This is a genomic window from Pseudomonas allokribbensis, from assembly GCF_014863605.1.
GTDB lineage: Bacteria > Pseudomonadota > Gammaproteobacteria > Pseudomonadales > Pseudomonadaceae > Aquipseudomonas > Aquipseudomonas allokribbensis.
On the sequence record NZ_CP062252.1, the window covers coordinates 1,605,932 to 2,067,304 of the forward strand.

The following is a 461,373-nucleotide window of genomic DNA, read 5'->3' on the forward strand; positions in this document are numbered from 1 at the left end:
GTCGGTGGCGGTGGAGCCGGTGTCTTCGCCCGTGATCACACAGGCGCTGGCCGGCGAAGAGATCAAGCCGAGCCCGCACAAGATTCAGGGCATTGGCGCCGGTTTCGTACCAAAGAACCTGGATCTGTCGATGGTCGACCGGGTCGAGCGCGTGACTGATGAAGAGTCCAAGGCGATGGCCTTGCGCCTGATGCAGGAGGAAGGGATCTTGTGCGGCATTTCCTGCGGTGCTGCGATGGCCGTTGCAGTGCGCCTGGCGGAAACCCCGGAAATGCAGGGCAAGACCATTGTGGTGGTGCTGCCGGACTCCGGTGAGCGTTATCTGTCGAGCATGTTGTTCAGCGATCTGTTCACCGATCAGGAAAACCAGCAGTAAGCGTCCCGTTGATTCAGGTCAGCCAGGGTTCAGGACCGTTATGTTAATTAATGCTTTGTTGCGCAATTCTTAACACTGAATCTTGGGTCGGGCGGGTTTTTCCCGGAGCCGGTAGTGTTTATCATGGCCGGCCGCCATGTCGGGTAAATGACATTGCGTGGCGTTGTCTTTTTTCAAGGAGTTGTTGATGACCTTTTCGTTAGCCGCCAAGGTGTCGGTGTTGCTGCTGTTTGTGGGCAGCATCCTCTACGTGCATTTGCGCGGCAAGGCGCGTTTGCCGGTGCTGCGTCAGTTCGTCAACCATTCGGCGCTGTTCGCTCCGTACAACGCGTTGATGTACCTGTTCTCCGGCGTGCCGTCCAAGCCCTATCTGGATCGCAGCAAATTCCCGGAACTGGACGTGCTGCGCGACAACTGGGAAACCATCCGCGACGAAGCGATGCACCTGTTCGACGAGGGCTACATCCGCGCCGCCGAGAAGAACAACGACGCCGGTTTCGGCTCGTTTTTCAAGAAGGGCTGGAAGCGTTTCTACCTCAAGTGGTACGACAAACCGCTGCCATCGGCCGAAACCCTGTGCCCGAAAACCGTAGCACTGGTCAGTGCCATCCCCAACGTCAAGGGTGCGATGTTCGCGCTGTTGCCGGGCGGCAGCCATTTGAATCCGCACCGCGATCCGTTCGCCGGTTCCCTGCGCTATCACCTCGGTCTGTCGACGCCCAACTCCGACGATTGCCGGATCTTCGTCGACGGTCAGGTTTACGCCTGGCGCGACGGTGAAGACGTGATGTTCGACGAGACCTACGTACACTGGGTCAAGAACGAAACCGAAAAGACCCGCGTCATCCTGTTCTGCGACATCGAGCGTCCGCTGAGCAACCGCCTGATGACCCGCATCAACCGCTTCATCAGCGCCTGGCTGGGTCGCGCCACCGCACCGCAGAACCTCGACGACGAACGCGTCGGCGGGATCAACCAGGCTTATGCCTGGACCAAGAACTTCAGCGACCGGTTCAGCGGTGTGGTCAAACAGTGGAAACGCCGCAATCCAAAGGCCTACCGCGTAATGCGGCCGGTGCTGGCGGTGGTGGTGTTGACGTTGCTGGGGTATTGGCTTTTTGGTTGAGGCTGAATGCAGAAATGAAAAACCGCTCACTTGAGCGGTTTTTTGTTTTCTGAATCAGGGACGGCCAGCGAGTAAGCTTGGTTCATCGATAGAGGTGCCAGTTGCAATGATCTGTAGGAGCCGCCGTTGACTGGCTGTCAGTACAGTCGGATCAGCTTCACCCTTCATTGCGTGCGGTTTTTTCTTTCTGGGGGACTTTTTTATTTCTTTGCGCATGTTCCCACCGTGGTTGATCAATATTTGAGCGTTTTTCACAATACTAGGCTCCCTACTGTTTTGACAAGACGACCATCGTTATCCAGACCGAAGCCGAGCTGTTCGTAAATTGGCACTGCTCCCTGGAATGGCTCTTGAGCCTCGATCAAACTGCTGCCAATGATGCGGGCGTATTGCTCAATAGCCAGAACGGATAACGGTGCAACGCGGTTTTTCAATGGATGAGTTTCTCTTGGCCGCCCCTCCAGTCGTACGATTCGAATGCGTCGTCGACTTTTATTCGGGTTGGCAAAGCAAAGTCCGCACAGTTCAGATTCAAACCAGATTGCGATGTCGAGAGCGAGAGGTTCGCGTGCTTTCCATCCAATGACGTCTACCCATGAAAAGTGCGGGCTCTCCCAACATTCAAAAGCGCTCAGCGCCAACGAGTCGATAGGTTCGAAACGTACTTTCGATAGGTCAAGAGTTGTGGGGCCAGCCATCTCCAGATCAATCTGGAGTTGAGTAGTGGCAGCGCGGGCAAGTTTTCTTGCCTGCGACTTGTACAACTGATACCGCAGATGATTCCGTTCCCTTGGCATGTGATCTCGCGCATTCCATATCCCCATCAATGGTCGTTGCAATTGCAAACGAGCCTATGCGCCAGCCCTCAGCCTGTCGCTACTGGCCCTTTGTCCAACTCATTGCAATCCATGTCGCAGGCTGGTTATAGTCGGCGCTCGTGAGTTCTACGGCTCACCTTTCAACCCTTCAAAAAAGATCAGCCCAATGCCTGCATCCCTCATCAACGCGGTAGTCGATTCAGCGGTCAACGCTGGCGTCGTGCCGTGCGGGAATCAGCAGCCTGTGCAGATCAGTCATTACCCCCCACCTGTCAGTAGCACGCCGGTGTGCGCAGTCGTATCACCGCCGGGCGTTGGCGTTTCGGGCTGATCAGCGTTTTCTGCTGACCCCTGTGCCCGCCTGAAAAAACCTACTGAATTTCAGCTTCGGCTGAGTTGGCTATTTGCCTGACTACAGGTGGTATTCATGTTTGTCCTTTCGAAAAAGTCCGCGCTCGCGGCGGCGTCCACGATCCTGTTCGTTCTGCTGTGGAGCAGCGGGGCGATCTTCTCCAAGTGGGGGCTGGCCCACGCTTCGCCCTTTGCCTTTCTGCTGATCCGTTTTGTGATTGCCCTGTTCGGGCTGGTGCTGCTGGTGCTGCTGGTGCCGTTGCTCAAGCTGAAACTGCCCAAGGGTGGCAGGCCGATGCTGTATGCGATGGCCACCGGGCTGGTGTTGTTGGGGGCTTACCAGATCTTCTATCTGCTGGCACTGGACCTGAAGGTCACCCCCGGCGTGATGGCCACCATCATGGGTGTGCAACCGATTCTCACGGTGGTGATCATGGAGCGCCAGCGCTCGGCGAGCCGCATTTTCGGCCTGGCGCTGGGATTGGCCGGTCTGATCATGGTGGTTTACCAGGGCATTGGCCTGGCCGGGATGTCGCTGGCGGGGATGCTGTTCGGACTGCTGGCGCTGGCTAGCATGACGTTTGGCTCGATCATGCAGAAGCGCATCATCGACAATCCTCTCGGCACGCTGCCGGTGCAGTATCTGGCGGGGCTGTTGTTGTGCGGGATCTTCGTGCCGTTCCAGCCTTTTCACTTCGAGCACAGTGCCGGTTTCATCGTGCCGGTGTTGTGGATGGGACTGGTGGTATCGGTGCTGGCGACCTTGCTGCTGTACCGCCTGATCGCCCGGGGCAATCTGGTGAATGTCACCAGTCTGTTCTATCTGGTGCCGGCGGTGACGGCGGTGATGGATTATCTGATCTTCGGCAATCGCCTGGCGACGTTGAGCGTGTTGGGGATGCTGTTGATCATCGTCGGTCTGGTATTTGTCTTCCGTAAATCGGCATAAGAAACGCGCATGAAAAAGGCCCGGGAGGAAACTCCCGGGCCTTTTTACATCTGCCGATCAGCGAGTCGCGACTTCTACCGGTTTCACCGCCGCCGGCTTCAACACCAGCCACAGCGCAATCGCGATCAATACCCCGCCATACACGTGGGCCATCGACAGCGGTTCATCGAGAAACAACGCGCCCCACAGCACGCCAAACGGCGGGATCATGAAGGTCACCGTCATCGATTTCACCGGCCCGATGGAGCTCAGCAGACGGAAGTAAATGATGTAGGCAAACGCGGTGCAACCCAGGCCCAGGCCCAGCAGTGACAGCCAGACATTCCAGCCGCCCCAGCTCACCGGCGGCTGGGTAATGACGCTGTAGCCGAACAGCGGCAACAGGAACAGTGTCGCGCCAAGCATGCTGCCCAACGCCGAAAGACGGCTGTCGAGCCCGCCGGCCTGATCCAGCCAGCGACGGGCGAGGAATCCGGCGAAGCCGTAGCAGGTCGTTGCGAGCAGGCAGGCAACAGCGCCCATCAACAGTGGCAGGTCGAACGCAACGGGGCCTGCACGCGTCAGCACGCCCACGCCGAGCAGGCCAAGGAAAACCCCGGCCAGTTTGGCCACCGTGAGTTTTTCACTGAAGAACAGCCCGCCGATCAACACGCCCATCAGCGGCGTGGTGGCATTGAAGATTGCGGAGTAACCGGCCGGCAGTACTTGCGCGGCAACGGAATACAGGGTGGCTGGAACACCGGAGTTGATGACGCCCAGCATCATCACGGTCTTGAGTTTGCCTTTGAAATCCCAGCTGATGCGCATCAGACCGAGGATCACCAGCAAACCGACCGCCGCGATCGAGACCCGGAAAAAACCGGTCGGAACGGTGCCGACGACAGGGGCGATGATGCGCATGAACAGGAAACTCGCACCCCAGATCGCAGCCAGCGACAACATGCGGAAAATATCGACAGGGCTCACGGGCAACTCCTTCCTTGATGGGGACGAGAGTGTTGCCGAGCGCCCTGACGATGGCAACCGCTAAACGGGCATTTAATTTTCCCGTCAGAGCACGAAGCGCGTCACCAGGCCGTTCAGGTCGACGGCCAGGCGCGACAATTCCTGACTGGCGGCAGACGTCTGGGTCGCACCGGCGGCGGTCTGGGTCGACAGGTCGCGGATGGTCACCAGGTTTTCGTCGACTTCCCGGGCCACCAGCGCCTGTTGTTCGGCGGCGCTGGCGATCACCAGGTTGCGCTGGTTGATCTGCGAAATCGACGCGGTGATTTTCTCCAGTGCATGGCCCGCGCTGTTGGCTCGGCGCAGGGTCTGGCTGGCCTGTTCGGCGCTGCTTTGCAACGCGCCGACTGTGGCGCCGGTGCCTTGCTGGATGCTGCTGATCATCAGCTCGATTTCTTCGGTGGAATTTTGCGTGCGTTGCGCCAGCGAGCGAACCTCGTCGGCGACCACCGCAAACCCGCGTCCTGCCTCGCCGGCCCGCGCCGCTTCAATGGCGGCGTTGAGTGCCAGCAGGTTGGTCTGCCCGGCGATGCCGCGAATCACTTCCAGCACCTTGCTGATGTCCTGAGCCTGGGTCGCGAGGCCCTCGGCCTGTTCGGACGCACCGAGCACGGCACTGACCAGTTCCTGAATCGAGTTGATGGTCTCGCTGACCTGCACATGCCCGTGCTTGCTGTCCTCGTTCGAGGCTTCGGACGCTTCGGCACTGGACACTGCATTGGCCGCGACTTCATCCACCGCCGTGCTCATCTCGGTAACCGCGGTGGCGGCCTGTTCGATCTGGTCGTTCTGCTGTTGCAGGCCGCGGGTGCTTTGTTCCATCACCGAACTCATTTCCTCGGCGGCGGAGGCCAGTTGCTGGGCTGACTCGCTGATGCCGCGGATGGTCGAGCGCAGATTGCCCTGCATTTCAGCCAGAGCGGTGAGCAACTGCGCGGCTTCGTCCCGGCCCTCGCTGTCGATGCGACCACTGAGGTCTCCCGAGGCAATGCGTCGTGCCACGTTCAACGCCTGATTGATCGGCGCGGTGATGCTGCGGGTCAGCAGCCAGGCCAGCAGCAACGTGGCAATCAGGGCGATGACGATGATTGTGGCGACGATCCACAGCGCCTGCTGGTACATCGCCGCCGCAGACCTGGCAGCGGCATCCGCACCTTGCTGATTGAGGCTGATCATTTGCTCCAGGGTCTTGTCGAGTACCGTGCCCTGCGGCGCCAGTTCATTGGTCAGGCGCGCGTAAGCCTGATCGTTTTGCCCGGCGTCGATCTGCTTGAGGATCTGGTCGAGGATGCTCAGGTACTTGGCCGTGTCGGCGCCCAGACCTTCCAGCATCGCCCGTTCTTGATCGTTGGCGATCAGGGCTTTGTGGTCGTCGAGGCGTTTGAGCAATTCCTGGCGTTGCGCGGTGAGAATGCCTTTGCTTCGTTCGCGAACGGCCGCCTGGGTGCTGGTGATCAGGCGCAGGGATTCGAGGCGGATGCTGGCGATGTTCGCTGCCGCGTCATGGATGCTTTCGATGCTGGGCATCCACGATTCTTCGATCACCGCCGCGCTCTCACGCAGGGTTTTCATCTGTCCCAGGCCGAACAGGCCAACCACCACCAGCAGGCTGGCCAGAACGGCAAAACTCAAACTGGCGCGCAAACCTATGCGCAGATTCCGGATAGACATCAATGTGCTCCTTGGGCATTGGGGGAGAGGTCGTCCTCGTGGACCGAGGATCTTGTTGTGAGGCGGGTGATGGCGGGCTGTATATCAAAGTGCCAGTATCTTGGTAAGGCCCGTTTTTGACCGACGCCGCAAGGAGTGGACAGGCGTGAACACGTCGAGCAAAGGCGCGGACTAGAGATGTCGTTGATAAATTGGATCCGAAACCCAGAGAAAACGCGGGCTGGCGCCGTGCGGGGGGAAGTGCCGTTCAGGATGTTTATTGACCGAACGGTCGATTCAAAAAACTTTGATAAAAACTGTGTCGTTGTACAACCCGGTCGAGGATTTGGCAGAAATTGCACTTCTCCTGCCCCCGCTTCCGTGGCTAAGCTCAGGCCTTCGAGCGCAGATTCTTCAATTCCCGCAGAGGTCTCATCTATGCCGCAGCAATGGCCAGCCACCGACATCGCCCGCATGATCCTCGATGGCTTTGACGATTACCGCGAGCATTTCCGGCGGATCACCGACGGCGCCCGGGAACGCTTCGAGCAGGCGCGCTGGCAGGAGACGCAAACCGCGTCGGCGGCGCGGATCAACCTCTACGAAGACAAGGTCAACGAAACCATCGCGCGCCTGCGCGAGTATTTCGAGCCGGACACGCTGATGGAGGTCAGTTGCTGGCCGTTGGTGAAAAGCGCCTACATCAGCATCATCGACCTGCGCTTCGACGATGAACTCTCCGAGACCTGGTACAACTCGATTTTCTGCGGCCTGTTCAGCCACGATCTGATCAGTGACGGCTGCATGTTCATCCACACCACCCGGCCGAGCCTGCGTCGCGCACGGGCTGCGCAGACCCGCACCTACAAGCCGCAAGGGCAGTTGTCGGGCATGCTCGCGAGCATCTTTGCCGATTACCGTTTCAGCGAGGCGTATGCCGACTTGCCCCGCGACTTGCAGCGTCTGGAAGCGCAACTGCGCGAGAACCTGCCGGACTGGGTGTGCAAGGACCCGGAACTGAGCGTCGAGTTGTTTTCCTCGGTGCTGTACCGCAACAAGGGTGCCTATCTGGTCGGACGCATCTACACCAACGACGATCAGTGGCCGCTGGTGATTCCGCTGTTGCACCGCGAAGGGCGGGGGATACAGATCGACGCGCTGATCACTGACGAAGCCGATGTGTCGATCATCTTCTCGTTCACCCGTTCGTATTTCATGGTGGATGTGCCGGTGCCGGCGGAGTTCATCGGCTTCCTCAAGCGCATCCTGCCGGGCAAGCACATCGCCGAGCTGTACACCTCGATCGGTTTCTACAAGCACGGTAAATCGGAGTTCTACCGCGCGCTGATCAACCACCTGGCCAACACCGATGACCAATTCATCATGGCGCCGGGCGTGCGCGGCATGGTCATGAGCGTGTTCACGTTGCCGGGCTTCAACACCGTGTTCAAGATCATCAAGGACCGTTTCTCGCCATCGAAAAACGTCGACCGCGCCACGGTGATCGAGAAGTACCGACTGGTAAAAAGCGTCGACCGCGTCGGGCGCATGGCCGATACCCAGGAGTTCGCCGACTTCCGTTTTCCGCTGAGCAAATTCGATCCGGCGTGTCTGGCGGAATTGCTGGAAGTCGCGCCGTCCACGGTGTCGCTGGAAGGCGAAACCGTGCTGATCCGCCACTGCTGGACCGAACGCCGGATGACCCCGCTGAACCTCTATCTGGACAACGCCAACGAAGCCCAGGTACGCGAAGCGCTGGAGGATTACGGTCTGGCGATCAAGCAACTGGCGGCGGCCAACATCTTCCCCGGCGACATGCTGCTGAAGAACTTTGGCGTCACCCGTCATGGTCGGGTGGTGTTCTACGACTACGACGAAATCTGCTTTCTCACCGAAGCCAACTTCCGTCATATCCCGGCACCGCGCACGCCGGAGGACGAAATGGCCTCCGAACCGTGGTATTCGATCGGTCCGCTGGACGTGTTCCCCGAAGAGTTTCCGCCGTTCCTGTTTGCCGATGCGGCGCAGCGCAAACTGTTCGATCAGTTGCATGGCGAGTTGTACAACGCCGATTACTGGAAGGGCTTGCAGGAGGCGATCCGGGCTGGAAAGGTTATCGACGTCTTTCCGTATCGGCGCAAGGGGCTGGATAACGAATAAAGCAGGCGCAAGCAGCAAGCTACAAGCGTCTAGTCAAAGGCCGCTTTCAACTCGCGGCTTGTAGCTTGGCGCTTGTAGCTGCTTTTCTGCGACAATCGCGTCCTTGCGCCACTAGACGACCGAATTGCGTACCCGATGACCGACGAATCGCCCTCCATCGACAAACTGCTGAAAAACCTCGATCACGCCATGCTCGCCGACCGCCACCGGCTGCGGCGGCAGTTGCTTGAGCTGCGCAAGAAACCCGACGAGGCCAAACTGGCCCAGTGGGTGGCGCGCATGCAGGCGTCCTGCGATCAGGTGCTGGCGCGCAAGGCCAGCCTGCCGGTGATCCGTTACGACGACAGCCTGCCGATTGCGGCCAAGCGTGACGAAATCAAGAAGGCCCTGGAAAAGCACCAGGTGCTGATCATCGCCGGCGAAACCGGCTCGGGCAAAACCACCCAGTTACCGAAAATCTGTCTGGAAATCGGTCGCGGCCAACATGGCCTGATCGGCCACACCCAGCCGCGTCGAATTGCGGCGCGCAGCGTGGCCAGCCGGGTCGCCGAAGAACTCGGTACGCCGCTGGGCGCGCTGGTCGGCTATCAGGTGCGCTTCGAAGACCAGAGCGACTCCAACACCCTGATCAAACTGATGACCGACGGCATCCTGCTGGCGGAAACCCAGAACGACCGCTACCTCGAACGCTACGACACGATCATCGTCGACGAAGCGCACGAACGCAGCCTCAACATCGACTTCCTGCTCGGTTACCTGAAAACCCTGCTGCCGCGTCGTCCGGACCTGAAAGTCATCATCACCTCGGCGACCATCGATCTGGAGCGCTTTTCCAAGCACTTTGACGATGCGCCGATTGTCGAAGTGTCCGGCCGCACCTTCCCGGTTGAAACCTGGTATCGCCCGCTGACGCTGGAGCAGGACGAAGAGGGCAACCGCGTCGAGGACGACCTGACCGTGGATCAGGCGATCCTCGCCACCCTCGACGAAATCGCCGCCTATGAGCGCAGCGAGCGCCGCAGCCCTGGCGACGTGCTGGTGTTCCTGCCCGGCGAGCGCGAGATTCGCGACGCCGCCGACATGCTGCGCAAGGCCCAGCTCAAGCACACCGAAATCCTGCCGTTGTACGCGCGCCTGTCGCCGGCCGAACAGCAGCGGATCTTCCAGTCCCACCCAGGCCGTCGCGTGGTGCTGGCGACCAACGTCGCCGAAACGTCGTTGACCGTGCCGGGCATTCGTTACGTGATCGACAGCGGTACCGCGCGTATCAGCCGCTACAGCTACCGCGCCAAGGTCCAGCGGCTGCCGATCGAAGCAATTTCCCAGGCCAGCGCCAACCAGCGTAAAGGTCGTTGCGGCCGGGTCGAGCCGGGTATCTGCGTGCGCTTGTACAGCGAGGAGGATTTCCTCGGTCGCCCGGAATTTACCGATCCGGAAATCCTGCGCACCAACCTTGCTGCAGTGATCCTGCAGATGCTGCATCTGCGCCTCGGCGAGATCACGGATTTCCCGTTCATCGAGCCGCCGGACGGCAAGGCGATCAGCGACGGTTTCAATCTGCTGCAAGAGTTGTCGGCGGTGGATCGCAACAGTCAGTTGACGCCGCTCGGCCGCCAGTTGGCGCGCCTGCCCGTGGACCCGCGCATGGGCCGCATGCTGCTCGAAGCGGCAAAACTCGGCAGTCTGCAGGAAGTGCTGATCGTCGCCAGCGCCATGTCGATTCAGGACCCACGCGAGCGTCCGCCGGAGCGTCAGCAAGCGGCCGATCAGGCCCACGCCCAGTGGAAGGACATCGATTCGGACTTCGCCGGGCTGGTCAATCTGTGGCGCGGTTTTGAAGAGCAGCGCCAGGCGCTGACCGCCAGCCCGCTGCGCAACTGGTGTCGCAAGAATTTCCTCAACTACCTGCGCTTGCGCGAGTGGCGCGATTCCCATCGTCAGTTGAGCCTGATCTGCCGCGATTTGCAGCTGAGCCTCAATAAAGAGCCGGCGGACTATCCGAAACTGCACAAAGCGGTACTGGTCGGTCTGCTCAGCCAGATCGGTCAGAAAACCGAGGACGGCGACTATCTTGGCGCCCGTCAGCGGCGCTTCTGGATTCATCCGTCCTCGGGCATCGGCAAGAAGCGTCCGCAGTGGGTGATGACCGCCGAACTGGTGGAAACCACCAAGCTCTATGCGCGGATGGTGGCCAAGATCGACGCCGACTGGATCGAACCGCTGGCCGGGCACCTGATCAAGAAGAACCACTTCGAACCGCACTGGGAGAAGAAGCGCGGCCAGGTTGTGGCGTTCGAGCAGATCACCCTGTTCGGCCTGATCGTGGTCGGTCGTCGACCGGTGCATTACGGCCCGGTGGATCCGGTGGTCTCGCGGGAGCTGTTCATCCGCGAAGGCCTGGTGCGTGGCGAGATTCAGTCCCGGGCCAAATGCCTGACGGCCAACAAGCAACTGCTGGAACAACTCGACGAACTGGAAGCCAAGGCTCGCCGCCGGGACATTCTGGCCGACGAGGAAACCCTGTTCGCGTTCTACGATGCGCGATTGCCGGCGGAGATCCACCAGACCGCGACGTTCGACAGCTGGTATCGGGTCAACAGCCAGAAAGACCCGCAACTGCTGATCATGCGCGAGGAAGACGTGCTGGCTCGCGAAGCCAGCGAAGTCACCGCCCAGCATTACCCGGACACGCTGCACATCGGCGATCTGGAACTGGCCCTGAGTTATCACTTCGAACCGAATCACCCGCGCGACGGTGTGACCCTGCGCGTACCGGCACCGCTGTTGCCGATGCTGCCGCCGGAGCGCCTGGAATGGCTGGTGCCGGGGCTGATCGAGGCCAAGTGCATTGCGCTGGTGCGTAACCTGCCCAAGGCCCTGCGCAAAAATTTCGTGCCAGTGCCGGACTTCATCAAGGCTGCACTGCAACGCATGACGTTTGCCGAAGGTTCGTTGCCGCAAGCGCTGGGCCGTGAACTGCTGCGCATGACCGGTGCGCGGGTCAGCGACGAAGCCTGGGCGGAAGCTGAGCTGCAGGTCGAAAGCCATCTGCGGATGAACCTGGAAATCGTCGACGGCCAGGGCAAGTTCCTCGGCGAAGGCCGGGATCTGGCGGAGCTGACCGCACGTTTCGCCGAAGCCAGCCAAGCTGCGTTGGCTGTGCCACAGAGCGCGAAAAGCCAGCAACCGGTGGAAGCCAAGGTCTTCGCTGCGGTGGCGGAAAAGACTCAGCAGAAGATTGCCGGGTTGTCGATGACGGTCTATCCGGCGCTGGTGGAGGAGGGCGGTACGGTCAAGGAAGGGCGCTTCTCGACCCCGGCCGAAGCCGAGTTCCAGCATCGCCGCGCCTTGCAGCGACTGTTGATGCAGCAACTGGCTGAACCGGCCAAGTTCCTGCGCGGCAAGTTGCCGGGCCTGACCGAACTGGGCTTGTTGTACCGCGAACTGGGCCGGGTCGATGCGCTGGTGGAAGACATTCTGCTGGCCAGCCTCGACAGCTGCATTCTTGATGGCGAAGACCCGTTGCCTCGTGACGGCGCAGGTCTGGCGGCACTGGCCGAGCGCAAGCGTGGCAGCTGGACCGAGCACGCCGAACGGGTGGCGCGTCTGACCCTGGAAATCCTCAAGCTCTGGCACGGTCTGCAAAAACGCTTCAAGGGCAAGATCGACCTGGCTCAGGCGGTAGCGCTTAACGACATCAAGCTGCAACTCAGCCATCTGGTGTATCCGGGCTTCGTCCGCGAAACGCCGATGCTGTGGCTCAAGGAGTTGCCGCGTTATCTGAAGGCCGTCGAGCAACGTTTCGAAAAACTGGGCGCGCAGGTGCAGAAGGATCGGGTCTGGAGCGGCGAACTCGCCGGGCTCTGGACGCAATTCCAGACGCGCGCGGCCAAACACGCGCAGGAAGGCAAACGCGATCCGCAGCTCGAGCTGTATCGCTGGTGGCTGGAAGAGTATCGGGTTTCGCTGTTCGCCCAGCAGTTGGGGACGAAAGTGCCGATCTCCGATAAGCGCCTGAACAAACAGTGGACGCAGGTCGAGGCCTGACCTCCGATCCTGCAAAAGGCGCCAAATGCCAAGGTTTATGGCAAACTTCGCGCCTATAAACGCCGGCCCCGCGGTTTTGAGCCTTGTCAGCCGCGGGCGAGGTCGGAATAAAGCGATGCCAGGTTTTTGCGTCCCCTCTATGGGAATAGACCCTTTGCGTGTTGGCACGTCGGTGCCAGCACTTTCTGCCTGAACAGATTAGAGAAACGACCATGCATAACGTCGTCATCAGCGGCACCGGCCTGTACACCCCGGCCAACAGCATCTCCAACGAAGAGCTGGTGCAGTCTTTCAATACCTACGTCGCGCAGTTCAACGCCGACAACGCTGACGCTATCGCCAGCGGTGAAATCCAGGCCCTGACCGAATCCAGTGCCGCGTTTATCGAAAAAGCCTCGGGCATCAAGAGCCGCTTTGTCATGGACAAGGACGGCATTCTCGACCCTGCGCGCATGGCGCCACGCCTGCCGGAGCGTTCCAACGACGAGTGGTCGGTGCTCTGCCAGATGGCCATCGGCGCTGCCGAACAAGCCCTGCAGCGTGCCGGCAAGACCGCCGCCGACATCGACGGTGTGATCGTCGCCTGCTCCAATCTGCAACGCGCCTACCCGGCCATCGCCATCGAAGTCCAGGAAGCACTGGGCATCCAGGGTTTCGGTTTCGACATGAACGTCGCCTGCTCGTCGGCGACTTTCGGCATCCAGCAAGCCGCCAACACCGTGCAACTGGGCCAGGCCCGGGCGATCCTGATGGTCAACCCGGAAGTCTGCACCGGTCACCTGAACTTCCGCGACCGCGACAGCCACTTCATCTTCGGTGACGCTGCTACCGCCGTCGTCATCGAGCGTGCCGATACGGCGACGTCGAAGCACCAGTTCGACGTGGTCAGCACCAAACTGCTGACCAAGTTCTCGAACAACATCCGTAACAACTTCGGCTTCCTCAACCGCGCGGCGGAAGAGGGCATCGGTGCCCGCGACAAACTGTTCGTGCAGGAAGGTCGCAAGGTGTTCAAGGACGTCTGCCCGATGGTGGCCGAGCTGATCGGCGAGCATCTGGAAGAGAACAAGCTCAACGTTGGCGACGTGAAGCGTTTCTGGCTGCACCAGGCCAACCTGAGCATGAACCACCTGATCGTGCGCAAGTTGCTGGGCCGCGAAGCCACCGGAGAAGAAGCACCGGTGATTCTCGACACCTACGCCAACACCAGCTCCGCCGGTTCCGTGATCGCTTTCCACAAGTACCAGGACGATCTGGCGGCCGGTTCGCTGGCGGTACTGAGCTCGTTCGGTGCCGGTTATTCGATTGGTAGCGTGATTCTGCGCAAACGCTGAGTCCGTGTTAAAAGATCGCAGCCTGCGCGCTTCTTCGGGAGCCGTCGCAGGCTGCGATTTTTTTTACCCGTGAGGTATCGATGGCTGCAACGGATGACACTCAATTACTCGAACGCCTGCTGGCTGGCGAGCAAAAGGCTTTCAAGGAACTGGTCACCACCTACCAGAGCGCCATGCGCGCGGTGGCCTATGCGATTGTCGGCCAGCGCCACGTCGAAGAAGTGGTGCAGGACGCCTGGCTGTCGGTGGTGCGCCATATCGGCAGCTTCGAGGGCCGCTCCAGTCTCAAGACCTGGCTGCTGACCATCACCGCCAACTCGGCCAAGGGTCGCTACAAGCAGAATCGCCGGGAAGTGCTGATGGATGATCTGCCGTCGCCCCACGGCACCATCGACGACGACCGTTTTTCTCCCGGCGACGGTCACTGGCTGGTCGCACCGTTCGCCTGGCATCAGGACACGCCCGAAGCGCTGCTCACCGAGAATGAACTGCGCGAATGCCTGGAGCACACGCTGCTCAGCCTGTCAGAACTGCAAAGCAGTGTGCTGTTGCTGCGCGAGCGTCAGGGCCTGGAGCTGGAAGAGATCTGTAATCTTCTGGAGATCTCGCTCTCCAATGTCCGTGTGCTGCTGCATCGGGCACGCTTGAAGGTCTTCGCGACCGTGGAACATTTTGAGGAGACCGGCGAATGTTGACCTGCAAGGAGCAAGTGGCACGATCCAGCGATTATCTCGATGGCCAATTGAGCTTTCGCGAGAAGCTGATGGTGCGTCATCACCTGATGTTCTGCCCCAATTGCCGGCGTTTCATTCGCCAGATGCGGCTGATGCAGGCGACGTTGCGCAAGATGCCGGAGAAACCGGAAGGGGATCTGGACGCGTTGGCCGAGCGCTTGGCCGAGCAGCGACGAAAAGACAATTCCTGAGGCAAAAAACAGCCCGGCACAACAGCGGCGAACGGATGATGGGGATCGCTGTTGCTGCGCCGGGCTGTAGGAGAAAAGCAGCTTCAAGCGACAAGTGAGGCATTCACTCGCGGCTTGAAGCCTGGCATTGCTGTTTTAGAACTTGGCTTCGGCATCCAGTTGCAGGGTGTTGATGTCGGAGTCAGTCTTCTTGAGGCTGGCGTTGGTGTAGTCCGAGTTAGCCATGAAATACGTGGCGCCCAGGGTGAAGTTCTTGTCCAGCTCGTAGCTCACTTTCAGCTTGCTGCCGCGCGAACCGGTGTAGCCGTTGGCGAAGTCGGAGTCGGTGAAGGCACCCACCACAGCGTTACGCTGTACGTCGCGGTAGTTGTAGTCGATCCCGAAGCCGTAAACCTTGGTCTTGACGCCGGCCAGCCAGCCAGTGTCCTGGTCGTTGCTGGCGTCGTTGTTGTTGACGTACTGACCGTAGATCGACAGCGGTACTGGCAGGTTGGCGACGTCCAGCTGACCAAAGCCTTCATACAGTTTGAAGGTTTCGTTCGGGCTGTTGCCGTTGACGGCCAGGGCGCATGGCGCGGTCACGGTGCCGGTGGTCGGGCAGGCACTGTCCTTGTCGTTGTCGTAGGAATAGATACTGCCGCCCAGGGTCAGTTTCAGGCTGTCGGTCAGTGCGAAACGACCGCCCAACTGGCCGGCGTACAGACGCAGGTCGTGCTTGAACTGCACGCCTTCGCCATCGACGTTGTCCTTGAGGGTGTAGTGACCGGCGCTACCGAACAGTTCGGCGCTGCCGTTCAGCGGGTACTTGTAGGTGACGGCCAGGCCTTCCGGGTTGATGTCGCTGTCCCAGATGATGTCGCCCATGCTCACCCAAGGCTGGTTCATTTTACCGGCGATCAGGTGCAGGTTCTTGATGGCGTCAGGGTGGTAGTCGACGTAACCCTGGTCGAGCCAGATCTGCTTCTTGTCGAAGTAGTTGTTCAGGTCCTGGTTGGTGGAGCGGGCGTCGTCGCTGCTGCCGGTGGCGATACGGATACCGGTGTCCACCTGCGGGTTGATTTCGGTGTAGGCACCCAGACGGGCACGAATGCGCTGACGGTCCTGGTCCTTGGCGTTCGGTACGCCATCGTTCTTGACGGTTTCCTGACGGAAACGCACGTCACCCTTGAACTGGGTCTTGGCAGCCCAGGCCAGCTTCTGGTCGAAGGTGCTCAGTTCGTTGGTTTTCTTCGCGGTCGCCGCGATCTGCTCGTTGGTCTCTTGCTGCGCCTGCTGCGCGATTTGCTGGGCCTTTTGATCCTGGGCCAGTTCAGTTTGCAGTTCTACGTACTGCGCCTGGGTAATGGAACCGTTGGCCTTGAGCATTTCGAGCAGTTTGGCGTCGACTGCGGCACTGGCCGGAACACTCATGGCCAGCAACAGGCCACCGCACAGGGCTGCCGCAGTTTTCGTGGAAGCAAGACGCATAGCAATCTCCGAAGATGAGAGGGATGGCTGAACCATCCTGGGCACAACCGACGATTTGAACGTCGGAAAACTGTGTCCGGGTAGAACCCGGCGCTCTAAAAACAGGCGCCAGTATCGCGATGGTTTATGACAGAGCAGTGGCACGGTGATGGCAGGTTGATGACGATACAAAACTTCCGTGAACTATTGATTTAGAGCGCTGTCGCGCAATTGGTCGTGTGCAAGATCAAGGCGATGGGCGATACTCGCGAGGCTTTCAGGCCCGGATGTGGAGAGGAAAATGCCGTTGCAGCGCCTGCAAAAACTGTCGGAAATCGAACCGGCGCTCTGGGATGCACTGGTGCCGGACAACCAGCCGTTTCTGCGCCATGCCTTCCTCGGCGCGCTGGAAGACAGCGGCAGTGTCGGCCCGCACACCGGCTGGCAGCCGGAGCATTTGCTGCATGTCGAAGACGGTCGCTTGATCGCAGCGCTGCCCGGTTATCGCAAGTGGCATTCCTACGGCGAATACGTGTTCGATCACGGCTGGGCCGACGCCTGCGCCCGCGCCGGCATTGATTACTACCCCAAGTTTCTGAGCGCCGTGCCCTTCAGCCCGGTCAGTGGTCCGCGGTTGCTGGCGGCGAACGTCGAGGACGGATTCGAACTGCTCAAGAGCCTGCCGGGCTATCTGCAAATCGAAGAACTCTCCAGCGCCCACATCAACTTCACTGACCCCTTCACCGACGCTGCCATGGCCGAACAACCGGGTTGGCTGCAACGCATCGGCTGTCAATATCACTGGCAGAATCGCGGCTATCGCGACTTCCAGGACTTTCTCGACGTGCTCAGTTCGCGCAAGCGCAAACAGATGCGAAAGGAGCGCGAGCAAGTGGCGGGGCAGGGTTTCGAGTTCGAATGGCTGGAAGGACGAGAACTGGACGAGGCGCAGTGGGATTTTGTTTACGCCTGCTACGCCAACACCTATGCGGTGCGTCGCCAGGCACCGTATCTGACGCGGGAGTTCTTCAGCCTGCTGGCCGAGCGCATGCCGGAATCGATTCGTGTCGTGCTGGCCAAACAGGGCTCAAGGCCGGTGGCGATGGCGTTCAGTCTGGTGGGGGGCGACAGCTTTTACGGTCGTTACTGGGGTTGCCTGGCCGAGTTCGACCGGCTGCATTTCGAAACCTGTTTCTATCAGGGCATGGACTACGCGATTGCCCAGGGTTTCCAGCGATTCGACGCCGGCGCCCAGGGCGAACACAAACTGATTCGCGGCTTTGAACCGGTGATCACCCATTCCTGGCACTACCTGCGTCATCCCGGCCTGAAAGCCGCCGTGAAGGATTTCCTTCAGCAGGAACGCGCCGGTGTTCTGGCTTACGCGGAAGAGGCGAGGAGCGCCTTGCCGTATCGGCAAGCCTGATCCTCGCCGCTGCCCTCAACTGTCTTCCTTGCCCAGCCAGCGATAGACCACGCCGCCAACCACCGCGCCCAGCAACGGCGCGACCCAGAACATCCACAACTGCGCGATCGCCCAGCCACCGACCATCAGCGCCGGGCCCGTGCTGCGGGCCGGGTTGACCGAGGTGTTGGTCACCGGAATCGAGATCAGGTGGATCAGCGTCAGGCCCAGGCCGATGGCAATCGGTGCCAGTCCTGCCGGCGCGCGCTTGTCGGTGGCGCCAAGGATGATCACCACGAACATGGCAGTCATCACCAGTTCGGTGACGAACCCGGCGGCCATCGAGTATTTGCCCGGCGAGTGCTCGCCATAGCCGTTGGAGGCAAGGCCGGCGGCGATGTCGAAACCCTCCTTGCCGCTGGCGATGTGGTAGAGCAATGCCGCTGCCAGAATCCCGCCGATCACCTGGGCGATGATGTAGGCAGGCAGTTCTTTGGCCGGGAACCGACCGCCGACGACCAGACCGACCGACACGGCCGGGTTGAGGTGACATCCGCTGATGTGGCCGATGGCAAACGCCATGGTCAACACCGTCAGACCAAACGCCAGGGCGACCCCCAGCACACCGATACCCGTAGGTGAAGACGCGGCGATCACCGCACTGCCACACCCGCCCAACACCAACCAGAACGTACCCAACAACTCAGTGACTGAACGTTTGAACAGAGACATGAGAGTGTCCTTGATAGACGTGCTATCGAGACTGCATCGAGTTGTGCTTCCTTGCAGAATTACGACAGGTTCATCTCCAGAACCTTCGCTGATTACAGCAGGGATTCAAGGGATTTCCAGCAGGCGATAAAAAACCGCCAGAGCCCGTGGCAGAGGGGCTGTGGCGGTTTTTGTGTTTCGCGCAGGGTCAGTCGATGCCGACAAACCCTCCGGTCTGGTGTGCCCACAACCGCGCATACAACCCGCCATGGGCCAACAGTTCGGCATGGTTGCCGCTTTCGGCGATCTTGCCGTTTTCCAGCACCACCAGCCGATCCATTCGGGCAATGGTCGAGAGGCGGTGGGCGATGGCGATCACGGTCTTGCCCTGCATCAGGGTTTCCAGGCTTTCCTGGATCGCCGCTTCGACTTCCGAGTCCAGCGCCGAGGTCGCTTCGTCCATGATCAGGATCGGCGCGTCCTTGAGCAGCACCCGCGCAATTGCGATCCGCTGGCGCTGGCCACCGGACAACTTCACCCCGCGCTCGCCGACATGGGCATCGAAACCGGTGCGACCTTCGGCATCCGACAGCAGCGGGATGAACTCATCGGCACGGGCCTTGCGCACCGCCTCCCAGAGTTCGGCGTCGGTGGCGTCAGGCTTGCCGTACAGCAAGTTGTCGCGGATCGAACGGTGCAGCAGCGAAGTGTCCTGGGTGATCATGCCGATCCGTGCGCGCAGGCTTTCCTGGCCGACTTCGGCGATGTTCTGGCCGTCGATCAGGATCCGCCCACCCTCGACGTCGTACAGGCGCAGCAGCAGGTTGACCAGGGTCGATTTGCCGGCACCGGACGGGCCGATCAGACCGATCTTTTCCCCCGGTTTGATGGTCAGATTGAGGTCGCCGATGATGCCTTTCTTCTTGCCGTAGTGAAAATCCACGTGCTCGAAACGCACTTCGCCACGGGCCACGGCCAGCGGTTTGGCCTGTTCGTGATCGGTGACGCTGACCGGCTGCGAGATGGTCTGCAGACCGTCCTGGACCATGCCGATGTTTTCGAAGATCCCGGTGACCACCCACATGATCCAGCCGGACATGTTGACGATGCGAATCACCAGACCGGTCGCCAGGGCGATGGCACCGACGGTGATCAGCGACTGCGACCACAGCCACAGCGCCAGCGCGGTGGTGCCGACGATCAGCAGGCCGTTCATGGTGGTGATCGCCACGTCCATGCTGGTGACCACGCGCCCGGCCATCTGCGCCTTTTCGGTCTGTTCCTGCATGGCTTCGCGGGCGTAGTGCTGTTCGAAATTGGTGTGGGCGAACAGCTTCAGGGTGGCGATGTTGGTGTAACCATCGACGATCCGGCCCATCAGCTTCGAACGCGCATCCGAAGCCGCGACCGAGCGATCCTTGACCCGTGGCACGAAGTAATAGAGTGCGCCGATGTAAGCGGCGATCCACGTCAGCAGCGGGATCATCAGGCGCCAGTCGGCCTCGGCGAACAGCACCAGCGAACTGACCGCGTAGATCAGCACGTGCCACAGCGCATCCACCGCCTGCACGGCGGAGTCGCGCAGCGAGTTGCCGGTCTGCATGATGCGCTGGGCGATGCGCCCGGCGAAGTCGTTCTGGAAGAAGTTCAGACTCTGCTTGAGCACATAGCTGTGGTTCTGCCAGCGAATCATGCTGGTCATGCCCGGGCTCAGCGTCTGGTGCACCAGCAAGTCGTGCAGGCCGAAGAAGATCGGGCGCAGCACCAGTGCAACCACCACCATCCAGGTCAGTTCGAAAGCGTGGTCGTGGAAGAAATTCGGGTTCGGCGTGCCCTGGGCCAGGTCGATGATGCGGCTCAGGTAACTGAACAGCGCCACTTCGATCAGTGCGGCGAACAGGCCGACCACCAGCAGGGCGGCGAAACTTGGCCAGACCTGCTTCAGGTAATAGGTATAGAAGGGCAGAACACGGTTCGGCGGAGCCGCCGTCGGGGCGTCACGGAATATGTCGATCAGTTGTTCGAAACGGCGATAGAGCATCAGATAACCGCCCGGAGTACGGGCTCTCCTTTTATCAGTGTGAGCGGCGTGACATCAGGTCAGCGCCGCTCGATACGCCCTGTAAAGCTTAGTCGATGCGCTTGGCCGACTTGATGATCACAGGGTCGACAGGCACGTTTTGCATGCCCTGTTTGGTGGTGGTCTGGGAGTTGACGATGATGTCGACCACGTCCATGCCCTTGACCACTTTGGCGAACACGGCGTAACCGGCGTCGCGGCCCGGATCGAGGAACGCGTTGTCGGCAACGTTGATGAAGAACTGGCTGGTGGCCGAGTTTGGATCGGAAGTACGGGCCATCGACAGGGTGCCGCGAACGTTGTGCAGACCGTTGCTGGCTTCGTTCTTGATCGGTGCCTTGGTGTCTTTTTGTGCCATCTGCTGGGTGAAACCGCCGCCCTGAGCCATGAAGCCCGGGATCACGCGGTGGAAAATGGTGTTGGTGTAGAATCCGCTGTCGACGTACTCAAGGAAGTTCTTGGTACTGATCGGCGCCTTGACCGGGTCCAGCTCGATTTCGATGGTGCCGTTGGTGGTCACCAGTTCGACGTGTGGCGCCTTGGCCGGCGTGGCAGCCATCAGGTTGGCGGCGAACAGCACGGTGCCGGCGGCGAGGGCGATTTTTTTCAGCATGGTTCAGTGATCCTGAGGGTGAATATCGGCTGTGGCGAGAAACTCCAGCAGCGTTTGATTGAAGCGTTCGGGTTGATCGAGCGGGGTGGCGTGGCGTGAATCGGCGATCACCACCAGCCGCGCATCGGGCAGCAGTCTGACATAGGTTTCTTTCAGCGAAACGGGGGTGTAGTCCCGGTCGGCGCTGACGACGAGCGTTGGACAGGAGATCCTCGAAAGTCGTTCCTGAACCCCCCAGCCAACAATCGCATCGAAGCTGGCGAGATAAGCACGTTTGTCGTTTTTTGCCCAGCGCTCGGCCATCTTCTGTCGCAAATCTGCCTGCTCCGGCTTGGGGAACAGCTTGGCGCCAAGGGCTTTGCCGATGGTGGCCAGGCTCAGCAGGCGCATCAGGCTCCAGCGCTTGAACCACTGCCAGTAATCGTCGCGGCTGCGCACCTTGACCTCGGGCGCGCTGTTGACGATGGTCAGGCTCTTGAGCATCTGCGGCTGATCGACGGCGAACTGGAAGCCGATCATGCCGCCCATGGACAGCCCGGCGTAGTGCACCGGGCCGAGCTTCAGGTGTTCGATCAGGGCGACGATGTCGGCGCTGAACCCGGCGATGCTGTAGCGTTCGCGGGGCTTGTCGGAACGGCCATGGCCGCGCACGTCCGGGACGATCACCCGGTATTGCGCGGCCAGTGCCGGGATCTGCATTTCCCAGTCCAGCGTGCTGGAACCGAGCCCGTGAACCAGCAGCAACGGATCGCCGTGGCCATATTCCTCGTAGTGCAGGTTGCAACCTTCATGCTCGAAATACGCCATCGGTGAACTCCGTGTCAGGCTTGTTCGGGGGCGGCGAACGGTGCGTCCAGCGGCAAGGTGTCGAAGGTGCGCAACAGTTCGACGAGGATCTGCGAGGCCGGGCCCAGCGGTTTGTCCTTGTTCGAATACAGATAGAAACTCGGATTGCGGCTGCCGCCCTGATCCAACGGTAGCAGCTTGAGCAGGCCTTCCTTCAATTCACGTTCGATCATGTGCCGTGGCAGCCAGGCAAAGCCCAGGCCGCTGGAAACGAAATTGGCGGCGGTGGCGAGGCTGCCGACGGTCCAGCGCTGTTCGGCGCCGAGCCAGCCGACGTCCCGGGGCTGCTGGCGGCCGGAGTCGCGGATCACCACTTGCATCTGGGTTTCCAGGTCCTGGAAGTTCAGCTCACGGTTCAGTCGATGCAGCGCGTGTTCAGGGTGGGCGACGGCGACGAATTCCACGTCGCTCAACTCCGCGCCGAGGTAACCGGGAATGCTCAGGCCGGTGATGGCCAGATCGGCCACGCCTTCGAGCAACACTTCCTCGACACCCGACAGCACTTCTTCACGCAGACGCACGCGGCAACCACGGCTCTGCGGCATGAACGCGGTCAGTGCGCGAACGAGGCGGGCGCTCGGGTAGGCAGCATCGACCACCAACCGCACTTCGGCCTCCCAGCCTTGCTCCATGTGATGGGCGAGGTCTTCCAGTTGGCTGGCCTGTTTCACCAGTTGTCGCGAACGCCGCAGCAACACGCCGCCGGCTTCGGTCAGCACTGCCTTGCGGCCGTCGATGCGCAGCAATGGCACACCGAGCTGGTCCTGCATGCGGGCGACGGTGTAGCTCACCGACGATTGCGAACGGTGCAGGGCCTCGGCGGCCTGGGCGAATCCGCCGTGGTCGACCACCGCCTGCAACGTTCGCCATTGATCAAGGGTCACGCGGGGCGCTTTCATCAATAGCTCCTCTTGTCCTAAGCTGGCTGTCCCTCATGGAGACTGCCGAATGAAAAAATTCTGTTGTGTGGTGCTGGCGCTGCTGCCGCTGACCGCGTTTGCGTATCCGATCGATGTGCAGAAGAATCTCAATGGCCTGAAGATCGACTACGAGTCCTTCGATACCGATAAAGACATCGGCTCCATCCGGGTCGCCAACTACGGCGAGGTCGACGCGGTCTGCAAAGTCGTATTCAGCAACGGCCCGGAGGCGCCGCGCACTCGCAATATCGAAGTGCCGGCCGGCAAACATACCAACGCCACCGCCAAGTTCTCCCGCGAGATCATCAAGCTGCGCGTCGAACTGAGCTGCAACCCGAAATAACACCCGCCTCGTTGTGGGAGCCCGTGTGCTCCCACAAGGTATGCGTCAGCTTATAAACGAATTTATCGATGCTTTATAGCAGTTATTTGCGCTTTTTCATCGATACGACTCTGTTTAACCTTCACTCCATCGACTTACAACATTCTCGGATGGAGGCTACACACCATGTCCCGCGTTCTGATCATCGAAAGCAGCGCCCGCCAGCAAGACTCGGTATCCCGTCAACTGACCCAGACCTTCATCAGTCAGTGGAAAGCGGCACACCCGGCCGATCAGATCACCGTACGTGACCTCGCCGTGAACCCGGTGCCACACCTGGACATCAACCTGCTGGGTGGCTGGATGAAATCCGCCGAACAGCGCAACGACAGCGAGCAATCCTCGCTGGATCGCTCCAACGCATTGACCGATGAACTGCTGGCCGCCGACGTGCTGGTGATGGCCGCGCCGATGTACAACTTCGCGATTCCGAGCACCCTGAAAGCCTGGCTCGACCACGTGCTGCGTGCCGGCGTCACCTTCAAGTACACCGAAACCGGCCCGCAAGGCCTGCTCAGCGGCAAGCGTGCCTACGTGCTGACCGCTCGCGGCGGCATCTACGTCGGCGGCCCGGCGGATCACCAGGAACCGTACCTGCGTCAGGTGATGGGTTTCATCGGCATCCACGACGTGACCTTCATCCACGCCGAAGGCATGAACCTGGGCGGCGACTTCCAGGAGAAAGGCCTCAACCAGGCCAACGCCAAACTGTCCCAGGTCGCTTGATATGTTAATCGCCAGATAATCGCCGATTGTTCTAGTGACCTGGCGCAACCCCTTCAAGGCTCTACGCGCATCGAACCTCCCTTTGCACTTGTTGCTCCTGAGTGCTGTAGCCCGATTGAACGCTTTAGCGAGATCGGGCTTTTTTTTGCCCGGGATTTAGCGATGGCCGGGAAAAACCGCTATCGTCGCCGCCATTCGAAATCGAGGCGACCATGGGCTATCTACTTATTGTCACGCTGATCCAGGCGTTTTCCTTCAGTCTGATCGGCGAATACCTGGCCGGGCATGTCGACAGCTACTTCGCGGTGCTGGTGCGCGTGGTGCTGGCCGGGCTGGTGTTCATTCCGCTGACGCGCTGGCGTTCGGTGGAACCGGCGTTCATGCGCGGCATGCTGCTGATCGGCGCGTTGCAGTTCGGCGTGACCTACGTTTGTTTGTACCTGAGCTTCCGGGTACTGACGGTGCCGGAAGTGCTGCTGTTCACCATCCTCACGCCGCTGCACGTGACCCTGATCGAAGACGCGCTCAATCGCCGCTTCAATCCATGGGCGCTGATCGCGGCGCTGGTGGCTGTGTGCGGTGCGGCGGTGATTCGCTATGACCGGATCAACCCGGACTTCTTCATGGGCTTCCTGCTGCTGCAACTGGCCAACTTCACCTACGCCGCCGGGCAGGTGTTGTACAAACATCTGGTGGCGAAGCATCCGAGCGATCTGCCGCACTACCGGCGCTTCGGTTTCTTCTACCTCGGCGCACTCGCGGTGGCGTTGCCGGCGTTCCTGCTGTTCGGCAAATCCAACTTCCTGCCCGAAGCGCCGTTGCAATGGGGCGTGCTGGTGTTCCTGGGCCTGGTCTCGACCGCACTCGGTCTGTACTGGTGGAACAAGGGCGCATGCCTGGTCAACGGCGGCACCCTGGCGGTGATGAACAACCTGCACGTGCCGGTGGGATTGCTGCTGAACTTGCTGATCTGGAATCAGCACGAAGAGCTCGGGCGGTTGTTCCTCGGTGGCGGCGTGATTCTGGCGGCGGTGTGGATCAGCCGGTTGGGGATTCGCAAGCCGCAGGTCATTGGCTGAAGCGTCAATCAACCCCTAATTTCCACCGCGATAACTATGTACCGCACCTGACTACCGCTTGATCGACACGCTGTGCCCTACAGACAAGGAGTGACTGTATGGCACAGAACAATTTCAACGATGGAACGTCGGGAAGCGTCGTCATCCGAACCGGACCGCCCGCTTCGGGTGGCGGATCGGGCGGTGGTTTTGGTGGCGGTGGAGGGGTTTCGGGCGGCTTCGGCAAGGTCAGCAAGAGCAAACAAAAGGCTCGGGCGCGGGCCAAGGCGGCGCACCGGAAAAAAACAACAGCAAGAGCAAGCCCAAGCGGCGGCTCAGGCACAGGAAGCTGCAAACCAGGCACAGGCCGCCGCCGCACAGGCTCAGGAACAGGCCCGCCAACTGGCGCACAGGCAGTTTTGGGCGGGGCTGGTTCAGCGACATGACGCCATCAGAGCCGAGGTCGATCGTCGCTTTGCCGAAAGGGCCGGGCAGTTCGCACCTGCACTGGAGCAGGAAATTCGGGCGGCGAGCACGTTATCCGACCCCAATCACAGCGAGCGCTGGCAGCTCTACCAGATCAGCAAGCAGAAAAGCGAAATCGACGGGCTGATCGCCCGCAAATCCGCAGACCTGAATGCGAACACGGCGGTGGCCTTATCCTTCGATGGCCATGATCCGCTGACGCGCACCTACCAAGATTATGTGGCACGACTCGGCCAGTTCGGTGAAGCGCACGACGATGGGCATCGGATCTGGGAGAGCGCTTACACCGCCGCCCATGAAGCGCGATTACTTAGCTCGCAGATTCACGCCCTGCGGGAAAAATCCGCAGCAGTGGCCAGGCATCATGCCGAGCAGACCGTGGTCTGGCGTGCCAGGGAAGCGGTCTTGGAGGCTCAGCGCCAATACGCTGCGCAGCGCGAGGCACGGGTTCGATTCAAGCAACAGGCGGATGAAGATGCGCGGGTCAGTCGAACCCGGCAAGCCAATACGCTGACCGTTCCGCTGTCATCGATGACGCACGGCGCGATGGTGTTGACGCGTTCCGGGGCACTCGTTGCCCAGCAAGCGGGTGCACTCATCGAGGCAGGTGTACGGCAAGCGGTCAGGCATCTTCCCCTCGCCATGCTGGTTCCCCATCCGTCCACGGTATTGATCGCTGGATTGGTGTACTCGCCAACGCTGGGTGATGGAGAACTGACGCCGGAGCAGCGACGACGATTGTTTCAGTCTGTCGCCGTGCCTGCCCAGGCGCTGGGGCTTTCTGATGAGCGCGCGCTGCGCTCAATCGCCGATTCCGGCGGGTCGGTGGACATGCCTTATCGGCTCAAACCCGAGGCCGTTGCGCAAGGCACCGCCGTCATTGCCGTCACCACCGGTAATGAGATCAGCCCCAGTGTGCCGGTCATCAACGCGGTGCTTGATCCGCTGACGGGAAACTACACCGCAGAAGTCCCCGGTTCACCGCCCCGACACTTGCAGTTCACACCCGATGCGAGCATCGCCAAGGATACTCCAAGCCAGGGCCGGATAGCGCTGCTGCCACCGGTTGTTCAGGACTTGCCGAAGGGCGTCGACCTGCGCATTCAGGACTGCATCATCTGCGTGCCGGGCTCGGCGCCGATGTACCTGTCCTTCAACCTGCCGCCGATGGGTGCGGGCGTCGTCACCGGCGAGGGTCAACCCGCCAAGGCTGACTGGTGGAACACGGCCAGCCGCAGCACCGGTGCAGCCATTCCCAGTCAGATCGGCGACCAGATGCGCGGGCGTGAGATTCAGTCTTTCGGCGCATTTGGCGACGCGCTGTGGCGGACATTGGGTGAGCAATCTGCACTCACCAGCCAGTTCGATGAGGTCAACAAAAAACGCGTCGAGCAAGGCTTCGCTCCTTATGCACCGAAAAGTACCTGGGTGGGCGAACGCCGCGAGTTCGAACTGCGCTTTCAGGACGATGCATCAGTCGGCGAGAACCCGTTCAATCTCGACCGGGTCAGCATCGTTGCGCCGCAAAGTGCCCACGGACGACGTGGCGTTCTACCTGCCGTCCAGCCTTGGCCGATTCCTCCAGTGGGCATTGGAACCTGGACCCCGTTGGTGCCGCCGGGCAGCGAACACCTCGGGCCGACCACCACACCGATTTCCCCCTCGACACCCACGGCTTATCCCGGCAACCCACTCATCCCGATCCTACCGGCAAACGAGACGTTTCCGGCTGTTGATGAAGGGCAGGCGGGTGCGAGTATTCCGGGGTTCCCGGGGGATATGGAGCTGCCTTCGCCGGATCTGGTGTTTGCCGGGCCGCCAGTTGAGCCGCTGGAGGTGGGGCCCTATAACGAACTCAGTGGGCGAAGCAGGGGGGATGGGTTGGATATTGACCATATTCCTTCGCAGAAGGCGTTGGAGTTGTACCTGCGGAATAATTTTCCCCATATGACTCCGCGTGAGCGTCGAAATTTTCTTCAACGGGCTCCTAGCATTGCCATACCGTTCAATGTGCATAGAAAATTTAGTGAAACCTACGGAGGGCGTAATACATCTTCAAAACAAGGGCAAGATGCGATCGATATAGAGAGTTCAGTCGATCAGAATTTTGATGCGATAAAAACTGGATTGTTGGAAGCAGGGTTTGCTGAGGCGGAAGTTGAAGCTGGACGTAAAAAACTACATGTTCTTCACAAAGAGCAGGGGTGGTATTGATGAATTCTTTGAAGGTTAGTGAGCTTATTGCAGGCGTAGGGCTTCCTTTTGGGGCTCTAGTCACACAGGGATTGCTTGATGAACAACCTCTGGTGGAGCTATATCCGGGGTGTGACTTGCAAGATCTTGAGATTGAAAACGGTGTGGAACTGACATTTCTGGCTGAGTCCAAGAAGCTGGAGAGCGTATTCATCACCTTGGTCAAGACGATGCCTATGACTGTCATGTACGAAGGTGATCTTCCAACGCCTTTTAAGTCGGTTATGACACAAACCGATGTTCATGCAATTTTTGGAGCGGCTATGGAGACCCGGGGGCCAATAAAAATGCCCAAGCCAATGGGGCAAACTGGAGGTTGGGAGTCCTATCTACTCGATCAAAATACCTATCCAGGTAAAAAGGTGGTGTTTCAATATACCGCTGACATGCAAGTCAAAACGTTAGTTTTCACCTTGGTGGAAAAGTAGTAAAGCTAAGTGACTGAATGGTGTTTGCCGGAGATCTATTGTGATTTTTAAAGACAGCCTTCAAGACTACACCGAGGTGGAGTTTTTAGAGTTTCTGCGCGCTCTTTATGAAGAAAGAGATGATATGTCTGCTGACGATTACGACGCCTTCATACTCAAGGGAGTAGAGCACTTCGAGCGGGTGACGCAGCATCCTGATCGCTCGGATGTGATTTTTTACCCGAAAGAGGGGCAGGAAAGTTCGCCTGAAGGTGTTCTGCGTGTCGTGAAAGAATGGATCGTGCTCAGCGATAAGCGGGGATTTAAGCCGGAATGATTTTTCATAAGGAAAGGGATATGCAATGAAAAATACTGCACGTATCGAAGACTACACAGAGTCCGAATTCCGAGCGTTTCTTACAGAGCTTTTTGAGGGCGGGGAGGAACTGTCAGGTGACGAGTTTGATCGCTACATGATGAGGCGCGTAATACATTTCGAGTTAGTCACCGAACACCCCGACCGCTCAGACGTCATCTTCTACCCCAAGGAAGGACGTGAAGACAGCCCCGAAGGCATCCTGAAAGAAGTGAAAGAGTGGCGCGCGCTCAATAACAAACCTGGCTTCAAACCTGAGTAACTATGAAGCAAGTGACCAAGGATGGAGGGCATTCGCTTGAATGCCCTCCGGAGTCATGCGGACAAACAAGGAAGTTAAAAACCATGAAACTCAAATCAACCCTCGGCGATTACACCGAGCCGGAGTTCCAGGCACTGGTCGACCGGATCTGGGCTGTCGATGTACCCAAAGCGGATCACGACCGATTGATCAATCACTTCGACCGGATTTCAGGTCATCCCAAAGGGGCGGATCTGTTGTTCTATCACCCCGAGGATGATCCCAATCCGAACTCCAGTGGCTCGGTCGTTTATTACGTCAAAGACTGGCATCGCAAACAGGGCCGCGTTGCGTTCAAGGGACAGGCCGCGTCCCCGGCGGTTGCGCCTGCGCAATGGCCTCCGGCGCCGATGGACTGGGCGCAGATCACCCGACAACGCATTGCCCAGACTCAGGCCGAGGTACAAAAACTCGTCGCCGATCTGGCTGTTTCCGAGCGCGACGCCCAGGCGGCACTCGCGGATCTGCAACTGCGCATCAGCCATCTTCGTCAGCAATTGAGTGCACAAGCGCTCATTGCTCAACGAGAACTGGAAATTCGTGCGCTGGAGGGAAGCGAATTTGATTCCCGCCTTGCCATGCAACGCTTTCGATACTGGCAATTGCACGTGCAACTCAAAAGAGACAACGCGCAGCGCGAGGTCACGTACGCAGGGGCGGAACGAGGGCAGTGGCAAAGCATTGCGCAGCAGATCAGTGCCATTTACGACGGTTATGTCGCGAAGTTGAATCAACTCAATCCGCGTCTCAGGCAACTTCAAACGGAGGCCGAAGCGCTGTTGTCGACGGCACAAACTCAACTTATGGGGCTGCGCGATCAGCAACAGCTCGGGCCCGCGCAGGTCGGGGCTCAGATGTATTCCCCTCTGGCTTTTGCCGATGCGCGTCCGGCCATCATCGTTGAAGGCGCACTGTCGCCACCGTTGGAAAACCATCGCGTCGATCTGCAAAAGGCGATTCGTTCGGCGGTGGCGGAGTTCACCTGGCAGATCACCTCCAGTGCTCCGACGCATCAAGGTCAGTATGCCGCTGTGCTGCAATTCGAGTTTCGCAGTCGCGCCGAGGTGGGCCGGTTTGGGGTTTGCGTTCCGCTGGCGAACCTTCTCCCGATTGAGGGGCTGGATTGGCACTACCTTGCGCAAACGCAGGGTGCGGTCGATGTCCCGTTCAGAATGAGCAGCGGCACCTGTTCCGTACCGCCCGGAACCTTGTCCCAGGGCATCAGGGAAATCGAAACTTTGCACCAGGTGGCCCTTTCACCGGTGAGTACGGGCGACTCGTCATCGGGTGTCAGAGTTCGCCCGGCAGTCTGGATTGAGAGTACGCAAACCTACTTGTTTACGGCTGAAGGCGTTGCGCCGTTGTCTGTCAGTTGGTCTCCTTCGGGCGTAGACGAGAATTCCCCGAAACGGACAACGTTCGCCGATCATCGCCTGGGGTTCCTGCGCTCGGCAGCGGTGCCGTTGCTGGAAACGTTCACCGAACCCTCAACCGTGGTCTTCGATGACTATGTCGTGGTGTTTCCTGCCGATTCGGGCCTGGAGCCTGTGTATGTCATGTTCAGGAATCCACTGGAGTTTGCCCAGGCAGCCGGCACTACCCCGGCGCCAATTGCCCCACCAGAAACTCGATAAACGCGCGGGTCTTCTGCGGCACCCGCCGCGCCGACGAGTACACCGCGTTGATAGTGATCGCCGGGGCTTGCCATTCGCACAGCACCGGCACCAGTCGCCCGGCGGCCAGCGCTTCTTCGACGATGAAGTCCGGCAGCAGCGCAATGCCCATGCCGGCCTCCGCCGCTTGCGCCAGCAAGTCGCCGTTGTTGGCGTGCAGCGGCCCGGTCACGTTGACCCGTTGGGTTTCCTTGCCATTGCACAGTTGCAGGCTGACGCCGCTCTGCAGATAGCCGTAGTTCAAGCATTGATGCGAGCGCAGATCCTGCGGGGTCTGCGGCGTGCCCGCGCGTTCGAGGTAAGCAGGGGAGGCGACCATGATTCGCGGCGCTGGCGCCAGTTGTCGAGCGATCATGGTCGAGTCGGGCAGGCTGGCAATGCGGATGGTCACGTCGAACCCGCCGCGTACCGGATCGACCTGCTGGTCGCTGAGCACCAGTTGCAGCTCGATGTTCGGGTGCTGCTCGTGGAACAGCGGAATCAATTTGCCCAACCGTCGCAGGCCGAACGACATCGGTGCGTTGACCCGCAACACACCGCGCAATTCGCCAACCCCGTCCCGGGCTCGCTGCTCGGCCTCGTCCAGTGCCGCAATCACTTCCCGCGCCGCTTCGAAATATTCGGCGCCAGCCTCGGTCAGGTGCAGGCTGCGGGTGGTGCGTTGCAGCAGTTGTACGCCGATGGCTTCTTCCAGCGCCTGAATCTGTTTGCTGACTTTCGACCGGGGCACGTCCATGGCCCGGGCGGCGGCTGCAAAGCCGTTCTCGCCGACCGTCACCACGAAGGCGCGCATGCATTCGATGCGATCCATGATTGTCCCTGTTTTAGAATCAATGATTCTCGATTTTAGGGAATTGTCCCTTTATCGGCTAGCCCCTAAAGTGACATCCAAGCCGAGACAACAACGCCGAAGACGGCAAGCGACTCGACTCACTCATTACTCAATCGAAACTCTGAATCGACATCAAAAGGAACGCGCCATGTCTATCCGTGAACTGCTGAACCCAACCAACTCCGCCCTGATCCTGATCGACCACCAGCCGCAAATGGCTTTCGGCGTACAGTCGATCGACCGTCAGACCCTGAAGAACAACACCGTGGGCCTGGCCAAGGCAGCGAAGATCTTCAACGTGCCGACCATCTACACCTCGGTCGAAACCGAAAGCTTTAGCGGCTACATCTGGCCAGAACTGTTGGCAGTACACCCGGAGCAGAAGCCGATCGAGCGCACCTCGATGAACTCTTGGGAAGACAAGGCGCTGGTTGACGCGGTGAAGGCCACCGGCCGCAAGAAGCTGATCATCGCCGCGCTGTGGACCGAAGTCTGCCTGACCTTCCCGGCCCTGGAAGCCCTGGCCGAAGGCTACGAGGTGTACATCGTCACCGACGCGTCCGGCGGCACTACCAAAGAAGCCCACGACATGTCGGTACAGCGAATGATTCAGGCGGGCGCAGTACCGGTGACCTGGCAGCAAGTGCTGCTCGAGTACCAGCGTGACTGGGCGCACAAAGACACTTATCAGGCGGTGATGGACCTGGTGCTGGAACACAGCGGCGCGTACGGCATGGGCGTCGACTACGCCTACACCATGGTGCACAAGGCACCGCAGCGGCAGGCCAAGTAAGTCGGCAGGACAAAAAAAGACGCAACCGGGGTTGCGTCTTTTTTGTTGTCCGCGAGAAAGGTCTACATCCGGTGTTTTTCGGCCTCGGGAATGTGGCTCGCGCCAAGGACTGCCGGCAACAACCCGGAGCGCAAATCCCCGCCGCTCGGCTGCTGATACAGGCTCAGGCCAAATTCCGGCAGCACCGCCAGCAGGTAATCGAAAATATCCCCCTGAATCCGCTCGTAATCGGCCCACACCGTAGTGGTGGTAAAGCAGTAGATTTCCAGTGGAATGCCCTGAGCCGTGGTCTGCATCTGGCGGACCATGCAGGTCATGTTCGGCTGGATCTCCGGGTGACTCTTCAGATAGGCCAACGCGTAGGCGCGAAAAGTGCCGATGTTGGTCATGCGCCGACGGTTGGCCGACATCGCCGCGACATTGCCCTGCGCTTCGTTCCAGGCCTTGAGTTCGGCTTTCTTGCGGCCCATGTAGGCGGTCAGCAAGTGCACCTGGGAGAGTTTTTCTTCTTCATCGTCGCGGATGAAACGCACGCCGCTGGCATCGATAAACAGACTGCGCTTGATCCGTCGCCCGCCGGACTGCTGCATGCCGCGCCAGTTTCTGAACGACTCGGACATCAGGCGCCAGGTCGGGATCGAGACGATGGTCTTGTCGAAGTTCTGCACCTTGACCGTGTGCAGGGTGATGTCGACCACGTCGCCGTCGGCGCCGACTTGCGGCATTTCGATCCAGTCGCCGACCCGCAGCATGTCGTTACTGGTCAGTTGTACGCTGGCGACGAACGACAGCAGGGTGTCCTTGTAGACCAACAGGATCACCGCCGACATCGCACCCAGACCGGACAGCAGCAACAGCGGCGAGCGGTCGATCAGGGTGGCGACAATGATAATCGCGCCGAACACGTACAAGACCATTTTCGCCAGTTGCACGTAACCCTTGATCGAGCGGGTGCGGGCGTGTTCGGTGCGGGCGTAGATGTCCAGCAGGGCATTGAGCAGGGCGCTGACCGACAGCAGCAGGAACAGAATGGTGAACGCCAGCGCGACATTGCCGAGGAACACCGTGGCGGTCTTGCTCAGCTCCGGCACCAGGTGCAGGCCGAACTGGATCACCAGCGACGGCGTCATCTGCGCCAGACGCTGGAACACCTTGTTATGCCGAAAGTCGTTGAGCCAGTGCAGCGCGGGCTGGCGACCGAGCATGCGGCTGGCATGCAGGATCAGGTAACGCGCCACTCGTCCGAGGACCAGCGCGATCACCAGCAGCAGGATCAGCGCCAGGCCGGCGTGCAGGAGCGGGTGCTGATCGAGGGCACCCCAGAGGTCTTGGGCGTTGAGCCAGAGCTGTTTGAAATCCATGAGAGAGACGATTCTTCTGTAAGACGCGACGGGCGATTAGAGCATTTAAGACGCTGTGTATTACCGTTGGAGACAAATCGAGCAACAAAAAAGCCACTGATTACGGCGTATTTCACAAAGAAACTCGGCCTGAGCGCTCGAAACCGGTAACCTATGCAGCTGATTTTTTGCATATCTTCGAGGTAGCACCCGTGTTTTCCCAATTCGCCCTGCACGAACGCCTGCTCAAAGCCGTGGCCGAGCTGAAATTTGTCGAGCCAACGCCTGTGCAAGCCGCGGCCATTCCGCTGGCGCTTCAGGGGCGTGACCTGCGGGTGACGGCGCAAACCGGTAGCGGCAAGACCGCCGCTTTTGTCCTGCCGATCCTCAACCGTCTGATCGGCCCGGCCAAGATCCGCGTCAGCATCAAGACCCTGATCCTGCTGCCGACCCGCGAGCTGGCCCAGCAGACCCTGAAGGAAGTCGAGCGCTTTTCGCAGTTCACTTTCATCAAGTCCGGCCTGATCACCGGCGGTGAAGACTTCAAGGTCCAGGCTGCCATGCTGCGCAAGGTGCCGGACATCCTGATCGGCACCCCGGGCCGGATGATCGAGCAACTGAACGCCGGCAACCTCGACCTGAAAGAAGTCGAAGTGCTGGTGCTCGACGAAGCCGACCGCATGCTCGACATGGGTTTTGCCGAAGACGTGCAGCGTCTGGTCGACGAATGCCCGAACCGTCAGCAGACCATGCTGTTCTCCGCCACCACCGGCGGTTCCGGCCTGCGCGAGATGATCGCCAAGGTGCTGAACAACCCTGAGCACTTGCAGCTCAACGCGGTCAGCCAGCTGAACTCGACCACTCGTCAGCAGATCATCACCGCCGACCACAACCAGCACAAAGAACAGATCGTGAACTGGCTGCTGGCCAACGAGACCTACCAGAAGGCCATCGTCTTCACCAATACCCGGGCCATGGCCGACCGCATCTACGGTCGCCTCGTCGCCCAGGAATACAAGGCATTCGTGCTGCACGGCGAGAAAGACCAGAAGGATCGCAAACTGGCGATCGATCGTCTGAAGCAGGGCGGCGTGAAGATCCTGGTGGCTACCGACGTCGCGGCCCGTGGTCTGGACGTTGATGGTCTGGATCTGGTGATCAACTTCGACATGCCACGCAGCGGCGACGAATACGTGCACCGCATCGGCCGTACCGGCCGTGCCGGCAACGACGGTCTGGCGATTTCGCTGATCTGCCACGGCGACTGGAACCTGATGTCGAGCATCGAGCGTTATCTGAAGCAGAGCTTCGAGCGCCGCACCATCAAGGAAGTCAAAGGCACCTACGGCGGACCGAAAAAGGTCAAGGCCTCGGGCAAGGCCGTCGGCGTGAAGAAGAAAAAGACCGACGCCAAGGGCGACAAGAAGAAAACCGCCGCCAAGACCCCGACCAAGCGCAAGAGCGCCAACCGTCCGAAGCCGGATTCTCTGGTAAGCAGCGACGGCATGGCTCCGCTCAAGCGCCGCAAGCCGGTTGCACCTGCGGCCGAGTAAGGCGTTTCAGGCAGGCAATAAAAAACCCGGACACTGTCCGGGTTTTTTTATTCCCTGAGTTTGTCAGCTACCCAGTTGCCCACGGGTGTCGGCATCAAAGCGCCGCTTGGCCTGATCCGCCTTCGGTTTGAGCTGTGCGAGCAGGGCTGCCTCGCTGTACAAACCGGTCAGAGCCAGTTCCTTGGGTGTCGGTTCGATCGGGATCAGCACATCTTCACCCGCCGCGTGCAGCCAGATCGCAACAACGTGCAGCGCCGAAACGAACAACACTCGCAGCTCAACGGTTTTGCCCTGCAACTGTGGCGATTGCTCGGCCAGTTTCAGTGCATCGACCGTGGCCGCCGCCAGGTTGCCGTGGTTCAACGAGGCGAACTCGACGTGACCACGGACTTCGGCCAATTGCGCATCGGCAATCGACACACCGTCGGCAAACACCAGGTAATGCCAGTCGCCGAGCCGGGCGTTCTTCAGGCCTTTGCCCTGGCTCAGGTCATCCAGGCTGAGCGAGTAGCCGCGATAGGCCTCGCTCAAGCTGATTTTCGCCGGTGCAGCACTGGCGAACTGGCGATTGATGCCAAAGCCCTGGGTTTGCAGCGCGGCTTGCAGCACTGGACGCAAGGTCTGTACGCCGTTGGAAGGCGCCTTTGGATAAGTCAGTTGCATGATGTCGCCCTCCTAGTTTTTCGCCGTGAAGTAAGTGTGAGTCCAGTTGCCGCCACCGTTGTAGGAACCGGGGAACGAGTTCAGCGCGCGGGTCGAATAGCCGTAGATCGAATCCGCGACCAGCACGTAGTTGCCGTTGGTGCCGTAGATCGTCAGGAAGTGCGCACCGCCGCCGTACCAGGCACAGCGCAGGCCGACAGGCCGGCCCATGTTGATCTGGTTCTGGATGGCCGACATCTGCAACGAACCCTGATTCATCCCGTTGTAGCTGCGGGTGGTTTGCAGGGCCGAATCCAGATAGCCGTAGACGTTGCACGGCCCCGGCTGGCTGCAACAGTTGCGGTTCAGTTGGGTGCTGGCAACGCCGCACTGAGTCCAGGACCCGGTGCCGTAATAGTTGCCGACCGAAGCGGAAACCGCGGCCCAGCACCAGTTGGTCTGGGTCTGTTGCTGCATCGTGAAGTTGAGACTCGAGGCGGCCAGGGCCTTGGCCTGTGGGGCCGCTTCGACTTCGACCAGTTGCGCATCGAGCAAATGGCCGACCAGGCACCCGGGCAGGGTGTTGCCGGTGAATTGCGTTGTTTCAGTGGTTAACATTTTTCAATCCTCCATGAATGAAAACAAACGTCCAACGTGTGGATGTTGCGAGCGATCGGTGGTGAATGGGTTGCCATCTCCGATGGCCGGTTCCGATCAGGCTCGAGGTAACCCTAGGTCTGAATATGCATTGATGCAAATATAAAAATGCATTAATGCAAATATCCAGACGAAAGGACGCGGGCTTTGGCATCGATCCCGAGCGGTAGATGCCGAAGCCTGCGGCGTTGAGCGGGATGTCAGCCCTCGGTTTTCTTCTCGGCCGAATCCAGTTCCTTCAGCCGCTGATCGATCAGCTGGCATTTGTCCGGCAGGTCGGCGGCTGCCGTGCCCAGGTCCATCTTCTGCAACTCGGCGTTGATTTCCTTGGCCTTGGTCGGGTTTTGCTCGGTGAGCTTGGCGACTTCCCTGGCCAGTTGCTCGCGCTTGACGGTGGCTTCTTCCGGGGTGCAGGCCCAGACGGGCAGGGCGCAGGCGAGCGTGGCGGCGAGTGTGAGTTTGAGCAGGGTTTTCATGGCGGCAGGCCTCAGATCCGGTTAAGGCGGGTTAACCGGTTGAGGGCTGTGGCCAATGAAAAGTTCAGGATCTTTGTTGGCTCAGTCCCCGTGACAGCAACTGGATTTTTGTTCTCCGTCATACCGATCGTGATACCGCACCCACTCCATGATCTCGTCCTCGTTCCTGCCTTTTGGCGTGAGATCGAGGTAGTTGTAGGCACCGACCAGCATGTCCAGGCCTCGAGCGTAGGTCGAGTAGGTGTGGAAAATCTCGCCGTTGTTGGCGCGATAGAACACGCTCAGCCCCGGCATTTCCTCTTCGCCACTGTCAGTCTTTTCGTAGTTGTATGTAGCCTTTCCGGCTTCGGCATCATCAGCGCGGGCGCAAACGCCGAAGTCGTAGTTGAAATCGGAACCGTCCGACGACACCCAGTCGAATTTCCAGCCCATCCGCCGCCTGAAGGCCTGGAATTCGGCGAATGGCGCATGGGACACCGCCACCAGCGCAATGTCGTGATGGGCCAGGTGTTGATTGGCGCCGTCGATGTGGTCGCTGAGGAACGAGCAGCCCGGGCAGCCTTCCTCCCAGCCTTTGGCAAACATGAAGTGATAAACGACGAGTTGGCTGTGTTGGCCGAACAGGTCAGCCAGTTTCAATTCGCCGTTCGGCCCCATGAAGCGGTAGTCCTTGTCGACCCTCACCCAAGGCAGAGCGCGACGTTTGGCGCTGAGGCGGTCGCGTTCTTTGGTGAAGGCCTTTTCATCGGCCAGATGCTGCTTGCGGGCGGCGAGCCATTCTTCGCGCGACACCACCGGATGATTCTCAACGTTCATGATGATTTCTCCTGCGGGGGTTGAAACCGTCTGTCTCAGACTAGTCGCTCAACGCTGTCGGAAATCGACAGACCGCCGGTCGGCCGGGGCGGTAAATGAAGCTGAACGGCTCTTGTCCGCTCGGGTCACAACCTTTGAAGGCGCCATTAATCACGCGCACCGGAGGTTGAATCAGGATGACGACTTATAACTGGGATTTGATTGAACGCCTGCTGCATGAAGTACAGAACGGCGCAGGCCACAGCTTCGCACCGCGCTCTTACGCAGAAGACTATGCGGCGGAAAAAGCGGCGGCGGGCGAGCCGATCGAGAATCTGGATCATCTGAAAACCATCGCCTGCCAATATGAGCAACTGTTGCTGCTGCGCGGTTACATCGGGCCCCGTGGGGAGGATGAGGGCAGCACTGGCAACAACTTCAGCCTGACCCCGCGTGGATCGAGCCTGTTGAGCCTGATCGACAGCAGCATTCCCGGTAATGATCATCCGCGTCAGGTGCTGGATGAGCAGCAGGATGCGCTGGATGAGGCGACGTTTGATCGTGTGGCGTCCAAGGCGCAGATTGCCTGAATCCAGGAAAGCAAAAGATCGCAGCCCTCGGTAGCTCCGCAAATTCTGCAGGAGCTACCGAGGGCTGCGATCTTGTGGTTTTCTAATTCTGTTTAGCGGCCTTCAGGCACTTCAGATCATTGAAGTCCTTGCGCACCCCTTCGATTTTCTTCAACAAGCGCTGGCGTTGTTGCGGTGTGCTTTCAGCCATCAGATCCACCGCCAGCGAGCGCGCCTGGGCTTCGGTGTCGGCGTAAGCCTTGCGGTAATCCGCTGTCCATAAACGCTCGCGATAGACCAGAAGCGTCTCGATCCGCTGTGGGAATTCCGGACTTTTACGCTGGGCGACGGCTGCACTGAACTGCTGTTGCCAGTGCGCACGGTTGGCGATCCATTGAGTGTTCTGGTCGCCCAGGGCTGTCGACCACGCCATCACGCGTTGTTCCTGGGTGGGACTCAGTGGTCCGAGCCAGTCGTTGAGGCGTTTGTCCATGCGTGCGCCGCGTTCGGCAATCTGCTGGGCCAGAGGTGGCTTCACATATTCCTGTTGGCGTTTGCGCAGATCCTTGGCAAACGCGTCGTTCATTTCCGCGACCTGTTTGTCATCCAGTCCTTGCAGCAACTCAATGGCCGACGGGGTGATCTCACGTGCGGTCTCGGCAATCGCCTGCTTGGCCTCCAAGGTGCGGGCCTGGAGCGCGGCGTCGGTGACCTGATTGGTCTCGACCATGGTTTGCAGGCGATCAAGCCAGTCCAGATAACCCGGTAACTGTGTGCTGCAGTGCCAGCTCAGGTGTTCCTTGAGGCGTTCGTTGAACCAGCCTTTCTGCTCGCCGTTCATGTCCAGGTAGTCGCTGAGCGTCCACGGAATGATCACGTCGAGATTGCGATAGGCGAGGCCTACACGGCTGCAGGCGCCGAGGGCGAGGGTGAAAGCCAGCAGGGCGGCAATCTGTTTGAACCAGCGAGACATGGGCGAATCCTTGCGTGAGCCTGGCTTCGAAGTCTGATGCTTATGTGAACGCAGGATGAGCCCGGCAGTTCAGCCAATCAATAGAACGCGCGTTCGGCCTTTAGCGTGACCAGCCCGTCGCACTGGCTGTTGTGCCCGGAATAGGCAGAGCAATCGCTGCCGCTGAGGCTGGAGTTGCTGTAGATCAGGTCGAGGTCGACGCCCATCACCGGGCGGGAAAATTTCACCGACCAGTCGGTAAAACTGCTGACATACCCGCCGTCCACCGAGACCGGTGTATTGAGCTGATGGGTGGTGTATTTCATGCTGATCCCGATGCCGAACGGCTGGTTGCCGCGCAGATCGGCAAACAAGGTGTTGTTCTGTTTGTCCGGATCGTTGCTCAGTGCGATGCCGAAACGGCTGCCGAGCAGGGTCAGGCCGCCGAACAATTCCTGGCTGTCGAGGGTGTCGACCTTGGGATAGCTGTAATGGATCATCCCGACTTCGTAGCCGAGGGTTTGATCGAAGGGTTGTTTAAAGCCGACGTAGGAATCGATCTCCAGATTCTTGCCCGGCGTCAGTCCCATGCTCGGCGCGTACTGGCCGACGTAGAGGCCGCTGTCGTGGCTCAGATCGAGGCCACCGTGGAACGAGCCGGCGGCAGAAGGTTTGACCAGTCCCTGGGCCATGCTGCGGCTGGGCGAGGTGCCGAGCTTGAGGTCGAAGTCGCCGAGTTCACGCTGGAATATCTGCGCGTGCGTCATCGGGCTCGCCAGCAGTCCTGCAAGAAATAAACAGAGGGGTTTGAGCATGCGTCACTCCTTGAACAGCGAGCGCAGTGCGATAAAGACTGCTGAAACGCTTGATCCAGACGCGTGCAAGGATACCGGCGAATGATCGGCATCGAGGGCCGTTCGTCGATTTCTGTTGTTTTGTTGAGTTTGATTAAACGCGAGAGAGGTCTTGCGAGGGTTCCGGTCCAGACGCTTCGAAGCTCAAAGCGCCTTGGGACTGGTGTGTTGCGGGGTGTTACTTCTTGCCCAGGCTGATCTGCTTGGACGGGCCGAACGTCTGGCCGCTGACGCCCTTGGCAATTTGCTGGATTTCGCCGCCGGACTTGAGGAATGCCGCGATCTGATCGTTGATCGATTCGCTGGTTTCAACGGCTGGAGCTGGCTTTGCTTTGCTGGTGGATGCTTTTACACGCATGGCGGCCATTAACCTGTAGAAAAGTAACTCGGCCAGGCATCGTACAGGAATAACTTGACAATTGCTTGGTAAATATCCCCCGGAATAACCCAGCGTGCGGGTGGATTATTCTCGATTAATTATTCGAAATATCCCGCTAACCTGCTGTTTTAAATAACAACATTTATCGGGATCGGTGGCTTTTTCGAGGGGGCGGCGCGCCGGGAAGTCCTCCAGGTAGTCTGACGAGTGGCGCCCGCTCGGCGGCAAACCAAGGAAAATCAAGGCTTCGCGCAAATTTCCGTCGGCGGGAGGATCTGCCGGCCAACGAACCCGGCAAAACCGGGTAGAATGCCGCCCACGCAATGAGGGTATTGGAAATGGCTTTAGTCGGGCGCTACAACAGTTTGCAAGTGGTTAAACACACTAACTTCGGTTTATATCTGGACGGCGGTGCCGACGGCGAAATTCTTTTGCCCAACCGTTATATCCCTAAAGATATTCCTAGCGAAGATGAAGACTGGCTCAATGTTTTCATTTATCTGGACAGCGATGACAAACTTATTGCCACCACTGAAAAACCAAAAGTTCAGGTCGGTGAATTTGCCAGTTTGAAAGTTGTTGAAGTCAACAGCATCGGTGTGTTCCTCGATTGGGGCCTGCCGAAGGATCTGCTGCTGCCTTACTCCGAAGAAAAACGCCAGATGACCGCCGGCGAGTACTGCGTGGTGCATGTCTACCTCGACAAACACACCCGCCGCATCACCGCCACCGCGCGTCTTGATCGCTACCTCGACAAGACCCCGGCCAACTACAGCGTGGGCCAGGAAGTTGATCTGCTGGTGGCCGAATCCACCGACATGGGTTTCAAGGCCGTCATCAACAACAAGCACTGGGGTTTGATTCACAAGAACGAAATCTTCAAGTTCATGCGTTCCGGCATGCGCGAGAAAGGTTTCATCAAGGAAGTGCGTGCCGACGGCAAGATCAGCCTGAGCCTGCAACCGGTGGGTCAGGAAGCGGCCAGCAGCCTGAGTTCGAAGATCCTCGCCAAGTTGCGCGAAAACGATGGCACCCTGGCCGTCAGCGACAAGAGCGACCCGGCGCTGATCAGCAGCCTGTTCGGTGTCAGCAAGGGCAACTTCAAGAAGGCCATCGGTTCGTTGTACAAGGAAGGCAAGATCGTCATTCATGCCGATCGCATTGAACTAACCTGAGCCTGACGTGGCCCATGTTGCATGGGCTCACTTGAGGTCGGGCAGATGAAAAAAGCGTTGATTGCCTACGTCGCCACGCTGCTGACGTTTCTTCTGCTCGACGGCGTCTGGCTCGGCGTGCTGATGGCGCCGACCTATCGCGAACTGCTCGGTTCGCTGATGCTCGAAAAACCGTTGCTGGTACCAGCAGCGGTTTTTTATTGCCTGTACGTTTTCGGCTGTGTGGCGTTTGTGGTGTTGCCATCGATGACCTGGCAACGCGCTGCTCGCATGGGTGCGCTGCTCGGGCTGGTCGCTTATGGCACTTATGACCTGACCAACTGGGCGACGTTGCGCGGCTGGTCGGTGCAGGTGACGTTGCTGGATTGGGCATGGGGGACGTTTGCCACGGCGCTGGCCTGTACGGTCGGATTTGTCGTGGCCGGCGGCTTTGGCAGATCAGCCCTTCACCGCTGACGTTTGAGGAGCATGAAATGTCTCTTCCAGACGGCTTTTTCTGGCTGACTGGTTAATAATCCACTCATCATTTTTCGCCCCGGACGAAGAGCCGGGGCTTTGTTTTGACCTTTGGAAAAACTGCCATGTTGTGTGTGTTCGAGGTGTTGCGGTGAGCGTCAGTCGGCGCAGTGCCGACGGGTTTGCGCTGCAAGTGATGGTCGGCCTGTGCCTGATCTGGGGCGTGCAGCAGGTGATGATCAAGTGGGCGGCGACCGATATCGCGCCGGTGATGCAGGCGGCGGGGCGGTCGGGAATTTCCGCGTTGCTGGTAGGACTGCTCATCTGCTGGAAGGGCGGCTGGGATCAGGTCGGAGCTACATGGCGCGGCGGCTTGCTGGCCGGTGCCTTGTTCGGTCTGGAGTTCCTGTTTATCTCCGAAGGCTTGCAGTTGACCACGGCCGCGCACATGTCGGTGTTCCTTTACACCGCACCGATCTTCACCGCGCTGGGTGTGCATTTCCTGTTACCCAGCGAGCGTCTGCGACCGGTGCAATGGCTGGGGATTTTCATGGCGTTCGTCGGGATCGCTGTGGCATTTGTCGGCGGCGTGTCGTGGGACAACCTCGATCACCGCATGCTGTTGGGCGATGCCCTCGGCGTGCTGGCCGGGGCCAGTTGGGGCGCGACCACCGTGGTGGTGCGCGCCTCGCGCCTGTCGGAAGCGCCGGTGACGTTGACGCTTTTTTACCAACTGATTGTCGGCTTCGTCGGCCTGCTGTTGATCGCACTGCTCAGCGGCCAGATCACCCACGTCAGCCTGACCGTCGTGGCGGTGGGCAGCGTGTTGTTCCAGGGCCTGGTGGTGTCGTTCTTCAGTTACCTGACCTGGTTCTGGCTGCTGCGCCGTTATCTGGCAGCCAATCTGGCAGTGTTTTCCTTCATGACGCCGTTGTTCGGCGTCACGTTCGGCGTGGTGTTGCTCGGTGAAAAGCTGAGCATGAACTTCATCATCGGTGCCGTGCTGGTGTTGCTCGGCATCACCTTCGTCAGCGCGGAACAGTGGGTACGTCGGCGTTTGCGCAAAGCGCTCGGCCAGTCGTAAGCGGTTTCCACGCCAGGCCACCGGCAATCAGCAGCCCGCTGCCGGCGATCACCAGCGCCGGTTGCAGGCCGCCGCTGAAGTGGCTGCTGACCGCCGCCAGCAGCGGCCCGCTGAGCTGACCGACGGCGAAGCACGCGGTAAGCAGACCGGCGTTGCGCTGGGTGGCGTCGGGCGCCATTTCCCGGGAGCGTTGCATCACCAGTTGCATGCAGGCCAGGAACGGCGTGCCGCACAGGATCACGCCCAAAGCCAGACCGAGGCCGCTGCCCAACAGGCAGGCAAACACCCCGGCGGCCTGCAGCCACAACGTCGCCATCAACCAGTGACGGGTGGTGTCCGGATCATGCCGACGCAAACTCACCAGCAACACACCGATTGCGGCGCCAAGGCCGAAGCATGGCCAGAACAGATCGGCCTGCCATTGCCCGTGAAACTGCGCGTTGGCCATCTGCGACAGGAACGTGGCCGGGATGATGTAGCCCACGCCGTACAAGGCATACACCACCGCCAACCGCGCAATGCCGCGATTCGAATGATTGACGGTGGAAGGTGTGACGCTTGCACCGACGCCCGGTTGCGGCAGGATCCGCACGATTCCCAGCAACATCACCAGTGCCACGGCGGCATAGATCAGCCACAGGGTGGCGGAAGTCTGCTGCGCCAGATGTGAGAACAGCGCCAGCAACCCCGTCAGAAAAATCCCCAGCCCCGGCCCGGCAAATACCAGCGCTCCCAATCTCGGACGACCGGCCGCCGCAGCCAGCGGCTGGCTCAGTGCAGTGATCATCACCAGCACCCACGCACTCGCCACGCCAGTACCGAAACGCAGCAGCAGATGCGACCAGAAACCGTTGGCCCAGAACGACGCCAGCGTCAGCAGCACGCATAACCACAAGCCACCGTGCAGACGCCGTTGCACTTGATCGGGCCGTCGGGAAAACATCGCGTCTATCGCGCCGAGCAGATAGCCGAGGTAGTTGGCTGCCGCAATCAGACCGGCGGCGGTCAGGTCGATCTGCCCTTCGCTGATCAGGTGGGGAAGTTGCGGCGTGAGGGCGAAACGCCCGATGCCCATGGCCATCATCAGGGCAATGAAACTGGCGGATAAGCGAATCAGCGGCGACATGGTCTGGATTCCGTTGGAGGTTCAATGACCGTCAGGCTAGGACTGATTGACTTTCTTTAAAATTGAATAATAGTGAGTAACTTGTTCAGTTCAGGAGAATGATTGTGGAGTTCAGCCAATTGCGGATCTTCCAGGCCGTGGCGGAGGAGGGCTCGATCACTCGCGCCGCCGAACGCCTGCACCGCGTGCCGTCGAACCTGTCGACCCGGCTCAAACAGCTCGAAGAGCAATTGGGCGTCGAACTGTTCGTCCGCGAGCGTCAGCGTTTGCAGTTGTCGCCTGCGGGAAAAGTCCTGCTGGACTACACCGGCAAACTGTTCGCCCTGCGCGATCAGGCCAGTGCGGCGGTGATGGGCGGGCAACCGGCGGGGGATTTCGTGCTCGGCACTCTGTACAGCACCGCCGCGATTCATTTGCCGGCGCTGTTGGCGCGGTATCACAAGCAGTATCCGGCGGTGAATCTGCAGGTGCAGTCCGGGCCTAGCGGCGAATTGCTGGAAGGTTTGCTCACCGGGCGCCTCGACGCGGCGCTGGTGGACGGCCCGCCGCAGCTGGCCGGGATCGACGGAGTGCCGCTGTGCAATGAGCGGCTGGTGCTGATCAGCGAGCCGGATCACCCTCCGGTGCACAGTGCCAAGGATGTCGAGGGGCGGGCGGTGTTCACCTTTCGCCATGGCTGCGCCTACCGTGCGCGGCTGGAGTCGTGGTTCGCGCATTATCACGCGGCGATGGGCCGGGCGATGGAGATCGAGTCCTACCAAGGGATGCTGGCTTGCGTGATTGCCGGTAGCGGTGTGGCGCTGATGTCGGAGTCGATGCTCGCCAGCCTGCCGGGGCGCGAAAGTGTCGCGGTGCACCCGCTGGCCGAGCCGTTTGCCAGTGCGACAACCTGGCTCATGTGGCGCCGGGGCATGGTCGGCGCCAATCTCAATGCGTGGATTGAACAGCAGCAGGCGCTCTATCCCGTGGCTGGCGAAGACACCCGGGAAATCGCTTGAACGATCGGTCAGGGATTCTGATCAATCTGGTAACAGATCATTGCGGATTTCACCGAGCATTGCGTAGGACTTCGGACTATTATCAGTGCGAAGCGGCCTCAGAATTCCGGACGCTCAGCACCACCCTGAAGGGGGCATGACGATGAAAGAGAAAATTCAAAACTGGCTGCACGATTTGGGTGTTGCCCTCGGCTTGATCGAACCGCCTCTGCAACCGGTCCCGATTCGCACTGATGACGAACAGCGTCGGCGTCAGCAGCGTCGGCGCTAATGCCCCGATCTGAATAACAAGGATTTGAAGATAGAGAGATCGCAGTCTTCGGCAGCGCCTGCATGAAAATGTGCAGGCGCTGCCGAAGACTGCGATCTTTTGCTTTTCAGTGTCGCCCGATCTCGATCAGAAACCGGCTCAAGTCGTTCGCGGTTTTCGCGGTCTTGAGCATGTGATCTTCCTCGGCGGTGAATGCCGTCAGTCCGAATTCATCTTCCAGATGGAAGATCAGGTCCTCGATATCCGCCTTCTCCAGACCCAGCTCCGCCAGGCTGGTGCGGTCATTGAATTCGCGGTTTTCCAGCAGACGCTTGATGAACCTGTGCACGGCGGCACGCACGGCAGCTCTTCTCATGGCAGATTTTCAAAAGTGGTGGGTCTGACTGGAGTACAGCAGGCCTCAGGCGTGCCGGCGCAACCATTCGTCAATCATCGAGCGCAGATGCTCCCCTGAAAAACTGCCGAAATGCCCGCCATGCACGGTGCGGATCTTCAGAGCCTGCAAACGCTGCAGGCTGGCGGCGTAATCTTCGAGATTCGAGTGGTAGGCGTCCTCGATCAACGGCCCGTTGTAGATGATGTCGCCGCTGAACAGGGTTTCGCTGGCCGCTTCATAGAGGCTGATCCCGCCCGGCGAATGCCCCGGTGTGTGCAGCACTTGCAGCGTGCGATTGCCCAGGTCCAGCACATCGCCGTCCTCGACAAACCCGGTGGCCGGCGCGGCCTTGACCCGGTATTCGGCGTAGCACAACGGGCAATCCGGGTGCGCTTCGAACATGTCGTCGCCGACGAAGGCTCGGCTCAAGTCATTCTCGCCATCCGGCGCCGCCAGAATGTCCGCCTCGGCAGGGTGTACCAGCCGTTCGGCAAACTCGTGATGCCCGGCGATGTGGTCGAAGTGGCAATGACTGGCTACCGCCACCAACGGCCGTTCGGTCAGCCACGGCAGTTGCTCGCGCAGGCTGACCAGCCCGGAACCGCTGTCGAGCAGCAGATCCTTGTCCCGTCCCTGAACATGCCACAGGTTACAGCGGTAGAAGGGACGGATGTACGGCTCGTGAATCAGGCGAATGCCGTCGCTCAGGTGCTGCACTTCGAACCACTGATCGCGAGAAACAATCTTCATAAAGCATTTTCTCCAGACGAAAAAAAACGGGTGTGGCAACCGACGCCACACCCGTCGAAGAAAGTTGTTGCTACCGTTTCAGCTTAGATCGCGCTGGCCACCACGTTTGGGCGGCGGGACATCAGGCTGACCACCACGAAACTCACCAGACCCACAGCCAGGCTGTAGTAGATCGGGGTGTTGGCGTCCAGACCGTCCTTGACCATGAACAGCAGGGCGGTGGCAAAACCAGTGCCCATGCTGGCGATGGCGCCGGCGGTGGTGGCGCGCTTCCAGAAGATTGCACCGATCAGCGGGATCAGCATGCCGCCCACCAGCAGGTTGTAGGCCAGGGTCAGGGCGCTGATCACGTCGTTGACCACCAGAGCGATACCCAGCACCACGACACCGGTCAGCAGAGTGAATAGGCGGTTGATGCCCAGGCTCGACTGTTTGCCGCCACGCAGTTTCGGCAGCAGGTCTTCGGTCAGGGTGGTGGCGGCGGCGAGCAGGCCGGCGCTGGCGGTGGACATCATCGCGGCCAGGGCAGCGGCGATCACCAGACCACGGATACCGTCCGGCAGCGACAGTTTGACGATCGCGGCGAAGGCGTTGTTGACGTTGTCCAGATCCGGGATCAGCACGTGCGCCGCCATGCCGATCAGGGCACAGGCCAGGCCGTAGAGAATGCAGTAGATACCCGCGATGCTACCGGCGTACTGAGCGACTTTGGCGGTCTTGACGGTGAACACCCGTTGCCAGATGTCCTGACCGATCAGGATGCCGAAGAAGTAGATCATGAAGTAGGTGATGATCGTGTCCCAACCGATGGTGGTGAAGCTGAAGGCGGTGGCCGGCAGTTTCAGCACCAGCTCGTCCCAGCCGCCGACGCGGTACAGGCAGATGGGCAGGAGGATGAACATCAGGCCGACGGTCTTGATGATGAACTGGACGATGTCGGTCAGGGTCAGCGACCACATGCCGCCGATGGCCGAGTACACCACCACCACGCCACCGCCGAGCAGTACCGAGATCCAGAACGGCAGGCCGAACAGCACTTGCAGCACGGTGCCGATGGCGAGGATCGAGGTCACGCCGATCATCAGCGCGTAGGCCAGCATGATCGCCGCGCTCGCCGAGCGGGCCATCGGGTTGTAGCGTTTTTCCAGCACCTGGGTAACGGTGTAGATCTTCAGTTTCAGCAGCGGCTTGGCCAGGAACAGGTTCAGCGCCACGATGCCGCAACCCAGTGCCGCGCACAGCCAGAAACCGGAGATGCCGTGCACATAGCCCAGGCGGACGGTGCCGACGGTGGACGCGCCACCGAGAACGGTCGCAGCCATGGTGCCCATGTACAGGCTCGGGCCGAGGTTACGCCCGGCAACCAGGAAGTCCTCGTTGGTCTTGGCCTTGCGCATGCCGAAGTAGCCGAGCAAGAGCATGCCGGCGGCGTAGATGAGGACGACGAATAAATCCAAAGCCATGATGGCGTGTCTCCGATTGTCTTTTTTATGGGGTGGAACTCTGTGGGAGAAGGCTGACCCCCACAGGCGATTCGTTTATTCAGGCAGCCTGACGCAGCGCCGCTTCAGCCGGCGCATGCACGCCATTGCTCCGGGGATCCTTCGGGCCGTAGACCAGCGCCGGTTCCGGGAACAGGCTCAGCAGCATCAGGTACATCACCGAGGCCAGACCGAGGGTCACCAGCAGGCTGATGTCGATGCCACCGGCCAGTTCACCCAGCGGGCCGACGAACTGCCCCGGCAGGTTGACGAAGCACAGGCCGACCGCCGCGCTCGGGATCCACGCGCCCAGGCCGCGCCAGTTCCAGCCGTGGCTGAACCAGTAGCGTCCGCCTTGCTCGCCGCGCGTGAACACTTGCAGATCGTCCGGGCAGTAGAAGCCGCGACGCACCACCAGGCCGATGATCATGATCACCATCCATGGGGTGGTGCAGGTGATGATCAGCACGGCGAAGGTCGACACGCTCTGCACCAGGTTTGCCGCGAAGCGCCCGATGAAGATGAAGGCAATCGACAGCACGCCGATCAGCAACGTCGCCTTGACCCGCGACAGCAGGCGAGGGAACACGCTGGACATGTCCAGCCCGGTGCCATACAGCGACGTGGTGCCGGTGGACATGCCGCCGATCACCGCAATCAGGCACACCGGCAGGAAGAACCAGCTCGGCGATACCGCCAGCAGGCCGCCGACGTAGTTGTTGGCCGCGATGTAGTCCGGTGCCTGGATCGCCACGATGGTCGCGGTGGTCAGGCCGAACAGGAACGGAATGAACGTGGCGATCTGCGAGAAAATCACCGCTGCCATGATCCGCTGACGCGAGGTTTCACGCGGGATATAGCGGGCCCAGTCGCCGAGGAACGCGCCGAAGGAAATCGGGTTGCTCATCGCCACCAGCGCGGCGCCGATGAAGGCTGCCCAGAAGCCTGGCTGGCCGAGACTGACGGTGCCGGCGTAGTGCGAATCGAAAGGACCGGCGAAAGCGAAGATGCCCAGCAGGAACAGCAGGCTCGCGCTCCACACCGCCACCTTGTTCACCCACAACAGGAAGCGGAAGCCGTAGATGCATACGGTCAGCACCAGAATCGCGAACAGACCGTAGGCCAGGCCCAGAGTCAGGTCGGTTTCCGGCAGGCCGATCAGGCGTTTCGCACCACCAATCAACGCATCCCCCGAACTCCACACCGAGAGCGAGAAGAAGGCGATGGCGGTCAGCAACGACAGGAACGAACCGACGATCCGCCCGTGCACGCCGAAGTGCGCACCGGACGACACAGCATTGTTGGTGCCATTGATCGGGCCGAACAGGCCCATCGGTGCGAGGATCAGCGAGCCGAGCAGCACACCCGAGACAATCGCCCAGACGCCCGCCTGAAAGGACAGGCCGAACAGCACCGGGAAACTGCCGAGCACGGCGGTGGCAAAGGTATTCGCGCCGCCAAAGATCATGCGGAACAAATCCACGGGACCGGCGGTGCGTTCGTTGTCCGGGATCTGTTCGACCCCGTGGGTTTCAATCTGCGTAAGGCTTTGGTCTTTGTTGTTGTTATTCATGATCTGCTCCGATCATAAAGGCGCGCTCATCGTGCGTGAGCGTCACCTGTCTTGGCTAAGGGGATGGCAGCCCTTCCGGCATTGCGGACAAATGTTCGTGGCAGGCCAGCCAATGGCCTTGTTGTTCTAGGCTCGACGCTTGTTTCCTGAAAACAATCGTCTCGCGCTCCTGGCTGAAGTGTTGCTCCCCTTGCATGCGCAGCTCGGTGGCCACGTCATGGATGAAAATCGCCACGTCACCCTGCAGGCTGACGAAGGCGTTGCTCGAGATGCAGGACAGCACCTCGAAGCCATCCTCGGCGCGCCAGCTGTCCCACAACGCCTGATAGGCATCGCGCGACAGCAGGGGCTGTTCGAGGGTGTAGAACACGAAGCTCGCATCGGCGCTGAACGCGCCGAAGTAGGCTTCGCGATCGTTGCGGGCGAAGGCGGACACCAGATCGGCGGCCGCTTTCAGAACCTGATCGCGTTCGTTCATAACCCGACCCTCAGCGGTGGACGACGCCCGGCAGTACGCAGAGCATTTCGTACAGCAGGTTGGCGGCCAGCAGCGAGGTGTTGCCGGTGGTGTCATAAGCGGGCGAGACTTCTACCAGATCGCAACCGATCAGGTCGAGGCCCTGGCAGCCGCGAACGATTTCAATTGCCTGAATGGTCGTCAGACCACCGATTTCCGGGGTGCCGGTGCCAGGCGCCCAGGCCGGGTCGATGCCGTCGATGTCGAAGCTCAGGTACACCGGGCCGCCACCGACTTTCTCGCGCACTTCGGCCATCAGCGGTGCCAGCGACTTGTGCCAGCACTCTTCGGCTTGAACAACGCGGAAGCCCTGATCGCGACTCCAGTTGAAGTCGTCAGCGGTGTAGCCCTGCGCACGCAGACCAATCTGCACCACACGGTCGCAGTCCAGAAGGCCTTCTTCGACGGCGCGACGGAAGGTCGTACCGTGGGCGATCTTCTCGCCGAACATGTGATCGTTGACGTCAGCGTGAGCGTCGATGTGCACCAGACCGACCTTGCCGTGCTTTTTGTGGATCGCACGCAGGATCGGCAGGGTGATGGTGTGGTCGCCACCCAGGGTCATCGGGATGACGTTGTGCTCGAGGATGTTGTCGTAGGCTTCTTCGATGATGCGCACGGCGTCGAGCAGGTTGAAGGTGTTGATCGCCACGTCACCGATGTCGGCAACCGACAGCGAGTCGAACGGCGCAGCGCCGGTGGCCATGTTGTACGGGCGGATCATCACCGATTCGGTGCGGATGTCGCGTGGCCCGAAGCGGGTGCCGGGGCGCAGCGAAGTACCGATGTCCAGCGGCACGCCAACGAAGGCAGCGTCCAGACCGGCAGCGGTCGGTACATGGGGGAGTCGGAGCATGGTGGCGATGCCGCCGAAGCGCGGCATTTCGTTGCCGCCCAGTGGTTGGTGAAGAATCTTGTCCACGGGTAGGGCCTCATCGTCTTTGTTTTATTTATGTCGGCGCGCCGCATTCGCAAGGTCACGGGCACCGCTGTGGGGCCGATTCTGCGAAATGTAGTGAGGCGAAAGAATCGCTACGGGCAAATACTTAGTTCAGATTTTTCTAAACTAATGGAATGGCTGGAGATAGACTTCTCGCCCATGCTCGTTGCCCGATCAGTGGAGTCCCCATGGCCAACGCTTTACCCGACCTGAAACTTTTGCGCATCTTCGTCAGCGTCGTGCGCCATCAGGGGTTTGCCAACGCGCAGCAGGAACTCAACCTGTCGACCTCGGCGATCAGCACCTACATGAGCCAGCTCGAAGCCGCGCTCGGTCTGGTGCTGTGCCATCGCGGGCGCGGTGGTTTCAGCCTGACCAGCAAAGGCGAGCTGTTCCATCAGGAAACCCTGCGTCTGCTGGCCGAACTCGAAGGTTTCGAGCAATACGCCGCGGCGCTCAAGGGTGAACTGCGCGGTACGCTCAACCTCGGGGTGATCGACTCCACCGTCAGTGACAAGGCCCTGCCGTTCGCCGAAGCCATCGGCGCCTACAGCCAGGAACACCCGGCGGTGCATTTGCACCTGTCGGTGATGAGCCCCTACGAATTGCAACTCGGCGTACAGGACAACCGACTCGATCTGGCCATCGGCGCGTTCTCCACGCGCATGAGCGGTCTGGTGTACATGCCGCTGTACCGCGAACAGCACTGGCTGTATTGCAGTAATCGTCACCCGTTGTTCAACGAGCGGCGGATTCCCGAGCAGGTCATCACCCAGCAACGCATGGTCGGGCGCGGCTACTGGAGCCAGGCGGAACTGGCGCGTCACGGCTTCAAACACAGCGCCGCGACCGTGGAAAGTATGGAGGCGCAGCTGATTCTGGTGCTGTCCGGTGCCTACATCGGTTATCTGCCGGAGCACTACGCTCAGGCCTGGGCCGACAAGGGTGATTTGCGGGTGCTGCTGCCGGCAACCTTCGGTTATCAGGCGCCATTCTCGATGATCATGCGCCGTGGCCGCAGCCGCGAGCCGCTGATCCAGACCTTCCGCGATCTGCTCAAAGCGCAGCTCAATCAGGCCTAGCTTTCAGGAACAAGAAGTATGTCCAGACCTCAATGCCCGCGCTGCTTGCGCCCACAAACCCACTGCCTGTGCCCGCTGATCCCCAGCCTCGACAGCCGCACTCGGGTGTTGCTGTTGCAGCACCCGAGCGAGGTCAATCACGCGCTCAACACTGCACGGCTGGCAGCGCTCGGTTTGAACAATGCCGAACTGATCGTCGGCGAAGTGTTCGAGGATCTGCCTGCGCTGCTGAATCGGCCGGGGTATCGGGCGCGGTTGCTGTTTCCGGCGGACGATGCGCAGCCGATGCAGGCTTACGCCGCATCGGATGAGCCGCTGTTGCTGGTGGTGCCGGACGGCACGTGGCGCAAGGCACGCAAGATGCTGCACCTGAATCCGCTGCTGGCGGCATTGCCTCGCGTGACTTTGGCGGAGGGCGGGGTCTCACGGTATCGGTTGCGCAAGGCACCGGGGCCGGGGGCGTTGTCGACTATCGAGGCGATCGTTCAGGCGTTGCAGACCCTGGAAGCGCCGGCTTCTTTCGATCCGTTGCTCAAGCCGTTCGAGGCGTTGATCGAGGGGCAGATTGCGGCGATGGGGGAGGAGACCTTCCAAAAGAATCACGGATACTGATCGTTCCCACGCTCTGCGTGGGAATGCATACAGTGACGCTCTGCGTCACCGTCGCGAAGGGACGCGGAGCGTCCCGGGCGGCATTCCCACGCGGAGCGTGGGAACGATCAGATGAGGCTAGCGTTCGCGCATCGCCTCGGTGCGCGCCTTCAGCACCGGTTTGAGCAAGTAATCCAGCACGCTTTTCTCCCCGGTAATGATGTCCACCGTGGCAACCATCCCCGGAATGATCAGCAGCGGTTTCACGTCCCCGCCCAAATGGTTTTTGTCGGTGCGCACCTGGATCAGGTAGAAGCTGTTGCCCTTGTCGTCGGTGATGGTGTCGGCACCGATCAGCTCAAGTTTGGCGCTCAGCCCACCGTAGATCGTGTAGTCGTAGGCACTGAACTTGACCATGGCTTTCTGGCCCGGATGCAGGAACGCCACGTCCTGCGGACGGACCTTGGCTTCGATCAGCAGGTTGTCTTCCAGCGGCACGATTTCCACCATGTCGCTGCCCGGCTGCACCACGCCGCCGATGGTGTTGACCTTCAACTGCTTGATCACCCCGTGTACCGGCGAGGTCACGGTGGTGCGGCTGACGCGGTCGTCGATGGCGATGCTCGACGCCGTGATTTTCGACAGGTCGGTGCGCTTCTGGTTGAGGTCCTTGGCCGCGTCGGAGCGGAAGGTCTGTTCCGATTCGTCGATCTTGCTCTTGATCTCGTTGATCGCCGATTCGGCCCGGGGAATGGCCAGGGTCGTGGCGTTCAACGAGCCACGAATTTCCACCGCACTGCGCTTGAGCCGCAGGATCTCCACTGGCGAAACCGCCCCGGTGCCTACCAGTGGCGATGACATGTTCATTTCTTGCTGGAGCAGCGCCAGGCTGGAACTGTACTGACCCTGCTTGGAGCGAAATTCCGCCAGCTCCTGGGTCTTCTGCCGCAACTGTTCGGTGAGGGTGCGTTGTTCGCTGGCCAGCCGCCGCTGACGCTGGTCGTACAGCGCACGTTCGTCTTCGGCCACTTGTGGCGCCTTGCTGACGACTTCGTCCGAGAGTTTCATCGGCCGGCCTTCTGACTCGGCGGATAGTCGCTCGACCTGGGCCATCAATGCATAGCGATCCGCCTCGCTCTCACCCTTGTTCGACAGAAACCGCGTGTCATCCAGGCGCAGCAGGGTGTCGCCCTTGTTCACCATTTGCCCTTCACGCACAAAGATCTCGGTGACGATCCCGCCCTCGAGGTTCTGGATCACCTGGACCTTGCTCGACGGAATCGCCTTGCCTTCGCCCATGGTCACTTCTTCGAGCACCGCGAATTTGGCCCAGACCAGCGCGCTGATCAGCAGTGCCGCCGCCAGCCACACGGTGATGCGCGACCAGCGCGGCGAATCCTGCAACGAAGCGCCGGCAGTTTCCGGCATGAATTCGGCTTCGGCGCTTTTGCCGAAACTGTCGAAGTAACCGCGCTGTTTTGACGATGAGGAAGCAGACATGGGCAACTCCTAGACCGCCGCCGAGCCGACCCGGCCCTTGCGCAGTGCATCGATGACCGCTTCTTTCGGACCGTCGGCGACGATCCGGCCGTTGTCCAGCACCAGCAACCGGTCCACCAGGCTCAGCATCGAGGTGCGGTGGGTGACCAGCAGCAAGGTTTTGCCCTGCACCCAGCCGTGAAGCTTCTGGCGCAGGACGTCTTCGCTGCTGTTGTCCATGGCGCTGGTGGGTTCGTCGAGCAGCATGATCGGCGGGTCGAGCAACAGCGCTCGCGCCAGCAGGACTGCCTGGCGTTGACCGCCGGAAAGCAATTGCCCGCGCTCGCCGACCGGCCGATCGAAGCCTTGTGGGTGCTGGCGGGCAAGCTCGGTGACGCCGGTCAGTTCGGCCACTTCGAGCATTCGCGAATCGCTGACGTAGCGGGCGCCGAGCGTGAGGTTGTCGCGCAGGCTGCCGGCCAGCAGTGGCAGATCATGGGCGACATAACCGATCTGCTGGCGCAGGTCGGCGACATCCAGTTGCCGCAGGTCGAGGCCGTCGAGCAGTAATTGGCCTTCTTCCGGTTCGTAGAAACCCATCACCAGTCGCGCCAGCGTGCTTTTGCCGGAACCGCTGCGACCGATGATGCCGATCCGCTCGCCGGGCTTGACGCTGAAACTGATATTGCTCAGGGCCGGGGCGTTCTGGCCGTTGTAATGGAAGGTCACTGCATTGGCGTCCAGCGCCCCTTGCAATTGCGTGCGCTCCAGCGGCCGTTGTTTGCCGTCGCGCTCCTGAGGCAAAGACATCAGGGCGTCGGTACTTTTCATGGTCAGTTGCGCTTGCTGGTAGCGGGTGATCAACCCGGCGATCTGGCCCAGTGGCGCGAGCACGCGGCTGCCGAGCATGTAACTGGCCACCAGCGCACCGACGCTGAGGTTGCCGGCGATGATGCTGTAAACCCCGGCGACGATGGTCGCCATCCCCGAGAACTGCTGGATGAACAGCGTGCCATTGGTGGCCAGCGCCGAGAGGTTGCGTGCGTGGCTGTCGAGGCGGGTGAGGGCGCCGTGGGTGCTTTCCCACTTGTGCTGGCGCTCGCTTTCGGCGCTGCACGCCTTGAGGGTTTCCAGTCCGCCGAGGGTTTCGATCAGCAATGCCTGACGCTCGGCACCGAGGCTCAGGCTTTTCTGCACGGTGTCGCGCAGGCGAACCTGAATGATCATCGCGAACACAATCGTGATCGGAAACGCCAGCAGCGGAATCACCACCAGCCAGCCGCCCAGCAGGCCGATCACCACCAGCATCAGCACCACGAAGGGCAGGTCGATCAGGCTGGTCAGGGTCACGGCGGTGAGAAACTCCCGCAGGCCTTGAAAGTCATGAATGCTCTGGGCGAAACCGCCGATGGTCGCCGGCCGGGCCTTCATCGCCATGCCGGTGATGCGCTCGAATAAAGTCGCGGAAAGGATCACGTCGGTCTTCTTTCCGGCGGTGTCCAGCAGGTGCGCGCGCACCACCCGCAGCACCAGTTCGAAACCGGTGCCGATCAGCAGTCCGATGGCCAGCACCCACAGGGTCGACGTGGCCTGGTTCGGCACCACGCGGTCGTAGGTTTGCATGACGAACAGCGGCACCATCAGGCCCAGCAGGTTGATCAGGAAACTGGCGAGGATCGCGTCGCTGTACAGCCATTTCGACAGCTTCAGGGTGTCGCGAAACCACGCTTGCACCCTTGGCACCAACGGTGAACGCAGGTCTTCCAGTTCATGCCGTGGCCGGGCGAACAAGGCCTGGCCGGTGTAGTGTTCGGTGAGTTCTTCGTGGCTGACCCACTGTTCGCCGCCATCGGCTTCACTGGGCAGAATCAGGGCTTTGCCGTCATCGGCAAAACGCCGCAGCACAGCCGTGCGGCCATTGCCCAACAGCAACAGCACCGGCAGGTTGAGCGGGGAAATGTCCTTGAGGTCGCGGCGCAGCAGCCGCGCCTGCAAACCGGCCCGGGCCGCCGCACGGGGCAGCAGGTCCAGGCTCAGGCGTTGTTTGTCCAGGGGCAGCCCGGCACTCAGGCTGGCGCGACTGACTGTCGCGCCGTGCAGTTTGCAGAGGATCAACAGACCGTCGAGTAACGGATCATCGAAGCTCAGCCGCGGATCGACCCCGGAAACACCGGGTTCCATGCTGGTCATATTGATCGCTCCCTGGCTACATCATCGGGACTACTTCAGTTCGGGCAAGCGCGCCTCGTTCTTCACTTCGGCAGCGGCAATCGCGTCGGCCGGCAGCACCACCCGTTGCTTGCTCAGCAACTGACCCATGTTCGCCAGCACGCGGTACATCGAAAACTCCTCGGTGTAGCGGATTTCGGTGTAGCGGCGATTGGCGTTGTACAGCTCGTTTTCACTGTCGAGCAGGTCGAGCAGGGTGCGTTGGCCGAGGCCGAACTGATCCTGATACGCGGCGCGTACACGCTTGGTGGTTTCGGCGTATTCACGGGCGGTCGGGGTCTGTTTCTTGGCGTTGACCATGGCGTTCCAGGCCAGGTGAATGTTCTCGTTGAGCTGGCGCAGGGCGTTGTTGCGGATGTCCATGGCCTGGTTGATCTGGTGCGCATCGGAGGCCAGTCGCGCCTTGTCGCTGCCGCCACGGAACAGGTTGTAGTTCATCACCACGCCGACGCGCCATTCATTGTCGTGGCCCTCGTCGCCCTGCACGTTGTTGTTGGCACCGACCGCCGCTTCGGCATCGAAGCGCGGGTAGAACGGCGACTTGGCGACTTCGTACTGACTCTCGGCCGATTGCACGTCGGCCTGGGCGGATTTCAGGTACGGGTTGTTCTCGACCATGCTCTGTTGGGCTTCGGGCAGGCTGGTGGGCAATTCACCACGGGTCGAAGCCGGCGCTTCCAGTTCATCGGGCATGCGCCCGACCACGGCGTAGAAGTTCGATTCGGCATCCGCCAGATCGACTTCGGCGGTGTCGAGGTTGTTCTGCGCCAGCGCCTTACGGGCGACCGACTGATCGGAGTCGGCGGTGCTGCCGATGCCGCGCTGGGTGCGCAGGCCGATCTGGTCATTGACGCGCAAATGCGCCTGCAGGTTGTTCTTGGCCAGGGTCACCAGTTCGCGGCGCTTGAGCACTTCGAGATAGACCTCGATGGTGCGCAGGGCCAGGTCCTGGGCGGTGCCTTGCGCGTAGTACGCGCGCGAGTTGGAAACGCCCTTGGTGCGCTCGACTTCGTTGGCGGTATTGAAACCGTCGAACAGCATCTGCCGCAGACGCAGCTCGGACTGGGTGTAGTTGAGAATTTCGGTGTGGTGGTTACCGAGGGCCCGGGTGTTGGTGTTGTCGCTGTAACCGCGCCCGTAAGCGGCGTTCAGATCCACCGATGGATAGAAGCCGCCCTTGGCGACTTTCACCTGTTCATCGGCCGACAGTTTGGCGTCTACGCGCGAAGCCAGTTCCGGGTGGGTCGCGATGGTGCTTTGTATCGCTTCGGTGAGGTTCATGGCCTGGGCTTGAGAAGTGCAAGCCATGGCCAGCAAAACCGCACTGCAAAGGGGGGTTAGAACGCGCATGGGTGCATCTCCCTGAGTCCTGATGGTGTATTGCTGTCGCCAATTTATTGACGATATTTTTTAGGTTTGGCGTTTCATCGCTGTTACAACAGAGCTAAGAACATCCTGAAGCGTAGCTAAGAAAAAATTTTCATATGGCTTATGCCAAAAAAAACTTATGCGCTTCGCCAAATCCAGCACATTGTTCCTCTCGAAAGCCTTTGTTTTATGTGCTTTAGGGAGTGCAGAAAGGCTTGAGGAAAGTTCCACTCACTTTGCGACATACGGGCGAAGTACTGCTAAAGGGGAGGGACGCGTAGCGGCCAATGAGCGACAGTTTTTTGTCACTCGGGTGATTCACCACCGTTACGTAGCGCTAGTGGGCGTGCTGCATCGATCAGGGATTCCAAGTGCTTGATGGCGCTGGGGTTTCTGAATTTGCGTACCCTGCGAAACGAACTGTCGAGGTGCGAGCGTCGCCCCGACAACCCGCTTGAGCCATGGGCTGCTTCGCGAACCAGTGCCGACGGTGGTCGGCAGCGGAGGAAATGCACATGGCAACGCTCATCGGGATCGTCACTAAAGTCATCGGTCAGGTTTTCGCTCAATCGGCTGACGGAAGTCGGCGCGCATTGGTTGAAGGCGATCGACTGTTTGCCGGAGATCAATTGATCACGGGCGCGGAGGGGGCGGTCGCCGTCCATCTGCAAAACGGCCAGGAACTGACCCTGGGCCGGGACAGCAGCCTGACCATGACCGGACAATTGCTGGCCAACCATGCGCCGCATGTGGATGCCCCGGAAGCACTGACCCCGAGCGATGCTCAACTCACCGATGTCGCCCAGATCCAGAAAGCCATCGCCGCCGGTGACGACCCGACCAAATCCGCTGAAGCCACTGCCGCAGGCCCCGATGCCCCCGGTGACACCAACGGCGGCAAGGGTGGCGGTCACAGTTTCGTATTGCTGACCGAAGTGGGTGGTCGGGTCGATCCGGTCATCGGTTTCCCCACGGCCGGTTTCGGTGGCATTCCCGAATTTCCGGAAGAACGCCACAACGCGGTCATCGACAACGGTGACAACACGCCTGCGCCGATCATCCCGCCACCGGTCAACAACCTGGTCACCCTCACAGGCCTCGACGTGCCCGGGGGCGAACTGACGCTCAACGAAGCCAATCTGCCGGATGGCTCCGCCGCCAATCCCGGCGCGCTGACCCAGGCTGGCAGCTTCAGCATTTCGGCGCCTGACGGTCTGACCAGCCTGAGCATCGGCGGCATCAGCGTGATCGTCGGCGGCGTGCCTGTCGGTTTCCCGCAATCAATCACCACGCAACTGGGCAACACCTTGACCATCACCGGTTACAACCCGGCGAACGGCACGGTCACTTACAGCTACACCCTCAACGGCAACGACGCCCATCCGGCAGGTGACGGCGCCAACAGCCTCAGCGAACATTTCACCGTGATCGCCGGCGACAGCAACGGCGACACCGCCACCGGCTCGCTGGATGTGAACATCACTGACGACGTGCCCAAGGCGGTGGATGACAGCAACGCCGGCACGGCTTCGGAAACCAATCTGACGCTGACCGGCAATGTGCTGACCAACGACGTGCAAGGTGCTGACCGTGTACCGACCGGCCCCAATGCCGGCCCGATTACTGCGGGCACTTTCACCGGGACTTACGGCACCTTGGTGCTGAATGCCAATGGCACTTACACCTACACGTTGAACACTAACGATGCGGACTTCAAAAACCTGCACGGCGGTGGCAACGGCACCGAGAACTTCACCTACACCATCACCGATTCGGACGGCGACACCAGCACCGCGAATCTGGTGTTGCAGATCCACAACAACGACGATCCGGTGCTCATCAACGGCTTGAACGTCGAAGGTGGCGAGCTGACGGTTTTCGAGAAAAACCTTTCCCTCGGTAGCGCCCCGGATTCGGCGGCGTTGACTCAGAGCGGCACGTTTACCATCACAGCTCTCGATGGCGTCACGACGCTGACCATTGGCGGAATCGTCGTGGTCACCAATGGCGTGGCTGCGGGTTTTCCGCAATCCGTCACCACCCCTTTGGGCAGCACGCTGACCATCACCGGGTTTAACGCGACCACTGGTGTCGTGAGCTACAGCTACACCCTCGACCACAACGATGCTCATCCGACTGCCAGTGGCGCGAACACGCTGAGCGAGCAGTTCGCTGTCACCGTGGTGGACGATAACGGCACCACTGCGAATGCTTCGTTGGACGTCAACATCGTCGACGACCTGCCAAAAGGCGTGGATGACAACAATACCGGTACTGCCTCGGAAACCAATCTGACGCTGACTGGCAACGTCCTGACCAACGACGTGCAGGGCGCCGACCGCGTCCCAACCGGCCCTGATGCCGGCCCGATCACTGCGGGTACTTTCACCGGGACTTACGGCACTTTGGTGCTCAATGCCAATGGCACTTACACCTACACCGTCAACCCTAACGATGCGGACTTCAAAGCGCTGCACGGCGGCGGAAATGGGACTGAAACCTTTACCTACACGATCACTGATTCGGACGGCGATACCAGCACTGCGAGCCTCGTTCTGCAGATCCACAACAACGACGATCCGGTGACCATCAGCGGCCTCGATGTGAACGGCGGTGAACTCACCGTCTTCGAGAAAAACCTCAGCACCGGCAGTGCGCCGGACGCCACCGCATTGACTCAAAGCGGCACGTTCACCATCACTGCGTTGGACGGTGTAACGACCCTGACTGTCGGCGGAATCGCCGTCGTCACCAACGGTGTAGCCGCAGGCTTCCCGCAATCGGTCACGACTCCGCTGGGCAGCACGCTGACCATCACCGGGTTCAATGCCACGACCGGTGTCGTCAGTTACAGCTACACCCTCGACCACAACGATGCCCATCCGACGGCCAACGGCGAGAACAGTTTGAGCGAGCAGTTCGCCGTCACCGTGGTGGATGACAACGGCACCACCGCCAACGCCAACCTCGACGTGAACATCGTCGACGATCTGCCAAAAGGCGTGGACGACAGCAACGCCGGCACCGCTTCGGAAACCAGCCTGACGCTGACTGGCAACGTTCTGACCAACGATGTGCAAGGTGCTGACCGTGTACCGACTGGCCCCAATGCCGGGCCGATCACCGCCGGCACTTTCACCGGGACTTACGGCACCCTGGTGCTGAACGCCAACGGTACTTACACCTACACGCTGAACACCAACGATGCAGACTTCAAAAATCTGCACGGTGGCGGAAACGGGACTGAAACGTTCACCTACACCATCACCGATTCCGACGGTGACACCAGCACCGCGAACCTCGTGCTGCAAATCCACAACAACGACGATCCGGTAACCATCAGTGGCCTCGATGTGAACGGTGGTGAACTCACCGTTTTCGAGAAAAACCTCAGCACCGGCAGTGCGCCGGACGCTACAGCTTTGACCCAAAGTGGCACGTTCACCATCACAGCTTTGGACGGCGTGACCACGCTGACCGTGGGTGGAATCGCCGTCGTCACCAATGGCGTGGCCGCAGGCTTCCCGCAATCGGTCACGACTCCGTTGGGCAGCACACTGACGATTACAGGCTTCAACGCTACGACCGGCGTCGTCAGCTACAGCTACACCCTGGATCACAACGATGCTCATCCGACTGCCAACGGCGCGAACACGCTGAGCGAGCAGTTTGCCGTCACCGTGGTGGATGACAACGGCACCACCGCCAATGCGTCGCTGGACGTGAACATCGTCGACGACCTGCCGAAAGGCGTGGATGACAGCAACGCCGGCACCGCCTCGGAAACCAGCCTGACGCTGACTGGCAACGTGCTCACCAACGATGTGCAAGGCGCCGACCGTGTACCGACTGGCCCCAATGCCGGGCCGATCACCGCCGGCACTTTCACCGGGACTTACGGCACCCTGGTGCTGAACGCCAACGGTACTTACACCTACACGCTGAACACCAACGATGCAGACTTCAAAAATCTGCACGGTGGCGGAAACGGGACTGAAACGTTCACCTACACCATCACCGATTCCGACGGTGACACCAGCACCGCGAACCTCGTGCTGCAAATCCACAACAACGACGATCCGGTAACCATCAGTGGCCTCGATGTGAACGGTGGTGAACTCACCGTTTTCGAGAAAAACCTCAGCACCGGCAGTGCGCCGGACGCTACAGCTTTGACCCAAAGTGGCACGTTCACCATCACAGCTTTGGACGGCGTGACCACGCTGACCGTGGGTGGCATTGCCGTCGTCACCAACGGTGTAGCCGCAGGCTTCCCGCAATCGGTGACTACGCCATTGGGCAGCACGCTGACCATCACCGGCTTCAACGCTACGACAGGTGTTGTGAGCTACAGCTACACCCTGGACCACAACGACGCACACCCAACAGCCAACGGCGCCAACACCCTGAGTGAGCAGTTCGCCGTCACCGTCGTGGATGACAACGGCACCACTGCCAACGCCAACCTCGACGTGAACATCGTCGACGACCTGCCAAAAGGCGTGGATGACAGCAATGCTGGCACTGCCTCGGAAACCAATCTGACCTTGACCGGCAACGTCCTGACCAACGACGTGCAGGGCGCTGACCGCGTCCCAACCGGCCCCAATGCTGGCCCGATCACTGCCGGAACCTTCACCGGGACCTACGGCACGCTGGTGTTGAACGCCAACGGCACTTACACCTACACCGTCAACCCTAACGACGCGGACTTCAAAGCGCTGCACGGTGGCGGAAACGGTACGGAAACCTTCACCTACACCATCACCGATTCCGACGGCGACACCAGCACCGCGAATCTGGTTTTGCAGATTCACAACAACGACGATCCGGTGACCATCAGCGGCCTCGACGTCAACGGCGGCGAGCTCACTGTTTTCGAGAAAAACCTCAGCACCGGCAGTGCGCCGGACGCCACAGCTTTGACCCAAAGCGGCACGTTCACCATCACAGCTTTGGACGGCGTGACCACGCTGACTGTTGGCGGCATCGCCGTCGTCACCAACGGTGTAGCCGCAGGCTTCCCGCAATCGGTCACGACTCCGCTGGGCAGCACGCTGACCATCACCGGGTTCAATGCCACGACCGGTGTCGTCAGTTACAGCTACACCCTCGACCACAACGATGCCCATCCGACGGCCAACGGCGAGAACAGTTTGAGCGAGCAGTTCGCCGTCACCGTGGTGGATGACAACGGCACCACCGCCAACGCCAACCTCGACGTGAACATCGTCGACGATCTGCCAAAAGGCGTGGACGACAGCAATGCCGGCACCGCTTCGGAAACCAGCCTGACGCTGACTGGCAACGTTCTGACCAACGATGTGCAAGGTGCTGACCGTGTACCGACTGGCCCCAATGCGGGGCCGATCACCGCCGGCACTTTCACCGGGACTTACGGCACCCTGGTGCTGAACGCCAACGGTACTTACACCTACACGCTGAACACCAACGATGCAGACTTCAAAAATCTGCACGGTGGCGGAAACGGGACCGAAACCTTCACCTACACCATCACTGACTCGGACGGCGATACCAGCACCGCGAACCTCGTGCTGCAAATCCACAACAACGACGATCCAGTGACCATCAGCGGCCTCGACGTAAACGGCGGTGAACTCACCGTCTTCGAGAAAAACCTCAGCACCGGCAGTGCACCGGATGCCACCGCCCTGACTCAGAGCGGTACTTTCACGATCACTGCTTTGGACGGTGTGACCACGCTGACCGTGGGTGGCATTGCCGTGGTCACTAACGGCGTAGCCGCAGGCTTCCCACAATCGGTCACGACTCCGTTGGGCAGCACGCTGACGATTACAGGCTTCAACGCTACGACCGGCGTCGTCAGTTACAGCTACACCCTCGACCACAACGACGCGCATCCGACTGCCAACGGCGCCAACACCCTGAGTGAGCAGTTCGCCGTCACCGTGGTGGATGACAACGGCACTACCGCCAACGCCAACCTCGACGTCAACATCGTCGACGACCTGCCAAAAGGCGTAAACGACAGCAACGCCGGCACCGCCTCGGAAACCAACCTCACCTTGACCGGCAATGTCCTGACCAACGACGTGCAAGGCGCCGACCGCGTCCCAACCGGCCCCAATGCTGGCCCGATCACTGCCGGCACTTTCACCGGGACTTACGGCACCCTGGTGCTGAACGCCAACGGCACCTACACCTACACCCTCAACACCAACGATGCGGACTTCAAAAACCTGCACGGCAATGGCAACGGCACCGAGACTTTCACCTACACCATCACCGATTCCGACGGCGACGCCAGCACCGCGAACCTCGTGCTGCAGATCCACAACAACGACGATCCGGTGATTCTCAATGGCCTGGACGTAAACGGCGGCGAGCTCACTGTCTTCGAGAAAAACCTCAGCAACGGCACTGCGCCGGATGCGACGGCGTTGACTCAGAGCGGCACCTTCACCGTCACCGCCCTCGACGGTCTGCAAACCCTCACTGTCGGCGGTATCGCCGTGGTGACCAATGGTGTAGCCGCAGGCTTCCCGCAATCGGTCGTCACGCCGCTGGGCAGCACGCTGACCATCACCGGTTACAACCCGGCCACGGGCGTGGTGAGTTACAGCTACACCCTGGTGGATCACGAAACCCACCCGACCGGCAACGGCGCCAACAGCATCACCGAGAACTTCAACGTGGTGGCCACCGATGGCGATGGCAGCACCGCGTCCGGGCAGATCAACGTCAACATCGTCGATGACCTGCCGACCGCCAAAGCCGACACCGGCTCGGTGGTGGAGGGCGGCACCGTCAATATCAGTGTGCTGGGCAACGACATCACCGGTGCCGATGGCCCGGGGGCGGGCGGTGCGGTGGTGGGCGTGCGGGCTGGCAGCAATACTGCGACCTCGGCCATCGGCGGCCTCAACAGCAACATCAACGGCACCTACGGCTACCTGACCCTGGATGCGGCCGGCAACGCCGTTTATCACAGCAACCCGAATTCGGTGAGCCCAGCGGGCGCCACTGACACCTTCACCTACACCATCCGCGACAGTGACGGTGACGAAAGCACCACCACCATCACCGTCAACGTCGCCGACAGCAAACTCGTGGCCTCGGTCGATCAGGACGTGACCGTCTACGAAAAAGCCCTCGACCTGACCAAGGACGGGCAAGACCTGGCCCCCGGAACGGTCACCGGCAGCGATCCGACCAACACCGGCGAAACCGCCACCGGCACGCTGGTCGGCGCGGTCACCGGCGGCAGCGGCGCGATCACCTACACCCTGGTCGGCAGCGCCACCGGCACCTACGGACAGATCCTGCTCAACCCCGACGGCACGTACACCTACACGCTGACCTCGGCGCCGAAAACCACGCCGAACGCCAACGACGGGCCGAACACCCTGAGCGAAAGTTTCACCTACAAAGCCACCGATGCGCTGGGCAACAGCACCACCAGCACCATCGTGGTCAACATCGTCGACGACGTGCCAAAAGCGGTGGCGTCGGACCGTTCGGTAGCAGCGGTGGAGATCGACTCCAACATCCTGATCGTGCTCGACATCTCCGGTAGTATGGCCGACGCCTCCGGTGTGCCGGGCCTGTCGCGGCTGGACCTGGCCAAGCAGGCGATCAGTGCCTTGCTCGACAAGTACGATGATTTGGGCGATGTGAAAGTGCAGCTCGTCACCTTCAGCAGCAACGCCACCGACCGCACGACGGTATGGGTCGATGTGGCGACGGCCAAGACCCTGCTCGCCGGCCTCAGCGCCGGTGGCGGCACCAACTACGATGCGGCCGTGGCGACCATGCAGACCGCGTTCAACACCTCGGGCAAACTCACCGGGGCGCAGAACGTCGGCTACTTCTTCTCCGACGGCAAACCTACCACCGGCCAGGAAATCGGCACCGCCGACGAGACCGCGCTGAAAAACTTCCTCGATGCCAACAACATCAAGAACTATGCGATCGGCCTGGGCAACGGCGTCAGCAACGCCAACCTCGATCCACTGGCTTACGACGGCATCAGCCACACCAACACCAATGCAGTGGTGGTCACCGACCTCAATCAACTGAACTCGGTGTTGTCCGGCACCGTGGTCGGCGCGCCGGTCACCGGTTCGCTGCTGGGTGACAGTGGTTCGTTCGGCGCCGATGGCGGTTTCATCAAATCCATCGTGGTGGACGGCACCACCTACACCTACGACCCGAAAGCCAACAGCGGCCAGGGTTCGCTGACCGCCAGCGGCGGCACCAACCACGGCACCTTCGACACGGTGAACAACACCCTGAGCATCGCCACCAACAACAGCGGCACCCTGGTGATCAACCTCGACACCGGCGACTACAGCTACACCTCGCAAAAAACCACCACGACGGTGATCACCGAGAACATCGGCTTTACCCTCAGCGACAACGATGGCGACCTCGCCAGCTCGACGCTGACGGTGAAAGTGATCCCCAACTCGCCTCCGGTGGCGGTGGACGACCACATCATCACCAACGTGCTGTCGAGCAATGTCGTGGTGCCAGGCGAGTTGCTGCTGGCCAACGACACCGATCCGGACAACGACACACTCAACGCTTCGCCAACCACCTTCAACACCGGTTGGGTCGCCAAGGGGGCGGACTTCACCGGCAGCGGGGCGATCAGCTTCACCGGCACTAGCAACACCGCCGCCAACCAGAACCTGGCGGATGTACGCAATTCCTTCGCAGCCAATACGGCGGCCATGACGGCGGTGCTGGTGGTCAGCGGCTACCTCGGCGCGGTGACCAACGCCAATGCCAACGATGAAGACCTCATCACCGTCAAACTGAAACAAGGCGAGACCCTCAACCTCGACCACAACCTGGCGGCCGGCCACATCACCATGGAGTACTCGGTGAACGGCGGGGCGTTCGTCAGCATCGCCGACGGCGGTACCATCACCGCCAGCGCCGATGGCACGTACCAGATCCACGTGACCAACATCACCAACACCAGCGGCAGCAACACCAACGCCGCGGAAAACTATCAACTGACCATGACGGTCAACTACGCCGGGGCCCACGACATCACCCCGGACTACCACGGCACCTACACCGCCAACGACAACCACGGCGGCAACGACACCGCCAACGTGACCATCAGCTATCAGGACGGCCACACCCTCACCGGGACTTCTGGCGATGACGTGCTGGTGGCGGGCAGCGGCGACAACATCCTCAACGGTGGCGACGGCAACGACGTGCTCACCGCCGGCTCCGGCAACAACGAACTGCACGGCGGCGCCGGCAACGACTTGCTCTACAGCGGGCCGGGTAACGACATCCTTGATGGCGGCACCGGTATCGACACGGTCAGCTATGCCCACGCGACGGCCGGGGTGACGGTCAACCTGAGCCTGCTCGGTGCGCAGAACACTGTCGGTGCTGGCATCGACACCATCAGCAACGTCGAAAACCTCGTCGGCTCGAACTTCAACGACACCCTCACCGGCGACAACAATAACAACGTGATCAATGGAGGCCTGGGCAACGACATCCTCAACGGCGGCGGCGGTGACGACCTGCTGATCGGCGGGATGGGTAACAACACCCTGACCGGCGGGCCGGGCGCCGACACCTTCCAGTGGCTCAAAGGCAACAGCGGCCACGACACCGTCACCGACTTCACCCCCGGCACCGACAAGCTCGACCTGTCGCAACTGCTGCAAGGTGAAAACGGCACCGCGGCGTCGCTGGATGACTACCTGCACTTCACCGTCACCGGCAGCGGCGCTTCGGTGGTCACCAGCATCGATGTCAGCGCCATGGCCGGCGCCACGCCGAACCAGACCATCGACCTGGCTGGCGTGAACCTCGCCAGCCATTACGGCGTGACACCAGGGGCGGGTGGGTTGATTGCCAGCGGGCATGACACGGCGACGATCATCAACGGGATGTTGAATGATCATTCGTTGAAGGTGGACACGGTGTAAGCCGGAGCGGAAACGACAAAACCCGCCGCCCCGAGTGATCGGGGCAGCGGGTTTTTCTTTGCTCTGGCTACAGTGGCGCCTCAGTCTTCAGTTCCAGATTATCCAGCACCCGATTTACCGCCAGTTCCGCCAGCATGATCAGCTGCCCGATGCCCAGCAGCACATGCCGCTGCGGCGTATCGATCATCCCGGCGAAATCACTGGCCATGGTTTTGGCCGAGGTCAGGGTTTCGCAGGCGTCGGCCAATAGTTCTTCGCTCGGAATGCCGGGGGCGATGAGGTAGCGGGTGTTGGGTTTGAGCAGCGGCTTTCTGGGGTGGAATGGATTGAGGTAGTGGTCGAGGGCGCGTTCGGCTGCTTCGTGGAATTTCTTGGAGTCGAGTGTTTCGTAGGGCGAAGTCGAGTCGACTTCCGGCGGGTTTGGCGTTGGTTTGATCATGGCGAATCTCCGTGATTGGATTTAGCCGCCACGACTCATCGCTAAACAAGTAAAGGTGGCGGCTGTACGCAGGTTAGCGATCCGGGTCACAGAAACCCCGGGTAGACCCGAAGGTCTCCCACGCACAGCCACCATTACGCCAAGTGCAGAGAAGAGACTGCAATCGGGATTGGGCGTTGTTGCGTCTGTAGGGAGCCGGATCGCTAAACCCGATCGCTGTTTTTCAGCGACCGCCAAACAATAGAACCCGCCCCCAAGGCGCACAAGCCGGCGGATTCTGGCGGATGCGTAGGCAAAGGCGCAAGGTGGCGTGGCTTTGCGGACATAAACTTCAACACTATTCAACAAGTTCGTTGGCTTGAGCTTTAACAAAAAAAACCGCCTTTCCGGTCGAAACGGGGAGGGCGGCTTCTCATGGTTGAGACTGGTAAATAAATGCGTTCCCTTTTCTCTCTTTTCTCTGGTTTTTCATTGAGGGTTCCCACCTTCTGGGGTAGGAGTGCAGCCGGGATGCTCTGCGTTGGTCAATCAATAAGGTGTAAGACACCATGCCGGATCAAATACATCATCAAAGCGGCCGCCATAGGTAAAACCAGTTTGTTGCATCACAAAATTTGCTCCGGGCCCCGTGGTATAACAAAGCCAATACTCGTCCGCTCTGGGAACGGGAGCGTAATAACAATTGGAGACATCTGAAATAAAGGGAGTCGGTGGTATTGGCGAGCCACCGATCGAGAACATCCAACTGATAGCAGAAGCACTCGACATTCGATTGTTATTGACCTGTAACGTCCAGACATTGCTGACAACGACCCTGTACTGCACAGAATTGCCAAGTGTGTCAGTCACGACAATTATTGTTGTGCCATTTCTATTTCCTGTGACATGGCCGTTCTGATCCACTGAAGCTATCGCCGGATTCTGGGATACATGGTTGTATGGAGGGGAACCACCTATAGGTTGCCTATTGTCAGTATTGCCAACGGACTCTCGTCCAGTTCTGGGCCAGATAAATATTTTCACAGAGAAGCCGGCTAATCTCATATCGCTGGTATCAATCGAAAGGTCTGAACTCACTGTCAGATTACGTACATTCGAGTACACCGGGCCTGGGTGATAAAGCGACTTGGCGTACAAGCGATGGGCTCCAGGCTGTACGGATATTTTGAGTTCCCAGATACCGGTTGTTGTGTCAGCCGTGGTCGTGCCCAGGGACTTCGCGCTCGAACCACTCCCGTCAAAGCCTTCGATGCTCCGTCCGGGACTCGCCGCGCCCTTCAAGGTCAACGTTTTGCTAGTGGTATTGGTGCCCTCAGGTACTTCACTGTTGTTAACGTCCAGCACATTAGTCAGCGTAGGAATAACGAGTTTCTGGTTAGCGCTGATATCGATAGAGGTCGTTGTCGACACGCCGCTGTTAAACAATTGATCGAATACCCTGCCGAAAACCTGATGAATGCCATCACCGATCAACTGAAGATCGCCGGCGGTCAGGGTGTGTGTGATCGGTTTAGTGGGATCGGGGTTGTTGAACGTGATGCTCCATGTGCCAATGGTCAAGGTGACCGTGTCGTAAGATCGTGCATAACCGACGGTGAGGGTGATGACCGCTGGCTGTCCCGGACCGATGCTGGGCGGATGGCTCACGGTGATGGTGGGCGCCGGATTGTGGTACAGCAATTGGAGCGTGGGCGAGTCATCTTTATTGCCGCTGACCCGAGTCACTTGGTAGCGCACATCGTTGACACCGTTGGTGAACCAACGCTCTGGCAAGTACAGAAGGAAGCGATTGCCTTCCTCACCCGGATAGATGGTCTTGCTGACGTTGGTGCGAACGTTGTTGACGAACAACGTCACGACATCAAAAGCCGCCACGACCCAATTCCGCAAACCGGTGATCGGCTCGATGACGACCTCCAGTCCTTGCGGTGTGAATGCAGAGAGGGAGACACCACCATGAGCAATTGTCGACGGCTGTACTGGTGTTACCCATTGCGGCGTGTACACCGGAAACAAGGCCAGCCCGGCGCTCACTGCTTGTGATTGAAGATTCATTGCGGTCTCCCCGGCATGCCGGCCAATAGAGTCAGGCCTCCATCACACAGCGAAAACGCGGAGTTGCCTACTGTCAGATCTGACAGGTTGACGAGGGTTTTCGACAAGCGGTTGCCGTAGAGGGCACCTCAGGACTTACGCAACGTCTTCTGCCGCAAGATATAAACCGTCACCAACACCGCACTGGTCAACATGAACCCGCGTGCCCACGGCAGCGGCACCAGATAACACGAGAACAGAATGCTCGCCCACATCAGCCCGATCGCGTAGACCTTGCCCTTGAGCGGTATGCCGTTGCCATCGAGGTAGTCGCGGATCCATGGCCCGAGTCGGGGATGCTCGACCAGCCATTGGTAAAAACGCGGAGAGCTGCGGGCAAAGCAGGCGGCTGCCAGCAGAAGGAAGGGGGTAGTGGGGAGAACAGGCAGGAAAATCCCGATCACCCCCAATGCCACGCTCAGCCAGCCGATGGCCAGCAGGATGTAGCGCAACATCAGGGGACGGTTGCCTATGGGGTTGTCCATAGGCCGGATCTTAGTGGTGACGTGGCTTGAGGATCGCCGGTTTTTCGTCGGGTGCCTGGCACAGCAGGTACAGCGCGGTCAGGGCTTCCGGGATCTGCACGATCATGTCGTCCATCAGGTTGGCGTCCCTGGCGATGTCTTCGAACTCAGGCTGTTCGTCGAACAGGCCCGAACCGACCATGATCGGCAGGAGCATTTCGCTGACTTCTTCTTCGGCGGTTTCGAACCAGGCCGCTTCGCGCAGGAACACGCCTTCCATGAAACCGATGCACCAGCCGCGCAGTTCGGAATCGTCCGGCTCGTCGCCCAGGTCCAGTTCGCATGGCAGTTCGAATTCTTCATCGGAGGCCAGTTGGCGAGCGATGTGGGCCTTGAGGCCGATCAGCGTGGCTTCGATCTCTTCACGCTGGGCTTCGCTGCTGTAATGCGGCTCTTCGGCGAACAGGGCGTCGATCCACTCACGGTCCGGCACCTCGTCGGCGCAGATCGACAGCGCGGTCAGGTAACCGTGAGCGGCCACGTAGTCCAGCGCCTCTTCATGCAGCTCGTCGGCGTCGAGGAAGACTTGCAGGCGGGTTAGTTGCTCGGCGAAGGACATTAAAGGGCTACCTTGGGGGAATAAACAATGCGGGAATTCTAGGCCTTCTTGAGCCCTCAAGCCAGCCGCACGGCAGATTTGCGCCCACAAGCTTCTTATCGGCGGTGCCCTTTGCCGGGGAGGGCTCGGGTATACTGCCGCGCTTTGCGATCCCTGCCGGTGTCGCGGCTGAATCTGTACGGCGTCATGCAATGCGCCCTTACGTTTTGTTTAAAGCAGCCTCGGCTGTCTTGAACCAGCCTGTGCAGGGATGTTTCGGTGGATTTTTGGAGTTTTTATGCTCGAACAGGCTCAACGCGTCCTCAAGGACATCTTCGGCTACGACAGTTTCCGTGGCCGTCAGGGTGCAATCATTGAGCGCGTGGCCAGTGGCGGTGATGCCCTTGTCCTGATGCCGACCGGCGGCGGCAAGTCCCTGTGCTTCCAGGTGCCGGCGCTGCTGCGCGACGGCCTAGCGGTGGTGGTGTCGCCGCTGATCGCGCTGATGGACGATCAGGTTGCCACCCTCGAAGAGCTGGGCGTGGCGGCTGCCGCGTTGAACTCCACGTTGAGCGCCGAGCAGCAACGCGACCTCGCCAACCGGATCAAGCGCGGCGAAGTGAAAATGCTCTATCTGGCGCCGGAGCGTCTGGTGCAGCCGCGCATGCTGTCGTTCCTGCAAGGCTTGAACATCGCGTTGTTCGCCATCGATGAAGCGCACTGCGTGTCGCAATGGGGCCACGACTTCCGCCCGGAATACCTGCAACTGGGGCAGTTGGCGGAAATGTTCCCCGATGTGCCGCGCATCGCCCTGACCGCCACCGCCGACAAGCGTACCCGCGAAGAAATCGTCACCCGCCTGCATTTGCAGAACGCCGAACGTTTTCTGTCGAGCTTCGACCGACCAAACATCTTCTACCGCATCGTGCCCAAGGAACAGCCGCGCAAGCAGTTGCTGGCGTTTCTCGCCGAGCGGCGCAGCGATGCCGGCATCGTCTACTGCCTGTCGCGCAAGAAGGTGGAGGAGGTGGCCGCGTTTCTCACCGAGCAGGGCTTCCCGGCGCTGCCGTATCACGCCGGTCTGCCCAACGATCTGCGCGCCTATCACCAGAAGCGCTTCCTCAACGAGGAAGGCCTGATCATGGTCGCCACCGTGGCGTTCGGCATGGGTATCGACAAACCCAACGTGCGTTTCGTCGCTCACCTCGACCTGCCGAAATCCCTTGAGGCGTATTACCAGGAAACCGGACGCGGCGGCCGTGACGGTCTGCCGGCGGACGCGTGGATGGCCTACGGTCTGCAAGACGTGGTGATGCTCAAGCAGATGCTGCAGAACTCCGAGGGCGACGAGCGCCACAAGCGTCTGGAGCAGCACAAGCTCGACGCCATGCTCTCGCTCTGTGAAGAAACCCGCTGCCGCCGACAGGCGCTGCTGGCGTACTTCGACGAAGACATGCCCGAGCCGTGCGGGCACTGCGACAACTGCACCGACGGCGTGCAGACCTGGGACGCCACCGAGCCTGCGCGTCAGGCGCTGTCGGCGATCTATCGCACTGGCCAGCGTTACGGTGTCGGCCATCTGGTGGACGTGCTGCTGGGCAAGGACAACGAAAAAGTCCGCAGCTTCGGCCATCAGCACCTGTCGGTGTACGGCGTCGGCAAGGCGCTTAGCGAGAGCGAATGGCGTTCGCTGTTCCGCCAATTGGTTGCTCGCGGCCTGGCGGATGTCGATCACGAAGGCTACGGCGGGTTGCGTCTGAGCGACACTTGCCGGCCGCTGCTCAAGGGTGAAGTGAGCCTGGAGCTGCGCCGCGACCTCAAGCCGCAAGTCACCGCCAAGAGCGGCAGCAAGAGCCCGGCCAGTCAACTGGTGCGCTTTGAGGAGCGCGAACAGTGGGAAGCGCTGCGTGCCCTGCGCCGCAAACTGGCGGAAGAACACGGCGTGCCGCCGTACGTCATCTTCCCCGATTCGACCCTGCTGGAAATGCTCCGCAGCCAGCCGACCTCGCTGGCGGAAATGGCCCAGGTCAGCGGCGTCGGCGCACGCAAGCTGGAGCGCTACGGCGAGGCCTTCCTCGAAGTGCTCGGCGGCGAAGCCGAGACACCAAAAGTGGTGGCCGACGTACGCCACGAATTGATTACCCTGGCCCGTGCCGGCATGACGCCGTTGCAGATTTCCGGTCAGTTGCAGTGCTCGGAAAAGAACGTCTACACCATGCTTGCCGAAGCCATCGGCAAGCAGCAACTGTCGCTGGAACAGGCGCTGGACCTGCCGGAAGATCTGATGGGCGAAGTCCAGGATGCGTTCCTCGACGGCGAGGGCGAGTTGCCGTCGGTCGCTGAAGTGGCGGAGCTGTTTGCCGGCCGCGTACCGGAAGGCGTGCTGTATTGCGTAAGGGCTGCGCTGCAATCTGAATTCGAGATGTGAGCCAAGGCTTACACAAACCGTTATACAGATGTAACGATTCAGTACAGGGCGGCTCTTGCCTATAGCCAAATGTCATGCTTAGCTGACTAATAATTAGTTTTTCTCTATTTCTTCAGTCTAACCATGAGTGTTTTATGCCGTTAACCGATCAACACCGCTTTGGCATGCAACTGGCCCAGATGTCCCGTGGCTGGCGTGCCGAACTGGATCGCCGGCTGGCCGGCCTGGGTTTGTCCCAGGCGCGCTGGCTGGTGCTGCTGCATCTGGCGCGTTTCGAAGACGCCCCGACCCAACGGGAGCTGGCGCAAAGCGTTGGCGTCGAAGGGCCGACCCTTGCCCGTCTGCTCGACAGCCTGGAAAGCCAGGGCCTGGTGCAACGCCAGTCCGTGATGGAAGACCGGCGGGCGAAAAAAATCGTGTTGTGCGCCCCGGCACTGCCGCTGATCGAACAGATCGAGACCATCGCCACGCAACTGCGTCACGAATTGTTCGAAGGCGTCGACGAAGCGGATTTGAAGGTGTGCATGCGGGTTCACGGGCACATTCTGGCCAACCTGGAAAAATCTTGAGGCACAACCGCGTGCCGTTTTTTTGAGAGATCGCGCTGGGCAGACTATAAGAACTACTGGGCAATATCGTGTTCGTACCGGATGTGCGAACCCATAGAAGTCGGTTTTGCTTATTTAAGGGATGCTCATGCTCGACAGTCGGCACGTGGTACTGCGTTGCGCCAACTCACTGCTGGTGGCCGGTGTTCTCACCTGGTCCACGGCGTCACTGGCGCTGGGGCTCGGTGACATCACCGTGCACTCGGCCCTCAATCAGCCGCTAAAGGCCGACATCGCGCTGGTGGATGTCGCCGGGCTCAGCGAAAGCGAGCTCTCGGTCCGTCTGGCCACGGCGGACGAATTCGGCCGTGCCGGGGTCGAGCGGGTGTTCTTCCTCAATGACCTTAAGTTCACCCCGATCCTGCGTGGCAATCGCAACCTGATCCGGGTGACCTCCAGCAAACCGGTCAACGAACCCTTTCTGAATTTCCTTGTGCAGCTCAATCAGCCCAACGGCCACCTGCTGCGCGAATACACGGTGCTGATCGATCCGCCGGGTTCGCCGGGCATCGTGCCGGCCACCGACGAGCCCGACGTCCGCGCGCAATCGTCGGAGTTTCCAACGCCTGAGGCACCTGCTGCCGGCACCCAAAGCAAGCCTGCTGCGCCACCCGCCGCGCCAGCGCCACAAACGGCGCCGGCCAACGACGCACAAGCCGAGCAGTTGGCCGCCAGCGTGCTGCAGAACCAGCAACTGCAGAAAACCATCGATGAGTTGAACGTGAAGCTTCAGGCGCAGGAAATCCTGATCGCCGACGGCAAGAAACAGCTGGGTGATTTGCAGGCCCGTCTGGCGGAAGTGCAACAGGCGCCGCCGGCTCCGGTAGCACCTGTGCAAGCTCCGGCTCCGGTTGCTGCGCCGGTAGAGTCGCAGGAAGACTCCGTCAGCTGGCCGCTGCTTGGCGGTTTGCTGGTGTTGTTGGGCCTGTTGGGGGCGGTGTTGTATGTACGCCGCCGACGCCAGTCTGAAGCGAATCTTGTCGGGCCTGCGGTGCTGGCACCCCAGCGAAGCGAACCCGCGCTCAATGAACCCGAAGTCGTTCGTCAGAACGTGGTTCAGGAGGCCGTCGAGCACCGTGACGAACAGGCCGCAGGCGATGTACTGGAGGCGGTCGGCATTTATCTGGCGTATGGGCGGCTCGGCGAAGCGCTCGGTCTGCTGCGCGACGCCTTGCAAAAGGAGCCGGAGCGCATCGATCTGGGTGTGCAGATGCTCGAGGTGTTGGGGCGCCAGGGCGACCAGTCAGCCTATGACGAACAGGAAAACCACTTGCGCCAGCTCGGTGTCGAGGAACAGCGATTGCTCGATATCCGGGCCCGCTACCCGAAACTGACCAGGACTGAACCTCCGGCTGCGGCGGCTCCGGTCATTGCCGCGCTGCCTGTTGAACAAGCCACACCCTCAACGCCGTTGGCCGAGGATGATTTCGAGCTGAATCTGGAGCAGCTGTCGATGGATTCCAGCTGGGATCTGGAAGACAGTCGCCCGGCAACGGACACACCTTCACCGGCCCCGTCGGCACTGGAGGCCAGCCTGCAAGTGCTGCCACCGGATTTCGAGCTGCCGCTCACCGCCAACGATGACGCTGAGGCGACGGAGCTGGAGTGGATCGCCGAACCGGAGGTGCAGCCGATCGACGATGACTTCCTCAACGAATTTGGCGATCCCGGTCAGTCGCTGAAACTGGAGCCATTGGATCTGCAATTACCGGAACCCGAGCCAGGCCCGACCGAAGCGGCCAACGCCGGAAAGCTCGAACAGGCCCAGACTTGCATCGACGACGGCGACCTCGACAGTGCGATCGCCTTGCTCAATGAGCTGCTGAAGGAGGGGGACGAACCTCTCAGACAAACCGCTCGGACATTGTTGGCGGGGATTCGCTGATCCGGGTCAGAAGGTCTGCCCCAGATTCAGGTAAACCGCCTGTTCGTTGGCATCGTTCAGGCCATAACTGAAGTTCAGCGGCCCCAGCGGTGTGTCGAAACCGATGAATACGCTGGCGGCATTGATGTAGCCGCTGTCGAACTCGTTGTCGTTGTTCCAGGCCCGGCCGCGCTCCAGCGAGCCGCCGGCATACAGCGGGAAATCCAGCGGCAGATAAGCGCGCGGTGTCAGACGGCGGTAATACACCGCCCGCATCAGGCTGACGTTCTGCCCGGAGATGGCATCTTCGCGGAAACCGGACAGTTGTCGGGCGCCGCCCAGCAGGAAGCTCGACGTCACCACATTCGCATCGTCCAGCGTGCGCCCGTAACGACCGCCCAGAATCAGCGTATTCGGGCCGCTGCTCATGGCCTTGTCCAGTTTGAATTCCCACTGCCGGTAGCGCGTGTCGGAACCCAGGCTCGGTTCGAATTGCATCAGGGTCAGGCTGATGTCCTTGCCGTCGTGGGGGAAGTACACATTGTCCAGTGAGTCGAACGAGTACTTCAACGCATAGAACCCTTCGTTGAAGTGTTCGCTCGGCAGATTCTGATCGCCGATTCGCACATCCGCTTTGCCCCAGGCCTCGCCGACACCAAAGCGGATTTCACCGTTGTTGCCGATCTGGCGGCCGACATTGAGGCCGAGGCCGTAGCGCTCGACGCGATATTGGGCGATCGGGTCGTTGTCGAGCACCGAGTCGACGTTCTGGGCTTCGAACGCTGCATACGGTGCGACGAAGTAGCGCGAGCCGACGTCCAGCGGCTGATAGAACTCGGTATAGAGCTCCTGCTTGTCGCCGATCTGCGCCCGGGTCAGCCATTCGGCGCCGAGGCGGTTGATGCCGTTCATTCGGTAGCTGGCGCCGAGGTTGAAGGCGCTGTCACCGCGCATGTCATCCGACAGGTTCAAGCCGACGCGAAGGTAGTCAGTTCCGCTGCGCTTGCCTCGGGCGCTGATCACCAATGTGTGTTCCTGGCCCTTGTGTACCACGCGGTACTGCACCTGTTCGAAGTAATCCAGGCCGTACAAGGTGCCCATGTCCGAGTGCAGACGCCCAAGGTCAAGCGGCTCGCCGATGGGCTGACGGATGTAGTAACGGATCACGTCGTCGCCGACTTTCGAGTCGTTCTCGACCCTGATCGCGGTGATGATCGGCGTGCGCTGGCCCGGTGCGCGTGCGGCATTGAGCTCGGCGTCCTGAGACACGGCGGGTTTCAATCGGGCGAGGCGGGCGTCGAGGGCCTTGGCGGCGCGGTAACCGGCATCGATCATTTCCTCGGCGCGACCGAAATCGGTGGCGCCGAAACTGGCCAGCGGCGGCTGGATCAGCACGTCATTCGGGTGCAGCGCCGCCAATTGTTCTTCGGAGTTGCGCCGGGTCATCAGGGTGATCGACTGGTTCAGCACATCGACCACGGTGGTCAGTTGCTTGCGGTTGCGCAGCGGGGTGCCAATGTCGACCACGATGGCCACGTCGACGCCCATTTCCCGGGCCACATCGAGGGGAATGTTGTCGGTCATGCCGCCGTCCACCAGCAGCCGGCCATCAAGCTCGACCGGGGCGAACACCGCCGGGATCGACATGCTGGCGCGGATCACCTGAGGCAGGTGGCCTTTGCGAAACACCACTTTTTCGCCGTTGGCGATGTCGGTGGCCACGGCGCGGAACGGGATCGGCAGCTTGTCGAAATCACGGGTGTCGCTGGTGTGGGCCAACAGGCTTTCCAACAGCAGCGCAAGGTTCTGCCCTTGAATCACCCCGAGCGGCAGGCCGAGGCTGCCGTCGTCGCGAAAGCTCAGTTTCTGCTTCACCAGAAAATCGCGGTCATCCTGTTTGCGTCGAAACGGTACGTCTTCCCGAGGTGGAGCATCGGACAGGGCCTGCTGCCAGTCGATGCTCAGGGCGAGTTTTTCCAGTTCGTCGATCTTGTAACCCGAGGCGTAGAGGCCACCGACCACTGCACCCATGCTGGTGCCGGCAATCGCATCGATCTTGATGCCTTGCTCTTCCAGCGCCTTGAGCACGCCGATGTGTGCCAGCCCGCGGGCCGCACCGCCGGACAGCACCAGGCCGACTTTCGGTCGCGGCGCTTCACTGGCATGGACGAACAGCGGAAGGAAACCAAGCAAAAGGCAGATCAGCAGACGACGCATTGTGAGTCTCGGGGCAAGCGTTAAAGCCGGCTATTATAGCGGCGCCCTCTGGCTCAGGAGTTTCAACGATCATGACCGCCACAAAACCGGAAATCGTCATCACTTATTGCACGCAATGCCAGTGGCTGTTGCGCGCGGCGTGGCTGGCGCAGGAGTTGCTCAGCACTTTTGGCGACGACCTTGGCAAAGTGTCACTGGTGCCGGGTACCGGCGGGATCTTTCACATCAGCTGCGACGGCGTGCAGATTTGGGAGCGCAAGGCCGACGGTGGTTTCCCCGAGGCCAAGGTGCTCAAGCAGCGAGTCCGCGACCAGATCGACCCTGAGCGCGACCTCGGCCATAACGACCGCACTCAGTGAGACGCAGCCTCGGCCTCCACCGTTTTTTTGCTGGCGCTGCCTGACATCTGGCTCGACACAACGATGGCGACGATGATCAGCGCGCCGCCGAGCAGCATCCGCAGGGTCGGGTTTTCATCGAACAGCAGCCACGCGACGGTAATGCCGTAAACCGGCTCCATGGCGAACACCACCGCCGCAGTTCGCGCCTTGATCACGGCGAGACTGGCGACGAACAGGCTGTGGGCGACGCCGGTGCAGAACACACCGAGCAGGGCGATCCACAGCCAGTCGATGGCGCGCACTTCACTCAGTTGCGGCGCCGCCACCGGCAGCAGACACAACGCCACCACCACGTTCTGACACAACGCTGCCTGCACCGCCGGGATGCGTCCGGAACTGGCACGGTTGGTCAGCGACAACAGTGAAAACAGCAGGCCGGAAAGAATCGCCCAGAGCAGCCCGGTGGTGGCGCCGCTGGCCAGGTCGAACGCCGGGGTCACCAGCACCAGGCCGACACTGACCAGCGCCACCAGAATGATTTCGTTGGCACGGATGCGTTCGCGGAAGATCAACCCTTCGAGGATGACCGTGAAGGCCGGGAAACTGGCGAAACCCAGGGTGGCCACCGCGACGCCGGCCACCTTCACGGCAATGAAGAAGCTCACCCAGTGACCGGCCAGCAGCACACCGCTCAGGGCCAGTCGTCGCCAGTCCACGGCTTGCAGTTTTTGCCAGCCGTGCTGGCTGGCGAAACGGGCAAAGAACGCCAGCGCAAGAACGGCAAACGCGGCCCGTCCAAAGACGATGACCGCTGGCGTTGCGGCGGCGAGTTTGCCGAAGACGCCGGTCAGGCCGAACATCAATGCGCCGATATGCAGGGCGCCAAGGGCAGTACGGGGAGTCATTGCAGTCCTTTTTCCAAACACCATTTCAGGCACACATTGAAGCGTGTAGCGGCCGAAAAGTCTGTCGGCAGACTATCGACTTTTGTCGTCAGCCTCGCGTCGCAATTGTGTAGGAGAGGTACCGAATTCACGCAGGACGGCGGCCGAGAACGCACTTTGCGATCCATAGCCTACACGGCTGGCCACTTCCCCGATGGCTAGCGTGGTTTCTCGCAACAGCGTGACGGCCTTATGCAGCCGTCGACTGCGAATGTAATCCATGGGTGTCTGCCCGCATTCGGCGACGAACCGCGCATGCAATCGGGCGCTGGAGAGTCCGGCGACACGCGCCAGATCCGCGACCTGCAGCGGATAGGCCGCGTATTGCTCGATGTGCGCATCGAGGGCCGCGTAGGGCAGGCGACGGGCGCAGACCTCGGCAGGTTGCGCGTGATTCAGGCTCGCCAGCAACAGCACCGCGCCCTGTTGCGCAATCAGCGGATCGTCCACCGGGCTGTTCGCCAGCCAATTGACCAGTTGGCCCTGGCCGGCATCCAGTGACAGCCGCGCGGCGTTGTCCAGCAGGCGGCGGCTGGCGTCGGCGTGATCGCCCAGTGAGCGTGACAACCATTGATCGTCCGGCACGTCCAGTACCAGGCAACGGCTGCCCTTGGGGCTGCCGCACGCGTGATGCGCGCCGGAGGGAATCACCACGAAGCTCTGCTGCAATACCTGGCTGCCATGCCCTTCGACCTCGAAATCCAGCGCACCCGACAGGCCGAACACCAGTTGGGCGTGGTCGTGACTGTGGACGATCAGGTCGTGGGTGTAATGGCGCAGGGTCAGGATCGGTGGCATGGCGGTCTCCGGGCGAGCTGCCAGTCTACACCGGCGCAGGGGCGACGCGTTTGTCACAAGACTGACGCACGCCTGTCATGGTCGATTAACCGGGCTCGCGCACAGTGGCGAAAACATCGCAGAGGGTTGCCCATGACCAGCGCCGAGCTCGCCAGACCCAGCCGTAAACAAAGGGTTCGCACCTTGTGGATTTCCGACGTGCATCTGGGCACGCGGGATTGCCAGGCCGAGCATCTGTCGCAATTTCTCAAGGGTTATCACGCCGACAAGATCTACCTGGTCGGTGACATCATCGACGGCTGGAAACTGCGCGGCGGCATGTACTGGCCCCAGGCGCACACCAACGTGATCCGCCGCTTGCTGACCATGAGCAAGCGCGGCACCGAGGTGATCTACGTCACCGGCAACCATGACGAATTCCTGCGTCGCTATTCGAAACTGATCCTGGGCAACATCCAGTTGGTCGACGAAGCGGTGCATGTCACGGCCGATGGCCGGCATTTGCTGGTGATCCACGGCGACCAGTTCGACGTGATCACCCGTTATCACCGCTGGCTGGCCTTTCTCGGCGACTCGGCCTACGAATTCACCCTGACCCTCAATCGCTGGCTCAATCACTGGCGGGCGAAATACGGTTACGGCTATTGGTCGCTGTCGGCCTATCTCAAGCACAAGGTGAAGACCGCAGTGAGCTTCATCAGCGACTTCGAAGAAGCCATCGCTCATGAGTGCGTGAAGCGCGAATTGCACGGCGTGGTGTGCGGGCACATTCACCATGCCGAGATCCGCAAGGTCGGCGAGGTGGATTACCTCAATTGCGGTGACTGGGTGGAGTCGTGCACGGCGCTGATCGAACACTGGGACGGCACAATCGAGCTGTATCGCCTGGCGGATGCGCAGGCGCGGGAGGCCGAACTGAAAGCGGCCAAGGTCGCCGAGCTGGCCTGAGTTTTCAAATCAACTCAGGCCGGGGCGTGTTCTTCCATCGCAGCCTTGTAGATGGAGTTCTTCGGCCGGGCGAACAGCCGCTCCATCATCGGTTCGAAGAAACTCAGCGGCAGGGTGTCGTAATCCGGGTCGAATGCCGCCGCGTCGTATTTCGCGCAGAATTCCGCGGTCGCCTGATACTGCGGATGACCGCTGAACTGCTCGCGCAGGTGCCGATCCATGCCCAGGTGATGGAAGAAGTAGTAGCCCTGGAAGATCCCGTGCTTTTCCACCATCCACAGGTTCTCGGCGCTGACGAACGGCTTGAGAATGGCGGCGGCGATGTCCGGGTGATTGTAGGAGCCCAGCGTGTCGCCGATGTCGTGGAGCAGGGCGCAGACCACGTATTCCTCGTCACGCCCATCGCGCCAGGCGCGGGTGGCGGTTTGCAGCGAGTGGGTCAGGCGATCCACCGGAAACCCGCCGAAATCACCTTCGAGCAATTTCAGGTGCGCCATGATCCGGCCCGGCAGTTGACGGGCGTAGGCGCTGAAGTCCGCCGCGATGATCGCCCAGTCTTCCTGCGTGCCGTCCTTCATATGGGTGAAACGGGCATTGGCATTCATCGGCAATCCTCTTGGTCAGGGTTTCTAGAACGCCACGCGGCCCAGGATCATGTCGCGGTACATGACGAAATCCCCCAGCAGGCTGTAGAACGGATGCTGGAATGTCGCCGGCCGGTTCTTCTCGAAAAAGAAATGGCCGACCCAGGCGAAGCTGTAGCCGGCCAGCGGCAGGGCCAGCAACAGCAGCCAGGCGCCCTTGGCGATGGTCATCGCGAGAATGAAGATCACCAGCGTCGTCCCGATGAAATGCAGGCGACGGCAGGTGCTGTTGCTGTGTTCGCTGAGGTAATACGGATAGAACTCGGCGAAGCTGTTGAAAGGCTTGATGGTTTCCACGACCGCGATCTCTGTGGTTATTGTTCTGATTGCAAGTTGTTCGGTGGGTAGCTTATTTGAGTCTAGAGTGATCATTGGCGTCGGCCAGTGACAATCGGCGCCACTTTACTATCCTTGGGAAATCGGCCGTAGTATGCGGCTCACCATGTCATCCAAGAAAAAACGCCATGAGCGAACGAACGACATCTGCAAGCTGGGCGATGGGGATTGTCAAGGCACTGGAAATGGACGGCCTGGATTGCCGGGTTCTGTTCAAACAGCTGGGGCTCGACTACGCGGCGCTGGAGGATCCGGACGCACGCTTCCCTCAGGATTCCATGACCCGACTCTGGCAACGGGCGGTCGAGCTGTCCGGCAATCCCGCCATCGGTCTGAACATGGGCAAGGTGGTGCGACCGGCGTCGTTCCATGTGGCGGGCTACGCGCTGATGTCCAGCAACACCCTGGCCGAAGGCTTTCAGCGACTGGTGCGTTATCAGCGGATCATTGCCGAAAGTGCCGACTTGAGTTTTCGCCTGCTCGACGAAGGTTATGCGCTGATTCTGACGGTGCACGGCGATCATCTGCCGCCGACCCGGCAAAGTGCCGAAGCCTCGCTGGCCTGCGCGCTGGCGCTGTGCGGCTGGTTGACCGGGCGCACCTTGCACCCGCGCAAAGTGCTGGTGCAGGGCGATGAGCCCGATGATCTTGAACCCTACAAGCAAGCCTTTCATGCACCGCTGGTGTTCAACGCGCCGTATGACGCGCTGATCTTCGAACGCGCCGACATGGAAGCGCCGCTGCCCACCGCCAACGAGGCGATGGCGCTGCTGCACGACCGGTTTGCCGGGGAATATCTGGCGCGGTTTTCCGAAAGCCGTGTGACCCACAAGGCGCGTCAGGTGTTGTGCCGCTTGCTGCCGCAGGGCGAGCCCAAGCGCGATACCGTGGCGCAGACCCTGCACCTGTCGCAGCGCACCTTGCAACGGCGTTTGCAGGAGGAGGGCACCAGTTTTCAGCAGTTGCTCGATGACACCCGCCGAGAACTCGCCGAGCAATACCTGGCGCAGCCGAGCATGACCTTGCTGGAGATTGCCTATTTGCTGGGGTTTGCCGATCCGAGCAATTTCTTCCGTGCCTTCCGCCGCTGGTTCGACACCACGCCCGGCGATTACCGGGCGCGGTTGCTGGAGGCGCCGAACGCGATCAGTGACGCCAGAATGCCGGAATACACAGCACAAACACCGTAATGATCTCCAGTCGGCCGAGCAGCATGCCGAACGACAGAATCCACTTGGCCGCATCCGGTAGGCTGGCGAAGTTGCCGGCCGGGCCGATGGTCTCGCCCAAGCCCGGGCCGACGCCGGACACGGTGCTGGCGGCGCCGGTCAACGCGGTCATCCAGTCCACGCCCAGCAGCGACAGCAGCAGGGCGATCACGCAGATGGTAATGGCGAAGAAGAACGAGAACGTCAGGATCGACCGGACGATTTCCTCGTCGAGGCGATGACCGTTGTACTTCTGCTTGATCACCGCGCGTGGGTGGATCAACTGGTTAAGGTTGGCCTTGAGCAGGATGTAGGCGACCTGGAAGCGGAAGATCTTGATCCCGCCCGCCGTCGAGCCGGAGCAGCCACCGACGAAGCCCAGATAAAAGAACAGCATCAGTGAGAAATTGCCCCACAGGCTGTAATCCCCCAATGCGAATCCGGTGGTGGTGACCACTGACGTCACGTTCAGCGCCACATGGCGAAGGGCGTCCAGCCAATGCAGGTTGGTAGTCCACCAGTACCAGGTGCCGAGCACCAGCCAGGTCACCAGCAACATGCCGAGCAAACCCTGCACCTGTTGATCCTTGATCAGCGCCCGGCGATTGCCGCGCAGCGTCGCCACGTACAGGGTGAACGGCAGGCTGCCGAGGATCATCACCACCACTGCCACCCAGTGCACCGCCGGTTGTGTCCACTTGGCCAGAGATTGGTCGGAGGTCGAGAAACCGCCGGTGGAGATCGCCGACATCGCGTGGTTGATCGCATCGAACGGACTCATGCCCGCCCACCAGAACGCCAGACTGCCGAGAATGGTGATGCCCACGTAAGCCGCCACGATCAGCCGCGCCACCATGTGCGAGCGGGGCATGACCTTTTCCGAGCGGTCCGAGGATTCGGTCTGGAACAGGCGCATGCCGCCGATGCGCAGCAGCGGCAGAATCGCCACCGCCATGCCGATGAAGCCGATGCCGCCGAGCCAGTGCAGCAGCGAGCGCCACATCAGGATGCCCGGGGACATGGTGTCCAGCCCGCTCAATACGGTCGAGCCGGTGGCCGTGATGCCAGACATGCTTTCGAAGAACGAGTCGGTGTAGCTAATGTGCTGGGTCAGCAAAAACGGCAGCGCGGCGAAGATGCACACCACCAGCCAACTGGTGACGGTCAGCAGATACATGTCGCGGGGACGCAGGTGAATGTGTTCCGGGCGCCCGGGAATCACCAGCGCGAGGCCGGCGAGGAAGGTGATCATGCTCGCCCAGAGGAACGACGGCAGATCGCCGGTGCGGTCGAAAATCACCAGGGTGGCCATGGGCACGACCATGGCGATGGCCAGGGTGATCAGGAAGATGCCGATGATGAAACCAATGATCCGTAAGGTCGGCAACGCCATGAAGTCCGCTCGGGCTGATGTGGGAAGGGCGCCATTCTACCTGCGGGGCAAGGCATGTAAACCGACGCGGCCGGATCACTTGCAGCTAGAATAGCCGGACATTTTTTCAGGAGGTGGCCGATGCAGGCTCTCGACGCTTTGCTCAACCGTGTTTCCGTTCCACGACTGATCGATCCGGCCCCCACCGCCGAACAGCGCGAAGTGCTGTTTGCCGCCGCGACCCGTGCACCGGATCACGGGCATTTGCAGCCGTATCGCTTCCTGACCGTCGAAGGCGCGGCGCGTGAGCAGATGGGCGAGTTGCTGGCCGAAGCGGCGCAGATGCAGGAAGGCGAAGTCACCGAAGCGATGATCGACAAGGCGCGCAACGGCCCGCTGCGGGCGCCGCTGGTGGTGGTGGTCATCGCCAAGTTGCAGGAACACGTCAAATACCCGAAGGCCGAGCAGTTGCTGGCGGCGGGCTGTGCGGCGCACGGGATTCTGCTGGCGGCCTACGCGCAAGGGATTGGCGCGGTATGGCGCACCGGTGATCTGGCTTACTCGAAACATGTCGCCAAGGGTTTGGGGCTGACGGATGGCGAAGAGGTGATTGCGTTCCTGTACCTCGGCACCCCGCAGAAAGAACCGCGAGTGGCCGAGAAGGTTGATCTGGCGGAGTTTGTCAGTGCCTGGCCGGGTAAGGCCTGACACTGAGGATCATCAGGGCTGAACAACGGCCCCCGGCTCCAGCGGCAATTCAAGACTGGCCACAAACCCGCCCTGCGGGTGATTGGCCAGCACCAGTGTCCCGCCATGTCGCTCGGCCGCTCGCCGGGCGATCGCCAGGCCCAGGCCATGCCCGGCCGCAGTCTGCCCCGGTGCCCGATAAAACGGTTCGCCCAACTGATTCAAATGTTCGGCCTGCACCCCCGGCCCGTGGTCGCGCACGCTGACAACGATTCGCTCGCCCTGACGTGAAGCCTGCATTTCGATCGACTGCCCCACCGGGTTGAAGCGCTGGGCATTGCGCAGCAGGTTGTCCACGGCGCGCTCGATCATGGTCGGCCACCCCGTCATGTTGAGCTGCGGTTCGGCCTCCAGGCGGACGGTCTGCTCCGGCGAGCCGAGTTGTGCGTCCTTTTGCAGAGAGCCCAGCAGAGCATTCAGGTCCACGGCTTCGGCACTGGCGTTGTCGGCGTCGACCCGCGCCAGCACCAGGATTTCGCTGATCAACGCTTCCAGTCGATCGCACTCGCGGGTCAGGCGTGGCCAGAGTTTTTCCCGTTCTTCCGGGCTCGCCCGTTCAGCCAGTGCCAGTGCGATGCGCAGACGTGCCAGCGGTGAGCGCAGCTCGTGGGACACGTCGCGCAGCAGTTGGCGCTGACTGCCGATCAGGCTTTGCAGGCGTGCGCCCATGCGGTTGAAATCGTTGGCGAGCACGCCGAACTCATCGCGACGGTTGGCCAGTTTCGCCAGGCTGTTCTGCTGATAGGTGGTCTGCCCCAGATCGTGCACCGCGCCGCGCAAACGGCTGAGCGGACGGGTGATGGAGAAGGTCACCAGCAGGCTGAACAGGGTCAGCACCACCAATGCGATACCCAGCGCACTCAATGGCCAGAGCAGGCTTTCGCGGTGCCAGGCATCGAGTTCCGGATGCGGGATGCGGTAGATAAAGAGGTAGGTGTCGCCGCTTTTTTCGCTGGTGAATTCATCGGTCAGCCGTCGCCATGGCAGGCGTCGGTCGTCGTTGTTCTGCCGTGCTTCGAAGGCGGCCGCGCGACGGGGGAAGGTGCCACGCACCACGGGGTCGCCGCTCTCGTTCAGCACTTGCACGTCGATGTGGTATTGGCGTTTGCGTTGTTCGAGGATGTCCTGGGCGGCGTCTTCGCCCTGGGTTTCGTAGGTCTGCGTCCAGTCGGCGGCCAGGGTGTTGAGGCCCGGATGGCGGCTGAGGATCCACGCGTCCTGGTTGAGCATGTGCCCCAGCAGAATGGAAAGCCCTGCAACCAGAGCGATGGCCAGCCAGAAGCTCGCGAGAATACGCCAGAACAATGAACGCACGGAAAGTCCTCAAACAAAGAAAACCCAACGGCGGTGAGCCGTTGGGTCGGGGCGTGACGCTAGAGCATTATTGCGCCTTTTGCGGCTGTTGCGCTTTCCAGGCCTTGAATTCAGCCCATTCGGCGCGACGCTCGGCCTGTTTCTTCTGGATCTCGTCGAATTTCTTCTGTTGATCCGGCTTCAGCACGGCGCGGACATCGGATTCGGCTTTCTTGTGGTTGGCCGCCATCTCGTCTTTCATGGCTTTCTGGTCGGCTGGCGAGAGTTTCTCCAGGTATTTCTCGACCGTCTGCTTACGTTCGTGCATCTGTTCGCCCATGATCTTGCGGATCTGCTCGCGCTGTTCACGGGACAGGTCCAACTGGCTGTACGGGCCTTTGCCGTGCATGCCGTGCATCTGACCGCCGTGGCGCCAGCCACCGTCCGGCCCGCCCATCGGGCCACCATCCTGCGGCACGGCCATGGCGACGGTTGGCAGAGCGGCAGCGAACATCAGAGCGATAAGAGTCTTGCGCATGGTGTATCTCCTTGTCTCGTTCCCGGTACGTTCCGGATGAGTCCAGATTACGGAGATCAAGGTCAGCGGCGGTCAGCGCTGGGTAAAGCTTGGGTAAAGACGCTTTGTCATCAAACTGACAAAGCGTCCGGGTGCGGGGATTCAGAGGCTGTAATAGTAGCCGCGGCTGCGCAGGGCGACGATGCGCGGGCGGCCGTCGGCGTGGGGGCCGATCTTCTTGCGCAGGTTGCTGACGTGCATGTCCAGGCTGCGGTCGTACAGGGTCAGCTTGCGGCCGAGGGCGATCTGCGCCAGTTCCTGTTTGTCCAGCGGCTCGCCGGGTTGCTTGAGCAGGGCTTCGAGCAGACGGCTTTCGGAAACGGTGAGGGTGAATTCCTTCTCGTCGATGCTGACCACGCCACGCACCGGGCTGAAACTCAAATCACCCAACTCAAGTTGGGTCGAGACGGCGGCCGGGTGACTGCGGCGCAGCACAGCGCGCAGGCGCGCGGTGAGCTCGCGCGGGTCGCACGGTTTGGCCAGGTAATCGTCGGCGCCCAGTTCCAGGCCGAGGATGCGATCCAGCGGCTCGCCGCGAGCCGAGAGCATCAGCACCGGCAGGTCGGGGTGGTCGTTGCGCAGTTGCTTGAGCAGTTCCAGACCGCTGCCGTCAGGGAGCATCACGTCCAGCACCACGGCGGCAGGCGCGGTCTCGGCCAGTGCCTTGCGGGCGCTCTGGCCGTCGTGACACGCACGGACCTGAAAGCCTTCCTGGCTCAGCCAACTGCTCAGGAGCTCACACAGCTCCTCGTCATCATCAATCAGTAACAGCTCGCTCATGACTCACTCAATTTAGCCATTGTCGACGTTTTCGACTTGCACCACTGGCAAAGATACCGCAGAGCAGGGCCAATAGCGCTACCCCGGCACCGGTGACGAACCATTGCTGCTGTTCGGTCAGCAGGCGCGGCAGCGGGCTGGCCTGGGCTTCCTTGAGTTGCAGCTTCAGGCGCTGGTTCTCTTGGCGCAACCGGGCAAGCTGGGCGCTTTCGCGGGTGTTGTCGGCATCTTGCAGTTGTTTGCTCAGTTCTTCCCGCTGCTGCTCGCTGGCCTTCAGGCGCTGCTGCAACTCGGTGATCTGGCTGCCGGCGCTCAACGAAAGCGGCGTGGAGTTGCCGCTTTCGGTGGTTTCTACACCATGGGCGGGCGCCACGATCGACAACGTGACCAACATCAGACACAACGGACCCTTGCGCATCGCGACTCCTGTTACCAAATGGATATTGGGCAGGTTGTCGGCCGGCAAACGAGAATAATGAGCGATTGAGAACGCGATGAACCGACAAGGTTCATCGCGTGGGGACACGGGCGGGGGAAAGTTACGGCAGGACTTGCTTGAACGGCTTCACGACAACATTGGCGTAGACACCGGCGGCGATGTACGGATCGGCATCGGCCCAGGCTTGCGCAGCGCTCAGGGAGTCGAATTCGGCGACGATCAGGCTGCCGGTGAAACCCGCAGCGCCCGGATCATTGTTGTCGACGGCCGGGTGCGGGCCGGCCAGGACGATGCGGCCTTCGCCCTTGAGCACTTGCAGGCGTTCAAGGTGGGCCGGGCGGGCGGCGAGGCGCGCGTCCAGGGAGTTGGCGACGTCGGTGGCAATGATTGCGTAGAGCATGTCAGTCCTCGGTTTTTGGCGTTGTGGTATCGGCGTCGTGCAGGTGACGGGTCAGGTAGATGCCCTGAGCGACCAAGAACAGCACGGTCAGGCCCAGGCTGCCGAATACCTTGAAGTCCACCCAGTAGTCCTGGAAGGTGAAAGCGACGAACAGGTTGGCGGCGCCGCAGAACAGCAAGAAAGCGATCCAGGCGATGTTCAGGCGCGCCCAGATCGGTTCCGGCAGCGTCACTGCGTGACCCATGATGCGTTTGATCAGCAGGCGGTCACCGATGAAATGGCTGCCGAGGAAGGCCAGGGCGAACAGCCAGTTGACCACCGGGGCTTTCCACTTCAGGAAGGTTTCGCTGTGGAAGGCCAGGGTCAGGCTGCCGAACACGAGGCAGGCAATCAGGGTCAACCACTGGCTCTTTTCCAGCTTGCGCTGCTTGATGAAGAGCGCGCCATAGACCACCAGGGAGCTCATGATCAGCACAGCGGTGGCGCTGTAAATGCCGCCAACCGTCAACTCATGACCGGCGACGTCGACGGTGCGTGGATCGAGTTTGTAGACGATGAAGAACAGCAGAAGCGGGATGAAATCGATGAATTGTTTCACAGTGAGAGCCAGAAGCTGGATGTGGCGGCATAATAACAAACATATGGGCGCGCGATAGCGCCAGCTGATTTGAGGTTACACATCCCCGTGAATGTTGATTTGCACTGCCACAGCACGGCCTCCGATGGCGCCCTGGCGCCTGCGGCACTGGTTGCGCGTGCGTTCGAGAACGGCGTGCGAGTCCTGGCCCTGACCGATCACGATACCCTCGAAGGCCTGGCCGAGGCGCGCATTGCGGCCACGAAATTGGGGATGCAATTGGTCAACGGCGTCGAGCTGTCCTGCACCTGGGGCGGTGCCACCATTCATGTGCTGGGCTACGGTTTCGACGTCAACGCCGCGCCATTGGTCGAGGCGATTGCGAAGCTGCACGATGGCCGCTGGCTACGGTCTGAAGAAATAAGCCGCAAGCTCGCCCTCAAGGGCATGCCGAATGCGCTCGACGGCGCGCGGCAGATCCAGCAGGAACTGGGCGACAGCGGCAACGCGCCGGCCCGTCCGCATTTCGCTGACTGGATGGTGCGTGAAGGTTTTGTAAAGGATCGCGCCGAGGCGTTTCGTAAATGGCTCGGCGCCGGCAAGCTGGGGGACGTCAAGCAACACTGGCCGACCCTCGAAGACACCGTTGGCACGCTGCGCGCCGCCGGGGCGTGGGTCAGTCTGGCGCATCCCTGGCACTACGATTTCACGCGCAGCAAGCGCCGAAAGCTGATTGCCGACTATATTCAAGCGGGCGGGCATGCGATCGAAGTGGTCAACGGTCATCAGCCTGCGGAACAGGTGGGCAGCCTTGCAATCCTTGCCCGTGAGTTCGGTCTGCTGGTCAGCGCCGGCAGTGATTTCCATGGCCCTGGTGGCTGGTCCGAGATCGGCCAGTACCGGCCGGTGCCGGAGGACCTTCCACCCCTGTGGTGTCGGTTCAAACATGACACAGTTATTGCCGCCGTCTGAACAGGTAGAGAATGTGAGTCAATTTTTCCAGATCCATCCGGAAAACCCGCAAGCGCGCCTGATCAAACAGGCGGTCGAAATCATCCGCAAAGGCGGGGTGGTGGTCTATCCAACGGACTCTTCCTACGCAATCGGTTGCCAGATCGGCGACAAGAACGGCATCGAGCGCGTTCGTCGCCTGCGTCAGCTCGACGAAAAGCACAACTTCGCGCTGATCTGCAGCGACCTGTCGCAACTGGGCAATTACGCCAAGATCGACACCGGCACCTTCCGTATTCTCAAGGCTCATTTGCCGGGGCCTTACACGTTCATTCTCAATGCCACCCGCGAAGTGCCACGGCTGTTGCTGCACCCGAAGAAGCGCACCATCGGCCTGCGGGTGCCGAGCCATCCGATCGCTTTGGCGTTGCTTGCCGAACTGGGCGAGCCGCTGATGAGCGTGACCTTGATCATGCCGGGCGATGAAGACCCGCTGAGCGATCCGTACGAAATGCGCCAGTTGCTCGAGCATCAAGTGGACCTGATCATCGACGGCGGTTTCGGCGGCATCAAGGCCTCCACCGTGATTGACCTGACCGGCGACGATCCGGAAGTGGTCCGCGTCGGTTGCGGCGATCCGGCTCCGTTCATGGTCGAGGCCTGAATGTCCGCAGTGGAAACCGTTGATCCCCAGGCCGGTGCCCAGCAGGAACTGCCGTTTGCCATGGTCTATGGCCAGGCCGTCACGGAAATGCCGCTGGACCTGTACATCCCGCCGGACGCCCTGGAAGTCTTCCTCGAAGCCTTCGAAGGCCCGCTCGATCTGCTGCTGTACCTGATCCGCAAACAGAACATCAACATCCTCGACATCCCGGTGGCGGAAATCACCCGCCAGTACATGGGCTATGTCGAGTTGATGCAGTCGGTGCGCCTGGAACTGGCCGCCGAGTATCTGGTGATGGCGGCGATGCTGGCCGAGATCAAGTCGCGGATGCTGCTGCCCCGGGCCGAAACCGTCGAAGAGGAAGAGGACGACCCGCGCGCCGAACTGATCCGCCGCCTGCAGGAATACGAACGCTTCAAGGCCGCTGCCGAAGGCATCGACGGTCTGAGTCGGGTCGGTCGCGACGTGATCGTGCCCAAGCTTGATGCCCCGGAAGCCCGGGCGCGCAAACTGTTGCCGGACGTGGCGCTGGAAGAAATATTGATGTCCATGGCCGAAGTGCTGCGCCGTGGCGACATGTTCGAAAGCCATCAGGTCAGCCGCGAGGCACTGTCCACCCGCGAACGCATGAGCGACGTGCTGGAACGGCTCAAGGGTGCCGGATTTGTGCCGTTCGTCGAGCTGTTCACCGCCGAGGAAGGTCGGCTCGGTGTGGTGGTGACCTTCATGGCGATCCTTGAACTGGTCAAGGAATCCTTGGTCGAGCTGGTGCAGAATGAGCCGTTCGCCGCGATCCACGTGCGAGCCCGAGCCGAATAACGAGTCCCGATATGAACCTGAGTGAACCCCGCGAGCTGGCGCCCCTGCTTGAAGCCTTTCTGTTGGCCTCGGGAAAGCCGCAAACCCTTGAACGCCTGTACGAGTTGTTCGAGGAAGGCGAACGGCCGGAACCGCCGGTCTTCAAGAAGGCACTGACCCTGCTCGGCAAGTCCTGCGAGGGGCGGGCGTTCGAGCTCGTGGAGGTTGCCTCCGGCTATCGCCTGCAGATCCGCGAGAAGTTCGCGCCATGGGTCGGCCGCCTGTGGGAAGAGCGCCCGCAGCGTTATTCCCGGGCCCTGCTGGAAACCATGGCGTTGATTGCCTATCGCCAGCCGATCACCCGCGGCGAGATCGAAGACGTGCGTGGCGTGGCGGTCAACACCAACATCGTCAAGACGCTGATGGAGCGTGAGTGGATCCGCATCGTTGGTTACCGCGATGTGCCGGGCAAGCCGGCGATGTTCGCCACCACCAAGCTGTTTCTCGATCACTTCAACCTCAAGAGCCTCGACGAGTTGCCGCCGCTGGCCGAGCTGCGTGAGATCGAGCCGGATCCGGTGCTCGACTTCGACGACGCTCCAGTGCCGCCGGGCTTGCAGGAACTGGCCGATGCCAGCGCCGAGCCGGAAGAGCCGAAGGAGGAAACCAGTTTCCACACGCTGCTGCTGGAACTGGACAGCATGGAGGAGGGGATCAAGACCGACTTCGACGATTTGCTGCGTGACGTCGCGGATGGCGAGCCGATGCCGTCGGGGTTTGAGTCCGATTCGGTCGAAGCGCCGGTCGAGCCCGAAGCAGAGCCGGAGGCCGATTTTGAGCCTGAATCGGAATTTGAGCCTGAGTTTGAGCCCGAGCCCGAGCAGGAAGACGATGTGCTCGGCGTGGCCGAAGCCCGGGAAAAACTGTTGGCCGCCGTCGCCCGGCTTGAACAGCCCGCTCCAGATCCGGAACCAGAACTGAGCGAAGAAGAAGCCGAAGCCCGGGCACTGGCCGAAGCCATCGAAGCCGAACGCCGCGAGTTCGAAGATTGAGCATGAGCTCAACCAAGGACCCGTGCATCAGCCTTTGCAAGTTCAGCGACGACGTCTGTCTCGGCTGCGGTCGCAGCAAGCGCGAGATCAGGGCCTGGAAGAAACTCGACAAGGACGACAAGCGCACGGTGCTCGCCGAAGCTTCGCTGCGCCTGATCAAGCTCGGTGCCACCGGTCGGCGGAAAAAGAAATAACCTTGCCCTGATCGACTAGTCTCTGATGCGCGAACGAACACATCCGCGTATGATTCGCGACCCTTCGGCGATCCCTTCGCCCGAAAACCCAGATTTCAACGTTTCAGCGGGCTCAATCCTGAGCCGCTGAACAGACCACACCGGGAGGTGCCCAGATGAGTGACAACCAGAAAGACGACCAGGAAATCGGCCCAGCAGGCGAAAAACTGCAGAAAGTCCTCGCCCGTATCGGCGTCGGCTCGCGCCGTGACGTAGAAGCGTGGATCAGCCAGGGCCGGATCAAGGTCAACGGCAAAGACGCCACCCTCGGCCTGCGCGTCGACATGCACGATGCAATCACCATTGATGGCAAGGTCATCAAGCGTGAAGAGGCTGCCGAGTCGGTCCGCCGCGTGATCATGTACAACAAGCCCGATGGCGAGATCTGCACCCGTGACGACCCGGAAGGCCGTCCGACCGTGTTCGACAAGTTGCCGCGTCCGAAAGAAGGGCGCTGGATCAACATCGGTCGTCTCGACATCAACACCACCGGCCTGCTGATGTTCACCACCGACGGTGAGCTGGCCAACCGCCTGATGCACCCGTCCTACGAGATGGACCGTGAGTACGCGGTCCGTGTTCGCGGCGAAGTCGATGACGAGATGATCGAACGTCTGAAGGCCGGTGTTGTGCTGGAAGACGGCCCGGCGCGTTTCACCGACATCAAACAGGCACCGGGTGGCGAAGGCTTCAACCACTGGTATCACTGCGTGGTGATGGAAGGTCGTAACCGTGAAGTGCGTCGTCTGTGGGAATCCCAGGGTCTGGTGGTCAGCCGCCTGAAGCGCGTGCGTTTCGGTCCGGTGTTCCTCAACTCCGACCTGCCGATGGGCCGCTGGCGCGAAATGAGCCAGTACGAAGTCGATATTCTGAGTGCTGAAGTCGGCCTGACCCCGGTAGCCATGCCGCAACTGAACGCCAAGAGCAAAGACAAGCTCGACCGCATGCAGCGCAAGTCGTCGCGCCCGATGGCCCGTACCGAGCGCGTGCGTACCCTGCGTCCGGCCAATGGCGCACCGGCGGCTGCCGGCCCGCGTCAAGTGCGAGAGCCACAGATCGAAGGCGAGCGTCCAGGTCGCAAGCCTGCAGCACGTGACGGCGAGCGCGCTCCGCGTCCGGCCAATGGCCGTACCGAGCGTGGCGAGCGTGGCGAGCGGGGTGCTCCGGCCGGTCGCGGTACGCCGGTGGCGGATCGTCCAGCCGACACCAAGCGCCCGGCCAAGCCGGCGCCGAAGCGTCCAGGCATCAAACTGGCTGATGATGACAAGCCGTCGGGCAAGCGCCGTGGCGCACCGGCCGGTTCCGGCCAGCGTCCGGGTTTCGGTCGCAAGAAGCCTGAATGATCGTATTCAGCGCTGAATGAAAAAACGCCAACCTTCGGGTTGGCGTTTTTTTTTGGATTTTTTATTTCTTTTTTTCAGCGGTTTTTTCTTATTTGAAAACAAAAAACCTGAAGCACTTTCAAATAGTTAGCGAGCTAACAGCCACGGGCGGACCCCTTCTCGATTCGTCTGCTGTGGAAACTATACGTTACGCACTGTCAGCAAATATTTACGGAAAAAGCCCCGGAGTCCCGTGGATCGTGCGCCTTTGCAAGGCTGTAAGGAAAACCTGCCGAAGCCCTGTCGATATGGGCCGGCGCAGGGCTCTGGCGTGCTTGTTTCAGGCTCGTTTGAGAGGTGAGATGCGCCCCATGCCTGTCGTGCAGGTGCATAACAAGAAGGAGGCGCAATGAACGCCGATATCCATTTTCACTTCTCTACGTGGGACGGATTTTCCATCGTCCACGCCGATGGCCTGCAAAGGCCTGACTCAATTTTTGCAGCCGCCCGAGCCTCTCGGGGCGGACACACGCAATCCCGGCAACCGACACGCTGATCCAGCGGGGTCTGGCAGCAGGGGGTTAGCGGTGTACAATGCGCCGCGTTTTAACTGTGACCCTCTGCGTAATCGCGTATACCTCAAGGCTATCCGTCTTGTTCACTCCGTCGCGTCACGAGCGTGTCGGGTTCGATTTCGTCACAGATAAAAACAAACAGGTGACGCATGACCGTTGTAAAAAAGCTGAATTCCTGGTGCCTGCGCTGGGGTTTGATCAAGGTTGGTTGAAATCGCAACCTTGCAGCAACGTCTACTGAACATCATCAAACCTTGCGTGAGACCTTTTTCATGAGTGGACAAAACTCGCAATCAGGCGAGCTGAAACGCGGCCTGAAAAATCGCCACATTCAACTGATCGCCCTCGGTGGCGCGATCGGTACCGGATTGTTCCTGGGCTCGGCCGGGGTGCTGAAATCTGCCGGCCCGTCGATGATCCTCGGCTATGCCATCTGCGGCTTCATCGCTTTCATGATCATGCGCCAGCTCGGCGAGATGATCGTCGAAGAGCCGGTGGCCGGCTCCTTCAGCCACTTTGCGCACAAGTACTGGGGCGGCTTTGCCGGTTTCCTGTCGGGCTGGAACTGCTGGATCCTGTACATCCTGGTGGGCATGTCGGAGCTGACTGCGGTCGGCAAGTACATCCACTACTGGGCGCCGGAGATCCCGAGCTGGGTCACCGCCGCCGCCTTCTTCATTCTGATCAACGCGATCAACCTGGCCAACGTCAAAGTCTTCGGTGAAGCCGAATTCTGGTTCGCGATCATCAAGGTCGTGGCGATCGTCGGCATGATTGCCCTGGGCAGCTATCTGCTGGTCAGCGGCCATGGCGGCCCGCAGGCGTCGGTCAGCAACCTGTGGTCTCACGGCGGTTTCTTCCCGAACGGCGTCAGCGGTCTGGTTATGGCCATGGCGATCATCATGTTCTCCTTCGGTGGTCTGGAAATGCTCGGTTTCACCGCCGCCGAAGCCGACAAGCCGAAAACCGTGATCCCGAAAGCGATCAACCAGGTGATCTACCGGATCCTGATTTTCTACATCGGCGCACTGGTGATCCTGCTGTCGCTGACCCCATGGGACAGCCTGCTGGAAACCCTCAATGCGTCGGGCGACTCCTACAGCGGCAGCCCGTTCGTGCAAGTGTTCTCGATGCTCGGCAGCAGCACCGCCGCGCACATCCTCAACTTCGTGGTGTTGACCGCCGCACTGTCGGTGTACAACAGCGGTACCTACTGCAACAGCCGCATGTTGTTGGGCATGGCTGAGCAGGGCGATGCGCCGAAAGGCCTGGCGAAGATCGACAAGCGCGGCGTGCCGGTACGTTCGATCCTGGCGTCGGCGGCGGTAACGCTGGTGGCCGTGTTGCTCAACTACCTGATCCCGCAACACGCGCTGGAACTGCTGATGTCGCTGGTAGTTGCAACGCTGGTGATCAACTGGGCGATGATCAGCTTCTCGCACTTCAAGTTCCGCCAGCACATGAACAAGACCAACCAGAAGCCGCTGTTCAAGGCGCTGTGGTACCCGTACGGCAACTACATCTGCCTGGCGTTCGTCGCGTTCATTCTGGGTGTGATGTTGCTGATCCCGGGCATCCAGATCTCGGTGTATGCGATTCCGGTGTGGGTCGTGTTCATGTGGGTCTGCTACGTGATCAAGAACAAGCGTGGTGCGCAGCAAGCGCTGTCTGCAGCAGGCGCTTCCAAATAAGCGACTCTGCAGAAACAACAAACCCGGCCAAGTGCCGGGTTTTTTGTGTTTGCAGATTCTGGAGGCTTCTGCGAGTTACGAGCCACTCCAGCTGCTATGCGTAGTCAGCGATGGGATACAGCGTGCACAGCGCTTCGGTCTGTAGGCGGAATTGCTCCCTCAGCGTGGGCTCCAGCGTGTAGTCCTGCTCGCCGAGCGGCGTCACGTTGTCCAGAATCCGGCACATCAGATCGACAATCTGCCGGCATCCCCGGGCGTCGATGTGGCGTTGCGCGATGGAGCCGGTGCCGATGCGCAGCCCACTGGTCACGAGGGATGATCGGGTCTCGCCGGGGACGCGGTGTTTGTTGACGATGATCCCGCAGTGCTCCAGCGCTGACTCCGCAATGGCGCCGGTGATACCGCTGCGCAGCCGAAGCAGAATCGCGTGGTTTTCACTGCGCCCGCCCACGACCTCGTAGTCATGTGCCTGAAACGCACTGGCGAGTTCATCGGCCGTGCTCCGGATCCGCGCCATGTAGGCGTCGAACTCTGCCGACCTGGCATAGCCCAGTGCCGCCGCCTTGGCCGCGATCATGTTGACCGCCGGCGCGCCCTGCATTCCGGGAAACACGGCTTGGTCAAGGGCACGACTGAAGGTTGTCCTCAGGCCGGGTACCTTGGTGTTCGCGTCTCGGCCGGAAAGGATCAGGCCGCCGCGGGGGCCCATGAGTTGCTTGTGCGTGCAGGTCGTGGTGACGTGTGCAACGTTGATCGGGCTCGGATGTCGCCCGGTGGCAACCAGTCCGGCGATGTGCGAAATATCAGCGAGCAGTATCGCTCCGGCCTCATCGGCAATCTCACGGAATCGTTCGAAGTCCACAACCTGTGAATAGGCGGTGGCGCAGCACATGATGATGCGCGGGCGGTGGTCGAGGGCCAGTCGGCGTACGTTGTCGTAATCGATCAGGCCGTCGGCGGTCGTGCCGTACTGGATCGCCTTGTAGTGGTCGCCCGAAAACGCGGCGGTGCTGCCGTGGGTGAGATGACCTCCGTGTTCGACGGCCATTCCCAGCAGCGTATCTCCCGGTTCAAGCAGGCCGGTGAGCACCTGGTAGTTGGCGTTCGACGCCGAGTGTGACTGCACGTTGGCGTACTGGGCGTCGAACAGCTCCCGGGCTCTTCGGATGGCCAGCGACTCGACCCGGGTGACGTTCTCGCACCCGGCGTTATAGCGCCTGCCGGGCATGCCCTCGGCCGTCACGTTGACCAGCGCCGACGCCGATGCCACCAAGGTGCGAGGCTTGACTGCGCAAGAGGAGGAGACCAGCGAGAGAGTCCGGTGTTGACGCGTGACTTCAGCGTCGAGGATCTGTGCGAGTTCGGCGTCTTCCGCCCGAAGATCCGCCAGGCCACGTCGCAGTAAGTCGGCCTGGTTCGTAAGCTGTTCGGTATTGACTGGCATTGTCTGTATTCCTTCCCTGTTTGTTGCGCGCAACGAACAACCGCGCGTCTTCCCTGGTCCTGCGTGTGCGTACCTGCGTCCATGTTCTGCCAAGCGCCATACAGGCCGATCCGTGTTCTGGCGGCGATGCGCGCAAAACTAAAGCCTGTTTAAACAGCCGGTTTTCATGACCTCTGCTCGTAACCGTGAGGAGAGAATCGCCGGATGCATCATAGATTTTTTGCTTGGGAACGCCACAAGATTAATCAGAAAAATGAACATTGTTCAAATAAAATGATTCTTTTTGTCCCCCTGAAGGGTGTAAAACTGCAGCTCGGCAGGCGTGACTTTCCAGGTGTCACGGGTGACGAAAAGGAGAACTAACAAGTCAGTACAGATTTTGCTGACCTGGACTATGCGGTGTCGTTTAGTCACTCAAGGAGGGAGGATGCTATGATCGCGCGCGGCTTTGATACGGATAAAACTGTAATGACCCACTTGACTTGAGTGATCCATGAGTGAGCGCTCGGGGTGTGATGTCAATTACAGTTATAAATGGATGGTAAGCACTTCATGCACAGAAGAGAAAGATCGGAGAATCTGAAAAACAACATCAAGTACTTGATTAAAAGTCGTGGGGAGACGCAGCTGTCCTTGTGCAACTCCAGTGGCCTGACCCGAACTACCATCTATAATATTCTCGAAGGGAAGGTGGTCAACGTACAGCAGTCCACGGTTCGCAAGATTTCTGATTTTTTCGGCGTTTCCTATGAGGAAATAGAAACGATCGATTTTGAAGAGAAGGAAATAATAGAAAGCAGTATTTCTCCGCAGGGGAATATGAATCCGGCGGCAGTGCCTATCATAAAAGAGAGCCTGGTTATCCAGAGTCTGGATAAAAGGATAGGCGAGTTGGCCACGATTTACCCGTTGACTTACTATTTCGGCACCTCCTTCAACTTGATAGGTGTGCTGCTGGAGAACGAGATCAATGGTTTACATGAGCCAGGCGATCTATTGATCGTGCAGAAAGGCTCGTCGACCGGCGATAGGGAAAAGCTGGTGTATGACAAGATCACAAACAGGCTGCTTATAACCAAAGAGATCAGCGTTGCTACGGATCGCATTTGTGTTGTCGGGGATATAATCGAGGAACGATTTAATGGGTTGTAGTGTTGAAATGGAAAACAGCAAGTACAAGCTATTGGGGTTTGAAAATGGAAAAAGCCTGGCCGTCATCATGGTCATCGCGACCGGCAAGATTATTAAAATAAAACTGAGTGAAGTGTTGAATAGTGAGATTATGGACAATCTGAACAAGATAGAAGTCAAAAACCTGTACAAGAAGTTTTATTCCCAGGGAGAGACGCTCACCGCCTATGATCTGAATGATCGTCATGAGAGTTCCTGGATGATCTATATCATTCTGAACCTCATGTTGTTTACGCTGTACATCTTTACCAGTATCGCCGCGACCAAACCGATCTATCTGGAATACTTTGATATTATCGTAACGCCGGGTACCTTTCTTTATCCGTTGACCTTTCTGATCGTCGATTTGTTGAATGAGACGTTCGGTCTCAGGCTTGCGCGAAAAGCGATACTTTTTGCTTTTATCAGCAACGCGGCCATCATCATTTTGCTGGCCATCACGACACATCTCCCCGGGCTGCCGGGCTGGAAGCTCGATGGGCCTTACAATGACGTTATCAGTCAGTTGTCTTCTGTCCTGGTAGCCTCTTCTGTTTCATTTCTGGTTTCCGAGAATATCAACTCGTACTTGTTGTGCAAAATCAAGGAGCTCACGAACTCCAGATTCCTGTTTTTGCGCGTGTTTTTAAGTACGTTGTTTGCGGTGATCATCGACAGCTTTCTTTTCTGCTTCATCGCATTTTATGGCGCGATGGAAACCAGCGCGATACTGAACATGATCTACGTCCAGATTGCGATAAAGGTAGGCTTCGCTTTCTTTAATGTCTTGCCTGCCTACGGGGCAAGGGCATTGTTCAAGAAGTACCTGACTGGCGGTCAGACGCAATAATGCAGGATGGCGCTCACCGGGTGTGTTGTTGCTGTCATGCCGGGTGAGCGCTTGATGTGTCGTTATATACTCAGTTCAGATTCAGTTTTGCTTTCAGGCTGTGCGCAACCTGTTCTTTGTTGTTCAGGAACTCGTTGAGGCCTTTGGCGCGAAGATTACAGGCGTCGCAATTGGAACAGCCGTTGCCTTTGATGCCGTTGTAGCAGGTCAGTGTCTGGTCGCGAATGAACTCCAGCCGGTTATGGTAATCGGCCAGCGCCCAGGTTTCCGCTTTGTTCAGCCACATCAGCGGAGTGTCCAGGGTCAATTTGTAATCCATACCCAGTTCAAGGGCTTTGTTCAGTGCCTTTACAAAGTCATCTCGGCAATCCGGGTAGCCAGAGAAGTCTGTTTCACAAACACCGGTAATGACGGTCTTGGCCTGAACCTGGTACGCATATATGGAAGCCAGGGTCAAAAACAGGATGTTCCGGCCCGGCACAAATGTACTCGGCAGGCTTTCTCCTGAACTATTGATGGTCGGGACTGGAATGTTGTCGCGCGTCAGGCTGCTGATGGCCAGTTCGTTCAGCAGCGACACGTCCATGGTCTTGTGTACGGTCACACCAAGTTCTTTTGCCAGTTGCTGTGCAACTTCAATTTCTGCGCGATGGCGCTGGCCATAGTCAAACGTGATGCAGTGGATTTCATCGTAGTGGGTCAAGGCATGGATCAAACAGGTTGTTGAATCCTGCCCGCCGCTAAAAACGATAACTGCTTTATTGCTCATGGTTATGCTTCCTGCATTGATCGAGTAAGTGCAATGTTTGAACAGTAATCGAGGACGTTCTTGTCTCGGTTGCTCATTGCCGTGGCGATATTCTACGTAGTACGGCGCTCGTTGGCACTGATTAATGCCCCCCATGTTGACGGGGCATTTCTCCCGGAAGTTTTTCCGTTTCGCCTGCCCGTTTCGCCTGATAGTCGCCGTGTATAGTGAAAAGGCGCGACACTGAAAGCACACCCAAGGTCAAGCTGACCGTAGCCGCTACAGGTACGGCGAAACAGGCTCTACGATGAGAATGCAATGCTGAAGATTTCCAATAACGTGCATCTGCCGGATGCCGAGATCGAACTGACTGCCATCCGCGCCCAAGGGGCCGGCGGGCAGAACGTCAACAAGGTCTCCAGCGCCGTGCACCTGCGCTTTGATATTCCCGCCTCGTCCTTGCCCGAGTTCTACAAGGAGCGGCTGTTGGCGCTTCGCGACACTCGCATCACCAGCGACGGCGTGTTGATCATCAAGGCTCAGCAATACCGCACGCAGGAACAGAATCGCGCTGATGCACTGGAGCGTCTGACCGAACTGATTCTCAGCGCCACCAAGATAGAAAAGAAGCGCCGTCCAACCAAGCCGACGCTGGGGTCGAAGAAGCGTCGGCTGGAGTCGAAGACCAAGCGCGGCAGCATCAAGGCCGGGCGCGGCAAGGTGGATTTCTAGTCTTCGCGGTACTTCGACGTGTGGCGGTACAGATAGACGCTCAACGCCAGGCCGCTCACCGCGGCGATCGCGGCGAACAGGAAGATCGAGGCAAAACCGAAGCCCGCCGCAATCGCCCCGGCCAGCGGCCCGGTGATCCCCAGCGACAGATCGATGAACAGCGAGTAGGCGCCAACCGCCGCGCCACGGCTGGAAGCCGGCACCAGGTTCACCGCTTCCACGCCCAGCGCCGGGAACACCAGCGAGAAGCCGAAACCGCTCAGCGCCGCACCCGCCAATGCCCAGTGCGCATCCGGCGCCAGCCATAGCAATAGCAGCCCCAGTGTTTCCACCGACAGGCAGGCAATCGCCACGCGAAAGCCGCCGAGACGGTTGATCAGGTTGCCGAACAGCAGTCGCGCGCCAATGAAGCTGGCACCGAACAGACTCAGGCACAGCACCGCGTTATCCCAATGCTGGGTGGCGTAATACAACGTGATGAAGGTAGCGATGGTGCCGAAACCGATCGAGCCCAGCGCCAGTCCGCAGCCGTGGGGAAAGACGCGACCCAGCACATGCATGAACGGCAAGCGCTCGCCAGCGACAATCGGCGCGGCGGTTTTCGGCCAGGCCAGCAGCAGGCCCAGCGCTGCAAGCAACAGAATGCTCACGCCCATGCTCCAGAGACCGAAACGGCTGACCAGCCACACGCCCAGCGGCGCACCGATCGCCAGCGCGCCGTAACTGGCGATGCCGTTCCACGAAATGACTTTGGCCGTGTTGGCCGCGCCGACGCGGCCGATGCCCCAGCCGATCGATCCGGAGCCGACGAGACTTTCCGCGCTGCCGAGCACCAGACGGCCGATGAACAGGCTGATCAGGCTGAGCATCGGCAGGTTCGGGGTCCAGGCCGAAATCAACATGAACACACCGCTCAAGCCACAACCGGCCAGACCAATCATCACCGCGCGTTTGCTGCCCTTGTTGTCGATGATCTTGCCGGCATATGGGCGGCTGAGCAGGGTGGCGAGGTATTGCACGCTGATCACCAGGCCGGCGATGACCGCGCCGAAGCCCAGGTCGCTATGCACGTAGCCGGGCAGCACGGCCAGCGGAATGCCGATATTCAGGTAGCCGATGAAGGTGAACAGGACGATGGAAACGACTTGCAGCGTGACCGCCAGGGGGCGCTGGGGTTCTGGCATAGAGGACGACATGGGTAACGATCCACGGGGAGAGCAGAATAGATAGGCTGCTCATGATACCGGCGTGGACGATGCTGCGGCGGGGAAAAGTAAAACTATTTGGCCGGGGCGACCAGTTGCGTGGTGACCAGTGCGGCGAGGGCATTTTCTTCGCTGCCGAAACGGGCGAGCAGGGCGGCTTGCTTCTCGGGCGAGAGGCGGCTCCAGATCTCGATCATCTTCTCGGTGGCGCCGATGAGGATTTCAGCCTGTTGTTCGTTAAAGGATTCGTCGGTCATGGCAGGCTCGGGCTTCAGGCAGTGTGGAAAGCGCATGTTAGCGCTTTCCACACGGTCTGTACGGCGGGTGTTACTTACTCTTTGCTGTCGGCCGGACGGCTTTCGGCGGCTTCTTTCGGCTCGGGCTGTTGGGCACCGGCTTGTTGCGTGGTCGTCTGCTCAGGTACGTGCAGGCTTGGGAAGGGGAGATTGGGAATCTCGTGCATGGTTGCGCTCCTCGCTAAGTCTGTTGATAGATCTGGTAGATCCGCGCTTTCAGAAAGCCTGCGAAGGATACAGCAGTAAAAATGACAAACAGATTTTTAATTCCGCTTGTTGCGACGGGCGGGATTGTCTAGACAAGTGCGACAGGGTGACGCAGGGCAAATGCGGGAGCGGCGGTGTGCCCGCCGCCCCTGACATTCGTTTATTTGCAGACGCTAGCGATCGCTTCGGCCAGCAGATCCAGACGTGTCGCATCAATCCCGGCGACGTTGGCCCGGCCCGAGCTGACCATGTACACGCTGTGATGCTCGCGCAGGTTTTTCACTTGTTCCGGCGACAGGCCGGTGTAGGAAAACATCCCGCGTTGCACGCCAATGTGCGCAAAGCGCTCGCGCAGACCGTGCGGTTCCAGCGCTTCGACCAAACCGCTGCGCAACTGGGCGATGCGCAGACGCATGGCTTCCACTTCGTCGGCCCAGCGGCGTTTCAGCTCCGGGTCGGCGAGGATTGTTGCGACGACGGCCGCGCCGTGATCCGGCGGCGTCGACCACAGGTTGCGGGCGATGTGGGCCAGTTGGCTGCGGATGTCGATGAGCTTGTCAGCGGTTTTCGCGCAGACGATCAGCGCACCGGTACGGTCGCGGTACAGGCCGAAGTTCTTCGAGCAGGAACTGGTGATCAGCAGCTCAGGCAACTCGGCGGCGAACAGCCGGGTTGACCATGCATCCTGCTCCAGACCGTCGCCAAAGCCCTGGTAGGCAAAGTCGATCAGCGGCAGCAGGTTGCGGCTGCGCACCACGTCCAGCACCCGGTGCCAGTCGTCGTGACTCAGATCGAAACCGGTCGGGTTGTGGCAGCACGCGTGCAGCAGCACCACATCGCCTTTCGGCACTTCGTTGAGCACAGCGATCATCGCGTCGACGTCGAGGCGGTTGTCGCTGCCGACGTACGGGTAATGACTGATCTTGACCCCGGCCGCCGCGAAAATCGTTTCGTGGATCGGCCAGGTCGGGTTGCTCAGCCATACGCCTTTGCCCGGCAGGCATTGCGCGATGAAATCCGCTGCCAGACGCAGGGCACCGGTGCCGCCCGGAGTCTGGGTGGCGCCAGCGCGTTGCTGGGCGATCAGTGCCGAATCGGCACCCAGTACCAGCTCATTGATGACCTTGCCGAACAGCGGATTGCCGTGGCCACCGATGTAGGTCTTGGTGTCCTGGCTTTCGACCAGACGCGCCTCGGCGATTTTCACCGCTTCGGGAATCGGCGTCAGGCCCTGGGCGTCCTTGTAGACGCCCACGCCGAGGTCGAACTTGCGCGGGTTGGAATCCTGCGCGTAGGCCTCCATCAGGCCGAGGATCGGGTCGCCGGGCACCCGGCCGATGGCGTCGAAGTGCATTACTTGCGTCCTTCTGCGGTCTTGGCCACTTCGTCAGTGCGCGCGGCCATGATGAAGTCGTTGCGGTGCAGGCCTTTGATCGAGTGGCTCCACCAGGTCACGGTGACTTTGCCCCACTCGGTCAGCAGACCCGGGTGATGACCTTCGGCCTCGGAGATCTCGCCGACGGCGTTGGTGAAGGCCAGGGCATGCTTGAAATTCTTGAACAGGAAAACTTTTTCCAGCTGCATGATGCTGTCACGCACTTCGATGTTCCAGTCAGGGATCTGCTTGATCAGGATCGGCAGTTCTTCATCGCTGACTTGTGGGGCATCGGCACGGCACGCTTCGCAATGGGCTTGGTTCAAAGTGGACATGGTTTGATTCCTGAGATCGGATGTCTTTTTTATAAGAGCTGTTACGGTCGTCAATGTCGTCACGCTAAACCAAAGCCGCGACGACTGACAGACTCACTTGTAAGTAAAAGCCACGGTTCACGCAGCTTTTGGTTTCGGCGGAAATTTCGGTGCGTGCAGACCCAACTGCATGCCTTGCTTGACCATGCCCATGATGTCTTCGTGGGCGAGGTCGAACAGGCGCTTGAGGTTCGGCAGGACAAAGTACAGCGGTTGCAGGATGTCGATGCGATACGGCGTGCGCATGGCTTCCAGCGGATCGAAGGCCTGATGCTCGGGCTCGTCCGACAGGCTGTAAACGGTTTCCTTCGGCGAAGACAGGATGCCGCCGCCGTAGATGCGTTTGCCTTGCGGGGTGTCGACCAGGCCGAACTCGATGGTCATCCAGTACAGGCGCGCCAGATAAACGCGCTCTTCCTTGGTCGCTTGCAGGCCGAGCTTGCCGTAGGTGTGGGTGAATTCGGCGAACCACGGGTTGGTCAGCAGCGGGCAGTGACCAAAGATCTCGTGGAAAATGTCCGGTTCTTGCAGGTAGTCCAGTTCTTCGCGAGTGCGAATGAACGTGGCCACCGGGAACTGCTTGCTGGCGAGCAATTCGAAAAAGGTCTGGAACGGAATCAGCGCCGGGACGCGGGCGACCTGCCAACCGGTGGTCTCGCCGAGCACCTTGTTGATCTCGCCCAGTTGCGGGATGCGGTCGTGGGGCAGACCGAGTTTTTCGATACCGTCCAGGTATTCCTGGCACGCCCGACCCTCGATCACTTTCAACTGGCGGGTGATCAGCGTGTTCCACACCGCGTGTTCTTCGGCGGGGTAGTCGATAAAACCTTGCGCATCGGGCTCGCGGGCCACGTATTGCGTCTGCTTCATACTGCTCTCCTGCGAGGGGAATTCGTTCTTGTTATGTCCTGCTATGGACTGAGAAATACCCCAGAGCGTGCCGTGTTGCAGCAGGTTGATGACCGGCCGAGTAGGAAAAGTCTCTTTAAATCGTAAAATTATCGTTACGCTTTGTGCGATAAGTCGTGATTACGGTGATTGGCGGGTTTGAAATGGCCGGTGTCTGTCACATAATCTTGACGACTATCTTGCGGGCGGCAGAGAAAAATCCGCCCCTCTACCTGTTTCGGGCCTTTATATGCGTATCAAAGTCCACTGCCAGAACCGCATCGGCATCCTGCGCGACATCCTCAATCTGCTGGTGGAGTACGGGATCAACGTTGCCCGCGGCGAGGTCGGCGGTGAGCATGGCAATGCGATCTATCTGCATTGCCCGAACCTGATCAACCTGCAGTTCCAGGCGTTGCGGCCCAAATTCGAAGCCATCGCCGGGGTGTTCGGCGTCAAGCGGGTAGGGCTGATGCCCAGCGAGCGCCGACACATGGAACTGAATGCGTTGCTCGGTGCGCTGGAGTTTCCGGTGCTGTCGATCGACATGGGCGGCTCGATCGTTGCCGCCAACCGTGCGGCAGCGCAGTTGCTCGGCGTGCGGGTCGACGAAGTGCCGGGGATTCCACTGTCGCGTTACGCCGAGGATTTCGATTTGCCCGAACTGGTGCGCGCCAACAAATCGCGAATCAACGGCATGCGGGTCAAGGTCAAGGGCGATATCTTTCTGGCCGACATCGCTCCATTGCAATCGGAGCACGACGACAGCGAGGCCATGGCCGGTGCGGTACTGACGCTGCATCGGGCGGATCGGGTCGGCGAGCGCATCTACAACGTGCGCAAGCAGGAGTTGCGTGGCTTCGACAGTATCTTTCAAAGCTCGAAAGTGATGGCGGCGGTGGTGCGTGAAGCCCGGCGCATGGCGCCGCTCGATGCGCCTCTTCTAATTGAAGGCGAAACCGGCACCGGTAAAGAGTTGCTGGCTCGGGCTTGTCACCTGGCGAGTCCGCGCGGCCAGTCGCCATTGATGGCGCTCAACTGCGCGGGGCTGCCGGAATCGATGGCCGAGACCGAGTTGTTCGGCTACGGCCCCGGTGCCTTCGAAGGGGCGCGGGCTGAAGGCAAGCTCGGGCTGCTGGAGCTGACGGCGGGCGGCACGTTGTTCCTCGATGGTGTCGGCGAAATGAGCCCACGCTTACAGGTGAAATTGCTGCGCTTCCTGCAGGACGGTTGCTTCCGTCGTGTGGGCAGTGATGAAGAGGTTTACCTGGATGTGCGCGTGATCTGCGCCACCCAGGTCGACCTGTCCGAGTTGTGCGCCCGTGGCGAGTTTCGCCAGGATTTGTACCATCGCTTAAACGTGCTTTCGTTGCACATCCCGCCACTGCGCGAATGCCTCGACGGTTTGACGCCGTTGGTGGAGCACTTCCTCGATCAGGCCAGTCGGCAGATCGGTTGCTCGTTGCCGAAGCTGGCGCCGGCGGCGATGGATCGGCTCAGTCATTACCACTGGCCGGGCAACGTGCGACAACTGGAGAACGTGCTGTTCCAGGCGGTTTCTCTGTGTGATGGCGGGACGGTCAAGGCTGAGCATATTCGTCTGCCGGACTATGGCGTGCGTCAGCCGCTTGGCGATTTCTCGCTGGAGGGCGGGCTCGACGAGATTGTCGGGCGCTTCGAGAAAGCAGTGCTTGAGCGACTGTATTCCGAACATCCGAGCAGTCGGCAGCTGGGCAAGCGGCTGGGCGTCTCGCACACCACGATTGCCAACAAGTTGCGTGAATATGAGGTGGGCAAGACCGAGTCTTGATCCCTGCGCGATCACTCCTGCGCAAGGCACGGGGTGATCGCGCCTCACCATTGCCGCCAAGCGGCATGACACCGCCGGTTTTTCGACTTCGATACATTTCCCCAAACCCTGCTGAATCCCTCAAGTCCTTTGTTTATCGGGTCCTCGACCGCCAGAAAAAAGTTGGTCTGCAAATTGCTTGTGGCTCAGCAGTACAGCGGTGGGCGGCAAACGTCCGGCATGCAGAGGAAAGAGTGTGGACAAGTACCTTTATGTGGCAATGACCGGCGCCAGCCAGAACGCACTGGCGCAAAAGGCTCATGCCAACAACCTGGCGAACATCTCCACCAATGGTTTTCAGCGCGACCTGGAACAGGCGCGTTCGATGCCGGTGTTCGGTGACAGCTTTCCGGCGCGTGCGTTTGCCATGAGCGAACGGCCCGCCACCGACTTCACCGCAGGCTCCCTGGTGGAGACCGGTCGCGACCTCGACGTCGCCGTGACCGGCAACGGTTTCATTGCCGTGCAGAACCCCAACGGCGGCGAAAGCTACGTGCGCACCGGCAGCCTCAATATCGACGCCCTGGGCGTGCTGCGTGCCGGCAACGGCATGCCGGTCATGGGCAACGGCGGACCGATTGCCGTGCCGCCGCAGCAGCAGGTGGAAGTCGGTGAAGACGGCACCATCAGTATTCGTGCGATGGGCGAAGGCCCGCGCGTCATGGCCGAAGTCGACCGGATCAAACTGGTCAATCCGGACATCAAGAACATGAACAAGGGCCTGGACGGTTCGATCTACACCAAGGACGGCCAGCCTGCGCCGGCCGATGCCAACGTCAAACTGGTGTCGGGTTTCCTGGAGTCGAGCAACGTCAATGCCGTGGAAGAAATGACGTCGGTGCTGGCCCTGGCCAAGCAGTTCGAGTTGCACGTCAAGATGATGAACACCGCCAAAGACGACGACCAGGCCATGGCTCGGGTCTTGCAGATCAGCTAATTATCAGAACGTCGCGCCGTAAAACAGGCGCACGAGGAGAATCGAATGCTTCCGGCTCTATGGGTTGCCAAAACCGGTCTGTCCGCCCAGGACACCAACCTGACCACCATTTCCAACAACCTGGCGAACGTGTCGACCACGGGTTTCAAACGTGACCGCGCCGAGTTCCAGGACCTGCTGTATCAGATCAAGCGTCAGCCAGGCGCTCAGTCGACCCAGGACAGCGAACTGCCGTCGGGTCTGCAAGTGGGTACCGGTGTGCGCATCGTCGGCACCCAGAAGAACTTCACCGCCGGTAGCCTGCAAACCACCGAGCAGCCGCTGGACATGGCCCTCGACGGCCGTGGTTTCTTCCAGATCCTGCAACCGGACGGCACTACGTCCTACACCCGTGACGGTACTTTCCACCTCGACTCCAATGGCCAGATCGTCAACGCCAGCGGTTTCGCTCTGGAGCCGGCCATTGTCATCCCGAACAACGCCCAGACCTTCACCGTTGGCCGTGACGGCACCGTGTCGATCACCGTTGCCGGCAACGCCGCCTCGCAAGTGATCGGCAACCTGCAAACCGCCGACTTCATCAACCCGGCCGGTCTGCAAGCCGTGGGCAACAACCTATTCCTGGAAACCGCCGCTTCCGGCGCGCCGCAAATCGGCACTCCGGGCCTGAACGGTTTCGGCACCACCCTGCAGAACACCCTGGAAACCTCCAACGTCAGCACCGTGGAAGAGATGGTCAACATGATCACCACTCAGCGCGCTTACGAGATGAACTCCAAGGTGATCTCCACCGCCGACCAGATGCTCTCGTTCGTAACGCAGAATCTGTAATCAAGTCTATGAGGCGGCCATGAGGCCGCCTGCAACACCGTGAGGTAAGGGTCATGAAACGCTTCGTATCTGTTCTGGCATTGGGTGGGGTGGTCTCGCTCGCGGGCTGCGTCGCTCCGACGCCCAAGCCCAATGACCCTTACTACGCCCCGGTGTTGCCGCGGACGCCGTTGCCGGCGGCCGCCAACAACGGCTCGATCTATCAGGCCGGTTTCGAACAGAACCTGTACAGCGACCGCAAGGCGTTCCGGGTCGGTGACATCATCACCATCACCCTGAACGAGAAGACTCAGGCCAGCAAGAACGCCAACTCGCAAGTGGCCAAGAACAGCAAGACCGGCATCGGCCTGACTTCGTTGTTCGGCGGCAGCGGCACCACCAACAACCCGTTGGGCGGTAACGATCTGAGCCTGGACGTCGGCTACAGCGGCGACCGTGCGACCAAGGGTGACAGCAAGGCGGCCCAGGGCAACACCCTGACCGGTTCGATCACCGTGACCGTCGCCGACGTGCTGCCCAACGGCATCATCGCTGTGCGCGGCGAGAAGTGGATGACCCTCAACACCGGTGATGAGCTGGTGCGGATCGCCGGTCTTGTTCGTGCCGATGACATCGCCACCGACAATACCGTGTCGTCGACCCGGGTCGCCGATGCGCGCATCACCTACTCGGGCACCGGTTCGTTCGCCGATGCGAGTCAGCCAGGCTGGTTCGACCGTTTCTTCCTCAGCCCGCTGTTCCCTTTCTAGGTGGCTACGTTGAATTTCAAGAGCCTCATGCTCGCTGCGGCGTTGATGTCCGCAGCCTTTGGTGCCCACGCCGAGCGGCTGAAAGATATCGCCAGCATCTCTGGCGTGCGTTCCAACCAGTTGATCGGCTACGGCCTGGTGGTCGGGCTTAACGGCACCGGCGACCAGACGACGCAAACCCCGTTCACCCTGCAGACCTTCAACAACATGCTCTCGCAGTTCGGTATCAAGGTGCCGCCGGGATCGGGCAACGTGCAGTTGAAAAACGTCGCGGCGGTATCGGTGAGTGCCGATCTGCCGGCGTTCGCCAAACCGGGTCAGCAGGTCGACATCACCGTTTCGTCCATCGGTAACTCCAAGAGCCTGCGCGGCGGCACCCTGTTGCTGACCCCGCTCAAGGGTATCGACGGCAACGTCTACGCCATCGCTCAGGGCAACCTGGTGGTCGGCGGTTTCGATGCTGAAGGTCGTGACGGTTCGAAGATCACCGTCAACGTTCCGTCGGCCGGTCGCATCCCGGGCGGTGCATCGGTCGAACGTTCGGTGCCGAGCGGTTTCAACCAGGGCAACAGCCTGACGCTGAACCTCAACCGTTCCGACTTCACCACCGCCAAGCGCATCGTCGACAAGATCAACGACATGCTCGGCCCTGGCGTTGCCCAGGCCATCGACGGTGGTTCGATCCGCGTCACCGCGCCGCTCGATCCGAGCCAGCGCGTCGACTATCTGTCGATCCTGGAAAACCTCGAAGTCGACCCGGGTCAGGCCGTGGCGAAAGTCATCATCAACTCGCGTACCGGCACCATCGTCATCGGCCAGAACGTGAAAGTTTCGCCGGCCGCCGTGACCCACGGCAGCCTGACCGTGACCATCACCGAAGACCCGATCGTCAGCCAGCCGGGCCCGCTGTCCAATGGTCAGACGGCCGTGGTGCCGCGCTCGCGGGTGAATGCTCAGCAGGAAGCCAAACCGATGTTCAAGTTCGGCCCGGGCACCACCCTCGACGAAATCGTGCGTGCGGTGAATCAGGTCGGCGCGGCACCGGGTGACCTGATGGCCATTCTCGAAGCACTGAAGCAGGCCGGCGCGTTGCAAGCCGATCTGATCGTGATCTGAGGACGGCACTTATGGATATGCGCAAAAGCGGTCTGGTCAGCAGCAGCGATTCGGGTTCGTACTCCGACCTCAATCGTCTGAACCAGCTCAAGGTCGGCGACAAGAACAGTGACGGGAACATGCGCAAGGTTGCGCAGGAATTCGAATCGCTGTTCCTCGGTGAAATGCTCAAGTCGATGCGTTCGGCCACTGAAGCGCTGGGCCAGGACAACCCGCTCAATACGCCGGCAGCCAAGCAGTATCAGGAAATGTACGACCAGCAACTGGCGGTGTCTCTGTCCCGCGAGGGCGGTGGTATCGGTCTGGCTGACGTGCTGATGAAGCAGATGTCGAAGAACAAACCGATGGCACCGGGCGAGGCCGCCGCCGCGTCGGCTGCCAAGCAGCAGGAAGCCCTGGCCAAGACCGCTGCGGTGGAAACGCCGATTGCCGCCGGCACCGTGGCTACCAACGGTCCGCTGTCGCGCCTCAATGGCGAACGTCCGTTGTGGGCCTCGCGTTCGGTGCATGCGCCGAACACCCAGCTGACCCATCGCAACGACATGGAAATGATCAACCAGCGTCGCCTGGCGCTGCCACCGAAACTGGCTGATCGCTTGCTCGCCGGTCTGGTGCCTTCGGCCACGCCGACGGCGGCCACTCAATTGCCGCAACGAGCCACGACGGCCGCTGCCACCGGTTCCGGTCCGCTGTACAACGGCGACTGGCTGGCCCGCGCCGAGGCGGACAAGGCCTCTGGCGGGCAGATGCAGATTTACGGTCGCGCCATGGCGCAGATTCCGCTGGCGCCAGCGAAGAAGGCATTCAGCAACGCCGACGAATTCGTCAACACCATGCTGCCGATGGCCAAGGAAGCGGCGGCGCGCATCGGTGTCGATCCGCGTTACCTGGTGGCTCAGGCCGCACTCGAAACCGGCTATGGCAAGTCGGTCATGCGCGCCCAGGACGGCACCAGCAGTCACAACCTGTTCGGCATCAAGGCCAGCAGCAACTGGCAGGGCGATTCGGCCCGTGCGATCACCAGCGAGTTCCGCAACGGGCAGATGGTCAAGGAGACGGCGGAGTTCCGTTCCTACGCCTCGTACAAGGACAGCTTCCACGATCTGGTGACTTTGCTGCAGAGCAATAATCGCTATCAAGATGTGCTGAAGTCGGCCGATAACCCAGAACAGTTTGTACGCGAGTTGCAAAAGGCCGGTTACGCAACCGACCCGAACTACGCAAGCAAGATTTCGCAGATTGCCAGGCAGATGACGGTAAATCAGAACTACGCTGCGGCCGGCGTTTCAACAACGCCTTTATAAACACAAGGTAAGGTTTGAATCATGAGTTTGCTCAATATCGGGATGTCGGGGTTGGCCGCGAGTTCGTCCTCTCTGGCTGTGACAGGTAACAACATTGCCAACGTCGACACCGCCGGTTATTCACGCCAGCAAACCGTGCAGGGCACCAAGTCCTCGCAGCAGTTCGGCAACGTCTTCATCGGCACGGGCACGACCCTGGCCGACGTGCGCCGGGTGTACAACTCTTACCTCGAAACACAACTGCACACCGCCACCTCGCTCAACAGCGAAGCGGCCGCGTACGGTGCCCAGGCGACCGCGCTGGACGCCTCGCTGTCCGACACCAACACGGGCCTGACCGGTGTGCTGCAGAAATTCTTCACCTCGATGCAGGGTGTAGCGACCTCGGCGACCGACGACACTTCCCGTCAGTCGGTACTGACCGGTGCGCAGGCCCTGACCAGCCGCTTCAACGCGCTGGCCAAACAGCTGAACGATCAGAACACCACGATCAACGGCAACCTGTCGGACATGACGTCCCAGGTGAACAAGCTGGCCACCGCGATTGCCAACCTGAACCAGAAGATCGGTGAGGTTTCCACCAGCGGCGGCCAGCCGAACGATCTGCTCGACAGCCGTAACGAAGCCGTGCGTCAGCTCTCCGAGTTGACCGGTGCGCAAGTCGTCGAGCGCGGCAGCAGTTTCGACGTCTACGTCGGCAGCGGTCAGCCACTGGTCATCGGCAACACCACCAACACCCTGAGCACCGTGCCGAGCAAGGACGACCCGTCGCGCATGGGCATCCAGATGGATCGCGGCTCAAGCACCCTCGACATCACCTCGGTGATGAGCGGCGGTGAAATCGGTGGTCTGCTGACCTATCGCAATGAAGTGCTCAACCCTTCGCTCAACGAGCTGGGCCGTGTAGCACTGGTCATTGCCGACCAGATGAATCGCCAGCAAGCCCAGGGCATCGACAAGAACGGTGACTTCGGCGCGGCCATTTTCAACGACATCAACAGTGCTGCACTGATCAGCCAGCGCAGCATTGCCCAGTCGACCAACAGTGCAGGTTCCGGCAACCTTGATGTCACCATCAAGGACACCGGCAAGCTGACCACCAGCGACTACCAGGTCACCTTCACCAGCGCGACCAACTACTCGGTCAAGCGCTCGGACGGTACCGACATGGGTTCGTTCAGCACCACGACCACGCCACCGCCAGTGATCGACGGCTTCACCCTGGCCCTCAATGGCGGTGCGTTGAGCGCCGGCGACACCTTCAAGGTGACCCCGACCCGTAACGCCGGCAGCACCATCCAGACCGTGCTCACCGATCCGAAGAAAATCGCGGCGGCAGCACCGTTGACCGGTGTGGCCAGTGCCAACAATTCCGGCACCTACACGCAGCCGACGCTGATCGACACCCTCGACATCACCAACCCGGCCTCCCAGGCCGAGTTGCAGAATGCGCTCAAGTACTCGACGCCGGTCAAACTGGTCATGGGTGCGGTCGCCAGCGGCAGCCAGTCGTACAACATGGTCGATGCCAAGGGCAACACCATCGGTTCCGGCACCATCGTGCCGGGGCAGGCCAACACCCTGAACCTCAAGATCGGCATGGTCGACTCCACCGGTGCTCCGGTGATGGATACCTCGGTCACGCCGAACGTGCAGAAAACCTTTACCGTGCAGACCACCGTGGGCGCGACGCCGAAGCCAGGCGAAACCTTCACGATCAACCTGACCGGCGCGGCCTCTTCGGACAACCGCAACGCGCAGGCGCTGGTTGGCTTGCAGACCAAACAGACCGTGGATACCGGCACGGCGAGCAAGGGCATCAGCCTGACTGACGCCTACAACAAGCTGGTGACCAACGTCGGTACCAAGGCTGCTCAGAGCAAGTCCGACAGCGCCGCCACCACGGTGATTCTGGATCAGGCGCAGGGTGCGCGTGATTCGCTGTCCCAGGTCAACCTGGACGAAGAAACCGGCAACCTGGTCAAGTATCAGCAGTACTACACCGCCTCTTCGCAAATCATCAAGGCTGCGCAGGAAACCTTCGCAACGCTGATCAACAGTCTTTAAGGAGCCGTAATTCATGCGCATTTCCACCGCCCAGTATTACGCGACACAAGCTGCTCAATATCAGCGCAACTACAGCAAGACTGTCGCGACCGCCAACGAGGCTAGCAGCCTGCAGCGCATCAACACCGCTGCCGACGATCCGATCGGCGCCGGGCGTCTGCTCAAGCTGGGTCAGCAGGCCTCGATGCTCGAGCAGTATCAGGGCAACATCGATACCACCAAGAGTGCGCTGACCGTGCAGGAGTCCACGTTGAACTCCATCACCACGGCCTTGCAGCGCGCCAAGGAAATCGGCCTGGCCGCCAACAACGGCATCGCCACTGACACTGACCGCAAGGCCTACGCCGCCGAGCTGAGCCAGATCCAGCAACAAGTGCTGGGCCTGATGAACTCCAAGGACGCCAACGGCAATTACCTGTTTTCCGGTTCCAAGACCGATACCGCGCCGTACTCGCAAAATGCCGATGGCACTTACACCTACAATGGTGACCAGACCCAGATCAACCTGGGCATTGGCGACGGTCTTTCGGTGGCCTCCAATACCACTGGCTGGGATGCGTTCCAGCAGACCATCAACACCAGCCGCACCACGACCAGCATGACCGCGCCAACCCCCGATGATGGCCGCGTGGTGCTGACCAACGGTATCGTTGGCACCGCCGCGACGTACAACGCCAAGTTCGCGGCCGGTCAGCCGTACACCGTGGATTTCATCAGCAGCACTCAGTTGAAAATCACCGATGCCCTGGGCAACGACGTGACGACCGAAGCCAGCCAGAACGGCGCGATCACCAACAGCAACGGCGCCAACCAGACCGTCAGCTTCCGTGGCGTCGATCTGAAGTTGAACATCAACCTCAAGCCTGGTGACACCAACCCGGATGCGGTCATTGCCGGCCACAGCTTTCAGCTGGCGGCCACGCCTGACTCGTTCACCACCTCGCGCAGCGCGGGCAATGCGTCGACGGCGGTCATCACCGGCTCCGGCGTGACCAACCAGGCGGCCTACGACGCGGCATTCCCGTCGGGCGGCGGTGCGATCCTGAAGTTCACCAGCGCCACCAACTTCGACCTGTATGCAGCGCCAGTGACAGCTGACAGCAAGCCAGTGTCGTCGGGCACCATGGTCGGCGCCAACGCCACGGCAGCGGGTGTGACCTTCACGTTCGGCGGGACGCCGGGTGCGGGCGATCAGTTCTCGATCCAGTCCAACAACCACCAGACCCAGAACGTGCTCGACACCCTGGGCCAGATGGTCACGGCGCTGAATGCGCCGATCGACGGGAATCCGGTGGCCAAGCAGAAATTCCAGGGTGCCATGGAGTCGGCGCTGGGCAACATCGACAGCGCGGCCAATCAGATTGGTTCGGCGGTGACGTCGATCGGTGCTCGCGGACAGTCGCTGGATGACCAGAACACCACCAACCAGAGCCTGACTCAGGCGAATACCACCACTCAGGGTTCGATCCGTGATTCGGATCCTGCCGAAGTGATGACCCGCCTGACCTTGCAGCAGACCATGCTGCAGGCCTCGCAACTGGCATTCAGCAAAATCAGCCAGCTGGGTCTGTTCAACAAGATCTGACGGTAGCCGGGCGCGCTGGCGCCCGTTCTGCCCTGTCCCTTCAATAGTCAATGTCTTTAGCGGTTTCAAGGGCTCGCTTTTCTGAGCGGGCTCGCACCGCCTGTGAGCCCGCCGTGAATTCACTTCCTCTCGTCAGCCTGGTCATTCCTGCCTTCAATCCACGTTTCTTCGAACGGGCATTGCTCAGTGCGGTGAGCCAGGGCTATGGCAATCTTGAAGTCATTGTCTGCGACGACAGTCGCGGCAACGAGATTGAAACCACCGTCGCCTCGGTGATCGAGAGTTCCGGCGTGGCCGTGCGCTACGTGCGCAATGCGCGCACGCTCGGGCTGGTCGGCAATCTGCATGCGTGCCTTGAGCAGGCGCAGGGCGAGTTCATCAAGTTTCTGTGTGATGACGACCAATTGTTTGGCACGTGCATCGAGCGCCAGGCACAGGTTCTCATCGATCAGCAGGACGTCAATCTGGTGCTCGCCCAGCGTCTGTTCTGGGATGCCGACGACCGTCCGTTGCCTTCACGCCTGGAAAATACCCCGTTGTCGCCGGTGTGCGGACTGTTCAAGGGGGATGACCTGCTGGCGATTTTCGAGAATTTCCCGGTCAACATTCTCGGCGGTTTCAGCAATGCACTGTTTCGCCGGGCCGATGTGCTGGAGCTTCTCCCGGCCTTGACCACTCCCGAAACCTGCTTTGTCGCGACCCTGGATTTTGCGTTGTACGTCTGCCTGTTGCGTCGCGGCAACCTGGTGGTTTCGAATCACGTCCTGAGCGTCGAGCGCCTGTACGCCGAGCGCTTGAGTGGCCAACAGGCAATGCGCGATGCTGCGTACACCGAACGCCAGTGGTTGTCGCAGATGCTCAAGGCGCGCAGTGGCGAATCGGCCCCGGCGCCGGGCTGGGTGCGTTATGTGCCGATCACCAAGGCGCAGGAATCGCCACAGGTCTGGGAAGAGTTGCCGCTGAGCCGGACGCTGGGCACCAAACAGACCACCCAGGATTGGCATGTCGGCGTTTCCAGTGTCAGTTTTGCCGAGTTGTATGCGCAGTGGCTGGCATGCCGCAACCTGACCGAAGGCCAGCGCGAACTGCTGCCGGATACGCTCGCGGCATGGCCGCGCGTACCGAAAATCGTGCCGCTGATCATTGACGAGCAGGGCAGTCGCTCGGCGCTGGATCTCACCCTGCAATCGCTCGAGGCACAGGAATACCTGCCCGAGTTGACCCTTGTGTTGTCCGCCTCCTGCACCGAGACGCAGCTCGAAGAGCGCGTCTTGCGCATGCCGTTGCAGGAGGACTGGCAACAGCAGATCAACGAACTCTTGCCGCAGCTGGAAGGTGCCGACTGGTTCTACCTGCTGCGTGCCGGTGATCGTCTGGTGGTGCCGGCGCTGCTGGTGATGGCCGAGCGCATTGCGCTCTCGCGAACCGTTACCTGCCTTTACAGCGATGAAGGTGGTTTGAGCGAGGGCGAGTCGACCGAGCCGGTGTTCAAGCCGGACTTCAACCTGGACCTGATGCGCAGCTACCCCTATGTGGGCCGGGCCCTGGCGTTCGAGCGCGAACGGTTCCTGGCACTCGGCGGTTTCGATTCCGCGTTTGGCGAGCTGGCGCCCCACGATGTGTTGTGGCGCATGGTCGAGAACGACGGCACGCAGGTCATTGGCCATATTTCCGAAGTGCTGCTGGAGTCGGCATTCGACCTCGCCAAGTGGTTGTCGGAACCGCAAATGGCTGACGGCAATTCGCAGTTGATCTCGGCGCACCTTGACCGCCTGGGCATTGCCCATGAAATCCGCAACGGCGCCTCGGCGCTGCTGAACCGCGTGGATTACCACCATGGCCGGCAACCGCTGGTGTCGATCGTCATTGTCAGCAAGGATCAGACGGCCGCTGTGCAGCGCTGTGTCGAGAGCCTGCTGGAGAAGACCGCCTACGCCGAGTACGAGTTGCTGCTGGTCGACAATGGCAGCCAGGGCGTCGAGGCGCAGACCTGGTTTGACGGCATGGCGCAATTGGGCAGCGAGCGGATTCGTGTCCTCGATTGCCCGCAGCAAGACAACATGGCCGCCGTGCGCAATCTCGCGGTGAGCCAGGCGCGGGGCGAATACGTCCTGCTGCTCAACCCTTACGCCGTGATCACCCATGGCGACTGGCTGGCGGAAATGCTCAATCACGCCCAGCGCCCCGAAGTCGGTGTGGTGGGGGCCAAACTGTTCAACCCGGACGGGCGGGTCTTGCACGCCGGTCTGATCCTCGGCCTGCAAGGGCCGGCCGGCGTACCGTTTTACGGCGAGTCGTTGCAGGCGACGGGTTACATGTACCGGCTATTGGTCGCTCACGACCTGAGCGCCGTCGGCAGTGATTGCCTGATGGTGCGCAAGGCTGTGTTCGATTCGGTCAACGGGCTCGATGAGCAGGCGCTGGCGCAGTCACTCAACGAAGTGGATCTGTGCCTGCGGGTTGGCCAGGAAGGTTACCTGGTGGTGTGGACGCCTTACGCGCAGTTGGCGTTGGGCGCGCAACCGGCGCAAGCCCCGAAGGAAGGCGAAGAAGCAGCGCTTGGCCAGGAGCAGGAAACTTTCTACAGGCGCTGGCTGCCGGTCGTCGCACGGGATCCGGCCTACAACGCCAACCTGTCGCTGAACGGTCTGGGGGGCTCGAGCTTCAGTCTCGACCCGGGCCTGCGTACCGGCTGGAGTCCGTTTTCGCAGCCGCAATTGCCCAAGATCCTGGCGTTGCCGGTCAACGCATCGGCGATCGGTCACTACCGTGTGACTCAGCCCCTGATCGAGCTGGAAGCAGCGGGCAGGGCGCTGGGACGGATTCATTACAACCTGCCGACCATCATCGAAGTCGAGCGCCAGTCCCCTGACGTGATCATTCTGCAGGGGCGTTATGCCGAAGCACCGATCAACGAAATTCCAAGCTTGCAGAAGTACTCGAGTGCCCGGCGGATCTACGAGCTCGATGACTACGTGATCGACGTTCCCCATCGTAATGCGCACATCCGCAACATGCCGAACAAGGACGAGATGGAAAAACTGGTCCGGCGCGCGATCGGCATGTGTGACCGGGTCGTGGTGTCCACGGCGCCGTTGGGTAACGCACTGTCGAGCATGCACAGCGACATCCGCGTGGTCCCGAACATGCTGGCCAAAAACATGTGGAGCGATTTGCGCAGCCAGCGCCGTACCTCGAAAAAACCTCGGGTCGGCTGGGGCGGTGGCACCAGCCACCACGGTGACCTGGCGGTGATCGCCGATGTGGTGCGCGAATTGGCCAATGAAGTCGACTGGGTGTTTTTCGGCATGTGCCCGGACGATCTGCGGCCGTACATGCATGAGTTCCACGGCGTGATCGGCCTCGATGTGTACCCGGCGAAACTGGCCAGCCTCAATCTGGATCTGGCGCTGGCACCGCTGGAGTTCCACATCTTCAACGACTGCAAGAGCAACCTGCGTCTGTTGGAGTACGGCGCCTGTGGCTACCCGGTGATCTGCACCGACACCGAGGCCTATCGCGGTTACCTGCCGTGCACCCGGATCAAGACCAACACCACGGATGAGTGGCTGCAGGCGATCCGCATGCACCTGGCCGATCCGGACGCCAGCTACCGCATGGGCGACGAGTTGCGTGAGGTCGTGTTGCGCGACTACGTCTTGCGCGGCGACAACCTGCGTTACTGGGAAAACGGCTGGCTGGCGGACTGACCGGTCCACGGACGCTACCCCCAAAAAAACAGGCGACTTTTGCAGTCGCCTTTTTTTCACCTCGAAATTCGTATTTGTATCAACTCGGATACTTTTTTTGCCCGGCACCTCAAGCCGCAATTCTCTGTCGATACCCCTTGATAGCCGGTCTCGGACGATTGACGCAGAGGGGGCGAGCGGTGCCCGGGATTGCAGGTTTCCAGCCTCAACAACAACGCAAGGAAGAAGCAAATGTCAGTAGTAAATGGAACGAGTGATGTGGATTACCTGATGGGCACCGATGGTAATGACGAACTCTATGGACTGGAGTCGGATGACCAGTTGATCGGCAGTGGCGGATCGGACGTGCTGGATGGGGGCGAGGGGTTTGATACGGCGGACTATCGCGTGCTGTCTTCGGCAGTCAATGTCGAGATCGGCAATGACGCGTGGACTGTCACGGGCGCCGAGGGCAAGCGCGATACCTTGCTCAATGTCGAGAAAGTCATCGGTACATCTTTCAACGACACCTTCACTGGCAACGTTGCCGGTGTGACGCTGGACGGTAGCTGGGGTGACGATGTGTACATCGTCGGCAGCGAAGGCGTGACCATCATCGAAGAAAGCTACGGCGGTTACGACGAACTTCGCACCAGTCTCAACACCATCAAGATGGACCCCTTCATCGAGAAACTGACCTTCACCGGTACGGGTGATTTCAAGGCCTACGGCAGTGACACCGACAACGAGATCATCGGCGGTGCCGGCAACGACTGGCTGTGGGGCGGCGACGGGGCGGATCACTTCGTGGGTGGCGAAGGTTTCGATACCGTCAGCTACAGCGACAGCCTCGAGGGAGTGAGGGTTTCGGACTGGAACAACTACGACGGGTTGACCATTGCCTACGGAGACACCTTCACCGATATCGAAGCCATTGAAGGCTCGAAGTTCGATGATCTGATCTATCGCTTCGAAGGGTCGATGATCATTGACGGTTCCGATGGCTACGACACGGTGAGCTACCAATGGAACCCGGGGCCGGTCACCATCGAGATCGGCAGTGGTATCAATGCAGTGGGCGACACCTTTCGCAATGTCGAAAAGATCATCGGCACCAACAATGCAGATCAGTTCACCGCCAACATCGGTGGCGTGACCCTGGCCGGTGGCGGTTGGAACGATGTGTACTTCATCAACAGCACCGGTGTGACCATCGAAGAAGTCGAGGGCTTCATGGGCGGCACCGATCAGGTGTACACCACGCTGTCGGTGATGCACCTGGATCCGTTCGTTGAAAACCTCACGTACACCGGGACCGGCGACTTCACCGGCTACGGCAACGACACCTGGAACACGATCGTTGGCGGCAGTGGCAACGACGTGCTGTTCGGCGGTGCCAAAGGTGATTCCTTCGACGGTGGCGACGGTATCGATGTGCTCAGCTACGGCGACAGCACGGTCGCCATGACGCTGAACTGGGCAACCCGGGAATTCTCGGGGATCGCTGACGGCGATACGTTCCAGAATATCGAGATCATCCGTGGCAGTGACTTCAACGACACCTTTTACGCCAACGGCATGTCCTGGTTTTTTGGCCTGGACGGCGGACAGGGGCAGGATCTGCTCAGTTTCAAATACGCCTTCATGCCGATGACGATCGACCTGAGCGGTGCCGCTTACAAACCTTTGAATTCGGTCCCTGAATACACCGGGATCGAATTGATCGAGGGTAGTCAGTATTTTGATGACTTCATCGGTTCGGCCGGCAATGAAACGTTCATCGGAGGTGGCGGCGGTGATTCGATCGATGGTCGCGATGGCATCGATAACGTCTGGTACCTCACCAGTGCCTCGGCGGTAGAGATCAATCTGCAGACCGGCATCAACCTGGGTGGTGATGCGCAGGGCGATACGCTGACCAATGTCGAAGGCGTGATGGGCAGCCATTTCGACGACACCTTGACCGGCAACGAAGCGGACAACTACCTGGAAGGCGGGCGCGGCAGCGATCTGATCAATGGCGGTGACGGCAACGACGTTATCTACGGCGGCCTGGTGTCCGACATCGGACCGTTCAGCCTCGAAGGTGTGGCCGATAATGCGCAGGCCGATCAGTTGTATGGCGGTGCGGGCGACGATGTGATTGTCGGTGCCGAAAACGATCTGGGTACCAACGCATTCGGTGAGGACGGCAATGACACCGTGACAGTGTTCAACGGCAGCGCCATCGGCGGTATCGGCGACGACGTATTGACCGGCAAGGGCAGCACCTACTCGTTGTTCGGTGGCGAGGGTGACGACCGGTTGATTCTCAACCTTGCCGGCCAGCAGGCCTCCGGTGGTTTCGCCAATGGCGGTGAAGGTGATGACACTTACGTGGTGAATACCTCCGGTCTGGTGGTGATTCAGGACGGCGGCACCAGCCTGAACGACACCCTGATCCTGAACACCATTGCCAATGCCAGCCAGTTGAACGTGACCCGTATCGGCGACGACGCCTATTTGCACAGCGCCAATGACGGCAGCGTCGGTGCGCCGACCAGTGGTGTGAAACTGGCAGGCTGGTATGCGGGCTTCAACAACATCGAGCACATCCAGACCGCGGATGGCCAGGCCTACAGCCTGCCAGCCGCTGCCGACGGGTTTGCCCTGTTCGGTTGATCCGGTCGATTCACTGAAACCGCTCGATGAAAGGGATGGGTCCGGCAACGGACTCATCCCTTTTTTCATGCCCGTGTCCCCATCGACGCAGCGTCGGCGGAGCTGGCGCGTTTCCTGCAAGTCCCCCTCAAATCGCCATAAAACGAGCGCTCGCGGTCATTGCACCTGCGCCCGGACCGGCAGAAAGGTTTAGCCAGAAGGCCGCAAAGCTCATAAAGCCGCGCGCAGCCCTGTGACGAACGAGAGGGGAGACCATGAAGGCAGTTATTTTGGCGGGTGGCCTGGGCACTCGCATCAGTGAAGAGTCGCACCTCAAGCCCAAACCGATGATCGAAATCGGCGGCAAGCCAATTCTCTGGCACATCATGAAACAGTATTCCGCACACGGAATTCATGACTTCGTGATTTGCCTTGGCTACAAGGGCTACGCGATCAAGGACTTCTTCGCCAACTACTTCCTGCACACCTCCGACGTGACGTTCGACATGCGTGAAAACCGCATGGACGTTCACCAGAACTACAGCGAGCCGTGGCGCGTGACGCTGATCGACACCGGTGAGGAAACCATGACCGGTGGCCGTCTGCGCCGCGCCGCACGCTATCTGGAAAACGAAAAAGCCTTCTGCTTCACTTATGGCGACGGTGTCTCGGACCTGAACATCAGCTCGTTGGTGGATTTCCACCTGACCCACGGTAAGTTGGCGACTGTCACCGCCGTACAGCCGCCGGGACGTTACGGCGCGCTGAACCGTGAAGGCGATCGCGTACTGGGGTTCACTGAAAAACCCCGTGGCGACGGTGGCTGGATCAATGGCGGATTCTTTGTGTTGTCGCCGAAAGTCCTGCCGCTGATCGAAGGCGACGAGACGTCGTGGGAGTCCGGTCCGCTGGATGGCCTGGCCGAGCGTGGCGAGCTGATGGCTTATCAGCACGACGGTTTCTGGCAACCGATGGATACCCTGCGCGACAAGAATCACCTCGAAGCGCTGTGGCAGACCGGGGAGGCCCCATGGAAGCAATGGGACTGAGTCCGGAATTCTGGCGCGGCAAGCGGGTTCTGGTCACCGGTCACACCGGTTTCAAGGGCAGCTGGCTGACCCTGTGGCTGCAAAGCCTCGGCGCGCAAGTCAGCGGTTTTTCCCTCGACCCGTCGACCGAGCCGAGCCTGTTCGAACTGGCGCGGGTGCACGAAGGCATCAACGACCAGCGTGGCGACCTGCGTGACCTCGGCGCCTTGCTCGAGATCATCGCCGACACCGAGCCTGAGATCGTCCTGCACCTGGCGGCCCAGCCGCTGGTGCGCGAAGGTTATCGCGATCCGCTCGGCACGTATTCCAGCAACGTCATGGGCACCCTGAACCTGCTCGAAGCGATTCGTCAGGTCGGTTGTGTGCGGGCCTGTGTGCTGGTGACCACCGACAAGGTCTACGCCAACAAGGAATGGCTGTGGCCCTACCGCGAAGACGAAGCCCTCGGTGGACACGACCCTTACAGCAGCAGCAAGGCCTGCTGCGAGTTGTTGGCGCAGTCTTATGCCGCGTCGTTCTTTCCGGCCGACAAGTACGCCGAGCACGGCTTGGCCCTGGCCACCGCGCGCGCTGGCAACGTCTTGGGCGGCGGCGACTTCGCCCCTGAGCGCCTGATTCCCGACGTACTGAAAGCCTGGTCGGCCGACGAGCCGGTGACCCTGCGTTACCCGCAAGCCGTGCGCCCATGGCAACACGCGCTGGAGCCGCTGGCCGGCTACCTGCAACTGGCCGCCGGGCTCTACGAAGAAGGCCCGGAATACGCCGGGGCGTGGAACTTCGGCCCGGGCGAAACGGACATGTGCAGCGTCGGCGAAGTGGTCGAACTGCTCGCCAATCGCTGGCCACAGGCCCGTGGTCTGCGCATCGAACCGAGCGAACTGCACGAAGCCGGTCTGCTGCGTCTGGACAGCAGCCGCGCCCGTCAGGTCCTTGGCTGGCAACCGCGCTGGTCGCTGCAGCAATGCCTGACCCAGACCCTCGACTGGCACCTGGCGTGGCAGAACGGCGACGACATGCGCACCGTCACTCTCGGTCAACTGAACCTGTACCGGGGCGCGCTGTGAGCGAGTTTTCCTTGAAACAGTTGCCGCTGGCCGGGTTGTTCAGCGTCCAGCACAAGCGCTTCGAAGATCAGCGCGGGCACTTCGCCCGGCTGTTCTGCGAGGGCAGCCTGAGTGCGTTCGGCGCCGAGTTTCACATCCGCCAGATCAACCACTCCTGCACTCGCGAAAAGGGCAGTGTGCGCGGTTTGCATTACCAGAACGCCAACGCGCCGGAAGCCAAGTTGATCACCTGCCTGCGCGGTGAAGTGTGGGACGTGGCGGTGGACCTGCGCCCGGACTCCGAAACCTTCCTGCACTGGCACGCCGAGCACCTGAAGGCCGGCGACGGTCGCAGCCTGTTGATTCCGGCCGGCTTCGCCCATGGTTTCCAGACCCTCACCGAGGATGCCGAGCTGCTTTACCTGCACAGCGCCGATTACGCGCCGGAGCACGAGGCCGGCCTGTCGGTGAACGATCCACGGCTGGCGATTGCCTGGCCGTTGCCTGTCAATAATTTGTCAGCGCGTGATTCCAGCCATCCCGCGCTCGATCAACACTTTGCTGGAGTGCGTCTATGAACTGCCGTGGGTGCGCCGCACCGCTGAGCCTGCCGCTGATTGACCTCGGCACCTCGCCACCGTCCAACGCCTACGTGCACGCCGATCGGCTGGAACAGGCCGAACATTGGGTGCCATTGAAGGTCGCCGTGTGCCAGCAATGCTGGTTGGTCCAGACCGAGGATTACACCAGCGCCGACAGCCTGTTCGATGCCGAGTACGCCTACTTCAGTTCGTTCTCCAGCACCTGGCTGGCCCATGCCGAACGCTATGTGGCCGAGATGGTCGAGCGCTTTGGCCTGACGGCTGACAGCCGCGTGGTGGAAGTCGCCGCCAACGACGGTTACCTGCTGCAGTACGTAGCCGGTCGCGGTATCCAGTGCCTGGGCGTCGAGCCGACTCGCAGCACCGCGCAGGCAGCGCGGGAAAAAGGCCTGGAGATTCGTGAACTGTTCTTCGGTCGCGACACCGCAGCACAGTTGAAAAGCGAAGGCTGGGGCGCCGATCTGATGGCCGCCAACAACGTGCTGGCCCACGTGCCGGACATCAACGACTTCCTCGGTGGTTTCGCCGCGCTGCTCAAGCCGACCGGCGTTGCCACCTTCGAATTCCCGCAACTGCTGACGCTGATGGCCGGCGCGCAGTTCGACACGCTGTACCACGAGCACTATTCCTACCTGTCCCTGACCGCCGTGCAAACGCTGTGCGAGCGCAACGGTCTGGAAGTGTTCGACGTCAGCCCGTTGACCACCCATGGCGGATCGTTGCGGGTGTTCGTGCAGCGCAAGGATGGCGAACGCCGTGCCGTGCAACCGGCGGTTCAGCAGCAGTTGCAGGCCGAACTCGACGCTGGCGTGAAAACCGCCGGGTACTACGCGACGCTGGCGCCGGCTGCCGAAAACATCAAGCACCAGCTGCTGCGCTTCCTGTTGCAGGCCAAGGCCGAGGGCAAGCGTGTGGTCGGTTATGGCGCGGCAGCCAAGGGCAACACCTTGCTCAACTACGCCGGCGTGAGAGCGGATCTGTTGGCGTGGGTCGCCGATGCCAACCCGCACAAACAGGGCAAATTCCTGCCGGGCAGCCGCATTCCGATCGTGGCACCCGAGCGCATTGCGCAAGAGCGGCCGGACTACATTCTGGTTCTGCCCTGGAACCTGTTGAGCGAAGTGACGCAACAACTGGCCGAAGCCAAAACATGGGGTGCACGCTTTGTCGTCGCCGTTCCGGAGTTGAGCATTCAATGAGCAGAATCCACTACACCAAACCGAGTGTCGGCGAACTCGAAGCGCAATATGCCCTGGATGCCGTGCAGAACGGCTGGGGCGCGCGTTGCTACGAATACCTGACCCGCTTCGAGCACGGCTTCGCCGAGCATCTGGGTGCGACCTATGCAATCGCCACCTCCAGTTGCACCGGGGCCTTGCACATGGGCATGGCGGCATTGGGTGTTGGCGCCGGCGATGAAGTGATCCTGGCCAATACCAACTGGATCGCTTCGGCGGCGCCGATCACTTACCTGGGGGCGACCCCGGTCTTTGTCGATGTGCTGGCCGATAGCTGGTGCCTGGATCCGCAACAGGTCAGAAACGCGATCAGCCCGCGCACCAAAGCCATTCTGGCGGTTCACCTTTACGGCAATCTTTGCGACATGGATGCCTTGCTGGCCATCGGCAAGGAGTTCGGCATTCCCGTGATCGAGGACGCGGCCGAAGCCATCGGTTCGCAATGGCGTGGCAAGGCGGCGGGTTCGCTCGGTGCCTTCGGCGCCTTTTCGTTCCACGGCACCAAGACCATGACTACCGGCGAAGGCGGCATGTTCGTCACCTCGGACAAGGCCTTGTACGAGCGCGTGCTGACCCTGTCCAACCACGGCCGGGTCGCGGGCAGTACCAAGCAGTTCTGGCCGGAATTCGTCGGCTTCAAATACAAGATGAGCAACCTGCAGGCGGCGGTCGGCTGCGCTCAGGTCGAGCGCATCGAAGAGTTGATCGAGCGCAAGCGGGCGATTTTCGCCAACTATGCGCAGGCGCTTGAAGGTGTGCCGGGCGTATCGCTCAATCCGGAACCGGCCCATGGGCGCAATGGTTACTGGATGCCGACCGTGGTGTTCGATGCCGACACCGGCATCCATCGCGATCAGTTGATTGCGGCTTTCCAGGCGGCGGATATCGACGCCCGGGTGTTTTTCTGGCCGCTGTCGTCGCTGCCGATGTTCAGCGAATACGTGGTCGACACCCCGCTGGCGTTCGCGTTGCCCGAGCGTGCCTTCAACCTGCCGAGTTATCACGAAATGACTGACGCCGATCAGCAGCGCGTGGTGCAAGTGGTGCTCGACTTGCTGGCCAGCAGGAAAGCACCGTGAAGATGTATCTGTTGGGCGCCGCCAACCCGGAAGCGGTGCGCATGCTGCAGGCCGTCAAGCGCAGCACGCCGAACATCGAGTTTGCGTTTCTCGATAACGATCCGCGCAAGCACGGCACGCTGTTTTATGGCGTGCCGGTGGTCGGCGGTTCGGAGCGGGTGGCCGAACTCAATGGGCCGGACGTGCGCTTCGTCAATCTGATCACCGGCAGTACCCGTTTACGCTACGAAACCACCTGCCAGTTGGTCGAGGCTGGTGCGCGACTGGGTCAGTTCATCCACCCCGGCATCGACCTGAGCATGATTCGCATGGGGCAGGGCAGTTACCTGCAGGAAGGCGTGTTGATGCAGGCCGAGGTCGAACTCGGTGACAACACCAGCATCAGTGCCGGCAGTGTGGTGGGGCACGAGGGACGGATCGGCCACTCGGTGTTCATGGCGCCCGGCGTCTGTATCGCCGGCTGCGTGGAGATCGGTGACGGCACCTTCATCGGTACCAACGCCACGATCCTGCCGCGTCTGCGCATTGGTCGCTGGGTGACCATCGGCGCGGGTGCCGTGGTGACGAAAGATGTCCCGGATTTTTCGGTCGTGGTGGGCAATCCCGCCAGGATCATCAAGAACAACACGGTGCCTTACCCGGACGCCAAGGTGTTCAAGTAAGCCGTTTCCCGAATTTTTGGAGAGTTGCAATGAATCCACATGAGCAGTTTCGCGAAGAAGTAAAAGCCAACATCGAAGGCCTGCAGGAAGACAAGGCACTGCAAACCGAGTCCCTGGACTGGGTCGCCACCACTGCCAAACACAAATACACCTACAACTTCAGCTGGATGGGCCGGCCGATCATTCAGTTCCCGCAGGACATGGTCGCCATGCAGGAAATCATCTGGAACCTGCGTCCGGACGTGATCGTTGAAACCGGTATTGCCCACGGCGGTTCGCTGGTGTTCTACGCCTCGATCCTGGAACTGATCGGCCACGGCGAAGTGCTGGGTGTCGACATCGATATCCGCCAGCACAACCGCGAAGCCATCGAAGCGCACCCGATGTTCAAGCGGATCAGCATGATCCAGGGTTCGAGCATCGACACCGCGATTGTCGACCAGGTGCGTGAACGCGTGCAGGGCAAGAAAGTGCTGGTGGTGCTGGACTCCAACCACACCCACGAGCACGTCCTCGAAGAGCTGCGCCTGTACGCACCGATGGTTTCGGTGGGCAGCTACTGCGTGGTCATGGACACCGTGGTCGAAGACATGCCGGAAGACGCGTTCCCGGATCGTCCGTGGGGCAAGGGTGACAACCCGAAAACTGCCGTGTGGGCGTACCTGGAAGAGAACCGTGATTTCGAAATCGATCAGGCCATACACAGCAAGTTGCTGATCACAGTCGCGCCGGATGGTTATCTGCGCCGCGTACGTTAATCGACAAACAACGTAGAGTTTTCGGCGACTCGCCGCTTGTGGGGAATATATGCAAGGCAAGAACAGTTCTGGACACGGTTTGGCACTCAACGAACAGTTGACCGTTGTGCTGATATCTCACGAACGCCCGGCGTTTCTGCGCAGGGCCGTGCGTTTCTACAGCACCCTGCCGTGCAGGATTCTGGTGCTGGACTCGTCCGCCGAGGCATTGCCGGGTGTGGCCGGGCAATTTGCCAACGTGGATTATCAGCACCTGCCGCAGTTCGGCTATTGGGGCATTCGCGCCAAACTGGCCTACGGTATCGAGCAGTTGCAGACCCCTTACATGGTGTTCGCCGCCGACGATGACTTCCTGGTGCACGATGCCTTGCACGAAGCCGTTGCCTTCATGGACGCCAACCCCGATTACAGCATGTGCCACGGCTACAGCATGATGTACCTGGCACTGGCCAACGGCGTCAGCTACTACCGTCGTGACAAGAAAGTCTGCGAGGACTACTCGGCCGATCTGGCCCAGGATCGTCTGGTGGATTACATGTACCAGTACCTGCCACCGTTCTACGCGGTGCAGCGCTCCGACATCATGCGCGACTGGTACAAGGCGATGCCCGAAGACACGATCTTCCAGTGGCAGGAAGTCGGTCACACGTACTACATGCTGGCGCGGGGCAAGGCACGGATTCTGCCGATCCCTTACGTTGTGCGTGAAATCAACTATCAGCACTCCGACCACAGCACCGAGATTTTCCACTCGCTGGCGTACACCGACGCCAAGTCCGTCGCCGAGCGCGAGGCCTTTGCCGAGTTTCTGGCCGGCCTGCCGACGCAAGTCCGGCATGAAAGCCCGGAGCAAGGCAAAGCCTTTGTCCTGAAGAGTTTCGAGGCGCTGGCCGACAGCCTGCGCACCGGTCGCGCACTGACCGCCGAGCTGATTCTGGAATCGGCGTGGACCAATATCGAGGCCGGCCCGCAGCGCCGCTTCGGCCCGAAACAGTACGTCGAAATGCCGTTCTACAATCAGGCGTTTTTCGATCAACTGACCCACTTCGAGTTTCTGTTGCACGCCATGCCGGCCGGGCGCATTCAGTTGCAAGGGCTGGAGGGCATCTGGGCCCGTCAGGAGAACCTGATGCTGGCCCGCAACAACGACACGCCGGAAAGCGTGGTGGACCGTTTGTGGCAAGCCCACGACAGCAACGTGTTCAACCGCACCGTGATCAAGCGTCTGGTGGCGCAGTTGCAATTGCTGGGTGAAGACGAGGACGCCGAAAAACTGCGTGAATGGAATACGCGTCTGGAAGCGGCATCGCTGGAAGGCAACCAGGCGACATTCAGCAAAATGCGCACCGGCCGCTTGCTCAAATGGCTCGATGCGCGTCAGCCCGATGACGAACAGGCCGGGGCGATTGCCCGCGACCTGGCAGCCAATGGCGGTGGTCCGCAGTTCGGTATTTTCCTGCTCGATCTGGATAACGACATCGACAAGTTGCAGGTCACCCTGGACAGCTTGCTCGAAGGTCACAGCAAGGCGTTCAAAGTGGTGGTGTTCACCACGGGCGAACCGCCGGCGGCGACCACCGCGCAGAACACCCTGCACTTTGTGCGGGTCTCGTCCGGCAACTTCGTCGACAAGCTGAACCAGAGTGTTCGTCAGTCGCCGTGCGACTGGCTGCTGCTGGCCGAAGCGGGCGACGAGTTCACCGCTGGCGGTCTGCTGCGCGCCGGTCTGGAACTGGCGTCGGCCGAAGGTTGCCGCGCGGTGGCCACCGATGAAATCCAGCGCAACGCCGAAGGCGCCCTGGTGGATGTGTTCCGTCCGGGCTTCAACCTCGACCTGCTGCAAAGCCTGCCGGCGCTGATGGCGCGGCACTGGCTGATCCGTCGCGAGGTGCTGATCGAGGCGGGCGGTTATCAGGCGGACTTCAGCAAGGCGCTGGAATTCGATCTGCTGCTGCGCATCATCGAACAGGGTGGCCTGGGCGGTCTGGCGCACCTCGACGAGCCGCTGCTGATCACTCGCAGTTCGGTCCTGGAAGAAAACGCCGACGAGCGTCAGGCCCTGCTGCGTCACCTGGGCAATCGTGGCTACAAGGCCAAGATCACCTCGAAGGAACCGGGCACCTATCAGATCGATTATCGCCATGCCGAACAGCCGCTGGTGTCGATCATCCTGCCGGCCAGCGATGATCTGCCGGCCCTGCAACGCTGCCTGGACGGTGTGCTGCTGAGAACCCGCTACACCCGCTATGAAGTGTTGCTCGCAGCCCGACCGAATCAGTCGGCGGCCGTCAACGACTGGCTGGGCACCTTGAACCACGCCAAGGTCCGCGTTCTGCACGCCGATCAGCCGCTTGGCGATGCGGCCCTGTGCAACGCTGCCAGCCAAGAGGCACAGGGTGAATACCTGGTGCTGATGGCGGCCGACAGTGAGGTGGTCAACCCGAACTGGATCGAGTCGCTGCTCAACCATGCCCAGCGACCTGAAGTCGGTATCGTCGGGCCGAAACTGGTCGATCGCGACGGGAAAATTTCCCAGGCCGGTCTGATTCTCGGCAAGGAAGGCACCGTCGGTTCGGCCTTCATTGGCGAGAGGCACGACGCCGAAGGTTACATGCACCGTCTGCAGGTTGATCAGAACTACTCGGCCGTATCGGGCGTGTGCCTGATGGTGAACAAAGAGTTGTTCGACGCCCTGGGCGGCCTGGACACCGAAAGCTTCGGCGACGGTTTCAGCGATGTCGACCTGTGCCTCAAGGCCGGTCAGGCCGGTTACCTCACCGTGTGGACGCCGTTGGTACAGGTGCTTCATGGCGGGCAATTGCCACAAGCGCCACAGGCGCTGGAAGCACTGGCTGAAAAATGGTCCTCCGTCTTCGCTCAGGACCCGGCCGGCAACCCGAACCTGATCCTGAACGGCAAAGACTTTGCTCTGAACGAGCGTGCTGCGGTGAACTGGGCGCAGTGGCTCGGCTGACGCCTTGAGGCACAGGAAACAGGACTCTAGACATGTTCAACGGTAAATCGATTTTCATCTCCGGTGGCACCGGCTCGTTCGGGCGCAAGTTCATTGCGCGCCTGCTCGAGCAATACCAGCCCAAGCGGGTGGTGGTGTTCTCCCGGGATGAACTCAAACAGTACGAGATGCAGCAGACGTTCAACGCGCCGTGCATGCGTTACTTCCTCGGTGACGTGCGCGACGCCGAGCGTCTGCGCCAGGCCATGCGCGGCATCGATTACGTGGTGCACGCCGCGGCGTTGAAACAGGTGCCGGCGGCGGAATACAACCCGACCGAGTGCATTCGCACCAACGTCAATGGCGCGGAGAACATCATCGCCGCCGCCATCGACAACGGCGTGAAGAAAGTCGTCGCGCTGTCCACCGACAAGGCGGCGAGCCCGATCAATCTGTACGGCGCCACCAAGTTGCTGTCGGACAAATTGTTCGTCGCCGCCAACAACATTGCCGGTGAGCAACAGACGCGTTTTGCCGTGGTTCGCTACGGCAACGTAGCGGGCTCGCGCGGGTCAGTGGTGCCGTTTTTCAGCAAGCTGATTGCCGATGGCGCGACAGAGCTGCCGATCACCGACGAGCGCATGACCCGTTTCTGGATCACCCTCGATCACGGCGTACAGTTCGTCCTCGACAGCTTTGCGCGGATGCACGGTGGTGAAGTGTTTGTGCCGAAGATCCCGTCGATCCGTGTGGTCGATCTGGCTCGCGGCATGGCCGAGCATCTGCCGCACAAGAACGTCGGCATCCGTCCGGGCGAGAAGCTGCACGAACTGATGGTGCCGTTGGACGATGCGCGGATGACCCTGGAGTTCGCCGATCACTACACCATCCAGCCGTCGATTCGTTTCACCAGCGTCGATGTGGATTTCGCCGAAGACAAACTCGGCGAGCGTGGCGTGCCGGTCGGTGAAGATTTCGAATACCGCTCCGACACCAACCCGCATTTCCTCTCGGTGGGGCAGATCGCCGACCTGCACGCGAAGCTGTCGGTATGATTCCCTACGGTCGGCAAAGCCTCGACCAGACGGACATCGACGCGGTCGTCGAGGTGTTGCAGTCCGACTGGTTGACTCAAGGGCCGACCATCGAGCGCTTCGAGCAGGCGATGGCCGAGCGTTGCCAGGCCGATTTCGCGGTCGCGGTGTGCAACGCCACGTCGGCGCTGCACATTGCCTGCCTGGCGGCGGGGCTGGGAGCGGGCGACCGTTTGTGGACCACACCGAACACCTTTCTCGCGTCGGCCAACTGCGGCCGTTACTGCGGCGCCGACGTTGACTTCGTGGACATCGATCCGCTGACCTGGAACCTCGATGCCGAGGTGCTGGCCAGCAAACTCGACGCCGCCGAGCGCGACGGCAGCTTGCCCAAAGTGCTGGTGGCAGTGGCGTTTTCCGGGCAGAGCTGCGACATGCGGCGAATCGCCGAACTGGCCGAACGCTACAACTTCACCGTGATCGAAGACGCTTCTCACGCCGTCGGCGCAAGCTACGCCGGGCGCCCGGTGGGTTGCGGTGAGTTCGCGGCGATGACCGTGTTCAGTTTCCATCCGGTGAAGATCATCACCAGCGGCGAAGGCGGCATGGTGCTGACCAATCGCCCGGAGCTGGCCGAGCGTCTGCAACGCCTGCGCAGCCACGGCATGACCCGCGATCCACAGCAGATGACCGAGCCCAGTCACGGGCCGTGGTATTACCAACAGGTCGAGCTGGGTTTCAATTATCGGATCACCGATCTGCAAGCTGCGCTGGGCTTGTCACAGCTGAGCAAACTGGACGAATTCATCGCCCGTCGTCGGGAACTGGCCGCGCGATACGACCGCTTGCTGGCGTATTTGCCGGTCACCGTGCCGAGCATCCAGCCGGACGCCGAATCGGCCTGGCACCTGTACGTGGTGCGCTTGCAGACCGAGCGCATCAACCTCAGCCACCGTCAGGTGTTCGAAGGCTTGCGCGCGGCCGGCATCGGCGTGAACCTGCACTACATTCCGGTGCATCTGCAGCCGTACTATCGTGAACTGGGTTTCGCCGAGGGAGACTTTCCCGAGGCCGAGCGTTATTACGCCGAAGCGATCAGCCTGCCGCTGTTTCCGTTGCTGAGCGATCAGCAGCAGGATTACGTGGTCGAGCAATTGCGTCGGTTGACTGAATAAGTGCCGCTGCGGCGGTGGATGGAAAACGGCAATGCGTGATCTGAGCGAGCAGGAACAATTCTGGCAGGGCGAGTTCGGCAACCAGTACGTCGACCGCAATGTCGGGCAACCGCTGGTGGCGGCCAATCTGGCGTTGTTCGCCAAAGCGCTGACCCGCGCCGGACGGATCGACAGCCTGCTGGAGCTGGGCACCAACGCCGGCAACAACTTGCAGGCGCTGCGGCAGCTGTTGCCGTGCTGTGAGTTGTTCGGCGTCGAGATCAATGCCAGCGCCTGTGCCCAGGCGCGTGCGCTGGAGATTGCGAACATCTGGCACGGCTCGCTGTTCGATTTCCCTCGTGAGCGCCAATACGATCTGACCCTGAGCAAAGGCGTGCTGATTCATCTGGCCCCGGACCTGCTGCCGACCGCCTATGCGCAGTTGTACGAGCTGAGCCAGCGCTACATCCTGATCGCCGAATACTACAATCCGTCGCCGGTGGAAGTGTCCTATCGCGGCAACAGCGGCAAGTTGTTCAAGCGCGATTTCGCCGGGGAAATGCTCGATCGCTATCCCGATCTGCAACTGCTGGATTACGGCTTCGGTTATCACCGCGATCCACAATTCCCGCTGGACGACGTCACCTGGTTCCTGCTGGAAAAACGCCCTTGAGCAACGTCGCAATCATCCCGGCCCGCGGCGGAAGCAAACGCATTCCGCGCAAGAACCTCAAACCGTTCGACGGTGTGCCGATGATTGCCCGTTCGATTCGCACGGCGCTGGATTCGGGGTTGTTCGACCAGGTGGTGGTCAGCACCGATGACGAAGAGATCGCCGAACTGGCGCAGGCCCATGGTGCGCAGGTGCCGTTCTTGCGTCCGGCGGAGCTGGCCGATGATTTCACCGGCACCGCAGCGGTAATTGTGCATGCCTTGCAGCAACTGCCGCGCTTTGATTACGCCTGCTGCGTGTACGCCACGGCGCCGTTGTTGCAGGCGCGGTTTCTGCGTCAGGGGCTTGAGTTACTGGAGCAGCATCCCGACAAGTCCTTTGCTTTTTCGGTCACCGATTTCGGCTTTCCGGTGCAGCGTGCCTTGACCCTCGACGGGCAGGGCGCGCTGACGGCGTTGTACCCCGAGTTTCGCAATACCCGTTCGCAGGATCTGCCGGCCGCCTTTCAGGACGCCGGCCAGTTCTACTGGGGTCGCAGCGAGGCCTGGCTGCGTGGCGAGATTCTGTATTCGCCGGCCAGCCTGCCGGTGATCCTGCCCCGGCATCTGGTGCAGGACATCGACACCGCTGAAGACTGGAAGCGCGCCGAATACCTCTACGCCGCACTCAAGGCCGGCGGAGAGCTGCAATGAGAGTACTGATCCGCGCCGATGCTTCGCCGACCATCGGCAGCGGCCACATCGCCCGTTGCCTGACGCTGGCACGGGTGTTGCGCGCTCAGGGCAGTCACGTCGCGTTTGCCTGTCGTCGTTTGCCGGGCCATCGGCTCGATGCGTTGCAGGGCGAAGGCTTCGAGACGTTCGCCTTGCCGGATCGATACACCGACGAGGACCCGGAACAGGCCATCGAATCGATGCTGCCGTGGCAGGCGGATATCGATGCACTGGCGACGCAGCTGGAAGGTCAGGCGGAATTCGACTGGGTCATTGCCGACCACTACGGCCTCGATCATCACTGGCAGACCGCGGCCCGTCGCTTCGCGCCACGGATCGCCGCCGTCGACGATCTGGCGACCCGCCGTTACAGCGTGGACCTGTTGCTCAATCAGAACCTCTCCGGTCTCAGCGAAAACTATCAGCCGCTGCTGCCGGCAGGTTGCCGAACGCTGCTTGGTCCGCGCTTTGCCATGTTGCGCGAAGAGTTCAGCGGCCCGGTTATCGAGATCAAACCCGTGGCGCGACGGGTGCTGGTGAACTTCGGCGGTTTCGACGCTGCCCGCCAGACCCATCACGCGATGCTGGCGCTGGCGGATTTTTCCGGGCTTGAAGTGGACTTCGTCGCCGGTGCCGACAACCCGGCATGGGCAGAGATGCAGGCACTGGCCGCAAGCCGGCCGAACTGGCGCCTGCACAGTTTCGTCAGCGATTTTCATCGGCGCATGACCGAAGCCGACCTGTTCATCGGCGCTGGCGGTGGCACCAGTTGGGAGCGCGCGGCCATGGGCCTGCCGACGATCTGCATCGCGGTGTCGAACAACCAGCAGGCCAACGGCGAGGTGATGGCCGCGGCCGGGGCGCATGTGTTCATGGGCGCGCGGGAGCAGGTCAGCGTCGAACAACTGCGTGATGCCGTCGGTTTTGTCGTGGGCAACTTTTATCTGCGCCAGAGCCTGGCCGAGCGTTCGCGGCAACTGGTCGACGGGCGCGGCGCGCTGCGGGTTGCGGCGGCACTGGCCGGCGCGGTACTCACGCTGCGGGGCGCGACGCTGGACGATGCGCAGGTGTTGTTCGACGGGCGCAACGCCGACGCTGTGCAGCGCTGGTCGGTGAAGAGTGGCGCGATCGAGTGGTCGCAGCATCTGAACTGGTTGAGCGCCAGTCTGCGCAATCCTCAACGGCTGTTGTTGATCGCCGAGGCCGATGACGGCCCGGTCGGTGTGTTGCGCTACGATCTGCGTGGCTTTGAAGCCGAGGTTTCGCTGTATCTGCTGGAGGGGCGTTTCGGTCTCGGCTGGGGCAGGGCGCTACTGACGCGGGGCGAGGCGTTCGTCACGGCGCACTGGCCGCAATTGACCGCGATCAGCGCACAGGTGTTGCCGGCCAACCAGGCCTCATTGAATGTATTTCGTGACGCCGGGTTCACCCAAAGTGCCTGCGCGTTCACCAAGGATTTGAAGGAACACCGTTCATGAACAGTTTCAAGATTGGCGATCGCCTGATCGGTGCCGACGCACCGCCGTTCATCATTGCCGAAATGAGCGGCAACCATAACCAGTCGCTGGACGTCGCCTTGCAGATTGTCGAGGCGGCGGCCAAGGCCGGTGCCCATGCCTTGAAGCTGCAAACCTACACCGCTGAAACCATGACGCTGGATCTGGCGGAAGGCGAATTCTTCATCAAGGATCCGAACAGCCTGTGGGCCGGCACGTCCCTTTACGACCTGTACGAAAAGGCCCACACGCCCTGGGAATGGCACGCACCGATCTTTGCCCGGGCCAAAGAACTGGGCATGCTGGCGTTTTCGACGCCGTTCGATGACAGCGCCGTGGATTTTCTTGAAAGCCTCGATGTGCCGGCCTACAAGATCGCCAGTTTCGAAAACACTGATCTGCCGCTGATTCGCCGTGTGGCGGCGACTGGCAAGCCGCTGATCATTTCCACCGGCATGGCCAGCATCGCCGAGCTCGACGAAACCGTGCGCGCTGCCCGTGAAGCCGGGTGCAAGGATCTGGTGCTGCTCAAGTGCACCAGCACCTACCCGGCGACGCCGCTCAACAGCAATGTGCGCACGATCCCGCATCTGCGTGAGTTGTTCGGTTGTCAGGTGGGGCTGTCCGATCATTCGATGGGTGTTGGTGTGTCGGTGGCGGCTGTGGCACTCGGTGCGACGGTGGTTGAAAAGCACTTCACCCTTGACCGCGCGGCGGGCGGGGTGGACGCCAGTTTCTCGCTGGAACCTGCGGAAATGGCCGCTCTGGTGCTGGAAACCGAACGCGCCTGGCAGGCCATGGGTCAGGTGCATTACGGCGTGACCGAGGCTGAGAAAAAGTCTCTGGTCTACCGTCGGTCGCTGTACGTCACGGCCGACATGGCGGCCGGTGAACCCTTCACGGCGGCCAACGTGCGCGCCATTCGTCCCGGTCTCGGTCTGCCGCCCAAGCACACCGACGCCGTCCTCGGCCGCCGCGCGCGCGCGCCGATCAAGCGCGGCACGCCGCTGGACTGGTCACTGGTCGAATAACCCGATCTGCACCGATTCGGCAAAATAGCGTGACCTGCGAGTCATAACGCGCATCTTCACTGTATTGTATTGACCGGGGAGATGGCGCCTGGCCCGTTATCGGTTGCAGTGATAGCCCTTTGCGCTCCCCGTGGCTGCCCGTTGTGGCGGCCGTTTTCTGTTTGTCGGCGCCCCTCGAAATCCTTGCGAGCGGTGGTATTGGGCTGTTTATTATTGGGAAGCCGTAATGATTGGCATAAAAAGCATTGCGAGCTACGTTCCTGTAGCCGGCGTGGACAATTACGCACAAGGTGCAAAATTCGAGAAGGATGAAGAATTCATCCTCGGCAAGATCGGTTCGGCCTTCCTCCCACGTAAAGACGCGGAACAGGAAACCTCCGATCTGTGCGTTGAAGCGGCCAATGCGCTGTTTGCCAACAACCCTGAACTGAAACGTGAATCCATCGATGCACTGATCGTCGTCACCCAGAACGGTGACGAAGAAGGCTTGCCGCACACCGCTGCGATCGTCCAGGACAAGCTCGGCCTGCCGACCAACGTCGCCGCGTTCGATATTTCCCTGGGTTGCTCCGGTTACGTCTATGGGATCTACGCGATCAAGGGCTTCATGGAAGCCGCCGGCCTGAAGAACGGTCTGCTGATCACCGCCGACCCGTATTCGAAGATCGTCGACCCGGAAGACCGCAACACCACCATGCTGTTCGGCGATGCCGCTACCGCGACGTGGATGGGCGAAAATCCGGCCTGGGCGCTGGGCAAGGCCAAGTTCGGCACCGACGGTTCCGGTGCGCCGCACCTGAAAGTCACCGATGGCGTGTTCTTCATGAACGGTCGTCAGGTGTTCAACTTTGCGCTGCTGAAAGTCCCGGCGCACTTGCATGAGTTGCTCGACGATTCCGGCCTCAAGGCCGATGACATCGATGCATTCTGCATTCACCAGGGCAGTGCGGCGATTGTCGATGCCGTGGCACGACGCTTCGAAGGCGAGCCGGAGAAGTTCATCAAGGACATGGTCGAGACCGGTAACACCGTGTCGTCCAGCGTTCCGCTGCTGCTGGAAAAACACGTGCTGGATTCCGACTGGCAGCGCATTGCGATCAGTGGTTTCGGCGTCGGTCTGTCGTGGGGTTCGGCGATTATCTATCGTCCTTGAAGCGGCGAAAAACGACGGATACAAAAATAGCGTTCAAGGGTTAACCTTGAACGCTATTTTTTTGCCTGAATGGAGCGTGAGGCACCATGAGCGAATTCTTCCAAGCCAACGCTGAAGTCATCGAGCGACGCTGGCCGGCACTGTTCGCACGGTTGATGAACGAAGACAGTTCGGCGATCGAAGCCGAGCTGACGCAGGGGCTCGGTTCGACGCTGAGCATCGGCGGGATTCAGCTCACCAGTCGCCATGACCGCCTCCACGAAGCCCGGATCCAGGCCGCCAGCCTGCCGGCGGACAAGCCGCAATTGCATGTCTACGGCACCGGTCTCGGGGATTTACCGGCGGTACTGCTGGAGCGCGCCGGGCTTGAGCGACTGTATGTTCACGTTCTCAATGGCGCGCTGTTCGCCCTGGTGTTGCAACTGATCGATCAGCGGCAGTGGCTGGAAGAGGCGCGGGTAGAGCTTCTGTACGCCGGAGACCTGACGGACATCTGCACGCCGTTTTTTGCCTTGCCGACTGAAATGCTGCTGGCCGATGACTTCAACGCGAAGATTCGTGATCGGCTGGTCAGTGAGGTGCACCTGAGTTTCAACAATCGTGAGTTCGATCCGCATTCGCCCTTCATTTTGCAGCGTCTGCAGGACTGTCTGCCGGTGCTGCTGGCTGACGATGATGTGGCGCAATTGTTTGGTACTTGTGCCGGCCGGGAAGTCTACGTGATCGGCACCGGGCCGACGCTTGAGCAGCATTTCGAGCGACTCGCAGCGATCCGTGAGCGCGACGAACGCCCGCTGTTCATTTGCGTGGATACCGCTTACCGACCGCTGCGCGAGCACGGGATCGTGCCCGACTATGTGGTGAGCATCGATCAGCGCATCAGCTTTCGGCATTTGCCTTTCGAAGAATCCGACGGCATCCCGCTCGTGTATCTGCCCATGAGCGACCCTGAGGTATTGAGGGCCTGGAAGGGCAAGCGCTACGGCGGCTATTCGCTCAGCCCGGTCTATGCGGCGTTGCGAGAGCAACATCCACGGGCACTGCTGCATGTGGGCGGCAGCGTGATTCATCCGGCGGTGGATCTGGCGGTGAAGATGGGGGCGGCGCGGATCACCCTGTTCGGTGCCGACTTCGCGTTTCCGATGAACAAGACCCACGCCGGCTGGCGTGATGGTGATCTGGGGCCGTCGGTGAACCAGGCACGGCACTGGGTGCGTGACGGCTTCGGCGAGCGCGTCAGTACGCAGCTCAATTTCCGCGGCTATCTGTGTGTGCTGGAGCGTTACATCGCCAGCCAGCCCCAAGTCGAGTTCTTCAACAGTAGCCGCGCAGGTGCGTTGATTGCCGGGACGCGCTTCAACCAGGAGTTCGTGCAATGAGTGCGCTGCAAGGTTGTATCGACGAATGCCGGCGGTGTGCCGGCCTGTTTCGCCTGGGGCGTGATGTCGAAGCGGCGCTGGACATGGTCGATGTGTTCGAGGGGGCGCAGCAGTTGCTGGTGTCCGCCTCGCCGGATATCCAGCAGTCGTGGGCGCACCTGCTCACACAAATGCTCGATTGCCAGGAGCGTCAGGACTGGCTCGGGCTTGCCGACTTCATGGAGTACGAGTTGATCCGGTTGCTGGAAAGTTCTGCGGCTTGAGGAAAGCCGACAGCGCTGGCCCGCAGGTTTGCGCGGCGGACGGTTTTATGGCGTCATTTTTTCGCAGGTAAAGTGCTGCTAAGTCTTTGTTTTCAGGGGGGTGGCAGGGTGATGGCAAAAATTTTCAAAAAAGCCCTCAAGCAACCTGCAAACCCGACGATAACTATTACGAAGGTTCTCTAGGCCATACCCGGCGGTTGCCAGGGCCGGAAGCCGCAGTACCCAACCAACGAGGAATTCGTCATGGCTTTAACAGTAAACACTAACACCACGTCGTTGAACGTTCAGAAGAACCTGAACCGCGCCTCCGACGCTCTGTCGACTTCGATGCAGCGCCTGTCTTCCGGCCTGAAAATCAACAGCGCTAAAGACGACGCTGCTGGCCTGCAAATCGCTACCCGTATGTCCTCGCAGATCCGTGGTAACACTCAGGCGATCCAGAACGCCAACGACGGTATCTCCGTTGCTCAGACCGCTGAAGGCGCTCTGCAAGCTTCGACCGACATCCTGCAGCGTATGCGTGAACTGGCTGTTAAAGCTCGTAACGGTACCAACGGCACTGCTGACCAGACCGCAACCAACGCTGAATTCGCTCAGATGTCTGACGAAATCACCCGTATCTCGGCTGCTACCAACCTGAACGGCAAAAACCTGCTGGACGGTTCGGCTGGTACTGTGACCCTGCAAGTTGGCGCCAACACTGGCTCCGCCAACCACATCGACCTGGTACTGAGCGGCAAGTTCGACGCCGTCAGCCTGTCGGTAGGTAGCGGTACTGTTGTTCTGACCGGTGCTACTTCGGCTGCCGCCGCTTCGAACATCGACAACGCGATCACCGCGATCGACGCTGCAATTGCGAACATCAACGCCACTCGCGCCGCTCTGGGTGCTTCGCAAAACCGTCTGACCAGCACCATCCAGAACTTGCAGAACATCACCGAGAACACCACTGCTGCACAAGGTCGCGTACAAGATACCGACTTCGCCGCAGAGACTGCTAACCTGACCAAGCAGCAAACCCTGCAACAGGCTTCGACCTCTGTTCTGGCTCAAGCCAACCAACTGCCTTCCGCTGTACTGAAGCTGCTTCAGTAATTTCGGAATGAGTTTTGGCGGGGGAGTGCGCTTGTCGTGCTCTCTCGCTTTTTCACGTTAGGAGGTGATGAGCATGGACATGAGCGTAAAGCTTAACGTGACTTATCCGGCTCCCAAGCCAGCCAATACTGTCACTGACAAGCCCTCGGAAGCGAAGCCGCAGGCTGCTGACGCCGTTACTGCCGTGAAAGACAGTCAGGAAACGGATGAAAGCAAATTGAAGCTGGCGGTGCAGGAGATCGAAAAGTTCGTACAATCGATCAAGCGCAATCTGGAATTCTCGATTGACGAGCATTCCGGGAAAGTCATCGTCAAGGTGATTGCAAGCGAGACGGGCGAGGTCGTACGACAGATCCCCTCCGCAGAAGCGCTGAAGCTGGCAGACAGCCTCGCCAACGCGAGTCACGTGTTGTTCGACGCCAAAGTCTGATAGCTGGCATGAATAGTGTTTGAAGTTCTTTAGGCGCCGACAAGGGTCAAAAGACTGGCAACAACCCCAAGGGAGATGCACATGGCAAGTCCAATTTTACCGGGTACGGGCCTGGGCTCCGGCCTGGACATTGGTGCGATCGTTACTGCGCTGGTCAATGCCGACAAGTCGCCGAAGCAGACGCAGATCGATGCCACGACCAAAACCAACACGCTGAAGATCTCCGGTATCGGTACGCTGAAGAGTGCGCTGACGACATTCCAGACGGCGATGGCCAACCTGGGCAGCAAGACCAACCCTGCGTTTTCCGGTTACACCGCCACGTCGGCAACTCCGACTGTTCTGGGCGTGACTTCGGATAACACCGCAGTATCGGGTACATACAGCGTAGTTGTGCAGAAACTGGCCACAGGCTCGAAAGTAGCCAGTGCATCCTTTGCCGGTGGTGCTGCCAGTGCCATTCCGAGTGGTACCCTGAAAATCAGTCAGAATGGCACTGATTACAATGTCGCGATCCCGGCGAACGCGACTTTGCAGAGCACTCGCGATGCAATCAACTCGGCTCAGGCTGTCAATGGTATTTCCGCGAACATCGTGACCGACAGCTCCGGATCTTCGCGTCTGGTGATCAGTTCGAGCAAGACGGGTGCGGGTTCTGATCTGACAGTCAGCGGTATTGCCGGTCTTGAGATCGATGGTACCCAGCCGATGGGGGCGACCCCGGCACCAGGTGCCTCCGGCTCGGTCAATGGCCTGGCACAGGATGCGCAGCTGACCATCGACGGTCTTCAGGTCAGCAGCAAGAGCAACACGGTCACTGGCGCCATCAGCGGTTTGACGATGAACCTGCTGACTGTTCCTGCTACGCCCGGAACACCGGTTACGGTGACCGTTGATGCCAACACCAAGGGTTTGCAGACGTCTGTTCAGGCTTTCGTCGACGCCTACAACACCCTGAAGAGCACCATCGATACGCTGTCCAAGGCAACGCCGGACGAAAATGGCAAGCTGACCGTTCAGGCGGCGTTCACCGGTGATTCCCTGCCGCGTTCGCTGATTGCCGACATTCGTGCGCAGTTGACTGCTCCGAGCGCCACGGCGGGCACCTCGATGGCCTATCTGTCGCAGATGGGGGTCATGACCGACAAGCTCACCGGTAACCTGACGTTCGATACCGTTGCGTTCAACAAGGTCATGTCCACGCCAGGCATGACCGGCAAGGTCCAGGACATGTTCACCGGCACCAACGACACCAATGGTCTGTTGACGCGCATGAGCAAGGCGGTGGATCCGTATCTCAAGCCATCGGCTGATGGCAAGACCACTACGGGTCTGCTTGATCAGCGCATGACGATCCTGAACAACAACACCAGGAACCTTACCAACCAGCAACTGGCACTGGACCTGCGGGTCGCCAACCTGACCAAGACGTTGACTGCCAAGTACAACGCCATGGACTTGCTGGTAGGGCAGATGAAGGCCACAGCGAGCAACATTACTTCGTTCTTCAGCTCGCTGAACGCTCAGCAATCTGCGAAGTAACATGCAAGCGCGACAAAAACCCGGCTACGCTTTCGAGCGTGTGCCGGGTTTTTGTCTTATGGTCTAAAGTTTTTCGACTCGCAGGCGATACACTGTTCATACGAGTCATTGTGGCAAATGAGGTAGAACATGAATCCGATGTTAGCCCTTCGGCAATACCAGAAAGTTGGCGCCCACGCTCAGACGTCCGAAGCGAGCCCTCACCGACTGGTGCAAATGCTGATGGAAGGCGGTCTGGACCGCATCGCTCAGGCCAAGGGTGCGATCGAGCGCAAGGATATTCCAGCCAAGTGCACGTCGATCAGCAAGGCGATCGGGATCGTCAGTGGTCTGCGTGAGGGCCTGGACCTGGAAAAGTCCGCGGACACGTTGGCTGATCTGGATGGCCTTTATATCTACATGATGAAGCGTCTTGCCGAGGCGAACATCAGCAGCGACCCGCGCATTCTGGACGAGGTCGCCGGCTTGCTGAGCACGGTAAAAGAAGGCTGGGACGCGATCGCTCCTACGCCCGCTCCTCAGTTCTAAGGAGATCACCATGAGTCTTGTATTGCAGCGAATCGAAGAAACCCGAGAGGCGTTGGTCGGTGCCCTGGCCGAGCGCAACTGGGAGGCCATCGGTCAATTGGATCTCGATTGCCGTTCCTGCATGGAAGATGTCTTGAGTGAAGCTTCGCTGGATGAAGTGGCACTGCGTGACAATCTTGAGGAGTTGCTGCATGTCTACAAGCAGCTTCTTGAGGTCGCCATGGGTGAGCGTCAGGCGATAGTCGACGAGATGTCGCAGATCACCCAAGCGCAGAGCGCGGCAAAGGTTTACCATCTGTTTGGTTAATTAACCCTCAGTTAATCCAGACATGTGCGCCATAAATTTGACTGTGCACGGTTTTTTGACTTAACTAGTGGCTGTTTTCAGATTTCAGGCGTCTACAGGCACAAGGTGTCCTGCAAGCGTCTCGCTTGCCCCTCGTTTCGGGCATTGAGTTGACTAGGGAAGTTGCTATTGCATGTGGCGTGAAACCAAAATTCTGCTGATCGATGACGATAGCGTCCGCCGCCGCGACCTGGCGGTGATTTTAAATTTTCTTGGCGAAGAAAATTTACCCTGCGGAAGCCATGACTGGCAGCAGGCAGTCGGCTCTTTGTCGTCTAGTCGTGAGGTCATTTGCGTACTGATCGGGACGGTCAATGCTCCTGGTGCGCTCTTGGGCCTGTTAAAGACACTCTCAACCTGGGATGAGTTCCTTCCGGTTTTGCTGATGGGCGATAATTCTTCGGTGGACTTGCCCGAAGACCAACGCCGCAGGGTACTTTCGACCCTCGAAATGCCGCCGAGCTACAGCAAGCTGCTGGACTCCCTGCACCGCGCCCAGGTCTATCGCGAAATGTACGACCAGGCCCGCGAGCGCGGCCGTCATCGCGAACCCAACCTGTTCCGCAGCCTCGTCGGCACCAGCCGGGCGATCCAGCATGTGCGTCAGATGATGCAGCAGGTGGCCGACACCGACGCCAGCGTGCTGATCCTCGGCGAGTCCGGCACCGGCAAGGAAGTGGTTGCGCGCAACCTGCATTACCATTCCAAGCGTCGTGACGCGCCATTCGTACCGGTCAACTGCGGGGCGATCCCGGCAGAGCTGCTGGAAAGCGAGCTGTTCGGCCACGAGAAGGGTGCCTTCACCGGTGCAATCACCAGCCGTGCCGGCCGCTTCGAGCTGGCCAATGGCGGTACGCTGTTTCTCGATGAAATCGGCGATATGCCGCTGCCGATGCAGGTCAAGCTGCTGCGCGTATTGCAGGAACGCACCTTCGAGCGCGTGGGCAGCAACAAGACCCAGAGCGTCGACGTGCGCATCATCGCCGCGACCCACAAGAATCTCGAAAGCATGATCGAGATCGGCACCTTCCGCGAAGACCTCTACTATCGCCTGAACGTGTTCCCGATCGAGATGGCGCCGCTGCGTGAGCGCGTCGAAGACATTCCGCTGTTGATGAACGAACTGATTTCGCGGATGGAGCACGAGAAGCGTGGCTCGATCCGTTTCAACTCCGCCGCCATCATGTCCCTGTGCCGCCATGGCTGGCCGGGCAACGTTCGCGAGCTGGCCAACCTGGTGGAGCGCATGGCGATCATGCATCCGTACGGGGTGATCGGTGTGGTCGAGCTGCCGAAGAAGTTCCGCTACGTCGACGACGAAGACGAGCAAATGGTCGACAGCCTGCGCAGTGATCTGGAAGAGCGCGTGGCAATCAACGGCCACACGCCGGATTTCACCGCCAACGCCATGCTGCCGCCGGAAGGCCTTGATCTGAAGGACTACCTCGGTGGTCTGGAGCAGGGGCTGATCCAGCAGGCACTGGACGATGCCAACGGCATTGTGGCGCGCGCGGCCGAACGCCTGCGTATTCGCCGCACCACGCTGGTGGAGAAGATGCGCAAGTACGGCATGAGCCGACGTGAAGGTGATGAACAGGCGGATGATTGACGCCTGTTTTTCAACTGCTTCATTTATAAGCAGTTTTTTTTAGGCACGGGTATTGCTACGTCCCTCGCAACGTTCCGTTTAACTGACGGTCAGCCAAGCGAGAGAGCACAATGCCCCAAGCCTCCCAGATGTCTTCTGTTCCCGAGTCCTCGGGGCAACTGCCGTCCGTAGAGCAGGCCAGTCGGCAGGGTCTTGAGCAGGCGTTCGCGCTGTTCAACCAGATGTCGAGTCAGCTGACCGATTCCTACAGCATGCTTGAAGCGCGGGTCACCGAGCTCAAGGGCGAGTTGGCCGTGGTCAGCGCCCAGCGCATGCAGGAGCTGGCGGAAAAAGAACGTCTGGCCAACCGTCTGCAAAATCTCCTCGATCTGTTGCCCGGTGGCGTCATCGTTATCGACGGTCATGGCATCGTGTGCGAGGCCAATCCGGCCGCCATCGATCTGCTCGGTTTACCCCTCCAGGGCGAGCTGTGGCGCCATGTCATCGCGCGCTGCTTCGCGCCCCGTGAAGACGATGGTCATGAAATCTCCCTGAGAAACGGTCGACGCCTGTCGCTTGCCACCCGCTCGCTGGACGCCGAGCCGGGGCAGCTAGTGTTGCTCAACGACCTGACTGAAACCCGTCACTTGCAGGATCAACTCGCACGCCACGAGCGGCTGTCGTCGTTGGGGCGGATGGTCGCCTCGCTGGCTCATCAGATTCGTACGCCGCTTTCCGCCGCGCTGCTTTATGCCAGTCATTTGACTGAGCAGGCGCTGCCGGTTGCCACTCAACAACGTTTTGCCGGGCGTCTCAAAGAGCGTCTGCATGAGCTGGAGCACCAGGTGCGCGACATGCTGGTGTTCGCTCGCGGTGAATTGCCGCTGACCGACCGCATCACGCCCAATGCCCTGATGCAGTCGTTGCAGGCCGCCGCGCTGACCCATGTGCAGGATCTGCCAATTCGCTGGCAGTGCGACAGCCATGCCGGTGAGTTGCTGTGCAATCGCGACACGCTGGTCGGAGCCATCCTCAATCTGATTGAAAACGCGATTCAGGCCAGTGGCGGTGACGTGCGCCTGAAAGTGCATTGCTACACCCGCGACAACACCCTGCGCCTGTGCGTCAGTGACAACGGTGGCGGTATCGAACCGGCGGTGCTGGCGCGGCTGGGCGAGCCGTTTTTCACCACCAAGGTCACCGGCACCGGCCTGGGCCTGACCGTGGTCAAGGCCGTGGCCCGTGCTCATCAGGGACAATTGCAGTTGCGCTCGCGGGTCGGGCGCGGCACGTGCGCGCAGGTGGTCCTGCCGATGTTTTCCGCTGTACAGGGAGCTGAGTGAAGGTCATGGGCATCAAGGTTCTGCTGGTCGAGGATGACCGTTCATTGCGCGAGGCGCTGGCCGATACGTTGTTGCTGGCCGGCCACGATTATCACGCAGTGGGTTCGGCCGAGGAGGCGCTGAAGGCAGTGGAGTGCGAGGCGTTCAGCCTGGTGGTCAGCGACGTCAATATGCCGGGCATGGACGGTCATCAGTTGCTCGGTCTACTGCGCGCCCGCCAGCCGCAACTGCCGGTGTTGCTGATGACGGCTCACGGTGCCGTCGAGCGCGCGGTCGATGCCATGCGTCAGGGCGCGGCGGATTATCTGGTCAAGCCATTCGAGCCCAAGGCGTTGCTGGACCTGGTCGCGCGCCATGCCTTGGGCAATCTCGGTTCAGCCGATGCGGAAGGGCCGATCGCGGTCGAGCCGGCCAGTGCGCAGTTGCTGGATCTGGCAGCGCGGGTGGCGCGCAGTGATTCCACCGTGCTGATTTCCGGCGAGTCCGGCACCGGCAAGGAAGTGCTGGCGCGCTACATCCATCAGCAGTCCCATCGCGCCCGTCAGCCATTCATTGCGATCAACTGCGCGGCGATCCCGGACAACATGCTCGAAGCGACATTGTTCGGTCACGAGAAGGGTTCGTTCACCGGCGCCATCGCGGCGCAGGCCGGCAAGTTTGAACAGGCCGACGGCGGCACCATTCTGCTCGACGAAATTTCCGAAATGCCCCTGGGCCTGCAGGCCAAGCTGTTGCGCGTGCTGCAGGAGCGCGAGGTGGAGCGGGTCGGCGCGCGCAAGCCGATCACCCTCGATATCCGGGTGGTCGCGACCACCAACCGTGATCTGGCGGGCGAGGTGGCGGCGGGGCGGTTCCGTGAAGACCTCTACTATCGTCTGTCGGTTTTTCCGCTGGCCTGGCGTCCGCTGCGTGAGCGGACCGCCGATATCCTGCCGCTGGCCGAGCGTCTTTTGGCCAAACACGTCAATAAAATGAAGCATGCAATGGCGAAGTTCTCGCCCGAGGCGCAGGCGTGCCTGATCGGTTATCCATGGCCGGGCAACGTGCGCGAGCTGGATAACGCGGTCCAGCGGGCGTTGATACTGCAGCAGGGCGGCCTGATCCAGCCGCAGGATTTCTGCCTCTCGGGCCCTGCGCTGTTCGCCCCGTTGCCGGTGGCAGTGCCGACTGTGCCAGTCATTCGTGAAGTCGACATCGAGGCGGATTCGGCCGGCGCGCTGGGCGATGACCTGCGTCGTCGTGAGTTCCAGATGATCATCGACACCCTGCGCACCGAGCGCGGACGACGCAAGGAAGCCGCCGAAAAACTCGGTATCAGCCCGCGTACGTTGCGCTACAAACTGGCGCAAATGCGCGATGCCGGAATGGACGTCGAAGGGTATCTGTTCGCCACCTGACGGGTGGCGCAAACGTTTGAAAACGCATTTCTCGAAGCGGTGCCCGTGAGCTGGCACCGTTGTTGCTAACACCTGAGTACCCGCCGAGTGAGTGTCAAAAAATTGCGGGCCGCCCAAGAGAGTAGACCATGAGCCAAGGTATTGAAATTAATCGGTTGATGACGGACATGAAGGCCATGCAAATGGACGCCATGTCGAAGCCGAAATCGACTGCCGCCGTCCCAGAAGTGGCGGGCAGCAGCTTTTCCGACATGCTCGGTCAGGCCATCAACAAAGTGAACGATACCCAACAGGCTTCGAGCCAATTGGCCAACGCGTTCGAAATCGGCAAGAGCGGCGTCGATTTGACGGACGTGATGATTTCCTCGCAGAAGGCCAGCGTGTCGTTCCAGGCTCTGACCCAGGTGCGCAACAAACTGGTTCAGGCTTATCAAGACATCATGCAGATGCCGGTTTAAGGACGAGATTGAGTCATGGCAGAAGCAGTCGCCGATAACGTTCCGGCCAAGGCCACCCCGATAGACGGCAAACCGCCGCTGTTCGGCCTGTCCTTCCTGGAAAACCTCTCCGAGATGACCATGCTGCGTCAGGTGGGCCTGTTGGTCGGCCTGGCTGCGAGCGTGGCGATTGGCTTTGCCGTGGTGCTGTGGTCGCAGCAACCGGACTACCGGCCTCTGTACGGCAGCCTTGCCGGTATGGACGCCAAGCAGGTCATGGACACTCTGGCCTCCGCCGATATTCCGTACACCGTTGAACCGAATTCCGGCGCCTTGCTGGTCAAGGCCGATGACCTGTCCCGTGCGCGCCTCAAGCTCGCGGCTGCTGGTGTCACTCCCAGCGACGGCAACATCGGTTTCGAGATCCTCGACAAGGAACAGGGTCTGGGCACCAGCCAGTTCATGGAAGCGACCCGTTATCGTCGCGGCCTCGAAGGCGAACTGGCCCGCACCATCTCCGCCCTGAACAACGTCAAGGGCGCGCGCGTTCACCTGGCGATCCCGAAAAGCTCGGTGTTCGTACGTGACGAGCGCAAGCCAAGTGCTTCGGTACTCGTCGAGTTGTACTCCGGTCGTTCGCTGGAGCCGGGCCAGGTGGTTGCCATCATCAATCTGGTGGCCACTTCCGTCCCTGAGTTGAGCAAGTCGCAGATCACCGTCGTCGACCAGAAGGGCAACCTGCTGTCGGATCAGGCGGAAAACTCTGAAATGACCATGGCCGGCAAGCAGTTCGATTACAGCCGCCGCATGGAAAGCATGCTCACCCAGCGTGTACACAATATTCTGCAACCGGTACTGGGCAACGATCGTTACAAGGCTGAAGTGTCGGCCGACGTGGATTTCAGTGCCGTCGAATCGACCGCCGAGCAGTTCAACCCTGACCAGCCGGCGCTGCGCAGCGAACAGTCGGTCAACGAACAGCGTACTGCCAGCAATGGCCCGCAAGGCGTTCCGGGTGCCCTGAGCAACCAGCCGCCGTCGCCAGCCTCGGCGCCACAAACCACCGGCGGTGCGGCAACTTCGACGAGCATGGTGCAACCTGGCCAGCCACTGGTTGACGCCAACGGTCAGCAGATCATGGACCCGGCCACCGGCCAGCCGATGCTCGCGCCGTACCCGGCAGACAAGCGTCAACAATCCACCAAGAACTTCGAACTCGACCGTTCCATCAGCCACACCAAGCAGCAGCAGGGTCGCCTGAATCGCCTGTCGGTGTCGGTGGTGGTGGACGATCAGGTCAAGATCAACCCGGCCAACGGCGAAACCACCCGTGCACCGTGGAGCGCCGACGAATTGGCGCGCTTCACTCGCCTGGTGCAGGACGCGGTCGGCTTCGACGCCAGCCGTGGCGACAGCGTCAGCGTGATCAACATGCCGTTCTCCGCCGAGCGCGGCGAAGTGATTGCCGACATTCCGTTCTACTCCCAGCCATGGTTCTGGGACATCGTCAAACAAGTGCTGGGTGTGTTGTTCATCCTGGTGCTGGTGTTCGGCGTGCTGCGTCCGGTGCTCAACAACATCACCGGTGGCGGCAAAGGCAAGGAACTGGCCGGTCTGGGCGGTGACGTGGAACTGGGTGGCATGGGCGGTCTGGACGGTGAACTGTCCAACGATCGCGTCAGCCTCGGCGGCCCGACCAGCATCCTGCTGCCGAGCCCGAGCGAAGGCTATGACGCTCAGTTGAACGCAATCAAGAGTCTGGTGGCAGAAGACCCGGGTCGTGTGGCCCAGGTCGTGAAAGAGTGGATTAACGCAGATGAGTGATAACCGAGCCGCCGTCGCCAAACTGTCCCGGGTCGATAAAGCCGCGATTCTGCTGCTGTCCCTGGGTTCGACCGATGCTGCACAAGTGCTGCGCCACATGGGCCCCAAAGAGGTTCAGCGAGTCGGCGTGGCCATGGCCCAGATGGGCAACGTCCACCGTGAGCAGGTCGAGCAGGTCATGAGCGAGTTCGTCGACATCGTCGGCGACCAGACCAGTCTGGGCGTCGGCTCCGACGACTACGTGCGCAAAATGCTCACCCAGGCCCTGGGTGAAGACAAGGCCAACGGCCTGATCGACCGCATTCTGCTGGGCGGCAACACCAGTGGCCTCGACAGCCTGAAATGGATGGAGCCGCGCGCCGTTGCCGACGTGATCCGCTACGAACACCCGCAGATCCAGGCGATCGTGGTCGCGTACCTCGATCCGGATCAGGCCGGTGAAGTGCTGGGTAACTTCGACCACAAGGTGCGTCTGGACATCATCCTGCGCGTCTCGTCGTTGAACACCGTGCAGCCGGCGGCACTGAAAGAATTGAACCAGATCCTCGAGAAGCAGTTCTCCGGCAACTCGAATGCCTCGCGCACCACCCTGGGTGGCATCAAGCGGGCGGCGGACATCATGAACTTCCTCGACAGCTCGATCGAAGGCCAGCTCATGGACTCGATTCGCGAAGTCGACGAAGACCTGTCCGGTCAGATCGAAGACCTCATGTTCGTGTTCAACAACCTGGCCGATGTCGACGACCGCGGTATCCAGGCGCTGTTGCGCGAAGTGTCCTCCGATGTGCTGGTGCTGGCCCTCAAGGGTTCGGACGAAGGCGTCAAGGAAAAGATCTTCAAGAACATGTCCAAACGTGCTGCCGAACTGCTGCGCGACGACCTCGAGGCCAAAGGCCCGGTGCGCGTCAGCGACGTGGAAACCGCGCAGAAGGAAATCCTCACCATCGCCCGCCGTATGGCCGAAGCCGGAGAAATCGTGCTCGGTGGCAAGGGCGGCGAGGAAATGATCTAACACCATGGGCAAGAACGACGACGATGTAACGGACCTGATCCGTGCCCGGGACGTCCGCGGTTTCGAAACCTGGGCGATCCCGAGTTTCGATCCGCCGGCACCGGAACCCGAGCCGGAACCGGAGCCCGAGCCGCCGGAGATGGAAGAAGTGCCGCTGGAGGAAGTCCAGCCACTGACCCTGGAAGAACTCGAAAGCATCCGTCAGGAGGCTTACAACGAGGGCTTCGCCATCGGCGAAAAAGAAGGTTTCCACAGCGCCACCCTCAAGGTGCGCCAGGAAGCCGAGGTGGTCCTGACGGCCAAGGTCAACGGCCTTGAGCAGTTGATGGCGAACCTGTTCGAACCCATCGCCGAACAAGACACCCAGATCGAAAAATCCCTGGTCGACCTCGTGCAGCACATCGCCAGACAGGTGATTCAGCGCGAACTGGCCATCGACTCGACGCAGATCGAACACGTCATGCGCGACGCCCTCAAGCTGTTGCCGCTGGGCGTGGGCAATGTGCGGCTGTACGTCAATCCGCAGGACTTCGAACAGGTCAAAGCCCTGCGCGAACGTCATGAGGAAACCTGGCGTATCGTCGAGGACGAATCGCTGCTGCCGGGCGGTTGCCGGGTCGAAACCGAACACAGCCGGATCGATGCGAGCATCGAAACCCGCGTCAGCCAGATCATGGCCAAGCTGTTCGATCAATTGCACGAACAAGCCCTGCACCCGGCCGCGCCGGACATGAGCCTGGACTTGCCGGAAACGCCGAAGCCGGCACCTGTCACCGACGAGCCGCTCGCGGACGCCCCCGATGCGCCTTGAACGCACCAGTTTCGCCAAGCGCCTGAGCACCTACGCTGAAGCCGCCGAAATTCCCGGTGCGCCGATTCTCGAAGGGCGCCTGCTGCGCATGGTCGGCCTGACGCTAGAGGCCGAAGGCTTGCGCGCTGCCATGGGCACCCGCTGCATGGTGATCAACGACGACAGCTATCATCCGTCGCAGGTTGAAGCCGAAGTCATGGGTTTCTCTGGCAGCAAAGTTTTCCTGATGCCTGTTGGCAGTGTTGCCGGTATTGCGCCGGGCGCCCGTGTGGTGCCGCTGGCCGATACCGGTCGCTTGCCGATGGGCATGAGCATGCTCGGTCGCGTGCTGGACGGCGCCGGACGTGCGCTGGACGGCAAGGGCGGCATGAAGGCCGAAGACTGGGTGCCGATGGACGGCCCGACCATCAACCCGCTAAACCGTGACCCGATCAGCGAACCGCTGGACGTCGGCATCCGTTGCATCAACGGTTTGTTGACGGTCGGTCGCGGTCAGCGTCTGGGCCTGTTCGCCGGTACTGGCGTCGGTAAATCGGTATTGCTCGGCATGATGACCCGCTTCACCGAGGCCGACATCATCGTCGTCGGCCTGATCGGTGAGCGGGGTCGAGAAGTTAAAGAATTCATCGAGCACATCCTCGGTGAAGAAGGCCTCAAGCGTTCGGTGGTGGTTGCATCCCCAGCGGACGATGCGCCACTGATGCGTCTGCGCGCGGCGATGTACTGCACGCGGATCGCCGAATATTTCCGCGACAAGGGCAAGAACGTCCTGTTGCTGATGGATTCCCTGACCCGTTTCGCCCAGGCCCAGCGGGAAATCGCCCTGGCCATCGGCGAGCCGCCAGCGACCAAGGGCTATCCGCCTTCAGTGTTCGCCAAACTGCCGAAACTGGTGGAGCGCGCCGGTAACGCGGAGAAGGGCGGGGGTTCGATCACTGCCTTCTACACCGTATTGTCCGAGGGCGATGATCAGCAGGACCCGATTGCCGACTCGGCGCGAGGCGTGCTCGACGGGCACATCGTGTTGTCCCGGCGTCTGGCCGAAGAAGGTCATTACCCGGCCATCGATATCGAAGCTTCGATCAGCCGGGTGATGCCGGCAGTGGTCTCGCCGGAGCACATGACTCGTGCGCAGTACTTCAAGCAGTTGTGGTCGCGCTATCAACAGAGTCGCGATCTGATCAGCGTCGGCGCCTATGTTGCCGGCGGTGACCGCGAGACGGACCTTGCCATCAATCTGCAGCCGCAACTGGTCAGATACTTGCGTCAGGGCCTGAACGACAGCATCAGCCTGGGTGAAAGCGAGGCGTACCTCGAAACGATTTTCGCCCCTGCGGCCGGCGGGTAACCGGCCATGGCCCTGAGCCGAGCCGCGCGTCTGGCGCCGGTGGTGGAAATGGCCGAAAAAGCCGAGAAAACCGCCGTGCAACGCCTGGGTTATTTCCAGGGGCAGGTGAAGGTGGCCGAAAGCAAACTCGCCGACCTGCATGCCTTTCGTCTGGATTACTCCGAACAATGGATCGTACGCGGCAGCACGGGCGTGTCCGGGCAATGGCTGCTGGGTTTTCAGGGCTTTCTGGCGCAACTCGACACCGCGGTCGATCAACAGCGGCAAAGTCTGCAATGGCACCAGAACAATCTGGACAAGGCTCGCGATGCCTGGCAGCAGGCGTTTGCCCGGGTCGAGGGTCTGCGAAAACTTGTACAACGCTACCGCGACGAAGCCCAGCGCGCCGAAGACAAGCGCGAGCAGAAGCTGCTGGACGAGTTGTCCCAACGCCTGCCGCGCCGTGATGCCTACTGACGGGTTGATCTCTGACAGTTTCCGGCGACTTCCTGCCTTGCCCCTTACCCTTGCAAGTGCTAAACCTTGTACAGGTTCGTCAATGACAAGGAAGCCAGTACATGTCAGTCGTTACAGAAGTCTCTCCGGATGGGCAAAAGCTGACGATTTCGATCAAGGGCCGGTTCGATTTCGGACGCCATCAGGAGTTTCGCGAGTCCTACGAGCGACTCAATAAAAAGCCCGACGCCATCGTGGTGGATCTCAAGGATGCCACCTATCTCGACAGTTCGGCTCTGGGAATGCTGCTTCTGCTGCGCGATCACGCCGGTGGCGACGACTCGGACGTACGAGTGATCAACAGCAATTCGGATGTGCGCAAGATCCTCGCCATTTCCAACTTCGACAAACTGTTCGACATCAGTTGACGGCCATGCAGCCGCAAGAACCGCTGACGATCCTGATCGCCGAAGACAGCGCCGCCGACCGGCTGCTGTTGTCGACGATCGTGCGTCGTCAGGGGCATGTCGTGCTGACGGCTACCAATGGGGCTGAAGCGGTCGCGGTGTTTTCTGCTCAGCAGCCGCATCTGGTGCTGATGGATGCCATGATGCCGGTCATGGATGGCTTCGAGGCGGCGCGGCAGATCAAGGTGCTGGCGGGTGAAAACCTGGTGCCGATCATTTTCCTTACCTCGCTCACCGAGAGCGAAGCCCTGGTGCGATGCCTGGAGGCTGGCGGTGACGATTTTCTGGCGAAGCCTTACAACCAGGTGATCCTCTCCGCCAAAATCAAGGCGATGGATCGCTTGCGCCGCCTGCAAGCCACGGTGCTTGAGCAGCGCGACCTGATTGCCCGGCACCACGACTACCTGCTCAACGAGCAGCGGGTCGCCAAGGCCGTATTCGACAAGGTCGCGCATTCCGGTTGCCTGAGTGCGCCGAACATCCGCTATCTGCAATCACCCTACGCACTGTTCAACGGCGATCTGCTGCTGGCGGCCTACACGCCGGCCGGTGACATGCATGTGTTGCTCGGTGATTTCACCGGGCATGGTCTGCCGGCGGCGGTCGGTGCGATGCCCCTGGCGGAAGTGTTCTACGGCATGACGGCCAAGGGCTATGGCCTGGCCGAAACCCTGCGGGAGATGAACGCCAAGCTCAAGCGCATCCTTCCGGTGGACATGTTCTGCTGCGCCACTCTGCTCTGCCTGAGTTTTCAGCGCCGCAGCGTGGAAATCTGGAATGGCGGAATGCCCGACGGTTATCTGCATCGCATCGCCACCGGCGAGCGGGTGCCGCTTGCGGCGCGGCATCTGCCGCTGGGTGTGCTCAGCCCGCAGGCCTTCGACGATCAAACCGAAGTGCTGTCGATGGCGGTGGGTGACCGTGTGTTCCTGTTGTCCGACGGCGTGATCGACACCTGCGATGCCAATGATCAGTTGTTCGGCGTCGAGCGCTTGCAGCGGGTATTTGCCGACAATCGCCAGCCGGATCGGCTGTTTGCCGAGATCGAACAGGCGTTGCAGGATTTTCGCGGCGAAGCCCGGGACGATGTGAGCATGGTCGAGGTCAGCCTGCTGGAAATGGCGCAGGTCAATCCGTCGGCGCCGGTGTATTCCGACAGCGGTCAGTCGTGCCCGCTGGACTGGTCGGTGAGCTTCGAATTTCGCGGTTCCACCCTGAAACGCTTCAATCCGTTACCCTACCTGCTGCAATTGCTGCTCGAGGTGCATGGCTTGCGCACGCAGAGCGGGGCGTTGTACAGCGTGCTCGCCGAGCTTTACTCCAATGCGCTGGAGCACGGGGTGTTGGGTCTGGACTCCAGTCTCAAACGCGATGCTTCAGGCTTTGCCCGCTATTATGAGCAGCGTAATGCTCGACTGGATGCCTTGCAGGATGGCTATGTGCGCGTGCACTTGCAGGTCCGTCCGGAAGGCGAGGGTGGTTGTCTGATCGTGCGGGTGGAAGACAGTGGCAAAGGCTTTGACGTGGCCCGGGTAATGGAGCGGCCACTCGACGGTGTCCGTTTGTCGGGGCGTGGCGTCAGCCTGATCCGGCAACTGAGCAGGAATCCGAGCTGGTCAGACGATGGTCGCAGTGCTCGCGTGGAGTTTTTCTGGGAGGCTCTGGCATAATCCGCGCATTCTTGATCAAGGAGTGAACAAGTGACTGATGCCTGTGTAGATCGCGACGTACTGAGTGCGTTGCAAGAAGTCATGGAGGATGGCTATCCGGAGTTGCTGGATACGTTCCTGGCAGATTCCGAAGCGCGCCTGCGTGAATTGCAAAAGACCGCGGATGCCGACGCCTTGTCGTCGGTGGCTCATAGCTTCAAAGGCAGCAGCAGCAACATGGGGGCGACCCGTCTGGCTGAGCTTTGCCAGGAGCTGGAGCTGCACGCGAGGGACAAGAGCCCGTCCGAAATCATCAAGCTGGTGGCCGACATCCATAACGAGTTTGCGGATGTGCGCCCCGTCTATGAAGCCGAGCGACAGCGCTCTCCCGCCCATTGAGCCAGCCGTCCGGCGTTTTTATTCGGCGCCGGACGAAACTGGCCCGGCACTTGCAGTCATCTCGTTCAACTGTACCTACGATCCCAGTGCAGCGGAGACCGTGCCATGCCTGCAACCCCTAACATTCTTATTCAGACTGCCGCCCAGGCCAAGGCGCAAGCCGCCTCCGCCAAACCGTCAGTGGTGGCCGCAGGCCCCGGGGACAAGGCTTCAAGCTTCGCTCAGGTGTTTGCCGATCAGGGACAGAACAAGCCTTCCGTTACCACCGATAACTCGGTGAAACCTGCACGCGACAAGGACACCGGCAGCGTCAGCAAGAAGGACAGCGGCAAGGATCAGTCTGCCGCCCCCGGGCCGGCCGTTGCCGATAGCGGCAATGCCTTGCCCGCCGACAAAACCTCGTCGACCGCAACGGATGACGCGGTGGCCAGCGACGATACGTCCGATACACCGACCACGCCGGTCGCGGACACCACGCCTGTCGTAGATCCGACGCTGGACCCGGCGCTGATGCAAGTCGCGCAGCCGGTCGTCACGCCGCCGGTCGTTGCGGCGCCCGTCGTCGAAACACCCGTGAAGCCTGAAACCCAGGCGCCAGCGGTGGCTGCATTGCCGGCGGCCGCCACGGCGGCGCCTGCCGCCGACAGTGATTTCGATCCCGAGGCCGATCCGCTCGACTCGATGCCGGCCGTGCGTATGGCGATGGAGCAGAGCGGTCACATTTCCGCGTCCAGCCAGTCGCAGCCCAAGGCGACGCCGGCCCAGGCCCAGGCTGATGGCGAGCTGACCTCGGCTCAGACCTTCGCCGCCGGCATGGCCAGCATGCTGGATGTGCAGGCTGACAAGGACAGCACCAGCCAGGGCGGTGAAAAGGCCTTCAGTGGTCTGATCGACGATGGTTTGAAAGACCTGAAATCCGCCACCAGCGATACCCGCGTGGATGACTTCGCCAACCGTCTGGCGGCACTGACTCAGGCGGCCACACCGAAAACCGCCAACGCGGTGCCGGTGAACCAGCCGATCGCCATGCATCAGAGCGGCTGGACCGAGGAAGTGGTCAACCGCGTCATGTACCTGTCGAGCAACAACCTGAAGGCCGCCGATATCCAGTTGCAGCCGGCTGAACTGGGTCGTCTGGACATTCGGGTGAACATGGTGCCGGACCAGCAGACCCAGGTGACCTTCATGAGCGCTCACCCGAGTGTTCGCGAAGCGCTCGACGGCCAGATGCATCGCCTGCGTGACATGTTCACGCAGCAAGGCATGGGGCAGGTCGATGTCAACGTTGCCGACCAGAATCGTGGCTGGCAGGGGCAAGGCCAGGAGCAGGCGCAACAGGGGCAGCAGGGTGGTCGCACCAGCGCCGCCGGCAGTCGCCTGGACTCGTCGGAAGAAGAGTTGACGCCTGCGGCCGTGGCCGAAGCAGCTGCTCAAACCACCAGCGTGATCGGCAGCAGCGCCGTCGACTACTACGCCTGATTCATCCTCCCCCGAGGGAGCGGCCCTGTCCGCTCCCTCGTCTGTTTTGCCACCGCTCTCCATTCCCCTCCGACACTTCTGGCATAACACTTGCTCTTGCCTTGCCGTGCGACTGTGAAAACCCGATTAGTGACGGATTATTGGCATGGCGAAGAGCGAAGCAGCAGCAGTAAAAGACCCCGCAACCAAAGGCAAACTCAAGATGATCATTGTGATCGTTCTGGGGCTGCTGCTGGCCATCGGCGCGTCTGTGGGGGCGACGTGGTTCTTCATGCACAGCGCCCAGAGCAAACCTGCGGCTGCCGCGGAAACCGCTCCGGTCGGCAAGCAGCCGGCAATTTTCGAGCCGATGGCGCCGGCCTTCGTGGCCAACTACAACCAGAACGGCCGTCAGCGCTACATGCAGGTGAGCATCACCATGCTGGCGCGCAACCAGGCCGATCTTGAAGCGCTCAAAGTGCACATGCCGGTGATCCGCAACAACCTGGTGATGCTCTTCTCCGGTCAGGACTTCGCCACTTTGGCGACGCCGGTCGGTCAAGAGATGTTGCGCCAGAAGGCCACGGCCAGCGTCCAGGAAGTGGCGCAGAAAGAGCTGGGCAAAGTGGTGATCGAACAGTTGCTTTTCACTAATTTCGTACTGCAGTAGGAACACGACATGGCCGTGCAGGATCTGCTGTCCCAGGATGAAATCGACGCGCTGTTGCATGGCGTCGACGATGGTCTGGTACAGACCGATAACGCTGCCGAACCCGGCAGTGTCAAAAGCTACGACCTGACCAGCCAGGATCGCATCGTCCGCGGACGCATGCCGACTCTTGAGATGATCAACGAGCGTTTTGCCCGTTACACCCGCATCAGCATGTTCAACATGCTGCGCCGCTCGGCGGACGTTGCCGTCGGTGGCGTACAGGTGATGAAGTTCGGCGAATACGTGCACTCGCTGTACGTGCCGACCAGTCTCAACCTGGTCAAGATCAAACCCCTGCGCGGCACCGCGCTGTTCATCCTCGACGCCAAACTGGTGTTCAAGCTGGTGGACAACTTCTTCGGCGGCGACGGCCGTCACGCCAAGATCGAAGGGCGTGAATTCACCCCGACCGAACTGCGCGTGGTGCGCATGGTGCTGGAACAGGCGTTCGTCGACCTGAAAGAAGCCTGGCAGGCGATCATGGAAGTCAACTTCGAGTACATCAACTCGGAAGTGAACCCGGCCATGGCCAACATCGTCGGCCCGAGCGAAGCGATCGTGGTTTCCACGTTCCACATCGAACTCGACGGCGGTGGCGGCGACCTGCACGTGACCATGCCGTACTCGATGATCGAGCCGGTGCGCGAAATGCTCGACGCCGGTTTCCAGTCGGACCTCGACGACCAGGACGAGCGCTGGGTCAACGCCCTGCGTCAGGACGTACTCGATGTCGACGTGCCGATCGGTGCCACCGTCGCTCGCCGCCAGTTGAAACTGCGCGACATCCTGCACATGCAGCCGGGTGACGTGATCCCGGTCGAGATGCCGGAAGACATGATCATGCGCGCCAACGGCGTGCCGGCCTTCAAGGTCAAGATGGGCTCGCACAAAGGCAACCTCGCGTTGCAGGTGATCGAGCCGATCGAGCGCCGCTGAAGCGGCGCAACACCCCTTTCGCATTTAACTGAATTGTTGCCCGCCGAGGACAAATGATGAACGACGATATGAACGCCCAGGACGATCAGGCACTGGCCGACGAGTGGGCTGCTGCCCTGGAAGAAACCGGTGAAGCCGGGCAGGCCGACATCGACGCGCTGCTGGCCGCCGACGCTGGTGTTTCCAGCTCCAACCGTCTGCCGATGGAAGAGTTCGGCAGCGTGCCGAAGAACAACGATCCGGTGACCCTCGACGGTCCGAACCTGGACGTGATCCTCGACATCCCGGTGTCGATCTCGATGGAAGTGGGCAGCACCGACATCAACATCCGCAACCTGCTGCAACTCAACCAGGGTTCGGTGATCGAGCTCGATCGTCTGGCCGGTGAGCCGCTGGACGTGCTGGTCAACGGTACCCTCATCGCTCACGGTGAAGTGGTTGTGGTCAACGAAAAGTTCGGCATCCGCCTGACCGACGTGATCAGCCCAAGCGAACGCATCAAGAAGCTGCGCTGAGTGAAAAAGGTTCTGGGTTCTTTGCTGGCCTCGGCGCTGGCGCTGCCATCAGTCGTGATGGCCGCCGAGCCGGCGGCTGCCACCGCTGCGGCGGTGACGCCTGCGGTCAACAGCGGTGTCGCCGGTCAATTGACGCAGCTGGTGTTCGGCCTGTTGCTGGTGCTGGGGTTGATCTTCTTCCTCGCCTGGCTATTGCGCCGGGTGCAGCAGGCAGGCCCTGCGGGCAAGGGCCAGGTGATCGAGCTGATCGGTTCCCGCGCGCTCGGTCCGCGTGACCGACTGATGCTGGTGCAGGTCGGCAAGGAGCAGATCCTGCTGGGTCTCAGCCCCGGCACGATCACCGCACTGCACGTACTCAAGGAACCGGTGGACGTCCCGGCGACCTCCGAAAAAGCGACTCCGGAATTTGCCCAGCATCTGTTGAAGATCCTCGGCAAGGATCAGAAGGATACGAAGTAATGGGTGCGTTGCGCATCGTCTTGACCCTGGCCTTGATGTTGGCCGCGCCACTGGCGTTCGCCGCCGATCCGTTGTCGATCCCGGCGATCACCTTGGGCACCAACGCCAACGGTGCGCAGGAGTATTCGGTCAGCCTGCAGATCCTGTTGATCATGACGGCGCTGAGCTTTATTCCGGCCGCCGTCATTCTGATGACCAGTTTCACCCGGATCATTATCGTCTTCTCGATCCTGCGTCAGGCCCTCGGTCTGCAACAGACGCCGTCGAACCAGATCCTCACCGGCATGGCGCTGTTCCTGACCATGTTCATCATGGCGCCGGTGTTCGACCGGGTGAACAACGACGCCCTGCAACCGTATCTGGCGGAGAAACTCACCGCCCAGCAAGCGGTGGAAAAGGCTCAGGTGCCGATCAAGGATTTCATGCTCGCGCAGACGCGCTCCAGCGATCTCGAGCTGTTCATGCGCCTGTCCAAGCGCACCGATATCGCGACGCCTGATCAGGCACCGCTGACCATTCTGGTGCCGGCCTTCGTCACGTCTGAACTGAAAACCGCGTTCCAGATCGGCTTCATGATCTTCATTCCGTTCCTCATCATCGACCTGGTCGTGGCGAGTGTGCTGATGGCGATGGGTATGATGATGCTGTCGCCGCTGATCATTTCCCTGCCGTTCAAGATCATGCTGTTCGTGCTGGTGGATGGGTGGGCGCTGATCATCGGCACCCTGGCCAGCAGTTTCGGAGGTGTATCGCCATGACGCCAGAAGTAGCGGTCGACATTTTTCGCGAAGCCTTGTGGCTGACCACGATGATGGTCGCGATTCTGGTGATCCCGAGTCTGCTGGTGGGCCTGCTGGTGTCGATGTTCCAGGCCGCCACGCAGATCAACGAACAGACCCTGAGCTTTCTGCCGCGTCTGCTGGTGATGCTGGTGACCCTGATTGTCGGCGGTCCGTGGATCATCCAGACCTTCATGGAATACATCATCCAGCTGTACAAAAACATTCCGCTGGTCATCGGCTGAGTCATGCAGTCGCTGCTTCAGTTGACCGACACGCAGATCAGCACCTGGGTGGCGACGTTCATGCTGCCGCTGTTTCGCATCGGCTCGATGCTGATGGTGATGCCGGTGTTCGGCACCACGCTGGTTCCCAAACGTGTCCGTCTTTACCTCGCCCTTGCGATCACCGTGGTGATCGCGCCGAGCCTGCCGCCGATGCCGGCCGTCAGTCCGCTGGATCTGAGCGGTCTGCTGTTGATTGCCGAGCAGATCCTGGTTGGCGCCGTGTTGGGCTTCTCCTTGCAGCTGTTCTTCCAGGCCTTCGTGGTCGCGGGGCAGATCGTTGCGATCCAGATGGGCATGGGCTTCGCCTCGATGATCGACCCTACCAACGGCGTGTCGGTGGCGGTGATCGGGCAGTTCTTCACCATGCTGGTGACGTTGCTGTTCCTCGGCATGAACGGTCACCTTGTAGTCTTTGAGGTGCTGACTGAAAGCTTCACCACGCTGCCGGTCGGCGCAGGCCTGATGACCGCGCATTACTGGGAGCTGGCCGGCAAGCTCGGCTGGGTGCTTGGCGCGGCATTGATGCTGGTGCTGCCGGCTGTCACTGCGCTGCTGGTGGTCAACATTGCATTCGGTGTGATGACCCGGGCGGCGCCACAGCTGAACATTTTCTCGATCGGCTTCCCGCTGACCCTCGTGCTCGGCTTGTTCATTGTCTGGGTCGGGCTGGCGGACATTCTCAATCAGTATCAGCCGCTGGCCGTCGAGGCCTTGCAGTTGCTACGCGAACTGGCACAGGCGCGCTGAGTCATGGCAGAGAGCGAGAGCGGTCAGGATAAAACAGAAGACCCCACGGAGAAGCGCAAGAAGGACTCCCGGGAAAAAGGCGAGATTGCGCGCTCCAAGGAACTCAACACCTTGGCGATCATGCTCGCCGGTTCCGGTGCGCTGCTGGTGTTCGGCGGGATGTTGGCGCAGGACTTGATGGAGCTGATGCGCCTGAACTTCACGCTGTCGCGCGAAGTGATCATGGATCAGAGCTCCATGGGCAAGTTCCTGATGAATTCCGGGGTGATCGCACTGGTGGCGATCCAGCCGATCATGATCACCTTGCTGCTGGCGGCGTTTCTCGGGCCGATCGCCCTCGGCGGCTGGTTGTTTGCTGCGGGTTCCCTGGCGCCCAAGTTCAGTCGGATGAACCCAGGCGCGGGTCTCAAGCGCATGTTTTCCATGAAGTCGGTGATCGAACTGCTCAAGGCGCTGGCCAAGTTCCTGATCATTCTGGCGGTGGCGCTGGTGGTGTTGTCCGGGGATGTCGACGACTTGTTGCGCATTGCCCACGAACCGCTGGACCGGGCGATCATTCACAGTCTGCAACTGGTGGGCTGGAGCACTTTGTGGATGGCGTGCGGTTTGATCATCATCGCGGCCGTCGACGTCCCGGTGCAGCTCTGGGAGAGCATTAAAAAGCTCAAGATGACCAAGCAGGAAGTGCGCGACGAGCACAAGGACCAGGAAGGCCGGCCGGAGGTCAAACAGCGGATTCGTCAGGTCCAGCGCGAGATGTCGCAGCGCCGGATGATGGCGGCGATCCCCGATGCCGACGTGGTCATCACCAACCCGACGCACTACGCCGTGGCGCTCAAATACGACTCGGAGAAGGGCGGGGCGCCGATGCTGCTGGCCAAGGGCAGCGACTTCCTGGCGCTGAAAATCCGCGAAATCGCCGTGGCCAACAACGTCATGCTGCTCGAATCGCCGGGGCTGGCGCGTTCGATCTATTACTCCACCGAGCTGGAAGAAGAGATCCCTGGTGGCCTGTATCTGGCGGTCGCTCAGGTACTGGCCTACGTCTACCAGATCCGCCAGCACCGTGCGGGCAAGGGCAAGTTCCCGGAACCGCTCAAGGACGATCTGCCGATCCCGCCGGATCTGCGGCGCGATTCCTGATGGTGATGAAGCAAAAAAACCGCCTCCGGTTGAACCCGGTGGCGGTTTTTTTATGCCTGATGACATGCGTTGGCTTTGAGGCCGCCACGACGCCTTTCTCAAGCCTTTACACGGAGGTCTGCGACTGCGGTAGTTCCAGATTATTCAGTACCCGATTCGCTGCCAGCTCCCCGAGCATGATCAGTTGCCCGATGCCCGTCAGCGTCCTGCGCTGCGCGGCGGGCATGAGGTGGGCGAAGTCATTGGCGATGGTTCTGGCGGAAGCGAGGGTTTCGCAGAGCTCGACCAGCAGCTCTTCGTTTTTGAAGTCCGCGGTAACGGCAAACATTCGGCGGGTTTTGCGCGGTGGTGGCGTGGAGCCGGGCGGGCAGAGATAGTGATCGAGGGCGCGGTCGGCGGCTTCGTGAAGCTTTCTGGAGTCGAGGGATTCGTAGGGCGAGGCGGGGTCGGTTTCGGGTGGATTGGGTGTTGGTTTGATCATGGTGAAGCTCCTTTGTGGTGGAGCCGCCAAATCCAGTCGCTAAACAGGAAGGGTGGCGGCTGTACGCGGGTTAGCGAACCGGTCAAAGGCACCCGGGTAGACCACGAGGGTCTCCCGCATACAGCCACCATAACGAAATTGCAGACAAACAGATCCGCAACGAAGCCTGGAACGCTGGTGCACCTTTAATCTGAGCGAGTCGCTAAACCCGATCGCTGATTCGTCAGCGACCGACCCACAATAGAACCCGACCTCAAAGCGCACAAGCCGGCGGATTCTGGCGTAGCTGTAGGCAACGGCGCAAGGATTCGTAGCCTGTAAGGCGTGTCTGAAGGTGTCTTTTAAACACCAGAGTTTAAAAGGCACTTTTTGCTGACTTCTTGCGAAGGCACCATCCCGCCCAGCAGAAAAACCACGCTCAAACCCCTCTGTTTCAATCATCGGCAAAAGTTGGAAGGCTTCTTGCAGTAGCCGCCGTGCGCCCGCTCTGGGCGTCAAAAGTTTGCTTTAAAGGAACGGGGAAAACCGGTGGATCGCTCTCAGTTAATCAACAGTGCTCGCTCGAACATTGCCGATCTCAGTCGGGGCAATCTGGGTGTGCCGCTGTTGCTGCTGGTCATGCTGGCGATGATGATGTTGCCGGTGCCGCCGTTCCTGCTCGACGTGTTCTTCACCTTCAACATTGCCCTGTCGATCGTCGTGCTGCTGGTCTGCGTGTACGCGTTGCGGCCGCTGGATTTTGCGGTGTTCCCGACGATCCTGCTGGTGGCGACGCTGTTGCGACTGGCGTTGAACGTGGCGTCGACGCGAGTGGTGATGCTCCACGGTCAGGACGGCCACGCCGCTGCCGGTAAGGTGATCCAGGCCTTCGGTGAGGTGGTGATCGGCGGTAACTACGTGGTCGGTATCGTGGTCTTCGCGATTTTGATGATCATCAACTTCGTCGTGGTCACCAAGGGTGCCGGGCGGATTTCCGAGGTGAGCGCGCGTTTCACCCTCGACGCGATGCCCGGCAAACAAATGGCAATCGACGCCGACCTCAACGCCGGTCTGATCGACCAGAACCAGGCCAAGGCCCGCCGTTCCGAAGTCGCCCAAGAGGCTGAGTTCTACGGTTCTATGGACGGTGCCAGCAAGTTCGTCCGTGGTGACGCCATCGCCGGCCTGCTGATTCTGTTCATCAACCTGATCGGCGGCATGGCCGTCGGTATCTTCCAGCACAACATGACCTTCGCCGACGCCGGCAAGGTTTACGCCCTGCTGACCATCGGTGACGGTTTAGTGGCGCAATTGCCATCACTGTTGTTATCTACAGCGGCAGCAATCATGGTGACCCGTGCTTCCGGTTCGGAAGACATGGGCAAGCAGATCAATCGCCAGATGTTCGCCTCGCCGAAAGCGCTGGCGGTGGCGGCCGGTCTGATGGCGGTCATGGGCCTGGTGCCGGGCATGCCGCACTTCTCCTTCCTGAGCATGGCGGCCCTGGCGGCTGGTGGCGCGTACCTGTTCTGGAAAAAGCAGAACGTCGCCAAGGTGCAGGCGCTGCAAGAGGTTCAGCGTCAGCAGGAGCTGCTGCCTTCGCCGGCCCGCGCCATGGAAACCAAGGAGCTGGGCTGGGACGACGTGACGCCAATCGACATGATCGGCCTGGAAGTCGGTTATCGCCTGATTCCGCTGGTGGACCGCAACCAGGGCGGGCAATTGCTGGCGCGGATCAAGGGCGTGCGCAAGAAGCTCTCGCAGGATCTGGGCTTCCTGATGCCGACCGTGCACATCCGCGACAACCTCGACCTGGCGCCGAGTGCCTATCGCCTGACCCTGATGGGCGTGATCCTGGCCGAAGCCGAGATCTACCCGGATCGCGAACTGGCGATCAACCCGGGGCAGGTCTACGGCACGCTCAATGGTATTACCGCCAAAGATCCGGCTTTCGGCCTGGAGGCGGTGTGGATCGAAGTCAGCCAGCGTGCTCAGGCACAATCGCTCGGTTACACCGTGGTGGACGCCAGTACCGTGGTCGCCACGCACTTGAACCAGATTCTGTACAAGCACTCCAGTGAGCTGATCGGCCACGAAGAAGTGCAGCAACTCATGCAATTGCTGGCCAAGAGCTCGCCAAAACTGGCGGAAGAGCTGGTGCCGGGTGTGGTGTCGCTGTCGCAACTGCTCAAGGTGCTGCAAGCACTGCTGGCCGAACACGTGCCGGTGCGCGACATCCGCAGCATTGCCGAAGCCATCGCCAACAATGCCGCCAAGAGTCAAGATACCGCCGCTTTGGTGGCCGCTGTGCGGGTCGGCGTTTCTCGCGCCATCGTCCAAAGCATTGTAGGGACTGAGTCGGAGCTGCCAGTTATCACGCTGGAGCCAAGGTTGGAACAAATATTGCTCAATAGTCTGCAGAAGGCAGGACAAGGCTCGGAAGAGGGCGTTCTGCTGGAGCCAAGCATGGCCGAGAAGCTGCAGCGTTCGCTCATCGAAGCGGCGCAGCGTCAGGAAATGCAAGGTCAGCCGGTGATCCTGTTGGTAGCAGGCCCGGTTCGCGCGATGCTCTCGCGCTTTGGCCGCCTGGCAGTCCCTGGACTGCATGTGCTGGCCTACCAGGAAATTCCGGACAACAAGCAAGTGACCATCGTTGCGACAGTAGGGCCCAACGGCTGAGGTAGTGGTTTATGCAAGTTAAGCGTTTTTTCGCCGCCGATATGCGTCAGGCCATGAAGCTGGTTCGTGATGAGCTGGGCGCTGATGCCGCCATCATTGGCAACCGCCGCATTGCCGGCGGCGTCGAGCTGACGGCGGCGCTGGATTACAAACTGTCGGCGCTGGCGCCGCGGGTTCCGAACATGGAACTCGAAGACGAGCTGCGCAAGACCCAGTCGCGCATCGTCACCGCCCAGGCCGAACTGAGCATGCGTGGTGAAGCCGACGGCAACACCAATCGCCAGTTGTTCTCCGGTCTGCCATTGACCGCCGGCCTGCCGCTGACGGCTGCCGAGCCTCTGACAGAACCGACTTACGCTGCTCCGGCGCGTCCGGCACCTGCGCCTGCACCGGCTGCCGCTGGCGTTGATCCGCGTGCGCTGGATTCGATGCGTTTCGAACTCAACAGCCTGCGCGAGCTGATGGAAGTGCAACTCGGCACTCTGGCCTGGAATCAGCTGCAAGGCAGCCGTCCGGCTCAGGCGAACCTTTATCGTCGTCTGCAACGCATCGGCTTGTCCGGCCCGTTGTCCCGCGACCTGCTGGCGCTGACCAGCGATATCGAAGAACCTCGTCAGGCCTGGCGCATGTTGCTGGCGCACCTGGCGCGGATGATCGCCACGCCGGAAGTCGAGCCGCTGGAAGAGGGCGGGATCATTGCCATGGTCGGTCCTGCCGGCATGGGCAAGACCACCACCCTGGCCAAACTGGCCGCCCGTTACGTGCTCAAGTACGGCGCGCAGAACATTGCGCTGGTGAGCATGGACAGCTTCCGCATCGGTGCTCAGGAACAGTTGAAAACCCTGGGCCGGATCCTCAATGTGTCGGTGACCCACGTCGACCCGGGCCAGTCCCTGGTGCAGGCGCTGGATCCACTGCTGCGCAAACGCGTGGTGCTGATCGATACCGCCGGCCTGCAGGCCAGCGATCCGGCACTGCGCATGCAGCTGGAAAGCCTGGCCGGTCGTGGCATTCGGTCGAAAAATTATCTGGTACTGGCAACCACCAGCCAGAAACAGGTTCTAACCGCCGCTTATCACAGTTACAAGCGTTGCGGGCTCGCCGGGTGCATCCTGACTAAACTGGATGAGACGGCCAGCCTTGGCGAAGTGCTGAGCCTGGCGATCAGTCATGAACTGCCGGTCGCCTACCTGACCGACGGCCCACGGATTCCGGATGATCTGCATCTGCCGCGCCGTCATCAATTGGTCAGCCGCGCCGTCAGTGTGCAAATGCAGGAAGAACCCAGCGAAGAAGCCATGGCTGACATGTTCGCTGATATCTACCACAGTCCCACCAAGCAGGTTGGCTGAGGTAATGAACAGTTTTTGTACCTACATCGATGGTCTGCCATGCATTGTTCCGGTTGTGAACGCGCAGCCAGTAATGTGGCCTCCGTCTATGCAAGACAAGGTAAAGAAATAACATGGGCAGCATGCATCCCGTACAGGTGATCGCGGTGACCGGCGGCAAAGGTGGCGTCGGCAAGACTAACGTGTCAGTGAACTTGTCCCTGGCGCTGGCAGAGCTTGGCCGTCGGGTCATGCTGCTGGACGCCGACCTGGGTCTGGCGAACGTCGACGTTCTGCTGGGCCTCACGCCCAAACGTACCCTGGCCGATGTGATCGAGGGCCGCTGCGAGCTGCGCGACGTGCTGTTGCAAGGCCCCGGCGGGATTCGCATCGTGCCGGCCGCTTCCGGCACCCAGAGCATGGTTCACCTGAGCCCGGCCCAGCATGCCGGTCTGATTCAGGCGTTCAGCGACATCGGCGACAATCTCGACGTACTGGTGATCGACACCGCTGCGGGTATTGGTGACTCGGTAGTCAGTTTCGTTCGCGCAGCGCAAGAAGTGTTGCTGGTGGTCTGCGACGAGCCGACCTCGATCACCGACGCCTACGCCCTGATCAAACTGCTGAACCGCGATTACGGCATGAACCGCTTCCGCGTCCTGGCCAACATGGCCCAGAGCCCGCAGGAAGGTCGCAATCTGTTCGCCAAGTTGACCAAGGTCACGGATCGCTTCCTCGACGTCGCCCTACAATACGTCGGTGCGGTGCCTTACGACGAAAGCGTGCGCAAGGCGGTGCAGAAGCAGCGTGCGGTCTATGAAGCCTTCCCGCGTTCCAAGTGCGCACTGGCGTTCAAGGCGATCGCGCAAAAGGTCGACACCTGGCCGCTGCCCGCCAATCCGCGCGGCCACCTCGAATTTTTCGTCGAGCGCCTCGTGCAGCAAACGGCAGGACCTGTGCTATGACCGCCAGCGGTATGAATTTCTACAAGAAGTCGGCACGTGACGCGCAGTACGAGCTGATCGAGCGTTACGCGCCACTGGTCAAACGCATTGCTTACCACTTGCTGGCGCGATTGCCGGCCAGTGTGCAGGTCGAAGACCTGATCCAGGCCGGAATGATCGGCCTGCTCGAAGTCTCGACCAAATACGACGCCAGCAAAGGCGCCAGTTTCGAAACGTACGCGGGCATCCGGATCCGCGGCGCCATGCTCGATGAAGTACGCAAGGGGGACTGGGCACCGCGCTCGGTTCACCGCAACACCCGTATGGTCAGCGACGCGATTCGCTCGATTGAAGCTAAAACCGGCCGTGACGCTAAAGATCACGAGGTTGCGGCCGAACTCCAATTGAGTCTCGACGATTACTACGGGATTTTGAACGACACCCTGGGCAGCCGACTGTTCAGTTTCGACGACCTGTTGCAGGACGGCGAACACGAAGGGCTGCACGAGGATGGCGCAAGTGCTCATCTTGAGCCGTCGCGCGATCTGGAAGATGAGCGCTTCCAGGCTGCGTTGGCGGACGCGATTGCCAATTTGCCGGAGCGTGAGCGACTGGTGTTGGCGCTGTACTACGACGAAGAGCTGAACCTCAAGGAAATCGGTGAAGTCCTTGGCGTCAGTGAATCGCGGGTCAGCCAGTTACACAGCCAGTGCGCGGCCCGCTTGCGGGGGCGTTTGGGGGAGTGGCGAGCGCGCTGAAGGCAGTGTGGGGACGCTGCGAACGAGGCTGGTGCGGTGGTGAACGGCACCGGTCTTGCTCTGTTGTGCTCCAGACAGTCATCGAGTGCTTTGCCGGATTGATTGAAATGGCGCGTCCAGGTGCTGGGCGCGTTTAAGACTGCTTGGAGGTCGAATTGAACAAAGACATGAAAATCCTCATCGTTGATGACTTCTCAACGATGCGGCGGATCATCAAGAACCTGTTGCGTGACCTTGGGTTCACCAACACCGTTGAAGCCGACGATGGCACCACTGCCATTCCGGTGCTCAACAGCGGCAGCATCGACTTTCTGGTGACCGACTGGAACATGCCTGGCATGACCGGTATCGACCTGCTGCGTCACGTGCGCGCCGATGAAAAACTCAAGCACCTGCCAGTGCTGATGGTGACTGCTGAAGCCAAGCGCGAGCAGATCATCGAAGCGGCCCAGGCCGGCGTTAACGGCTACGTGGTCAAACCTTTCACGGCTCAGGCGCTGAAAGAAAAAATCGAGAAGATTTTCGAACGCATCGGCTGATGACGCGCGGGGGAGCTATGGAGCATAACGAATCTTCACAGGGCGACTTCGAGTCGACTCTGAAAAAACACGCGGTCGAACTGGTCGAAAGCCTTGAAAAAGGCAGGTTCGGCGACGCTGTGCAACTGATCCATGAGCTCAATCAGACCCGTGACCGTGGCCTGTACCAGGAAGTGGGCAAGCTCACGCGCGAACTGCACAGTGCAATCGTCAACTTCCAGATCGACCCGCATATGCCGCAGGCCGAGGAAGTGTCGCAGATCACTGATGCGACCGAGCGTCTGGGCTATGTGGTCAAGCTGACCGAAGCGGCAGCCAACCGCACCATGGACCTGGTGGAAAGCGCCACGCCGGTGGTCAATGGCCTGGCTGACGAAGCCCAGGCATTGAGTGCCGACTGGGGACGTTTCATGCGCCGTGAAGTCGGGGCTGAAGAGTTCCGCGAGCTGGCGCGTCGGGTCGACGGTTTTCTGGCACGCAGCAGCGCGGACAACCGCGCGGTGTCGAGCAACCTCAACGACATTCTGCTGGCCCAGGATTACCAGGACCTCACAGGTCAGGTGATCAAGCGCGTGACCCAGTTGGTCACCGAAGTCGAAAGCAATCTGCTCAAACTCGTGCTCATGGCCAGTCAGGTGGACCGCTTTGCGGGCATCGAACATGACCGTGCGGCAATGCTCGCTGAAAAAGATCCACAAAAACATCTCTCGCAGGGTGAAGGTCCGCAGATTCATGCCGATAAACGAGAAGACGTTGTGTCCGGTCAGGACGATGTGGACGATTTGCTATCCAGCCTTGGATTTTGAGTTTTTTTGGGTTTTTAGACCTGTAGGAGCACCCCATTAATGAGCTTCGGCGCCGATGAAGAGATCCTTCAGGATTTCCTGGTTGAGGCCGGCGAGATTCTTGAGCAACTGTCCGAACAACTGGTCGAGCTGGAAAGCCGTCCGGATGACGCAGATCTGCTCAACGCAATTTTTCGCGGTTTCCACACTGTAAAAGGGGGCGCCGGCTTCCTTCAGCTCAATGAGCTGGTGGAGTGCTGTCACATCGCCGAAAACGTGTTCGACATCCTGCGCAAGGGTGAACGTCGCGTAGATGCAGAACTGATGGACGTGGTGCTCGAAGCGCTGGACGCGGTGAACAGCATGTTCAGCGAAGTCCGCGATCGCAGCCCGATTACTGCCGCAACCCCGGAACTGCTGGCCGCCCTGGCGCGTCTGGCTGAACCGCAATCGGCGGATGAAGCCCCGGCTTCGCCTGTTGCCGAGATGATCGAAGAACTGGTCGTCGAAGGCGATTCGGGCGATATCACCGATAACGAATTTGAACAGTTGCTGGACTCGCTGAACGCCGTCAAGGCCGAAGCCGAAGCCCCGGCGGCTGCCGCTGCGCCTGCTTCCGATGAAGCGGCCAGCGATGAAATCACCGACGCCGAATTCGAGTCGCTGCTCGACCAGTTGCACGGCAAGGGCCAGTTCGCGGCCGACGCCGTGGCACCGACAGCCGCTGCACCTTCTGCTCCGGCGGTGGGCGACAGCTCGGACATCACCGACGACGAATTCGAAGCCTTGCTCGATCAGTTGCACGGCAAGGGCAACTTTGCCGTCGATGCGCTGGAATCGGCGATTGCGTCGGTGCCTGCATCGGCTGCTCCGGCAGCGGCTGCGGCCGGTAGCGATCTGATCAGCGATCACGAGTTCGAATCGCTGCTCGACGATCTGCATGGCAAAGGCAAGTTCACTGACGTCGCCACCGGTGCCGTCGTGACGGCCGGCAATGCTTCTGCTGTTGCAGCGCCTGCCGCCAAGGCCCCGGCCGCTGCGGCAAAACCTGCTGCAAAAGCGCCTGAGCCTAAAGCCGAACCGGCCAAGCCAGCCGCCGCTGCTGCACCGGCTCCGGCCCGTGCGCCGGCGACTCCGCCACCGGAAAAACCGGCGAGCGAAGCCGAAACCACCGTTCGTGTGGACACCGCACGTCTCGACGAAATCATGAACATGGTCGGCGAGCTGGTACTGGTGCGTAACCGTCTGGTGCGCCTGGGCCTGAACAGCGGCGACGAATCGATGCAGAAGGCCGTGTCGAACCTCGACGTGGTTACCGCCGACTTGCAGACTGCGGTAATGAAGACCCGGATGCAGCCGATCAAGAAAGTCTTCGGCCGCTTCCCGCGTCTGGTTCGCGATCTGGCGCGTCAGCTCAAGAAAGAGATCAACCTGGAACTGGTGGGCGAAGAGACCGACCTCGACAAGAACCTCGTCGAGGCACTGGCCGACCCGCTGGTCCACTTGGTGCGCAACGCGGTCGACCACGGCATCGAGTCGCCGGAAGAGCGCGAAGCCTCGGGCAAGGCCCGTGGCGGCAAGGTGATCCTGGCGGCCGAGCAGGAAGGCGACCATATCCTGCTGTCGATCTCTGACGACGGCAAAGGCATGGACCCGAACGTCCTGCGCGCCATCGCCGTGAAACGCGGTGTGATGGACAAGGATGCCGCCGATCGCCTGAGCGACACCGAGTGCTACAACCTGATTTTCGCCCCGGGTTTCTCGACCAAGACCGAGATCTCCGACGTGTCCGGCCGTGGTGTCGGCATGGACGTGGTGAAGACCAAGATTTCCCAGCTCAACGGTTCGATCAACATCTACTCGACCAAGGGCGCCGGCTCGAAAATCGTCATCAAGGTGCCGCTGACGCTCGCGATCATGCCGACCCTGATGGTGATGCTCGGCAACCAGGCGTTCGCGTTCCCGCTGGTGAACGTCAACGAAATCTTCCACCTCGACCTGTCGACCACCAACGTGGTGGACGGCCAGGAAGTGGTGATCGTGCGGGACAAGGCGCTGCCATTGTTCTACCTCAAGCGCTGGCTGGTCAGCTCCGCGGCTCACGAAGAGCAGCGTGAAGGCCATGTGGTGATCCTTTCGGTGGGCACTCAGCGGATCGGCTTCGTCGTCGATCAACTGGTCGGCCAGGAAGAAGTAGTCATCAAGCCATTGGGCAAAATGCTGCAGGGAACCCCGGGCATGTCCGGCGCCACCATTACCGGTGACGGCCGCATTGCGCTGATTCTCGATGTTCCAAGCATGCTCAAGCGTTACGCCGCACGGCGTATTTGAATCCGGGGCAGCGGGGCGACAACGTCCCGCTGCACCTAATGGAGTGTTTATGGCAGTCAAAGTCCTGGTGGTGGACGATTCGGGTTTTTTCCGCCGCCGCGTCTCGGAAATTCTTTCAGCGGATCCGAGCATCCAGGTTGTCGGTACGGCAACCAACGGTAAAGAGGCGATCGATCAGGCCCTGGCCCTCAAGCCGGACGTGATCACCATGGACTACGAGATGCCGATGATGGATGGCATCACGGCCGTGCGGCACATCATGCAGCGCTGCCCGACCCCGGTGTTGATGTTCTCCTCGCTGACCCATGAAGGCGCCCGGGTAACCCTGGATGCGCTGGATGCCGGCGCGGTGGATTTCCTGCCGAAGAATTTTGAAGACATCTCCCGCAATCCGGAGAAGGTCAAGCAACTGCTGTGCGAGAAGGTGCACAGCATCTCGCGCAGTAACCGTCGTTTCAGTGCCTACAGTGCGCCGGCGCCTGCCGCTGCGCCTGCGCCGACTCCGGCAGCGGCGCCGTCGAGCTTTGGCAGCCACAGTGCTCCGGCTCGTCCGGCACCTGCGCCTGCACCGGCTCGCGCTCCGGCGGCCAGCACTTCGTCGGCAGCGCCGAAACGCAAAGCCTACAAACTGGTGGCTATCGGCACGTCGACTGGCGGACCGGTTGCCCTGCAACGGGTTCTGACCCAGTTGCCGGCCAACTTCCCGGCGCCGATCGTGCTGATCCAGCACATGCCGGCAGCCTTCACCAAGGCGTTCGCCGAGCGTCTGGACAAGCTCTGCCGCATCAGCGTCAAGGAAGCCGAGGATGGCGACATCCTGCGTCCGGGCCTGGCGCTGCTGGCACCCGGTGGCAAGCAGATGATGATCGACGGCCGTGGCGCGGTGAAAATCCTGCCGGGCGACGAGCGTCTGAACTACAAGCCTTGCGTGGACATCACTTTCGGTTCCGCGGCGAAGTCCTACAACGACAAAGTTCTGGCGGTCGTGTTGACCGGCATGGGCGCCGACGGCCGCGAAGGCGCACGTCTGCTCAAGCAGGGCGGCAGCACGGTCTGGGCTCAGGATGAAGCCAGTTGCGTGATCTACGGCATGCCGATGGCGATCGTCAAAGCTGACCTCGCGGATGCGGTGTACGGCCTGGACGATATCGGCAAGCACATCGTCGAGGCGTGTATCTGATGGATGTTCTAAGCCTTATCGGGATCATCATGGCGTTTGTCGCCATCATCGGCGGCAACTACCTTGAAGGCGGCCACCTCGGTGCGCTGGCCAACGGCCCGGCAGCGCTGATCGTGCTGGGCGGCACCATCGGTGCCGCGCTGCTGCAATCTCCGATGAGCGCGTTCAAGCGCGCCATGCAGATCCTCGCCTGGATCTTTTTCCCGCCGCGTGTGGATCTGGCCGGCGGCATCGACCGCGTGGTCAACTGGAGCCTCACCGCCCGCAAGGAAGGCCTGCTGGGTCTGGAAGGCGTGGCGGATGCCGAGCCTGATGCCTACTCGCGCAAAGGCCTGCAACTGCTGGTCGACGGCGCCGAGCCGGAAGCGATCCGCAGCATCCTCGAAGTGGATTTCTACACCCAGGAAGCCCGCGACATCGAGGCCGCCAAGGTCTTTGAAAGCATGGGCGGCTACGCGCCGACCATCGGTATCATCGGTGCGGTGATGGGCCTGATCCACGTGATGGGCAACCTGGCCGATCCGACGCAACTGGGCAGCGGCATCGCCGTGGCGTTCGTTGCCACCATCTACGGTGTGGCCAGTGCCAACCTGATCCTGCTGCCGGTGGCAGCCAAATTGAAGTCAATCGCGTTGCGGCAGTCGCGTTATCGCGAAATGTTGTTGGAAGGCATTTTGTCGATCGCCGAAGGTGAAAACCCACGCTCCATCGAGTTGAAGCTTCAGGGCTTCATGGATTAAGGGACTAACCTCATGGCACGTCGTCGCCAACATGAAGAGCATGTAAACCATGAACGCTGGCTGGTTTCCTATGCCGACTTCATCACCTTGCTGTTCGCTTTTTTCGTGGTGATGTACTCCATCTCGTCGATCAACGAAGGCAAGTACAAGGTCATCTCCGAAGCGCTGATCGGGGTCTTCACCGACTCCGACCGCTCGCTCAAGCCGATCCCGATCGGCGACGAGCGACCGAAGACCGTGACCCCGGCCAAGCCGCTGGTCAAGGACGCTGAGCAGGTCGATGCCGGCATTGCCGGTGCCAGCGATCCGCTGAAAAGCATCGCCGACGATATCAGCGCGGCGTTCGGCGACCTGATCTCCTCGAACCAGATGACCGTGCGCGGCAACGAGCTGTGGGTCGAGATCGAACTCAACTCCAGCCTGTTGTTCGGCAGCGGTGATGCGATGCCGAGCGACATCGCGTTCAACATCATCGACAAGGTTGCAGCGATCCTCAAACCGTTCGACAACCCGATCCACGTCGAAGGCTTCACCGACGATCAACCGATCCGCACCGCGCAGTACCCGACCAACTGGGAACTGTCCTCGGCGCGTTCGGCGAGCATCGTGCGGATGCTGGCGATGCAGGGCGTCAACCCTGGCCGTCTGGCCTCGGTGGGCTATGGCGAATTCCAGCCGGTGGCCAACAACGCCACGGCCGAAGGCCGGGCGAAGAACCGTCGCGTGGTGCTGGTGGTGTCGCGCAATCTCGATGTTCGTCGCAGCCTCACAGGCACCGGAACCGCGAATGCGCAACCGGATGCCGCGTTGAAGCGTGCTGGCACACAAACTGCACCGACCCCGGTCAAGACGCCGGGACGCGAGAGTGCCGTCAATTCTCCGTCGCCCGCATTAATACGCTGAGCCATGTCTCGGCCGAGCATCTCGGCCGGGAGGAACAATCCGAATGAGAGTCTGGGCAGTCGCCAATCAAAAGGGTGGTGTTGGTAAAACCACTTCTTCCATCGCTTTAGCCGGTTTGCTGGCAGAGGCGGGCAAACGCGTGGTCGTGGTCGATCTCGACCCGCACGGCTCGATGACCAGCTATTTCGGTTACGACCCCGACAGCCTGGAACACAGCAACTACGACCTGTTCCTGCACAAGGGCAGTGTTCCGCAAGGCCTGCCGGGCCAGTTGCTGCTGTCGACCAGCGATGAACGCATTTCCCTGCTGCCGTCGAGCACCGCGCTGGCCACCCTCGAGCGTCAGTCGCCGGGGCAGAGTGGCCTCGGCCTGGTGATCGCCAAGAGTCTGGCGCAGCTGTGGCAGGACTTCGATTACGCAATCATCGACAGCCCGCCGTTGCTCGGCGTGCTGATGGTCAACGCCCTGGCCGCGAGCCAGCAACTGGTGATCCCGGTGCAGACCGAACACCTGGCCGTCAAAGGCCTGGAGCGCATGGTCAACACCCTGGCGATGATCAACCGCTCGCGCAAACAGGCGCTGCCGTTCAGCATCGTGCCGACTCTGTTCGACCGCCGCACCCAGGCGTCGATGGGCACCTTGCGCGTGCTGCGCGACAAATTCCCCGAGGAGATCTGGCAGGGTTATATCCCGGTCGATACGCGTCTGCGCGACGCCAGCCGTGCCGGTGTCACGCCTTCGCAATTCGACGGCAAGAGCCGTGGCGTGCTGGCCTACCGCGCGCTGCTCAAGCATCTGCTGGCGCAACAACTCGTTCCGCAGGTGGCCTGAGCATGAATCGGCCGATCAAACTGACTTCGCGTCCGCAACTGGCTTTGCAGTCCTATCTGGACAGCTTGCTGGAGGATGTGACGGAAGAGATCCCGCAGGAAATCGAAGCACCGGTCGAGGTGGTTGAAAGCACCGCCGAGCTCGATGAGTTCCAGGCCGCGGTGCTTGAAGAACAGGCCCGCGATGCGCAGAAAGCCGCCAGGCCTGCTGCCCCGGTTGCAGCGCCTGCCGCTGTAGTGGCCAAGGCTCCCGCACCGCTGATCAAGGAACCCGAGCCGGTGCGTGTGGTGTCGACCCTCGCGCCGCTGCTGCAAACCCAGCTTCTGCAAGCGCAACCCGAGCCTGTTCCGGTCGAGGTGCCAGCGCCGGTGCCAGTCGCTGCGCCGGTCGAGCAGGTTGTCGAGCCAGCATTGGTTGCGCCGCTGGTGGAAGTGCATCTGCCACCGAGCAATACGCCGCCACCGGTAGAAACCGACGGTCGTCCGGCCTGGGCTTCGGAAGCGTTCGAATGCCTGTTGTTCGACGTGGCCGGGTTGACCCTGGCGGTGCCGCTGGTGTGCCTCGGCTCGATCTATTCGCTGGCCGGCCATGAGCTGACGCCGCTGTTCGGTCAGCCGGAGTGGTTCCTCGGCATCCTGCCAAGCCAGGCGGGGAACCTGAAGGTGCTGGACACCGCACGCTGGGTCATGCCGGATCGCTATCGCGATGACTTCCGTCAGGGCCTGCAATACGTGATTTCGGTACAAGGTTACGAGTGGGGGCTGGCGGTGCATCAGGTCAGTCGCTCGTTGCGTCTGGATCCGCATGAAATCAAATGGAGGACTCACCGAGGTCAGCGGCCATGGCTCGCGGGCACGGTGATTGAACACATGTGCGCCTTGCTCGATGTCTCCGCACTGGCCGAGTTGATCGCCAGCGGTGGGGCAAAGCACATGTCCGGCAGTAAGCCGAACCACAAACCGACATAACGCTTACATAACAGACAGACGCCGGCATGCATTGCCGGCACACGAGACACACACCGCCATTGCGGTATTTCGAGGGGCTAGGGTATGAACGACAAGGCGACGGCGGCAAAGGGTTCCGAAGATCCGATCCTGCAATGGGTAACCTTCAAGCTGGACAATGAAACCTACGGCATCAACGTGATGCGCGTTCAGGAAGTCCTGCGCTACACCGAAATCGCTCCGGTTCCGGGTGCACCCAGCTACGTGCTGGGCATCATCAACCTGCGTGGCAACGTGGTGACCGTGATCGACACCCGTCAGCGCTTCGGCCTGATGAGCGGCGAGATCAGCGACAACACCCGTATCGTCATCATCGAAGCCGACAAGCAGGTTGTGGGCATCATGGTCGACAGCGTCGCTGAAGTGGTTTACCTGCGTCAGTCGGAAATCGAGACCGCACCGAACGTCGGTAACGAAGAGTCGGCCAAGTTCATCCAGGGCGTGTGCAACAAGAACAACGAGTTGCTGATCCTGGTCGAGCTGGACAAGATGATGAGCGAAGAAGAATGGTCGGAACTGGAGAATATCTGATTGATTCTCGAGGTAGCGGTCATTGTCCTGTTCCTGTTCTGGGCAGGCACGCTGGCGATGTTTCTGGCGTACATCAAGGCGCAGCGCGTGATCGCTGCGCAACAGGCCCAGGGCGATGCGCTGCGTGATCAGCGCATCAAGGACCTGGCCAAGCGTGTCGACGATTACCAGAACGGCAACGTGCGCATGGGCGAAGCCCTGCACGAACTGCGCGCGGTCGTCGGTCCGATCCCGGACAAGCTCGCCCAGCTCGAACAGCGCGATCCTTCCAGCCTGTCGTTCGCCCAGGCGGCGAAACTGGTGGGGATGGGCGCGAGCGTCGATGAGCTGACGCAGTCCTGCGGGTTGACCCAGGCTGAGGCGGAGTTGATGCGCAAGTTGCACAGAAGCAGCTAAGCGCTTCAAGCGGCAAGCCAGAACGAAAAATCGCAGTCATCGATGACTGCGATTTTTTTTGCCTTCAGTAATCGTCGCCGCGCTCGGTGATGTCCTTCTCGACCATCGGTGCATTCGGGTCCTGTCCAGCCGGGAACTTGCCCTTGAGGTTCCAGGCAAACGCGATGATCTCGGCAATCGTCAGGTACAGCTCCTGCGGAATGCTGTCGCCCAGTTCCATGCGCGCCAGCAACTTCACCAGCTCGGCGTTCTCGTAGATCGGCACTTCATAGTCGCGGGCGATCCGCAGGATTTCTTCGGCCAGCTCTTCGTCGCCCTTGGCGGTGAGGGTCGGGGCGTGGCTGCCGTCGTATTTGAGGGCGATGGCCTGGCGTGGAGCAGTGGAATCGTTCATGCGGTTTCGTCGACCCAGCGGTGTTCGAGACGGGTTTGGTTGCCTTGCGGCGGGGTGCCGAGGTGGCAGTCGAGATCGCCGACGTTGAGCCCCGAATCCAGCAGACGCTGGCGCAGGGCGCTCAGGTTGTTTTCGATCAGGCTCGCGGTAAAGGGACGTTCGGCCCAGAGCTGACTCGACAGGCTGCCACTGATCAGTTGCGCCTGAATCTGCATCGGCCCCAGCGGTTCCATGTCGAAGGCCAGATCAACGCGCCACAGCTGCTGTTTGGTTTCGCGCTCACTGTCTCGGCGGTCATTCTTCTGTTCTTCCTGCGGGGCTTCTTCGCGCTGGAACTTGACCTGCAACGGCACGATGTCCTGCATATTGCGCATCGGGATTTCCAGCTGCCAGGTGCTGAGCAGTCGACCGTCGTCGGTCACGCCGGTCTGCTCCAGGCTCGACAGCTGATGGCTTTGCAGGCGCGAGACAGCGGCGGCCGCCAGGCGCAGCAGATGTTCCAGATCACCTTCACCTTCCAGGCTTTGCAACAGCCGGTCCGGCAGCGGGAAGCTGCTAGGCAGCGGTTTGGCGCTGACCTGACCGAGCATGCCGAGGGCATTGCGCACGAAGCTCGGCATCGCCTGGGCCAGTGTGTTGGCGGCGATGATGGCGTTCAGGTTGGTATTGCCGGGCAGGCCGGGGGTGAGTTGCGCGATCAGCTTGAGCAGATCGGCTTTCATGTCCGGGGTCAGCGTCGGGTTTTGCCCGGTCAACAGTTTGGCTTCAAGAAACGCGCCACTGTTGAGCAGTGCCTGGGCCAGGCCTTTGGGCGTGGTCAGTTGCTCGACGTCCGGCAGATTGGCCAGCAGCCGGTCCACGGCGGCGCGCAGATCACTGGAGGTCTGATCGTCGGCGGGCGGCAGGCTCTGGAGCATTTTCAGCAAACCGTCCAGCGAACCCTGGCGGCTCTGCTGGCTGACCAGTTGCTGACTGACCGCCAATTGTTCCTGGCGATTGCTCAGCGGCAGGAACTTGAGGGTCTGTGAATCCTGTACCAGCGCCGACAGCAGTGTGCCGATGCGCAACGGTTGCGGGCTGTCGAGGCTCAGGGTGCTGCCGCTCAACACCGTGTTGAGCAGGCTGACCGTCGAGCGGAACACCGTCGGCTGCCCCGGCACTTGCGGCAAGGCCTGATTCGTCAGCACTTTGCCTTGCAGCAACGTACCGACCGGCAATTGCGCGGTGTCGATGCGGGTGAGGGTGGCGACAGCCGTGGCGATGGCCTGTTGCACGGTGACCGCGAGATTGCCCGCCGACGGCTGGGTAACGGCCAGGTTGGTGCCTTGCGGCAGCGGCAGGGGGCTGGTCGCCTGCACGGTGGTCTGACGGCCGCTGTCGAGGGTGACCTTGAGCAGCACCTGAAAGGCCTGGTCCGCAGGCTTGAGCGACAACACCTCGGCCTTGGCGCTCTGGCCGGCGGCAATCAGCCCGTCCATCGGCGTCAACAGCTTGAGCAGCTCGCCGCTGACCTGCAAACGTGAGTTCGCCGGAGTGGGTTGCGGGAGCGGGAGGATGTTCATTTCGCCTGTCATACGCGGACACAACCTGAGGAAAATGCGCTCGGGAGAGGGGGAGACGCCATGTATAATGCCGCCCGTCTTTCCGTTCGTTCAAAAAACATAGCAATTGTTTGACGCAGCTCTCTGGATTGAGCCGTCATTGCATTTATGCTGCAACTCTTTAACGGCCGCCCCAGAGCCGACTTGAACCGTATAAGGCCCGTGAACCCTTGACCAGTCCTGTCCTGCAAACCGTTGGCCTCGCGTGTGAGCGCGATCTCAGGCTGCTCTTCGAAAATCTCGAATTGAGACTGGCCAGTGGCGATATGGTGCAGATCAGCGGTCCCAACGGCAGCGGCAAGACCAGTCTCTTGCGTTTGCTGTCCGGCCTGATGCAACCGACCGACGGTCAGGTGCTGCTCAACGGCAAACCGCTGAGCGAGCAACGCAGCGAACTGGCGCGCAACCTGCTGTGGATCGGCCATGCCGCCGGCATCAAGGACCTGCTCACCCCGGAAGAAAACCTCGCCTGGCTCTGCGCCCTGCATCAACCTGCCGAACGCGACGCGATCTGGCAGGCACTGGCGGCGGTTGGATTGCGCGGTTTCGAAGATGTTCCCTGCCATAGCCTGTCCGCCGGTCAGCAGCGCCGCGTGGCGTTGGCGCGCCTTTACCTCGACAGCCCGCCGTTGTGGATTCTCGATGAACCGTTCACCGCGCTGGACAAGCAGGGCGTGGCGCAACTCGAAGAACACCTGGCCAATCACTGCGAGCAGGGCGGTCTGGTGGTGTTGACCACCCACCACACGCTGAGCCGGATGCCGGCCGGTTATCGCGACATCGATCTGGGGAATTGGGCGGTATGAGTGTGTTCGGCCTGCTGGTTGCCCGTGAATCCCGACTGCTGTTCCGCCGCCCGGCGGAGCTGGCCAATCCGCTGATTTTCTTCGCCATCGTCATCGCGTTGTTCCCGCTGGCCGTCGGACCGGAAACTCAAGTATTGCAAAACTTGTCCCCGGGGTTAGTCTGGGTGGCGGCTCTCTTGTCGGTCCTGCTCTCGCTGGACGGGCTTTTTCGCAGTGATTTCGAAGACGGATCCCTTGAACAGTGGGTCCTTTCGCCGCACCCCCTGCCACTTCTGGTATTGGCCAAGGTGCTGGCACACTGGCTTTTTTCCGGGCTGGCACTGGTTTTGCTCTCGCCGTTACTGGCGTTGATGCTCGGGTTGCCGGCTGCGTGTCTGCCGGTATTGCTGCTTTCGTTGTTGCTGGGTACACCGGTGCTGAGCTTGCTCGGCGCGGTGGGCGCGGCGCTGACGGTCGGTCTGAAACGCGGTGGCCTGTTACTGGCGCTGCTGATTCTGCCGTTGTACATCCCGGTGTTGATCCTCGGCAGTGGCGCCTTGCAGGCGGCACTGCAAGGCATGCCGGCGATGGGTTATCTGTTGTGGCTTGGCAGCCTGACCGCCCTGGCGATAACCCTGACACCCTTTGCAATAGCTGCTGGCCTGAAGATCAGCGTCGGCGAATAATGAGGTCTGGTTAAAATTTAACCAGCAAAGACCCTGAGACTGCTCACACCGATGAGCGGCACCCGTGATGGAAACAGTATGAACTGGACCTGGTTTCACAAGCTCGGCTCGCCCAAGTGGTTCTATGGCATCAGCAGCAGGCTGTTGCCGTGGTTGAGCATTGCCGCGTTGTTGCTGATCACCGTTGGCGTCGTCTGGGGCCTGGCCTTCGCGCCGCCGGACTATCAGCAAGGCAACAGCTTTCGCATCATCTACATCCACGTACCCGCTGCGATGCTCGCTCAGTCGATCTACGTGATGCTGGCGGTGTGCGGTGTGGTCGGGCTGGTGTGGAAGATGAAACTGGCCGACGTCGCCCTGCAATGCGCCGCACCGATCGGCGCGTGGATGACCGCCGTGGCGCTGGTCACCGGGGCGATCTGGGGCAAACCGACCTGGGGTTCGTGGTGGGTCTGGGACGCGCGGCTGACCTCGATGCTGATTCTGCTGTTCCTGTATTTCGGCGTGATCGCCCTGGGCAACGCCATCAGCAATCGCGACAGCGCCGCCAAGGCCTGCGCGGTGCTGGCCATCGTCGGCGTGATCAACATCCCGATCATCAAATACTCGGTGGAGTGGTGGAACACCCTGCACCAGGGCGCGACTTTCACCCTCACCGAAAAACCGGCGATGCCCGCCGAAATGTGGCTGCCGTTGCTGCTGACGGTGCTGGGTTTCTACTGTTTCTTCGGCGCCGTGCTGTTGCTGCGCATGCGCCTTGAAGTGCTCAAGCGCGAGGCCCGCGCCAGTTGGGTGAAAGAAGAAGTGCAGAACAGCCTGGAGGCCGCTCGATGAGTTTCGCGTCATTCGGCGACTTCCTCGCCATGGGCCATCACGGCCTGTATGTCTGGTCGGCCTACGGCATCTGCCTGGCGGTGCTGGCCCTCAACGTGGCGGCGCCGGTCCTGGCCCGCAAGCGGTATCTGCAACAAGAGGCGCGTCGTCTGCGCCGGGAGAACGGCAAGTGAATCCGCTGCGCAAAAAGCGTCTTATCATCATTCTGGCGATTCTGGTCGGGGTCGGCGCTGCCGTCGGCCTGGCCCTGAGCGCCCTGCAGCAGAACATCAATCTGTTTTACACCCCGACCCAGATCGCCAACGGCGAAGCGCCGCAGGACACCCGCATCCGCGCCGGCGGCATGGTCGAGAAAGGTTCGCTGCAACGCTCCTCGGACTCCCTGGACGTCAAATTCGTGGTCACTGACTTCAACAAGTCCGTGACCATCACCTATCGTGGAATCCTGCCGGACCTGTTCCGCGAAGGGCAGGGCATCGTCGCACTAGGCAAGCTCAACGCCGACGGCGTCGTGGTCGCCGATGAAGTGCTGGCCAAGCACGACGAGAAATACATGCCGCCTGAAGTGACCAAAGCACTGAAGGACAGCGGTCAATCCGCGCCAACCCCTGCGAAGGAGGGTTGATCGATGACATCCAGCATTTTCATTCCTGAGTTGGGCCATCTGGCCATGATCCTGGCGCTGTGTTTCGCGCTGGTGCAGGCCGTGGTGCCGTTGCTCGGTGCCTGGCGCGGCGACCGTCTGTGGATGGGCCTCGCCCAGCCAGCCGCGTGGGGGCAGTTCGCGTTTCTGTTGTTCGCCTTCGGCGTCCTGACCTACGCGTTCATGACCGACGATTTCTCCGTGGCTTACGTCGCGATGAACTCCAACAGTGCGCTGCCGTGGTACTACAAGTTCAGCGCGGTGTGGGGCGCCCACGAAGGTTCGTTGCTGCTGTGGGCCTTGATCCTCGGGGGCTGGACCTTCGCGGTGTCGGTGTTCTCCCGGCAGTTGCCGCAAGTCATGCTTGCTCGCGTGCTGGCGGTGATGGGCATGATCAGCACCGGTTTCCTGTTGTTCCTGATCCTCACCTCCAACCCGTTTTCGCGAATCCTGCCGCAGATCCCGGCCGACGGTCGTGACCTCAATCCGTTGCTGCAGGATATCGGCCTGATCGTTCACCCGCCGATGCTGTACATGGGCTATGTCGGTTTCTCGGTGGCGTTTGCGTTCGCCATCGCCGCACTGCTCGGCGGTCGTCTCGATGCGGCGTGGGCGCGCTGGTCGCGTCCGTGGACGATTGTCGCCTGGGCCTTTCTCGGCATCGGCATCACCCTCGGTTCGTGGTGGGCTTACTACGAACTCGGCTGGGGCGGCTGGTGGTTCTGGGACCCGGTGGAAAACGCCTCCTTCATGCCTTGGCTGGTGGGCACGGCGCTGATTCACTCGCTGGCGGTCACGGAAAAACGTGGCGTGTTCAAGAGTTGGACAGTACTGCTGGCGATTGCCGCCTTCTCCCTGAGCCTGCTCGGGACGTTCCTTGTGCGTTCCGGCGTACTGACCTCGGTGCACGCGTTTGCCTCCGATCCGGAGCGCGGCGTGTTCATCCTGATCTTCCTGTTGTTCGTGGTCGGTGGTTCGCTGACGCTGTTTGCCTTGCGCGCCCCGGTGGTCAAGAGCCAGGTCGGTTTCAACCTGTGGTCGCGGGAAACCCTGCTGCTGGGCAACAACCTGGTGCTGGTGGTGGCCGCGTCGATGATCCTGTTGGGCACGCTGTACCCGCTGATTCTCGATGCCATCAGCGGCGCCAAGTTGTCGGTTGGCCCGCCGTATTTCAACGCGCTGTTCATTCCGTTGATGGCCTTGCTGATGGTGGTGATGGCGGTCGGTGTGATCGTGCGCTGGAAAGACACGCCGGTTAAATGGCTGGTCAGCATGCTCACTCCGGTGCTGCTGGGCAGCGTGGCGCTGGCCGTGGTGGCCGGCGTTGCCTATGGCGATTTCAACTGGGCGGTGCTGGCGACGTTCCTGCTCGCGGCCTGGGTGTTGCTGGCCGGCGTGCGCGACATCTTCGACAAGACCCGCCACAAAGGCCTGATCAAAGGTCTGCCAACTCTGACCCGCAGCTACTGGGGCATGCAACTCGCTCACCTCGGGATCGCCGTCTGCGCCCTGGGCGTGGTGTTGTCGAGCCAGAACAGTGCCGAACGCGACCTGCGTCTGGCGCCGGGCGAGTCGATGGAACTGGCCGGTTATCAGTTCGTGTTCGAAGGCGCCAAACATTTTGAAGGCCCGAACTTCACCTCCGACAAAGGCACTATCCGGGTGATCCGCGATGGCCGGGAAATCAGCGTGCTGCACCCGGAAAAGCGCCTGTACACCGTGCAGAGTTCGATGATGACCGAAGCCGGGATCGACGCCGGTTTCACCCGCGACCTCTACGTCGCACTGGGTGAACCGCTGGGCGATGGCGCCTGGGCAGTGCGGGTACACGTCAAACCGTTTGTGCGCTGGATCTGGTTCGGCGGCCTGCTGACCGGTTTCGGTGGTTTGCTCGCAGCGCTGGATCGGCGCTACCGGGTCAAGGTCAAAGCCAAGGTGCGTGAAGCGCTGGGCATGGAAGGAGCCGCTGCATGAGACGTTGGTTGATGCTGGTGCCATTGGCGATTTTCCTGCTGGTGGCCGTATTCCTTTATCGCGGTCTGTACCTGGATCCGGCGGAGCTGCCGTCGGCGATGATCAACAAACCGTTCCCGGAGTTTTCCCTGCCGGCGGTGCAGGGCGACAAGACCCTGACCAAAGCTGACATTCTCGGCAAACCGGCGCTGGTCAACGTCTGGGGCACCTGGTGCATTTCCTGCCGGGTCGAGCACCCGGTGCTGAACAAACTCGCCGAGCGCGGCGTGGTGATCTACGGCATCAACTACAAGGACACCAACGCCGATGCGTTGAAGTGGCTGGCCGAATTCCACAATCCGTATCAACTGGACATCCGCGACGACGAAGGCTCCCTGGGCCTGAACCTCGGTGTCTACGGCGCACCGGAAACCTTCTTCATCGACGCCAAGGGCATCATCCGCGACAAGTACGTCGGGGTGATCGACGAGCAGGTCTGGCGGGAAAAACTGGCGGCCAAGTATCAGGCGCTGGTTGACGAGGCCAAGCCATGAAGCGCTTTTTAGCCGCCATGGTGTTGGGCTTGAGCCTGGCCGGTGTGGCTCACGCCGCCATCGACACCTACGAGTTCGCCAAAGAAGGCGATCGCGAGCGTTTCCGTGAGTTGACCAAGGAACTGCGTTGCCCCAAATGCCAGAACCAGGACATCGCCGATTCCAACGCGCCGATTGCCGCCGACCTGCGCAAAGAGATTTTCCGCATGCTCGGCGAGGGCAAGGACAATCAGCAGATCATCGACTTCATGGTCGACCGCTACGGTGATTTCGTACGCTACAAACCGGCGCTCAATGCCAAGACCGCGCTGCTGTGGTTTGGCCCGGCCGGATTGTTGCTCGGCGGTTTTGTCGTCATCGCCGTGATCGTCCGCCGCCGTCGCGGGCAACGTGCCGAGACTCCGCAATCGCTGTCCCCTGAAGAGCGTCAGCGCCTCGACCAACTGTTGGATAAAACCAAGAATGATTGATTTCTGGCTTGCCGCAGGGCTGTTGCTTCTGGTCGCCCTGAGTTTTCTGCTGATCCCCGTTCTGCGTGAACGTCGCGCTCAGCGTGAAGAGGATCGGACTGCCCTGAACGTCGCGCTGTATCAGGAACGTGTCGCCGAGCTGCAATCGCAGCAGGCCGAGGGCGTTCTCGATGCCGCGCAAATGGACAGCGGCCGTGCCGAAGCGGCGCGGGAACTGCTGGCCGACACAGAGGGCGTGGCGCCGGCGCGGGTTTCGCGTCTGGGCAAACCATTGCCGCTGCTGGCGGCCGTGCTGGTGCCGGTGTTGGGCCTGGGCCTCTATATGCATTTTGGTGCCGCCGACAAAGTCGAACTGACCCGGGAATTCGCCCAGGCGCCGCAGTCGATGGAAGAGATGACCCAGCGTCTGGAACGCGCCGTGGCCGCGCAACCGGATTCCGCCGAAGGCCTGTACTTCCTCGGTCGTACCTACATGGCTCAGGATCGTCCGGCAGACGCGGCGAAGATGTTCGAACGCGCCGCCAACCTGGCCGGTCGTCAACCGGAACTGCTCGGCCAGTGGGCGCAGGCGCAGTACTTCGCCGATGGCAAGAAGTGGTCGGACAAGATTCAGGCCTTGACCGACGAAGCACTGAAGGCTGATCCGAAAGAAGTCACCAGCCTCGGCCTATTGGGCATCGCCGCGTTCGAAGGCGAGCGCTATCAGCAAGCCATCGATTACTGGAACCGTCTGCTGGCGCAACTGCCGCCGGAAGACAAATCCCGTGAGCCTCTGCAAGGCGGCATCGCCCGCGCCACTGAAAAACTTGAGGCCAGCGGCGGTAAGGTCGCCCAGGCTCCGGTCGCGAAAACCGCGCTGCTCAAGGTCAGCGTCGATCTGGCCGCCGAGCTCAAGGGCAAGGTGCAACCGGGTGACAGCGTGTTCATCTTCGCCCGTGCAGTGTCTGGCCCTCCAGCACCGTTGGCCGCCAAGCGACTGACCGTCGCCGACCTGCCGGTGACTGTCGAACTGGGCGATGCCGACGCAATGATGCCGCAATTGAAACTGTCGAACTTCCCCGAAGTCCAACTGGTTGCGCGCATCTCCCGAGCCGGTCAACCGACCGCCGGTGAGTGGGTCGGCCGCAGCGGGCCTCTGGCCAGCAGCACCACCGCGCCACAAAAACTGACCATCGACAGCCCGGACAAATAGCCGGAACCAACAGGAAAGCACCGCCATGAACGCCATCGCCCGAATCACAGTCCTCACACTGGCCCTGGGCTTGAGCGCATGTGCGGTGCAACGACCGGAGCCGACCACAAGGCTGCCGCCGATTCCGCCATCACAACCCGGCCCGACCCCGTCGACCACCCCGACGCCGGGCAAACCGGGCATCCCGGCCAAACCCGCGAAACCGGCCCCACGCACCTCCGCCAGCTTCGCCCCGCCACCGGGCGGCAATAGCCACTGGGATCAGAAGCTGGGCGTCTATGTTCTCGACGATCAGACCAACACCTTCTACCGCCAGCGCACCTACTACCGCTGGAACAACGGCTGGAGCCGCTCGATCAGCCCGAACGGACCGTGGGAGGACACCAACATCCACGGCGTACCGGCGGGGCTGGGCAAGCAGTTCGGGGAATAATGAAAAACGGCGATCTTTGGATCGCCGTTTTGCTGTGTGGGGTAATGAACTTTCAAAGAATCACGTGATAGCCGCTGAGTGCCTGGACCGACTTAACCAGGCCTTGTCGTTGCAGTAGATCAAGAAAGGTTTCGACGTCCATGGCAGGCATTTTCAGCTGCCGACGCTGCTTTTGGGCCGCAGCAACCACAGCTGCAGGATCAAGCCCAAAGAGGTTATCGACGAACTCGTCCGGATGTTGCGCTTCGATGCCGAAAGGCTCCAGCGTTTTGCATGGAAAGTCTTTCTGGTTGAAGGTCACTATCACACTATCACACTATCACACTATCACACTTGCGCCGCAGCGGATGGCCGCTGCCAGAACATGACGATCATCGCAGTCGGGCAAGGTGAGGCCGGTAATCAGGTCCTCATAGTCATGGACACAGGCGTCGGGTATCGCTTGATCCATCAGGCCGGACGTACGATCCAGCTGTTCCATCGTCAGGTCAGGGCGGTTCTTCAGCAGATTGCGTTTCTATTCGCAGTGAATCTCCTGGGTCCATCGCGCCCGAAATCGTCCTGAGAGCGCAAGCCACATCAGAAAATCTCTCAAGGGGGCGGGGTACAAGACACATGCATCGTATACAGCAGTGAAAGAGGAATGCCTCACTCGTATCCTGTCCTTAACGCCTGAGCTTGCTCTGCGAGAAGCGCCATTGCCTGCTCGCTGGCGGTGGTGCGCCGGTTCTTATAGTCCATCAGATCGGCAAAGCGCACACGTCGGTGCTTGCCTGTTTTGTGGTAGGACAACTCGCCGCTTTCCAGCAGTTTTATGAGGTGTGGACGTGAGACGTTGAGCAGGTCGGCGGCTTCCTGGGTCGTCAATTCGGCATGCACCGGAACGACCTGGACCGCGTTGCCGGCTGCCAGCTCCGCCAGAATGTCGATCAGCAGGCGCAGGGCCGAGGTGGGAAGTTCGACGCGATGAGCTTCGTTCCGCTCGTCGAAAATCTGGATGTGCTGAGTCTCGAAATGGGTCGCGAGGTAAGCAGCCAGAGCGCGCTGCCCTTCAATGGCGGCTTTTACTTCGCGTTCTACAGGGAGGCTGATCGAGGGGACATGGCGAGTCCGGCTTTGGGAATGAGGAATGCCGGAACGTTATTCGAAATAAGCGAAAATCGCAATAAACGAAACGAGTGCTGGTTTTACGACATTTCCGCCAACACCCCCTGCACATATTCAACAAACGCCCGTGCCTTTGCGCTGGCCATCCGTCCCGTCGGAAACACCGCCCACAACTCCTGCTTCGGCAACACCCAATCGCTCATGACAGCCTTCACTGCGCCACTGGCCAGTTCCGGCGCAAACATCCACTCCGAGCCCAGCCCCAGGCCCTGATGGGCGAGAACCGCCTCACGCAAACCTTCGGCAGCACTGACGCGCAGGCGGCCATTGACGGTCACGGACTGTTCTTCGCCATCCTTGTTGAAATGCCAGGTCGCGCCACCGCCACGGTTGTAGATGACGGCGCGATGTTGAGTCAGATCGGCAGGGCAGGCGGGTTCACCGTGACTGGCGAAGTAGGCCGGAGTGCCCAGCACGACGCGCCGGCATTCGGCGATCTTGCGTACGGTCAGGCCGGAGTCGCTGAGCGGGCCCAGGCGCAGGGCAACATCGATGCCTTCTTCCACGAGGTTGATGTTCTGGTCGTCGAGCAGCAGGTCGACATTGAGCTGCGGGTGTTGATCGAGGAACGGCCCCAGGTGTGGAACCACATGCATCCGGCCGAAGGTGACGGCGGTGCTGATGCGCAGGTTGCCACTCAGGCCGCTGGCGGCGCCGCGAGCTGCATTGTCGGCCTCGTCGGCTTCTTCGAGGGTGCGTTTGGCCCGTTCGAAAAACGCCAGCCCGGCTTCGGTCGGCGTCAGGCCTCGGGTCGAACGCAACAGCAGGCGCACGGCGAGTCGGGTTTCGAGTTGGGCGATGGTTTTCGACACGGCCGGCTGACCGATATTCAGCCGCCGGGCGGCAGCGGAAAACGAGCCGGTTTCCACGACGTAGACAAAGGTTTCCATGGCGGCGAGGCGGTCCATCGGGTGTCCTTGTGCCAGTGATCAGAACGCGGCTTTGCCCACCGAGGCGCCGCCGTCGACAAACAAGGTCTGCCCGGTGATGAATCCGCTTTGCTCGGACAACAGAAAGGCAATGGCCGAAGCGATCTCTTCCGGTTGCCCGAGACGGCCCATCGGCACCCCGGCCAGATACCGCGCTTCTCCTTCGCTGCCCGGCGGGTTGTTGGCGCGAAACAGTTCGGTCTCGGTCGGCCCCGGCGCGACGGCGTTGACGGTAATCCCGGTCTGCGCCAGTTCCAGCGCCCACGAGCGCGTGAAACTGACCAGCGCCGCTTTCGCCGCCGCATACGCGGTGCGCTGAGCGATACCGAGCACGGTCAGGCTGGAAATGTTCACCACCCGACCCCAGCCGCGCGTGCGCATGCCCGGCAACAACGCCTGAGTCGCCTGCAAGGCCGAATGCAGGTTGACCCGCATCACATCGTCGAACGCATCGAGATCGATATCCCCCAACGCTTGCGGCCGCACCAGCCCGACATTGTTCACCAGTCCGTCGAACTCATAAGTGCGCGCCAGATCCGCCAGCACTTCACCGGCGAGCTTGCGATCACTCAGGTCCAGCGGAAACAGGATCCCCGGAAAGCTCAGGTCCGGCTGGCGGGCAATCCCCACCACCCGATGCCCGGCCCGATCCAGATGCTCGGCCAGCGCCCGCCCGATACCCTTGCTGGCGCCGGTGATGAGGAAGGTACGACGGGTCATGGCAACTCCTTGGGGCAGGCTGCGGCTCGGGCAGCCATTAATTGTTTGAAGATGCCGAGTGTAATGCGGATTGCTTGCGTTGATTTATGCCGTTGCCAAAACACCCTTTTGCGAAACACTCAAGAACCGCACCAGCGCCAGTAACGGGAACACGCTGCCGACGATCACGATCCACAGCCAGCCGCCGTGTTCATACACCGCGCTGGCGATCGATGAGCCGAAGGCACCGCCGATGAAGATGCTGGTCATGTACAGCGCGTTGAGGCGACCGCGGCTTTTGGCGTCGAGGGAGTAGACCGCGCGCTGGCCGAGTACCATGTTCATTTGCACGCAGAAGTCGAGCACGACGCCGGTCACGGCCAGGCCTATCACGCTGTAGGCCGGGTGGATGAAGGCGGGCAGGAAGCTCAGGCTGGCGAACAGCATGGCCAGCAGCGAGGCGACGCGAGTGTGGCCGGCGTCGGCCAGGCGTCCGCTGATCGGCGCGGCAATCGCACCGATGGCGCCGACCAGGGCGAAGATCGCGATTTCACTCTGGGACAGGCCATGGTTGCGCGCCAGTTCCAGTGGCACGGCGGTCCAGAACAAGCTGAAGGTGGCGAACATGCAGGCCTGGTAGAACGCCCGCTGACGCAGCACCGGTTGCTTGCGCAGCAGTGTCCACAACGATCCGAGCAACTGGCCGTAGGAAGCGCTGTGATCCGGTTGGCGCTTGGGCACGGTCAACGCCAGGACGACGCTGATTGCCGCCATCAACCCTGCCGCGATCATGAACATCGCCCGCCAGCCGAAATGGTCGGCGACTACGCTCGACACCGGACGCGCCAGCAGAATGCCCAACAGCAGGCCGCCCATGATTCCGCCGACGACACGTCCGCGAGATTCCTCCGGCGCCAGGTGCGCCGCCAAGGGCACCAGCACCTGCACCGACACCGAACTGAAACCCACCAGCAACGAAATCAGCAGGAACACATTGGGCTGATCGGTGAACGCCGCCCCGAGCAGACTGGCAATCGCCACCACCGTGGTGATGATCATCAAGCGGCGGTTTTCCAGCAGATCCGCCAGCGGCACCAGGAAGAACAGGCCCAGCGCATAACCGATCTGGGTCAGCGACACGATGAAACTGGCCATGGTGTCGGTCAGGCCGATGTCCGGGGCAATCAGGCCGATGATCGGCTGGGCGTAGTAGATGTTGGCAACGATGGCGCCGCAGCAGAAAGCGAACAGCAGCACCATGCCTCGGGTCATTGCGTGAGTTGTGGCGGTCATAGGGTTTCTCGATCCAGCGAAAAGGAATGCGGTGAGGCTAAGGGACGAACCGGGCCGGCGGTAGAAGCCTTGGATCGATATCAGTTATTCCGTTGCGGAATAGGTGGCGGCCGGTGAGGTGTCGTCCATCGGCGAACCTTGCGTCCGACCGGGGAGGGGCGATGATACATTCACTTACATCTTGTTCGATAGCGTGCTTATGTTGTCAGTGGATTTCCACCTGCAAACAACCGGAGGATTGCGATGTTTCGTCAGCTGCTTCGCCACACCACGACTCTTGCATTGATCGGCGTGCTCAGCGCCGGCAGCGTCTACGCCGGTGACGCCCCGGGGATGCGCATTGGCGTGCGCGGCGAAATCACCGGGGTCAGCCCCGAGTCGCTCAAGGTTCACGTCAACAGCGGTGAAAACGTGGTGGTTCAGTTGACCCCGGACACCAAGGTCCGCGCGGTTACCCTGGCCAATATCGAAGACATCAAGCCCGGCAGTTACATTGGCTCGGCAGCCATTCCCCAGGAGGATGGGACGCTCAAGGCGCTGGAGGTGCATGTCTTCCCGCCGGAGCTGGCCGGCAGCGGCGATGGCCATCGGCCGTTCGACCTGGCCAAGGGCAGCAGCATGACCAATGGCAGCGTCGGCGATCTGGTGGTGAGCAACGGCCGGGTGCTGACCGTCAACTACAAGGGCGGCCAGCAGAAGATCCTGGTGCCGGAGGATGTGCCGATCGTCAACCTGGCGCCCGGCGATCGCAGCCTGCTCAAGGTTGGCGTGAAGATCGTCACCTTCGTCACCCAGAGTGCGGACGGCACGTTGACCGCGCAATCGATCTCGGCCGGCAAGGATGGCGTGAAACCGCCGATGTGAACGCATAAAAAAGGCGACCTCTTCAGGTCGCCTTTTTCATTTCAGCTCACGCCTTACTGGCCGCTGTAGATCTGGTCGAAGATCCCGCCATCGTTGAAGTGGGTCTTCTGCACGGTGCGCCAGTCGCCGAAGGTCTTCTCGACCGACAGGAAGTCGACTTTCGGGAAGCGGTCGGTGTACTTGGCCAATACCGCCGGGTCACGTGGACGCAGGTAGTTGGCGGCGGCGATCTCCTGGCCTTCCGGCGACCACAGGTACTTCAGGTATTCCTCGGCAGCGGCGCGAGAGCCTTTCTTCTCGACGACTTTGTCGACCACCGACACCGGCGGCTCGGCTTCGGCGGAGACGCTTGGGTAGATGACTTCGAACTGGTCGCGGCCGAATTCGCGGGCGATCATTTCGGCTTCGTTCTCGAAGGTCACCAGCACGTCGCCGATCTGGTTGGTCATGAACGTGGTAGTCGCGGCGCGGCCACCGGTGTCCAGCACTGGCGCTTGCTTGAACAGCTTGCCGACGAAGTCTTTCGCCTTGTTCTCGTCACCGCCGTTTTTCAGCACATAGCCCCACGCCGACAGGTAGGTGTAGCGGCCGTTGCCCGAGGTTTTAGGGTTCGGCACGATCACCTGCACGCCGTCCTTGAGCAGGTCCGGCCAGTCTTTCAGGGCTTTCGGGTTGCCCTTGCGGACGATGAACACGGTGGCCGAAGTGAACGGCGCGCTGTTGTTCGGCAGACGGGTGACCCAGTCCTTCGGCACCAGTTGGCCGTTGTCCGCCAGGGCGTTGATGTCGGTGGCCATGTTCATGGTGATGACGTCAGCCGGCAGGCCGTCGATGACCGAGCGCGCCTGTTTGCTCGAACCGCCGAAAGACATCTGCACGGTGATGCTCTCTTTGTGTTCGGCCTGCCAGTGTTTCTGGAACGCAGCGTTGTAGTCCTTGTAGAAATCGCGCATCACGTCGTAGGAAACGTTGAGCAGGGTCGGTGCGGCTTGAGCCACGCTACCGAAGGCAAGACCAGCGGCGAGAAGTGAGGCGCCAAAGAGTTTTTTCACTGCGCATTCCTTGTTCTGTAGGGGGTGTCTTTACAAAGATGAGGCCATTTGCCAGCGACTATAGCGGGGCGCGCATAGTCGCTTAAAGATTAAAAAGAACTTTGCTTATTCCATTTTCTTGAACAGCGCATTGCCACAGCGGGAGCAGAACGACGCTTCCTGTTCATGGCTGTTTTTTGTGCACACCGGGCAGTCGTGCTGCAACTGACCCCCGCGCATGGCCGTGGCCAGTTCAGCGGTAAAAATCCCGGTGGGCACGGCGATGATCGAGTAACCAGTCACCATCACCAGCGACGAAATCACCTGGCCGAGAACGGTCTTGGGCACTATGTCGCCGTAACCCACGGTGGTCAGGGTCACGATAGCCCAATAGATGCCTTTGGGAATGCTGGTGAAACCGTGCTCCGGGCCTTCGACCACGTACATCAAGGTGCCGAACACCGTGACCAGGGTGCAGACGCTGAGCAGGAACACGAGGATTTTCTGCTTGCTGCCGCGCAGGGCATCGAGCAGGTAATGCGCCTGTTTCAGGTAGGGGCCGAGCTTGAGTACACGGAAGATCCGCAGCATCCGGATCACCCGGATGATCAGCAGGTACTGGGCATCGCTGTAATACAGCGCGAGGATGCCGGGCACGATCGCCAGCAAGTCCACTAGCCCGTAGAAACTGAAGGCGTAGCGCAGCGGCTTGGGCGAGCAGTACAGGCGCAGCAGGTACTCGCCGAGGAAGATGACCGTGAAGCCCCATTCGATGTACGCCAGCACATTGGCGTAGTTCTGGTGGACGTCGTCGATGCTGTCGAGGATCACGATCACCAGACTGGCGAAGATGATCAGCAGCAGGGTCTTGTCGAAACGGCGGCCAGCCACCGTGTCGGTCTGGAAAATGATCACGTACAGGCGATCACGCCACGTGTTGTTACCGTTCATGCAAATCGCCTTGGCCATCGATCAGCGCAGCCTAGGTTGATTCTCCCCGTTAGCGCAAGGCGCGGCGTTGATCTGCGGTTGGCGCATCAGGCGAATGCCGGTGCGCAGCAGCCAGCAGGCGAGAATGAACGGTGCCGTGAGGGTCGCCAGACCCAGGGCGCTGAACAGTGGCGTCAACAACAGCGCCAGGCCGATGCCGAACAGTGGCAACCACGGTTGCTGGCGCTGTGCGCTGAAGGCGAGGGCGGCGAGCACCGCGTTGTAGCCGCCCAGGCCCAGCAGCGCGACCTGGCTGTCGTGGTGCAACAGGCTGGAACCGAGGCCAATCACCGAAGCCGACAGCGCCCAGGCGAAGGCTCGGCGATCGGCGATCAGCAAACCGGCTGCGATCAATCCACCGGCCAACGGATGGTCGAGGAACATCACCTGACCAAAGCCTTTCAGGGCGGCACCGAGCAGGTTCAGGGTGTTCAGTTCAAGCACGGGAGACGGTGTCGATGGCTCGGCGAAACACAGGAACACCCAGCTCAGCAACACGAACGGCGCGGTGTAGGCGGGCAGGTATTCAGTGAGGCGTGCGCGTTTGAGCCACTGCTGCGTGATCATCGCGCTTAGACCACCGGCCGCCAGAATCAGCGGCGGCAGCATCGGCGACCAGGGGAAATACAGGCTCAGCAACAGGCCGACCAGCACGCCGTTGTAGCTGAACAGTCCGGCCTGGCGATCCGCCTTGGCATAGTTGCGGCGTTGCGCGGTGAGCAAACCGGCGACCGCGCCGAGCAGCGCGCCGGCGAACAGCACCGGTGCGGTGAATAAAATGGCCAAAAGGCACAGGAGTCCACACAGCGGATGGCGCTGGAGGAAGATTTGACTGAAGCCGTTGAGCAAGGCCTCGGCCCAGTCGGGGCAGTGGGTGTTGAAATGGTTGGCAGGCATGTCTGGAGAATCTGGGCAGTTGGAAAATCAAAAGGTCTTGCTTGAAGCTGTGGCGAGGGAACTCGTACCCGGTGAATGCGGTGTCTCTTGTGGAAACCGTCATGCCGAGCGACGGGAGCACGCTCCCTCGCCATACAGGTGTTACTTAAATCAATGTTTCGATCCGCAGCGAATTAGTCGACCCCGGTTGCCCAAACGGCACACCCGCGGTGATCAGCAACGTATCGCCACGCTCGGCCATTCCTTGAGCCTGAGCGATTTCCAGCGCGGTCGAGCACACCTCATCCACCTGACGCAGGCGATCATTGACCACCGAATGAATGCCCCACGCCACGCTCAAGCGGCGGGCGGTCTGCAGGTTCGGTGTCAGGTTGAGGATCGGCGCCTTTGGCCGCTCCCGCGCCGCACGCAGACTCGATGCACCGGACTCGCTGTAATTGACCAGTACCGCCACCGGCAGCACGTTGCTGATGCGACGGATCGCGCAACTGATCGCGTCGGACACGGTCGCTTCGGCTTTCGGTCGGCTGACGTCGAGTTGGGTCTGGTAATCCGGACCGTTCTCCACCTGGCGGATGATCTTGCTCATCATCTGCACGGCTTCCAGCGGGTATTCGCCGGACGCGGTTTCGGCCGACAGCATCACCGCATCGGCACCTTCGGCCACGGCATTGGCAACGTCGGTGACTTCGGCGCGGGTCGGCGCCGGGGAGAAGCGCATCGATTCGAGCATCTGCGTCGCCACCACCACCGGTTTGCCGAGTTGGCGGCATGTGGTGATGATGTTTTTCTGGATTTGCGGCACGCTCTCGGCCGGCACTTCCACGCCGAGATCACCGCGAGCCACCATGATCGCGTCGCTCAGTTCGGCGATTTCGCGCAGTTGCTCCACGGCCGACGGCTTCTCGATCTTCGCCATCAGGAACGCTTTGTCGCCGATCAGTGCGCGGGCTTCGATAATGTCCTGCGGACGCTGCACGAACGACAGCGCGACCCAGTCCACACCCAGCTCCAGACCGAAGCTCAAGTCGCGGCGATCCTTGGTGGTCAACGGGCTCAGGTCGAGCACCGCTTGCGGCACGTTCACGCCTTTGCGATCCGACAATTCGCCGCCATTGAGCACGGTGGTGTCGATCGCATCGGTGTATTTGGTGACGACGCGCAGACGTAGTTTGCCGTCATCCAGCAGCAGGTCCATCCCGGCTTCCAGCGCGGCGATGATCTCCGGATGCGGCAGGTTCACCCGGCGTTCGTCGCCCGGTGTTGCGTCCAGATCAAGGCGGAACGCCTGGCCGCGATGCAACTGAACCTTGCCGTCAGCGAACTTGCCGACCCGCAGTTTCGGCCCTTGCAGGTCCATCAGGATCCCGAGCGGATAGTTGAGCTGGCGCTCGACTTCGCGGATCCACTGATAGCGCTTGGCGTGGTCGGCGTGATCGCCGTGGCTGAAGTTGAGGCGGAAGATGTTGACCCCGGCCTCGACCAGCTCGCGGATGTCTTCGATGCCGTCGACGGCAGGCCCGAGGGTGGCGAGGATTTTGACCTTTTTATCAGGCGTCATGATTTAGAGCTCTCGAGGATCAGGATGGCGCGGAAGTCGTTGACGTTGGTGCGGGTCGGCTCGGTGACGATCAGCGCATCGAGCGCCTCGAAGTAGCCGTAACCGTTGTTGTTATCCAGCTCGTCGCTGGCGCTCAGGCCCAGGGCGGCGGCGCGGGCGTAGCTGTCCGGGGTCATGATCGCGCCGGCGTTGTCTTCCGAACCGTCGATGCCGTCGGTGTCACCGGCCAGCGCATAGACGCCGGGCTGGCCCTTGAGGCTGTCGGTGAGGCTGAGGAGGAATTCGGCGTTGCGTCCGCCACGGCCATTGCCGCGCACGGTCACCGTGGTTTCGCCGCCGGAGAGGATCACGCACGGCGCCGCCAGCGGCTGGCCGTGATGAATGATCTGGCGCGCGATGCCGGCGTGGACTTTCGCCACTTCGCGGGATTCGCCTTCCAGGTCGCCGAGGATCAGTGTGCTGAAACCGGCCTGACGGCATTTCACCGCTGCGGCATCCAGCGATTGTTGAGGGCGGGCGATCAACTGGAAGTGACTGCGGGCCAGGCTCGGATCACCGGGTTTGACGGTTTCCGATTCCGGGCTTTGCAGCCAGCTGCGCACCGATGCCGGAATCTCGATGCCGTAGCGCTTGATGATCGCCAGCGCTTCGGCGCTGGTGCTCGGGTCGGCCACGGTCGGGCCGGAGGCGATGACCGTGGCGAGGTCGCCCGGTACATCGGAAATCGCATAGGTGTAAACAGTCGCCGGCCAGCAAGCTTTGCCCAGGCGTCCGCCCTTGATCGCCGAGAGGTGCTTGCGCACGCAGTTCATCTCGCCGATGGTCGCGCCGGATTTGAGCAGGGCTTTGTTGATCGACTGTTTGTCGGCCAGGGTGATGCCTTCGGCCGGCAGCGCCAGCAGGGCAGAGCCACCGCCGGACAGCAGGAAAATCACGCGGTCGTCTTCGGTCAGGTGGCTGACCAGTTCCAGCACCCGTTTGGCCACGGCCAGGCCAGCAGCGTCCGGCACCGGATGCGCGGCTTCGACCACTTCGATTTTTTCGCACGGGGCGCCGTGACCGTAGCGGGTCACCACAAGGCCCGAGACTTCACCTTCCCAGCATCGCTCGACCACTTGCGCCATGGCGGCGGCGGCCTTGCCGGCGCCGATGACGATCACGCGACCGCTGCGATCGGCAGGCAGATGGGCTTCGAGGACCTGGTTCGGATGGGCCGCGTCGATGGCTGTGGCAAACAGCTCGCGCAGCAGTTGTTGCGGATCGACCGACATGGCGGGCTCCCAATCTTATTGTTCTTGGTTAGTGCAGGTGATCGTTCCCACGCTCTGCGTGGGAATGCCTCAATGGACGCTCTGCGTCCGCTTCGGCAGGGACGCGGAGCGTCCCGGGCTGCATTCCCACGCGGACGGTTCGACGCCTCGACGTGGGAACGAGCGACGGGGCAGGGCTTACTTCTTGTCGCGAATCGAGAAGTTGGCCATGTGTTCCAGGCCCTTGATCAGCGCCGAGTGGTCCCAGTTGCTGCCACCGATGGCCGCGCAGGTGCTGAACACTTGCTGGGCGTTGGCGGTGTTCGGCAGGTTGATGTTCAGCTCCTTGGCGCCTTGCAGGGCCAGGTTCAGGTCCTTCTGGTGCAGGCTGATGCGGAAGCCCGGATCGAAGGTGCCCTTGATCATGCGCTCGCCGTGCACTTCGAGGATCTTCGAGGACGCGAAACCACCCATCAGCGCTTCACGCACCTTGGCCGGATCGGCACCGTTTTTCGAAGCGAACAGCAGGGCTTCGGCGACGGCCTGAATGTTCAGGGCAACGATGATCTGGTTCGCCACCTTGGCGGTCTGACCGTCGCCATTGCCGCCGACCAGGGTGATGTTCTTGCCCATGGCCTGGAACAGCGGCAGTGCGCGTTCGAAGGCATCGGCGTCGCCACCGACCATGATGCTCAGGGTCGCAGCCTTGGCACCGACCTCACCACCGGACACCGGAGCGTCGAGGTATTGCGCGCCTTTCTCGTTGATCTTCGCAGCGAAAGCCTTGGTGGCGGTCGGCGAAATCGAGCTCATGTCGATCACGACCTTGCCCTTGCCGATACCAGCAGCGACGCCGTCGGCACGGAACAGCACGTCATCGACCTGCGGGGTATCCGGCACCATGACGATAATGAATTCAGCTTCCTGCGCCACTTCGCGCGGGTTGGCCAGGGCGACGGCGCCAGCGGCGACCAGGTCGGCAGGGGCGGCGTCGTGGTGCGCCGACAGGAACAGGCTGTGACCGGCTTTCTGCAGGTTCGCCGCCATTGGGTGGCCCATGATGCCGGTGCCGATAAATCCGATTTTAGCCATGAGAAATTCCTCTTGTTTTTGTCTTGCTCAAGCAAATAGGGGTCAGATCGCGTTGTGGGTCTTCAGCCAGCCGAGGCCTGCTTCAGTGGTGGTCAGCGGTTTGTACTCGCAGCCGACCCAGCCCTGATAACCGATGCGATCCAGGTGTTCGAACAGGAAGCGGTAGTTGATCTCGCCAGTGCCCGGCTCGTTGCGGCCCGGGTTGTCGGCCAGCTGCACATGGTTGATCTCGGCCAGGTGCGATTGCAGGGTGCGGGCCAGATCGCCTTCCATGATTTGCATGTGATAGATGTCGTATTGCAGGAACAGATTGGCGCTGCCGACCTGCTCGCGAATCGACAGGGCCTGTGCCGTGTTGTTCAGGTAGAAGCCCGGGATGTCGCGGGTGTTGATCGCTTCCATCACCAGTTTGATGCCGACGGCTTGCAGCTTCTCGGCGGCGTACTTGAGGTTGGCGACGAAGGTTTTTTCAACGGTAGCATCGTCCACGCCCTGCGGACGGATACCGGCCAGGCAGTTGACCTGGGTGTTGCCCAGCACCTGTGCGTAAGCGATGGCCAGATCGACCCCGGCACGGAATTCTTCGACCCGGTCCGGCAGGCACGCGATACCGCGCTCGCCCTTGGCCCAGTCACCGGCCGGCAGGTTGAACAGCACTTGGGTCAGACCGTTGGCGTCGAGTTTGGCCTTGATTTCGGCAGAGCTGAAATCGTAGGGGAACAGGTACTCGACACCGCTGAAGCCAGCCTTGGCGGCGGCGTCGAAACGGGCAAGGAAATCCTGTTCGGTGAACAGCATGGACAGGTTGGCTGCGAAACGCGGCATGGTGGTCTCCCGTTAGAGTGATCGTTCCCGCGCTCGGCGCGGGAACGAACGGCAAGCAGTTTTAATCGAGCAGCGAAATCGCCGTTGGCGCATCGTTGCCGACCAGCGCCAGGTCTTCGAATTCGTTGACGGCGTTGATCTCGGTGCCCATGGAGATGTTGGTCACACGCTCCAGAATGATCTCGACGATCACCGGCACCTTGAACTCTTCGATCATCTGTTCGGCCTTGCGCAGGGCAGGGGCGATTTCAGACGGTTCGAACACACGCAGCGCCTTGCAGCCCAGGCCTTCGGCGACTGCGACGTGGTCGACACCGTAACCATTGAGTTCCGGCGCGTTCAGGTTATCGAAGGACAGCTGCACGCAGTAGTCCATTTCGAACCCGCGCTGGGCCTGACGGATCAGCCCCAGGTACGAGTTGTTCACCACGACGTGGATGTACGGCAGATTGAACTGAGCGCCGACCGCCAGTTCCTCGATCATGAACTGGAAGTCATAGTCCCCCGACAGGGCCACGACTTTACGGTTCGGATCGGCCTTCACCACGCCCAGCGCTGCCGGAATGGTCCAGCCCAATGGGCCCGCCTGGCCGCAGTTGATCCAGTGACGCGGCTTGTAGACGTGCAGGAACTGCGCGCCGGCAATCTGCGACAGACCGATGGTGCTGACGTAGCAGGTGTCTTTGCCGAACACCTGGTTCATTTCTTCATACACGCGCTGCGGCTTGACCGGCACGTTGTCGAAGTGGGTCTTGCGTTGCAGGCTGGACTTGCGCTGCTGGCAGTCCTGCAGCCATGCACTGCGGTTTTTCAGTTTGCCGGCGGCTTGCCATTCACGAGCGACTTCGATGAATACGGTCAGCGCGGCGGCAGCGTCGGAAACGATGCCCAGGTCCGGGGTGAACACGCGCCCGATCTGGGTGCCTTCGATGTCGACGTGAATGAACTTGCGACCTTCGGTGTACACGTCGACCGAACCGGTGTGACGGTTGGCCCAGCGGTTACCGATACCCAACACCACGTCGGATTTCAGCATCGTGGCGTTGCCGTAACGGTGCGAAGTCTGCAGACCGACCATGCCGACCATCAACGGGTGATCGTCCGGAATCGTGCCCCAGCCCATCAGGGTCGGGATCACCGGGATGCCGGTCAGCTCGGCGAATTCCACCAGCAGATCGCTGGCGTCGGCGTTGATGATGCCGCCACCGGCCACCAGCAATGGACGCTCGGCCTGATCGAGCAGTGCCAGGGCCTTTTCAACCTGCACGCGGGTCGCGCTTGGCTTGGCCAGCGGCAGTGGCTGGTAGGCGTCGATGTCGAATTCGATTTCAGCCATCTGCACGTCGAACGGCAGATCGATCAGCACTGGGCCTGGACGGCCGGAGCGCATTTCAAAGAAGGCTTTCTGGAACGCGTAAGGCACTTGGCCCGGCTCCAGAACGGTGGTTGCCCACTTGGTTACTGGCTTGACGATGCTGGTGATGTCGACAGCCTGGAAGTCTTCCTTGTGCATACGGGCGCGGGGGGCTTGCCCTGTGATGCAGAGGATCGGGATCGAGTCCGCGGAGGCGCTGTACAGGCCGGTGACCATGTCGGTGCCGGCAGGGCCGGAAGTACCGATGCACACGCCGATGTTGCCGGCCTTGGTGCGGGTGTAGCCCTCGGCCATGTGCGAGGCGCCTTCAACGTGGCGAGCAAGGACGTGATCGATGCCACCGACTTTCTGCAGGGCGGAATACAGCGGGTTGATTGCAGCGCCCGGAATGCCAAAAGCGGTATCAACCCCTTCACGGCGCATCACCAGAACGGCGGCTTCGATTGCTCTCATTTTGCTCATGGTTTTGTGCCTCTTTACGTTTTGTAATTGTATACAAGTGGCTTTGCGCAGAGTGTATTCACGGCGGACGGCGCAGGTCAATCCATTTTCTCAAGCGGCTGTTTCATTCGTCGGAAGCCTGTTCTGCTGTGGCTTTTCGTCGCATGGAGCGCTTTTCGAGAATTATTGTATACAAAAAAATAATTCATTGTGTTCTATTTGTTGCATCGGGCTGCGGCACAAACGCGCAGCCCAACGGCTTTCCCAATAACAAAATGAGGACGGCACCATGAGCGCTTTAACCTTGAAAGTCGCAGTCAACCTGGTCAACGAAGCCATCAGCGCAGGGCGGGCAATCTCCGCCGCGCCGCTGACCATTGCAGTACTGGACACCGGCGGCCACCTGGTCACCTTGCAACGCGAAGACGGCGCCAGCCTGCTGCGCCCGAACATCGCCATCGGCAAAGCCTGGGGCGCCATCGCTCTGGGCAAGGGCTCACGCCTGCTGGCGCTGGACGCGCAACAACGTCCGGCCTTCATCGCTGCACTCAACAGCATGGGGCAGGGCAGCGTCGTGCCGGCACCGGGTGGTGTGTTGATTCGTGATCAGGCGGGGAACGTGCTGGGAGCGATCGGCATCAGCGGCGATCTGTCGGATGTCGATGAGCAAGTGGCGATCAAGGCTGTGGAGGCCCTGGATCTGCGGGCGGATGCGGGGGTGGCGGCCTGACGGGAACTGAATCACCCCGGTTGGTATTGAGGTGATGACGAATCGGGGTGGCGTCGATAGACTGCCGCCCCGTTTTTGTATCAAGGAAGATCAGCGTGAAGACGCTACTTGGCTTTTCTCTGGCCACGGCCATGACCCTCATCACTCCCTTTCTGCACGCCGCCGAACCGCTGGACGCCGAAGACATCGCGTTCCAGGCGCTGAGTCCGGTGGTCACCGCGCTGATCAATGCCGACGATGTTCCTGAATTGATGGCGCGGGCCGAGAAGCTCGAAGACACCGATACCTTGCAGGCCATTGCGGTTTATCTGGCGGCCACTCGTGAAGACCCCAAGCAGATGCTCGCGCCTTATCAGGTTGCCGCGCTGTTTGCCCGCCGTGGTGACGACAAACTGGCCTTGCGCTTCCTGCAAGAGGCTGACGATCGTGGCATGTGGTTCGGCCCATTGCTGGCCGGCGACGAGGATTTCTCCGACCTGCGCGAGACCGCCACCTACAAAGCCGTATTGGCCAGTGCGCAGCAGCGCTACAAGACCATCGCGCCCGGCAAGGTCGGCGCCATTTCAGTGCTCAACCCGTCGGCGGATATTCCCGCGCCCAAGGCGTGCCGTCCGGTGGTGGTCTGGCTGCACGGCTACGGTATCAACGGCGAGCTCGACGAGAGCTACCAACCACTCGCTGATACCGGGGCCATTATCCTTGGCATCAACGGTACCGAGATGATCAATGCGGTGGACAGCTTCCGCTGGATCGGCCCGGGCTTTGAAGGCACCCATAAAACGGTGCAGAACGGCTTGAAGCAATTGGAGGCGCAGCAATGCATCGATCGCAAGCACGTCTACCTGATGGGCTTCTCTCAAGGTTCACAACACGCGGGCGCCTTGCTGGCGCAACATCCGGATGACTACGCAGGTGCTCTGTTGCTGTCACCTGGCGGCCGACAGCCGACACCGACGGTGAGCAAGGCGCACGGCAAAAGGGTGTTTGTGATCAACGGCAAGATGGAAGGCGCGGGCAATCAGCAGATGGCCACGGATTTCCGCAAACTGTTCAGTGACGGCAACGAAGTCAAATCCCGTACCCATGAAGGCGGGCATTCCTTCCCGGACGACTGGAGCACCTCCTTGCCGCAAGCGCTGCGCTGGTTGATGGGTAGCGACGCCTGAAACAAAAAATCGCAGGTCTGGCCACGTCTTCAGGACGCTTTGGCCAGGCCTGCGATTTTTTTTGCGTGTGTGTCGCGCTGTCAGTCCGGTTCGCAGCCCTTGAGGACCAACCGGATGATGGTTTGCGCCGCGGCTTCATAGTCGGCTTCGTCGAGCTTTTCCTTGCCGGTCACGGCGGAGATCTGCCAGTCGAAGTCGGCGTAGGTCTGGGTTGCGGCCCAAATGCTGAACATCAGGTGGTTGGGGTCGATCGGGGCGATCTGGCCGCGGTCGATCCAGCTCTGGATGCAGTCGATGTTGTGCTTGGCCTGGCTATTCAGTTGCTCGACCAGGTCGGCGCTCAGGTGCGGGGCGCCGTGCATGATTTCGCTGGCGAACACCTTCGAGGCAAACGGCAGATCGCGGGAGATGCGGATCTTCGAGCGGATGTAGCCGCTCAGCACTTCGCTCGGTACGCCGTCCGGGTTGAACGGGGTCGAGGCCTGCAGGATCGGCACGATGATGCTTTCCAGAACCTCGCGGTAGAGGTTTTCCTTGGACTTGAAGTAGTAGTAGACGTTGGGCTTGGGCAATCCCGCCTTGGCGGCGATGTCGCTGGTTTTGGTCGCAGCGAAGCCCTTGTCGGCGAACTCCTCACTGGCGGCACGCAGGATCAGTTCTTTGTTGCGCTCGCGGATTGTGCTCATAAACCCGGTGGTTCCTTGCCTGTACTGGCGGTTGCGCATGGTAGCACCGGCCTCGCGCGGCGCTCAACAATGCCCCGTGTGGTCTGCAGTCGCGGTATGCTGCGCGGCATTATTCACATAAGGAAACAAGATTCATGGCAGGAAGCAGTTTGCTGGTGCTGATCGACGACATCGCCACCGTTCTGGATGATGTGGCGTTGATGAGCAAAATGGCCGCCAAGAAGACCGCCGGGGTGCTCGGCGATGACTTGGCGCTCAATGCCCAGCAGGTCTCGGGCGTGCGCGCCGAGCGGGAAATTCCCGTGGTGTGGGCGGTGGCCAAGGGCTCGTTCGTCAACAAGCTGATCCTGGTGCCGTCGGCGCTGGCCATCAGTGCCTTTGTGCCGTGGCTGGTGACGCCGCTGTTGATGGTCGGCGGCGCGTATCTGTGCTTCGAGGGCTTCGAGAAACTCGCGCACCCGCTGCTGCACGGCAAGGATGAAGATCAGGCCGAACATGCGCAGTTGACCGAAGCGGTGGCCGATCCTGCAACCGATCTGGTGGCCTACGAGAAGGACAAGATCAAAGGCGCAATCCGCACCGACTTCATCCTCTCGGCGGAAATCATTGCCATCACCCTCGGCACCGTGGCCGAGGCTTCGCTGACCCAGCAAGTGATCGTGATGTCGGGTATCGCCATCGTCATGACCGTGGGCGTTTATGGCCTGGTGGCCGGCATCGTCAAACTCGATGACCTCGGCCTGTGGCTGACCCAGAATCCTGGCGCTGCGGCGAAACGCATCGGCAACGCGATCCTGCGCGCCGCGCCTTACATGATGAAAGGCCTGTCGGTGATCGGCACGGCGGCGATGTTCCTGGTTGGCGGCGGCATCCTGACCCACGGCGTACCGGTGGTGCATCACTGGATCGAGAGCATGGGGGCTGCGGCGGGCAGCGTAGGGTTTGCTGTACCCGTGTTGCTCAATGGCGTGGCGGGGGTTGTCGCGGGTGCGGTGGTGCTGGCTGTTGTATCGGTCATCGGCAAGCTCTGGAAAGCGCTGAAGGGCTGATCTTCTGCTCAATGAAAAAGGCCATTCGATTCGCATCGAATGGCCTTTTTTGTGGCTGCCGGTTTTACTCGGCGATCTGCAGTTTGCGCGATTCGGTGTACACGTAGCGCACCTTCTCGTACTCGAACGGCGAGTTCATCTGACCGTAGCGGAAGTGGGTCTGATAGCGCTTGTCGACTGCACGCAGCGCCCAGATTTCCGGGTGGTTTTCGCTGACTTTCGACACGTTCAGGTAGTTGATCGCCGATTCGGCGGTGTAGTCCACGGCGAGGCCGGCGGTGTCGCGGATGTTTGACGGGCCGAGGATCGGCAGCACGAAGTAGGCGCCGCCCGGTACGCCGTAGAAGCCCAGGGTCTGGCCGAAGTCTTCGCTCTGGCGCGGCAGGCCCATGGCGGTGGCCGGGTCCCACAGGCCGGCGATGCCGATGGTGGTGTTGAGCAGCAGGCGCGCGGTGGTTTCCATCGAACGCTTGCCCTTGAACTGCAACAGGCTGTTGACCAGGTTCGGCACGTCGCCGAGGTTGTTGAAGAAGTTGCTCACGCCGGAACGCACGAAACCGGGTGTGACGTAGCGATAGCCGTCGACCACCGGCAGGAACACCCATTGGTCGAAGCGGTAGTTGAAGTGGTAGACCCGACGGTTCCACGACTCCAATGGGTCATACACGTTCAGCGCGTTGAGCGTCGAGCGCTCGAACTCGCGCTGGTCCAGCCCTGGGTTGAACTTGAGTTTGGACAGCGGCTCCTTGAAGCCGTCACTGTCGACTACCACGGGTGCGTTGGCTTTGCTGTTGTCGGCCTGGGCCACGCCTGCACAGAGTAACGCTGCAAACAGCAGGAGATATTTAGCCACGGAAGAACTCCAGCATGGCGTCGCTGTTGACGCGGTAGTTAAGGTTGCCGCAATGGCCGCCCAGTGGATAAACCGTCAGGCGATCGCCGAAGGTCTTGCGCAGGAAGCCGAGGTCGCCCGGGCCGAGGATCACGTCGTCGGCGTTGTGCATCACGGCGATTTTCGGGCTGTCGTGCAGGTAATCCTTGAGGGCATACAGGCTGACCTGATCGATCAGTTGCAGCAGGCTGCCGCCATCGGTGCGGGCGCGCCACATCGGGATCACCTGTTCGGTGAGGTAGCAGTCGAAGTCACATTGCAGCGCACGCTTGAGGAACGGCGTGAGGCTGGTGCCTTCGGTGATCGGGAATTTCGGCGGGGTGATCAGGCCGCGACGGTTGATCAGGTCCGAGGTGAAGGCAATGTCCGCCGCCGAGAAGCGGAACGAGGTGCCGATCAGCATCGCCATCTGCTCGTTGCTCAGGTGCTGCTTGGACTGTTGGAAGTCATAGAGCAGGGCATCGTTGAGATCGATGTAGCCTTTCTGCTGGAAGTAACGGGTCAGCTTGCCCAGCACCAGTTCATAGAACGTGGTGCTGTTGTTGATGCCCTTGACCTCGGTCTGCACCAGCTTGTCGAGGTTGGTGACCGAGGTGTAGAGGTTGACCGGCGGGTTCAGCAACAGGACTTTCTTGAAGTTGAAGCTGCGACGGGTTTCGTCCAGGTGGGCGACGAATGCTGCGTCCAGCGCACCGAGGCTGTAGCCGCTGAGGTAATAGTCGGTGACCGGCAGTTTCGGGTTCTGCGCACGCACGGCCTGCATCACCCGGTACATGTCTTCGGCGTCTTCCTTGGTCACGCCGGGGGTGGCGAAACGCGAGGCAGCGCTCATGAAGTCGAAACTGGTCGGGGAGGACAACTGCACCACGTGGTAGCCGGCCTTGTAGTAGAGCTTTTTCAGGTATTCGTTGAGGGTGCTGTCATAGCGTGCGCCGGTGCCGGCGATCAGGAAGATCAGCGGGGCGGCCTTGTCCTGGGTGGCGATGCGATACGTCAGTTTTTTCACCGGCCAGAAATTGTCCGGCAGGATGAATTCGCGTTCCGGGCGCAGGGTGACGCTGCGGTCGGTCTGATTGATGTCGTCGTCCGACGGCAACTCCGGACGCAGGTCCGGCGGCGTGGTGGCGATGGTCGCTTCGAACGGGTTGGTCAGGGGATAGCCATAACTGGCGGCGTCGATATCCACCGCCAGCGCGGACGCACTCAGAATAAGGCCGCCCAGCAGGGCGACGAAGCGCAAGGATCGGAGCATGACTGAATCCCTTAAAGGAAGGTGCCGAATGAGGTTCGCAGGCTATGACCACTGGGTTTGCGCCAAAGTGCCACGCATCGGCACCAATCAGACGGAATTCGGGGTAATAGTAGCCGGACGATACACTTTGCACGGATTGAATGACCAGTTAAGAGTTGTTAGTTCTTGCACACGGCTGGCAGGCGATTAAGCTGGCCGCCGATTTCATCGTTTGGAGTGTTCCATGTCCCGCCGCTTGCCCGTGATTCTGCTGCTCGTTCTTTTGCCGTTATGGCTGGCCGCCAGTTATGGCGCGCGTTTTGGCTTCATGGAGGACGCGCAGTGGGTGGGCATCTGCGTGGATGAAGCGAGTCGTTGGGAGTGCTCGGTGCGCTCGAACCTTGGCCTGATGATTCATTTCCAGATGCTGGGCTGGGCGGCGATCGCGGCTGCGGTGATCGGTTTTGTCGTGCCGGGGCGGGCAGGGTGGTGGCTGGCGGTGCTGGCGCTGGTGTTCGGGTTTCCGGCGCTGGCTTTGTACAACACCACGCTGGCGGTGTTTGCGGTAGTGATTGCCGGGTTGCGGCTGGTGCGGGAATCGCGCGACGCCAGGTAGTCATGCATCGCGGGCTCGCCCGCGATGCAGTACTTTCAGGTGCTGAAGGTCAGCCTTTGCGAACCCGCAGGCAGCGCCATAGCGCGGCCACCATCAGCACACTGACCAGCGCCCAGCCCCAGGCCTGCTGATTCTGCAGACCTTCACGGTACAACTGCGGCGCAATGCACGCACCGATGATGAAGGTCAGCAGGGCAATCTCCCGGCGGGCCACCGGCACCGGGCGGCACAGGTAAACCAGTGCCGGCAGAATGAACGCCGCACTCGCAAAACTGCGATAGCGTGGATCGAACACCATCTCCAGCGCCATCACCGCACCCGCGAAACCGACGGCAGCGGCCAGCCAGCCGGCGTGTCGTTCGAAGGCGTTGAAGGCGCGCTCACGCCAGCTGTTGCGGGCGCTCAAGGTCAGCGCGGCGTGTGCCAGCACCAGCAAATTCAACGCAGTCAGCAAACCGACCCACACCCATTCGCTGGCGAACCGCGTGGTCAGCCATGCCAGATTGCCCCAGGCGCCGATCGAGCACGCGGCGAGGGCGCCGAGCAATGGCAGCACCAACGCTGAGCGTGTGGTGCGAACCCGACCGCCAAGCATCAACGTGCCGACAAAGATCAGACCACCGAGCGCCAGCCAGCGCGACCAGTCGGGTACGTTCGACACCGGCCCGGCCAGTACGCCTTTGTCCTGACGATCGGCATCGAACAGTCCCCAGTAACCGCCGACCGCGCCTTCGCTGCCGCGCTTCCACGGCTGGTCGAACGCTTCGATCAGGTTGTAATGCCAGCCCTGCTGTTCGGCGAGGGTGACAAAACCACGAATGAACTTGGCTTCGTTGACCCTGCTCGGCAACGCGGTCTCACGCTGACGGCCTTCGCTCGGCCAGCCGGTTTCGCCAATCATCACGTCCTTGGGCGCGAACTTGTTGCCGAACACCTGACGCACTTCCGCTACGTGTTGCAGGGCGGCGTCGATGTTCGACGGATCATCTTCCCAGTACGGCAGCAAGTGAATGGTCAGGAAATCCACCGCCGGCGCAACTTCCGGGTGCTTGAGCCAGAACTCCCAGACATCGGCGTAGGTCACTGGCTGCTTGATATGGCGCTTGACCTTGTTGATCAGCTTCGCCAATTGCGCCCCGGTGACCTCCTTGCGCAGCAACGCTTCGTTGCCGACGATCACCGCGCTGACCACATCCGGGTTGGCGTTGGCCGAGGCGATCAGCAGATCGACTTCTTTCTCGGTGTCCACCGGATTGCTGTTGACCCAAGCGCCGATCATCAGCTTCAAACCATGCTTGCGCGCCAGATCAGGCAGGGCTTCGAGGCCGGTCATGGAATAGGTGCGGATGCATTCGAAACGAGTCGCGAGCAGGGCGAGATCGGCGTCCATGCGCTCCGGGCGCAGTTTGAACGGTACGTCGAACGGCGACTGATCCTTGTCGAACGGGGTGTAGGAGGCGCACTGCAACTTGTGGGTCGGGGTGGCGACGTCCGGCAGGATCACCGGTTTGCCGAGGCCGTACCAGAAGCCGCAAAGCGCAAACAGGCCAAGCAGGCAGGCGAACAGATAAGGAAGAAAAGGGAAGCGGGAGGATGCGGACATGGTCAGGCCGAGTGGCTGCAAAGCGACGCATGTTACCTGCATTTATAGAGGGGTTGGTGGCCCGCATGATTTTGACATGCAAAGTTTGGGCGGATTGTCTGGCGCCAATTATTCAGGCGCAGTTAATGGCTTTCTGATGTCGTTTCTCGTTGCTTCGAGGTCGCTGGCAGAGCAGGTCGCTGAGTGCGTCAGGTTGATGATCGAACTCATCAGTACTCCGCTGATGTTCGAACGAGTTTGCGGTCAGGCGTGATGGGGGCGCTGTGCACCATAACAATACGTTGACGATGCCCGGCATCCGTCGGGCGCAGCATTTCGGGGAAGTAACGATGAAGATGCGACGACTTTTAGGCGCAGGTGCCGCTCTGGTGCTTGCGATGAGCTCCACTTTCGCCAGCGCTGAAAAACAGACCCTGAACATCGGTTACGTTGACGGCTGGTCCGACAGCGTGGCGACCACCCACGTGGCGGCCGAAGTGATCAAACAGAAACTCGGCTATGACGTGAAGCTCCAGGCCGTCGCTACCGGGATCATGTGGCAGGGCGTTGCCACCGGCAAACTCGACGCCATGCTGTCGGCCTGGCTGCCCGTGACCCACGGTGAATACTGGACGAAGAACAAGGATCTGGTCGTCGATTACGGCCCGAACTTCAAGGACGCGAAAATCGGCCTGATCGTGCCGGAGTACGTCAAAGCCAAGACCATTGAAGACCTGAAGACCGACGACAGCTTCAAGAAGCGCATCGTCGGCATCGACGCCGGTTCAGGCGTGATGCTCAAGACCGATCAGGCGATCAAGGATTACGACCTGACCGGCTATCAACTCAAGGCCAGTTCCGGCGCCGGCATGATTGCCGAGTTGACCCGTGCCGAGAAAAAGAACGAATCCATTGCCGTGACCGGTTGGGTGCCGCACTGGATGTTCGCCAAGTGGAAACTGCGCTTCCTCGACGACCCGAAAGGCGTGTATGGCGCGGCTGAAACCGTGAACAGCATCGGCAGCAAGGAACTGGCGACCAAGGCGCCGGAAGTAGCCAAGTTCCTGAAGAACTTCCAGTGGGCTTCGAAAGACGAAATCGGCGAAGTCATGCTGGCGATTCAGGACGGTGCCAAACCTGACGCAGCGGCCAAGGATTGGGTGGCCAAACACCCGGATCGCGTGGCTGACTGGACCAAGTAATATAAGTCGAAGCGTCTAGTCTGCGCTTCCCAGGGCCGCCCGGCATCACCGCCGGGCGGCCTTTTTTATGGCGCTTCTTTTTATAGGGGAAGTGGACCGTTTTCGGGTGGTCTGGAAATTGGCAAAAACGCCATGGCGTTCTACTACTAAGGTCGTCTGGAAGCCGGCTCGCAGCCGCATAGAGTGGCTATGTTCCAAAAATAAAAATCTGTGCTGCGAGGATAAAAACAATGAACGACAGCATTTACCTCTCTATTCAGAACAGCCCGCGCTTCAAGGAGCTGGTGAAAAAAAGGGAAAGGTTCGCCTGGATACTCTCGGCGATCATGCTAGGGCTCTACTCCGGATTCATCCTTCTGATCGCGTACGGGCCGCAAGTGCTCGGGACCAAAATCAGTGCCGGTTCATCGATCACCTGGGGCATCCCCATCGGTGTCGGGCTGATTGTCTCGGCCTTCGTCCTGACCGGTATCTATGTACGCCGCGCCAATGGCGAGTTCGACGACCTGAACAATGCGATTCTCAAGGAGGCTCAGCAATGATCCGGCGTCTACTGGCTCTTTTGAGCATCGCAGCGTTCGCTCCAGCCGCCTGGGCCGCTGACGCCCTGACCGGCGAAGTCCACAAACAACCGCTCAACGTTTCCGCGATCGTCATGTTCGTGGTGTTCGTCGGCGCGACCCTGTGCATCACCTACTGGGCCTCCAAACGCAACAAGTCGGCTGCCGATTACTATGCGGCAGGCGGCAAAATCACCGGTTTCCAGAACGGTCTGGCGATTGCCGGTGACTACATGTCGGCGGCGTCCTTCCTGGGGATTTCCGCGCTGGTGTTCACTTCCGGTTACGACGGCCTGATCTACTCGATCGGCTTCCTGGTGGGCTGGCCGATCATTCTGTTCCTGATCGCCGAACGTCTGCGCAACCTGGGTAAATACACCTTTGCCGACGTGGCGTCCTACCGCCTCGGGCAAACCCAGATCCGCACGCTGTCGGCCTGCGGCTCGCTGGTGGTGGTGGCGTTCTATCTGATCGCGCAAATGGTCGGTGCCGGCAAGCTGATCCAGCTGCTGTTCGGTCTCGACTACCACGTTGCGGTGATTCTGGTCGGTATCCTGATGTGCCTCTACGTGCTGTTCGGCGGCATGCTGGCGACCACCTGGGTGCAGATCATCAAGGCCGTGCTGTTGCTGTCCGGTGCCTCGTTCATGGCGCTGATGGTGATGAAGCACGTCAACTTCGACTTCAACACCCTGTTCTCCGAAGCCATCAAGGTTCACGCCAAGGGCGAAGCGATCATGAGCCCCGGCGGTCTGGTGAAAGACCCGATCTCGGCGTTCTCCCTCGGTCTGGCACTGATGTTCGGTACCGCTGGCCTGCCACACATCCTGATGCGCTTCTTCACCGTGAGCGATGCGAAAGAAGCCCGTAAGAGCGTGCTGTACGCGACTGGCTTCATCGGCTACTTCTACATCCTGACCTTCATCATCGGCTTCGGCGCGATCCTGCTGGTCAGCACCAACCCGGCGTTCAAGGATGCAGCGGGCGCTCTGCTCGGCGGCAACAACATGGCGGCGGTGCACTTGGCCAACGCCGTGGGCGGCAGCATCTTCCTCGGCTTCATCTCGGCGGTGGCGTTTGCAACCATTCTCGCGGTAGTGGCGGGTCTGACCCTGGCTGGTGCTTCGGCGGTGTCTCACGACCTGTACGCCAGCGTGATCAAGAAAGGCAAAGCCAACGACAAGGATGAGATTCGCGTTTCGAAGATCACCACCATCGCACTGGGCATCCTGGCCATCGGCCTGGGCATTCTGTTCGAAAGCCAGAACATTGCGTTCATGGTCGGCCTGGCGTTCTCCATCGCGGCGAGCTGCAACTTCCCGGTGCTGCTGCTTTCGATGTACTGGAAGAAGCTGACCACTCGTGGCGCGATGATTGGCGGCTGGCTGGGTCTGGTGAGTGCGGTGGGGCTGATGATTCTTGGCCCGACCATCTGGGTGCAGATTCTGCATCACGAGAAGGCGATTTTCCCTTACGAGTATCCGGCGCTGTTTTCGATGATCATTGCGTTTATCGGGATCTGGTTCTTCTCTGTTACCGATAAATCGGCGGCGGCAGAGAATGAGCGTGCGCTGTTCTTCCCGCAGTTTGTGCGTTCGCAGACGGGGTTGGGGGCTAGTGGGGCGGTTTCGCACTGAGGCTTTTTGTGTAGGTTGAGTTGAATGGAAATGCCCTGGTCGAGAGATTGGGGCATTTTTTATTGAGTACATATCCGTTGCTTCGGGTGCTGCCGCTGGCGGTTTCGCTCTTACAGCGAGTCACTTTTGACAAACGCCTCAAAAGTAACCAAAAAGTCTAAGCCCCGGCGTACGGCACTTCGCTTAGGCTCAGTGTTCCCTCGCTACGGTGTCCATCAGGGGGCATCGCCTACGGTTTGCTTCGCTGCACCTCCTCTCGATGTATGCGGCTTCGCCGCACGGCGCTGCGCGCCTACCCCCTGATGAACACCTCCGCTCGGCCTGCCGAAGGGGCAAAAAATCAAAAGCCAGAGCCAGAGCAAAAGCCAGATCAAAAGCCCCTCACCACGATGAGCGTTAGCTCAAGTACCGCTTTTGATCTCAAGGCCCGTCGGCAGGCTGAGTGGAGGGATTGATTCGGGGTGGGAGCGCAGCGACCGTTTGGCGAAGCCAAACACATCGAGAGGAGGTGCAGCGAAGCAAACCGGAGGCGATGCCCCCGGATCGATCCCGGAGCGAAGGGACCCCGAGCCTCAGCGAGGGGCCGTACGTCAGGGTGAAGCCTTTTGGGTTACCTTTTCGGCGTTTGGAAAAGGTGACTCGCCGTAAGGGCGAAACCCTAAGAAGCCGTTACCGCAGCAACGGATATACACCCAATCCAAAAGACAGCGAAAACCCGCAAAAACAAAAAACGGCCCCCATTCACATGGAGGCCGTTCCCGTTACAACTTAAGACGTTATCGCAAGACAGGTCTTATTTGCGGTCTTCCAGCTTGGTGATATCCCGCGACTCGTAGCCAGTGTACAGCTGACGCGGACGGCCAATCTTGTACGGGCTGGAGAGCATTTCCTTCCAGTGCGAGATCCAGCCGACAGTACGTGCCAGGGCGAAGATCACGGTGAACATGCTGGTCGGAATGCCGATCGCCTTGAGGATGATCCCCGAGTAGAAGTCGACGTTCGGGTACAGCGAGCGTTCGATGAAGTACGGGTCGGTCAGGGCGATCTCTTCCAGGCGCATGGCCAGTTCGAGTTGCGGATCGTTCTGGATGCCCAGTTCCTTCAACACTTCGTCGCAAGTCTGCTTCATCACGGTCGCACGTGGGTCGCGGTTCTTGTAGACGCGGTGACCGAAGCCCATCAGCTTGAACGGATCGTTCTTGTCCTTGGCCTTGGCGATGAACTTGTCGATGTTCGAGACATCGCCGATTTCATCGAGCATGGTCAGCACGGCTTCGTTCGCACCGCCGTGGGCAGGGCCCCACAGTGCGGCGATACCGGCGGCGATACAGGCGAACGGGTTGGCGCCCGAGGAACCGGCCAGACGCACGGTGGAGGTCGAAGCGTTCTGCTCGTGGTCGGCGTGGAGGATGAAGATCCGGTCCATGGCCTTGGCGAGTACCGGGCTGATCGGTTTGATCTCGCACGGGGTGTTGAACATCATGTGCAGGAAGTTTTCCGCGTACGACAGGTCGTTGCGCGGGTACATCATGGGTTGGCCCATGGAGTACTTGTAAACCATCGCGGCCAGGGTCGGCATCTTGGCAACCAGGCGGATCGCGGAGATTTCGCGATGCTGCGGGTTATTGATGTCGAGGGAGTCGTGGTAGAAGGCCGAGAGGGCGCCGACTACACCACACATGACGGCCATCGGGTGGGCGTCACGGCGGAAGCCGTTGAAGAAGGTTTTCAGCTGTTCGTGAACCATGGTGTGGTTCTTCACGGTGCCGACGAACTGGGCCTTTTGCTCTGCAGTCGGCAGTTCGCCGTTCAGCAGCAGGTAGCAGGTTTCCAGGTAGTCCGACTTTTCAGCCAGTTGTTCGATCGGGTAGCCGCGGTGCAGCAGGATGCCGTTGTCGCCATCGATATAGGTGATCTTCGATTCGCAGGAAGCGGTCGACATGAAACCGGGGTCGAAAGTGAAGCGGCCCGTGGCCGTCAGGCCCCGAACATCAATTACATCGGGACCAACGGTGCCGGTTAAAATGGGCAGCTCGACGGGGGCTGCGCCCTCGATGATCAACTGCGCTTTTTTGTCAGCCATGTGGCCTCCTATTTATGCTTGAAATCATCAGACAGACCCCCCACGCAGGGCCCGCACCACTATAGTGAGATAAATTCGAATGTCAATTTGCCTAAAGTCTTGCTCCAGAAGGCTTTAACCGCACTTTTTCCTCGAAATTGACTGCCATTTACGCCTTTTATACAACTTGTGCAATCAGCTATTGGGGGTAGGCGATTGCGTTGTCATTAGTAGCCTAACTGTCTATACTCGGCGACCGACCGCCAAGGGCTTTTGGGCTTGCTTTCATTGGGGGTCGCATCCCTGGGTGGTGGTTACCTGACCAGTGCACTCCCCAACAACTTTGCCCTGATTGTTAGGGGCTCTTCAGTGTGAAAAAAAAGCCGTGAAAAGCCAACGACCTGTAAACCTAGACCTAAGGACCATCAAACTCCCCATCACCGGCGTTACGTCGTTTCTTCACCGTGTTTCCGGCATCATCCTCTTCCTGGGCCTTGGCATCATGCTTTATGCATTGGGCAAATCCCTGGGTTCCGAGGAAGGTTATGTCGAGGTGAAGGCATGCTTGACCAGCCCGCTGGCCAAGTTCGTAGCATGGGGCCTCCTGTCCGCTCTGCTGTATCACCTGGTTGCCGGTGTGCGCCACTTGATCATGGACATGGGCATCGGTGAGACGCTGGAAGGCGGCCGCCTGGGCTCGAAAATTATCATCGCCGTTTCCGTGGTGCTGATCGTTCTGGCAGGAGTTTGGATATGGTAACCAGCGTTACGAACCTTTCGCGTTCGGGCCTCTATGACTGGATGGCACAGCGTGTGTCTGCGGTTGTTCTCGCGGCTTATTTCATCTTCCTGATCGGCTACCTCGCCGCTCACCCGGGCATTGGCTATGAACAATGGCATGGCCTGTTCGCCCACAACGGAATGCGTATCTTCAGTCTGCTGGCACTGGTTGCCCTGGGCGCTCACGCCTGGGTCGGCATGTGGACCATCGCGACTGACTACCTGACGCCGATGGCGCTGGGCAAGTCCGCGACTGCAGTACGTTTCCTTTTCCAGGCAGTATGCGGCGTTGCGATGTTCGCTTACTTCGTCTGGGGTGTGCAGATTCTCTGGGGTATCTGAGTCATGGCTAACATTCCAACGATTTCTTTCGACGCCATCATTATTGGTGGTGGCGGTGCCGGCATGCGCGCTGCGCTGCAGCTGGCACAGGGCGGTCACAAGACTGCCGTGATCACCAAGGTCTTCCCGACCCGTTCGCACACTGTATCCGCCCAGGGCGGCATCACTTGCGCCATCGCGTCCGCTGACCCGAACGATGACTGGCGCTGGCACATGTACGATACCGTCAAGGGTTCCGACTACATCGGTGACCAGGACGCTATCGAATACATGTGTCAGGAAGGCCCGGCTGCCGTTTTCGAGCTGGACCACATGGGTCTGCCGTTCTCGCGTACCGAGCAAGGCCGTATCTACCAGCGTCCGTTCGGCGGTCAGTCGAAGGATTACGGTAAAGGCGGGCAGGCTGCCCGTACTTGCGCCGCATCCGACCGTACCGGGCACGCGCTGCTGCACACCCTTTATCAGGGCAACCTGAAAGCCGGTACCACGTTCCTGAACGAGTACTACGCTGTCGACCTGGTGAAAAACCAGGAAGGCGAATTCGTCGGTGTGATCGCGATCTGCATCGAAACCGGCGAAACCACCTACATCCGCGCGAAAGCCACCGTACTGGCGACCGGCGGTGCAGGTCGTATCTATGCATCCACCACCAACGCCCTGATCAACACCGGTGACGGCGTCGGCATGGCTCTGCGTGCTGGCGTGCCGGTACAAGACATCGAAATGTGGCAGTTCCACCCGACCGGCATCGCCGGCGCCGGTGTACTGGTTACAGAAGGCTGCCGTGGTGAAGGTGGTTACCTGATCAACAAGCACGGCGAGCGTTTCATGGAGCGTTACGCTCCGAACGCCAAAGACCTGGCTGGTCGTGACGTGGTTGCCCGTTCGATGGTTAAAGAAATCATCGCCGGCAACGGTTGCGGTCCGAATGGCGACCACGTAATGCTCAAACTCGACCACCTGGGCGAGGAAGTGCTGCACAGCCGTCTGCCAGGCATCTGCGAACTGTCGAAGACTTTCGCTCACGTTGACCCGGTTGTTGCTCCGGTTCCGGTTGTTCCGACTTGCCACTATATGATGGGCGGCGTTGCCACCAACATTCATGGCCAGGCGATCACCCAGGACGCCGAAGGCGTGGATCAGATCATCCCAGGTCTGTTCGCGGTCGGTGAAGTGGCTTGCGTATCGGTTCACGGCGCCAACCGTCTGGGCGGCAACTCGCTGCTCGACCTGGTGGTTTTCGGTCGCGCTGCCGGCCTGCACCTCGAAAAAGCGCTGACTGACGGCATCGAATACGATGACGCCACTGAAGCCGACATCGAAGCTGCACTGTCGCGCCTGAACGCACTGAACAACCGTACCGACGGCGAAGACGTCGCTACCCTGCGTCGCGAGCTGCAAAGCTGCATGCAGAACTACTTCGGTGTATTCCGTACCGGCGAATACATGCAGAAAGGTATTGCCCAGCTGGCGGATCTGCGCAAGCGCATCGCGAATGTGAAGATCAACGATAAGTCGCAGGCGTTCAACACTGCACGTATCGAAGCGCTGGAACTGCAAAACCTGCTGGAAGTGGCTGAAGCTACCGCCATCGCTGCCGAAGTACGTAAAGAGTCCCGCGGCGCTCACGCCCGTGAAGACTTCGAAGATCGTGACGACGAAAACTGGCTGTGCCACACCCTGTACTTCCCGGGTGACAAGCGCGTCACCAAGCGTGCCGTGAACTTCTCGCCGAAGACTGTTCCGACTTTCGAACCAAAAGTCCGGACTTATTAAGGGTGACCGCCATGTTGCAAGTCAGTGTTTATCGTTACAACCCTGATCAGGACGCTGCGCCGTTCATGCAGGAATTCCAGGTCGATACCGGTGGTAAAGACCTGATGGTGCTGGACGTGCTGGCCCTGATCAAAGAGCAGGACGAGGGTTTCTCCTATCGTCGCTCTTGCCGTGAAGGTGTCTGCGGCTCCGACGGCATGAACATCAACGGCAAGAACGGCCTGGCGTGCATCACGCCGCTGTCCGCTGTCGTCAAAGGTAACAAGTTGATCGTTCGTCCTCTGCCAGGTTTGCCGGTTATCCGTGACCTGGTTGTCGATATGAGCATCTTCTACAAGCAATACGAGAAGGTTAAGCCATTCCTGCAGAACGACACGCCGGCTCCGGCCATCGAGCGTCTGCAGTCCCCTGAAGAGCGTGAAAAGCTCGACGGTCTGTACGAGTGCATCCTGTGCGCCTGCTGCTCGACCTCTTGCCCGTCCTTCTGGTGGAACCCGGACAAATTCCTGGGTCCAGCTGCCCTGCTGCAAGCGTACCGCTTCCTGGCAGACAGCCGTGACACCAAGACGTCCGAGCGTCTGGCGTCCCTCGATGACCCGTTCAGCGTCTTCCGCTGCCGGGGCATCATGAACTGCGTCAACGTATGTCCGAAAGGCCTGAACCCGACTAAGGCCATCGGTCACATCCGTAACATGCTGCTTTCGAGCGGCGTGTGATTCAGAAGCTGTAAAAGTAGTACTGCTTCACCGTAGAGGCTGTGGCGCGGGCTTCAACCCGCGCCAGAGCTATAACCAGAGCAACAGCCATAAGCTGCGGCTCTTATTTTGAAGAAATGAGACAAGCAGGGGCATCCGGGCTGGTACCCGGACTATCAGTGTGATCCTAAGTGGCTTGTTTTGGTCGCTGCATTCGGACTTCTGCAAGTTTGCTCGGTGTCGACACCGATGGTGTTCCCCTAACCGAGGGTGACCAAGCATGCAAGAAAGCGTGATGCAGCGCATGTGGAACAGCGCCTACCTTTCAGGTGGAAACGCTGCCTATGTGGAAGAGCTTTATGAGCTCTACCTGCACGACCCTAACGCTGTGCCAGAAGAGTGGCGCACCTACTTTCAGAAGCTGCCCGCCGACGGCGGCTCTGCCACCGATGTTTCGCACTCCACAATTCGCGATCATTTCGTGCTGCTGGCAAAGAACCAGCGCCGCGCCCAACCGGTTTCCGCCGGCAGCGTGAGCAGTGAGCACGAGAAGAAGCAAGTTGAAGTGCTGCGATTGATCCAGGCCTACCGTATGCGTGGCCACCAGGCAGCCCAGCTTGACCCGCTGGGACTGTGGCAGCGTCCTGCACCTGCAGACCTGTCGATCAATCATTACGGCTTGACCAATGCCGATCTTGATACGACCTTCCGTGCCGGCGACCTGTTCATCGGCAAAGAGGAAGCGAGCCTACGCGAAATTCACGAAGCGTTGCAGCAGACATATTGCCGCACCATCGGCGCTGAATTTACGCATATCACCGATTCCGTGCAGCGCCAGTGGTTCCAGCAGCGTCTGGAAAGCGTACGTGGCCGTCCGACCTACTCCGCCGACATTCAGAGCCACCTGCTCGAGCGCGTCACCGCCGGTGAAGGTCTGGAAAAATACCTGGGTACCAAATACCCGGGCACCAAGCGTTTCGGTCTGGAAGGCGGCGAAAGCCTGATTCCGATGCTCGACGAACTGATCCAGCGTTCCGGTTCCTACGGCACCAAGGAAGTCGTCATCGGCATGGCCCACCGTGGCCGTCTGAACGTGCTGGTCAACACCTTCGGCAAGAACCCGCGCGAGCTGTTCGACGAGTTCGAAGGCAAGAAGAAGGTCGAGCTGGGTTCCGGTGACGTTAAATACCACCAGGGCTTCTCGTCCAACGTGATGACCGCCGGCGGTGAAGTTCACCTGGCCATGGCGTTCAACCCGTCCCACCTGGAAATCGTTTCCCCGGTGGTTGAAGGTTCGGTTCGCGCCCGTCAGGATCGTCGTAACGACCCTACCGGCGAGAAGGTTCTGCCGATCTCCATCCACGGTGACGCTGCATTCGCAGGTCAAGGCGTGGTGATGGAAACCTTCCAGATGTCGCAGACCCGCGGTTTCAAGACCGGCGGTACCGTGCACATCGTGATCAACAACCAGGTTGGTTTCACCATCAGCAACCCGCTGGACTCGCGCTCCACCGAGTACGCGACCGACGTTGCGAAAATGATCCAGGCGCCGATCCTCCATGTGAATGGTGATGATCCGGAAGCCGTATTGTTCGTGACCCAGCTGGCCATCGACTACCGCATGCAGTTCAAGCGTGACGTGGTGATCGACCTGGTCTGCTACCGTCGTCGCGGCCACAACGAAGCTGACGAGCCAAGCGGCACCCAGCCTCTGATGTATCAGCAGATCACCAAGCAGCGCACCACCCGTGAGCTGTACGCTGATCGTCTGACCCAGGGCGGTGTGCTCGACGTTGAGCGTGTTCAGGCGAAAGTCGACGAATACCGCAACGCGCTGGACAACGGTCTGCACGTAGTGAAATCGCTGGTCAAAGAGCCGAACAAAGAGCTGTTCGTGGACTGGCGTCCGTATCTGGGCCACGCCTGGACTGCGCGTCACGACACTCGCTTCGATCTGAAGACCCTGCAGGAACTGTCCGCCAAGCTGCTGGAAATTCCGGAAGGCTTCGTGGTTCAGCGCCAGGTTGCGAAGATCTACGAAGACCGTCAGAAGATGCAAGCCGGCGGCCTGCCGATCAACTGGGGTTACGCCGAAACCATGGCGTACGCGACCCTGGCGTTCGAAGGTCACCCGATTCGCATGACCGGTCAGGACATCGGCCGCGGTACGTTCTCGCACCGTCACGCTGTTCTGCACAACCAGAAAGATGCCGGCACCTACATTCCGTTGCAGAACCTGTACGACGGTCAGCCGCGCTTCGACCTGTACGATTCGTTCCTGTCGGAAGAAGCCGTACTGGCGTTCGAATACGGTTACTCGACCACCACGCCAAACGCGCTGGTGATCTGGGAAGCCCAGTTCGGCGACTTCGCCAACGGTGCGCAGGTTGTTATCGACCAGTTCATCACCAGCGGCGAGCACAAGTGGGGCCGTCTCTGCGGTCTGACCATGCTGCTGCCGCACGGCTACGAAGGTCAGGGCCCTGAGCACTCCTCGGCGCGTCTTGAGCGTTACCTGCAGCTGTGCGCCGAGCACAACATTCAGGTGTGCATGCCGACCACGCCGGCCCAGATCTACCACTTGCTGCGTCGTCAGGTGATTCGCCCGCTGCGCAAGCCACTGGTAGTGCTGACTCCGAAGTCGCTGCTGCGTCACAAACTGGCAATCTCGACGCTGGAAGATCTGGCCGAAGGTTCGTTCCAGACCGTTATCCCGGAAGTCGATGCACTGGACCCGAAAAAGGTCGAGCGCGTTGTTCTGTGCAGCGGCAAGGTCTACTACGACCTGCTGGAAAAACGCCGTGCCGAAGGCCGCGAAGATATCGCCATCGTGCGTATCGAGCAGCTGTACCCATTCCCTGAGGACGACTTGAAAGAAGTCCTGGCTCCTTACACCAACGCCAAAGCGGCTGTCTGGTGCCAGGAAGAGCCGATGAACCAGGGCGCCTGGTACTGCAGCCAGCACCACCTGCGTCGCAGCATCAGCAACCTCAACAAATCTCTCGTACTTGAGTACGCGGGCCGTGAGGCTTCTGCTGCACCAGCATGTGGTTACGCATCGATGCACGCCGAGCAGCAGGAAAAACTGCTGCAAGACGCGTTTACCGTTTAACGCCTTCGCGCACCTGAAACCGAATTTAAGGAACCACAGACAATGGCTATCGAGATCAAAGCCCCCACTTTCCCGGAATCGGTTGCCGATGGCACCGTTGCCACCTGGCACAAACAACCGGGCGACGCCGTCAAGCGTGACGAACTGATCGTCGACATCGAAACCGACAAGGTTGTCCTGGAAGTGCTGGCTACCGCCGACGGCGTACTGGGCGCAATCGTCAAGGGCGAGGGCGACACCGTCCTGTCCGACGAAGTCCTGGGCTCCATCGTTGAAGGCGGCGCTGCTGCTGCCGCTCCGGCTGCCGCTGCTGCACCGGCCGCTGCTGCCGCTGCTCCAGCTGCCGGCGCTGACGAAGACGCTATCGCTGCTCCTGCCGCTCGCAAGCTGGCCGAAGAGAACGGCATCAACCTGGCTTCCGTAAAAGGCACTGGCAAAGACGGCCGTGTGACCAAGGAAGACGTGGTTGCCGCTGTTGAAGCCAAGAAAGCCGCTCCGGCTGCTGCGCCTAAGGCTGCTGCTCCGGCCGCTGCCGCTCCTGTGTTCGCTGCTGGCGACCGCGTCGAGAAGCGCGTTCCGATGACCCGCGTTCGCGCTACCGTGGCCAAGCGTCTGGTAGAAGCTCAGTCGAACATGGCGATGCTGACCACTTTCAACGAAGTCGACATGACCGAAGTCATGGCGCTGCGTTCGAAGTACAAGGACCTGTTCGAGAAGTCCCACAACGGCGTACGCCTGGGCTTCATGTCGTTCTTCGTGAAGGCTGCCACCGAAGCGCTGAAACGCTTCCCGGCTGTCAACGCTTCGATCGACGGCGGCGACATCGTTTACCACGGCTACGCCGACGTTGGTGTTGCTGTTTCCAGTGACCGCGGTCTGGTGGTTCCGGTTCTGCGTAATGCCGAACTGATGAGCCTGGCTGAAATCGAAGGCGGCATCGCCACTTTCGGCAAGAAAGCCCGTGACGGCAAACTGTCGATGGACGAGATGACCGGCGGTACCTTCACCATCACCAACGGTGGTACCTTCGGTTCGATGATGTCGACTCCGATCGTCAACCCGCCGCAGGCAGCGATTCTGGGCATGCACAACATCATCCAGCGTCCGATGGCCATCAACGGTCAGGTCGTTATTCGTCCGATGATGTACCTGGCACTGTCCTACGATCACCGTCTGATCGATGGCAAAGAAGCTGTGACTTTCCTGGTGACCATCAAGAACCTGCTGGAAGATCCGGCTCGTCTGTTGCTGGATATCTGATAGAAGCAGTCACGCGCTGCAAGCTTCAAGCTGCAAGAGAACGCAGCCTGGCTTGCAGCGCGCGGCTTGAAGCTTTTCGCTAAAGAGGATTTTTTGAATGTCGCAGAAATTTGACGTAGTAGTGATCGGTGCGGGCCCTGGCGGCTACGTGGCTGCCATCAAGGCCGCGCAACTCGGTCTGAGCACTGCCTGCATCGAGAAGTACACCGATGCTGAAGGCAAGCAAGCCCTGGGCGGCACCTGCCTGAACGTAGGCTGCATTCCTTCCAAGGCGCTGCTGGACAGCTCCTGGAAATACAAGGAAGCGAAAGAAAGCTTCAACGTCCACGGTATCTCGACCGGCGAAGTCAAAATGGACGTCGCTGCGATGGTTGGCCGCAAGGCTGGCATCGTCAAGAACCTGACCGGCGGTGTTGCCACCCTGTTCAAGGCCAACGGCGTTACTTCGATCCAGGGCCACGGCAAACTGCTGGCCGGCAAGAAAGTCGAAGTCACCAAGCCAGACGGCTCGGTTGAAGTCATCGAAGCCGAAAACGTCATCCTGGCTCCAGGTTCGCGTCCGATCGACATTCCACCGGCTCCGGTCGATCAGAAAGTCATCGTTGATTCGACTGGCGCTCTGGAATTCCAATCCGTTCCCAAGCGTCTGGGCGTGATCGGCGCTGGCGTGATCGGTCTGGAACTGGGTTCGGTCTGGTCGCGTCTGGGTGCAGAAGTGACTGTCCTGGAAGCCCTGGACACCTTCCTGATGGCAGCGGACACCGCTGTTTCCAAGGAAGCGCTGAAAACCCTGACCAAACAAGGTCTGGACATCAAACTGGGCGCTCGCGTGACCGGCTCGAAAGTGAACGGCGACGAAGTCGTTGTGAACTACACCGATGCCAACGGCGAACAGACCATCACTTTCGACAAGCTGATCGTAGCCGTTGGTCGCCGTCCGGTGACCACTGATCTGCTGGCTGCCGACAGCGGCGTGACCCTGGACGAGCGCGGTTTCGTGCACGTTGACGATCACTGCGCTACCACCGTACCGGGCGTATTCGCCATCGGTGACGTGGTTCGCGGCATGATGCTGGCTCACAAAGCCTCGGAAGAGGGCATCATGGTTGTCGAGCGCATCAAGGGCCACAAGGCTCAGATGAACTATGACCTGATCCCTTCGGTTATTTATACTCACCCGGAAATCGCATGGGTGGGTAAAACCGAGCAGGCCTTGAAAGCTGAAGGCGTTGAAGTTAACGTCGGCACCTTCCCGTTCGCAGCATCCGGCCGTGCCATGGCCGCCAACGATACCGGTGGTTTCGTCAAGGTCATCGCCGATGCCAAGACTGACCGCGTATTGGGCGTGCACGTGATTGGCCCGAGCGCTGCAGAACTGGTTCAGCAGGGCGCGATCGGTATGGAATTCGGCACCAGCGCTGAAGACCTGGGCATGATGGTTTTCTCCCATCCGACCCTGTCTGAAGCCTTGCACGAAGCTGCTCTGGCTGTGAATGGCGGCGCCATCCACATTGCCAACCGCAAGAAGCGTTAAGACACAATAAGAAACCACGGCGGTACGGCCCGTCGTGAGCCTTGCGTGCAAGACTCACCGCGGAATGTCCGCTGGACGCAGCCTTGCGTAGCTGCACCGGGTATCCGGAAAGGCTACGCAAGCAGCAGTCACAGGTGGCGCGGCACTCATCAAGAGCGCAGCGCCGAATGCGCAGTACCTAACGAAGACGGTAAAAAGCATGAATCTTCACGAGTATCAGGGTAAGCAGCTGTTCGCTGAATACGGCCTGCCAGTTTCCACTGGTTATGCAGTAGACACCCCGGAAGCAGCAGCAGAAGCTTGCGACAAAATCGGCGGCAGCGAGTGGGTTGTCAAAGCCCAGGTCCACGCCGGTGGTCGCGGTAAAGCGGGCGGCGTAAAGCTGGTTCGCAGCAAAGAAGACGCCAAAGCCTTCGCACAGCAGTGGCTGGGCAAGCGTCTGGTGACTTACCAGACTGACGCCAATGGCCAGCCAGTCACCAAGATCCTGGTTGAATCGTGCACTGATATCGCTAAAGAGCTGTACCTGGGCGCTGTCGTTGACCGTTCGAGCCGTCGCATCGTGTTCATGGCTTCCACCGAAGGTGGCGTGGACATCGAGAAAATCGCTCACGACACTCCAGAAAAAATTCTGAAAGCCACTATCGATCCACTGGTTGGCGCTCAGCCATTCCAGGGTCGCGAGCTGGCATTCCAGCTGGGTCTGGAAGGCAAGCAGGTTGCTCAGTTCGCCAAGATCTTCGTAGGTCTGGCCAAGCTGTTCAAGGATCACGACCTGGCTCTGCTGGAAGTGAACCCGCTGGTGATCAAGGCTGACGGCGATCTGCACTGCCTGGACGCCAAGATCAACATCGACGCCAACGCAATGTACCGTCAGCCTAAGCTGAAGACTTTCCACGATCCGTCGCAGGACGATCCGCGCGAAGCGCACGCTGCCAAGTTCGAACTGAACTACGTAGCGCTGGAAGGCAACATCGGCTGCATGGTAAACGGTGCCGGCCTGGCCATGGGTACCATGGACATCGTCAACCTGCACGGCGGCAAGCCAGCCAACTTCCTCGACGTAGGTGGTGGTGCTACCAAAGAACGCGTTACCGAAGCATTCAAAATCATTCTGTCCGACACCAACGTCGCAGCAGTACTGGTTAACATCTTCGGCGGCATCGTTCGTTGCGACATGATTGCCGAAGGCATCATCGGTGCAGTGAAAGAAGTCGGCGTGAAAATCCCGGTTGTTGTTCGTCTTGAAGGCAACAACGCTGAACTGGGCGCTAAAGTACTGGCAGAAAGCGGTTTGAACATCATCGCTGCTACCAGCCTGACCGACGCTGCTCAACAAGTCGTTAAAGCTGCGGAGGGCAAGTAATGAGCGTCCTGATCAATAAAGACACCAAAGTTATCTGCCAGGGTATTACCGGTTCGCAAGGTAGCTTCCACACCCAGCAAGCCATCGAATACGGCACCAAGATGGTTGGCGGCGTTACTCCAGGCAAAGGCGGCACCGAGCACCTGGGTCTGCCAGTGTTCAACACCGTGAAAGACGCCGTAGCTGCCACTGGCGCCACCGCCAGCGTGATCTACGTTCCGGCTCCTTTCTGCAAGGACTCGATCCTGGAAGCAGCTTTCGGCGGCATCAAGCTGATCGTCTGCATCACCGAAGGCATTCCTACCCTGGACATGCTGGACGCGAAAGTTAAGTGCGACGAGCTGGGTGTCATCCTGATCGGCCCTAACTGCCCAGGCGTGATCACCCCAGGCGAATGCAAGATCGGCATCATGCCAGGTCACATTCACTTGCCAGGCAAGGTCGGTATCGTTTCCCGTTCCGGCACCCTGACCTACGAAGCTGTGAAGCAGACTACTGACGCCGGTTTCGGTCAGTCGACTTGCGTCGGCATCGGTGGTGACCCGATCCCGGGTTCGAACTTCATCGACATCCTGAAGCTGTTCCAGGAAGACCCGAAGACCGAGGCGATCGTGATGATCGGCGAGATCGGCGGTTCGGCTGAAGAAGAAGCGGCTGCCTACATCAAGGCTCACGTGACCAAGCCGGTTGTTTCCTACATCGCTGGTGTGACTGCTCCTCCGGGCAAGCGCATGGGCCATGCTGGCGCAATCATCTCCGGCGGCAAAGGCACTGCAGACGAGAAATTCGCTGCTCTGCAAGACGCAGGCGTGAAAACCGTGCGTTCGCTGGCGGACATCGGCAAGGCCCTGGCCGAGCTGACTGGTTGGGCTGTCAAGTAAGCCTCGCGCTTAGCTGACGCTTTACCAAACAAAGGCCACCTTCGGGTGGCCTTTGTCGTTTCTGGCGTTTGAGTTGACGATGGCCATTTATAGGCACCTACCCAATAACATGCAAAAACGCGACACAGACACGTCGCGTATCGGATAGTTCGCCCTCAAACAGTGCGTTTGTCAGACAAATTCGTTAGGCTAGCAGCCATTTTTGCGTCTGCCGCCCACAAGGCATGCAACGCGCTAAACGGGTCAGTCCCATACGGATTGACAGCATTTCCCTAACCCCACAGGGAAATCCCCCTCTAAATTCCGATTCAGTAGTGTGGTATTTCCTTAATGAAAGTTTTGAAAGGTCAGGACATCCTGGCACTTGGTTTTATGACATTCGCCCTGTTCGTCGGGGCCGGTAACATCATCTTCCCGCCTATCGTCGGTTTGCAGTCCGGACCCAACGTCTGGATGGCGGCGCTGGGCTTCCTGATCACGGCGGTCGGTTTGCCGGTGATCACTGTCGTCGCGCTGGCCAAGGTCGGCGGAGCGATGGATTCCCTGAGCAGCCCGATCGGCAAGATTGCCGGTGGCGTGCTGGCAGCAGCGTGCTACCTCGCGGTCGGCCCGTTGTTCGCAACGCCGCGTACCGCGACCGTGTCGTTCGAAGTAGGCCTGGCGCCGCTGACTGGCGAAAGCCCACTGGCGCTGTTCCTCTACAGCTCGGTGTACTTCCTGCTGGTGTTCTTCATCTCGCTCTATCCGGGCCGTTTGCTGGACACCGTAGGACGGTTCCTTGCGCCGCTGAAGATCATCGCCCTGGCGGTACTCGGCATCGCTGCGTTTGCGCTGCCGGCGGGTGATATCGGCGTGGCCACTCCGGAATACGTCGCGGCACCGTTCTCCCAGGGCTTCATCAATGGTTACCTGACCATGGATACCTTGGGCGCACTGGTGTTCGGCATCGTCATCGTCAACGCGATCCGCTCCCGTGGCGTCGAGTCGCCGGCGCTGATCACCCGTTACGCAATCATCGCCGGGCTGATTGCCGGCGTCGGTCTGGCGCTGGTGTATGTCAGCCTGTTCCGTCTGGGTTCCGGCAGCCATGAAGTGGCCGCTGGCGCTACCAATGGCGCGGCGGTGCTGCACGCTTACGTGCAACACACCTTCGGTTCGCTGGGTAGCGGTTTCCTTGCGGTGCTGATCTCGCTGGCCTGCCTGGTGACGGCGGTCGGTCTGACCTGCGCCTGTGCCGAGTACTTCAGCCGTGTGTTGCCACTGTCCTACAAGACACTGGTGATCATCCTGGCTGCGTTCTCGCTGCTGGTGTCCAACCTGGGCCTGACCAAGCTGATCGCGTTCTCGATCCCGGTACTGACCGCGATCTACCCGCCGTGCATCGTGCTGGTGGCCCTGAGCTTCTGCGCTGCGTTCTGGCATGAACAGAGCCGCATCATGGGCCCGGTGATGTTGGTGTCGTTCGTGTTCGGCACCATCGACGCCTTGAAAGGCGCCGGTCTGGCTGACTGGCTGCCGTCGCAACTGGCCCACCTGCCGCTGAGCGAGCAGGGCCTGGCGTGGCTGGTGCCGTGCGTGATGACCCTGGTAGTTGCCGTGGTTTGCGACCGCCTGCTGGGCAAGCGCGCCGAAGCCCTGGCTTAAGATTGCCCGGCCGCCACAAGCGGCTTCCGAGCGATTAAACAGAAATGCCCCGTATCAATCGATACGGGGCATTTTTTATGGGCGTGAGGCAGTGTCTTTTTCCCTGAGCTAACGTCGAAGGGTTGCCGAAATCTTCATCACAGGGAATTGCATGTCATTCATCCAAGCCAATCAGATCCACTTGCTTGCCGCGCTCTGGTTCGTCATCTGCTGGGGCGGTTACACCCGTTATGCCACCTGGAAGGGCCGCGACACTGCGTGCCTGGCCAGCGTGTTGCACCTGTACCGCGAAGACTGGATGCGCCGTATGCTGCTGCGTGACAACCGCATCGCCGACACCAGCGTGATCGGCAACCTTGAGCGCAACGCCTCGTTCTTCGCGTCCAGCACCCTGATCATCCTGGCGGGCATTCTCACCGTGCTCGGTGCATCGGAGCGTGCGGTGTCGTTGCTGGCGGATATTCCGATGGTGCAACAGGCCTCCCAGGGCATGTCGGAGATCAAGTTGCTGTGCCTGGCGCTGGTGTTCGTCTACGCCTTCTTCACGTTCAGCTGGTGCATGCGCCAGTACAACTTCGCGGCGATCCTGATCGGCTCGGCGCCGATGATCGGCGAGCGGCACGTGTCCGAGCAGGAGCGCAAGGCGTTCGCTTCGCGGGCGGCGCGGGTGATTTCGATGGCGGCCAACCAGTTCAACTTCGGTCTGCGCTCCTATTACTTCGGCATCAGCATGCTGGCGTGGTTCGTCAGCCCGTGGCTGTTCATGCTGATGAGCGCGGGCGTAGTGCTGGTGTTGTATCGCCGCGAGTTTCATTCCGACGTGCTCGATGTAATGGTCTATACCCCTACAGAGGCGCCATTGCCCGAGACGATCAAAGAGGCTGCTTGATGAGTATTCCGTTCTGGTGTGTGTTTATCAGTGCGTTGTTGATCTACGTGGCACGCATGCCGGTGGGCAAGGCCATGAAAGAGCAGGGCGGTTACAACAACCACTTGCCGCGTCAGCAGCAGGCGCAACTCACCGGTTACGGGGCTCGCGCACTGGCAGCGCATCAGAACAGCATCGAAGCGTTTATCTTGTTTGCTGTGGGTGTGTTGATGGCGCATACCACGCAGACGGCGGGATGGCTGATCGATACGTTAGCGATCATCTTCGTGATCGCACGGATTCTCTACTTGTGGTTTTACCTGGCCGATATCCCGAAGCTGCGCAGCCTGGTCTGGCTGATCGGCTTAGTGTGCTCATTGTTGCTGATGATTAGTCCGACTTTTAGAACTGTCTTGCTCTAATTCGGTATTAGCAAAAAATGACAGGCAAAAGAAAACCCGCACTTGGCGGGTTTTCTTTTTTGCCATCGAGAAGCGGCTTATTGCTTCTTGGCCGCTTCGTCTGCAGCGGCTGCGTTCGATTCGGCCTGATCTTTGGCGGCTTCGGCGTTTTCTTTCGCCGCGTCGTTCACTTTATCCTGAGCTTCATTCATTTTCTGCTGAGCTTGTTCAGCATGTTGGTTGGCATCTTGAGCTTTGTCCTCGGATTTTTTATCGCAGGCTGCGAGACCGAGGGAAGCGGTCAACATCAAGGCAATAGCTAAAGTCTTACGCATGGGGTGTTTCTCCTTATGGAAAATAACTACTGGCCTTAAGAACGCAGCCCCGAGGGTTAAGTTCCTCATTTCTCACAGATATATAAGTTTGTTTTGCAATGGAACTTTTGCTGTTCTTTCCACTACCGGGAACAGTGACTAACAAGAGTAATTATCAAATGGCCGAAAACCCTGTTTTTGAGCGCGCGACCCGCTTTCTTTCGGCCCTGCGCCACTGCCAGGTGCTGGGCTTGAAAGTGCACAGCGCCAGCAGCGAAGGCCTGACGGTGGTCTTGCCGTACAGCGCGCAGATCGTTGGCAATCCGCTGACCGGTGTGGTCCACGGCGGGGCGATCACGTCTCTGATGGACACCGCGTGTGGCATGGCCACCCTGTGCGTGCTGCCGGAATTCGAAGTCTGCCCGACCCTGGATTTGCGCATCGACTACATGCATGCCGCCGAACCGCATAAAGATGTCTATGGCTTCGCCCAGTGCTACCGAGTGACCACCGATGTGATCTTCGCCCGGGGCTTCGCCTATCAGGATGATCCCGAACATCCCATCGCCCACGTCGTCGGCACGTTCATGCGCATGGGCAAGGGCCTCAAAGGCACAAAAGGCTTTGGTGGCGCGATCAAGGGAGACAGCCAATGAACGATGATTTCAAGCAGCAACTGCAGGAGGCTCACGCGAAGGCTGACTACGCGCCACTGCTGAAGCTGATTCCCTATGCCGGGCTGATCGGTGTCGAGTGTTCGCGAGTCGGTGATGACCTGCTGTTCAAGTTGCCGGCCAACAAGGACAACATTGGTAACCCTTTATTGCCGGCGATCCACGGCGGGGTGATTGCCGGATTCATGGAGTTGTCCGCCGCCCTGCATCTGTTGATTTTTACCGGTGCGCCCGGCGTGCCGAAGATCATCGACTTTTCCCTCGATTACCTGCGGGCCGGGCAGTTTCGCGATACCTGGGCCAGGTGCCAGGTCTGTCGTCAGGGCCGGCGGGTGGCCAACGTCGCGGTCACGGCCTGGCAAAGCACCGAGAGCGAGCCGATTGCCACTGCCCGCGCCCACTTCAAAATCGACGAGCCCTTGAAATCCTGAACACCGCCCCCAACTCAGTGAACTACCTGCCGCAGACCATTTGGGTCGCGGCCAATGCCATCTGATTGGAGTTTGATGACCATGAGTGTGGAAACTCAAAAGGAAACCCTGGGCTTCCAGACCGAGGTGAAGCAACTGCTGCACCTCATGATCCATTCGCTGTATTCCAACAAGGAAATCTTCCTTCGCGAATTGATCTCGAACGCCTCCGACGCCGTCGACAAGTTGCGCTTCGAAGCCCTGGCCAAGCCTGAGTTGCTCGAAGGTGGCGCTGAACTGAAAATCCGTGTGAGCTTCGACAAGGACGCCAAGACCGTCACCCTCGAAGACAACGGCATCGGCATGAACCGTGACGATGTGATTACCCACCTGGGGACCATCGCCAAATCCGGCACCGCCGATTTCATGAAGAATCTCTCGGGCGATCAGAAAAAGGATTCGCACCTGATCGGCCAGTTCGGTGTGGGCTTCTACTCGGCCTTCATTGTTGCTGACAAAGTTGATGTGTACAGCCGTCGCGCCGGCACCGCCGCCAGCGAAGGCGTGCACTGGTCGTCGAAAGGCGAGGGCGAATTCGAAGTCGCCACCATCGACAAACCAGAACGCGGCACCCGCATCGTCCTGCACCTGAAATCCGGTGAAGACGAGTTCGCCGATGGCTGGCGTCTGCGCAACATCATCAAGAAGTACTCCGACCACATCGCGCTGCCGATCGAGCTGCCGAAAGAAGTGGCTGCTGCCGAAGGCGAAGAGAAGCCTGAAGTTGAATGGGAAACCGTCAACCGCGCCAGCGCCCTGTGGACCCGTCCTCGCACCGAAGTGAAGGATGAGGAATACCAGGAGTTCTACAAACACATCGCCCACGACTTCGAAAACCCGCTGTCGTGGAGCCACAACAAGGTCGAAGGCAAGCTCGAGTACAGCTCGCTGCTGTACGTGCCGGCCCGCGCACCGTTCGATCTGTACCAGCGTGAAGCGCCGAAAGGCCTGAAGCTGTACGTACAGCGCGTGTTCGTGATGGATCAGGCCGAGTCGTTCCTGCCGCTGTACCTGCGCTTCATCAAGGGCGTGGTCGACTCCAACGACCTGTCGCTGAACGTGTCGCGGGAAATCCTGCAGAAAGACCCGATCATCGACTCGATGAAGTCGGCGCTGACCAAGCGCGTGCTGGACATGCTGGAAAAACTGGCGAAGAACGAGCCTGAGCAATACAAGGGCTTCTGGAAAAACTTCGGTCAGGTCATGAAAGAAGGCCCGGCAGAAGATTTCGCCAACAAGGAAAAAATTGCCGGTCTGCTGCGTTTCGCATCGACCAACGGCACCGACGGCGAGCAGATCGTCGGTCTGGCCGACTACCTGGCTCGTGCCAAGGAAGGTCAGGACAAGATCTACTACCTCACCGGCGAAACCTATGCGCAGGTCAAGAACAGCCCGCACCTGGAAGTCTTCCGCAAGAAAGGCATCGAAGTGCTGCTGCTGACCGACCGCATCGACGAGTGGCTGATGAGCTACCTGAGCGAGTTCGACGGCAAGAGCTTTGTCGACGTCGCCCGTGGTGACCTGGACCTGGGCAACCTGGACTCGGAAGAGGACAAGAAGGCCGCAGAAGAAGTCGCCAAGTCGAAGGAAGGTCTGGTTGAGCGTCTGAAAACCGCGCTGGGCGAGTCCGTTGCCGAAGTCCGCGTTTCCCATCGTCTGACCGATTCGCCGGCCATTCTGGCTATCGGCGAGCAGGATCTGGGTCTGCAAATGCGTCAGATCCTCGAGGCCAGCGGGCAGAAGGTGCCGGATTCGAAGCCGATCTTCGAATTCAACCCGAGCCACCCGCTGATCGCGAAACTCGACAACGAGACCAGCGTAGAGCGTTTTGGCGACCTGTCACACATCCTCTTCGACCAGGCCGCCCTGGCGGCTGGCGACAGCTTGAAAGACCCGGCCGCTTACGTGAGCCGTCTGAACAAGCTGCTGGTTGAGCTGTCCGCTTGATCAAACTGTAGAAAAACCCGCTTCGGCGGGTTTTTTCATTCTGGTGTTCAACCAATCAGGAGTCAGAAATGAGCCAAGTCACTGTACGTTCCGTGGTCTATCAGATTGACGGCCAGCCTTATGAAGGTCGTCTGGCGTTCGACGCCGAGCACAAAGGTGCGCGTCCGGGGCTGTTGATGGCGCCGAACTGGATGGGTGTCAGCGCTGGCGCTGAAGATATCGCCAAATCGGTGGCGGCCAAGGGCTACGTGGTGCTGATCGCCGACGTGTACGGGCAAGCGGTGCGTCCGCAGAACGGCGACCAGGCTGGCGCGGCGATGATGCCGCTGAAAAATGACCGTGCGCTGCTGCGCAAGCGTATGCAGGCTGCGTTCGAACAATTGCAGAAGCAGGGTGAAGCGGCGGTTGATACCTCGAAACTGGCGGTGTTCGGTTTCTGCTTCGGCGGTTGCTGTGCGCTGGACCTGGCCCGCACCGGTGCGGCGCTCAAGGCTGCGGTATCGTTCCACGGCACGCTGGATTCGCCGAACCCGGCGGATGCGAAAAACATCAAGGGCTCGGTGCTGGTGCTGCACGGCGCTTCCGATCCGCTGGTGCCGAAAGAGCAACTGCCGGCATTTGAAGACGAGATGAATGCGGCTGGCGTGGACTGGCAATTGCTGAGCTACGGCGGTGCGGTGCACTCGTTCACCGATCCGCACGCCAATGTGCCGGGCATGATGATGTACGACGCGAAAACCGCTGCGCGGGCGTTCAAGTCGATGCATGACTTGCTGGAAGAAGTGTTCAAGGGCTGATTCGGTTGAAAGCACTCCCACGCCTGGCGTGGGAGTGTTCGTTTACAGCGGTGTCGGCTCGCTGCGCGATTTCGGCAGCTCGATCCGCTCGACTTCCCCCGGTACCGTCGGCCAATCCCCGGCCGCCCACTTGCGCCGGGCCTCATCGATCACCGTCGGATCGCTCGCGACAAAATTCCAGTTGATCCGCCGTGGCCCATCCAGTGGCGCGCCGCCGAACAGTACGGCATGACTGTCGCTCTCGGCGAACAGGCTCATCTCTTCCCCGGCCGGCAACACCACCAGCGCATGGGGTTCGACCGCTTCGCCATTCAATTGCACATCACCGCTCAACACATACAGCGCCCGCTCTTCATGTTCGGTCGGGATCAGCAAGGTGGTCGCGGTTTGCATCTTCAATTCGGCATACAGCGTCGGAGAAAGTACCGGCACCGGCGATTCCAGACAAAAGCCTGACCCGGCAATCATGCGGATCTGCACGCCGAGGTTATCGCTCACCGGCAATGTCGACGCCGGGTGATGGCTGTAATGCCCGGGACCTTGTTCGTGATCCTTGGGCGAGGCGAGCCAGATTTGCAGCCCGTGCATCCTGAAGCTTTGTTCCCACAGCGGTTCGGGCGTGCGCTCGACATGGGCGATCGCGCTGCCCGCCGTCATCCAGCTGACATCGCCGGCACTGACCACCTGATCGGAGCCGAGGCTGTCCTTGTGCTGGATCTGCCCCTCAAACAGATAAGTCAGGGTCGACAGGCCGATGTGCGGATGCTGTCGGATGTTCATCCCTTTGCCTGCGGGATAAACCGTTTCAAGCATGTGGTCGAAAAATACGAAGGGCCCGACGCTGCGGCATTTGGCTGACGGCAGCGGGCGCAGAATCGGCTGGCCTTCGACGTCTTCGGCGCGCGGGCGGATGATCAGGGGTTGGGTGTCCATGGTCCATTCCAGGCTGAGCGGGTGATGCATGGAGCATAACCCGCCGGTGTCGTGGTGGTGATTACTGGCTGTCGAAGCCTTGTGGGGCGTGTGTTTCGATGGTGACTTCGCTGGTGGTCATCAGTTTATGAATCGGGCAGCGATCGGCGACTCGTAGCAGTTCTTCACGCTGGGTATCGGTGAGCACACCTTTGAGCGTCAGGGTGACGTGCAGGGCGTATTTGCCTTTCTGCTCCTGACTGTTGTCGCGTTTGACCTCGACACCGACGCCGGTAAGTGGAATGTCTTTTTTCTTCGCGTACAGCTTCAGCGTCAGGGCCTTGCAGGCGCCGAGGGCGGCGTCGAAGTAATCGTGTGGCTCCGGCGCCGAGCCTTCGCCGCCGGCAGTTGTCGGGACATCGGCAAACAGTTCGTGCTCATCGATCTGTACGGTGTGACGGAAACCTTCGGCGGAGATGGTATTGACGGTGACGGTCATGTGAACCTCGCAAGCAGTAGGAAAAGTCATTCGATCAAATAAGACCTTGCAGGTATAGAGCATTCCCGCAGGGGCGCGTTCCACTTTCTTGCGGGTGCGCGGCAGGGCGACAGGTTATGCCGTTGAGTCGAAGATTACTTGTGTCGGTGTTTCACCTGCGGGGTTGTTTCAAGGTTTTCCAATAATTTCCCATTGATCTTGCAGCGAACGGCGTTCAAGTCCGGCCAATCGACGCTGAATCGTTAATGCCAAGGGTTCGAAGTATTAAGGCCTTTTGATATCACGTTTTGGTCTTACGCAAATTTTCGCCGGGCCGATACCTTCTAAAGCAGCCAGCTGCAGGGTTGATGCAGCGCTTTTGGAAGGAACCAGAGCAATGAGTATCCGTAGTCTCAATATTGCCCCCCGTGCGGGGCTGGGCTTCGGCCTGTTGGCGCTGATGGTGTTCGGCCTTGGCGCATTCGCCTTGCTGCAAATGTCGAACATGCGCGCTCAGTCCGATGAGGTCGACAACAACTGGCTGCCGAGCGTGATGGCGGTGGGTGAAATGAGTCAGGACATGCTACGCCTGCGCGCCCTGACCATGCGCCTGTTGCTCAATCGCGATCCTCAGGCGCTCGATCAGAATGTCGCCAAGCTCAACGAGTTGCGCGGTGTGTTGAGCGAAGCCCAGCAGCGCTACGACGTATTGATCGTGTTGCCCGAAGAGCGGGCGCTGTTCGACCGCTTCAAGGTGGCCGAGCACAAGTATCTGGAGCTTCAGGCCCAAGTGATGGCGCTGTCGGCCCAGAATCGGGTGGAAGAGGCGGCGAGCATTCTCAATGCGCAGATGAGTCCGTTGGCCGATGACATCGCGGTCACCCTGAAAGAGCTGGTGGAGCTGAACAAGCACAATGCCAACCTCGCCACAGAGGCTGCGCGGCTGGTGTTCATCAATTCGCGGGTCTGGGTCGGGGTAATGATCGGCATCACTGCACTGATCACCATTGGCCTCGCGCTGTTGCTGACTCGCAGTATCGTGGTGCCGCTCTCGCAATCGCTGGGGGTTGCCGAAGTAGTGGCCGGCGGCGATCTGACCGGTGACATCAGCATCATCGGCAAGGATGAGCCGGCGCGGCTGCTGCACGCGCTCAAGAGCATGCAGCACAGCCTGCGCGACACCATCCGGCAGATCTCGGAGTCTTCCAGTCAATTGGCCTCGGCCTCGGAAGAGCTGAGCTGCGTCACCGAAGATGCCACGCGAGGGCTGCATCAACAGAGCCTGGAGATCGAGCAGGCCGCTACGGCGGTGAATCAGATGACCGCTGCGGTGGAGGAGGTCGCCAGCAACGCCGTGGCGACCTCCGAGGCGTCGCGCGAGTCGGACCGCATCGCCCAGCATGGTCGTGAGCAAGTGCAGCAGACCGTGTCGTCCATCGAGTTGCTGGCGGATGATGTCACTGCCAACGCCACGCAGGTGGAGGATCTGGCGCAGAAGGTCTACAGCATCAGCAAAGTGCTGGAGGTGATCCGCTCGATTGCCGAGCAGACCAATCTCCTGGCATTGAACGCGGCGATCGAAGCGGCCCGCGCCGGTGACGCCGGGCGTGGTTTCGCGGTGGTGGCCGACGAAGTCCGGGCGTTGGCCCATCGCACCCAGCAATCGACCCAGGAAATCGAGCAGATGATCGGCGGTATCCAGCAGGGCACCGATTCGGCGGTCAGTTCGATGCAGCAGAGCAATGTCCGCGCGCGCTCGACCCTCGATCTGGCGAAAGCTGCCGGGGTGGCGCTGGAGGAAATTGCTTCGGCGTTCACCTTGATCAACGAGCGCAACCTGGTGATCGCCAGTGCGTCGGAAGAGCAGGCTGCCGTGGCGCGGGAGGTGGATCGCAATCTAATGAATATCCGCGATCTGGCGATGCAGACCTCGGCCGGGGCCAATCAGACCAGCGCCGCGAGCCAGGAATTGTCGCGGCTGGCGGTGGATCTGAACAATATGGTGGCCAAATTCTCGGTTTGATCACTGAATGACAGGCGAAAAAAAGCCCCGCAATCGCGGGGCTTTTCGTTGAATCAGCTGCCTTTGACAGGCTTGCCGTTGACCGTGCCGTCGAGGAGCATGATGTTGTACTCCTTGCCGTCGGTTTCGACCTGTTGCAGGCGGACCAGCAGGTAATCCCAGTCCTTGGCGAACCACATCACGGTGGTGCGCTTGCTTTGTGTCGGGTCGCGCACGCGCTCGACCTTGATCGCGTCGATCTTGCCGGCCTTGGTCTCGACTTTCTCGGAGCCCAATACGCGGAAGTCATAGGTATCGACTTCACCGCCGTCGACCACTTGATAGCTCATGGTCTTCTTGCCGGAGGCGACGTCATGCTGCAGTGCCAGCTGGTAAGTGGACTTGTCGACCATGCCACGGTTCAGCGGGACTTTTACCGCGTCGCCGCGATCGGTGCCGGTGACCATCTTGGTGGTCCAGTCGAAGTCCAGGTCAGCCTTTTTCGCTTTACCCAGGCCGCCACGTTCGAAGTGGTAGGACTGCGGGAGCAGGGTGTCCTTGTCCAGGGTCAGGGTGCTTTCTTCGGACAGGCTGGCGATCATCATCGAAGCCTTGAAGGTGAGCTTCCAGACGCCGTTGGCTTCCTTGGTCAGGCTGCGTTCGGCAGTGCCGCTCATGGGCAACTGTTTCCAGTCGGCGGTGTAGCTGGCGGAGAACGGTTGAAGGTCTGCCGCCTGGGCGAATGGCAGGGCGAGCAGAGCGCAAGCGAAGAGCAGGGCGCGACGCATAAAATCTCCTAGTTTCGAATCAAGTGACCGCTGGCCCCAAGTAACTGGCCATCCAGTAAAGCACCTTGCTCGCCGAGGGTCAGCCGTCCTTCGGCAAACCAGCGTACGGCCATCGGGTAGATCAGGTGTTCCTGAACGTGAACCCGTTGCGCCAGACTCTGCGGCGAATCGTGCAACTCTACCGGTATTACTGCCTGTACGACCAGTGGTCCGCCATCGAGTTCCTCGGTGACGAAGTGCACGGAGCAGCCGTGTTCGGCGTCGCCGGCCTCCAGCGCGCGCTGATGAGTGTGTAACCCTTTGTATTTGGGTAGCAGCGACGGGTGGATGTTGAGCAGGCGACCCTGGTAATGACGGACGAAGTCAGCGCTGAGAATGCGCATGAACCCGGCCAGTACCACGAGTTTGGGCTTGAAGGCGTCGATCAGTTCGATCAGGGCGGCATCGAAGGCCTCGCGGCCTTCGAACCCCTTGTGATCCAGCGAGCGGGTGGCGATACCCGCGTCACTGGCGCGTTGCAGGCCGTAAGCGTCGGCGCGGTTGGAAATCACCGCAGCGATGCGGACCGGGCTGTCGCCGGTCCGCGTGCTGTCGATCAGAGCCTGCAAGTTACTGCCGGTGCCGGACAGCAGCACCACGATATCACAGGTTGCGGACATTAATGAGCCTTAAGGTTCTGCAGATCAACCTGGGCAGCGCCTTCGGCGGCAGCAGCGATCTGGCCGATGACCCAAGGCTGCTCGCCAGCGTCACGCAGGGTGTTCAAGGCAACTTCAACGTGCTCCTGAGCCACGCAGATCACCATGCCCACGCCGCAGTTCAGCACGCGGTGCATCTCGGTTTCGTCAACGTTGCCTTTCTCTTGCAGCCAGTCGAAGACGGCCGGGCGAGTCCAGCTGGCCACGTCAACCACCGCCTGAGCGCCTTTTGGCAGAACGCGCGGGATGTTGTCCAGCAGGCCGCCACCGGTGATGTGGGCCATGGCTTTGACAGCGCCGGTATCCTTGATCAGCTTGAGCAGCGGCTTCACGTAGATGCGGGTCGGGGCCATCAGCAGTTCGGTCAGCGGCTTGCCGTCGAGCTGAACGGTTTCGATGTCGGCACCGGACACTTCGATGATCTTGCGGATCAGCGAGTAGCCGTTGGAGTGCGGGCCGGACGATGGCAGGGCGATCAGGGCATCACCGGTAGCGACTTTCGAGCCGTCGATGATTTCCGCTTTTTCCACGACGCCGACGCAGAAGCCGGCCAGGTCGTAGTCTTCGCCTTCGTACATGCCAGGCATTTCAGCGGTTTCGCCGCCAACCAGGGAGCAGCCAGCCAGTTCGCAGCCTGCACCGATACCGGTGACGACGGTGGCGGCAACATCAACGTTCAGCTTGCCGGTGGCGTAGTAGTCGAGGAAGAACAGCGGCTCGGCGCCGCACACCACCAGATCGTTGACGCACATGGCGACCAGGTCCTGGCCGATGCTGTCGTGCTTGTTCAGGTTCAGCGCCAGGCGCAGCTTGGTGCCGACGCCGTCGGTGCCGGAAACCAGTACTGGCTGTTTGTAGCCGGCCGGGATTTCGCAGAGGGCGCCGAAACCGCCCAGGCCGCCCATGACTTCCGGGCGCGCAGTGCGCTTGGCGACGCTCTTGATGCGTTCGACCAATGCTTCACCGGCGTCGATGTCTACACCGGCGTCCTTGTAGCTCAGGGAGGGTTGCTTGCTCATGATCCAGGCCTTTAGGGGAGGGGATTCAGGGGTAACGACCGAGTCCAGCGGGAACGCCGAAAACGACAGAGGCGATTGCCTCACGCGAAATCGATGTGCCCGGCTGTTGCCGGTCTGCGAAGGCGCGCGATTTTATCAGGCTTGAGGGGCAGCGGCCATCCTCACGCCGACGGGCAGGGGCATATCGGCCGAAAAATTTTGCAATTGATGCTTCGGGTGACATCACAGGTGCCTGTATAAGGAACCGTCTATCGTTAGGGCTGTGCAAAAACTTATCGCCAGCGTGTGAATGTTTTGCAACGGCCAGTGGTCACAGGCTTGCTCAATCCGGTTCACGCGGCCTGTTCCAGCCGCTCTTGTCGACGGGAATTCTCCATGCGTTTGTGTAAATTGCTGTTAGTGGGTTGCTTGTCTCTGGTCAGCCTGGCGAGCCAGGCCGAAAACGTCAAAGGTCTTTATCAGGTGCGCGAACCGGTCAACGGCCAGTCGCCGGAGGAGCGTGATCGCGCCACTCAGTCCGCGCTCGACACGCTGGTGCTGCGTCTCACCGGCGACCCGAAGGCGCCGCAGAACCCCGGGCTGGCGCCGATTCGCAAGGACCCACAGCAGATCATCAGTCAGTTCGGCTTCGATGCCGGGCCACCGGAGGTATTGAAAGTTGATTTCGACCCGGCCACCACCGAGCAGGCATTGCGCCGTGCCGGGCTGGCGCTGTGGGGGGTGAGTCGGCCGTCGATCCTGAGCTGGTGGCTGAACGACTCCGCCGAAGGCTCAAGCCTGGTGGGCGACGGTCAGGCCAGTGCCGCGCCATTGCGGCGTGCCGCCCAGCACCGAGGGTTGCCGTTGCGCCTGCCGCTGGCGGATCTGAGCGAGCAACTGGTCGCGACCGCGCCGACGCTTGAAGGCACCGATCCCGCGCCGCTGCATGCAGCGTCTGAACGCTACAACGCTGACGCCTTGCTCGCCGTGCATGCCCGCGAAGAAGGCGGTCAGTGGCAAGCCAAATGGCATTTGTGGCTGGGAGATCAAAAGGAAGCGGGCAGCGTGCAAGGGGCTGATCAAGCCGCTGTTGCCGATGCCGTGATGCTGGCGGTCGCCGAGCGCCTGGCGCCTCGTTTTGTCGCCAAGCCGGGCGCTTCGGGTCAGCAGACTCTGGAAGTGCAAGGCATGAATCTGGAGCATTACGCGACGTTGCTGCGGATGCTCGAACCCTTTGGTGTGCGTCTGCAGAGTGTCGATGCCGATCGCATTGTGTATCGGGTGAACGGCAGTGCCGATCAGTTGCGGGCGCAGTTGTCGCTGGCGAAATTGCAGGAAATGCCGGCTGAGGCAGCTCCGGTGGCTCCGCAACCCGCAGTGCCGGGTGGTGCGCCTGTCGTTGCGCCGGCACCGATACCTGCGGCGCCGTTGTTGCGGTTTCGCTGGTAGGTTTTTCTTTCATATATAGAAGCAATGGAGTGTTACATGGCCGATACGCGGCGTTGGTTCTGGCTCGGTGGGGTGCTCCTGCTTTGCGCGTTTGTCTGGTTGCTGCATCCGATCCTCACGCCGTTTCTGGTGGCGCTGTTGCTCGCTTATCTGTTCGACCCTTTGGTGGATCGTCTTGAGCGACTTGGCTTGTCCCGTACCTGGGGCGTGATTGCGGTGTTTGCCTTGTTCACCCTGATCGTCACCACGTTGCTGCTGGTGCTGGTGCCGATGCTCGCCAAGCAGTTACTGCGACTGTATGAGCTGGCACCGCAGATGCTCGACTGGCTGCAGCACACAGCACTGCCGTGGGCGCAGTCGAAGCTGGGGCTGTCGGAGGGCTTCTGGAAATTCGACAAGGTCAAGGCGGCGATCACCGAACACATGGGCCAGACCACCGACATCGTCGGTGTGGTGCTGAGTCAGGCCACGGCCTCAAGTCTGGCGCTGATCGGCTGGTTGGCGAATCTGGTGCTGATCCCGGTGGTGAGTTTCTACTTGCTGCGCGACTGGGACGTGATGATGGCCAAGATCCGCAGCCTGTTGCCGCGTGACCGCGAAGAGCGTGTAGTGGCTCTGGCCGGCGAGTGTCACGAGGTGCTTGGCGCTTTCGTGCGCGGCCAGTTGCTGGTGATGCTGGCGTTGGGCGTGATCTATGCGGCGGGCCTGATGATTGTCGGTCTGGAGCTGGGCCTGTTGATCGGCCTGATCGCCGGTCTGGCGGCCATCGTGCCTTATATGGGGTTTGTGATCGGGATCGGCGCGGCGCTGATTGCCGGGCTGTTCCAGTTCGGTGGTGATCTGTATCCGATGATCGGGATCGTGGCGGTGTTCATGGTCGGTCAGGCATTGGAGGGCATGGTGCTGACGCCATTGCTGGTGGGTGATCGAATCGGTTTGCATCCGGTGGCGGTGATCTTTGCGATCCTGGCCGGCGGCGAGTTGTTCGGTTTCACCGGTGTGCTGCTGGCGTTGCCGGTGGCGGCGGTGATCATGGTGTTGGTGCGCCACGTCCATGACTTGTACAAAGACTCCGACATTTATAGCGGAGTGGATGATCCGAAGCTGTAAGGCGAGGGAGGGGCGCCCGGTGGATTGCCGGGTTGGCCCGTCTCATGCAGGCAATGCTGGCACTCGTGCGCCAAAGAAACTGTCATAAAACCAGCGTGTTAACGCAAACCTTTGATTTTGCTTGGGGTCTGTCGCATTGTGCGCTCCGCTTCACGGGTATAAACTTCGCACACTTTACACAGAGGCCACTAACGGTTCCTTGGGAACTGTTCAGTCAGCATGAAACCGATTCAGCTGCCCCTAGGTGTGCGTCTGCGTGACGACGCCACCTTCATCAACTACTACCCAGGCGCCAATGCCGCTGCACTCGGCTATGTCGAGCGTCTATGCGAAGCCGACGCCGGCTGGACCGAAAGCCTCATCTATCTGTGGGGCAAGCACGGGGTAGGGCGTACGCATCTGTTGCAGGCCGCGTGCCTGCGTTTCGAACAGATGGGCGAGCCGGCGGTGTACCTGCCGCTGGCCGAGTTGATGGATCGCGGCATCGAAATCCTCGACAACCTCGAACAGTACGAACTGGTCTGTCTGGACGACTTGCAGGTGATCGCCGGCAAGGCCGACTGGGAAGAGGCGATGTTTCACCTGTTCAACCGTCTGCGCGACAGCGGTCGCCGCTTGTTGATCGCCGCTTCAACCTCGCCACGTGAATTGCCGGTAAAACTGGCGGATTTGAAATCGCGCCTGACCCTGGCGCTGATTTTCCAGATGCGTCCTCTCTCCGATGAAGACAAATTGCGTGCCCTGCAATTGCGTGCATCCCGTCGCGGTCTGCATCTGACCGATGAAGTCGGGCATTTTATTTTGACTCGCGGGACCCGCAGCATGAGCGCGCTTTTTGACCTGCTCGAGCAGCTCGATCAGGCCTCTTTGCAGGCTCAGCGCAAGCTGACCATTCCCTTCCTGAAAGAAACCCTGGGCTGGTAAAACCGGGGCTTTCAGCGGGTTTCGGCATATTTCAGGCGCCAGAAAATCCGCTTTCCTGTGCACTGCGCAGGCCGCGTCTCGATTCAAATAGGCTTAAGCGCTTAGATGTAAACGAGAAACCGAGAAGTCACAAAAAGATCGATTGAATTTGCAAATGAGGCTGATAGCGGGCATAGTCTCGGCTTCTTTACAACTATCAGCCACGGTCGTGCCCATGCTAAAGCGCTTCGCACCCCTCGTGCCTCTCGCACTCGTCACCCTGTTGTTCGGTTGCGCTGCTCATTCACCTGTTAATCAAGAGCAGCAACAGGCTAAAAATTCTGCCACCGCTCAGTCTTCCGTTATTTATCAGGAAGAGCTGGACACCGAGAAAGAACTCGCCGCTTTCAACGGCAAGAAGCCTTATCAGCTTCCGGTTCTGGCAGACAGTATTCTTGAACGCGGCATGTCCCTGATCGGTACCCGTTACCGTTTCGGCGGTACCTCTGAAGCCGGGTTCGATTGCAGCGGTTTCATCGGCTATCTGTTCCGCGAAGAAGCCGGCATGAACCTGCCGCGCTCCACCCGCGAAATGATCAACGTGGATGCTCCGCTGGTATCGCGCAGCAACCTCGAGCCGGGCGACCTGCTGTTCTTCGCCACCAATGGTCGTCGCGGTCGTGTAAGCCACGCCGGGATCTACCTGGGCGACAACCAGTTCATCCACTCCAGCAGTCGTCGCAGTGGCGGTGTCCGCATCGACAGCCTGGGTGACAGCTACTGGAGCAAGACCTTCATCGAAGCCAAGCGCGCTTTGGCGAACGCTCCAACCGTGGTTACCGCTCGCAAGTAATCTCGCCTTGGTCGCCACGCTCGTGGCGACAAGCGGTCCTTCAGGGGCAATAGACTTAAACTTTACAAGGTGAAGTTAAAGTCTTACTTGAAGTTTGCCGCGTAGCCGCTAGAATCCTGATCTATATTGATGGCAAACCGCCTGCGTCCCAACGCAGGCGGTTTTGTTTTCTGTCGAATCGGCAGTAAAAGCCGCAGCCAGATCAGGATGTTCTGCTTATGACGATGCCGGCCCGCCTCGCCCTGATGTTCTTCGCAGCGCTGCTCAGCGCTTGCGCCAGTCGCACTCCGCCGCCAGCCCCTGTGGTTCGCGCGCCGATTGTGTTCGGATCCTCCCAGGCTTTTTCTCCCGCTGCCGAAGACGTGCTGTTCCGTGCGCTCGGGCTGGTGGGCACGCCTTATCGCTGGGGCGGCAACACGCCGGACTCGGGCTTCGATTGCAGTGGCCTGATCGGTTTTGTCTACCGCGATGCGGCCGGTATCAGCCTGCCGCGTTCGACGCGCGAGTTGATCGTCATGCAGGCGCCGAATGTCGGCAAGGAGGGTTTGCAGACCGGCGACCTGATCTTCTTCGCCACCAATGGCGGCTCTCAGGTCAGCCATGCGGGGATTTACGTCGGGGAAGGGCGCTTCGTTCACGCACCGGCCACCGGCGGCACGGTGAAGCTGGACAGCCTGTCGAAAGCGTATTGGCAGAAGGCCTACCTGAGTGCCAAGCGTGTTCTGCAGCCGGAGCATCTGGCGCATAACCCGTAGTCATCCGAAGCAATAAAAAACCTGTGGGAGCACATTGGCTCCTACAGGTTTTTTTGTTTCAGGGCCGGGCTATTTAGCCGCCGAAACTCGCCACACCTTGTTCCCCACATCATCCGCCACCAGCAATCCACCTTGCTGGTCGATCACCACGCCGACCGGGCGCCCCAAAGCGTTCTCGTCCTTGTCGAGGAAGCCGGTCAGCACGTCCACTGGCGTTCCGCTCGGTTTGCCTGCGGCAAACGGGACGAAGATCACCTTGTAGCCACTGTGCGGCTTGCGATTCCACGAGCCATGCTGGCCGATGAACGCGCCCTCCTTGAATTGTGCTGGCAACGCGTTGCCCTCGGCGAACGTCAGCCCCAGTGAGGCGGTATGCGGGCCTACGGCGTAGTCGGGAGCGATGGCCTTGGCCACCATCTCTGGCTGTTGTGGTTCGACGCGGACATCGACATGCTGGCCGTAATAGCTGAATGGCCAGCCATAAAACCCGCCGTCCTTGACCGAGGTGATGTAGTCCGGCACCAGGTCGCTGCCGATCTCGTCCCGTTCGTTCACCGCTGTCCACAGCGCGCCGCTTTTGGGTTCCCAGGCCAGACCGTTGGGATTGCGAATGCCCGAGGCGAAAATCCGATGGTTGCCGGTCGCGCGGTCCACTTCCCAGATTGCCGCCCGACCTTCTTCCTGATCCAGGCCATTCTCGCCGACGTTACTGTTCGAGCCGACGGTGACGTACAGCTTGCTGCCGTCCTTGCTGGCAATGACGTTCTTGGTCCAGTGGTGGTTGAGCGGGCCACCCGGCAGATCCACGACCTTGATCGGCTGGCTCTTGATCTCGGTTGTGCCGGGTTCGTAGTGAAAGCGCAGCAAACGGTCGGTGTCGGCAACATACAGATCGTTGCCGACCAGCGTCATGCCGAACGGTGAGTTGAGGTTTTGCAGAAACACCGTGCGCGTTTCCGCCACGCCATCGTGATCGGCGTCACGCAGCAGGGTAATGCGATTCGGGCTGGGAACCCCGGCGCCCGCACGGCCCATGACTTTTTTCATCACCCAGCCGCGTATGCCTTTGCCATCGTCCGGTTTCGGCGGGGCATTGGTTTCCGCCACCAACACATCGCCATTGGGCAGCACGTAGAGCCAGCGCGGGTGATCGAGGTTTTCGGCAAACGCCGCCACCTGAGTGCCTGCCGCTGGTGTCGGTTTCGTGCCGGCCGGCCAGCCGATCGCCGGGGCGATGTTCACCGTCGGGATCAGGGTCTTGTTCGGTTCGGGCAGTTTGGGGGACGGGCCGGTGCCGTCCGAGACTTGCAGGCTGGAGGATTCACCACAGGCGGTGAGCCCTCCGGCGAGTGCGATGACGAAAACGAGCTGGGGCTTGCGCATTACTGATCTTCCCTATGAATGCATTCCTAATCATAGAGAAGTGCGCAAGCCCGATGGTTCCACCCCTCAGCCGCGAGCTTCCTTGAACAGCACGGCAATGCCGGGGTGGTAGTTGCCGGCCTCGCTGCGCAATTTGCGATAGGCGTAGGGGAAATACCAGGCGACGGCGCAGGTGTGTTCCTTTTGCAGGTCGTCGACCATGTCCTGCAGTTCTTCGGGGCTGGCGCTGTGTTGGGCTTTCTGTGGGGCGACGAACAGGCAGCCGAGCTTGAGATCGCTGGCGTAGCTGATGCGCTTGGCGTCGCTGGTGATATCGGCCAGGGCCTGGGTCAGATTCAGGCTGTTGACGCGCGGCCAGCGTTGCGTCGCCTGGATGTAGGCGCGATCTTCGGCGCCGGCCAGGAACAGGTCGGCGCGGGCATTGCGCTCGCCTTCCTCGTTCTGCTTGCGGGTGGCGGTGTCGCGCAGGGTGACCAGTTCGGCCATCCACGCGGCGGCGGACAACAGGCCGAGGTTGGCTTTTTCGTCGTGCCAGTACGGCGTGTCGTTGTCGCCGCGCACGGCGTTGTAGCGGTCGATACAGTCAAACCAGCGTTCCAGCACCGGGCGCAGGAATTCCAGCCGCGGATTGCTGATGATCATGCCTTGCATGGTGCTCTCCCTTGTTATTGTGATGTGCTCTCTGCATTCAAAAAGCATGGCTCTTTGATATCACTGCTGACAGTGTGGCACAAGATTGGCGTCAGATAATTGATCGACGGCAGTTATTCGCTTTCAGGGGGCCTCTTCATTTGACGCTCCACCCCCAACCCTCTAACCTTCGCGGCTTGTTTCAGGTGCTCTGTGACCGCTGTCGACAGAGTGAAACAGGGAAGTCGGTGAGGATGGTCTTCAAGCGAAGAACCATCACGATCCCGGCGCTGCCCCCGCAACGGTAAATGAGTAAAAGCTGCGTCCGATGCCACTGCTGCAAAGCGGGAAGGCGCGCAGCCAGGCCAAGGCCGCTCATGAGCCCGGAGACCGGCCTGATCCATCCAGCGGCATCACGGTGGGCGATGCCAGGCTTGTTGCCGTCTATTCTTGTGCCTGCCCGCCGTTATCCAGCCTCAACGGAGAGCTCCCCCATGACTGATTCCCCCGAACGCGACGAGCGCCATCTGGCGCGCATGCAGCGCAAAAAAGCCGTGATCGACGAGCGCATCGCCAATTCGCCAGACGAATGCGGCCTGGTGCTGGTGCTGACCGGCAATGGCAAAGGCAAAAGCAGCTCGGCGTTCGGCATGCTCGCCCGCGCCATGGGCCACGGCATGCAGTGCGGCGTGGTGCAGTTCATCAAGGGCCGCAACAGCACCGGGGAGGAGCTGTTCTTCCGCCGCTTCCCCGAGCAGGTACGTTTTCATGTGATGGGCGAAGGTTTCACCTGGGAAACCCAGGATCGCCAGCGCGACATCGCCGCTGCCGAAGCTGCATGGGAAGTGTCCCGCGAACTGCTGCGTGATCCGTCGATCGGTCTGGTGGTGCTCGATGAGCTGAACATCGCTCTCAAGCACGGTTACCTCGATCTGGATCAGGTGCTCAGCGATCTGCAGGCCCGTCCGCCGATGCAGCATGTGATCGTCACCGGCCGCGCTGCCAAGCCGGAAATGATCGAGATGGGCGACACCGTCACCGAAATGGGCATGATCAAACACGCCTTCCAGGCCGGTATCAAAGCGCAGAAAGGCGTCGAACTTTGAATCAACCACGTCACTGCCCGGCGGTATTGATCGCCGCGCCGGCCTCCGGCCAGGGCAAGACCACTGTCACCGCCGCGCTGGCCCGTCTGCACCGCAATCAGGGGCGCAAGGTTCGCGTATTCAAATGCGGCCCGGATTTTCTCGACCCGATGATCCTCGAGCGCGCCAGCGGTGCGCCGGTCTATCAACTGGACATGTGGATGGTCGGCGAGCAGGAAAGTCGACGTCTGTTGTGGGAAGCCGCCGCTGAAGCCGATCTGATCCTGATCGAAGGCGTGATGGGCTTGTTCGACGGCACACCGTCGAGCGCCGACCTGGCGCGGCATTTCGGCGTGCCGGTACTCGGCGTGATCGATGGCACGGCCATGGCCCAGACCTTCGGCGCCTTGGCGCTGGGTCTGGCGCGCTACCAGCCGGACCTGCCGTTCGCCGGCGTGCTGGCCAACCGCGTCGGCACCGTGCGCCATGCGCAGTTGCTCGAAGGCAGCCTCACTGAAGGTCTGCGCTGGTACGGCGCGTTGTCCCGGGAAACCGGGATAGAACTGCCAAGTCGCCATCTCGGTCTGGTGCAGGCCAGCGAACTCAATGACCTCGATGTGCGCCTCGACGCCGCCGCCGAAGCGCTGGCCAGCACTTGCGAGGTAGCGCTGCCACCGGCCGTCGAATTCGCCGCGCCTGAAATCGTCAAGACCGAAAGACTGCTCGAAGGCGTGCGGATTGCCGTCGCCCGTGACGAGGCGTTTGCCTTCACCTATGGCGCCAGTCTCGATCTGTTGCGGGCGATGGGCGCGGAGCTGAGTTTCTTCTCGCCGATCCGCGATACGCAATTGCCCGAGGCCGACAGCTTGTACCTGCCCGGCGGTTATCCGGAATTGCATCACGTTGCCTTGTCGCAGAACGCCTCCATGCTCGACGCGATCCGCGCGCATCACGCCGCCGGCAAACCGCTGCTAGCCGAGTGCGGCGGCATGCTGTATTTGCTCGATTCGTTGACCGATGTCGAAGGCACCCGCGCCGGACTGGTCGGTTTGCTCAATGGCGATGCGGTGATGCAAAAACGTCTGGCGGCGCTGGCTCTGCAATCGGTCGAACTGCCGGAAGGCTTGCTGCGCGGTCACACCTATCACCATTCCCTGACCACCACCGAACTGACACCCATTGCCCGTGGCCACAGCCCCAATGGCGGGCGCGGTGCCGAAGCGGTGTATCGGGAAGGGCGGATGACCGCCTCGTACGTGCACTTTTACTTCCCGTCGAATCCGTCGGCGATTGCCGCACTGTTGGTGCCATGACCGACAACGCATTCACTGAAGCCGAGCGCGAAGCGGTCTATCGCGCCATCGCCGAACGCCGCGACATGCGCCACTTCAGCGGCGGCACGGTCGAGCCTGAATTGCTGCGCCGATTGCTTGAAGCCGCACATCAGGCACCGAGCGTCGGTCTGATGCAGCCATGGCGCTTCATCCGTATCAGCGACCGCGCGCTGCGTGGCCAGATCCAGAACCTTGTTGAAGAAGAACGCGTACGCACCGCCGAGGCCCTCGGCGAGCGCAGTGACGAGTTCATGAAGCTCAAGGTCGAAGGCATCAACGACTGTGCGGAAGTGCTGGTCGCAGCCTTGATGGACGATCGCGAGCGACACATTTTTGGCCGCCGCACGCTGCCGGAAATGGACATGGCCTCATTGTCCTGCGCGATCCAGAACCTGTGGCTGGCGGCGCGCGCCGAAGGCCTGGGCATGGGCTGGGTGTCGCTGTTCGAACCGCAGGCGCTGGCCGATCTGCTGAAACTGCCGGCCGGGGCCAAGCCGCTGGCGGTTCTGTGTCTGGGACCGGTCAAGGAATTCTATCCGGCGCCGATGCTGGTACTCGAAGGGTGGGCGCAGGCGCGTCCGCTCAATGAGCTGCTGTATGAAAATTTCTGGGGAGTGAGTCAATGAGTATGGCGTTGTTGAGTGTCGCCGCGGTCGCGCTGGATGCGCTGCTGGGTGAACCGAAACGCTGGCATCCGCTGGTGGCGTTCGGCAATTTCGCCGGGCGCATCGAGCAACGTTTCAATAGCGGTGGTCGCGGCTGGCGCAGCCATGGCGTCACCGCGTGGGTGATCGCGGTGCTGCCGCTGACCCTGCTGGCCACGGCATTGTCCTGGGCGCCGTATGTGGGCTGGGTGGTCGAGATTCTCGCGCTGTATTGCGCCCTCGGCATGCGCAGTCTCGGCGAGCACGTCGAGCCGGTGGCCAAGGCCCTGCGCAGCGATGATCTGGAAGAAGCGCGCAAACGCGTGGGTTATCTGGTCAGCCGTCAGACCAGTGAACTGGACAGCACCGCTGTCGCCCGCGCCGCCACTGAATCGGTACTGGAGAACGGCAGCGATGCCGTGTTCGCCGCACTGTTCTGGTTTGTCGTGGCCGGTGCGCCGGGCGTGGTGCTCTATCGTCTGAGCAATACGCTCGACGCGATGTGGGGCTATCGCAACGAACGCTTCGAGCGTTTCGGCTGGGCGGCGGCGAAGATCGACGACGTCCTCAACTACATTCCTGCGCGGCTGGTGGCGTTGACCTACGCGCTGCTGGGCAAGACCCGACTGGCGCTGAAATGCTGGCGCACCCAGGCGCCGAAATGGGACAGCCCGAACGCAGGCCCGGTGATGGCTGCCGGTGCGGGTGCGCTGGGCGTCGAGTTGGGCGGGCCGGCGATCTATCACGGCGAGCTGCACGAGCGTCCGCAACTGGGCGAAGGCACGCCAGCCGACGCCGATTCCATCGATCGCGGCTGGCAATTGGTCCAGCGCGGGGTATGGTTATGGCTGCTGATTCTCTGCGTGGGGGCTGAATTCTATGCTTGAGCACGGTGGCCGGCTGCGCAGGGCGGCGCTCGAATACGGCATCGCTGAAGAAGACTGGCTCGACTTGTCCACTGGCCTCGCGCCATGGCCGTTTCCGGTTCCGGACATTCCGCTGCGGGCGTGGGCGCGCTTGCCGGAAACCGATGACGGCCTGGAGCAGGCGGCGTGCGACTACTACGGTGCCGCGCAAGTGTTGCCGGTGGCCGGTTCGCAGATGGCCATTCAGTTGCTGCCGCGTTTGCGCCGGGCCGGCAAGGTCGGCGTGTTGTCGCCGTGTTATGCCGAGCATGCCGAAGCCTGGCGGCGCAGTGGTTACATCGTGCGCGAAGTGCTGGAGCAGGAAGTCGATTTCTTCCTCGACAGCCTCGATGTGTTGGTGGTGGTCAACCCGAACAACCCCACCGGCCTGAGCCTGACCCCGGCGCGCTTGCTCGACTGGCATGCGCGGCTGGCCCAGCGCGGTGGCTGGCTGGTGGTCGACGAAGCGTTCATGGACAACACGCCGCAGTTGAGCCTGGCTCCGCATGCGCATCAGGTCGGACTGATCGTGTTGCGTTCGTTCGGCAAGTTTTTCGGCCTGGCCGGTGTGCGGCTGGGGTTCGTGCTGGCCGAGCGCAAGTTGCTCCGGTTGCTGGCCGAGCAGGTCGGACCCTGGGCCGTCAGCGGGCCGACCCGCGTGTTGGGTCAAACCTGCCTGCAAGACACCGAAGGTCATACCCGCCAGCGGATCCGCAGTGACGAGGTCAGTGAACGGCTGGCTGCGCTGCTCGAACGCTACGGCTTCAAACCTCAGGGTGGTTGCGCGCTGTTTCAGTGGTTGATCACCGAACACGCCGCCGCGCTGCACGAGTTCATGGCCCGCCGGGGCATTCTCCTGCGCCTCTTCGCGCACAACAGCAGTCTGCGTTTCGGCCTGCCCGCCAACGCCGCCGATGAAGCGCGTCTTGAGCAAGCTCTGCAAGCCTTCGCCCTGGACCGCTCTATGGAAAACCAACCAGCATGACCACATTAATGGTGCAGGGCACCACCTCCGACGCCGGCAAAAGCACGCTGGTGACGGCACTGTGCCGCTGGGCAACCCGTCAGGGCGTTGCCGTGGTGCCGTTCAAACCGCAGAACATGGCGCTCAACAGCGCGGTGACTGCCGACGGTGGCGAAATCGGTCGGGCGCAAGCGGTGCAGGCGCAAGCCGCTCACCTTGAGCCACACACCGACATGAATCCCGTGCTGCTCAAGCCCAACAGTGACACTGGCGCTCAGGTCATCATCCACGGTCGCGCGGTCACCAGCATGAACGCCGTCGCCTATCACGACTACAAAGCCATCGCCATGCAGGCCGTGCTCGCCTCTCATGAGCGCTTGAGCGCCGCCTATCCGCTGGTGATGGTCGAGGGCGCGGGTTCGCCGGCAGAGATCAACCTGCGTGCCGGCGATATCGCCAACATGGGCTTCGCCGAAGCGGTGGATTGCCCGGTGTTGCTGATTGCCGACATCAACCGTGGCGGCGTGTTTGCCCATCTGGTCGGCACGCTGGAACTGCTGGCGCCGAGTGAACAGGCGCGGGTGAAGGGCTTCATCATCAATCGTTTTCGCGGCGATATCGCCTTGCTGCAACCGGGCCTCGACTGGCTGGAGCAGCGCACCGGCAAACCAGTGGTGGGCGTGCTGCCGTACGTGATGGACCTGCATCTGGAGGCCGAGGACGGCATCGATCAGCGCCAGACCGACAAGGCCGAGCAAGTCTTGAAAGTGGTGGTGCCGGTGCTGCCGCGCATCAGCAACCACACCGATTTCGATCCGCTGCGGCTGCATCCGCAGGTGGATCTGCAATTCATCGGCCCGGGGCAAGCGATTCCGCCGGCCGATCTGATCATCCTGCCGGGCTCGAAAAGCGTGCGCAGCGATCTTGCGTATCTGCGCGCCAATGGCTGGGAAACCGCCATCAGCCGACATCTTCGTTACGGCGGCAAGCTGCTGGGAATCTGCGGCGGTCTGCAAATGCTCGGCGAGCAGGTCCATGATCCGCTGGGCCTTGAAGGCGCGCCGGGTTCCAGTGCCGGTCTGGGGCTGCTGGCGTTTGAAACGCAGCTCGAAGCCGAGAAGCAATTGCGCAATGTGCGCGGGCGTCTGGCGCTGGAAGATGCCGAGGTTAGCGGTTATGAAATTCATGCCGGCGTGACCACGGGAGCTGCGCTGGAAAACGCCGCTGTGCATCTGGACGACGGCCGCTGCGACGGCGCGCAAAGTCTCGACGGGCAGATTTTCGGCACCTACCTGCATGGCCTGTTCGAATCGCCGGCGGCCAGTGCGGCGCTGTTGCGCTGGGCCGGTCTGAACGATGTGCAGGAGGTGGATTACCACGGCCTGCGCGAACGCGACATCGAGCGGTTGGCGGATCTGGTGGAGAAGCATCTGGATACCGGGCTGTTACGTGAACTCTGTGGAATGTCCCCATGCTCCAACTGATCCTCGGCGGCGCCCGCTCCGGCAAAAGTCGCCTGGCTGAAAAACTCGCCACTGACAGCGCGCTGGCCGTGACGTACATCGCCACCAGTCAGCCGCTGGATGGCGAGATGAATGAACGCGTCGCTCATCACCGCGCCCGTCGTCCCGCCGAATGGGCGTTGATCGAAGAGCCGCTGGAGCTGGCCCGGGTCCTGCGCGAAACCGCCAGTGCCGAACGTTGCCTGCTGGTGGATTGCCTGACCCTGTGGCTGACCAATCTGCTGATGCTCGAAGACGCCGAACGCCTCGCTGCCGAACGCGAAGCCCTGCTCGAATGCCTGGCGTCGCTGCCGGGTGAAATCATTTTTGTCAGCAACGAGACCGGAATGGGTGTCGTGCCGCTGGGCGAATTGACTCGCCGCTACGTCGATGAAGCCGGTTGGCTGCATCAAGCTCTGGCCGAGCGTTGTCAGCGAGTCGTCCTGACGGTTGCCGGCCTGCCCCTGACTCTGAAAGGACCTGCGTTATGACCCAAGCCTGGTGGCTGAACCCGTGCAAACCGGTGGATACGGACGCCGTTGAAAACGCGGCGGCGCGTCAGCAGCAATTGACCAAACCCGCCGGCTCCCTCGGGCAGCTCGAATCGGTGGCGGTGCAACTGGCCGGATTGCAGGGCCAGATCAAACCGCGCCTCGATCAGGTCTGGATCGCGATTTTTGCCGGTGACCACGGCGTTGTGGCCGAAGGGGTTTCCGCGTTCCCGCAGGAAGTCACCGGGCAGATGCTGCTGAACTTCGTCAGCGGCGGCGCGGCGATCAGCGTGCTGGCGCGACAACTCGGCGCGCAGCTGGAAGTGGTGGATCTGGGCACCGTTACCCCGTCGCTGAATCTTCCGGGCGTGCGTCATCTGAACATCGGCCCGGGCACGGCGAATTTCGCCAAGTGCCCGGCGATGACTTCGGCTCAGGGCGAGTTGGCCCTGCAAGCCGGCCGCGACAGCGTGCTGCGCGCGAAGGCGGCGGGTGCGCAACTGTTCATCGGTGGCGAAATGGGCATCGGCAACACCACGGCTGCCAGTGCGCTGGCCTGTGCGCTGCTCGATTGCCCGGTGGTTCATCTGACCGGTCCCGGCACCGGGCTGAATGCCGACGGCGTCAGCCACAAGGCGCAGGTGATCGAGCGGGCACTGGCGCTGCACGCGGCGCAGCGCGGTGATGCGTTGCAGACCCTGTTCAATCTCGGTGGCTTCGAGATTGCGGCGCTGGTGGGCGCGTATCTCGCTTGTGCTCAGGAAGGTGTCGCGGTGCTGGTGGACGGTTTCATCTGCACGGTTGCGGCGTTGGTGGCGGTGCGGCTGAATCCGGCCTGCCGTGAATGGCTGCTGTTCGGGCATCGCGGTGCCGAACCGGGTCATCGTCATGTGCTGGAAACCCTCAGTGCCGAACCGCTGCTCGAATTGGGCCTGCGTCTGGGCGAGGGCAGTGGCGCGGCGCTGGCGGTGCCGTTGCTGCGTCTGGCCTGCGATCTGCACGGCCAGATGGCGACCTTCGCCGAAGCCGCGGTAGCGGATCGCCCGGCATGACCTTGCATCTGGACCTGCTGCGCCACGGTGAAACCGAACTCGGCGGCGGCCTGCGCGGCAGTCTCGACGATGCACTGACCGAAAAGGGCTGGGCACAGATGCGCGAGGCGGTGATCGGGCAGGGGCCGTGGGATCGGCTGGTCAGTTCGCCGTTGCAGCGTTGCGCGCGATTCGCTGAAGAGTTGGGTGCGCAACGGGATCTGTCGGTATCTCTGGACAAGGATCTGCAAGAGCTGCATTTCGGTGCCTGGGAAGGGCAGAGCGCAGCGGCGTTGATGGAAACCGATGCCGAAGCGCTTGGGCTGTTCTGGGCAGATCCGTATGGGTTTACCCCGCCGCAGGGGGAGCCGGTCAGCGATTTCTCCGCGCGAGTGCTGGCGGCGGTCATGCGCTTGCACGCGGCGCATGCGGGAGAGCGGGTGTTGCTGGTCAGTCATGGCGGCGTCATGCGTCTGTTGCTGGCTCGTGCCCGTGGGTTGCCCCGTGAGCAGTTGCTCAATGTCGAAGTCGGTCATGGCGCGTTGTTTTCGCTGATCGTTGAGGCTGATGGTTCGCTCAAGGAAGTACGCTGACATGCTGCCCCTGTGGATCGCCCTGCAATTTCTCAGCAGCCTGCCGATTCGTCTGCCGGGCATGCCAGCGCCTGAAGAACTCGGCCGCTCGCTGCTGTTTTATCCGCTGGTGGGATTGCTGTTCGGCGTAATTCTCTGGGCGCTGAACGTTGCGTTGGCTGGCGCGCCGTTGCTGCTGCATGCCGCGTTGTTGCTGACGGTGTGGGTGCTGCTCAGCGGCGCGTTGCACCTTGATGGATTGGCGGACAGCGCCGATGCGTGGCTCGGCGGTTTCGGTGATCGCGAGCGTACGCTGACGATCATGAAGGATCCGCGCAGCGGGCCGATCGCGGTGGTGACGCTGGTGCTGGTGTTGCTGCTCAAGTACGCCGCGCTACTGGCGTTGATCGAGCAAAAACAAGGCCTGGCGTTGATCATTGTGCCGCTACTTGGGCGGGCGGCACTGCTCGGACTGTTCCTCACCACAACCTATGTGCGGGCTGGCGGGTTGGGGCAGGCGCTGGCCGATCATCTGCCGCGCAAAGCGGGTTGGCAGGTGCTGGCGATGAGTGCGGCGGCGTGCGTGTTGATTGCCGGGTTCAATGCTGTCGTGGCGCTGCTGCTTTCGGTCGTCGTGTTCATCTGGCTGCGGCATTTGATGGTGCGGCGACTGGGCGGAACCACGGGCGATACGGCCGGCGCACTGCTGGAATTGCTGGAGATGTCAGTGCTGGTCGGGCTGGCCTTGTTTTGATAAGTAACTTTGATCTGTAACTTGATTTAACACAGTCGCGGGTATATACACGCATCATGCTTCCTTCTCAGTGTTTGTGCACCAACCTGCGTCGCGCCGCGCGTGGCGTCAGCAGGCATTACGACGGCGCTCTCGACGGCTTCGGGATCAACGTTGCCCAGTATTCTCTGCTGTGCAACCTGCAGCGTCTGGATCAACCGAGCATTTCCGAACTGGCCGAGGCCATGGGTCTGGATCGCAGCACCCTCGGACGCAATCTGCGGGTGCTGGAAGGCGAAGGTCTCGTGGCGCTGGCCGAAGGCGAAGACATGCGCAACCGCATCGTCCGGCTCACCGAAACTGGCGCACAACGTCTGGCAGCGGCCCTGCCGGCCTGGGAAGCGGCGCAACAGCGGTTGATCGACCGACTGGGTGCCGAGAAGCGTGAAACCTTGCTGCGGCTATTGGATGAACTGGCCTGAGGGCCGGTTTTTTCCGAATCTAAGCGGGTATATACCCGCGACTGGAGAATAACAATGAGTTCGATGTGGCGTACGTGCGGTTGGGTGTTGCTGGGGAGTGCGCTGATTCTGGCGTTGTCATTGGGCGTGCGGCACGGCTTCGGGCTGTTCCTGTCGCCGATGAGCGCCCAGTTCGGCTGGGGGCGTGAAGTGTTCGCCTTCGCCATTGCCTTGCAGAACCTGATCTGGGGTCTGGCGCAACCGTTCACTGGCGCACTGGCTGACCGTTTTGGCGCAGCGAAAGTGGTGCTGATCGGTGGCGTGCTCTACGCCTTGGGGCTGGTGTTCATGGGCCTGTCGGAAACAGCGTTGGGCCTGTCCCTGAGCGCCGGTTTGCTGATCGGTATCGGCCTGTCCGGCACGTCGTTCTCGGTGATCCTCGGCGTGGTTGGCCGCGCCGTGCCGCCGGAGAAGCGCAGCATGGGCATGGGCATTGCCAGCGCCGCCGGCTCCTTTGGCCAGTTCGCCATGTTGCCAGGCACCCTCGGGCTGATCGGCTGGCTGGGCTGGTCTGCCGCGTTGCTGGTGCTGGGTTTGCTGGTGGCGCTGATCGTGCCGCTGGTGAGCATGCTCAAGGACAAGCCGCTGCCGGTGCTCGGGCATGAGCAAACCCTGTCTGAAGCCTTGCGCGAGGCCTGCTCGCACTCCGGGTTCTGGCTGCTGGCGTTCGGTTTCTTCGTCTGCGGTTTCCAAGTGGTGTTCATTGGTGTGCACCTGCCGGCGTATCTGGTCGATCAGCATCTGCCGGCTACCGTCGGCACTACCGTGCTGGCGTTGATCGGGTTGTTCAACATCTTCGGCACCTACACCGCCGGCTGGCTGGGCGGGCGCATGTCCAAGCCGCGTCTGCTGACCGGTTTGTACCTGTTGCGAGCGGTGGTGATCGGGCTGTTCCTGTGGCTACCGGTGACGACGACCACGGCGTATCTGTTCGGCATGGCCATGGGTTTCCTGTGGTTGTCGACCGTGCCGTTGACCAACGGTACGGTGGCGACCTTGTTTGGCGTGCGAAACCTGTCCATGCTCGGTGGGATCGTGTTCCTGTTCCATCAGCTCGGCTCGTTCCTCGGCGGCTGGCTGGGCGGGGTGGTGTATGACCGTACCGGGAGTTATGACTTGATCTGGCAAGTGGCGATTCTCTTGAGCCTGTTGGCGGCTGCGCTGAACTGGCCAGTGCGCGAGCGCCCGGTCGAGCGTCTGCAAACCCACGCGAGCGCTGCATGAACGGCTACTGGCCTCGAATGCTGGCCATCGCAGTCGGTGCCGCGTTGCTGGCGCTGGTGTGGTGGGGCTGGCACCAGGGCGGCCTGGCGCTGATGCAGTTGGGCATGGGCGCTTGCTTGTAGGCTTTGAGGGCGAGTAACGTCGGGTTCTGACGAATGCATCAAGGAAGCCCGACATGCTCAAGCGCTGGTGTACTGTTCCCGCGTTGCTGATGGCGTTGACCGGACTGACCCAGGCCGCGGACTGTCCGGAGCTGCTGCAAGGCTCGCTGCCCAAGTTGCGGGCCAAGGAGTCCATCGACCTGTGCCAGCACTACGCTGACAAACCGCTGGTGGTGATCAACACTGCCAGCTTCTGTGGTTTCGCCCCGCAGTTCGAAGGCCTCGAAGCGCTCAATCAGCGCTACAAGGCGCAAGGGTTGGAGATGCTTGGCGTACCGTCCAATGACTTCAAGCAGGAGTCCAAGGACAGCGCCGAGACCGCCAAGGTCTGCTACGCCAACTACGGCGTGACCTTCACCATGACCGAGCCACAGAAGGTCCGCGGTGACGGTGCCACCCACCTGTTCCAGGTACTGGCCGCGCAAAGCAGCGCGCCGAAGTGGAACTTCTACAAATACGTGGTTGATCGCCAGGGCAAGGTGATTGCCAATTTCTCCAGCCTGACCAAGCCTGACGATCCGGAGTTTTTGGCGGCCATCGAGAAAGCCATCGCGTCGAAGCCCCTGAAACCCTGATTGACGCCCATTAAAAAGCCCCGCCTCTGTCGAGAGAGCGGGGCTTTTTAGTGGGCGAGGGGTTAGCCTCGCCATACAGCATCAGAAGCGGTAGGTTGCGCCAACACCGAAACCGTTTGCCGAGTTTTCATACTTGGAATCGTAGGTCTGACCGCGATCGTTCTCGTTGCGGATGCTGACTTTCTCTTCCTGCAGGTACGAGTAAGCGACGTCGATGGTCAGGTCTTCGGTCGGGCTCCAGCCGGCACCGATGCTGAAGATCGTGCGGTCGCCGGTAGGGATGCGTGGCGAACGGTCGACGTTGTTGGTCGGCGACTGGTCGAAGGTCAGACCGGTGCGCAGTACCCATTCCTTGTTCAACTGGTAGGACGTACCGATGGCGTATGCCCAGGTGTCATGCCAGTTCTGTTCTTCGGTGATCTCGCCGAACTGGCCAGCCAGTGCAGGTTGAACGCCGGAGTTCTTGACGGTGATTTTTTCCAGCTGGCTCCAACGGGTCCAGGTAGTACCGGCGTAGACGTTCCAGCGATCGTTGATCGCCTGAGTGACCGAGAAGTCCACGGATTCAGGTGTGGTGATCTTCAGCGAAGCGTCGTACTTCTGGCTGGAGCTGAGGCCGGCCAGGGCCAGAGCGCCGTAGTTGACCTTGGTGTTGCCTTCGAGCTTGTAGTCGACTTTCGAGTGGTAAGTCAGACCCAGGCGAGTGGTGTCGGTCGCTTGTACCAGCACACCGATGTTGTAGCCCAGTGCAGTGTCGTCACCCTTGATCTTGACCTTGCCGTCCGGCAGGGCCTGAGTGATCGACAGGTTGGATTCCAGGGTGCCGTCGATACGGTTGATGGTCGGACCGAAGCCGATCGACACGACGTCGTTGAACTTGTAGCTGACAGTCGGCTGGAAGGTGATGACTTGTACTTCGGACTTGCTGCCGAAGTAACGGCCGGCAAAGCCTTTTTCATAGTCGGTAATCAGGCCGAAAGGTACGTAGACACCCAGGCCGAATGCCCAATGCTCGTCGATCGGCTTGACGTAGTAGCCCATAGGTACGGAGGTAAAGGGCACCATGTCGCCTTTGTTGCTGCCGCCGTTAGGGCTGGAGCGACCATCGCTGATATCGGTCTTGGCGTCGAGGAATGCAACACCACCGGTGACTTGTTCGCGCGTGATGCGCGACATGCCGGCAGGGTTGCCATAAACAGTGCTTGCGTCGTCGGCAGAAGAAGATCGCCCGGCGTACCCAGTCCCCATCCCGCTGATGCTGTGTTCGTTGATGGCAAAGCCAGCTGCGAAAATCTGGGTGGATGCCAAGGAAACGGCAAGGCTAAGGGTGGTTTTGAGCATTACTTTTTTCATTATTAGAACTCCTGGTGATCACCGGGGCGAAAATTACCAACATTTTCGTCCCAGCGCTATAGTCCGTATGGCTTGAGTTAGAGCGGTTTTGTAGGACAATCCGACCAGATTCGCGACCCGTTGGACGATCTTGCGAAACTGGCGAGTCAGCACGCGACCTGATTCAGCGGTGAAACACAGGTCTGCCATGCACAGGTGAAGTCACGCAGACGACCCTGGGGCTGAAAGGTCTGACGCCAGATACGCGCCATTCCCAGCAGGTCGTCCGGGTCGGGGAGGGTGGGATTCTGTTCTTCGACCAGCAGCCAGGCGATGGCGGTGGCGTAACGCAGGTTGACGGTGAGTTCGAGGTGCGGGCCGCTGAGAAAGGCATGCTGGCTGGCGAGGCCGCGAACCAGGCTGGCGCGCTCCGGATCGAGCGCCAGATAATGATCCCAGAGCGCCTGGTGGCGATGCTCGGCAATCCGGTACAGGCCGTGGCCGCGGCGGTCATGCAGGGCGGAACCGAGGGCGGACTGGCTGGCGGCGATGCCCAGCAGCAGGGATTCGGCGGTGGCGCAGTGACGTCCCAGATAAATCAGCGTTGGACGGATCACATAGCGGCACAGTTCGCTGGCAGCGATACCCATAAAACCCTCGGATCTTGTTATTGGGCGGCGAGACCTGAAGGGGAGCTTGGCAGCTGTGAATCGACTCAGGCCCGCCGGAAGCGGATCACGCCGCTTGAGTTGAAGTGTAGTGTCATATTCGCGACGTAAAGGCCTGTTTTTAAAATATTTCCGGCGAGCAGTTATAACCGTTATATCGGTTGGTGCTTAACCGTGAGCGGCAAAAAGAGAAACATCGGGCAATAAAAAGCCCCGCGTTTCAGGCGGGGCTTTTGCTTTTGCAGCCATTTCGGCCTCTCAGGCGATCAATGCCTGACGGGTGCGATCAATCACGGCCTGCAGCGGTTCGGCGCTGGAGTACTGATCGGGGTACAGACGCTCGCTGTGGCGGGCGATCCCGTGTTCATTGACCACGGTGAAGCTGAAGCAGCCTTTGCGAGCAGCCATGATCAGGCAGTTCATTGGAGCAAAAGCGTTGGTTAGGGTGCGAATGGCATCCTGAGTCTGGATTTGAGTAGACATAGTTATTAGGTGTTCCTACAAATGACACGGATAAGAACCGTGCAACGTTAAAACGTTCCAGTAACGTCGACCACCATTGGTCGAACGAAGAACCCGACTGGAACAAAGCAGCCAGTTTGAAGCGCTGATAAGTTGGCGCGCTTGGGCTGGCAGGTAGGTACTTAGGAGGGCAGGCAACACATCGAGGGCAAAGGTTCTGGGCCCGGGGTGAAGATCCTGATCAATTTGCAGGTTGGTTCGGTCAGAGTAAGTGGTCTTCGCAACACCCTTTGCATTCGATTCAAAGGCTGTGTCGTCGCAAGATTTACCTGGAAACCATCGAGGGGTCGGTCCCGCTTTGTCGGAGGAGGCTTCTCGGGGAGAAGGCTGACCGTGGGGTTTGTTCGACCGGAATTGACTTTCAGCTTGGTACTAACGCCGCGGATACTAACGGAACACTTCGAGGAAGGCAAACCTGATTTTTAAAAAGAACCAACAGACGGTGCCTCAAGCCCCGGCCCCGCCCCGATTTGGCTCACATTCCGACCGTCGGTCGTCGCAGAGGGCAAGCCGAACCCGCGAAGCGCAAGGGCTTATCCCCAACCCGGCTGCCAAAACGACCCGAAAAAGCGCACCGATATAACCGCGTAACAGGTACTTGTGCACATTAGTTGCGCGGACGGTAACGACGCTGTCACATCGATCCTGACCCCGGTGGCTGCCTGTAACGAAAGTTTAAGTCAATGAAAAACATCGCTTTTTTTTACTGGTGAAAAAATCGTCAGTTTGACTGCGGGCCCCATTCCACAAGGCTTTGCGGCGAGTCAGGGACGGTTGTCCACTGAGTTATCCACAGCTTCTGTGGATTGTCCCGAGCGCTTGCTCTAGCACGGGCGTGCCGGGTTTTTTTCGACTTTACCTGTGCGAAAAAAAGAGTAGAGTGGCGCGCCCTCCGATCTGTCCCACAGTGCTTTATGAAGTTTCGCTCAGCTCCAGATTCTGTTACCTCCCAACCCTCTCGTGTTACCGCTCCCAAGCGATTTTCCGTGCGCGTGGCCGAATGGCTGCTGGACAGCCCGCGCCTGGGCGACAGCCAGAACGCCAAGCACCTCGCCGGCCGCCTGCTCAAGCAACCGGCCCGGGAAGGCGTGGTTGCTGCACAAAGTCGCCTTGGCCAGTTGATGTGCCGTGAGTGCGGCAATGCCCGGGATCGTCGTATCGGCCAGGACCTGCTGCGTCAGGCTGCCCGTGCGGGTGATCGACGTGCGCAACAGGAACTCGGCCTGATCGAAGACTGAGCTGTCCAAGACCTGACGCCTTGGTTAACCTTCAGACTTTATCGGATCGGCGGGAATGACTATGGCGATGGACTTGACCAGCATCTTGCTCGGGTTGGCGGGCGCGGCCGTGCCGCTGCTGGCGCTGGCCTGGCAACTGCAGCGCCGGGCCAGTCATGGCGAGTCCGAAGTCGCGTTGCTCGAAGAACGACTGGCCATGGCACAAATGGCCCAGGACGGCCTCAACGCCCAGCTCGAAGCCAGTCGCGACGAAGTCGCCGACCTCGGCCAGGCCAATGCCTCCAAACAAGCGGATCTTGCGGCCGTGCGCCGGGAAGTCGAACTGTTGCAGATCGAGCGCGACGACGCCCGTGACGCCGCTCATGCCTGGAACCTCGAGCGCGCCAACAAGGAAGCCGAGCTGCGGCGCCTGGACGCTCAGGCGGCTTCACTGAGTGCCGAGTTGCGTGAGCAGCAGGAAAGCCATCAGCAGCGTCTCGATGACCTGCAAGGTTCCCGTGACGAGTTGCGCGCCCAGTTCGCCGAACTGGCCGGCAAGATCTTTGATGAACGTGAACAGCGTTTCGCCGAAACCAGTCAGCAGCGTCTCGGGCAGTTGCTCGACCCGTTGAAAGAGCGCATCCAGTCCTTCGAAAAGCGTGTCGAGGAAAGCTATCAGGCCGAAGCCCGCGAGCGCTTCTCGCTGGCCAAGGAGCTTGAGCGCCTGCAGCAACTGAACCTGCGCTTGAGCGATGAAGCGACCAACCTGACCCGCGCCCTGAAAGGCCAGAAAACCCAGGGCAACTGGGGCGAGCTGATTCTGGAGCGGGTCCTGGAACATGCCGGGCTGGAGAAGGGCCGCGAGTACCAGACCCAGGTCAACCTCAAGGGCCCGGACGGCGAGCGCTTTCAGCCGGACGTGATCATTTACCTGCCGGGCGATAAACAAGTGGTGGTCGACTCCAAGGTCAGCCTCACGGCGTACCAGCAATACGTGGCGGCCGATGACGATGCGATTGGCCAGATCGCCATGAAGCAGCACGTGCTGTCGCTGCGCAGCCACGTCAAAGGCCTGGCCGGCAAGGACTACAAGCGTCTGGAAGGGCTGCACAGCCTCGATTTCGTCTTGCTGTTCGTGCCCATCGAAGCGGCGTTTTCTGCGGCGTTGCAAGCCGAGCCGACGCTGTTCCAGGAAGCCTTCGACCGCAACATCGTGATCGTCAGCCCGACCACGCTGCTCGCCACCCTGCGGGTCATCGACAGCCTGTGGAAGCAGGAGCGCCAGAGCCAGAACGCCCGGGAAATCGCCGAGCGTGCCGGATGGCTGTACGACAAGTTCGTGTTGTTCATTCAGGATCTGGACGAAGTCGGTAATCGTCTGCAACAGCTGGACAAAGCCTACAGCGCAGCGCGAAACAAGCTGACAGAAGGGCGCGGCAACCTTGTCAGCCGCAGCGAGCAGCTCAAACTGCTCGGCGCACGGGCCAGCAAGAGCCTGCCGGCAGATCTGCTGGAACGCGCAATGACCGATGCCGACGGCTTGGTCGAGCTGCCTGAATAAGCGGCGTTGTCAGAGCGGCGCTTTTAGAGAGGCAAATAGCGACTCAACAACGCCCGTAACGCCGCCGGTTTCACCGGTTTGGCCAGGTAATCCAGCCCCGCCGCGTGCACCTGTGCCACGGTTTCCGGATGTCCGTCGGCGCTGATCACCACGCCGGGCACCGGTTCGCCCAGGCTCGTACGCAACCAGGCCATCAGATCGGTGCCGGTCTCACCGTGGTCGAGGTGGAAATCCACCAGCGCCAGTTGCGGCCGCACCCCATCGTTGAGCAGGGCCGCGCATTCCTCGCGGTTGCGCGCCGTCCACACCTGACAACCCCAGCGCGTGAGCAGGCTGTTCATGCCGATCAGAATGCTGTCTTCGTTGTCGATGCACAGCACCTGCGCGCCGCTGTGCAACTTGCCGTTGAGTTCGACCGCAGCGCTCGGCTGGGCAGTCTGCGTGCGGGCCAGCGGCACCCGCACACTGAACACGCTGCCGCGCCCCGGCCATGAACGCACGCGCAAGGTGTGCCCGAGCACCCGGCACAAGCCGTCGGCAATCGCCAGGCCCAGGCCCAGGCCTTTCTCGGCGCGGGTCTGGTGGCTGTCGAGGCGTTTGAATTCCTCGAAAATCACTTGTTGCTTGTCTTCCGGAATCCCCGGTCCGCGATCCCAGACCTCCAGGCAAATCTCGCCCTGTCGCCGGCGCACGCCCAGCAACACCGGGCCTTTTGCATAGCGGAAGGCATTGGTGAGGAAGTTTTGCAGGATCCGCCGTAGCAACTTGATGTCGCTGTCGATGCGCAAATGACTGCCGCGCACCCGGAAATTCAGGCCCTGTTCCTGCGCCAGCGCCTTGAACTCCGCGCCGAGAATATCGAACAGCTCATTGACCGCGAACGGCTTGCGATCCGGGTTGATCTTGCCGTTTTCCAGGCGGGAAATGTCCAGCAAGTCGCTGATCAGGTCTTCGGCCGAACGCAGCGAACTGTCCAGGTGCTGCACCAGTTTCTGCGCTTCGCCGCTCAAGCCGTCGTCCTGATGGGAGAGGGCGGCGGAGAACAGCCGCGCGGCGTTCAATGGCTGCATCAAGTCGTGGCTGACCGCTGCCAGAAAGCGGGTTTTCGACTGGTTGGCCGCTTCTGCGTTGCCCTTGGCCTCTGTCAGCGCGACGTTGAGTTGCGACAGTTCCTGAGTGCGTTCACTGACCCGTTGTTCCAGCCCTTCGTTGGCCTCGGTCAGCGCCTGCTCGGCTTCACGGAACGCGGTGATGTCGGTGAAGCTCATGACGAAACCGCCACCGGGCATCGGGTTGCCGATCAGCTCGATCACCCGGCCGTTGGGGAACAGTCGTTCAGACGTGTGGGCGCGGCCCTGACGCATCCAGTGCAGGCGGCGGGCGACGTGGACCTCCGCTTCGCCGGGACCACACAAGCCGCGCTCGGCGTTGTAGCGAATGATGTCGGCAATCGGCCGGCCGACGCTGATCAAACCGTCCGGGTAGTTGAACAGCTCCAGATAGCGCCGGTTCCAGGCCACCAGTTTCAGCGACTGGTCGACCACGCTGATGCCCTGCGTGATGTTCTCGATGGCGCCTTGCAGCAGCGCGCGGTTGAACTGCAACACTTCCGAGGCTTCGTCGGCGATCCGGACGACGTCCTCCAGCTGCATTTCCCGACCTTCGATGGCGGCTTTTACTACAGCCCGTGTCGAAGACGCGCCAAGGACACCGGCCAGCAAACGTTCGGTGTGGGCGATCCATTCACCGTCGGCGTTCTGGTTCGGGTTGAAGCCTTTGCCCTGACGATAAGCGAAGCGGATGAAGCTCTGGCGCGCACGCTCTTCGCCGACAAACCGTGCGGCCAGTTGCAGTAAGTCGTCGATCTGCACCGCCAGCATCGAGCGTGCGCTGGGCCGGGCACTGATTTCCTGACCGATGAAACGCCCGGCCTGCCAGTGTTCCGACACCCGGGTGCGCGACAACACCGAGACCCAGGCGAACAACGTGAAGTTACCCGCCAACGACAGCACCACGCCTTGGGTCAGCGGGGTGATCGGCAGGTTCAGCGGGTTGCTGTGCAGCCAGGCCAGGCCGGGGAACGTGTCCAGCGACCAGCCGAGGCTGCGGGCGGCAATCGGCAAGATCAGGGTGTAGAACCACAGGAATGTGCCGGCGGCGAGACCGGCGAACACGCCTCGGCGGTTGGCCTGTTTCCAGTACAGCGCGCCGAGCATGGCCGGTGCCAGTTGGGTCACGGCGGCGAAGGCAATCTGGCCGATGGTCGCCAGGCTCGCGGTGGAGCCAAGCAGGCGGTAGCTGACGTAAGCCAGCAACAGAATGACCACGATGCTGACCCGGCGCACCGAGAGCATCCACTGACGGAACACTTCGAACGGCCGCTCGGCATTGTTGCGCCGCAACAGCCACGGCAACAGCATGTCGTTGGAGACCATGGTCGACAGCGCCACACTCGCCACGATCACCATGCCGGTGGCCGCCGAGGCGCCGCCAATGAACGCCAGCATCGCCAGCGCCGGGTGGGCCTGGGCCAGCGGCAGGCTGATGACGAAAGAGTCCGGGATGACGGAGCTGGGCAACATCATCTGACCGGCCAGGGCGATCGGGACTACAAACAGCGCCGCCAACGCGAGATAGGCCGGGAACACCCATTTGGCCAGACGCAAGTCCTGCGGGTCGATGTTCTCCACTACCGTCACATGGAACTGCCGGGGCAGGCAGATGATCGCCATCATCGCCACGCCGGTCTGCACCACCATCGACGGCCAGTTGATGGTTTCTTTCCAGTATTCCTCAAGGCGCGGGGCGAGCATTGCCTGATTGAACAGGTCGTCGAAGCCGTCATACAGGCCATAAGTGACGAAGGCGCCGACGGCGAGGAAGGCGAACAACTTCACCAGCGACTCGAACGCAATCGCCAGCACCATGCCCCGGTGGTGCTCGGTGGCGTCGAGGTTGCGCGTGCCGAAAACGATGGTGAACAGCGCCAGCACCAGAGACACGATCAGCGCCGTGTCCTGGGCGCGGGTGCCCATGGCGTCGGCACCGGCACCGATCAGCAGGTTTACCCCGAGGACAATGCCTTTGAGTTGCAAGGCTATATAAGGCAGGACACCCACGAGGCAGATCAGCGCGACCACCACCGCCAGCGATTGGGATTTGCCATACCGGGCGGCGATGAAGTCGGCGATGGAGGTGATGTTCTCCTGCTTGCTGATCATCACCATTTTTTGCAGGACCCATGGCGCGCCCAGCAACAGCAGGATCGGCCCGAGGTAAATCGGCAGGAAAGACCAGAGCTGTTCGGCCGCCTGACCGACCGCGCCAAAGAACGTCCAGCTGGTGCAGTAGACCGCCAGCGACAGGCTGTACACCCAGGCACGCATCCGCGGCGGCAACGGCGCGCTGCGACGGTCGCCGTAGAAGGCGATGGCGAACATGATGGCCATATAGGCCAGGGCGACGGCGGCGATCAGCCCGCTGGACAACGACATGGAGCACTCCCGACAAAATACGACCGGACTCGCGTCCGGCCAGACAGTCTCGCATGTGCGCGGCGGTTAGTCAGTGTCGACCAAGGTCGTGGCGTGGCGGGGTGTCGCAGGCGCAGAACCGGGCGGTTCTGCGCTGTCAGTCCTGACGCAGCGCGATGTCGATCAGTCGGTGCAGTTCTTCGACTTCCAGCGGCGCCACGGCAAACAGGATGCGGAACACCGTTGGCGAAACCACCAGGTTGATCAGGTGATCCACGCTCGGTGGCGACTGATCCGGGAAGCGATCGACAATGGTCTGCAACTGATCGGCAATGATCGCGATGCAGAATCCCGGTGTGGCGCTGGCCTGCACGTCGCGCATGACATTGCGCCCCGGCTCGGAACTCATTTCGTCCAGATACTGCTCGGCCCAGGCGCGGATATCGCCGCGCAGGCTGCCGGTTTCCAGCGGATCGCTTTCAGGGCGCAGGCGGGCGAGGGCGACGTCGGCGAGCAGCGCCGACAGATCGCCCCAGCGCCGATAAATGGTCGAGGGCGTGACCCCGGCCCGCGCGGCAATCTGCGGAACGGTCACGGTGGAGCGCTCCTGCTCTTCGAGGAGTGCGCGCACGGCGCCGTGAATCGATTCCTGTACCCGGGCGCTTCGGCCGCCGGGACGGCTACTTTCTTTAATAGGCATGTGCCAGACCTTAACACAAAGAATTTGCTTTAAGCGCAAGTCGGGAGCACACTCCGCAAAAGCAAAAAAATAGCTTTTAAGGAGTATGTCCATGACCCGCCTTGCTTCCAACCGTTCCAGCCTGTGGTTTCTGGCGATCACCTTACTCAGTTTTCTCGCCGCTTCCACCGCGCCGACGCCGTTGTATCACCTGTACCAGGATCACCTGCATTTCTCGGCGGCGCTGCTGACCCTGATTTTCGGCGTTTACGCGCTGAGTCTGCTGGCCGCGCTGCTGACGGTCGGTTCGCTGTCGGATCACCTGGGCCGCAAACCGGTGATTTTCACCGCCGTGGTCCTGAATGCCCTGGCGATGCTGCTGTTTGTCTACGCCGACAGCGTGGGCTGGCTGATCGTCGCGCGGGTGCTGCAAGGGTTTGCCACTGGCATGGCCACTGCCGTGTTGAGCGCGACACTGCTGGACACCGATCGCCAGCAAGGGCCGCTGATCAACAGCGTCGCGCCGTTGCTCGGCATGGCGCTCGGTGCGATGGGTTGCGGTTTGCTGGCGGAATTCGCGCCCGCGCCACTGCAACTGACCTATTGGCTGCTGCTCGTGCTGTTTGTGTTGCAGGGGATTTATGTCTGGCGCTTGCCGGAAAGCGTCTCGCCGCAAGCGGGGGCCTGGGCCTCGTTGCGGCCGACCCTGCATGTACCGGTTCAGGCGCGCTCGACGCTGTGGCGAGTGTTGCCGCTGAACACCGCGACCTGGGCGCTCGGCGGTTTTTATGCCTCGCTGGCACCGTCACTGGTGCGCACGGCGACCGGTTCCACCTCCAATCTGATCGGCGGCGCGACTGTGGCGGCGTTGACCGTGACCGGTGCACTTATGATTTTCACCTTGCGCAATCGTCCAGCCTCCCGGGCGCTGCAACTCGGCGCAAGCCTGTTGCCGGCCGGCATCGTGCTGATTCTGTTGGGGGTGCACAGCGCCAGTCTGTCACTGTTCTTTTTCGGCACGCTGGTCGCCGGTTGTGGATTTGGCTCCGGTTTTCTCGGTGCGGTGCGCAGTCTGGTGCCGCTGGCGTTACCCCATGAACGGGCGGGGTTGATGTCGGCATTTTATGTGCTGAGTTACTTGGCGTTCTGCCTGCCGGCATTGCTGGCCGGGCACTTCACCCACAGCCAGGGCCTGCTGGCCACCACCGATGTGTATGGTGCGGTGCTGATCGTGCTGGCGGTCGGCGCGCTGCTGATGAGTTTCCGTCCACAAGCGGCCAAGACCTGTAGCGCGCCATAAGCCGGCGGATTCGGTTAGCCTTGGCCAGCCCATTCTTCTCACGGATCGACTCATGAAGATTATCCGCAGCAAGACCTTCACTGCCGAGCGTGCCTGGGGCGCGCTCGACATCGCCAACATGAACGGCATCACCACGCGATTGCACTGGACTGATCAGCCGTACAAATGGCACGTCAACGATGGCGAGGAAGTGTTCGTGGTGCTCGACGGTCAGGTGCTCATGCACTACCGCGAAGAAGGCGAGGAAAAGCAGGTGCAGCTCGATGTCGGTGACATCTTCTACGCGTCCATCGGCACGGAGCATGTTGCTCATCCGCAAGGCGCTGCGCGGATTCTGGTGATTGAAACCGAAGGCAGCGTCTGACTACATATCTACAAAACAGATAACAGTTAGAGATATTACCCGTTATATAGATATTCGATTCGGTTCTACCATGGACTCAACCTCACCTGAGGACAGGAGTTCATGATGACTTGCCCCAACAGTGCCAAACCCGGCATCAAGCCTTTCAGCCAGCTTCAGCATCCGCGTGAAGTGATCCGTCAATTCACACCGAACTGGTTCGCCGCGACCATGGGTACCGGCGTGCTGGCGTTGGCGCTGGCACAACTGCCTTTCGCCATCCCGGGGCTGCACGCCGTGGCCGAAGGGTTGTGGATGTTCAACATTCTGTTGTTCGTGCTGTTTACCGCTGCCTACGCCGCGCGCTGGATTCTGTTCTTCGACGAAGCGCGGCGGATCTTCGGCCACTCTACGGTTTCGATGTTCTTCGGCACCATTCCCATGGGCCTGGCGACCATCATCAACGGTTTTCTGTTGTTCGGCCTGCCGCGCTGGGGCGACGGTGTGATTCACCTCGCCGAAGTGCTGTGGTGGCTGGACGTGGCGATGTCGCTGGCCTGCGGTGTGCTGATTCCCTACATGATGTTCACCCGCCAGGAACACAGCATCGATCAGATGACCGCTGTCTGGCTGTTGCCGGTGGTGGCGGCAGAAGTGGCGGCAGCCAGCGGCGGACTGCTGGCGCCGCACCTGGCCGACGCGCACTCGCAACTGGTGGTGCTGGCGACGAGCTACGTGCTCTGGGCCTTTTCCTTACCCGTGGCGTTCAGCATTCTGACCATCCTGCTGTTGCGTATGGCCCTGCACAAACTGCCCCACGAAAACATGGCGGCTTCGAGCTGGCTCGCTCTGGGGCCGATCGGCACCGGTGCCTTGGGCATGCTGCTGCTGGGCGGTGATGCGCCGGCGATCTTCGCGGCCAATGGCATGCCGGGCATCGGTGAAATCGCTTCGGGCCTGGGCCTGATAGCCGGGATCACGCTCTGGGGCTTTGGCTTGTGGTGGATGTTGATGGCGCTGCTGATCACCGTGCGTTATCTGCGCGACGGCATCCCGTTCAACCTCGGCTGGTGGGGATTTACCTTCCCGTTGGGCGTGTATTCGCTGGCGACCCTGAAATTGGGCAGCACGTTGAACCTGACATTCTTCAGCGTGGCCGGTTGTGTGCTGGTGACGTTGCTGGCAGTGATGTGGCTGATCGTCGGCAAGCGCACGCTGCAAGGCGCATGGCGCGGCGAGCTGTTTGTTTCACCGTGCATTGCAGGTTTGAAGAAATAACCTGAAAAGTTTAGGTAAGGTGTGGCCTGGATCGCGGATCGACATTCCAATAAGCGTATCCAGGCCACTCGCTACCCAACATCAGGGACACACGGAAGATGAGTCACCCCTCACAGTTCAACCTGCTGCGTACCCGGCGCTTCCTGCCGTTCTTCATCACCCAGTCGCTGGGCGCGTTCAACGACAACGTGTTCAAGCAGTCGCTGATCCTCGCCATTCTCTATCGGCTGACCATCGAAGGTGACCGTTCGATCTGGGTCAACCTGTGTGCGTTGCTGTTTATTCTGCCGTTCTTCCTGTTTTCGGCGCTGGCCGGACAGTTCGGAGAAAAGTTCGCCAAGGATGCGCTGATCCGTCTGATCAAACTCGCAGAAATCGCCATCATGGCGGTGGGATCGGTCGGCTTCCTGTTCGACCACCTGTCGCTGATGCTGGTGGCGCTGTTCGCCATGGGCACGCACTCGGCGCTGTTCGGGCCGGTGAAGTACTCGATCCTGCCGCAGGCCTTGCACGAGGATGAACTGGTCGGCGGCAACGGTCTGGTAGAAATGGGCACGTTCCTGGCTATCCTGGCCGGCACCATTGGTGCCGGGGTCATCATGTCCTCGTCGCACTATGCGCCACTGGTGTCGACCGCAATTGTCGGCATCGCCGTACTCGGTTACCTCGCCAGCCGCAGCATTCCCCGGGCGGCGGCCGCTTCTCCGGAAATGCGCCTGAACTGGAACATTTTCAGCCAGTCCTGGGCCACGCTGAAACTCGGGTTGGGCCAGACCCCGGCGGTGTCGCGCTCGATTGTCGGCAACTCGTGGTTCTGGTTTGTCGGGGCGATTTATCTGACACAGATCCCGGCCTACGCCAAGGAATGGATGCACGGCGATGAAACCGTGGTCACCCTGATTCTCACGGTGTTCTCGGTCGGTATTGCCCTCGGTTCCATGCTTTGCGAGAAGCTTTCCGGGCGCAAAGTCGAGATCGGTCTGGTGCCGTTCGGTTCGTTTGGCCTGACGGTTTTCGGGCTGTTGCTGTGGTGGCATTCCGGTGGTATTCCGGAGAGCGCCGTTGGCCATAGCTGGACTGAAGTGCTGGGCTTCGGCCACGCCTGGGCGGTACTGGTCGACATCCTCGGCCTTGGCATCTTTGGCGGTTTCTACATTGTGCCGCTGTATGCGTTGATCCAGTCGCGCACCGCCGAGAACGAGCGGGCGCGGGTGATTGCGGCCAACAACATTCTCAACGCGCTGTTCATGGTGATTTCGGCCATCGTTTCCATCGTGTTGCTGAGCGTGGTCAAACTGTCGATTCCACAGCTGTTTCTGGTGGTGTCGCTGCTCAACATCGGCGTCAACGCCTACATCTTCAAGATCGTCCCCGAGTTCAGCATGCGTTTCATGATCTGGCTGCTCAGCCATTCCATGTACCGCGTCGAGCATCGCAATCTTGAAGCGATTCCCGATGAGGGCGCGGCGTTGCTGGTGTGCAACCACGTATCGTTCGTTGATGCGTTGCTGATTGGCGGCGCGGTGCGTCGGCCGATTCGCTTTGTCATGTACTACAAGATCTACAACCTGCCGGTACTGAACTTTATCTTCCGCACGGCGGGCACCATTCCTATCGCCGGACGCCAGGAAGACATCCAGATCTACGAAAAGGCCTTCACCCGGATAGCCCAGTATCTGAAGGACGGTGAGCTTGTCTGCATCTTCCCCGAAGGCAAGTTGACTGCCGATGGCGAGATCAACGAGTTCAAGGGCGGGCTGACGCGGATTCTCGAAGAGACACCGGTGCCGGTGATTCCGCTGGCGTTGCAGGGGTTGTGGGGGAGTTTCTTCAGCCGCGATCCCAAGAAAGGGCTTTTTCACCGTTTGTGGTCGCGGGTAACGCTGGTCGCGGGTTCGCCGGTGGCGGTCGAGGCGGCGCAGCCTGCCGAGTTGCAGGCGTTGGTGGGAGAGTTGCGCGGGACAGTCAGATAGTTGTTTGTGAAGCCACCATCACCGATGCATCGGTGATGGCGGCAACGGCTCAGGCGCTGACCTTGAGCCCGATCAATCCGGTGATGATCAGTGCAACGCTGGCCAGCCGAATCAATGCCATCGACTCACCAAACAGAATGATCCCGGCAATCACCGTGCCCACGGCACCAACGCCAGTCCAGATCGCATAAGCCGTGCCCAGCGGCAGTTCTTTCATCGCCAGACCCAGCAGGCCAAGGCTGACAGCCATGGCCGCGACGGTGAGAACAGTGGGCAGCGGACGGCTGAAACCATCGGTGTATTTGAGGCCGACGGCCCAGCCGACTTCGAACAGGCCGGCGAAAAACAGAATGATCCAGGACATGAAAGACCTCCATCGATTGACGGGGCCGTCCCCAGATTGAAAACTCGATTGAGCCGCAGGGTCGTCCCCGCGTGGCGCACATACTACCTAAAATTGTGCGCCGCGCATTGATCCGGGCTCAGTCGGCTGCCTGTTGGGCCAACGTTTCACGGTCTTCCTTTTCGCTCATTCGGCGGAAGTAGGTCGACAGCAGCGCCCCGGAAATGTTGTGCCACACGCTGAACAGCGCGCTCGGCACCGCCGCCAGTGGCGAAAAGTGCGCACTGGCCAACGCAGCGCCGAGCCCGGAGTTCTGCATGCCGACCTCCAGCGCCAGGGACTTGCGCTGAGCCAGCGGCAAACCGAACAGGCGCCCGGTGAAGTAACCCAGCAAATAGCCGAAGCTGTTGTGCAGCATCACCACCGCCATGATCAGCAGGCCGGATTCGGCGATTTTCGCCTGACTGGCGGCAACCACGGCGGCGACGATGATCACGATGCTGACCACTGACACCAGCGGCAATACTTCCACCGCATGCCGAACCTTGTCACCGAGAAGTCGTTGCGCCACCACACCGAGGATGATCGGCAGCAGCACTACTTGCAGGATCGACCAGAACAATTCCATGAACGAAACCGGCAACCACGCGGAGGCCAGCAGCCAGATCAGCGCCGGTGTCAGCAGCGGGGCGAGGAGGGTGGTGACGGCGGCGATGGCCACCGACAGCGCCAGATCGCCTCGGGCCAGCCAGGTCATGACGTTCGATGACGTGCCGCTTGGGCAGCAACCGACCAGAATCACCCCGACGGCGATTTCCGGCGGCAGGTGAAAAACCTGGCAAAGCAACCACGCCATCCCCGGCATGATCACGAAATGCGCAAGCACGCCCAGCGCCACGCGCCAAGGATGGCGGGCGACGGCGGCGAAATCGTCGAGTTTGAGGGTCAGGCCCATGCCGAACATCACCAGCCCAAGCAGCGGCACGATTGCGCCTTTCAGACCGAGGAACCAGGCCGGCTGCAGAAACGCGACCACGGCGAAAATCAGAACCCAGTAAGCGAAGGTGTTGCCGACAAAACGACTCAGTGCAGCCAGTGCGCGCATGGCCTGTTCCTTATTATGTGAAAACGCCACCGAAGCGGTGGCGTTTGAAGATAACTCAAAGACTGCTAAGAGGCTTAGATCCCCTGTGGCGTCTCTTCACCACCCAGCGCTTCGACCAGCGCCGGCAGGAAGTCGCCGAACGTCAGCATCATCAGGGTGAAGCTGGCGTCCAGTTGGCCGAGGGCTTCGTCGCCGCCGTCCTGTTCTGCCTGATCCTGCAACAGATCTTCGAACTTCAGGCGTTTGACGGTCATTTTGTCGTCGAGCATGAACGACAGCTTGTCCTGCCAGGCCAGCGACAGTTGAGTCACCACTTTGCCGGTGCTCAGGTGCAGTTGGATTTCTTCGCTGGTCAGGTCCTGACGCTTGCAACGCACGATGCCGCCATCTTCGTGGGTGTCGCGCAGTTCGCACTCGTCCAGGACGAAGAAGTCCGGAGCGGCTTGCTGGGTGGTGACCCATTCGGTCATCACGGCAGTCGGCGCAGTTTTCACGGTCAGCGGACGAACCGGCAGGGTGCCGATCACTTCACGCAGTGTGGAGAGCAGGTCTTCGGCGCGTTTCGGGCTGGCGGAGTTGACCAGGATCAGGCCCTGTTTCGGCGCGATGGCGGCGAAGGTCGACGAGCGGCGGATGAAGGCGCGCGGCAGGAAGGCCTGGATGATTTCATCCTTGATCTGATCGCGTTCCTTCTTATAGACCTTGCGCATCTGCTCGGCTTCGATCTCTTCGACCTTTTCCTTGACCGCGTCGCGTACGACGCTGCCCGGCAGAATGCGTTCTTCCTTACGGGCGGAGATCAGCAGGAAGTCACCGCTGACGTGCACCAGTGGTGCATCTTCGCCCTTGCCGAACGGCGCGACGAAACCGTAGGTGGTCAACTCCTGGCTTGCACATGGACGCGCCAGTTTGGTGGCCAGTGCAGTTTCCAGCGCCTCGGCATCGACAGGCAGGTCTTGGGTCAGGCGATAGATAAGCAGGTTCTTGAACCACATGGGGTGAGTCTCTCCTTTATACAAAGGGGGGCATTATTGTCTTCGCCGGGTCATAGGCCAACCCTTCTCTAAGCCTTTGGAAGGCCTGAGAAAATTAATTAAAAAAGTGCTTGCCAGAGGTTGGGTCGCTCCGTAGAATGCGCGCCACACCGAAGCGAAGGGTGATTAGCTCAGCTGGGAGAGCGTCTGCCTTACAAGCAGAATGTCGGCGGTTCGATCCCGTCATCACCCACCATTCGTTTCAAGTGTTTAGCGCAGCGGTAGTTCAGTCGGTTAGAATACCGGCCTGTCACGCCGGGGGTCGCGGGTTCGAGTCCCGTCCGCTGCGCCATATTCGGTAACCTGGAACACTGAACGCCAGGTCACCACGGAAAAACCCGCCAAGGCGGGTTTTTTTCTGCCTCGAGTTGTACATGCGGAATGTGTCGTTTCACCGGTTTTCGGATTTATTTGAAAAAAACTTCAATTAAATCAACACTTTACGAAAACTTGTGGCATAATGCGTCCCGTAACGAAGCGAAGGGTGATTAGCTCAGCTGGGAGAGCGTCTGCCTTACAAGCAGAATGTCGGCGGTTCGATCCCGTCATCACCCACCATTCGTTTCAAGCGTTTCGCGCAGCGGTAGTTCAGTCGGTTAGAATACCGGCCTGTCACGCCGGGGGTCGCGGGTTCGAGTCCCGTCCGCTGCGCCATATTCGGTAACCTGGAACACTGAACGCCAGGTCACCACAGAAAGCCCGCCCAGTGCGGGCTTTTTGCTGTCTGGCGATTGGCTTTTTTGCTCGTCCGGGCATGAAAAAAGCGACCTGCGGGTCGCTTTTTTCGTTTCTGCGGTTTGTTACTGGCTGGCGTTACGACTGTGCCGGTAATCACTCACCGCTTCATACACCGCTTTACGCAGACGGTTGATCCCGCCAATCGGGCGGTGGGCCTCGATCCCAAACCATGGATTGAACGACAGGTTGTCGCATTGCAGGTTCAGAACCGGGGTGTCGAAGTCCTGTGGGGGCAGGGTGATTTTGGCTACGGTCTGGAATGGACTGTCCTGTTCGCGCCATTCGATGCTGGTGTCTTCGATCGGCATGAACCGGTTGGCGTCCTGGCGCTGGATCTGCAACACAAAACACGCGGGCACCCGATCCGTGGACAGTTGCTGATTCAGCGCACTGCGCAGGAAATTCGGCAGATCCTGGTTTTGCTTCGGAAGCGTGTACGCCGGGCAGTTGTCCGGATCCGGCATCACCCGAAACTTCGCATTGGCCTCACCAAATTTGTAGGGCGATACCGAAAAGTAGGTCGTGCGTGTCGGGCTCTCTGGTGGCGGAGAAAGCGTCGCCAGCGCAATGAACAAATGCCTGATCTGCCAGTTTCGCGGGTCCCAGCCCGGAAAAAACGCCATGACCTTTTTGCCGTCAGCCTGCGCCGCCACATTCTGACGATATTCAGCGACATCACTGACGAAGAAATTCGGATGGCTGAACATCACGAAATCCTGTTCGTGCAGCCCCTGACGGTCACCCAGCAACTGCTTGCCTGGCACATCGAGCAATTTGATAGCCATGCCCCGGGCATCGCGGATGCTGTCGAACTGCGGATAGGCGTTGCCGTTGGACAGGCGCATTGTCGCCTGCCAGACCTTGCCCGGCTCGCTGAAAACACCTCGGCGCAGATCCTGAGCCAGATCCGGCAGCACCTGCACGTCGGCCTTCACACAACCGTGGGCCTTGGCATGGGCGTCGCGCAGAAAGCGCGTGCTTTCTCGGTGCTGATCGACAATTCGCACAGCGGTCTGGATCACGTCCTGCGTCATCGCTGCTTCGCCGTCCGGAATCTGCTCCGTCGCCGACACTGGGCCTCGGTGTTGCCAGGCAAACCAGGCGGTTGCCAGAGCCCAGCCGATCAGGCCGACCACCAGCAAAAACAGCAGGGTTTTGCCCAGCAACCGCCCCAGCCACAACCAGAAACGCGCCAGCATCGATGGTTTCTTGAACGAATTGAAGATCATGGCAGTTGCGCCTCCAGCGGGCCGCCCAGCACTTTCAGGTATTCCAGCAGCGCCCAGCGTTCCTCGGGCTGCAGCAACCGTCCGATAACCCCGTTGCCGCGCTCGCCGGCGCGGAATTCATGGCCACTGTTGTGGTTGCCGGTGATGCGTGTGTCGAACAGGAAAGCGTTGGTAAAGGCTTCGGTGCGATAACCCAGATGCCGAGGGTCATATTCGAAGGTGCCCTTATAGAAAGTGGTGGCGCGTTCATCCTGAGGCGAAAGCAACTGATAGAGACTCGGCACCGAGCCGTTGTGCAGGAAGGGCGGTGTAGCCCACACGCCTGCCAGCGGCCGGGCCTTGTAGGCCACTTTTTCCCGGACACCGATCGGCAGGCCAAAGCCGTCGAGCTGAGGTTTTTCAGCGGCAGTGACGCCAGCCTCGCGATAGGCGCGGTTTTCAACGAACGCCGTGACGTAAGCCAGGCCCTTGGCCACGGATAACTGGCTGAGGTCGAGTGGTTCTTTGGGAGTGGGGTGCAGCTTTACGTCCATCTGCTCCAGCTCTGCTGGATTCCATTGCAGGGCTGTCAGGTCGAAACGGTGGTTGGCGATGTTGTTGGCCGCGTTCGGATCGGTGCCGATGACATCCACCGGCAGCATGTGCAGATGCTGGACCCAGCGTTCACCCTCTTGCGTCACCCGTGGGACGTGGCAGCCAGCGCAGTTTTCGGCAAATAACGCTCGACCCTTGGCCGCCAAAGGTTTGTCGACCTTGCCCAACAGCTCCTCTGGCCAGGCGGGTGGCTGAAGTTTTTGCAGGGTTTCTTCGATCTTGTGCAGATCGCGCACGCGCACGCTTGATGCGTAACGTTCATCACCCTGTAGTGGCTGGCCGTTGGCATCGAAGAAATTCAGGGTAGCGCCAACCCCCAGCGCCTCGCCGATGTTGCGTGCCATCGGTTGCTGCGCCGAGCCGTTCCACTGCACCCAGTCGAACGTCCACATGTCCCATAGTTGCGGGTAATCCACGGGAGCGTTGGCCACGCGATAGTTGGTGGGGGAGATCGCATCGCCGAAGGTCGCGTTGGCGATTCGTCCGAAAGCATCGGTTCGGCCAGGGCCTTCCTCGGTGGGGTAGAGGCCGCGATGGGTGTCGTTCCACGCCACTTTGAGGAAGGTATTCAGTGAGCCTTTGAAGTCTTTGCGCAGTTGTTCATGGCGGGCGTCATAGTCGTTGCCCAGTACGTTGCGGGCGAACCGCTCGAATTTCCACGGGTTGTAGTAAGTGGAGGCCAGACTGGCGACCAGTGCCTGTCCGAAACTGCCACCACGCAATGTAGGAACACTGGAAGGCAGCACATGCTGCGCCGAGCCGCCGTCGATGCGCACGGCCTGGCCATTCAGGTGCAACTCGCCGGTGTGGCAGGCCGCACAAGTGATGTCGAGATATTGCTCAGAGCTGCCGGGATTCTGATGGCGGGCGAAACCCACTGGCAGATTCCCCGGGTTGTTCGATGTGGCTTTCTGCTGCGGGTCGATCAGAAAACCGAAGCGTGCGAGGTATTCCGGGGAGGCAAAGCGTTGCTGCGAGAACGGCAGCTCCAGGGCCTGGAACCACTCATAACGCAGGCCTTTGACCTGAGTGCCTTGCGGCGTGAAGTAGTAGGTCTGGCGCTCTTCGTCAGTCCATTGTTTGAGGTAATGGACCTGTTTGGCGGGCGTCGGGAAGGGCAGTTTCGGATTGGCGACATAGTAGAGAATCACCGCCAGGACCAGTCCCAGCAGTACCACGATCAGCGTCAGCACACGGAATATGAGGCGCAAGATGAACATCCTTGTCGAGTTGTTGCGCTGTTATGCCTGAGCCGAGCCGTGTGCGGCAAGTGGCCATTACGCCAAGTGTTGTGGGAAGGGGCATCGGTCAATGTCAGATCAAGATGACAGAAGCTTCATCATGCCTTTGCCCAAATGCTTTTTAATCCCTGAACTTATCGGAAGATTCCTGCTCTCATGCCGGTAGCCATTGGTCGTGGCGGCCTGATAAGCTCGCGGCTTTACTCGATTGCCCTTTCGGCGCATGAACAAGGAAATAGCATGAAACAGCATCGGTTGGCGGCGGCGGTAGCCCTAGTTAGCCTGGTACTCGCGGGTTGTGATTCGCAGACCAGCGTAGAGCTGAAAACCCCGGCGCAAAAAGCTTCCTACGGTATCGGCCTGAACATGGGCAAAAGCCTTGCTCAGGAAGGCATGGATGATCTGGACTCCAAAGCGGTAGCCCAGGGCATCGAAGATGCCGTCGGCAAGAAAGAACAGAAGCTGAAAGATGAAGATCTGGTCGAAGCCTTCGCTGCACTGCAAAAGCGTGCCGAAGAGCGTATGGCCAAGATGAGCGAAGAGTCGGCAGCCGCCGGCAAGAAATTCCTCGAAGAAAACGGCAAGAAAGCCGGCGTGACCACCACTGCTTCCGGTCTGCAGTACGAAGTGGTCAAGAAAGCCGACGGCCCACAGCCTAAGCCTACCGACGTAGTGACCGTTCACTACACCGGCAAGCTGACCAACGGCACCGTATTCGACAGCTCCGTCGAGCGCGGCAGCCCGATCGATCTGCCGGTCAGCGGTGTGATCCCGGGTTGGGTCGAAGGCCTGCAACTGATGCACGTTGGCGAGAAGTACAAACTGTACATCCCTAGCGATCTGGCTTACGGCGCACAATCGCCAAGCCCGGCAATCCCGGCCAACTCGGTTCTGGTCTTCGACCTCGAACTGCTGGCCATCAAGGATCCAGCCAAAGAAGACGCTGCTGCCGCCAAGTAACTGGCATCGGCACCGGCTTCAACAACAACGCCTCGCTTATGCGGGGCGTTGTTGCATCTGGGTCACGGCGAGCGTAAACAGACCGAACCGATACGCATCGCGACAGTCCTAGACTTTGAGGCCGCCCGCGCTAGACGCCCTGAGCCGCCAAGTCAATGAAATAATGGGGTTTTTTATGTGAGTAAAAAACGCCCGATCTGAGCGCAGCCCTTATGAACCGGGGCTCTCAGCGTCGAAATGCAGCTCTGTTCACAAGGTTATCCACAATTTGTGTGGATAACATTTCAACGGGAGAAATAGATGAAAGCTCCATGGAATTTCGCCCGATTCCTGCCGTTGGCCGGACGACTCCTGGCCCGTGGCCGTTTGCCGACGCTGTTGTTCGCCGTGGCCAGCAAAGGTGCCGCCCAAGGCAATCGTCTCGGCAAACTGAAGGATGACCTGCGATTGCTCCAGGCGCTGTGCCTGGCGTACTGGCGCGGCGAATATCGCGCGATCAGTCCCAAGGCGATCGTTTCGGTCGTTGCGGGCCTGATGTATTTCCTCAGTCCGGTGGATGCGATCCCGGATTTCATTCCCGTTTTCGGCATGCTCGATGACATTGCCGTCCTCGCCTGGCTGATGAAAACCCTCGACGACGAGCTCACTGCGTTCCGTTTGTGGCGTCAGCGTCAGGCGCCGGAAAAGCTCAGGGTTGTCGAGCGCCTGCCCGATACGCCCGAACAACTTCAACTTCAGGGTCCGAAAAAGTCCTGAATCGCGACAGCCTCTTATACAGATAGATACCCCCCACGACCTTGGCCGCTGTTAGGATTACACTTCTAGGGAAAAGTGCCGACTCGCTAAGCGTTGTTGTCCTACGGGGTAGTCATGGATATTCAGATAATTGCACGCGATGGCGAACCCGAATATGCGGTTCTGCCATGGGCTCAGTATCAGGCTCTACTGAAAGCAGCAGGCATTAACGAAGCACCGTCGCAACCGGCTCCAGCGCCGCTTGCGGCCACACCGGACCCGATTCTTCCAGGTCTGGATCAGTTACGCAGTTTGCGCGAAGGGAAGGGCATCGCCATCGAGGCGCTCGCCCGCACGGTAGGCATCAGCCCGTCTTACCTGGCCATGATCGAAAGCGGTGAGCGTCTGCCCGACGCTGCGATTCGCCGCAGCCTGGCCTGGGAGTTGACGGTGCCAGGGTGGAGGGAACAATCGTGAGCGTACGCATCAGTCGTCAACATTGGGACGGATTGCTGGGGGAGCTGGACCAGGCGCGCAGGCAGCGCCATCTTCTGACCTATCGAGCCTTGCTCGAGCGTCTGCAACTGCCCACGCCGGCGATGCAGACATTGACCGCTGCACTGGAGCATCTCGCTGCGCTGGACGCGAAAGCCGAACAACCGTTGCGCAGTTCGCTGGTGATCAGCCAGGGCGCCAGTCGCCTGCCACGCACCGGTTTTTTTGAGTGTGTCGAGCGTCTGGGGCGTTTTTCCGGGCCGTCCGATGGTGTTGCCGCAGCCTCATGGCACGCCTCGGAAGTGGTGCGGGTCTTTGAATACGAATACCCGGAATCGGCGGAGGCCTGAGTGTTTTTACGACTCAAGGCGCGGGCAAGTTACTGGCTGGCCCGTAGGCTGTTTCACTGGTCGTGGTTTGTCCGTCAGCCCCGAGGCTGGCGCTGGCTCGAAGGGCAGTTTGCGCGTATGGCCAACCTGGGCGATGTCGGCGCGCAAAGCTTTTACGGGCACATCCTGACGTTTCGCGGCGTTGGCCTGGGCGCGCGTGAGGAGGGTGTTCGATTGCTGCGGCTGGCTGCGCTGGCCGGAGATGGCAAGGCGGCGTATCAGGTGGGTGTCATCAGCCTTGCAGGTACGCCCAGTAAAGCGCCCGATCCTTCGGAAGCCGTTCGCTGGTGGACCATGGCCGCCAAGGCCGGGCATCCGCTGGCCGAGCTCAAGTTGAAAGAGCTGGCCGGTCGGGATCATTCTCGGTAAGCGATTTTTGTGTTCCCTGAGCGGGGCGTGAGGGCAACCTCCCGCCCCGTTTTTGCGTCTGCTGTTCGATAAAGATCAGTTACAGACTTCTCCTACATCCATCGCCTACTCGCCTGACTTCTTTTCTGTTTGATCCCCCGCAAAGTCCTTCGCCTGATTTTTGCGCGAGGGAACGCACATGTTCGACCCGGTTTTTCATTTCGTCATGCGCCTAGGAATGCGCTGATGGAAGCCATCACCCGCATCGAGCAAGCACTCGACAGCTTTCCCCACACCCTCGATCTCTATCGCGAACAGCTCAGGCACTGGTTCAGTCGCTCGGCAGACCGCGTCAGTCATGCGGCCGATCTGCCGTCGCTGATGGGGATGGAGCGGATCATCCGTTTCGGCGAACACAGCACAGCGGTCGCGATTGACGACAACCGTTTCTCTTCGGCTGTCGTGCAATGCCCGGAAACCGGGCAAATGGAGATCGAGAGCAAGTTCGAGTCGGTGTACGACATTCCGTTGGGCGGCATCGTAGTCGATGTCGTGGCGGTGGATGGCGGCAAGGTCAAGTCCGTCACGCTCGATGCTCAGGGCAAGGGGTTGTTCACCGGAGAGGCGGGCAAGTTCTATCGGGTGTTAGTGCACAGCGAGGCCAGCGAGAAGCAGGTCGACGCGCTTTTCGAGTCCTACGATGGCCTGACCCGGCAGCTCGACAGTTGGCTGCGTAGCGAATGGCAGGGCTTCAAGCCGCAGTGGTCACAGTCGGTGGCCACTGCTGCCGGCAACGGCCTGCTGGCCGGCAGTTGGGCGGCGATTGAGGGCGTGTGGGACAGCATCGGGTTGCTGTCGGAGATTCTCAAGGATCCCGGAAAGTTTGCCGAGCGGTTAGGCAGTGGCGCCGCACAGTTGATCGCGCTGGCAGAAACAGCGCCTGAAATGATGGAGAAGCTTCAGTTACTGGTCAGTGACGAGGCGGCGCTGTGCCTGTTGCTGCGTACCGCCAGCCTCTGGCTGGAGATGCTGCCGCCCAATGAAATTGCCGGGAAAACCGCCGAGGCTGTCTCGATGGTGGTGGTGCAACTGCTGATCGACGTTTTGATCGGCATTGTGCTGACCTTCGTCGGCGCCGGGGCGGGGATTGCGTATCTGACCTTGCGTCTGGTGGATCGCGGCGCTCAGTTGTTGTCGGCGGTAACGCGTCTGGTGAAGGCGATGTTCGGTATCGTCAGCACCTTCATCGGCTATGTGAACCACTACAAATCCGTCGCTGCACGAGGCATCGCCGCCGGGGTGAAAAAGGGCCGCATGCAATTGCGCTGGGATGCCCGACGCAACGCTTCCCTGAAGAAAGACGAGCACCACGACGACAAGCCTGATCAGGCGAAAAACCCCAACGGCGACAGCGCTGACTGCGTGTCCAGGACCTGCACCAACGGCTGTCCGGTGTCGATGGTCACTGGCGAAGAGCTGCTGACGCTGACCGATGGTGTGCTTGATGGGCTGCTGCCGTTCGAGTTCAGCCGGTTGTATCGCACCAGCGCGGCCGAGATTGATGTTGGGCTGGGGTTTGGCTGGAGCCATTCGCTGGCGCATCGGCTGGAGGTCGAGGGCGACGGTGTGGTCTGGGTTGATCACGAGAACCGGCGCACGCGGTTTCCCTTGCCGGGTGTCGAGCGGCCGGCGATTCACAACAGTTTGTCGCGGGCGGCGATTTTTCTCGGGGATGAGCCGGAGGAGTTGATTGTTGCGCTGGCGGGTGAAGCGGCGCGGTTTTATCACTTTCGGGCTGGGCGTCTGGCAGCGATCAGCGATGTGTACGGCAACCGTCTGACGCTGCATCGGGATCTTTCCGACCGTGTGCAGCGCCTGGATAACGGAGCCGGTCGTTCGCTGCTGCTGCGCTACGAGCGGGCGCATCTGGTGGCGGTCGATTATCAAGTCTGGCGCGATGCGGCCTGGCGCACCGAACAGACGCTGGTCAGCTACCGCTTTGATGCGCGTCATCGACTGATCGAAGCGACCAACGCCGTCGGTGAGAGCGAGCGTTACGACTACGACGACCAGCACGTCATCCTGCAGCGGCAACTGAACGGTGGCGCGAGCTTCTTCTGGGAGTGGGAGCGTGCCGGCAAGGCGGCGCGTTGCGTGCGGCACTGGGCGTCGTTTTCGCAGATGGACACGCGTTACGTCTGGGATGACGCCGGCAGCGTCACGGTGCAGTACGTCGACGGTCGGGAAGAGGTTTACGTCCACGACGACACGGCGCGGCTGGTGCGTCAGGTCGCCGCTGACGGTGGCGAGCAGCTCAAGGCCTACGACGCGCAGGGCCGCTTGGTCGCCGAGCAGGATGCGCTGGGGGCGGTCACCGAATACCGCTACGACGAGGTCGGACGGTTGATCGCGCTGATTCCGCCGGACGATGCGCCGACGTCCTACGAATACCGCAACGGTTTCCTGCACAGCCGCTCACGTGGCGATGCGCAGTGGACCTACCAGCGCAATGCCCAGGGTGACGTCACCGAAGCGGTCGATCCCGACGGCCATGTCACCCATTACCACTACGACCCGCAGGGGCGGTTGCTGTCGATCCGTTATCCGGACAGCGGTCGCCATGTGTTCGTGTGGAATGACCTGGGGCAACTGGTCGAGGAAAGCTTGCCCGACGGCGGGGTTCGTAAGTTTTCCTACGATGCGTTGGGGCGGCGGATTACTGCGCAGGATGAACACGGCGCGGTTACCCGTCACGCCTGGGACGCCGTGGGCCGACTGATCCAGAGCACCTCGCCGACCGGCGCTACCCGCGCCTGGTCCTACAGCGCCTACGGCCAGATCACCGCCGAACGCGACGAACTGGGGCGGATCACCCGCTACGAGTATGACGACGACCTGCACCTGGTCAGCCGACGGATCAACCCTGACGGCACGCGACTGCAGTACCGCTACGACCATACGCAGCTGTTGCTGACGGAGATCGAGAACGAGTCCGGCGACAAGTATCTTCTGGACTACACACCCACCGGACTGATCCGACAGGAAACCGGCTTCGATGGACGGCGTACCGCGTATGCCTACGACCGCAACGGCCATCTGCTGGAAAAAACCGAGTACGGCGATGACGGCTCGACGCTGGTCACCGGCTACCAACGTGATGCTGCCGGGCGCCTGCTGCTCAAGACCCTGCCGGACGGGGTTGAGGTCAGCTACCGCTACGACCGCCTCGGTCGGCTGGTCGGTGTGGATGACGGCCAGAATCACCCACTGGCTTTTGAATACGACCTGCAGGACCGTCTGGTGCGCGAGCATCAGGGCTGGGGCACCTTGCGTTACGCCTACGACGCCTGCGGCCAGCTCAGCCGCATGCGCCTGCCGGACAACAGCAAGCTCGACTACCACTACGCCAAGGGTGGCGCGCTGACCGCGATCGACCTCAACGGCGCCTTGCTCACCCGTCATGTCTACCAGAACGGCCGCGAACAGCAGCGCCAGCAAGGCCTGCTGCTCAGCGAATACGCCTACGACGAACAGGGTCGCTTACGTTCCCACGCGGTCGGCCATCAACGCGGTGCGCTGTATCGCCGCGACTTTGCCTACAGCGCCAACGGCAACCTCGAACACATCGCCGACACCCGACACGGCCAGCGCAGCTACCAGTACGACGCCCTCGACCGGCTGATTCGCGTGCGCCACACCCGCGACGATGTGCCGGAAAACTTCGCCCACGACCCGGCCGGCAACCTGCTGCTGCAGGATCGTCCAGGCCCCACACAGATCAAAGGCAACCGCCTGCTGATGCAGGGCGACCGCCATTACGACTACGACGCCTTCGGCAACCTGATCCGCGAACGCCGTGGCCGGGCACAACAGCTCGTCACCGAATACCGCTACGACAGCCAGCACCGCCTGATCGGCCTGACCCGCCCCGACGGCACCACCGCGACCTATCAATACGACGCCTTCGGCCGCCGCATCCGCAAAACCGTCGACGGCCAGAGCACCGAGTTCTTCTGGCAAGGCGAACACCTGATCGCCGAAAGCAGCAAGGAACAACACCGCAGCTTCATCTACGAACCCGGCACCTTCCGCCCCCTAGCCCTGCTCGACGGCAAAGGCCCGAAACGCGCCTGCCCGTTCTACTACCAACTCGACCACCTCGGCACGCCGCAAGAACTGACCGACTACAGCGGCGACATCGTCTGGTCAGCCAAGTACAGCGCCTACGGCAAGGTCACTTCGCTGGAGCTGGCGACCGAGGACTACCTCGACCAGCCATTGCGCTTTCAAGGGCAGTACTTCGATGCGGAAAGTGGGCTGCATTACAACCGGCACCGGTATTACGACCCGGAGCTGGGACGGTATCTGACGCCGGATCCGGTGAAGCTGGCGGGTGGGTTGAATCAGTACCGGTACGTGCCGAATCCGACGGGGTGGGTGGATCCGTTGGGGTTAACTTGTACTTGCCCGCCGCCGACCCCGCGCCGTCCGATGCGATACGAAGCCGGTCGCGTGGTCGTCGAAGAGGGGGCGCCCCCTCTGCCAAAGATGACAGCGCAGGAGCGGCGGGCGAGGATTGATGAGGTAGCAGAGGAGAACGCCAAGCGACGGGTAACTGAATATGAAGACCTTTATGGTATGCACACCGTCAAAAAACATAGCTCTGAAATTTCTGATCCAGCACTTAAACAGCGAGCTATCGATGGTGCTGATCCTCACACTGGCATCGTGCCAATACCGCCCAGAGGAAATCCAAGCTCACAATTCCATAACTGGCGAATGCATTTGGGTGCATTAAACAAGGCGATGACAAGGGGTAAAGATGGCTTAATCAGGCATACGGGTAAGGATCATAATGATACTCCGATAGTTAGGTTTGAATTGCCTGGGGCAGGGCGGGGGTATAGACCGAATAGGACAGATCCGCAAAATCCGATTTTGAATGAAAATATGAACTGGTTTGAAGTTAAGTTTGATAGGACGAACACACAGGAGCCATTTACTGGTTTCCCGTCGGAGAAAAGATGATGTTGAAAGATCCGTATTTGAATGAGCGCTTTGAACCAAAATTTACTTGGTTTGTTGGTGTTTTTGATGTTTATGACCGAGAGGAGACTCGAGGCTTAGAGCTCGCTGTATATAATCCGAATACTCCTGATGATAGAGAGATTCTCATCAGGAAGTATTGTCTGAACCTGCCATACCTTTCATATAGGCATAAGCTGGTTTTGGTTGAGGCTTTAAAAGTAGCTTTAGATGATTCAAGCTATGATTTTAGTAGTCTCTTTGATATTGATGAGTGCGAGACGTCTAGTTGGCCTAGGGGGGAATGGTATGCGTTAGACAGTTCGCGTTATTTTTTTAAAGAGATCTACCGTTTGGCGGGAGATGTCTGGAGGGAAGAACTTGAACTCGCGGCGAGTGAGGATAGATCCACATGGTGAGTGCGACTATTAAAATGAATAAAGATGGATGTTGTTGGTTTTGTTTGCTGAATTAGTGTCTAGGTAAGTAGTTAGTTACGTTAACCTACCCTTCGTGTGCAGCCCTGCTTCCACGGGGACGTGGTCTGGGGCTCAGCGTTGACCCATTAGTTGCGGAGAATGAAGGTTGGGAGCGGCGAGGCTATCAATCACATGCACGCTATACCCCGGAACATTCTTAGCATGATGCTTCGCCTGCGAAGCCATCTCCGCCAACTGACTCGCATCCAGTTGCGCACAAGCTTCAGGATGCAAATGCACCACGCCAATGGACAGTGACAGCAACGGAAATTCCTGGCGAATCCCTTGGCGGTTCGGCGCAACAAAACACCCAGCCTCAAGGTGTTCCGGTCGATAAAACCGTCGGCATTGACTCTGGAAGTCATCAAGCAATTGATTAAGACGCTTGCGCCAATCCTCCGGGCCAAGCACCAACAGAAAATCGTCCCCCCCAATATGCCCGACAAAGTCGCGAGAAGGATCAACGCGTTCATTCAAACACTGCGCCAGACACAACAACACCTCATCCCCCCGCCCATACCCATAGATATCGTTAAAGGGCTTGAAGCTGTCGATGTCGACATAGCAAATAACCGACTCCCGCCCCTGTTGCAGCAACCGCGTCAGGCATTGTTGGATCGGTACGTTGCCGGGTAGCAGAGTCAGCGGGTTGGCATAGCGAGCCTGCTGGATCTTCAGCTCGGTAATCAGTTTGAGCACGTCAATCACCCGCCCCAGGCCCAGGTAGCTGCCGTTGAGGGTGATGATGAAGTCTTCTTCGATGCGCTGCCGGGCGCGGCTGGTGATCAGGCGGCTGACTTGTTGCAGCGACTGGCTCATTTCCACGGCGAGGAAGTCGTCGTTCATCAGGCGGCTGATCGGTTTGCGGGCGAACAGGTCGGTGGCAAACGGCTTGAGCAGGGCATCGGACAATGAATGACGATGGACGATGCCGCAGGGCTGGCCTTGCTCGTCGAGCACCGCCAGCGAGTTCAGGTTGGCTTGACGACGGAACGCTTCGAGCACGGTGGCGGTCGGTGTGTCGCGATCCACGGCCGGTTGATCGTTGAGCAGGGCGCTGAGGTCGCTGCCTTCATCGTTCAGCGCAACAGCGCTGCTGTCGTGTTTGGGCATCAAGGCCCGGGCATCGCGTGGTGGGTGTTCCTGGGGGCGTCCGAGCAGGTAGCCCTGCACCAGATCGACACCCATTTCGGTCAGCACCGCCAGTTCTTCCGGCAACTCGATGCCTTCGGCGATTACCTGCGCCCGGGAGGCCTTGGCGATTTGCAGGATCGATCCGACGAATTCGCGCTTCAACGCGTCCTGGTGAATGCCGTCGATAAAGTGCCGATCAATCTTCACGTAATCCGGCCGCAGCTCCGACCACAGGCGCAGGCTCGAATAACCCGCGCCAAGATCATCAAGTGCAATCGAAAACCCCATGGCTCGGTAGTGATGCAGCGCGGTTTGCAGCAGCTGGAAATCGTCGATCGGCGTCTGTTCGGTGAGCTCGATCACCACCTGGCTCGGTGGAATGCCGAAATCCTGAAGCAGTTGCAGCGTACGCCCCGGCTGGTGCGCGGCTTCGAGCAGGGATTCGGGAGAGACGTTGAGGAACAGCTTGCCCGGCAGTTGCTGCTCGTTGAAACGGCGGCAAGCGCTTTGGCGGCAGGCGATTTCCAGTTCGCTCAAGCGCCCGGCCTGGCGGGCCACGGCGAACAGGGCGATAGGGGAGTGCAGCGGACTGTTGGACGGGCCACGAGTCAGGGCTTCATAGCCGAGAATGCGTCGTTCAGAGAGGCAAATGATCGGCTGGAACAGGCTGTGCAAACCGCTTTGAGTCAGGATCGAGCTCAAGGCACTCAGCTGTTCGGTCGTGGTCATGGCATTCTCTGGCGATAAAAAAAGGACTGGGAGCGTTCTCGATGAAGAGAACCGCTCCCAGTCCTTTATTGCACGACAGAATGATGACTGTTTGATGACGATCCGGGGATCGTCAGCATTAAATTGCCATCACCTTACTTCTTGGCCACCTGATTGCTCAGCTTCAGGTAATCCAGCAGTACGCGCCCGGTCTCGCTCAGGTAGGCGTCGTCTTCCGGTTTGACCTTGTCCGGCTCGGCTGCCGCGAGGGCGTCGTCGTCTTCTTTCTTCAGCTCTTTGAGCGGTTCTTCGCCTTTGGCCTTGCGACGGATGTTTTCCATCGCCAGTTGCTTGGCGTCGATATCGGCGTGCTGGGCACGGCGATCGGCTTCATTGAGGCTGACGGTTTTCTCTTCCATCAGTTTCTGCGCGAGGGCCAGCTTGTCGCGGATGAACACGAACTCTGCGTCTTTTGCCGAACGTACATCGTGCTCCGACTTGAGCTGCGCGATGTACGGCTTGAACGGGTCAACCGCAGGCTTGATGGCCGGTTTGATGGTGTCCCATGGCATGGCTTCCGGCAGGGCGCTCTCGCCGATTTCCTTGGTGTCGATGATCGACGGGTAATCGATGTCCGGCAGTACGCCCTGATGCTGGGTGCTCTGGCCGGAAACCCGGTAGAACTTGGCCAGGGTCAGTTTCAGTTCGCCATGGTTCAGCGGCTGAATGGTCTGCACGGTACCTTTGCCGAAGGTCTGGCCACCGATGATCAGCGCGCGGTGGTAGTCCTGCATGGCACCGGCGAAGATCTCCGAAGCCGACGCAGACAGGCGGTTGACCAGCAGCGCCATCGGGCCTTTGTAGAACGCACCCGGGTTTTCGTCTTCGAGCACATCGACCCGGCCATCGGCGTTACGCACGAGCACGGTAGGGCCCTTGTCGATGAACAGGCTGGTCAGCTCGGTAGCTTCTTGCAGGGAGCCGCCGCCGTTGTTGCGCAGGTCGATGACCACGCCGTCGACTTTCTCTTTCTGCAGTTCGGTCAGGAGTTTCTTGACGTCGCGAGTGGTGCTCTTGTAATCCGGATCGCCGGCACGGAACGCCTTGAAGTCGAGATAGAAGGCTGGAATCTCGATCACGCCGAGTTTGTAGTCCTTGCCGTCCTGTTTCAGGCTCAGGATGGATTTCTTCACGGCCTGGTCTTCGAGCTTCACCGCTTCACGGGTGATCGGCACGATCTTGCTGGTCTGGTCGTTCGGCGCATTGCTCGCCGGGATGACTTCCAGACGAACCACGGTGCCTTTCGGACCACGGATCAGCTTGACCACTTCGTCCAGACGCCAGCCGACTACGTCGACCATCTCTTTGTTGCCCTGGGCAACGCCGATGATCTTGTCTGCCGGAGCAACCTGCTTGGTCTTGTCGGCCGGGCCTGCCGGCACCAGGCGCACGACTTTCACCTGGTCGTTGTCGCTCTGCAACACGGCGCCGATGCCCTCGAGGGACAGGCTCATGTTGATGTCGAAGTTTTCCGCGTTATCCGGCGACAGATAGTTGGTGTGCGGGTCGTAAGACATGGCGAAGGTGTTGATGTATGCCTGGAAGATGTCTTCGGCACGGGTCTGGTCCAGACGCGCCAACTGGTTCTTGTAGCGCTTGGTCAGGGTTTCCTGGATCTGCTTCGGATCCTTGCCGGCGATCTTCTGCCGCAGCACTTCGTCCTTGACGCGTTTGCGCCACAGGTCGTCAAGTTCGGCGGTGGATTTGAGCCACGGGGCATCCTTGCGATCGATCAGCAAGGTTTCCTTCGTGGAGAAGTCCATCTTGTCGACGCCTTTGTTCAGCTCGGCAATGGCGAAGTCCAGACGCGCTTTCACGCGGTCCAGATAACGCTTGTAGATGGTGAAGCCGGCGTTGAGGTCGCCGCTCTTGAGGAAGTCGTCGAACTGGGTCTTCCACTTGTCGAATTCGGCGATGTCGCTGGCCATGAAGTAGCTGCGCGACGGGTCCAGCAGCTTGATGTAGCTGTCGTAGATGATCACCGAGCGCGCATCGTCGAGCGGTGGCTTGCTGTAGTGGTGACGTTTGAGCAACTCGACGACGTTCAGACTGGCGATTACTTCATCGCGATCAGGCTGCAACTTGTCCCAGCTGTTGGCTGCGAATGTGGTGCCCGACACCGGCAAGAGGCCGATACCGATGAAAAGAGCGAGGGCGGTGCTGGGGAGCAAATGCTTCATGCTGATTCGACGCGGGGACAATTGATAACGCATATTAGGCCGTCTTTGAAGTCGCCGGTACCTCTACGCTCTGTACGATAACTGCTGTTCAGCGTTCGTTCAGACCCCAGGGCCGGTCGCATAATGCAAAAAGCCCGGCGCTTCAGCTTCGGGCTCAGTCCAGACTCACTATGGAGGCACTGTGAAGGCATTGCAAGGCGTTGAAGGTCAAGTGGCATGGGTTGATGAGCCGAGTCCTATGTGTGATGTAGGACAAGTTCGCATCCAGGTGGCGGCAGCCGGCCTCAATCGCGCGGATTTATTACAGAAGGCGGGCCTTTATCCACCGCCGCCGGGTGCCAGTCAGGTGCTCGGTCTTGAGTGCTCCGGGGTGATCAGCGAAGTCGGCGCCGGTTCTTCCTGGCAGGTCGGTGATCGTGTCTGCGCCTTGCTGGCCGGGGGCGGGATGGCCGAAGAAGTGGTCGTCGACGGGCGGCATGTGCTGCCCGTTCCGGAAGGCGTGTCGCTGATCGAAGCGGCTGCACTGCCTGAGGTGTACGCGACCGTCTGGCTGAATATTTTCCAGCTCGCTGCGCTCAAACCGGGTGAGAAAGTTCTTCTGCATGCCGGGGCCAGTGGTATCGGTTCAGCCGCCATTCAACTGTGCAAGGCGTTTGGCAATCCGTGCTGGGTCAGCGTCGGTTCGACCGAGCGCTTGGCCTACTGTGAAGCACTGGGGGCGCAAGGTGGCGTGGTGCGCACCGATGATCTGGAGAGCCTGCGGGACTTCGGGCCGTTCGATGTGATTCTGGATCCGGTCGGTGGCAATTATTCCGCATTGAATCTGAAGCTGATGGCTCAGGACGGACGTTGGGTGCTCATCGGTCTGATGGGTGGCCGCGAAGCGAAACTCGATCTGGCCCAGGTGCTGGCCAAGCGCGTGCAACTGCTGGGTTCGACCTTGCGCAGCCGCAACGATCAGTTCAAGGCCGATCTGTTCAGTGATCTGAGCCAGCACGTGTGGCCGCTGTTTTCCGAGGGACGCTTGAAGCCACAACTGGCCAAGGCATTCCCGATCAAGGATGCCGAGGCAGCATTCGCCGAGCTGGCGAGCAACACGGTGGCCGGGAAGCTGGTGCTGGTGATCGACGAAAGCCTGAGCTGATCGTCGATGCTTGTGGGAGCAGGCCTGCTCCCACAAGGCAATCGCTTACTTCCAGAGGTGGATCGGCCAGCCGGACTTCTCGGCCTCTGCAAGCAGTACCGGATCCGGATTGACCACATGCGGGTAATCCACTTTCAGCAGTAGCGGCAGATCATTGCGTGAGTCGGAATAGAAACTCGCGCCTTCAAGGTTTTCCTCTTCGGCATCCAGCCATTCCAGCAAGCGGGTGATCTTGCCTTCGCGGTAGGTCAGGGTGCCCACGGTGTGGCCGCTGTATACGCCATGTGCCACTTCCAGTTCGATCCCCAGAATCTCGTCGATGCCCAACCGCTCGGCAATGGGTTTGACCAGGTGCGTGCCCGAGGCCGAGATCACCAGAATCCGGTCGCCGGCCTTGCGGTGGGCGGCGATGGTTTTGGTCGCATCGCTGAAAATGATCGGCTCGATGAAGTCTTCTACCCACGGGCCGACCAGATGTTCGACTTCTTCCGGGGTTCGACCGATCAAGGGTTCGAGGCTGAATTCCATGAAGTCTTCCATGCGCAACTTGCCATGGCTGTAGGCGTCCATCAGCTCGTTGTTCTTGCGCATGAACGACTCGGGATCGACCCAGCCCAGGCGCCCCATCTGCTCGCTCCAGAGGGTGGCGCAGTCGCCGTGGATCAGGGTTTCGTCCAGATCAAAAATTGCCAGAGCCATCAGTGCAGTTCTCTCTTCAACGTCAGCAAAGTCATCAGGCTACCTCACACAGGGCCGTCGGATCGATGGAAAGTGCCAGGCGCTGACCGTCGGGGTGCAGGTCCGCCGCCGAACGGTTGAGCACATCCACCACCAATTCCACGCCCCGGGCTTCGATGCGATAACGGATCACGTTGCCCAGCAGACTGTGGCTGCGAATCTGCGCATCGAGTTCGCCGTTCAGGCTCAGCTCGATGGCCTCCGGGCGAATGGCGATGCGATGGTTGATCGGCCGCTGCAACAGCTTCGAGGCACTGTCGGCGTCCAGCAGGTTGTAGTTGCCGATGAAGCCGGCAGCGAATACGTCGACCGGGGCGGTGTAAAGGGTTTCGGCGTCGCCGCTTTGTACGATCTTTCCCTGATTCATCAGGAAAATCCGGTCAGACATGGTCAGGGCTTCTTCCTGATCGTGTGTGACGAAAATCGTGGTCAGGCCGAGTTCGCGCTGGATCTGACGGATCTGCTCGCGCAGGTGTTTGCGAATCCGTGCATCGAGGGCCGACAGCGGCTCATCCAGCAACAACAGACGCGGACGGGTGACCAGCGAGCGGGCGAGGGCGACACGCTGGCACTGACCGCCGGAGAGCTGGTGCGGATAACGGCTGGCGAAATCATTGAGTTCAACCAGTTTCAACACTTCGGCGACGCGCTTGTGGCTGTCGTCGGCATTGACCTTCTGCATGCGCAGACCGAAGGCGACGTTCTGCTCCACGGTCATGTTGGGAAACAGTGCGTAGCTCTGGAACACCATGCCGATCCCGCGTTTCTGTGGCGTCAGCGGCACGATGTCGACGCCGTCGAGCAAAATCTTGCCGCCATCCACCGGCGTCAGGCCGGCGATGCAGCGCAGCAGGGTGGATTTGCCGCAACCAGACGGGCCGAGCAGGGTGACGAATTCACCCTTCTGGATTTCGCAGTTGATGTCGCTGAACACCGTGGTGCCCGCATAGTTTTTCTGAAGGTGTTGGACGCTGACATAGCTCATTCGCTTTTGTCCTTGTTCAAGATGTTGGCGACCCAGGTCAGGACCAGCACGAAAAAGAAGTAGGAAATCACCAGTGCACTGGTGAAGTGGCCGCTGCTGTTGCGCATGTTGTTGAGGTAGACCTGCAGGGTTTCGTAGCGGGTACCGACCAGGATGTTGGCGAACACGAACTCACCGAACAGGAACGAGAACGACAGCAGCAACGCCACCATCAAACCCTTGCGCAGGTTCGGCAGCACCACCAGGAAGGCTGCCTGAGAAGTGCTGGCGCCAAGCAATTGGGCGGCGTCCATCAGGTCGCGCAGGTTGATCGCTTGCAGGTTGTTGGTGATCGCCCGATACATGAACGGCAGCGCCACGGTGAAGTAGCAACCGATCAGGATCCACGGCGTACCGACCATCGCGAACGGCCCGGAACCATAGAGCTGCAACAGACCCACCGACGACACCACCGGCGGCACCGCGAAGGGCAGCAGGATCAGGATGTTCATCAGCGCATCGAGTTTCGGGAAGTGGTAATGCACCACGAACAGCAGCGGCAGGATCAGCACCACGGACAGGATCAGCGCGCCGACGCACACCAGCAACGACTGGCCGAACGCGTGCAGGAAGCGCGGATCGCTCCATAACTGGATGTACCACTTGAAGGTGAAACCGCTGGGCAGGATAGTGGCCGACCAACTGCTGGCGATCGAGTAGACCAGCGTGCCCACCAGCGGCAGCAGCAGGATGGCGAACAGCAGGTACACCACGACGCGGTGGTAGACGCCGGCCGGGCCGGATTCAGCGCGAGACATGGTAGCTCCTCTTCAACAGCAGTTGATGCACGACGGTCACCAGAGTCATCAGCGCCACCAGCACCACGGCCAGGGCACTGGCCAGGTTCGGATCGAGGGAAATGTCGCCGGAGACCATCGCGGCAATGCGGATCGGTAGCACGTTGAAGTTGCCGGTGGTCAGGGCATACACCGTGGCGTAGGCGCCGAGGGCGTTGGCCAGCAGGATCACGAAGGTGCCGAGCAGGGCCGGGGTCAACACCGGCAGGCCGATGTGGCGCCAGAACTGCCAGCCGTCAGCACCCAGCAGTGCGGCGGATTCACGCCAGTCTTCACGCAGCGCGTCGAACGCCGGGTACAGCAGCAACACGCCGAGGGGAATCTGGAAGTAGGTGTAGAGGATGATCAACCCGGTTTTCGAATACAGGTTGAAGTCCTGAATGATCCCGGCCTGTTTCAGCATGATGGTGATGCTGCCGTTGAAACCGAGCAGGATGATGAACGCGAACGCCAGAGGCACGCCGGCGAAGTTGCTGGTCATGTTGGCGAAGGCGTTGACGAAGTTGCGCAGCTTCGAATCGACCCGACGCAGGGAGTAGGCACCCAGCACCGCGATGATGATCCCGAAAACGCTCGACCAGAAACTGATTTCGAGGCTGTACTGGATCGCCTGCAAATAGAACTTCGAATTGAAGATCTTGCTGAAGTTGGCGAAACCCCAACCGAACTCTTCCGATTGCAGGCTGTTGATCATCACCCAGACCAGCGGGGCGATTTCGAACACGATAAAGAACAGGGCGAAGGGCACCAGGCACAGGGCGGCCAGCCATTTGCCGCGAGTCATTGAGTTCACTTGAGCAACTCCCGGCACACAGGTTTGTCGTGGGGTACGCCGAGCAGCTCGCAGACGGTGCCGCAGATGTCGGTCTGCTTCGGTGTGGCGTCGGCGTTCAGGCTGAAGGCGTCACCGAGCACAAACAGTGGCACCTGGCGTTCTTCCGGCAGCAGGCCGTTGTGCGAGCGGTCGTTGTTCATGCCGTGGTCGGCGGTCACCAGCACTTGATAACCGGCGTCGAGCCAGCCTTGCAGGTAGTCGGCGAGGATGATGTCGGCGCTGCGTGCGCTATTGCGGTATTGCGGAGTGTCGAGGCCGTGCTTGTGGCCGGCGTCGTCGATGTTCATCGGATGGATCAGCAGAAAGTCCGGGGCGTGGCGCAGGCGCAGGTTTTCGGCGTCGGCGAACAGGTGCGAGTCCGGATAGTGATCGTTCCAGTAGAAGTGGCCGTGCTGGATCGGTAGCGCCGGGTCATCGGTGTGACGATCCCGTGCGGCCACGAACGGCGAGCGGTTGTAGAGCTCGCTGACCCAGTGGTACGCCGCGGCGGCGGTTTTCAGACCGGCATCGCGGGCGTAGTGATAGATGCTGCGCTGATTGGACAGGCGCGAGACGTTGTTGTGGACGATGCCGCTGTCGATGGGCGGCACGCCCGTGAGGATGCATTCGTAAAGCGGTCGGGACAGGGCCGGCAGCTCGCACTCCAACTGGTAGAGCGCGGCGCGTCCTGCGCCAACGTAAGCCTGCAGATGCCCCATGGCGTGACGCGCGACTTCGTAATTGAGGCCGTCGAGCACGACAAGGATGACGTTGTGCTTCATAGGGGCAAAAACTCCGCGAAACAGATCAGATTTTGAATTCAACGCAGATTCCCCTGTGGGAGCGAACTCGCTCCCACAGGGGATCTTCAGTAACCCCGAAAACGGGATCTACAGCATCACTTCATTTCTACGATGACTTCTTCGTTCCACTTCTGCGGCAGGGCCTTGGAGGTTTTCTCCCACGCATCGGCGTCCTTGATCGGCGTGACCTTCTTGTACTGCTCGTTCGGCAGCAGTTTGGCTTTCACGTCTTCCGGCAGGGTCAGGTGCTCGGCGCGGATCGGACGGGCGTTGCCGCGGGCGAGGTTGGTCTGGCCGGCGTCGCTGAAGATGTATTCACGGGTCAGCTTGGCGGCGTTCGGGTTCTTCGCGTATTTGTTGATGATGGTGGTGTAGCCGGAAATCACCGAGCCGTCGGACGGGATCAGCACCACGTAGTCATCCGGGTTGGCCATCTTGGCCTTGTAGCTCAGGCCGTTGAAGTCCCAGACCACGCCGACTTCGATCTCGCCTTTTTCCATGGTGGCGATGGTCGGGTTGGCCATCGACAGGCGACCCTGCTTGGCGATGTCTGCGAACAGCAGCAGGGCAGGCTGGATGTTTTTCTCGTCGCCGCCGTTGGCCAGCGCAGCAGCGAGTACGCCGTTGGCAGCTTGTGCGGCGGTGCTCACGTCACCGATGGAAACCTTGTATTTGCCGCCCTTGAGGTCAGCCCATTTGGTCGGTACTTCGGAGCCGTGCAGCAGCTTCTTGTTGACTATGAAGGCGATGGTGCCGGTGTAGGCCAGTGCCCAGTTGCCGTCCTTGTCCTTGGCCCATGCAGGAACCTGATCCCAGGTGGTCGGCTTGTAGGGTTGCACGACACCTTGTTTGACCGCGATCGGACCGAAGGCCGCGCCGACGTCGCCGATGTCGGCGGTGGCGTTGTCTTTCTCGGCAGCGAACTTGGCGATTTCCTGTGCCGAACTCATGTCGGTGTCGATGTGTTTCAGGCCGTAGGTCTTGGCCAGGTCTTCCCAGGTGCCTTTCCAGTTGGCCCAGTCATCGGGCATGCCGACGCTGTTGACGGCGCCTTCCGCTTTCGCAGCGGCTTCGAGGGTTTTCAGATCATCAGCCGCCATGGCGGCGGTGCACATGGCAATGGTCGAGCCTAACAGTGTTGCCAGGAAAAGCTGTTTCATTCCGAAGCTCCTTGGTCGTGTTCAACGCTGCGATTGCGGTTTGTGTTGGTCTAGGTCAGCAATACCTGAGCCAATGTAGGGGGGCTGGATGACACTTTGATGTCGGCGAATACCCGACCCGCGTTTTATTTCTCCGGTATCGACGGCTGCCGGGTAAGCGTAGACCACCCTCAAAGTCCCGGTGGACAAGGGACTTGGCCGATGTATTGCAAGTTGTCAGGGCGACCGTTCGGTAGTTTTGTCATCTCTCGGTCATCTGCACTGCCTAGGCTTGCAGCACGACCGAACGGCGCAATAGTCGTGCGGTTTTGCCCCGAAACAGTGCTGGTCTAGTCCAGATAGGTAACGTTGATGCGCGATGAGGCAACAAAAGCGGTGACAGCCATTGGCCAGATCCTCCAGGAGCAGCTCGACCATGGCTTGCTCGCGGCGGGGAGCAAGTTGCCGGCCGAGCGCAAGCTCAGCGAGTTGTTCGGCACGACCCGGATTACGGTACGGGAAGCCTTGTTGCAGCTGGAGGCGCAAGGGCAGATTTATCGCGAGGAGCGTCGGGGCTGGTTCGTGTCGCCACCGCGCCTGGCCTATAACCTGATGCAGCGCAGTCACTTTCACGCGATGGTCAGTGCGCAGGGGCGGGTGCCGTCGACCGAGGTGATTTCGGCGCGGCTGCAACCGGCGTCAGCGGCGGTGTGTGCGTGGTTGCAGTTGCCGGCGTTGTCGAGCGTGATTCAGATTTGCCGGTCGCGGCGGATCGATGGGCGGTTGGTGTTGTATGTGGAGCATTATCTGAATCCGCAGTTTTTTCCGGGGATTCTGGAGTTTGATTTGAATCAGTCGATTACCGAGCTTTATGCGCGGCATTACGATTTGCACTATGGGCGGGTGCGGTTCGAGATTGTGCCTACGTCTTTATCGGTCGATGCGGCGGCGGCTTTACGGGTTTCTGTGGGGAGTCCGGGGTTACGGATTGCTCGGGTCAATTATGATCAGTCGGGGCGGTTGATTGATTGTGATCTGGAGTTTTGGCGGCATGATGCGATTCACGTCGGGGTTGATGTAGTTTGATTTTTTGGGGTGAATATCCGTTGCTGCGGTAACGGCTTCTTATGGTTTCGCCCTTACGGCGAGTCCCTTTGGCAAACGCCCCAAAGGAACCAAAGGTCTAGGCCCCGGCGTTCGGCACCTCGCCTGGGCTCGGTGTTCCTTCGTTCCGGGATTCATCCGGGGGCATCGCCTACGGTTTGCTTCGCTGCACCTCCTCTCGATGCATGCGGCTTCGCCGCACGGTCGCTGCGCTCCCACCCCCGGATAAATCCCTCCACTCAGCCTGCCGATGGGGCCGGCACGTCAAAAGCTTTTCTCGAGCTAACGCTCATCGTTTTGAGTGGTGAGGGGCTGGTTTATTCCTGGGTTTGGCCGCCGCCTGCTGTGATCACCTGCACATTCATCCTCGGCGTCGCCAGGTCCAGCCCGGCCTCATCCAGATGCCGTTTCAGCGACAGGTTGAACGCCCGTGAAACTTCCCACTGTTTGATCGGTGCGGTCTTGAACCGGGCGCGCAATATCGCGTTGCCGGACTCGAAGCTTTCCACCCCTTGTATCTCCAGTGGCGACCAGATGTTGCGGCGCTGCAGCGGGTCGGTGCGCATTTTCTGGCCGACTTCGCGCATCAGTTTGATGGCTTCGTCGATGTTCATGTTGAACGGCACCGCCACGCGGAAGATCGCGTAGCCGAATTCCCGAGAGTAGTTCTTGATGCTTTTGATTTCGCTGAACGGGATGGTGTGGACGATGCCGTCGATGTCCCGCAGGCGTACGGTGCGAATGGTCAGGCCTTCGACAGTGCCGAGGTGGCCGCCGACGTCGACGTAGTCGTCGATGGCCAGGGAGTCTTCGATGATGATGAACAGGCCGGTGATCAGGTCGGCCACCAGCGACTGGGCGCCGAAGCCGATCGCCAGGCCGATCACGCCGGCACCGGCCAGCAGTGGCGTGACGTTCATGCCCATGTTCGCCAGGGCGACGATCAGGGCGATGATGAAGATCGCCACGAACAGCACGTTGCGGATCAGCGGCATCATGGTTTGTGCGCGGGCGTTGGCCAGGCCTTTGCGTGAGCGGGTGAGGGCGTGGTGGACGGCGGTGTCGCTGAGGATCCAGATCAGCCAGGCGAAGATCAATGTGCCGATCAGGCTGAACAGTTTGACGCTGACGTCGTGGCCCTCGCCTTCGGTGAAGCCGATCAGCGACATGCCCCAGACCCGCAGGCCGAGTTCGATGAACGCCAGCCACACCAGCAAATGAGCGAGGGTGTAGAAGAAGCTTTTCAGGCGTTCGGAATAGAAGGCGTGGCGTTTCGGACCGCGTTGGGGTTTGAGGGCGTGGCGGCGGACGAGGCCGTTGATCACCATGCACAACACCAGCAGCACGGTGCAGATCAGCGACTGGCGCAAGGCGGTGCTGGTGTCGCCGGCGGAGACGAAGGTGGCGAACAGGGAAATTCCCACGAGCACCAGCGCCGGCACGTACCAGAAGGTGCCGAGGATTTCGATGGTGTCGCTGAGGGCGCGGCGGGTCAGGCGGCGGGACAGCGGCTGGTTGCGGATCAGGTGGGCGATCGGGCGGCGGAAGCGCAGGATGAACAGGCCGGTCGACAAGGCCGCGAGCACATTGGCGACGGTGGCGGCGGTGTGCGCCAGGTGCACGCCGAGGCCAGCCACCAGTCGTGGGTCGTTCAGGGCTTCGCCGAACGCGGCGAAGCTGCCGATCAACCACAAGGGGCGAAAGGCCTGATGGCGCAGGATGTACAGCGCGCGATGGCGGTGCGGGCCGTCGAGTACGGAGAAGGCAATCACGCAGATCGCCGAGAAACAGGTACCGACCACCAGCGCGTAGGCCAGAACCATCGCCAGGCTTTTGCCCAGCGACGACGGCAGCGCGTAGCTCATGTAAACCGTGATGGCCAGGGCAATCATCCATGGCCCGAGCTTGCGCAGGGCGAAGCGCAGCATGTCGAGGGCCCGGGGGTTTTGCGGCAGCTCTTCGGTCAGGCCAAAGCGCATGCGCACCCGGTGGCCAAGCCAGATCAGTGCGGCGGCGAGCAGGCTCCAGACGGCAAGGATCACGGCGAAGGCGAAGATGATCGGCAGCCATTCGCTGGCCGGCAGCATCAGGTCAGACAGTTCGTCTTTGGCCAGATCGAATTCGGCGGACCAGCGATTGAGCGGGCTGTCGCTGCCGGTAAATTGCTTTTCGAAGGTGGCGAGGGTGCCGCCAATCAGGCCCAGCACACCTTCTTCCGGGGTGGCCTGGGCTTTTTTCGTGGCGTCGCGCAGTTTCTTCAGGTCGCTCAGCAACTGGGCGCGTTGCTTGTCGTTTTCCAGCGACTTGATGACTTCGTCAAGGGACTGGCCGAGGGGTTCCTGGGCCTCGGGTTGCGCCTTGTTCGATCCACTGAGCAGGCCGGGCAGGCTCACCGCGTGGGCAGGCGCCAACGGCAGCAGCGTCATCAGGCAGATGAGGAACAGGCAGGGCAGGGCAGAAAGACGAGCGAACACTAGGCGGTCAACCTCGCAAGGGGCGGATCGGGCGAGTGTACGAGCCCGTCAAAATCAATGCGAGCCGAGCGCGGATTTATTCGTTGAGTTTGGCGAGGATCTTGTAGACCACGGTGGCCAGGATCAACAGCATGCCGATCCACATGGCGAACACTCCGGCGTTCTTGTCGCGGAAGTTGAAGCCGATCGCCAGCAGAATCATTCCGCACAGAATCGGAATGAGCATGGCGTGGAACGCAGACATCGAGATCATGGCGACAGCCTTGTCGTAGGGGATGATTTAAGTCTAGGTGGAATTTTGCCGACCGGTGGTGATGTGTATCACAGTCACTGCGCAGTCGCCGTGGCGAGGGAGCAAGCGCCCTCGCCACAGAACCGGTTACGGCAATTCGCGGCTGGCGTAGAACGCGCTCAGCACTTTGACCAGGTGGGCCAGGTCATGGCTGCCGCACAGTTCGCGGATCGAGTGCATGGCGAACGTCGGCAGGCCGATGTCGACCGTGCGCACGCCCAGGTGGCTGGCGGTGATCGGGCCGATGGTCGAACCGCAACCCATGTCGCTGCGTACCACGAAGCTTTGCACCGGGACTTCTTCGGCCATGCACAGATGACGGAAGAACCCGGCGGTTTCACTGTTGGTGGCGTAGCGCTGGTTGCTGTTGACCTTGATCACCGGGCCGGCGTTGAGTTTCGGGCCGTGGTTGGCGTCGTGCTTCTCGGCGTAGTTCGGGTGCACGCCGTGGGCGTTGTCGGCCGAAACCAGCAGGGATTTCTGAATGGTGCGTACGAACTCATCACCCTCGGGCAACAGGCGACGCAGGGTCTGTTCCAGCATCGGGCCGTCGGCGCCGCACGCCGAGCATGAGCCGACTTCTTCGTGGTCGTTGCACACCAGCACGCAGGTTTCATCGGTGTCGGCGGTCAGCAGGGCTTGCAGGCCGGCGTAGCACGACAGCAAGTTGTCGAGGCGGGCGCCGGCGATGAAGTCACCGTTCAGGCCGATGACGGCGGCGCTTTGGGTGTCGTAGAAGCTCAGCTCGTAATCGAGCACCACGTCGGCATTGAGGCCGTGCTCGCGGGCCAGTTGATCGGTGAGGACTGCGCGGAAGTCCACACGCTCGTCACCGGCGAACTGCGCGAGAATCGGCGGCAGTTCGGTCTGGGCATTGATCGCCCAGCCCTGATTGGCTTCCCGGTTGAGGTGGATGGCCAGGTTGGGAATGATCGCGATCGGGGCCTTGAAGTCGATCAACTGACTCTCGACCTTGCCGTCGCGGCGGAAGGTAACGCGGCCGGCCAGCGACAGATCACGGTCGAACCACGGTGCCAGTAGCGCGCCGCCGTAGACTTCGACGCCCAGCTGCCAGAAACCCTGGCGCTGCAATTCAGGTTGCGGCTTGACTCGCAGGCACGGGCTGTCGGTATGGGCGCCGACCAGGCGGATGCCGTCGTGCAGCGGAGAGTTGCGGCCCATCTTGATCGCGACGATCGAGGAGTCGTTACGGGTGACGTAGTAACGGCCATTGGCTTCGGTGTGCCAGGTCTCGCGCTCGTCGAGGCGCACATAACCGGCGGCCTCCAGGCGTTGAACAAGGCTGGCGGTGGCGTGAAACGGGGTAGGGGAGGCCTTGAGGAAGTCGATCAGGCCTTGGTTCAACTCTTCGCGCATAAGAAGCTCCAGACAGCAATGGGCGGGAGTTTAACGCATGCCGGTGCGCAGGCCACAATCGAAATCGAATGTAAAAGGAGATCCACTGCGGGGGCAGGCTCCCGCAGTGGACAGTGTGGGTCAGCGGGCGGCGGTCACGCGTTTTTTCAGGTAGTTCATGATGATTTTTTCATCTTCAGGCCGCTCCGGGCGCGGCAGTTGTTGCGGCCATCGGCTCTGGCTCAGGAGCTTTTTCTGACGGCTCTCGTCCCAACGAAGAATCTCCCGCGAGGCACATTCCCACCATTCATGGCGACAGGCGCTGTAGTACGGATGATCCGGCGCGGCGCTGCCGTACAACAGGTCACGGCCGACCTTGCGCATCGTGCCGCTCTGGTTGCGCAGCTTCCATTTGATTTTCAGGCGTTGCCAGGCGGACGGAAACGGCTTGACCCTCGGCACGTCCTTGCACAGATCCACCAGGCGCTGGCTGAACTTCTCGCCGTGCTGGGAGAAGAAGAACGCCTGCATCGCATGGAAAAAGCGCTTTTCCGCGAAGTAGTGATAGATGTACTTGCGCGCCTCGACCACCGGCCGCTTGCGCAGGGCGAACGACAGAGCGATCTGTTCGATGGTATGGATCTCGAAACCGTCGGCCGTCCATTCGTCGATCAGACGGATCGACTCTTCGAACAATTTCCCGTCGCTGTCGGTTACGCCGCACAGCCCGCTGTTGTAGAGCTTGAAGCCGTTGTCCGGGGTTACGCCGTGGGTGCTGAGGTCGCGGCCGAGCTTCAGGTAGTCGTCGCGCTCGAAGACGTCTTTCCAGTCGTATTCGAAACGATCCATCACTGATTGCCCCGGGGTGATGTCCTGGAACAGACGGTTCGGGTCACTGGTGAACAGGGTATCGGTGTCGACGAACAAGGTCTTTTCAGCCAGCTGCAGGCCGGCGGCAATCGCGCAAGCCTTGCGTCGGTGGTGATAGCCGTTTTCGCCTTGCCAGCGGGTCAGGGTCGGCTCGTCGAGCAGCACGGTGTCGACCGGCCAGCCTTCGTAGTCCTGCGGCCGGTCAGTGAGAATCCTGATCGCCGGACGTTTGCCGGTCCTGGCCTGAGACAGGGCGGTCAGGATGCTGAACTTGGCTTCGCGCCGGTAAACATCCTGGTTGCCGTAAATCAGGTAGAGCAGTTGATGACGGGTCTTCTTGACGGGTGTTGCCAGGGAATCAGTACAACTCATCCGGAACAAAATCCTTTAAAACAGGCGGCTGCCGGTCAGGCAGTGCTTAAAACGGAGCCGGGCATTCGAAGCGCAAGCGCTCGCCGGACTGTGGGTGGGTAAAGCTGAGCATGCTCGCGTGCAGGCACAGGCGCGGCCAGGCGGCGAGGGCTTGCTCATGAGCATAGAGCCCGTCACCGAGCAGCGGGTGACCGATGGACAGCATGTGCACGCGCAACTGGTGCGAGCGGCCAGTGATCGGCGTCAGCTCGACGCGGCACCAGTCGCCGCAACGTTCCAGCACACGCCAGAAGGTCAGGGCGTGTTTGCCGAATTCGTGGTCGACCACGTGGCGTGGCTTGGTTGGCGGGTCATAGCGCAGGGGCAGGTCGATGCTGCCGCTGTCCAGTTCCGGCTGACCCCAGCACAGGGCGGTGTAGGCTTTTTCGGTTTCGCGGTCATGAAACTGGCGCGACAGTTCGCGGTGGGTGTCGGCGTCGCGAGCCAGCAGAATGATGCCGGAGGTTTCCCAGTCCAGACGATGGACGATGCGCGCTTCCGGGTAGCCGTTTTCCTGCAGGCGAGTGATCAGGCAGTCCTTGTTGTCGTCGGCCCGGCCGGGCACCGAGAGCAACAGGGTCGGTTTGTTCACCACCAGAACGGCGGCGTCCTGATGGATGATGTGGATGTTGGACAGCGGCATTAAAACAGCCTCGTAACAAATGCCAACGGCGGCTCAGGGCCCCTCCGGTGTCGGAAGGGCCCTGAGCCGCCGTCGTTCCTGCCGGATCGACTCAGCGATCTGGCAGGGTGATGTTGAGTTCCAGAATCGAGCAACTGCCCTGGCTCTCCAGTGCAACATGTACGTCGTCGTTGCCGATATTGACGTACTTGCGGATCACGTCCACCAGTTCCTTCTGCAAGGCTGGCAGGTAATCCGGCGTGCTGCGCTGGCCGCGCTCATGCGCCACGATGATCTGTAGACGCTCTTTCGCTACCGAGGCAGTGCTTGGCTTTTTGTTGGCACGAAAGAAGTCAAAAAGGTTCATTACCTACCTCCAAACAGGCGCTCGAAGAATCCCTTCTTCTCGACATCGAGGAACCGGTGTGCTTTGTCTTTGCCCAGCAGGCGGTCGACGGTGTCGCTGTAGGCCTGGCCGGCATCGCTCTGGTCGTCGAGGATGACCGGGACGCCCTGGTTGGAAGCCTTGAGCACCGCCTGGGATTCCGGGATCACGCCCAGCAGGGTCACCGAGAGGATTTCCTTGACGTCTTCGACGCCGAGCATTTCGCCCTTTTCAACGCGCTCCGGGTGGTAGCGGGTGATCAGCAGGTGTTCCTTGATCGGGTCTTCCCCACGTTCGGCGCGACGGGACTTGCTGGCCAGCAGGCCGAGCATGCGGTCCGAGTCACGTACCGAGGAGACTTCCGGGTTGGTCACGACGATCGCTTCGTCAGCGAAGTACATGGCCAGGTGGGCGCCTTTCTCGATGCCCGCCGGGGAGTCGCAGACCACGAACTCGAATTGTTCCTTGAGCTCCATCAGGACTTTTTCCACGCCTTCGACGGTCAGCGCGTCTTTGTCGCGGGTCTGGCTGGCGGCCAGTACATAGAGGTTTTCCAGGCGCTTGTCTTTGATCAGGGCCTGTTGCAGGTTGGCTTCGCCGTTCACGACGTTGACGAAGTCATACACCACGCGGCGCTCGCAACCCATGATCAGGTCAAGGTTACGCAAGCCCACGTCGAAGTCGACGATCACTGTTTTGTGGCCGCGCAGAGCGAGGCCGGTACCGATAGCGGCGCTGGTGGTGGTCTTACCCACACCACCCTTGCCGGATGTAACCACGAGAATCTTGGCCAAGGTGTTTCACCCCTAAGGAAGAAGGACTGTTCAGCCCCTGAAAAACATCTCTTGAAAACTACTGCAGTCGGACAGCCTTGGCTGGAATTTGGCTTTTGGCCTTTTTCCTACTTCGTTTGAGCCGTTTTCGCTACGTTTTAGAGATGCTTGGAAAATGCGGCAGTATCCGTTAAAGCCGAATGATGTTCAACACGTCGCCCGATAGGCTGACCTGTACACCCGAACCCCACATCGGATCGCGACGCAGGTCTTCGGAAACCTTGTAATGGCCTGCGATGGAGATCAGTTCAGCGCTCAATTGCTGACAGAAAATCCGCGCCTTGGTGTCGCCCTTGACCCCGGCCAGCGCACGACCGCGCATCGGGCCGTATACATGGATGTTGCCATCGGCGAGAAGTTCCGCCCCCGGGCTGACCGAGGAAACCACCACCAGATCGCCGCCCTGGGCGTAGATCTGTTGGCCACCACGTACTGGCGTGGTGATGACGCGGGTCTGTTTGACGGTCGGCTCAGGCGGTTTTTCCGGCTTCTTCGGTGCGACGGGTTCAGCGGTTTCCAGCGGTCGCTCGCGGGCGCCGGACGGCGGCAGCACCGGAATGTCGATGGCGATGGCGGCGGCGATGTCTTCGATGCGGCTGGCGCGGATCGCCAGGGTGCGCAGGCCGTGCTGGCGGCACACGCGCATCAGGCCCGGCAGGTCGACGGCGCCTTCGCTGGGCGGCAACTTGTCCAGCGCCAGAACCAGCGGCGCGTTGCTGAAGAAATTCGGTGCCTGGGCGACTTTGGCGGCCAATTGCCGATCGAGGCTGTCCAGGTCGTTGCGGGACAGTTCCAGCACCGTAATGGCGAGCATGCTGCCCTTCAGCTGGAACACGGGATCTTGGTCTGGCGATTCGGTTTGGCTCATGTCGGCATACAACGGCTTGTCACTAAAAGTGCCGAGACTTATAACGAGAACGCCCGCCAGCCGCAAGCCGGGTCGAACGATGTAGAATGCGCGGCCACTGTATTTACGGAAGCTTTAATGGATCGCCCGCGTTTTCGAAAAGCATTTCTTGCTCCACGCTTCTGGCCGCTCTGGTGCGGCCTGGGGCTGTTGTGGCTGATCGTGCAGCTGCCGTATCCGGCATTGCTGGCCATCGGTCGCTTTCTCGGTGCCTTGATGTATCGCTTCGCCGGCGACCGGCGGCGCATCGCCAAGCGCAATCTGGAACTGTGTTTCCCGGAAAAATCCGCTGCCGAGCGCAAACGCCTGCTCAAGGAAAACTTTGCCTCCACCGGCATCGCCTTCTTTGAAATGGCGATGAGCTGGTGGTGGTCGCGTCAGCGACTGGCGAAACTGGCCCACGTCGAAGGCCTGGAGCACCTGCAACAGGCCCAGCGCGAAGGCAAGGGCGTGATTCTGATGGCGGTGCATTTCACCACCCTGGAAATCGGCGCAGCGTTGCTCGGCCAGCAGCACACCATCGACGGCATGTACCGCGAGCACAAGAACCCGTTGTTCGACTTTATCCAGCGTCAGGGCCGCGAGCGGCACAATCTTGATTCGCTGGCGGTGGAGCGTGACGACGTGCGCGGGATGCTCAAGCTGCTGCGTTCCGGGCGCGCGATCTGGTACGCACCGGATCAGGATTACGGCGCCAAGCAAAGCATCTTCGTGCCGTTGTTCGGCATTCAGGCCGCGACGGTCACCGCCACCAGCAAGTTCGCCCGACTGGGCAAGGCACTGGTGGTGCCGTTCACTCAGGAACGTCTGGCCGACGGTAGCGGCTATCGTCTGGTGATCCATCCGCCGCTGGAAGGTTTCCCGGGCGAGACCGAAGAAGCCGACTGCATCCGCATCAACCAGTGGGTAGAAGGCGTGTTGCGCGATTGCCCCGAGCAGTACCTGTGGGCGCATCGTCGCTTCAAGAGCCGTCCGCCGGGCGAGCCGAAGCTGTACGCCAAACGTCGTTGATCCACCCAATCCCATAAGCACCACGGAGCGTTGCGATGAGCCCAGTTGAACCGGTCACAGGTTTGATTCTTTCCGGCGGCGGGGCTCGGGCGGCGTATCAGGTGGGGGTGCTGGCGGCGATTGCCGAACTGCTGCCGCTGGGCGCGGACAATCCGTTTCCGGTGATCGTCGGCACCTCGGCCGGGGCGATCAACGCGGTCAGCCTCGCCAGCGGCGCCACGGACTTTCGGGCCGCCATCGAACGCCTGACCCTGTTTTGGCAAGGCTTTCGCAGCCATCGTGTGTTGCGCAGCGACTGGCCGGGGGTGATCCGCCAGGCCAGTCGTTTCGTCAGTCACAGCCTGCTGGGCATGGGCCGGCAATTGCCGGTGGCGCTGCTCAACAGCTCGCCGCTGCGCCATCTGCTCAATGAAAAACTGCACATGCCCGGCATCGCCGAATCCATCGCCCGCAAGCAACTGCACGCAGTGGCGGTGACGGCGTTCGGCTACGAGTCGGGGCAAGCGGTGACCTTCTATCAGGGCGGCGGCAGCATCGATGCCTGGCTGCGCCATCGACGCATTGGTGTGCCGACGCAATTGACCGTGGAGCATTTGCTCGCGAGTTCAGCAATTCCGCTGTTGTTCGCGCCGGTGAAAATCGGCGAGGAATTTTTCGGCGATGGCGCGGTGCGGCAGTCGGCACCGATCAGTCCGGCCTTGCACCTGGGGGCGAGCCGGGTGCTGGTGGTGGGCGTCAGCGGCAACCCGCGCGGGTTCGACCCGGCACAACCGCTGGAGCGCACTTATACCGGTCAACAGCCGACGCTGGCGCAGATCGGCGGGCACATGCTCAACAGTACGTTCATTGACAGCCTGGAAAGCGACATCGAGCTGCTTCAGCGTCTGAACCAGTTCAGCCATCTGATGCCCGACGGAACGCCAACGCGTGCCTTGGGTGTGGCGCCAGTGGAAGTGCTGGTGATCTCGCCGAGTCAGCCAATCGATGAAATCGCGGCGCGGCATCGTCAGGAACTGCCGGCGGCGTTGCGGCTGTTCTTGCGCGGGCCGGGGGCGACCAAAACGAGCGGGGCAGGGGTGTTGAGTTATTTGCTGTTCGAGGCGGGGTATTGCAGTGAACTGATCGACCTGGGGCGGCGCGATGCGTTGGCCAAGCGCGATGAGCTGTGCCGGTTTCTCGGAATCGGCGAGGCGGTGGTTCCGGCCTGAAACAGATGGCGCCCTGGCGGGCGCCATCCGCAGCACTATCAGAAGTGGAACTTCACCAGGAAGCTGGTCACGTTCTGATTGGTGGTGAAGGCACGGGTGTCATCAATCCCGTACTTGTCTTTCCAGTAGTCGTATTCAACACCGACGTACAACTGCTTCTCGCCGAAATTCAGCGCCTTGCCCAGGTCGTATTTGACCTGTGGGTTGAAGTGCAGGTTGGCGTGGTATTCGCCTTTGCTGTTGACGTCGTTGTCGACCACCCAGTCCATGTAGCCGTCGATCAGCACGTTCGAATTGCCGACCGGAATGGTGTAGGACCAGACTGGGGTGATCTGCCAGACGTTGTCACCCGGACGCGAGCCTTCGGTGTGACGCTGGTAGAAGTTCAGCTGGAAGTAATCGAAGCCCGGAATCGCCAGGTCGAAGCCTGGACCGATCAGGTAAGACTCGACGTCGCCTTCACCGAACTCGTAAGTCATCGCCAGCAGCACGTCTTTGATCGGTCCGAATTCGATCTTCTGGTCGAGGATCTTGCCGAGCGACAGGCGTGGGCTGAATTCGCCGTAATAGGTGTTGTTGCCGACGCCGCCGTCTGGCTTGCCGTTGTAGAAGATCTTGTCGATGAACAGGAAGTTGTCCCCATACTTCCATGCATCGGCGTGCTCGAAGGTGACCGTCTGCTGGATGGCCGGGTTGACCTTGAAATCCTTGCCGTAAAGGTAGGTCAGGCTGTTGTTCTGCCATTGCAGCAGACCGTCGGCCATGGCCTGACCCCCGGCCAGCATGGTTCCCGCAAGCATCAGGCTGGTGCTCATACGTTTCATTCGGTTGCTCCCAAAGTAGGTGTTCCACGTTTATTTTTTTGAGTCGGCGCTCTGGTGTGGCGCCTTTTTTCGTTGCTGCAAAAGTCATCCATCCGGTCAGCTTTAGTGCTGTTAGCAAGAGCTGAGCCAAGGCTTTTCGAAAAGCAAAAAAACGCCCGTCGGCTGCTGAAAAACAGTCGACTGAGCGTGTTTTCGGGACGCCTCGGTACTGACCGGGGCCGGGATAAGTTGGCCCGTTGGTCAGGAATTAAATCCAGGCTTTTTTTTAGACCGAATTCAGAAGGCCGCGGAGAATACTGACTCAACGGCCAGGTCTCAAGTGCCCCGCAACAGAGCACCGACGACAGGTAGGGGGCACGGTTGCGGGTCATCTTAGAAGTGCACCTTCACCAGCAGGCTGGCGGTGTTCTGATTGGTGTCGAGGTTGTGGCTGCTTTCGACCCCGTATTTGTTCTTCCAGTAGCTGTATTCGGTGCCGACATACAGCTGCTTCTGGCTCCAGCCGAGGGCTTTGCCCAGGTCGTATTTGATCTGCGGATTGATGTGCAGGTTGGCGTGATAGGTGCCGCGCGAGTTTTCGTCGTTGTCGACGACCCAGTCGAGGTAGCCATCGATCAGCACATCGGAATTGCCCACCGGAATGCTGTAGGACCAGCCCGGGGTGATCTGCCAGACGCCATCACCGGGGCGCGGGCCTTCGGTCTGGCGGCGGAAGATGTTCAGGGTGACGTAGTTGAAGCCCGGTACCTTCAGGTCGAAACCTGGGCCGATCAGATAGGCCTCGCTCTCGCCTTCGCCATACTCGTAGGTCATCGCCAGCAGCACGTCCTTGATCGGCCCGAACTCGAGCTTGCGGTCGAAGATCTTGCCGAACGAGAAGCGCGGGGTGAATTCGCCGTAGAAGGTGTGCGGGCCTTTGTTGCGGTCTTCCTGGCCGTTGTAGAAGATCTTGTCGACGAACAGGAAGTTGTCGCCGTACTTCCACTTGTCGGCGTGCTCGAACGTCACCGTCTGCTGGATCGACGGGTTGATCGCGAAGTTCTTGCCGTACAGATAGCTCAGGCTGTTGGTCTGCCACAGCAATAAATCGCCGGCCATGGCTTGTGATGCGGCCAGCAGGCCGCCGCTCAACAACACGTTGGTTTGAGTCCGGATCATCTGTTGCTCCCTCTTGTTTTTATTGTTTGAGGCAAAGCTGTCGCGAGGGGGCTGGCGTTGGCGAGCCCCTCTTTTACTCTTCGGATCAGTGCGGGTGTGCGTGACAGTCGTTGATGGCCGCGCGTTCGGCGCCGCCCAGGATGTTGAACAACAGGTTCAGCGTCAGCGCGCTGAGGGTGGCCATGGCGATCCCGCTGTGGGTGATCGGACTCATCCACAATGGCAAGTGGGCGAAGAATTCCGGGCGCACCACCGGGATCAGGCCCATGCCGATGCTCACGGCTACCAGCAGTTGATTGCGCCGGTCGCCGATGTCGGCCTCTTGCAGGATCTTGATACCGGTAGCCGCCACCATGCCGAACATCGCAATCGCTGCGCCGCCGAGTACCGCCGGTGGAATCGATGCCACCAGGAACGCCGCTTTCGGCAGAAGGCTGAGGACGATCAGCAAACCGCCGGCGACGATGGTCACCGAGCGGCAGCGCACGCCGGTCATCTGCACCAGGCCGATGTTCTGCGCGAAGGAGGAGTGGGTGAAGGTGTTGAAGAAACCGGCAACGAACGATGCGCCGGCATCACACAGCAAGCCGCGACGCAGCATGCGCGGGCAGACTTCCTGGCCGGTGATCTTGCCCAGTGCGAGGAACATCCCGGTGGACTCGACGAAGATGATCACCACCACCAGACACATCGACAGGATCGGTGCCAGTTCGAACTTCGGCATGCCGAAATGCAGCGGGGTGACGAATTGAACCCATGGGGCATTGGCCATGCCGCTCAGATCGACCATGCCGATGGCGCCGCAGAGCACGTAGCCCAGGCACATGCCGATCAGCACGGAAATGTTGACCCAGAAACCGCGCATGAAGCGGTGGATCAACAGAATGGTGGCCAGCACCAAAGCGGCAATGGCCAGATAAATCGGTGAACCGAATTGTGCGGCGCCAGCGCCGCCACCGGCCCAGTTCACGGCCACGGGGAACAACGATAAACCGATCGAGGTGATGACCGTGCCGGTCACGAGAGGAGGGAAGAAGCGCACGACCTTGGACATGAACGGCGCGATGATCATGCCGAAGAACCCGGCGGCGATGGTAGCGCCGAAGATCCCCTGCAGACCGATGCCGGGCATGCCGGCCATGGCGACCATGCTGCCGACAGCGGCGAAACTGGCACCCATCATCACCGGCATGCGAATGCCCATCGGGCCGATCCCTAAGGACTGCACGATGGTGGCGATGCCGGCGACCAGCAGGTCAGCGTTGATCAGGAAGGCGATTTCTTCACGACTCAGGCCAGCGGCCTGTCCGATGATCAGCGGTACCGCGATGGCGCCGCCGTACATCAGCAGAACATGTTGCAAACCGACCAGGATCAGTTGCAAAAGGGGCAAACGCTGAATGGCGGGTGCGTCGGGGATGCGCGCTTTGGACAGCTCGGACATGCAACACCTCGGATCTTTTTTATTCTTGTGATTGAACAGCTGCCGGGTTGCTCACAGCTGTCCTTTTGCATCAGGTAAACCGCGTTGCGGCTAATCGCAGGCAAGCCAGCTCCCACAGGATTGTGTGAATCCCTGTGTGAGCGGGCTTGCCCGCGATGCTTTTATTGCTTAGTTGGTCTGGGCTCCCTGCGCGATCCATGCACCGATCAGGTCACGTTCCTGCTGGGTCATCTGCGTGATGTTGCCCAGTGGCATGATCTGCGTGGTGATGGCTTGCGCCTGGATCCGCGCCGCGTTCTGGCGGATCTGCTCGGGGGTGTCGAACATCACACCGGCCGGTGCCGCGCTGAACAGCGGGCTGGTCGGTTTGGCCGAATGGCAGACCGCGCAGCGTTCCTGGATCACGTTGTGCACCTTGTCGAACGCAGGGCCAGCGTTGGACGCCTGAGCCGGAGCGGCGGCTGGCGCAGCAGGTGCGGCCGGTTGTGCCGCTTCAGCCGGTTTCGCGCCACCACCCAGGGCCGTTTCCGGCAGCGGCTGGTACTCGATTTTCGCAGGAGCCTTGGCCACTTCCGGCGCGGTCGGCATCGGCGCAGGGCCGGTGACGTAAGCCAGGGTGATCATGCCTACCGCTGCCACTGGCAGAGTCCAGGCAAACTTGTGGCTGTCGTGACGGGTGTTGAAGTAGTGACGTACCAACACCGCCAACACTGCGATCCCGGCCAGGATCAACCAGTTGTACTGGCTGCCGTAAGTGCTCGGGAAGTGGTTGCTGATCATGATGAACAGCACTGGCAGGGTGAAGTAGTTGTTGTGACGCGAACGCAGCAGGCCTTTGGCCGGCAGCGCCGGATCCGGCGTGCGGTTCTCGGCGATCGCAGCCACCAGTGCGCGTTGCGCCGGCATGATGATGCGGAACACGTTGCCGACCATGATGGTGCCGATGATCGCGCCGACGTGCAGGTACGCACCACGACCGCTGAACACCTTGCTGAAGCCATACGCCGCGCCGATGATCAGCACGAACAGGATGAAGCCGAGCAGGGCGGGTTTCTTGCCGAGTGGCGAATCGCAGAGGAAGTCGTAGATGAACCAGCCGGCGATCAGCGAACCGATGCCGATGGCCACGCCTTCAGGACCGGTCAGGCCGCTGCCGGGTGCCACGAGGTAGAGCACGGGGTTGGAGTAGAACACCACGCACAGCAGCGCGATCCCCGACATCCAGGTGAAGTAGGCTTCCCATTTGAACCAGTGCAGGTTCTCCGGCATCGACGGAGGGGCCAGTTTGTATTTTTCCAGGTGATAGATACCGCCGCCGTGGATCGCCCACAGATCACCGGCAAGACCGGTTTTCGGGTTGACGCGGTTGAGGTTGTTCTCCAGCCAGACGAAGTAGAACGACGCGCCGATCCAGGCCACGCCAGTGATCATGTGAACCCAGCGCACGCTCAGGTTCAGCCATTCCAACAGATGTGCTTCCACAGTCTTTACCTCTCGCCCGTCACTCTTGTTGTCGAGTGATCGGACCTTCTCTTATTGGTGGGGGGCGAGGATCAAACGCTCATCCTCTTTGAAAAAATGCTCATCGCAGTTATTGCCTGTGCCACTGCGATCAACCACCAGGAAGTCATCCCGCTTTTCGATCGTCAGCACCGGGTGGTGCCAGACGCCGCGATGGTAATTGATGCCCTGCCTGCCGTTGGTGACGAAGGCGCGGACCAAGCCTGATACAGGTTCATCGCCAAGTGGCGCGACCACGATCAGAAAGGGGTTGCCGAGCAGCGGAATGAAAGCCTGGCTGCCCAGCGGATGGCGTTCCAGCATGCTCACGGTCAGCGGCATGTCCTGCGCGTCGGCGCGGAAGATGCTGATGATCGCGTTGTCCTCAGGCGTCGCGGTTTCGACCGTCGCCAGTTTGTGGAAGCGCATGGTCGAACCGTTGTTGATCATGAAGTGATCGCTGCCGTCGGTTTCGATCACGTCACCGAAAGGGGCGAAGGCTTCTTTGGTCAGCGGTTCAATCGTCAGTGTGCGCATGCTGTTCTTCTTATCCGAATTCTGTGTTGTTGGTTCTGTTGCTATCGCTGGCAGGCCAGCTCCCACATGTGGAATACATTCCCTGTGGGAGCCAGTCTGCTGGCGATCGGGTTCAGCGCTTATTTAGCGACTTTGCCCAGTACGCGCAGGCGGCTCACACCACCATCCGGGAACACGTTCAGACGGATGTGGGTGATCGGGCCCAGTGCCTTGATCTGCTCGACGAAGGTGTGTTCGGCGTGCATTTCCAGCTTCTGGCTCGGCAGCAGTTCGCGCCAGAACAGCGACTGGGTTTCGATCTGGCTGTCGGTGCCACCCTTGACGAACGCGCCCTGGATCGAGCAGGTGTCCGGGTAGTTGCCCTTGAAGTGCAGGGTGTCGACGATGATTTTCTCGATCTCGCCCGGGTGGCCCAGTGCGACGATTACCCAGTCATTGCCTGGCGTGCGACGACGTGCAGTTTCCCAGCCGTCGCCCATGTTGATGCCACGGCCCGGGTTGAGGATGTTGCTCATGCGGCCGAAGTGTTCGTCGGAGCAGGCGAGGGCGCGGCCACCGTTGAGGGCTGCAGCCAGGTCGACTTGCTCGTTGTCACCGACTGCCGACCAGTCGCGATGCGGAACACCGTACACGCGCAGACGGGCAACACCGCCGTCCGGGTAGATGTTGAAGCGCAGGTGGCTGAACGCCTTGTCGTTGCTGATTTCGTGGTAGTGGTGGCTGTTGCCCTGCAGCTCGACGGCCGACAGCACTTCGGTCCACTGGGTGTTTTCGTCCGGCTCGCCCGAAGCCAGGAAGCAGGCTTCCAGAGAGGCCGATGGCGGGAAGTTGCCGGTGAAGAATGAAGTGTCGATGTCCACGCCTTTGATCGAACCCGGAACGCCCAGGCGGATCACCGCGCTGTCGTAGCCTTCGAAGCGCTTGCGGCGGGATTCCCAGCCGTCCATCCACTTGCCGTTGTCATCGAACACGCCCTCCTTCCACACGGCCGGGGTCGGCTGAAACAGACGATTGGCGTCTGCGAACCAGTCATCGGTGACCGAGATGATTTTGGTGCCCAGACGGGCATCGGCCAGGTTGACGAACTTCTCGAAAGGTACGGCGTAAGCTTTCATTCTTCTTGTCTGCCTTTAAATAAGTGGCTTGGGATGCTTGCGAGGCCCTGGGCGTTCTCCGCGTCTGACACGCTCGGGCCATGCTCGCTAAAGAGTCAGTAAACGGAACAGGGCAATCTTGTTGATCTCCGCCAGCGCGCATTTGAACTCGGTGTCGACCGGGTTGTGAATGCGCGTTTCGAACGCCGCGAGGATCTGATGCCGGTTGCTGCCTTTTACCGCCATGATGAAGGGAAACTTGAACTTGGCTTTGTAGGCGTCGTTCAGCTCGGTGAAGCGAGAAAACTCTTCGGCCGTGCATTGGTGAATACCGGCGCCAGCCTGTTCATTGGTGCTGGCTTCGGTCAACTGGCCCTGGACGGCAGCTTTGCCGGCCAGGTCCGGGTGAGCGTTGATCAGTGCCAGCTGACTGGTGTGATCGGCGCTCAACAGGATGTCGCTCATGCGCTGGTGCAGGGTTTCGATCTGGTCGATCGACGCGTTCTGGCCCAGGTCGAAGGCCTTTTCGGCCACCCATGGCGAATGTTCGTAGATGTCGGCGAAGGCTTTGACGAAGGCGTCGCGGCTCAGGGTCGACGGTTTCAGGGTTTGAAAGGTGCTCATTTGGCAGCCCCTTGGTACGGGTGGGTTTCGTGCCAGTGACGCGCGATGTCGACGCGACGGCTGAACCACACCTGTTCATGACTTTTGGCGTATTCGATAAAACGCTTGAGCGAAGCCAGACGCGCCGGACGGCCCACCAGACGGCAGTGCAGGCCGATCGACAGCATTTTCGGTGCTTCAGCGCCTTCGGCGTACAGCACGTCGAACGCATCTTTCAGGTATTCGAAGAAATCGTCGCCCTTGTTGAAACCCTGGACCTGGGTGAAACGCATGTCGTTGGTGTCCAGAGTGTACGGGATCACCAGGTGCGGCTTGCCGGTCGGGTTGTTCGGTTCCCAGTAGGGCAGGTCGTCGTCGTAGGTGTCGCAGTCGTAGAGGAAACCGCCTTCTTCCATCACCAGACGACGGGTGTTCGGGCCGGTGCGACCGGTGTACCAGCCCAGTGGGCGCTCGCCGGTGAGTTCGGTAAGGATGCGGATCGCTTCGAGCATGTGCTCGCGTTCCTGCGCCTCGTCCATGTACTGGTAGTCGATCCAGCGGTAGCCGTGGCTGCAGATCTCGTGGCCGGCCTCGACCATCGCGCGGATCACGTCCGGGTGGCGCTGGGCGGCCATGGCCACGGCGAAGATGGTCAGCGGAATGTCGAATTCCTTGAACAGTTTCAGGATCCGCCAGACGCCGGCACGGCTGCCATACTCGTAAAGCGATTCCATGCTCATGTTGCGCGCGCCTTGCAGAGGCTGGGCCGCGACCATTTCCGAGAGGAAGGCTTCCGATTCTTTGTCGCCGTGCAGAATGTTGCGCTCGCCGCCTTCTTCGTAATTGAGTACGAACGACAGGGCGATCCGGGCATTGCCCGGCCAGTGTGGGTGAGGAGGGTTACTGCCGTAACCGATCAGGTCGCGTGGGTAGTCAGCGCTCACTGCAGTCTTCCTTCTTATTCGTTGACAGGTTGTGTAACGGCCTGCACAGGCTGGCGTCACAGCGATGGGCTGATTGTATACAACTTTATTCTCAATTTGTAAGCCTGAATTTTCGCATTTTTCACCGGCTGTCATCTTTTACTGCTAATGGCGTGAGCCTGCAAGAAACCTGCCTGACCAGTCAGCTAATGGACTGGGGGTTCAATGAATGCATGGTGCAAGGGCAGATCACCGGGAAATCGGAGGATGGCGGGGGTAAGAGGAAAAATGTCGTTTTTATTGTGTACAATTTTTTTGAAAAGTGTCTTAATCAATCGCTCGCCGCAGCTTTTCGTGCTCCGAAACGGTGCGGTCTCCTTTTCAACTGACTTCGGGAGGCGCGAAGTCTGACTGCTCCACGCAGGCAGGCGCGCAGAATCAATGGGACGTTTGACAACACACGTTTTGGACGCTGCACACGGTTGCCCGGGCAGCTCGATCAAGGTCGAGCTGTACCGCGTTGAAGGTTCGCACCTGGAATTGGTCGCCAGTGCGCTTACCAACAGCGACGGCCGGGTCGATGCGCCGCTGCTGCAAGGCGATGACTACCGTACCGGTGTCTATCAGGTTCAGTTCCACGCCGGCGATTACTACCGCGCCCGTGGCGTCCAGTTGCCGGAGCCGGCATTTCTGGACGTGGTGGTGCTGCGGTTCGGCATCTCTGCCGAACAGGATCACTACCACGTACCGTTGCTGATCTCGCCTTACAGCTATTCCACCTATCGGGGCAGCTGACCCCCAAGCAGCTGCCCCCACCGGGAAGCGACTGCGCATATAGCTTCTTTGGTCTTTCGCCCGCTCACACTGCGGGCTTTTTTTCGTCGGTCATTCAGCAACCTGCGATCACAGCCGCGCGTGTCCGTCGCGCACGATAAACACCGTGTCGTCAGCGTTCGCCAGCGTCTGCGGGCCGCCCCTGAGCCAGACGACTTTGTGGGTGGCGTGCGCTGCAATAACCGCCGCTGCCGCCGCTGCGCCCACCTGAATGTGCAGGCGCAGGCTGGCGCTGTGCTGATCGACATTCAGCGTCTGGTTGATCTTGCGGCCCCGGATGCGATGCAGGCTGATGAAGAACACGTAGTCATGCCCGGTGCGTTTGAACACCAGCGCCGGAAAAGAGTTGGACGGGCTGGGATCGAACACGGCGTAGCCGTTACGGGTCAGCAATGTCGCCATGAAACGCTTGAGATCCACCGCCGATTGGGTGGTGGTCGAATACAGCCATTCCTGACGAAACAATGCCGGATCGAAATCCAGCCGCTGCAACGGCCCACCCGGTGTCGGTGTCGGCAGTTCGATGGCACGGATCGCTCCACTGCCCGACGTCGGCAGAATCGGCAGCATCAGCAGTGGGTCAGCCAATTGCGGGCGTGGATGGGCATTTCCGGCTTTCCAGTCGTTGAAGGTTTGTCGTAGCAGGGTCAGTCCCGAGCCGGTGGCGGTGTTGGCGCCATTCGCCAGTAAAAACTGATGGAAGGCGACGTTCTCCAGTGAGGTCACCGATAACTCCGGAAAGTATTGGCTGACGTAATTCGTCAATGGGCGTTCGAACGGTAACGTCGGATCAATTTGCCAGTGCTGGGCCGGTGGAACCTGAATGGCGCCTCGCGGCTGTTGCTGCGGGTCCAGTCTGAGTGTGCGGTCCAGCAGGTCGAAGTCGTAGATCAGATGATTCGGGTTCTTGATGTAGACGATCGGATCGCTCGCGTCGCCGCGTGGAATGACTTTGTACTGAATCCCGTCGACGCGGATGTCACCCGGGGTGGCGTGTTGCGGGTCGATGCTCCAACCGTTCCACGGCGTCTCCTCAAGGCGAGGGCGTTTTGACGGTACGGTGGACTGTTCATCATCCGGCACTCGGTGGCGTGAAATGAACAATTGCGAGGTGCCGGCGTCCGGCGCATTTTCCGTCAGGACCGGACGCCACATCAGCGTCCCCTCAACCCGTTCCAGCAACGGACCGGACGCGAGGAGTTCGTTCGAAAGCCTGGCTCTCATTCCATTCTGTGTGTCCGGTCCGATCAGCACCGTTCCGCCCTCGACAAGATCGACATAGGCATGGCGGCCCGCTGAACGAATGCCGTTCAGCAGGTCGGGAGGCGGCAGTCGGTTGACCAGCCCAGGTGCGAGAAAATAACTGCCGATCGGTCTTTGTACGGTGATGTCCCGGACGTGTGTCTCGGCAGGGAGGTCGTAGATTTCGATCATCTCCCGGCGGGTCACAGGTGGCTCAGGCAACTGCCAGGCCGGGTGGGTCAAGGTCGGATCGATCAAGGTGTCGGGCATCAGGCGCGGTGGTGTTGGAGTGTCCGGCGTGGTGTCCCGTACGACAGGCGTGGTATCCGGCGTATCTGTTTTCGGTCGGGTGGGGCGTTTGGGGCTCATTGATTGTTTGGCTCTGTCAGGCAATCGATTATCTGGAGGGCACCGCTTCCGTGCGCCAGATGAGGCGCACGATGCACAGAAATGATCGTCAAGCCGGGGTTTTGACAGGTGGTACATATGTATAGCGAAGACAGATGGACCCGATCGGGCAATCGTTCGTCAGAAGAGGCGAGGGATTTAGCGAATCATCTGCCACCCTCGCATGGCGATTCGAGGGCGGCAGTCAGTTGCAAATCTGGGCAGTCAGGACGCGATATTTCAGTGACCGCTCAGCAACGATGCCGCACCTGCGCCGCCAAACAGACCGGCGCTGATCCGGTTGAACCAGCTCTGACCCTTGCCGCTGCGCAGGTAGCGCGCCGCACCATGGGCACCGAGCCCGTAGGTCAACTTGCACAGCAGATCGAGCACCGTCCATGTGGCGATCATCACCAGCAGTTGTGGGAGGAACGGTTGTTGCGCACTGAGGAACTGCGGCAGAAACGCGGCAAAGAACAAGATGTCTTTCGGATTGCTCGCGCCCAGCACGAAGGCCCGGCTGAACAATGCGCGGAATCTTGGCACTGGCGCCGCTTGCGGAACCTCGGCGCCGGTCGATGGCTGGCGTGATTGCTGCCAGCTCTGCCAGGCGAGGTAGAACAGGTAGATCGCGCCGATGATTTTCAGGGCGCTGAACAGTTTTTCGGACGCCAGCAGCAGGGCACCCAGCCCCAGCGCCGAGGCACTGAGCAGGCAGATCGAGGCGAATACGCCACCGAGAAATGCCGGGTATGAACGGCGCAAACCGTAATTCAGACTGTTGCTGATCATCAGCAATGACAGCGGCCCCGGAATCAGGATCACCACCAGCGCAGCGCCGCTGAACAGCAGCCAGGTTTCCAGACTCATCACTTTCTCCTTTTTATCGTTATCAAGAATGTGCAAAAGCCCCACCCGCAAGGGTGAGGCTGTTTTGACGCTCGAACCGCGTGACGCTTACAAGAAGATGAACTTGGCGATGAAGATCGCGCAGAGCACCCACAGGCTGACGGAGATCTCTTTGTATTTACCGGTGCCGGCCTTCAGCGCGACATAGGTAATGAAGCCCAGCGCGATACCGTCGGCGACCGAGAAGGTCAACGGCATCATGATCGCGGTGACGATGGCCGGAATACTGTCGGTCGCTTCGTCCCATTCGATGTGCGCCATGCCGCCCATCATCAGCATCGCTACATAAATCAGCGCGCCGGCGGTGGCGTAGGCGGGAATCATGCCGGCCAGCGGTGCAAAGAACATCGCGGCTATAAATAGCACACCGACGGTGACTGCGGTAAGACCAGTCCGACCACCAGCCGCTACACCGGCGGCACTTTCCACATAGCTGGTGACCGGCGGTACGCCGACCACTGCACCGAATACGCTGGAGGCGGAGTCGGCTTTCATGGCGCGAGAGAGGTTTTCAATGCGGCCGTCAGCGCCCACCAGATTGGCGCGCTGGGCAACGCCCATCAGGGTGCCGGCGGTGTCGAACATGTGCACGAAGAGGAAGGCCAGTACCACGCTGATCATGCTGACGTTGAACACTCCCGCGACGTTCATGGCCATGAACGTCGGCGCCAGGCTTGGCGGGGCGGACATGATGCCCTCGTAGTGCACCAGACCGATGCCCCAGCCAGCCAGGGTCACGGTGATGATGCTGATGAGGATTGCACCGAACACCTTGTGGTAGCTGAGGATCGCGATCATCAGGAAGCAGATGGCGGCGAGCAGCGGGCCGGGTTCACGCAGCGAGCCAAGCTTGATCAGCGTGGCCGGGCTGTCGACGACAATGCCGGCGGTCTTCAGGCCGATCAGCCCGAGGAACAGACCCACACCGGCACCCATCGCAAAGCGCAGGCTGACCGGAATGCTATTGAGCAGCCATTCGCGAATCCGCGAAAAGGTCAGGATCATGAACAGCACACCCGAGACGAACACCGCACCCAGCGCGGTTTCCCAGTTGTAGCCCATGGTGCCGACCACGGTGTAGGTGAAGAATGCGTTGAGGCCCATGCCCGGCGCCAGGCCCACCGGCCAGTTGGCGTACAGACCCATCAGCAGGCAGCCCAGCGCGGCGGCGATACAGGTGGCGACGAAGGCAGCACCGTGATCGATCCCGGCATCGGCCATGATGTTCGGGTTGACGAAAATGATGTAGGCCATGGTGATGAAGGTTGTCAGACCGGCGATCAGCTCGGTCTTCACCGTGGTGCCATGCAAGCTGAGTTTAAAGAGGCGCTCAAGCAGGCCATTGCGTAACGGCGGCGAGAGTTCCAGCGTCGATGCTTCGGATTTGCGGCTTTCCACAGCGAGTACTCCTCAAGAGTTTTATTGTTATTTCCAGGGCCGGACCCTATGAGGGGGTGGCAGCGGCCCTTTGAGGCATACGCGAATTTGTTGACCATGCGGTCAGGAACTCGCACGCTGTGGATTATGCTTTTGTATACAAATAAAGCAAATAATGTTTTTGGTTTTGTCGACGAAAGTTTTGAGGATCGGGCTATATCACTCGATCGCGCGGTTTTTCCCCAGCGCCAGATTCACCGCCAGCCAGCCGTTGACCGCCGTTTCGCCCGCTTCGGCAAACACTCGCTCCAGCAATTTCACCTGCTCGCGGCGCAATGCCTGTTCAAATTTCGCGCCTTCGACGGTCAACGTCAGAAGCCGTTTACGTTTGTCTTCTTCGGACGCCACGCTGTCCACCAGGTGCATTTCCTGCAATTGACGCAACGGCATGTTCAACGCCTGTTTGCTCACACCGAGTAGCGCGAGCAACTCCTTGACGCTCAGGTTCGGGTAGCGGGCGATGAAAAACACGATGCGCTGATGCACACGAGACAAGCCGCGACGCTCAAGCATTTCGTCAGCCTTGGCGGTGAACGCCTGGTAACCGAAGAAGAACGCTTCCATGGCTTGCTGTTGGCTGGTGCAGTTTTTAAGGTCAAGCATATTGACGTTTCCACTGAGGCTGTCGTAATTTCAGTCAACAAGTTTGACTCATTTTTCTCATGCCTCGCTAGCGGTGACTTCCATGGCTTTTTCCGAACGTGTCTCGCGTCTCAAAAGTTCTCTGATCCGTGAAATCCTGGCCGCAGCTCAGCGCCCGGAAGTCATGTCCTTCGCGGGCGGTTTGCCTGCTGAAGCCATGCTGCCGAAGGTCGAATGGGCCGACATGCCGCTGTCTCTCGGCCAGTACGGCATGAGCGAAGGCGAGCCCGCGTTGCGTGAAGCGCTGGCGGCAGAGGCGAGGGCGCTGGGTTTGCGGTGTGAGGCGAGTCAGGTGCTGGTGGTCAGCGGTTCCCAGCAAACCCTCGATCTGGCGGCCAAGCTGTACATCGACAAGGGCACCGAAGTCCTGCTCGAAGCGCCGACTTATCTGGCGGCGTTGCAGATCTTCCAGCTGTTCGGCGCCGAATGCCTGACCGTGCCGCTGGAGGCCGATGGACCAAATCTGGCACAACTGCGCCTGCGCCTGGAACAGCATCGCCCAGCGTTCATCTATTTGATTCCGACATTCCAGAATCCGTCCGCCGTACGCTACAGCGAAGCCAAGCGCGAGGCCGTCGCAGCACTGCTCGACGAATTCGGCGTAACCCTGATCGAAGACGAGCCTTACCGCGAACTGACTTTCGACGGTGGCAGCGCCCAACCGATTGCCGGACGCCTGAAGAAATCCAGCTGGATCTACACCGGCACTGTGTCGAAAACCCTGTTGCCGGGTCTGCGCGTCGGCTACCTGATCGCCAGCCCCGATCTGTTTCCGCACCTGCTCAAACTCAAACAATCGGCGGATCTGCACACCAACCGCATCGGTCAGTGGCAGGCGTTGCAGTGGATCGGCAGCGAGAAATATCAACAGCACTTGAGTGAATTGCGCGGCTTCTACCGTCAGCGTCGCGATGCTTTTCAATCAGCGCTGGAAACTCACTTCGCCGATCTGGCTGACTGGAATACACCCCAGGGCGGGCTGTTTTTCTGGCTGACGCTGAAGCAGCCGCTGGACACGCGTACGTTGCTGAACACCGCTCTGGCCAACGATGTGGCGTTCATGCCGGGCGAGCCGTTTTTCCCCGACCCGGATCGCAACCACGGTCATCTGCGCCTGAACTTCAGTCACATCGACCCCGCCCGGCTGGACGAAGGCCTCAAACGTCTGGCAGCGGTGGTGCGCCAGGCGCAGGCCGCACAGGCGGCATAAAAAAACCGGCCATCAGGCCGGTTTTTTTATTCAGACTGCGGCGAACCGCTTGTTCAGGTATTCGATGATCGTGTTGGACTCATACATCCAGGTGGTCTGACCGTTCTCTTCGATGCGCAGGCACGGCACTTTGATCTTGCCACCCTGTTCCAGCAGGGTCTGGCGATCCTGCTCGTTGTTTTTCGCATCCTTCAGGGCCACCGGCACATTCAGGCGACGCAGGCTGCGGCGGGTCTTCACGCAGAACGGGCAGGCGTGGAACTGATACAGGGTCAGGTCTTTCGCGGCGGTATCCACCTGAGCCTGGGCAGCGGCGGGGCGCTGTTTCTTGCCCGGGCGGGTCAGGAAATCAACGAAGATGATCAGTTGGCCGAGGCCGACACGAAGCGCTTTGACGAACACGTTACAAGCCTCACAGGGACATTGAAGAAGGCGCGCAGCTTACCCGATTTTTCACGGGCGAAAAAAAACCGGCGATCAACGCCGGTTTTTTTGTGTCACGAATTACTTGATCAGGCTGAGAAACTCGCTGCGGGTCGCCGCGTTTTCGCGGAACTCACCGAGCATCACCGAGGTGATCATCGACGAATTCTGCTTCTCCACACCGCGCATCATCATGCACATGTGCTTGGCCTCGATCACCACGGCCACGCCCAGCGCGCCGGTGACCTGCTGGACCGCATCGGCGATCTGGCGGCTGAGGTTTTCCTGGATCTGCAGGCGGCGGGCGTACATGTCGACGATCCGCGCGACCTTCGACAGGCCCAGCACTTTGCCGCTCGGGATATACGCGACGTGGGCCTTGCCGATGAACGGCAGCAGGTGGTGTTCGCACAACGAGTAGAGCTCGATGTCCTTGACCAGCACCATTTCGCTGTTGTCGGAGCTGAACAGGGCACCGTTGGTGACCTCTTCGAGCGTCTGTTCATAACCGCGGCAGAGGTACTGCATGGCTTTGGCGGCACGCTTTGGCGTGTCGAGCAGGCCCTCGCGGGACACGTCCTCGCCCAGTTGGCCGAGAATCGCGGTGTAATTCTGTTCCAGGGACATGAAACTACCTGTGGGGATTTTCGCAAAGGGCAAGGGTACGGTGGCGGACACGACCCTGCAAGTTCGGTGTGACGGGATTATTCGTCGCGGCCTTCCATCATGGTGCGTTTGAGCATCACGTAAACCGCGCCGGCGCCGCCGTGTTTCGCCTGGCACGAGCAGAAACCGAGCACTTGCGCATGCTGGCGCAGCCAAGTGTTGACGTGGCTCTTGATCATCGGCCGCTTGCCGTCCAGCCGCACAGCCTTGCCGTGGGTGACGCGCACGCAGCGGATTTCGAATTTGGTCGCTTCGGCGAGAAACGCCCAAAGGGTTTCCCGGGCCTTTTCGACGCTCATGCCGTGCAGGTCGAGGCTGCCTTCGAACGGGATCTGCCCGACCTTGAGCTTGCGCATCTGGCTTTCCTGCACCCCGTCGCGGGCCCACATCAGCTCGTCTTCGGGCCCGACGTCGATCACGAACTGATCGGACAGACCGTCAACAGTGGTGGTTTCGGTACGGATGGTCGCGGACCGGCGCAGCTTGGCGATCTGTGCACGGTCAGCCTTGGGTTTGCCGGTGTCGGCGCGGTCGTGCTTGATCGGCTTGACGCCTTGGATCGCACTTTTGAACAGGGAAAAATCGTCGTCTTGCATATCAGCCTCCGCGAAGGGCGGCCAGTTTACCCAAACAGACACAAAACGGCCCGGCAAAAAGCCAGGCCGTCGATTCAGTCGTGTTTTTTCATCAGGTGCGGGGACATGTTCAGTTCCCGCGATTGCCGTGCGCGACGCCGGCAACGACGCCACAGGGCCACGCCGAAATACAGGAACAACAGGCCGACAGCGAGAATGATCGCCGAGCCCATCGGGGTTGCGTTCAAGTCGCCGAGTGCCGGTGGGTGCCCCAGCAGGCTGGCGGCCCCGGCCAGCGCCAGCAGCACGCCGAACGTCGCCAGAATGGCGGCGATCGCTGCGCCGAAACGAAAACGCCAGTTGCTTTGGCCTTTGGGCCGCAAGCGGCGTGCGTCAAATCCATCGGATAACTTCATTCCGACCTTCCTCAATGGGTATCGGCCCTTCGACCGGGAGTTGACCGGGTTGTTCCTGAGGCTAGGGTAATTGAAGCAAATGCGAGGTCTTTGCAGATGAGCGGCGGGCTGAGCCGCTCATTTACGCTCGATCAGATCAGATCCTGGGTCAGCGCGAGGGTGGCGAAGTTGTCGGCCATGATCGCCATTTCCGCCTCCTGAACCTGTTCGGCACTGAGCACGCGACCCTTGAACGGCAGGTCACGGGTCGCGCAGGCGTCTTCGACCAGGGTGCAACGGAAACCCAGGTTCTTCGCCGCGCGCACGGTGGTGCTGACGCTGGAGTGGCTCATGAAACCGCAGACGATCAGGTCCAGCGAACCGATGGTTTGCAGACGATCGTAGAGTTCGGTGCCGTGGAAAGCGCTCGGCAGCAGTTTGCCGATAATGGTTTCATCGCCCAGGGGTTCCAGGCCGGGGATGAATTCGCCGCGTTCGCCTTGCGGGTCGAACAGACCGCCGACGGTGCCGAGGTGGCGTACGTGCACGATCGGACGGCCGGCTGCGCGGGCGGCGGCAACCAGTTGTTTGATGTTCGCGACAGCCGCGTCCATGCCGCTCAGGGCCAGCGGGCCGCTGAGGTACTCTTTCTGGGCATCGATGATGACCACGGTGGCATGGCTCAACGTGGCCGCTGCGTAACCGCGACCGCTGAGTTGAAACATCGTTTTTGGAACGGACATTCTGGGGCTCCTTGGGGTGGGGCTTTTGCGACATTGTCCTCTGGCTGAGCGGTTCTGTGAATCGCTACCATCGTAGGCACCGTCGTTACTGGCCTGCAGCCTCGTCAAGTTACACGTTCTGTTCAATAGCTGATAAAGAATTCGGAACACTCCTACCGTCGCCCCGGGATTTTTCCTGCGTCGTCGCGGCGCGTTTTGGCTGGTAGAATCGCCAGTCGTTTTTTCTGGAGTTCTGCCCCGTGATCACTTCCCGACTTCGTACCCTGCGCGACCACATCCGTTGGGCCGTCAGCCGCTTCCATGGGGAGGATCTGTTTTTCGGCCATGGCACCGACAATGCCTGGGACGAAGCCCGGCAACTTGTGCTCGGCGCTTTGCACCTGCCATGGGAAATCGCCGACAGCTATCTGGACTGCGCGCTGGAAGACGACGAACTGGTCAACCTGCAACGCCTGCTCAAGCGCCGCATCGAAGAACGCATTCCGACCGCTTACCTGCTGGGCGAGGCGTGGTTCTGCGGCATGTCGTTCATCGTCGATGAGCGCGTGCTGATCCCGCGTTCGCCGATTGGCGAGTTGATCGAAAACCGTTTTGCACCGTGGATCGGCGACGAACCGGCGCGGATTCTCGACCTGTGCACCGGCTCCGGCTGCATCGGCATCGCTTGCGCCTACGAATTCCAGAACGCCGAAGTGGTGCTGGCGGACCTGTCGTTCGAAGCGCTGGAAGTGGCGAACCAGAACATCGAGCGTCATGGCGTCGATGAGCGTGTGTTCACTGTGCAGGGCGATGGTTTTGAGGGTTTGCCGGGTCAACGTTTCGACCTGATCGTGTCGAACCCGCCCTACGTCGACGCGGAAGATTTCGCCGACATGCCGGACGAATATCAACACGAGCCGGAATTGGGTCTGGCCTGCGGCGATGACGGTTTGAACCTGGTGCGCCGGATGCTCGCCGAAGCGGCGGATCACCTGACCGAGAAAGGTTTGCTGATTGTCGAGGTGGGCAACAGCCAGGTACACGTCGAAGCGCTGTACCCGGAAGTCGATTTCGCCTGGCTGGAATTCCAGCGCGGCGGGCATGGCGTGTTCATGCTGACCGCCGAACAGTGCCGCGATCATCAGGCCCTGTTCGCTTCCCGCGTCTGACCTGAGCCGATCGTTCCCACCTCGGTGGGAACGATCATTGGCTTAGCGGTGTGTGGCAATCCAGATCAGCAAGCCGGCCTGGAACACTGCAAACGCCACCAGACACGTAATGGTGAAGCGCAAACCCGCGTCTTCACGCTTGAACTTGCTGACCTTGTCTTCCTGCTTTTTCAGCTTCACTTCCTGCTCGGCCAGGTTCTGCTCGGCCTGCTGCAACATCTGCGCAGCCTCGAGAATCTCGACGATCTGCAGCTTTTCGCTGTTCCAGTCGCCCAGCAAGTCGCCGACCTGCACTTCCTTGACGCTGCCCTTCAAATGCTGGGCGTCGGCGTAAACCACATCAAATCCATGCACGCGCAGAAAGTGATCGCGGCGCAGGCGCGTGTCTTCGTTCAGCGCGTCCTTGTTGTTCAAGTCCATGCCGTCGACGGTGTAGGTGGGCCAGCGCTTTTTCGCCCAGTTGATGCCCTGGGCGGCCATGAAACGGCCGATGCCACGGTTCAGCGGTTCGATCTGCAAACCGCTGTCCGGACCGAAGTGCACGCGTTTGGTCTTGTGGTCGACCCACACGTCGAGCTGGTTCTGCTCTTTGCGCACACGCTGCGCCGGCAGTTTGATCGACATGCGCATCAGGCTGTGTTCTTTGCTGTTGCGCTCGGCGTAACCGAATTCGACAAAGCGCAACGGCCGCCCGCCGGTGTTGCGATCGGTCTGCAACGGCGCCAGGCGGAGCATCTTGTGGTGCTCGACGTGGACATCCGCCCATGGCAGCTCGACCGCTGGCGGTGCGTCTTTTTCAGCGGTGGTGTCGGGTGAAGTCTGGGTATCAGTCATAACGGCGAGATCCTGTCCAAGCTGCTTGCCGCCAGCCAGTACGCTGGCGACAAAGGCTTATCGGCCGTTTTCTACAGGACTAGAGGGCAAAAAGAGCTTAACGGGTGCGAAGTCCGTCAATAAATTCGAGGATGCGTGTCCCCAATTCCGCCGCCAGCGGCAAATTCGGGTCCTTGTAAGAGGCCATTTGCCGCTTCACGTCGTTGGGCACGATGCGCATCACGTGGTTCATGCCTTCGATCAACGCCAGTGTCGCGTCGGGTTTTGCCGCCTTGAGCAGGTTGGCGTCATCGACTTGAACCTGAATGTCGTTGCTGCCCTGAACGATCAAGGCCGGCATTTTCAGATGGGCGAAGGCTGCGGACGGATCCTGACGGAACAACGAAATCAGATACGGCTGCACGCTAGGGCGAAATATTGGCTGCAAGGGTGCCGGGACATTGTCGTCGGTGTGGCCGGCCTTGAGGCTGTCGAGCAACTCGTTGCTGCGCTGCATCAGTGGCGGCGGAAGACTGCGGGCCAGTTGCCGGCGCAACACCTGATCGATTGGCCGAGCCGTGCCGGACAGCGAAATGACCGCAGCGGCGTCGACTTTCGGTGCGGCCAGGCTGGCGATCAGTGCGCCCTCGCTGTGACCCAACAGGATCAACGGGCCGAAACGCGGATCAGCCTTGAGCTTCTGGCCCCAGGCCACGGCGTCCGCGACGTAGGCATCCACCGACAGATTGCGCTCATCCGGCGTCGCGGCCAGGCTCGCGGCCACCCCGCGCTTATCGAAACGCACGCTGGCGATGTTGTGCTTGGCCAGCACCCAGGCCAGTCGCTTGAGGCTGTCGTTGCGCCCGCCGTCCGGGTTGTTTCCGTCACGATCCGTAGGACCCGAGCCAGAAAGAATGAGGACAACCGGCACCGGATTGTCAGACTTTGGCAGTAACAGCGAGCCGAAAAGTTCTCCGCTGCCGGTGTCCAAAGTCACCGGGCGTTGCAGGACGGTCGCCTGGACAAAGCCAGTAAACAGGGTAAGGCTCAAGATCAAAACTCGCAGCATCATCACGCCATCATTTGCAAAGGTGCCGGTTGGACTCACCAACACCGCCAAGGTTCGAGGATGAACTACTCGGTTAGCCTGCGTATACTGGCGCGCATCATGAATTTGGGTTTGATTTCACGGAGCGTCCTGCATGTCCGGCAATACCTACGGCAAGCTGTTCACTGTCACCACCGCGGGCGAAAGCCATGGTCCGGCGTTGGTCGCCATTGTCGACGGCTGCCCGCCGGGCCTGGAGATTTCCCTTGAGGACCTGCAACGCGACCTCGATCGCCGCAAGCCGGGCACCAGCCGCCACACCACCCAGCGTCAGGAGGCCGACGAAGTCGAAATCCTCTCCGGCGTGTTCGAGGGCCGCACCACCGGCTGCTCCATCGGCCTGCTGATCCGCAACACCGACCAGAAGTCCAAGGACTACTCGGCGATCAAGGATCTGTTCCGTCCGGCCCACGCCGACTACACCTACCACCACAAATACGGCGAGCGCGATTACCGCGGCGGCGGTCGCAGCTCGGCGCGGGAAACCGCGATGCGCGTGGCGGCCGGTGCGATTGCCAAAAAATACCTGGCGACGCAGGGCATCATCATTCGCGGCTACATGAGCCAGCTCGGCCCGATCGAAATCCCGTTCAAGACCTGGGAATCGGTCGAGCAGAACGCCTTCTTCAGCCCGGACCCGGACAAGGTTCCGGAACTGGAAGCCTACATGGACCAGCTGCGCCGCGATCAGGACTCGGTCGGGGCCAAGATCACCGTGGTTGCCGAAGGTGTGATGCCGGGTCTGGGCGAGCCGATCTTCGACCGTCTCGATGCCGAACTGGCCCACGCGCTGATGAGCATCAACGCGGTCAAAGGCGTGGAAATCGGCGCCGGTTTCGCTTCGGTGGCCCAGCGTGGCACCGAGCACCGCGATGAAATGACCCCGGAAGGTTTCCTCAGCAACAACGCCGGCGGCATTCTCGGCGGTATCTCTTCGGGTCAGCCGATCGTGGCGCACCTGGCCTTGAAGCCGACGTCGAGCATCACCACACCGGGCCGTTCGATCGACATTCATGGCAACCCAGCGGAAGTGATTACCAAGGGGCGTCACGATCCGTGCGTCGGCATCCGCGCCACGCCGATTGCCGAGGCGATGATGGCCATCGTGCTGATGGATCACCTGCTGCGTCACCGTGGTCAGAACGCCGACGTGCGTGTCAGCACGCCGGTCCTGGGTCAGCTCTGATGGGTCAACTCACAGCCGCCGCGGTCTGACCGTGGCGGCGCTCCCGTACTGGCGGCTGTCCAGTTTCTATCTGTTCTATTTCGCCTTGCTCGGCTCGACGGCGCCGTTTCTGGCGCTGTACTTCGATCACCTCGGATTCAGCGCGGCGCGCATCGGCGAGTTGGTGGCGATCCCGATGCTGATGCGCTGCGTGGCGCCGAACATCTGGGGCTGGCTCGGCGACTACACCGGCAAACGCCTGGCCATCGTGCGTTTTGGCGCGGTGTGCACATTGGTGACCTTCTCGTTGATTTTCGTCAGCAAGACCTACGCCTGGCTGGCGATGGTCATGGCGTTGCATGCGTTCTTCTGGCACGCGGTGTTGCCGCAGTTCGAAGTCATTACCCTCGCGCATCTGCAGGGCCAGACCTCCCGCTACAGCCAGATTCGGTTGTGGGGTTCCATCGGTTTCATCATCACCGTGGTGGCACTGGGGCGATTGTTCGAATGGCTCAGCCTCGACATCTACCCGGCGGCGCTGGTGCTGATCATGGCCGGCATCGTGCTCAGCAGTTTGTGGGTGCCGAACGCGCAACCGCCACAGGGCAATCGGCCGACGGGCGAAGGCTTTCTCAAGCAGTTGCGCAATCCAGGCGTGCTGGCGTTCTACGGTTGCGTGGCGCTGATGCAGATGAGCCACGGGCCGTATTACACGTTTCTGACCTTGCACCTCGAACGCCTGGGCTACAGCCGTGGCGTGATCGGCATGCTCTGGGCCGTTGGCGTGGTGGCGGAAGTGCTGATGTTCATGGCCATGAGCCGGATCCTCGCGCGTTTTTCCCTGCGTCGTGTGCTGATGGCGAGTTTTCTGCTGGCGGCACTGCGCTGGTTGCTGCTAGGTTCGTTCGCCGAATTCCTGTGGGTGCTGCTGTTTGCCCAGGTGCTGCACGCCGCGACGTTCGGCAGCTTTCATGCCGCTGCCATCCAGTTCGTGCAACGTAGTTTCGGCGCTCGTCAGCAAGGGCAGGGCCAGGCGTTGTACGCCGCACTGGCCGGAACCGGCGGTGCGCTGGGCGCGTTGTATTCCGGCTACAGCTGGAATGCCCTCGGCGCGACATTGACCTTTAGTATTGCCAGTCTCGCGGCGCTCGCTGCTGCCGTTATCATTGCCACACGTATGCAAGAGGACAGGCCATGAGCCTTACGCGTGAACAGCTTGCCCAGCAAATCGTCGACGCCGGGCGTTTTCTTTACGGTCGCGGCTGGTCGCCGGCCACCAGCAGCAACTACTCGACGCGCCTGTCGCCGAGCGAAGCGCTGCTGACCGTGTCCGGCAAGCACAAGGGCCAGTTGGGTCTGGACGACGTGCTTGCCACCGACTTGTCCGGCAACAGCCTGGAACCGGGGAAAAAACCGTCCGCCGAAACCCTGCTGCACACCCAGCTCTATAGCTGGCGCCCGGAGATCGGCGCGGTGCTGCACACCCACTCGGTGAACGCCACGGTGCTGTCGCGCCTGACGCCGGAAGATTTCATCGAGTTCGAAGACTACGAACTGCAAAAAGCCTTCAGCGGCATTTCGACTCACGAATCCCGGGTGCGCGTGCCGATCTTCGATAACGATCAGGACATTGCGCGCCTTGCCGCCAAGGTGCAGCCTTGGCTCGACGCCCATCCCGATTGCGTCGGTTATCTGATTCGCGGTCACGGCCTCTATACCTGGGGCGCGCAGATGAGCGACGCGTTGCGCCAGATCGAGGCCTTTGAATTTCTGTTTGAATGCGAGTTGAAGACCCGCAGCGTCATGAACCGCCAAGGCTGACTTCACCAGAACCAGCCCATTTGCCTGATGAATGCAGTGCCCGACCGGTCTCGAAGAACCGGACGGCAAGGCCGATACCGAGGAATTGCCCCCATGAGCAGCCTGTCCGTCTATCACGTTTCCAGCCCTGAAATTCCGAACAAGGTGCTGACCCATTTCGAAGACATCGCCTCGACCCTGGCCGAGCAGGGCGTGCGCTTCGACCGCTGGCAAGCCGCCGCGAAGATTCAGCCCGGTGCCAGCCAGGAAGAAGTGATCGGCGCCTACAAAGAGCAGATCGACAAGCTGATGACCGAGCGTGGTTACATCACCGTCGATGTGATCAGCCTCAACAGCGATCACCCGCAAAAAGCCGAATTCCGCGCCAAGTTCCTCGAAGAACATCGCCATGGCGAAGACGAAGTACGCTTTTTCGTCGCCGGCCGTGGCCTGTTTACGCTGCACATCGACGATTACGTTTACGCCGTGCTGTGCGAGAAGAACGACCTGATTTCGGTACCGGCCGGCACCAAACACTGGTTCGACATGGGCGAGAACCCGCATTTCGTGGCGATCCGCCTGTTCAACAACCCTGAAGGCTGGGTTGCCAACTTCACCGGCGAAGACATTGCCGGCCGCTTCCCGCGCCTGGAGGACTGAGCCGATGTCGATCAAGGTCATTCTCACCGACATCGAAGGCACCACTAGCGCGGTGAGTTTTGTGTTCGACGTGCTGTTCCCGTATGCCGCCAAACACCTGCCGGACTTCGTTCGCCAGAACGCCACCCGCGCCGATGTCGCCGAGCAACTGGACGCCGTGCGCCGTGACAGCAACGAATCGCAGGCCGACGTTGAACGGGTCGTGGAAATTCTGCTGGCCTGGATCGCCGAAGACCGCAAAGCCACGCCGCTGAAAGCATTACAAGGCATGGTCTGGGAGCAGGGTTATCAGGCCGGGCAGTTGAAGGGGCATGTTTACCCGGACGCCGTCGAAGCGCTCCAGCGCTGGCATCAGGCCGGGTATCAACTGTTTGTTTATTCGTCTGGTTCGATTCAGGCCCAGAAGCTGATTTTCGGCTGCTCGGAAGCGGGGGATCTGACACCGCTGTTCAGCGGCTATTTCGACACCACGTCGGGCCCGAAGCGCGAAGCGCAGTCGTACAGCAATATTCAGCAGGCCATCGGGGTCGAACCGCAGGAAATCCTGTTCCTGTCCGACATCGTGCAGGAACTCGACGCCGCCCAGGCCGCCGGCCTGCAAACCTGCGGCCTGGCCCGTGAGGGTGGAGAGCTGGAAGGCCATGTGACCGTCGACAGCTTTACCGGGATCGAACCGGAAGCGTTCTGATTCCACACAATCGATGCGCAAAAAAAACAGGCCGTGAAGCGAAAGCTCCACGGCCTGTTTGTTTATGCGGTGTTTACATCGAGTGATAGGTCGGCAGGGCAAAACGCTGCTGACTTTGCAGCATGCCGATTTGCGGCAGCTCGCTGGCTTGTTCGGCCAGGTCACGACGGATCGCGCTGATCGCCCACGACAATTGGTCGCCGGCATGCAGTTGCTGATAAGTGAGCGCACGTTTGAACACTTTGCCGTCGGCACTCTTCAGCGTCAGCAGGATCCCGCCATCGGGACGCGGTTGGGTGGTGACGTTGAAGTTGGAGAACAGGGAGGTAAATTTTTCTTGGATCAGGCTCATGTCTTTCAGCTCCGTATGCACTTGAATGGCAAGCATGCAGAGGGAGTTGCAGTGATTGTGCCAGTATTCTGTTTTTATAAAATCTTTATAAATCAATAAGTTATAAATTATGCAAATTCAAGTCGTCGTGCAATCTGCATGAATGGCCATCGTGCATCCTGCATTTTGCGGGATCGCTGTCGATCCGATGGAACCATTCCATCCGGCTGCAATCGCGTTTCGCCTTGTAGCGTTGGCGGATACAAAACATTGCAAAAACCGCGTGTACAGCCCGAGAAGCCCTGACGTATTTTCGGCCTCGACCCTCGCTCAAGAAGCGCCGGTTGCCTTACCCGATTGCCCGACAATAAAAAATCCGGCCTGCACGCCAAGGTCGAACGGGAGCTGCCATGAGCCACGCGCCTAGCGACACGATTACCTGGAGCATGATGCTCCGCAAACTGCCGATGATTGCCAAAGCCATCCCTCGGGTGGTGAAAGGCATGAAGGTGGCCAACGTCAAGGATCCGACCCAAACCTGTGGCCTGGGCTGGACTTTCGAGCAAGCGACCCTGCGCAATCCTGAGGGCCCCGCGCTGCTGTCGGGTGAGGTGGTGCTGAGTTATTCACAGGTCAACCAGTGGGCCAACCGCATTGCCCACTACCTGATCGGGCAGGGCATCGGCAAAGGCGATGTGGTGGCGGTGTTCATCGAAAACCGCCCGGAACTGCTGGTGACGATTCTGGCGCTGGCCAAGGTCGGCGCCGTCAGCGCACTGCTCAACACTTCGCAGACCCGCGATACGCTGATTCACAGCATCAATCTGGTGGCGCCGGTGGCGATTGTCGTCGGTGAGGAATTGCTGCCAGCCTTCACAGCGGTGCGCGAGCAAGTGACGATTGCGCCGGCCCGCACCTGGTTCGTGGCAGATCAGGACACCTTCAGCCACCCGGGCATCGCCCCGGAGGGTTACACCAATCTGATCAGCGCCAGCGCCGATGCGCCAAGCGACAACCCGGCCAGCAGCCGGCAGATTTTTTTCGATGACCCGTGCTTCTACATCTACACCTCAGGCACCACCGGTTTGCCCAAGGCCGGCGTGTTCAAGCACGGACGCTGGATGCGCAGCTCGGCGAGCTTCGGCATGATCGCCCTCGACATGCGCCCGGACGATATCGTCTATTGCACCTTGCCGCTGTACCACGCCACCGGCCTTTGCGTGTGCTGGGGATCGGCGGTCAATGGCGCCTCGGGCTTCGCGATTCGCCGCAAGTTCAGCGCCCGGCAGTTCTGGAGCGATGTGCGCCGCTACCGCGCAACCACCATCGGCTACGTCGGCGAGTTGTGCCGTTATCTGGTGGATCAGCCGGTCAGCAGCGATGACAGCCGCCATGACGTGCGCAAGATGATCGGCAACGGTTTGCGGCCCGGTGCCTGGGCCGAGTTCAAGACCCGGTTTGCGGTGGATCACATCTGCGAACTGTACGCGGCGAGCGACGGCAATATCGGCTTCACCAACATCCTCAATTTCGACAACACCATCGGATTCTCGCTGATGGCCTGGGAACTGGTCGCCTACGATCAGGACAGCGGCGAACCGATTCGTGGTGCTGACGGGTTCATGCGCAAGGTCGACCGGGGCGAGCGCGGCCTGTTGCTGGCGCGGATCGACGACAAGGCGCCGCTGGATGGCTACACCGATCCGCAGAAAACCGCGAAAGTCGTGCTGCAGGACGTATTCACCAAGGGCGACCGCTTCTTCAACACCGGCGATCTGCTGCGCAACATCGGTTTCGGTCATGCGCAGTTTGTCGATCGCCTCGGCGACACCTACCGCTGGAAGGGCGAAAACGTCTCGACCACCGAGGTCGAGAACCTGTTGCTCCAGCATCCGCACATTTCCGAAGCCGTGGCCTATGGCGTGGAAATTCCCAACACCAACGGTCGCGCCGGCATGGCGGCGATCACGCCGGCCGAGTCTCTGGCGACGCTGGACTTCACCGAGCTGCTGGCCTTCGCCCGCCAGCGCATGCCGGCCTATGCGGTGCCGTTGTTCCTGCGGGTCAAAGTGAAAATGGAAACCACCGGCACCTTCAAATACCAGAAGACGCGCCTGAAAAACGAAGGCTTCGACCCCGGCCAGACAGGTGATGACCCGATCTATGCCTGGCTGCCGGGTACTGAAACCTACGTGCAGGTCACGGATGAAATCCTGGCGGACATCCGCGCCGGCAAGTTCCGTTATTGATATTGGCTATCGACTGTCTTGGAAAAAAGGGGGTGACAGCTATCGCCGCGCTCGGGAAACTATCGGCTTTCCGATTGACCGAAAGTGGAGTTGCCCCATGTCCGACCAAAGCCGCCAGATGACCCCCGAAGAAGCTGCCGAATTCACCGAGCAGGTATTCAACAAGGCGCGCGACGGCGATGCGGCGATGCTGGATCGCCTGATCACGGCCGGTCTGCCGGTCAACCTGACCAATAGCAAGGGCGATACCTTGCTGATGCTCGCCAGTTACTACGGTCACGTAGATGCGGTGCAAGTGCTGCTCAAGCACAAGGCCGACCCGGAACAACGCAACGGCAATGGCCAGAGCCCGATTGCCGGCGCGGCATTCAAGGGTGACCTGGCCGTGGTCAAGGCATTGGTGGCCGGTGGGGCGCAGATTGAAGGCGCTTCCTTCGACGGCCGCACGGCGCTGATGATGGCGGCAATGTTCAACCGGGTTGAAATCGTCGAGTTCCTGATCGACCAGGGCGCCGACCCGAAAGCCAAGGACGCCAACGGCATCACCGCGCTGGACGCGGCCCGCACCATGGGCGCTGTGGACACCACCGCGCAGCTGGAAAAACTGCTGGGCTGAACCGTCGGGCCGGAACCCGCTCTGTGGCGAAGGCGAGAATGCGCTATCCTTCGCGCCCTCAAAATTCTCTTCGCCACAGGATCCGCCCCCATGAAAGCCGCACTCGCCGAACTCATCAGCAAAATCAGCTCCGGCTGCATGGGCGACGACGAGATTCAGAAGGTCGCTGATGAAGCGGCGCAGGCCTACGCCGATGCCGACGCTTTTCTGACCGCCAATCCGGACATCAACTACGACGACACTTTCCCGATTCCTTTGGGCGAATGGGTCGTGGTCGGCAGTCTGCCGGAAACCGTGCTGTTCCAGGCCGACACCTACGTTGACCTGTTCGCGCAGATCGTGGCTTCGTTCGGCCCGGGCGTGGAGTTCAACCTCAAGCCCAAGCAACTGGCCAAGACCGAAGCGCTGACCGCACTCAACCGCATCCAGGTGCAGATGAGCAGCATGAACAAGGAAAACGGCGGCTACACGCTGATGAACTTCAGCCAGTTGCTCGACGACGAACTGCAAGTGGTGCTGGTCTACGGCAACGACGTGCCGCGCGTGCTGGAACTGTGTGCCGAAGTCGGCATCGCCGCTGCGCCGTCGCTGGAAGCCTTGAAGGTCGCCGTTCACGTCTGAGCGCAATAAAAGGGAACCCTGCGCGCGACCGTCTATCCTAAAAGTGCATGCCACTATTCTGGAGTGACACCATGGGTTCCACGTTCAACGGCCTGATCGGCCTGATCATTCTTGCCCTCGACATCTGGGCGATCATCAACGTGCTGAAAAGCGGCGCCGAGACCGGGATGAAAATCCTCTGGGTGCTGTTGATCATCTTCCTGCCGGTGCTGGGCCTGATCATCTGGGCGATTGCCGGGCCGCGGGGCAATGTGCGGATCTGACCGTTCGCGCCAATGGATTGTGCCGGGCCGATGAAGTGAGGTTCGACCTGTCATCTTCGGCAACGTAGAATGCGCGCCTTTCCCGGGCAATCGAACCTGACGATTGGCGCCCGCGCATTCATCGGAGCACTTCACCATGACCGTCACCAAGACCAGCGAATACCTGGAAACCCTCTACGAAGGCTACGGCCAGCGTTTTCGCATGGAAAAACTGCTGCACGAAGTGCGCACCGAGCACCAGCACCTGGTGATCTTCCAGAACCCGCGCATGGGCCGGGTGATGGCGCTGGACGGCGTGATCCAGACCACCGAAGCCGATGAATTCATCTACCACGAAATGCTCACCCACGTGCCGATCCTCGCCCACGGCACCGCCAAGCGCGTGCTGATCATCGGCGGCGGCGACGGCGGCATGCTGCGCGAAGTGACCAAGCACGCCAGCGTCGAGCACATCACCATGGTCGAAATCGACGGCACCGTGGTCGACATGTGCAAGGAATTCCTGCCGAACCACTCCAAGGGCGCCTATGACGACCCACGCCTGAACCTGGTGATCGACGACGGCATGCGCTTCGTCGCAACCACCGCTGAAAAGTTCGACGTGATCATTTCCGACTCCACCGACCCGATCGGCCCGGGCGAAGTGCTGTTCTCGGAAAACTTCTACCAGGCCTGCCACCGCTGCCTGAACGAGGGCGGCATCCTCGTGACCCAGAACGGCACGCCGTTCATGCAGATCGAAGAAGTGAAAACCACCGCCGGTCGCCTGCGCAGCCTGTTCCCGGACTGGCACTTCTATCAGGCGGCCGTGCCGACCTACATCGGCGGTTCGATGACCTTCGCCTGGGGCTCGACCAACCCGGCCTACCGCAAGCTGAGCCGTGAAACCCTGCAACAGCGCTTCATCGGCAGCGGCATCGTCACCCGTTACTACAACCCGGAAATCCACATCGGCGCCTTCGCCTTGCCGCAATACGTGCTGCAAGCGGTGAACAAGCCAAGCAACGACTGATCACTCAGCCGTTATCACTGCGGGAGCGAGCGGCTTCGTTCCCGCAGATGAAATGTTTTTCATGTTTCATCGGTGTAAAGCTTTTGAACGATCAATCCTGACAAAAGTCGAGATAGATATGAGCCCATTTGCGGGTTTGTTCGAGGAGGCACCAATGCAAAAGTGGAAAGTCACTTTCGTGGATGATCACGGTGAAATTGTCGATGAAATCTTCGAGCGCGCGGAATGCCCCAGCGACGATGAGGCCGCTCGATTGATCAAGGAACGACTCCTTCCTGTCGCCGCCGCACTGGATCTGAACGATCTGGAAGGGCGCACCTCCGATGCAGGCGCCAAAAGCCTGAAAACCCAGAACAGCATCGAAATCCGCAGCATCACGCCCATCTGAAAATCTTCTTGTCCGTAACGTACCAGGCCTTGGCAGCGGCTCTATCTTGGGGCTACTCTGCAAGCGAGATCAGCGAACGGATCGCTAAGGTCTGGTCTTGTCAGCTACATGCTTGTTTCCCGCCGGCAACACGGTTGTCGTAGCGCTTGAGCCGTTCGGCCAGGTGCAGGGAATACGGAAAGTCTATCCATCTATGCGAGGGGGACGTTCATGAGCACAGCCTATCAAGAAGACATCAGCAGCAGCGTGCTGCGCCGCATGAAAGAAGGCGGTTTCGATTTTTCCCGGTTCCATCCCATCGAGTTCTACGCCATTTTCCCGGACGAGGAGCGGGCGCGCAGGGCGGCAGGCAAGTTTCGCGGTGAATCCATCAATGCCCAGGTCAGTGCGCGCGACGACGGCGCGTGGTCCCTGGAATTGAGCAAGGTGATGTACGCAACCTACGACGACATTGGCGATTTCGAACAGGGCTTTTCGGCGGTGGTCGAGCCCTTGGGCGGCATCATCGAAGGCTGGGGCGTGAAGCAGGAGGTGCGCAACCGCCATCGTTTGAACTGATAACCCTCGCAACACGTCGAGCAACGGCTGACCTTCGGGTCGGCCGTTGTCGTTTCTGAGCCCTGAACATTGCCCGGCAAAACCCTGAAACAAGAATCCGGCGCAAAAAAAAGCCACCGGGAGAGGTGGCTGAAAGGGAAGACCGGAAGGAGAGGAAACCGGTCAGGGTTACGGCCGGTAGGGCTGCCAGGGCAAGCCGGATCAGTGGGCTGCGCACTTCGTCAGGGACGTTTCGCAACGGATGTGCGGATTATCCGCAGGCGGCGCCGGGCAGTGAAATCAACTCTGACTATGCTGGTGATAGGCGACTGCACTGCGTCGCAATGAGGCGGGGGCGATCAGGTTGGGGCATTTGCCGCACAGGAATGGTGCGGTGTTTGTGGCGTGAATATCCAACCGATTGAAATCAAAGCGTTTATGCCGATGGCACGGGCCTTGCGAAGGCCTGTATGTCCGGGGTGACAAGGAGTACGGCATGATCCGCACCTATTTTGATGAAATGTACGATGCCGGCGGCCAGGTCCGCCCGCATTACCGGGAGTTTGCCCGCTGGCTGGCCGATACGCCTGACGAGCTGTTGGCCCAGCGGCGACGCGAGGCCGATCTGCTGTTCCATCGTGCCGGGATCACTTTCACGCTCTACGGGGACGAGCAAGGGACAGAACGTCTGATTCCCTTCGACACCATTCCGCGCAGCATTCCCGCCAGCGAGTGGCGGATCGTCGAGCGCGGCTGCATCCAGCGCGTCAAGGCGTTGAACATGTTCCTCGCCGACCTCTATCACGAGCAGCGCATCATCAAGGCCGGGATCATTCCCGCCGAGCAGGTGCTGGCCAACGAGCAATACCAGTTGGCGATGCAGGGGCTGGATCTGCACCGCGATATCTATTCGCACATCTCCGGCGTCGATCTGGTGCGCGACGGCGACGGCACGTATTACGTGCTCGAGGACAACCTGCGCACGCCCAGCGGCGTGAGCTACATGCTCGAAGACCGCAAGATGATGATGCGTCTGTTCCCCGAGCTGTTCGCGGCCCAGCGCATCGCCCCGATCGACCATTACCCGAACCTGTTGCTCGACACCCTGAAAAGCTCAAGCCCCATCGACGACCCGAGTGTGGTGGTACTGACGCCGGGCCGGTTCAACAGCGCGTTTTTCGAGCATGCGTTCCTGGCCCGGGAAATGGGCGTCGAGCTGGTCGAAGGTGCCGATCTGTTCGTGCGTGACGACAAGGTCTTCATGCGCACCACTGACGGCCCGAAAGCGGTGGACGTGATCTACCGCCGGCTCGACGACGCGTTCCTCGACCCGTTGGCCTTCCGCCCGGATTCGATGCTCGGCGTGCCGGGTCTGCTGTCGTCGTATCGCTCTGGCAATGTGGTGCTGGCCAATGCGATCGGCACCGGCGTGGCGGACGACAAGTCGGTGTATCCGTTCGTCACCGAGATGATCCGTTTCTACCTCGATGAAGAGCCGATCCTGAAGAACGTGCCGACGTGGCAATGCCGCAATCCGTCTGAACTTTCCCATGTGCTGGCCAATCTTCCGGATCTGGTGGTCAAGGAAACCCAGGGCTCCGGCGGTTACGGAATGCTCGTGGGGCCGGCGGCGACAACGGCGGAAATCGATGCATTCCGCGAGCGGATCAAGGCCAAGCCCCACGCGTATATCGCACAACCGACGCTGTCGCTGTCGACCTGTCCGACCTTTGTCGAAAACGGCATTGCGCCGCGCCATATCGACCTGCGCCCGTTCGTATTGTCCGGCCGCGAAACCCGGGTTGTGCCCGGTGGTTTGACCCGTGTCGCCCTGCGTGAAGGCTCTCTGGTGGTGAATTCATCCCAGGGCGGTGGAACCAAGGACACCTGGGTGGTCGAGGATTGAAGGAAGCCTGCCATGTTAAGTAGAACTGCCTCGGATCTGTACTGGATGTCGCGTTACCTGGAGCGGGCGGAAAACCTCGCCCGCATGCTCGATGTCAGCTATTCGCTGTCGCTGATGCCGCAGGACGGCCGTGGCGATGGTCTGCACGAACTGGCGATGCCGCTGTTGATCACCGGCACGCTGGACGATTACCTGGAACGCCATGGCGAACTGCATGCCGAGCGATTGCTGCACTTCTTCGCGCTCGACGCGGCCAACCCGGCGAGCATCTACAGCTGCCTCGGCGCGGCGCGAGCCAGTGCCCACGCGGTGCGCGGTCGGATCACCGCCGACATGTGGGAGAACATCAACGCCACCTGGCTGGAGATTCGCGGGATCGCCAACCAGGGCCTCAGCCGCTATGGCATGAGCCGTTTCTGTGAGTGGATCAAGGAACGTTCGCACCTGTTCCGCGGGGCGTCCTACGGCACCATCATGCGCAACGATGCGTTTCGTTTCATCCGGTTGGGCACGTTCATTGAGCGGGCCGACAACACTTTGCGCCTGCTAGACGCCCGCTATGAAATGGCCGGCGATCAGGCCGAAGCGGTCAGCGACGGCACCGCCCACGCCTATTACCAATGGAGTGCCTTGTTGCGGGCCTTGTCCTCGTTCGAGGCCTACACCGAAATCTACCGCGACGCGCCCGGCGCCCGGCATGTCGCCGAGCTGCTGCTGTTGCGTGCCGACGTGCCGCGCTCGCTGCGGGCCTGCACCGAAGAGATCGACCAGATCCTCGCGCAACTGCCGGGAGCCAACGGTCGTCCAGCGCAACGGTTGGCGGCGGAAATGGACGCACGCCTGCGTTACACCGGCATCCACGAAATCCTCGAGGAAGGGCTGCACGCCTGGCTCACCGAGTTCATCCCGCTGGTGCGCCAGTTGGGCAACGCCATTCACAGTTCCTACCTGGAGGCCGCATGAGACTTTCCATCAGCCACGAGACCACCTATCACTACGAAGATCAGGTGCGGGCGAGCATCCAGTACCTGCGCCTGACACCTCACGACAGCGAGCGTCAGCATGTGCTGAGCTGGCAGCTCGACCTGCCGCGCCCGGTGCGGGCCCAGCTCGATCCGTTCGGCAACATCCTGCATGTGCTAACCATGGACGAACCCCACGAAGCGATCATCATCGGCGCTCGTGGGCAGGTCGATATCGACGAGTTGCGCGAAGCGGAGCACGAGAGTCAGTCGGCGCTGCCGTTCCTGCGTTTCACCCGGCTCACCGAGGCGGACGAGGCGCTGCGGGCGTTTGCCGAGAAGTCCTGCAAGCAACGACGCGACCGCAATGCACTGATCGACCTGATGCATGGTCTGAATCAGCACATGACCTATAAGCCTGGCTCCACCGAAGTCGACACCAGCGCCGCCGAGGCGTTTGCCGGGCGGGCGGGTGTTTGCCAGGATCACGCTCACGCGTTTCTGGCCTGCGCGCGCAGCCTCGGTGTGCCGTCGCGGTATGTGTCGGGTTATCTGTACAGCGAGGATTGCGAGCATCTGGCCAGTCACGCCTGGGCCGAGGCCTGGATCGATGACGCCTGGTACAGCTTTGACGTGACCAATGAACTGGCGCGGCCGGAGCGACACCTGAAATTGGCGGTGGGCCTGGATTACCTCGACGCCTGCCCGGTGCGGGGCATGCGTCGGGGCGGCGGGTCAGAGCAGATGCACGCGAAAGTGCTGGTGTCGCCGACACCTGCGCCAATCATCTCGGTGCAGCAGCAGTAAACGACGTAGTCGAGTTACTTGGCGGGCGCAACCTTGCGCCCGGCCATGTGCTGCAAGTACCCCACCAGCTTCTGCAGATCCGCATCCGGTAATACTTCGGCGGAAAACCCCGGCATTTTCGCCTGTGGCCACTGACGCAAACTCTGCGGATCGCGGATGTAGCGCTTGAGGAAGTCCGCGCCGAAATACTCGGTCGGGTTGTAAGGAATATTCAAGTCCGGCCCGAATTGCGCATCCCCCGCGCCATTCAGGCGATGGCAGGCCAGACAGTTCTTCTGGAACAGCGCAAAACCCTGATTCACCGGGTCATCGGCCTTCAACGCAGGATCCGGCAACAGGGCAGGGAAGCGCTCGGCCACCAGCGCCATGCGTTTGATGCTCGCCACTTCGAACGGCCATTGTTCCGGGCTGATATGGCCGGCCTGCGGATCGGTCCACACCAGATAGAACGGTCCGGCGCTGTGCTTGCCTTCCGACAGCGGCGGCCAAGGATGGGCCGGGTCTTCGATGGCCAGCCATGCGCGGGAACCTTTGGTGTTCAGCAACGGCGCAGCGGCCAGCTCGGCGGCAAAACCGTCCAGCGCTACGGCTTGCAGGTGATCGTCCGGTTTGATTCCGGTCAGCAATGCAGCCACCGGCACGGCGCGATAAGTCATGTCCTTCTTGTAGGACACGTCATTCTTGATCGTGAGGGTTTGCACCTGAGGATGCTTGAGCAATTCCTCGGTCTGCCAGGTGCGGCTGTTCGCGCCCAGCTCCAGATCCAGCTGTGCGGCAGACAGGGGCAAGCTCAGCAGCATGGCCCCAAACAGAATGAGCGTTTTCAATTGATCGCCGTCCATGTCGTGGAAGTGCGCAAAGGTTGGCACAGCCACGCTGGCCCGGGTAGCGGGCCAGTCACATTTTCAGTGGCGATGAGCAATACCTGCCGCTTGAATCAGCCGATGACCTTGGTCAGATTCGGCAAAATCAACAACAGCGTCGTGGCGAAAAGAATGAGCCCTGCTTGACGAACTTTCGGTTGTTTGAACATGGCTTGACCGCCTTTTTTGTTATTTCCTGATGCCTGCCTGCATATCCATGATGGCAAGCGCTGCACTTCCTGTTGAAGAACGCCTGCCTCGGCAAAACCCGACGACAACGACGTACATGTTCACCTTAGGGCCCGCGTCACGCTTGGCTTAGATCCATTTCATATGTATTTGCTGCTGAACGCGATTAAAAAGGCATGAGGCCCATTGCCAGCTTCTTTGCCGCCCTTTTGCTAGACAGCTCGCTGACCTGAACCGGTTAACCTGACCGGGAATGACCGTCCGTCTGAGCGTGCGCGTCAACGTCATTGAGCGCTGTGGTCATTGAATCCGTGACCGTCCCGGCCAAGAGTGGAGGCACGAATTTCACTCACCGCACAGGTTCGAGAACGCCATGACCCAAGCTTTGATTTTCGACGCGTTACGCACGCCCCGTGGCCGGGGCAAGGCTGACGGTTCGCTGCACAGCGTCAAACCGGTGAACCTGGTGGCCGGGCTGCTGACCGCTTTGCAGGCGCGCACTTCTCTGGACACCAGCCAGGTCGATGACGTGGTACTCGGTTGTGTCACGCCGATTGGCGATCAAGGCTCGGACATCGCGAAAACCGCCGTGCAGGTGGCCGATTGGGACGTCAGCGTTGCCGGCGTGCAGATCAACCGGTTCTGCGCCTCGGGGCTGGAAGCGGTGAACCTGGGGGCGATGAAAGTGCGCTCCGGGTTCGAAGACCTGGTGGTGGTTGGCGGTGTCGAATCCATGTCCCGCGTACCGATGGGCAGTGATGGCGGTGCCTGGGCGCTGGACCCGCAGACCAACCTGCACAGCCATTTCACCCCTCAAGGCGTCGGTGCTGACCTGATCGCCACGCTTGAAGGCTTCAGCCGTCAGGACGTCGATGCCTACGCCTTGCACTCGCAACAGAAAGCCGCGCGCGCCCGGGCCGACGGTTCGTTCAACAAGTCGTTGGTGCCGGTGCAGGATCAGAACGGCATCATTCTGCTCGATCACGATGAGTTCATTCGCGCCGAGTCGACCCTCGAAGGCTTGGGCAAGCTCAAGCCGAGTTTCGAAATGATCGGCCAGATGGGCTTCGACGCCACGGCGCTGCGGGTCTACAGCCATGTCGAGCGCATCAACCATGTGCACACGCCGGGCAACAGCTCGGGCATCGTCGACGGCGCGGCGCTGATGCTTATCGGTTCCGAAGCCAAGGGCCGGGCGTTGGGTCTGCAACCTCGGGCGCGGATTGTCGCCACGGCGGTCACCAGTACCGACCCGACCATCATGCTCACCGGCCCGGCGCCGGCCACTCGCAAGGCGCTGGCCAAGGCCGGGCTGCGGGTGGAAGACATCGACCTGTTTGAAGTCAACGAGGCGTTCGCCTCGGTGGTGCTGAAATTCATCAAGGACATGGCCGTCGACCCGGACAAGGTCAACGTCAATGGCGGCTCGATTGCGATGGGCCATCCGCTGGGCGCCACCGGTTGCGCGATTCTCGGCACCTTGCTCGATGAACTGGAAGCCCGGCGCCTGCGCTATGGCCTGGCGACGCTGTGCGTCGGCGGCGGCATGGGCATCGCCACCATCATCGAACGCCTCTGACCCCAAGGAATCTTGTCATGACCCAAGCCATTCGTTACGAAAAAGGCCAGGACGGCATCGTCCTCCTGACCATCGACATGCCGGGCCAGAGCGCCAACACCATGAACGCGGTGTACCGCGAGGCCATGGCCGACAGCGTCGCCCGACTGATCGCGGAAAAAGATGACATCGCCGGGGTGATCATCACTTCGGCCAAAAAGACCTTCTTCGCCGGCGGCGACCTGAATGAACTGATCAAGGTCGGCAAGCCTGAAGCCAAGGCTTTCTACGACATGGTGCTGACCCTCAAGGGCCAGTTGCGCACCCTGGAAACCCTCGGCAAACCGGTGGTCGCGGCGATCAACGGCGCGGCGCTCGGCGGTGGCTGGGAAATCTGCCTGGCCTGCCACCACCGCGTGGCGCTGGACGATGCTTCGGTGCAGCTCGGCCTGCCGGAAGTGACCCTCGGCCTGTTGCCGGGCGGTGGTGGCGTGGTGCGGATGGTGCGCATGCTCGGCATCGAAAAAGCCCTGCCGTATCTGCTCGAAGGCAAGAAAGTCCGTCCGCAGCAGGCGTTGCAGGCCGGTTTGATCGATGAACTGGCGGTGGACCGCGATGAGCTGCTGGCCAAGGCCCGGGCCTGGATTCTGGCCAACCCTGCGGCCGTGCAGCGTTGGGATGTGAAGGGCTATCAGATCCCCGGCGGCACACCGTCGAACCCGAAAGTCGCGCAGATGCTGGCGATTGCGCCGTCGATCCTGCGCAGCAAAACCCAGGGCACGTTGCCGGCGCCGGAGAAGATTCTCTGCGCAGCGGTGGAAGGCGCGCAGGTGGATTTCGATACCGCACACCTGATCGAGACCCGCTACTTCACCGAACTGACCACCGGCCAGATCTCGAAAAACCTGATCGGGACCTTCTGGTTCCAGCTCAATGAAATCAATGCCGGCGGTTCGCGTCCGCAGGGCTTTGCGCCTTATGTGACGAAACGCGTGGGCGTCCTCGGGGCGGGCATGATGGGCGCCGGCATCGCCTATGTCAGCGCCTCGGCCGGGATCGACGTGGTGCTCAAGGACATCAATCTCGCTGCCGCCGAAAAGGGCAAGGCGCATTCGGCGGCACTGCTGGACAAGAAAGTCGCTCGCGGGCAAATGTCTGCGCAGCAGCGTGAAGCGGTGCTGGCGCGGATCCAGACCACTGAAAGCGATGCCGATCTGGCGGGTTGCGATCTGATCATCGAAGCGGTGTTCGAGGATCGTCAGCTCAAGGCCAAAGTCTCGGCAGCGGCGCAACAGGTGGTCGGTGCCGACGCGGTGATCGCCTCCAATACTTCGACCTTGCCTATCACCGGCCTGGCGGCTGCGGTGCCGGATCAGAGCAAGTTCATCGGCCTGCACTTCTTCAGTCCGGTGGAAAAAATGCCGTTGGTAGAAATCATCAAAGGCGCGAAAACCAGCGATGAAACCCTCGCACGCGGGTTCGATTTCGTCCTGCAAATCAAGAAAACGCCGATCGTGGTCAACGACAGTCGCGGCTTCTTCACCTCGCGGGTGTTTGGCACCTTCACCAACGAAGGCATTGCCATGCTCGGCGAAGGCGTCAGCGCGCCGATGATCGAGACCGAAGCACGCAAGGCCGGCATGCCCATCGGGCCTCTGGCGATCTCTGACGAAGTTTCCCTCAGCCTGATGAGCCATATCCGTCAGCAAACGGCCAAAGACCTGCAAGCGGAAGGGAAACCGCTGATTGAGCACCCGGCGTTCGCCGTGATTGACTTGCTGCTCAACGAATACAAGCGGCCGGGCAAGGCGGCGGGAGGCGGTTTTTACGAGTACCCGGCGGGAGGCCAGAAACATCTGTGGCCCGAGCTGAAATCCCGTTTCGAGACAGCCGACGGGCAGATTTCGCCGAAGGATGTGCGTGACCGGTTGCTGTTTGTACAGGCCATCGAAACCGTGCGCTGTGTGGAGGAGGGCGTGCTGACCTCGACGGCGGACGCCAACGTCGGCTCGATCTTCGGCATCGGTTTCGCGGCATGGACGGGCGGCGCGTTGCAGTTCATCAATCAATATGGCGTGAAGGACTTTGTCGCGCGGGCGCAGTACCTGGCTGAGCAATACGGCGAACGTTTCGCGCCGCCAGCGCTGCTGCTGGAAAAGGCTGCGAAGGGCGAGTTGTTCTAACGGGCGGGGACGCATTTCGGGGCTTGCCTTGCCGGGTGGTTTCAAGGCAGGCTCTGGGGTGTGCATTATTCCCATCACGTGTCAGGTATTTTTTATGTCGCTACGCATCTGCATTCTGGAAACCGACATCCTGCGTCCGGAACTGGTCGATCAATATCAGGGTTACGGGCAGATGTTCCAGCGCCTGTTCTCGCAACAGCCGATCGCCGCCGAGTTCACGGTGTACAACGTGATGCAGGGCGATTATCCGAGTGATGACCTGACGTTCGATGCGTACCTGGTCACTGGCAGCAAGGCCGACTCGTTCGGCACCGACCCGTGGATCCAGACCCTCAAGCAGTACCTGCTGACCCGCTATGAGCGTGGCGACAAACTGCTCGGCGTGTGCTTCGGCCATCAACTGCTGGCGCTGCTGCTGGGCGGCAAGAGCGAGCGCGCGACCCAGGGTTGGGGCGTCGGCATTCACAACTACAAACTGGCGGCCAAGGCACCTTGGATGAACCCGGTGCGTGAAGAACTGACACTGCTGATCAGCCACCAGGATCAGGTGACGGCACTGCCGGAGAACGCCACGGTGATCGCCTCCAGCGATTTCTGCCCGTTCGCCGCGTACCACATCAACGATCAGGTGCTGTGCTTCCAGGGGCATCCGGAATTCATTCACGATTACTCGCGGGCACTGCTGGAACTTCGCCAGGAAGCACTGGGCGAGCAGATCTACAGCAAGGGCGTGGCCAGCCTTGAAAACGATCACCACGGCGCCACGGTGGCCGAATGGATGATGCGTTTCGTGGCGCACAAACCGAACGCCGCTTGAACCCAAACGCCCCCGTGCCGTACACGGGGGCGTTTTTTTTAACCTACAGCCAGCCCGATTTCTTGAAGCTCGCCCACAGTCCCACGCAGCCCACCGTGATAAAGCTCAGCACGGCGAAATAGCCGTAGTGCCAGCTCAGCTCCGGCATGTTCTGGAAGTTCATCCCGTAGATCCCGGCGACCGCCGTCGGGAACGCCAGAATCGCTGCCCATGCCGCAAACTTGCGCTGCACCACGCTTTGGCGTGACGCCTCCAGCAACACACCGATCTCGATGGTCTGGCTCGCAATGTCGGCCAGGGTGGTCAGGTCTTCCATCTGCCGCGTGACATGGATCTGCACATCCCTGAAGTAAGGACGCATGTTCTTGTCGATGAACGGGAAGCTCAGCTTCTGCAGTTCCTCGCCGATTTCCACCATCGGCGCCGCGTATCGACGCAAGCGCAAAACATCGCGGCGCAGGCCATGAAGCTTCTGGATGTCGTGCTCATTCAGCGCGCTACACAACACGTTGCGCTCCAGTTCATCGATCTCGGCGTGGATCGCTTCACCCACCGGCTGATAGTTTTCGATGACGAAATCCAGCAACGCATACAGTACGAAATCTTCCCCGTGCTCCAGCAACAGCGGCCGCGCCTCACAGCGCTGACGGACATGGGCGTAGGACGCCGAATGGCCGTTGCGGGCAGTGATGATGTAGCCCTTGCCGGCGAAGATGTGGGTTTCGATGAACTGCAGGATGCCGTGCTCGCGCACGGGGGAGTAGGTGACGATGAACAGGGCGTCGCCGAAGGTTTCCAGTTTTGGGCGACTGTGTTTTTCCAGGGCGTCTTCGATGGCCAGTTCGTGCAGGTTGAACTGGCGTTGCAGGTTGGCCAGCTCCTGGGCATTCGGCTCTTCGAGGCCGATCCAGACGAAGTGCCCGGTCTTGGCGGCCCAGGCGGCGCCTTCGTCGAGGGAAATATTGGTGACTTTCTTACCGGCGCTGTAAACCGCAGCAGCAACAACTCGACCCATGGTGGTGGTTCACTTCTTATTGGCAGATGGCAGGGGAGACATGGCTTCAGCTTAGCCGTGTCGCTGCTTGAGAGTCAGTGAAATCTGCACAGTTCACCGGGCAAAAGAAAACCCGCACAGGGCGGGTTTCTTTTTCACGCAGCTTGAAGTTGCCGATCCATTGCATCGATGCATTCGCGCATCTGCTCGCGGCACTGGGTGATGAGCATGGGCATGTCGTCCATGGTCAGGCCGGCGGTAGGAATTGCCGGCAGCGAACGGATGAGAATTTTCCCGCTGCGCCAGCGGTTCAAGCGCATGTGCTTGATGTAGCTGCTGACACACACTGGAACGATCGGCACACCGGCGGCGATGGCCATCTGGAACGCGCCTTTCTTGAACGGCAGCAGTTCTTCACCCAGGTTGCGCGTGCCTTCCGGGAAGACCCAGATCGACGTGTCTTTGTGCTGCAAGGTGTCGGTGGTCGTCAGCATCGACTGGCGCGCCTTGTGCGCGTTCCCACGATCGATCAACACGTTGCCGGCCAGCCAGAACAACTGCCCGAACAACGGCACCCATTTCAGACTCTTTTTGCCAATGCACACCGTCCGTCGCGGCACCACATTGCCGAACACGAACAGGTCGTAGTTGGACTGATGGTTGGCGATGATCACGCAGCTGTCAGGCTTGCTCATCAGCTGACCGACGTCGGCCTTCACTCGCAGGCGCAGGATGCACATGGCCGGCAGTGCGTACAGTCGGGCGCACAGACGACTGTTGTCCGGATTGAATGGCCGGCACAGCCCGAGGATCACCCCGAGCACACCCGCCAGAATAAAGTGCAGGCCCATCAATAACATACGAAACACGAACAGCATTTTCAGGCCCCACCGGGACAAAAGGTGGCGCAGTGTACGGATGTGCACTGTTTTCGGCAATTGCCGCTATAGAGTCAGGAGATGGGCGATGTTTAAGCGCATGTTTCCGACTTGTCGGTCAGAGGCGTCCTAGAGCAGCTGCGGAGTTTTGAAACGTGCGTGCAAGAAAAAGCCCGACACGACGGTCGGGCTTTTCTATAAAGGAGCGAAGCGGGTTCAGCCCAGGTGTTCCTGATCCTGAATGATCGCGTTGTCCAGGGTTTCCAGCAGCGCTTTGCGTACTTTCAACTTGGTGTTCTTGTGCGCGGTCATGTTGATCTTCTTCAACTGACGCGCAGCGGCGAGGGCGGCACCTTGCAGCTCTTCGGCCGAAACAACCTTGTCGAGGAAACCGGCATCCACAGCACTTTGTGGATCAAACATTTCGCCGTTGATCACCGAGCGATGGAAGGCCGAGCGGCGCAGGCGATCACGGGCCAGCTCGATGCCGGCGTGGTGCATGGTCATGCCGATCTGCACTTCGTTCAGACCAATGCTGAACGGACCGTCGACGCCGATCCGGTAATCGGCGGACAACAGAATGAACGCACCTTTGGCCACGGCATGACCCGGGCAGGCAACGATCACCGGGAACGGGTGAGACAGCAGGCGACGGGCGAGGGTCGAACCGGCAGTCACCAGCGACACGGCTTCTTTAGGGCCGGCGGTCATTACCTTCAAGTCGTAGCCGCCGGAGAGAATGCCCGGCTGACCGGTAATGATCACAATGGCGCGATCCGCCACCGCCTGATCCAGCGCCGCGTTGAAGGCCGCGATCACGTCCGGGGAAATGGCGTTGACCTTGCCGTTGCTCAGGGTCAGGGTCGCGATACCGTCTTCGAGGTGGTAGGCAATCAGGTCGCTCATGGCGCAATTCCTTATAAGAAAGATGGGCAGACGTTACCCACCGTCGCCGGTCAGGTAAAGCGCTGTGACTGACTCGCCGGTCACCCTCGACCGGCTGATGCGCCGCAACGTGCCCACGGCAAACGCTTGCGCGCCTATATAGAAGGGCCACGCCCACCCGAGATTGGCCGGATCGCCATGCCCATCGATAGCAGAAACGACTTTTTCTCTTAACCGCATGAAAATTCTGAAAAAAAGTTTGCCATCAGAAAAGCTTTCGACTACATTAGCGCGCCTCGACAGACAGAACATGTTTGAAGAGATACGGTGAAGTGTCCGAGTGGCTTAAGGAGCACGCCTGGAAAGTGTGTATACAGGAAACTGTATCGAGAGTTCGAATCTCTCCTTCACCGCCACATTCAGTAAACACAAACCCCTGATTTTCCTAGAGAAAGTCGGGTGTTTGTGGTTTTTGGCGTCTGGAAAAAGGCGATATGGGAACAGTATGGGACTGGCGCACCATTTCGCTGAGTAAAAAGCAGGCGCGGCTTTTGAGTTTCCAATGAATGTGGGTGAAATTCCCGCGTATCGGCAGTTCCCTTTGGTTATGTTTTTGCGCGATAGTGGCGTTTTGTTATCGCCCTCAGGAAACGCTACTTGCCTGGAAGGTCATCGGCAGTTCAACGCAGGGAAGCGCAGTGAAGACAATTGTCACGATGGTTCTATTTTTGGGGTTGTGCGGCTGCGGCTCCGACTCTCGCAGTTCTGCGCCGACACTCTGGACAGACGGCATCATGCTCGAGCAGAAGAAGGTTGTCGTCGATGATCAGCACGCCAAAGTGATCATGCAGGCATCAGGCGATACGGCCAATCCGGTAGATTTTGAAGTGATTCGAGGTAATGACCCGGACAGGCGTCCCGATCATTTGGGGACGGTAGTCAAACCGTTTCGCAGTAAAGTCGGCGGATGGTTCAGTCGTCTAGACAGCGCGGTCTCCAAGCGTTTCCCCCAATTGGAAATGCAGGCCGATCCTGGCCAGGTTCTGCAAGTGGGCGGCTCATCGACGATCAGCAGTCAGGTTCCGGCACCGGGCTATCGGACTCTTTATAACGAAGACTATGTATTCAACCCGTCGAAGAACAAGTATGAGAAAAAGCTAACCGCCAATCCGACCGTCCCGTCGTCTTACTCCTGTGGGCCGATCACAAGTGCCTTTATTCCCGAGAAACAAAAGGTCTATCTGGCGGAGTTTGTCTTCGTGGATCGGGGGGACGGTTGTGAACTGCAGCTCTATGACATCACGCAACCCGAACTGCGTATCCCCGTCGTTGCCATCAAAGGCACGCAGCCCTCGTCCGCCAGGTCGTTCCGCTACCCATAGATTCATGTAAACAAAACCCCTGGTTTCGAAAGAGGCCAGGGGTTTTGTGCATTCTGGTGTCCGGATTTCTTTGGTCACAGAGACGGGTTCGGCTTCATTTTGCCGGGGCGGTACAATCGCGGTTTTATCTGTATGTAAAAGGACGACTTCCATGATCATTTCCACTACCCACTCCATCGAAGGCCGGCAGATCACGGCGTATCTGGACATTGTCAGTGCCGAGTCGGTGCAGGGCGTGAATGTGATTCGCGATATGTTCGCCGGGATGCGGGACTTTTTTGGCGGGCGTTCGCAGACGCTGGAGCGGGCGTTGAAGGAGGCGCGTGTTCAAGCGACTGACGAGATCAAGGAGCGGGCGCGGGCGTTGCAGGCGGATGCGGTGGTCGGGGTGGATTTCGAGATCAGCATGCCGGCGGGGAAGGGCGGTATGGTTGTGGTGTTCGCGACCGGCACGGCGGTCAAGTTGCGCTGAGCATCGGTTTCCGCTTGTGAGCCCATTCAAGTGAATGGGCTCGTTACTGACAATCAGCCCTGCGGCTTGAGCAGGACGGTGCCTTTCGAGTCGTAGGTCAGTGGAGTGTCGATCGCGACGAGTGGAGTGCCGGTGGACTGGCCAGGCTGAACCGGGTCTGGATAGTAGATGACGCCAGGTTTGCCAGGCTGCACCGGACTAGGTCCGTCCAGCGGCTTGATGACGATCTCACCTGAGGCAAGCTTCTCCTTGAATTTTTCCGCCGCGGCTTTACCGGCGGCGATCTGCTCGTCCGTGAGCTTTACAACAGGCATCGGTGGGAATCCTTTGATTTCCATGTTCTCTCCTTGAGATTCATTGCGTAGGAAAAAGGGCAACGGCCAGTCATCGAGAATCTTTAGCTCTGTGGGACCAGCGGTTCATCTTCGCGCCGAGCTTTTTGTAGGCCATTCGTCGGGCTCTGGGCGATCTGAATCACAAGTCCAGGAATGACCGGCTAGTCTCAAAAGCCTTGGAGGTCGATATTTTTTCAGGCAAAAGGGTCTTGCCGGTATCGACCCGCTTTTGAAAGGGGTGAAGAGATGACTGATCCGTACATCGAAGACGACGGGGCTGAATTTCCATTCAACAATTGCGTGCGCTGTGGCCAGACCGAGTACCAGGCGGGCTTTGGCGAAGATCCGGTGCAGACCGGCAAGATCAAGTCGACAGCACCCAAGGGGCCGAAAGCGAAATTTCTGCCCAAGGTGACGACACGTTCCAGGAAGTAATCCGGATGCCAAAGAACCCCGCCAATGAGCGGGGTTTTTTATCCGTGTTTTTCAGAAAGAAACGTCCTACAGAAATTGCGGATTCGTCTGGTTTCTTTCACAAACTTTTCACACCGGTCTACGTAGGGTGAAGCCATCCGTTAGAAAGCAAGTCTCCAGCCCGTCTCCCCAGCGGGCTTTTTTTTGCCTGCCATAAAACCTTTTCCATAATCGCTGTCCAATCGGCGCCAAGTGCGTTGCGACGCTGGACTTTACCGCGGCAACAGCATTCAATCTGCGCCCTTTTTTCTTCCTTCTGTTGAGGTTTTCGTCATGCGTTTAACTCTGCCTGCTCTGGTTCTGGGGCTTCTGGTTGCTCAAGGTGCAATGGCTGGCGACGGTACCGCCGCACTGGGTGGCGGTCTGGGTGGCGCGTTGGGTAATGTGGTCGGCCAGAAAATGGGCGGCAGCACCGGTGCAGCGATTGGTGCTGGTGTAGCGGGTGCGGCCGGTAGTGCATTGGCTGCCAAGAAAGGTGCCCGTACCAAAGCGGCCATTGGCGGCGGTGTCGGCGCGGCAGGTGGTTCGGTGATCGGTAACAGCCTGGGCGGCAAGACTGGTGCAACCATCGGTGCCGGCCTGGGTGGCGCAGCTGGCGGCGCGGTAGGCAGCAATCTGTCCAAAGGTCACAAGCGTCACTGATTGCGAATGCATGTCTGAAAAGGCCCGGCTTGATGCCGGGCCTTTTCGTTGCTGAACGTTTTCCCTGAATGCGCCTCCAATCTCACATAGCCCCTCTCCGGGCATACCGTCCCGATCCGGGACCTGTGAGGTCTGTATGCGCTCGACTTTAACTGCAACTGCGTTGGTTATTGGACTGCTCGTGGCTCAAGGCGCCATGGCTGCCGGCGATGGTTCCGCGGCTGTCGGTGGTGGGCTGGGCGGTGTGCTGGGTAATGTGGTCGGCGGTCAGCTCGGCGGCAGCACCGGTGCGGCGGTTGGTGCTGGCGTGGGCGGTGCGGCCGGCAGTGCCGTCGGGGCGAACAAGCGCAATCGTACGGAAGCCGCGATTGGCGGTGGTCTCGGCGCCGCTGGCGGCTCAGTGCTCGGCAACAGCCTCGGCGGCTCCACCGGTTCGGCCATCGGCGCAGGATTGGGTGGCGCGGCGGGTGGCGCGGTCGGCAACAACCTGGGTGACGATGGTGGTAGATCGCACTCTGGGGGCGGCCATAAGCACAAGTACAAACACAAGAATCGTCATCATTGAATGATCGGTTCTACAGAAGCCCGGCTTGATGCCGGGTTTTTTGTGCCTGCGTGTCAGGCGCAGGAACGATTAGCGACCATACTTTTCGAACGTCGTATACGAATGCGATTGATGAGGTGCGCCATGACTCCCGAAACCGAAGGCAAGGAAGAAAAAGGCCCGGGTGGATTGCCGTTTATCAATGATCCGGGGAATGAAGATCCGGGGTCGTTGATGGATGACGCGACGGTTCCGCTTTGGGAGGGTGAGGGGGAGGAGCTTGAGTATGAGGATTTTGATGATGATGAGTGATGGGCACTCGTTTCGTTGAATATTGGAAATTCTATTGAGAGCGCTAGGGGAGTGAGCAGTGGTTTAACCCCGCCATTCGCTATCGAACAAACGAGACATCAATTCTGTCCGCGTTAATTTTGACGAACTGCCCATTCAGATGTGGGTATTCGTAGTGGATGTCCTGATCCATAAAATCAACAAACGACCGGAAAACCTCGCCATCCAGGTAGCCATAAACCTCACAGGGGAATCCACTACCGAGCATTTTGATCTGCATTTTTTCGCATGGTGTAGCTGATACAAATTCCTCACCAGACAACACCATTTCGAACTCAGCTTCGTAAGTTTTTCCGACATCAATTTTCGAAGGGCTGTAGCTTGCGAAGCACCTGACTTCAACGCCCTCAAAAACCAGCAAAATAGCGTCTTCTACGAACGGGTCTATTTCGACGACCAATGCTTTGTGTGTCTTAGTCATGAGCAGGCCTCACTGTTTTATCTTGTGCATTACCATTAATTGTCCGCCAAAACTCTTTTCCACTTTTGGTGTGTAGAGTCGTCATTTCATCATTCGTGTTGGTGCCCACGAAAGCAAATTTCGCTTAACCTTTCCGGTTAGTGCCCATCAATTGGATAAACCCTACTAATCAAAAAGGAGTCTGAGTTAAATAAACTGAGGGGTCTCTAAGGCTCAGAAATGATGTCGTGAACTCAATGGCAGAATGCTCCGAAATGGCCGATACTTTAAATCGGAGGCCATTTTCAAGGATTGTCAATTTCAATGGGGCATTGGTCGGGAGGTTTTTAATCGTAATGCTCTCAACCTCGCTGCAGGTGATTCCAATTCGGCAAGCGTTGTATTGAGCTGATTGCCACTTTCTTGGCGGTTTGTCGGGTACTTCCCTTATGTCGAAGGCCATAGTTACCAAGGACTGATTGCTATCAATATCTAAGGAGAACAGCTTTATTTCCCCAATTTCGATGCGATTGCTGAACACCATAGAAAAAAAAGTGCTCCCCTCAAGGTTGTTCCAGTACTGCATGTTTACCTCCTGAATGGGTAGTGTTCATGTGTATTTTCAACCTTTCCATTTCTCGGATCATCTGCAGGTCGAACGTTAAAGTGAGGGCCTTGGTCGCCTTTTTTGTTGGTTGCTCCGAATTTGTGACCGGCAGTATGGTCTTGCAGTATCACAATGAATCCGTCCTCTCTAGTGAACATGTACTGTCTGGTCGGGATCGGCATCCCGGTGCTGGATAGAATATTTTTGCCACTTTTATTAGTCATGTTCGTGTAAGTATATTGACGCTGGCGTCCATTTACCTTGTCTATCTGTATGTCCGGCTGCTGACCCCTCGGAATCCCAGCATCCGCTTTTGCCTGTCTGAATGCTCCTCGTCTTGAGGTGTCTGGCTGCTCAGGTTCACCCGGATTGGGGCAAATGGCTGAGCGTTCACCTTTTGGAGGACAGTTGGAGCTCAACCCCAACGGATCCACCCACCCCGTCGGATTCGGCACGTACTGGTACTGATTCAACCCACCCGCCAGCTTCACCGGATCCGGCGTCAGATACCGCCCAGCGTCCGGGTCGTAATACCGGTGCCGGTTGTAATGCAGCCCGCTTTCCGCATCGAAGTACTGACCCTGAAACCGTAGCGGCTGGTCGAGGTAATCCTCGGTCGCCAGCTCCAGTGAAGTGACCTTGCCGTAGGCGCTGTATTTGGCTGACCAGACGATGTCGCCGCTGTAATCCGTCAGTTCCTGCGGGGTACCGAGGTGGTCGAGCTGGTAGTAGAACGGGCAGGCGCGTTTCGGGCCTTTGCCGTCGAGCAGCGCCAGCGGGCGGAAGGTGCCGGGTTCGTAGATGAAGCTGCGGTGTTGTTCTTTGCTGCTTTCGGCGATCAGGTGGTCGCCTTGCCAGAAAAACTCGGTGCTCTGGCCGTCGACGGTTTTGCGGATGCGGCGGCCGAAGGCGTCGTATTGGTAGGTCGCGGTTTTGCCATCCGGGCGGGTGAGGCCGATCAGGCGATGCTGGCTGTCGTAGCGGTATTCGGTGACGAGTTGTTGGGCGCGGCCACGGCGTTCGCGGATCAGGTTGCCGAAGGCGTCGTAGTCGTAATGGCGGTCGCCCTGCATCAGCAGGCGGTTGCCTTTGATGTGTGTGGATCCCGGACGGTCCTGCAGCAGCAGGTTGCCGGCCGGGTCGTGGGCGAAGTTTTCCGGCACATCGTCGCGGGTGTGGCGCACACGGATCAGCCGGTCGAGGGCGTCGTACTGGTAGCTGCGCTGGCCGTGGCGGGTGTCGGCGATGTGTTCGAGGTTGCCGTTGGCGCTGTAGGCAAAGTCGCGGCGGTACAGCGCACTGCGTTGATGGCCTACCGCGTGAGCGCGTAAGCGGCCCTGTTCGTCGTAGGCGTATTCGCTGAGCAGCAAACCCTGTTGGCGCTGCTGTTCGCGGCCGTTCTGGTAGACGTGACGGGTGAGCAAGGCGCCGTTGAGGTCGATCGCGGTCAGCGCGCCGCCCTTGGCGTAGTGGTAATCGAGCTTGCTGTTGTCCGGCAGACGCATCCGGCTGAGCTGGCCGCAGGCGTCGTAGGCATAACGCAAGGTGCCCCAACCCTGATGCTCGCGGACCAGACGATCCTGCAGGTCGTATTCGAAGGCCAGCGGGTGATTTTGGCCGTCATCCACACCGACCAGCCGACCGAGGCGGTCGTAGCGGTATTCAACCGTGCTGGCGTCGGGCAGGGTCTTGAGCAGCAGGCGCCCGGCAGCATCACGTTGGTAGCCAGTGACCAGCGTCGAGCCGTCATCGCCGAACTCGGTCTTCTCCAGCAGGTGACCGTTGCGGTCGTAGGCATAGGCGGTGCGCCGGCCATCGAAGCCGGTTTCCTGTCGGATCAATCCGGTGGGCGTGTAGTCCAGCCGGTATTTTTCCCCGGATTCGTTCTCGATCTCCGTCAGCAACAACTGCGCATGGTCGTAGCGGTACTGCAGCCGCGTGCCGTCGGGGTTGATCCGCCGGCTGACCAGGTGCAGGTCGACGTCATACTCGTAGCGGGTGATTCGCCCCAGCTCATCGCGCTCGGCGGTGATCTGACCGTAGGCGCTGTAGGACCTGGCGCGAGTGGCGCCATTCGGCGAGGTGGTCTGGATCAGCCGGCCAACGGCGTCCCACACATGGCGGGTGACCGCGCCATGTTCGTCCTGCGCAGTAATCCGCCGCCCCAACGCGTCGTAGGAAAACTTCCGAACGCCACCGTCGGGCAGGCTTTCCTCAACCAACTGGCCAAGGTCATTCCACACGAACACATGGCGACCACTGTCCGGATAACGGATCGACAGCAACCGCCCCTGCGCGTCGTGGTGGTAATGAGTGACATGGCCATCGGGATCGACCGCTTCGGTGATATCCCCCTGAGCATTACGCCGGTACGTCCACACCGCATCGCCACGCGAACGGCTGTGCAGGAAACCGTTGCGGTATTCGTAGGACGTCGGCGCATCGTCCGGCGGAATCAGCGCCACTAACCGTCCAACGTCGTCGTAGCGGTACTCGGTGACCGCCCCCAGCGCATCCTGCTCGGCGATCAGCCGGCCCGCCGAATCGTAGGCCTTGAGCTGCTCGCCACCATCGGCGGCGACCTGACGCACCAGCCGCGCGGTGTCGTCGTGGACGTAAACCTCTTCGCGACCGTCGACGTACTGCACGGTGACGCTGCCGGCGTCATCCCAGACGTAACGCGTGTCCATCTGCGAAAACGACGCCCAGTGCCGCACGCAACGCGCCGCCTTGCCGGTACGTTCCCACTCCCAGAAGAAGCTCGCTCCGCCACTCAACTGTCGTTGCAGGATGACGTGCTGGTCGTCGTAGTCGTAACGCTCGCTTTCGCCGACGGAGTTGGTCGCTTCGATCAGTCGATGACGGGCATCAAAGCGGTAGCTGACCAGCGTCTGCTCGGTGCGCCAAACAGACTCACAAAAAACCTGATAATCGACGGCGACCAGATGCGCCCGCTCGTAACGCAACAGCAGCGAACGTCCGACGCCGTTATCCAGCCGCTCAATCCGATCCTGACGATCACGCGTAATCCGCAACCGGTTGCCGTAGGCATCACTGATGAACGTCAGACGCCCAGCCCGAAAGTGATAAAACCGCGCCGCCTCACCCGCCAGCGCAACGATCAACTCCTCGGGCTCATCCCCGAGAAAGATCGCCGCCCGCGACAAACTGTTGTGAATCGCCGGCCGCTCGACACTCGGCAGGGGAAACCGCGTCCGCCGGTTCTCATGGTCAACCCAGACCACCGAAGCGCCATCGACCTCCAGCCGATGCGCCAGCGAATGGCTCCAGCCAAACCCCAGCCCAACATCAATCTCGGCCGCGCTGGTGCGATACAACCGGCTGAACTCGAACGGCAATAGCCCATCAAGCACGCCATCGGTCAGCGTCAGCAGCTCTTCGCCTGTGACCATTGACACCGGACAGCCATTGGTACAGGTCAGCGGTGCGCAATCGGCGCTGTCGCCGTTAGGATTTTTCGCTTGAGCCGAAGCATCGTCGCGAGGCTCATGCCGCTCCATTCGCGTCGTGCCGTGGGACTTGTTACGTGCAATGGCCGCCGGATTGGGCACCGTCAGTACCAGCGCATCCGCCGTGCGAATCTCCAGCGGAATGGCAGGTGTCGGCCGCAGCGGTGCCGGACGTGCATTGATCATCAGCGGTTTCAAAGCGCTCGCATGCCGGGTCAGATCGGGCGCCGAAGTCAGCTCCGCCAACCGTAACGCCGACGCCGCCAGCCACTCCCGGGCACGCGGCGACTTGACCTTGCCAAGTACCTTGGCACTCAAGCGCAGCGGCACACCCATGCCACCCGACACGCACATCAGCAGAAAACTGACCAGCAACTCGGCCCGAACTTCAGCCACCACCTCGGCCAGATACTGCGGGGGCAACATCTTCAGCCAACTGGTGAAGGCCGCCAGATGGATGAACAGCAGCGGCTCGTCGCTGAGCATCAGCAAGCCATTGGCGATGGCCTCGGAAGAGGCCTCGAGCAAGGTTTCCAGCTCGACGCTGGACAGGTACTGCAGAAGTTTTTCGCTGTTGGCCTGCCAGTCGGCGAGCAGGGCGAACAGTTGCTTCACGTCATCCCAGACACCGTTCAGGGCCGTTTCGAAACCGCGCCAGTCAGCCTGTTGCAACTGCCCGTAACGCTCGGTGAAACCGGCGCTGGAAAACTCCGTCCACTGCGGTTGAAACCCTTTCCATTCCTCACGTAGCCAGCCTTCCAGACCATCGATAAGGCCCTGATACGAGGCGTACAGCGTCTGGACATGCGAACTGGAAACATCGGGAAAGAAGGTGATGCGATAACGCTGGCCCCGGTCGCAATCGTCGATCTTGAGAATGCCGCTGGGGCCAATGGTGTAGTGCCGTGGTTCGCCAAAACCCAGAATGCCGTCGACATCGGAAATGACTGGTTCAAGGACCACCGGCGTGTCACCGATCGGAACGAAGCGCGCGGCTTCGAACATGTGCACCAGCGTCAGGGAGCCAGTGGCGGAACACATGGCCACGGAGGAACTGATGGGTTTTCGGCTGGCAACCGGTGCACTGAGCCGAACATCGTTGCCGACCTCGAACACCTGGTCGACATCCAGCGCTGTTCCTGTCCAGAACTGCTCCGCCCAGCCTTCATAGTCGTTGAGGCAGAGGCGGAACTCCTGAAACAGCGTTTCGACGTCGGGCTGGTCAGGATTCAGCGCAGCGACCACCAGCAAACCAATGCTGTTGTTCAGGTACAGGAGCCGATTGGATGGAAGCATTCGCAGTCACTCGCGCGCATCAAGGGGATGGCGCGAAACTTTGCGGGGGATCAAACAGGAAAGAAGTCAGGCAAGTAGGCGATGTCTGTAGGACAATTCTCTAAATGTGCCTGGCAACGTTCGGCGGACAACCGACATTGCCCGTTGCTCAACCTCGGCGGCGCTCGTTATGCTGCTGAACCCTTTAATCAGATCCGAGCAGCGGTGCCCGATGCCGCCTGGGATGTTTTTGATAACGGATCCGATGATGAATGCACCGCTGAAGGCGTTCGGCCCGATCAAGGCCGTGATTTTCGATATGGACGGTTTGCTGCTGGACACCGAGGGCATCTACACCGAGGTCACCTCGCTGATTGCCGCGCGTTACGGGCGCACTTTCGACTGGAGCATCAAGCAGAACATCATCGGTCGCGGTGCAGGCGATCTGGCGCGCTACGTGGTCGAAGCGCTGGACCTGCCGATCACTGCCGAAGAGTTTCTGGTGATTCGCGAGCCGCTGATGCGCGAGCGTTTTCCGACTGCGCAAGCCATGCCGGGGGCCGAGGAGCTGATTCGTCATCTCAAGGCGCACAACATTCCGATTGCGGTCGGTACCAGTTCGTCGCGCCAGTCGTTCGGTCAGAAAACCACCTTGCACCGCGACTGGTTCGCGTTGTTCGACTTCATCGTCACAGCGGATGACCCGGAAGTTGGCGCGGCCAAACCAGCACCGGACATTTTCCTCACTGCCGCTCGCCGTCTCGGTGTGGCGCCGGAAGATTGCCTGGTGTTCGAGGATTCGCCGTTCGGCGTGACGGCAGCGAAAGCCGCGGGCATGACCGCCATCGCGATTCCCGATGCGGCCATGGCCGATGAAAAATACGCACACGCCGACGGGATTCTTCGTACGTTGAAAGCGTTCACGCCGAGTGCATGCGGGTTGCCGGCGCTGGACTGGGCCTGATCAAACCGCAGACAAAAAAACGCCGCCCCTCAGTTAAAGGAGGGGCGGCGTTTTTCGTTATCGACAATCTGATCAATCAGGCGCCGAAACCACCGTCGATGCTCAGGCTGGCACCGGTGATGTAACCGGCTTCCGGGCCTGCGAGGTAGGCGACGAAGCTGGCGATTTCCTCGGCTTTGCCGTAACGACCGACCGCCATCAGCGGAATCAGGCTTTCGGCAAAGTCACCGTGGGCCGGGTTCATGTCAGTGTCCACCGGGCCGGGCTGCACGTTGTTGATGGTGATGCCGCGTGGGCCGAGGTCGCGGGCCAGGCCTTTGGTCAGGCCGACCAGCGCGGATTTGCTCATCGCATACACGCCGCCACCGGCGAAGGGCATGCGGTCGGCGTTGGTGCTGCCGATGTTGATGATGCGTGAGCCTTCGCCCATGTGTTTGGCGGCTTCCTGACTGGCGATGAACACGCTGCGCACGTTGATTGCCAGGGTCTGGTCGAAGTCTTCCAGTTTGAAGTCTTCCAGCGGGGCGACGGCCAGCACACCAGCGTTGTTGACCAGGATGTCGAGGCGGCCAAAGGTTTCGACCGTCGCGTTCACGGCGTTGCGGATGGCGCTGGCGTCGGCGCTGTCAGCCTTGATCGCCAGGGCTTTGCCGCCGGTAGCGGTGATGCTGTTTTGCAGTTCTTCAGCCTTGGCAGCGGAGCTGACGTAAGTAAAGGCAACCGCGGCGCCTTCAGCGGCCAGGCGTTTGACGATGGCGGCACCGATGCCGCGAGAGCCGCCTTGAATCAGAGCGACTTTACCGCTGAGGTGTTGAGTGGTCATGTTCGATCTCCAGAAATTTCAAGGCAGGCTGCCTTGTTGTGGTGTCGAGTATCTGCCCCTCGCCCATAGGCGGGTAGACCGTGGTTGCTATAGTCTGTGTAAACCAAAAGTTTATAGTGGCGGCTATGGAAACCTTCAGCAGTATCGAATGCTTCGTGCGTAGCGCCGAAGTCGGCAGCTTTGCCGAGGCTGCGCGCCGCCTGAGCCTGACACCGGCCGCGGTGGGTAAAAACGTGGCGAAACTGGAAGCGCGCCTCGGCGTGAGGCTGTTCCAGCGTAGCACCCGAAGATTGACCCTGACGGAAGCGGGGCAACTGTTTCTGAGTGAGGTCAGCGGCAGCCTGACCACCATCCAGAACGCGGTGAACAATCTGGCCAGTGCCGGTGGTCAACCGGCGGGAACGTTGAAGGTCAGCATGGGCACGGTGTTCGGCCGCTTGTACATCGTGCCGTTGCTGGGTGAGTTCCTGACAAGGTTTCCGGCGATCAACCCGGACTGGCACTTCGATAACCGACAGGTCGATCTGATCGGCCAGGGGTTCGATGCGGCGATTGGCGGTGGCTTCGAGCTGCCACAAGGCGTGGTGGCGCGCAGGCTGACGCCGGCGCATCGGGTGTTGGTGGCTTCTGCGGATTATCTGGACCGGCACGCGCCGATCAGCGAACCGGACGACCTCAAACTGCACGAGGGCATCCTGATCCGCTCACCGCAGACCGGTCGCGTGCGTTCCTGGCAGTTGACGCATCGCACCCAGCAGCACAGCCCGCTGACCCTCAAGGCGCGAATGACCATGAGCGATTCCGAAGCCGCCTGCGCCACGGCGGCGCAGGGGCTGGGGATTGCACTGGTCAGCATGCCGTTTGCCGTCAGTTATCTTGAGGCGGGAACGTTGCAGCGAGTCTTGCCCGACTGGTACGTCGACGACGGCAACATCTCCATTTATTACGCCGAACACAAACTGTTGCCGGGCAAGACCCGGGCGTTTGTCGACTTCATCATCGAGCAGTTTTCAACCCAGGGTCTCGCAGAGCGGTTCAACGCGCAAAACGTGCTGGCCAGCCGATGATGGTTTTCGGCCGTGGCGTTGCATACGTGCGCACCTTGGACGTCGACAGGCCCAGGCGCACCAGCGATTCGGCGATGGTCACAGCGGCGGTGACGCCATCGATCACCGGCACGCCGGTACGCTGACGGATCTTCTCATCGAGCCCCGCCATGCCGCCGCAACCGAGGCAGATCACTTCCGCTTTATCCTGAGTCACCGCCAGTTCGGCCTGATGGACGATCGCTTCCAGCGCCCGTTGTGGTTCATGTTCCAGTTCCAGCACTGCAAGTCCGCTGGCGCGCACCGAAGCGCAGCGATCCCACAGACCGGACAGTTTCAGCCGATCCTCAATCAGCGGAACGGTGCGATCCAGCGTGGTGACCACCGAATAGGCGTGGCCGAGAAACATCGCGGTGCTGGCGGCCGCATCGGTGATGTCCACCACGGGCACGTTGAGCAACTCCTGCAAACCTTCACGGCCGTGCTCGCCGTAGCCGGCCTGGATCACCGCGTCGAACGGCTGGTCGTAGGACATCACCCGGTCCATCACGGCGATGGCGGCCAGGTAACTTTCGAAATTACCTTCCACCGAATCGGCGCCGAAGTACGGCGTGAGGCCGACGATCTCGGTGCCGGGGGAAGCCACAGCCTGTGCCGAGCGGGCGATGGCCTGAGTGATGGATTCGGTGGTGTTGACGTTGACCACGAGAATACGCATGGGAAGTCCTTATTACGGTTGGTTCTGCGGCCCCGCGAAGGGCCGCCAAAAGTTTCAGTGGCTGACGTTGTCGACGGCGATGGCTTTACCGTCCACATCGGCGTAGTGCGGTTGGCGTTTGGCGATGATCAGGTAGAGCATTCCGGCGATCCCGGCACCGATCAGCCAGGAGAAGGGCGAAACGCTGTGGAAGCCCGGCACCAATGCCAGGACGATGGCGATCAGCGCGGCCGGAATGAACGCCGCCACCGCCCGCAGATTGACCCCGCGGCTGTAGTAATACGCGCCGTTCGGGTCTTCGCTGTACAACTGCGGTACGTGGATCCGGCCTTTGCGGATCAGCCAGTAGTCGACCATGATCACGCCGTACAGCGGGCCGAGCAGGGCGCCGAGGCCGGACAGGAAATACACGATCACCAGCGGGCTGTTGTAGAGATTCCACGGCAGGATCAGCACAGCAATCGTTGCGCTGATCAGCCCGGCGCGGCGGAAGGTCAGGTACTTCGGCGCCAGGTTGCTCAGTACGAAGGCCGGGGCGACAAAGTTGGCCATGATGTTCACCGCCACGGTGACGATCAGGAACGCCAGGCAACCGAGCACCAGAAAGAACGTGTTGGGGATCGAGGCGATGATTTCGGTCGGGCTTTCGATGATCCGGCCGTTGATCTGAAATTGCGCTCCGCACAGCAGGACGGTGATCCCGGCGAACACCAGAATATTTACCGGCAGGCCCCAGAAGTTTCCGACCTTGATGGTTTTGCGGCACGGCGAAGAACGGGCGAAGTCGCAGAAGTTGAGGATCAGCGTGCCGTAGATCGCTAGCCACAAGGCGCCGCCGGCAAAAATGTTGCGCCACATCTCGCCGCCGGTCAGCGGTTCGCGGATCGACCAGGCGATGGTCGCGTTGGCCTGGGTGTACATCCACGCGGCGAGGCAGGCGACGGTCAGCAGAATCACCGGCCCGGCGAAGGCTTCGTAGCGACGAACCATCTCCATGCCGTAGGCCAGAATCCCCAACTGCACGAACCAGATCGCCACGAAACACACCCAGCCCAGGCTCGACAGGCCGAGGATCGAGTTGTGGTCGTAGTCGGCGAAACCGGGGTGAACTGCCGTGAGCAATACGCGAAACACCACCGACGCCAGGTACGTCTGAATCCCGAACCAGGCGATGGCGATAATTGCCCGGATCAGCGCAGGAATCTGCGCCCCGTGGATACCGAAACTGATCCGGCTGATAACCGGAAACGGCACCCCGGTTTTCTGCCCCATGTAACCGGACAGGTTCATGAAGAAATACACCAGCGCCGCGCCGATCCCCAGCGACAGCAGAATCTGCCAGCCGCCCAGGCCCAGGGCGTACAGACCGATGGCAAACGAGTAGTTGGCGATGTTGTGCACATCGTTGGTCCACAGGGCAAAAATGCTGTATTTGCCCCAACGCCGTCCTTCGACCTTGGTCGGTGCGAGGTCACGGTTGTGCAGACGCGGGCTCAATTGCAGCGGTTCGACGATGCCATCACCGGGCACGGTGTGATCGAGGGTTGAGGAGGAGGGCAGATTCAGCGCGATGTTGTTGTTCGAGAGACTCGTACGCATTCCGGCAGGCTCCTGATGTTCGGGCCGCGATGACTGTGCATGAGCGCTCTGGCTCGGCAGATCTTCGTCGCAGCGGTGAAACATCACAGGTTACGGGGCATCTGCAGCCTGTACGGGATAGGGCGCTTCAGGCTTGCGGATCGAAAGTGTGGGTTCATGTTTTGCAGTTTTGTATACAAAACATGTATGCACTAAAGCCAGATCTGTGCCAGTCAGCGATCTATGAAAATCGCCGTTGATTTCGAATAGTTATTGAATGGAGCTAAGTCGCTGAAATTCAGGCGATATAAATTGACCGTTCGAACAGGTATTTATTTTTCGGAAGGGATTTTGGCGGACGCCGGAAGGGATCGCTTTGGGAGGGGGATGTAACTTTTCAGGGCGCAGAAACGAAAAGTGCACACATAAATGGCACCGATGGTGACATTCGTGTGTACACATTTTTCATGTCTGGCAGAGACAACTGTGGGTCGAACGGTTTACGCCTTGCTGATGATATTTCCCGCATGCAACCCGCATTCTTTCTGGGTCGCCTCTTCCCACCACCATCGGCCTTCGCGCTCGTGCTGGTTTGGCAGCACAGGGCGGGTGCACGGTTCGCAGCCGATGCTGATGAAACCGCGCTCATGCAGGCTGTTGTACGGCAGCTCCAGCATGCGGATGTAGCCCCAGATTTCCTCGCTGGTCATCTGCGCCAGCGGGTTGAACTTGTACAGGGTGCGCTCCGGGGTGGAGAACGCGCTGTCGATTTCCATTACCGCGACCGCGCTGCGGGTGCCAGGGCTCTGGTCGCGGCGCTGGCCGGTGGCCCAGGCTTTGACACCGGACAGTTTGCGGCGCAGCGGCTCGATCTTGCGGATGCCGCAGCACTCGCCATGGCCGTCCTTGTAGAAGCTGAACAGGCCTTTTTCCTTCACGAACGGTTCGAGTTTCGTGTAGTCCGGCGAGACCAGTTCGATGTCGATCTTGTAGTGCTCGCGCACCTGGTCGATGAACCGATAGGTTTCCGGGTGCAGACGGCCGGTGTCGAGACTGAACACCTTGACGTTCTTGTTCAGCTTCCAGGCCATGTCCACCAGCACCACATCCTCGGCGCCGCTGAAAGATATCCACAGGTCATCGCCGAACTCGGCGAACGCGAGCTTGAGGATGTCTTGCGCGGATTTGTTGGCATAGGTCGTGGCGAGTTCCACGACGTCGAACGTTGGGCTCATCAGGGCGGCTTCCTACAGGTCGGTGGCGCTGGGCGCTCTATATGGCGGCGATGTTAACAAAAAGCGGCGCAGGCCGGGGGCCACTCTGCGTTGCGTGGCCCGGAACGAGCCGCTAGAGTTCGGGCTCGCTCGACTCAATAAACATTACAAACGGAGTGTCCTGTGGAAATTGCCTGTCTTGATCTTGAAGGGGTGCTGGTACCGGAAATCTGGATCGCCTTCGCCGAAAAAACCGGAATCGAATCGCTCAAGGCCACCACCCGGGACATTCCCGACTACGACGTGCTGATGAAACAGCGCCTGCGCATCCTCGACGAGCATGGCCTCAAGCTTTCAGACATTCAGGAAGTGATCGCCACCCTCAAGCCGCTGGACGGTGCGGTGGAGTTCGTCAACTGGCTGCGCGAGCGGTTTCAGGTGGTGATTCTGTCGGACACGTTTTATGAGTTTTCCCAGCCGCTGATGCGTCAACTGGGCTTCCCGACCTTGCTCTGCCACCGTCTGATTACTGACGAAAGCGGGCGGGTGACGAGCTATCAGTTGCGTCAGAAAGATCCGAAACGTCAGTCGGTCCTGGCCTTCAAAAGCTTGTATTACCGGGTGATTGCGGCGGGGGATTCCTACAACGACACCAGCATGCTGGGCGAAGCGGATGCGGGGATTCTGTTCCATGCGCCGGATAACGTGATTCGGGAATTCCCGCAGTTTCCGGCGGTGCACAGCTTTGGCGAATTGAAGCAGGAGTTTCTCAAGGCTTCGAATCGCGACTTGAGCCTGTAAGTCATGCTGTGGCGAGGGCGCAACCACCCTCGCCGCAAGCGTCAGAGGTTCTGCAAGGTTTCGAGCAGGACCCTGACCTTGGTGATCGACTCCTGATACTCCGCCTCCCAATCCGAGTCGGCCACAATCCCGCCACCGCCCCAGCAACACACCTGCCCATCCTTCACCAGTAGACTGCGAATGGCGATGGAACTGTCCATCTCGCCGCGCACGTCCAGGTACAGCAACGAGCCGCAATACAAACCGCGTCGGGTCGGTTCCAGTTCGTCGATGATCTGCATCGCGCGGATTTTCGGCGCTCCGGTGATCGAGCCGCCGGGGAAGCTGCCGGCAATCAGGTCCAGGGCATCGCGATCATCCGCCAGTTCGCCGGTCACGCTGCTGACCAGGTGATGCACGTTCGGATAACTTTCCAGGCTGAACAACTCCGGCACTCGCACGGAGCCGATTCGGCAGGTGCGGCCCAGGTCGTTGCGCAGCAGGTCGACGATCATCAGGTTTTCCGCGCGATCTTTGGGGCTGGCCAGCAGTTCGGCGGCGTTGGCGGCGTCTTCGGCCGGGGTCGCGCCTCGGGGGCGGGTGCCCTTGATCGGGCGGGTTTCCACCTGACGCTGGCTGACTTTGACGAAGCGCTCGGGCGACAGGCTCAGCACCGCATTGCCGTCGGGCAGGCTCTGGAATCCGGAAAACGGTGTCGGGCAGGCTTCGCGCAATTTGCAGTAGGCCAGCCATGGATCGCCCTGGCACGGCGCGCGGAAACGCTGGGCGAAATTGACCTGATAGCAGTCCCCGGCCTGGATGTATTGATGAATGCGTTCGAGTGCTTGGCGGTACTCATCGGCCGAGAGGTCGGCTGCCATCGGGCTGTTCAGCTTGAACGGGGTCAGCTTGCCGACTGCCGGTTGGCTGAACACATCGATCAGGCGTTGTTTTTCGCTAACGCTGACCGACGGGTGAAACACCAGCTGGCTGGTGGCCTTGTGGTGATCACTGATTAAAGCCCAGTCGTACAGACCAAAACGCGCATCCGGCAGTTGCAGATCATCCAGCGCCTGACTCGGCATGTTTTCCAGATGCCGGCCGAAGTCGTAGCTCAGGTAACCGATCAATCCACCGGCGAACGGCAGTTCATAGGCGTCAGGCAATTGCGCGTCGCCCAGCCGCGTCAGATTATCCCGCAGACGTTGCAGGAAATTCTCGCCGCGCTCGTCCGGCAACACCGCCAGTTGTTCCAGCGGCCAGGCGCTGAGCAGGTCATAACGGCCACGGTCGGCACTGGGCCGGCCACTGTCGAGCAGCACGGCGCCGGGCGCATGGCGGACGGCCGCGAAATAGTCGGCGGGGTTGGCGCGGTAGGGCAGCGGGTGTACGGAACAGGTCAACATGGGCGGGGCAGATCGGCCATCGAGGCGGGGTGGGGATTGTAGTCCCCTCCGGGAATTGCTCCTAGAGGGGATGTCGGGGATTGGCAGATCAGAGGCCGGTAACGCGACTCAGCCCTCGACCGCCGGAATATGCCCAAACAGTTCCTGAGCAAATGCCACCCGCTCTTCAACCGTTTCAGTCACACCACGTGCCTTGAGGTCTTCCAGATGCGCTTCCACCGCATGGGTGCGCAACGTCAGCCCGCAGTCGTTGGCAATCTGGATATTCAGCCCCGGTCGCGCATTCAGCTCGAGAATCAGCGGGCCTTTCTCCTGGTCCAGCACCATGTCCACGCCGATGTAGCCCAGCCCGCACAGCTCATAGCAACCGGCCGCGAGCCTCATGAAACCGTCCCAGTAGGGCAGTTGCACGCCGTCCACCGCGTTGGTGGTGTCCGGGTGTTTGGCGATGATGTTGTTCAGCCAGGTGCCGCGCAGGGTCAGACCGGTCGCCAAGTCGACCCCGACGCCGATGGCGCCCTGGTGCAGGTTGGCCTTGCCGCCGGACTGACGGGTCGGCAGGCGCAGCATGGCCATCACCGGGTAGCCCATCAGCACGATGATGCGAATGTCCGGCACGCCTTCGTAGCTGATGCTTTTGAAGATCTGATCGGGGGTCACCCGGTATTCGATCAGCGCCCGGTCACGGTGACCGCCCAGCGAATACAGGCCGGTGAGGATGCTGGAGATGTGATGCTCGAGCTCTTCGTGAGTGAGGATCTTGCCCGATACCGTGCGATAGCGACCCTCGAAACGGTCAGCGATGACGATGATGCCGTCACCGCCGGCGCCCTGGGCCGGCTTGATCACGAAATCGCTGCGTCCGCCGATGATCTCGTCGAGATTGTCGATTTCCTTCTCCGTGGAAATCACGCCATACAGTTCCGGCACATGAATACCGGCCTTGATCGCGCGTTCCTTGGTGATGATCTTGTCATCGACGATCGGGTACAGGCTGCGCTTGTTGTACTTGAGCACGTAGTCCGCGTTACGCCGATTGATGCCCATGATGCCCCGGGCTTCCAGGGCCTTCCAGGTCTTCCAGAAACCGAACATCAGGCGTCAGCCTTCTTCAGGAAAGCCTTGAAGCGCACCAGTTCGGTCAGGCGATAACCGCGATAGCGACCCATGGCCAGCATGAAGCCCACCAGGATCAGCAGGATCGCCGGGAAGGTGAACACGAAGTACACCAGCTCCGGAACGGTCATGATCAGGTGCGCCAGGGACGCCGCGAACAGCGTGCCGATCGCCACTTTCAAGGCATGGCTGGCGCCGCGTTCTTCCCAGGTGATCGACAGGCGTTCGATGGTCATGGTCAGAATCACCATCGGGAACAACGCCACCGACAGGCCGCGTTCCAGGCCGAGCTTGTGGCTGAACAGGCTGATCGCCGCGATCAGCACCACCACGAACGTCAACACCACTGACAGGCGCGGCAGCATTTGCAACTTCAGGTGTTCCAGATACGAACGCAGCGACAGCCCCAGCGCCGTAATCACGGTAAACAGCAGGATGCCGAAGCCCAGCTGTGTTTCGCGGAAGGCCAGGGCGATCAGCACCGGAGTGAACGTGCCGAGGGTCTGCAGGCCGATCAGGTTGCGCAGGATCAGGATCACCAGCACGCCGATCGGGATCATCACCATGATCATGAACGTCTGCTGGGTTTGCAGCGGCAGGCCGTACAGCGAGTATTCGAGGAAGTTGGCGTCGGTGTTTTCGTCGGTCAGCTTGGCCAGACGAATCGCGTTCATCTCGCTGTTGTTCAGGCTGAAGGTCACGTTGGCTTTCTTGCCGCCGTCGACGGTGATCAGGTTTTCATCGCCGCTCCACCACAGCAGACGGTCGGTCGGCAGGCCTTGTTCGCCGGTTTCCGGGTTGAAGTACAGCCAGTCGGTGCCATTGAAGCTGCGCAGCCACAGTTCAGGGGTTTGCGGCTGATCGGCGACGAGGCGGATGGTGTGGACCTTTTCCACCGGCACGTGGGCGATGGACAGCAGCAGTTCAACGATTTTCGCCTTGTGCGGCGTCGACGGATCGCCCGCCAGCAGCAGTTTCACGTTGTCGTCGTTGACGTTGTTGACGCGTTTGATTGCCTCGCCAATAAAGGTTTCGACATCGGCCGAGTGCTGACGGATCGGGGCGAGCAGGGCTTCGGCGGCGATTTTTTCCGGGCCTTCGATGGCGATGCTGTCGCGGAAGGTCGGACCTTTGATCTTGGTTTTTTCAGCGGTGTAGCGCTTGGTCAGCACCAGGCGGTAATAAAGGGTCTGGTTGCCCTTGGCCCGGCGCGCCGACCACGTGACCTTGCGGTTGCCGTCGACACGGTTGACCGCCACGCCGTAGTTATTGGAGATGAAGCTTTCATTGAGGCTGACGTAATCGCGGCTCAGAGGCGGCACGAACATCTGGATCTTCACCGGATCCTTGGTGCTGGCGACGAACTCGACCTTGGCGTCGATGTTCCACAAGTCGTCGGTGGCGTCTTCGGTCACCGGGATGCCGAGCACGAAAATCTGATAGGCCGTAACCGAAACGCCCAGGAGCACCAGAATGGTGATCAGGATTTTCAGGTGGAAGGTTAGAGAACGCATGGAAATTACTCGGCGGTATGAGCGGCGATGGCGCAGGCGGGTTTGCCGGCAGCGTATTTAAGACTGGGATCGACCAGCGCATCGAAGCGTTTCAGCGCCTCGGAGCCGATCAAAAGCGGGTATTGGAACGCACTGCGGTCGGTCAGGTTCACTTCGATGCTGCGCATTGCCGTACCCATGCAGATATCCAGCTCGATCACCGGGCGGGCGGTGTACTTCTTGCCTTCTTCCGGGTCGTAGTCGCCGGCGCGGCGCTTGATCTTGCTGACCCGGGCCAGCGGCCGTTCGATCGGGTGCGAATGCGCGGCGTCGATGGCCAGGTAGAAACGCACCCAGGACTCGCCGTTGCGCTTGAAGCGTTTGATGTCGCGAGCGCTCAGGGAGGCGGTTTTCGCCCCGGTGTCGAGTTTGGCTGCCACTTCCAGGTTGATCCCGTCGAGGGCGGCGTATTCGTTGAGGCCGTACACAGTCTTTTCCCCCGCCACAGCCAGGCTGGGCAGGCAAAACAGATAGAAAAAGGTGGGGAAGGGCTTGAGTCTCATAAATCCTGGCGAGCAGCGGTCCGTTCTCGGTTCAGGGCCACGGCGTCAGGAGATCCTGTCTGCGCGCGCCTTCGTGTGCCTATCAGCTTTTTATGACAAGCCGTGCAAGTGACCAGCAAATGCGGGCGGCATTCTAGCACGGTGGTTTTATGGCGCCAGCGCCCGAGCGGGTCTATAACCCTTGGGGTTGATGCTGGGGGTTATTAGACGATTGTCGACAATATCCATTTATCCTTTGACTGATGAAGGCTGATTCGCTAGTTTTTGCCGCATTGGTTTTCAAGGTGTCGACAATATGCTGGATCAACTCGATCCCCCGGTCATCAGCGGTGACGATTCGGAAACCCTGTCCGAAAACGTCTTCCGACGTATCCAGGCCGCCATCGTCAAAGGCGAGATCGCCCCGGGCAGCAAGATCTCCGAGCCGGAACTGGCGCGCACCTACGGCATCAGTCGCGGGCCGCTGCGCGAGGCAATTCACCGGCTCGAAGGCCAGCGCCTGCTGGTGCGCGTGCCGCACGTCGGTGCGCGGGTGGTGTCGCTGAGCCACGCCGAACTGCTCGAACTCTACGAAATCCGCGAATCCCTCGAAGGCATGGCCTGCCGTCTGGCGGCTGAACGCATGAGCGTCGAAGAAATCGACGAACTGCGCCGGGTGCTGGAAACCCACGAACGCGATGCCGCATTCCAGGCCGGCGTCGGCTACTACCAGCAGGAAGGCGATTTCGACTTTCATTACCGGATCATCCAGGGCAGCGGCAACCGCACCCTGACCCAGATGCTCTGCGGCGAGCTCTATCAACTGGTGCGCATGTACCGCATTCAGTTTTCCACCACGCCCAACCGCCCGCGCCAGGCCTTTGCCGAACACCACCGGATTCTCGATGCCATCGCCGACCGTGACGGCGAACTCGCGGAATTGTTGATGCGCCGCCACATCGGCGCCTCGAAACGCAACATCGCCCGTCATTACCAGGACGGCGCCGACAATAAGACAGCCACTGAACGAGGTGAGTCATGAGTTCCAACAAGAGCACTCCAGGCCAGCGTTTCCGCGATGCGGTCGCCAGCGAACATCCGTTGCAAGTGGTCGGCGCGATCAACGCCAACCACGCGCTGCTGGCCAAGCGCGCCGGTTTCAAGGCGATTTACCTGTCGGGTGGCGGGGTGGCCGCCGGCTCCCTCGGTGTGCCGGACCTGGGCATCACCGGCCTGGATGACGTGCTGACCGACGTGCGCCGCATCACCGATGTCTGCGACCTGCCGCTGCTGGTGGACGTGGACACCGGTTTCGGCGCCTCGGCGTTCAACGTGGCCCGCACCGTGAAGTCGATGATCAAGTTCGGCGCCGCGGCGATCCACATCGAAGACCAGGTCGGCGCCAAGCGCTGCGGCCACCGTCCGAACAAAGAGATCGTCACCCAGCAGGAAATGGTTGACCGCATCAAGGCTGCCGTCGATGCCCGCACCGACGACAGCTTCGTGATCATGGCTCGCACCGATGCGCTGGCCGTTGAAGGTCTGGAGTCGGCACTGGATCGCGCCGCTGCGTGCATCGAGGCCGGCGCCGACATGATCTTCCCGGAAGCCATCACGGAACTGGACATGTACAAGCTGTTCGCCAACCGCGTGAAAGTGCCGATCCTGGCCAACATCACCGAGTTCGGCTCGACGCCGCTGTACACCACCGAGCAGTTGGCCGGTGCCGATGTGTCGCTGGTGCTGTACCCGCTGTCGGCGTTCCGCGCGATGAACAAGGCCGCGGAAAACGTCTACACCGCGATCCGCCGCGACGGCACCCAGCAGAATGTCATCGACACCATGCAGACTCGCATGGAGCTCTACGATCGCATCGATTACCACACCTTCGAGCAGAAGCTCGACGCGTTGTTTGCGGCGAAGAAGTAAGCCGCAACCGTACTCCCTAACAAATTCAAGATTGGAGACAACAATGGCCGAAGCAAAAGTACTCAGTGGCGCCGGGCTCCGGGGCCAGGTTGCCGGGCAAACTGCACTGTCCACCGTGGGCCAGGCCGGTGCCGGGCTGACCTATCGCGGCTACGACGTGCGCGAACTGGCGGCAGACGCACAATTTGAAGAAGTCGCGTACCTGCTGCTCTACGGGGAGCTGCCGACCAAGGCACAGCTCGCCGAGTATCAAGGCAAGCTGAGCAAGCTGCGCGACCTGCCGCAAGCGCTCAAGGAAGTGCTGGAACGCATCCCCGCCGACGCCCACCCGATGGACGTGATGCGTACCGGTTGCTCGTTCCTTGGCAACATCGAACCGGAGAAGGACTTCTCCGAGCAGCGCGACAAGACCGACCGCCTGCTGGCCGCGTTCCCGGCGATCATGTGCTACTGGTATCGCTTCAGCCACGACGGCAAACGCATCAATTGCGTGACCGACGAGCAGTCCATCGGCGGCCATTTCCTGCACCTGCTGCACGACGAGAAACCGAGCGAGCTGCACGTCAAGGTGATGAACGTGTCGCTGATCCTCTACGCCGAACACGAGTTCAACGCTTCGACCTTCACCGCTCGGGTATGCGCTTCGACCCTGTCCGACCTGTATTCCTGCGTCACGGCGGCCATCGGTTCGCTGCGCGGCCCGCTGCACGGCGGCGCCAACGAAGCGGCGATGGAAATGATCGAGCGCTTCTCGTCGCCGGAAGAGGCGATCAAAGGCACCCTCGGCATGCTCGAGCGCAAGGACAAGATCATGGGCTTCGGCCACGCGATCTATAAGGACAGCGATCCACGCAACGAGGTGATCAAGGGCTGGTCGAAAAAACTCGCCGACGAAGTGGGCGACAAGGTGTTGTTCGCGGTTTCGGAAGCCATCGACAAGACCATGTGGGAGCAAAAGAAACTGTTCCCCAACGCCGACTTCTACCATGCCTCGGCGTACCACTTCATGGGCATCCCGACCAAGCTGTTCACCCCGATCTTCGTCTGCTCGCGCCTGACCGGCTGGGCAGCGCACGTGTTCGAACAGCGCGCCAACAACCGCATCATCCGTCCGAGCGCCGAGTATGTCGGCGTCGAACAGCGCAAGTTCGTGCCGATCGAACAGCGCTGACCGGGGAGGGCGCCGGTACAGGCGCCCCCTCTTTGAAACTACCGTGACCGAGTCCTGACCGATGAACACAGAATTTCGCAAGAACCTGCCCGGCACGCCGCTGGATTTTTTCGACGTCCGTGCGGCTGTCGATGCGATCCAGCCCGGCAGCTACGACACCCTGCCGTACACCTCTCGCGTGCTGGCGGAAAACCTCGTGCGTCGCTGCGACCCGGCCACGCTCACTGATTCCCTGAAACAGCTGATCGAGCGCAAACGCGACCTCGACTTCCCGTGGTTCCCGGCCCGCGTGGTGTGCCACGACATTCTTGGCCAGACCGCGCTGGTGGATCTGGCCGGCCTGCGTGACGCGATTGCCCAGCAGGGCGGCGACCCGGCGCAGGTCAACCCGGTGGTGCCGACGCAACTGATCGTCGACCACTCGCTGGCGGTGGAAGCGGGCGGTTTTGACAAGCAGGCGTTCGAGAAGAACCGCGCCATCGAAGACCGTCGCAACGAAGACCGTTTCCACTTCATCAACTGGACCAAGAAGGCGTTCAAGAACGTCGACGTGATCCCGCCGGGCAACGGCATCATGCACCAGATCAACCTGGAGAAAATGTCTCCGGTGATTCAGGTGCGTGACGGCGTGGCGTTCCCGGACACCTGCGTCGGCACCGACAGCCACACCCCGCATGTCGATGCGCTGGGCGTGATTGCCATTGGTGTCGGTGGTCTCGAAGCCGAGAGCGTGATGCTCGGCCGCGCGTCGTGGATGCGCCTGCCGGAAAGCGTCGGCGTCGAACTGACCGGCAAGCTGCAACCGGGCATCACCGCCACCGACATGGTGCTGGCGTTGACCGAGTACCTGCGCAAACAAAAAGTGGTCGGCGCGTGGCTGGAGTTCTTCGGCGAAGGCGCTTCCGCGCTGACCCTCGGCGACCGTGCGACCATCTCCAACATGGCCCCGGAATACGGCGCCACGGCGGCGATGTTTTACATCGACCAGCAGACCATCGACTACCTGAAACTCACTGGTCGCGAAGACCAGCAAGTGCAGCTCGTCGAGCAATACGCCAAGCAGATCGGTCTGTGGGCTGACAGCCTGAAAGGCGCGCAATACGAGCGCGGCCTGACCTTCGATCTGTCCTCGGTCGTGCGCAACATGGCCGGCCCGAGCAACCCGCACGCCCGTGTGGCGGTGTCGGATCTGGCGGCCAAAGGCATCTCCGGAAAATGGGAAGACGTACCCGGCCAAATGCCCGACGGCGCGGTAATCATCGCCGCCATCACCAGCTGCACCAACACCAGCAACCCGCGCAACGTGATCGCCGCCGGCCTGCTGGCGCGCAACGCCAACCAGCTCGGGCTGACCCGCAAACCCTGGGTCAAGTCGTCGCTGGCGCCGGGCTCGAAAACCGTGGCGCTGTACCTCGATGAAGCGGGGCTGACCACGGAGCTGGAGCAACTCGGTTTCGGCGTCGTCGCCTTTGCCTGCACCACCTGCAACGGCATGTCCGGCGCGCTGGATCCGGTGATTCAGCAAGAAATCATCGACCGTGATCTGTACGCCACCGCTGTGCTGTCCGGTAACCGCAACTTCGACGGCCGGATTCACCCGTACGCCAAGCAGGCGTTCCTCGCTTCGCCGCCGCTGGTGGTGGCCTACGCGATTGCCGGCACCATCCGTTTCGACATTGAAAAAGACGTGCTCGGCGTGGTCGACGGCAAGGAAATCCTCCTGAAGGACATCTGGCCGAGCGACGAAGAAATCGACGCGGTGGTGAAGTCCTCGGTGAAGCCGGAGCAGTTCCGTCAGGTCTACATCCCGATGTTCGCCATCCATGAAGACACCGGCCCGAAAGTCACGCCGCTGTACGACTGGCGCGAAATGAGCACCTACATCCGCCGTCCGCCGTACTGGGAAGGCGCGCTGGCCGGGGCACGTCCGCTCAAAGGCATGCGCCCGCTGGCGGTGCTGCCGGACAACATCACCACCGATCACCTGTCGCCGTCGAACGCAATCATGCTCGACAGCGCCGCCGGCGAATACCTGGCGAAAATGGGCCTGCCGGAAGAGGACTTCAACTCTTACGCGACCCACCGTGGCGACCACTTGACCGCGCAGCGCGCGACGTTTGCCAACCCGAAACTGTTCAACGAAATGGTCGTGGAAAACGGCAAGGTCAAACAGGGTTCGCTGGCGCGTGTGGAGCCGGAAGGCAAAGTGATGCGCATGTGGGAAGCCATCGAAACCTACATGGAGCGCAAGCAGCCGCTGATCATCATCGCCGGCGCCGACTACGGTCAGGGTTCGTCCCGTGACTGGGCAGCCAAAGGCGTGCGTCTGGCGGGAGTGGAAGCGATTGCCGCCGAAGGTTTCGAGCGCATTCACCGCACCAACCTGGTGGGCATGGGCGTGTTGCCGCTTGAGTTCAAACCGGGCACCGACCGCAAGACCTTGGGCATCGACGGCAGCGAAACCTACGACGTGATCGGCGACCGCAAGCCACGCGCTGACCTGACGCTGGTGATCCATCGCAAGAACGGCGAACGCGTCGAAGTGCCGGTGACCTGCCGCCTCGACACCGCCGAAGAAGTGTCGATCTACGAGGCCGGCGGCGTGCTGCAACGCTTCGCCCAGGACTTCCTCGAAGAGTCGGCGGTTGCCGTTTAAATCAATCGATGTGGGCATGGGACTTCAAGTCCCATGCTTTCGTTAAGGAGCACCATGGCTCACGCACCGCAAATAAAGATCCCCGCCACCTACATGCGCGGCGGCACCAGCAAAGGCGTGTTTTTCAGTCTCAAGGATCTGCCCGAAGCGGCGCAGATTCCCGGCCCGACCCGCGATGCGCTGTTGCTGCGGGTAATCGGCAGCCCCGACCCGTACGACAAACAGATCGACGGCATGGGCGGCGCCACGTCGAGCACCAGCAAAACCGTGATCCTGTCGAAAAGCATCAAGGCCGATCACGACGTCGATTACCTGTTCGGTCAGGTGTCCATCGACAAGCCATTTGTGGACTGGAGCGGCAACTGCGGCAACCTGTCGGCAGCGGTCGGTTCGTTCGCCATCAGCAACGGCCTGGTGGACGCCAGCCGCATTCCGCACAACGGCGTGGCGGTGGTTCGCGTGTGGCAGGCCAATATCGGCAAAACGATCATTGCCCACGTGCCGATCACCAATGGCGAAGTCCAGGAAACCGGTGATTTCGAACTCGACGGCGTGACCTTTCCGGCCGCCGAAGTACAGGTCGAATTCATGGACCCGGCGGCGGAAGAAGAGGGCGGCGGTGGCTCGATGTTCCCCACCGGCAACCTGATCGATGAGCTGGAAGTGCCGGGCGTCGGTACGTTCAAGGCGACCATGATCAACGCGGGTATCCCGACGATCTTCGTCAATGCCGAAGACATCGGTTACACCGGCACCGAACTGCAGAGCGCGATCAACAGCGATCCGAAAGCCTTGCAGATGTTCGAGACCATTCGTGCCTACGGTGCGTTGCGCATGGGGCTGATTTCCAATCTGGATGAAGCGGCCAAGCGTCAGCACACGCCGAAAGTGGCCTTCGTCGCCAAACCTGCGGATTACGTGGCGTCCAGTGGCAAGGCGATTGCCGCCGGGGATGTGGATCTGTTGGTGCGGGCGTTGTCGATGGGCAAGTTGCACCACGCGATGATGGGAACCGCCGCAGTGGCGATCGGCACCGCCGCAGCCATCTCCGGCACCTTGGTGAACCTGGCGGCCGGCGGCGTAGAGCGCAATGCCGTGCGGTTCGGGCATCCCTCCGGAACCCTGCGCGTGGGGGCTGAGGCCAGCCTTGAAAGCGGCGAATGGGTTGTGAAGAAAGCGATCATGAGCCGTAGTGCGCGGGTACTGATGGAAGGTTTCGTCCGCGTGCCTGGAGATTCGTTCTAACGCACAGTCGCTGAGAGCGAACCTGATCGCTCTCAGCGCTTTACGCATTTCAATAACAAGAAAAATTAGCCCTGAACCGAGGTCCCATCAACGAACCACTTTCAAGAGTGAATCGAACATGAGCGCCAACGTCGACCTGAACAACCGCCCCGACTACGACCGTGTCCTGCAGGACATCGCCGATTATGTCCTCACCTACAAGATCGAATCTGCCGAAGCCCTCGACACCGCCCGCAACTGCCTGATGGACACGCTGGGCTGCGGCCTGCTGGCTCTGCGTTTCCCCGAATGCACCAAACACCTTGGCCCCATCGTTGAAGGCACTGTCGTGCCGTTCGGCGCGCGAGTCCCCGGCACCTCCTATCGCCTCGACCCGGTAAAAGCCGCGTGGGACATCGGCTGCATCGTGCGCTGGCTGGATTACAACGACACCTGGCTCGCCGCCGAATGGGGGCATCCGTCGGACAACCTCGGCGGGATTCTTGCGGTGGCCGATCACTTGTCGCAAAAGCGTCTGGCCAATGGCGAGGCGCCGCTGACGGTGCGCGATGTGCTTGAAGCAATGATCATGGCCCACGAGATTCAGGGCGTGATCGCGCTGGAAAACTCCTTCAACCGTGTAGGCCTCGACCACGTGATTCTGGTGAAAGTGGCTTCAACGGCGGTTGTCGCCAAACTCATGGGCGCCAATCGCGAGCAACTGTTGTCGGCGTTGTCCCATGCGTTTGCTGACGGTCAGGCGTTGCGCACTTACCGCCATGCGCCGAATGCCGGTTCACGTAAATCCTGGGCGGCGGGGGATGCGTCCAGTCGTGGCGTGCGTCTGGCGGATATCGCGATGCGCGGCGAAATGGGGATTCCCGGTGTGCTGACGGCAAAACAGTGGGGTTTCTACGACGTGTTGTTCAGCCACACCAACAACGATCTGGCGCTCAAGCCTGAAGACAAGCGTGCCTTCAGCTTCTCGCGACCCTTCGGCAGTTACGTGATGGAAAACGTGCTGTTCAAGATCAGCTTCCCCGCCGAATTCCACGCGCAAACCGCCTGCGAAGCCGCCGTGATCCTGCATCCGCAGGTGCGCAATCGTCTGCATGAAATCGATCGGATCGTCATCACCACCCACGAATCGGCGATCCGCATCATTTCCAAGGTCGGGCCGCTGGCCAACGCCGCCGACCGCGACCACTGCATCCAGTACATGACCGCCGTGCCGCTGGCGTTCGGCAATCTGGTGGCGGAGCAGTACGAAGACGATTTCCATGCGGCCCATCCGGTCATCGATGTGCTGCGCGAAAAAATGGTTATCGTCGAAGAGCCGCGTTTCACCCGCGAATACCTCGAAGCCGACAAACGCTCGATTGCCAACGCGGTGCAGGTGTTTTTCAAGGACGGTTCCAGCACCGAAAACGTGGTGGTGGAATACCCGATCGGTCACCGTCGGCGCCGGGCCGAGGGCATTCCGTTGCTGGAGGACAAGTTCAGGGCGAACCTGGCCACGCGTTTCACCGGCCAGCGCAGCGCCGAGATCCTTGCGCTGTGCAAGGATCAGGCGCGGCTTGAGGCGACGCCGGTGAACCGTTTTGTTGACTTGTTCGTGATCTGAATCGCCGGGATGGTCGAGGGCTACAGGCTGCCCTCGACGTCCTCCAGGCTGAATGTCTCCGTATGGTCGTCGTAAGAGAAAATCTCCGCGTAACGGCCCCAGGCAATCACGATCTCCAGGTTTTTCTCGACGAAGGCTTCGGTCAGCGAATCTTCCAGCTCCTGCTCGAAACGCACCCGTGGCGCCCGGTGGCCATTGCGTTCCAGCAACACCTGGCGGATGCGTGCGGCCAGCGGTATGTAACGGATCAGATGTTCAGCAAACAGGGTCTTGCGTTCCTGGGTGCCGTAGTCCGCAAACAGTTTGCCGGCGTCGGTCAGGGTGATGTCGGCGCCCTTGAGTTCGGCGAAGCCCAGGTATTCGAGCATCTCGGCCACCGGAAACAGGTCGTCCACTTCCAGCAAGCGCCGCTCGGCCACGGTGGGCAGGCCGGCGTGGCCGTTGTAGGGTTCGGCCGCGAGGGTTTCGATCAGGCCGGCCATCAGGTTGGTGGACACTTCCTGCAACGGGCTGCTGATCTTCAGCTCGGGTTTGCCGCTGCTGGCGTCGGCGCTGCGGCGGTCGGTCATCTGCGCGTAAATGTCATCGACCATCTGCCGGAAGGCCGGGTCCAGACGATTGCGCGGATGGGCGAAGGGCACCTTGATTTCCGCCACCAGCCGCCCGGGGTTGGACGACAGCACCAGAATGCGGTCGCACATCAGCACCGCTTCTTCGATGTTGTGGGTCACGATCAGGATCGATTTGATCGGCAGTTGCTTGCCGCTCCACAGGTCCAGCAGGTCGTTTCTCAGGGTTTCGGCGGTCAACACGTCCAGTGCCGAGAAGGGCTCGTCCATCAACAGCAGTGTCGGGTTGACCACCAGCCCGCGAGCGAACCCCACGCGCTGGCGCATGCCGCCGGACAATTCGCGAGGGTAGGCGTTTTCGAAACCGTCCAGGCCGATCAGGTCGATGGCGGCCAAGGCACGCTTGCGCGCTTCCTTGCGTTCGACTTGCAGGGCTTGCAGGCCGGCTTCGACGTTTTCCAGCACGGTCAGCCACGGGAACAGCGCAAAGGTCTGGAACACCATGGCCACGCCTTCGGCCGGGCCGTCCAGCGGTTTGCCGTGATACAGGACTTCGCCGGACGAAGGCTCGATCAGGCCCGCGATGATCCGCAGCAGGGTCGATTTGCCCGAGCCGGAGCGGCCGAGCATGCCGACGATCTCGCCTTCGTGCAGGGCCAGGTCGACCCCGCTGAGCACTTGCAGCTCGTCCTTGCCCTTGCCAAACACCCGGTTGACGTTGGTGAGCGAGTAGATTTCGGGTGTGGCGCCAGCGTGTTCGGTAAAGGTATTCATCACATCGAATCCCGTCAGTTCAGGCGAAGTTTGTTTTCGGCCATGGCGTACATCGGCCGCCAGACCAAGCGATTGAAGGCCACGACAAAGAACGACATCACCACCACGCCGAGGGTGATTTTCGGGAAGTCACCGGCAGCCGTGGTTTGCGCGATGTAGGCGCCGAGGCCGTGGGCGACGACCTTGTCCTGCCCCCAGGACACGAATTCGGAAACGATGCTGGCGTTCCACGCACCGCCCGAGGCGGTGATGGCGCCGGTCACGTAATACGGGAAGATCCCCGGCAGCATGACCTTGCGCCACCACAGCCAGCCGCGAATGCGGAAGTTGGCGGCGGCTTCCTTGAAATCATTGGGGAAGGCGCTGGCCCCGGCGATCACGTTGAACAGGATGTACCACTGGGTGCCGAGCACGATCAGCGGACTGAGCCAGATGTCCGGGTTCAACTGGTAACGCAGGATCACAATGACGAACACCGGGAACAGCAGGTTCGCCGGGAACGCCGCGAGGAACTGCGCCAGCGGCTGGATCTTTTCTGCCAATGCCGGTCGCAGGCCGATCATCACGCCCAGCGGCACCCAGATCAGCGAGGCGATGAAGATCAACCCGGCCACTCGCAGCAGGGTAAACAACCCCATCAACAACACATGCCCGACCTCGGCCAACGTTACTTCGGTGCCGACGTACAGCGCGATGTGGTAGAGCGCATAGGCGGTCAGCAACCCGATAAACGAGCCCCAGATCCAGTCAATCGCCTTGGTGGTGGCGGGGCTTTCCGAGGCCATGGCCTTGCGCGCCGAACGCGGCAAGCTCAGGCGCATGTTGCCGAGCCGGCTGATGACGCGGGTGACGGGGCGCAAAATGCGCTGGATCAACCGGGTGCGCTGGATCAGATTCAGTACCCAGGACTCCGGCGCGGCGGTCTGCGATGCGGTGTTTTCCATGCGGAACTTGTCGGCCCACGCCACCAGCGGGCGGAACAGGAACTGGTCATAGATCAGGATGACCACGACCATCGTCAGGATGACGTAGCCCACCGCGTGCATGTCTTTTTGCGCGATGGCCATGGCCAGGAACGAACCGATCCCCGGCAGGGTGATGGTCTGGTCGCCGACGGTGATCGCTTCGGACGCCACCACGAAAAACCAGCCGCCGGACATGCTCATCATCATGTTCCAGACCAGTCCGGGCATGGCGAAGGGCACGTCGAGCTTCCAGAATTTCTGCCAGCCGGACAGTTGCAGGTTGGTCGATACCTCCACCAGATCCCGCGGCAGCATGCGCAGCGACTGGTAGAAGCTGAAGGTCATGTTCCATGCCTGGCTGGTGAAAATGGCAAAGATCGCGGCGAGTTCCGCGCCTAGCACCCGTCCTGGAAACAACAATAGAAAGAAGGTCACGGTGAAAGAGATGTAACCCAGCACGGGCACCGATTGCAGGATGTCCAGCACCGGCACCAACAGTTTTTCGGCCCGACGGCTTTTCGCCGCCAAGGTGCCGTAGAGCAGGGTGAACACCAGTGCCGCGACCATCGCCGCGAGCATGCGCAGGGTGGTGCGCATGGCATATTCGGGCAGGTTGCTTGGGTCCAGGGACACCACTTCACTTTGCAGGGAGCCGATCGGGGCCCAGGTTTCCCGGGCACCGATGGAGAAAAACAGCAAAAAGCCGATCACCAGCGGCAGGGCGATCAAGTCCCAGCGATTGGGCAGCAGGCGCCGTGTCGTGGCCGGGATGTAGTGACGGAACACTTTATTCATAAGCAGTGAGTCCTGCAGCGTTCTGAATGGAGGCGCGGCTGTCTGAGCGTAGCTTCTGTCTGCATTGCGCACCCGGGAACGAGCGGGCGCTCAATCCATGACTTCAAGCAGGAAGTGGATGCTGCGGACCCGGTGAATTCGCCGGGTCGAGAGGGTTGGCGCATCCGGTTTCGGGCCGGATACGCAACTTGCGCGGATTGTATATTTCGGAATGTTACAGGGGCGTAAAAAACACCGCCCGCGAGGACTTTGCGTTAGTTCATTCAGCGTGCGTACAGGTTGAGGAGCCTGGGGGTTACTTGAACCGCCGCTCCACACCTTTTTCCACCAGGATCTTCGCCGAAATCTCTTCCACCGAAAAATGCGTGGAGTTGATGTGCGGGATGTTCTCGCGGCGGAACAGGTTCTCCACTTCGCGGACTTCGAATTCGCACTGGGCGTAGCTCGAATAGCGGCTGTTGGGCTTGCGCTCGTTGCGGATCGCGGTGAGGCGGTCCGGGTCGATAGTCAGGCCGAACAGCTTGTGCTGGTGGGCGCGCAGGGCAGCCGGCAGTTGCAGGCGTTCCATGTCGTCTTCGGTCAGCGGATAGTTGGCCGCGCGGATGCCGAACTGCATCGCCATGTACAGACACGTCGGCGTCTTACCACAACGCGACACGCCCACTAGTATCAGGTCGGCCTTGTCGTAATAGTGGGTGCGGGCGCCGTCGTCGTTGTCGAGGGCGAAGTTCACCGCCTCGATCCGCTCCATGTAATTGGAGTTATGACCGATCGAATGGGATTTGCCGACGGTGTAGGAAGAATGCTCGGTCAGTTCCTGCTCGAGCGGGGCGAGGAAGGTCGAGAAGATGTCGATCATGAAACCATTGGAGGTTGCGAGAATCTCACGAATGTCCTGATTGACGATGGTGTCGAAGATGATCGGCCGGAAACCGTCGGTTTCAGCGGCTTTGTCGATTTGTTGTACCATGGCCCGCGCTTTTTCCACGCTGTCGATGTAGGGCCGCGTGAATTTGCTGAAGGTAATGTTTTCGAACTGCGCCAGAAGGCTTTGACCCAGGGTTTCGGCGGTGATGCCGGTGCCATCGGAGATAAAGAAAGCAGATCGTTTCATTTGCACCTTGGGCCTTAAGCTAGTGACGAATCTTGGATATGATAGGCGCGATTTGCCGGCCGCCATTGGCCCGCATTCTCACTTATTTTCCAGGTCCAGGCCATACAGCCGGCCAACGCTCCCCCGAGCCGCCGGTTTCTGAGCTTTTCCAACACAGTTAGTGGAGAGATCACCTTGGTAGAGTACGTAGTTTCCCTCGATAAGCTCGGCAAACACGATGTTGAGCATGTGGGGGGCAAGAACGCATCCCTGGGCGAGATGATCAGTAACCTGGCCGGTGCCGGTGTTTCGGTCCCCGGCGGCTTCGCCACGACGGCGCAGGCCTATCGCGACTTCCTGGAACTGAGCGGTCTGAACGATCAGATCCACAAGGCCCTCGATGCCCTGGACGTCGATGACGTCAATGCCCTGGCCAAGACCGGCGCCCAGATCCGCCAATGGATCATGGAAGCCGAATTCCCTGAAAAACTGAATGCCGAGATCCGCACCGCGTTCGCCGCGCTGTCGGCCGGCAATCCTGACGTGGCCGTGGCCGTGCGTTCCTCCGCCACCGCCGAAGACTTGCCGGACGCTTCGTTCGCCGGTCAGCAGGAAACCTTCCTGAACATCCGTGGCGTTGAGAACGTCATTCGCGCGGCCAAGGAAGTGTTCGCTTCCCTGTTCAACGACCGTGCCATTTCCTACCGCGTGCACCAGGGCTTCGACCACAAACTGGTCGCCCTGTCGGCCGGCGTGCAGCGCATGGTGCGTTCGGAAACCGGCACCGCCGGCGTGATGTTCACCCTCGATACCGAATCCGGCTTCCGTGACGTGGTGTTCATCACCGGCGCCTACGGCCTGGGCGAAACCGTCGTACAAGGCGCGGTGAACCCGGACGAGTTCTATGTCCACAAGGGCACGCTGGAGGCCGGTCGTCCGGCGATTCTGCGCCGCAACCTGGGCAGCAAGGCCATCAAGATGATCTACGGCGACGAGGCCAAGGCCGGTCGTTCCGTGAAAACCGTTGATGTCGACAAGGCCGAGCGTGCGCGTTTCTGCCTGACCGACGCTGAAGTCAGCGAACTGGCCAAGCAGGCGATGATCATCGAGAAGCACTACGGCTGCCCGATGGACATCGAGTGGGCCAAGGACGGTGACGACGGCAAGCTGTACATCGTGCAGGCCCGTCCGGAAACCGTGAAGAGCCGCACTCAGGCCAACGTCATGGAACGTTACCTGTTGAAAGAAACCGGCACCGTGCTGGTGGAAGGCCGTGCCATCGGCCAGCGCATCGGCGCCGGCAAGGTGCGGATCATCCGCGACGTGTCCGAGATGGACAAAGTCCAGCCGGGCGACGTGCTGGTCTCCGACATGACCGACCCGGACTGGGAACCGGTCATGAAGCGCGCCAGCGCCATCGTTACCAACCGCGGCGGCCGTACCTGCCACGCGGCGATCATCGCCCGTGAACTGGGGATTCCAGCCGTTGTAGGTTGCGGCAACGCCACCCAGCTATTGAAAGATGGCCAGGGCGTGACCGTGTCCTGCGCCGAAGGCGACACCGGTTACATCTTCGAAGGCGAACTGGGCTTCGACATCAAGAAGAACTCCGTCGACGCCATGCCGGAGCTGCCGTTCAAGATCATGATGAACGTCGGCAACCCGGACCGCGCCTTCGATTTCGCGCAACTGCCGAACGCCGGTGTGGGCCTGGCCCGTCTGGAATTCATCATCAACCGCATGATCGGCGTCCACCCGAAAGCGCTGTTGAACTACGACGGCCTGCCGCAGGAAATCAAGGACAGCGTCGACAAGCGCATCGCCGGTTACGACGATCCGGTCGGCTTCTATGTCGAAAAACTGGTTGAAGGCATCAGCACCCTGGCGGCGGCGTTCGCACCGAAGAAGGTCATCGTGCGTCTGTCGGACTTCAAGTCCAACGAATACGCCAACCTGATCGGCGGCAAACTGTACGAGCCGGAAGAAGAGAACCCGATGCTGGGCTTCCGTGGCGCGTCGCGTTACATCAGCGAATCGTTCCGTGACTGCTTCGAACTCGAGTGCCGTGCGCTGAAACGCGTGCGCAACGAGATGGGCCTGACCAACGTCGAAATCATGGTGCCGTTCGTGCGTACCCTGGGCGAAGCCAGCCAGGTGGTCGATCTGCTCGCCGAAAACGGCCTGGCCCGTGGCGACAACGGCCTGCGCGTGATCATGATGTGCGAACTGCCGTCCAACGCGATCCTGGCCGAAGAATTCCTCGAATTCTTCGACGGTTTCTCGATCGGTTCCAACGACCTGACTCAGCTGACACTGGGTCTGGACCGTGACTCCGGGATCATCGCGCACCTGTTCGACGAGCGTAATCCGGCGGTCAAGAAGCTGCTGGCCAACGCGATTGCCGCGTGCAACAAGGCCGGCAAATACATCGGCATCTGCGGTCAGGGTCCTTCGGACCACCCGGACCTCGCCAAGTGGCTGATGGAACAAGGCATCGAAAGCGTTTCGCTGAACCCGGACTCCGTGCTGGAAACCTGGTTCTTCCTGGCTGAGGGTCAGGCGCAGGCCTGATCGGTGAGTGAAGAGGTCGGTCCCTGACCGGCCTCTTTAGGATTCAAGTAGGGCGAGCTCTCCGGATGCCGCCCTTTTTTGTGCAAGAGCATTATGCAAAGCAGCAGTGACCTATTTCCTGTCGCCCTGATCAGCGCCGAACGACGCGGTGATCTGAGCGAAGACGTATACCGCTTGAAACCGGGCAACAGCCCTGACTGGTCCGTGGAAATCGCGGTGACCCGTCTCGGCATGGCCGATGAACCGGCGACACGCGGCGTACCGGTGATTTTGCTGCATGGCAGCTTTTCCAATCGGCGCTTCTGGTTCTCCCCGAAAGGGCTGGGGCTGGGCGCCTACCTGACGCGTCTGGGTTTCGATGTGTGGATCCCGGAAATGCGCGGCCACGGCCTGTCCCAGCGTAACGAGGACTACCGCCGCAACCGCGTCGCCGACTACGCCCGTTACGATCTGCCGGCCATCGCCGCGTTCGTGCGTGAGCAGAGCGGGCAGGTTCCGCACTGGATCGGTCATTCGCTGGGCGGCATCACCCTGGCGGCAGCGCTGGGCGGCGAATACCTCGGTGAACCGGCCGTGGCGTCGGCGGCGTTTTTCGGCACGCAGGTCAGCCGTACGTACTGGCCGTTGAAAATTCCGCCGGTGGAGTGGAGCGGACGCTTCATTCTCAAGCGTTTTGCCCAGTTGTCTGGCTCGCGGCTCAAGCGTGGCCCCGAAGATGAGCCGATCGGCCTGGCGCTGGAAAGCATGCGCTGGTACGGCCTGTTCGGGCGTTTTGGCGACAAGGACAAGGATTGGTGGGCGGGGCTCGCTGATGTTCAGGTGCCTGTCTTGGCGGTGACGGCGGCTGGCGATCATCAGGATCCGGCGTGGGCCTGTCGCAAACTGTTCGATCAGATCGGTTCCGAGCACAAGCAATTCATCAATCTGGGACGCGAGCAGGGCTTCAACGACAATTTCGGCCATGTCGAGATGTTGGTGAGCAAGGCTGCCCAGGCTGAAGTCTGGCCGCTGGTGGCGCGCTGGCTGGCGGATCAGCACTCGCCGTTGCTGGGCGAAAAGCCCGATCTGGCAGCGGCGGTGTGATCGGAACACGCTGAAAAGGGCATTTCGTTCGAGTCGGCTTGCGGCTAAGATATGACGCATTGGGCGGTTCTGGTCATATTTAGTGACTGTTTCGCTATTACGTTTCAGCCTTTGTTCAGGTTCGGTCAGCGACCATTGCATGGACTAAGGTAAACAGCGACCGCCGGGACTCGTTTCAATAGAGTGCGACATCCTTGATCGTCTTCCTTGTTACAGGAGTTTTTCGATGAACCATTACCTTACGCCTGACCTGTGCGACGCCTATCCGGAGCTGGTGCAGGTGCTGGAACCGATGTTCAGCAATTTCGGCGGCCGTGATTCCTTCGGCGGCGAAATCGTGACCATCAAGTGCTTCGAAGACAACTCGCTGGTCAAGGAACAAGCCGAACTCAAGGGCAACGGCAAGGTGCTGGTGGTCGATGGCGGTGGTTCCCTGCGCTGCGCGCTGCTGGGTGACATGATCGCCGAGAAAGCCGCGAAAAACGGTTGGGAAGGGCTGGTGATCTACGGTTGCATCCGCGATGTGGACGTCATCGCCCAGACCGATCTCGGTGTCCAGGCGCTGGCCAGCCACCCGAAGAAGACCGACAAGCGCGGTCTCGGCGACCTCAACGTGCCGGTGACGTTTGCGGGTGTCACGTTTCATCCGGGCCAATACATCTATGCGGACAACAACGGCGTGATCATCTCGCCGAGCCCGCTGAAGATGCCTGAATAAAATCGCGGTAAGCACTGGGGTGAGGATGTTCGAGGAAGAAAACGCGCAATGGGGGCTGGTGCATGCCCTGGTGCTGGACGGTAAAGGCGGTGCGCGTTCGATAGCCCGGACTGATCTCGACAGTTTGCAGCTGCAGGCACACGAAAGCCTGTGGCTGCACTGGGATCGCAGTCACCCGCAGACCCAGACCTGGCTGCGCAAATCCAGCGGACTCAACGAATTCACCTGCGACCTGCTGCTGGAAGAGAATACTCGCCCACGGCTGTTGCCGCTGCCCGATTCCGAATTGCTGCTGTTTTTGCGCGGGGTCAATCTCAATCCGGGTGCCGAGCCGGAAGACATGGTGTCGGTACGGATTTTCGCTTCAGCCCAGCGTGTGATTTCCCTGCGTTTGCGCCCATTGCGCGCCACCGATGAACTGTTGGCGATGCTGGGGGAGGGCAAAGGCCCGAAAACCTCGTCCGAACTCATTCTCTATCTCGCTCAATACCTCACCAACAAGGTGCAGGATCTGGTCACTTGCCTCTCGGAAGTGGTGGATGAAGAGGAAGAAAAACTGGATGCCGACGAACGGTATACTCCCGAGCACGGTGCCATTTTGCACATCCGTCGCCGGGCGGCCGGACTGAAGCGTTTTCTTGCGCCGCAGCGGGACATTTTCGGACAGCTGACGCGGATAAAACTGCCCTGGTTCGTCGATGACGACGCCGACTACTGGAACGAATTGAACAACAGCCTGACCCGCTATCTCGAAGAGCTCGAATTGACCCGAGAGCGCGTGGGGCTTGTGCTGGACACCGAAGACCGGCGTTTGAGCGTGCGCATGAATCGCACCATGTACCGCTTCGGAATCATCACCGGGATCTTTTTGCCGATGAGTTTTCTCACCGGCCTGCTGGGGATCAATGTCGGCGGAATTCCGCTTTCCGGGAGCCCCTACGGATTCCTTGTGGCGTGCCTGCTGATGGTCTCGGTGGCGCTCGGACAATGGTGGTTGTTCCGCCGTTTGCGCTGGGTATGACGATGCGCCATGTGACCCGACCAAATTTGCCCGCGTCTTTCACAGACATCACGAGAGGTGCGTATGCACGATCCGTTTGAACAGTCTTTGCGCGACATGCTCAACGCCTCGCCGTCCAGCCGCGACGACGATGCCTGTCTGGGCCGCGTACTCAAAACCGCCAACCGCCAGGTCGGCGCCGGCGATCTGTTCAGCCTGCTGGGCCGTTGGCTGCCCGCGCTGATGATCGCCCTGAACAACGGCTCGGCCCATGTCGCGCCGGTTTCCCGTCTTCGTAAACCTACCGCTCGCACTGCTGATAAGGCTGATTGAATATGGAACTTGATCTCTGGACTCAGAGCCTCGTCACGGCAATGACTGCGTTGTGGACCAAAGTCGCTAATTTCATCCCGAACCTGTTCGGCGCACTGGTGGTGCTGCTGTTGGGCTTCGTGGTGGCCAAGCTGCTGGACACCCTGTTGTCCAAACTGCTGGCCAAGCTCGGTCTGGATCGCCTGATGGGCGGCACCGGGCTGACCAAATTGATGTCCCGTGCGGGACTGCAAGTGCCGATCTCGACCCTGATCGGAAAAATCGTGTATTGGTTCGTTCTGCTGATTTTCCTGGTTTCTGCAGCAGAATCCCTTGGGCTTGAGCGGGTTTCAGCTACGCTGGACATGCTGGCGCTGTATGTACCGAAAGTTTTCGGCGCAGCCCTGGTGCTGCTGGTCGGTGTATTGCTGGCGCAGCTGGCCAACGGTCTGGTGCGCGGTGCGGCAGAAGGCGTGGGTCTGGACTACGCTTCAGGGCTTGGGCGAATTGCCCAAGGCTTGGTGATCATCATCAGTATCTCGGTCGCGATCAGTCAGCTCGAGGTCAAGACCGACCTGCTGAACCATGTGATCGTCATCGTATTGATTACCGTTGGTCTGGCGGTTGCGCTGGCCATGGGCCTGGGAAGCCGGGAAATTGCCGGTCAGATTCTTGCGGGAATCTATGTGCGTGAGTTGTATCAGGTTGGGCAACAAGTGCGTGTTGGCGAGGTCGAAGGCCAGATCGAAGAGATCGGCACGGTTAAGACTACATTGCTGACCGATGAGGGTGAGCTAGTCTCACTCTCCAATCGGATCCTGCTGGAACAGCATGTGAGTAGCCGCTAACCCGGCAAACCCTGCTAATGTATGCCGCCGCAAAATGCCAGCTGATGCTGGCAGCGGTGGACATTGACCTGACTGTCGGCACGACTTGTTTTGAATAAAGCCCAAACGCTATCCACGCGCTACGACCCCCGCGAGCTCTCTGATGAGGAGTTGGTCGCGCGCTCGCATACCGAGCTGTTTCACGTGACGCGCGCCTATGAAGAACTGATGCGGCGTTACCAGCGAACATTATTTAACGTTTGTGCGCGGTATCTTGGGAACGATCGCGACGCAGACGATGTCTGTCAGGAAGTGATGTTGAAGGTGCTGTACGGCCTGAAGAACTTCGAGGGGAAATCGAAGTTCAAGACATGGCTATATAGCATCACTTACAACGAATGCATCACGCAGTATCGGAAGGAACGGCGAAAGCGTCGCTTGATGGACGCACTGAGTCTTGACCCCCTCGAGGAAGCGTCTGAAGAAAAGGCGCCGAAACCCGAGGAGAAGGGCGGACTCGATCGCTGGCTGGTGTATGTGAACCCGATTGACCGTGAAATTCTGGTGCTTCGATTTGTCGCAGAGCTGGAATTTCAGGAGATCGCAGACATCATGCACATGGGTTTGAGTGCTACAAAAATGCGGTACAAACGTGCTCTAGATAAATTGCGTGAGAAATTTGCAGGCATTGCTGAAACTTAGTTCAGCGCAAATATCTCTTACGTGTAGGCAAGTTCTGATAGACTTGCCGCCGAGTTGTCCCCCGGTTTGCGGGACTGCTTCACAATCACCAGATGGGGATTTAACGGATGAAACTGAAAAACACCTTGGGCTTGGCCATTGGTTCTTTGATTGCCGCTACTTCGTTCGGCGCACTGGCACAAGGCCAAGGCGCAGTTGAAGGCGAACTGTTCTACAAGAAGCAGTACAACGACAGCGTTAACCATGTCGAAGACGGCTTCAACCCAGGCGCCTCTATCGGTTACTTCTTGACCGACGACGTATCGTTGAACTTGACCTACGACAAGAACAACCACACCCGTTCGAACGACGGCACCGGCAGCCAGAAGCTGGGTGGCGACAACTTCGGTCTGAACGCTCAGTACCACTTCAACAACGCTGGTGACGCTCTGCGTCCTTACGTTGCTGGCGGTGTGAAGCACGGCAGCCTGACCAACGTAGCTGCTGACGGCCACACCGGTCGCGATCAGTCGACCTACCTGACTGCTGGCGCTGGCGTTAAGTACTACTTCGCTGAAAACTTCTACGCCCGTGCTGGTGTAGACGCTGACTACAAACTGGACAACGGTCGCTGGAACTACGCTCCAGTAATCGGTCTGGGTGTGAACTTCGGTGGCGGCAACAAGCCTGCTGCTGCTCCAGTTCCAGCACCAGCTGAAGTCTGCTCCGACAGCGACAACGATGGCGTTTGCGACAACGTTGACAAGTGCCCAGACACCCCAGCCAACGTAACTGTTGACGCTGATGGCTGCCCGGCAGTTGCTGAAGTTGTTCGTGTTGAGCTGGACGTGAAATTCGACTTCGACAAGTCGGTCGTCAAGCCAAACAGCTACGGCGATATCAAAAACCTGGCTGACTTCATGAAGCAGTACCCATCGACTCGCACCACTGTTGAAGGTCACACTGACAACGTCGGTCCTGACGCTTACAACCAGAAACTGTCCGAGCGTCGTGCAAACGCCGTTAAACAAGTTCTGGTTAACCAGTACGGTGTTGAATCGTCCCGCGTTGGTTCGGTTGGCTACGGCGAATCCCGCCCAGTTGCTGACAACAAAACCGAAGCTGGTCGTGCTGTTAACCGTCGCGTAGAAGCGCAGGTTGAAGCTCAAGCTAAGTAATTAGCTCGCCGCTTTGAGAAAAGCCCGGCTTATGCCGGGCTTTTCTTTGTCTGCGATTTGGTGAAAACCAGATGATCAGGCCGACTGGTCGGCTGGCCAGGCGAGTAAATCGGCTCGGGCCGCAGAAGCTGCCACCGCACCAATCACCAGAATGGCAGGGCTCTTGAGCTCAAACCTGCAGGCGTCTCCCTCCATTCTCGTCAGATCGCTCCGGCATTCCCGTTGTTGTGGCAGGGATGCGTTCTCGATCATCGCCACGGGCGTATTCATCGCCATCCCGCCGGCCAATAACTGCTCACGAATCTCGCTGAGCTTGGCCACTCCCATATAGATCACCAACGTCGTGCCGCTTTGCGCCAGCGCCTGCCAGTTCAATTGGCTGTCGTCCTGAGTGTGCGCAGTGACCAGCGTTACCCCCCGCGCCACGCCGCGCAGAGTCAGCGGAATGTCACACTGCGTCGCCCCGGCCAGCCCGGCGGTGATGCCATTGACCAGCTCCACTTCAACCCCGCGCTCACGCAACCACTGCGCTTCCTCGCCGCCACGGCCGAAGATGCAGGGATCGCCGCCCTTGAGACGAACCACGCATTTGCCCTGGCGCGCATAACGCAGCATCAGCCGATGAATGAATGCCTGTGGTGTCGAACGACAGCCGCCGCGCTTGCCGACCGGAATGATCCGCGCAGCCGGGCAGTGCTCCAGCATCGCGTCGTTGACCAGATCGTCGATCAGCACCACATCCGCTTCGCGCAAGGCCCGCACGGCTTTGAGCGTCAGCAATTCAGGATCGCCGGGACCCGCCCCTACCAGCCAGACTTTTGCATTCATGGTGTTTTCCTCTTCAGATGACGGCGACCGGCCGCGCTTCGGCGACCAGCAAACGCTTGATTTCCGGGACGCAGGAACCGCATTGCGTGCCGCAGCCCAGTGTGTTTTTCAAACCCTGCAAATCCAGACCTTCTCGAATGCCGGCGCAGACCGCGCTGTGGCTGACGTTTTTGCAATTGCACAGGGTCTTGTCGGCAACGCTCTGCACACCGGCATTACCCGGCGGCGCACTCATCGGCGCCAACAGCCAGCGCCGCAGTTGTTCGTCTGCGCGGCCCTCCAGCCACAAGCCTTGCAGCCAATGCTGGGCGAGGGTTTCGCCGGCGAGGCGGATCGCCGTGATTCGCCCGTTCTCGATGCGTACCCGTTTGCCGATGGCCCTGCGCGGATCGTCATAGGCCAGTACCGGACCGTCGATCAGAGCCAGGCACTGGTCGATTTCGCGCAGCAATTGCGGATCGGGTGCGGCGGCGCTGGCGGCGCGTATCAGCAGCGCCGGGCGCTCGCGACCGACGACGCTGAGGCTGGCGTAGGAAAACGCCTCACACAGCGGTCGAAGCGCCTCAAAGTGCCGTTGAACATCGCCCTCGATCAGTGCGAAAAGCTGCCAGGGCAGATTCACCGGTTCCAGACGTACCCCGCTGTGCTTGAGTTCCGGTTGCTTCGACAAGGGATCGAAGGCGGGCAGGGTCAGGCAGTTCACGCCGCCCTTGAGAAAACGATCGCCCCAGTGCATCGGCAGAAAGGCCTGGCCCGGACGCACACTGTCATCGCTTCCGACCGCCACGATCACCGCGCCCCGGCGGCTCTTCAGATTCACCAGATCCCTCGGCTGCAAACGGTGCCGACGCAATTCGTCCGGGTGCAGGCTCAGTACCGCTTCGCTGACATGCCCGAACAACTGCGCCGCCGTGCCAGTGCGGCTCATACCGTGCCATTGATCACGCAGGCGACCGGTGATCAGGGTCAGTGGAAAACGCGCGTCCCGTTGCTCTTTTGCAGCGCGATAGGGATCGGCAACAAACTGCGCGCGACCGCTGGCCGTAGGAAATATGCCGTCGCAGTACAGTCGCGGAGTGCCTTGTCGGGCGCCCTCAGGAAACGGCCATTGCTGCGGACCAATTTCATCGATCAACTCGTGGCTGATGCCGGACAAGTCCAGATCGCGGCCACGGGTCAGCGCTTTGAATTCATCGAACAACTGCGCGGGGCGCTCAAACGCAAACAGGCTCGGCTGTTGCGGGCGCAGGCGTTTCTCCAGGCGTTGTGCGAAATCCACCGTGATCGCCCAGTCCGGTCGCGCTTCACCCGGTGCGACTATGGCTTTGCGCACGTGGGAAATCCGTCGCTCGGAGTTGGTCACCGAACCTTCCTTCTCGCCCCAACTGGCCGCCGGCAGCAGCAGATCGGCAAACGCTGCGGTTTCGGTGGTGCGAAACGCCTCCTGCAACACCACGAACGGACAAGCCTCCAGCGCCGCGCGTACGGCGTTCTGATCCGGCATCGATTGCGCCGGGTTGGTGCAGGCAATCCACAGCGCCTTGATCTTGCCGCTGCGCACTTGCTCGAACAGTTCGATGGCGCTGAGACCGGTGTTTTCCGGCAGTGACTCCACACCCCAATACGCCGCCACTTCTGCGCGGTGCTCCGGGTTGGCAGCCTCACGATGACCGGGCAACAGGTTGGAGAGGCTGCCGGTTTCCCGCCCGCCCATGGCATTCGGCTGACCGGTCAGGGAGAAAGGTCCTGCACCGGGCCGGCCGATTTGCCCGGTGGCCAGGTGCAGGTTGATCAGCGCACTGTTCTTCGCGCTGCCGGCGGTGGACTGGTTCAGGCCCATGCACCACAGCGACAGAAAACTCGGCGCAGTGCCGATCCATTCGGCGCATTGCTGCAACTGCTCGACGCTGATCCCGCACAACTGCGAAATCATGGCTGGCGTGTAATCACGCACCAGGCTTTTCAGCTCGGCGAGGCCTTCGGTGTGGGCCTTGATGAAGTCACGGTCGATCCAGTCTTCCCACAACAGCAGATGCAAAATCCCATGGAACAAAGCGACATCGGTGCCCGGCAGAATTGCCAGATGCAAGTCGGCGAGGTCGCAAGTGTCGGTGCGCCGTGGGTCGATGACGATGACTTTCATCTGCGGGCGACGGGATTTGGCTTCTTCGAGCCGACGAAACAGTACCGGATGGGCGTAGGCCATGTTGCTGCCGACGATCATCACGCAATCGCTCAGCTCCAGGTCTTCATAGCTGCACGGTGGCGCGTCGGCGCCGAGGCTGCGCTTGTAGCCGACCACTGCCGAAGACATGCAAAGCCGCGAGTTGCTGTCGATGTTATTGGTGCCGACCAGCGCCCGCGCCAGTTTGTTGAAGGCGTAGTAGTCCTCGGTCAGCAACTGCCCGGAGATGTAGAACGCCACGCTGTCCGGGCCATGTTCGGCGATGGTTTCGGCGAACACGTTGGCGGCGTGCTCCAGCGCGGTGTCCCAGTCGCAACGACTGCGCGCCAAACCTTTGCCCAAGCGCAATTCCGGATACAGCGCGCGCGCTGTCAGGTCACCGGTCAGGTGCAGGGTCGAGCCTTTGCTGCACAGTTTGCCGAAGTTGGCCGGGTGCGCCGGATCACCGCTGACGCCGAGGATGCGCTCGCCGTCATGCTCGATCAGTACGCCGCAGCCGACCCCGCAATAGCAGCAGGTCGAGGCGGTCGTCTGGCGGTTCATCAGACGGCGTCCCGCAAGGCCAGTTGCACGCGGCCGTTTTCGACCCGGGCCGGGTGATGGTGCGCGCAGCCGACGTCCGGCGCCTGGGCTTCTCCTGATTGCAGGTCGATCTGCCAGTTGTGCAGCGGGCAGGCCACGCGCTTGCCGTAGATCAGGCCTTGGGACAACGGGCCACCCTTGTGCGGGCAGCGGTCATCGAGTGCGAAAACCTCATCGTCACTTGTGCGAAAGATCGCAATGTCACCCTTGGGCCCGGCGATGATCCGCGAACCGAGGGCGTTGATCTCTTCCAGGGCACAGATATCGAGCCAGTTCATGCCGGCACCTCCAGGTTTTTCACGGGGATCACGTCAAATTCTTTCTTCAGTTGCGGCTGGGCGAGGCGTTCTTTCCACGGGTCCTGTTCGAACGACAGGGAGAATTGCAGGCGCTCGTTCAGGGCCTTGCGGCGCTCGGGGTCTTCCAGCACGGCTTTCTTGATGTGCTCCATGCCGACCCGTTGCAGGTAGTGCACGGTGCGTTCGAGGTAGAAGGCTTCTTCGCGGTACAGCTGCAGGAACGCGCCGTTGTATTCGCGCACTTCCTCGGCGGTCTTGAGCTTGACGAAGAACTCGGCGACTTCGGTCTTGATCCCGCCGTTGCCACCGATGTACATCTCCCAGCCGGAATCGACGCCGATGATTCCTACGTCCTTGATCCCTGCTTCCGAACAGTTTCGCGGGCATCCGGAGACCGCCAGCTTCACTTTGTGCGGCGACCACATGTTGAACAGGTCATGTTCGAGGTCGATGCCCAACTGGGTCGAATTCTGCGTGCCGAAGCGGCAGAACTCGCTGCCGACGCAGGTCTTCACGGTGCGGATCGATTTGCCGTAGGCATGGCCGGACGGCATGTCGAGGTCTTTCCACACACCGGGCAGGTCCTGCTTCTTGATCCCCAGCAAGTCGATGCGCTGGCCGCCGGTGACCTTGACCATTGGCACCTGATATTTGTCCGCCACGTCGGCGATTCGCCGCAGTTCCGACGGGTTGGTCACGCCACCCCACATCCGTGGCACCACCGAGTAGGTTCCGTCCTTCTGAATGTTGGCGTGGGCCCGCTCGTTGATCAGGCGCGACTGCGGATCGTCCTTGGCTTCGCCGGGCCAGGTGGAAATCAGGTAGTAGTTGAGGGCCGGGCGGCAAGTGGCGCAGCCATTCGGGGTGCGCCAATTGAGGTAGCTCATGGTGCCGGCGATGGTCAGCAGGTGCTGCTCGCGAATGGCCTGGCGGATCTGGCCGTGATTGAGGTCGCTGCAGCCGCAGATGGCTTTTTCGCTTTTCGGTTTGACGTCCGCCGCGCCGCCGACGGTGTTGATCAGGATCTGCTCGACCAGACCGGCGCAGGAGCCGCAGGAACTGGCCGCCTTGGTGTGTTTCTTCACTTCGTCGACGCTGAACAGGCCGTGTTCCTGAATCGCCTTGACGATGGTGCCCTTGCACACGCCGTTGCAGCCGCAGACCTCGGCGTTGTCGGCCATGCTCATGGCTTTGTCCTGGCCCTGATGTCCTACGTCGCCGAGGGCGTTTTCACCAAACATCAGATGATCGCGGATCTCGCCGATGGCGTGATTCTCACGAATTTGTCGGAAATACCAACCGCCATCTGCCGTATCGCCGTACAGACAGGCGCCGACCAGCACGTCATCCTTGATCACCAGTTTTTTGTACACCCCGCCGATCGGGTCGGAGAGGGTGATGGTCTCGGTGCCTTCGCCGCCCATGAAATCGCCAGCGGAAAACAGGTCGATGCCGGTGACTTTCAATTTGGTCGAAGTCACCGAACCCTGATAACGGGCGAAACCCAGTTGCGCCAGGTGGTTGGCGCAGACCTTGGCCTGTTCGAACAGTGGCGCCACCAGGCCGTAGGCAATGCCGCGGTGGCTGGCGCATTCGCCAATGGCATAGATGCGCGGGTCGTAGGTCTGCAAAGTGTCGTTGACCAGAATCCCGCGGTTGCACGGGATGCCGGCCTTTTCTGCCAGTTCGGTATTGGGGCGGATGCCGGCGGCCATCACCACCAGATCGGCGGGGATGATGTCGCCGTTCTTGAATTGCACCGAGCCGACGCGACCATTGCCGGCGTCGTGCAGGGCCTGGGTCTGTTCGCACAGGCGAAAGTGCAGGCCACGGGATTCGAGGGCGGTTTGCAGGAGCTGGCCGCTGGTCTTGTCCAGTTGCCGCTCCAGCAGCCATTCACCGAGGTGCACCACGGTGACGTGCATGCCGCGCAGCATCAGGCCGTTGGCCGCTTCGAGGCCGAGCAGGCCGCCGCCGATCACCACGGCGTGCTTGTGGGTCTTGGCGGTGTCGATCATGGCCTGGGTGTCGGCGATGTCGCGGTAACCGATCACGCCCTGCAAAGTGTTGCCGGGGATTGGCAGGATGAACGGGGTCGAGCCGGTGGCGATCAGCAGGCGATCATATTCGGCCTCGGTGCCGTCTTCGGCGATCACCCGGCGCTTGGCCCGGTCGATCTCCACCACTTTGCGGTTGAGCAGCAGTTTGATGTTGTTGTGCAGATACCAGTCGAGATCGTTGAGCACGATCTCTTCGAACGTCTGTTCGCCGGCCAGCACCGGCGACAGCAGGATGCGGTTGTAGTTGGTGTGCGGTTCGGCGCCGAAGACCGTGATGTCATACAGCTCGTTGCTCAGCTTGAGCAATTCTTCCAGGGTACGGACCCCGGCCATGCCATTGCCGATCATCACCAGTTTGAGTTTTTTCATCAGGTTCTCCGCAAGCTTCGGGTTTGCCTCTTGTGGGCAGTCAGGCCTTGCTCGACAAAAATGGCGCAAACAAAAAAGGCGTCCCGCCAGTTACCTAGCGAGGACGCCTTTGTCCTTGTCCCGTTCTCTCGGGAAGCCTGGCCTTCGTCGTTGAAGGTCGGGCTTTATGTCAGTTGAAAACGTTAATGCAGTGGTTGTGCCAAGTCGCGGTGAGCCCCGAATTCACTGGGGTAGTGCTGGAATTGGCCAGATGTTCATTGTGGTTTTTGCACTGAATGGAAGCGGCACGCCCGTTAATGGAGCGCTGGATTAGCCATGAAACAACAGAAACATCAGCACCAGATTGCCCAGCAGCGCCAGCAACGCCAAGGTTCGCCAGACCTTCAGCGGTTCCCGTTCGAGCAAGGGGCGAGGACGTACATTCAGGCTGCGGCGTTCACCCTGTTCCAGCGTCAGCAGCCATTCTTCGGCGGTTTCATAACGTTGCAGAGGATCGGCCGAGACGCCACGTTCCAGACACTGCGCCAGCCATTCCGGCAGATCCGGCCGATAACGAGCCGCGCTCACCGGCACCCCGAAACGCGGCCGCTGGAAGGCTTCGATCTCCCCGTAGGGAAAATGCCCGGTAAGCAGGAAATACAACGTCACGCCCACCGCATACAGATCCTGACGAGCCTCGGGCGCATCACCCCGAAAGGACTCCGGAGCGATGAAGCTCGGGGTTCCCGGTAGCGTCGACGATGTGTCCTGCGAAAGACCGGGGCAATACGCCAGACCGAAATCCAGCAGACGCAACTCGCCGTCGTCCCCCAGCAGCAGGTTTTCCGGCTTGATGTCGCGGTGCAGAATCTGCCGCCGATGCAGCAAACCGACGGCCCGCAAAAGACGTTCGGCCACATCCTGCCACTGAGCCAGTGGCAGCGGACCGCTTTGCTCGAACAGACGCGCCAGTGTGATCCCCGAATATTCACGCATCACGTAGTACAAATGCTGACGCTGACTGGCGCTATGGACTTCAGGGAAATGTCGCCCGGCCACGCGTTTGAGAAACCATTCTTCCGCCAGTAAGGCCTGACCTGCGTGGGCATCGTCCGCCAGCCGTGTGGGCAAGGTTTTCAACAGCCACGCCTGGCCTTGGCTATCGAGGACGCGATACAGCAACGATTGCTGGCTCTGGCCGACGATGCCTTGCACCTGCCAGCCTTCGAAGGTCTGGCCCGGTTTGAGCAACGGGGGCAGCGGCCATTGCTGCAACTGGATCAGCGCATCGCCGATGCTCGCTTCCCCCACGGCATCCACCCGCACCAGCAAGGCACTGGCGTTGTCCTGGCTGCCGGCCAGATGCGCGGCGTTGACCAGTGTTTGTGCCGCACTGTGCAGATCCGGTTGATCACGCAGGATCCCGGCGATGGTCGTGTCGCCGAGCGCGGCCCAGACACCGTCGCTGAGCAGCACGAAGCTTTCGCCTTCACGCAGTTCGCCGTCGAGAAAATCCAGCACCAGATGCTGGTCCAGGCCTAGTGCGCGTTTGAGCACGTGCTGCATGCCCGGTTGCTCCCAGACGTGATCCTCGGTGATGCGCTGCAGGGTGTCGGCGTGCCAGCGATAGGCCCGGCAATCCCCCACATGCGCCAGCGTGAAGCGTCTGCCGCGCAGGACCAGCGCGCTGACGGTGGTGAGCAACGGCTGGCCGCCGCCATTGGCCTGCAACCAGCGGTTTTGCGCGAGCAACAGGCGATCCAGCGCCTGAGCCACGCTCCAGGTCTGCGGGGTGGCGTAGTAGTCCAGCGCCAGCGCCTGCAAGGTCGAGCGCGCAGCCAGACCGCCATCGGCGCACTGGCTGACGCCGTCGGCGATGGCGAACAGAAACCCTTTGCTGGCGGCCAGCGCCGGGGCCGGAGTGACCAGGCGCAAGGCGTCCTGATTCTCCGCGCGGGGGCCGGTGGCGCTGGCTTCAGCGAAGCTCAGTTGCAGGGCCATGCGGGCCTCAGACCCGGGCAGCGGTCACGGCCGCCGAGCCCCAGGTGGTTCTCCAGCGACGCTTGACCCCGTGCAGGCCGAACCACGCCAACACGCCAAGACTGGCGAACAACCACAGCGCCAGTTGATAGCTGCCAGTGCTCTGCTTGATCGCGCCCATACCGGCCGCCAAGGCAAAACCGCCGATGCCGCCGGCCATGCCGATCAGCCCGGTCATCACGCCGATCTCCCGGCGAAAGCGTTGTGGCACCAGTTGGAACACCGCCCCGTTACCGGCGCCGAGACCGAGCATGGTGCAGACGAACAGTGCCAGTGCCGCGTAGGAACTCGGCAGGTTGAAGCCGACCGCTGCGATACAAACTGCGGCCACCGTGTACATCGCCAACAGCGTGCGAATTCCACCGAAACGGTCAGCCAGCGCGCCGCCTAGCGGTCGCATCAGGCTGCCGCCGAACACGCAGGCGGCGGTGTAGTAGCCGGCGGTGACCGGGCTCAAACCGTATTGATCGTTGAAGTAGCCGGGCAGGGCGCTGGCCAGGCCGATGAAACCGCCGAAGGTGACGCTGTAGAAAAACATGAACCACCAACTGTCGCGGTCGCCCAGGGCCTTGAAGTAGTCGGCCATGGATTTGGCTTTTGGTCGCTCCGGCGCGTTTTTCGCCAGCCACGCAAACAGCACCAGGGTCAGGATCAGCGGAATCAGGGCGAAACCGAACACGTTGCTCCAGCCGAACGACGCGGCCAGTACCGGGGCGATCAACGCAGCGAACACGGTGCCGGAGTTACCGGCGCCGGCGATGCCCATCGCCTTGCCCTGATGCTGCGGCGGATACCACTGCGAGGCCAGCGGCAGCGCCACGGCGAACGAAGCGCCGGCCATGCCGAGGAACAGGCCAAGCAGCAGGGCCTGTTCGTAACTGTGAATGCCGAGTTTCCAGGCGCCGAACAGCGCGCAGATCACGATCACTTGACCGATCAGACCGGCGGTTTTCGGCGACAGGCGATCGGCAAGCATGCCCATCGCAAAGCGCAGTACCGCACCAGCGAGAATCGGCGTGGCCACCACGAGGCCGCGTTGTTGGGTGGTCAGGTGCAGGTCGGCGGCGATCTGCACCGCCAGTGGGCCGAGCAGGTACCAGACCATGAAGCTCAGGTCGAAATACAGGAAGGCCGCGAACAGGGTCGGGGTGTGGCCGGATTTCCAGAAGCTTTTATTCATCGCGCACCTCAGCGGTAGAGAATCTCGAGAAGGAGTCAGAACCAGCACAGTGGGGCGCCGCCACGGCCGCACCACCGGCCCCGGTCAATGGGGCCAAAACGCAAAAACGCCGCTACCCGGATCGCCGAAAGGGCGAGGAAGGTGAGCGACGTCTTTGTCGTGGGTGGGGCAACCGCCGTTGGTTACCTGTAGGGATTGCTTAGCGAGATCTGTGCCAGCTCAGCCAAGCAACTCGCTCATGGCAATGATCTGCTCCGCCACCTGAATCAGTTTCTGCTGGCGGCTCATGGCCTGGCGGCGCATCAGGGTGTAGGCCTCTTCTTCGTTGCAGTCCTTCATTTTCATCAACAGACCCTTGGCCAGTTCGATGCGCTTGCGCTCGGCCAACTGCTGGTCGCGAGCCTGTAGCTGGGCGCGCAGGGCCTGGTCGCTTTCGAAGCGGGCCATGGCCACATCGAGAATCGGCTGCAAGCGTTGTGCGTGAATGCCTTCGACGATGTAGGCACTGACCCCGGACTTGATCGCCTGACGCATCACGCCGGGGTCGTGCTCGTCGGTGAACATCACGATCGGCCGGGGCTGGTCGCGGCTGACCAGCACCACTTGTTCCATTACATCGCGGCCCGGTGACTCGGTATCGATCAGGATCACGTCCGGGCGCACCGTTTCGACGCGCGCCGGCAGGTCGATGGTCAGGCCGGACTCGTCGATGACCTCGAAACCGGCCTCGGTCAGCGCAGCTTTCAGGCGCCCGACTTTTTTCGCCGTGTCGTTGATCAGCAGAATGCGCAGCATGTTCGCGGTCTCCTGTCAGCGGCGGGCGAGAAGGGGGGCGTTGTTGCTCAACGCATGCAGCTTGAAACTCTGCGCGTAAGCGGCCGGGTCGCTGCCGTCCCAGACCTTGCCGTCGATCAACTGGCTGCTGCGCATGTCCTCGGTACCGACCGGCACACCGACAGCGCTGGCCGCGTCGCGGTACAGCGCCAGTTGCTGCACCTGACGGGCGACGGCGAGGTAGTCCGGGTCGTCGCGCAGCAACCCCCAGCGGCGGAACTGGGTCATGAACCACATGCCGTCCGACAGGTACGGCAGGTTCACCGCGCCATCGCCGTGAAAGCGCAGGGCGTGCGGGTCCTGCCAGCGATTGCCCAGACCGTCGTCGTAATCGCCGAGAAAACGCGGTTCGATGCAGGACACCGGGGCGTCCAGATACTCGGCGGCGCTGAGCAGCTGCGCGGTGCTGCGGCGGTTTTCCGGGCTCTCTTCGATGAAACGGCTGGCTTCGAGGATCGCCATCACCAACGCCCGGGCAGTGTTGGGGTACTGCTCGACGAAGGCGCGGGTGCAGCCGAGGACTTTTTCCGGATGGTCGGGCCAGATGGTCTGGCTGGTCGCCATTGTGAAGCCGAGATTCTGCTGCACCGCGCTGGCGGCCCACGGCTCGCCCACGCAGAAACCGTCGATGCGACCGGCTTGCAGGTGCGCGACCATTTGCGGCGGCGGTACGACCACGCTGTCGACATCCTGCAACGGATGGATGCCCTGACTGGCGAGCCAGTAATAAAGCCACATGGCGTGGGTGCCGGTGGGGAAGGTCTGGGCAAAGGTCAGTCTTGCGCGGGTTTGGTGCACGTGGCGGTCCAGCGCCTCAGGACCGGTCACGCCCAGGCCCTGCAAACCGTGGGACAGGTTGAGGCTCTGGCCGTTCTGGTTCAGACCCATCAGCACCGCCATGTCGGTGGACGCAACGCCACCGATGCCCAGATGCACCGCGTAGATCAGTCCGTAGAGACTGTGGGCGGCATCGAGTTCGCCGCTGACCAGATTGTCGCGCAGGTTGGCCCAGGAACTCTGGCGCTTGAGGTTCAGGGTCAAGCCGTAAGGCTGCGCAAAGCCCTGAGTGGCGGCGACCACCACCGAAGCGCAGTCGCTCAGGGCCATGAAGCCGAGGTTGATCGCGCTTTTTTCCGGGGCATCGCTGCCATTGACCCAGGCCAGTGGCCCGACGGAGGTTTGAGTCATGAAAGCCACCCTCAAAAAAAAACGTCGTCCCAGGCTTTGCCCGCGCAAAACCGAGAGACGACGCCATTGTTCTTGCCTGCACACCACCATTGGCCTGCGGGCTGATGCAGGGGAAGGTGCAAGGCATATGCCAGTGCAGGGGATTTGCGTGTGCGCCTCGCGCGGCGGGGCGATGCCCGGCTATAATCGCCGCCTCTTTTCGCCGCCTCGAGTCATAGCCGCCCATGTACACCCTGGCCCGTCAGCTGTTGTTCAAACTTTCCCCGGAAACCTCCCACGATCTGTCGCTGGATCTGATCGGCGCGGGCGGGCGTTTGGGCCTCAACGGCTTGCTGTGCAAGGCCCCGGCGTCGCTGCCGGTGAACGTCATGGGCCTGGACTTCCCGAACCCGGTCGGTCTGGCGGCCGGTCTGGACAAGAACGGCGCGGCCATCGACGGCTTCGCGCAGCTGGGTTTCGGTTTTGTCGAAATCGGCACCGTGACCCCGCGTCCACAGCCGGGCAACCCGAAACCACGGATTTTCCGCCTGCCGGAAGCCGAGGCGATCATCAACCGCATGGGTTTCAACAACCTCGGTGTGGATAACCTGCTGGCGCGGGTCGCGGCGGCCAAATACAAAGGCGTGCTGGGGATCAATATCGGCAAGAACTTCGACACGCCGGTCGAGCGTGCGGTCGATGACTACCTGATCTGCCTGGACAAGGTTTACGCCCACGCCAGCTATATCACGGTCAACGTCAGTTCGCCGAACACCCCGGGCCTGCGCAGCCTGCAATTCGGCGATTCGCTCAAGCAATTGCTGGCGGACCTGGCCACGCGCCGCGCCGAACTGGCCCTGCGCCACGGCAAGCATGTACCGCTGGCGATCAAGATCGCGCCGGACATGACCGACGAAGAAACCGCACAAGTCGCGCAAGCGCTGATCGAAACCGGGATGGACGCGGTGATCGCCACCAACACCACCCTCAGCCGCGTGGGCGTCGAAGGTATGGAGCACGGCGACGAGGCGGGCGGTCTGTCCGGCGCGCCGGTTCGCGAGAAGAGCACCCACACGGTCAAAGTGCTGGCGTCCGAGCTGGGTGGCAAACTGCCGATCATTGCGGCGGGCGGTATCACCGAAGGCAAGCATGCGGCCGAGAAGATCGCTGCCGGCGCGAGCCTGGTGCAGATCTACTCCGGCTTCATCTATAAGGGCCCGGCGCTGATCCGTGAATCCGTGGACGCGATCGCCGCCAAGCGCTGATCTTCGGACATAAAAAGGCAGGCATAAAAAAGGGCTCCTCGAAGGAGCCCCTGGGCCGTAGCCCGCCGTCCGGGAAGGACGTGCATGGTGATCAGGGTGTTGCGAAATCAGATTGTCGTGTCGGAATAAGTGCCCTGTGTCAGCCGACGGCGTGAAGTTCGTTGAGTCTGTGGATTCCCGCAGTGCCGGTCATACCGTCCCAGTTGTCGCCGCGTCCTTCTCGCCAGCCGTTGATCCAGGCTTGACGTACCGACGGTAGAGTAAATGGGCAAAGCTCACGGGATTTGCCACCAACGCCATATTGATATCCGCGCAAAAATGCTCTTTCCAACGGATCACGCTTAAGTCTTCTCATAGGGTGTTTCCCTCACTTGTTGACTGTTTTTGTCGCGTCGACCTCAATTGAGGTCTGGCAGAAAAACTCTGCCGTTGGCGGCTCGCTGCCGGCGTGGCGAGCCAAGGTGTTGACGCCGTTGCGACGTCAACCTGTGTCCAGTTCTAACCAATGAGTCACATCGAGGGAATGACCGTTTTGTCATAAGGACGTAACGAAAAGGATGCTATGGCGATAAGTAACGCCAGGTTTCATGAATGTTTATTCACCAAACCCCGGTATGATCGGCCCTGCACTGTATGACAGGTTTAATTCCTTAGTGAGAATGACCCACGTTTACCGTCGGGTACTTTTCGACGAAGGGTTGCTTTGAGTCATTTTGTTGCATCAACTTTTTTATCTGTCCCGGCATCTAAGCTCTTTTAACCCGAGCAGCGGGGATGGAACGGCACACCTTCGTGCCACGCGGGCGCTCTTGTAGAAAAGCGCCTGATTGAAAACCGGATCGGCAATGCGTTGTCGGTTCATTAGCCAAAGGCTCTGGAAAAACCATGTCCGACCGTTTCGAACTCTTCCTCACTTGCCCCAAAGGCCTTGAAGGCCTGCTCATCGAGGAAGCCGTCGGGCTTGGCCTTGAAGAAGCCCGCGAGCACACCTCCGCCGTGCGTGGCATGGCGACCATGGAAACCGCCTATCGCCTGTGCCTCTGGTCGCGTCTGGCCAACCGCGTGTTGCTGGTGCTCAAGCGCTTCCCGATGAAAGATGCCGAGGACCTGTATCACGGCGTGCTCGACGTCGAGTGGCAGGATCACATGCTGGCCGACGGCACCCTGGCCGTTGAATTCAGCGGCCACGGCTCGGGCATCGACAACACCCACTTCGGCGCCTTGAAGGTCAAGGACGCCATCGTCGACAAACTGCGCACCCCGCAGGGTGACCGCCCAAGCATCGACAAGCTCAACCCGGACCTGCGCATTCACCTGCGTCTGGATCGCGGCGAAGCGATCCTGTCCCTCGACCTCTCCGGCCACAGCCTGCACCAGCGCGGCTACCGCTTGCAGCAGGGCGCTGCGCCGCTGAAGGAAAACCTCGCGGCGGCGATCCTGATCCGTTCCGGCTGGCCGCGCATTGCCGCCGAAGGTGGCGCGCTGGCTGACCCGATGTGCGGTGTCGGCACGTTCCTGGTCGAAGCCGGCATGATCGCCGCCGACATGGCGCCGAACCTGCGTCGCGAGCAGTGGGGCTTCACCGCCTGGCTCGGTCACGTACCGGCGCTGTGGAAGAAACTGCATGAAGAAGCTGCCGAGCGTGCTGCTGCCGGTCTGGCCAAGCCACCGCTGTGGATCCGTGGTTATGAAGCCGACCCACGGCTGATCCAGCCGGGCCGCAACAACGTCGAGCGTGCAGGCCTGAGCGAATGGATCAAAATCTATCAGGGCGAAGTGGCAACCTTCGAACCGCGTCCGGACCAGAACCAGAAAGGTCTGGTGATTTGCAACCCGCCGTACGGCGAGCGTCTGGGTGACGAAGCCAGCCTGTTGTACCTCTATCAGAACCTTGGCGAGCGTCTGCGTCAGGCCTGCCTGAACTGGGAAGCGGCGGTGTTCACCGGCGCGCCGGACCTGGGCAAGCGCATGGGCATCCGCAGCCACAAACAGTATTCGTTCTGGAACGGCGCGCTGCCGTGCAAGCTGCTGTTGATCAAAGTGCTGCCGGATCAGTTCGTCACCGGCGAGCGTCGTACTCCTGAGCAACGCCAGGCAGAGCGCGAGCAAGCCGCTTACGATCAGACTCCGGACGAGCCGCAAGAGCGCAAGTACAACAAGAACGGTAATCCGATCAAACCGACGCCGGCCCCGGCTCCGGTGATCGAGCAGCCGCGCCTGAGCGAAGGCGGGCAGATGTTTGCCAACCGCCTGCAGAAGAACCTCAAGGCGATGGGCAAGTGGGTCAAGCGCGAAGGCATCGACTGCTACCGCGTCTACGATGCGGACATGCCGGAATACGCCATGGCCATCGACCTGTACCACGACTGGGTGCACGTTCAGGAATATGCCGCACCTAAATCGATCGACCCGGAAAAGGCCTCGATCCGCATGTTCGACGCCCTGGCGGCCATCCCGCAGGCGCTGAACATCGACAAGAGCCGCGTGGTGGTCAAGCGCCGCGAGCGTCAGAGCGGCACCAAGCAGTACGAACGTCAGGCGGCTCAGGGCAAATTCAACGAAGTCACCGAAGGCGGCGTGAAGCTGCTGGTGAACCTCACCGACTACCTCGACACCGGGTTGTTCCTCGATCACCGGCCAATGCGCATGCGGATCCAGAAAGAGGCGGCCGGCAAGCGCTTCCTCAACCTGTTCTGCTACACCGCGACCGCCAGTGTGCACGCCGCCAAGGGCGGCGCGCGCAGCACCACCAGCGTCGACCTGTCGAAAACCTACCTCGACTGGGCACGCCGCAACCTGTCGCTCAACGGCTTCTCCGACAAGAACCGTCTGGAGCAGGGCGATGTGATGGCGTGGCTGGAAAGCTGCCGGGAAGAGTACGACCTGATCTTCATCGACCCGCCGACCTTCTCCAACTCCAAACGCATGGAAGGGATCTTCGACGTGCAGCGTGATCAGGTGCAGTTGATCGACCTGGCCATGGCCCGACTGGCACCGGGCGGGGTGTTGTACTTCTCCAACAACTTCCGCAAGTTCCAGCTGGAAGACAACCTGGCCGAGCGTTATGCGGTCGAGGAAATCACCGCCAGCACCATCGATCCGGATTTCGCCCGCAACGGCAAGATCCACCGCGCCTGGAAAATCACGGCCCGTTGACACTCTGATCAGTTGGATCCACAGAGCCTTGATTTTTAAGGCTCTTGGATCCGATCAGAGCTAGCCAAATTAGTGGCTAATAGCTATAACTCACTCACGGCCAATGGGGTTATCCCGCAAGTACTGGCGTAGTGAGTGGCCCTTATGTCGTTGCACCCCGTGCGCCCAAAGATCCTGGGTTTTATCAGCGAAGAAGTCTCGGCCTGGCTGGTCGCGCTGCTGGTATTGCTCGCCGGCGGGATTCTCACGGGGCTGCTCGCCTGGGCCACCCTCAATCAGTTTCACAGCCAGTTGCGCCAGCGTTTTCAACTGCTGGCCAATGAGCGCTACAGCCGCATCGAAGAACGTTTTCAGGATCAGGAGCAACGCCTCGATGGCCTGCGCCGGTTCTTCGCCAACTCCGAATCGGTGTCCCGCGCCGAATTCGACGGCTACACCCAACCTTTATTACTGCGCACCCAGGCCTATTCATTCGCCTTGCGGGTGAGCGGTTCCGAGCGCGCCGCGTTCGAGCAGCGGGTGCGTGACGAAGGCCTGCCCACCTTCAGCGTGCGTGAACTCAATGCCCGCGGCGAGCTGCAACTGGCGGCGGCCCGAGATGAATACGTCGTCGTGGTGTACAGCCAGACCCAGAGCCGGCTCGGTTCACCGCTGGGTTATGACTTGCTGGCCCAGCCGTTGCGTCGCTCGACGCTGGAACGCGCCGATCAGCTCGGCGGCCTGGCGGTGTCGCAGCCGATGCATCTGGTCAGCATCGAGCCGGCCTATGCGCGGGGCGTGCTGCTGGTGGCGCCGGTACAGCGCGAAGGCGAGCCCAAGTCGTTCGGCTATGTGATGGCGGTGATCAGCATGCGCCAGTTGCTCGCCGATGGCCTGCCGGACGCGCTGCATGATTACCTGTCGGTACGGATCCTCGATCTGTCGACCAACGATCAGCACGAGGTGTTGTTCGAATCGACCAATGAACCGGCGCCGAGTGATCTGTCAGCCACGCGGCTGGTGCGCATGGCCGACCACGACTATCAGGTCGATATCTCGCCCAGCGAGTCCTTCCTGCAGGCCAACCATTCGTCGGTTGGCAGCGTGGTGGTTCTCGGCGGTTTGCTCAGCCTGCTGCTCAGCGCGCTGCTGTACGTGCTGGTCAGTCAGCGTCAGCGGGCCTTGCGCATGGTCGAACTGCGCACCCAGGAACTGCATGAGCGTGAACAGGAACTGCGGGGCACCCACGGCCAGTTGCGCGGGGTGCTCAACGCGGCGACTCAAGTGGCGATCATCGCCACCGACCTGCGCGGCGTGATCAACACCTTCAACCCCGGCGCGGAGCAGATGCTCGGTTACCGCAGCGCCGAGGTGGTCGGCCACATGACCCTGGAAAACCTGCATTTTCCTCGGGAGCTGATCACCCGTGCGGCGGAACTGAGCGCCCGCTATGGCAAGGCCATCCCGACCTGCCAGGCGATGCTGGTGGAGGGCGGCGAAGTCGGCGGGCATGAGGCACGCGAGTGGACGCTGGTGCGCAAGGACGGGAGTCATCTGCCGGTAAACATGCTCGCCACCCCGGTGCTCGATGAGCAGGGGCTGTGGGTCGGGCACCTGGCGATCTGCATCGATATCACCGAACGCAAGCGCGTCCACGAAGCGTTGGCGGCGCGGGATGTGCTGTTGAAGAAACTCAGCGCCCACGTTCCGGGTGGGATCTATCAGTTCAAGATGGAGTTCGACGGGCGCTTCAGCGTGATCTACGCCAGCGACGGCATCCGCGAAATCTACGAGCTGGAACCCGATGTGTTGCTGCTCAATGCCGAATCAATCTTCACTCGGATTCATCCGCAGGACGTCAGCCGCGTACGCAAATCGATCCGCGCCTCGGCGGACAACCTCAGCCCGTGGCGCGAGGAATACCGCGTGCAATTGCCCGAGCGCGGCCTGCGCTGGGTGCGCGGCGAAGCGACTCCCGAGGAACTGCCGGGCGGCGGCGTGCTGTGGCATGGCTACATCTCGGACATTTCCGACCTGAAACGGGTGGAAGAAGAGTTGCGCGCACTGTCGGTGACCGACGCGCTGACCGGCATCCACAATCGGCGTTATTTCCAGGAGCGCCTGACCACTGAAATGGCCCGGGTCGAGCGCGGAGGCGGCGAACTGTCGGTGATCATGCTCGATATCGATCACTTCAAACGGATCAACGATCAGTACGGCCATGCGGTCGGCGACCGGGTGTTGCAGGCGGTGTGCGAGCGCATCGGCCATCGCCTGCGGCGTACGGATGTGTTCTGTCGCCTGGGCGGCGAGGAGTTCATGGTGCTGTGCCCGGACATCGACGGTGATCACGCGTACATGCTGGCCGTGGAGCTATGGCAAGGCCTGCGCGGTGCGCCGGTGGATGTGGTGGGCGTGGTGACGGCCAGTTTCGGGATTGCCAGTTGGCGGCCGGGAGAGGGCGCGGATGCGCTGTTGCTGCGGGCGGATTCGGGGGTTTACGCGGCGAAGCAGGGTGGGCGGGATCGGGTCGAGCGGCAGATGAACTGATCCGGTTTGCCCTGTGATCGTTCCCACGCACTGCGTGGGAACGATCTTGCCGGGGCGGCTTACAGAACGGAAGCCGTCTGCGGCGCTCGCGGCTGTTTGTAGAGATCCAGCAGCACCTGATCCAGCACCGACGATGCACCGAACGGCGCCTTGTCGTTGAGGATCGCCACCACCGCCCAGGTGTTGCCGTTGACGTCGCGGCTGAAGCCGGCGATGGCGCGCACGGTGTTCAGGGTGCCGGTCTTGACGTGGGCTTCACCGCGCATCGCGGTGGTCTTCAGGCGTTTGCGCATGGTGCCGTCGGTGCCTGCAATCGGCAGCGAGCTGATGTACTCGGCGGCGTACGGGCTATGCCACGCGGCTTGCAGCATGGCGGCCATTTCCCGGGCGCTGACGCGCTCGGCTCGTGACAGGCCGGAGCCGTTCTCCATCACCAGGTGCGGCGCGGTGATGCCTTTCTTCGCCAGCCACTGACGTACCACGCGCTGCGCCGCCTTGGCGTCATCGCCGTCGGCGTCGTTGCGGAATTTCTGGCCCAGGCTCAGGAACAGCTGCTGAGCCATGGTGTTGTTACTGTATTTGTTGATGTCGCGGATGATTTCCGCCAGGTCCGGCGAGAACGCACGGGCCAGCACTTTGGCGTTGCTCGGGGTCGGGGCCAGACGATCCTTGCCCTGGATGCTGCCGCCCAGTTCCTTCCAGATCGCCCGCACGGCGCCGGCGGTGTAGGTCGCGTGGTCGAGCAGCGACAGATAAGTCTGCGAGCTGCAGCCTTCGCCCAACTGGCCGGCAACGGTCACGGTGACGCTGCCATCGGCCTGCGGCACCGGGTTGTAGCGCACGCCGCCGGTGCACTGTTTGGAGTTGAGCGCTTTGACGGTGTTTTCGATGTTGATGCTGGCAATCGGCGGTTCGACCGAAATCAATACCCGGCCATTGTCATTGCGGGCCACGAAACGCAGGGCCTTGAGGTTGACCAGCAGCGAGTCCGGCTTGACCAGGAACGGCTTGTTCTCGTCGTTGCCGTCATCGTTGAATTCCGGCAGTTGCGGCTGCACGAAGAAGCTGCGGTCCAGTACCAGGTCGCCGGTGATCTGGGTCACGCCGTTGGCGCGCAGGTCGCGCATCAGCAGCCAGAGTTTTTCCATGTTGAGCTTCGGATCGCCGCCGCCCTTGAGGTAGAGGTTGCCGTTGAGGATGCCGCTGTTCAGGTCGCCGTCGGTATAGAACTCGGTTTTCCACTGATGGTTGGGGCCGAGCATTTCCAGCGCCGCGTAGGTGGTGACCAGTTTCATGGTCGAGGCCGGGTTGACCGACACATCGGCGTTGTACACGGTCGGCGTGCCCGGGCCGTCCAGCGGCACCATCACCAGCGACAGGGCGCTGGGTTGCAGCTTGCTGGCCTTGAGGGCTTTTTCGACGTTGGGTGTCAGGGCGGTGTTGATGGTGGCAGCGGAAACAGGCAAGGCCAGGGGCAGAAGAAGGCCGGCCAGGAGCAGAGGACGCAACGATTTGATCATATGAAATAAAACCCTACAGCCGAGGGGAAAAAGACGAGGACATGGATGAAAAGGTCCTCAGTGGTCATGAAAGTGTCGGCATTATGCCCCAAGGTGTAACAGCTTGTGCCTTTCGCAAGGGTGCCAATTCGTTATTTTTTTACGGGCGGTCGCACGCTCGTCCCGGATAGGCGGGCAATCGCCGCCTTAAACTGGTAAAGTGCCGGCCGTTATTACTTAAGAGGATTGTTCCAATGGCGACTAACCGTTCCCAGCGTCTGCGCAAAAAACTGTGCGTCGATGAATTTCAAGAGCTGGGTTTCGAACTGAACCTGGGCTTCAAAGAAGACCTGTCCGAAGAAGCCATTGACGCTTTCCTCGAAGCATTCATCAAAGAAGCCATGGAAGCCAACGGTCTGGGCTATGTCGGCGGCGACGACTTCGGTCTGGTTTGCCTGCAGAAGCGTGGCTCGGTCTCCGAAGAGCAGCGCGCTGCTGTCGAAGCCTGGCTGAAAACCCGCTCCGAGCTGACCACCACTGAAATCAGCCCGCTGCTGGACGTTTGGTATCCGGAAAAGCCGATCAACGCGGCCAAGTGATACTGAAAAAAACGGCGACCCGAGGGTCGCCGTTTTTTTATGCCTGCTTTTTAACAAATCATGCCTTGCGCCAGTTGAGGATCAGCAAGGTCAGCACCCCCGCGACAATTCCCCAGAAGGCCGAACCGATGGAAAACAGCGTCAGCCCCGACGCCGTGACCATGAAGGTGATCAGCGCCGCTTCCCGTTCCTTCACCTCGGTCATGGCAATGCTCAAACCGTTGATGATCGAACCGAACAGCGCCAGCGCGGCAATCGACAGCACCAGTTCCTTGGGCAGCGCGGCAAACAGCGCCGCCAGCGTGGCGCCGAACACCCCGGCAATCCCGTAGAAAATCCCGCACCACACTGCCGCGGTGTAGCGTTTGTTGCGATCCTCGTGGGCATGGGGCCCGGTGCAGATCGCGGCGCTGATCGCTGCCAGGTTGATGCCGTGGGAGCCGAACGGCGCCAGCAGCAGCGACGCAATGCCGGTGGTGGTGATCAGCGGAGAGGCCGGTACGTTGTAGCCGTCGGCCCGAAGGACAGCGACGCCGGGCATGTTCTGCGAGGTCATCGCCACCACGAACAGCGGAATGCCGATGCTGATGGTCGCCGCGAGAGAAAAGTGCGGCGTGGTCCAGACCGGTGTCGCCACTTCCAGGTGAAAACCGCTGAAATCCAGCAGCCCCATGAAGCCCGACAGCGCGGTGCCGATCAGCAGCGCGGCCAGCACCGCATAACGCGGCGTCAGGCGTTTGACCAGCAGATACGTGAAGAACATCCCCAGTACCAGCCCGGTGCGGTGCTGCGCGGCGACGAAGATTTCGCTGCCGATCTTGAACAGAATCCCCGCCAGCAAAGCTGCGGCGAGGGAGGCCGGGATCTTTTTCACCAGCCGTTCGAAGCTGCCGGTCAGGCCGCAGATCGTCACCAGAACCGCACAGGTAATGTAGGCGCCAATGGCTTCGCCGTAGGTGACGCCGCCGAGGCTGGTGATCAGCAAGGCTGCGCCGGGCGTCGACCAGGCAATCGTGATTGGCGTGCGGTAACGCAGCGAAAGGCCGATCGAACACACCGCCATGCCGATGGAAATCGCCCAGATCCACGAGGAAATCTGCCCGCTGCTCAGGCCCGCCGCCTGCCCGGCCTGGAACATCAGCACCAGCGAACTGGTGTAGCCGGTCATCATCGCGATGAATCCGGCGACGATGGCGGAGGGCGATGTGTCCGCAAAGGGGCGCAGTCGGGTGTGGGTGATTTCGTTCATGACAGCGGCGTTCCTTGTTCAAGCCACGGATTTCGGGTTTAAGCCTAAACTCAAACGTAACGATGCGTTGCAATACAGCGGAAGTCACAAACAGCCGTACAGTCGTGTTGCCACCTTCCATTGTGTACAATCGCGCTGTTTTTTACGCGATACTTGCCAGCGACCCACTGTGCCGTATTACAGTCACGGTCAATTCGCCGCCGTTCTTCCCGACTCGAGTGCCCATGAACGAACAGTTGCAACCCCTCAAGAAACAACCGCGAGCAGGCAAAGCCGGCCGCAGCGGAACCCAGGACGATATTGTCTATGCGCATATCTTCGAGGCCATCCTCGAACAGCGCCTGGCGCCCGGTACAAAGTTGAGCGAAGAAGCGCTGGGGGAAATTTTCGGGGTCAGCCGCACCATCATTCGCCGCGCACTCTCGCGCCTGGCCCATGAAGGCGTGGTGCTGTTGCGGCCGAACCGTGGCGCGGTGGTGGCGAGCCCGAGCGTTGAAGAGGCGCGTCAGGTGTTCCTCGCTCGCCGTCTGGTTGAGCGCGCGATCACTGAACTGGCGGTGCAGCACGCGACGGCCGAGCAAATCGCCGAATTGCGCCAGATGGTCAACGACGAACGTGACAGCTTCTCCCGTGGCGATCGCGGTGCCGGCATCCGTCTCTCGGGCGAATTCCACCTGAAACTGGCCGAAGCGGCGAAGAACGCGCCATTGATCAGCTTCCAGCGCAGCCTGGTTTCGCAGACTTCGCTGATCATTGCCCAATATGAAAGCGGCAACCGTTCGCACTGTTCCTACGACGAACACACCCAGTTGATCGACGCCATCGAAGCGCGTAACGGCGAGCTGGCGGTGGACCTGATGATGCATCACATGGATCACATCGACAGCAAGCTCAACCTCGACGAGGAAAGCGCTTCGGACGATCTGCATGCGGTGTTCTCGCACCTGTTGCAGACCAAGAAGCCGGGGCGTCCGGCGGCCAAGCTCTAAAGCGAATCGACAGGCAATAAAAATCCCCCGGACTGCAAAGTACCGGGGGATTTTTTTGTCCGCAGAAAACTAGCGCTGATGCACCAGCGCACCCGCCGCATAGGTCTGGGCCACGGTGCGGTCATCGCCCAGCGTCATCAGTACAAACAACGTCTCGGCAATGTTGTTGGCCTGCTTCAGGCGGTAGCTCAGCAGCGGCGTGGCGTTGTAGTCGAGCACCAGGAAGTCGGCGTCGGAGCCCGGTTGCAGGTTGCCGATCTTGTCTTCCAGACGCAGCGCCCGCGCACCGCCGAGGGTGGCGAGGTACAGCGACTTGAACGGGCTCAGGCGCGCACCTTGCAACTGCATCACCTTGTAGGCTTCGTTCAGGGTTTGCAGCAGCGAGAAACTGGTGCCGCCGCCGACGTCAGTGCCGAGGCCGACGTTCAGTTTGTGCTTCTCGGCCATCGGCAGGTTGAACAGGCCGCTGCCGAGGAAGAAGTTCGACGTCGGACAGAACGCGACCGCCGAACCGGTCTCCGCCAGGCGCGCGCATTCGTCGTCGCACAGGTGCACGCCGTGGGCGAACACCGAACGCTCACCGAGCAATTGGTAATGGTCGTAGACGTCGAGGTAGCCCTTGCGCTCCGGGAACAGCGCCTTGACCCACTCGACTTCCTTGAGGTTTTCGCTGATGTGGGTCTGCATGTACAGATCCGGGTATTCACCGAGCAACTGGCCGGCGAGGGTCAGCTGTTCCGGGGTGCTGGTCGGGGCGAAGCGCGGAGTCACGGCGTAGTGCAGACGACCCTTGCCGTGCCAGCGCTCGATCAGCGCCTTGCTGTCGACGTAGCTCGATTCCGGGGTGTCGGTCAGGTAGTCCGGCGCGTTGCGGTCCATCATCACCTTGCCGGCGATCATCCGCAGATCCAGCTTCTCGGCGGCTTCGAAGAACGAGTTCACCGATTGCGGATGCACGCTGCCGAACACCAGCGCGGTGGTGGTGCCGTTGCGCAGCAGTTCCTTGATGAAAATGTCCGCGACTTCATCGGCGTGGGCCTTGTCGGCGAACTGGCTTTCGCACGGGAAGGTGTAGGTGTTCAGCCAGTCCAGCAGTTGCTCGCCGTAGGCGCCGACCATGCCGGTCTGCGGCAGGTGGATGTGGGTGTCGATGAAGCCCGGGGTGATCAGCGCATCCTTGTGATGCGTGATCTCGATGTCCGCCGGCAGGGTCGGCAGCAGTTCGCTGGCGTGGCCAAGGGCGCTGATCTTGCCGCCATCGACCACCAGCAGGCCGTCCTCGAAATACTCGTAGGAGGCTTCGATGCCGACCTCGGCAGGGTCGGCGATGCTGTGCAGGATGGCGGCGCGGTAGGCTTTGCGAGTCAGAGGCATGAGGGTTCTCTAATCAGTTTGAGGCTTTGAGTGTGGCGGCCTGACTGCGGCGGGAAACCGGCAGCAGTTTGGCAATCGGTTCGGCGCTGGCGGTGTGCTGGCCGAAATTGGCGTTATAGGTGGCGATGATTTCGCCGGCGATGGAGATGGCGATTTCCACAGGCAACTTGCCTTTGACTTCGCCGATGCCCATCGGGCAGCGCATGCGTTGCACGACACTGGCGTCGAAACCACGGTCACGCAAGCGGTGTTCGAACTTGGCGCGTTTGGTCTTCGAGCCGATCAGGCCGAACCAGGTGAAGTCGTTGCGCTTGAGGATCGCGGCAGTGAGTTCCAGGTCCAGCTGATGATTGTGGGTCATGACGATGCAGTAGCTGCCGGCGGGCAGGTCGTCGATTTCATCCACAGGCTCCTCGGCGACGATTTTGCGCACGCCGTGGGGAATCTGTTCGGGAAATTCCTCTTCCCGGGAGTCGATCCAGCGTACCCGGCACGGCAGGCTGGCGAGCAAGGGTACCAGTGCGCGGCCCACATGACCGGCGCCGAACACGGCAATCTGCGCCTGCACCTGGCCCATCGGTTCGAACAACAGCACCGTGGCGCCGCCGCAGCACTGGCCGAGACTGGCACCGAGGCTGAAGCGCTCCAGATGGGTGTCCTGCTTGCCGCTGGCGAGCATCTCGCGGGCGATCTGCATGGCTTTGTATTCCAGGTGCCCGCCACCGATGGTGTCGAACGTCTGGCGGGCGCTGACGACCATCTTCGAACCGGCATTGCGCGGCGTCGAGCCGAGCTCTTCGATGATCGTCACCAGAACGCAGGGTTCGCCCTGGTTCTGCAGGTCGGCGAGGGCGTCGATCCAGTTGTACATGTTCACCTCGACATTTGTCGTTGTCTGTTCGGGCCTCATCGCTGGCAAGCCAGCGATGGCCGCGCCTCGGTCCTTACAGTGGGGCCAACTCGGTTTCAGCCTCGACGGCTTTCACCGCTTTGAGCTGACGCATCTGCTCGCAACCCCACAACACCCGCTCCGGGGTCGCCGGCGCGTCGATCTTCGGCTGATGCTTGTAGTCGCCGAGGCTGGCCACCGCATCCTTGATCGCACACCACGCGGCGATGCCGAGCATGAACGGCGGCTCACCCACAGCCTTGGAATGGAACACCGTGTCTTCCGGGTTCTTGCGGTTTTCCACCAGCTTCACCCGCAGGTCCAGCGGCATGTCCGCCACGGCCGGGATCTTGTAGCTGGCCGGGCCGTTGGTCATCAGCTTGCCCTTGTTGTTCCACACCAGTTCTTCCATGGTCAGCCAGCCCATGCCCTGGACGAAACCGCCCTCGACCTGACCGATGTCGATGGCCGGGTTCAGCGAGGCGCCGACGTCGTGGAGGATGTCGGTACGCAGCATCTTGTACTCGCCGGTCAGGGTGTCGACGATCACCTCGCAACACGCCGCGCCGAAGGCGAAGTAGTAGAACGGCCGGCCACGGGCCTGGCTGCGGTCGTAGTAGATTTTCGGGGTCTTGTAGAACCCGGTGCTCGACAGCGACACCTGATTGAAATACGCCAGATGGATCAGCGCTTCGAAGGTCAGGATGTGGTCACGAACCCGCACGTGGCCGTTGTGGAATTCCACGTCTTCTTCGCTGACTTTGTAGTGCCGCGCGGCGAATTCGACCAGGCGTTGCTTGATGATTTCTGCTGCATTCTGTGCGGCTTTACCGTTGAGGTCGGCACCGCTGGAGGCCGCCGTCGGCGAAGTGTTCGGCACCTTGTCGGTGTTGGTCGCGGTGATCTGCACGCGGTCCATTTCGACTTGGAACACTTCGGCCACGACCTGCGCGACTTTGGTGTTCAGACCCTGGCCCATTTCCGTGCCGCCGTGGTTCAGGTGGATGCTGCCGTCGGTGTAGACGTGCACCAGGGCACCTGCCTGGTTGAGGAAACTGGCGGTGAAGGAAATGCCGAATTTCACCGGGGTCAGCGCCAGGCCTTTCTTCAGGATCGGGCTGTTGGCGTTGTAGCGACGGATCGCTTCGCGGCGCTCGGCGTACTGGCTGCTTTCTTCCAGCTCGGCGGTCATTTCCTTGAGCATGTTGTGCTCGACGGTCTGGTAGTAATGGGTGACGTTGCGTTCGGTCTTGCCGTAGTAGTTGGCCTTGCGCACGGCCAGCGGATCGAGGTTCAGGTGACGGGCGATGGCGTCCATCACTTCTTCGATCGCGACCATCCCTTGCGGGCCGCCGAAACCACGGTACGCGGTGTTCGACGCGGTGTTGGTCTTGCAGCGGTGACCGTTGATGGTCGCGTCGCCCAGGTAGTACGAGTTGTCCGAGTGGAACATCGCCCGGTCGACAATCGAGGCCGACAGGTCAGGCGAGCAGCCGCAGTTGCCGGCCAGATCCATCGCGATCCCGTGCAGGCGTCCGGAGCTGTCGAAGCCGACGTCGTACTCGACGTAGAACGGGTGGCGCTTGCCGGTCATCAGCATGTCTTCGACGCGCGGCAGGCGCATCTTGGTCGGCTGGCCGGTGAGGTGCGCGATCACCGCACACAGACACGCCGGGCTCGCGGCCTGAGTCTCCTTGCCGCCGAAACCACCGCCCATGCGGCGCATGTCGACGACGATTTTGTTCATCGAAACGTCGAGGACTTCGGCCACCAGTTTCTGCACTTCGGTGGGGTTCTGCGTCGAGCAGTAGACGATCATGCCGCCGTCTTCGGTCGGCATCACCGAGGAGATCTGGGTCTCCAGATAAAAGTGTTCCTGGCCGCCAATGTGCAGCGTGCCTTGAATGCGATGTTCAGCCGTGGCCAGTGCGGTGGTCGAATCGCCGCGCTGATGGGTGTGGCTGTCGAGCACGAAGTGGCGTTTGCGAAGGGCTTCGACCACGTCCAGCACCGGCTCCAGATCTTCGTATTCGATGATCGCGGCCATGGCTGCTTTGCGTGCGGTTTCCAGATCCTTGGCGGCCACGGCTAGCACCGGTTGACCGACGAACTGCACGTCATCGATGGCCAGCAGCGGATCGCCCGGCAGCAGCGGGCCGATATCTTTCAGGCCCGGCACGTCTTCGTGGGTGATGGCGATGCGCACGCCTTCGAAGGCGTAGCAGGGTTTGGTGTCGATGCTGATGATTTTCGCGTGGGCGCGATCCGACAGCCGCGCGTAAACGTGCAACTGGTTCGGGAATTCGAGCCGGTCATCGATGTACTGCGCTTCACCGGACACATGCTTGGCGGCGCTGTCGTGCTTGACGCTGCGGCCAACACCGGTGGTCAGGTCTTTGGCGAACAGTTCAGCCAGTTCAGCTTGAGTTTTCTCTACGCCGTGATGGTTAGACATAAGCGGTCACCCGAGTCTCGATGTGCGGTGTTTGCAGTTCGATGAAGTATTTGCGCAGCAGGTTCTGCGCGCTGAGCAGGCGGTATTCCTTGCTGGCGCGGAAGTCCGAGAGCGGGGTGAAATCCTCGCCCAGCGCGGTGCAGGCACGTTCGACCACAGCGTTGTTGAACGGCTGGCCGAGCAGCACGGCTTCGCAGTGAGCGGCGCGTTTCGGGATCGCGGCCATGCCGCCGAAGGCGACACGGGCGTCGGTGATCACACCGTTTTCGACGCGCAGGTTGAACGCGGCGCAGACGGCAGAGATGTCGTCGTCCAGGCGCTTGGAGACTTTGTAGGCGCGGAAGCGCTGCTCGGCCGTGGCGCGAGGGACGATGATTTTTTCGATGAACTCGCTTTCCTGACGCGCGGTGACCCGGTAATCGATGAAGTAATCTTCCAGGTTCAGCGTGCGCCGGGTCTCGCCCTTGCACAGCACGATCTGCGCGCCGAGGGCGATCAGCAGCGGTGGCGAATCACCAATCGGCGAAGCGTTGCCGATGTTGCCGCCGAGGGTGCCCTGGTTGCGGATCTGCAGAGAGGCGAAACGGTGCAGCAGTTCGCCGAAGTCCGGGTATTCGGCGTTCAACGCTTCGTAGCAGTCGGAGAGGGCAGTGGCGGCGCCGATTTCGATGCGGTCTTCGAAGGTCTCGATGCGCTTCATTTCAGCGACGTTGCCGACGTAGATCATCACCGGCAGGGTGCGGTGGAACTGCGTGACTTCCAGCGCCAGATCGGTGCCGCCGGCCAATAGCCGGGCCTGTGGATAAGCGTCGTAGAGATCGGCCAGATCGGCTACGGTCAGCGGCACCAGGCAGCGTTTGTCACCGCTGTTGAGTTCGCCGATGGATGTCGGGGCAATGGCTTTGAGGCGAGCGATGGTTTCCGCTTCCCGGGCGTCGAACTGGTCCGGTTGCTTGCCGCAGCAGGATTGTTCGGCAGCGGCCAGGATCGGCCGGTAGCCGGTGCAGCGGCAAAGGTTGCCGGCCAGCGCTTCGTGGGCCTTGGCATGGTCCGGTGCATCGCTGTTCTTTTGCAGGGCGAACAGCGACATCACGAAGCCGGGGGTGCAGAAACCGCACTGCGAACCGTGGCACTCGACCATGGCTTTCTGCACGCTGTGCAGTTCGCCCTTGTGCTTGAGGTCTTCGACGCTGATCAATTGTTTGCCGTGCAGCGACGAAACGAACGTCAGGCACGAGTTGAGGCTGCGATAGCGAATGTGTTCGCGGCCATCGTCATCCGTCTGCAACTCGCCGACCACCACCGTGCACGCGCCGCAGTCACCGCTGGCGCAGCCTTCTTTGGTGCCGGATTTGCCCACGTGTTCGCGCAGGTAGTTGAGCACAGTCAGGTTCGGGTCCAGGGCGTGCTCGCTACGGAGTTCCTGGTTGAGTAAAAACTGGATCACGGAAGGCCTCGCAGACTCATTATTGTTGTTAAGCGACTTGAGCCGAATTTAGCAGGTCTGACTTTTCGGTCAATGGTTTTCTGACTTAAAGGTCAGGAAAAACCATTTTGTCGCTCGACAACGTGTCTATTCAGTATTGACCCTCATTGGATCAAGCGCTTTTTTGCGGGATTCGTGCCAAAAACCGCTGTGCGGGCACTCCGCCATGAACGCGCATTGCGCTACACTGCGCCGCTTGTGCAGATCGAAGAGTTTGAAGGACAACCATGACGTTCAAGGCGCCGGACAGCCTCGCCGAGCAAATCGCTCACCACCTCGCCGAACGGATCATTCGCGGCGAAATGAAGCCGGGAGAGCGTATCCAGGAACAGAAGGTCACGCTGGCGCTGAACGTCAGCCGCGGCTCGGTCCGCGAAGCCTTGCTGATCCTCGAGCGCCGTCACCTGATCGCGATCCTGCCGCGTCGCGGCGCCCACGTCACCGAGCTTACGGCGCACAAGGTGCAGAGCCTGTGCACGTTGATGAGCGAGCTGTACATCCTGCTCGGCAACGCAGTGGCCAACGGCTGGCAAGTCCAGGCCGACATGGCGCCGTTCGTGCAGATCCAGCAGCGTCTGAGCGCCAGCTACGAGCGTCAGGACATCCGTACCTTCGTCGACGACAGCTTCAACGTGATGCGTGCCGCGTATCCGTTTGCCAACAACCCGTACCTGCAGGAAACCGTCGAGAACCTGCAGCCGGCCATGAGCCGTGCGTACTTCCTCGCGCTGGAACAGCGCAAGGCCGAGATGAGCGAGTTCCTCGAACTGTTCGAGCGCTTGCTGGCCGCCGTCCTCGCCCGTGACCTGCCGCAGATCCGCATCGTGCTGACGGCTTACGCCCAGCGCAGCTGCGATCTGGTGGTGTCCGCCCTGACGGTTGCCTGACCTTGCGGCTCAAGTGCATCAAACTGGCGGGGTTCAAATCCTTCGTCGACCCGACCACGGTGAACTTCCCCAGCAACATGGCGGCGGTCGTCGGGCCGAACGGTTGCGGCAAGTCGAACATCATCGACGCCGTGCGCTGGGTGATGGGCGAAAGCTCGGCCAAGAACCTGCGCGGCGAGTCGATGACCGACGTCATCTTCAACGGCTCGACCAGCCGCAAACCGGTGAGCCAGGCGAGCATCGAACTGGTGTTCGACAACTCCGACGGCACGCTGCTGGGCGAGTGGGCTGCTTATGCGGAAATTTCGATCCGCCGCAAAGTGACCCGCGACAGCCAGACGACTTATTACCTCAACGGCGCCAAATGCCGTCGTCGTGACATCACCGACATCTTCCTCGGCACCGGCCTCGGCCCGCGCAGCTACTCGATCATCGAGCAGGGGATGATCTCCAAGCTGATCGAGTCCAAGCCCGAAGACCTGCGCAACTTCATCGAAGAAGCCGCCGGCATCTCCAAGTACAAAGAGCGCCGGCGTGAGACCGAAAACCGCATCCGCCGCACCCACGAAAACCTTGCCCGTCTGACCGACCTGCGCGAAGAACTCGAGCGCCAACTCGAACGCTTGCACCGCCAGGCCGAGGCCGCCAAGAAGTATCAGGAATTCAAGGCTGAAGAGCGCCAGCTCAAGGCGCAACTGTCGGCCCTGCGCTGGCAGGATCTGAACGATCAGGTCGGCCAGCGCGAGTCGATCATCGGCAACCAGGAAATCAGCTTTGAAGCGCTGGTCGCCGAGCAACGCAACGCCGACGCCGCCATTGAACGCCTGCGCGACGGTCACCATGACTTGTCCGAGCGCTTCAATCTGGTGCAAGGGCGCTTCTATTCGGTCGGCGGCGACATCGCCCGGGTCGAGCAGAGCATCCAGCACGGTCAGCAACGCTTGCGCCAATTGCAGGACGATCTGAAAGAAGCCGAGCGCGCGCGCCTCGAAACCGAATCGCACCTGGGCCACGACCGTACCTTGCTGCTGACCCTCGGCGAAGAGCTCGATCAACTGACCCCTGAGCAGGAAATCACCAACGCCGCCGCTGAAGAAGCCGCCGCTGCGCTGGAAGATTCCGAAACCGTGATGCACGGCTGGCAGGAGCAGTGGGACACCTTCAACCTGACCGCCGCCGAACCGCGCCGTCAGGCCGAAGTGCAGCAGTCGCGGATCCAGCAGCTGGAAACCAGCATGGAGCGCCTGGCCGATCGGCAAAAGCGTCTGGGCGAAGAGCGGGCGTTGCTCTCGGCAGACCCTGAGGACGCGGCGATCATGGAACTCAGCGAACAGCTCGCCGAGTCCGAAGCCACCCTTGAAGATTTGCAGACCAGCGAAGAAGCCCAGGTCGAAAAACTCGAGCAACTGCGCCAGGAATTGCAACAGGCGTTGACCGCGCAGCAGCAGGCGCAGGGCGATTTGCAGCGCCTCAACGGTCGCCTCGCCTCCCTCGAAGCCTTGCAGCAGGCCGCGCTCGATCCGGGCACCGGCACCGCCGAATGGCTGAAAGAACACAACCTCGCCGAGCGTCCGCGTCTGGCCGAAGGCCTGAAGGTCGAGGCCGGTTGGGAGCTGGCGGTGGAAACCGTGCTCGGTGCCGACCTGCAAGCGGTGCTGGTGGATGATTTCGACGGCTTCGATTTGTCCGGTTTCGCCCAGGGCGATCTGCGTTTGCTCAGCCCCGGCAGTGACGGCGTGCGCGTGCCCGGCAGCCTGCTGGACAAGGTCGAGGCGCAGGTTGATTTGTCGCCATGGCTCGCTCAGGTCAAACCGGTCGACAGCCTTGAACAGGCGCTGGCCTTGCGCGGCCAACTGGCTACCGGGCAGAGCCTGATCAGCCGCGACGGTTACTGGGTCGGCCGGCATTTTCTGCGGGTACGCCGCGCCAGCGAAGCCGAAAGCGGCATGCTCGCACGCGGGCAGGAAATCGAATCGCTGCATCTGGAACGCGAAGAGCGTGAAGCCACGGTCGAGGCCATGGAAACCCGTTTACAGACCCTGCGCGCGCAACAGCGTCAGCAGGAAAACGGTCGCGAACATCTGCGTCGTTTGCTGCAGGACGAAGCCCGTCAGCAAGGTGAATTGAAAGCTCAACTGTCCGCCGGCAAAGCCAAGGCCGAACAGTTGACCCTGCGTCGTACCCGTCTCGATGACGAGTTGGTCGAGCTCGCCGAGCAGCGCGAGCTGGAACACGAAAATATCGGCGAAGCGCGGATCCAGTTGCAGGACGCCCTCGACGCCATGGCCCTCGACACCGAGCAGCGCGAGTTGCTGCTGGCCCAGCGCGACAGCCTGCGCGAACGCCTCGACCGGGTGCGTCAGGAAGCGCGTCAGCACAAGGATCACGCGCATCAATTGGCCGTGCGCCTTGGCTCATTGCGCGCACAACACGACTCGACCCGCCAGGCCCTCGAGCGTCTGGAAATGCAGGCCGAGCGCCTCACCGAAAAACGTGAACAGCTCAGTCTGAATCTGGAGGAGGGCGAGGCGCCGCTGGAAGAGCTGCGCCTCAAGCTTGAAGAATTGCTCGACAAGCGCATGAGCGTTGACGATGAACTCAAGACCGCCCAGATCGCCCTGGAAGACGCCGACCGTGAACTGCGCGATGCGGAAAAACGCCGGACCCAGGCCGAACAGCAATCGCAATTGATCCGTGGCCAGCTCGAACAGCAACGCATGGAATGGCAAGCCCTGACCGTGCGCCGCAAGGCCCTGCAGGATCAACTGCTGGAAGACGGCTACGATCTGCACGGCGTGCTCAATACCCTGACCGCCGAGTCCAGCGAGAAAGAGGCCGAAGAGGAACTTGAACGCATCGCCGCGCGCATTCAGCGTCTGGGTGCGATCAACCTCGCGGCGATCGACGAATACACGCAACAATCCGAGCGTAAACGTTATCTGGATGCACAGGACGCCGATCTGGTCGAAGCCCTGGAGACCCTGGAAAACGTCATCCGCAAGATCGACAAGGAAACCCGTAACCGTTTCAAAGATACCTTTGATCAGATCAATGGCGGTTTACAGGCGCTTTTCCCGAAAGTTTTCGGTGGCGGGCGCGCGTATTTGGAACTGACGGGCGAAGATCTACTCGATACAGGGGTGACGATCATGGCGCAGCCGCCCGGGAAGAAGAACAGCACCATCCATTTGCTGTCCGGCGGCGAAAAAGCCCTGACCGCACTGGCACTGGTTTTTGCGATCTTCAAGTTGAACCCGGCGCCGTTCTGCATGCTCGATGAGGTTGACGCGCCACTGGATGACGCTAACGTTGGACGCTACGCACGATTGGTCAAAGAGATGTCGCAGACCGTGCAGTTCATCTATATCACCCACAACAAGATCGCCATGGAAATGGCCGAGCAGTTGATGGGTGTAACGATGCACGAGCCGGGTTGTTCGCGACTGGTAGCCGTGGATGTCGAGGAGGCGATGGCGATGGTGGATGCCTGAGCCGGCGCAGTGTCGGAAAGGTATTTGAAGGTTGTAGGACTTTTTTACCAGCTCCGACTTGCTGGCCAATCGACATATTCGCGCAAGCCAATGAGACAGACGGTGTAAAGTTGTCTTTGGTCGTGCTAGTTTAATGTCAATTTTTCGTATACGTGGGCAAAACGCCTGTCAGAACATAGAGTTGGCGCCACGTTTTAAAGCGGTTTGCACAGTGTAAACCCCTTATTTTTCAGCATTTTTTATAGAGGCACGGGATTACATGGAAATCGGTCTGCGCGAGTGGCTGATCGTCATCGGCATCATTGTGATAGCCGGTATTCTTTTCGATGGCTGGCGCCGTATGCGCGGCGGCAAGGGAAAACTGAAATTCCGTCTTGACCGAAGTCTGTCCAACCTGCCGGACGAGGACACCAGCGCTGAGCTGTTGGGCCCGGCCCGCGTACTGGACAACCATAAAGAGCCGCAACTGGACGAGCACGACCTGCCATCGGTGAGCATGCCGGCCCGCGAAGCACGCGAGCCTCGCGAATCCGCTTCCAAGCGCGGCAAGCGCGGCAGCAACGGTCCGGCCCAGGGCGACCTGAACCTCGATCTGGACCTGGACGGCGGTCCGAGCTTCAGCAGCCGTGACGATGATTTCATCGAGCCGGTCGCCAAGGCGTCGCCGGCAGTTGCCGATAAAGATCAGCCGCAAGCCGAAGAAGTATTGGTCATCAGCGTGATCTGCCGCGACCCGGCCGGCTTCAAAGGCCCGGCACTGTTGCAGAACATTCTGGAAAGCGGTCTGCGTTTCGGCGAGATGGATATCTTCCACCGTCACGAAAGCATGGCCGGCAACGGCGAAGTGCTGTTCTCCATGGCCAACGCGGTCAAGCCGGGCATCTTCGATCTGGACGACATCGACCATTTCAGCACCCCGGCGGTGAGCTTCTTCCTCGGCCTGCCAGGCCCGCGTCATCCGAAGCAGGCCTTCGACGTGATGGTCGCGGCAGCACGCAAGCTGTCCCAGGAACTGAACGGCGAATTGAAAGATGACCAGCGCAGCGTCCTGACCGCGCAAACCATCGAGCACTACCGTCAGCGCATCGTCGAATTCGAACGTCGCGCCCTGACCCAGAAGCGTTGATTGAAAAGGTTGCCTCGCGATAAAGAGGCAATCGGCAAATAGATTGAGCAGCCTCGGCTGCTCTTTTGCTTTATGAGAGAACACCCATGACTGCCGCCGAAACCCGCATTCTAGAGCTGCGTGCTGAACTCGATCAGCACAACTACCGTTACCACGTCCTCGATGAGCCGAGTATTCCGGATGCCGAGTACGACCGGTTGTTCCACGAGCTCAAGGCGCTGGAAGCGGCCAACCCGGAACTGATCACCAGCGACTCGCCGACCCAGCGCGTCGGCAGCGTGGCGCTGACCGCGTTCACCCAGGTGCGTCACGAAGTGCCGATGCTCAGCCTCGGCAACGCCTTCGAAGAAACCGACATGCGCGAGTTTGACCGTCGGGTGACCGAAGGTCTGGACCTGCCGGCCGGCGATCTGTTCGGTGGTGGTGCGGCGGTGGAATACAGCTGCGAGCCGAAACTCGATGGCCTGGCGGTCAGCCTGCTGTATCAGGACGGCGTGCTGGTACGCGGCGCCACGCGCGGCGACGGTACCACCGGCGAAGACATCAGCGTCAACGTGCGCACCGTGCGCAACATCCCGCTGAAGCTTCACGGCGAAGGCTGGCCGGCGACGTTGGAAGTGCGCGGTGAAGTGTTCATGTCCAAGGCCGGTTTCGAACGCCTGAACGCCTCGCAACTGGAAGTCGGCGGCAAGACCTTCGCCAACCCGCGCAACGCCGCCGCCGGTAGCCTGCGTCAGCTGGATTCGAAGATCACCGCCAACCGTCCGCTGGAATTCTGCTGCTACGGCATCGGTCAGGTGTCCAACGACATCGCCGACACCCACATCGGCAACCTCAAGCAACTGCAAGCCTGGGGCATGCCGATCAGCCACGAATTGAAACTGGCCAAGGGCATCGGCGAATGCCTGGATTACTACCGCGATATCGGTGAGCGCCGTAACTCGCTGGCCTATGAAATCGACGGCGTGGTGTTCAAGGTCAACAGCATTGCCGACCAGCGCGAACTGGGCTTCCGCGCCCGCGAGCCGCGCTGGGCCATCGCCCACAAATTCCCGGCCATGGAAGAACTCACCGAGCTGCTCGATGTGGAATTCCAGGTTGGCCGCACTGGCGCGGTCACGCCTGTGGCGCGGTTGAAACCGGTCAAGGTTGCCGGCGTCACCGTGGCCAACGCCACGTTGCACAACATGGACGAAGTCGCCCGGCTGGGCCTGATGATCGGCGATACGGTGATCATTCGCCGCGCCGGTGATGTGATTCCGCAAGTGGTGCAAGTGGTCATCGAGCGCCGCCCGGAAGATGCGCGCCCCGTGCATATCCCTGAGAGCTGCCCGGTCTGTGGCTCCCACGTCGAGCGCACGCAACTGGTCAAACGCAGCAAAGGCAAGGAGACCATCAGCGAAGGTGCGGTGTACCGCTGCGTCGGCCGACTGGCCTGCGGTGCGCAACTGAAGCAGGCGATCATCCACTTCGTATCGCGCCGCGCGATGGACATCGAAGGCCTCGGCGACAAGAGCGTCGAGCAGTTGGTGGACGAAGGTCTGGTCAGTTCGCCGGCCGATCTCTACGCGCTGAAGTTCGACGACATCGTCGATCTGGAAGGCTTTGCCGAGGTGTCGAGCAACAAGTTGCTGGCCGCCATCGAAGACAGCAAGAAGCCGGGTCTCGCGCGGTTCATTTATGCGCTGGGTATCCCGGATGTCGGCGAGGAGACGGCCAAGGTGCTGGCGCGCTCGCTGGGGTCGCTGGAGCGCGTCCAGCAAGCCTTGCCACAAGTGCTGACGTACCTGCCGGACATCGGCCTGGAAGTGGCGCACGAGATTCACAGCTTCTTTGAAGATGCGCACAACCAGCAAGTAATCACCGAGCTGCTGGGTCACGGTTTGCAGATTCAGGATCAGGGTGAGCTGGGCGCCGAGTTTGCCGCGAGTACAACGCTGGGCGGTTTCCTCGATAAGTTGCACATTCCTTCGGTCGGGCCGGGCGGGGCGCAGAAGCTGGCGGACAAGTTCGAATCGCTGGAAGGGGTGATGAACGCTGACTGGCTGGACATGCGCCAGGCATTGCCGGAGAAACAGGCCAATTCGGTGCGTGAGTTTTTTGAATCGCCTGAACATCGGCAACTGGCTGAAAGTGCCGAGAAACAATTGCGCGATTTCGGCATGCACTGGAAGAGCGAGAAGAAAGTCGTCGAAGGCCTGCCTCTGGCCGGGGAGACCTGGGTGCTGACCGGCAAGGTCGAGCTGATGAGCCGCGACGTCGCCAAGGAACACCTGGAAAGCCTCGGCGCCAAGGTCGCCGGTTCGGTGTCGGCCAAGACCCATTGTGTGGTTGCCGGGCCGGGCGCAGGGTCGAAACTCACCAAGGCCAACGAGCTGGGCGTGAAGGTCATGGACGAAGAGGCGTTTATCGCGTTCCTGAAAGGGCACGGTATTTCCGCCTGACGAAACGCGTGGGAACGATCAACTCGCGGGAATGATCTAGTCTTGGCAAGCCCCAGGGAGAGATCGCCATGTACCGCTTTTTCGAGCAGCTCAGTTCCCGCATCGTCGCGCCGTTCATGGGCGAATCTTCACGCAACAGCAAAGTCTGGCCGTGCCGTTGCGGCCAGTCGTTGTTCTTTCGCAACAGTCAGTGCCTGGCTTGCAACGCGGCGCTGGGTTATCAACCGGAACACGGTCGGCTGACGTCGCTGCAACCGGGGCCGTTTGAGGGCACCTGGACGCTGGATGCCGATCCCGAGGCCGGCCTGTTCCGGCGCTGCGCCAACCTCGATACCCCGGCGGCCTGCAACTGGCTGCTGCCCGCCAGCGATCACGACACCCTGTGCGCGGCTTGCGATCTGAATCGCACCATCCCCGATCTGTCCGTCCCGGAAAACCCCGAACGCTGGCGCAAGGTGGAAATCGCCAAGCGCCGACTGGTCGCACAACTGATCAGCCTCGGCCTGCCGGTCATCCCGAAAACCGTCGACGAAGACACCGGCCTGGCGTTCGATTTCATCGGTGTCGATCTGGAAGGCAACGCGCCGATGACCGGCCACGCCAACGGCCTGATCACCCTCGATATCGCAGAGGCCGACGACGCCCACCGCGAGCAGGTTCGGGCGCAGATGCACGAACCCTATCGCACGCTGCTCGGGCATTTTCGCCATGAGGTCGGGCATTACTACTGGGATCGGCTGATCGACAACGGCCCTTGGCTGGGTTCGTTCCGCAACCTGTTCGGCGACGAGCGCGCCAGTTATGCCGAGGCGCTGGAGCGGCATTATCAACAGGGCGCGTCGGCGGACTGGTCGCAGCATTACGTCAGTGCCTACGCCACCATGCACCCGTGGGAAGACTGGGCGGAAACGTGGGCGCATTACCTGCACATGATGGACGCGGTGGACACGGCGCTGGGTTTCGGCATGAGCGCCCGGGAAATGGACCTCGATTACCAGCCGTTTCCGTCGAGCACGCTGTACGACCCCGAACATCCCGGCGGCGCAGCGTTCCTGTCATTCGTCAACGCGTGGATCGAACTGGCCGGCATGCTCAACGAACTGTCGCGCAGCATGGGCCAGCCGGATTTCTATCCCTTTGTGCTGCCGCCTGCGGCGATCGCCAAGCTGCACTTCATTCATCTGGTGATCCAGCAAGAGGGCGGCCGGGCCGACGAGGTGCTTCAGGCGCAATAGCAAGTGCTTGAAGCCCTTCATATTTTTTATCTACAACCAGCGGTTGTAACTTCGTCTCAGATAGGTACAATGGCGCGGCTCGCCGACAGGTGAGCGTCGTTATGGTGACCCTATCGGTCCCCCCGCAACGATTACCCGTGAACCTGGTCAGAGCCGGAAGGCAGCAGCCACAGCGGGAACATTGTGTGCCGGGGTGTGGCTGGTAGGGTTACCACCTTAACGAACATCGAACGATTCAACACCGAACTGCATGGGTTTCGCCCACTGCGGTTTTTTTTATGCCTGCGATTTGGCGGTTCGTACCCAAACCCCCTGCTCGCGAGGGCGCCGACACGGGGTAATCATTTGCTCTTCAATCCCGCATACTCGCAGCCACCGAAATAAATGAAGAGTCTGGCCGGGATCGACCTTGTAAGGTCTGCACCCTGGCCGCGAGGTTTTATGCTCCCGGAACATTCCGATTTATCCAGCCCCGTGTTTTTGCCCGTCACGGATGAAACCTGCGCGAACCTGCTGCAGGCGAGTGGCGCCAAAGCCCTCGAAGCCCTGAGCGATCCCGAATTGGCGGCAGTGCTGGTCATCCAGAATCTGGTGCAAACGACAGAGCAGGATCTCGGCGCCGTGGCGGCAGAGAAAATTCTGGCCAAGCTCTTGTCTTGGGCTGCCGAAAAGCGGCAGTCAACAACGGCGGGCCTGCTGTCGGAAGCACAGCGACTGTTCGATCCGCGCAAACTGTATTTCGGCCTGAAAGTTCTCAAACCACTGAACCTGCGTTTTCTGCTGGCCGAAGAAGTGTCCGCACGCGACTATTTGTTGCCCGATGGTCAGTGGGATTTCGAATACAAAGTCCGGCGCCACCGCAGCCATGACCCGTTCAGTCAACAGATCGTGACGCCCCGGCAGCGCGAGCGCTGGTTGAGCCCGGCGCAGGACAAACTGGTCAGGACCTTCCGCGCCAACCTGGATGAAGACCTCCACGTTCAAGGTTACGCGGGGATCGGCAAGAGCCATCTGCTGGTGGCCTTGCTGGAGCATCTACGCCCGGAAAAAACCCTGTTGCTGGCGCGCACCCCGGCCAAGCTCGAAGTCCTTCGCCAGCGCATGGTGGGGCCGAGCGAGAAGAAGGCCGGCAAGACCTTCCTGGCGTTTGCCCAGTCGCTGATGCTCGGTCGCAGGCCTGCGGCGGAGGGGGCTCGAATCCCGAGTCGACAGGCGCTGGCGCAGGAACTGAACATCTTCGGTTTCCGCCACCACGACGGGCAGGCGACCCTTGAGCTCTGCCTCAAAGTGATCGAGCGCTACTGCCGTTTCCGTGATCACACTTTTTCGGCGAAGCATCTACCGCATTTCAACCATCCGCTCTCCAGCGTGGACGCGCAGGTTTTACTGGAGTATTCGAGCCGGGTGTGGGGCTACCTTGAGCTCAACCCGGCGTGGGGCAGTCAGACCGGGTTCGAAGCGCTACTGATGATCAAGCGGGCCTGCATTGCCGGTTGCGTGGTGCCGGCGCGCTACACCCACGTGCTGATCGACGAGAGTCAGGACATTCCCGGCTCGCTGTTGCAGATCATCGAACGTGGCCGCCAGGTGTTGATCACCCTCGGCGACGAGTACCAGCAGGCCAGCGGCGTGCCGGTCAAGCGCCACCGCGAGGTCCGCCAGAGCGATATCAGCTATTCCGTGCGCTCGGGCCGCAACGTCGAACGGCTGGTCAACCCGCTGATCGCCCGGCACTCGCAGAAGGGCAAGATTCCGTTCGAAGGCGCCAGTGATGCTGATGTCGTCATCAAGGAGTACCCGGAAGGTTTCGTACCGTCCGAAGGTTGCGTGGTGCTGACGGCATCGCCGTGGGACACCATGATCTGGGCCATCCACCTGCACGATTCCAACTGCAAGTTCAGATTCCCGGACAAGCGAACTCAGGATGATCTGAAGCATTTCATGGCTACGGCCATCGAACTGTTCAAACCGGATTTCTATCGCTCCGAATACAGCGAAAACGGCGTGCATCCTTACTTCAGCGACTTGCCCGACTGGCAGGCCGTGTGCGACGCCAATCAGTTCGACGAGTCGTTTTTGCGGGTCAGGGCCAAGCTGGAAAACGGCTTCATGATTGCCGACCTGACACGCCTGAACCGAATGATCGACAACACAGGCAACGGCTGCATGTTGATGCTGGCGGAAGAGGCGGGGGGCATGGAGTTCGACAAGGTGCTGCTGACCCCCGGCCTGCTGACCAACGAGAAATTCAAGGATGCCTATGCGTTCGATCAGCGGATCTGCGCCGTGTACATCGCCATTTCCCGCGCCAGGCTGAAGCTTTACGTGCCGTACGATGTGGTTGCCTGGGTCGAGTATCACGAGTACCAGAAATTCCGCGATACGGCGGGGCATTGAATATTCGGCTCACTGCGCAGGGTTATGGGGCGCCTTCCGAACCACCGGTATACAACCGGATAATGTCATCAATCTCCCCCGACATTTTCATCTGCAGCAACGTCCTCAATATCCGCTGCACCGGCACTTTCGGATCGTTGCGGACGTAGCAGCCGACCTGCTGCTCCTGCAACACTGCCGCCCCTCGCAGTTGCTGCCCCGGCAGCAGGCGCTGGTTGAACCAGTCCAGCGTCCATTGATTGCTCACGGCGTAGCGGTAACGACCGGCCAGGAGTTTGTCGAGCACCTGCTCCTGATTGCGCGCGTCTTCGCGCCATAACCGGTCGGCGTCGAACAGCGGCTGCAGCGTGGGGTAGCTGTAGCCGAGCACGGTGCCGATCGATTGGCGGGGCAGGTGGGCCGGATCGACGCTGGAGGGTTGATCCTGGCGGCCGATCAGCAGGTCGCGCTGGAAGAACAGCGGGATGCTCCAGATGTAATTCCCGGACAGGTTCGGCAGCCACGATTGCGAGGCATAACAGCGCACGTCGACTTCGCCGTGTTCCATGGTGTTTTGCACGCGGGTGCGGGGCAGGACGTGAAACTCCGCCGGCACGCCGACCTGGGTCGCCAGGCTGAGCATCATGTCGTAAAGGATGCCCTGGGTCGGGCGGCCGCGTTCGTATTGCGCCAGCGGCATCGCCCAGCTGTCGGCCATGGCGAAGCGCAGCGGCGGCTGCGCGGCCATCGCGTTCAGGCTGATTCCCAGTATTGCCCCCACGGCCCACCGCATAAATGCTCCGGTAATTCCCGTTCCCGTGCCGACAAAAGCCTCCGCCCATGCAGCTTAGCCAGAATAGAAGAGCGCACCGGATGCAATTTTGCCCTTGCTCCGCTAGCATTAGCCGCTTCTGCTTCCTTTGCCGCGACGGTTTTCGATGAGTTATCAGGTTCTTGCACGTAAATGGCGTCCGCGCTCGTTCCGCGAAATGGTCGGCCAGACCCATGTGCTCAAGGCTCTGATCAATGCCTTGGACAGCCAACGCCTGCACCACGCCTACCTGTTCACCGGGACGCGGGGCGTCGGCAAGACGACGATTGCGCGGATCATCGCCAAATGTCTGAACTGTGAAACAGGTATCACTTCAAGCCCGTGCGGCGAGTGTTCGGTGTGCCGCGAGATCGATGAAGGGCGCTTCGTCGACCTGATCGAGATCGACGCCGCGAGCCGGACCAAGGTCGAGGACACTCGCGAGCTGCTCGATAACGTGCAGTACGCCCCGAGCCGCGGGCGCTTCAAGGTCTACCTGATCGACGAAGTGCACATGCTCTCCAGCCATTCCTTCAATGCGCTGCTGAAAACCCTCGAAGAGCCGCCGCCCTACGTCAAGTTCATCCTGGCGACCACCGACCCGCAGAAACTTCCGGCAACGATTTTGTCGCGATGCCTGCAATTCTCGCTGAAGAACATGACCCCCGAGCGGGTAGTCGAGCATTTGACCCACGTTCTCGGCGCGGAAAACGTGCCGTTCGAAGACGACGCCCTGTGGCTGCTCGGTCGCGCGGCCGACGGTTCGATGCGCGACGCCATGAGCCTGACCGATCAGGCCATCGCCTTCGGTGAGGGCAAGGTGTTGGCCGCCGATGTGCGGGCAATGCTCGGTACGCTGGATCACGGCCAGGTCTATGACGTGTTGCATGCGCTGATCGAAGGTGACGCCAAGGCGTTGCTCGAAGCCGTGCGTCACCTGGCCGAGCAAGGGCCGGACTGGAACGGCGTGCTCTCGGAAATTCTCAACGTGCTGCACCGCGTCGCCATCGCCCAGGCCTTGCCGGAAGGCGTCGACAACGGCCACGGCGACCGTGACCGGGTGCTGGCACTGGCCCAGGCCTTGCCGGCCGAAGACGTGCAGTTCTATTACCAGATGGGCCTGATCGGCCGCCGCGACTTGCCACTGGCGCCAGACCCGCGTGGCGGATTCGAAATGGTCCTGCTGCGGATGCTGGCCTTCCGGCCGGCGGACACGGCGGACGCCCCGAGGCAACCGCTAAAGCCAGTGGGGATCAGCCAGGCCACAGTTGATTCCGCAAACTCAGTGGCTGCCGCGCCGAAACCTGCGCCGGTAGTTGCTGCGGCTGTTGCGCCGGCTCCGGTGGTTGCACCTGCGCCAGCGCCTGTTCCCGAGCCCGCACCGGTTGCCCCGGTGATTGCGCCTGAACCCGTGCCTGAGCCGGAACCAGAACCGGTCGCCGTCGAGGAAATCGTCGATCTGCCGTGGAATGACCCGGTAGAACCGGCTCCTGTGCAACAGCCAGCGGTAGAGCCGGTTCTGGAAACCACCGCCGAGCAGCCTGACCTGCCGCCGATGCCGCTGCCGACCCCGGACAGCGTCGTGCCGGATGCGCCGGAGTGGGCCGCCGCGCCGATCCCCGAGCCGTCGGTGGCCGAGGTCGATGCCGCCACGCCGGGCATGGATATGGACGACGAGCCGCCGCTCGACGAAGACTACATCGAGCCGGACATGGATTCGGCCTACAGTTACCTCGACGATCTGGCCAGCGAACACGCGGCCGATCCGGTCCCGGAGCCCGAGCCGGAACCCGCCGCCGCGCCGGCCACCGGTCTGGCCCTGCAATGGCTGGAGCTGTTCCCGAAACTGCCGATTTCCGGCATGACCGGCAGTATCGCCGCCAACTGCACGCTGATCGCGGTCGATGGCGACAACTGGCTGATGCACCTGGACCCGGCTCATAGCGCCTTGTTCAACGCCACCCAGCAGCGTCGGCTGAACGATGCATTGAACCAGTACCACGGCCGCACGCTGAACCTGAGCATGGAGCTGATCAAGCCCGAGCAGGAAACCCCGGCCCAGGCTGCGTCCCGGCGCCGTGCCAACCGTCAGCGCGAGGCGGAGGAGTCGATCCATGGCGATCCGTTCATCCAGCAGATGGTCCAGCAGTTCGGCGCGGTCGTGCGACACGATACTATTGAACCTGTCGACGCCCTGGTCAGTCAGGGCTAATAACTGAAGGCGTTCGGCGCAAATCGCCGGACGCTGTATTGATCCAAGTACTTTTGAGGTGATTACCATGATGAAAGGTGGCATGGCCGGCCTGATGAAGCAGGCGCAGCAGATGCAGGAAAAAATGGCCAAGATGCAGGAAGAGCTGGCCAACGCAGAAGTCACCGGTAAGGCCGGTGGCGATCTGGTCACCGTGGTGATGACCGGTCGTCACGACGTGAAAAAAGTCAGCATCGACCCAAGCGTTCTGCCGGGCCTGGACGAAGACGACCGTGAAGTGGTCGAAGATCTGGTGGCCGCTGCCGTCAACGCTGCCGTGCGTCAGATCGAAGCCAACAGCCAGGCCAAGATGGGCAGCATGACCGCTGGCATGAACCTGCCGGCCGGTATGAAACTGCCGTTCTGATTCGCCTTTGCGGATTGGATGAGCTACAAAAAATGCCAGGCATCGCGCCTGGCATTTTTGTTTCTGGCTGAAGAAGCATCGAACGCGCCACAGCCACCAAGGTCTGCTCCCTATACCCCGAATTCATTATTCAAAGGAGACGCTGACATGTCCGACCCCCTGACCCTCAATCAACGCATCGTGCTGGCCTCGCGTCCGGTGGGCGCGCCAACACCCGAGAATTTCCGTCTGGAGCGCGAAGCGCTGCCGGCGCTTGAAGACGGCCAGTTGCTGCTCAAGACCCTTCACCTGTCACTCGATCCCTACATGCGCGGGCGCATGAGTGACGCACCGTCCTACGCGGCGCCGGTACAAATCGGCGAGGTGATGACCGGTGGGGCTGTCAGCCGGGTCGAGCAGTCGCGTCATCCAAAATTCCAGGTCGGCGATCTGGTGGTCGGCGCCACGGGTTGGCAAAGCCACAGCATCAGCGACGGGCGCAACATCATCCCGATCCCGTCGGGGCTGCCGAGCCCGTCGATGGCCCTCGGCGTGCTGGGCATGCCGGGCTTGACCGCTTACATGGGGCTGATGGACATCGGCCAGCCGAAGGCAGGGGAGACCCTGGTGGTCGCCGCCGCTTCTGGCGCAGTAGGTTCGGTGGTCGGGCAGGTGGCGAAGATCAAAGGCCTGCGCGCCGTCGGCGTGGCCGGCGGTGCAGAGAAGTGCAAATACGTGGTCGAGGAGCTGGGTTTCGACGCCTGTATCGATCACAAGGCGTCTGACTTCGCCGAGCAACTGGCCAAGGCCTGCCCGAAAGGCATCGACGTCTATTACGAAAACGTCGGCGGCCATGTCTTCGATGCGGTCGTCCCGCTGCTCAATCCCAAGGCACGGATCCCGCTGTGTGGCCTGATTGCCGGCTACAACGCCACTGAAGTACCGAAAGGTCCGGATCGCTTGCCGATGTTGCAGCGTACCCTGCTGACCAAACGCGTACGCATTCAGGGCTTCATCGTGTTCGACGACTATGGCGACCGTCAGCCGGAATTCATCAGCGCCATGGTGCCGTGGGTGCGCGAGGGCAAGGTGAAATTCCGCGAAGACGTGGTCGATGGCCTGGAGCAAGCGCCGCAAGCGTTTATCGGGCTGCTGGAGGGGCGCAACTTCGGCAAACTGGTGGTGCGGGTCGCCCAGGACTGAGGATTTGACGCTGGCCGGAGGCGCGGGTATAAACCGCGTCTCGTTGTTTTGTCGGACTTTTTCCCCATGAGCTTCAGCCCTTTGATTCGCCAACTGATCGACGCCCTGCGAGTTCTGCCGGGCGTGGGTCAGAAAACTGCCCAGCGTATGGCGTTGCAGTTGCTCGAACGTGACCGCAGCGGCGGCACGCGCCTGGCCCAGGCCTTGAGCCAGGCCATGGAAGGGGTCGGACACTGCCGCCAGTGCCGCACGCTGACCGAAGACGATCTGTGCCCGCAATGCGCCGACACACGCCGTGACGACACGCTGCTGTGCGTGGTGGAAGGTCCGATGGACGTGTACGCGGTCGAGCAGACCGGGTTCCGGGGTCGCTATTTCGTGCTCAAGGGGCATCTGTCGCCGCTGGACGGGCTCGGCCCGGAGGCCATCGGCATTCCGCAGTTGATGACGCGAATCGAAGAGGCGGGCACCTTCACCGAGGTCATCCTTGCCACCAACCCGACCGTGGAAGGTGAAGCGACGGCTCACTACATCGCGCAATTGCTCAACAACAAAGGCCTGATCGCCTCGCGCATCGCTCACGGTGTGCCGTTGGGTGGCGAGCTGGAACTGGTGGACGGCGGCACGCTGGCTCACTCGTTTGCCGGGCGCAAGCCGATTTCCCTCTGAACCACACAATCCTGTTGAAAACCAAGCAAGCGCTCGGTTAAGTTCGGCGAACCCTTCCATGGAGTTCGCCGATGCCCGCCTTCCAGGAATACTTCGACCCCAGCCACCAAATGGTCCGCGACAGCGTCAGACGTTTCGTCGAACGCGAGATCCTGCCGGACATCGATGCGTGGGAAGAAGCCGAAAGCTTCCCTCGTGAGCTGTACCTGAAGGCCGGTGCGGCCGGCATCCTCGGCATCGGTTATCCCGAAGCGCTGGGTGGCAGTCACGAAGGTGATCTGTTCGCCAAGATCGCCGCCAGTGAAGAACTGATGCGCTGTGGCTCCGGCGGGTTGGTGGCCGGGCTCGGTTCGCTCGATATCGGTCTACCGCCAGTCGTCAAATGGGCCCGGCCCGAAGTGCGTGATTGCGTCGTGCCTCAAGTGCTCAGTGGCGAGAAAATCAGCGCATTGGCCGTCACCGAGCCGGGCGGCGGTTCTGACGTCGCCAACCTGCAGACCCGCGCCATCCGCGACGGCGATCATTACCGGGTCAGCGGCAGCAAAACCTTTATCACCAGTGGCGTACGCGCGGATTACTACACCGTCGCGGTGCGTACCGGTGCGCCCGGGTTTGGCGGCATCAGCCTGCTGTTGATCGAGAAGGGCACGCCGGGTTTTACCGTCGGTCGGCAGCTGAAGAAAATGGGTTGGTGGGCGTCGGACACGGCTGAATTGTTCTTCGATGATTGCCGGGTGCCTGTGGGAAACCTGATCGGCGCGGAGAACATGGGGTTCGCCTGCATCATGGGCAACTTTCAGAGCGAGCGTCTGGCGTTGGCGTTGATGGCCAACATGACCGCGCAACTGGCGCTGGAAGAAAGCCTGAAGTGGGCGCGGGAGCGTGAAGCGTTCGGCAAACCCATCGGCAAGTTCCAGGTGATCAAGCATCGCCTCGCGGAAATGGCCACGGCGCTGGAAGTCTCGCGGGAGTTCACCTACCGGCAGGCGGCGAAGATGGCGGCGGGGCAGAGCGTGATCAGGGAAATCTCCATGGCCAAGAACTTCGCCACGGACACCTCGGACCGCATCACCACGGAAGCGGTGCAGATACTCGGCGGGCTGGGTTATATGCGCGAAAGCCTGGTGGAGCGGCTGTATCGGGATAACCGCATCTTGTCGATTGGCGGCGGGACGCGGGAAGTGATGAACGAGATCATCAGCAAACAGATGGGGCTTTAGATTTTGTGACTGATCGTTCCCACGCTCTGCGTGGGAATGCAGTCCGGGACGCTCCGCGTCCCTTCCAAAGCCGAACGCGGAGCGTCCGTTGAGGCATTCCCACGCGGAGCGTGGGAACGATCGGGAGTCGCGGAGCGGGGTTGCTTACTTGTCGGTCAGCGCAAACTGCGTCAGGCAGAACGTAGGAATGCCCATGTCCTCAAGACGCTGCGAACCACCCAGTTCCGGCAGGTCGATGATCGCCGCTGCTTCGTGAACGCGGGCGCCCATGCGGCGGATCAGGTTGGCCGCTGCGATCAGCGTGCCGCCGGTGGCGATCAGGTCATCGAACATCACCACCGAGTCGCCTTCACACAGGCTGTCGGCGTGCACTTCGAGGAACGCTTCGCCGTATTCGGTCGCGTAGCCTTCAGCCAGTACGTCCGCCGGCAGTTTGCCTTGCTTGCGGAACAGCACCAGCGGCTTGTTCAACTGATACGCCAGCACCGAACCGATCAGAAAGCCCCGCGCATCCATCGCGCCGATGTGGGTGAAGTCGGCTTCCACATAGCGGTGGGCGAAGCTGTCCATCACCAGGCGCAGGGCCTTGGGCGACTGGAACAGCGGGGTGATGTCGCGAAAAATCACGCCCGGTTTCGGGAAATCGATCACAGGGCGGATCAGGGATTTGATGTCGAAGGAGTCGAAGACCATCGTCGAGGTGTCCTGGCAGGGCTGCAAACGGCGCAGTATACCCGCGGCTGAAACGATACGCTCGGCCGCGGGTCGAGATCAGACTTCGAGCGAGCCACCGGCCAGGGCGCAGAGCTGGATCGGGTCGAGGATATGGATTTCCTTGCCCTCGGCGGCGATCAGTTCGTTTTGCTGGAAGCGGGTGAAGACCCGGGACACGGTTTCCACCGCCAGCCCCAGGTAGTTGCCGATTTCATTGCGCGACATGCTCAAACGGAACTGGTTGGCCGAGAACCCGCGAGCGCGGAAGCGGGCCGACAGGTTGACCAGGAACGTGGCGATGCGCTCGTCGGCGGTTTTCTTCGACAGCAGCAACATCATTTGCTGGTCGTCGCGAATTTCGCGGCTCATCACGCGCATCAACTGACGGCGCAGCTGCGGCAGTTGCAGGGCCAGTTCGTCGAGGCGTTCGAACGGAATCTCGCAGACCGAGGTGGTTTCCAGAGCCTGGGCGGAGACCGGGTGTTTCTCGGTGTCCATGCCGGACAGCCCGACCAGTTCGCTCGGCAGGTGGAAACCCGTGAGTTGTTCTTCGCCGGTATCGCTCAGGCTGAAGGTCTTCAGGGCGCCGGAGCGTACTGCATAAACGGAATCGAAGGTGTCGCCCTGGCGGAACAGGAACTCACCCTTTTTCAACGGGCGGCCACGTTTAACGATTTCGTCCAGCGCATCCATGTCTTCCAGATTCAGCGAAAGTGGCAGGCAGAGAGGGGCCAGGCTGCAATCCTTGCAATTAGCCTGGTTGTGAGCGCGCAGTTTAACTGGCTCGGACATTTCTTAAATCCTTGTGGGAAAACACACATAAGGCGTAAGGGTAACCCAGGGGAGGACATTCAGGCCAGCCTGTGGCGAGATTGCTCCCACGGCATAAAGCCGCAGGGATGACGGCCGATAAACAGGTATCTGACGGCATGCAAGGAACCGCTTCGATGACTGCTATTGGCACGCTGACCCCCGGTAACAGTGGCGTTGCGTCGTTGCTGGAAAGTGCTGAAACCTCCGTTGACGATGAGTCCGGCACAGACGCGGCATTGTTGGGAACCCCGACCTTGGTCGAGGGCGTCAAAGTGTCGCTGTCCGGTGCCGCCATTGCAAAATCCGCCGGTGTCGGCGGGAAAAACAGCGATATCGATGAAAGCGGCTTGCCGGAAAACGTCCAGCAATTGCTGAAGATGATTCGCAAGTTGCGCCAGCAGATCGCCGAAAAGAACGCCCAGATCAACGCGCTGATGGCCAACAAGACCCTCTCCAACGAAGAGCGATTCGCCAAGATCGCTGCCCTCAAAGGCGCCATTTCTGCCCTCAACAACGGTCTCATTACCGCCAATCTGTCCTTGGCCAAGGTCATCGATCAATCGGGCCTGACCGCGGACCAGAACCTGAAAACCAATACCTTGCTGATGAAAAGCTAGATCACCCGCGAGAAACGCTGGCGGTTCTGCTGTTCCAGATAAGCGTCGAACACCATGCACACCGAACGCACCAGCAGGCGCCCGGCCGGCAGCACGCTGATTCGTTCGCGATCCAGTTCGATCAACCCGTCCTTTGCCATGCCTTGCAACTGCGGCCAGAGCGCGCCGAAGTAGCCCTGGAAATCGATGTTGAAACTGCGCTCGATCTCGGCGAAATCCAGGCTGAAATTGCAGATCAGTTGCTGAATCACTGCGCGACGCAGGCGATCGTCAGCGTTGCACACCAGGCCACGGCTGGTGGCCAGTTGCGCGCCAGCCAGGGTGTTCTGGTATTGATTGAGGTCGCTGCTGTTCTGGCAGTACAGGTCGCCGATCTGGCTGATGGCCGATACGCCCAGACCGATCAGGTCGCAATGACCATGGGTGGTGTAGCCCTGGAAGTTGCGTTGCAGGGTCGATTCTTCCTGGGCAATCGCCAGTTCATCGTCGGGCAGGGCGAAGTGGTCCATGCCGATGTAGCGATAGCCGGCGGCAGTCAGTTGTTCGATGGTGCGTTGCAGCATTTCCAGTTTCTGCGTCGGGCTCGGCAGTTCGTTGCCGTTGATCCGTCGCTGCGGCATGAAGCGTTCCGGCAGGTGCGCGTAGTTGAATACTGACAGCCGATCCGGTTGCAGACTGATGACTTCCTCGACGGTACGGGCGAAGTTGTCCGGGGTCTGCTTGGGCAAACCGTAGATCAGGTCGATGTTGATCGAGCGAAATTGCAGGGTGCGTGCCGCGTCGATCACCGCGCGGGTTTCTTCCAGGCTTTGCAGGCGATTGACCGCCCGTTGCACCGCCGGGTCGAGATCCTGCAGACCGATGCTGACCCGGTTGAAGCCCAGCTCACGCAGCAGGCCCATGGTCGACCAGTCGGCTTCGCGCGGGTCGATCTCAATGCCGTAATCGCCAGAATCGTCATCCAGAAGATTGAAATGTTTGCGCAGGTGCGCCATCAACTGCCGCAATTCGTCGTGGCTGAGAAAGGTCGGGGTGCCGCCGCCGAAGTGCAGTTGTTCGACTTTCTGCGCCGGGTCGAGGTGGCAGGCGATCAGCTGGATTTCCTGTTCGAGCCGTTGCAGGTACGGTAGGGCGCGGCCGCGATCCTTGGTGATGACCTTGTTGCAGGCGCAGTAGTAGCAAATGTTCGCGCAGAACGGCACGTGCACGTACAGCGACAACGGGCGCAGGGCCTTGCGGCTGTCGCGCAGGGCATGGAACAGGTCGAAGGTGCCGACCTGACTGTTGAATTGCACGGCCGTCGGGTACGAGGTGTAGCGCGGCCCCGCCAGGTCGTAGCGGCGGATCAAATCGGTGTCCCAACGAATGGCGTCGAGCATGCGGGCATTCCCCCGGATAGGCTGGCAGTGTGAGCGAGTCTAGGGGAGGGCGCGGAGGGGCATCTTGATTTGCATCAAGCCTGGATCAGTGGCCCATCAGCCAGTGCTGGTGCGGCCCCGGCAGGGTCCAGATGCCGAACAGGATCACCAGCAATCCACCAGCCATGCGCACGCTGCGTTTGCGCAACAGCGCTGTGACCCGCTCGGCCGCGAGGCCGGTCGCCAGCAATACCGGCCAGGTGCCGAGCCCGAAGGCGAGCATCAGCAAGGCACTGTCCAGTGCATTGCCCTGGCTGGCCGACCACAGCAACGTGCTGTAAACCAGCCCGCACGGCAGCCAGCCCCACAGCGCGCCGAGCAGCAGCGCCCGGGGCAGACTCGACACCGGCAGCAGACGATTGGCGACAGGTTGAATGTAACGCCACAGTCCGCGACCCAGGCTTTCGATGCGGGTCAGGCCGCTCCACCAGCCCGCCAGGTACAAGCCCATGGCGATCAGCAGCAACCCGGCGAGCACGCGCATGAACAACGCCGCAGGACTGTTGGCGACGGCCCAGCCGGCCAGCCCGATCAGCAGTCCCGCAGTGGCATAGCTGAGGATTCGTCCGAGGTTGTAGGCCAGCAGCAATCGAAAGCGTCGGCTGCGTTGTTCCTTGGGAATCGCCAGGGTCAGCGCGCCCATCAGGCCGCCGCACATGCCCAGGCAATGCCCGCCACCGAGCAGGCCGAGAATCAACGCAGACACCAACAGCGGCGCCAGTTCAAGCATGGGGCGGCGCCTTGTCGTCCGGTTTGGCCGGGTTGGCTTCGTCCACCGCAGCGGTGTGGTTCGGGTCCTGGTCGTCGAACAGGATGCTGTGGGCGGGGCCGTCGAGGTCGTCGTACTGGCCGCTGTCCACCGCCCAGAAGAAGATGTAGACGGCGATGGCCACGATCAGCAGCGCGGCCGGGATCATCACGTAGAGAGCTGGCATCTGTACTCCATGCCCGCGCGGCTCAGGCCGGCAGCGGGCGGGTTTCTGACGAGGCGCTGACGGCCGGCGCACTCGGCAGGCGAGTCAGGCGCAGGGCGTTGAGCACCACGGTCAGCGAACTGATCGACATGCCGACGGCGGCCCACACCGGAGTGATCCAGCCGAGGGCGGCGAACGGCAACATGAGGCCATTGTACAGCGCGGCCCACAACAGGTTCTCGATGATCACCCGCCGTGTGCGACGGGCGAGCGAGAAGGCTTGTACGAGGGCGTCGAGACGGTTGGACAGCAACACCGCATCGGCACTGGTTTTCGCAAGATCAGTGGCCGAGCCCATCGCCACGCTGATGTCGGCGGCAGCCAATACCGGCACGTCGTTGACCCCGTCGCCAAGCATCAACACCTTGCGGCCGTCCTTGTGCAGTTGTTGCAGCACTTGCAGCTTGTCGTCCGGACGCAGACCGCCCCGGGCCTCGTCGATGCCCAGTTCGGCAGCGACACTGGCGACCATCGGCGAACTGTCGCCCGACAGCAGCAGCGTGTGCCAGCCGCGCGCCTTGCACGCGGCGAGCAGGGCCGGGGCGTCGGCGCGCAGGCGATCATCAAGGACGAACCAGGCCAGCGGCCCCTGAGCGTCACCGAGCAACAACCATTGGCCCGGTTCATCGGGCATCGACGGTACAGGCGCGCCGCTCAGGTCGCAGACAAAATCGGCCTGACCGATACGCAAGCGCTGTGCTCCGACCAATCCTTCAAGCCCCAGCCCCGGAGTGCTGTGAACCTCTTCAGCGGCCAGCGGCGCCCGACCAAAGGCCCGGGCAATCGGGTGTTCCGAGCGGTTTTCCAGCGCGGCGGCCAGGCTCAGGCACTGATCGCTGTCGAGTGCGCCGAGCGGGCGTATCGAACGCAGCACCAGACGCCCCTCGGTGAGGGTGCCGGTCTTGTCGAAGATCACGGTGTCGATCTGGTTCAGGCCTTCCAGCACATGACCGCGCGTGAGCAGCAGGCCGAGTTTGTGCAGGGTGCCGGTGGCGGCGGTGAGGGCGGTCGGCGTCGCCAGCGACAGCGCGCACGGGCAGGTGGCGACCAGCATTGCGAGGACGATCCAGAACGCCCGCGACGAATCCAGCTCCCACCACAACAGGCCGATGGCGGCCGCGGCGATCAACGACAGCAACAGGAACCACTGCGCGGCGCGGTCGGCGATTTCCGCCAGCCGAGGTTTTTCCGCCTGGGCGCGATCCAGCAGGCGGACGATGGCCGACAACCGCGTGTCCTGACCCAGCGCCTGCACTTCGACGGTCAGCGCACCTTCCACATTCAGCGTGCCGGCGGTGACTGCATCGCCCAATGTGCGCGGCTGTGGCAGGTATTCGCCGGTCAGCAGCGACTCATCAATACTCGACTGGCCGTCGAGGATCTTGCCGTCCGCCGGCAGCACAGAACCCGGTTGAACCAGCACCCGGTCACCAAGGCGCAGTTCGCTGAGCAGGATGCGTTCGCTCTGGCCGGCGTCGTCGAGGCGCAGGCACGAAGCCGGCAATAGATTGACCAGTTGCGCGGTGGCAGCGGCGGTGCGTTCCCGGGCGCGGCGTTCCAGATAGCGCCCGGCCAACAGGAACAGGGCGAACATGCCCACCGCGTCGAAATACAGCTCGCCGACCCCGGTGATCGAGGTCCAGATCCCGGCGACATAAGCCGCACCGATCGCCAGCGAGACCGAGACGTCCATGGTCAGGTGGCGAGTGCGTAAATCGCGCATGGCGCCTTTGAAAAACGGTGCGCAGCTGTAGAACACGATCGGTGTGGTGAGGAACAGCGCGACCCAGCGCAGGATGGTGTGCAACTCGGGGCTGAGGTCGATGTTGAATTCCGGCCATGTCGCCATGGTCGCCATCATCGCCTGGAACCACAGCAGCCCGGCGACCCCGAGTTGGCGCAGGGCGAGGCGGTTTTCGCTGGCCAGTTGTTCGCTGGCGCGGTCGGCCTGATACGGGTGCGCGGCGTAGCCGATGTGGCGCAGTTCGCCGAGGATCTGGCTCAGCGGCAATTGGGCGTCAGCCCAGCGCACGTGCAAGCGATGGTTGGACAGGTTCAACCGCGCCTCGGCCACGGCGGGCAGCGTGCGCAGGTGTTTCTCGATCAGCCAGCCGCACGCGGCGCAACTGATGCCTTCCATCAACAGGGTGGTTTCGGCCAGTTCGCCTTCGTGGCGAACGAAAGGTTGTTGCACGTCGGCGCGGTCGTACAGCGCCAGCTCATCCACCAGTTGCACCGGCAATGCTTCGGGGTTGGCCGAGGCTTCGCTGCGGTGCTGGTAATAACTTTCCAGCCCGCCAGCGACGATGGCTTCGGCCACGGCCTGACAGCCGGGGCAGCAGAACTCGCGGGACTCCCCGAGGACGACGGCGGTGAAGCGGCTGCCCGTCGGAACGGGCAGGGCACAGTGGTAGCAGGGGAGTGGGGTGGTCATCAGGAACAGGCTTATTTCTTCAGGTCTTCAGCACCTTGCAGCGGTTCATCACCCAACAACAAATCCTTGTCATGGCTGACTACTTCTTCTTCAAACATCCGCCACACGTGATCGTCCTGCGAACCCAGCAGTTCCACAAAGCGCCGGCCTTCGATCTTGTCGCTCAACTGGCCAATATAGCGGCCGGTTTCGGTTTCACTGCGGGTCAGGACAATCTTGCGATCCTTGTCCGGCTGGGTCGGCGAGATCAGGTTCAGCTCAAGGGTCTTCGGCTGGCTGTTGCCGCTCAACCGCAGATCGACTTCACCGGTGACGTCATCCAGATGCACGGCAGCGCGCATCTTCAGGTTCTGCGCCAGCAGTTCGCGATCCAGCGAACGGTTGATGCCTTTGCCGGCCTCGTAGTAGTTGTCGTTGACCAGGTTGTCCGGGTTGTTTACCGCAATGGTCACCATGGACAGCGTCAGGGTCACCGAGCAGGCCAGAATCCCGATGATGATCCATGGCCAGAGATGCTTGTACCAAGGGCTTGCGGCGTTTGCTGCGGGCATGTTCAGTTCTCTCAACGATTTTGTGGGCCGATGAACCGGCTCTTGGCTTCTACGTGGACGCTGTCGTCATCGGCATCCTTGAGGATGAATTTCACCTCGTTGGTGCTCGACGGCAGTTGTTCGGGCGCGCTCGACAGCTCGACCGGCATGCTGAAGATTTCCCCGGCCGGCACCTTGATCTCGCGCTTGCCTTGCAGGCGCAGATCCGGCAATCCGGCGGCTTCCAGCACGTAAGTGTGGTCGCGCTGATCCTTGTTCATGATCTTCAGGCTGTAGACGTTTTCGATCCGGCCTTCCGCGTTTTCACGGTACAGCACACGATCCTTGCTGACGTCGAAGCCTACCAGCGAACGCATGAAGAAGGCCGTCACCAGCAGACTGATCATCGCCAGCAGCACCACGGCATAACCGATCAGGCGTGGACGCAGTTTATGGGTCTTCTGGCCGGACAGGTTGTGTTCGGTGGTGTAGCTGATCAGCCCGCGCGGGTAATCCATTTTGTCCATGATGCTGTCACAGGCGTCGATGCACGCGGCGCAGCCGATGCACTCGATCTGCAGGCCGTCGCGGATGTCGATGCCGGTCGGGCAAACCTGGACGCACATGGTGCAGTCGATGCAGTCGCCCAGGCCCTGAGCCTTGTAGTCGACGCCTTTCTTGCGCGGGCCACGGCTTTCGCCGCGACGCGGGTCGTAGGAAACGATCAGGGTGTCCTTGTCGAACATCACGCTCTGGAAGCGCGCATACGGACACATGTAGATGCACACCTGCTCACGCAGCCAACCGGCGTTGCCGTACGTGGCGAGGGTGAAGAAACCGACCCAGAAATACGACCAGCCATCGGCCTGGCCGGTGAAGAACTCGAACACCAGTTCGCGGATCGGCGAGAAGTAGCCGACAAAGGTCATGCCGGTGACGAAACCGATCAGCAGCCACAGTGCGTGCTTGGAGAATTTGCGCAGGAATTTGTTGGCGCTCATCGGCGCCTTGTCGAGCTTGATGCGCTGGTTGCGGTCGCCTTCGGTGACCTTCTCGCACCACATGAAAATCCATGTCCACACGCTTTGCGGACAGGTATAGCCGCACCAGACCCGGCCGGCATACACCGTGATGAAGAACAGGCCGAACGCGGCAATGATCAGCAGGCCCGAGAGCAGAATGAAATCCTGCGGCCAGAAGGTCGCGCCGAAGATGAAGAACTTGCGTTCCGGCAGGTTCCACCACACCGCCTGATGGCCGCCCCAGTTCAGCCAGACCGTTCCGAAATACAACAGGAACAAGGCAGCGCCGCCCATCATCCGCAGATTGCGGAACAGGCCGGTGAAAGCACGGGTGTAGATTTTTTCTCGAGAGGCGTAAAGGTCGACGCTGTTGTTCGCGTTCTTGTTGGGGGGCGTGACGTCGTGTACCGGAATCTGATTACTCATCATTGCATCCCACGGCAGTGGAAAAATGCCTCGGTCGATACGTGCCGGCCGGGGTCAAAAAGGGGTGTTGCGGTGGCGCAATGATACGCCTGTCATGCCGACGAACGGGTGCGACCTTTGGTCGCGTTGGGGAAAAATCTTGAATGGTGTAGCGAATGTAACAAAGCATGATGCAGATCAATTGACTATAGACGATCCTTGCTCCCGTTCTCGCGAACGAGCCCCCGGAATGCGCTGACATGACTGTCTGGAGCGGCATCAAACCAGTTTTCCACCTCCGAGACTGTCCAGTCCGCTGCCGTTACTCTTCTTGGCGCGTTCGACTGTTTTTGTTTTGTCGTTGGCAGGGGGCTCTGTAGGTGTGGTTTGAACTTCCGGATAGATGTAAAGGAAATCGTCATGGAGTTGAACGCAGTCGTGATCAGATTCTCGCATTGGTTTTCTTCCTTGAGGTCCGTGTGTCGAACGACAAGCTACAGGGCACCTCATTAAGCGTCCATTGAGCATTCGTCTCAAATCATGAAAGGCCAGAATGCAAACGGCCCCGCCAATTCTCATTGGCGGGGCCGTTCTTTTGCTTCAAGCGTTGGCCTTACTGAGCCTCGGCTTCCGGTGCTTTTTCACCATGGGACAGGCTGTAAACATAAGCCGCCAGCAGGTGAACCTTGTCGTTGCCTTGCAGTTGTTCCTGGGCAGGCATCTGGCCCTGACGGCCGTAACGGATGGTCTGCTGCAGTTGCGCGAAGCTCGAACCGTAGATGAACGCGGCCGGGTGAGTCAGGTTGGGTGCGCCCATTGCTGGCGTGCCTTTGCCTTCCGGACCGTGGCAGGCCACGCAGTTGGTCGCGAACAGTTTCTGGCCGGCAACCGGGTCAGCCTTGGTGCCTTCCGGCAGCTTGCGGCCATCGAGGTTGGTCAGCACGAATGCCGCCACGTCGGCTACGCCTTGCTCACCAATGACTTCAGCCCAGGCTGGCATCACGGCGTGACGACCGCCCATGATGGTGGTCTTGATGGTTTCCGGCTCGCCGCCCCAGCGCCAGTCGGCGTCGGTCAGGTTAGGGAAACCATAAGCGCCCTTGGCGTCGGAACCGTGGCAGACCGAGCAGTTGGAGGCGAACAGACGGCCGCCCATCTTCAGGGCTTGCGGATCCTTCGCTACTTCTTCGATCGGCATGGCGGCGAACTTGGCGAAGATCGGACCAAACTTGGCGTCCGAACGAGCCATTTCCTTTTCCCACTCGTGAACGCCGGTCCAGCCGGTCTGGCCGTTGGCGAACGCGGTCTGCTTGTCGTTATCGAGGTAGTTGTAGCCCGGCAGCAGACCTTTCCAGTTGCCCAGGCCCGGGTACAGCACCAGATAACCCAGAGCGAAGACGATGGTGCCCACGAACAGCATGAACCACCATTTCGGCAGCGGGTTGTCGTACTCCTCGATCCCGTCGAAGGAGTGGCCGACCGTCTCGTCGGTCTGCTCGGCGCGCTGACCCTTGCGGGTCGACAGCAACAGCCAGGTCAGGGAAAAGATCGTACCGAGACTGAGGACTGTGACGTACAGACTCCAGAATGTAGTCATTCTTTGTTACTCCTAGAAGCTTGCTCGACGTGCTTGATGGCTTCGGGATCATCCGCGAAGGGCAGCAAGGTCGCGTCTTCAAACTCCGACTTGCGCTTGGGGCTGAACACCCACAACGCCAGACCGATGAAGGCAACCATCACGACAACGGTGCCCAGGCCTCGAATCATCCCGATATCCATCCAGATCACCGTTTGCTTTTGATGATGGTGCCCAGGCCTTGCAGATAGGCCACCAGCGCGTCCATTTCGGTTTTACCCTTCACAGCGTCTTTTGCACCGGCAATGTCTTCGTCGGTGTAAGGGACGCCGAGCGTGCGCAACACTTCCATTTTCTTGGCCGTGTCTTTGCCGTCGAGCTTGTTTTCCACGAGGAACGGGTAAGCCGGCATTTTCGACTCAGGCACAACGTTGCGCGGGTTGTACAAGTGCGCACGCTGCCAGTCATCGGAGTAACGACCGCCGACACGGGCCAGGTCCGGGCCGGTACGTTTGGAACCCCACAGGAACGGGTGATCCCAGACGCTTTCACCGGCGACCGAGTAGTGGCCGTAGCGTTCGGTTTCGGCACGGAACGGACGGATCATCTGCGAGTGGCAGCCGACACAGCCGTTGGCGATGTAAACGTCGCGGCCTTCCAGTTCAAGGGCGGTGCGCGGCTTCATGCCTTCGACCGGCTTGTTGGTGACGTCCTGGAAAAACAGCGGAACGATTTGGGTCAGGCCACCGACGCTGACGGCGATGACCATGAAGAAGGCCAGCAGGCCAATATTCTTCTCGACAGCTTCATGCTTCATCAGTGAGCTCCAACTACGGCGATCTTGGCGGCGGCTTCAGCTTCAGCCGGGTCCGAGGCGCGAACGGTGCGCCACACGTTGTAGGCCATCAGGAACATGCCGCTGGCGAAGAACGCACCGCCCAGGGCACGAACGATGTAGCCAGGGTGGCTGGCCTGCAGCGCTTCAACGAACGAGTAGGTGAGGGTGCCGTCGTCGTTGATTGCACGCCACATCAGGCCTTGAGTGATGCCGTTGACCCACATCGAAGCGATGTACAGCACGGTACCGATGGTCGCGAGCCAGAAGTGCGCGTTGATCAGACCGACGCTGTGCATCTGCGCACGGCCGAACAGTTTCGGGATCATGTGGTAGATCGCGCCGATCGAGATCATCGCTACCCAGCCGAGCGCGCCGGCGTGTACGTGGCCGATGGTCCAGTCGGTGTAGTGCGAGAGCGAGTTGACGGTCTTGATCGCCATCATCGGACCTTCGAAGGTCGACATGCCGTAGAACGCCAAGGAGACCACGAGGAAACGCAGGATCGGGTCGGTGCGCAGCTTATGCCAGGCGCCCGACAGGGTCATCATGCCGTTGATCATGCCGCCCCAGCTTGGTGCCAGCAGGATGATCGACATCGCCATGCCCAGCGATTGCGCCCAGTCCGGCAGCGCGGTGTAGTGCAGGTGGTGCGGGCCGGCCCAGATGTACAGGGTGATCAGCGCCCAGAAGTGCACGATCGACAGGCGATAGGAGTAGATCGGACGTTCGGCCTGTTTCGGCACGAAGTAGTACATCATCCCCAGGAAGCCGGTGGTCAGGAAGAAACCCACGGCGTTGTGGCCGTACCACCACTGGATCATCGCGTCGGTCGCACCGGCATAGGCCGAGTAGGACTTGAAGAAGCTGACCGGCAGCGAGGCGTGGTTGACGATGTGCAGCATCGCGGTCACGACGATGAACGCGCCGTAGAACCAGTTACCCACGTAGATGTGTTTGGTCTTGCGCTTGGTGATGGTGCCGAAGAACACCAGACCGTAGGTGACCCAGACAATGGCCAGCAGAATGGCGAGGGGCCATTCCAGTTCCGCGTATTCCTTGGTGGTGGTGTAACCCAGCGGCAGGGTAATGATCGCGCCGACGATGACCGCTTGCCATCCCCAGAAGGTGAAGGCCGCGAGGCTGTCGGAAATCAGTCGCGTCTGGCAGGTTCGCTGCACGACATAGTAGGAAGTGGCAAACAGTGCACAACCACCGAAGGCGAAAATCACCAGGTTTGTGTGCAACGGGCGCAGGCGTCCAAAGCTCGTCCACGGCAGACCGAAGTTCAACTCCGGCCAGACCAGTTGCGAGGCAATGAAGACACCGAGCCCCATGCCAAGGATCCCCCAGACCACCGTCATGATGGCGAACTGGCGGACTACCTTATAGTTATAAGCAGTCGGACTGATTGCTGTGCTCATTCTAAGGTTCCACGGTTTGGGTGTTTTATTAGGATTAAAATCGGCCGCAAGTATGTAGAAAGCAGGGGGTCAATGCAACGCGCCATGACCTGGGTCAATGCTTTCCAACGCTGATTCTGCGGCCTTTCCATGCGCCGCGTAAGGACAAAATTGCCCTCGGGCAAAATGTCGCAGCGGACGAAAAAAGCGAGGGGTCCCGGTCGGATGTAACGGGGTGTGTTCGAACGCTCGGTTCGGGTGACGGACGGTAATCGGCACGACAGCCGGTATCTACCGGCCTTTGCGGCCATGTCAGTCAGCCGATTCGTTCAACGCCTCGCTCAGGGTCGACCTGGAACCGGCACGGGCCAGTCCGCATCGAGCAAGCGTAGACCCGAATCCGGGTAACCGAAAGGAGAGGGGGTGATGGGGTGCGACAATGCGTCGCAAAGAGGCTGGAAACTGCCGCACTGGAAACGTGCGGCAGTGTTGTACTCAATGACTACTATTTATTGTCTTCAGTAATCAGTTTTTCTGTATTCAATCCATGGCTAAGGCTGTACACATAAGCCGCCAGCAATTGCACTTTATCGTTACCCAGCAGCTCGTTCTGAGCCGGCATGTGGCCCTGACGACCATGGCGAATGGTCTGTTCAAGCTGGGTCAGGCTGGTGCCATAGATGAAACCGGCCGGGTGCGTCAGATTCGGCGCACCCATGGCTTCAGTGCCCTGGCCGGTTGCCCCATGACAGGCTACGCACATGGTGCTGAACGTTTGCTGTCCTGCTTGCAGGTCGGCCTTGTTGTCCGCCGGCAGTGGCAGTCCGGCCAGCTCGTGACGCACGTACGCCGCGACGTTTTTCACACCCGCCTCACCGAGCGACTCGCCCCAGGCCGGCATCGCCGCGATCCGGCCACCCATGATGGTGGTCTTGATCGTCTCGGCACTGCCGCCCCAGCGCCAGTCCTGGTCGGCGAGGTTAGGGAAGCCGAAGGCACCCTTGGCGTCCGAGCCGTGGCACACCGAGCAGTTGGACGCGAACAGACGGCCGCCCATTTTCAGCGCCTGCGGATCCTTCGCCACTTCTTCCACCGGCATCGCGGCGAATTTGGCGAAGATCGGCCCGAACTTGGCGTCAGCCTTGCTCATTTCCTTTTCCCACTCGTGGACGCCGGTCCAGCCGTCCTCGTAGCCGGGCAGGATGCCTTTCCAGTTACCGAGACCCGGGTAAAGGATCAGATAGCCCACGGAAAACACCAGCGTGCCGGCGAACAGCATGAACCACCACTGCGGCAGCGGGTTGTCGTACTCCTCGATGCCGTCGAAGCTGTGGCCCATGGTCTGGTCGACGCTGCCCTTGGTCTCGCCCCGACGGGTGCCGACCAGCAGCCAGGTCAGGCCGATCAGGCTGCCGATGGTCAGTACGCAGATCCACGTACTCCAGAAGGTGGTCATGGCCGGGTACTCCTTGTTTCAGATGCTTGGGTTGGGTCGGGTTGCGGCTCGTCGGCAAACGGCAGCAGGCGCGCTTCGGCGAATTCCGGCGTGCGCTTGCGGTTGAACACCCACAGGGTCAGGCCGACGAAGGCCACGAACACCACGACCGTGCCGAGGCCGCGTATCAGCCCCGCGCTCATTTCAATGACCATCGGGCTCACCTCTTGCTCTTGATCGCAGTGCCAAGCACCTGCAGGTAGGAGACGAGGGCGTCCATTTCGGTCTTGCCCTTGAGGCTGGCCACCGCGCCGCTGATGTCGTCATCGGTGTACGGCACGCCGAGGGTGCGCATGACCTTGAGCTTGGTTTCGGTGTGGCTGCTGTCGACCGGTTGGGTGACCAGCCATGGGTAGGCCGGCATTTTCGATTCCGGCACAACGTTGCGCGGGTTGTACAAGTGCGCACGGTGCCAGTCATCCGAGTAGCGCGCGCCAACCCGGGCCAGGTCCGGACCGGTACGTTTCGAGCCCCACAGGAACGGGTGATCCCACACGCTTTCACCGGCCACCGAGTAGTGGCCGTAGCGTTCGGTTTCGGCGCGGAACGGACGGATCATCTGCGAGTGGCAGCCGACGCAGCCTTCGCGGATGTAGATGTCACGGCCTTCCAGTTGCAGCGCGGTGTAGGGCTTCATGCCTTCCACCGGTTTGTTGGTCACGTCCTGGAAGAACAGCGGGACGATCTGGGTCAGGCCGCCGATGCTCACGGCGAACACCATCAGCAGCATCAGCAGGCCGACGTTCTTTTCAATCGTTTCGTGTTTCATGGCGGACTCCTCAGGCCATCTGCGCGGCAGCAACGACGTCAGCAGGCTGCGAGGCCCGCACGGTGCGCCAGGTGTTGTAAGCCATCAGGAACATGCCGCTGAGGAAGATCGCCCCGCCAATCAGCCGCACGACGAAGCCAGGGTGGCTGGCCACCAGGGTTTCGACGAAGGAGTAGGTCAGCGTGCCGTCCTCGTTCACTGCGCGCCACATCAGGCCTTGTGCAATGCCGTTGACCCACATCGAAGCGATGTAGAGCACGGTGCCGATGGTCGCGAGCCAGAAGTGCGCATTGATCAGGCCGATGCTGTGCATCTGCTCTTTGCCGAAGATTTTCGGGATCATGTGGTACAGCGCGCCGATGGAAATCATCGCCACCCAGCCGAGCGCGCCGGCGTGTACGTGGCCGATGGTCCAGTCGGTGTAGTGGGAGAGGGCGTTGACGGTCTTGATCGCCATCATCGGACCTTCGAAGGTCGACATGCCGTAGAACGCCAGCGACACCACGAGGAAGCGCAGGATCGGGTCGCTGCGCAACTTATGCCAGGCGCCCGACAGGGTCATCATGCCGTTGATCATGCCGCCCCAGCTCGGTGCCAGCAGTACCAGCGACATCACCATGCCCAGCGACTGCGCCCAGTCCGGCAGCGCGGTGTAGTGCAAGTGGTGCGGGCCGGCCCAGATGTACAGAGTGATCAGCGCCCAGAAGTGCACGATCGACAGGCGATACGAATACACCGGACGTTCGGCCTGTTTCGGCACGAAGTAGTACATCATCCCGAGGAAACCGGCGGTGAGGAAAAAGCCTACGGCGTTGTGGCCGTACCACCATTGCACCATCGCGTCGGTCGCGCCGGCGTACACCGAGTAGGACTTGGTGAAGCTCACCGGCAACTCAAGGTTGTTGACGATGTGCAGGATCGCCACGGTGATGATGAACGCGCCGAAGA

General features: G+C 60.7%; 421 protein-coding genes, 5 tRNA genes, 1 other RNA gene, 1 pseudogene and 1 riboswitch (2 of these 429 only partly in view). Of the genes and pseudogenes, 250 read left to right on the forward strand and 178 right to left on the reverse strand.

The annotated features are described in order from the left end of the window. Positions 1-376: the end of a cysteine synthase A gene (cysK, locus tag IF199_RS07390; RefSeq protein WP_102620234.1), read on the forward strand. It extends 599 nt beyond the left edge of the window; the window shows 376 of its 975 coding nt (coding positions 600-975); the start codon falls outside the window, past its left edge; its stop codon occupies positions 374-376. A gap of 187 nt (positions 377-563) precedes the next feature. Continuing rightward, positions 564-1,502: an aspartyl/asparaginyl beta-hydroxylase domain-containing protein gene (locus IF199_RS07395; protein WP_096819371.1), complete on the forward strand. Its 939-nt coding sequence runs from the start codon at positions 564-566 to the stop codon at positions 1,500-1,502. 251 nt (positions 1,503-1,753) lie between these two features. Here the strand turns inward: IF199_RS07395 and IF199_RS07400 are convergent, their stop codons facing one another. After that, the gene (locus IF199_RS07400) at positions 1,754-2,299 is read right to left on the reverse strand and encodes a hypothetical protein (RefSeq protein ID WP_096819369.1); all 546 of its coding nucleotides are present in this window, start codon (positions 2,297-2,299) and stop codon (positions 1,754-1,756) included. A gap of 448 nt (positions 2,300-2,747) precedes the next feature. On the opposite strand from IF199_RS07400, the gene IF199_RS07405 reads away from it, so the two are divergent. Further along, positions 2,748-3,620, forward strand: coding sequence for a DMT family transporter (locus IF199_RS07405; RefSeq protein WP_192560041.1), 873 nt, complete (start codon positions 2,748-2,750; stop codon positions 3,618-3,620). A 57-nt stretch (positions 3,621-3,677) separates the two neighbouring features. On the opposite strand, the gene IF199_RS07410 is transcribed toward IF199_RS07405, so the two are convergent. Then, positions 3,678-4,586, reverse strand: a complete 909-nt coding sequence (locus tag IF199_RS07410; RefSeq protein ID WP_192560042.1) for a DMT family transporter — start codon at positions 4,584-4,586, stop codon at positions 3,678-3,680. Between the two features lie 84 nt (positions 4,587-4,670). Continuing rightward, positions 4,671-6,296, reverse strand: a complete 1,626-nt coding sequence (locus IF199_RS07415; protein ID WP_192560043.1) for a methyl-accepting chemotaxis protein — start codon at positions 6,294-6,296, stop codon at positions 4,671-4,673. Positions 6,297-6,713: 417 nt separating this feature from the next. On the opposite strand from IF199_RS07415, the gene aceK reads away from it, so the two are divergent. The 5 genes from aceK (at position 6,714) to IF199_RS07440 (ending at position 14,741) form a co-directional block, all read left to right on the forward strand. Then, positions 6,714-8,435 (forward strand): bifunctional isocitrate dehydrogenase kinase/phosphatase, encoded by a 1,722-nt coding sequence (gene aceK / locus IF199_RS07420; RefSeq protein WP_102620238.1) that lies wholly within the window; start codon positions 6,714-6,716, stop codon positions 8,433-8,435. Positions 8,436-8,570: 135 nt separating this feature from the next. After that, the gene (gene hrpA / locus IF199_RS07425; protein ID WP_192560044.1) at positions 8,571-12,482 is read left to right on the forward strand and encodes an ATP-dependent RNA helicase HrpA; all 3,912 of its coding nucleotides are present in this window, start codon (positions 8,571-8,573) and stop codon (positions 12,480-12,482) included. 212 nt (positions 12,483-12,694) lie between these two features. Continuing rightward, the gene (locus IF199_RS07430) at positions 12,695-13,816 is read left to right on the forward strand and encodes a beta-ketoacyl-ACP synthase III (RefSeq protein WP_192560045.1); all 1,122 of its coding nucleotides are present in this window, start codon (positions 12,695-12,697) and stop codon (positions 13,814-13,816) included. An 80-nt stretch (positions 13,817-13,896) separates the two neighbouring features. After that, a complete protein-coding gene (locus tag IF199_RS07435) occupies positions 13,897-14,511 on the forward strand; it encodes an RNA polymerase sigma factor (RefSeq protein WP_102620240.1) in 615 nt (204 codons plus the stop codon). Next, complete coding sequence (locus IF199_RS07440; protein ID WP_096819361.1) at positions 14,505-14,741, forward strand: anti-sigma factor family protein; 237 nt, start codon at positions 14,505-14,507, stop codon at positions 14,739-14,741. The genes IF199_RS07435 and IF199_RS07440 overlap by 7 nt, the downstream gene beginning before the upstream one ends. A gap of 135 nt (positions 14,742-14,876) precedes the next feature. Here IF199_RS07440 and IF199_RS07445 read toward each other — a convergent pair whose 3' ends face one another. Then, complete coding sequence (locus tag IF199_RS07445; protein WP_096819360.1) at positions 14,877-16,208, reverse strand: putative porin; 1,332 nt, start codon at positions 16,206-16,208, stop codon at positions 14,877-14,879. Positions 16,209-16,488: 280 nt separating this feature from the next. Here IF199_RS07445 and IF199_RS07450 point away from each other — a divergent pair, with 280 nt between their 5' ends. Then, positions 16,489-17,613 carry a GNAT family N-acetyltransferase gene (locus IF199_RS07450; RefSeq protein WP_096819359.1) on the forward strand — a complete coding sequence of 375 codons (1,125 nt, stop codon included), beginning with the start codon at positions 16,489-16,491 and terminating at the stop codon, positions 17,611-17,613. Positions 17,614-17,628: 15 nt separating this feature from the next. Here the strand turns inward: IF199_RS07450 and aqpZ are convergent, their stop codons facing one another. The 5 genes from aqpZ to IF199_RS07475 form a co-directional block, all read right to left on the reverse strand. Next, positions 17,629-18,324 carry an aquaporin Z gene (aqpZ, locus tag IF199_RS07455; RefSeq protein WP_192560046.1) on the reverse strand — a complete coding sequence of 232 codons (696 nt, stop codon included), beginning with the start codon at positions 18,322-18,324 and terminating at the stop codon, positions 17,629-17,631. Positions 18,325-18,511: 187 nt separating this feature from the next. Then, a complete protein-coding gene (locus IF199_RS07460) occupies positions 18,512-20,344 on the reverse strand; it encodes an ABC transporter ATP-binding protein (protein WP_096819357.1) in 1,833 nt (610 codons plus the stop codon). 88 nt (positions 20,345-20,432) lie between these two features. Next, positions 20,433-20,996 carry a peptidylprolyl isomerase gene (locus IF199_RS07465; protein ID WP_096819356.1) on the reverse strand — a complete coding sequence of 188 codons (564 nt, stop codon included), beginning with the start codon at positions 20,994-20,996 and terminating at the stop codon, positions 20,433-20,435. A 3-nt stretch (positions 20,997-20,999) separates the two neighbouring features. Then, positions 21,000-21,803 carry an alpha/beta fold hydrolase gene (locus IF199_RS07470; protein WP_096819355.1) on the reverse strand — a complete coding sequence of 268 codons (804 nt, stop codon included), beginning with the start codon at positions 21,801-21,803 and terminating at the stop codon, positions 21,000-21,002. A 14-nt stretch (positions 21,804-21,817) separates the two neighbouring features. Further along, a complete protein-coding gene (locus IF199_RS07475; protein WP_007956543.1) occupies positions 21,818-22,741 on the reverse strand; it encodes a PA3225 family LysR-type transcriptional regulator in 924 nt (307 codons plus the stop codon). A gap of 49 nt (positions 22,742-22,790) precedes the next feature. On the opposite strand from IF199_RS07475, the gene IF199_RS07480 reads away from it, so the two are divergent. From IF199_RS07480 to IF199_RS07515, 8 genes are all read left to right on the forward strand, one after another. Continuing rightward, complete coding sequence (locus IF199_RS07480; protein WP_085710332.1) at positions 22,791-23,105, forward strand: 3-phosphoglycerate kinase; 315 nt, start codon at positions 22,791-22,793, stop codon at positions 23,103-23,105. A 165-nt stretch (positions 23,106-23,270) separates the two neighbouring features. Beyond that, complete coding sequence (locus IF199_RS07485) at positions 23,271-23,870, forward strand: FMN-dependent NADH-azoreductase (RefSeq protein ID WP_192560047.1); 600 nt, start codon at positions 23,271-23,273, stop codon at positions 23,868-23,870. Between the two features lie 212 nt (positions 23,871-24,082). After that, positions 24,083-24,949, forward strand: coding sequence for a carboxylate/amino acid/amine transporter (locus IF199_RS07490; protein WP_192560048.1), 867 nt, complete (start codon positions 24,083-24,085; stop codon positions 24,947-24,949). Positions 24,950-25,039: 90 nt separating this feature from the next. Then, the gene (locus IF199_RS07495) at positions 25,040-27,628 is read left to right on the forward strand and encodes an S-type pyocin domain-containing protein (protein ID WP_244142447.1); all 2,589 of its coding nucleotides are present in this window, start codon (positions 25,040-25,042) and stop codon (positions 27,626-27,628) included. Continuing rightward, entirely contained in the window at positions 27,628-28,095 is a 468-nt protein-coding gene (locus IF199_RS07500) for a DUF6392 family protein (RefSeq protein WP_192560049.1), read from the forward strand. The genes IF199_RS07495 and IF199_RS07500 overlap by 1 nt, the downstream gene beginning before the upstream one ends. Positions 28,096-28,135: 40 nt before the next feature. Further along, positions 28,136-28,411 carry a bacteriocin immunity protein gene (locus IF199_RS07505; RefSeq protein ID WP_192560050.1) on the forward strand — a complete coding sequence of 92 codons (276 nt, stop codon included), beginning with the start codon at positions 28,136-28,138 and terminating at the stop codon, positions 28,409-28,411. A gap of 25 nt (positions 28,412-28,436) precedes the next feature. Then, positions 28,437-28,712, forward strand: coding sequence for a bacteriocin immunity protein (locus IF199_RS07510; RefSeq protein WP_192560051.1), 276 nt, complete (start codon positions 28,437-28,439; stop codon positions 28,710-28,712). A gap of 83 nt (positions 28,713-28,795) precedes the next feature. Further along, the gene (locus IF199_RS07515; protein WP_192560052.1) at positions 28,796-30,385 is read left to right on the forward strand and encodes a bacteriocin immunity protein; all 1,590 of its coding nucleotides are present in this window, start codon (positions 28,796-28,798) and stop codon (positions 30,383-30,385) included. On the opposite strand, the gene IF199_RS07520 is transcribed toward IF199_RS07515, so the two are convergent. Beyond that, on the reverse strand, positions 30,348-31,235 hold the full coding sequence (locus tag IF199_RS07520) for a LysR family transcriptional regulator (RefSeq protein WP_192560053.1): 888 nt from the start codon (positions 31,233-31,235) through the stop codon (positions 30,348-30,350). The two genes, IF199_RS07515 and IF199_RS07520, sit on opposite strands and share 38 nt — an antisense overlap. A 169-nt stretch (positions 31,236-31,404) precedes the next feature. Between IF199_RS07520 and IF199_RS07525 the strand changes: the two genes are divergently transcribed. Further along, entirely contained in the window at positions 31,405-32,049 is a 645-nt protein-coding gene (locus IF199_RS07525) for a hydrolase (protein WP_085648570.1), read from the forward strand. 62 nt (positions 32,050-32,111) lie between these two features. Here the strand turns inward: IF199_RS07525 and IF199_RS07530 are convergent, their stop codons facing one another. Next, positions 32,112-33,410, reverse strand: a complete 1,299-nt coding sequence (locus tag IF199_RS07530) for a mechanosensitive ion channel family protein (protein WP_096819351.1) — start codon at positions 33,408-33,410, stop codon at positions 32,112-32,114. A 191-nt stretch (positions 33,411-33,601) separates the two neighbouring features. Here IF199_RS07530 and IF199_RS07535 point away from each other — a divergent pair, with 191 nt between their 5' ends. Continuing rightward, positions 33,602-34,942 carry a DEAD/DEAH box helicase gene (locus tag IF199_RS07535; RefSeq protein ID WP_096819350.1) on the forward strand — a complete coding sequence of 447 codons (1,341 nt, stop codon included), beginning with the start codon at positions 33,602-33,604 and terminating at the stop codon, positions 34,940-34,942. Positions 34,943-35,005: 63 nt separating this feature from the next. Here IF199_RS07535 and IF199_RS07540 read toward each other — a convergent pair whose 3' ends face one another. From IF199_RS07540 to IF199_RS07555, 4 genes are all read right to left on the reverse strand, one after another. Continuing rightward, the gene (locus IF199_RS07540; RefSeq protein ID WP_192560054.1) at positions 35,006-35,605 is read right to left on the reverse strand and encodes a hypothetical protein; all 600 of its coding nucleotides are present in this window, start codon (positions 35,603-35,605) and stop codon (positions 35,006-35,008) included. Between the two features lie 12 nt (positions 35,606-35,617). Continuing rightward, complete coding sequence (locus IF199_RS07545) at positions 35,618-36,202, reverse strand: papain-like cysteine protease family protein (RefSeq protein WP_192560055.1); 585 nt, start codon at positions 36,200-36,202, stop codon at positions 35,618-35,620. A gap of 239 nt (positions 36,203-36,441) precedes the next feature. Further along, positions 36,442-36,717: a hypothetical protein gene (locus IF199_RS07550; RefSeq protein ID WP_102620292.1), complete on the reverse strand. Its 276-nt coding sequence runs from the start codon at positions 36,715-36,717 to the stop codon at positions 36,442-36,444. 81 nt (positions 36,718-36,798) lie between these two features. Beyond that, positions 36,799-37,533, reverse strand: coding sequence for a DUF899 domain-containing protein (locus IF199_RS07555; protein WP_192560056.1), 735 nt, complete (start codon positions 37,531-37,533; stop codon positions 36,799-36,801). 176 nt (positions 37,534-37,709) lie between these two features. Here IF199_RS07555 and IF199_RS07560 point away from each other — a divergent pair, with 176 nt between their 5' ends. Next, positions 37,710-38,102 carry a transcriptional regulator gene (locus tag IF199_RS07560; protein WP_096819344.1) on the forward strand — a complete coding sequence of 131 codons (393 nt, stop codon included), beginning with the start codon at positions 37,710-37,712 and terminating at the stop codon, positions 38,100-38,102. A gap of 82 nt (positions 38,103-38,184) precedes the next feature. Here IF199_RS07560 and IF199_RS07565 read toward each other — a convergent pair whose 3' ends face one another. The 3 genes from IF199_RS07565 to IF199_RS07575 form a co-directional block, all read right to left on the reverse strand. After that, positions 38,185-39,054 carry a DUF6279 family lipoprotein gene (locus IF199_RS07565; protein WP_192560057.1) on the reverse strand — a complete coding sequence of 290 codons (870 nt, stop codon included), beginning with the start codon at positions 39,052-39,054 and terminating at the stop codon, positions 38,185-38,187. 77 nt (positions 39,055-39,131) lie between these two features. Continuing rightward, on the reverse strand, positions 39,132-39,848 hold the full coding sequence (locus tag IF199_RS07570) for a TorF family putative porin (RefSeq protein ID WP_192560058.1): 717 nt from the start codon (positions 39,846-39,848) through the stop codon (positions 39,132-39,134). Positions 39,849-40,065: 217 nt separating this feature from the next. Beyond that, complete coding sequence (locus tag IF199_RS07575; protein WP_016985943.1) at positions 40,066-40,254, reverse strand: hypothetical protein; 189 nt, start codon at positions 40,252-40,254, stop codon at positions 40,066-40,068. Between the two features lie 350 nt (positions 40,255-40,604). On the opposite strand from IF199_RS07575, the gene IF199_RS07580 reads away from it, so the two are divergent. From IF199_RS07580 to IF199_RS07590, 3 genes are all read left to right on the forward strand, one after another. Further along, positions 40,605-41,441 (forward strand): CvfB family protein, encoded by an 837-nt coding sequence (locus IF199_RS07580; protein WP_096819341.1) that lies wholly within the window; start codon positions 40,605-40,607, stop codon positions 41,439-41,441. Positions 41,442-41,486: 45 nt separating this feature from the next. After that, positions 41,487-41,897, forward strand: coding sequence for a DUF2177 family protein (locus tag IF199_RS07585; protein ID WP_192560059.1), 411 nt, complete (start codon positions 41,487-41,489; stop codon positions 41,895-41,897). A 151-nt stretch (positions 41,898-42,048) separates the two neighbouring features. Continuing rightward, on the forward strand, positions 42,049-42,981 hold the full coding sequence (locus IF199_RS07590) for a DMT family transporter (protein ID WP_192560060.1): 933 nt from the start codon (positions 42,049-42,051) through the stop codon (positions 42,979-42,981). On the opposite strand, the gene IF199_RS07595 is transcribed toward IF199_RS07590, so the two are convergent. Further along, positions 42,926-44,107, reverse strand: coding sequence for an MFS transporter (locus tag IF199_RS07595; protein WP_192560061.1), 1,182 nt, complete (start codon positions 44,105-44,107; stop codon positions 42,926-42,928). The two genes, IF199_RS07590 and IF199_RS07595, sit on opposite strands and share 56 nt — an antisense overlap. Before the next feature lie 104 nt (positions 44,108-44,211). Between IF199_RS07595 and ptrR the strand changes: the two genes are divergently transcribed. Both ptrR and IF199_RS30450 read left to right on the forward strand, forming a co-directional pair. Continuing rightward, positions 44,212-45,105: a putrescine utilization regulator PtrR gene (gene ptrR / locus IF199_RS07600; protein WP_192560062.1), complete on the forward strand. Its 894-nt coding sequence runs from the start codon at positions 44,212-44,214 to the stop codon at positions 45,103-45,105. A 142-nt stretch (positions 45,106-45,247) separates the two neighbouring features. Further along, positions 45,248-45,376 (forward strand): PA1414 family protein, encoded by a 129-nt coding sequence (locus IF199_RS30450; protein WP_007914492.1) that lies wholly within the window; start codon positions 45,248-45,250, stop codon positions 45,374-45,376. A gap of 106 nt (positions 45,377-45,482) precedes the next feature. Here IF199_RS30450 and IF199_RS07605 read toward each other — a convergent pair whose 3' ends face one another. From IF199_RS07605 to speB, 6 genes are all read right to left on the reverse strand, one after another. After that, positions 45,483-45,731: a phosphopantetheine-containing protein gene (locus IF199_RS07605; RefSeq protein WP_096819337.1), complete on the reverse strand. Its 249-nt coding sequence runs from the start codon at positions 45,729-45,731 to the stop codon at positions 45,483-45,485. 45 nt (positions 45,732-45,776) lie between these two features. Continuing rightward, positions 45,777-46,502 carry an MBL fold metallo-hydrolase gene (locus IF199_RS07610; protein WP_192560063.1) on the reverse strand — a complete coding sequence of 242 codons (726 nt, stop codon included), beginning with the start codon at positions 46,500-46,502 and terminating at the stop codon, positions 45,777-45,779. Positions 46,503-46,585: 83 nt separating this feature from the next. Continuing rightward, entirely contained in the window at positions 46,586-47,965 is a 1,380-nt protein-coding gene (locus IF199_RS07615; RefSeq protein ID WP_096819335.1) for a sodium:solute symporter family protein, read from the reverse strand. 79 nt (positions 47,966-48,044) lie between these two features. Continuing rightward, positions 48,045-49,556 (reverse strand): purine-cytosine permease family protein, encoded by a 1,512-nt coding sequence (locus IF199_RS07620; RefSeq protein ID WP_192560064.1) that lies wholly within the window; start codon positions 49,554-49,556, stop codon positions 48,045-48,047. 55 nt (positions 49,557-49,611) lie between these two features. Next, the gene (locus IF199_RS07625; RefSeq protein WP_096819333.1) at positions 49,612-50,034 is read right to left on the reverse strand and encodes a YybH family protein; all 423 of its coding nucleotides are present in this window, start codon (positions 50,032-50,034) and stop codon (positions 49,612-49,614) included. Positions 50,035-50,044: 10 nt separating this feature from the next. Beyond that, the gene (speB, locus tag IF199_RS07630; protein WP_003222717.1) at positions 50,045-50,995 is read right to left on the reverse strand and encodes an agmatinase; all 951 of its coding nucleotides are present in this window, start codon (positions 50,993-50,995) and stop codon (positions 50,045-50,047) included. A 206-nt stretch (positions 50,996-51,201) separates the two neighbouring features. Between speB and IF199_RS07635 the strand changes: the two genes are divergently transcribed. Continuing rightward, a complete protein-coding gene (locus IF199_RS07635) occupies positions 51,202-52,095 on the forward strand; it encodes a LysR family transcriptional regulator (protein ID WP_039772530.1) in 894 nt (297 codons plus the stop codon). A gap of 18 nt (positions 52,096-52,113) precedes the next feature. Beyond that, entirely contained in the window at positions 52,114-52,707 is a 594-nt protein-coding gene (locus IF199_RS07640; RefSeq protein ID WP_192560065.1) for a tRNA-uridine aminocarboxypropyltransferase, read from the forward strand. A gap of 117 nt (positions 52,708-52,824) precedes the next feature. Here IF199_RS07640 and IF199_RS07645 read toward each other — a convergent pair whose 3' ends face one another. The 3 genes from IF199_RS07645 to IF199_RS07655 are packed head-to-tail and all read right to left on the reverse strand — an operon-like array spanning position 52,825 to position 57,744. Beyond that, positions 52,825-54,186 (reverse strand): HlyD family type I secretion periplasmic adaptor subunit, encoded by a 1,362-nt coding sequence (locus tag IF199_RS07645; protein ID WP_102620302.1) that lies wholly within the window; start codon positions 54,184-54,186, stop codon positions 52,825-52,827. Between the two features lie 9 nt (positions 54,187-54,195). Further along, positions 54,196-56,355 carry a type I secretion system permease/ATPase gene (locus IF199_RS07650; RefSeq protein WP_096819330.1) on the reverse strand — a complete coding sequence of 720 codons (2,160 nt, stop codon included), beginning with the start codon at positions 56,353-56,355 and terminating at the stop codon, positions 54,196-54,198. Positions 56,356-56,385: 30 nt separating this feature from the next. Then, positions 56,386-57,744, reverse strand: a complete 1,359-nt coding sequence (locus tag IF199_RS07655; protein ID WP_096819329.1) for a TolC family outer membrane protein — start codon at positions 57,742-57,744, stop codon at positions 56,386-56,388. 533 nt (positions 57,745-58,277) lie between these two features. Between IF199_RS07655 and IF199_RS07660 the strand changes: the two genes are divergently transcribed. Next, complete coding sequence (locus tag IF199_RS07660) at positions 58,278-67,709, forward strand: retention module-containing protein (RefSeq protein WP_192560066.1); 9,432 nt, start codon at positions 58,278-58,280, stop codon at positions 67,707-67,709. 67 nt (positions 67,710-67,776) lie between these two features. On the opposite strand, the gene IF199_RS07665 is transcribed toward IF199_RS07660, so the two are convergent. The 4 genes from IF199_RS07665 to IF199_RS07680 all read right to left on the reverse strand — a co-directional run bounded on the left by IF199_RS07665 (position 67,777) and on the right by IF199_RS07680 (position 71,325). Continuing rightward, a complete protein-coding gene (locus IF199_RS07665) occupies positions 67,777-68,148 on the reverse strand; it encodes a DUF6124 family protein (protein ID WP_192560067.1) in 372 nt (123 codons plus the stop codon). Between the two features lie 528 nt (positions 68,149-68,676). Continuing rightward, on the reverse strand, positions 68,677-70,203 hold the full coding sequence (locus tag IF199_RS07670) for a hypothetical protein (RefSeq protein ID WP_192560068.1): 1,527 nt from the start codon (positions 70,201-70,203) through the stop codon (positions 68,677-68,679). A gap of 128 nt (positions 70,204-70,331) precedes the next feature. Beyond that, positions 70,332-70,727, reverse strand: coding sequence for a YbaN family protein (locus tag IF199_RS07675; protein ID WP_065260960.1), 396 nt, complete (start codon positions 70,725-70,727; stop codon positions 70,332-70,334). A gap of 10 nt (positions 70,728-70,737) precedes the next feature. After that, positions 70,738-71,325, reverse strand: coding sequence for a UPF0149 family protein (locus IF199_RS07680; RefSeq protein WP_096822240.1), 588 nt, complete (start codon positions 71,323-71,325; stop codon positions 70,738-70,740). A gap of 277 nt (positions 71,326-71,602) precedes the next feature. Here IF199_RS07680 and recQ point away from each other — a divergent pair, with 277 nt between their 5' ends. The 3 genes from recQ to IF199_RS07695 all read left to right on the forward strand — a co-directional run bounded on the left by recQ (position 71,603) and on the right by IF199_RS07695 (position 76,225). Next, a complete protein-coding gene (gene recQ / locus IF199_RS07685) occupies positions 71,603-73,732 on the forward strand; it encodes a DNA helicase RecQ (protein WP_096822239.1) in 2,130 nt (709 codons plus the stop codon). A 134-nt stretch (positions 73,733-73,866) separates the two neighbouring features. Continuing rightward, positions 73,867-74,301 (forward strand): MarR family transcriptional regulator, encoded by a 435-nt coding sequence (locus tag IF199_RS07690; protein WP_007962151.1) that lies wholly within the window; start codon positions 73,867-73,869, stop codon positions 74,299-74,301. A gap of 127 nt (positions 74,302-74,428) precedes the next feature. Next, on the forward strand, positions 74,429-76,225 hold the full coding sequence (locus IF199_RS07695) for a motility hub landmark protein FimV (RefSeq protein WP_192560069.1): 1,797 nt from the start codon (positions 74,429-74,431) through the stop codon (positions 76,223-76,225). Positions 76,226-76,231: 6 nt separating this feature from the next. On the opposite strand, the gene IF199_RS07700 is transcribed toward IF199_RS07695, so the two are convergent. Continuing rightward, positions 76,232-78,421, reverse strand: a complete 2,190-nt coding sequence (locus IF199_RS07700; RefSeq protein WP_192560070.1) for a patatin-like phospholipase family protein — start codon at positions 78,419-78,421, stop codon at positions 76,232-76,234. 71 nt (positions 78,422-78,492) lie between these two features. On the opposite strand from IF199_RS07700, the gene IF199_RS07705 reads away from it, so the two are divergent. Then, a complete protein-coding gene (locus IF199_RS07705) occupies positions 78,493-78,780 on the forward strand; it encodes an Rdx family protein (protein WP_192560071.1) in 288 nt (95 codons plus the stop codon). Here IF199_RS07705 and IF199_RS07710 read toward each other — a convergent pair. Continuing rightward, a complete protein-coding gene (locus IF199_RS07710) occupies positions 78,774-79,667 on the reverse strand; it encodes a DMT family transporter (RefSeq protein ID WP_096822236.1) in 894 nt (297 codons plus the stop codon). The genes IF199_RS07705 and IF199_RS07710 overlap by 7 nt on opposite strands. A 72-nt stretch (positions 79,668-79,739) precedes the next feature. Next, complete coding sequence (locus IF199_RS07715) at positions 79,740-80,504, reverse strand: helix-turn-helix transcriptional regulator (RefSeq protein ID WP_096822235.1); 765 nt, start codon at positions 80,502-80,504, stop codon at positions 79,740-79,742. Positions 80,505-80,636: 132 nt separating this feature from the next. Here IF199_RS07715 and IF199_RS07720 point away from each other — a divergent pair, with 132 nt between their 5' ends. After that, positions 80,637-81,452 (forward strand): UDP-2,3-diacylglucosamine diphosphatase, encoded by an 816-nt coding sequence (locus tag IF199_RS07720; RefSeq protein ID WP_007958385.1) that lies wholly within the window; start codon positions 80,637-80,639, stop codon positions 81,450-81,452. A gap of 14 nt (positions 81,453-81,466) precedes the next feature. Here IF199_RS07720 and IF199_RS07725 read toward each other — a convergent pair whose 3' ends face one another. Continuing rightward, positions 81,467-82,057, reverse strand: coding sequence for an HD domain-containing protein (locus IF199_RS07725; RefSeq protein WP_192560072.1), 591 nt, complete (start codon positions 82,055-82,057; stop codon positions 81,467-81,469). A gap of 24 nt (positions 82,058-82,081) precedes the next feature. Next, positions 82,082-82,393 (reverse strand): Mpo1-like protein, encoded by a 312-nt coding sequence (locus IF199_RS07730; protein WP_096822233.1) that lies wholly within the window; start codon positions 82,391-82,393, stop codon positions 82,082-82,084. Between the two features lie 167 nt (positions 82,394-82,560). On the opposite strand from IF199_RS07730, the gene IF199_RS07735 reads away from it, so the two are divergent. Beyond that, entirely contained in the window at positions 82,561-83,622 is a 1,062-nt protein-coding gene (locus IF199_RS07735) for an AraC family transcriptional regulator (protein WP_192560073.1), read from the forward strand. On the opposite strand, the gene IF199_RS07740 is transcribed toward IF199_RS07735, so the two are convergent. After that, positions 83,579-85,033, reverse strand: coding sequence for a TrkH family potassium uptake protein (locus IF199_RS07740; protein WP_096822231.1), 1,455 nt, complete (start codon positions 85,031-85,033; stop codon positions 83,579-83,581). The genes IF199_RS07735 and IF199_RS07740 overlap by 44 nt on opposite strands. A 120-nt stretch (positions 85,034-85,153) precedes the next feature. On the opposite strand from IF199_RS07740, the gene IF199_RS07745 reads away from it, so the two are divergent. After that, positions 85,154-85,720, forward strand: a complete 567-nt coding sequence (locus IF199_RS07745) for a nitroreductase family protein (protein WP_096822230.1) — start codon at positions 85,154-85,156, stop codon at positions 85,718-85,720. 12 nt (positions 85,721-85,732) lie between these two features. Here the strand turns inward: IF199_RS07745 and IF199_RS07750 are convergent, their stop codons facing one another. The 6 genes from IF199_RS07750 to IF199_RS07775 form a co-directional block, all read right to left on the reverse strand. Then, positions 85,733-87,073 (reverse strand): sensor histidine kinase, encoded by a 1,341-nt coding sequence (locus tag IF199_RS07750; RefSeq protein WP_102620316.1) that lies wholly within the window; start codon positions 87,071-87,073, stop codon positions 85,733-85,735. 67 nt (positions 87,074-87,140) lie between these two features. Then, complete coding sequence (locus IF199_RS07755; RefSeq protein WP_085733794.1) at positions 87,141-87,590, reverse strand: Spy/CpxP family protein refolding chaperone; 450 nt, start codon at positions 87,588-87,590, stop codon at positions 87,141-87,143. Between the two features lie 141 nt (positions 87,591-87,731). Then, positions 87,732-88,409 carry a response regulator transcription factor gene (locus tag IF199_RS07760; protein WP_096822228.1) on the reverse strand — a complete coding sequence of 226 codons (678 nt, stop codon included), beginning with the start codon at positions 88,407-88,409 and terminating at the stop codon, positions 87,732-87,734. 7 nt (positions 88,410-88,416) lie between these two features. Continuing rightward, positions 88,417-88,827, reverse strand: coding sequence for an SH3 domain-containing protein (locus IF199_RS07765; RefSeq protein ID WP_096822227.1), 411 nt, complete (start codon positions 88,825-88,827; stop codon positions 88,417-88,419). 121 nt (positions 88,828-88,948) lie between these two features. Further along, positions 88,949-89,248, reverse strand: a complete 300-nt coding sequence (locus IF199_RS07770; RefSeq protein WP_192560074.1) for a YciI family protein — start codon at positions 89,246-89,248, stop codon at positions 88,949-88,951. A 1-nt stretch (position 89,249) separates the two neighbouring features. Next, on the reverse strand, positions 89,250-89,846 hold the full coding sequence (locus IF199_RS07775; protein ID WP_192560075.1) for a septation protein A: 597 nt from the start codon (positions 89,844-89,846) through the stop codon (positions 89,250-89,252). Positions 89,847-89,933: 87 nt separating this feature from the next. Here IF199_RS07775 and IF199_RS07780 point away from each other — a divergent pair, with 87 nt between their 5' ends. From IF199_RS07780 to IF199_RS07810, 7 genes are all read left to right on the forward strand, one after another. Next, entirely contained in the window at positions 89,934-90,797 is an 864-nt protein-coding gene (locus IF199_RS07780) for a PHP domain-containing protein (RefSeq protein WP_192560076.1), read from the forward strand. Positions 90,798-90,810: 13 nt separating this feature from the next. Next, positions 90,811-91,440 (forward strand): L-threonylcarbamoyladenylate synthase, encoded by a 630-nt coding sequence (locus IF199_RS07785; RefSeq protein ID WP_096822250.1) that lies wholly within the window; start codon positions 90,811-90,813, stop codon positions 91,438-91,440. Positions 91,441-91,560: 120 nt separating this feature from the next. Then, positions 91,561-92,259, forward strand: a complete 699-nt coding sequence (locus IF199_RS07790; RefSeq protein ID WP_173861343.1) for a segregation and condensation protein A — start codon at positions 91,561-91,563, stop codon at positions 92,257-92,259. Positions 92,260-92,270: 11 nt separating this feature from the next. Continuing rightward, positions 92,271-93,290, forward strand: a complete 1,020-nt coding sequence (gene scpB, locus IF199_RS07795) for an SMC-Scp complex subunit ScpB (RefSeq protein ID WP_192560077.1) — start codon at positions 92,271-92,273, stop codon at positions 93,288-93,290. A gap of 2 nt (positions 93,291-93,292) precedes the next feature. After that, positions 93,293-93,484, forward strand: coding sequence for a DUF1289 domain-containing protein (locus tag IF199_RS07800; RefSeq protein ID WP_085733788.1), 192 nt, complete (start codon positions 93,293-93,295; stop codon positions 93,482-93,484). A 155-nt stretch (positions 93,485-93,639) separates the two neighbouring features. Next, positions 93,640-94,866 carry a 23S rRNA pseudouridine(2605) synthase RluB gene (rluB, locus tag IF199_RS07805; RefSeq protein WP_192560078.1) on the forward strand — a complete coding sequence of 409 codons (1,227 nt, stop codon included), beginning with the start codon at positions 93,640-93,642 and terminating at the stop codon, positions 94,864-94,866. A gap of 826 nt (positions 94,867-95,692) precedes the next feature. After that, a complete protein-coding gene (locus tag IF199_RS07810; RefSeq protein ID WP_192560079.1) occupies positions 95,693-97,111 on the forward strand; it encodes an amino acid permease in 1,419 nt (472 codons plus the stop codon). 94 nt (positions 97,112-97,205) lie between these two features. Here IF199_RS07810 and IF199_RS07815 read toward each other — a convergent pair whose 3' ends face one another. Next, the gene (locus IF199_RS07815) at positions 97,206-98,555 is read right to left on the reverse strand and encodes a serine hydroxymethyltransferase (protein WP_096822219.1); all 1,350 of its coding nucleotides are present in this window, start codon (positions 98,553-98,555) and stop codon (positions 97,206-97,208) included. Positions 98,556-99,107: 552 nt separating this feature from the next. Here IF199_RS07815 and IF199_RS07820 point away from each other — a divergent pair. Together IF199_RS07820 and IF199_RS07825 are read left to right on the forward strand one after the other, a co-directional pair. Further along, a complete protein-coding gene (locus tag IF199_RS07820; RefSeq protein ID WP_096822249.1) occupies positions 99,108-99,707 on the forward strand; it encodes a helix-turn-helix transcriptional regulator in 600 nt (199 codons plus the stop codon). Further along, a complete protein-coding gene (locus tag IF199_RS07825) occupies positions 99,697-100,575 on the forward strand; it encodes a queuosine precursor transporter (protein WP_096822218.1) in 879 nt (292 codons plus the stop codon). Before IF199_RS07820 ends, IF199_RS07825 begins: the two co-directional genes overlap by 11 nt. 70 nt (positions 100,576-100,645) lie before the next feature. Here the strand turns inward: IF199_RS07825 and queC are convergent, their stop codons facing one another. Further along, a complete protein-coding gene (queC, locus tag IF199_RS07830) occupies positions 100,646-101,344 on the reverse strand; it encodes a 7-cyano-7-deazaguanine synthase QueC (protein WP_096822217.1) in 699 nt (232 codons plus the stop codon). A 297-nt stretch (positions 101,345-101,641) separates the two neighbouring features. Between queC and arfB the strand changes: the two genes are divergently transcribed. Then, entirely contained in the window at positions 101,642-102,055 is a 414-nt protein-coding gene (gene arfB, locus IF199_RS07835) for an alternative ribosome rescue aminoacyl-tRNA hydrolase ArfB (RefSeq protein WP_096822216.1), read from the forward strand. Here arfB and IF199_RS07840 read toward each other — a convergent pair. The 6 genes from IF199_RS07840 to phhA all read right to left on the reverse strand — a co-directional run bounded on the left by IF199_RS07840 (position 102,052) and on the right by phhA (position 106,427). Then, positions 102,052-103,239 (reverse strand): MFS transporter, encoded by a 1,188-nt coding sequence (locus IF199_RS07840; RefSeq protein WP_192560914.1) that lies wholly within the window; start codon positions 103,237-103,239, stop codon positions 102,052-102,054. The genes arfB and IF199_RS07840 overlap by 4 nt on opposite strands. A 95-nt stretch (positions 103,240-103,334) precedes the next feature. Beyond that, positions 103,335-103,553, reverse strand: coding sequence for a hypothetical protein (locus tag IF199_RS07845; RefSeq protein ID WP_096822214.1), 219 nt, complete (start codon positions 103,551-103,553; stop codon positions 103,335-103,337). A 38-nt stretch (positions 103,554-103,591) separates the two neighbouring features. Further along, positions 103,592-103,723, reverse strand: coding sequence for a hypothetical protein (locus tag IF199_RS30455; RefSeq protein WP_255261961.1), 132 nt, complete (start codon positions 103,721-103,723; stop codon positions 103,592-103,594). A gap of 200 nt (positions 103,724-103,923) precedes the next feature. Next, positions 103,924-105,117, reverse strand: a complete 1,194-nt coding sequence (locus IF199_RS07850; protein WP_192560080.1) for an amino acid aminotransferase — start codon at positions 105,115-105,117, stop codon at positions 103,924-103,926. Next, positions 105,117-105,473, reverse strand: coding sequence for a 4a-hydroxytetrahydrobiopterin dehydratase (locus IF199_RS07855; RefSeq protein WP_003222798.1), 357 nt, complete (start codon positions 105,471-105,473; stop codon positions 105,117-105,119). Before IF199_RS07855 ends, IF199_RS07850 begins: the two co-directional genes overlap by 1 nt. Before the next feature lie 117 nt (positions 105,474-105,590). Continuing rightward, complete coding sequence (gene phhA / locus IF199_RS07860) at positions 105,591-106,427, reverse strand: phenylalanine 4-monooxygenase (protein ID WP_225739972.1); 837 nt, start codon at positions 106,425-106,427, stop codon at positions 105,591-105,593. A 223-nt stretch (positions 106,428-106,650) separates the two neighbouring features. Here phhA and IF199_RS07865 point away from each other — a divergent pair, with 223 nt between their 5' ends. The 53 genes from IF199_RS07865 to flhB all read left to right on the forward strand — a co-directional run bounded on the left by IF199_RS07865 (position 106,651) and on the right by flhB (position 165,134). Beyond that, on the forward strand, positions 106,651-108,210 hold the full coding sequence (locus IF199_RS07865) for a sigma-54-dependent transcriptional regulator (RefSeq protein WP_192560081.1): 1,560 nt from the start codon (positions 106,651-106,653) through the stop codon (positions 108,208-108,210). A 235-nt stretch (positions 108,211-108,445) separates the two neighbouring features. Then, entirely contained in the window at positions 108,446-109,186 is a 741-nt protein-coding gene (locus tag IF199_RS07870) for a flagellar basal body rod protein FlgF (protein WP_096822211.1), read from the forward strand. Between the two features lie 45 nt (positions 109,187-109,231). Then, positions 109,232-110,017 (forward strand): flagellar basal-body rod protein FlgG, encoded by a 786-nt coding sequence (flgG, locus tag IF199_RS07875; protein ID WP_096822210.1) that lies wholly within the window; start codon positions 109,232-109,234, stop codon positions 110,015-110,017. Positions 110,018-110,070: 53 nt separating this feature from the next. Beyond that, complete coding sequence (gene flgH, locus IF199_RS07880; protein WP_007965503.1) at positions 110,071-110,766, forward strand: flagellar basal body L-ring protein FlgH; 696 nt, start codon at positions 110,071-110,073, stop codon at positions 110,764-110,766. A 27-nt stretch (positions 110,767-110,793) separates the two neighbouring features. Further along, positions 110,794-111,882 (forward strand): flagellar basal body P-ring protein FlgI, encoded by a 1,089-nt coding sequence (locus IF199_RS07885; protein WP_080593281.1) that lies wholly within the window; start codon positions 110,794-110,796, stop codon positions 111,880-111,882. An 11-nt stretch (positions 111,883-111,893) separates the two neighbouring features. Further along, complete coding sequence (gene flgJ / locus IF199_RS07890; RefSeq protein ID WP_192560082.1) at positions 111,894-113,186, forward strand: flagellar assembly peptidoglycan hydrolase FlgJ; 1,293 nt, start codon at positions 111,894-111,896, stop codon at positions 113,184-113,186. Positions 113,187-113,207: 21 nt separating this feature from the next. Further along, positions 113,208-115,253 (forward strand): flagellar hook-associated protein FlgK, encoded by a 2,046-nt coding sequence (gene flgK, locus IF199_RS07895; protein ID WP_096822208.1) that lies wholly within the window; start codon positions 113,208-113,210, stop codon positions 115,251-115,253. Between the two features lie 13 nt (positions 115,254-115,266). Further along, the gene (locus IF199_RS07900; protein WP_096822207.1) at positions 115,267-116,838 is read left to right on the forward strand and encodes a flagellar hook-associated protein 3; all 1,572 of its coding nucleotides are present in this window, start codon (positions 115,267-115,269) and stop codon (positions 116,836-116,838) included. A 113-nt stretch (positions 116,839-116,951) separates the two neighbouring features. Further along, positions 116,952-120,548 (forward strand): glycosyltransferase, encoded by a 3,597-nt coding sequence (locus IF199_RS07905; protein ID WP_192560083.1) that lies wholly within the window; start codon positions 116,952-116,954, stop codon positions 120,546-120,548. A 231-nt stretch (positions 120,549-120,779) separates the two neighbouring features. Further along, positions 120,780-123,188, forward strand: a complete 2,409-nt coding sequence (locus IF199_RS07910; protein WP_192560084.1) for a calcium-binding protein — start codon at positions 120,780-120,782, stop codon at positions 123,186-123,188. A 254-nt stretch (positions 123,189-123,442) separates the two neighbouring features. Further along, on the forward strand, positions 123,443-124,216 hold the full coding sequence (gene rfbF / locus IF199_RS07915; RefSeq protein WP_096822205.1) for a glucose-1-phosphate cytidylyltransferase: 774 nt from the start codon (positions 123,443-123,445) through the stop codon (positions 124,214-124,216). Then, complete coding sequence (gene rfbG, locus IF199_RS07920; protein ID WP_096822204.1) at positions 124,198-125,280, forward strand: CDP-glucose 4,6-dehydratase; 1,083 nt, start codon at positions 124,198-124,200, stop codon at positions 125,278-125,280. Before rfbF ends, rfbG begins: the two co-directional genes overlap by 19 nt. Further along, on the forward strand, positions 125,277-125,837 hold the full coding sequence (gene rfbC, locus IF199_RS07925; protein ID WP_096822203.1) for a dTDP-4-dehydrorhamnose 3,5-epimerase: 561 nt from the start codon (positions 125,277-125,279) through the stop codon (positions 125,835-125,837). The genes rfbG and rfbC overlap by 4 nt, the downstream gene beginning before the upstream one ends. Next, a complete protein-coding gene (locus tag IF199_RS07930; protein WP_192560085.1) occupies positions 125,834-127,060 on the forward strand; it encodes a class I SAM-dependent methyltransferase in 1,227 nt (408 codons plus the stop codon). The genes rfbC and IF199_RS07930 overlap by 4 nt, the downstream gene beginning before the upstream one ends. Beyond that, entirely contained in the window at positions 127,057-128,178 is a 1,122-nt protein-coding gene (locus tag IF199_RS07935) for a DegT/DnrJ/EryC1/StrS family aminotransferase (RefSeq protein WP_096822201.1), read from the forward strand. Before IF199_RS07930 ends, IF199_RS07935 begins: the two co-directional genes overlap by 4 nt. Next, positions 128,175-128,840 carry an acetyltransferase gene (locus IF199_RS07940; protein WP_096822200.1) on the forward strand — a complete coding sequence of 222 codons (666 nt, stop codon included), beginning with the start codon at positions 128,175-128,177 and terminating at the stop codon, positions 128,838-128,840. The genes IF199_RS07935 and IF199_RS07940 overlap by 4 nt, the downstream gene beginning before the upstream one ends. A 29-nt stretch (positions 128,841-128,869) precedes the next feature. Beyond that, positions 128,870-129,598, forward strand: coding sequence for a cephalosporin hydroxylase family protein (locus IF199_RS07945; RefSeq protein ID WP_102620328.1), 729 nt, complete (start codon positions 128,870-128,872; stop codon positions 129,596-129,598). A gap of 49 nt (positions 129,599-129,647) precedes the next feature. After that, positions 129,648-132,572, forward strand: a complete 2,925-nt coding sequence (locus tag IF199_RS07950) for a glycosyltransferase family 2 protein (protein WP_192560086.1) — start codon at positions 129,648-129,650, stop codon at positions 132,570-132,572. A gap of 32 nt (positions 132,573-132,604) precedes the next feature. Then, positions 132,605-133,606, forward strand: a complete 1,002-nt coding sequence (gene pseB / locus IF199_RS07955) for a UDP-N-acetylglucosamine 4,6-dehydratase (inverting) (protein ID WP_096822197.1) — start codon at positions 132,605-132,607, stop codon at positions 133,604-133,606. Continuing rightward, positions 133,603-134,760, forward strand: a complete 1,158-nt coding sequence (gene pseC / locus IF199_RS07960; protein WP_192560087.1) for a UDP-4-amino-4,6-dideoxy-N-acetyl-beta-L-altrosamine transaminase — start codon at positions 133,603-133,605, stop codon at positions 134,758-134,760. Before pseB ends, pseC begins: the two co-directional genes overlap by 4 nt. 31 nt (positions 134,761-134,791) lie before the next feature. Further along, positions 134,792-135,412: a pseudaminic acid biosynthesis-associated methylase gene (locus IF199_RS07965; RefSeq protein ID WP_192560088.1), complete on the forward strand. Its 621-nt coding sequence runs from the start codon at positions 134,792-134,794 to the stop codon at positions 135,410-135,412. Then, positions 135,409-136,104, forward strand: a complete 696-nt coding sequence (gene pseF / locus IF199_RS07970) for a pseudaminic acid cytidylyltransferase (RefSeq protein ID WP_192560089.1) — start codon at positions 135,409-135,411, stop codon at positions 136,102-136,104. The genes IF199_RS07965 and pseF overlap by 4 nt, the downstream gene beginning before the upstream one ends. Next, the gene (pseG, locus tag IF199_RS07975) at positions 136,101-137,603 is read left to right on the forward strand and encodes a UDP-2,4-diacetamido-2,4,6-trideoxy-beta-L-altropyranose hydrolase (RefSeq protein ID WP_192560090.1); all 1,503 of its coding nucleotides are present in this window, start codon (positions 136,101-136,103) and stop codon (positions 137,601-137,603) included. The genes pseF and pseG overlap by 4 nt, the downstream gene beginning before the upstream one ends. Next, on the forward strand, positions 137,600-138,652 hold the full coding sequence (gene pseI, locus IF199_RS07980) for a pseudaminic acid synthase (RefSeq protein ID WP_096822192.1): 1,053 nt from the start codon (positions 137,600-137,602) through the stop codon (positions 138,650-138,652). The genes pseG and pseI overlap by 4 nt, the downstream gene beginning before the upstream one ends. 226 nt (positions 138,653-138,878) lie before the next feature. Continuing rightward, a complete protein-coding gene (locus tag IF199_RS07985; protein WP_096822191.1) occupies positions 138,879-139,805 on the forward strand; it encodes a ketoacyl-ACP synthase III in 927 nt (308 codons plus the stop codon). A gap of 86 nt (positions 139,806-139,891) precedes the next feature. After that, on the forward strand, positions 139,892-141,184 hold the full coding sequence (locus IF199_RS07990; protein WP_192560091.1) for a motility associated factor glycosyltransferase family protein: 1,293 nt from the start codon (positions 139,892-139,894) through the stop codon (positions 141,182-141,184). Beyond that, positions 141,181-141,447: a hypothetical protein gene (locus tag IF199_RS07995; protein WP_192560092.1), complete on the forward strand. Its 267-nt coding sequence runs from the start codon at positions 141,181-141,183 to the stop codon at positions 141,445-141,447. Before IF199_RS07990 ends, IF199_RS07995 begins: the two co-directional genes overlap by 4 nt. Before the next feature lie 243 nt (positions 141,448-141,690). Continuing rightward, entirely contained in the window at positions 141,691-142,542 is an 852-nt protein-coding gene (locus IF199_RS08000; protein WP_064594348.1) for a flagellin domain-containing protein, read from the forward strand. A 73-nt stretch (positions 142,543-142,615) separates the two neighbouring features. Continuing rightward, entirely contained in the window at positions 142,616-142,972 is a 357-nt protein-coding gene (locus IF199_RS08005) for a flagellar protein FlaG (RefSeq protein WP_096822188.1), read from the forward strand. A gap of 81 nt (positions 142,973-143,053) precedes the next feature. Next, entirely contained in the window at positions 143,054-144,514 is a 1,461-nt protein-coding gene (gene fliD, locus IF199_RS08010) for a flagellar filament capping protein FliD (protein WP_102620335.1), read from the forward strand. Between the two features lie 129 nt (positions 144,515-144,643). After that, on the forward strand, positions 144,644-145,042 hold the full coding sequence (fliS, locus tag IF199_RS08015; RefSeq protein WP_096822186.1) for a flagellar export chaperone FliS: 399 nt from the start codon (positions 144,644-144,646) through the stop codon (positions 145,040-145,042). A 10-nt stretch (positions 145,043-145,052) separates the two neighbouring features. Next, complete coding sequence (gene fliT / locus IF199_RS08020) at positions 145,053-145,349, forward strand: flagellar protein FliT (protein WP_096822185.1); 297 nt, start codon at positions 145,053-145,055, stop codon at positions 145,347-145,349. 172 nt (positions 145,350-145,521) lie between these two features. Continuing rightward, a complete protein-coding gene (locus IF199_RS08025) occupies positions 145,522-146,997 on the forward strand; it encodes a sigma-54 dependent transcriptional regulator (protein ID WP_003222863.1) in 1,476 nt (491 codons plus the stop codon). 110 nt (positions 146,998-147,107) lie between these two features. Further along, positions 147,108-148,319 carry a sensor histidine kinase gene (locus IF199_RS08030; protein ID WP_425220371.1) on the forward strand — a complete coding sequence of 404 codons (1,212 nt, stop codon included), beginning with the start codon at positions 147,108-147,110 and terminating at the stop codon, positions 148,317-148,319. A gap of 5 nt (positions 148,320-148,324) precedes the next feature. Beyond that, positions 148,325-149,716, forward strand: a complete 1,392-nt coding sequence (locus IF199_RS08035; protein ID WP_192560093.1) for a sigma-54-dependent transcriptional regulator — start codon at positions 148,325-148,327, stop codon at positions 149,714-149,716. Positions 149,717-149,844: 128 nt separating this feature from the next. Further along, complete coding sequence (gene fliE, locus IF199_RS08040) at positions 149,845-150,174, forward strand: flagellar hook-basal body complex protein FliE (RefSeq protein WP_096822182.1); 330 nt, start codon at positions 149,845-149,847, stop codon at positions 150,172-150,174. Positions 150,175-150,189: 15 nt separating this feature from the next. Further along, entirely contained in the window at positions 150,190-151,977 is a 1,788-nt protein-coding gene (gene fliF / locus IF199_RS08045) for a flagellar basal-body MS-ring/collar protein FliF (RefSeq protein WP_096822181.1), read from the forward strand. Continuing rightward, positions 151,970-152,989 carry a flagellar motor switch protein FliG gene (gene fliG, locus IF199_RS08050; protein ID WP_007958288.1) on the forward strand — a complete coding sequence of 340 codons (1,020 nt, stop codon included), beginning with the start codon at positions 151,970-151,972 and terminating at the stop codon, positions 152,987-152,989. The genes fliF and fliG overlap by 8 nt, the downstream gene beginning before the upstream one ends. A 4-nt stretch (positions 152,990-152,993) precedes the next feature. Next, entirely contained in the window at positions 152,994-153,800 is an 807-nt protein-coding gene (fliH, locus tag IF199_RS08055; protein WP_192560094.1) for a flagellar assembly protein FliH, read from the forward strand. Beyond that, a complete protein-coding gene (fliI, locus tag IF199_RS08060; protein ID WP_096822179.1) occupies positions 153,790-155,148 on the forward strand; it encodes a flagellar protein export ATPase FliI in 1,359 nt (452 codons plus the stop codon). Before fliH ends, fliI begins: the two co-directional genes overlap by 11 nt. 6 nt (positions 155,149-155,154) lie before the next feature. After that, positions 155,155-155,604 carry a flagellar export protein FliJ gene (gene fliJ / locus IF199_RS08065; RefSeq protein ID WP_085733745.1) on the forward strand — a complete coding sequence of 150 codons (450 nt, stop codon included), beginning with the start codon at positions 155,155-155,157 and terminating at the stop codon, positions 155,602-155,604. 101 nt (positions 155,605-155,705) lie between these two features. Beyond that, positions 155,706-156,011: an STAS domain-containing protein gene (locus IF199_RS08070; RefSeq protein WP_096822178.1), complete on the forward strand. Its 306-nt coding sequence runs from the start codon at positions 155,706-155,708 to the stop codon at positions 156,009-156,011. Between the two features lie 5 nt (positions 156,012-156,016). After that, positions 156,017-157,720 carry an ATP-binding SpoIIE family protein phosphatase gene (locus tag IF199_RS08075; RefSeq protein WP_096822177.1) on the forward strand — a complete coding sequence of 568 codons (1,704 nt, stop codon included), beginning with the start codon at positions 156,017-156,019 and terminating at the stop codon, positions 157,718-157,720. Between the two features lie 30 nt (positions 157,721-157,750). After that, complete coding sequence (locus IF199_RS08080) at positions 157,751-158,098, forward strand: Hpt domain-containing protein (protein WP_096822176.1); 348 nt, start codon at positions 157,751-157,753, stop codon at positions 158,096-158,098. A gap of 105 nt (positions 158,099-158,203) precedes the next feature. Beyond that, a complete protein-coding gene (locus IF199_RS08085) occupies positions 158,204-159,577 on the forward strand; it encodes a flagellar hook-length control protein FliK (protein ID WP_192560095.1) in 1,374 nt (457 codons plus the stop codon). A 145-nt stretch (positions 159,578-159,722) separates the two neighbouring features. Further along, positions 159,723-160,226: a flagellar basal body-associated protein FliL gene (gene fliL / locus IF199_RS08090; RefSeq protein WP_096822174.1), complete on the forward strand. Its 504-nt coding sequence runs from the start codon at positions 159,723-159,725 to the stop codon at positions 160,224-160,226. Positions 160,227-160,235: 9 nt separating this feature from the next. Then, a complete protein-coding gene (gene fliM, locus IF199_RS08095) occupies positions 160,236-161,204 on the forward strand; it encodes a flagellar motor switch protein FliM (protein WP_003222890.1) in 969 nt (322 codons plus the stop codon). A 56-nt stretch (positions 161,205-161,260) separates the two neighbouring features. Next, positions 161,261-161,719 carry a flagellar motor switch protein FliN gene (fliN, locus tag IF199_RS08100; RefSeq protein ID WP_096822173.1) on the forward strand — a complete coding sequence of 153 codons (459 nt, stop codon included), beginning with the start codon at positions 161,261-161,263 and terminating at the stop codon, positions 161,717-161,719. Beyond that, complete coding sequence (fliO, locus tag IF199_RS08105) at positions 161,720-162,178, forward strand: flagellar biosynthetic protein FliO (protein ID WP_192560096.1); 459 nt, start codon at positions 161,720-161,722, stop codon at positions 162,176-162,178. It abuts the gene before it with no gap. After that, positions 162,178-162,936, forward strand: a complete 759-nt coding sequence (gene fliP, locus IF199_RS08110) for a flagellar type III secretion system pore protein FliP (protein WP_096822171.1) — start codon at positions 162,178-162,180, stop codon at positions 162,934-162,936. The genes fliO and fliP overlap by 1 nt, the downstream gene beginning before the upstream one ends. Beyond that, positions 162,933-163,202, forward strand: coding sequence for a flagellar biosynthesis protein FliQ (gene fliQ / locus IF199_RS08115; protein ID WP_096822170.1), 270 nt, complete (start codon positions 162,933-162,935; stop codon positions 163,200-163,202). The genes fliP and fliQ overlap by 4 nt, the downstream gene beginning before the upstream one ends. Before the next feature lie 3 nt (positions 163,203-163,205). Continuing rightward, entirely contained in the window at positions 163,206-163,991 is a 786-nt protein-coding gene (gene fliR, locus IF199_RS08120) for a flagellar biosynthetic protein FliR (protein ID WP_096822169.1), read from the forward strand. A gap of 3 nt (positions 163,992-163,994) precedes the next feature. Continuing rightward, a complete protein-coding gene (gene flhB, locus IF199_RS08125; RefSeq protein ID WP_192560097.1) occupies positions 163,995-165,134 on the forward strand; it encodes a flagellar biosynthesis protein FlhB in 1,140 nt (379 codons plus the stop codon). Between the two features lie 106 nt (positions 165,135-165,240). Here the strand turns inward: flhB and IF199_RS08130 are convergent, their stop codons facing one another. Beyond that, complete coding sequence (locus IF199_RS08130) at positions 165,241-165,615, reverse strand: DUF6124 family protein (RefSeq protein WP_192560098.1); 375 nt, start codon at positions 165,613-165,615, stop codon at positions 165,241-165,243. A 528-nt stretch (positions 165,616-166,143) separates the two neighbouring features. On the opposite strand from IF199_RS08130, the gene flhA reads away from it, so the two are divergent. The 14 genes from flhA (at position 166,144) to IF199_RS08200 (ending at position 180,550) form a co-directional block, all read left to right on the forward strand. Next, entirely contained in the window at positions 166,144-168,273 is a 2,130-nt protein-coding gene (gene flhA / locus IF199_RS08135; protein ID WP_096822166.1) for a flagellar biosynthesis protein FlhA, read from the forward strand. Positions 168,274-168,284: 11 nt separating this feature from the next. Then, the gene (gene flhF, locus IF199_RS08140) at positions 168,285-169,625 is read left to right on the forward strand and encodes a flagellar biosynthesis GTPase FlhF (protein WP_096822165.1); all 1,341 of its coding nucleotides are present in this window, start codon (positions 168,285-168,287) and stop codon (positions 169,623-169,625) included. Positions 169,626-169,738: 113 nt separating this feature from the next. After that, positions 169,739-170,569, forward strand: coding sequence for a flagellar synthesis regulator FleN (fleN, locus tag IF199_RS08145; RefSeq protein ID WP_003222917.1), 831 nt, complete (start codon positions 169,739-169,741; stop codon positions 170,567-170,569). Beyond that, positions 170,566-171,306: an RNA polymerase sigma factor FliA gene (gene fliA, locus IF199_RS08150; protein WP_011333070.1), complete on the forward strand. Its 741-nt coding sequence runs from the start codon at positions 170,566-170,568 to the stop codon at positions 171,304-171,306. Before fleN ends, fliA begins: the two co-directional genes overlap by 4 nt. A 167-nt stretch (positions 171,307-171,473) precedes the next feature. Then, complete coding sequence (locus IF199_RS08155; RefSeq protein ID WP_003183998.1) at positions 171,474-171,845, forward strand: chemotaxis response regulator CheY; 372 nt, start codon at positions 171,474-171,476, stop codon at positions 171,843-171,845. A gap of 17 nt (positions 171,846-171,862) precedes the next feature. After that, the gene (locus IF199_RS08160) at positions 171,863-172,651 is read left to right on the forward strand and encodes a protein phosphatase CheZ (protein WP_096822164.1); all 789 of its coding nucleotides are present in this window, start codon (positions 171,863-171,865) and stop codon (positions 172,649-172,651) included. A gap of 39 nt (positions 172,652-172,690) precedes the next feature. Further along, positions 172,691-174,961, forward strand: a complete 2,271-nt coding sequence (locus tag IF199_RS08165; protein WP_192560099.1) for a chemotaxis protein CheA — start codon at positions 172,691-172,693, stop codon at positions 174,959-174,961. A 49-nt stretch (positions 174,962-175,010) separates the two neighbouring features. Then, the gene (locus IF199_RS08170) at positions 175,011-176,141 is read left to right on the forward strand and encodes a protein-glutamate methylesterase/protein-glutamine glutaminase (protein ID WP_192560100.1); all 1,131 of its coding nucleotides are present in this window, start codon (positions 175,011-175,013) and stop codon (positions 176,139-176,141) included. Next, positions 176,141-176,881, forward strand: a complete 741-nt coding sequence (locus IF199_RS08175) for a flagellar motor protein (protein WP_096822161.1) — start codon at positions 176,141-176,143, stop codon at positions 176,879-176,881. Before IF199_RS08170 ends, IF199_RS08175 begins: the two co-directional genes overlap by 1 nt. Before the next feature lie 12 nt (positions 176,882-176,893). Beyond that, positions 176,894-177,784, forward strand: coding sequence for a flagellar motor protein MotD (motD, locus tag IF199_RS08180; RefSeq protein ID WP_096822160.1), 891 nt, complete (start codon positions 176,894-176,896; stop codon positions 177,782-177,784). A gap of 43 nt (positions 177,785-177,827) precedes the next feature. Next, positions 177,828-178,616 carry a ParA family protein gene (locus IF199_RS08185; RefSeq protein ID WP_085710493.1) on the forward strand — a complete coding sequence of 263 codons (789 nt, stop codon included), beginning with the start codon at positions 177,828-177,830 and terminating at the stop codon, positions 178,614-178,616. Positions 178,617-178,618: 2 nt separating this feature from the next. Next, positions 178,619-179,584: a CheW domain-containing protein gene (locus tag IF199_RS08190; protein WP_192560101.1), complete on the forward strand. Its 966-nt coding sequence runs from the start codon at positions 178,619-178,621 to the stop codon at positions 179,582-179,584. A gap of 84 nt (positions 179,585-179,668) precedes the next feature. After that, a complete protein-coding gene (locus tag IF199_RS08195) occupies positions 179,669-180,154 on the forward strand; it encodes a chemotaxis protein CheW (RefSeq protein ID WP_007959223.1) in 486 nt (161 codons plus the stop codon). Beyond that, the gene (locus IF199_RS08200; RefSeq protein ID WP_102620347.1) at positions 180,155-180,550 is read left to right on the forward strand and encodes a DUF2802 domain-containing protein; all 396 of its coding nucleotides are present in this window, start codon (positions 180,155-180,157) and stop codon (positions 180,548-180,550) included. Between the two features lie 64 nt (positions 180,551-180,614). Here the strand turns inward: IF199_RS08200 and IF199_RS08205 are convergent, their stop codons facing one another. Together IF199_RS08205 and fliK are read right to left on the reverse strand one after the other, a co-directional pair. Then, positions 180,615-180,944 carry an EscU/YscU/HrcU family type III secretion system export apparatus switch protein gene (locus IF199_RS08205; RefSeq protein ID WP_192560102.1) on the reverse strand — a complete coding sequence of 110 codons (330 nt, stop codon included), beginning with the start codon at positions 180,942-180,944 and terminating at the stop codon, positions 180,615-180,617. Further along, positions 180,941-182,518, reverse strand: coding sequence for a flagellar hook-length control protein FliK (gene fliK, locus IF199_RS08210; RefSeq protein WP_192560103.1), 1,578 nt, complete (start codon positions 182,516-182,518; stop codon positions 180,941-180,943). Before fliK ends, IF199_RS08205 begins: the two co-directional genes overlap by 4 nt. Positions 182,519-182,715: 197 nt before the next feature. Here fliK and ccmA point away from each other — a divergent pair, with 197 nt between their 5' ends. From ccmA to IF199_RS08260, 10 genes are all read left to right on the forward strand, one after another. Then, a complete protein-coding gene (gene ccmA / locus IF199_RS08215; protein WP_096822154.1) occupies positions 182,716-183,351 on the forward strand; it encodes a cytochrome c biogenesis heme-transporting ATPase CcmA in 636 nt (211 codons plus the stop codon). Beyond that, positions 183,348-184,016 carry a heme exporter protein CcmB gene (gene ccmB / locus IF199_RS08220; protein ID WP_096822153.1) on the forward strand — a complete coding sequence of 223 codons (669 nt, stop codon included), beginning with the start codon at positions 183,348-183,350 and terminating at the stop codon, positions 184,014-184,016. The genes ccmA and ccmB overlap by 4 nt, the downstream gene beginning before the upstream one ends. Positions 184,017-184,094: 78 nt before the next feature. Further along, positions 184,095-184,850 (forward strand): heme ABC transporter permease, encoded by a 756-nt coding sequence (locus tag IF199_RS08225; RefSeq protein WP_096822152.1) that lies wholly within the window; start codon positions 184,095-184,097, stop codon positions 184,848-184,850. Then, entirely contained in the window at positions 184,847-185,023 is a 177-nt protein-coding gene (gene ccmD, locus IF199_RS08230) for a heme exporter protein CcmD (RefSeq protein WP_192560104.1), read from the forward strand. Before IF199_RS08225 ends, ccmD begins: the two co-directional genes overlap by 4 nt. Beyond that, positions 185,020-185,475 carry a cytochrome c maturation protein CcmE gene (gene ccmE / locus IF199_RS08235; RefSeq protein WP_096822151.1) on the forward strand — a complete coding sequence of 152 codons (456 nt, stop codon included), beginning with the start codon at positions 185,020-185,022 and terminating at the stop codon, positions 185,473-185,475. The genes ccmD and ccmE overlap by 4 nt, the downstream gene beginning before the upstream one ends. Positions 185,476-185,478: 3 nt before the next feature. Continuing rightward, the gene (locus IF199_RS08240) at positions 185,479-187,467 is read left to right on the forward strand and encodes a heme lyase CcmF/NrfE family subunit (protein ID WP_102620350.1); all 1,989 of its coding nucleotides are present in this window, start codon (positions 185,479-185,481) and stop codon (positions 187,465-187,467) included. Next, the gene (locus IF199_RS08245; protein ID WP_007959246.1) at positions 187,464-188,000 is read left to right on the forward strand and encodes a DsbE family thiol:disulfide interchange protein; all 537 of its coding nucleotides are present in this window, start codon (positions 187,464-187,466) and stop codon (positions 187,998-188,000) included. The genes IF199_RS08240 and IF199_RS08245 overlap by 4 nt, the downstream gene beginning before the upstream one ends. Next, the gene (locus IF199_RS08250; protein ID WP_192560105.1) at positions 187,997-188,470 is read left to right on the forward strand and encodes a cytochrome c-type biogenesis protein; all 474 of its coding nucleotides are present in this window, start codon (positions 187,997-187,999) and stop codon (positions 188,468-188,470) included. The genes IF199_RS08245 and IF199_RS08250 overlap by 4 nt, the downstream gene beginning before the upstream one ends. Then, the gene (gene ccmI, locus IF199_RS08255; protein ID WP_102620351.1) at positions 188,463-189,662 is read left to right on the forward strand and encodes a c-type cytochrome biogenesis protein CcmI; all 1,200 of its coding nucleotides are present in this window, start codon (positions 188,463-188,465) and stop codon (positions 189,660-189,662) included. Before IF199_RS08250 ends, ccmI begins: the two co-directional genes overlap by 8 nt. A gap of 25 nt (positions 189,663-189,687) precedes the next feature. Beyond that, a complete protein-coding gene (locus tag IF199_RS08260; protein ID WP_192560106.1) occupies positions 189,688-190,095 on the forward strand; it encodes a hypothetical protein in 408 nt (135 codons plus the stop codon). Between the two features lie 52 nt (positions 190,096-190,147). Here the strand turns inward: IF199_RS08260 and IF199_RS08265 are convergent. From IF199_RS08265 to IF199_RS08285, 5 genes and pseudogenes are all read right to left on the reverse strand, one after another. Beyond that, positions 190,148-190,747: pseudogene (locus IF199_RS08265) on the reverse strand (PIN domain-containing protein). After that, positions 190,744-191,226 carry a helix-turn-helix domain-containing protein gene (locus IF199_RS08270; protein ID WP_192560916.1) on the reverse strand — a complete coding sequence of 161 codons (483 nt, stop codon included), beginning with the start codon at positions 191,224-191,226 and terminating at the stop codon, positions 190,744-190,746. The pseudogene IF199_RS08265 and the gene IF199_RS08270 overlap by 4 nt, the downstream one beginning before the upstream one ends. Before the next feature lie 56 nt (positions 191,227-191,282). After that, complete coding sequence (locus IF199_RS08275; protein ID WP_192560107.1) at positions 191,283-192,170, reverse strand: LysR family transcriptional regulator; 888 nt, start codon at positions 192,168-192,170, stop codon at positions 191,283-191,285. A gap of 21 nt (positions 192,171-192,191) precedes the next feature. Further along, complete coding sequence (locus IF199_RS08280) at positions 192,192-192,911, reverse strand: SDR family oxidoreductase (protein ID WP_192560108.1); 720 nt, start codon at positions 192,909-192,911, stop codon at positions 192,192-192,194. A gap of 84 nt (positions 192,912-192,995) precedes the next feature. Beyond that, positions 192,996-194,183: an MFS transporter gene (locus IF199_RS08285; protein ID WP_096822142.1), complete on the reverse strand. Its 1,188-nt coding sequence runs from the start codon at positions 194,181-194,183 to the stop codon at positions 192,996-192,998. Positions 194,184-194,426: 243 nt separating this feature from the next. On the opposite strand from IF199_RS08285, the gene IF199_RS08290 reads away from it, so the two are divergent. Next, the gene (locus tag IF199_RS08290) at positions 194,427-195,047 is read left to right on the forward strand and encodes a DUF5666 domain-containing protein (RefSeq protein ID WP_096822141.1); all 621 of its coding nucleotides are present in this window, start codon (positions 194,427-194,429) and stop codon (positions 195,045-195,047) included. Between the two features lie 53 nt (positions 195,048-195,100). Here the strand turns inward: IF199_RS08290 and IF199_RS08295 are convergent, their stop codons facing one another. From IF199_RS08295 to gcl, 8 genes are all read right to left on the reverse strand, one after another. Next, complete coding sequence (locus IF199_RS08295; RefSeq protein WP_102620357.1) at positions 195,101-196,099, reverse strand: sulfate ABC transporter substrate-binding protein; 999 nt, start codon at positions 196,097-196,099, stop codon at positions 195,101-195,103. 105 nt (positions 196,100-196,204) lie between these two features. Further along, a complete protein-coding gene (locus IF199_RS08300; protein WP_102620358.1) occupies positions 196,205-197,029 on the reverse strand; it encodes an ion transporter in 825 nt (274 codons plus the stop codon). A gap of 21 nt (positions 197,030-197,050) precedes the next feature. Continuing rightward, positions 197,051-197,965 carry an urea transporter gene (locus IF199_RS08305; RefSeq protein WP_192560109.1) on the reverse strand — a complete coding sequence of 305 codons (915 nt, stop codon included), beginning with the start codon at positions 197,963-197,965 and terminating at the stop codon, positions 197,051-197,053. 145 nt (positions 197,966-198,110) lie between these two features. Further along, on the reverse strand, positions 198,111-199,526 hold the full coding sequence (pyk, locus tag IF199_RS08310) for a pyruvate kinase (protein ID WP_096822137.1): 1,416 nt from the start codon (positions 199,524-199,526) through the stop codon (positions 198,111-198,113). After that, positions 199,523-200,797: a glycerate kinase type-2 family protein gene (locus IF199_RS08315; protein ID WP_096822136.1), complete on the reverse strand. Its 1,275-nt coding sequence runs from the start codon at positions 200,795-200,797 to the stop codon at positions 199,523-199,525. The genes pyk and IF199_RS08315 overlap by 4 nt, the downstream gene beginning before the upstream one ends. Positions 200,798-200,974: 177 nt before the next feature. Further along, on the reverse strand, positions 200,975-201,868 hold the full coding sequence (locus tag IF199_RS08320; RefSeq protein ID WP_064594449.1) for a 2-hydroxy-3-oxopropionate reductase: 894 nt from the start codon (positions 201,866-201,868) through the stop codon (positions 200,975-200,977). A gap of 42 nt (positions 201,869-201,910) precedes the next feature. Beyond that, positions 201,911-202,693 (reverse strand): hydroxypyruvate isomerase, encoded by a 783-nt coding sequence (gene hyi, locus IF199_RS08325; protein ID WP_085699396.1) that lies wholly within the window; start codon positions 202,691-202,693, stop codon positions 201,911-201,913. A 61-nt stretch (positions 202,694-202,754) separates the two neighbouring features. Beyond that, the gene (gcl, locus tag IF199_RS08330; protein WP_096822134.1) at positions 202,755-204,530 is read right to left on the reverse strand and encodes a glyoxylate carboligase; all 1,776 of its coding nucleotides are present in this window, start codon (positions 204,528-204,530) and stop codon (positions 202,755-202,757) included. A 268-nt stretch (positions 204,531-204,798) separates the two neighbouring features. Here gcl and IF199_RS08335 point away from each other — a divergent pair, with 268 nt between their 5' ends. Beyond that, positions 204,799-205,239, forward strand: coding sequence for a GlcG/HbpS family heme-binding protein (locus IF199_RS08335; protein WP_085710524.1), 441 nt, complete (start codon positions 204,799-204,801; stop codon positions 205,237-205,239). 95 nt (positions 205,240-205,334) lie between these two features. After that, positions 205,335-206,405, forward strand: coding sequence for an alpha/beta hydrolase (locus IF199_RS08340; protein WP_192560110.1), 1,071 nt, complete (start codon positions 205,335-205,337; stop codon positions 206,403-206,405). A gap of 80 nt (positions 206,406-206,485) precedes the next feature. Here the strand turns inward: IF199_RS08340 and IF199_RS08345 are convergent, their stop codons facing one another. After that, complete coding sequence (locus IF199_RS08345) at positions 206,486-207,091, reverse strand: TetR/AcrR family transcriptional regulator (RefSeq protein WP_096822132.1); 606 nt, start codon at positions 207,089-207,091, stop codon at positions 206,486-206,488. 134 nt (positions 207,092-207,225) lie between these two features. On the opposite strand from IF199_RS08345, the gene IF199_RS08350 reads away from it, so the two are divergent. Beyond that, positions 207,226-208,140: a DUF808 domain-containing protein gene (locus IF199_RS08350; protein WP_192560111.1), complete on the forward strand. Its 915-nt coding sequence runs from the start codon at positions 207,226-207,228 to the stop codon at positions 208,138-208,140. Between the two features lie 64 nt (positions 208,141-208,204). On the opposite strand, the gene IF199_RS08355 is transcribed toward IF199_RS08350, so the two are convergent. Together IF199_RS08355 and IF199_RS08360 are read right to left on the reverse strand one after the other, a co-directional pair. Continuing rightward, entirely contained in the window at positions 208,205-208,993 is a 789-nt protein-coding gene (locus IF199_RS08355; protein WP_096822130.1) for an MlaA family lipoprotein, read from the reverse strand. Continuing rightward, a complete protein-coding gene (locus IF199_RS08360; RefSeq protein ID WP_096822129.1) occupies positions 208,986-210,284 on the reverse strand; it encodes a serine/threonine protein kinase in 1,299 nt (432 codons plus the stop codon). The genes IF199_RS08355 and IF199_RS08360 overlap by 8 nt, the downstream gene beginning before the upstream one ends. A gap of 223 nt (positions 210,285-210,507) precedes the next feature. On the opposite strand from IF199_RS08360, the gene IF199_RS08365 reads away from it, so the two are divergent. Then, complete coding sequence (locus tag IF199_RS08365) at positions 210,508-210,879, forward strand: hypothetical protein (RefSeq protein ID WP_102620364.1); 372 nt, start codon at positions 210,508-210,510, stop codon at positions 210,877-210,879. A 49-nt stretch (positions 210,880-210,928) separates the two neighbouring features. Here IF199_RS08365 and IF199_RS08370 read toward each other — a convergent pair whose 3' ends face one another. Then, complete coding sequence (locus tag IF199_RS08370; protein ID WP_192560112.1) at positions 210,929-212,524, reverse strand: glycoside hydrolase family 17 protein; 1,596 nt, start codon at positions 212,522-212,524, stop codon at positions 210,929-210,931. Positions 212,525-212,811: 287 nt separating this feature from the next. Here IF199_RS08370 and IF199_RS08375 point away from each other — a divergent pair, with 287 nt between their 5' ends. From IF199_RS08375 to IF199_RS08385, 3 genes are all read left to right on the forward strand, one after another. After that, complete coding sequence (locus tag IF199_RS08375) at positions 212,812-213,663, forward strand: glycine betaine ABC transporter substrate-binding protein (RefSeq protein WP_096822126.1); 852 nt, start codon at positions 212,812-212,814, stop codon at positions 213,661-213,663. 230 nt (positions 213,664-213,893) lie between these two features. Then, positions 213,894-214,205 carry a DUF485 domain-containing protein gene (locus IF199_RS08380; protein WP_096822125.1) on the forward strand — a complete coding sequence of 104 codons (312 nt, stop codon included), beginning with the start codon at positions 213,894-213,896 and terminating at the stop codon, positions 214,203-214,205. Next, a complete protein-coding gene (locus tag IF199_RS08385; protein ID WP_096822124.1) occupies positions 214,202-215,860 on the forward strand; it encodes a cation acetate symporter in 1,659 nt (552 codons plus the stop codon). Before IF199_RS08380 ends, IF199_RS08385 begins: the two co-directional genes overlap by 4 nt. 793 nt (positions 215,861-216,653) lie before the next feature. Here IF199_RS08385 and gltA read toward each other — a convergent pair. Further along, positions 216,654-217,943, reverse strand: coding sequence for a citrate synthase (gene gltA / locus IF199_RS08390; RefSeq protein WP_007959044.1), 1,290 nt, complete (start codon positions 217,941-217,943; stop codon positions 216,654-216,656). 364 nt (positions 217,944-218,307) lie between these two features. Here gltA and sdhC point away from each other — a divergent pair, with 364 nt between their 5' ends. The 12 genes from sdhC (at position 218,308) to IF199_RS08450 (ending at position 232,602) form a co-directional block, all read left to right on the forward strand. Further along, positions 218,308-218,682: a succinate dehydrogenase, cytochrome b556 subunit gene (gene sdhC, locus IF199_RS08395; RefSeq protein WP_055137330.1), complete on the forward strand. Its 375-nt coding sequence runs from the start codon at positions 218,308-218,310 to the stop codon at positions 218,680-218,682. Further along, on the forward strand, positions 218,676-219,044 hold the full coding sequence (gene sdhD, locus IF199_RS08400) for a succinate dehydrogenase, hydrophobic membrane anchor protein (protein ID WP_085710546.1): 369 nt from the start codon (positions 218,676-218,678) through the stop codon (positions 219,042-219,044). Before sdhC ends, sdhD begins: the two co-directional genes overlap by 7 nt. Before the next feature lie 3 nt (positions 219,045-219,047). Further along, positions 219,048-220,820, forward strand: a complete 1,773-nt coding sequence (sdhA, locus tag IF199_RS08405; RefSeq protein WP_085608857.1) for a succinate dehydrogenase flavoprotein subunit — start codon at positions 219,048-219,050, stop codon at positions 220,818-220,820. A gap of 11 nt (positions 220,821-220,831) precedes the next feature. Continuing rightward, on the forward strand, positions 220,832-221,536 hold the full coding sequence (locus tag IF199_RS08410) for a succinate dehydrogenase iron-sulfur subunit (RefSeq protein WP_007959035.1): 705 nt from the start codon (positions 220,832-220,834) through the stop codon (positions 221,534-221,536). 259 nt (positions 221,537-221,795) lie between these two features. Continuing rightward, a complete protein-coding gene (locus IF199_RS08415; protein WP_096822973.1) occupies positions 221,796-224,627 on the forward strand; it encodes a 2-oxoglutarate dehydrogenase E1 component in 2,832 nt (943 codons plus the stop codon). Positions 224,628-224,669: 42 nt separating this feature from the next. Then, positions 224,670-225,887, forward strand: coding sequence for a 2-oxoglutarate dehydrogenase complex dihydrolipoyllysine-residue succinyltransferase (odhB, locus tag IF199_RS08420; RefSeq protein WP_096822974.1), 1,218 nt, complete (start codon positions 224,670-224,672; stop codon positions 225,885-225,887). A gap of 97 nt (positions 225,888-225,984) precedes the next feature. Continuing rightward, complete coding sequence (lpdA, locus tag IF199_RS08425) at positions 225,985-227,421, forward strand: dihydrolipoyl dehydrogenase (RefSeq protein ID WP_085732276.1); 1,437 nt, start codon at positions 225,985-225,987, stop codon at positions 227,419-227,421. Between the two features lie 199 nt (positions 227,422-227,620). Then, complete coding sequence (sucC, locus tag IF199_RS08430) at positions 227,621-228,787, forward strand: ADP-forming succinate--CoA ligase subunit beta (protein ID WP_007919879.1); 1,167 nt, start codon at positions 227,621-227,623, stop codon at positions 228,785-228,787. After that, positions 228,787-229,668, forward strand: a complete 882-nt coding sequence (gene sucD, locus IF199_RS08435) for a succinate--CoA ligase subunit alpha (protein WP_017127973.1) — start codon at positions 228,787-228,789, stop codon at positions 229,666-229,668. The genes sucC and sucD overlap by 1 nt, the downstream gene beginning before the upstream one ends. A gap of 330 nt (positions 229,669-229,998) precedes the next feature. After that, on the forward strand, positions 229,999-231,312 hold the full coding sequence (gene brnQ, locus IF199_RS08440; RefSeq protein WP_102620367.1) for a branched-chain amino acid transport system II carrier protein: 1,314 nt from the start codon (positions 229,999-230,001) through the stop codon (positions 231,310-231,312). A gap of 151 nt (positions 231,313-231,463) precedes the next feature. Next, positions 231,464-232,201: a DUF599 domain-containing protein gene (locus IF199_RS08445; RefSeq protein WP_192560113.1), complete on the forward strand. Its 738-nt coding sequence runs from the start codon at positions 231,464-231,466 to the stop codon at positions 232,199-232,201. Continuing rightward, on the forward strand, positions 232,201-232,602 hold the full coding sequence (locus tag IF199_RS08450; protein WP_096822977.1) for an MAPEG family protein: 402 nt from the start codon (positions 232,201-232,203) through the stop codon (positions 232,600-232,602). The genes IF199_RS08445 and IF199_RS08450 overlap by 1 nt, the downstream gene beginning before the upstream one ends. 77 nt (positions 232,603-232,679) lie before the next feature. Here IF199_RS08450 and IF199_RS08455 read toward each other — a convergent pair whose 3' ends face one another. Then, a complete protein-coding gene (locus IF199_RS08455; RefSeq protein ID WP_085682944.1) occupies positions 232,680-232,916 on the reverse strand; it encodes a hypothetical protein in 237 nt (78 codons plus the stop codon). A gap of 158 nt (positions 232,917-233,074) precedes the next feature. Here IF199_RS08455 and IF199_RS08460 point away from each other — a divergent pair, with 158 nt between their 5' ends. The 4 genes from IF199_RS08460 to IF199_RS08475 all read left to right on the forward strand — a co-directional run bounded on the left by IF199_RS08460 (position 233,075) and on the right by IF199_RS08475 (position 236,783). Further along, positions 233,075-233,551: a PaaI family thioesterase gene (locus tag IF199_RS08460; RefSeq protein ID WP_192560114.1), complete on the forward strand. Its 477-nt coding sequence runs from the start codon at positions 233,075-233,077 to the stop codon at positions 233,549-233,551. After that, positions 233,548-234,000 (forward strand): PaaI family thioesterase, encoded by a 453-nt coding sequence (locus IF199_RS08465; protein WP_102620368.1) that lies wholly within the window; start codon positions 233,548-233,550, stop codon positions 233,998-234,000. The genes IF199_RS08460 and IF199_RS08465 overlap by 4 nt, the downstream gene beginning before the upstream one ends. Positions 234,001-234,081: 81 nt before the next feature. Continuing rightward, complete coding sequence (gene htpG, locus IF199_RS08470) at positions 234,082-235,986, forward strand: molecular chaperone HtpG (protein ID WP_192560115.1); 1,905 nt, start codon at positions 234,082-234,084, stop codon at positions 235,984-235,986. Positions 235,987-236,054: 68 nt separating this feature from the next. Then, positions 236,055-236,783: a dienelactone hydrolase family protein gene (locus tag IF199_RS08475; protein ID WP_192560116.1), complete on the forward strand. Its 729-nt coding sequence runs from the start codon at positions 236,055-236,057 to the stop codon at positions 236,781-236,783. 42 nt (positions 236,784-236,825) lie between these two features. Here IF199_RS08475 and IF199_RS08480 read toward each other — a convergent pair whose 3' ends face one another. Then, positions 236,826-237,716: a pirin family protein gene (locus tag IF199_RS08480; protein ID WP_192560117.1), complete on the reverse strand. Its 891-nt coding sequence runs from the start codon at positions 237,714-237,716 to the stop codon at positions 236,826-236,828. Between the two features lie 61 nt (positions 237,717-237,777). Beyond that, the gene (locus tag IF199_RS08485) at positions 237,778-238,194 is read right to left on the reverse strand and encodes an OsmC family protein (protein WP_192560118.1); all 417 of its coding nucleotides are present in this window, start codon (positions 238,192-238,194) and stop codon (positions 237,778-237,780) included. Positions 238,195-238,570: 376 nt separating this feature from the next. Between IF199_RS08485 and IF199_RS08490 the strand changes: the two genes are divergently transcribed. Further along, on the forward strand, positions 238,571-240,196 hold the full coding sequence (locus IF199_RS08490; RefSeq protein ID WP_096822983.1) for a methyl-accepting chemotaxis protein: 1,626 nt from the start codon (positions 238,571-238,573) through the stop codon (positions 240,194-240,196). Between the two features lie 53 nt (positions 240,197-240,249). Here IF199_RS08490 and IF199_RS08495 read toward each other — a convergent pair whose 3' ends face one another. The 3 genes from IF199_RS08495 to purM are packed head-to-tail and all read right to left on the reverse strand — an operon-like array spanning position 240,250 to position 242,680. Beyond that, positions 240,250-240,963, reverse strand: coding sequence for a DUF3108 domain-containing protein (locus IF199_RS08495; RefSeq protein ID WP_096822984.1), 714 nt, complete (start codon positions 240,961-240,963; stop codon positions 240,250-240,252). An 8-nt stretch (positions 240,964-240,971) separates the two neighbouring features. Next, on the reverse strand, positions 240,972-241,622 hold the full coding sequence (gene purN, locus IF199_RS08500; RefSeq protein ID WP_192560119.1) for a phosphoribosylglycinamide formyltransferase: 651 nt from the start codon (positions 241,620-241,622) through the stop codon (positions 240,972-240,974). Beyond that, positions 241,622-242,680: a phosphoribosylformylglycinamidine cyclo-ligase gene (purM, locus tag IF199_RS08505; RefSeq protein WP_027614051.1), complete on the reverse strand. Its 1,059-nt coding sequence runs from the start codon at positions 242,678-242,680 to the stop codon at positions 241,622-241,624. The genes purN and purM overlap by 1 nt, the downstream gene beginning before the upstream one ends. A 375-nt stretch (positions 242,681-243,055) precedes the next feature. Between purM and IF199_RS08510 the strand changes: the two genes are divergently transcribed. From IF199_RS08510 to IF199_RS08530, 5 genes are all read left to right on the forward strand, one after another. Next, positions 243,056-244,108, forward strand: coding sequence for a DUF2066 domain-containing protein (locus tag IF199_RS08510; protein WP_192560120.1), 1,053 nt, complete (start codon positions 243,056-243,058; stop codon positions 244,106-244,108). A 36-nt stretch (positions 244,109-244,144) separates the two neighbouring features. After that, a complete protein-coding gene (locus tag IF199_RS08515) occupies positions 244,145-245,218 on the forward strand; it encodes an AI-2E family transporter (RefSeq protein WP_096822987.1) in 1,074 nt (357 codons plus the stop codon). A 219-nt stretch (positions 245,219-245,437) separates the two neighbouring features. Further along, the gene (hda, locus tag IF199_RS08520; RefSeq protein ID WP_003223042.1) at positions 245,438-246,142 is read left to right on the forward strand and encodes a DnaA regulatory inactivator Hda; all 705 of its coding nucleotides are present in this window, start codon (positions 245,438-245,440) and stop codon (positions 246,140-246,142) included. 214 nt (positions 246,143-246,356) lie between these two features. Next, positions 246,357-246,974: a C40 family peptidase gene (locus IF199_RS08525; RefSeq protein ID WP_096822988.1), complete on the forward strand. Its 618-nt coding sequence runs from the start codon at positions 246,357-246,359 to the stop codon at positions 246,972-246,974. Positions 246,975-247,192: 218 nt separating this feature from the next. Then, positions 247,193-247,729 (forward strand): C40 family peptidase, encoded by a 537-nt coding sequence (locus tag IF199_RS08530; protein WP_096822989.1) that lies wholly within the window; start codon positions 247,193-247,195, stop codon positions 247,727-247,729. A gap of 69 nt (positions 247,730-247,798) precedes the next feature. Here the strand turns inward: IF199_RS08530 and IF199_RS08535 are convergent, their stop codons facing one another. Next, positions 247,799-249,112 (reverse strand): PQQ-dependent sugar dehydrogenase, encoded by a 1,314-nt coding sequence (locus tag IF199_RS08535; RefSeq protein WP_192560121.1) that lies wholly within the window; start codon positions 249,110-249,112, stop codon positions 247,799-247,801. A 66-nt stretch (positions 249,113-249,178) separates the two neighbouring features. Next, positions 249,179-249,763 (reverse strand): hypothetical protein, encoded by a 585-nt coding sequence (locus tag IF199_RS08540; protein WP_085710581.1) that lies wholly within the window; start codon positions 249,761-249,763, stop codon positions 249,179-249,181. 166 nt (positions 249,764-249,929) lie between these two features. Next, positions 249,930-250,155: riboswitch (cobalamin riboswitch) on the forward strand. Between the two features lie 81 nt (positions 250,156-250,236). On the opposite strand from IF199_RS08540, the gene cobO reads away from it, so the two are divergent. From cobO to IF199_RS08605, 14 genes are read left to right on the forward strand one after another with little or no spacing between them, the layout of a single operon-like run. Continuing rightward, on the forward strand, positions 250,237-250,848 hold the full coding sequence (cobO, locus tag IF199_RS08545) for a cob(I)yrinic acid a,c-diamide adenosyltransferase (protein ID WP_007950401.1): 612 nt from the start codon (positions 250,237-250,239) through the stop codon (positions 250,846-250,848). Continuing rightward, on the forward strand, positions 250,845-252,140 hold the full coding sequence (locus tag IF199_RS08550) for a cobyrinic acid a,c-diamide synthase CobB (RefSeq protein ID WP_192560122.1): 1,296 nt from the start codon (positions 250,845-250,847) through the stop codon (positions 252,138-252,140). Before cobO ends, IF199_RS08550 begins: the two co-directional genes overlap by 4 nt. Next, complete coding sequence (gene bluB, locus IF199_RS08555) at positions 252,137-252,787, forward strand: 5,6-dimethylbenzimidazole synthase (RefSeq protein WP_192560123.1); 651 nt, start codon at positions 252,137-252,139, stop codon at positions 252,785-252,787. Before IF199_RS08550 ends, bluB begins: the two co-directional genes overlap by 4 nt. Continuing rightward, positions 252,784-253,692 (forward strand): adenosylcobinamide-phosphate synthase CbiB, encoded by a 909-nt coding sequence (gene cbiB, locus IF199_RS08560; RefSeq protein ID WP_192560124.1) that lies wholly within the window; start codon positions 252,784-252,786, stop codon positions 253,690-253,692. Before bluB ends, cbiB begins: the two co-directional genes overlap by 4 nt. Continuing rightward, positions 253,685-254,695 carry a threonine-phosphate decarboxylase CobD gene (gene cobD / locus IF199_RS08565; protein ID WP_192560125.1) on the forward strand — a complete coding sequence of 337 codons (1,011 nt, stop codon included), beginning with the start codon at positions 253,685-253,687 and terminating at the stop codon, positions 254,693-254,695. Before cbiB ends, cobD begins: the two co-directional genes overlap by 8 nt. After that, a complete protein-coding gene (locus tag IF199_RS08570; protein ID WP_192560126.1) occupies positions 254,692-256,158 on the forward strand; it encodes a cobyric acid synthase in 1,467 nt (488 codons plus the stop codon). The genes cobD and IF199_RS08570 overlap by 4 nt, the downstream gene beginning before the upstream one ends. Continuing rightward, entirely contained in the window at positions 256,146-256,667 is a 522-nt protein-coding gene (gene cobU, locus IF199_RS08575) for a bifunctional adenosylcobinamide kinase/adenosylcobinamide-phosphate guanylyltransferase (RefSeq protein WP_096822997.1), read from the forward strand. The genes IF199_RS08570 and cobU overlap by 13 nt, the downstream gene beginning before the upstream one ends. Continuing rightward, complete coding sequence (gene cobT, locus IF199_RS08580) at positions 256,664-257,719, forward strand: nicotinate-nucleotide--dimethylbenzimidazole phosphoribosyltransferase (protein WP_192560127.1); 1,056 nt, start codon at positions 256,664-256,666, stop codon at positions 257,717-257,719. The genes cobU and cobT overlap by 4 nt, the downstream gene beginning before the upstream one ends. Next, entirely contained in the window at positions 257,716-258,291 is a 576-nt protein-coding gene (gene cobC / locus IF199_RS08585) for an alpha-ribazole phosphatase family protein (RefSeq protein WP_192560128.1), read from the forward strand. Before cobT ends, cobC begins: the two co-directional genes overlap by 4 nt. A 1-nt stretch (position 258,292) precedes the next feature. Beyond that, positions 258,293-259,024: an adenosylcobinamide-GDP ribazoletransferase gene (locus IF199_RS08590; RefSeq protein ID WP_192560129.1), complete on the forward strand. Its 732-nt coding sequence runs from the start codon at positions 258,293-258,295 to the stop codon at positions 259,022-259,024. 56 nt (positions 259,025-259,080) lie between these two features. Beyond that, a complete protein-coding gene (locus tag IF199_RS08595) occupies positions 259,081-259,485 on the forward strand; it encodes a MarR family winged helix-turn-helix transcriptional regulator (protein ID WP_007950413.1) in 405 nt (134 codons plus the stop codon). Between the two features lie 54 nt (positions 259,486-259,539). Further along, a complete protein-coding gene (locus tag IF199_RS08600) occupies positions 259,540-260,748 on the forward strand; it encodes an MFS transporter (protein WP_096823001.1) in 1,209 nt (402 codons plus the stop codon). Next, positions 260,745-260,870 carry a hypothetical protein gene (locus IF199_RS30460; RefSeq protein WP_279612927.1) on the forward strand — a complete coding sequence of 42 codons (126 nt, stop codon included), beginning with the start codon at positions 260,745-260,747 and terminating at the stop codon, positions 260,868-260,870. The genes IF199_RS08600 and IF199_RS30460 overlap by 4 nt, the downstream gene beginning before the upstream one ends. Before the next feature lie 53 nt (positions 260,871-260,923). After that, positions 260,924-261,484, forward strand: coding sequence for a glutathione peroxidase (locus tag IF199_RS08605; protein WP_192560130.1), 561 nt, complete (start codon positions 260,924-260,926; stop codon positions 261,482-261,484). A gap of 81 nt (positions 261,485-261,565) precedes the next feature. Here the strand turns inward: IF199_RS08605 and IF199_RS08610 are convergent, their stop codons facing one another. From IF199_RS08610 to IF199_RS08620, 3 genes are all read right to left on the reverse strand, one after another. Next, positions 261,566-262,837: an OmpP1/FadL family transporter gene (locus IF199_RS08610; protein ID WP_096823003.1), complete on the reverse strand. Its 1,272-nt coding sequence runs from the start codon at positions 262,835-262,837 to the stop codon at positions 261,566-261,568. Between the two features lie 146 nt (positions 262,838-262,983). Further along, positions 262,984-263,466, reverse strand: a complete 483-nt coding sequence (locus IF199_RS08615) for a hypothetical protein (protein WP_085732306.1) — start codon at positions 263,464-263,466, stop codon at positions 262,984-262,986. A 276-nt stretch (positions 263,467-263,742) separates the two neighbouring features. Continuing rightward, on the reverse strand, positions 263,743-263,967 hold the full coding sequence (locus IF199_RS08620; RefSeq protein WP_007950419.1) for a hypothetical protein: 225 nt from the start codon (positions 263,965-263,967) through the stop codon (positions 263,743-263,745). Between the two features lie 953 nt (positions 263,968-264,920). On the opposite strand from IF199_RS08620, the gene IF199_RS08625 reads away from it, so the two are divergent. Further along, positions 264,921-265,244, forward strand: coding sequence for an SEL1-like repeat protein (locus tag IF199_RS08625; protein WP_096823004.1), 324 nt, complete (start codon positions 264,921-264,923; stop codon positions 265,242-265,244). 175 nt (positions 265,245-265,419) lie between these two features. Next, the gene (locus tag IF199_RS08630) at positions 265,420-266,784 is read left to right on the forward strand and encodes a DNA recombination protein RmuC (protein WP_176504913.1); all 1,365 of its coding nucleotides are present in this window, start codon (positions 265,420-265,422) and stop codon (positions 266,782-266,784) included. A gap of 23 nt (positions 266,785-266,807) precedes the next feature. On the opposite strand, the gene IF199_RS08635 is transcribed toward IF199_RS08630, so the two are convergent. Next, positions 266,808-270,278 carry a hybrid sensor histidine kinase/response regulator gene (locus IF199_RS08635; RefSeq protein ID WP_102622749.1) on the reverse strand — a complete coding sequence of 1,157 codons (3,471 nt, stop codon included), beginning with the start codon at positions 270,276-270,278 and terminating at the stop codon, positions 266,808-266,810. A 136-nt stretch (positions 270,279-270,414) separates the two neighbouring features. Beyond that, positions 270,415-270,957 (reverse strand): TetR/AcrR family transcriptional regulator, encoded by a 543-nt coding sequence (locus tag IF199_RS08640; protein ID WP_096823007.1) that lies wholly within the window; start codon positions 270,955-270,957, stop codon positions 270,415-270,417. A gap of 91 nt (positions 270,958-271,048) precedes the next feature. On the opposite strand from IF199_RS08640, the gene IF199_RS08645 reads away from it, so the two are divergent. The 4 genes from IF199_RS08645 to IF199_RS08660 all read left to right on the forward strand — a co-directional run bounded on the left by IF199_RS08645 (position 271,049) and on the right by IF199_RS08660 (position 275,830). After that, the gene (locus IF199_RS08645) at positions 271,049-272,236 is read left to right on the forward strand and encodes an MFS transporter (protein WP_192560131.1); all 1,188 of its coding nucleotides are present in this window, start codon (positions 271,049-271,051) and stop codon (positions 272,234-272,236) included. 52 nt (positions 272,237-272,288) lie between these two features. Further along, the gene (locus IF199_RS08650) at positions 272,289-272,600 is read left to right on the forward strand and encodes a cupin domain-containing protein (RefSeq protein WP_085682915.1); all 312 of its coding nucleotides are present in this window, start codon (positions 272,289-272,291) and stop codon (positions 272,598-272,600) included. A 105-nt stretch (positions 272,601-272,705) separates the two neighbouring features. Next, positions 272,706-273,857 (forward strand): TDT family transporter, encoded by a 1,152-nt coding sequence (locus IF199_RS08655; RefSeq protein WP_096823009.1) that lies wholly within the window; start codon positions 272,706-272,708, stop codon positions 273,855-273,857. Positions 273,858-273,955: 98 nt separating this feature from the next. Continuing rightward, positions 273,956-275,830, forward strand: coding sequence for an MFS transporter (locus IF199_RS08660; protein ID WP_192560132.1), 1,875 nt, complete (start codon positions 273,956-273,958; stop codon positions 275,828-275,830). 49 nt (positions 275,831-275,879) lie between these two features. Here the strand turns inward: IF199_RS08660 and sugE are convergent, their stop codons facing one another. From sugE to rdgC, 3 genes are all read right to left on the reverse strand, one after another. Continuing rightward, positions 275,880-276,194, reverse strand: coding sequence for a quaternary ammonium compound efflux SMR transporter SugE (gene sugE, locus IF199_RS08665; RefSeq protein ID WP_085732315.1), 315 nt, complete (start codon positions 276,192-276,194; stop codon positions 275,880-275,882). A 118-nt stretch (positions 276,195-276,312) separates the two neighbouring features. Beyond that, a complete protein-coding gene (locus IF199_RS08670; protein ID WP_192560133.1) occupies positions 276,313-277,278 on the reverse strand; it encodes a bile acid:sodium symporter family protein in 966 nt (321 codons plus the stop codon). A 74-nt stretch (positions 277,279-277,352) separates the two neighbouring features. Next, positions 277,353-278,273 carry a recombination-associated protein RdgC gene (gene rdgC, locus IF199_RS08675; RefSeq protein ID WP_007950430.1) on the reverse strand — a complete coding sequence of 307 codons (921 nt, stop codon included), beginning with the start codon at positions 278,271-278,273 and terminating at the stop codon, positions 277,353-277,355. Between the two features lie 159 nt (positions 278,274-278,432). On the opposite strand from rdgC, the gene IF199_RS08680 reads away from it, so the two are divergent. The 4 genes from IF199_RS08680 to IF199_RS08695 all read left to right on the forward strand — a co-directional run bounded on the left by IF199_RS08680 (position 278,433) and on the right by IF199_RS08695 (position 278,966). After that, a tRNA-Val gene (locus IF199_RS08680) sits at positions 278,433-278,508 on the forward strand. Between the two features lie 19 nt (positions 278,509-278,527). After that, positions 278,528-278,604, forward strand: a tRNA-Asp gene (locus IF199_RS08685). A 190-nt stretch (positions 278,605-278,794) separates the two neighbouring features. Then, positions 278,795-278,870: transfer RNA gene (locus IF199_RS08690), tRNA-Val, on the forward strand. Between the two features lie 19 nt (positions 278,871-278,889). Then, positions 278,890-278,966, forward strand: a tRNA-Asp gene (locus IF199_RS08695). A 146-nt stretch (positions 278,967-279,112) separates the two neighbouring features. Here IF199_RS08695 and IF199_RS08700 read toward each other — a convergent pair. Next, on the reverse strand, positions 279,113-280,249 hold the full coding sequence (locus tag IF199_RS08700) for a catalase family protein (protein ID WP_192560917.1): 1,137 nt from the start codon (positions 280,247-280,249) through the stop codon (positions 279,113-279,115). Between the two features lie 26 nt (positions 280,250-280,275). Beyond that, entirely contained in the window at positions 280,276-282,084 is a 1,809-nt protein-coding gene (locus IF199_RS08705) for a di-heme-cytochrome C peroxidase (RefSeq protein WP_102622756.1), read from the reverse strand. Between the two features lie 270 nt (positions 282,085-282,354). Between IF199_RS08705 and bamJ the strand changes: the two genes are divergently transcribed. The 7 genes from bamJ (at position 282,355) to IF199_RS08740 (ending at position 290,485) form a co-directional block, all read left to right on the forward strand. Further along, positions 282,355-283,074: a BamJ family beta-barrel-assembly machinery protein gene (gene bamJ, locus IF199_RS08710; RefSeq protein WP_096823013.1), complete on the forward strand. Its 720-nt coding sequence runs from the start codon at positions 282,355-282,357 to the stop codon at positions 283,072-283,074. A 300-nt stretch (positions 283,075-283,374) separates the two neighbouring features. Further along, positions 283,375-283,830 (forward strand): YkvA family protein, encoded by a 456-nt coding sequence (locus IF199_RS08715; RefSeq protein ID WP_096823014.1) that lies wholly within the window; start codon positions 283,375-283,377, stop codon positions 283,828-283,830. Positions 283,831-283,944: 114 nt separating this feature from the next. Next, positions 283,945-284,286 (forward strand): helix-turn-helix domain-containing protein, encoded by a 342-nt coding sequence (locus IF199_RS08720; protein WP_007950435.1) that lies wholly within the window; start codon positions 283,945-283,947, stop codon positions 284,284-284,286. Next, entirely contained in the window at positions 284,283-284,654 is a 372-nt protein-coding gene (locus IF199_RS08725) for a hypothetical protein (RefSeq protein WP_003223109.1), read from the forward strand. Before IF199_RS08720 ends, IF199_RS08725 begins: the two co-directional genes overlap by 4 nt. Further along, positions 284,655-285,062, forward strand: coding sequence for an SEL1-like repeat protein (locus tag IF199_RS08730; RefSeq protein WP_102622754.1), 408 nt, complete (start codon positions 284,655-284,657; stop codon positions 285,060-285,062). Between the two features lie 225 nt (positions 285,063-285,287). Continuing rightward, the gene (locus IF199_RS08735) at positions 285,288-290,069 is read left to right on the forward strand and encodes an RHS repeat-associated core domain-containing protein (protein ID WP_192560134.1); all 4,782 of its coding nucleotides are present in this window, start codon (positions 285,288-285,290) and stop codon (positions 290,067-290,069) included. Then, the gene (locus IF199_RS08740) at positions 290,066-290,485 is read left to right on the forward strand and encodes a hypothetical protein (protein WP_192560135.1); all 420 of its coding nucleotides are present in this window, start codon (positions 290,066-290,068) and stop codon (positions 290,483-290,485) included. Before IF199_RS08735 ends, IF199_RS08740 begins: the two co-directional genes overlap by 4 nt. Positions 290,486-290,617: 132 nt before the next feature. Here the strand turns inward: IF199_RS08740 and IF199_RS08745 are convergent, their stop codons facing one another. After that, positions 290,618-292,408 carry a bifunctional diguanylate cyclase/phosphodiesterase gene (locus tag IF199_RS08745; RefSeq protein WP_192560136.1) on the reverse strand — a complete coding sequence of 597 codons (1,791 nt, stop codon included), beginning with the start codon at positions 292,406-292,408 and terminating at the stop codon, positions 290,618-290,620. Between the two features lie 134 nt (positions 292,409-292,542). Beyond that, complete coding sequence (locus tag IF199_RS08750; protein WP_173861398.1) at positions 292,543-294,627, reverse strand: carboxy terminal-processing peptidase; 2,085 nt, start codon at positions 294,625-294,627, stop codon at positions 292,543-292,545. A gap of 181 nt (positions 294,628-294,808) precedes the next feature. Here IF199_RS08750 and IF199_RS08755 point away from each other — a divergent pair, with 181 nt between their 5' ends. After that, a complete protein-coding gene (locus tag IF199_RS08755) occupies positions 294,809-295,771 on the forward strand; it encodes a zinc-binding dehydrogenase (protein ID WP_192560137.1) in 963 nt (320 codons plus the stop codon). A gap of 45 nt (positions 295,772-295,816) precedes the next feature. Here the strand turns inward: IF199_RS08755 and IF199_RS08760 are convergent, their stop codons facing one another. From IF199_RS08760 to IF199_RS08785, 6 genes are all read right to left on the reverse strand, one after another. Beyond that, positions 295,817-296,470 carry an HAD family hydrolase gene (locus IF199_RS08760; protein ID WP_096822922.1) on the reverse strand — a complete coding sequence of 218 codons (654 nt, stop codon included), beginning with the start codon at positions 296,468-296,470 and terminating at the stop codon, positions 295,817-295,819. A gap of 34 nt (positions 296,471-296,504) precedes the next feature. Next, positions 296,505-297,494 (reverse strand): ABC transporter ATP-binding protein, encoded by a 990-nt coding sequence (locus tag IF199_RS08765; protein WP_192560138.1) that lies wholly within the window; start codon positions 297,492-297,494, stop codon positions 296,505-296,507. Continuing rightward, the gene (locus IF199_RS08770) at positions 297,491-298,291 is read right to left on the reverse strand and encodes an ABC transporter permease (protein ID WP_192560139.1); all 801 of its coding nucleotides are present in this window, start codon (positions 298,289-298,291) and stop codon (positions 297,491-297,493) included. The genes IF199_RS08765 and IF199_RS08770 overlap by 4 nt, the downstream gene beginning before the upstream one ends. Next, on the reverse strand, positions 298,278-299,114 hold the full coding sequence (locus tag IF199_RS08775; RefSeq protein WP_167748736.1) for an ABC transporter permease: 837 nt from the start codon (positions 299,112-299,114) through the stop codon (positions 298,278-298,280). Before IF199_RS08775 ends, IF199_RS08770 begins: the two co-directional genes overlap by 14 nt. A 5-nt stretch (positions 299,115-299,119) precedes the next feature. After that, positions 299,120-299,926, reverse strand: a complete 807-nt coding sequence (locus IF199_RS08780) for an alkaline phosphatase family protein (protein WP_102622780.1) — start codon at positions 299,924-299,926, stop codon at positions 299,120-299,122. A 116-nt stretch (positions 299,927-300,042) separates the two neighbouring features. Beyond that, positions 300,043-301,107 (reverse strand): ABC transporter substrate-binding protein, encoded by a 1,065-nt coding sequence (locus tag IF199_RS08785; protein ID WP_085710620.1) that lies wholly within the window; start codon positions 301,105-301,107, stop codon positions 300,043-300,045. Positions 301,108-301,458: 351 nt separating this feature from the next. On the opposite strand from IF199_RS08785, the gene IF199_RS08790 reads away from it, so the two are divergent. Next, on the forward strand, positions 301,459-302,172 hold the full coding sequence (locus IF199_RS08790) for a UTRA domain-containing protein (RefSeq protein ID WP_085732333.1): 714 nt from the start codon (positions 301,459-301,461) through the stop codon (positions 302,170-302,172). A 335-nt stretch (positions 302,173-302,507) separates the two neighbouring features. Here IF199_RS08790 and IF199_RS08795 read toward each other — a convergent pair whose 3' ends face one another. The 8 genes from IF199_RS08795 to minC form a co-directional block, all read right to left on the reverse strand. Continuing rightward, positions 302,508-304,664 carry a mechanosensitive ion channel family protein gene (locus IF199_RS08795; RefSeq protein ID WP_102622514.1) on the reverse strand — a complete coding sequence of 719 codons (2,157 nt, stop codon included), beginning with the start codon at positions 304,662-304,664 and terminating at the stop codon, positions 302,508-302,510. A gap of 76 nt (positions 304,665-304,740) precedes the next feature. After that, a complete protein-coding gene (locus tag IF199_RS08800; protein ID WP_173861399.1) occupies positions 304,741-304,917 on the reverse strand; it encodes a hypothetical protein in 177 nt (58 codons plus the stop codon). Between the two features lie 126 nt (positions 304,918-305,043). Next, on the reverse strand, positions 305,044-306,333 hold the full coding sequence (locus IF199_RS08805) for a M18 family aminopeptidase (RefSeq protein WP_096822929.1): 1,290 nt from the start codon (positions 306,331-306,333) through the stop codon (positions 305,044-305,046). Between the two features lie 120 nt (positions 306,334-306,453). Further along, positions 306,454-307,554 (reverse strand): hypothetical protein, encoded by a 1,101-nt coding sequence (locus IF199_RS08810; protein ID WP_192560140.1) that lies wholly within the window; start codon positions 307,552-307,554, stop codon positions 306,454-306,456. Between the two features lie 46 nt (positions 307,555-307,600). Then, a complete protein-coding gene (locus IF199_RS08815) occupies positions 307,601-308,236 on the reverse strand; it encodes an RluA family pseudouridine synthase (RefSeq protein ID WP_085732336.1) in 636 nt (211 codons plus the stop codon). A gap of 91 nt (positions 308,237-308,327) precedes the next feature. Beyond that, positions 308,328-308,582, reverse strand: coding sequence for a cell division topological specificity factor MinE (gene minE / locus IF199_RS08820; protein WP_003223146.1), 255 nt, complete (start codon positions 308,580-308,582; stop codon positions 308,328-308,330). Continuing rightward, positions 308,582-309,394: a septum site-determining protein MinD gene (gene minD / locus IF199_RS08825; protein WP_096822931.1), complete on the reverse strand. Its 813-nt coding sequence runs from the start codon at positions 309,392-309,394 to the stop codon at positions 308,582-308,584. The genes minE and minD overlap by 1 nt, the downstream gene beginning before the upstream one ends. A 169-nt stretch (positions 309,395-309,563) precedes the next feature. Beyond that, positions 309,564-310,301 carry a septum site-determining protein MinC gene (minC, locus tag IF199_RS08830; RefSeq protein WP_096822970.1) on the reverse strand — a complete coding sequence of 246 codons (738 nt, stop codon included), beginning with the start codon at positions 310,299-310,301 and terminating at the stop codon, positions 309,564-309,566. Between the two features lie 117 nt (positions 310,302-310,418). Here minC and IF199_RS08835 point away from each other — a divergent pair, with 117 nt between their 5' ends. Both IF199_RS08835 and IF199_RS08840 read left to right on the forward strand, forming a co-directional pair. Then, positions 310,419-311,351 carry a lipid A biosynthesis lauroyl acyltransferase gene (locus tag IF199_RS08835; RefSeq protein WP_096822932.1) on the forward strand — a complete coding sequence of 311 codons (933 nt, stop codon included), beginning with the start codon at positions 310,419-310,421 and terminating at the stop codon, positions 311,349-311,351. A gap of 35 nt (positions 311,352-311,386) precedes the next feature. Then, the gene (locus IF199_RS08840; RefSeq protein ID WP_192560141.1) at positions 311,387-312,559 is read left to right on the forward strand and encodes a patatin-like phospholipase family protein; all 1,173 of its coding nucleotides are present in this window, start codon (positions 311,387-311,389) and stop codon (positions 312,557-312,559) included. Positions 312,560-312,597: 38 nt separating this feature from the next. On the opposite strand, the gene IF199_RS08845 is transcribed toward IF199_RS08840, so the two are convergent. The 8 genes from IF199_RS08845 to puuE form a co-directional block, all read right to left on the reverse strand. After that, complete coding sequence (locus IF199_RS08845; protein ID WP_096822934.1) at positions 312,598-313,383, reverse strand: outer membrane protein OmpK; 786 nt, start codon at positions 313,381-313,383, stop codon at positions 312,598-312,600. A gap of 372 nt (positions 313,384-313,755) precedes the next feature. Then, positions 313,756-314,541, reverse strand: a complete 786-nt coding sequence (locus IF199_RS08850; protein ID WP_096822935.1) for an outer membrane protein OmpK — start codon at positions 314,539-314,541, stop codon at positions 313,756-313,758. Positions 314,542-314,626: 85 nt separating this feature from the next. Further along, entirely contained in the window at positions 314,627-315,985 is a 1,359-nt protein-coding gene (locus tag IF199_RS08855) for a nucleobase:cation symporter-2 family protein (protein ID WP_085608811.1), read from the reverse strand. A 168-nt stretch (positions 315,986-316,153) separates the two neighbouring features. Continuing rightward, positions 316,154-317,467 (reverse strand): urate hydroxylase PuuD, encoded by a 1,314-nt coding sequence (locus IF199_RS08860; protein WP_134825964.1) that lies wholly within the window; start codon positions 317,465-317,467, stop codon positions 316,154-316,156. A 51-nt stretch (positions 317,468-317,518) separates the two neighbouring features. Then, complete coding sequence (locus IF199_RS08865; RefSeq protein ID WP_007960046.1) at positions 317,519-318,022, reverse strand: ureidoglycolate lyase; 504 nt, start codon at positions 318,020-318,022, stop codon at positions 317,519-317,521. 119 nt (positions 318,023-318,141) lie between these two features. Further along, positions 318,142-319,137: an allantoicase gene (gene alc, locus IF199_RS08870; protein ID WP_096822937.1), complete on the reverse strand. Its 996-nt coding sequence runs from the start codon at positions 319,135-319,137 to the stop codon at positions 318,142-318,144. Between the two features lie 87 nt (positions 319,138-319,224). Beyond that, a complete protein-coding gene (uraD, locus tag IF199_RS08875) occupies positions 319,225-319,740 on the reverse strand; it encodes a 2-oxo-4-hydroxy-4-carboxy-5-ureidoimidazoline decarboxylase (RefSeq protein ID WP_102622510.1) in 516 nt (171 codons plus the stop codon). Next, entirely contained in the window at positions 319,737-320,663 is a 927-nt protein-coding gene (gene puuE / locus IF199_RS08880; protein ID WP_007960032.1) for an allantoinase PuuE, read from the reverse strand. Before puuE ends, uraD begins: the two co-directional genes overlap by 4 nt. A gap of 420 nt (positions 320,664-321,083) precedes the next feature. Between puuE and uraH the strand changes: the two genes are divergently transcribed. Further along, a complete protein-coding gene (gene uraH / locus IF199_RS08885; RefSeq protein ID WP_011333195.1) occupies positions 321,084-321,437 on the forward strand; it encodes a hydroxyisourate hydrolase in 354 nt (117 codons plus the stop codon). Positions 321,438-321,545: 108 nt separating this feature from the next. On the opposite strand, the gene IF199_RS08890 is transcribed toward uraH, so the two are convergent. The 4 genes from IF199_RS08890 to IF199_RS08905 form a co-directional block, all read right to left on the reverse strand. Continuing rightward, positions 321,546-323,087: a hypothetical protein gene (locus tag IF199_RS08890; protein WP_192560142.1), complete on the reverse strand. Its 1,542-nt coding sequence runs from the start codon at positions 323,085-323,087 to the stop codon at positions 321,546-321,548. A gap of 258 nt (positions 323,088-323,345) precedes the next feature. After that, positions 323,346-323,975 (reverse strand): LysE family translocator, encoded by a 630-nt coding sequence (locus IF199_RS08895; RefSeq protein WP_192560143.1) that lies wholly within the window; start codon positions 323,973-323,975, stop codon positions 323,346-323,348. An 87-nt stretch (positions 323,976-324,062) separates the two neighbouring features. Further along, complete coding sequence (locus IF199_RS08900) at positions 324,063-325,412, reverse strand: NCS2 family permease (RefSeq protein ID WP_085710637.1); 1,350 nt, start codon at positions 325,410-325,412, stop codon at positions 324,063-324,065. Between the two features lie 198 nt (positions 325,413-325,610). After that, positions 325,611-326,054 carry a MarR family winged helix-turn-helix transcriptional regulator gene (locus IF199_RS08905; RefSeq protein ID WP_192560144.1) on the reverse strand — a complete coding sequence of 148 codons (444 nt, stop codon included), beginning with the start codon at positions 326,052-326,054 and terminating at the stop codon, positions 325,611-325,613. 82 nt (positions 326,055-326,136) lie between these two features. Here IF199_RS08905 and IF199_RS08910 point away from each other — a divergent pair, with 82 nt between their 5' ends. Continuing rightward, complete coding sequence (locus tag IF199_RS08910) at positions 326,137-327,303, forward strand: aminotransferase-like domain-containing protein (protein ID WP_192560145.1); 1,167 nt, start codon at positions 326,137-326,139, stop codon at positions 327,301-327,303. Between the two features lie 30 nt (positions 327,304-327,333). Here the strand turns inward: IF199_RS08910 and IF199_RS08915 are convergent, their stop codons facing one another. The 5 genes from IF199_RS08915 to IF199_RS08935 form a co-directional block, all read right to left on the reverse strand. Further along, positions 327,334-327,705, reverse strand: a complete 372-nt coding sequence (locus tag IF199_RS08915; RefSeq protein WP_096822943.1) for a glutathione S-transferase N-terminal domain-containing protein — start codon at positions 327,703-327,705, stop codon at positions 327,334-327,336. 102 nt (positions 327,706-327,807) lie between these two features. Beyond that, entirely contained in the window at positions 327,808-328,353 is a 546-nt protein-coding gene (gene folE, locus IF199_RS08920; protein ID WP_003204506.1) for a GTP cyclohydrolase I FolE, read from the reverse strand. A 77-nt stretch (positions 328,354-328,430) separates the two neighbouring features. After that, positions 328,431-328,988 (reverse strand): Smr/MutS family protein, encoded by a 558-nt coding sequence (locus IF199_RS08925; RefSeq protein WP_192560146.1) that lies wholly within the window; start codon positions 328,986-328,988, stop codon positions 328,431-328,433. A gap of 74 nt (positions 328,989-329,062) precedes the next feature. Continuing rightward, complete coding sequence (locus IF199_RS08930; protein WP_096822944.1) at positions 329,063-329,383, reverse strand: hypothetical protein; 321 nt, start codon at positions 329,381-329,383, stop codon at positions 329,063-329,065. Between the two features lie 131 nt (positions 329,384-329,514). Beyond that, positions 329,515-330,105: a cysteine hydrolase family protein gene (locus IF199_RS08935; protein ID WP_096822945.1), complete on the reverse strand. Its 591-nt coding sequence runs from the start codon at positions 330,103-330,105 to the stop codon at positions 329,515-329,517. A gap of 239 nt (positions 330,106-330,344) precedes the next feature. Here IF199_RS08935 and prmB point away from each other — a divergent pair, with 239 nt between their 5' ends. Next, positions 330,345-331,253 carry a 50S ribosomal protein L3 N(5)-glutamine methyltransferase gene (gene prmB, locus IF199_RS08940; protein ID WP_096822946.1) on the forward strand — a complete coding sequence of 303 codons (909 nt, stop codon included), beginning with the start codon at positions 330,345-330,347 and terminating at the stop codon, positions 331,251-331,253. Between the two features lie 42 nt (positions 331,254-331,295). Here the strand turns inward: prmB and IF199_RS08945 are convergent, their stop codons facing one another. Together IF199_RS08945 and IF199_RS08950 are read right to left on the reverse strand one after the other, a co-directional pair. Further along, complete coding sequence (locus IF199_RS08945; RefSeq protein WP_096822947.1) at positions 331,296-332,087, reverse strand: hypothetical protein; 792 nt, start codon at positions 332,085-332,087, stop codon at positions 331,296-331,298. 97 nt (positions 332,088-332,184) lie between these two features. Further along, a complete protein-coding gene (locus IF199_RS08950; RefSeq protein ID WP_096822948.1) occupies positions 332,185-333,138 on the reverse strand; it encodes an alpha/beta hydrolase in 954 nt (317 codons plus the stop codon). 130 nt (positions 333,139-333,268) lie between these two features. Here IF199_RS08950 and aroC point away from each other — a divergent pair, with 130 nt between their 5' ends. From aroC to mtnC, 5 genes are all read left to right on the forward strand, one after another. Beyond that, positions 333,269-334,360: a chorismate synthase gene (aroC, locus tag IF199_RS08955; RefSeq protein WP_192560147.1), complete on the forward strand. Its 1,092-nt coding sequence runs from the start codon at positions 333,269-333,271 to the stop codon at positions 334,358-334,360. Between the two features lie 31 nt (positions 334,361-334,391). Next, positions 334,392-335,537, forward strand: coding sequence for an MFS transporter (locus IF199_RS08960; RefSeq protein ID WP_096822950.1), 1,146 nt, complete (start codon positions 334,392-334,394; stop codon positions 335,535-335,537). After that, the gene (locus IF199_RS08965; RefSeq protein WP_085710648.1) at positions 335,534-336,160 is read left to right on the forward strand and encodes a methylthioribulose 1-phosphate dehydratase; all 627 of its coding nucleotides are present in this window, start codon (positions 335,534-335,536) and stop codon (positions 336,158-336,160) included. Before IF199_RS08960 ends, IF199_RS08965 begins: the two co-directional genes overlap by 4 nt. Positions 336,161-336,253: 93 nt before the next feature. Then, entirely contained in the window at positions 336,254-336,799 is a 546-nt protein-coding gene (locus IF199_RS08970) for a 1,2-dihydroxy-3-keto-5-methylthiopentene dioxygenase (RefSeq protein WP_007959995.1), read from the forward strand. 4 nt (positions 336,800-336,803) lie between these two features. Next, complete coding sequence (gene mtnC / locus IF199_RS08975) at positions 336,804-337,487, forward strand: acireductone synthase (RefSeq protein WP_192560148.1); 684 nt, start codon at positions 336,804-336,806, stop codon at positions 337,485-337,487. A 73-nt stretch (positions 337,488-337,560) separates the two neighbouring features. Here the strand turns inward: mtnC and IF199_RS08980 are convergent, their stop codons facing one another. Beyond that, positions 337,561-337,839, reverse strand: coding sequence for a DUF3509 domain-containing protein (locus IF199_RS08980; protein ID WP_096822971.1), 279 nt, complete (start codon positions 337,837-337,839; stop codon positions 337,561-337,563). Between the two features lie 389 nt (positions 337,840-338,228). Here IF199_RS08980 and IF199_RS08985 point away from each other — a divergent pair, with 389 nt between their 5' ends. From IF199_RS08985 to IF199_RS09030, 10 genes are all read left to right on the forward strand, one after another. Further along, a complete protein-coding gene (locus tag IF199_RS08985) occupies positions 338,229-340,067 on the forward strand; it encodes a long-chain-acyl-CoA synthetase (RefSeq protein WP_192560149.1) in 1,839 nt (612 codons plus the stop codon). A 97-nt stretch (positions 340,068-340,164) separates the two neighbouring features. Next, positions 340,165-340,683, forward strand: a complete 519-nt coding sequence (locus tag IF199_RS08990; RefSeq protein ID WP_096822953.1) for an ankyrin repeat domain-containing protein — start codon at positions 340,165-340,167, stop codon at positions 340,681-340,683. Positions 340,684-340,773: 90 nt separating this feature from the next. Next, complete coding sequence (locus tag IF199_RS08995) at positions 340,774-341,304, forward strand: hypothetical protein (RefSeq protein ID WP_096822954.1); 531 nt, start codon at positions 340,774-340,776, stop codon at positions 341,302-341,304. A 71-nt stretch (positions 341,305-341,375) separates the two neighbouring features. After that, positions 341,376-341,567: a PLDc N-terminal domain-containing protein gene (locus IF199_RS09000; RefSeq protein ID WP_102622501.1), complete on the forward strand. Its 192-nt coding sequence runs from the start codon at positions 341,376-341,378 to the stop codon at positions 341,565-341,567. A 136-nt stretch (positions 341,568-341,703) separates the two neighbouring features. Further along, positions 341,704-342,579, forward strand: a complete 876-nt coding sequence (gene speE / locus IF199_RS09005) for a polyamine aminopropyltransferase (RefSeq protein ID WP_192560150.1) — start codon at positions 341,704-341,706, stop codon at positions 342,577-342,579. Positions 342,580-342,733: 154 nt separating this feature from the next. Further along, complete coding sequence (locus tag IF199_RS09010) at positions 342,734-342,967, forward strand: hypothetical protein (protein ID WP_096822956.1); 234 nt, start codon at positions 342,734-342,736, stop codon at positions 342,965-342,967. A gap of 210 nt (positions 342,968-343,177) precedes the next feature. Beyond that, positions 343,178-343,525, forward strand: a complete 348-nt coding sequence (locus IF199_RS09015; protein WP_096822957.1) for a ribonuclease E inhibitor RraB — start codon at positions 343,178-343,180, stop codon at positions 343,523-343,525. A gap of 475 nt (positions 343,526-344,000) precedes the next feature. Then, positions 344,001-345,410 carry a circularly permuted type 2 ATP-grasp protein gene (locus tag IF199_RS09020; RefSeq protein ID WP_025113343.1) on the forward strand — a complete coding sequence of 470 codons (1,410 nt, stop codon included), beginning with the start codon at positions 344,001-344,003 and terminating at the stop codon, positions 345,408-345,410. 12 nt (positions 345,411-345,422) lie between these two features. After that, complete coding sequence (locus tag IF199_RS09025) at positions 345,423-346,373, forward strand: alpha-E domain-containing protein (protein ID WP_096822958.1); 951 nt, start codon at positions 345,423-345,425, stop codon at positions 346,371-346,373. Next, positions 346,370-347,179, forward strand: a complete 810-nt coding sequence (locus IF199_RS09030) for a transglutaminase family protein (RefSeq protein ID WP_085710657.1) — start codon at positions 346,370-346,372, stop codon at positions 347,177-347,179. Before IF199_RS09025 ends, IF199_RS09030 begins: the two co-directional genes overlap by 4 nt. A 14-nt stretch (positions 347,180-347,193) precedes the next feature. On the opposite strand, the gene IF199_RS09035 is transcribed toward IF199_RS09030, so the two are convergent. Next, a complete protein-coding gene (locus IF199_RS09035; protein WP_192560918.1) occupies positions 347,194-348,021 on the reverse strand; it encodes a c-type cytochrome in 828 nt (275 codons plus the stop codon). Positions 348,022-348,604: 583 nt separating this feature from the next. On the opposite strand from IF199_RS09035, the gene IF199_RS09040 reads away from it, so the two are divergent. The 3 genes from IF199_RS09040 to IF199_RS09050 all read left to right on the forward strand — a co-directional run bounded on the left by IF199_RS09040 (position 348,605) and on the right by IF199_RS09050 (position 352,789). Next, the gene (locus tag IF199_RS09040) at positions 348,605-349,810 is read left to right on the forward strand and encodes an acetyl-CoA C-acetyltransferase (protein WP_102622499.1); all 1,206 of its coding nucleotides are present in this window, start codon (positions 348,605-348,607) and stop codon (positions 349,808-349,810) included. A 17-nt stretch (positions 349,811-349,827) separates the two neighbouring features. Then, a complete protein-coding gene (locus tag IF199_RS09045; RefSeq protein WP_192560151.1) occupies positions 349,828-351,972 on the forward strand; it encodes a 3-hydroxyacyl-CoA dehydrogenase NAD-binding domain-containing protein in 2,145 nt (714 codons plus the stop codon). A gap of 94 nt (positions 351,973-352,066) precedes the next feature. Further along, entirely contained in the window at positions 352,067-352,789 is a 723-nt protein-coding gene (locus IF199_RS09050; RefSeq protein WP_096822962.1) for an amidotransferase, read from the forward strand. 43 nt (positions 352,790-352,832) lie between these two features. Here the strand turns inward: IF199_RS09050 and IF199_RS09055 are convergent, their stop codons facing one another. The 3 genes from IF199_RS09055 to IF199_RS09065 all read right to left on the reverse strand — a co-directional run bounded on the left by IF199_RS09055 (position 352,833) and on the right by IF199_RS09065 (position 355,567). Then, positions 352,833-353,804, reverse strand: a complete 972-nt coding sequence (locus tag IF199_RS09055) for a magnesium and cobalt transport protein CorA (RefSeq protein WP_096822963.1) — start codon at positions 353,802-353,804, stop codon at positions 352,833-352,835. 134 nt (positions 353,805-353,938) lie between these two features. Then, positions 353,939-354,661 carry a 1-acylglycerol-3-phosphate O-acyltransferase gene (locus IF199_RS09060; protein WP_096822964.1) on the reverse strand — a complete coding sequence of 241 codons (723 nt, stop codon included), beginning with the start codon at positions 354,659-354,661 and terminating at the stop codon, positions 353,939-353,941. 216 nt (positions 354,662-354,877) lie between these two features. Beyond that, the gene (locus IF199_RS09065) at positions 354,878-355,567 is read right to left on the reverse strand and encodes a crotonase/enoyl-CoA hydratase family protein (RefSeq protein WP_085732367.1); all 690 of its coding nucleotides are present in this window, start codon (positions 355,565-355,567) and stop codon (positions 354,878-354,880) included. Between the two features lie 305 nt (positions 355,568-355,872). Here IF199_RS09065 and IF199_RS09070 point away from each other — a divergent pair. The 3 genes from IF199_RS09070 (at position 355,873) to IF199_RS09080 (ending at position 357,400) form a co-directional block, all read left to right on the forward strand. Next, positions 355,873-355,962 (forward strand) — tRNA-Ser (locus tag IF199_RS09070). Between the two features lie 156 nt (positions 355,963-356,118). Next, positions 356,119-356,928: a hypothetical protein gene (locus tag IF199_RS09075; RefSeq protein ID WP_244142448.1), complete on the forward strand. Its 810-nt coding sequence runs from the start codon at positions 356,119-356,121 to the stop codon at positions 356,926-356,928. Positions 356,929-357,079: 151 nt separating this feature from the next. After that, positions 357,080-357,400 (forward strand): YbjQ family protein, encoded by a 321-nt coding sequence (locus IF199_RS09080; RefSeq protein ID WP_007959944.1) that lies wholly within the window; start codon positions 357,080-357,082, stop codon positions 357,398-357,400. A 53-nt stretch (positions 357,401-357,453) separates the two neighbouring features. Here the strand turns inward: IF199_RS09080 and IF199_RS09085 are convergent, their stop codons facing one another. Next, positions 357,454-357,738, reverse strand: coding sequence for a hypothetical protein (locus IF199_RS09085; protein WP_102622495.1), 285 nt, complete (start codon positions 357,736-357,738; stop codon positions 357,454-357,456). Positions 357,739-357,981: 243 nt separating this feature from the next. Here IF199_RS09085 and IF199_RS09090 point away from each other — a divergent pair, with 243 nt between their 5' ends. The 4 genes from IF199_RS09090 to IF199_RS09105 all read left to right on the forward strand — a co-directional run bounded on the left by IF199_RS09090 (position 357,982) and on the right by IF199_RS09105 (position 359,707). Next, positions 357,982-358,170, forward strand: coding sequence for a hypothetical protein (locus IF199_RS09090; protein ID WP_085701198.1), 189 nt, complete (start codon positions 357,982-357,984; stop codon positions 358,168-358,170). 312 nt (positions 358,171-358,482) lie between these two features. Next, positions 358,483-358,851 (forward strand): glycine zipper domain-containing protein, encoded by a 369-nt coding sequence (locus IF199_RS09095; RefSeq protein WP_039769955.1) that lies wholly within the window; start codon positions 358,483-358,485, stop codon positions 358,849-358,851. A gap of 136 nt (positions 358,852-358,987) precedes the next feature. Then, a complete protein-coding gene (locus IF199_RS09100) occupies positions 358,988-359,416 on the forward strand; it encodes a glycine zipper domain-containing protein (RefSeq protein ID WP_096822966.1) in 429 nt (142 codons plus the stop codon). Between the two features lie 123 nt (positions 359,417-359,539). After that, positions 359,540-359,707, forward strand: a complete 168-nt coding sequence (locus tag IF199_RS09105; RefSeq protein WP_192560152.1) for a hypothetical protein — start codon at positions 359,540-359,542, stop codon at positions 359,705-359,707. Positions 359,708-359,786: 79 nt separating this feature from the next. Here the strand turns inward: IF199_RS09105 and IF199_RS09110 are convergent, their stop codons facing one another. From IF199_RS09110 to IF199_RS30485, 3 genes are all read right to left on the reverse strand, one after another. Next, complete coding sequence (locus tag IF199_RS09110) at positions 359,787-360,167, reverse strand: hypothetical protein (RefSeq protein ID WP_192560153.1); 381 nt, start codon at positions 360,165-360,167, stop codon at positions 359,787-359,789. A gap of 169 nt (positions 360,168-360,336) precedes the next feature. Then, the gene (locus IF199_RS09115) at positions 360,337-360,732 is read right to left on the reverse strand and encodes an Imm50 family immunity protein (protein ID WP_192560154.1); all 396 of its coding nucleotides are present in this window, start codon (positions 360,730-360,732) and stop codon (positions 360,337-360,339) included. 2 nt (positions 360,733-360,734) lie between these two features. Then, positions 360,735-365,519 (reverse strand): RHS repeat-associated core domain-containing protein, encoded by a 4,785-nt coding sequence (locus IF199_RS30485; protein ID WP_192560155.1) that lies wholly within the window; start codon positions 365,517-365,519, stop codon positions 360,735-360,737. 247 nt (positions 365,520-365,766) lie between these two features. Between IF199_RS30485 and IF199_RS09125 the strand changes: the two genes are divergently transcribed. Further along, a complete protein-coding gene (locus tag IF199_RS09125; RefSeq protein WP_039769963.1) occupies positions 365,767-366,462 on the forward strand; it encodes an HAD-IA family hydrolase in 696 nt (231 codons plus the stop codon). A 76-nt stretch (positions 366,463-366,538) separates the two neighbouring features. Here the strand turns inward: IF199_RS09125 and IF199_RS09130 are convergent, their stop codons facing one another. Beyond that, positions 366,539-367,285 (reverse strand): 3-oxoacyl-ACP reductase family protein, encoded by a 747-nt coding sequence (locus IF199_RS09130; RefSeq protein WP_096822535.1) that lies wholly within the window; start codon positions 367,283-367,285, stop codon positions 366,539-366,541. Positions 367,286-367,410: 125 nt separating this feature from the next. Between IF199_RS09130 and IF199_RS09135 the strand changes: the two genes are divergently transcribed. Next, on the forward strand, positions 367,411-368,352 hold the full coding sequence (locus IF199_RS09135) for a LysR family transcriptional regulator (RefSeq protein WP_192560156.1): 942 nt from the start codon (positions 367,411-367,413) through the stop codon (positions 368,350-368,352). Here IF199_RS09135 and IF199_RS09140 read toward each other — a convergent pair. From IF199_RS09140 to IF199_RS09150, 3 genes are all read right to left on the reverse strand, one after another. Beyond that, positions 368,321-369,049 carry an aspartate/glutamate racemase family protein gene (locus tag IF199_RS09140; protein WP_085711883.1) on the reverse strand — a complete coding sequence of 243 codons (729 nt, stop codon included), beginning with the start codon at positions 369,047-369,049 and terminating at the stop codon, positions 368,321-368,323. The genes IF199_RS09135 and IF199_RS09140 overlap by 32 nt on opposite strands. A gap of 54 nt (positions 369,050-369,103) precedes the next feature. Continuing rightward, positions 369,104-370,648 carry an NCS1 family nucleobase:cation symporter-1 gene (locus tag IF199_RS09145; RefSeq protein WP_192560157.1) on the reverse strand — a complete coding sequence of 515 codons (1,545 nt, stop codon included), beginning with the start codon at positions 370,646-370,648 and terminating at the stop codon, positions 369,104-369,106. 479 nt (positions 370,649-371,127) lie between these two features. Then, positions 371,128-371,862, reverse strand: a complete 735-nt coding sequence (locus IF199_RS09150) for a phosphoadenylyl-sulfate reductase (protein ID WP_085711886.1) — start codon at positions 371,860-371,862, stop codon at positions 371,128-371,130. A 162-nt stretch (positions 371,863-372,024) separates the two neighbouring features. On the opposite strand from IF199_RS09150, the gene thrH reads away from it, so the two are divergent. After that, positions 372,025-372,642 (forward strand): bifunctional phosphoserine phosphatase/homoserine phosphotransferase ThrH, encoded by a 618-nt coding sequence (gene thrH, locus IF199_RS09155; RefSeq protein WP_096822532.1) that lies wholly within the window; start codon positions 372,025-372,027, stop codon positions 372,640-372,642. 41 nt (positions 372,643-372,683) lie between these two features. Here the strand turns inward: thrH and pabB are convergent, their stop codons facing one another. From pabB to rloA, 4 genes are all read right to left on the reverse strand, one after another. Further along, the gene (gene pabB / locus IF199_RS09160; RefSeq protein ID WP_192560158.1) at positions 372,684-374,027 is read right to left on the reverse strand and encodes an aminodeoxychorismate synthase component I; all 1,344 of its coding nucleotides are present in this window, start codon (positions 374,025-374,027) and stop codon (positions 372,684-372,686) included. Between the two features lie 108 nt (positions 374,028-374,135). Continuing rightward, entirely contained in the window at positions 374,136-375,122 is a 987-nt protein-coding gene (locus tag IF199_RS09165) for an alpha-L-glutamate ligase-like protein (RefSeq protein WP_192560159.1), read from the reverse strand. Continuing rightward, positions 375,122-376,657 carry an osmotic stress tolerance membrane protein RloB gene (rloB, locus tag IF199_RS09170; protein WP_096822529.1) on the reverse strand — a complete coding sequence of 512 codons (1,536 nt, stop codon included), beginning with the start codon at positions 376,655-376,657 and terminating at the stop codon, positions 375,122-375,124. Before rloB ends, IF199_RS09165 begins: the two co-directional genes overlap by 1 nt. A 5-nt stretch (positions 376,658-376,662) precedes the next feature. Further along, positions 376,663-377,199, reverse strand: a complete 537-nt coding sequence (gene rloA, locus IF199_RS09175; protein WP_096822528.1) for a retropepsin-like aspartic peptidase RloA — start codon at positions 377,197-377,199, stop codon at positions 376,663-376,665. Positions 377,200-377,497: 298 nt separating this feature from the next. Between rloA and IF199_RS09180 the strand changes: the two genes are divergently transcribed. The 6 genes from IF199_RS09180 to prpD all read left to right on the forward strand — a co-directional run bounded on the left by IF199_RS09180 (position 377,498) and on the right by prpD (position 385,782). Next, entirely contained in the window at positions 377,498-378,220 is a 723-nt protein-coding gene (locus tag IF199_RS09180) for a GntR family transcriptional regulator (protein ID WP_169432611.1), read from the forward strand. Continuing rightward, entirely contained in the window at positions 378,217-379,107 is an 891-nt protein-coding gene (gene prpB, locus IF199_RS09185; protein ID WP_192560160.1) for a methylisocitrate lyase, read from the forward strand. Before IF199_RS09180 ends, prpB begins: the two co-directional genes overlap by 4 nt. Before the next feature lie 43 nt (positions 379,108-379,150). Then, complete coding sequence (gene prpC, locus IF199_RS09190) at positions 379,151-380,278, forward strand: bifunctional 2-methylcitrate synthase/citrate synthase (protein WP_192560161.1); 1,128 nt, start codon at positions 379,151-379,153, stop codon at positions 380,276-380,278. 61 nt (positions 380,279-380,339) lie between these two features. Then, entirely contained in the window at positions 380,340-382,934 is a 2,595-nt protein-coding gene (gene acnD, locus IF199_RS09195) for a Fe/S-dependent 2-methylisocitrate dehydratase AcnD (protein WP_192560162.1), read from the forward strand. 54 nt (positions 382,935-382,988) lie between these two features. Then, positions 382,989-384,179 carry a 2-methylaconitate cis-trans isomerase PrpF gene (gene prpF, locus IF199_RS09200; protein WP_192560163.1) on the forward strand — a complete coding sequence of 397 codons (1,191 nt, stop codon included), beginning with the start codon at positions 382,989-382,991 and terminating at the stop codon, positions 384,177-384,179. A gap of 118 nt (positions 384,180-384,297) precedes the next feature. Beyond that, positions 384,298-385,782 (forward strand): 2-methylcitrate dehydratase, encoded by a 1,485-nt coding sequence (gene prpD, locus IF199_RS09205; protein WP_192560164.1) that lies wholly within the window; start codon positions 384,298-384,300, stop codon positions 385,780-385,782. Positions 385,783-385,802: 20 nt separating this feature from the next. Here prpD and IF199_RS09210 read toward each other — a convergent pair whose 3' ends face one another. The 3 genes from IF199_RS09210 to ppsR all read right to left on the reverse strand — a co-directional run bounded on the left by IF199_RS09210 (position 385,803) and on the right by ppsR (position 389,999). Further along, complete coding sequence (locus IF199_RS09210; protein WP_192560165.1) at positions 385,803-387,125, reverse strand: ABC transporter ATP-binding protein; 1,323 nt, start codon at positions 387,123-387,125, stop codon at positions 385,803-385,805. A gap of 14 nt (positions 387,126-387,139) precedes the next feature. Beyond that, complete coding sequence (locus IF199_RS09215; RefSeq protein WP_192560166.1) at positions 387,140-388,885, reverse strand: ABC transporter permease; 1,746 nt, start codon at positions 388,883-388,885, stop codon at positions 387,140-387,142. A gap of 295 nt (positions 388,886-389,180) precedes the next feature. Continuing rightward, positions 389,181-389,999 (reverse strand): posphoenolpyruvate synthetase regulatory kinase/phosphorylase PpsR, encoded by an 819-nt coding sequence (ppsR, locus tag IF199_RS09220; RefSeq protein WP_096822521.1) that lies wholly within the window; start codon positions 389,997-389,999, stop codon positions 389,181-389,183. A gap of 174 nt (positions 390,000-390,173) precedes the next feature. Between ppsR and ppsA the strand changes: the two genes are divergently transcribed. The 8 genes from ppsA to IF199_RS09260 all read left to right on the forward strand — a co-directional run bounded on the left by ppsA (position 390,174) and on the right by IF199_RS09260 (position 398,348). Next, positions 390,174-392,549 (forward strand): phosphoenolpyruvate synthase, encoded by a 2,376-nt coding sequence (gene ppsA, locus IF199_RS09225; RefSeq protein ID WP_096822520.1) that lies wholly within the window; start codon positions 390,174-390,176, stop codon positions 392,547-392,549. A 93-nt stretch (positions 392,550-392,642) separates the two neighbouring features. Continuing rightward, entirely contained in the window at positions 392,643-393,632 is a 990-nt protein-coding gene (locus tag IF199_RS09230) for an alpha/beta fold hydrolase (RefSeq protein WP_096822519.1), read from the forward strand. 226 nt (positions 393,633-393,858) lie between these two features. Next, complete coding sequence (gene rraA / locus IF199_RS09235; RefSeq protein WP_096822518.1) at positions 393,859-394,350, forward strand: ribonuclease E activity regulator RraA; 492 nt, start codon at positions 393,859-393,861, stop codon at positions 394,348-394,350. A gap of 25 nt (positions 394,351-394,375) precedes the next feature. Further along, entirely contained in the window at positions 394,376-395,371 is a 996-nt protein-coding gene (locus IF199_RS09240) for a zinc transporter ZntB (RefSeq protein ID WP_085732397.1), read from the forward strand. 63 nt (positions 395,372-395,434) lie between these two features. After that, on the forward strand, positions 395,435-395,683 hold the full coding sequence (locus IF199_RS09245; RefSeq protein ID WP_007951986.1) for a hypothetical protein: 249 nt from the start codon (positions 395,435-395,437) through the stop codon (positions 395,681-395,683). A 2-nt stretch (positions 395,684-395,685) separates the two neighbouring features. Beyond that, positions 395,686-396,510 carry a mechanosensitive ion channel family protein gene (locus tag IF199_RS09250; protein ID WP_065259736.1) on the forward strand — a complete coding sequence of 275 codons (825 nt, stop codon included), beginning with the start codon at positions 395,686-395,688 and terminating at the stop codon, positions 396,508-396,510. Between the two features lie 90 nt (positions 396,511-396,600). Then, on the forward strand, positions 396,601-397,191 hold the full coding sequence (sigX, locus tag IF199_RS09255) for an RNA polymerase sigma factor SigX (RefSeq protein WP_011333251.1): 591 nt from the start codon (positions 396,601-396,603) through the stop codon (positions 397,189-397,191). Between the two features lie 107 nt (positions 397,192-397,298). After that, the gene (locus IF199_RS09260; RefSeq protein WP_096822517.1) at positions 397,299-398,348 is read left to right on the forward strand and encodes an OmpA family protein; all 1,050 of its coding nucleotides are present in this window, start codon (positions 397,299-397,301) and stop codon (positions 398,346-398,348) included. A 75-nt stretch (positions 398,349-398,423) separates the two neighbouring features. Here IF199_RS09260 and cobA read toward each other — a convergent pair whose 3' ends face one another. The 8 genes from cobA to IF199_RS09300 form a co-directional block, all read right to left on the reverse strand. Beyond that, a complete protein-coding gene (gene cobA, locus IF199_RS09265; protein ID WP_192560167.1) occupies positions 398,424-399,176 on the reverse strand; it encodes a uroporphyrinogen-III C-methyltransferase in 753 nt (250 codons plus the stop codon). Between the two features lie 13 nt (positions 399,177-399,189). Further along, the gene (locus tag IF199_RS09270) at positions 399,190-401,904 is read right to left on the reverse strand and encodes a nitrate reductase (protein ID WP_192560168.1); all 2,715 of its coding nucleotides are present in this window, start codon (positions 401,902-401,904) and stop codon (positions 399,190-399,192) included. Further along, the gene (gene nirD / locus IF199_RS09275; protein ID WP_007951992.1) at positions 401,904-402,221 is read right to left on the reverse strand and encodes a nitrite reductase small subunit NirD; all 318 of its coding nucleotides are present in this window, start codon (positions 402,219-402,221) and stop codon (positions 401,904-401,906) included. Before nirD ends, IF199_RS09270 begins: the two co-directional genes overlap by 1 nt. Beyond that, positions 402,218-404,671: a nitrite reductase large subunit NirB gene (gene nirB / locus IF199_RS09280; RefSeq protein ID WP_192560169.1), complete on the reverse strand. Its 2,454-nt coding sequence runs from the start codon at positions 404,669-404,671 to the stop codon at positions 402,218-402,220. The genes nirD and nirB overlap by 4 nt, the downstream gene beginning before the upstream one ends. A gap of 309 nt (positions 404,672-404,980) precedes the next feature. After that, complete coding sequence (locus IF199_RS09285; protein WP_192560170.1) at positions 404,981-406,651, reverse strand: bifunctional protein-serine/threonine kinase/phosphatase; 1,671 nt, start codon at positions 406,649-406,651, stop codon at positions 404,981-404,983. Between the two features lie 7 nt (positions 406,652-406,658). Next, complete coding sequence (locus IF199_RS09290) at positions 406,659-407,870, reverse strand: nitrate/nitrite transporter (protein WP_096822513.1); 1,212 nt, start codon at positions 407,868-407,870, stop codon at positions 406,659-406,661. 219 nt (positions 407,871-408,089) lie between these two features. Next, the gene (locus IF199_RS09295; protein ID WP_134826004.1) at positions 408,090-408,665 is read right to left on the reverse strand and encodes an ANTAR domain-containing response regulator; all 576 of its coding nucleotides are present in this window, start codon (positions 408,663-408,665) and stop codon (positions 408,090-408,092) included. A 15-nt stretch (positions 408,666-408,680) separates the two neighbouring features. Next, the gene (locus IF199_RS09300; RefSeq protein ID WP_192560171.1) at positions 408,681-409,892 is read right to left on the reverse strand and encodes a CmpA/NrtA family ABC transporter substrate-binding protein; all 1,212 of its coding nucleotides are present in this window, start codon (positions 409,890-409,892) and stop codon (positions 408,681-408,683) included. Between the two features lie 224 nt (positions 409,893-410,116). Here IF199_RS09300 and IF199_RS09305 point away from each other — a divergent pair, with 224 nt between their 5' ends. Next, positions 410,117-411,136 (forward strand): quinone-dependent dihydroorotate dehydrogenase, encoded by a 1,020-nt coding sequence (locus IF199_RS09305; protein WP_192560172.1) that lies wholly within the window; start codon positions 410,117-410,119, stop codon positions 411,134-411,136. 139 nt (positions 411,137-411,275) lie between these two features. Here IF199_RS09305 and rmf read toward each other — a convergent pair whose 3' ends face one another. Then, complete coding sequence (gene rmf, locus IF199_RS09310) at positions 411,276-411,491, reverse strand: ribosome modulation factor (protein WP_003223300.1); 216 nt, start codon at positions 411,489-411,491, stop codon at positions 411,276-411,278. Positions 411,492-412,021: 530 nt separating this feature from the next. On the opposite strand from rmf, the gene rlmKL reads away from it, so the two are divergent. Both rlmKL and IF199_RS09320 read left to right on the forward strand, forming a co-directional pair. After that, entirely contained in the window at positions 412,022-414,292 is a 2,271-nt protein-coding gene (rlmKL, locus tag IF199_RS09315; protein WP_102622603.1) for a bifunctional 23S rRNA (guanine(2069)-N(7))-methyltransferase RlmK/23S rRNA (guanine(2445)-N(2))-methyltransferase RlmL, read from the forward strand. 144 nt (positions 414,293-414,436) lie between these two features. Continuing rightward, positions 414,437-416,821, forward strand: a complete 2,385-nt coding sequence (locus tag IF199_RS09320) for a sensor domain-containing diguanylate cyclase (protein ID WP_192560173.1) — start codon at positions 414,437-414,439, stop codon at positions 416,819-416,821. A 59-nt stretch (positions 416,822-416,880) separates the two neighbouring features. Here IF199_RS09320 and dacB read toward each other — a convergent pair whose 3' ends face one another. Then, positions 416,881-418,341: a D-alanyl-D-alanine carboxypeptidase/D-alanyl-D-alanine endopeptidase gene (gene dacB, locus IF199_RS09325; protein ID WP_102622575.1), complete on the reverse strand. Its 1,461-nt coding sequence runs from the start codon at positions 418,339-418,341 to the stop codon at positions 416,881-416,883. Between the two features lie 233 nt (positions 418,342-418,574). Between dacB and IF199_RS09330 the strand changes: the two genes are divergently transcribed. Further along, positions 418,575-418,919: a YggL family protein gene (locus IF199_RS09330; RefSeq protein ID WP_011333263.1), complete on the forward strand. Its 345-nt coding sequence runs from the start codon at positions 418,575-418,577 to the stop codon at positions 418,917-418,919. A gap of 58 nt (positions 418,920-418,977) precedes the next feature. Here IF199_RS09330 and IF199_RS09335 read toward each other — a convergent pair whose 3' ends face one another. Then, positions 418,978-420,168 (reverse strand): benzoate/H(+) symporter BenE family transporter, encoded by a 1,191-nt coding sequence (locus tag IF199_RS09335; protein WP_192560174.1) that lies wholly within the window; start codon positions 420,166-420,168, stop codon positions 418,978-418,980. 224 nt (positions 420,169-420,392) lie between these two features. On the opposite strand from IF199_RS09335, the gene IF199_RS09340 reads away from it, so the two are divergent. Further along, positions 420,393-421,157 carry a GntR family transcriptional regulator gene (locus tag IF199_RS09340; RefSeq protein ID WP_064378756.1) on the forward strand — a complete coding sequence of 255 codons (765 nt, stop codon included), beginning with the start codon at positions 420,393-420,395 and terminating at the stop codon, positions 421,155-421,157. Between the two features lie 69 nt (positions 421,158-421,226). On the opposite strand, the gene guaD is transcribed toward IF199_RS09340, so the two are convergent. The 4 genes from guaD to xdhA form a co-directional block, all read right to left on the reverse strand. Then, entirely contained in the window at positions 421,227-422,531 is a 1,305-nt protein-coding gene (gene guaD / locus IF199_RS09345; RefSeq protein WP_192560175.1) for a guanine deaminase, read from the reverse strand. A 13-nt stretch (positions 422,532-422,544) separates the two neighbouring features. Beyond that, the gene (gene xdhC, locus IF199_RS09350; RefSeq protein WP_007952025.1) at positions 422,545-423,402 is read right to left on the reverse strand and encodes a xanthine dehydrogenase accessory protein XdhC; all 858 of its coding nucleotides are present in this window, start codon (positions 423,400-423,402) and stop codon (positions 422,545-422,547) included. Between the two features lie 73 nt (positions 423,403-423,475). Beyond that, entirely contained in the window at positions 423,476-425,875 is a 2,400-nt protein-coding gene (gene xdhB / locus IF199_RS09355) for a xanthine dehydrogenase molybdopterin binding subunit (protein ID WP_192560176.1), read from the reverse strand. After that, positions 425,868-427,322 (reverse strand): xanthine dehydrogenase small subunit, encoded by a 1,455-nt coding sequence (xdhA, locus tag IF199_RS09360; RefSeq protein ID WP_192560177.1) that lies wholly within the window; start codon positions 427,320-427,322, stop codon positions 425,868-425,870. Before xdhA ends, xdhB begins: the two co-directional genes overlap by 8 nt. Positions 427,323-427,588: 266 nt before the next feature. Between xdhA and IF199_RS09365 the strand changes: the two genes are divergently transcribed. From IF199_RS09365 to IF199_RS09395, 7 genes are all read left to right on the forward strand, one after another. Continuing rightward, complete coding sequence (locus IF199_RS09365; protein ID WP_096822502.1) at positions 427,589-428,248, forward strand: GntR family transcriptional regulator; 660 nt, start codon at positions 427,589-427,591, stop codon at positions 428,246-428,248. A gap of 2 nt (positions 428,249-428,250) precedes the next feature. After that, complete coding sequence (smc, locus tag IF199_RS09370) at positions 428,251-431,739, forward strand: chromosome segregation protein SMC (protein ID WP_192560178.1); 3,489 nt, start codon at positions 428,251-428,253, stop codon at positions 431,737-431,739. A gap of 259 nt (positions 431,740-431,998) precedes the next feature. Then, positions 431,999-432,865, forward strand: a complete 867-nt coding sequence (zipA, locus tag IF199_RS09375) for a cell division protein ZipA (protein WP_096822500.1) — start codon at positions 431,999-432,001, stop codon at positions 432,863-432,865. An 86-nt stretch (positions 432,866-432,951) separates the two neighbouring features. Next, the gene (gene ligA / locus IF199_RS09380) at positions 432,952-435,309 is read left to right on the forward strand and encodes an NAD-dependent DNA ligase LigA (RefSeq protein WP_192560179.1); all 2,358 of its coding nucleotides are present in this window, start codon (positions 432,952-432,954) and stop codon (positions 435,307-435,309) included. A gap of 68 nt (positions 435,310-435,377) precedes the next feature. After that, positions 435,378-436,544, forward strand: a complete 1,167-nt coding sequence (locus IF199_RS09385; protein ID WP_192560180.1) for a zinc-binding metallopeptidase family protein — start codon at positions 435,378-435,380, stop codon at positions 436,542-436,544. Between the two features lie 111 nt (positions 436,545-436,655). Next, positions 436,656-436,752, forward strand: an RNA gene (gene ffs, locus IF199_RS09390) — signal recognition particle sRNA small type. Between the two features lie 233 nt (positions 436,753-436,985). Further along, positions 436,986-438,941, forward strand: a complete 1,956-nt coding sequence (locus IF199_RS09395; protein ID WP_192560181.1) for a hypothetical protein — start codon at positions 436,986-436,988, stop codon at positions 438,939-438,941. A gap of 22 nt (positions 438,942-438,963) precedes the next feature. On the opposite strand, the gene IF199_RS09400 is transcribed toward IF199_RS09395, so the two are convergent. Next, positions 438,964-439,713: a substrate-binding periplasmic protein gene (locus tag IF199_RS09400; RefSeq protein ID WP_192560182.1), complete on the reverse strand. Its 750-nt coding sequence runs from the start codon at positions 439,711-439,713 to the stop codon at positions 438,964-438,966. A 145-nt stretch (positions 439,714-439,858) separates the two neighbouring features. Here IF199_RS09400 and dnaX point away from each other — a divergent pair, with 145 nt between their 5' ends. The 5 genes from dnaX to IF199_RS09425 all read left to right on the forward strand — a co-directional run bounded on the left by dnaX (position 439,859) and on the right by IF199_RS09425 (position 445,420). Continuing rightward, a complete protein-coding gene (dnaX, locus tag IF199_RS09405; protein ID WP_192560183.1) occupies positions 439,859-441,943 on the forward strand; it encodes a DNA polymerase III subunit gamma/tau in 2,085 nt (694 codons plus the stop codon). A gap of 67 nt (positions 441,944-442,010) precedes the next feature. After that, positions 442,011-442,349, forward strand: coding sequence for a YbaB/EbfC family nucleoid-associated protein (locus tag IF199_RS09410; protein ID WP_007951650.1), 339 nt, complete (start codon positions 442,011-442,013; stop codon positions 442,347-442,349). A 147-nt stretch (positions 442,350-442,496) separates the two neighbouring features. Next, the gene (locus IF199_RS09415; RefSeq protein WP_192560184.1) at positions 442,497-443,531 is read left to right on the forward strand and encodes an NADP-dependent oxidoreductase; all 1,035 of its coding nucleotides are present in this window, start codon (positions 442,497-442,499) and stop codon (positions 443,529-443,531) included. 66 nt (positions 443,532-443,597) lie between these two features. After that, on the forward strand, positions 443,598-444,200 hold the full coding sequence (recR, locus tag IF199_RS09420; RefSeq protein WP_192560185.1) for a recombination mediator RecR: 603 nt from the start codon (positions 443,598-443,600) through the stop codon (positions 444,198-444,200). A gap of 71 nt (positions 444,201-444,271) precedes the next feature. Beyond that, positions 444,272-445,420: an acyl-CoA dehydrogenase family protein gene (locus tag IF199_RS09425; protein ID WP_192560186.1), complete on the forward strand. Its 1,149-nt coding sequence runs from the start codon at positions 444,272-444,274 to the stop codon at positions 445,418-445,420. A gap of 144 nt (positions 445,421-445,564) precedes the next feature. Here IF199_RS09425 and IF199_RS09430 read toward each other — a convergent pair whose 3' ends face one another. Together IF199_RS09430 and fnr are read right to left on the reverse strand one after the other, a co-directional pair. Then, positions 445,565-446,113 (reverse strand): adenine phosphoribosyltransferase, encoded by a 549-nt coding sequence (locus IF199_RS09430; RefSeq protein ID WP_003223345.1) that lies wholly within the window; start codon positions 446,111-446,113, stop codon positions 445,565-445,567. Between the two features lie 78 nt (positions 446,114-446,191). Continuing rightward, positions 446,192-446,926: a fumarate/nitrate reduction transcriptional regulator Fnr gene (fnr, locus tag IF199_RS09435; protein WP_007951654.1), complete on the reverse strand. Its 735-nt coding sequence runs from the start codon at positions 446,924-446,926 to the stop codon at positions 446,192-446,194. Positions 446,927-447,081: 155 nt separating this feature from the next. Between fnr and IF199_RS09440 the strand changes: the two genes are divergently transcribed. Continuing rightward, positions 447,082-447,564: a hypothetical protein gene (locus tag IF199_RS09440; RefSeq protein WP_096822491.1), complete on the forward strand. Its 483-nt coding sequence runs from the start codon at positions 447,082-447,084 to the stop codon at positions 447,562-447,564. Here IF199_RS09440 and hemN read toward each other — a convergent pair. The 14 genes from hemN to ccoN (IF199_RS09510) all read right to left on the reverse strand — a co-directional run. Continuing rightward, complete coding sequence (hemN, locus tag IF199_RS09445; protein ID WP_096822490.1) at positions 447,561-448,943, reverse strand: oxygen-independent coproporphyrinogen III oxidase; 1,383 nt, start codon at positions 448,941-448,943, stop codon at positions 447,561-447,563. The genes IF199_RS09440 and hemN overlap by 4 nt on opposite strands. Positions 448,944-449,028: 85 nt before the next feature. Then, positions 449,029-449,712, reverse strand: a complete 684-nt coding sequence (locus IF199_RS09450; protein ID WP_039770036.1) for a sulfite exporter TauE/SafE family protein — start codon at positions 449,710-449,712, stop codon at positions 449,029-449,031. After that, positions 449,705-449,917, reverse strand: a complete 213-nt coding sequence (gene ccoS / locus IF199_RS09455) for a cbb3-type cytochrome oxidase assembly protein CcoS (protein WP_007951659.1) — start codon at positions 449,915-449,917, stop codon at positions 449,705-449,707. The genes IF199_RS09450 and ccoS overlap by 8 nt, the downstream gene beginning before the upstream one ends. 22 nt (positions 449,918-449,939) lie before the next feature. After that, positions 449,940-452,390, reverse strand: coding sequence for a heavy metal translocating P-type ATPase (locus IF199_RS09460; RefSeq protein ID WP_192560187.1), 2,451 nt, complete (start codon positions 452,388-452,390; stop codon positions 449,940-449,942). An 11-nt stretch (positions 452,391-452,401) separates the two neighbouring features. Continuing rightward, positions 452,402-452,941: a FixH family protein gene (locus IF199_RS09465; RefSeq protein WP_102622556.1), complete on the reverse strand. Its 540-nt coding sequence runs from the start codon at positions 452,939-452,941 to the stop codon at positions 452,402-452,404. Between the two features lie 11 nt (positions 452,942-452,952). Next, complete coding sequence (gene ccoG, locus IF199_RS09470; protein WP_192560188.1) at positions 452,953-454,368, reverse strand: cytochrome c oxidase accessory protein CcoG; 1,416 nt, start codon at positions 454,366-454,368, stop codon at positions 452,953-452,955. A 592-nt stretch (positions 454,369-454,960) separates the two neighbouring features. Beyond that, a complete protein-coding gene (gene ccoP, locus IF199_RS09475; RefSeq protein WP_192560189.1) occupies positions 454,961-455,944 on the reverse strand; it encodes a cytochrome-c oxidase, cbb3-type subunit III in 984 nt (327 codons plus the stop codon). Further along, positions 455,941-456,126 carry a CcoQ/FixQ family Cbb3-type cytochrome c oxidase assembly chaperone gene (locus IF199_RS09480; protein WP_003175465.1) on the reverse strand — a complete coding sequence of 62 codons (186 nt, stop codon included), beginning with the start codon at positions 456,124-456,126 and terminating at the stop codon, positions 455,941-455,943. Before IF199_RS09480 ends, ccoP (IF199_RS09475) begins: the two co-directional genes overlap by 4 nt. A gap of 5 nt (positions 456,127-456,131) precedes the next feature. Beyond that, a complete protein-coding gene (ccoO, locus tag IF199_RS09485) occupies positions 456,132-456,740 on the reverse strand; it encodes a cytochrome-c oxidase, cbb3-type subunit II (protein WP_007905434.1) in 609 nt (202 codons plus the stop codon). After that, positions 456,740-458,182, reverse strand: a complete 1,443-nt coding sequence (ccoN, locus tag IF199_RS09490) for a cytochrome-c oxidase, cbb3-type subunit I (protein WP_085711942.1) — start codon at positions 458,180-458,182, stop codon at positions 456,740-456,742. Before ccoN (IF199_RS09490) ends, ccoO (IF199_RS09485) begins: the two co-directional genes overlap by 1 nt. Before the next feature lie 484 nt (positions 458,183-458,666). Continuing rightward, complete coding sequence (ccoP, locus tag IF199_RS09495; protein WP_192560190.1) at positions 458,667-459,617, reverse strand: cytochrome-c oxidase, cbb3-type subunit III; 951 nt, start codon at positions 459,615-459,617, stop codon at positions 458,667-458,669. Next, positions 459,614-459,811: a cbb3-type cytochrome oxidase subunit 3 gene (locus IF199_RS09500; RefSeq protein ID WP_064378782.1), complete on the reverse strand. Its 198-nt coding sequence runs from the start codon at positions 459,809-459,811 to the stop codon at positions 459,614-459,616. The genes ccoP (IF199_RS09495) and IF199_RS09500 overlap by 4 nt, the downstream gene beginning before the upstream one ends. 5 nt (positions 459,812-459,816) lie before the next feature. Further along, positions 459,817-460,425 (reverse strand): cytochrome-c oxidase, cbb3-type subunit II, encoded by a 609-nt coding sequence (gene ccoO, locus IF199_RS09505; RefSeq protein WP_007960355.1) that lies wholly within the window; start codon positions 460,423-460,425, stop codon positions 459,817-459,819. Positions 460,426-460,435: 10 nt separating this feature from the next. Next, a protein-coding gene (gene ccoN, locus IF199_RS09510) for a cytochrome-c oxidase, cbb3-type subunit I (protein ID WP_007960356.1) crosses the window boundary here: on the reverse strand, positions 460,436-461,373 show its 3' portion. 487 nt of this gene lie beyond the right edge of the window; 938 of the gene's 1,425 nt are visible here — the last part of the coding sequence; its start codon lies off the right edge, out of view — the gene reads right to left on this strand; the stop codon is at positions 460,436-460,438.

Coding starts and splice junctions, on each gene's coding strand:
- IF199_RS07395 (WP_096819371.1), top strand. CDS start 564: ATGACCTTTTCGTTAGCCGCCAAGGTGTCGGTGTTGCTGCTGTTTGTG.
- IF199_RS07400 (WP_096819369.1), bottom strand. CDS start 2,299: ATGCCAAGGGAACGGAATCATCTGCGGTATCAGTTGTACAAGTCGCAG.
- IF199_RS07405 (WP_192560041.1), top strand. CDS start 2,748: ATGTTTGTCCTTTCGAAAAAGTCCGCGCTCGCGGCGGCGTCCACGATC.
- IF199_RS07415 (WP_192560043.1), bottom strand. CDS start 6,296: ATGTCTATCCGGAATCTGCGCATAGGTTTGCGCGCCAGTTTGAGTTTT.
- aceK (WP_102620238.1), top strand. CDS start 6,714: ATGCCGCAGCAATGGCCAGCCACCGACATCGCCCGCATGATCCTCGAT.
- hrpA (WP_192560044.1), top strand. CDS start 8,571: ATGACCGACGAATCGCCCTCCATCGACAAACTGCTGAAAAACCTCGAT.
- IF199_RS07430 (WP_192560045.1), top strand. CDS start 12,695: ATGCATAACGTCGTCATCAGCGGCACCGGCCTGTACACCCCGGCCAAC.
- IF199_RS07435 (WP_102620240.1), top strand. CDS start 13,897: ATGGCTGCAACGGATGACACTCAATTACTCGAACGCCTGCTGGCTGGC.
- IF199_RS07440 (WP_096819361.1), top strand. CDS start 14,505: ATGTTGACCTGCAAGGAGCAAGTGGCACGATCCAGCGATTATCTCGAT.
- IF199_RS07445 (WP_096819360.1), bottom strand. CDS start 16,208: ATGCGTCTTGCTTCCACGAAAACTGCGGCAGCCCTGTGCGGTGGCCTG.
- IF199_RS07450 (WP_096819359.1), top strand. CDS start 16,489: ATGCCGTTGCAGCGCCTGCAAAAACTGTCGGAAATCGAACCGGCGCTC.
- aqpZ (WP_192560046.1), bottom strand. CDS start 18,324: ATGTCTCTGTTCAAACGTTCAGTCACTGAGTTGTTGGGTACGTTCTGG.
- IF199_RS07460 (WP_096819357.1), bottom strand. CDS start 20,344: ATGCTCTATCGCCGTTTCGAACAACTGATCGACATATTCCGTGACGCC.
- IF199_RS07465 (WP_096819356.1), bottom strand. CDS start 20,996: ATGCTGAAAAAAATCGCCCTCGCCGCCGGCACCGTGCTGTTCGCCGCC.
- IF199_RS07470 (WP_096819355.1), bottom strand. CDS start 21,803: ATGGCGTATTTCGAGCATGAAGGTTGCAACCTGCACTACGAGGAATAT.
- IF199_RS07475 (WP_007956543.1), bottom strand. CDS start 22,741: ATGAAAGCGCCCCGCGTGACCCTTGATCAATGGCGAACGTTGCAGGCG.
- IF199_RS07480 (WP_085710332.1), top strand. CDS start 22,791: ATGAAAAAATTCTGTTGTGTGGTGCTGGCGCTGCTGCCGCTGACCGCG.
- IF199_RS07485 (WP_192560047.1), top strand. CDS start 23,271: ATGTCCCGCGTTCTGATCATCGAAAGCAGCGCCCGCCAGCAAGACTCG.
- IF199_RS07490 (WP_192560048.1), top strand. CDS start 24,083: ATGGGCTATCTACTTATTGTCACGCTGATCCAGGCGTTTTCCTTCAGT.
- IF199_RS07500 (WP_192560049.1), top strand. CDS start 27,628: ATGAATTCTTTGAAGGTTAGTGAGCTTATTGCAGGCGTAGGGCTTCCT.
- IF199_RS07510 (WP_192560051.1), top strand. CDS start 28,437: ATGAAAAATACTGCACGTATCGAAGACTACACAGAGTCCGAATTCCGA.
- IF199_RS07515 (WP_192560052.1), top strand. CDS start 28,796: ATGAAACTCAAATCAACCCTCGGCGATTACACCGAGCCGGAGTTCCAG.
- IF199_RS07520 (WP_192560053.1), bottom strand. CDS start 31,235: ATGGATCGCATCGAATGCATGCGCGCCTTCGTGGTGACGGTCGGCGAG.
- IF199_RS07525 (WP_085648570.1), top strand. CDS start 31,405: ATGTCTATCCGTGAACTGCTGAACCCAACCAACTCCGCCCTGATCCTG.
- IF199_RS07530 (WP_096819351.1), bottom strand. CDS start 33,410: ATGGATTTCAAACAGCTCTGGCTCAACGCCCAAGACCTCTGGGGTGCC.
- IF199_RS07540 (WP_192560054.1), bottom strand. CDS start 35,605: ATGCAACTGACTTATCCAAAGGCGCCTTCCAACGGCGTACAGACCTTG.
- IF199_RS07545 (WP_192560055.1), bottom strand. CDS start 36,202: ATGTTAACCACTGAAACAACGCAATTCACCGGCAACACCCTGCCCGGG.
- IF199_RS07550 (WP_102620292.1), bottom strand. CDS start 36,717: ATGAAAACCCTGCTCAAACTCACACTCGCCGCCACGCTCGCCTGCGCC.
- IF199_RS07555 (WP_192560056.1), bottom strand. CDS start 37,533: ATGAACGTTGAGAATCATCCGGTGGTGTCGCGCGAAGAATGGCTCGCC.
- IF199_RS07560 (WP_096819344.1), top strand. CDS start 37,710: ATGACGACTTATAACTGGGATTTGATTGAACGCCTGCTGCATGAAGTA.
- IF199_RS07565 (WP_192560057.1), bottom strand. CDS start 39,054: ATGTCTCGCTGGTTCAAACAGATTGCCGCCCTGCTGGCTTTCACCCTC.
- IF199_RS07570 (WP_192560058.1), bottom strand. CDS start 39,848: ATGCTCAAACCCCTCTGTTTATTTCTTGCAGGACTGCTGGCGAGCCCG.
- IF199_RS07575 (WP_016985943.1), bottom strand. CDS start 40,254: ATGGCCGCCATGCGTGTAAAAGCATCCACCAGCAAAGCAAAGCCAGCT.
- IF199_RS07580 (WP_096819341.1), top strand. CDS start 40,605: ATGGCTTTAGTCGGGCGCTACAACAGTTTGCAAGTGGTTAAACACACT.
- IF199_RS07585 (WP_192560059.1), top strand. CDS start 41,487: ATGAAAAAAGCGTTGATTGCCTACGTCGCCACGCTGCTGACGTTTCTT.
- IF199_RS07595 (WP_192560061.1), bottom strand. CDS start 44,107: ATGTCGCCGCTGATTCGCTTATCCGCCAGTTTCATTGCCCTGATGATG.
- IF199_RS30450 (WP_007914492.1), top strand. CDS start 45,248: ATGAAAGAGAAAATTCAAAACTGGCTGCACGATTTGGGTGTTGCCCTC.
- IF199_RS07605 (WP_096819337.1), bottom strand. CDS start 45,731: ATGAGAAGAGCTGCCGTGCGTGCCGCCGTGCACAGGTTCATCAAGCGT.
- IF199_RS07610 (WP_192560063.1), bottom strand. CDS start 46,502: ATGAAGATTGTTTCTCGCGATCAGTGGTTCGAAGTGCAGCACCTGAGC.
- IF199_RS07615 (WP_096819335.1), bottom strand. CDS start 47,965: ATGGCTTTGGATTTATTCGTCGTCCTCATCTACGCCGCCGGCATGCTC.
- IF199_RS07620 (WP_192560064.1), bottom strand. CDS start 49,556: ATGAATAACAACAACAAAGACCAAAGCCTTACGCAGATTGAAACCCAC.
- IF199_RS07625 (WP_096819333.1), bottom strand. CDS start 50,034: ATGAACGAACGCGATCAGGTTCTGAAAGCGGCCGCCGATCTGGTGTCC.
- IF199_RS07635 (WP_039772530.1), top strand. CDS start 51,202: ATGGCCAACGCTTTACCCGACCTGAAACTTTTGCGCATCTTCGTCAGC.
- IF199_RS07640 (WP_192560065.1), top strand. CDS start 52,114: ATGTCCAGACCTCAATGCCCGCGCTGCTTGCGCCCACAAACCCACTGC.
- IF199_RS07645 (WP_102620302.1), bottom strand. CDS start 54,186: ATGTCTGCTTCCTCATCGTCAAAACAGCGCGGTTACTTCGACAGTTTC.
- IF199_RS07650 (WP_096819330.1), bottom strand. CDS start 56,355: ATGACCAGCATGGAACCCGGTGTTTCCGGGGTCGATCCGCGGCTGAGC.
- IF199_RS07655 (WP_096819329.1), bottom strand. CDS start 57,744: ATGCGCGTTCTAACCCCCCTTTGCAGTGCGGTTTTGCTGGCCATGGCT.
- IF199_RS07660 (WP_192560066.1), top strand. CDS start 58,278: ATGGCAACGCTCATCGGGATCGTCACTAAAGTCATCGGTCAGGTTTTC.
- IF199_RS07665 (WP_192560067.1), bottom strand. CDS start 68,148: ATGATCAAACCAACGCCAAACCCGCCGGAAGTCGACTCGACTTCGCCC.
- IF199_RS07670 (WP_192560068.1), bottom strand. CDS start 70,203: ATGAATCTTCAATCACAAGCAGTGAGCGCCGGGCTGGCCTTGTTTCCG.
- IF199_RS07675 (WP_065260960.1), bottom strand. CDS start 70,727: ATGGACAACCCCATAGGCAACCGTCCCCTGATGTTGCGCTACATCCTG.
- IF199_RS07680 (WP_096822240.1), bottom strand. CDS start 71,325: ATGTCCTTCGCCGAGCAACTAACCCGCCTGCAAGTCTTCCTCGACGCC.
- recQ (WP_096822239.1), top strand. CDS start 71,603: ATGCTCGAACAGGCTCAACGCGTCCTCAAGGACATCTTCGGCTACGAC.
- IF199_RS07690 (WP_007962151.1), top strand. CDS start 73,867: ATGCCGTTAACCGATCAACACCGCTTTGGCATGCAACTGGCCCAGATG.
- IF199_RS07695 (WP_192560069.1), top strand. CDS start 74,429: ATGCTCGACAGTCGGCACGTGGTACTGCGTTGCGCCAACTCACTGCTG.
- IF199_RS07700 (WP_192560070.1), bottom strand. CDS start 78,421: ATGCGTCGTCTGCTGATCTGCCTTTTGCTTGGTTTCCTTCCGCTGTTC.
- IF199_RS07705 (WP_192560071.1), top strand. CDS start 78,493: ATGACCGCCACAAAACCGGAAATCGTCATCACTTATTGCACGCAATGC.
- IF199_RS07710 (WP_096822236.1), bottom strand. CDS start 79,667: ATGACTCCCCGTACTGCCCTTGGCGCCCTGCATATCGGCGCATTGATG.
- IF199_RS07715 (WP_096822235.1), bottom strand. CDS start 80,504: ATGCCACCGATCCTGACCCTGCGCCATTACACCCACGACCTGATCGTC.
- IF199_RS07720 (WP_007958385.1), top strand. CDS start 80,637: ATGACCAGCGCCGAGCTCGCCAGACCCAGCCGTAAACAAAGGGTTCGC.
- IF199_RS07725 (WP_192560072.1), bottom strand. CDS start 82,057: ATGAATGCCAATGCCCGTTTCACCCATATGAAGGACGGCACGCAGGAA.
- IF199_RS07735 (WP_192560073.1), top strand. CDS start 82,561: ATGAGCGAACGAACGACATCTGCAAGCTGGGCGATGGGGATTGTCAAG.
- IF199_RS07740 (WP_096822231.1), bottom strand. CDS start 85,033: ATGGCGTTGCCGACCTTACGGATCATTGGTTTCATCATCGGCATCTTC.
- IF199_RS07745 (WP_096822230.1), top strand. CDS start 85,154: ATGCAGGCTCTCGACGCTTTGCTCAACCGTGTTTCCGTTCCACGACTG.
- IF199_RS07755 (WP_085733794.1), bottom strand. CDS start 87,590: ATGCGCAAGACTCTTATCGCTCTGATGTTCGCTGCCGCTCTGCCAACC.
- IF199_RS07760 (WP_096822228.1), bottom strand. CDS start 88,409: ATGAGCGAGCTGTTACTGATTGATGATGACGAGGAGCTGTGTGAGCTC.
- IF199_RS07765 (WP_096822227.1), bottom strand. CDS start 88,827: ATGCGCAAGGGTCCGTTGTGTCTGATGTTGGTCACGTTGTCGATCGTG.
- IF199_RS07770 (WP_192560074.1), bottom strand. CDS start 89,248: ATGCTCTACGCAATCATTGCCACCGACGTCGCCAACTCCCTGGACGCG.
- scpB (WP_192560077.1), top strand. CDS start 92,271: ATGAACCTGAGTGAACCCCGCGAGCTGGCGCCCCTGCTTGAAGCCTTT.
- IF199_RS07800 (WP_085733788.1), top strand. CDS start 93,293: ATGAGCTCAACCAAGGACCCGTGCATCAGCCTTTGCAAGTTCAGCGAC.
- rluB (WP_192560078.1), top strand. CDS start 93,640: ATGAGTGACAACCAGAAAGACGACCAGGAAATCGGCCCAGCAGGCGAA.
- IF199_RS07810 (WP_192560079.1), top strand. CDS start 95,693: ATGAGTGGACAAAACTCGCAATCAGGCGAGCTGAAACGCGGCCTGAAA.
- IF199_RS07815 (WP_096822219.1), bottom strand. CDS start 98,555: ATGCCAGTCAATACCGAACAGCTTACGAACCAGGCCGACTTACTGCGA.
- IF199_RS07820 (WP_096822249.1), top strand. CDS start 99,108: ATGCACAGAAGAGAAAGATCGGAGAATCTGAAAAACAACATCAAGTAC.
- IF199_RS07825 (WP_096822218.1), top strand. CDS start 99,697: ATGGGTTGTAGTGTTGAAATGGAAAACAGCAAGTACAAGCTATTGGGG.
- queC (WP_096822217.1), bottom strand. CDS start 101,344: ATGAGCAATAAAGCAGTTATCGTTTTTAGCGGCGGGCAGGATTCAACA.
- arfB (WP_096822216.1), top strand. CDS start 101,642: ATGCTGAAGATTTCCAATAACGTGCATCTGCCGGATGCCGAGATCGAA.
- IF199_RS07840 (WP_192560914.1), bottom strand. CDS start 103,239: ATGCCAGAACCCCAGCGCCCCCTGGCGGTCACGCTGCAAGTCGTTTCC.
- IF199_RS07845 (WP_096822214.1), bottom strand. CDS start 103,553: ATGCGCTTTCCACACTGCCTGAAGCCCGAGCCTGCCATGACCGACGAA.
- IF199_RS30455 (WP_255261961.1), bottom strand. CDS start 103,723: ATGCACGAGATTCCCAATCTCCCCTTCCCAAGCCTGCACGTACCTGAG.
- IF199_RS07850 (WP_192560080.1), bottom strand. CDS start 105,117: ATGCACTTCGACGCCATCGGCCGGGTGCCCGGCGACCCGATCCTCGGC.
- IF199_RS07855 (WP_003222798.1), bottom strand. CDS start 105,473: ATGTCCACTTTGAACCAAGCCCATTGCGAAGCGTGCCGTGCCGATGCC.
- IF199_RS07865 (WP_192560081.1), top strand. CDS start 106,651: ATGCGTATCAAAGTCCACTGCCAGAACCGCATCGGCATCCTGCGCGAC.
- flgG (WP_096822210.1), top strand. CDS start 109,232: ATGCTTCCGGCTCTATGGGTTGCCAAAACCGGTCTGTCCGCCCAGGAC.
- flgH (WP_007965503.1), top strand. CDS start 110,071: ATGAAACGCTTCGTATCTGTTCTGGCATTGGGTGGGGTGGTCTCGCTC.
- IF199_RS07885 (WP_080593281.1), top strand. CDS start 110,794: ATGCTCGCTGCGGCGTTGATGTCCGCAGCCTTTGGTGCCCACGCCGAG.
- flgJ (WP_192560082.1), top strand. CDS start 111,894: ATGGATATGCGCAAAAGCGGTCTGGTCAGCAGCAGCGATTCGGGTTCG.
- flgK (WP_096822208.1), top strand. CDS start 113,208: ATGAGTTTGCTCAATATCGGGATGTCGGGGTTGGCCGCGAGTTCGTCC.
- IF199_RS07900 (WP_096822207.1), top strand. CDS start 115,267: ATGCGCATTTCCACCGCCCAGTATTACGCGACACAAGCTGCTCAATAT.
- IF199_RS07910 (WP_192560084.1), top strand. CDS start 120,780: ATGTCAGTAGTAAATGGAACGAGTGATGTGGATTACCTGATGGGCACC.
- rfbF (WP_096822205.1), top strand. CDS start 123,443: ATGAAGGCAGTTATTTTGGCGGGTGGCCTGGGCACTCGCATCAGTGAA.
- rfbG (WP_096822204.1), top strand. CDS start 124,198: ATGGAAGCAATGGGACTGAGTCCGGAATTCTGGCGCGGCAAGCGGGTT.
- IF199_RS07930 (WP_192560085.1), top strand. CDS start 125,834: ATGAACTGCCGTGGGTGCGCCGCACCGCTGAGCCTGCCGCTGATTGAC.
- IF199_RS07935 (WP_096822201.1), top strand. CDS start 127,057: ATGAGCAGAATCCACTACACCAAACCGAGTGTCGGCGAACTCGAAGCG.
- IF199_RS07945 (WP_102620328.1), top strand. CDS start 128,870: ATGAATCCACATGAGCAGTTTCGCGAAGAAGTAAAAGCCAACATCGAA.
- IF199_RS07950 (WP_192560086.1), top strand. CDS start 129,648: ATGCAAGGCAAGAACAGTTCTGGACACGGTTTGGCACTCAACGAACAG.
- pseB (WP_096822197.1), top strand. CDS start 132,605: ATGTTCAACGGTAAATCGATTTTCATCTCCGGTGGCACCGGCTCGTTC.
- pseC (WP_192560087.1), top strand. CDS start 133,603: ATGATTCCCTACGGTCGGCAAAGCCTCGACCAGACGGACATCGACGCG.
- IF199_RS07965 (WP_192560088.1), top strand. CDS start 134,792: ATGCGTGATCTGAGCGAGCAGGAACAATTCTGGCAGGGCGAGTTCGGC.
- pseG (WP_192560090.1), top strand. CDS start 136,101: ATGAGAGTACTGATCCGCGCCGATGCTTCGCCGACCATCGGCAGCGGC.
- pseI (WP_096822192.1), top strand. CDS start 137,600: ATGAACAGTTTCAAGATTGGCGATCGCCTGATCGGTGCCGACGCACCG.
- IF199_RS07985 (WP_096822191.1), top strand. CDS start 138,879: ATGATTGGCATAAAAAGCATTGCGAGCTACGTTCCTGTAGCCGGCGTG.
- IF199_RS07990 (WP_192560091.1), top strand. CDS start 139,892: ATGAGCGAATTCTTCCAAGCCAACGCTGAAGTCATCGAGCGACGCTGG.
- IF199_RS07995 (WP_192560092.1), top strand. CDS start 141,181: ATGAGTGCGCTGCAAGGTTGTATCGACGAATGCCGGCGGTGTGCCGGC.
- IF199_RS08000 (WP_064594348.1), top strand. CDS start 141,691: ATGGCTTTAACAGTAAACACTAACACCACGTCGTTGAACGTTCAGAAG.
- IF199_RS08005 (WP_096822188.1), top strand. CDS start 142,616: ATGGACATGAGCGTAAAGCTTAACGTGACTTATCCGGCTCCCAAGCCA.
- fliD (WP_102620335.1), top strand. CDS start 143,054: ATGGCAAGTCCAATTTTACCGGGTACGGGCCTGGGCTCCGGCCTGGAC.
- fliS (WP_096822186.1), top strand. CDS start 144,644: ATGAATCCGATGTTAGCCCTTCGGCAATACCAGAAAGTTGGCGCCCAC.
- fliT (WP_096822185.1), top strand. CDS start 145,053: ATGAGTCTTGTATTGCAGCGAATCGAAGAAACCCGAGAGGCGTTGGTC.
- IF199_RS08025 (WP_003222863.1), top strand. CDS start 145,522: ATGTGGCGTGAAACCAAAATTCTGCTGATCGATGACGATAGCGTCCGC.
- IF199_RS08030 (WP_425220371.1), top strand. CDS start 147,108: ATGCCCCAAGCCTCCCAGATGTCTTCTGTTCCCGAGTCCTCGGGGCAA.
- IF199_RS08035 (WP_192560093.1), top strand. CDS start 148,325: ATGGGCATCAAGGTTCTGCTGGTCGAGGATGACCGTTCATTGCGCGAG.
- fliE (WP_096822182.1), top strand. CDS start 149,845: ATGAGCCAAGGTATTGAAATTAATCGGTTGATGACGGACATGAAGGCC.
- fliF (WP_096822181.1), top strand. CDS start 150,190: ATGGCAGAAGCAGTCGCCGATAACGTTCCGGCCAAGGCCACCCCGATA.
- fliG (WP_007958288.1), top strand. CDS start 151,970: ATGAGTGATAACCGAGCCGCCGTCGCCAAACTGTCCCGGGTCGATAAA.
- fliH (WP_192560094.1), top strand. CDS start 152,994: ATGGGCAAGAACGACGACGATGTAACGGACCTGATCCGTGCCCGGGAC.
- fliI (WP_096822179.1), top strand. CDS start 153,790: ATGCGCCTTGAACGCACCAGTTTCGCCAAGCGCCTGAGCACCTACGCT.
- fliJ (WP_085733745.1), top strand. CDS start 155,155: ATGGCCCTGAGCCGAGCCGCGCGTCTGGCGCCGGTGGTGGAAATGGCC.
- IF199_RS08070 (WP_096822178.1), top strand. CDS start 155,706: ATGTCAGTCGTTACAGAAGTCTCTCCGGATGGGCAAAAGCTGACGATT.
- IF199_RS08075 (WP_096822177.1), top strand. CDS start 156,017: ATGCAGCCGCAAGAACCGCTGACGATCCTGATCGCCGAAGACAGCGCC.
- IF199_RS08085 (WP_192560095.1), top strand. CDS start 158,204: ATGCCTGCAACCCCTAACATTCTTATTCAGACTGCCGCCCAGGCCAAG.
- fliL (WP_096822174.1), top strand. CDS start 159,723: ATGGCGAAGAGCGAAGCAGCAGCAGTAAAAGACCCCGCAACCAAAGGC.
- fliM (WP_003222890.1), top strand. CDS start 160,236: ATGGCCGTGCAGGATCTGCTGTCCCAGGATGAAATCGACGCGCTGTTG.
- fliN (WP_096822173.1), top strand. CDS start 161,261: ATGAACGACGATATGAACGCCCAGGACGATCAGGCACTGGCCGACGAG.
- fliP (WP_096822171.1), top strand. CDS start 162,178: ATGGGTGCGTTGCGCATCGTCTTGACCCTGGCCTTGATGTTGGCCGCG.
- fliQ (WP_096822170.1), top strand. CDS start 162,933: ATGACGCCAGAAGTAGCGGTCGACATTTTTCGCGAAGCCTTGTGGCTG.
- fliR (WP_096822169.1), top strand. CDS start 163,206: ATGCAGTCGCTGCTTCAGTTGACCGACACGCAGATCAGCACCTGGGTG.
- flhB (WP_192560097.1), top strand. CDS start 163,995: ATGGCAGAGAGCGAGAGCGGTCAGGATAAAACAGAAGACCCCACGGAG.
- IF199_RS08130 (WP_192560098.1), bottom strand. CDS start 165,615: ATGATCAAACCAACACCCAATCCACCCGAAACCGACCCCGCCTCGCCC.
- flhF (WP_096822165.1), top strand. CDS start 168,285: ATGCAAGTTAAGCGTTTTTTCGCCGCCGATATGCGTCAGGCCATGAAG.
- fleN (WP_003222917.1), top strand. CDS start 169,739: ATGGGCAGCATGCATCCCGTACAGGTGATCGCGGTGACCGGCGGCAAA.
- fliA (WP_011333070.1), top strand. CDS start 170,566: ATGACCGCCAGCGGTATGAATTTCTACAAGAAGTCGGCACGTGACGCG.
- IF199_RS08155 (WP_003183998.1), top strand. CDS start 171,474: ATGAAAATCCTCATCGTTGATGACTTCTCAACGATGCGGCGGATCATC.
- IF199_RS08160 (WP_096822164.1), top strand. CDS start 171,863: ATGGAGCATAACGAATCTTCACAGGGCGACTTCGAGTCGACTCTGAAA.
- IF199_RS08165 (WP_192560099.1), top strand. CDS start 172,691: ATGAGCTTCGGCGCCGATGAAGAGATCCTTCAGGATTTCCTGGTTGAG.
- IF199_RS08170 (WP_192560100.1), top strand. CDS start 175,011: ATGGCAGTCAAAGTCCTGGTGGTGGACGATTCGGGTTTTTTCCGCCGC.
- IF199_RS08175 (WP_096822161.1), top strand. CDS start 176,141: ATGGATGTTCTAAGCCTTATCGGGATCATCATGGCGTTTGTCGCCATC.
- motD (WP_096822160.1), top strand. CDS start 176,894: ATGGCACGTCGTCGCCAACATGAAGAGCATGTAAACCATGAACGCTGG.
- IF199_RS08185 (WP_085710493.1), top strand. CDS start 177,828: ATGAGAGTCTGGGCAGTCGCCAATCAAAAGGGTGGTGTTGGTAAAACC.
- IF199_RS08190 (WP_192560101.1), top strand. CDS start 178,619: ATGAATCGGCCGATCAAACTGACTTCGCGTCCGCAACTGGCTTTGCAG.
- IF199_RS08195 (WP_007959223.1), top strand. CDS start 179,669: ATGAACGACAAGGCGACGGCGGCAAAGGGTTCCGAAGATCCGATCCTG.
- IF199_RS08205 (WP_192560102.1), bottom strand. CDS start 180,944: ATGAACGATTCCACTGCTCCACGCCAGGCCATCGCCCTCAAATACGAC.
- fliK (WP_192560103.1), bottom strand. CDS start 182,518: ATGACAGGCGAAATGAACATCCTCCCGCTCCCGCAACCCACTCCGGCG.
- ccmB (WP_096822153.1), top strand. CDS start 183,348: ATGAGTGTGTTCGGCCTGCTGGTTGCCCGTGAATCCCGACTGCTGTTC.
- IF199_RS08225 (WP_096822152.1), top strand. CDS start 184,095: ATGAACTGGACCTGGTTTCACAAGCTCGGCTCGCCCAAGTGGTTCTAT.
- ccmD (WP_192560104.1), top strand. CDS start 184,847: ATGAGTTTCGCGTCATTCGGCGACTTCCTCGCCATGGGCCATCACGGC.
- IF199_RS08240 (WP_102620350.1), top strand. CDS start 185,479: ATGACATCCAGCATTTTCATTCCTGAGTTGGGCCATCTGGCCATGATC.
- IF199_RS08245 (WP_007959246.1), top strand. CDS start 187,464: ATGAGACGTTGGTTGATGCTGGTGCCATTGGCGATTTTCCTGCTGGTG.
- IF199_RS08250 (WP_192560105.1), top strand. CDS start 187,997: ATGAAGCGCTTTTTAGCCGCCATGGTGTTGGGCTTGAGCCTGGCCGGT.
- ccmI (WP_102620351.1), top strand. CDS start 188,463: ATGATTGATTTCTGGCTTGCCGCAGGGCTGTTGCTTCTGGTCGCCCTG.
- IF199_RS08260 (WP_192560106.1), top strand. CDS start 189,688: ATGAACGCCATCGCCCGAATCACAGTCCTCACACTGGCCCTGGGCTTG.
- IF199_RS08275 (WP_192560107.1), bottom strand. CDS start 192,170: ATGGACCGCCTCGCCGCCATGGAAACCTTTGTCTACGTCGTGGAAACC.
- IF199_RS08280 (WP_192560108.1), bottom strand. CDS start 192,911: ATGACCCGTCGTACCTTCCTCATCACCGGCGCCAGCAAGGGTATCGGG.
- IF199_RS08285 (WP_096822142.1), bottom strand. CDS start 194,183: ATGACCGCCACAACTCACGCAATGACCCGAGGCATGGTGCTGCTGTTC.
- IF199_RS08290 (WP_096822141.1), top strand. CDS start 194,427: ATGTTTCGTCAGCTGCTTCGCCACACCACGACTCTTGCATTGATCGGC.
- IF199_RS08300 (WP_102620358.1), bottom strand. CDS start 197,029: ATGAACGGTAACAACACGTGGCGTGATCGCCTGTACGTGATCATTTTC.
- IF199_RS08305 (WP_192560109.1), bottom strand. CDS start 197,965: ATGCCTGCCAACCATTTCAACACCCACTGCCCCGACTGGGCCGAGGCC.
- pyk (WP_096822137.1), bottom strand. CDS start 199,526: ATGACGCCTGATAAAAAGGTCAAAATCCTCGCCACCCTCGGGCCTGCC.
- IF199_RS08315 (WP_096822136.1), bottom strand. CDS start 200,797: ATGTCGGTCGATCCGCAACAACTGCTGCGCGAGCTGTTTGCCACAGCC.
- IF199_RS08320 (WP_064594449.1), bottom strand. CDS start 201,868: ATGGCTAAAATCGGATTTATCGGCACCGGCATCATGGGCCACCCAATG.
- hyi (WP_085699396.1), bottom strand. CDS start 202,693: ATGCCGCGTTTCGCAGCCAACCTGTCCATGCTGTTCACCGAACAGGAT.
- gcl (WP_096822134.1), bottom strand. CDS start 204,530: ATGAGCAAAATGAGAGCAATCGAAGCCGCCGTTCTGGTGATGCGCCGT.
- IF199_RS08335 (WP_085710524.1), top strand. CDS start 204,799: ATGAGCGCTTTAACCTTGAAAGTCGCAGTCAACCTGGTCAACGAAGCC.
- IF199_RS08345 (WP_096822132.1), bottom strand. CDS start 207,091: ATGAGCACAATCCGCGAGCGCAACAAAGAACTGATCCTGCGTGCCGCC.
- IF199_RS08350 (WP_192560111.1), top strand. CDS start 207,226: ATGGCAGGAAGCAGTTTGCTGGTGCTGATCGACGACATCGCCACCGTT.
- IF199_RS08360 (WP_096822129.1), bottom strand. CDS start 210,284: ATGCTCCGATCCTTGCGCTTCGTCGCCCTGCTGGGCGGCCTTATTCTG.
- IF199_RS08365 (WP_102620364.1), top strand. CDS start 210,508: ATGTCCCGCCGCTTGCCCGTGATTCTGCTGCTCGTTCTTTTGCCGTTA.
- IF199_RS08370 (WP_192560112.1), bottom strand. CDS start 212,524: ATGCAGGTAACATGCGTCGCTTTGCAGCCACTCGGCCTGACCATGTCC.
- IF199_RS08375 (WP_096822126.1), top strand. CDS start 212,812: ATGAAGATGCGACGACTTTTAGGCGCAGGTGCCGCTCTGGTGCTTGCG.
- IF199_RS08380 (WP_096822125.1), top strand. CDS start 213,894: ATGAACGACAGCATTTACCTCTCTATTCAGAACAGCCCGCGCTTCAAG.
- IF199_RS08385 (WP_096822124.1), top strand. CDS start 214,202: ATGATCCGGCGTCTACTGGCTCTTTTGAGCATCGCAGCGTTCGCTCCA.
- gltA (WP_007959044.1), bottom strand. CDS start 217,943: ATGGCTGACAAAAAAGCGCAGTTGATCATCGAGGGCGCAGCCCCCGTC.
- sdhD (WP_085710546.1), top strand. CDS start 218,676: ATGGTAACCAGCGTTACGAACCTTTCGCGTTCGGGCCTCTATGACTGG.
- sdhA (WP_085608857.1), top strand. CDS start 219,048: ATGGCTAACATTCCAACGATTTCTTTCGACGCCATCATTATTGGTGGT.
- IF199_RS08410 (WP_007959035.1), top strand. CDS start 220,832: ATGTTGCAAGTCAGTGTTTATCGTTACAACCCTGATCAGGACGCTGCG.
- IF199_RS08415 (WP_096822973.1), top strand. CDS start 221,796: ATGCAAGAAAGCGTGATGCAGCGCATGTGGAACAGCGCCTACCTTTCA.
- odhB (WP_096822974.1), top strand. CDS start 224,670: ATGGCTATCGAGATCAAAGCCCCCACTTTCCCGGAATCGGTTGCCGAT.
- lpdA (WP_085732276.1), top strand. CDS start 225,985: ATGTCGCAGAAATTTGACGTAGTAGTGATCGGTGCGGGCCCTGGCGGC.
- sucC (WP_007919879.1), top strand. CDS start 227,621: ATGAATCTTCACGAGTATCAGGGTAAGCAGCTGTTCGCTGAATACGGC.
- sucD (WP_017127973.1), top strand. CDS start 228,787: ATGAGCGTCCTGATCAATAAAGACACCAAAGTTATCTGCCAGGGTATT.
- brnQ (WP_102620367.1), top strand. CDS start 229,999: ATGAAAGTTTTGAAAGGTCAGGACATCCTGGCACTTGGTTTTATGACA.
- IF199_RS08445 (WP_192560113.1), top strand. CDS start 231,464: ATGTCATTCATCCAAGCCAATCAGATCCACTTGCTTGCCGCGCTCTGG.
- IF199_RS08450 (WP_096822977.1), top strand. CDS start 232,201: ATGAGTATTCCGTTCTGGTGTGTGTTTATCAGTGCGTTGTTGATCTAC.
- IF199_RS08455 (WP_085682944.1), bottom strand. CDS start 232,916: ATGCGTAAGACTTTAGCTATTGCCTTGATGTTGACCGCTTCCCTCGGT.
- IF199_RS08460 (WP_192560114.1), top strand. CDS start 233,075: ATGGCCGAAAACCCTGTTTTTGAGCGCGCGACCCGCTTTCTTTCGGCC.
- IF199_RS08465 (WP_102620368.1), top strand. CDS start 233,548: ATGAACGATGATTTCAAGCAGCAACTGCAGGAGGCTCACGCGAAGGCT.
- htpG (WP_192560115.1), top strand. CDS start 234,082: ATGAGTGTGGAAACTCAAAAGGAAACCCTGGGCTTCCAGACCGAGGTG.
- IF199_RS08475 (WP_192560116.1), top strand. CDS start 236,055: ATGAGCCAAGTCACTGTACGTTCCGTGGTCTATCAGATTGACGGCCAG.
- IF199_RS08480 (WP_192560117.1), bottom strand. CDS start 237,716: ATGGACACCCAACCCCTGATCATCCGCCCGCGCGCCGAAGACGTCGAA.
- IF199_RS08485 (WP_192560118.1), bottom strand. CDS start 238,194: ATGACCGTCACCGTCAATACCATCTCCGCCGAAGGTTTCCGTCACACC.
- IF199_RS08490 (WP_096822983.1), top strand. CDS start 238,571: ATGAGTATCCGTAGTCTCAATATTGCCCCCCGTGCGGGGCTGGGCTTC.
- IF199_RS08495 (WP_096822984.1), bottom strand. CDS start 240,963: ATGCGTCGCGCCCTGCTCTTCGCTTGCGCTCTGCTCGCCCTGCCATTC.
- purN (WP_192560119.1), bottom strand. CDS start 241,622: ATGTCCGCAACCTGTGATATCGTGGTGCTGCTGTCCGGCACCGGCAGT.
- purM (WP_027614051.1), bottom strand. CDS start 242,680: ATGAGCAAGCAACCCTCCCTGAGCTACAAGGACGCCGGTGTAGACATC.
- IF199_RS08510 (WP_192560120.1), top strand. CDS start 243,056: ATGCGTTTGTGTAAATTGCTGTTAGTGGGTTGCTTGTCTCTGGTCAGC.
- IF199_RS08515 (WP_096822987.1), top strand. CDS start 244,145: ATGGCCGATACGCGGCGTTGGTTCTGGCTCGGTGGGGTGCTCCTGCTT.
- hda (WP_003223042.1), top strand. CDS start 245,438: ATGAAACCGATTCAGCTGCCCCTAGGTGTGCGTCTGCGTGACGACGCC.
- IF199_RS08525 (WP_096822988.1), top strand. CDS start 246,357: ATGCTAAAGCGCTTCGCACCCCTCGTGCCTCTCGCACTCGTCACCCTG.
- IF199_RS08530 (WP_096822989.1), top strand. CDS start 247,193: ATGACGATGCCGGCCCGCCTCGCCCTGATGTTCTTCGCAGCGCTGCTC.
- IF199_RS08535 (WP_192560121.1), bottom strand. CDS start 249,112: ATGCGCAAGCCCCAGCTCGTTTTCGTCATCGCACTCGCCGGAGGGCTC.
- IF199_RS08540 (WP_085710581.1), bottom strand. CDS start 249,763: ATGCAAGGCATGATCATCAGCAATCCGCGGCTGGAATTCCTGCGCCCG.
- cobO (WP_007950401.1), top strand. CDS start 250,237: ATGACTGATTCCCCCGAACGCGACGAGCGCCATCTGGCGCGCATGCAG.
- bluB (WP_192560123.1), top strand. CDS start 252,137: ATGACCGACAACGCATTCACTGAAGCCGAGCGCGAAGCGGTCTATCGC.
- cbiB (WP_192560124.1), top strand. CDS start 252,784: ATGAGTATGGCGTTGTTGAGTGTCGCCGCGGTCGCGCTGGATGCGCTG.
- cobD (WP_192560125.1), top strand. CDS start 253,685: ATGCTTGAGCACGGTGGCCGGCTGCGCAGGGCGGCGCTCGAATACGGC.
- IF199_RS08570 (WP_192560126.1), top strand. CDS start 254,692: ATGACCACATTAATGGTGCAGGGCACCACCTCCGACGCCGGCAAAAGC.
- cobU (WP_096822997.1), top strand. CDS start 256,146: ATGCTCCAACTGATCCTCGGCGGCGCCCGCTCCGGCAAAAGTCGCCTG.
- cobT (WP_192560127.1), top strand. CDS start 256,664: ATGACCCAAGCCTGGTGGCTGAACCCGTGCAAACCGGTGGATACGGAC.
- cobC (WP_192560128.1), top strand. CDS start 257,716: ATGACCTTGCATCTGGACCTGCTGCGCCACGGTGAAACCGAACTCGGC.
- IF199_RS08590 (WP_192560129.1), top strand. CDS start 258,293: ATGCTGCCCCTGTGGATCGCCCTGCAATTTCTCAGCAGCCTGCCGATT.
- IF199_RS08595 (WP_007950413.1), top strand. CDS start 259,081: ATGCTTCCTTCTCAGTGTTTGTGCACCAACCTGCGTCGCGCCGCGCGT.
- IF199_RS08600 (WP_096823001.1), top strand. CDS start 259,540: ATGAGTTCGATGTGGCGTACGTGCGGTTGGGTGTTGCTGGGGAGTGCG.
- IF199_RS30460 (WP_279612927.1), top strand. CDS start 260,745: ATGAACGGCTACTGGCCTCGAATGCTGGCCATCGCAGTCGGTGCCGCG.
- IF199_RS08605 (WP_192560130.1), top strand. CDS start 260,924: ATGCTCAAGCGCTGGTGTACTGTTCCCGCGTTGCTGATGGCGTTGACC.
- IF199_RS08610 (WP_096823003.1), bottom strand. CDS start 262,837: ATGAAAAAAGTAATGCTCAAAACCACCCTTAGCCTTGCCGTTTCCTTG.
- IF199_RS08615 (WP_085732306.1), bottom strand. CDS start 263,466: ATGGGTATCGCTGCCAGCGAACTGTGCCGCTATGTGATCCGTCCAACG.
- IF199_RS08620 (WP_007950419.1), bottom strand. CDS start 263,967: ATGTCTACTCAAATCCAGACTCAGGATGCCATTCGCACCCTAACCAAC.
- IF199_RS08625 (WP_096823004.1), top strand. CDS start 264,921: ATGAAGTTTCGCTCAGCTCCAGATTCTGTTACCTCCCAACCCTCTCGT.
- IF199_RS08635 (WP_102622749.1), bottom strand. CDS start 270,278: ATGTCGTTGTCCAGCGGGCTGATCGCCGCCGTCGCCCTGGCCTATATG.
- IF199_RS08640 (WP_096823007.1), bottom strand. CDS start 270,957: ATGCCTATTAAAGAAAGTAGCCGTCCCGGCGGCCGAAGCGCCCGGGTA.
- IF199_RS08645 (WP_192560131.1), top strand. CDS start 271,049: ATGACCCGCCTTGCTTCCAACCGTTCCAGCCTGTGGTTTCTGGCGATC.
- IF199_RS08650 (WP_085682915.1), top strand. CDS start 272,289: ATGAAGATTATCCGCAGCAAGACCTTCACTGCCGAGCGTGCCTGGGGC.
- IF199_RS08655 (WP_096823009.1), top strand. CDS start 272,706: ATGACTTGCCCCAACAGTGCCAAACCCGGCATCAAGCCTTTCAGCCAG.
- IF199_RS08660 (WP_192560132.1), top strand. CDS start 273,956: ATGAGTCACCCCTCACAGTTCAACCTGCTGCGTACCCGGCGCTTCCTG.
- sugE (WP_085732315.1), bottom strand. CDS start 276,194: ATGTCCTGGATCATTCTGTTTTTCGCCGGCCTGTTCGAAGTCGGCTGG.
- IF199_RS08670 (WP_192560133.1), bottom strand. CDS start 277,278: ATGCGCGCACTGGCTGCACTGAGTCGTTTTGTCGGCAACACCTTCGCT.
- rdgC (WP_007950430.1), bottom strand. CDS start 278,273: ATGTGGTTCAAGAACCTGCTTATCTATCGCCTGACCCAAGACCTGCCT.
- IF199_RS08700 (WP_192560917.1), bottom strand. CDS start 280,249: ATGCTGGCGCGTTTCTGGTTGTGGCTGGGGCGGTTGCTGGGCAAAACC.
- bamJ (WP_096823013.1), top strand. CDS start 282,355: ATGAAACAGCATCGGTTGGCGGCGGCGGTAGCCCTAGTTAGCCTGGTA.
- IF199_RS08715 (WP_096823014.1), top strand. CDS start 283,375: ATGAAAGCTCCATGGAATTTCGCCCGATTCCTGCCGTTGGCCGGACGA.
- IF199_RS08720 (WP_007950435.1), top strand. CDS start 283,945: ATGGATATTCAGATAATTGCACGCGATGGCGAACCCGAATATGCGGTT.
- IF199_RS08735 (WP_192560134.1), top strand. CDS start 285,288: ATGGAAGCCATCACCCGCATCGAGCAAGCACTCGACAGCTTTCCCCAC.
- IF199_RS08740 (WP_192560135.1), top strand. CDS start 290,066: ATGATGTTGAAAGATCCGTATTTGAATGAGCGCTTTGAACCAAAATTT.
- IF199_RS08745 (WP_192560136.1), bottom strand. CDS start 292,408: ATGACCACGACCGAACAGCTGAGTGCCTTGAGCTCGATCCTGACTCAA.
- IF199_RS08750 (WP_173861398.1), bottom strand. CDS start 294,627: ATGAAGCATTTGCTCCCCAGCACCGCCCTCGCTCTTTTCATCGGTATC.
- IF199_RS08760 (WP_096822922.1), bottom strand. CDS start 296,470: ATGGCTCTGGCAATTTTTGATCTGGACGAAACCCTGATCCACGGCGAC.
- IF199_RS08765 (WP_192560138.1), bottom strand. CDS start 297,494: ATGAGCTATGTCAGCGTCCAACACCTTCAGAAAAACTATGCGGGCACC.
- IF199_RS08770 (WP_192560139.1), bottom strand. CDS start 298,291: ATGTCTCGCGCTGAATCCGGCCCGGCCGGCGTCTACCACCGCGTCGTG.
- IF199_RS08775 (WP_167748736.1), bottom strand. CDS start 299,114: ATGACTCGCGGCAAATGGCTGGCCGCCCTGTGCCTGGTGCCCTTCGCC.
- IF199_RS08780 (WP_102622780.1), bottom strand. CDS start 299,926: ATGAAGCACAACGTCATCCTTGTCGTGCTCGACGGCCTCAATTACGAA.
- IF199_RS08785 (WP_085710620.1), bottom strand. CDS start 301,107: ATGAAACAGCTTTTCCTGGCAACACTGTTAGGCTCGACCATTGCCATG.
- IF199_RS08790 (WP_085732333.1), top strand. CDS start 301,459: ATGCGCGATGAGGCAACAAAAGCGGTGACAGCCATTGGCCAGATCCTC.
- IF199_RS08800 (WP_173861399.1), bottom strand. CDS start 304,917: ATGATCTCGATGTCTGCGTTCCACGCCATGCTCATTCCGATTCTGTGC.
- IF199_RS08805 (WP_096822929.1), bottom strand. CDS start 306,333: ATGCGCGAAGAGTTGAACCAAGGCCTGATCGACTTCCTCAAGGCCTCC.
- IF199_RS08810 (WP_192560140.1), bottom strand. CDS start 307,554: ATGAGTTGTACTGATTCCCTGGCAACACCCGTCAAGAAGACCCGTCAT.
- IF199_RS08815 (WP_085732336.1), bottom strand. CDS start 308,236: ATGCCGCTGTCCAACATCCACATCATCCATCAGGACGCCGCCGTTCTG.
- minE (WP_003223146.1), bottom strand. CDS start 308,582: ATGAACCTTTTTGACTTCTTTCGTGCCAACAAAAAGCCAAGCACTGCC.
- minC (WP_096822970.1), bottom strand. CDS start 310,301: ATGAGCCAAACCGAATCGCCAGACCAAGATCCCGTGTTCCAGCTGAAG.
- IF199_RS08835 (WP_096822932.1), top strand. CDS start 310,419: ATGGATCGCCCGCGTTTTCGAAAAGCATTTCTTGCTCCACGCTTCTGG.
- IF199_RS08840 (WP_192560141.1), top strand. CDS start 311,387: ATGAGCCCAGTTGAACCGGTCACAGGTTTGATTCTTTCCGGCGGCGGG.
- IF199_RS08845 (WP_096822934.1), bottom strand. CDS start 313,383: ATGAAACGTATGAGCACCAGCCTGATGCTTGCGGGAACCATGCTGGCC.
- IF199_RS08850 (WP_096822935.1), bottom strand. CDS start 314,541: ATGATCCGGACTCAAACCAACGTGTTGTTGAGCGGCGGCCTGCTGGCC.
- IF199_RS08855 (WP_085608811.1), bottom strand. CDS start 315,985: ATGTCCGAGCTGTCCAAAGCGCGCATCCCCGACGCACCCGCCATTCAG.
- IF199_RS08865 (WP_007960046.1), bottom strand. CDS start 318,022: ATGCGCACACTGACGATTGAACCGCTGACCAAAGAAGCCTTCGCCCCT.
- alc (WP_096822937.1), bottom strand. CDS start 319,137: ATGAAAGCTTACGCCGTACCTTTCGAGAAGTTCGTCAACCTGGCCGAT.
- uraD (WP_102622510.1), bottom strand. CDS start 319,740: ATGAGCACCTTTCAAACCCTGAAACCGTCGACCCTGAGCCGCGACGCC.
- uraH (WP_011333195.1), top strand. CDS start 321,084: ATGGGACGTTTGACAACACACGTTTTGGACGCTGCACACGGTTGCCCG.
- IF199_RS08890 (WP_192560142.1), bottom strand. CDS start 323,087: ATGAGCCCCAAACGCCCCACCCGACCGAAAACAGATACGCCGGATACC.
- IF199_RS08895 (WP_192560143.1), bottom strand. CDS start 323,975: ATGAGTCTGGAAACCTGGCTGCTGTTCAGCGGCGCTGCGCTGGTGGTG.
- IF199_RS08905 (WP_192560144.1), bottom strand. CDS start 326,054: ATGCTTGACCTTAAAAACTGCACCAGCCAACAGCAAGCCATGGAAGCG.
- IF199_RS08910 (WP_192560145.1), top strand. CDS start 326,137: ATGGCTTTTTCCGAACGTGTCTCGCGTCTCAAAAGTTCTCTGATCCGT.
- folE (WP_003204506.1), bottom strand. CDS start 328,353: ATGTCCCTGGAACAGAATTACACCGCGATTCTCGGCCAACTGGGCGAG.
- IF199_RS08925 (WP_192560146.1), bottom strand. CDS start 328,988: ATGCAAGACGACGATTTTTCCCTGTTCAAAAGTGCGATCCAAGGCGTC.
- IF199_RS08930 (WP_096822944.1), bottom strand. CDS start 329,383: ATGAAGTTATCCGATGGATTTGACGCACGCCGCTTGCGGCCCAAAGGC.
- IF199_RS08935 (WP_096822945.1), bottom strand. CDS start 330,105: ATGTCCGTTCCAAAAACGATGTTTCAACTCAGCGGTCGCGGTTACGCA.
- IF199_RS08945 (WP_096822947.1), bottom strand. CDS start 332,087: ATGACTGATACCCAGACTTCACCCGACACCACCGCTGAAAAAGACGCA.
- IF199_RS08950 (WP_096822948.1), bottom strand. CDS start 333,138: ATGATGCTGCGAGTTTTGATCTTGAGCCTTACCCTGTTTACTGGCTTT.
- aroC (WP_192560147.1), top strand. CDS start 333,269: ATGTCCGGCAATACCTACGGCAAGCTGTTCACTGTCACCACCGCGGGC.
- IF199_RS08965 (WP_085710648.1), top strand. CDS start 335,534: ATGAGCCTTACGCGTGAACAGCTTGCCCAGCAAATCGTCGACGCCGGG.
- IF199_RS08970 (WP_007959995.1), top strand. CDS start 336,254: ATGAGCAGCCTGTCCGTCTATCACGTTTCCAGCCCTGAAATTCCGAAC.
- mtnC (WP_192560148.1), top strand. CDS start 336,804: ATGTCGATCAAGGTCATTCTCACCGACATCGAAGGCACCACTAGCGCG.
- IF199_RS08980 (WP_096822971.1), bottom strand. CDS start 337,839: ATGAGCCTGATCCAAGAAAAATTTACCTCCCTGTTCTCCAACTTCAAC.
- IF199_RS08985 (WP_192560149.1), top strand. CDS start 338,229: ATGAGCCACGCGCCTAGCGACACGATTACCTGGAGCATGATGCTCCGC.
- IF199_RS08990 (WP_096822953.1), top strand. CDS start 340,165: ATGTCCGACCAAAGCCGCCAGATGACCCCCGAAGAAGCTGCCGAATTC.
- IF199_RS08995 (WP_096822954.1), top strand. CDS start 340,774: ATGAAAGCCGCACTCGCCGAACTCATCAGCAAAATCAGCTCCGGCTGC.
- IF199_RS09000 (WP_102622501.1), top strand. CDS start 341,376: ATGGGTTCCACGTTCAACGGCCTGATCGGCCTGATCATTCTTGCCCTC.
- speE (WP_192560150.1), top strand. CDS start 341,704: ATGACCGTCACCAAGACCAGCGAATACCTGGAAACCCTCTACGAAGGC.
- IF199_RS09010 (WP_096822956.1), top strand. CDS start 342,734: ATGCAAAAGTGGAAAGTCACTTTCGTGGATGATCACGGTGAAATTGTC.
- IF199_RS09015 (WP_096822957.1), top strand. CDS start 343,178: ATGAGCACAGCCTATCAAGAAGACATCAGCAGCAGCGTGCTGCGCCGC.
- IF199_RS09020 (WP_025113343.1), top strand. CDS start 344,001: ATGATCCGCACCTATTTTGATGAAATGTACGATGCCGGCGGCCAGGTC.
- IF199_RS09025 (WP_096822958.1), top strand. CDS start 345,423: ATGTTAAGTAGAACTGCCTCGGATCTGTACTGGATGTCGCGTTACCTG.
- IF199_RS09030 (WP_085710657.1), top strand. CDS start 346,370: ATGAGACTTTCCATCAGCCACGAGACCACCTATCACTACGAAGATCAG.
- IF199_RS09035 (WP_192560918.1), bottom strand. CDS start 348,021: ATGGACGGCGATCAATTGAAAACGCTCATTCTGTTTGGGGCCATGCTG.
- IF199_RS09040 (WP_102622499.1), top strand. CDS start 348,605: ATGACCCAAGCTTTGATTTTCGACGCGTTACGCACGCCCCGTGGCCGG.
- IF199_RS09045 (WP_192560151.1), top strand. CDS start 349,828: ATGACCCAAGCCATTCGTTACGAAAAAGGCCAGGACGGCATCGTCCTC.
- IF199_RS09050 (WP_096822962.1), top strand. CDS start 352,067: ATGTCGCTACGCATCTGCATTCTGGAAACCGACATCCTGCGTCCGGAA.
- IF199_RS09055 (WP_096822963.1), bottom strand. CDS start 353,804: ATGGGTCGAGTTGTTGCTGCTGCGGTTTACAGCGCCGGTAAGAAAGTC.
- IF199_RS09060 (WP_096822964.1), bottom strand. CDS start 354,661: ATGCTGTTCGTGTTTCGTATGTTATTGATGGGCCTGCACTTTATTCTG.
- IF199_RS09065 (WP_085732367.1), bottom strand. CDS start 355,567: ATGAGCGACCTGATTGCCTACCACCTCGAAGACGGTATCGCGACCCTG.
- IF199_RS09080 (WP_007959944.1), top strand. CDS start 357,080: ATGATCATTTCCACTACCCACTCCATCGAAGGCCGGCAGATCACGGCG.
- IF199_RS09085 (WP_102622495.1), bottom strand. CDS start 357,738: ATGGAAATCAAAGGATTCCCACCGATGCCTGTTGTAAAGCTCACGGAC.
- IF199_RS09090 (WP_085701198.1), top strand. CDS start 357,982: ATGACTGATCCGTACATCGAAGACGACGGGGCTGAATTTCCATTCAAC.
- IF199_RS09095 (WP_039769955.1), top strand. CDS start 358,483: ATGCGTTTAACTCTGCCTGCTCTGGTTCTGGGGCTTCTGGTTGCTCAA.
- IF199_RS09100 (WP_096822966.1), top strand. CDS start 358,988: ATGCGCTCGACTTTAACTGCAACTGCGTTGGTTATTGGACTGCTCGTG.
- IF199_RS09105 (WP_192560152.1), top strand. CDS start 359,540: ATGACTCCCGAAACCGAAGGCAAGGAAGAAAAAGGCCCGGGTGGATTG.
- IF199_RS09110 (WP_192560153.1), bottom strand. CDS start 360,167: ATGACTAAGACACACAAAGCATTGGTCGTCGAAATAGACCCGTTCGTA.
- IF199_RS09115 (WP_192560154.1), bottom strand. CDS start 360,732: ATGCAGTACTGGAACAACCTTGAGGGGAGCACTTTTTTTTCTATGGTG.
- IF199_RS30485 (WP_192560155.1), bottom strand. CDS start 365,519: ATGCTTCCATCCAATCGGCTCCTGTACCTGAACAACAGCATTGGTTTG.
- IF199_RS09125 (WP_039769963.1), top strand. CDS start 365,767: ATGAATGCACCGCTGAAGGCGTTCGGCCCGATCAAGGCCGTGATTTTC.
- IF199_RS09130 (WP_096822535.1), bottom strand. CDS start 367,285: ATGACCACTCAACACCTCAGCGGTAAAGTCGCTCTGATTCAAGGCGGC.
- IF199_RS09135 (WP_192560156.1), top strand. CDS start 367,411: ATGGAAACCTTCAGCAGTATCGAATGCTTCGTGCGTAGCGCCGAAGTC.
- IF199_RS09140 (WP_085711883.1), bottom strand. CDS start 369,049: ATGCGTATTCTCGTGGTCAACGTCAACACCACCGAATCCATCACTCAG.
- IF199_RS09145 (WP_192560157.1), bottom strand. CDS start 370,648: ATGCGTACGAGTCTCTCGAACAACAACATCGCGCTGAATCTGCCCTCC.
- IF199_RS09150 (WP_085711886.1), bottom strand. CDS start 371,862: ATGAGCCCAACGTTCGACGTCGTGGAACTCGCCACGACCTATGCCAAC.
- pabB (WP_192560158.1), bottom strand. CDS start 374,027: ATGTTGACCTGTTCCGTACACCCGCTGCCCTACCGCGCCAACCCCGCC.
- IF199_RS09165 (WP_192560159.1), bottom strand. CDS start 375,122: ATGTTCGGTTTCTGGAAGACCTGGAAGGCCCTGGAAGCCCGGGGCATC.
- rloB (WP_096822529.1), bottom strand. CDS start 376,657: ATGCGTTCTCTAACCTTCCACCTGAAAATCCTGATCACCATTCTGGTG.
- rloA (WP_096822528.1), bottom strand. CDS start 377,199: ATGAGACTCAAGCCCTTCCCCACCTTTTTCTATCTGTTTTGCCTGCCC.
- prpB (WP_192560160.1), top strand. CDS start 378,217: ATGAGTTCCAACAAGAGCACTCCAGGCCAGCGTTTCCGCGATGCGGTC.
- prpC (WP_192560161.1), top strand. CDS start 379,151: ATGGCCGAAGCAAAAGTACTCAGTGGCGCCGGGCTCCGGGGCCAGGTT.
- acnD (WP_192560162.1), top strand. CDS start 380,340: ATGAACACAGAATTTCGCAAGAACCTGCCCGGCACGCCGCTGGATTTT.
- prpF (WP_192560163.1), top strand. CDS start 382,989: ATGGCTCACGCACCGCAAATAAAGATCCCCGCCACCTACATGCGCGGC.
- prpD (WP_192560164.1), top strand. CDS start 384,298: ATGAGCGCCAACGTCGACCTGAACAACCGCCCCGACTACGACCGTGTC.
- IF199_RS09210 (WP_192560165.1), bottom strand. CDS start 387,125: ATGAATACCTTTACCGAACACGCTGGCGCCACACCCGAAATCTACTCG.
- IF199_RS09215 (WP_192560166.1), bottom strand. CDS start 388,885: ATGAATAAAGTGTTCCGTCACTACATCCCGGCCACGACACGGCGCCTG.
- ppsR (WP_096822521.1), bottom strand. CDS start 389,999: ATGAAACGATCTGCTTTCTTTATCTCCGATGGCACCGGCATCACCGCC.
- IF199_RS09230 (WP_096822519.1), top strand. CDS start 392,643: ATGCAAAGCAGCAGTGACCTATTTCCTGTCGCCCTGATCAGCGCCGAA.
- rraA (WP_096822518.1), top strand. CDS start 393,859: ATGAACCATTACCTTACGCCTGACCTGTGCGACGCCTATCCGGAGCTG.
- IF199_RS09240 (WP_085732397.1), top strand. CDS start 394,376: ATGTTCGAGGAAGAAAACGCGCAATGGGGGCTGGTGCATGCCCTGGTG.
- IF199_RS09245 (WP_007951986.1), top strand. CDS start 395,435: ATGCACGATCCGTTTGAACAGTCTTTGCGCGACATGCTCAACGCCTCG.
- IF199_RS09250 (WP_065259736.1), top strand. CDS start 395,686: ATGGAACTTGATCTCTGGACTCAGAGCCTCGTCACGGCAATGACTGCG.
- IF199_RS09260 (WP_096822517.1), top strand. CDS start 397,299: ATGAAACTGAAAAACACCTTGGGCTTGGCCATTGGTTCTTTGATTGCC.
- cobA (WP_192560167.1), bottom strand. CDS start 399,176: ATGAATGCAAAAGTCTGGCTGGTAGGGGCGGGTCCCGGCGATCCTGAA.
- IF199_RS09270 (WP_192560168.1), bottom strand. CDS start 401,904: ATGAACCGCCAGACGACCGCCTCGACCTGCTGCTATTGCGGGGTCGGC.
- nirD (WP_007951992.1), bottom strand. CDS start 402,221: ATGAACTGGCTCGATATCTGTGCCCTGGAAGAGATCAACGCCCTCGGT.
- nirB (WP_192560169.1), bottom strand. CDS start 404,671: ATGAAAAAACTCAAACTGGTGATGATCGGCAATGGCATGGCCGGGGTC.
- IF199_RS09285 (WP_192560170.1), bottom strand. CDS start 406,651: ATGGCCCTGCAACTGAGCTTCGCTGAAGCCAGCGCCACCGGCCCCCGC.
- IF199_RS09290 (WP_096822513.1), bottom strand. CDS start 407,870: ATGAATAAAAGCTTCTGGAAATCCGGCCACACCCCGACCCTGTTCGCG.
- IF199_RS09295 (WP_134826004.1), bottom strand. CDS start 408,665: ATGCTGCGCATTCTGCTGATCAACGACACGGCGAAAAAAGTCGGGCGC.
- IF199_RS09300 (WP_192560171.1), bottom strand. CDS start 409,892: ATGACTCAAACCTCCGTCGGGCCACTGGCCTGGGTCAATGGCAGCGAT.
- IF199_RS09305 (WP_192560172.1), top strand. CDS start 410,117: ATGTACACCCTGGCCCGTCAGCTGTTGTTCAAACTTTCCCCGGAAACC.
- rmf (WP_003223300.1), bottom strand. CDS start 411,491: ATGAGAAGACTTAAGCGTGATCCGTTGGAAAGAGCATTTTTGCGCGGA.
- rlmKL (WP_102622603.1), top strand. CDS start 412,022: ATGTCCGACCGTTTCGAACTCTTCCTCACTTGCCCCAAAGGCCTTGAA.
- IF199_RS09320 (WP_192560173.1), top strand. CDS start 414,437: ATGTCGTTGCACCCCGTGCGCCCAAAGATCCTGGGTTTTATCAGCGAA.
- dacB (WP_102622575.1), bottom strand. CDS start 418,341: ATGATCAAATCGTTGCGTCCTCTGCTCCTGGCCGGCCTTCTTCTGCCC.
- IF199_RS09330 (WP_011333263.1), top strand. CDS start 418,575: ATGGCGACTAACCGTTCCCAGCGTCTGCGCAAAAAACTGTGCGTCGAT.
- IF199_RS09335 (WP_192560174.1), bottom strand. CDS start 420,168: ATGAACGAAATCACCCACACCCGACTGCGCCCCTTTGCGGACACATCG.
- IF199_RS09340 (WP_064378756.1), top strand. CDS start 420,393: ATGAACGAACAGTTGCAACCCCTCAAGAAACAACCGCGAGCAGGCAAA.
- guaD (WP_192560175.1), bottom strand. CDS start 422,531: ATGCCTCTGACTCGCAAAGCCTACCGCGCCGCCATCCTGCACAGCATC.
- xdhC (WP_007952025.1), bottom strand. CDS start 423,402: ATGTACAACTGGATCGACGCCCTCGCCGACCTGCAGAACCAGGGCGAA.
- xdhB (WP_192560176.1), bottom strand. CDS start 425,875: ATGTCTAACCATCACGGCGTAGAGAAAACTCAAGCTGAACTGGCTGAA.
- IF199_RS09365 (WP_096822502.1), top strand. CDS start 427,589: ATGACGTTCAAGGCGCCGGACAGCCTCGCCGAGCAAATCGCTCACCAC.
- zipA (WP_096822500.1), top strand. CDS start 431,999: ATGGAAATCGGTCTGCGCGAGTGGCTGATCGTCATCGGCATCATTGTG.
- ligA (WP_192560179.1), top strand. CDS start 432,952: ATGACTGCCGCCGAAACCCGCATTCTAGAGCTGCGTGCTGAACTCGAT.
- IF199_RS09385 (WP_192560180.1), top strand. CDS start 435,378: ATGTACCGCTTTTTCGAGCAGCTCAGTTCCCGCATCGTCGCGCCGTTC.
- IF199_RS09395 (WP_192560181.1), top strand. CDS start 436,986: ATGCTCCCGGAACATTCCGATTTATCCAGCCCCGTGTTTTTGCCCGTC.
- IF199_RS09400 (WP_192560182.1), bottom strand. CDS start 439,713: ATGCGGTGGGCCGTGGGGGCAATACTGGGAATCAGCCTGAACGCGATG.
- dnaX (WP_192560183.1), top strand. CDS start 439,859: ATGAGTTATCAGGTTCTTGCACGTAAATGGCGTCCGCGCTCGTTCCGC.
- IF199_RS09410 (WP_007951650.1), top strand. CDS start 442,011: ATGATGAAAGGTGGCATGGCCGGCCTGATGAAGCAGGCGCAGCAGATG.
- IF199_RS09415 (WP_192560184.1), top strand. CDS start 442,497: ATGTCCGACCCCCTGACCCTCAATCAACGCATCGTGCTGGCCTCGCGT.
- recR (WP_192560185.1), top strand. CDS start 443,598: ATGAGCTTCAGCCCTTTGATTCGCCAACTGATCGACGCCCTGCGAGTT.
- IF199_RS09425 (WP_192560186.1), top strand. CDS start 444,272: ATGCCCGCCTTCCAGGAATACTTCGACCCCAGCCACCAAATGGTCCGC.
- IF199_RS09430 (WP_003223345.1), bottom strand. CDS start 446,113: ATGGTCTTCGACTCCTTCGACATCAAATCCCTGATCCGCCCTGTGATC.
- fnr (WP_007951654.1), bottom strand. CDS start 446,926: ATGTCCGAGCCAGTTAAACTGCGCGCTCACAACCAGGCTAATTGCAAG.
- IF199_RS09440 (WP_096822491.1), top strand. CDS start 447,082: ATGACTGCTATTGGCACGCTGACCCCCGGTAACAGTGGCGTTGCGTCG.
- hemN (WP_096822490.1), bottom strand. CDS start 448,943: ATGCTCGACGCCATTCGTTGGGACACCGATTTGATCCGCCGCTACGAC.
- IF199_RS09450 (WP_039770036.1), bottom strand. CDS start 449,712: ATGCTTGAACTGGCGCCGCTGTTGGTGTCTGCGTTGATTCTCGGCCTG.
- ccoS (WP_007951659.1), bottom strand. CDS start 449,917: ATGCCAGCTCTCTACGTGATGATCCCGGCCGCGCTGCTGATCGTGGCC.
- IF199_RS09460 (WP_192560187.1), bottom strand. CDS start 452,390: ATGACCACCCCACTCCCCTGCTACCACTGTGCCCTGCCCGTTCCGACG.
- IF199_RS09465 (WP_102622556.1), bottom strand. CDS start 452,941: ATGCCCGCAGCAAACGCCGCAAGCCCTTGGTACAAGCATCTCTGGCCA.
- ccoG (WP_192560188.1), bottom strand. CDS start 454,368: ATGAGTAATCAGATTCCGGTACACGACGTCACGCCCCCCAACAAGAAC.
- ccoP (WP_192560189.1), bottom strand. CDS start 455,944: ATGACTACATTCTGGAGTCTGTACGTCACAGTCCTCAGTCTCGGTACG.
- IF199_RS09480 (WP_003175465.1), bottom strand. CDS start 456,126: ATGGATATCGGGATGATTCGAGGCCTGGGCACCGTTGTCGTGATGGTT.
- ccoO (WP_007905434.1), bottom strand. CDS start 456,740: ATGAAGCATGAAGCTGTCGAGAAGAATATTGGCCTGCTGGCCTTCTTC.
- ccoN (WP_085711942.1), bottom strand. CDS start 458,182: ATGAGCACAGCAATCAGTCCGACTGCTTATAACTATAAGGTAGTCCGC.
- ccoP (WP_192560190.1), bottom strand. CDS start 459,617: ATGACCACCTTCTGGAGTACGTGGATCTGCGTACTGACCATCGGCAGC.
- IF199_RS09500 (WP_064378782.1), bottom strand. CDS start 459,811: ATGGTCATTGAAATGAGCGCGGGGCTGATACGCGGCCTCGGCACGGTC.
- ccoO (WP_007960355.1), bottom strand. CDS start 460,425: ATGAAACACGAAACGATTGAAAAGAACGTCGGCCTGCTGATGCTGCTG.